Source organism: Rhodococcus sp. WS3, from assembly GCF_003797085.1.
GTDB classification, from domain to species: Bacteria; Actinomycetota; Actinomycetes; order Mycobacteriales; family Mycobacteriaceae; genus Rhodococcus_F; species Rhodococcus_F globerula.
Genome location: NZ_RKMA01000001.1, coordinates 2575378 through 3036750, shown reverse-complemented (window position 1 = coordinate 3036750; position 461373 = coordinate 2575378). Strand labels below are relative to the sequence as shown.

The window sequence follows — 461373 nt, the reverse complement described above, 5'->3', positions numbered from 1 at the left end:
GGGTCTTCACAGTAGAAGAGTTCGCAGATCAGCTGGTGCCCTATGTCGCTGAACTACCTGCGGGACAAACCTATTCCGCGAGCAGCATCATCGAACTGGATACAACTGGCACCTAACCACTGTGCGCCTTTGTCAACCGCCCGCGGTTAACAAAGGCGCACAGCACGCTAGCTCGGCAACATCGCCAATCGGCCGTGTGCGCGAAATTCCGCTTCTATGGCGTCTCGGCCACCGTCGTCGAGTAAGACGTACTCACGCGTTCGTCCCACCCTGGTGTACACGGAATCGTCTGTGGCCCAAGCTGCGCGCCGTAGCGGCGTTTTGTTGACCTTGTTGCTTCCGGTCAGGGGCAACCGATCGATGACCCGAACGAATCGTGGCCACCACTTTGCGCCCATGTCCGGCTGCTCGTCGAGGAAATCACCGAAGCTCTTGGGGTCGAAGCTCACGCCGTCTTCCATCTCGACCACAACCATGACCTGGTCACCGGTCCGCGGGTCCGGAACGGCGAAGATCGGAGCGGCAGCCACTCCCGGAACCCGTTGCAAGACACGCTCAACCGGCGCGGCAGAGAAGTTCTCGCTGTCCACGCGCAACCAGTCGGAGGACCGTCCGGCAAAATAGAAGTAGCCGTCGCTGTCACGGTAGGCCAGGTCGCCGGACCAGAAATCGGCGCCCTTGACTCGATCCGCCATCGCCCCGGGGTTCTTGTAGTACCCCTCGAACGTGTGAGCCAGGCCGATTGCCACCATCTCACCGATCGCCTCGGCGTTGACCAGACGACCGTCGCTGTCGAATTCCGCAGGCGGGCATTCGATACCTGTCGCTTCGTCGAGAACCCGGATGTCGAGACCGTTCTGCGGAATACCCAGAGAGTCCCGGGGCGTCTGCGGTGTGCGCCCGATCCGGAACACCCCTTCGCTGAGCCCGTAGCCCTCCATCACGGTGCATCCGTACCGCTCGGAGAATCGTCGGACGTCGGTTTCCGACGCCTCGGTGCCGAAGGCCAACTCCAGGGTGCTCTGCGCATCCCGGGGATCCTCGGGGCTGCTCAACGTGTACGACAGTGCCCGGCCGACATAGTTGACGTACGTGACGCCGTAGCGGTGGATATCCGGACCGAACTTGCTGGCCGAGAACTTCCTTGTCATGGCAACCGTCGCGCCGACGCACATCGCCGGCGCCAGGTTCAACATCACCGCGTTGCCGTGGAAGAGCGGCATGCACAGGTAGGTCACGGAATCGCGGCGCAGCGATACCCGATCGACCATGGCAGCTGTCAAGCGTGCCAGCCGTCCCTGTCCGACGATCACGGCCTTCGGTGCACCCGTCGAACCGGAACTGAAGAGCAGCAACGCTTTTTCTTCCGGTGTCGGCACAGTCTCGGGTAGTGCTGCTCCGCGGAACGGCGCCAGGAAGTCGGCGTACTCGGGGCTGTCGATGTTCAGGATGCGCTCGGGTGGCAGACCGTGGCCCGTGCCGTCGACGAGATGCGCCAAGGCGTTCTCGGTGATGACGACGTCCACGTCTCCGTGGCTGATGTCATGTGCCAGCTCCGCGCCACTGCGACTGGCGTTGATACCGACAACGGCCGCGCCGGCCAAAGGTCCGGCGCCCAGCCAGAATACGAAGTCCGGAACATTCTCGAGCAGGATGCCCACGTGGATCTGACGGTCGCCTGGTTGCGGCACCAACGACGTCAATGCCGCTGCACGATCGGCACTTTCCTGCACCACCTCACGCCACGACCACGAAGTGTCCTCGTATCGAAGTCCAACTTTGTCGTCCTCGGCGCGGCTTCGAATGATTTCTGCGTACGTATCCACGTCGCTCCTTACTTCAGTAGTTCAGCCGGCACCGGGGCGGGCGGGTTGAAGGTGAGATAGTCCCCGGGGAAGCCGTCCTCGTCGAGGTCGTCGGGCTGCCAGCCGGCGAGCAGACCACTGCCGTCGAGCGCATGTACGGAACGACCGAACTCTTTGAGCAGGGGCAGACTGTATGCGACGCGGCCGGTTACCTCGGACGGTTCAGCAGTGCAGAGCAGGAGTGCCGCTTCGGCCATCGTGTCCTCGGGTTCGGACGGCCATCCCGGAACCGCTGCGGCAGCGTGCTCGGTTGCGACGCCACGGTTGGGCGCAAGCGAATTCACCGCAATGTTGTCGCTGTACAGCTCCATCGCGGATCCCGTGCTGATCCGGTCCATCATCGCCTTCGTTCCGCCGTACAGCACTGATCCGGCCAGCGGATGCGGCGCAAAAGGCGGCCCGACGCGTGGCCCGGCCTGCCGGGACGAGATGTTGACGATCCACCCCGCGCCGTTCGCGCGCATGCTCGGGATGACCGCCTTCATCAGGTCCCAGGTGTTCCACACGTTCGTTTCGACGGAGTCGTAGAACCACTCTCGCGGCATGTCCGCAAACAGTGTCTCGTAGCGCCGCGACGCAGCCACGTTGTTGACGAGGATGCTCACCGGTCGTCCGAAGCTGTCCTCGATCCGCGCGATCAGTGCGGCGCGATCGAGTTCAGGAGTCCCCAGATCGACGGCAAAGCTTTTCGCGGTTCCTCCTGCCGCATTGATCAATCCGACGGTTTCCTCGAGCGAGCCTTGCAGGCTTCCGTCGCCCGCCCGCAATGTGCGCGATACTGCCGCGACGGGTATTCCCTCTGCTGCAATGCGTCTCGCAATCGCCCGGCCGATTCCCCGGCTGGCTCCCGTGACGACCGCGAGGCCTGTGAATGTGGTGCTGTCATTCGTCATGCGTTACACCTTCCATTTCCCCGACCACCGTGTCGGGCTGGTTTCCTTGACGCGTCCACTACCGCAGAATTTGTGGCAGAGGACCAAGTTGTACAAGCTGACGGCCTCGGTTCCGGCCGGTCAGTACGTTTTCCAACGCCTGCGGGGCATTCTCCAACCCGTCTACGACGTCCTCGCGATAACGCAACCGCCTTGCGTCGAGTTGTTCGATTGCCCACTCGCGGTAGCGCGGATAATGCTCGTAATGGTCGTACACCACAAAGCCTTGAATTTTCAGTCGCTTGCGAAGAACCGGGCGCAGTGGTGGCCCGAAGTCGGCTTCGGCGCCGTTGTACTCACTTGCCATGCCGCACACCACAACCTGACCGAAGTCGTTGAGCTGCTCGAACACCGCGGCCAGCGTCTCACCGCCGACATTGTCGAAATACAGGTCGACGCCATCCGGGCAGGTCCTCGCCAGTCCCGCAGCGATCGTCTCGTCGGTCCGATCGATGCAGTCTGCAAAACCGAGTTCGTTCACGACGTAGGCGACCTTGTCACCACTTGCGATGCCCACGACGCGGGCGCCGGCCAGCGTAGCCAATTGTCCGGCCACCATCCCGACGGCGCCACCCGCAGCCGAGATGACCACCGTCATACCGGCTTCGAGCGTCGACGCGAAGTGCAGTCCGCAGTACGCCACAAATCCCGGCCTACCGAGTACTCCCAGTTCCGCTTCCAGTCGAAATCCCTGACGTGGCTCCAACAAGTCCAGGTGCTCGCCTCGGACCGTGTGAAAGACCTGCCACGTATTTCCGCCACGAACCAGGTCTCCTGGCACAAAATCCGGGTGGCGTGACGTGACAACCTCACCAACCAACGCACCGTCGAGGCCTGCCTGCGGAGGGCTCACCCCTGCCAGCACGATGTCGCCGATCCCGGCCACCGCGCCGAGCGGTCCTGGGCGTCCGTCAGCGGACGGTAGGCGCCGCCTGGCGCTGGGATCGATCGCCAGATAGCAAGCCCGGAACAACACCTCACCGTCTTGCGGCTGCTGAATGGAAGCCATCTCGACCGAAAAGTCTTCCGCCTGTGGAAGACCCTGGGGTGCGCGCAGCACGCGCACCGCCAGGTTCTCCCCCGTGGTCATACAGGTGCGCCGATCGAAGCACCCTTCTCCAGAACATTGCCCAGTTCCATGCCGATCGCGCCTGCGCTCCCGAGCGAGAAGGCGATCTGACGCCCCCACAGGAAGTAGCGATGGATCGGGTAGTCGACATCAGCGCCGATACCGCCGTGCAGATGCTGCGTTGCGTGAACAACTCGGAGTCCACCGCGCGATGCCCACCACTTGGCTACCAGTGCAGCAGCTTCCGCTTCACTCTCCACTCCGGTGTCCATCAGCCAGGCCGCGCGTTGCGCGGTCAGTCGGATGCTCTCGGTATCGAGATACGCGTCGGCGGCCCGGACGGACACAGCCTGGTTGGTGGAGATGGGTCGACCGAACTGGATACGCTCCGAGGTGTACTTTGCTGCCATGGCCAGCGCCTCTTCGCACACCCCAACAGCCAAGGCTGCCAGAGCAACCCGTGCTCGGCGCAGCGTCCATTCGTAAGTGGCAGTGCCGTCGCCAGGCAGAACGTCAGCGGCGCTGACGGTGGCCCCGTCGAACTGCACAGTGCTGTTACTTTCACGGTTTGTCACGTTCAACGTGGTGCGCGAAAGACGATCGGTGCGCACGATCATCACGCTGGTTCCGCCGTCGGGCATCGCCACCGGAACAACCACAGCGTCGGCAACGTCAGCAGCGGACACCGAATCGACGGTTCCGCGCAGCGTCCATCCGTCACCCGTTGCCTCTGCCCGCACCCGCAGGTTGGCACCGTGTCCGATGTCGAACGCGCCGGTGACAATCACGGAACCGTCGAGCAGTCCTGGAAGCCACGATGCTTTCTGCTCTTCGCTGCCGAACTCTGCGATCGGCAGCGCCGCCGTTGCGACGACCGACCACAGCGGTACCTGCGCAACGCGTCGACCCTGCTGCTCGAGAACTGCAGCGAGCCCAAGCATTCCGAGCCCCGCGCCGCCCACCTCTTCGGGCAGGGCGATTCCCAGAACGTCGGAATCGGCCAGCACCTTCCACAGGTCGGCGTCGAAGCCGCCTGCACTCTCCACCGTACGTAGTCGGTCGACTCCGGACTTCGCAGCAAAGATCGATTCACTCAGATCCCGCACCGCGGACAGATTGTCGTCGAATTCGAATTCCATGTCAGCTCTTTTCGTTCGGTGTTGCAGCCGGGCGACGACGCGCAGCAAGCGTCATACCCAGGCACTTGGCCGCGACAATTTCACGCATGACTTCGTTGGTGCCACCGCCGAAGGTGTTGTTCTGAGCGCGTCGGCCGAGGTTCTCGACGCGGCCTTCGAGCACTGCACCCGGAGTTCCCGGACGCAGCAATCCCTTGGCTCCCAGCACTTCCTGCAGCATTCCGTACGTAGTCACGACGGCTTCGGTGCCGAAGATCTTGGCGGCAGCAGAATCACCACCGCCCAAGGTGTTTGCGGCAACGTCGGCAACGAGTCGCAAGTTCATCAGATCGGCTGCACTGAGCAGCGCGTAGACCTCTGCCAGCTTTTCCCGGACCCATGGGATGTCGTAGACGTGGCCGTCACCGGCCGGTTCCGTCTTCGCCCACTCGACCACCTCGGCAAAAAGCTCGTTGGCGATACCACCGCGGGCGGCCAAGGCAACCCGCTCGTGGTTGAGCTGGTTGGTGATGAGCTTCCAACCCTGATTGAGTTCACCGACAACGTTGGTGAGCGGTACCCGCACATCTTCGTAATAGGTTGCCGAGGTGCTGATTCCGCCAACGGTGTGGATTTCCGTAACGGAGAATCCGGGAGCGCTTGTCGGTACCAGTACCACCGAAATGCCCTGATGTGTCGGGGCATCCGGATCGGTGCGCACGGCCAGCCACACCCAGTCGGCAAAGACGCCGGCGCTGGTGAAGATCTTGTTGCCGTTGATGACAAGCTCGTCACCCTCGATGCGAGCTCGCGTTTCGAGAGCAGCGAGGTCGGTACCGGCGTTGGGCTCGGTGTAGCCGATGGCAAAGATCAACTCGCCGGCCAGGATCGGGCGCAGGAAGAAGTCCTTCTGCGCCTGGGTTCCATGCTTGATCAACGCGGGGCCAACCGTGTTCAGCGTGACAAGCGACAGCGGTGCATTGGCGCGAATCACCTCGTCGTAGAACACGTACAGAGCTTCGGGGTTCTCCCCGCGGCCACCGAATTCTTCCGGCCACCCCAAGCCCAACCAGCCGTCCTTGCCCATCTGGCGCAGGATGCGATCGAAGACGGGTCCGCCTTCGGTCTGATCGACCAACGCGCGGCGATCCTCGTCGTTGATGATTTCGGCGAAGTACGCGCGCAATTCCTTGCGCAGAGTCTTCGACTCCTCTGACAAATCCAGGTACATGAGTAAGACTCCTCGAGAATATGGCTAGGAGCGCGGCAGGCCGAGAACGCGCTGCGCGATGACATTGAGTTGAATTTCGACGGTTCCGCCGCCGAAGAGAATCGATGGCAAACCGATGTGATCGATGCCGTAGTTGGCACGGGGATCGACCACTGCCGCACGTGGTCCCAGCAAACGGAGCAGATCTCGCGAACCCTCACGTTGGGCCAGTGCGTTGTATACCTTGGAGACGCTGATCTCGGCGCCGGGTTCTTGACCGGCCAGTCGGGCCGAAACGCCGCGCAGGTTCATGGCGGATAGTGCCAGTTCGCGAGAAATACTGCGCCCCAGACCTTCCACTGCATCCTCGCGCGAGCAGTCGTGACTACCGTCGGCGATAACCTGACGGAACTGCTCACTCGAACCGTGATGCAGACGCGAACCCATGCTCAGACGTTCGTTGGACAGTGTGGTCGCTGCAAGCTTCCAGCCCTGTCCCGGTTCGGCAACCAGGCACTCGTCCGGGACGAACACGTCGTCCAGGAACACCTCGTTGAACTCCGACTTGCCGGTGGACTGCTTGAGCGGCCGGACGTCGATGCCCGCCGACGTCATGTCGACCAAGAAGTACGACAGCCCACGATGTTTCGGAGCATCCGCGTCGGTGCGGGCGAGGCAGACGCCCCAGTCCGCTTCGTGCGCACCCGAGTTCCAGACCTTCTGCCCCGAGATGACCCAGCCGCCGTCCACCTTGCGCGCCTTGGTGCTCAATCCGGCCAGGTCGGAGCCTGCTCCCGGCTCGCTGAAGAGTTGGCACCAGATGATGTCTGCGCGCAGAGTCGGGTCGACGAACCTGTCCTGCTGCTCGGCATTGCCGTGTTCGAGAATCGTCGGCAGCACCCATTCGCCGATCACTGTGGACGGTTGCGCCCATCCACGCGTGGCGAACTCGTGAGCGATCACTGCCTGTTCCTGGGGACCTGCCCCCAAACCGTAGGGTTCGCGGTAATGCGGGGCAACCAGTTTGGCCTCGGCAAAACGAGCACGCCTGGCGCTTCCCTTGGCCGGAGCCCAACTCGCGTCGGTGGTTCCGTCGTCTGGCAGCAGTTCCACGTCGGCAAACACCCGACGTACTTCAGCCCGCAAGTCCGGCAACATGTCGGGATCGACAAACGAGAAGTCACGAACCGCGTCAGCCGAGCGCTCACCCAGTGTGTGTGCCCACCTCTCCTCCGCACCGACAACAGCCGCGATGCTGAGCGCGCGACGCCAGTACAGATGCGCGTCGTGCTCCCAGGTGAAGCCGACGCCGCCGAGCAACGTGACACATTCGAGTGCGTTCTCGATCCCGATCGGCAACGCCGCAAGAGCAGCCTGAGCGGAAACGAGCGTCTGCTGGTCCACGTCGTGTTCTTCCGACCGGGCTGCGTCCCAGGCTGCTGCACAGGCAATTTCGGAACGCACGAGCATCATGGCCGCTTTGTGCTGCACGGCCTGGAAGCTGCCTACCGGGCTGCCGAACTGAACCCGAGTCTTGACGTACTCGACTGCTGTGCGCAGCGCCCAACCCGCAAGCCCGCTGGCCTCGGCGGCGTACACGGTATTGACGATCAACTCGACGCGATGCGGCGATAATCCGTCGACAACCTCCGCGGCCGACACCTGATGCTCGGTCAGAGTCAACGTACCGATGGAGCGTGTCAGGTCGATTCCGTCCTCGACCTCCACTACCGCGGTGGCTGCCGGCGTAAGCCGGAACCACAGCGCACCTTCGCTGCTACGAGCCTGTACCAGAACGACATCCGCGCCGGGCAGGCCAAGGGCGGGGTCGGCAGTACCACTGACAGTCCACCCGGCGGCCGAGCGCTCCGCGACCAGAGAACCGCTGCAGACTGCACCGGTGGCACCATTTCCCAACTCGCCCAGCATGGTTGCCGCCGCGCTACCGGAACCGGCCGCAAGGACTCCACCGGTGATGACAGTCGGAACATACGATCCGGGGTAGAGCGTCATTCCCAACTGCTCGACGACCACTGCAAGTTCTGCAAGACCGGCACCGTCCCCGCCGTATTCCTCCGGCAGATGCACCGCATGCAGACCCTGGCTGACCAACGCCTTCCAGGAATCCGGTTGCTCGCCGGCTGCGTAGCGCGTGAAATTGGCTCGGGTATCGGCAACTGCGCTGTTGCGGGCCGCAAACGCGGCTACCGCTTCGGCGAGATCACGGTGGTCTTCGAGCAGGGACAGTGCCATGGTGGGTTCCTCAATCTTCGGTTTCTACTTCGGCGTCAGATACGTTCGAGAATCAGACAGGTGGTTGCGGCCGACGCGCAGATCGCGATGAGGGCGATGGACTTGTCGCGTCGTTCCAATTCGTCGATCGCATTGGCCAGCAGACGAATACCGGTTGCCCCGGCCGGGTGACCGAGCGCAATGGCGCCACCGTTGACGTTCAGCAGGTCGTGGTCGACGCCGTGTGCTTGCGCAAAGGACATGGGCACCGAGGCAAACGCTTCGTTGACCTCGAAAAGATCAATGTCGGCGATCGTCAGGCCCGTGCGTTCCAACACGATGGACGCGGCGTCCACGGGACCGTCGAGCATGAACTCGGTGTCGCCGCCGATGACGCATTGCGCCAGTATCCGGGCCCGCGGCCGCACGCCCAGTGCCGAAGCGCGAGTTGCCGACATCAGCAGAGCAGCACTCGCACCGTCCGAGACCTGCGAAGACGTTCCAGCGGTGTGCAATCCACCCTCTTGAACGGTGCGCAGCTTGGCGAGCCCTTCCAGGCTCGACTCGCGCAGTCCCTGATCACGGTGAACCGGAGTGTCCGACCCTGGAACCACCACGTCGATGATATGCGAGTCGAATCGGCCGGCGTCCCACGCTGCAGCGGCCCGCTGTTGCGAGCGCAGCCCGAAGGCGTCGAGATCCTCGCGGCTGAAACCACGTTTGACGGCAATACGGTCTGCTGCGGTGTACTGATCGACGGTATCGAGTGACCACGACTCGGGCCGCGGCGTTCCGAGACCGGTGCCCACCTTGTAGGTGAGCGGAGCCCGCGACATCAGTTCCACCCCGCAGGCCACACCCACGTCGACGGCTCCGATGGCAATCTGGCCCGCCAGCAACTGCACCGACTGCTGCGCGGTTCCGCACTGAGCGTCGATCGTGGTGCAGCCGGCCTTCAGCGGAAGCCCGGCATGCATCCAGGATGTCCGCACGATATTGCCGAACTGTTCACCGAGCGGCGTGACGCAGCCACCGATGACCTGGTCGACAGCCTTCGGATCCACTCCCACCCGATCCAGCACACCGGACTGCGCATAACCCAACAGTTCCGCCGCGTGAACACCGGACAGCCATCCCTCACGCTTGCCGAACGGTGTTCGTGCTGCGTCCACGATGACGGGCTTCATGCCAACTCCTCGGTTCGTAATGCTGTCAAGTCCGGTAGTGCTGTTGTGTCCGGTAATGCAGTTCCGTCCAGACCGCGCACGGTCAACGCCCACTCGTCGATCAGGTCCAAGCTGACGCACGAACGCGCGGTGAACTCGGTGTCGCAATCACACAGCGCCGTGACCGCTTCCACCATTTGTTCCATAGATTCGACCTGATCCGGCCGAATAGTCTCACCGACCAGGACTCTTGCGCCCTCACTGAGCACCGCTGCCCGCGGTTCGATCGTGTTGACGCGCACGCCCTCGCCGTAGAGTTCGACACCCATTCCGTTGCTGATGCGGTTCAGCGCGGACTTGGAGGCGCCGTACACAGTCATCGCGGTTCCCGGTTCGATCAAGGAGAACGGCGGACCTTGCCACTGTTTCGTGGTTCCACTGGACACATTGACGATCCAGCCGTATCCGTTTGCCACCATGCCGGGTATCACGGCTTGCATCAGGTCGAGTGGCGCGTGGACGTTTGCCTCGAAGACCACACGCCGCCGACGGAGCGGGTACTCGGACAGCGGCGCGTATATCGCTGCTGCCGCGTTGTTCACCAAGATGTCGATAGTCCCGCCGAGCTTCTCGATTGCCTGAGCCACGACGGTGTCGCGCTGCTGCTCGTCGGTCAGATCCGCGACCACTATCTCGACCTTGGTTCCGTACTTCGCAATTCGAGCGGCAGTCTCCTCGAGACTGCCAGGCAGGGTCGCATGGGCACCGAGCGTCCGAGCCACGAGGGCCACGTCGGCACCCTCCGCTGCCAGTCTTTCTGCGACGCCCGCACCGATTCCACGACTGGAACCGGTGACAAGCGCCCGGCGGCCGTCAAAGCGCCTCGCCATGCTATTTGAACTTCGAGGCGAAGCGATTGATGCTCTCCGCAATCCGGGCAACTTCGTCGTCACGCAGGCCGTGACTCATGCCGAGCGTCATTCCTCGGGCAAAGACCGCGTCGGCTTCCGGCAATCCTTCGGCCGGCTGACGGAACTCGATGTTGTTCATCATCGGGTGACGAGTGACGTTGCCGCTCCACACAGTTCGGGTGTCGATGCCGTCGGCCTCGATGGCTTCCTGCAGGTCGCTACGCGTGAATGGTGCGTTCTCGTTGATCATCACGGGGTAGCACAGCCACGCCGTATCGAGACCGTCGAGTTCTACCGGCGTCGTGAAGAATTCGGGGTGAGCACCGTACGCCGCCGTGAAAGCAGCAAACGTGGCCTTACGCGTCTTGTAGTTCTCTTCCAGCTTGTCGAGCTGCACGACGCCATAGGCTGCGCCGAGCTCGGAGGGCTCGAAGTTCCACGACATGAGCTCGAAGATGAAGTCGTTGTCGTAGTCGACGCCGTCGAGTGTTTCACGGAAGACTCGGCCGGACTTGGTGCTGCCGAACAGGTTCGGCTCGCTACGACGGCCCCAGCGGCGAAGCAGCAGAGCCTTGTCGCGGCTGGCTTCGTCGTCGACACACACCATTCCACCGGTTCCCGCGCACGTGATGATGTGTGCCATGGAGAAGCTGGTGACAACGATGTCTGCCCGGGAGCCGGTCGGAGTGCCGCGGAGCGTGGCTCCGATCGCATCACACGAATCTTCGATCACCTTGAGCCCGTGGCGATCTGCGATATCGCGAATGACGTCCCAGTCCGGGCAGTTGCCGGCCAGGTTCGGCATCAGGATGGCACCGGTCTTCTCGGTGACCATGGCCTCGATCTTGGTGACGTCGACGTTGAACGTGTTGGGTTCAACGTCCACGAACACCGGCACCAGGCCGGCACGCACGATCGGTGCGATGTCGGTGGAGAACGTCAACGGCGATGTGATGACCTCGCTACCGGCGGGGAGTCCGAGCAGCTCGACTGCCAGGTACAGACCCGAGGATCCCGAGTTGCACATGACGCCGAACTTCTTGCCCGCCAAGGCCGCGATGCGTTCTTCCATCTCGAAGACGTTCTTGCCGATGCGCAGGCCCTGGTGCCCGCTGCGCAGTACGTCGACAACCGCCTGTATTTCTTCCTCGCCGTGGGTGGCCCTGGCGTAGGTGATCCGCTCGCTCATCTTTGTTCCTGCTTTCTCGAATATGTGCGGCAGATTCAGCGATCTGCCGAGAGGACGAGCGCACTGTGCGGGACGGGAGAACCGCCGGTCACGAGCACGTTGTCCAGAGTTTTGGTGGGTTGGTTGGTGGAGGTTCCCCGGATCAGCCGAACACCTTCGGCAATTCCGTTGACGCCGTGGATGTATCCCTCACCGAGTTGACCGCCGTGTGTGTTGATCGGCAGACGGCCGTTCAGTTCCAGATTGCCGTCGGCAATGAAGTCCTTGGCCTCGCCGCGTCCACAGAAGCCGTACTCCTCGAGCTGCAGCAGCACCATCGGAGTGAAAGCGTCGTAGAGAATCGCGGCGTCGATGTCGTCCGGGCCGATACCCGCCTGGTTCCACAACTGACGAGCGACCAGTTCGACCTCCGGCATGCTGTCGATGTCGTCACGGTAGTAGCTGCTCATCGAAATCTGTTGTGGACCAACACCTTGTGCTGCTCCGGTGATGATGGCCGGCTTGTGCGGCAGATCCCGTGCGCGCTCGGCACTCACGATGACCAACGCCTGCCCGCCGTCGCTCTCCTGGCAGCAGTCCAGCAGACGGATCGGATCGGCGATCATGCGCGAGTTCTGATGATCCTCGATCGTGATCGGCCGCTCGTAGAACCAGGCTTTGGGGTTGTTGGCAGCGTGCTTGCGTGAGAGGACCGAGATCTGCCCGAAATCCGCACTGGTTGCACCGTACTTGTGCATGTAGAGCTTGGCCAGGAACGCTTCCTGCTGAGCGGGAGTGAGTAATCCGTACGGGTTGATCCAGTTCCGGTATTCCTGGTCGGTGGTCTGGTTGTACGCAAAGGCGGGCGGACCGGCCCCGAAGCGATGCCCGGAACGCTCGTTCATGGCGCGGTAGACGACCACGACGTCGGCAACACCGCTCGAAACGGCCAGTGCGGCCTGCTGAACGGGCGCACACGCGCCGCCACCGCCGTGCGGGATCCGGCTGAAGAAGCTCAGTTCCGGGATACCGAGGGCGCGCGCGACGGCGATCTCGGGGTTGTTCTCCATGGTGAACAGCGAAAATCCGTTCACCTCTTCTGCCTCGATCTGAGCGTCGTCGAGCGCGGCGATCACCGATTCGCACGCCAACTGCCATTCGCTGCGCCCGGAATTCTTGGAGAACTCCGTCGCTCCGATGCCGGCGATTGCCGCTGCTCCGGAAAATCCTCGACTCATGCCGACACTCCTTCTACCGGTGCCACGGTCACCTTGGCACTGACGTGTGTTCCTCGTTCGTTGCGTCCGACCACGGCGATCGTGACGGCCGAGCCGTCCTTCTCCACTACCTCGCCCGTGAAGGTCATCGTGTCACCGGGAAAGTTCGGAACTCCCAGCCGCAGTGAAGTTTTGACGATCCGAGAATTCGGTCCGGACCAATCGGTGATGTACCGGTCGATGAACCCGTTCGTGGAGTTGATGCTCATGAAAATGTCCGGGGTGCCACGTTCCTGGGCCTTGCCAGGATCGTGGTGCACGTCCTCGAAATCCTGCGACGAGATGGCCGCCGCGACAATGAGCGTCCGGTCCAGCGGCAGTTCGAGTGTGGGAAGGTTCGAGCCCACATCACACTGGGGAAAGGTCATCTCTCAGGCCTCCCCGCGGCGCCGAAGCTGCGGCAGGATCTCACCGTGAGCGTGCTCGGAGAAGCCGACTTCGAGTTCCATGCCGAATGCCAAGTCGTCGTGGTCGATTCCGGCGATGTCGGCAACCAGACGGGTCCCTTCTTCCAGGTCGACCAAGCCGACGGCAAGCGGGTACTCGAAGGCGGGATCCTTGGGGTGGTGAATCACCGTGAAACTGTGCAGTGTGCAGCGACGCGTGGATTCGACTGTGTCCCAACTGAACGAACGGCACGACGGGCAGGCGGGCGCAGGTGGGTGGCGAAGCGTCTTGCAGTCGGCACAACGCTGAATCTCGAGACGGCCTTCCTTGGCTGCCTCGAAGAAGAAGTCGTTGTCTCCGGTGACGGTCAGCCCCGGCACCGAGGTCCGGGGAACAGGTACTGCGTTTGTCGATGTTTCGGCCGCGCTCATGCGGGCACCTCCTGCGTGTCGGGGTTGAACCTCAAGATCCGAAATCGCTCTTCCACCAAGGTCTTGCCGTTGCCGTCTACGTAGTTCTTGAACAACGTGATGAAACAGCCGTGCCCGAGGCCGGTCTGCTTGAAAGGCGATATGGACTCGATCGTGAAGTGAGCGGTGACGTGGTCGCCCGGATTCAGTTCCGCGAAGTACTCCTGCTCCACATTGGTGGCGACAACCGAGGTGTAGCCGGCTTCGTCGAGCAGTGCGAGTAGGCGTGAGTAGGAAAAGTCCTCGGTGACGCCGTCGGCGCGGAGCTGCTGAACCTCGCGATAGCGCCGGTACCCGGACATCACCCAGGTCGAGATCATCGCGGGCGGGCAGACGACGTCGCGCCTACCGGTCGCCCTGGCCGCGTCGGCGTCCACGTAGACCGGGTTGTTGTCCTCGTGTGCTTCCACCCAGTTGCGAATCATCGCCTCGTTGACGGCGTAACGCGCAACTCGTGGCGGTTCGGCCTCCGTCCCGATGAATTGCGGGAACTGTGCCTCCAAGCTCTGCACTGAAACCTCCAGTAGGGTTAGAGTTGATCAAGCGCTTGATCCTGAAGTTAGCATAGGAGCCGGAAAGTTGAAATACGGCGCCGGATCACACCTGATCGGGTTCGAACTCAGGCCGTCAGGCAGGATTGCTCGAAAGAGAACACCTGCCCGAAACGGGACAGATCAGCAGCGGAGAGCATGTGGCAGCCACACCCGATCGTCGAGACACAATCCTGGAAAGCTCGGCCGAACTGTTCGCGAAGAAGGGCGTCGCATCCACGACGGTCCGCGACATCGGCGAATCAGCAGGCGTGTTCTCCGGCAGCCTGTACCACTACTTCAAATCCAAGAACGCGATTGTCGCCGAACTGCTCCGGGTCTTCATGGCGGATATTCAGGAACGGTTCAACCAGGTCGAGCGCTCGGCCGACGGGCCGGAGGCGGTGTTGCGAGGCCTCATCCGGGAGACCTTGATCGTGATCGAACTTCACCCGCACCCCACCGCGATCTACCAGAACGAACGGACATACCTTCGCGACAACGATCTGCTGCAGTCCGTCGACGGCCCCTCTCGCGAGGTTCGCGAGCATTGGCTCAAGGCCATTGCGGAAGGCGTCGAACAGGGAATTTTCCGCAAGGACATCGCCCCCGAGATCTTCTATCGGTCGGTGCGCGACACCTTGTGGTCGACAAACCATTGGCCGGACCGCCAGAAGTACACCACCGAAGAGTTTGCCGATCTGATGATCACGCTCTTCCTCTCCGGCTTCCGAATCCCGCCTAAATCCTGAGTTCCGGCAGCTCGATATCGATCGAGGTGCGGCCTTGCGGGAGCAGGAACGACACTCCGAAGACAACCACCGCGCACGCAGCGCACACCAGATAGGCGACGGCAAAACCTGCCCACGACGTCGAATGTTCACTGCCGGCGACGACATACGCCGCCAAGATCGTTGCCACTGTCGCACTGCAGAGAGTGCTGCCGGAGGTACGCAACAACGAGTTGACCCCGTTTGCCGCTGCAAGGCGCTGACGCGGCACCGCGACGAGAATGAGCAGCGACAGCGTGCTGTAGACGATCGCGGTTCCGATAGCCGTAATGAACAACGCGACAACCACTCCCCACAGGGGCTTACCCGCAACAGCGTGAATTCCGTAGCCACCGGCAAGAAATGCAGCGCCGGTCAACATCGCTGTCCGCGAACCGAATCGGTCGGTGATGCGCACGGCGACCGGCGAGAACAGAACCATCGCAATGCTGGCGGGAATCTGGCACAGCGCCGCGGCGATGATGGTCAAACCGTATCCGGCCCCAGGACCCTGTGCGCCTTGCAATAACTGCGTGGTGATCAGCGTGTTGCCGAAGAACGCAAAGCCGACCAGAAGCGCGGCGATATGCGGGATCAGCACCGCACGCTTGACCAGGGCGCGAACGTCCACCAGAGGATTGACATTGCGTCGTTGCTGAAACACCCAGAGCGTGAAGAGAAGCGCCGACGACAACAGCATCGAGATCACCGAACCGCTCGCCCATCCCCAACTGCTGCCCTGTGTCATCGGGACAAGCAGCAAGACGAGCGCGGCGCTCAGGCCCACCGCACCGACCCCGTCGAAGCGGCCGGACGGACTGACTTCCGACTCACGGATGAACAACCCGGCGGCAAGAGTCACGGACAACCCGATTGCAGTGGTGATCCAGAACAGCACATGCCAGTTCGAGTATTGAGCGATCATCGCCGAGAACGGAATACCCAGAGCGGTACCAACTCCGAGCGTCGAACTCATCATGGCGACGGCGCCGTTGACCTTGTTTCGTGGCAGTTCGTCGCGCAGCAGGGAAATTCCGATGGGGATGACAGCGGCGCCTGCACCTTGGAGAGCTCGCGCGAAGATGAGCACGGAGATATTCGAGGACACCGCGCACAGCATTGATCCGAGCGTCATCAAGAAGAACGCGACCATCAACATTTTCTTCTTGCCGAACATGTCGGCCAGACGCCCGAAGATGGGCGTGACGACGGCGCCGACCAGAAGCGTCACCGTCACAAGCCAAGACACCGCGGTGCGACTGGCGCCGGTGAAGTGCGGGAGTTCGGGAAGCAGCGGAACTATGACGGTTTGCAGGACGGCCTGAAAAACAGCGCCTGCGGAAACGATGGGGAACAGGAAACGGGAGCGCGCTACAACCGGTGGGACTGCTGGTGCACGGTCCAGCGTCGTCAACCTACCGCCGCCTGTTCTCTAATAGTAAATATCCGTTCACCTACAGTAGGTGAACGGATATTTACCCCGCAAGTACAGTGACTACGATCACCCGTCGAGAAGTTTCTGCACCAACGGCGCATAAATCGCGACAACCTCGGCCTGAGTGCCCGTCGCGTGACCGGCCAACATCCGTTGACGCATGACGGCCACTCCGGCCACCATCGACATCGCCAATTCGGCGCGTAGTCGCGCGTCCGGCCCCGACAACCGAGCGGCCAGCGCGTCGATCATCTGCGTCGAATAGTTCTCACGCAGTTTGCGGTTGCTTTCCTCACTCACCCCACTCATGAAGAGCAGGCTCACCGACAAGGGCTTGTACGGTTCCTGCGGTTTGGTGAACAGCGACACCATCCGCTCACCGAGAGCGTCGTTCGGCGCATCGAAAACGATATTCGCCGCAGCCCGGAAGTCGACCAACTCGTCGTACAACTGCTCTTTCGAACCGAAGTACTTGATGATGAGCGGGGCGCTGACCCCGACGTCTTCCGCGATGTCCTTGAGCGTGATTTCTCGATAGGGCCGCGTAGCGAAGGCCTTGCCGGCAGATTCCATGATCTGGGCGCGCGTCTCCTCCGAACTACGACGCCCCGACCGCGTACTCGTCATCAGGCGTTCCTGGACAATTCGCGGCGTCCGGACAATGCCCTGCCCAAGGTCAGCTCGTCCGCGAATTCGAGATCGCCACCCATCGGCAGACCGGAAGCCAAGCGCGAGACCGTCAAACCCGGAATGTCGCGCATCATCCGAACCAGATACGTCGCCGTTGCCTCCCCCTCGGTGTTGGGGTCGGTCGCGATGATCACCTCGGATACGTCCACGCCATCCTCTTGGTTTGCGATGCGGGCCAACAACTCCCGAATGCGGAGCTGATCCGGCCCGACGCCGGACAACGGATTGAGTGCTCCACCGAGAACGTGATAGCGCCCCTTGAACTCCCTTGTCCGCTCCACCGCCTGAACGTCTTTCGGTTCTTCTACGACGCAGATCACCGTTCGGTCGCGACGAGAATCCGCGCAGATCCTGCACTTCTCCTGATCGGACACAGTTCCGCACACCGTGCAGAACTGAACGCCGTCGCGGATGCGCTGCAGTGCATTCTTCAACCTGTCGATCTCCGGCGGTTCAACCGACAGAAGATGAAAGGCGATGCGCTGGGCGCTCTTGGGACCGACCCCGGGAAGTTTTCCGAGTTCGTCGATCAGATCCTGAACGGGACCTTCGTACACGCGGGCTCGTCTCTAGAAACCGGGGAGACCGGGAAGGCCTCCGCCGAGTCCGCCGGCCAAGGGGCCGAGCTTCTCTGCTGCAACATCCTGAGCCTTGCGCGATGCGTCTTCGATGGCGCCGATCACAAGATCCTGCAGGGTTTCGACATCGTCAGGGTCGACGACCTTGGGATCGATCTGCAGACCGACCACCTCACCGGTGCCCTTGACCGTGGCAATAACCAATCCGCCACCGGCCTGGCCAGTCACCTCCGCCTGTGCCATTTCCTGCTGCGCAGCCATCAACTGCTGCTGCATCTGCTGAGCCTGAGCCAGCAATGCGGACATATCGGGTGCTCCACCTGGTTGCACGTGCGGTCCTTTCTCCAGAGTTATCCCCACCAGCGTAGTCGGTGCACGCTACCGTGAGCGGGTGCGCCGAAACCCGTCAGAGATCACAAAACTGCCTAATCGTCGTAGCCTCACGCTTGGTGTGGCTCTCGCAGCTACCTTGATCACCGCTGGATGCACTATCCCGACGGGCACAGCCGAGAGCGCCGCTGCGGTCACACCGGCGGCTGCGCCCGCTACCGAACCACTTATCGGCAAAGTCGTCTTCCTCGATCCCGGACACAACGGCGCGAACGACGACACCATCGACACCCAGGTCCCCACCGGCCGCGGCGGCACCAAGAACTGCCAGACCACCGGCACCAACACCGACGCCGGATTTGCCGAACACACCTTCAACTGGGAAGTCACAAGCCTGGTCAAGAGTGAACTCGAAGCCGAAGGCGCCACTGTCCTCCTGAGTCGGCCAGACGACACGAGCGTCGGATCATGCGTCGACGCCCGAGCCGAGGCAGCCAATGCGTCCGGCGCCGACATCGTCGTCAGCATTCACGCCGACGGCGCCGACGCCAGTGCAGAAGGCTTTCACGTCTGCTACTCCGCGCCGCCCCTCAACCCCGTTCAGGCCGGACCTTCCGTGACACTGGCCGAAACCATGCGTGACTCCCTGACCGGCGCCGGACTCACACCGTCGACGTACATCGGCGAGAACGGCCTGTCGCCACGCGCAGACCTCACCGGACTCAATCTGGCGCAGCGGCCGTCGATTCTCGTGGAACTGGGAAACATGCGTAACGCCGACGAAGCCGCCCGGATGAGCAGCCCCGCAGGCCAAGCCGAATACGCCTCGGCGATCTCGGATGGCGTGCAGGCGTTTCTGACAAGCCAGTAGTCATCTTTCTGTGGACAACCTTTCTGGGGACAACCTTCCTGTGGATAACCACGGCTTATCCACAGGCTGATTTCGCAAGCGCCACAGCGGCGCCGCGCCAGCTACCGTTCCGGCATGGGCACGTTCCTTCAAGCAGATCTTGATGCACTACAGCAACTTTCGACGAATCTCCAAGCTCGAGCCGACGAGGTTGCCGGAGTCGACGCCATCGCACCGGTCGCCGACGCCTATCTGTTCATGGCCGGGCGAATCTCGGCATTGGCAGACGCCACCGCCCACACCGCGCGCCTGCTCGGAGCGGCAGACCGTGACTTCGCTGCCGCGCTTCACAGGATCTGAATTTCGATGCGTCCGACTATCTCCGACGTTCGCGCCTTCTCGCCTGAGCCACTGCGGACCGCGAGTTCCCAACTGATCGAGGCAGATCGGCGGGCCGAAGACATACTCGACGCGGCCCGACGCACGGTAGAGCGCGAATTCGACGTCTGGAAAGGCGAAGCGGCAACAGCGGCCGCCGCCGAACTCTCGGCCACACTCCGCGTGTCCGGTCGAATCTCCATTGCTGTGCGAAATGTGGCGGACTGTTATGCCGGAGCGGCAAATACGCTCGGTCATGCGTACCGCGCAGTCAACATGATCATCGACGACGCGACTCTCACGCACGGTCTGACCGTCACCGACAACGGCGAGGTCTTTCCACCGGCGCCTGCAACACCGGGGAGTCTGGCAGATATTCTGCAAGGAGACCAATATGCCGAGGCTGCAGCAACTTTTGGCATCAGGCTCTCCGAGGCCCTCGACGCCGTGAAGCAGGCCGACCACACTGCCGCCGAGGCTTTGGCAACGGCATTGGGCCAACTCGCAGAGCTTCTGGGTCCTCCGGTCGCGGTTGTCAGTGACCCCATAGGCCTTCCCGGCAACCCCGCCGCACTGAGCAACTACTGGAACAGCATCTCCCCCGGCGAAAAAGACGCACTGGCACTGCGCGATCCGGCAATCGGAAGTCGAGACGGACTGCCTGCGCTTGACCGCGACTACTACAACCGGCGCTACTTGGAATCGATGCGCGAAACATCGCCAAGCACCTACGCCGCCGTCGCCGCAGAGCTACGGCCGGACATGTTCCTCCTGGCGGTGAGCCCCGACGGACACACCGCCATCGCACTCGGAAATCCCGATACCGCAGACAATGTCGCAACCCTGGTTCCCGGAACGGGGACCACCGTCGGCGGAATCGGCGGAGACCTTCAGAGAACCAGGGCGATGTACGACGCGGCCCGCGTGGCATCGCCCGGATCCGTCAACTCGGTCATTCTCTGGTCCGGATACGATTCGCCGCCAACCATTCCCGATGCGGGGCTCGACCGCTACGCCGATACTGCCGCGCCCGCGCTGGACGCATTCCAGGACGGCTTACGCGCATCCCACGACGGTCCTGCCTCGCACAACGTGGTCATCAGGCATTCCTACGGCAGCACCGTCATCGGCGCCGCCACCACCGACGGAGGCTCACTGAACGTCGACGATCTGGTCTTTGTCGCGAGCCCAGGTGTCGACGCGGAGCGCGTCGACGAATTACGACTCGATACGACGGCGGGAGCCGATATGGGTGAACACGTCTACGCAACAACAGCATTCTGGGACCCCGTGCAGCTGATACCGAGAGCGCTCGGGATTCACGGTTTCGATCCGGCCGACCCCACGTTCGGCGCCCAGGTATTCACGAGCGCACCAGGCTCACCGGGGTTGGCAGTGCACAGCGACTACTGGAATGCAGAAAATCCGGCCCTGAAAACTCTGGGCCGGATCATCAGCGGGAAGTGAGCAGGAACTATCCGAGTTCACGCTTGAGGTTGTCCAGCACCGTAGCCTGAATGCGCTGCAAGCCCTTGGGCGCAAACGTCCGCTCGAAGAATCCGCCGATACCCGTAGCGCCCTGCCACTGAGTCAGCGTTGTCACCGTAGTGCCCGTACCGTTGGGGGCCACGGTCCACGTGGTCACCATGCTGGAATTGGCATCCTTCTCCGTGATGACGTTGCCCTCGACCGTGACCGTCGCCTTGACGTTGCGCGAACGCTTTTCCGTCGCCTTGAGGGTCCACTCCGCAACTGTTCCGTTGCCCTGGCCACCACTGAGCACCTTGTAGTCGAGGTACTGCTCCGACAGAATGCGCGGGCGCACCGTCTCGTAATCGGAGAGTGCCGCGAGCACCTGCTCCGGTGTATGTGGAACGACCGTCGAACTCATTGCGTTGACCTGACCCATTACCCGTACTACTCCTCAGTTGACTACCTGCATGCTGCACAGACCCTTGTTTCCATACTGCCTGTTCCGGCCCGGTATCTCGACTATCGACCAGATCATGTGAGCTGGTTCACTATCGGTGCCGCGAATCCGCGACCGTTTGCAACAACTCGATCAAATTCCCGCAAATCGACCCCTACCGATGGCCCCCAGCAACCGCTAGGGATAGCGTCGAGGTTGTGACTCTCTCGTTCAATGGGGTAGTTCCGAAGTTTTCCAGGATCCGGGCGGGTAAGCGTCCGGGTTCCGACGGCGCGCGCGAAACCGGTTTTGCGCGGCACCGGGAAGGCGTTGCGCGACTTCTCGCGTCGTATCACGCGATACCCCCCGATGGTTCGGTCCGACTGGCCAAGAAGACCTCCAACCTGTTCCGGGCCCGTGCCAAGTCGTCGACTCCCGGCCTCGACGTCAGCGGGCTCACCGGTGTGATCGCCGTCGACCCGGTGGCGCGGACGGCAGACGTCGCCGGCATGTGCACGTACGAGGACCTTGTCGACGCAACGCTTGCGTACGGGCTGGCGCCACTCGTCGTGCCCCAACTCAAGACCATCACGCTCGGTGGCGCCGTCACCGGGTTGGGAATCGAATCCACGTCCTTCCGAAACGGATTGCCGCACGAATCCGTTCTGGAGATCGACATCCTCACCGGAAACGGCGAGATCATCACCGCCACACCTGACGGTGAACACGCCGAACTGTTCTTCGGTTTCCCCAATTCCTACGGCACCCTCGGCTATTCCACGCGGCTCAAGATCAGCCTCGAACCGGTGAAAAAGTATGTAGCCCTGCGCCATCTGCGTTTCGATTCACTGAAGACGCTCGAGACCACGATGGACCGCATCGTCACCGACCGGGAGTACGACGGCGTCGCGGTCGATTACCTCGACGGTGTCGTCTTTACCGATGCCGAGAGCTACCTCACGCTCGGTGTTCAGACCGACGACGATGGGCCGGTCAGCGACTACACGGGACAGAACATCTTCTACCGTTCGATCCAGCATCCGTCGCTGGTACATCCAAAACCCGACCGCCTCACCATCCGGGACTACCTGTGGCGCTGGGACACCGACTGGTTCTGGTGCTCGCGGGCCTTCGGAGCCCAGAACCCCAAGATCCGGCGCTTGTGGCCCAAGCAGTACCTCCGCAGCAGCTTCTACTGGAAACTGATCGCCCTCGACCACAAGTACGACATCGGCGATCGCCTCGAAAAGCGCAAGGGAAAGCCCCCACGTGAACGCGTCGTCCAGGACGTCGAGGTGCCCATCGAACGAACCGCGGATTTTGTCTCCTGGTTCCTCGAGGAGATCCCGATCGAACCGCTGTGGTTGTGCCCGTTGCGTCTTCGCGAGCCCAGTCCCGCCGGAGCCTCCGCAGCGCGGCCTTGGCCGTTGTACCCCCTCGAACCCAAGCGTACCTACGTCAACATCGGATTCTGGTCTTCGGTACCGATCGTTCCCGGTGAGCGCGAGGGAGCAGCAAACAGATTGATCGAGGACAAGGTCGGCGACTTCGACGGACACAAGTCCCTCTACTCGGACTCCTATTACTCGAAGGAAGACTTCGAGGCGCAGTACTACGGCGGCGACCGCTACCTGCACCTCAAGGATCGCTACGACCCCAATTCGCGTTTATTGGACCTATTTTCTAAGGCGGTGCAACGGAAATGACCACGTTCAAGGATTCCAAGAACCAAGAAAAGCTCTCCATCGCAGAGATTCTCGAGACGCTTTCCGACGGCATGCTGCCGCTTCGATTCACCGCCTACGACGGTAGTGTCGCCGGACCCGAGGATGCCGACTACGGCCTCCACCTCAAGTCGACCCGCGGAACCACCTATCTTGCAACAGCTCCCGGCGATCTCGGCATGGCACGCGCCTACGTCTCCGGCGACCTCGAAGCCGAGGGTGTTCATCCCGGCGACCCGTACGAGATCCTCCGCGTCATGGGCGACGAACTACACCTCAAGCGCCCCTCCGCACTGACGCTTGCCAGCATCACCCGCTCCCTCGGCTGGGATTTGTTGCGTCCCATCGCGCCGCCGCCGCAGGAACACCTTCCCCGCTGGCGCCGCGTCGCAGAAGGACTGCGGCACTCCAAATCTCGTGACGCCGAAGTCATCCATCACCACTACGACGTCTCCAACACTTTCTACGAGTACGTCCTCGGCCCCTCGATGACCTACACCTGCGCGACCTACGAGAACGCCGAACAGACTCTCGAGCAGGCACAGGAGAACAAGTACCGCTTGGTGTTCGAGAAGCTCGGACTCCAAGCAGGCGACCGCCTCCTCGACATCGGCTGTGGTTGGGGTTCGATGGTCCGCTACGCCGCCCGCCGCGGCGTCAAGGTGATCGGTGTGACCCTCTCCCGCGAACAAGCCGACTGGGCACAGAAAGCCATCGAGGACGAGGGGCTCGCCGACCTCGCCCAGGTTCGTTTCTCCGACTATCGCGACGTTGCCGAATCCGGTTTCGATGCAATCTCTTCCATCGGACTGACCGAACACATCGGCGTCGGGAACTACCCGGCGTACTTCGAATTCCTCAAGGGCAAACTTCGCGAAGGTGGGCGTCTGCTCAACCACTGCATCACCCGACCGGACAATCGCAGCAGTGCCAAGGCCGGCGGGTTCATCGACCGGTACGTCTTCCCAGACGGGGAGCTCACCGGTTCCGGCCGCATCATCTCCGAGATCCAGAACGTGGGACTCGAAGTGCGGCACGAGGAGAACATCCGCGAGCACTACGCCCTGACCCTTGCGGCGTGGTGCCAGAATCTGGTCGACAACTGGGATGTCTGCGTCGCGGAGGTCGGTGAAGGTACCGCTCGCGTGTGGGGCCTCTACATGGCCGGCTCACGCCTGGGCTTCGAGCGCAATGTCGTTCAGCTGCACCAGGTTCTGGCCGTCAAACTCGGCGCCAAGGGCGAGGCACATGTGCCGTTGCGCCCGTGGTGGAAGGGGTAGGGGCCTTCGGCTCCTGTGTGCTTTTCTCTCCCCAGAACTGAGCGAACGTACCTTTCAGCGCGTTAGATGCGCCGAAAGGTACGTTCGCTCTTTTCAGGTGGGTCTGAATCAGCCCTTCAGCGACGCCGGCGGCGTGAACCGCTCACCGTACTTGGCTGCCAATTCCTCGGCGCGAGCGACAAATCCAGCCTTGCCGCCCTCGTAGCCGGTGACGAACTGGCTGACGCCACCCGTCCAGGCCGGGTAGCCGATACCCATGATGGAGCCGATGTTGGCGTCGGCCGTCGTCATGAGGACACCTTCGTCGAAGCACTTGACGGTCTCGATGGCTTCGATGAAGAGCATGCGGTCGATGAGATCCTGAAGCGGCGCTTCCGTCGATCCCGACTTGAAGGCATCACGCAGACCCGGCCACAGGCCGGTGCGCTTGCCGTCTGCGTACTCGTAGAATCCGCCGCCGCCGAGACGACCGGTGCGACCACCGTCGACGAGGGTGTTGATGACGTCGCCGGCCGGATCTGCGGGCAATTCCTTGCCTTCGGCCTTGGCGGCATCCGCGCTTTCCTTGCGGATCTTCTGCATCAGAGTGAGGTTGAGCTCATCCGAAAGCTGCAGCGGCGCAGCCGGGTACCCTGCCTGCATACCGGCCTGCTCGATGGTAGCCGGTTCGATACCCTCGGCCAGCATGCCGATGGCTTCGTTGATGAAGGTGCCGATGACGCGCGAGGTGAAGAAGCCGCGCGAGTCGTTGACCACGATCGGTGTCTTGCGGATGGCCTGGACGTAGTCGAATACGCGAGCCAATGCCTCGTCGGACGTCTTCTCACCGCGGATGATCTCCACCAGCGGCATCTTGTCGACAGGCGAGAAGAAGTGGATGCCGATGAAATCTTCCTGGCGCTTCACACCGGTCGCTAGACCCGTGATGGGAAGCGTCGAGGTGTTGGAACCCAGCAGTGCGTTGGGTGCAACGATGTCCTCGATCTCCTGGAACACCTTGTGCTTGAGTTCCTGGCTCTCGAAAACTGCCTCGATGACGAAGTCGACGCCCGCAAAATCGGCCGGGTCAGCCGTCGGGGTGATCTTGGCAAGAAGTGCGTCGGACTTCTCCTGCGTGGTCTTGCCACGCGAAAGTGCCTTGGCTTCAATGCCTTCGGAGTAAGCCTTACCCTTGTTGGCAGCCTCGATGGTGACGTCCTTGAGGACCACCTCGAAGCCCGCCTTCGCGGACACGTAGGCAATGCCTGCGCCCATCATGCCTGCACCGAGAACACCGATCTTGGTGATCGGGGTCTTCCCGATACCGGCGGGACGTGAGCCGCCGCCGTTGATGGCCTGCAGGTCGAAGAAGAACGCCTGGATCATGTTCTTCGCAACAAGGCCCGTCACGAGGGACGTGAAGTAGCGAGCCTCGATGAGCATCGCGTTGTCGATGTCGACCTGCGAGCCCTCGACCGCTGCGGCCATGATGGCACGCGGAGCGGGCATCGGAGCACCCTTGAGCTGCTTACGCAGGTTCGCCGGGAACGCCGGAAGGTTGGCGGCAAAGGCCGGGGTGGACGGAGTTCCACCGGGGATCTTGTAGCCCTTCTTGTCCCAAGGCTGAACGCCGCCTTCGGGATTGGCCTTGATCCATGCCTTCGCGGCCGGAACCAGTTCCTCGACGGAACCGACGACCTCGTCGACGATGCCAACTTCCTTGGCCTCTACCGGTCCGCGCTGCTGACCCTGCAGGAGCAGGTTCAGGAGGGCGTTCTGCAGGCCGAGCAGACGGACGGTGCGCACGATGCCGCCGCCGCCGGGGAGCAGTCCGAGAGTGACCTCGGGCAGACCGATCTTGACGCCCTTGACGTCAGCGGCAATGCGGTAGTGCGTCGCGAGGGCAATTTCGAGGCCGCCGCCGAGCGCTGCACCGTTGATCGCGGAAACCACGGGCTTGCCGAGGGTCTCGAGGCGACGCAACGCGGCCTTGATGGTTCCGACCTCGGCGAAGATGTCGGGAGCCTGCTCGGGCCCGACCTTGATCATGTTCTTGAGGTCACCGCCCGCGAAGAACGTCTTCTTGGCCGAAGTGAGGACAACTCCGGTGATGGAGTCCTTCTCCTCGTACAAGCGGTCGACAGTGGCCTGCATCGACGCCTTGTACAGGTCGTTCATGGTGTTGGCGCCCTGGTTGGGGTCGTCCATGGTGAGCAGGACGATGCCGTCGGAGTCCTGCTCCCAGTTGATCATGTTGTTCTCGGTCACGCTGATTCGTCTCCTGTAGTCCGGTCGCGTCAGACGCGCTCGATGATGGTGGCAACGCCCATACCGCCGCCGATGCACAGCGTGACGAGAGCACGCTTGCCACCGCGACGCTCGAGTTCGTCGACCATCGTGCCGAGAATCATTGCGCCAGTGGCGCCGAGCGGGTGTCCCATGGCGATTGCGCCACCGTTGACGTTGAGCTTCTCGTCCGGAATGTTGAGGTCCTTCTGGAACTTCAGGACGACGGAGGCAAAAGCCTCGTTGATCTCGAACAGGTCGATGTCGTCAACCGTCAGGCCGGCCGCAGCCAGAACCTTCTTGGTTGCCGGCGTCGGGCCGGTGAGCATGATCGTGGAATCGGCACCGCTGGTCGCCGTCGCGACGACGCGGGCACGCGGGGTCAAATTCATTGCCTGACCGGCACTCTCGGAGCCCACGAGCACCAGTGCGGCGCCGTCGACGATTCCCGAGCTGTTACCACCGTGGTGAACGTGGTTGATCTTCTCGACCCAGTGGTACTTCTGGAGCGCTACCGCGTCGAAGCCGCCGACCTCACCGACGACACTGAACGCGGGTGCAAGTCCGGCAAGGTTTGCCGCCGTGGTGCCCGGACGCATGTGCTCGTCGTTGTCGAGAACGGTGATGCCGTTGATGTCCTTGACCGGGACAACGGACTTGGCAAAGTATCCGCCGGTCCAAGCCTTCGCGGCCAGATCCTGCGAGCGGACGGCGTACGCGTCGACGTCGTCACGCGAGAAACCCTCGATGGTGGCGATGAGGTCTGCGCCGACGCCCTGCGGAACGAAGTAGTTGTCGTAGTTGGTGGCCGGGTCCAGTGCCCACGGTCCGCCGTCCGAGCCCATCGGGACCCTCGACATGGACTCGACGCCACCGGCGATCACGAGCTCGTCCCAACCGGAGCGAACCTTCTGGGCTGCCATGTTCACGGCTTCCAAACCGGACGCACAGAAGCGGTTGATCTGCACGCCACCGACGGTGTCAGGAAGCTTCGCGTCGTTGACAGCGATGCGCGCCATGTCGGCACCCTGATCGCCCACCGGCCCGACGATCCCGAGGATGAGATCGGAGATCCGGTCTTCGTCGAGATCGGGGAAGCGCACGCGCAGTTCCTGGATCAGACCCGTGACCAGCGAAATCGGCTTGACCGAGTGCAAAGACCCTGTCTTCTTGCCGCGGCCTCGCGGGGTACGGATGGCTTCATAAATGAATGCCTCTGTGGTCACTGTGAGGTGTTCCTTCCGTCTAATTCGTCGAACCGGCCTGCAGTCAGACCTCCGGTCCACCCACTGTAGAACGTGTTCCAAATTATTGGGAAGGACCAAAGCGATCGTGCTTGATGACCGAGAGGATCAGACGGGCCGCACTTACTCGAGCTTGCGTGCTCCCAGGACGTCCTTGAGCAGTTCCTTTGCCACTTCCTCCGGGTCGCGACGGGTTGTCGGATCGGCAGGTTGCGCAGCCTCCGCGAACATCTGCTTTTCTTCTTCCGGCGTTGCCGCGGCAGGTGTCGCTTCGTAGTCGACCTCGGGGGCCGGTCCAGGGTCGTCCGGGTAATCCGGAGCCTCGGGCGGCGGAATGTCGTCGGAACCGCGATCTGCGCCCTGCGGCCGCGATGTCGATGCAGGAGCCTTGGCCGCCCGCTCCTGACTTGGTCGCGAGAACCGTGGCGCTGCTGCCGGGCGCGCCGGAGCCTCGGCCGCCTTGGCTGCCGGACCCGAACCGGCCGGGACAACCGGTGCACCCTCCTGGTATTCCACTTGCCAAGTGCCACCGAACATTTCGGAAAGCACTTCACAGATGACCGCCGCATTGTGCGGCGAGGTGACACGCGCACCGAGCACCGGAGTGACATGCGCAATCACCAACACATGGCCACGCACATCGTGAACCGTCGCGGCCGACAGCATGGCCGGCAGGACCTTGTTTCGCTCACCCACCTTGTTGCGCAACGTATTCCACGACTCGCGGAGCGTTTCGACGGTCGGGCCTGCCGAAGCTGGGGCCGCGACCGGCACCTCTTCCTCAACCGGAGTGGGCTCGGGTTCCGGTTCGACAACCGGCGCGGGCTCGACAACGGGCTCAGGCGCAGGTTCGGGTGCAGCCTCAACTACCGGAGCAGGTTCGGGCTCAACAATCGACTCAGGCGCAGGTACAACCTCAACCACCGGCGCGGGCGCAGGTTCAGGCGCGGCCTCTACTACCGGCGGAGGTGTCGGCGCGGGCGGCACAACCTCCGGCTCTGCTTTGCGCTGCGACGGACGCTGGAACTTGGACTCCACCAGAGGCTCTGGGGACGGCGTCGGCGCAGCATGCACTGCCGGCGGAGCCGTACTCGAAGCAGCAACAGCGGACCCTACCGGCGCGAAACCTGCTGCCGGGATACCTCTTTCGACCTTTTCCAACCGCTGAAGCAGAGCCGATTCGGAATCCGACGCCGATGGCAGCAGCATCCTCGCGCACATCACTTCGAGCAACAGACGAGGGGCGGTGGCGCCGCGCATCTCACCCAGCCCGGCGTGGACGGTCTCGGCAAAACGCGTCAGGGTGGCCGGTCCGACGTTCTGAATCTGTTCACGCATGGTGACCAGTTCAGCTTCGGGTGCGTCGACCAATCCTGTTTCGGCAGCGTCGGGAACTGCTTGCATCAGGATGAGATCGCGGAGGCGTTCGAGAAGATCGAGTGCAAATCTACGGGGATCGTGGCCGGCGTCCATGACACGTTCGACGGTTCCGAACAGCGCGGCACCGTTACCGGCGGACAGTGCGTCCACGGCCTCGTCGATGAGGGCCACGTCGGTAACGCCGAGAAGTGAGAGAGCCCGCGGGTAGGTGACGCCTTCGTCGCCGGCTCCGGCCAGGAGCTGATCGAGAACGCTGAGAGAGTCACGCGGCGATCCGCCACCGGCCTTGATGACCAATGGGTACACCGCCGGCTCGACAGCGACGTTCTCTTGCGCACACACGTTCTCGAGGAGCCCGCGCATCGTGGACGGCGCGAGAAGCCGGAACGGATAGTGGTGCGTACGCGACCGAATGGTCGGAAGGACCTTTTCAGGTTCCGTGGTAGCGAAGACGAAGATGAGATGCTCGGGCGGCTCTTCCACGATCTTGAGGAGCGCGTTGAATCCCGCCGCCGTGACCATGTGGGCCTCGTCGATGATGAAGATGCGGTAGTTCGACTCGGCCGGCGCGTAGAAGGCTTTGTCGCGAAGCTCACGGGTGTCGTCGACACCACCGTGACTCGCGGCGTCGAGTTCGGTGACATCGACGTTGCCGGAACCGCCAGGACCGAGCGCGATACAGGAGTTGCACACTCCACACGGCGTCGACGTCGGGCCTTCCTTGCAATTCAGTGAGCGCGCCAGAATACGAGCTGACGACGTCTTTCCGCAGCCACGAGGGCCGGAGAACAGATAGGCATGGTTGATACGCCCTGCGTCGAGGGCGGTGCTCAGTGGTGCGGTGACATGTTCCTGCCCCACCACCTCGGCGAAGGACGCCGGTCGATACTTCCGGTACAGGGCCACGCGCAAAGACTACCGGCGAGGTACGACAGCTCGCCCGGTGCGGGTGCAACGCCCAGACGGATACGAAACATGTTCGCAACATGGTCGCAGCGCAGTGGAAACCACACGCACCCATCGTGGATGCCGAGCATGCGGACAGGTCCGCATGTGGGAGGAGAAAACTGTGCCCGCCACCATCGACGCCGGAGCAACCGCCTGGTTGCTCATCAGCACCGCACTCGTTCTACTGATGACTCCAGGCCTTGCCTTGTTCTACGGCGGCATGGTCCGCTCGACCGGCGTACTGAACATGATCATGATGAGCTTCGTCTCCATCGCGCTTGTCACCGTGGCCTGGCTGTTCGTGGGTTACAGCCTCGTATTCGGTGACGATCACGGCGGCATCATCGGCGGACTCGAACACCTCGGGATGGCAGGTATCGACCCGTCGACCGTGCACGGGAACGTTCCGGAAGTGCTGTTCGCGACCTTCCAACTGACGTTCGCCATCCTGACCGCAGCACTGATCAGTGGCGCCATCGCAGACCGGGCAAAGTTTTCCGCCTGGATGATCTTCGTCCCGATCTGGTCCCTCCTCGTCTACGCACCGGTCGCTCACTGGGTGTGGAATCCGGACGGTTGGCTGGCTCGAATGGGAGCCCTCGACTACGCGGGCGGCTTGGTCGTCGAGATCGTCTCCGGCGCGTCGGGCCTCGCTCTGGCTCTGGTCCTCGGTCAGCGCATGGGATTCAAAGCCGAGTCGATGCGTCCGCACAACCTTCCCTTCGTCCTGCTCGGCGTCGGTCTGCTGTGGTTCGGGTGGTTCGGTTTCAACGCCGGTTCCGCTCTTGCCGCCGACGGTATGGCCGCGCAGATCTTCCTCAACACCCTCGTCGCCGGTTGCACCGGCCTGTTGGGCTGGCTGTTCGTCGAGCAGAACCGCGACGGCCATCCCACGACCTTCGGCGCCGCGTCCGGCGTCGTTGCCGGCCTTGTGGCAATCACGCCGTCCTGCGGAACCGTCAATATGTTCGGGGCCGTGATCATCGGACTGATCGCCGGCATCGTCTGCTCCTATGCCGTTGGATGGAAGCACAAGCTCGGCTACGACGACTCCCTCGACGTGGTCGGCGTGCACCTCGTCGGCGGCATCATCGGATCCTTGTTGATCGGACTCCTCGCGACGGCCGTCATGACCGGCGGCCCTGAAGGACTCTTCTACGGTGGCGGTCTTGCGCAGCTCGGCAAGCAGTTTGTCGGTGTTGTCGTCGTCGCGGTCTATGCCTTCGGTGTCACCTACGGCCTCGGCAAGCTGATCGATCGAACCTTCGGCTTCCGCATCTCGCGCGAAGACGAGGCCCGCGGAATCGACGTCGCACTGCACGCCGAGTCCGCCTACGAGCACGGCGTCCTCGGACACGGTCCGATCGGCGGCCAGAACCCCAGTCCGTTCCTTCAGCGTCAGCGAGAGGAACGTGGGGAACGAGAACGCGACCGGGACTGAAGGCAGGGGTCAGCGGGGATCACCGCCTGCACAAGGCTCGTAGACCGAACTCGCGAAATCCGGGACGGTAGGCGCCGGCGAACCAGCGAGGGGCGCCTGCTCTTCCCATGATTCCTTGGTGATGGTCATCGGCAGGTAGGCCTCCTTCAACGCTTCCCAGGCCGCAGTTCCCGCCTCCGGAGCCACGCCGGTCAGCTCTGCCATCCACTTCCCCATCACGGCGGCGTTTTGCGGATCCTGCGAGAAATCGTAGGTGTCCCACATCGCCTTGCAGTAATTCATGACGTCATTCGGACGCTCTGCGATCGTGCTGCAGGACGCGGTGGGATAACCGTGATTGAGACCCGACAGCGCATTGCCGGGCTTACCGATGATGTCCGTGACACGCACGAACTCGGATTCGGAGAGCTGCGACGCCATGGTGGGACCGTAGTAGAGGACGTCGACCTGCTTGGCCTTGAACGCTGCGATTGCGGTGGCAGGCGCTCCGACTCCGACAAAAGTTATGTCCTTGGCCGGATCCATACCCGCCTCTTGTGCCATCTGGCTGATCCACAATTCCATTCCCGCACCACGGGCTGTCACGCCGATCGTTTTGCCTTTGATGCTTGCCATCGTGGTGTCGGGATCGGCTGGGTCACCGGCAATCTCGGTTCCCGGTTGCGCGATCACATCCATCGTGTTGCCCACCAGGGAGCCAAGAGCTTTCACGCATGCGCCCTTCTCGATCGCCGGCCACAGCATCGCCGGCACCATCGAACCGACCGTGAGGTCGTTGGAGATCACCGCGGCGGCAACAGCATTGGTCAAGGCAGGTGGATTCAATTCGACGTTGACTCCACGCTTGTCGAAGAACCCCTCGTTCTCGGCGACGACGGTAAGCAGATCGGTGGGCACCCCCTGGGTGACTCCGATCCTCATGACGGAACCCTCTGCCGAAGCGGCATCACTCCCGCATGCTCCCAAAGTGAATGCGGCAACTGTCGTAGCGGCGATGAACATCGTCTTCGATGTCCGGAAACTTTGCGTGTTCAACTGATGTCCTCGAATACTCAAGTGGGTGACGGAATGTGGAGCCTGGACTAGATGACGACGCCGCCGTTGGCGCTGATCACCTGGCCGACGAGATAGTGATTTTCACCGGCTAGGTAGAGCGCCAGGGACGCATATTCCTCAGGCTTTCCGAGCCGTCCGACCGGGATCATTTGATAGAGATTCTGCTTTTCCTCGTCGGTGGCATGTTCGAGGTAGGCCGCGAACGGCGGAGTGAGCACACCTCCGCACGCGATTGCGTTCACAAAGATGTTGGCGCCCGCTACATCCAGGGCGACAGTCTTGGTCAGGTTCGCTACGGCGGCCTTGCTCGCGGAGTAACCAGGACTGTGCATACTTGCGGTGGATATACCGGCGACAGAGGAAATGTTGACGATCCGGCCGTACTGCTGAGGTTCCATGTACTTCAGTGCCTCGCGGGTGCAGTAGAACAGGCCGTGCACGTTGACATCCCACCACCGGAGCCAGTCGTCATCATCGAGGCTGCTGGTAATTCCGACTGCGCGCCGAGGAACAGGTGTCGTGACGTACTTGTAGTGCTTGTTACGTCGAATCTCGTCGGCCGGCGAGGTCGGCACAATTGCCGCATTGTTCACGAGAATGTGGACGGTACCGAATCTCTCTGCTGCAGCCGTGAACATCTCGGCCACTTCACTTTTCGACGAGACATCACAACGGACCGGAAGACTCTCGCGCCCCAAGCCCTCGATCTCGGCTGATACCTCTGCGAGTTTGTCGCCCTGAACATCACACAGGACAAGGTTCGCGCCTTCCTCAGCCATCGCGAGTGCGATAGCCCGGCCAAGACCTTGTCCGGCGCCCGTGACAACCGCAACCCGGTTGAGAAGTTTCATGCACAATCCCTTTCTCGAAGAAATACGTGTGCCGACAAAACGGTGTGGACAACAGGGTTTTCGGGCACCGAGCATGTCGCGGGGCAACGCTCGGCCCAATCGATGTGACGACCATCACGCTACAGTCGGCCCCGGCGACCACATTGACAGATTGGGTCGATATCCTTGACAACATGGGACAACACGTCGAGAGTTCGGGCCGTCGATGCTGAGGCTACGTAGTGCTGTCTTGAACGGATATGTCGAAGTGGCACAGTCGGTTGGACTGAATCCTCACCCCCTGATGCGGGTTGCCGGGATCGACCCCGCCTCGTTTGCCGCGACGCAGGGATGGATCGCAGCGAAGTCCGTGAGCGAGTTGCTCGAACTCTCCGCATCACAATCGGGCCGTGACGATTTCGGCCTCAGAATGTCCCTTGATCGCGGTGTGTCGAACCTCGGTCCGGTGGGCCTGATCGCACGCGAGGAGCCCGACGTACGGAGCGCACTCGGAATCGTATTGCGCCACATGAAATTACACAACGAAGCAATCCGTCTCGATTTGACAGAATCTCGCGGCCTGGCCACGATTCGAGTGACGCCGATGGACGGGATGATCCTGGGACAGCAATCGGTGGATCTGGTTGTCGCGTCGACCCTACGAGTCCTGTGCGATTTCCTGCCCGACGAATGGCTACCGATATCCACCTGTTTCACACACGCTGCGCCCGCCGACGACGAGATGCACATTCGCATCTTCGGCCCGTCCATCCACTTCGATCACGAGATCGACGGAATCATCATTGCAACAAGCGATTTGGATGCACCAAATCGACTGTCCAACCCCGTACTTCGTCCGTTCGCCCAAGAGTATCTCGGACTACTCGCACCGCCGGAGAACCCGTCCCTGGCCGGACAGGTCCGAGACCTGATCGCCACACTGCTACCGACAGAGCATTGCTCGGTGACGCGTATCGCGCGCAGTCTGGGGATGGACAGGCGGACATTGCATCGGCGATTAGCGCAGTCGGGTGAGACGTACTCGTCGATTCTGGATGCGGTGCGACGCGATCACGCCACCTTGTCGATCGAGCGCGGGGATCGCTCCCTCACCGAAATCTCGGTGGAACTCGGATTTTCCGAGTTGAGCGCGTTCTCGAGGTGGTTCCGCCAACAGTTCGGATGCAGTCCGAAGGCCTGGCCGCAACAGTAAGTCCGGGCCGTTCACCGACTGCTTCGATGATGTCCGAGGTAGGCAATAGTGGACCGACTGGCGGTACAGCCGTCAGCCAACTGGAGTAATCGGTGTCGACCGAACCTTCTCGATGAACTCGCGGGTTTCCTCGGCATCGCGCGGACGGTAGAGGCGCATGCCGTAATAGAACTTCTGCCCCTCCGTCGCGCGGATGACGTTCGGCTTGTTCGCTACGCGGTCGTCGCCGAACCAGATGCTGATGGTGCCGTCGTCGTTGCGAACCAGTTCGCTGTCGGACAGGCCAGGTCGGTCGACGTCGAGCCAGCCCATCCCGTCGTACTTGATCACCGAGAAGTATCCGTTGCGCTCGTAGTCCAGCGGCGGAACAGCAAAGGTCCACACATCCACACCGGTGGATGTGGCCACCGCCTGGAAGTATTGGGCATCCTCGGGCGGCAGACCACCCCAGCCCAGGCGGGCGCCCAACAGGTGCTGGTAAGAATCCGTACTGACGGGGGTACCGAAGCCCTTGGAGAAGTCCGCCTCGGCGGCATGAGTTTCCAGCTCGGCGCCGACCGACTTGCGGGTGTCCTCGTCGAACTCCCGGCCTCGGTACGGATTGGACGTCGCGGCGGTTATCCGGCGTGCGTCCTGCAACTCGTGGGCGCGGGCGAGCCCGCCCCCGGTCGCGGTGCGGCCCGCCACATACACATGAGTGCCGGTGGACAGGTCGGCGTTGCGCACTGTCAAAATCTCACCGGGGTAGATGACACCGACGACGTAATGGTTCTCGTCGATGATCTCGGCCACCTGGTATTCGCTGGACGGCGCGAGCGAGAAGGTGGCTTCCTCGGTCACGTCGACGACGGCGAAGGAGTAGATCAGGTCCACGTTCGACCGGATCACGACCTGGGTTTCGACGTTCACCGGCACCCTGGAGTGAAAGTACCTGTTGACGGGGGCCTTGGTGAGCTGCTCCCGGAAGTAGTGCGCGGTTTCAGCCTCGACGAAGTTGTCTCGGGTTACGATCTCGGCCACGGGGCGTCCCTTCTCGAATCAACAGATCAACGACGACGCTAATCGCCCGTGGAACCGCTGCCTTCGCCCGCCGCGGGTGAATTCACTGGCTGCGATATCTGCCCGCCCTGCATCATCGGCCGAGTAAGGTCGAGCCCGCATCCCTGGAGAACCCTTTCGTGTCAGGGCGTGACCGACGCCTTCGCTGTGGACGGTTCAACGCACTCTGGCGATCCCTCGCCCATCCGATCGCGACGATGTGCATGATCGACCGCCACACCTCTGCCCTGTCACGTGTGTTCGCGACAGGGCCTTCTCACTGGCGGGGTCAACTAACCAATCACGGCTGCCTTACGGGCCAACCGCCGCGCGTGCTCGCTGCGCGAGAATCAGTGCGAGTTCAGCGTTGCGCGCAACTCCCCCAACATGTCACGGAACTCCTTGCTGCTTTCCAGGCCGGCCTCATCTCGAGGTCGATCCATCTCGATTTTCATATCCACCACAACCTCACCGGCGCGCATGGCAACTACCCGATCCGCGATGAGCAATGCCTCGTTCAGATCGTGTGTCACGAAAACCACGGTCTGCCGTTCCTGGCTCCACACATCAAGGAATTCGTCGCGAACCACGTCGCGGGTCTGCGCATCCAGCGCCGAGAACGGCTCATCCATGAGGATCAATGCCGGCTTCATCACCCACGTCCGGGCGAGAGCCGCACGCTGACGCATGCCCTGCGACAGTTGCCACGGGTACCGGTCCGCTGCAGCCTCGAGTCCGACTCTGCGCAGCATCTCCATCGACCGCTCACGCCGCTCGGCCTTTCCGACATGAGCAAGCTCCATACCGAGCTCCACATTCTGCCTGGCCGTTCGCCACGGATACAGCGCGTCACGGGCGAACATGTATCCCATCTCCGAACGCGCCTGCGCCGGACTGGTGCCCAGCACCGAGACGGAGCCGGTGGTCGGATGAATCAATCCCCCCATCAGATTCAGCGCTGTTGTCTTTCCGCAGCCACTGTGTCCTACCAGTACCAACAGCTCACCCCGCTTACCCGTGAGCGAGAGATCTCGAACTCCAGAGAAGGTGCTCGCGCCAGCTGGCGTGTAATCCAATGTTGCAGAACGAATCTCGAACGCGGGGTCTTCGACTGCAACGGCGTTGTCGGTTCCCACAGCTTTCACTCCTGTATACGTCATCATGCGTCCTGCGGGGGTTGCCAACGAAGAATCGACTTCTCGATACGCCCGGCGGCAGCGTTGAACACTGCGGCGATCACTGCAAGAACGATCAGCGCGGCGTACACCGTCCCGAGGTCGAACGCAGCCGAGGATGCCGAGATCTGCTGCCCCAAACCACTTGTCGAGGCGATGAGTTCTGCGCCCACTACGCCGAGGAGCGAGTAGATCAGGCCTAGCCGAAGACCGGCGAAGATGGACGGCACGGCCACCGGCAAGAGAACCTTGTAGAAGCGTTGCCACTTACTCGCTCCCATGACCACGGACAGCCGAAGCAATTCCGAGTCGGCACTCGAAACACCGGCCCTGGTATTGATGGTGATGATGAAGACAACCAGCGTGAATGCCAGGACGATTTTCGAGGTCGAACCGATACCGAAGTAGATGACGAACACCGGGGCAAGAGCAATGCGCGGCATCGCATTGATCGCGTCCAGGAACGGAGAAACCACGGCCTCGACGCTCGGCGCCAGCGCGAGCCCGATGCCCGCGGCAATACCGATCACCGCGCTCAGAATCAATGCGATAAAGGCCGCAGACACCGTCGACCACAGGTCAGGCCAGAAAGTGCCTTTCTCCTGCCAAGCTAGAAAGGCCTCCCACACGAGCTTCGGGTTCGACACCACCAGCTTGTTCTCACCGGCGTAGTTGTAGCTGATCTGCCAGGCAGCCAGTATCGCGATCAGCAGCGCTATCTGCACCGCGAGTAATGATCCGCCGGAAAGTTTGGCCTTGGCGCCGGTAGCGCCGACAACAACTTTCTTACCCTTCGGCTTCTTTTCCTCTGGTGGGACAGGTTGAAGTACCGGGTCGACGCGCGTCGTCGCGACGGCAGCGGGAAGGGTCATCGCGGATCACCACCCGTGCACGGCTCGTAGACCGAGCTGGCGAAATCCGGGGCAACGGGAGCCGGCGAACCAGCCAACTCGGCTTGCGCTTCCCACGATTCCTGCGTGATGGTCATCGGCAGATACGTCGATTTCAGTGCGTCCCAGGCTGCCGGTCCCCCGGCAGGCGAGACACCGATCAGCTCGGACATCCATTTGCCCATCGCCGCAGCGTTTTTGGGATCCTGCGCAAAATCGTAGGTGTCCCACATCGCCTTGCAGTAGTTCAACAAGTCGTTCGGGCGTTGCTCGATCGTGTTGCAGGACGCCGAGGGATATCCCTGAACAAGCGAGGAAAGCGCATTCCCGGGCTTGCCGATAATGTCCGTCACGCGCACTACTTCGGATTCGGGCAACTGCTCGGCCATAGTGGGGCCGTAGTAGAGAACGTCAACCTGCTTGGCCTTGAACGCCTGGATTGCTGTGGCCGGCGCTCCGACTCCCACGAACGTGACGTCCTTGGCCGGGTCCATACCGGCATCGTTGAGCAGCTGCGTAATCCACAGTTCCATGCCGGATCCACGGGAAGTGACACCGATGGTCTTTCCTTTGATGCTCGCCATAGTGGTGTTGGGATCGGTGGGGTCACCGGCGATCTCGGTGCCCGGCTGCGCAATCACATCCATCGTGTTTCCCAGCGTGGAGCCCAAAGCCTTTGCACAAGCACCCTTGTCGATTGCCGGCCACAAGGTCCCGGGCACCATGGTCCCGACAGTGATGTCGTTCGAAATGACGGCGGCGGAGAGGGCGGTGGTCAAGGAGGGAGGCATCAGTTCGACGTTGACCCCACGCTTGTCGAAGAAACCCTCGTTTTCAGCAACGACGGTGAGCAGATCGCCTGGCACTCCCTGAGTGATTCCGATCTTCATGACAGAGCCGTCGGCAGAGGCAGAATCACTGCCGCAGGCACCCAAACTGAATGCGGTCGCTGTAGTGGCGGCGATGACCGCCGCCTTCCGTGCCCAAGAACGTTGTGAACTCATCTGACTTTTCTCATACCCTTTAGTGTCTTGTGAAGGTAGTCGCTACGAACCGGGATGCGAGCCAACACAATTGGTGCGCGCAAAATGCGCCGGCGGCTGTACTGAGCGTGTCCGGGGCACGGCAGTACTGGCGCGCCCCGGACAAAACATGCAGGTTGACGAAAAATCAGGCGTGGTGGGTGAAACCCAACTGACCCGGCCGACGATTCGGCGCATAACCCAACTTCGCCAACGTCTCATCGGTATCGGCATACCTCTGACCGATCCGGTAAATATCGCGAGCTTCCTTACCCGTCGCCACCTCACGGCCCAACTCACCCGCAATACGCACCAACTGCTCGATCTGCTGCACCGACGTCATCTTCTCGCCCTTACGGCCCCAAATCGTGTCCTCGTTACCGCACCGCGCATGCAACCCCATCGCGATCGCCATCGTGTTCACCGGCAACACACTGCGCATCAACGTCTCGAGCGTCAGACACGCACCATCAGGAACCCGCGAAACGAAATTCATCATGTTGTACGGATTCGGACCGTCGAACCCACCACCGATCGCCACCCACGTCAAATTCACCGGACCCGTATAGATCCCCCGACGGATCAACCGCTCCACCGTCTCGAGCTGCGGAATACTCGAGAGCTGGAAATGCGGCTGAATACCCGCCTCCTGCAACCGACGCAAATGCTCCGCCACCCACTCCGGACCCGCCGGAACCGTCATCTCCCGATACGTATTCGCCAACTCCGGACGCTCCATCGACGTCCCCGCAATATCATCCGGGGTCATCAACTCCATGATGTTCATCTGCGACGTATTGATCGCAATCGTCACCTGATCCGGAGCCGGATCCAACGTCGCCAACATATGCCGCACATCATCGGAAAGCCACTTCGCATCCGCACCTTCACCTTCCGGCGCAAACGAAATCGACCCACCCACCTGCAAAATCATCTCCGGCACAGCCTCACGCAAACGACCCAACAACTCGTTGAACTTCGAAAGCCGCTTCGAACCCTTACCGTCAAGCTCACGAACATGAATATGCAACACCGTCGCACCCGCGTTGTAGCAATCCACCGCAGTCTGAACATGCTCGTCCATCGTCAACGGCAGATCCTCCGCAAAATCGTCCGGCTCCCACTCCGGACCATACGGCGCAACCGTAATCACAAGCTTCTCCTGAACCTCCGGGAACAAGGCATCATCGTGAAAATGCATAACAAAACTCCAATCAGATGAGAGCTGAGAAAGAAGGGACGCAGTCCGAGACGACGTCAGTGTCAGCTCGCACCCGAAGGTCGTTGCATCACAACATGTATCGTCCCGTTCCACTCGAATGCCTGTGATTTGCCGCGCACTCGACCTTCCTGGTGATGGAGATCACGATAGCCGTGTCGAAGCAATCAAACTTGACGCATTGAGACAGGATTATTGACCCTTGGGGCAGCCAAGGGTCGCATGACCCACTGAGATTACGAGTCCCGAAACGTCAATAGGCTTGTCTCATTATGTCAAATATCGATGGACCGATCCGGCTATCGTGACCCCGATACAAGAGTGTCAAGCGCCTCGTAGATCGCGCCGTCACAACGTAAATCGGGTTCCGCCCCCGGCGATCAACCACAGTGGCAGACCCGCGCCGGCGCTACGCCCCGAACATCACCAAACAACCCCGGAGACGGCAATGACCAACCCTTCCGCGAACGCCCCCTCAGTACCCACCGTCGTGATCGTGCCCGGCCTACGCGACCACGTCGACGAACACTGGCAGACTTTGCTGGAAAACAAGCTGGACCGGGTACGTAGCGTGCCTCCCCTCTCGGAGAACAAACTCAGCCTGGCTGCCCGGATCGCAGCCCTCGACGCGGTGATCAGCGACATCGACGGACCGATCGTGCTTGTTGCCCACAGCGCCGGTGTCATGATCACAGTCCACTGGGCTCTACAGGCGAATCGCCCGATCGTGGGCGCGCTGCTGGCAACTCCCGCGGACCTGGAACGCCAACTACCCGAGGGTTATCCGATGCTGGAGGATCTCAACAGCAACGGATGGTTGCCCATTCCCCGTCGCCAACTGCCGTTCCCGAGCATCGTCGCAGTGAGTTCGAACGACCCGCTGGCCGATCGGCTCCGAGTGGCCAACATGGCCGAGGTCTGGGGCAGCCGTCTGGTCGACCTCGGCGACGTCGGGCACCTGAATCCTGCCTCCGGGTACGGGGAATGGTCGCAGGCCGAGGAATTCATCGACGAGCTGACCCAGGTTCGCGAAGACGTCGTCTCGCAAACGCTGACCTGAGCCCCCCTACCTACACTTCGAAGGACACGCAGCGATGCTCAATTTATCTGCATTACTGGAAGATTCGGCTCGGCGATACCCGGATCGAGACGCCGTCGTGCTCGGCGACGAGCGCCAGTCCTACGCGGAACTGAACCGCCATGCGAACAAGATCGCAAGCCTGCTCGTGGCCCGAGGCGTGCAACCCGGTGACAAGGTTGCGCTCTCCTGCCCGAACATCCCCGAGTTCCTCGCGGTGTATTACGGGATCCTCAAGGCTGGTGCAGTGGTGGTACCGCTCAACATCTTGCTGAAGGGCCGGGAGATTGCGTACCACCTCAACGACTCAGATGCGAAAGCATACTTCTGTTTCGAAGGTGGCCCCGACCTGCCGATCGGCGAGTACGGCCTCGACGGGTTCCAGGGTGCTCCCGCGTGCAGTCACATGTTCCTGATCACTGCCGATCCGCAGGGGCCGTCGCAACTCGCGGACGTCCACACGGTTGCCCAGGCGATCGCTGCGACGCCAAACGAGTTCGAAACCGTGGTGCGAGAACCGGCGGATACGGCAGTGATTCTCTACACCAGCGGAACCACGGGAGCTCCGAAAGGCGCAGAGCTCACCCACTCCAACATGGTTCTCAACGCGCTCTGCGCCAATCGCCTCTTCGACAGCACCCCAACACAACTCGATACGTGCCTGATCACGCTCCCACTGTTCCACTCCTTCGGCCAAACCGTCGCCATGAACTCCGCACTCTCCGTCGGCTCGACGCTGGTCCTGATGCCCCGGTTCGAGGCCGCCGCTGCGCTCGCGTTGATGGAGCAGGAAAACATCACGGTCTTTGCCGGCGTGCCCACTATGTACTGGGGTCTGCTCGGCGCGCTCGACGGAGGAAATGTGGATGTCGAGAAGATTGCGCGGAACATGCGCAAGGCGATCTCCGGCGGCGCAGCATTGCCCGTGGAGATTCTCACCCAGTTCAAGAGGCAGTTCGGCGTCCAGATCCTCGAAGGCTACGGGCTGTCCGAGTCTTCGCCGTTGGCACTGTTCAGCGACCCGCAGCGTGATCCTCGGCCGGGATCGATCGGAGTCCCGATCTGGGGCATCGAGGCGCGACTGGTGGACAAGCACTGGAACACCGTCACCGGCCAGGATCAAGTCGGTGAGATCGCTCTGCGCGGCCACAACGTCATGAAGGGCTACTACAACCGCCCCGACGCCACTGCCGAAGTCATGCATGACGGCTGGTTCCGCACCGGCGACTTGGCTCGCGTCGACGAAGACGGCTTCTACTACATAGTGGATCGCGCGAAGGACCTGATCGTTCGCGGTGGATTCAACGTCTACCCTCGCGAAATCGAAGAAGTCCTCGTGACCCACGACGCCGTTTCGCTCGCCGCCGTCGTCGGGTTGCCCGACGAGAGACATGGCGAGGAGATCAAGGCGTTTGTCATCCTCCACCCGGCAGCGCAGATCACGGCGGACGATCTGATCGCGTGGTCGAAAGAACAGATGGCTAGTTACAAGTACCCCCGCCACGTCGAGTTCGTCACCGAACTGCCGATGACCGCAACCGGGAAAATTCTCAAGCGCGAACTCACGGACGCCTCAACCGCCCGCTAGACCTGCTCGAATCGAACAACAAACGGAGGAATGATGACCGAGGACACCAACAGCTATCCAGTAGTCGAGGCGATGAAGGCCGGCGGCGGCTGGAATACGCTCTGGGACGGGTTGTACGACATGGACCCGAACTGGACCGAACTGTATATGAAAATGGCGATGGAGCCGTACCAGAGCGGTGTCCTCTCACCGAAAGTTGTTCAGCTGCTGTGTATCGCCGTCGACGCCTCCGCCACCCACATGTATGCACCGGGTACCAGGCGCCATATCCAGGCAGCCTTGGACATGGGGGTGACTCCGCAGGAGATTCTCGAGGTCCTCAAGCTGGCAACCGTGGTGGGTATCCACTCGTGCAACGTCGGCGTTCCGATCCTCGTCGAGGAGATGGAAGCACACAAGCAGCGTCAGTCGGATAACTGAATTTGGCAGTTCTTTTGTGCCACAACATCAGCTGACAGACGAATGGGCACCTACTCGCAAATAGCGGGTGGGTGCCCATTCGAGTTGCAATGCCGGATCAAGCATCCATTGCAGGCGCTTTCTGAAGATTCTCCAGACGACGAATACCGGCCGGGTACGCACGCTTGCCCGCAATAAAGGCAACCACGGCGGCAATGTAGACCAAGGGTGAAAGCTGCAGCGCTCTCAGGAGTCCGAGATGATCGGCAAGAATGCCGATGACAAAGGGACCGAGCGCCAGTCCGAGCAGGTTGTTGGCGACCGTCAGCGTTCCCATGGCCGATGCGCGGATCGAATGATGCGTGAGGTTGGCGACCATCGCCGCTGTCGGACCCGAACAGCCGGCAGAGAAGAATGCGCCGATTCCCAGAAGTACGAGTTGCGCTGTGCCCGTGCCTAACCGGAGACCGATACCCAAGGACACCAGGGAGATCACACAGTAGACGATCGCCGTAGTCCACTTCTTTGCCGAGTTGTCACGGCTGAACCGGTCGGTGATGAATCCGCAGACCACCATGCCGCTGCCGACCAGGAGAACGAACACCGAAGCCATGACTCCGGCCTTGTCCGGCGCAAGATCGTAGTAGCGGTTGAAGAAACTCGGCAACCACGCCAGAAGCACAGCGGCAGTGAACATCTGCAGCCCGCCACCGATGTAGGCAAACAGCACCGCCGGATTGGTGAACAATGTCGATACCGGCGCCCGGTACCCATCCGGTTCCGCTGCGGCGCCGGCGGAACCCTCGACGGCGTAAGCGGCCAACTTCTTCTCGGTAACCAGAGCGCGGAACAGCGCAACGAGGATGAGACCGAAGATCGCCATCGCGGCAAAGGACCAACGCCAACTGAACTGAACGGCGATGAACCCGCCGATCGCAACACCGATCACCGAACCGAACGAACCACCGGCCATGAAGGCACCGGCCAGCATTGCATGCACTCGCGGTGCAAACACGCTGAGCACCACGGCAATACCGACACTGCCGTATGCGGCTTCACCGACACCGACGAGGAATCGCGCACCGAGCATCTGTTCATAGGACTGGGCAATCGCGCACAGCAGAGTAGCGACACTCCACAACACGGCCATCAGGATCAGGCTCTTGACGCGGCCCCAACGATCGGCCAGAAGTGAGAGCGGGAACGTCAGCAACCCGACCATCAGCGCGACAACACTGCTCAACGACGCCAAATGCGAATCGGAGAGATCCCAATCCGCTTTCAGGATCGGGAAAACCGCGCTGAGGACCTGTCTGGACATGTAGTCCGAGAGCAGGAGGCCGAAGGCCAGCGCAAAAACGATCCAGGGGTATATCTTTCGCCGTCCACCGCTGCTGCGTGCGGTGTCCACGCTGAGCGTGGAAGTAGCCTGTAATCCCATGATTCTCCTTGGAGCATTCGAGGAAGGAAGACGACGGCGGAACCCTGGTCGAGGTATAAGTTTCCGGAAATCGCCTGATGGACAAAAGGTTCGGAAATTTTCTAGCAACAAGCTCTGGAGATGACTCGGGGGCATGAACTGTCACAGCTCATGCCCCCGGAACTACCGTCAGGCGTGGTGGGTGAAACCCAACTGACCCGGCCGACGATTCGGCGCATAACCCAACTTCGCCAACGTCTCATCGGTATCGGCATACCTCTGACCGATCCGGTAAATATCGCGAGCTTCCTTACCCGTCGCCACCTCACGGCCCAACTCACCCGCAATACGCACCAACTGCTCGATCTGCTGCACCGACGTCATCTTCTCGCCCTTACGGCCCCAAATCGTGTCCTCGTTACCGCACCGCGCATGCAACCCCATCGCGATCGCCATCGTGTTCACCGGCAACACACTGCGCATCAACGTCTCGAGCGTCAGACACGCACCATCAGGAACCCGCGAAACGAAATTCATCATGTTGTACGGATTCGGACCGTCGAACCCACCACCGATCGCCACCCACGTCAAATTCACCGGACCCGTATAGATCCCCCGACGGATCAACCGCTCCACCGTCTCGAGCTGCGGAATACTCGAGAGCTGGAAATGCGGCTGAATACCCGCCTCCTGCAACCGACGCAAATGCTCCGCCACCCACTCCGGACCCGCCGGAACCGTCATCTCCCGATACGTATTCGCCAACTCCGGACGCTCCATCGACGTCCCCGCAATATCATCCGGGGTCATCAACTCCATGATGTTCATCTGCGACGTATTGATCGCAATCGTCACCTGATCCGGAGCCGGATCCAACGTCGCCAACATATGCCGCACATCATCGGAAAGCCACTTCGCATCCGCACCTTCACCTTCCGGCGCAAACGAAATCGACCCACCCACCTGCAAAATCATCTCCGGCACAGCCTCACGCAAACGACCCAACAACTCGTTGAACTTCGAAAGCCGCTTCGAACCCTTACCGTCAAGCTCACGAACATGAATATGCAACACCGTCGCACCCGCGTTGTAGCAATCCACCGCAGTCTGAACATGCTCGTCCATCGTCAACGGCAGATCCTCCGCAAAATCGTCCGGCTCCCACTCCGGACCATACGGCGCAACCGTAATCACAAGCTTCTCCTGAACCTCCGGGAACAAGGCATCATCGTGAAAATGCATAACAAAACTCCAATCAAACGAGATGAGAAAGAAGGGGGGACGATCAGAACGGTGCGTCGCCGACTATTCCGGCGCGTTCCATCTTTCGAACTGCAGGCCAATAGTCCTGCACTGCATAGTGTTGCGTTGAACGGTTGTCCCAGATTGCGACGCTGTTCTCGGTCCAGCGCCACCGAACCTGATACTCGGGAATCTGGGCCTGGCTTGCGAGGTAGTTGAGCAAGTTACTCGAGCCAGGAGCGAAGTCGATGCCGTATCGAATGTTCTCCGGTGTGTGGTAATTGACGAGGTGCGTCGCAAACGAATTGACAAAAAGAATCTTCTCGCCGGTCTCGGGATGCGTTCGCACAACGGGATGTTCGGCGTCCGGAAAGCGCTCCTTGAGCTGATGGCGCTGTTCGATCGGCATCCTGGCACCGAAGCTCGACTCGATACTGTGCCGGGCTTTGAGGTCCTTGATCTGGTCCTTGATGCCGGCAGGCAGATTGTCGTATGCCAGTGCCATGTTCACCCAGATGGTGTCACCTCCGACGGGTGGTGTCTCCACACAGCGGAGTACGCATCCCATCGGTGGATTCACGCGCCACGTCGCGTCGCAGTGATAGGCATTCTCGAAATGCTCCGGCGGACTGTCGAGGTCTTTGTAGATGCGGACCAGCCCGGGATGTTCGGGATCGCTACCCAGCGCGGGATGATCCTCGAGGTCGCCGAAGCGTTGTGCCAGTTCTACGTGCTGCGCCCGGCTGAAGTCCTGGTCACGGAAGAACAGAACCTTGTGCTCGAGCAGGAGCGATTTGATTTCGGCGAACAAAGCGTCGTCGCGAGCGACAACGCCGAGGTCCACTCCGGACAGTTCGGCACCGATGGAGCAGGTCAGCTTCTCGACGGTGATCGACCTGGTGGCCGTATCAATCAGCGTTGCAGTGTTATTCATGACGATTCCCCTTTCGACGGATGGCGTCAGACGGTAAAGACGGAGGAACCGATACTGCGGCCGGATTCCAGATCGTGGTGCGCACGCACCGCATCTTCGAGTGCATACCGCTGATTGATTCCGATCTTGATCCGCCCCTCTTCGACGTGCGAGAAGAGCTCGGCGGCCAATTCGGCGCGCTCCGCCGGATCGGCGATGTAGTCGGCCAAGGCCGGTCGAGTGACAAAAAGAGATCCCTTGACCGCCAACTGCATTGCGTTGATCGGCGGCGTCGGCCCTGACGCGGTTCCGAAGCACACCATCAGCCCTCGGCGTGCCAAGGAGTCGAGTGAGACCTCGAACGTGGACTGCCCGATGCTGTCGTAGACAACCGGCACACCGACACCACCGGTGATCTCCTTCACCCGCGCAACAACATCCTCGCGGGTGTAGATGATGACCTCGTCGCACCCGTGCGCCAGGGCAACAGCTGCCTTCTCGTCTGTGGAAACAGTCCCGATCACCTTGATGCCCAGCAGCTTTGCCCACTGAGTGAAGATCAAACCAACTCCACCTGCAGCAGCGTGCAGCAGAACGGTATCCCCTGCCTTCAGCGGGTAGATGCGGCGCAGAAGGTAAGCCGCCGTGAGGCCGCGCATGGTCATCGCTGCTGCCGTCTCGAAATCGATACCGTCGGGCAACGGGATCAGGTCGGCAGCCGGCATGATGCGCTCGGTGCTGTACGCCCCGAGCGGACTGCCGGTGTAGGTCACCCGATCCCCCACACTGAAATCGGCAACACCCGCACCGACCGCCTCGATAGTTCCGGCACCCTCGACGCCCATACCGGCAGGCAATTGTGCAGGGTAGAGGCCACTTCTGAAGTATGTGTCGGCGAAGTTGAGTCCGACGGCGCCGTGGCGAATCCGGACCTCACCAGCCCCGGGCTGACCTACCTCGACCTCTTCCCAACGCATGACAGACGGGGTACCGATCTCGTGGAATCGAATGGCGTGTGCCACGATGCTCTCCAATTCTGTGGGCATACTCGACAAACTCGGTCGAGCTATGTTCGTACGCAACAACTTCCAGAAGTTACTTTCGACTCCGGGGTCGCGATCTGATGTGAACAACACTAGGTGAGATCCGGCTCACATGCTTAACTGTACGAGACACGCAGCACAACATTTCGGGACATTAAGTCAAGAACTAAGGAACCTCGTGAAGCCACTCGCCCGCTATGCGTCGCTCAACCGCTACGTCGACCTGTGTCGCTCGGTCCACATCGATGCCGTCGACCTGATGAGGAGCGTCGGCCTCGCTCCGGCAAGCCTGGCCAACCCCGATCAGTGGGTGCCAGCAGCCTCGATTGCCGCGCTCCTCGAACTGTCCGCAACGGAATCCGGGCGCGAAGATTTCGGCCTCCTCCTCGCCGAACTCCGCAGGCTGTCCAATCTCGGGCCGCTCAGCCTGGTCATCAGGGAAGAACCCGACGTCAGGAGCGCACTGGACGTCCTGATCCGGTACGAGCACACCTACAACGAGGCGCTTCGCATCCGCCTGACCGAGGTCAGCGGCTTGGCAACCCTGCGGATCGGCCTGGAGGTCGGCGATCCTGCCACTACGCGGCCTTCCGCAGACTCGGTCGACACCAGGCAGACCGTCGAACTCGCCGTCGGCGCAACCGTGCAGATCCTGCGGAGCTTTCTCCGGCCTGCCTGGCATCCGGTGAGCGTCGGATTCACACACAGTGCTCCGCAAGACACCAGTACACATCGACGAATTCTCGGCAACGCGGTGGACTTCGATCACGAGTTCACCGGAATCGTGTTCTATGCGAGCGATCTAGATGCCCGCAACGAACTGGCCGATGAGTTACTTCGCCCATATGCACGAGCATTCCTCGACTCGCTTCCCGCCGCGGATTCATCCGATACCCTCAGCCGTACAAGGGAATTGATCGAAGTGCTGCTCCCCACCGGACGATGCTCCGTCGAACATGTGGCTCGGAGCCTCGGCTTCGATCGGCGAACCCTGCACCGCCATCTAGCAGAATCGGGTGATACCTTCACGGCTGTTCTCAATTCGGTACGCAGTAGCCTCGCGCAACGCTTGGTGTCGAACCCACGCTATTCGTTGACCGACGTTGCCGTGCACCTCGGATTTTCTACTCAAGGCAGTTTCTCGCGGTGGTTTCGCACGCAGTTTTCGATGAGCCCCAGCGAATGGAAAGCCCAGCGCCAAGGGTGAGAACGATCAGCTGACCAACACAACACCGACCAAGGCGATCAGGGCCACCCAGACCGTCGACAATGCAGCCAAAACGAATGGGCGCACTCCGACGCCGCGGATCACACTCAATCGCACACCGAGCCCGAGCGCAAACATCGCAGCCGCCAACAATGCGGTTTGCACCGTCTTCGCTACGCCGAGAACCTCTTCCGGGAGAATCCCCGTTGAGCGCAGCCCCATGAATGCGATGAAGGCCAACGTGAACAGGGGCACCAGCGGTGGCCGCTTCACCTGGAGATTCGAATTGTCGGACATCGCACGTTGACGGATACTCAGGAACGCCATGACGGGCGCCAGCATCAGCACACGCGCAAGTTTCACAATGGTGGCAACACCCAATGCGGTGGCACCGAGAGCACTGCCGGCGGCAACAACCTGCGCAACCTCGTGAATCGACCCACCGGCCCACATGCCCGCGCTGACGTCATCGAGTCCGAAACTCCTCGCCAACAACGGAATTGTCGGAATCATCAACGTTCCGAAGATCACCACCAGCGCTACCGCAGTAAGTAACTCTTCTTCTTTTGCATTCACCACGCCATCCGCGGCGGCCACAGCCGCGGCGCCGCAGATCGAGAAGCCGCACGCAATCAGAATTCGCTGTGTCCACGACAGACCCAAAAGCTTTCCGGCATACATTGTTCCGGCGATGCCAAGAACAACGATCGCCACGACGACGGCGATCACACCCCAGCCGAGCCCGACGATGTCGCTGAACATCAACTGCAGACCGAGCAATGCGATTCCGATTCGCAGCAGTCGTTTAGACGAAAAAGTCAGTCCCGGCTGGAATTTCGCAGGCAGGGTGACAGTATTCGCCACGATCGTACCGGCGACGATCGCAATCAGCAGCGGACTGACAGCGGAAAAGAGCCGCCCGACCCCCAGCGCGATTGCCGCACCGACGGCGCACAGGGCCACTCCGGGCACGAGCGCAGTGATACTCGCCCACCGCCGCACAGGCGCCGGCGAGGCAACGGCCGGTTTGTCGACCACGGACTTCACATCGCTGTTCACTCGTCCAGAGTCCGTCAGAAATCATTGGTGCGGTAGCTCGATTTCTGCTATCACGACATATCAATACGATATGTCCGGGTAATTGGGTATAGCCTGAACGCATGACCCGACGCTGGCCGGACCTCACCACACTCGAGCTACTGGTCGGCGTCGATGATCACGGAAGCCTCAGCGCTGCAAGCCGTCTCGCGCATATCGCGCAACCCAACGCCAGCCGTGCGATCAAAGCGCTGGAACGCCAACTCGGTATGCCCCTAATCCACCGAAAATCAACCGGGGCGACGCTAACTCCGCAAGGCACCGTCATCGTCCATTGGGCCCGGCGTGTCCTGGCCAATTCGACACAGCTACTCGACGTGGCCGAAGGAATGCGGACCGAGCGATCGGCGGAGTTGACGGTCTGCGCCAGCATGACTGTTGCCGAACATCTGATTCCGGCGTGGCTGGGCACTTTTCGTGGGTTACACCCCGACGTCACAGTGCATCTGCAGGTCTACAACTCGACGCGTGTCATCGAAGCGATCGACGTGGGAATGTGCGATCTCGGATTTGTCGAATCCCCGACTGTGCCGAGGCACCTACACAGCATCACCGTCGCCCGCGATTCACTCGTGGTCGTTGTCGATCCCGATCACGCGTGGGCGCGTCGGCGTAAACCTCTCACCATCGGCGAACTGGCCATGACGCCGTTGCTGGTCCGCGAGCCAGGATCTGGTACTCGGACCACTCTCGATGTTGCGCTTTCGGAGTACGAGCGCGCGACGCCCCTGCTCGAGCTCGGTAGCTCGGCCGCCATCCGCACCAGCGTCCTCGGCGGTGTCGGACCGGCAGTGCTGAGCACTCTTGCAGTCAGTGAGCAGGTGAAATCGGGTGACCTTCGGGTTGTCCAGGTGGACGGCCTCGACCTCGCCCGCACCTTGCGAGCCGTATGGCGGCCGCCGCGGCAACTCGAAGGGCCGGCAGGCGACTTGGTGAAGCTGGTGCGGGCGAGTAGTACGCAGTTCGGCTGACTATTTTGCCTTTGCTGCAGCCTTGGCGGCTTTCTTGAACTCGCGGACCTCGAGGAGCGTCTGCTCGTCGACCACGTCGGCTATGGACCGCCGTGACCCGTCGAGTCCGTAATCCCCGGCTGCTTCGCGCCAACCGTCAGGCTGGACCCCGATTTGTTTGCCCAGCAGTGCCAAGAAGATTCGGGCCTTCTGATCGCCGTAGCCGGGCAGCGCCTTGAGTCGTTTGAGCACTTCCTTGCCGTTCGGATCACCCGACGTCCAGATCGCAGCGGTGTCACCGTCGTACTTTTCGACGATGAACTGGCACACGGATTGGATGCGTTCGCCCATCGACTTCGGGAAACGATGGACTGCCGGCGTCTGCGCGCAAATCTCGATGAACGCGTCCGTGTCCATCTCCGCGATGCGACGGACGTCGAGACCGTCCATGCGATCCGCGAGCTTCTTCGGCCCCAGAAATGCCGTCTCCATCGGAACCTGCTGGTCGAGCAACATTCCGAGCAACAAGGCCAACGGGTCCTCGGAGAGGAGAGCATCCGCTTCGGGGTCACCGACGAGATTCAGATGAAGTGCCATACATCCGATCCTGCCATGTCAGGCCGGTGTGTCTGCAGCTTCCAGATTCGGCACTGTCCATTTCTTCCAACCGAACACGATCAGCGTCATGGCAGCGGCCACGACAAACACCCACAGATAGACGGCCACCATGGCGATTCGCAGGTAGTCGGGCGAGGGCAACATAAACATTCCCATGCCGATAAAGCGGTCGGTGCCCTGCATATCCGCCGCGGGTATCGGCCACGTGTGCGACCAGTTCAGGACGGGTAGGAGGAACACGATCGGCACGACCCAAGCCCAGATCTTCTTCGACGCCATCGCGTAGTGAGAAGCCAGGATCACCAGCGGAACAAACCACACCCAGTGGTGACCCCACGAGAAGGGGGACACGGTTGTGGCGGTGAGCCCGGTCATGGTCAGCCCGAGCAACTTCTGCCCCCTGCGGTGAGCCATCCACGCAGCTCCCAGTCCGAGACACACAGCCACCACGCTGCACCCGAGAACGAGCACCTTCGACGGCGTCGGCGTATGCGTCAACTGAGCGATCAAACCCGACACCGACTGATTACTCGGTGAGTCGGTACGTCCCACCCGATCGCTGTCGAAGAGCGTGCCGGTCCAGTAGGTCAACGCGTCGTTGTACATCACGATGAAACCCAATGCCACCGTCGCGGCGAACGTGATCACCGCAGTCACCAAGGCGCGCCACTGCTTCGTGATGAACAAGTACGCCCAGAAGAACGCCGGAGTCAGTTTGACCCCCGCCGCGATCCCGGCGCCGATACCCCGAAGGCGACTTTTTTCGTCCCGGCCCAAATCCCACACGATCAACAGCAGCAGGAAAATGTTGATCTGCCCGAGCCACAGCGTCGTGCGTACCGGTTCCATGAACAGGAAAATGACCGTGGCCAACGCGCTCACCGCATACGTCTTGACGCCGAGGCGGTAGCCGAGATATTTCCAGCACAGCACGACCACCGCAAAAAGCGCGAGAACGTTGAGAACCGTCCACACGACGATCGCCTGTTGAAACGTGAGCACCGCCCACACCGTGAACAGGATCCCCGCAAACGGGGTGTACGTGAACATCATTCCCTGCAGAACCGGACCGTCGTACAACGGCAGTCCCTGCACCACAAAACTGCCGCCGTGGCGGTAGACGTCAAGATCGAGGAAATTGTGGAAAATGCCCCAATAGATCACATCCATCGGAACACCGAACAGAACCATCAGGACTGAAGCAACAGCAAGCACCACGAGAACGACAAAGCCGATCACACCGACCCGCATTATTCGCTGCGGAGTCGCCTGTCGTAATTCAGATGCCCCTGAACTCATCTCCACCACAGCACTTTCCGAAGCATTGACTGCACCCGCCACGTACAACCTCCGGATATGCGCCAATGTCAGGAACTGGTGCACCGAACGCTACAAGAGATGACCGACGCTCACGACTTGGGCGCGCCGTCACAGGCGACTCAGCTTTCGGTGAGACGCGATTCTGTTGCCGCCAACAGGACACACGTCGCGACACCGTCCATGGCTACCTCGAGATCCCCGAGTGAAGGGAAACTCGGGGCCAGACGAATGTTCCGATCATCCGGATCCGTGCTGTACGGGAAGGCAGAACCGGCTGCAGTGAGCGCAATACCGGCATTCTTCGCGAGTTCGATGACGCGCTTTGCCGTGCCGTCGACAACGTCGAGGCTGATGAAGTAGCCGCCCTTCGGCTCGGTCCACGACGCGACCTTCGACGCACCCAACCGATCCTCGAGGATCTTCAGAACCAACTCGAACTTGGGCGCGAGCAATTCGCGATGCTTCTCCATATGTGCGCGAACGCCATCCGCATCACCGAAGAATCGCAAGTGGCGGAGCTGGTTGATCTTGTCCGGGCCGATACTCTTCTTACCGAGGTACTTCTGGTACCACGCAAGGTTCTCGGCAGAGGCACCGAAGAAACTGACGCCGGCACCGGCAAAGGTGATCTTGGACGTCGACGCGAACACCAGCGGACGGTTGGGATGTCCGGCTTCTGCAGCCATCGTCAGAACGTCGTACGACGGTGCGATCTCACCGAACAGTGGGTGAACCGCGTACGCGTTGTCCCAGTACAAACGGAAATCAGGCGCCGCGGCCGGCATCGACGCCAGCTCGGAGACGATTTCTTTCGAATACACCGCACCGGTCGGGTTGGCGTACACCGGAACAACCCACATCCCCTTGATCTGCGGATCCGTGGCAACCAGTTCCGCGATCTTCGCGACGTCAGGACCGTCGTGGTTCATCGGGATCGCGATCATCTCGATGCCCAACGACTCGGTGATCGCAAAGTGGCGGTCGTAACCCGGAGCCGGGCAGAGGAACTTGATCTTCTCTTCGCGCGCCCACGGCTGCGCCGAGTCAGGAGTGCCGTGAAGAAGTGAGAACACCACGTTGTCGTGCATGATCTCGAGGCTCGCGTTGTTGCCGGCAAGAAGGTTGGCAACAGGAATGCCCAGCAGTTCACCGAAGATCGCACGCAGTTCCGGCAGCCCCGTCAGGCCACCGTAGTTGCGGCAGTCGGTGCCACTGCCGTCACGGAAATCACCGTCGCCCGGCAGCGCAAGCAACGCTGCGGAAAGGTCGAGTTGCTCAGGCGAAGGCTTACCGCGAGTCAGATCGAGGACGAGCTTCTGGGCCTGTAGCTGCGAGTACTTCGCGCTCTGACTCTCATGCTCGGAGGTGAGTTCTTCATGGCTCATCAACCCGATCTGGGTTTGGATAGGCATCCGGAGCGGCCTTTCACCGACGAGGCGGGGTCGGGATATGTGAAAAAAATAGAGGACCCCGCGCACCCGGCAGAGCCCGTTGACCCTTGCTGCCTTCCGGCCCTGGGGGAGTTCACAGGATGCGCGCCGCGCGGGATCCAATGAACAGTGTAGACGGCCTTCCGGAACCTTGGGACACCACCCGCCGCGTTTCGGTCGGCAGCCGAATTGCCGCCACATAGCCGCAGGTCAGATACCCGTTTAACGCTTCAGTCGTTCTCTTGGGTATGCTTCTCCACGGAGGATTCGCCTAGTGGCCTATGGCGCTCGCCTGGAACGCGGGTTGGGTTAACGCCCTCAGGGGTTCAAATCCCCTATCCTCCGCCAAAGGAACCCCCTGTGAACTGCTGAGAAGCGGTTCACAGGGGGTTCTTTTTTGCCAGCGTTTTTGCCGGGTTTCAGGCACGTCGCATGAACGAACCGCCGCCGAAGGGCGAGTCGTCGTCGACCGGTGCCCGGCCAGCTCGTCGCAGCAGATGAGTCTCGGGTACGGCCGGCACCTGATTGAACGCCTCCATTGCCCTGGCGACGCGAGAGTCGCGAAGGAGAGGCGCGCGTAGTTCCTGCGCGGCCGCCGCTGCTGCCGCGCAGGCGGTTCGGTGGGACGCTGTGATCGCGGCGGAGAGTGCAGCGGCGCCGGCCCGGAGGCCACTTTCGGTCAGTTGCAGGTCGGTAATCGCACCGAACGCGTCGACCTCGACGCTGACGGCACCACCTCCGGCATCTGCGCGGGCGCGAACTTTCCCGACCTCGATGTCGACTTGGCGGGCAAGGACAGTCAAACTCCGGAAACGAGGATGCGGGCCCGGTCATGGCTGATCGATCTGCACGGGCGCGTTCGGATGATCCGACGCTTCGGGTCGAGGGAAACACGGCGACGACCCGCTCAGTCCCGCTCCGCGTGGATGCTCGTCGAAGACCATCCGATATCCATCCGGCAAAATGGTTTCGGTGCTCGTCGTGTCCCCGGCGGAGTCGTACGTTCGAAACTTCCAGCCCCGCTCAGTCCACAGATTGCGGATCGTATCGCCGAAACCTGGAATGCTCGCAGCGTCAGAAGACTCGAGGAAATACGTCACGCCGTAGTCCACGGATGTGTCCTTCGACAGATTGCTGTCGTTGCACGGGACGGTGCCACCCGGGCTGAGGGTGACTTTTTTGTTCAGCTCGGAATACCGCGTCAGGTAGGCACCCGGCGGCAGTGCCGCGATCGTTTCGGTCAGATACTCGATCACCTTGGCCTGGGCCTGCGGGCGGGTCAGATTCATGTCGGCTTCCATCACTTTTCCGTTCTCCGTCGTCGTACACGCCGACAGCAGCACTACCACCGCGATACTGCTCGAGCCGAATGCTTTACGGCGTCGAGTTGCGTTGGTCATGGCGCTCCTAGTCCGGCGATCACGTGGCCCATACCGGCAAGAGCCGGATTGTTGTTTTTCCAGTACTCACTGTGCGCGGCCGGGCTGGGGAGCTCACCCAGCAGACCGGCGTCGATCCCGGTCCCGGGTGCGGATTCGACAACGGTGGCACCGAATCCGATCAATGGAAGATCGTTCGCGGGATTCGCGCCATGCGAGAGACTGCCGAACACGTCCCCAATCATCGGAACCGGATCATTGGCCGCGGCGGTGGCGTATACGTGGCCGCCGACATGTCCGGGATCGATGCCCTCGAGGGAGAGTCCCTCGACCCGGTCCATCCCCACTCCGGGGCTACCCACGAAAAACAGATCGTTCGCGTCGATCGATCGTCCGCCCGAGGCCGCAGCGCCGATCACGGTCGATCCGTAACTGTGTCCGATAACCGTGTTGTGCGAAGGCGTGCCGTCGTGGGATGCACGGAGACCGTCTTGGAACCGGTCCAGCGATCCGGCCCCACCATCGGCATACCCGTCGAGCCCTGCTTGCGGAATCGTTTGCGGCGCATCGTATCCGTACCAGGTCACCACGGAGGTCGATCCCTCGAGCCCCGCGAACCGTCGCTGGTATTCCGTCGAGTCCAACATCATTTGGGAGCGGTCGATGTCGCCGCCGATGGTTCCCAGGTGGCTGCCGGTGCCAGGTACGAACGTTGCGACGTTCGTCGCGGTGTCGGGATTATTCAGTGCCACGATGGCCCGACCTTTGTCGTCGACACCGAGCAGATACTTCTCCGAATCACCCTCCTCGGCGAGAGTGGGGTCGATCTGGTCGGCGAGGACGCCGTAACCGTCGAGACGCTGCTGCAGGTCCGCGCGTTGCTGCTGCCACCGCTCGTAGTCGCGGCGCGCCTGCTGGTCCGCCTCGTCCACGCTGCCCGCATCCGACGGAATGTTGCGACCCTTGGCCCAATCGGGGTGCCTGCCGTCGAGGTCGGCGAGTTCGGTCGACGTCGACGACTGCAGGTTGCCGAGGTTGATCCGGTTGAAATGATCGCGATCTGCGGCTGGCATCCCGTCCCTGTTCCCGATTCCCGGATCGAAAGCCGCGAGAGCATCTTTGTCGTTGGGGGACAGCGATTCCCAGAATTCGTTGAACTCCCTCGCACCGACCGGGGGGAACGCGTTGCCGTCGAGGATCGCGGCCACCCCCGCGCTCATCGTCTGCTGGGCGCTTGGGGACTGTGCGAGATCAGCGAGGTCTCCTGCTGCCTTCGACAAGGCCGCGGCAGCACCCTCGTCGAGGCTTCCCGCCGTGTGCAAGGCCGGAACCAGTCTCGCCTCGAAGCTGTGCGCCTTCTCGTCGAACGCAGCCTGCCCCAAGATGTCGAGTGCAGTGTTACCACTTCCGTACCGAGGTGCGCTCACCCGGCCGTCATCGGCGACAGCCATGCCCTCGGCGATCGCACTGTCCGCAATGTCGATCACCGCCGCCCGCGCCGGCCCCAACGCGGCAGCAGCTTCACTCAACGCGTCGGCTTCGGCGAATACTCCTGTGGTCAGATGTGTCGCGGCAATACTGTCAGCCAAGGCTCGCGCCGACGCTGCAGCCGAGGCTTCGCCTTTCCACTGATCGAGCGCGAAGTCGACCGCGCGATGCGCTGATTCCACAGCGTGCATGAAGTCCCGGTTCTTCTGCTCCAATGCCGTTGCAGCGGCGGCCAAACCAGTCGGATCCCAGGCGCGAACCTGCGAGATCGTCGCCATCTACACGGCCGCTTGGTAGGTGGCCAGCCGGTTCCGGAATGCGACCTCGACAGCGTCGTAGCTGCTCGCACTGGATTGGGCAGCGTCAGCCATGGACGTCAACATCTCCGAGGTAGCGCGGTATCCGGTGGTAATCGGGTCACCGGCCCTCGCGGCGGCCGGGCCGCTCGCCGAATCGGGCATCGCCGCTGCCGCGTCAGCGAGAATTCCCGACACGTCGATGCCGGCAATCACGGCTCCTTGGTTTCTCACCGCGTCGGCCAACGCCCGTAGCGACTCGGCGTCTGCTTGCAGTACTTCGTTCCCCATCTGAGCCCCCCGGCTACGTATCGACGTGCGAAAAGCAGCGTAGCAGCGCATTGCCTGAACCCTGGTCGTTCTTGTTTGTCAGCTCCCGCTCCTCGTGCCCGAAGTGGCCGGGCCGATAGTGATCTGCGACACTGACTGAAGTCGGTATTGACGGGTTGTCGGTATTGACGGGTTACCGAGACGAGCAGCAACAGGGCGGCACTACATGAGCGTGATTCTCGCGGCGACGGATCAGCCTGCGCTAGCGGAGACCTTCGGCGTCGAACTCAAGCGCGTCGGCCACACCGTTCATCTGTTCGCGTCCGGACGAAACAGCCTCGACGCACTCGGCACCGACAGCTTCGACGTTGCCGTTCTCGATCTTTCACTCCCGGACATCGACGGCTTCGAGGTCGCCCGCCAAATCCGTCTCCGCAGCGAGATTCCGATCATCATGATCGTCGAGTCCCCCGAAGACATCGACGATGCACCACCACAAGTCGCGTCGGATTTCGCAATCAACCCACTCGACGCTCGCAGCCTCGATTCTCGGATAACGAGCCTCCTCCGCAGTACGCCCACCCCACAGACGGACAAGCGAGAGCGCCACGGCGAGTTGACGATCGACCGCCGATCCATGACCGCCACTATCCGCCGTCGACGCCTCGACCTCACGCGAACCGAATTGCGCCTGCTCCTCGAAATGTCGATGCACCCCGGCCACGTCTACTCCCGAACCCAGCTCCTCGCAAAGGTGTGGGGTGAAACGAATTCAACCAAGACTCGCGCCGTCGACGCCAATATTCAGAGCTTGCGGTCGAAAATCGAATCCGACCCGGCCAATCCCAAGTACATCAAGACCGTGCGCGGATTCGGATACAGGTTCGGTCCGATCGACTGACAAGAATCATCGGAAAACCACGGTGTCGGTAGCTCTGGCTAGGTTCGTGAAATGAGCTGGTACCTGCGAGAACTACTGCGTAGTGAAGCTCCCGACTGGCACGGCCCCGGGGACAGTGGTCACGTTCTCGGAAGATGTCCGAATAATCAATCGCCGCCCCGACCCCATCCTGAAGAATCAGTGGCATGACTACAGCCGATATCTCCCCCGCAGATCGCTACCGTGACCTCGCCGCCGGCTTCACCCAGCGGATCGACGCAGTACCTGAGGACCGGTGGGACAACAACTCTCCGTGCGAAGGGTGGACGGCTCGCGATGTGGTCCGGCACGTGATCGACAGCGAACGCGACATGGTCAAGGTCGTCGGCCTCGAATTGGCGCCGGGACCGTCCGTCGACGACAACCCGTCCGCCGCCTGGGCAGCAGTGCGCGATTCGATGCAGGCGATTCTCGACGATCCGGAAAAGTCGACCCTCGAATACGACGGACATTTCGGCCGCACCAACCTGGGAGCCACCGTCGACGGTTTTCTGTGCTTCGATCTGGTCATTCACGGCTGGGACCTTGCAGCCGCTACGGGCACCGACACCTCGATTCCGGAAAAGGACGTCGATTGGGTGTCACAGATTGCTGCCGGCCTCGGTGATTCCATTCGTATGGCAGGGGTGTGCGGCCCCGAGATCCCGGTTGCCGATGATGCCGACAAGGCAACCAAACTCCTCGCATATCTCGGCAGGGCCGTCTGAAAAACCACCCCTGACGTGCGGATTGCTTCGATACGCGGGTAATGTCCGTCGCATGCCTGAACGTCGGAAATCAGCCACCAACCCGGACTTGCTGGCCACGGCGCTTTTCGATGTTGCCGCCGAATCAGGACTCGAGAATGCGAGTGTGCGCGAGGTGGCAAAGCGCGCCGACGTCTCGATCGGCGCCGTGCAGCACCACTTCTCGACCAAGGACGAGATGCTCACATTTGCTCTGCGCACTCTGGCAGAGCGAATGCTGAGCCGTCTCACCCAATCCCCAGCCGGAACCGACCCGCACGTTGTGCTGTTCCAGGCTTTGTCACAACTGCTTCCCCTCGACGAGCAGCGCACGCGCGAAGCACACGTCCTTGCCGCATTTGCCATCCGGGCTGTCACCAGCGAATCGTTGGCGGAAATTCGCCGGACGATGCTGTTCACTATTCGCACCGGCATCTGCGCAGTTCTGATCGGAATCAGATTGCCTGAAGCTGAAACCCGCGCAGCGCTGCTCCTCGCAACCGTCGACGGACTCGCACTCGACGCGATAGGCAATCCCGGCATGTATCCGCCGCACTATCTCGAATACGCCCTGGAGAGTCAGATAAAGCTCACCCTCCACGACATGGAAATTCCCGACGCTCTTGTATCCAGGGGCTGACGTGCCGGGATCAGGACGATTTGCACCGAGCCCATCCGGCGATCTACATCTGGGAAACCTTCGCACTGCCCTCCTTGCCTGGCTGTTTGCCCGGACCTCCGGTCGCGACTTTCTCATTCGCGTCGAAGATCTGGATCGTGTGCGGCCAGGCGCCATGGAACGTCAACTGAGTGACCTGCGAGCGCTGGGCCTCGACTGGGACGGCGACGTCGTCAAACAGTCCGACCGACTGCCGCGGTACGCGGACGCGATCACGTCGCTGACCGATCGCGGGCTGACGTACCCGTGCTTCTGCACCCGCAAGGAAATTCAGCAGGCACCCTCCGCGCCACACGCCCCGGACGGCGCCTACCCCGGAACGTGCCGGAATCTCACTCCTTCCGAGCAAGCCGACAAGCTGGCCTCCGGCCGTAAACCCGCACTGCGCCTGCGTGCCGAGACGACGTCATTCTCCGTGCGAGATATGTTGCACGGCAACACATCCGGAATGGTCGACGATGTGGTGCTACTCCGCGGAGACGGGGTTCCCGCATACAATTTGGCAGTTGTGGTCGACGACGGCGCCCAGAACGTCGATCAGGTTGTCCGCGGCGACGACCTCCTGACATCAGCACCGCGCCAGGCCTACCTGGCAACACTCCTGGCCATCACACCGCCGATCTACGCCCATGTCCCCCTCGCACTCAATTCCGAAGGCAAGCGTCTGGCCAAACGGGACGGGGCGGTCACGCTCTCCGATCAACGCGACCTCGGCCGCACCCCAGCCGAAGTTCTGACTCTGATTGCGTCGAGCATCGGATTGGCCGAACCTGGTGAAGTAGTTTCGCCGACGGAATTGGCTGATCGCTTCGATCCACAGAAGGTTCCGGGCGACCCCTGGATCTTCACATCTGTCGATCCCCTGGATCCCGTCAAGGGATCTTAGACAATAGTTAATCATTGGCAATTGCCGCGGAGTGAAGTACCGTTTCGGCATAGGTGAAGGGAACCAGGACGAGGAGCCCTGGGCAGGTTACAAGCGGGGCTTGCCCTCGACATGACCAAAGCACCCGCTGGAGGGCAACCGCACGGCAGTGCGTTAGGGCGGGAACAGAACGAAAAGGAATCCGCATGGTTCGCGAGCTTCGCGAGGCACTCGACGACCATCAATTCGAAGTGCTGTACCAACCCCAGGTACACCTGGAAACCTCGACTGTTACCGGCTACGAAGCACTCCTACGCTGGCGCCATCCCCTTCGTGGAGTCATCGAACCACAAGATTTCATGCGATCTGCTGAATTGTCCGGCTTGATCATTCCCATCGGATTGCAAACCCTCGACTTGATCTGCGCACACATCTCCCACTGGGATGATCAGTTGAATATCGCGGTGAATTTCTCGCCACGCCAGCTGTCGACCGACAATGCTGCCCGAGAAATAATCGACACCCTGGACCGCTCCGGCACCCCGCACAACAAAGTCATCGTAGAAGTCACCGAACTGGGCGTCGTCGGCCAGAATGCCGCCGCCACGCTGGCGACGCTGCACAAAGAAGGCATCCGGATAGCGCTCGACGATTTCGGAGCCGGCTTTGCGTCCTTTGCGGCTCTGTCGGAACTGCCACTCGATATCCTGAAGATCGACCAGAGCCTCACCTGGGCTCTCAGCGACGCGCAGCACTCGTCCGAGCGGGCATTCATCGTGATGGAGTCCATCGCAGCGATCGCCGACAAACTGGGAATGGAGTCCATCGCCGAAGGCGTCGAGACTGCCGAACAAGCAGCAGCCGTCACTCGCGCAGGATGCACCACAGGCCAGGGTTACTATTTCGGCAAACCCCTCCCCGCCGATGCTCACACCACGGCAATTCAGGAACCGCCGCTCGCAGTCGCATCACCTGCGCAGCATCGACGCTGGCGTTAGACGGAACCCACCGCCGCTATAAAAAATCACGAATATCACCCACATGGCGATAACCGAGGCACCGACGGCAATACCCGCAATCGCGAGCCCACGCCCCTGCTGGCCTGTTTGTTTAATCTGATTGAGCGCGACGACGCCCAGAATTATCGCGACAATCGCGCCGAGTCCGTAAAAGCAACCGCCGACTATCGCCGTCACCAATGACGCGATCGCAAGGCCGTTCGTTCCCACCGGTTGCACGTACCCACCGAACTGGCTGGGAGGTCCGTACTGCGGTGGCTGCTGGTACTGCTGGTACTGCGGCGGCTGTTGGTACTGCTGGTACTGCGGTGGTTGTTGGTATTGCGGTTGTTGATACTGCGCTTGTGGCTCTGGGGTCGGGGTGTACGACGGCGGTGGATAACCCGGGTACTGCTCGATTGGCGATGGTGTCGCCGGAATCTCCCAATACGACTCCTGCTGTCCCGCAGATTCTCCGTAACCTTCCTGCGGGAGGCTGGGAACCTCGCCATATCCGGGTTCAGGCACGTATTTATCGGGAGATATCTCGCCGTTCTCCCCGGAACTCGTCATGAAACGCAGCCTAAACCACAGGTGACATCAACACACGAGGGCGTAAGTGACACCAACATCTATCGCTTATGGCGGTTAAGGTCGTAATCACTGTCACACTCGAATGCTGTGTCCGGCTTGAACGCTTCGACGCGCATTCACGACTGAGGGGAAACAATGACAACCGGCGGTTACGACCCCAACAAGAATCCGAACGACGGAAACCAATCACCACAAGATCCGTACAGCCAGCCGCAATCACCGCCGCCCGGTAGCTACCCACCTCCCGTCACACCTCCCGGTGGCGGCTACCAGCCGACGGGAGGCTCTCCTGCCGGGCCGCCCCCGGGGAATTACCCGCCTCCCGGTGGATACCCGCCCCCGCAGGGCAACTACCCCCCACCGCAGGGGAACTACCCACCGCCCGGTGGATACCCGCCGCCGCCTCAGGGCGGGAACTTTCCCCCGCCGCCGCAGTTCAATGATCAGGGCGCTTACGGCGGATCGACACGACTGCCTTCCGGCGCTCAGCCGGGTGACCTGTGGTTGCGCCTCGCTGCGCGAATCATCGACGGCATCATCGTCGGCATCGTCGCGGCAATTCTCGCAGTCCTGGTCAGTGACGCGGACAGCTTGATTCTGATCTCCGGACTGTTCTCGGGAATCCTGACCTTCGCGTACTTCGTGGGGATGGAAGTAACCCAGGGTTGGACGCTGGGCAAGAAGATGCTCGGCCTTTCGGTGCATGGACCTGCCGGCGCTCCCAAGCCCACACCGCAGCAGTCCGCGATCCGAAATGCGTTCACATTGCTGTCGATCATTCCGATCATCGGCGGTCTCCTCGCGTTTATCGCGTATATCGTCATCGCAGTGACCATCAACAACAGCCCCACCAAACAGGGCAAGCACGACCAACTGGCCGGTGGCACCCAGGTAGTCAAGGGATAACTCAGAGCCCTCGCGAAAGCCCGGCAGTTCCTCGAGGAATTGCCGGGTTTTCTGCTGTGTTCTGGGCAACTGGACGGTCGCCAACTCGCTTGGAGACACCCTGAGGTGCTTGGATTGCGGACGTGACAGCTCAGGATCAGCAAGACTCATCGACTCAAGAGACCAAATTTGCGCACGTCAGCCTCGGTTATTATCCGACGATCGTCGCGCTGTTCACCGCAACGCTGCTGATCTCGAATGTGGCGGCGACCAAGGGGGTCGCCTTCTTCGCGGATTCCGAGTTATCCCTCGGGCCCTTGCAGATCCTGCCCGTCATCACCGACGGTGGCTTCTTCCTCTTCCCACTCGCGTACGTCCTCGGTGACGTTCTCAGTGAGGTCTACGGCTTCAAAGCCACCCGGCGCGCGATCTACCTCGGATTCGGCGCACTGATTCTTGCTGCCGCATGTTTCTGGATCGCTGTGCAACTGCCGTCGGCGGCCTTCTACGAGAACCAGGCCGCCCTCGAAACCGTTGTCGGTGTCATTCCCCGACTCCTGGTCGCCGGCCTGGCCGCCTACCTCGTCGGACAGCTCCTGAACTCCCTGGTCCTGGTCATGATGAAGAAGCGCATGCAGGAGAAGCACCTGTGGGCACGTCTCATCGGCTCGACCGTCGTCGGTGAATTCGCCGACACCCTCATCTTCTGCTCCATCGCGGCCGGCGTCATCGGCATCAGCACATGGGAAGACTTCATCAACTACGTGTTGGTCGGATTCCTGTGGAAAACCCTTGTCGAGATTCTGGTCATGCCGATCACCTACCGCGTCATCGCCTACGTGAAGAAGCGCGAACCGACTTACGCCTGAGTCTGCGGGGCCTTCGGGCCGTAGAACTTTCCGAGCATGTCCGCCTTGAAGTCGTGGAAGTACCCGCCTTCGATGCTGGCTCGGATGTCGTCGACCAGCTTCACGGTGAATCGCTCGTTGTGGATGGTGCAGAGCGTCGACGCGAGCATTTCTTTCGCTTTGAAGAGGTGATGGATGTACGCGCGGGTGTAGTTGGCGCAGGTGTAGCAGTCACACTCGTCGTCGATAGGGGTGAAATCACGGCGGAATCGGCTGGTGTTGATGTTGAACCGGCCGGAGCGCACGTAGATCGCGGCATTGCGCGCAACACGGGACGGATTGACGCAGTCGAAGGTGTCTGCGCCGTTCTCGATTGCGACGAAAAAATCGTCCGGTTCGCTGATTCCGAGCATGTGACGCGGCTTGTGCTCAGGCAGTTCCTCGTTGCACCAACGCACAATTGTGCCGAGGTTCTGCTTCTCAAGGGCGCCGCCGATGCCGTAGCCGTCGAACCCGTACCCGTTCTCGCCTTCGATCGACTCGAGGCCGCGGCACGCTTGACGACGCAGATCCTCGTACTGCGCGCCTTGGATCACGCCGAAGAGAGCCTGATAGGGCTTGTCGGCGCGTTCGGCGGTGAGCTTCTCGTGCTCGTTGATGCAGCGAATCGCCCACGCTTGCGTTCGCTCGACCGATCGCTCCTGGTAACCGCGGGTATTGAGCAGCGTGGTGAGTTCGTCGAACGCGAACATGATGTCGGCGCCGAGCTGATGCTGGATCTGCATCGACACCTCGGGGGTGAACCGATGTTTGCTGCCGTCGAGGTGCGATTTGAACGTGACGCCCTCGTCGTCGACCGTCGCAAGACGCTCTTTGCCCTTCGCGATCACGTCGTCGGACTGCACGCCGACGGCTTCCATCGCGAGTACTTTCTTGAACCCCACGCCAAGCGACATCACCTGGAAGCCGCCGCTGTCCGTGAAGGTGGGTCCGTCCCAATTCATGAATTTGCCCAGGCCACCAGCCTCGTCGATGATGTCGGCACCCGGCTGCAAATACAGGTGGTACGCATTTGCGAGAACCGATTGCGTGCCCAATTCCTTGATCGACTCGGGGAGCACAGCCTTGACCGTCGCCTTGGTCCCGACCACCACGAACGACGGCGTCGCGATATCGCCGTGCGGTGTGTGGATGGTGCCGGTTCGTCCGAGCCGGTCCTCGAGTCTGGTTCCCATCGTGAAAATCGACTCGGGGCGCTTGTCGACAGCGGGCTCGGGCTGGGTCGGCACTACAGAAGTCACGGACTCAATCCTGTCACAGGACTAAAAATCGCCGTGATCACGGCAGAACGCGCAGCAACAGCATCGATCTTCGATCCGGCCCTGGTCTACTGACCGAACCCGAGATGTATCGCCGCGCAAGAGTCCCACTCCATACTTCCCCCAGGCATCCTCCGGCTCGACCGGTGTACACCTCCAACCCGCTGACAGGAGCTCAATTGACGAGACAGACCTACAACTTCGTCACCGTCGACGTCACAGACTCGATCGCCACCGTGACCATCGACAAACCTCCCGCCAACGCGTTCAATCCCAGCCTGATCGCCGAACTTCTGGAACTACTGCCGGTACTCGCGTCGGACCAGAGCATCCGCGCCATCGTCATGACGGGCACTGGCCGGTTCTTCGTCGCCGGCGCCGACATCACCGTGATGCGCGAGCTGACCGAAGAGACTCAGCGGGCGATGCGCCCGTGGGTCGAGGTACAGCGGATCCTGGAGACGGCTCCCAAACCCGTTATCGCGAAGATCAACGGGCACGCACTCGGTGGCGGCGCCGAACTGACGTTGGCCTGCGACTTCCGCGTTATGGCACAGTCGGCGACCATCGGCTTTCCCGAGATAGGCCTCGGACTGTTTCCGGGTGCGGGTGGCAGCCAACGGCTTCCGCGCCTCATCGGCGCACACCGAGCCAAAGTGCTCATGATCGAAGGCAATCGACTGAGCGCCGAGCGCGCACACGACATCGGCCTGGTCGATGCTGTCGTTGCAGACGACGACCTAGATGCACACTGCGCTGACCTTGCGCGTGAGCTCGCATCGAAACCCACTGCCACCATCGGGATGATCAAACGCATTGTCGACGAGGGAATGTCGTTGCCGCTCGATCAAGCGCTGGACCTCGAATTCGACGCAGTGCTCGAACTGATCAAGACGAACGACGCTGCCGAGGGACTTCAGTCATTCCTCGACAAGCGCTCCCCCATCTTCACCGGACGCTGAAAGCTCCCCCATTACCGAGAGGCCATCATGCTCAACAGATTTCAAAAGAAATGGGTGGGCGCGGTCGCTACTCTCGCCGCCCTGTCGATCGCCGTCAGCGGATGCACCCGTCCCGCTACCGACAACTCCGCGGAAAGTGGGGGCCTGGTACGCATCGCTGTTGGTGTGGACCCGTCGTACGCTCCGATCTTCTTAGCTGACCACGAGGGCATGTTCGAGGCCGCTGGTCTCGACGTCCAGGTCATCCAGACGGAAGGCGGAGCAGCGGGTGCTCAGAACGTTGTAGCCGGAACTTCGGAGCTATCCGGCAATGCCGACTCGACAGCGCTGTCCGTCATGGCTGCTAACCCGAGCCTGCGGGCTCTTGGTGTCTTCCAGGAATCCGACCGGTACTTCCAGGTTGTGCTGCGCAATGGCCTCGAACCGAAGTCGATCAAGACCATGGGGGTCTTCCCCGGTATCGGTCTCTACTTCACGAACCAGTACCTCGCCAGCCTCGGCATCGACCCCGCGACCGTCACACTCGTGAGCACCAGTCCGCCCGAGCAGCCCGCGTTACTGGCGCGTGGCGATATCGACGGCTTCCTGTCCTTCGACCCGTGGGTGACACAGAGTGTGAATACCGGTGGACGCGTAGTTGCCACGACCGGTGATTTCGGCGCCAAGTACGCGCAGTGGATCATCGCGTCGGATAACTGGTTGTCCGCGAACGAAGAAACCGCAGGCAAGGTGTTCAAGGTGATCTCGGAAGCGTCGGCAATCGTGAACTCGGATCCGGATCGGGCGGCAACCGCAATTGCCTCGGCTATCCAGATGGACCCGGCCGAGGCTGCCGACCGCGTGACCCAAATCGATTTCGGCGGACGCGGATTCACCGATGACGACGTGGAGCGGGCAAACGAACTGGTTGCGTTCTTCCGCGAGCAGGGCAAGATCTCCGCAGACATCGATCCGTCGGCTGTACTTCTCTCGGGATGGGTCGAGCAGAACGCAGCCTGAGCGGCGTGTGAGAACGGGTCCGGTGGGCAGACCGGAATCATGTCGCCCACCGGACCCGAGAACTACGTTCGACACCAGTCGGTTCGGCGATATCTTTCGATTGAAACGGAGTAGTTGTGGTGCATCCCCCGGTACGGGTCGTAGAGATTTCCAGTCCGTTTGCGCGATTCGCCGGGCGCATCCTGGTCGGGCTGGGTTTCGAGGTCATTCTGGTAGAACCACCCACCGGTGACCCGAGTCGCGCCGAGTCCCAGGGTGATTCGTACCTGCATTGGCATGCGGGAAAGAAGTCGGTAGTTCTCGATCTGGGCGACAGCAACGACCGCGCCGAATTCGACACACTACTTCGCAGCGCGGATGTCCTGCTCGACGGCAGCGCGACCGGCGTTCCGCTAGAGCGCCGAGGCTCCCTCGTGCATGTCCGGGTGACGCCATTCGGCACATCGGGTCCCCGAAGTGATTGGCAGGCAACCAACCTGACCGTAGCAGCACTCGGCGGAATGATGGCTCAGGTCGGTGATCCCGAACACCCTCCACTCCTGCTCCCCGAACTCCAGGCTGAGCAGCTCGCCGGAATCAACGCCGCAATCGGCGTGCTGCTCGGACTGCGTTCGCGGTCCACGGGCCAGAACCCGTTGCTGGAGATCAGTGCTCAGGAATGTGTTGCCGCCGCACTGGAAGCGGGCACTCTTGCCTACATTCACGAGGACCGTGTCCCGCCGCGTCCTGGCCGCGTACATCCACTCGTTCCGCACGGACTGTTCCAGGCCGCCGACGGTTATGTCGGTGGCGGCCTCGGCGGTAGCCCCCGCATGTGGGACGGCATGCTGGCCTGGCTGATCGACAACGACGCCCAGGACGATCTCGACCAACCCGAGTGGTCCGACGCGGTCTACCGAAAGACACACCAGGAACACATCTTCGACGTTCTGTCAGCCTTCATTTCGAAGTGGCCGAAGGAAGAATTTGCAGTCAGCGCCCAGTCTCGCAAGTTGCCGTGGGCAGCGGTCGACCGGCCCGAAGAACTCCTGCGCAACCCACAACTCAACGACCGTGACTTCTTCACTGACGTGACCGGGGATCACGGCACCTACCGCGATCTCGGGTTCGGCTTCGCTTTCCCCGAAGGCCACCGCATCGGAACGCTCGAGGCCGCCCGGTTGGGTCAGCATCAGGAACTCTTGTCCACCAACACGACTGTGGCAGTGCATGAAACTCAGGAGTTCAGCGACACGGGCGCGCTCAGCCTCGACGGTGTCCGCGTGCTGGATCTCACCTGGGTGCTGGCCGGCCCGTACGGCACCCGAATCCTCGCCGACCATGGAGCCGAAGTCATCAAGGTCGAATCGATCGGACGCCCGGACCCAACTCGCTTTGCACCGTTCATGCATCTGTCGCGTGGGCCTCATGACAATCCGAACACCAGCGGGTACTTCAACGACGTCAACCGAAACAAGCGCAGCATCACGCTCGATACCCGATCCGCCGAGGGTCTTTCGGTCCTACGCGACCTGATCAGGAAATCCGACGTAGTGGTCGAGAATTTCAGCTCCTCGGTCATGGACAAGATGGGGCTCGGCTACGAACAACTGCGGGAACTCAACCCGGACATCATCTACGTGTCTATGTCCGGGATGGGTCACACCGGCCCTCGCAAGGACTGGGTATCGTACGCCGACATCGTATCTGCAAGTACCGGATTGACCTCGCTGACCGGTTGGAACGCCGACGATGTTGTCGGAGTCATCTACGGCCACGGTGACATAATTGCCGGACTGCAAGCAGCAGTCGCGGCGCTGGCGGCTCTCGACTACCGCGACCGGACAGGGCGAGGCCAGCACGTAGACCTGTCACAACTCGAAGCCATGGCAGCGCACATGGGCACCAGTGTTCTCCGAGCGGCTCGCTCACAGTCCCCCGATCCGATCGGCAACAGCCATTGCGAACTGGCGCCGCACGGCGTGTACCCGTGCCACGGCGCAGACCGGTGGTGCTCGATTGCCATCCGCGGCATGACGGAATGGAATACGTTGTGCCGCATCATCGGAGCGGAGCACTGGATCGACCATCCCGATTTCAGGAGCGTGGAGGGTCGCCGAGCCAACCTCGAACGAATCGACGACGCGATCGCCGACTGGACCCGGACTCTGCAACCCGAAACCGTCATGGAGCGCCTGCAATCGGCGGGAATCGCGGCAGGCGCCATCCAGGACGGACGTGACCTGGTCGACGGTGATCCGCATCTGCGGGCACGCAATTTCTATTCCGTACAGGAGCACCCCCTCGCGGGAACATTCCTCCACGAGGGAATCCCTGTTCGCCGCAACTCCGAACCCGGTTCGATTCGGCGCGCTGCACCGGTGCTGGGCGCGGACACCGACGACGTCCTGAAGTCGGTCCTCGGCTACAGCGACAAACGGATCACCGGACTTCGCGACCAGTCGATCCTGTCCTGACCGCACTCATATTCGTACAACCATTTACAGATCCATACAAGGAGACACAATGCGCGCGGCCCGACTCCATCAGTTCGGCACCTCACCGGTAATCGACGACATCGACATTCCCATGCGTGAATCCGGCCAGACCCTGGTGCGGATCGACGCTGCTGCGCTCGGCCATCTCGACATCACCGTCGCGAGCGGAAACTTCGGAGTCAAGCCGAATCTCCCTCACATCGGTGGAACCGACGGAGCGGCGACGGTAGTCGAATCCGACACGTACGAGCCGGGCACTCGCCTTCTGGTCCGAGGCGGTGGCGTCGGCCTGTTCAAGAACGGTTGCTGGGCCGAGTATCTGGTGGCAGCAGACAAGGCATTCACACCGTTTGATCCCGCACTGTCGCCGGCCGTTGCGGCAACGTTCTTCCTGCCAAGCACAACTGGCTACGTGGCCGTGAATGATGTTGCAGCCGTTGCAGCCGGCGAACGTGTGGTCGTCGCCGGAGCGTCGGGTGCTGTCGGATCGATGGCAGCGCAGTTCGCTTTGCTCGCAGGAGCGTCCGAGGTGATCGGTGTTGTACCGCGCGAAGATCAAGCTGCCTTGATCCCGGAAGGTGTGCGTCCCGTCGTCGGGCAAGGTGACGAACTGGCCGGTGTGCTGGGATCCGAGCCTACCGTCGACGCATTGATCGACACGCTGGGCGGCGACGGCTTGCCCCACCTGCTGGCAAGTGTTGTCCCCGGCGGCCGGGCGGCCCTGATCGGATACACGTTGGGTAAGAGTCTCACGCTGGACATGCCGAACTGGTTGCTCAGCGACGTCCGGATCCTGCCCGTCAACATGATTCGCAAGACTGCCCGCCAAGCTGAACTGGCACCCGAGATGATCCGACTGCTCATCGAAGGCAAGATTTCCGTTGCAGTGCAGGAATTTCCGTTGGATGACATCGCAAGTGCACTGCAGTTGATGGGTGAGGGCAAGGTTGCCGGTCGGGCGGTCGTCGTCCCCTGAGAGGGATACAATTACGCACCCTACGAGTCATCGGCAAGGAGTCGTTCATGCCCTGCGACACACATGCCATTCCGCGCTCGCTTCCGGATTTGCTCCGGAGGCGAGCTTTGGAGCGTCCGGAGCACCCGGCCCTTGTCGTCGGCGGGATCACGGTCACCTACCGCAAACTGCTCGAACGCGCTGCGTCGATGGGGTCTGCTCTCCGCAGCGAGGGTGTCGGCCACGGGGAACGTGTGGCGGCACTGTCCGGCAACAGGATCGAACTGGCAGACCTTGTTCTCGGATGCGCGTGGATCGGCGCGGTGGCCGTTCCGCTCAATACTGCTCTTCGCGCCGACAGTATTGTCAGCGCACTCGAACAAGCTGAAGTGCAACGCATCCTGGTTTCACCCGAATGCGCAAACGTTGTATCCGGATTCGATGGCACCGTGTGGGTCATGGGCGAACCACACGTCCCCACGGCCGGTTTGAATCCGGGTTGTGAACCCGAAGCAGTGGATCCCCTCGACATGGCCGCGATACTCTTCACTTCCGGCACCACCGGTATACCCCGGGGTGTGCGATGCCCGCATGCGCAGTTCCTGCAGTGGGGCAAAAGCGTTGGCGCCTCGTTGGGACTCACTCGCGATGATGTGCTGTACAACTGTCTGCCCCTGTTTCACACCAATGCTCTCAATGCCTTTGTTCAGTCCGTCTGGGCCGGGTCTACTTTTGTCTTGGGACAACGGTTTTCGGTCCGTAATCATTGGAGTGAGGTTCGTGAGATCGGGGCGACTGTCGACTATCTGCTAGGTGCGATGGTTGCGATGCTGATCAACGCGGACCCCGCACTACAGGACCGGCAGCACAACATCCGGATTGCCTTGGCGCCCGCAACCCCTGCGCATCTGATCGAACCGTTTGCCAAGAGATTCGGTGTGGAACTCGTGGACGGATTCGGAAGTACCGAAACCAATCTTGTGATCGGCACGCTTCCCGGAAATCGACGGGCCGGATACATGGGCACGGTGATGAGCGGCTACGACGCTGCGGTGATCAACGACGGTAGCGCCGTACCCGACGGAGTGCCTGGCGAACTGGTTGTCCGCACCACGGTTGCCGGCTCGTGCTCACAGGGCTATCTGGGCGACCCGATTCCGGAGCCAGACAGTTGGATCCACACCGGCGACAGGGTGATTCGTGACGCAGACGGCTGGTTCCGATTTGTCGATCGCATCAAAGACGTGATTCGAAGGCGAGGTGAGAATATTTCCGGAGCCGAGGTGGAAACAGTTCTCGCGCTGCATCCGTCGATCAGTCAGGTTGCCGTCTTCCCGGTGCCGTCGGAGCTGGCCGAGGACGACGTCATGGCGACTGTAATACTCCGTCCCGGTGCCGATTTCGATCCCATCTCGATTCTGGATTTTGCCCAGCAACAGTTGCCGTACTTTGCCCTCCCGCGGTACATCGACATCGTGGATTCGTTGCCACTCACCGAAACCGGGAAGGTGCAGAAAGCACCGCTGCGCGAGCGGGGCGTTGGCCAACACACCTGGGACAGCGAGAAGAGCATGTTCCGCGCACGGCGGTAGAGCCTACTTGCCACAGCCGTTGAACGAACACATCACCGGACTGCAAATCGTGCGCAGTGCGAGCGGGTCACTCGGTGAATGCGTGCACTTCATGGCATGAAGTTTGCGGGTGATCCCGACGCCTGCTGTGCGCAGGGCCCCGGTGATGCGACTGACGTTGAGCCGAGCCGTCGGCGCTGTCACGGACAACGCACCGGCAAGAGTGCGCGGGCCGCTGAACACCGGTACCGCGACGCTCATGTAACCGAGCCGCGTCTCCTCGACCTCCACCGCGAGCTGTTCCTTACGCATCCGCTCGAGTTGCTGGCGCAGCACACCGACTGACATCGTCGTCCGACTGGTCAAGGCGGTGAAACCCTGCTCGACCACCTCGTCGAAGACCGATTGCGGCGAGAAGGCAAGGATGATCTTGCCGGTGGCGGTGCAGTACAGCGGGAGCCGGCCGGCCACCCGCGACTGCTGATTGAGGCCGCGGTGTCCGATGATCTTCTCGATGTACAGGACGTCGATGCCGTCCCGCACCGCAAAGTGAACCGTCTCCTGTGTCGCCAGCAGCAGGTCCTCCATGTAGGGCAAAGCGGCGTCCCGCAGAATCCGCTGACGGGGCACCAACTGGCCAAGCTCGAACAATCGCAGGCCGAGCCGATACTTTGTGCCCGCGCGCTCGAGCAGTCCCCACTCGACCAGCTCGCCGGCCAACCTGTGAACCGTGGCTTTCGCGACCCCACTGCGCCGAGTGAGTTCCGTCAGAGACAAGTCACTGTGGTCGGTGTCGAAAGCGTCCAAGATCATTCGAGCCTTGCCCAGGACCGAGGACAGTTCACCTGCGGGCTGCAACGGCGCAGCAGCACTTGGCGCGATGGGCAGTACTGATCCGAACCCGACGGATTGTTGTGGAGCGGCCATGAGTGTCCTCCTGAACGATCTGTGACAGCCTGCCGAGCCCGATTGCCACGGGACCGAATCAGTCGGGGTGCTCGTTGGGTGCAGGTGCTTTCGGAACCGACACTATGGTGACCATGCGATGAGACGCACGCCACACGGTCCGCTCAGTGAACCCGTCCCGCAGAGTTTACACGGGGCGCCTACCTGCGTAATTCTCCAGAAACATGCGGACGGCGGATGAAATCTGCGGGGCGTGCTCTTCGATGAGCGCTACGGTCCCGGATTCGACGATCTCTGTTTCCACCACTGCCGCACTCGTCAGATGTGCACGCAGCGGGGCGACATTAGGCATCGAAAAGGGATCTCTCTGCGCGCCGATCAGCAAAACCGGCGCGGTCACCGAACCGATTCTTTCCTCCATGACGTAGCGAGCACAGGCTTTGTGGCCCTCCGCCGGATCAACCCGGTAGGCAAGCGCGTCCCGGATGAACCTGTCGAGCAGCGCGGTGCCGGGTTCCGGGTAGTACGGCCGTCGCATCTCCCACAGACTGGTGAGATGGCTGCCGTCTGCGGCTCGGTCGACGCAGTCGATCCCACCGGGTCCCGAGTGCCCCTCGCGGTAGTTGCGGTCGGCCCACGGGCACGACGAGAGCACGGCGGCGGCTACCCGCTCGGGGCTCGATGCCGCCATCTCGAGCGCCACTGCCGCTCCGGTGTGGTGGCCGAGAACCGTGACTCGGTCGACGCCAAGCCCGTCGAGCAATTCCCACGCACCTCGCGCATAGGTCTCGATGGTCTGCGGCCCGGGCACCGGAGCACTGTTGCCGTACCCCGGCATGTCCATCGCGACCACGTGGAAGTCGGCGGCAAGAAGTGGGATGAGCTCGCGGAACTCGTCCGACGAACGGGGTGCCTGATGAAGCAGGAGAATCGTCTCACCCGAACCTTGCTGCGCGTAATGCAATTGCCCGAAGGACGAATCCACGTATCCGAATCGCGTGCCGCTTCCCATCAGAACGCCGCAACCATCGGAGTGTCGACGCCGACAATATCGATCTTTGCCGAACCACCCGGATTTCCGACGGGTTCACCGCGGTTGGGCAAGATGTCGAGGAAGAAGCGCTTGTTGTCTTCCTTGAAGTCCGGGTCTGCCTTGCGGTCGACGGTGATCGCTTCTACCGGGCACGCCAATTCACAAGCGCCACAGTCGATGCATTCATTCGGGTTGATGTAGAGCTTGCGGTCACCTTCGTAGATGCAATCCACGGGGCATTCTTCCATGCATGATCGGTCCGTGTAGTCGATGCATGCTTCACCGATGACAAATGCCATTGCCTAACCCTCCTGTTCCGTAGAGTGTCCGGGAAAGATCTCCGCTTCCGGATCCAGCACGGCCGCAGCGTTGTTCACGGCAGTCGCGGCTTCGCCGAAGCCGACGGCAATCAATCGGACCTTCCCGGGATAATCCGTGATGTCCCCGGCTGCGTACACGCGCGGAACATTGGTTTCCATCCGCGTGTTGACGGCGATATGGCGATTGTCGATCTCCATCCCCCAGTCCATCATCGGGCCCAGGTCAGCGGTGAATCCCAGTGCTGCGATGACGGATTGAGCCGGCAACGTGGACGTGCTCTTGTCCAGTTTGTGGGTGATGTCGACCTCGCCGATCCACCCGTTTCCACGTACCTCCGAGACATCCGCGTTCACAAGAACCTGGACACTGCTGTCCTGAACTTTGGCAACTGTGGATTTGTGCGCGCGGAATCGATCTCGTCGGTGAACCAGAGTGACGGACTTGGCAATCGGTTCGAGGTGGACAGCCCAGTCGAATGCGCTGTCGCCGCCGCCGACGATGACAACGTCTTTCCCCGTGTGCGCCGACAGATCCGGGACGAAGTAGCTCAATCCCCGATTCATGAACTCCGAACCCTTTGTCAACGGACGGGGCGTGAAGGTTCCGATGCCGCCGGTGATGACAACCGCGCCGGCGACCACCACCTGGCCTGTACTGGTGGTGATTCGCACCCGGCCGGCGTCGTCATGCGACAACTCACGAGCCTGCATACCCAGCAAGTACACCGGATCGAATGGGGCAGCCTGGGCAATCAAGCCCTCGATGAGATTGCGTCCCTTGACCGAAGGGAATCCCGCAATGTCGAGGATTGCCTTCTCCGGGTACATCGCACTGACCTGTCCCCCCGGTTCCGCAAGGGCATCGATCACGGCAACGGAGAGGCCGCGGAAGCCTGCGTAGTACGCGCCGTACAGCCCGGCGGGGCCGGCACCAATGATCAGAATATCGACGCCGATCTCGTTGTCGGCCGCCGTGGAAGACGTTGTGTTCACACCCGATACGGTATTGCGCCGACGGACCCTCGCAAATGAAACCGGTCCGCTCAACAGACCTCGGTAACGTTTGCGGGACAACATGAAAAGAGCCCGCCGACCTTTCGGTCGACGGGCCCGTACTCACGAAATTCAGCGCGCGAACACCTCGGGTTCGTCTGCCGCAATCTTCTGGATGATGGTCGAGTAGGCAAACCACCCCACCTTCTCGGTGCCGACAGCCTCGTAGGTCTGCGCAGCGATCTTCTCGTGCAGGACGACCGGATCACCGGCGGCTCGCGCCGCCAATTCTGCCTGCATCGAACGCTCCATCGACACGTACCACCACACTGCGCTCTCGACAGAGGTTCCGACAGTCAAATGGCCGTGATTGGTCAGGATCACCGCTTTGTTCGATCCAAGGGCCGTCGCAATGCGAATACCCTCCTCTTCGTCGAGTGCCACCCCGTGATATTCCTCGTAGATCGAGTGGTCCTCGTGAAAGGCACACGCGTCCTGAGTGATCGGAGCGAGGCGGCAGTGCAGCGAAGAGAAGGCCTTGCCGTTCAGACCATGTGCATGAACAGCTCCGATCACATCGGGACGAGCCTCGTGGACCTTGCTGTGGATGACAAACGCTGCCCGGTTCAGCGGTCCGTCGCCGGAAATCACCGTGCCGTCCGATGCCACATGCAGTAGTTCTTCGGGCTGGACCTGGGAGAAGTGCCGACCGAACGGCGCCGTCCAGAACGTTTCAGGTTCTTCGGGATCTCGGGCCGTGATGTGTCCCGAGATTCCTTCGTCCAAACCGAATTTCGACAGTATTCGATATCCGCCGATGACGGCGGTCTTACGTCGACGTCGTTCGCTCTCGACGTCGACGACCTCGGGCGGGCCGGGAATTCCGGCCTGCTCTGCAATGCTCAGCGGTTTACTCATGCTGCGCTCCTGACTATTTGACGCCGTAGCGGGCGAGGTACCGCGAGGACAGAATTCGGAGAATCCGGTCGAAGATGAAGCCCATGATGCCGAGGACGATGATGCCGACAAACGTCCAGTCGATTCGACCGTAGTTTCGGGCCTGCCAGATCATCGAGCCGATACCCTGGTCGGCGGCGACGATCTCCGCCGACACGATGGTGAGAAAGCTGTTACCCATGGCCAGGCGAGCACCGGTGACGATACCCGGGATCGAAGACGGCAGGACCACCGTTTTCATGATCTGCAGCTTGCCCGCACCAAGATTGGCTGCGGCCTGCAATTTGTTCTCGCTGATCGCAACAGTCGCGGCGATCGTGCTGACCGTGACGATGAACACCGAGGTGTAGAAGATCAGAACAACCTTCGACGTCTCACCGATGCCGAACCAGACGACGGCAAGAGTGACAAATGCGATCGGCGGAATGAACCGGAAGAACTCGATGTACGGATCGAGGAGCTGTCGTACGATGGCGATGCGGCCCATCAGAATTCCGACGGGAGCGCCGATCACGACGCCCAGAAACCAACCGATCAGAATTCGCTGACCTGACGCAGTGATCGACGACCACAGAACGCCGCTTTCCCACAGTTCCTGTGCCGCAGACCAGACCTCGGCCGGTGATGCAATCGTGGTCGGTCCGTACCACCATGCCAGGAACGACCAGATACCCAGACCGATTGCCGCTGAAGCGGCATACATCAGTGTCGCCTTGACAATCTTGGATCGCCGCGCCGACGAACGCTTTTGCGTCTGTGTCACCTTTACTGTTCTCACACCGGCTGAACCACCGGTCACTACAGCCGTCACAGCTCGTCCTCCTCAATGCCTTGGTTCCGCAGCGACGCAACGACTTCTGCCCGAATATCGTCGCGCAGCTTCTCGTAGAGCTCGATCACCTCGGGATCGTTACGGTCCCTGGGACGAGCCGCATTGACCTCGTAGACGCTCTTGATCCGAGCCCGCGGGCCGGCCGACATCACAACCACACGGTCAGCCAATGTCAGCGCCTCGTCGATATCGTGAGTCACGAACACCACGGTGCATCGAGTGTGCCGCCAGATACGGTCGAGTTCGGTCTGCAGAACCTGACGAGTCTGAGCGTCCAACGCACCGAACGGCTCGTCCATGAGAACCAGCGACGGTTGGTTGGCCAGAACTCGTGCGATCTGAACACGTTGCCGCATACCGCCGGAGAGCTGCGAGGGGAACTTTGCCCCGGCGTGGGGCAAGCCGACCATCGCAAGGTACTCGGCGGCGATACTGGCCTGCTCGCTGCGGTTCGCTCCGCGCATCCGGGGTCCGTACGCCACGTTCTGGCTTACGGTCATCCATTCGAATAGCGCTTCGGAACTCTGAAACACCATGCCTGCGTGGCGGTTACTGCCGTCGACGACGTCTCCGTCGCACACAATCTCCCCGGCACTGGGTTCCACGAAACCGGCCATGGACGACAGCAGCGTCGACTTGCCGCAGCCACTCGGCCCGAGCAGACATACGAATTCACCGGGCTGCACGTGCATATCGATTCCGGCGACGATCTCCGCCGCGCCGAAACTGATCCCGAGGTCGACCACGTCAATGGCCACACCCGTGTTCTTTTTACCGGGGCCGGTCGTGCCCGTACTACTTGTTGCGATACTCACTGTGCACCATCCTTGTACCAATCCAGAAGCATTGCCGATTCGAGATCCGGCTGTTCACTGAGAACACCGATCGACTTGTAGAAGTCGACGATCGACTGTGCCGACTCGATATCCGCAGCTTCGAGATTCACGACGGAGAAGTCGATCTCGTCGACCGCGGCAATAGTCTGATCCTCACTGACGTTCACAGCGGTCTTGGTCGCGGACGCTGCAGCTGCAGGATCCGACTCGACCTTGTGCGTTGCTTCGTCGAGCACCTTCGCAACGGTCCGCGCGGTCTCTTCGTTGGCCGACAGCCAGGGAGCCGTCGTGATCGCCCAGTGATGGTAGAACCAGCCGTAGTCTCCGGTGACTGCCACTACGTGGCCGGTGCCCTGATCCAGGGCTGTTGCCGGCCACGGCTCCCACAGAACAAACCCGTCGATGTCGCCGCGGCTGAGCAGCGCGGGCATGTCCGTCGGGGTTGCCGAGATCATCTCCACCGAGCCGGGGGCAATCGAATTGGCCGCGAGATACTTGTCCGTCGAAATCTGGCTCAGACCCGGGACGATGCCCATCTTCTTGATCGCAGCCGGTGAGTCGACGCCGTTCCGCAGCACAACCTTGATGTAGTCGCCCGACGCCTCGTACGAATACATCGCGCGCAACGACGGATTCTGACGCAACTGGGCGATGGTTGTCGTATCGGAGCTACCGGCGATCTGGACCTGCCCGGTCGAGAGTGCGTCGACGGCCTCGCCACCACGACCGAATTGGACAAGTTCGACGTCCAGACCTGCGGCGTCGAACATACCTTCCTGATCCGCCACGAAGAACGGAGCATAGGAAGCGTCGATTCCGACTGCGATACGCAGTGGTCCACTTCCGGCGGAATCAGCTGTGCTTTGCGTCGCCGGGCGGCTGCATGCGCCGGTTGCAACGGTCAGCAGCAGCGCAGCCGAAACAAGAGCAGTCCTTCCAAACTTTGACAGCGAGGCCATCTACTCACACCTTTGTTTGTGATCTGTGCCGCAGTTGCGGGTTGTGGAGAGCAAACCTAGCCGTGCCTACCTATGACCGAGAACCAACCGGGTCCACCGTGCGGACCGGGGACAGGAACTTACCTGGGCGAAACACCGCACCTGGAGGAACGTGCGAACCGAAATACTGCGGTAACACGGCCTTCGGTCACAATGTCCACCGAATTGTCTGCTTGCGCAGCGCGCCTGCGACATTCTGCGCCGTCATCGAGTAGATCGACGCACGCGCTCCGGCGCTGCCCCCTGCGACGTGAGGACTCAAGAGCGTCGAATCGAATCCGCGAAGGGGGCTCGAAATCGGCAGTGGTTCAACGTCGAACACATCGAGGGCCGCGCCGCCGATATGCTTCGAACGCAGAGCTCGTGCCAATGCAACGTCGTCGACAACAGCGCCGCGCGCCACATTGACGACGATCGCGCCGTTGGGCAACTGCGAAATTCGATCGGAATTGATCAGTCCCCGAGTTGATTCCGTGAGCGGGACGGCGAGCACCAGGACGTCGGAGAGAGGCAGCAGTTCCTCGAGCGATACAAAGGTCGCATTCATAGGCTCGCGCGGTCTCGAACGCGCGGTGACGTAGACATCACAACCAAAGGCCCCGAACAACTCTGCACACCGACGGCCGATCGAACCGACCCCTACTACGCCGACCCGGCGCTGCGCCAAGTCGCGACAATCTCGCGTCAAGATGGATTCCTGTGGCCAGGACCCGCCGGTGACCTCGTTGTGCGCCCAGAACATGGAGCGGCACAACGCACCTGCCGCCAGCACTGCCCATTCCGCAACCGATTCCGCGTTGGCGCCGGGTGTATTCGCGACCGGAACCCCGAAGGCGCGCCACGCATCCACGTCGATGAAATTGGTTCCGGCACCTGGCTGTTGGACAAGGAGTAGTTGCCGTCCGAGTTCGGCTTCCTGCTTGCCGAGCGGCAGATCACCACTCCAGTCACCCACCACGACATCACACATCGGCAACAGTGCATGTAGTGCTTCCGTAGTGCGCTCGGGCAAGCGAACTACCTCGGCCTCACTTCCCACGGCGTCACGGATCGCGCTGCCAAGTCCGTTGTCGGCGTCTGCCGTCAGTAGAAGTACTTTCTTCACGAGAACTCCTCAGGGTGAGACGATGACTGTACCTTCGGAAAACGCCAGAGCCGGCCTCCTGATCGAGAGGCCGGCTCTGTTACGCAGCAGTCTGTTTGGTTCTCAGATGGCTGCCTTCGCGCTTGCTGACGCCTTGGCCAGGAACTCGAGGCTCAGCGGGTTGTACTTCGCTGCCTGCTCGTGCTGCGGCCAGTGACCGCACTCCGCGTAGAGCTCGAGCTGAGCACCCGGGATATCCTCGGCCATCTTCTTCGCCTCAGGAACGTCGCCGAACGGATTTTCCTGTCCCCAGACCACCAGGGTAGGCGCCTTGATGAGTGCCATCCGATCCGGGCGCAACAGATTCCGCTGGCGAACCTCCATCTCCTGCAAGGAAAGAAGGTTGTGGATGTTGGCCACGAAGTCGGGCTGGTGGTAGATCCTGTGACGCGCCTGAACCAATTCCTCCGTTGCATTGGCCGGATCGTGCATGAGCAACTGCATGCGGGCGCGGGTCAATTCGATGTCGTCGCTCTGAACGGCCTTGGCTGTCGAGGTCTTGATACGCTCCATCACCGTCGGATTCGCGACGGTACCGCCAGCCGCGAGCAGCTGCAACGAGAGGACACGTTCGGGCTGCTCGCTGGCCAGGTAGGCGGCGACCCAACCACCGAGGCTCTCGCCCACCAGGTGCACACGATCCAGCCCGACCGCGTCGAGGTAATTCACCAAATGCTCTACGTAACGCGGAATCTCGTACGGGTAATCAGGCTTACCGGTGTAGCCGTGACCGAGCATGTCGATCGCATGAACCCGGTAGGACTCGGCGTGCGGCGCGATATTGCGTGCAAATGCCTCGAGGTGTCCACTGGTGCCGTGCAGGAAGATCACGGCCTCGTCGCCGGATCCGGCCTGCAGAGAGCGCGTGGGGACACCGCCCGCGTCGACGGTCGTCAACTCGAAATCGAGTCCGGCAAGTTCGTTCCAGATTGTCATGAGAGAAACTTCCTTTGCTGAAGGTGGCAGATTATGTTGTTACGCTGACTGTTCCAGCTGGATCGAGAACCGTGACGCCCATACCGGTGAGCCACTCGGGAATCGCTTCGTAGGCAAGGCGTTCTCCCGGAATGTACTCGAGCATGGCCGCCATCATGAGCCATGTCCGTAGCTCCTGCGCACCATTGCCCGCCTCGTCCTCGATCCGCTGCGTCGTGAACTCGGCAAGCTCACTTGCCTTACCACTGGCAAACAGATCAAGAATTCGGTCATCGAACTCCGGTGTGATCGCGGCATCGGCGGCACGGATGATCTGACGCCGTCGGACGTCGTAGTCGGACCAATTCTCCCGACCGTCCAGCCAGGCTTGAACCATGAAATCCTCGTCCTCACCGTGCGGGTCACGCCAGTCAGGCCAGGGCAGCCGATGGGATAAACCGCCGGAGGCGATCACCACCACGCGGGTATCCGCCGGGTACGACGCAATGGCGTCGCGCAGAGCCTTCGCCACTTCCTCGCATCGCTTGAAAGTCGGCAGCGGCGGCGCGAATACGTTGACCACCAACGGAACTATGGGAACATCGATTCCGTCGAGAAGGTACTGAATCGCGTGGGACTGACCGTGATCGATCTGCAATCGAGCCGAGTAGGCAAGATCGAACCGGCCACCTTCGATCAGCTCGTTTGCAAGGTGCCTCGCGAAGTCCACGTCCACCTGCTGCGGGCCCTTGGGTGTACCGGACTCGCCACTGGAAATACACTCGCCGACGCCGAGCGTGAAAGCCGGAATAAGATCCAGCCAGAAACCACGAAAGTGGTTGGAGCCGAGTATCAATACAACATCGGGATTCGCTTCCGCGATTTTCTCCCGGGTCAGATGCAGCGCGTCCCGGAAGCGTTCGGCCTCCGCCTTGTGCGTCGTCTCTTCCCAATGGGTGTTCATCAATGTGCTGTGGGAAGCACCGACACCCAGAACTATCTTCGCCATCAGTCGATTCCTACTTCCTCGAGCGAGCGGGTGACGGTGTCGAGGGCCACTCGGATCAGATACTTCGTAAATCTTTCTGCTGCAGCTAGATCGACTGTGTTCATCCCCATCGCGAAGTCCACCTCGAACGGAGCGTCGACCACCTTCGGCATACCCACCCGGATCGTCGGGATGCCGCGGCTGCGCAAGATGTTTGCGTCGGTTGCACCACTGGCGTCGAAGAAGTCCTGATGAGGCTTCCCCTCAGCGGCTTTCCACGCGTCGACGGCCGAGTGCCGCAACCACATCCGTGGATCCGAACCCTCCCCCGGTATTGCCAGTACCTGTTCGACCTCGATCTGTAGATCCAGCGATTGTGCGATGTCCGCAACCACGGTAGTGAGTTCACGTTTGGCGGCGGTGGGCGTCGTCCGTGGACTCAGCCGTAGATCAACGGTCAGGCGCACCTGCTCAGGGGTGAACGACGCTGTTCTCTCCCACCCGCCACGAATATTGGCCACAATTCCTTGCGGCGCAACCAATCCGTCCTGATGCGCCGCTGAGTACTTCGGGAACCATTCCTCCAGTTTCGCGACAACCTCACCGGCCGCGGTAATCGCGTTGCGATACGGCAGCCGGTGGCGAGAACCGACGTAGGTGTGCAGCCCGTGCACCGTGATCTCGAACCAAGCCAGCCCCACTTCTTCCCAGGAGACCGTCCAGCCGGGCTTGGCGATCAGCGCACAGTCCGCCCACACTCCCTGTTCCAGGAGGAACGAGCAGCCGACGCCCTGACCGGTATTGCGCCGGGGGTTTCCGACACCGGGGCGGGCATTGGTCGGCATACCACCGGCACCGAATCCGAGCACCAGGTCACCGCGGAGTGGAATACCGGCTGCGGCAATTGCTTCGGCCGCTGCGATGATGCAGGCGGCATGGCCTTTCGGATTCGACGCACCTAACCCGATGACGTAGTTCTCGTCGACCTGGGCGTGCGGCGTCAGGTCGGCTCGCAACTCGTTTCCCACCCACGGTAGATCTTCTGCCGGATCACCTGTCGTGACGGTGTCGATCGGCGCATACAGCAACAGATCCGGCCCGGACCCGTCACCGCGCAATCGTCCCCACGAGTTCGCCTGCCGGTCATCGAGATCCATCGTATGGGCCTCGATGCCCGACGCCGTCAAGACCGCCGTGATATGGCGGGCCAGCGGTGCTTCGTCGCCGGTGGGGCTGGGGATGTCCACAACCCCGGTGGTGAGATCTCGCAATCTCGCGCGATCGACGTTGGCCCAGGCCTGCTCGACCCATTCCCGGCGCGTGTCGTCAAGGCCTGCGAGAGCGTCGGCCCTCGCAGTGGTCATGGATTGACCTGATGTACCTGGGTATTGCTGCGTTCGCCCGCCAACTGCCATAGTTTGGGAACTGCCACGGCAACAGCGGCACCGATAGCGACTGCCGTCAGAATCTTGAACATGCGTTTCTCCTATTCGCGGGTGCCGGTGGGGATCTGGGCGTCGGTGACCGGAGCCGGGCGCGGGGCAGCCGTCCGACGCTCGCGGGTGGGCCGAACCGGCGCCTTGGGGGTGTGTTCGGCCGCGGCGGCGATCTTCTCGGCGTACTCTTCCTCTGCCAGATTTCGCCACGTTGTCAGCGATACGTCGGGTCGGTACAGCTTCTCCGGCGGCGCGTCGGTGACCTCGACCATCCATGCATCCTGCCCGGAAAACTGGCCGTGAAACAGCCAGCGGATCGCGCCGAGGTACTTGGCGTAGAACCCCAATTTTGCTGCACCGGAGACGAAGTTGACCATGAGGCCGACATATTTGTGGTTGTCCTCGTCCACCGGCACGTAGAACTCGTAGTGAATGAACTTGGGGTACGCGATGCGCAGGACGCCGGGCATCGACAGCGAAGCAAAACCGGGAAAGTTCTGTGCTGCGATCACAGGATTGACATCCAGACCGGCACCGACGTTTCCGATCTGCGAAATCTGGGTCTCGTCGGGCTTCTTCTTCCACCACCGCTTATTGGTCCAGGTTCCCACGCCCGGGAAGTCGGCCTCCCAGTACACCTCTTCCTGTACCCGGTAAATCCAGCGACCCTCCGGGATGATGCTCGTGATGTTCCACGTAGGCATCGGCTTGAACAAGCGCCACAATGCGGTGCGGTGCAGGTACTTCGCATGTCCCTCGTCGAAACCGTTCTCACATGCGAAGCGCCAGTTACCTTCTCGCGGCTGAATGCGACCGCCGACGATGCCCTTGTTCTGCACGAGCTCACGCGGCAACTGGTCGTCGATGGACGGTGCCGGCTCGTTGGCGATCGGTATGTACACCCACACCAGACCGAGTCGCTCCTCGACCGCATAGGTCTGGACGTTCAGCTTGCCGCAGATCTTGGAATCCGGACCGTCGGTGATGACCGCAGCCAGTTTTCCGTCGGTGAGACGGTACGTCCAGCCGTGGTACGGGCAACTGACGGTGCCCGGGAACTGCTGATCACCCTCGGACAGTGGAACACCGCGGTGCGGGCACCGATCATGCAGGGCGTACGCCTTACCGGCGTCGCGGATGATCGCCAGCTTTTCACCACAAATGGTGTAGCTCTTGGGATTTTTGGTGATGTGGTTCGACCACGTGACCGGGTACCAGTAACCGCGGTATCCGCTGCCGGCTGCGTTGTAACCCGGCCATGCCGTCCAATCCTGCCGACCGGCCGCTCGCGGCCGCTCGGGCAGCGCGAACGTGGCTTCCGACGCCTCGACACCAGTCATGTGAAGTCCTCTCGACACTGAACGTTTGAATGAAACAGATCTTGGGCGACATCGCGGTCTACGCCAACGGATTCGGTTCGCTCAGCAGACCCGGACCACCACAGCGGTTCCGACAGCACACAGGACGCCGTCATCGGAGTGCTCTTGTAGAGTCAAAGTTGTTTTCTCACCATGTATCTCAGTGACTTCACCCGAGACTTCCAGTGTGGTTCCGACAGGAGCAGGCGCACGGTTCTGCCACGACACGGAGACAACGCCTTCATATCCACCGGCAAACTGTGCGGCAGCACGGTAGAAGAGCGTGCCCTGCAACTGAGCCATGACAACCGGCGCGGACAGCTTTTCCGTCGCAGCATAGGAGGCGTCGTAGTGAATACGGTGCGAATTGTGCGTCGACGCCCCGAATCGAAGGACTCGGACCGGATCGCATACCAAAGCGACCGACTCGATCGGTGTGCCGACGACTACGGTTTCGGTCATCGGACGATGAACTTCTCGACGACCTCGGCAAATGCGCCGGACTGCGCACCCCGATAGGTCTTGGTGACCGAAAGCAGCAGAAACTCGTCAGGAGCCCGACCTTTGATCGCCACGGTATCGAGTACCCGCGCTACGGTGACCGGCTCGCCGAACGGGGCTGGTTGCAGGAACGTCACACTCTGCCCGCCTGCCATCAAGCGAACATCGATGCCGTCTGTGCCCGGGACTTCGTCACGAAACATGCCGTCTGATCGGTACTCCCGATCGGATCCGCCCTGCGGACCACGCAAAAGCGAAGGCAGATACATCGGGTGGAGCGCAAATGCCGGGTGCTCCGGGTCCAGAAACCGGGGGTCGGTCTCGGCGGCGGCAACCGCAAAGGCAATCGACTCCGCCGGGCGCACCGTTCCCAGCTCTCGTGTTTCCCGCGTTCCGATCATCGCCTCTGCGCGATCACGCGCGTGCTCGAGTTCTGTTCTCATGCCAGCACGCTAGGCATTCGGAAGTGTCGCAGCCACGAACCGGGTTCGCCTGCCGGACCGCAATACTTCCCATTGCTGTCACCTCGAGGTCAGGTATAGCCATGGCTGATCAACCGAAGAGCTTGTACGCCAAAGCTGATGGCGTCACATTCCACTACTACGACCTCGGCGAGGGCGACCCCACGATTTTCCTGCACGGAGGTGGACCCGGCTGCACCGCGTGGTCCGACTTCGGGCCGGTGGCCCCTCTCTTCGCCTCGGATCGACGGGCGATTCTCGTTGATCTCCTGCAATACGGTCGGTCCGACAAGTGCACCATCACCGGCCCCATGTGGGACTTCCACGCCGCCAAGATGGTTGTTCTGCTCGACGAACTCGGCATCGAACGCGCCGACTTCGTCTGCAACTCGTGGGGCGGCACCATAGCGCTCAATCTCGCGGCAAAGTACCCGGAACGCGTTCGCTCCCTGGTGATCACGGGCAGTATGCCCGTCTTCTACGGCCCGCTCGCGCCCCTCCCCGAAGATGGCCGTCGCGGCCGCAACGCCCGCGACGTCTACTACGGCGGCACTGGCCCCACCCTCGAAAAACTCCGCACCTTGATCACCAGCCTAGAATGGTTCGACGGATCGAAGTTGCCCGCCGAAACCCTCCAGATGCGATACGAGCAAAGCCTCGACCCCGAGGAAATGGCCTTGGCTGCCTCGGCAGACTCCCCTCGTGGCGATTGGCAGGACCTCACAGCCGAACTCGGCCAGATCCAGGCACCGACGCTCTTCGCCTGGGGAATGCACGACGCGTTCCTCACCCCGGACTACCCGCTCATGCTGGCGCGGATGATCCCGCATGGCCACCTCTACATCATGGACCAGGCGTCGCATCATCTTCAGGAAGAGCGGCCATACGACTACTACAGTGTTGTTTCGGGTTTCCTTGACCAACAGCACAACTGAACGAACGGTAATCGCCCCGACGGGCGGTGCACGGATCCGATTGGTACTGCTTCTCGGAATCCTCACCGCCCTCGGGCCGTTCACCGTCGACATGTATCTTCCTGCGCTGCCGCAGATCACGCAGGAATTCGGCACGTCGGAGACAATGGTTCAGCTGACCCTGACCGGGACGCTTCTCGGTCTTGCGTTCGGTCAGTTGATCATCGGCCCACTTTCCGACATCTACGGGCGTCGACGCCCCTTGCTCGTGGGCACAGTGATTCACGTCGGCGCATCGTTGGCGTGCTTCTTTGCGCCGTCCATCGAAGTCCTCACGACGCTGCGAACCCTTCAAGGTTTTGGCGCCGCGGCCACCGGTGTGATCGCGATGGCGATCGTTCGTGATCTCTTCACCGGACACGATGCGGCGGTGGTACTTTCGCGACTGATGTTGGTCATGGGCGTAGCGCCCATCCTGGCTCCGTCCATCGGCGGGGCACTGATGTCCGTAACACAATGGCGCGGAGTCTTTCTCGCTCTCTTCCTCCTGGGTATCGCCATGATTGCACTCGCCGCAGCGTCACTCCCGGAAACACTTCCACCCGAGAATCGGTCAGGCAAGGGCATCGGCGCGATAGCGCGAAGCTACATTGCACTCGGTCGTGATGCTCACTTCATGGTGTTGGTTCTCGTGTGCGGTCTCGGCCGTGGTGTGCTGTGGTCGTACATCGCGGCGTCGTCCTACGTAATGCAGGAACAGTTCGGTCTGAGCGCCACAGCGTACGGGTTTGCCTTCGCCGGCGGGGCCGTAGTGCTGATCGGCTCGTCTCAACTCAACGTCGTGCTGCTCGGACGGTGGTCGCCGAATTCCATCACGATCTGGGCAATGTGGGGCAGTAGCGTCGTCGGCGCTGCATTTGTTGCCGTTGCTGCCACCGACTCGTTGGGCTTCGTCGGGTTTGCCGTCCCCATCCTGCTGATGCTGTGCGCAACGGGTTTTGTCATGCCCAACGCACCGGCGGTTGCCCTGTCGCGTCACGGAGAAGCCGCGGGCTCAGCGGCCGCGCTGATCGGATTTGCGCAGTTCGGCGCTGCCGCAGTGGTTGCACCGATCGTCGGCCTGCTGGGTAATACCAGTCTTGCAGTGGCCATCTCCATGACCGGGGCTTCGGTTCTCGGAGTGATAGCACTGCTGTGGGTGCGTCGATAGGAACGCTTACGCAGAGCGTTCGAGAACCGACACCTTCCGGCTGATTCCGGCAGCTGCCGCGCGCAACGGCTCGGCAAAGCGCTCGGTATCCATTCGATACCGCGGACTCGAGACGCCGATCGCGGCAACCGCTTCCCCGTGTCCTCCGAAGATCGGTGCGGCGATACTCGACGTCCCCAGCCGAACCTCTTCGCTCTCCACCGCCAATTGCTCCGAGCGAACGGCATCGAGTTGCCTACGTAACCCGTCCTCCGAGTTCACCGTCCGGTCGGTGAACTCGACAAATCCGTTGGTTACCACCGCTCGAAACACGGAATCCGGCGAGTACGCGAGTATCGCCTTGCCGGTGGCCGTCGCATACATCGGCAGCCGGCCGGCCACCCGCGACGGCAGGTCCACACCGTGATGACCGGAGATCTTGTCGATGTACAGAACCTCGAGACCGTCACGAATCACGAGGTGAACCGTCTCCCTGGTTGCCGCATGAAGATCCTGCACATACGTAAGCGACGCCTCACGCAGAATCCGTTGACGAGGCACCAACTGGCCAAGTTCGAAAAGCCGTAACCCCAATCCGTACTTGGTCCCGACTCGTTCCAGCAGGCCCAGTGACACCAGTTCACCGGCTATTCGATGCACCGTCGCCTTCGCAACGCCGCTTCGGTTCGCAAGCTCGGTCAGCGAAAGCGCGCCCGAATCCGCGTCGAAGGAATCGAGTATCAGGCGCGCCTTCCCCAGCAACGAATGCACCGCCGAGCGCCTCCAGTACACAGATTGTGGTCCACCCAGCGGACCAAGTCTGCTTCAGTGTACTTAGGCCTTAGATCTCCGCGCCCACGAACTGACTGTTGTAGAGCCGGTAGTACGCACCCCGCGAGAGCAGCAGCTCCTCGTGGCTTCCCTGTTCCACGATGCGCCCGGCCTCCATCACCACAATCAAGTTCGCATCACGAATCGTCGAAAGCCGGTGAGCGATGACAAAGCTTGTACGGTCGCTGCGCAGAACCGCGGTGGCACTCTGAACCAGCAGCTCGGTGCGCGTGTCGACAGAACTGGTGGCCTCGTCGAGAATCAGAATGGACGGCTGCGCGATGAACGCTCGAGCAATGGTGATCAGCTGCTTCTCACCGGCACTGATGTTGTTGCCCTCTTCGTCGATGACGGTGTCGTATCCCTCGGGCAGAGAATGCACGAACTTGTCGACGTAGCTCATCTTGGCGGCCCGCTGAATCTCCTCTTCGGTGGCGCCCGGCTTGCCGTACGCGATGTTCTCCCGAATCGTCCCGCCGAACAGCCAGGCATCCTGCAGAACCATGCCGATGCGCGACCGCAGATCGTCACGCGTCATCTTCGCGATATCGATACCGTCGAGAGTGATGCGACCCGAATTGAGCTCGTAGAACCGCAGAATCAGGTTGACCAGGGTGGTCTTGCCGGCACCGGTGGGGCCGACGATGGCAACCATCTGACCGGGCTCGGCCACCAACGACAGATCCTCGATGAGGGGCTGCTCCGGCTTGTAACTGAACGTGACGTCCTCGAATGCCACCCGTCCCTTGGACACGGCCGGGGACTGCGCGTCGGCGGGATCGACGGACTGCTCTTCCTGGTCGAGGAGCGCAAACACCCGCTCAGCGGATGCAACACCGGACTGCAGCAGATTGGTCATCGACGCGATCTGCGTGAGCGGCTGCGTGAACTGGCGTGAGTACTGGATGAACGCCTGCACATCACCGAGCGTCATCGTGCCGGAGGCCACCCGCATACCGCCGACAACTGCGATGGCGACGTAATTCAGATTGCCGAGGAACATGACAGCAGGCATAACCAGACCGGAAATGAACTGCGCTTTGAAGCTCGACTGGTAGAGCTTCTCGTTCTGCGTGCGGAAACGCTCCTCGACCTCGTTCTGCCGGCCGAACACCTTGACCAACTCGTGTCCGGTGAATGCTTCTTCAACCTGCGCGTTGATGCCGCCGGTGCTCTTCCACTGTGCGACAAAGTGTTTCTGCGAGCGCTTGGCGATGACAGCCGTGACGATGATCGACAGCGGAACCGTCGCGATGGCGATCAAAGCCAGAATCGGCGAGATGACCAGCATCATCACGAGGATCGCGATCACCGTCATCACCGACGTCACCAGCTGACTCAGCGTCTGCTGCAGGCTCTGCGCAACATTGTCGATGTCATTGGTCACGCGCGAGAGAACATCGCCTCGCGCATGAGTGTCGAAGTACCGCAGCGGAAGTCGATGAATCTTCTGCTCGACGTCCTCGCGTAGGCGTCGAACCGTGCGCTGCACGACAATATTGAGCAGGTACGCCTGCAACCAACTGAACAGCGACGCGCAGACGAACAGCAGCAGCACGATCATCAGCACTCGGCCGACCTCGGCAAAATCGATCCCGGTACCGGGGACCACGTTCATGCCGGACACCATGTCCGCGAACTGATTCTGGCCCTGCTCGCGCAGACCCGCCACTGCTTGGTCTTTGGTAATTCCGGCGGGAAGCTGTTTACCGACAATGCCGTCGAAGATGAGGTTGGTTGCATTACCCAGGATCTTCGGGGCGATCGAAGACAGCACCACACTGACCGTGACCAGAACAAAAATCAGGATGACAGCGGGCTTGTCGGGGCTGAGCCGAGAAAGAAGACGCTTCAGCGAAGGGCCGAAATTCATGGCCTTCTTGGTGGGATCACCACCGCCGGGAGGTCCGATCGGAGGTGAGGAACTCGGCCGATTGCTCATGATGCGTCCTGTACGGCTAGCTGTGAGGCGACAATTTCGCCGTAAGTGGGACAACTGACTTGCAGTTCGTCGTGGGTACCGACACCGACAATCGCACCGTCATCGAGCACGATGATCTGATCGGCTTCGACGATGGTGGAAATACGTTGCGCGACAACGATGATGCAGGCGTCCCGGGTAACGGGCTGCAGCGCCGCTCTCAGTCTCGCGTCTGTCGTGAGGTCCAGGGCCGAGAACGAATCGTCGAACAAATAGATCTGTGGCTTGCGCACCAGTGCCCGCGCAATGGCCAGACGCTGACGCTGACCACCGGAAACCGTCGTACCGCCTTGCGACACCGGGGTGTCCAGGCCTTCCGGCATCGCGCGGACGAAGTCTGCAGCCTGAGCGACCTCGAGGCATTCCCACAGCCACTCGTCTGTTGCGTCCGGGTTGCCGTAGCGAAGGTTGGTTGCGACGGTTCCCGAGAACAGGTACGGCTTCTGCGGAACAAGTCCGATAACGGAACACAGCAGGTCGGTGTCGATGTCGCGGACGTCGACACCACCGACGGATACCGACCCGGATGTGGCGTCGATGAGTCGCGGAATCAGGTTGAGCAGCGTTGTCTTACCGGATCCGGTGCCGCCGATGATCGCGGTGGTCTTGCCTGGTTCGGCCCGGAAAGTGATGTCGCGCAACACCGGTTCCTCGGCGCCGGGGAACTGGAACTGAGCGCCGCGAAGTTCGACGACGCCCGGGTTCTTCAGTTCTCGAATCGGGTTCTCGGGCGGAATGACCGACGACGCTGTATCGAGCACCTCGGAGATACGTTCTGCGCAGACCGATGCACGCGGCAGCATGACGGCCATGAAAGTAGCCATCATGACGGCCATCAGGATCTGCATGATGTAGCTGAGCATCGCGGTGAGCGAGCCGATCTCCATGGCTCCACTGTCGATCTGATGCCCACCGAACCAGATGACCGCGACACTGGTGACGTTGCTGATCAGCATCACCAGCGGGAACATCACCGCCATCAGTTTTCCGACACCGAGCGCCGTTTCGGTCAATTCGTCATTGGCTACACCAAAGCGCTTCACCTCGGAAGGCTCGCGAACAAACGCGCGGACAACCCGGATACCGGTGATCTGTTCGCGTAGAACACGGTTGACCGCGTCGAGACGACCCTGCATGAGCCGGAAGCCGGGAACCATCCGCGCGATCAAAAAACCCATCGAAATCGCCAGCAACGGCACGCTGATACCCAGAATCCAGGACAGATTCAGATCCTGACGCAGCGCCATGATGATGCCGCCGACGCACATGATCGGAGCCATCACGAGGATGGTGCAACTCATCACGACCATCATCTGCACTTGCTGGACGTCGTTGGTATTTCTGGTGATCAGGGACGGCGCACCGAAATAGCCGACCTCGCGGGCCGAGAAAGTACCGACCTGATGCAACACCGACGCCCGTAGATCGCGTCCGATGCCCATGGCAACACGAGCACCGAAGTACACCGCACCCACGGAGCACAGGATCTGCGTCAACGTCACAAGGAGCATCACCCCACCCGTTGACAGGATGTAGCCCGTATCCCCCTTTGTCACACCGTTGTCGATGATGTCGGCATTGAGACTGGGAAGGTAAAGGGCAGCCATAGTCGAAATAAACTGCAGGACGACAACGCCCGTCAGTTCGCCACGATAGGGCTCTAGGTAAGTGCGCAGCAGCCTGATCAGCATAGTGAGCGAAGGTTACCAATCTCTGCCGACAAGTGCCGCAAGGTTTTTTCGGCCACCGGGAACTCCGACAAAAACACACGTGCCGCAACCGACTTGGAGTCGATTGCGGTACGTGTGTGGGACCCTGCTGTGCAGTTAGGCAGATGTTGCAGCCAATTCCGCTTCCCTGTCGGCGCGGAGTTGCTGGCTCAGCTTCTCACCCTCGATGTCGACGTTGGGCAGAATCTTGTCGAGCCACTTGGGCAGCCACCACGCCTTGTCGCCGAGCAACGCCATGACCGACGGAATGATCACCATACGAACGATGAAGGCGTCGAAGAAGACTGCGGCAGCGAGCGCAAACCCGATCGACTTGATGAACGAGTTCGGCTCCGCGATGAAGGCACCGAACACGGAGATCATGATGATCGCGGCAGCGCTGACAACCCGGGCACCGTGATTGAAGCCGATGGTGACAGCCTGCTTGGCGTTAGCTCCGTGGACGTACTCCTCACGCATGCGCGTCACGAGGAACACCTGGTAGTCCATCGCGAGTCCGAACACCACACCGATCAGGAAGATCGGCATGAAACTCACCAAAGGTTGCGGGTTCGAGATAATTCCCAACCAGCCGTGCTGGAAGATCGCAACCGTGGCGCCGAATGTCGCGAGCACACTGAGCAGGAAGCCCAACGTCGCGGTCAGCGGAACCAGGATCGAGCGGAACACCAAGAGCAACAGGATGAATGCCAGGCCGACCACTACCGCAAGGTAGGGAACCAACGCGTCCTGCAAGGTATCCGAGATATCACCCTCGAGTGCAGTCTGACCTGTGATTCCGTAGCTCACACCGATCGAATCAGCCAGTCCTGCTTCGGCACTGCGGAGACTGCTCACCAACTCCATGGTTGCCGGATCGGTGGGACCGGTTGTCGGAGTGATCAACATCTGCGCGGTATCGCCAGCCTGGTTGACTTTGACGATCTGTGCATTCTGGACGCCGTTCAGCCCCGAGATCGTCGAGACGACCTTCTCGAATGCCTCGCCGGCCGGAACGTCTGCACCCTGTGCGTCGATGACACCGAGCAGCGGACCGTTCTTACCGCCACCGAAGCCCTCGTCGATCAAGTCGTACGCCTGACGCGAACTTGTTGCCGGATCACCCGTTGCCTCCGACGGCAATGACAGGCTCAATCCCGTTGCCGGCAAAGCCAAAGCGCCCAGAAGTACAACGCCGCCGATCAAAGGAACGAGCGGGCGTCGCACGATGGCGCTGATGTAGCGCAGAGCCAGCGTTGGCTTACCCGAATCCTCGGACTCCTGAGCCTTCTTGCCGAGGAACGGAATCTTGCCGGCAAAAGCCTTCCGGCCGAAGATACCCAGGATCGCGGGCAACAACGTCAAGGCGATGAGCACTGCGATGAGCACTGTAAATGCCGCTGCCGCACCCATATCCGAGAGGAACGGGATGCCGACGACACGCAATGCCACGAGGGCGATGATGACCGTCAGACCAGCGAATACGACTGCGGAACCGGCAGTTCCGACTGCGCGTCCGGCGGCTTCCGATCGGTCGTCGGTCAAGGTCAGCTCATGCCGGAACCTGGACATGATGAAGAGCGAGTAGTCGATCGCCACTGCCAGACCGATCATGATCGCCAACGTCGGCGTCATCGATCCGAGGTCCATGAAGCCCGTCGCGACGGTAATACCGAGGCTGCCGATTGCGATACCGATGATCGCGGTGATCAGCGGAAGTCCGGCGGCCACAAGCGAACCGAACGTGATTGCCAGAACGACGGCAGCGACGGCAATACCGATCAACTCGGTGAGCCCACCGGGCATCTCGGCTTCCTGTGCCGCAGTACCACTGACCTGGACGTTGAGTCCTTCGGCCCGTGCCACATCGGCAGCAGCATTGATCGACTCACGCATCGCCTCATCGGCATCGGTGACAGCGCCGACAAAGGGAACCTCGATGTATCCGACCGTGCCGTCCGCGCTGAGCGGCGACAATGCCGCAGCGTCTGAGCTTGCTTTTGCCTCGGAAGTTCCGGCAGCAGCGGCCTGCTCCTGGAACATCGCCGTCATCGAATCATTGGCGGCAACCGGGTTGACCAACGCTTTCGCGGCCTGTTCCGGCGTCGCCGTCGCCGGATCGACCTTGGCAGCGTCCTCGACCGTGTCGATCGCGCGGATCTGCGCGAGCATGTCGTCCATGGCCTTGACGTTTGCCGGATCAGCCAACGTCGTACCTGCAGGCGCTTGGAGAACATATCGGGCACTCAACGAATCCATAGCGTTGGGAGCGTCCGGGAAACGCTCCGCCATCAGGTCTTGGGCCTGCTGCGCGGGAGTACCCGGAATGTTGAAGGAGTCCTTGGTGGGACCGGACAGGGTCGCAGCCCCGACGCCCATCAGAACCAGGATTATCAACCAAACGCTGAGGACCGCGCCTTTTCGCCGGTAGGCGAACTTGCCGATCCGATAGAGATAGGTGGCCACGACGGGCTCCTTGCTGTTTCGGTGCGTGTACGTGGACAGGTATTAGGTGTGCGTGCTGAAGACGCGGTGTCTCAGAGACGCGGTGTCTCAGAGACGCGGTGGCGGCGCAGGCAACCCTGCACGAATTTGCCGAAAAGCGTCATGGACCAGTTCTTCCGGTCCGGAAGCATCCGACTTTCCGCCGGACCAGATGTCGATCACCGATTTAGCGGCTCCGGCCACCGCTCCGAGGAGAAGTGTCGGGTACAGGTCACGCTCGACATCCGTGCCGGTACGTTCGGCCAATGCCTGAATGACTGCACGGTTGATCCGCTGATGCATGTCCGCAGCATCCCGATAGAGAGCGGGACTCGCGTCCGACAGCATCCAGATACTTGTTGTCTTACTCGCTGTCGGACCGGAGCCAGTCACGATTTCGACCACAAGATCCTCGAGGACGTCGAGAATCGGTTCGTCCGCGGGCCGAGATGCAAGCGCCTCGATCCAGAGAGTTACCGATTCCTCGAAGCTGGCGAGTACCGCCTCCTCCTTGCTGGAGAAGTAGTTGTGGAATGTCCTCGTCGACACTCCAGCCTCGGACGCAATCGCGTCGGCGGTGACGCACTCGATTCCGAGAGCCCGAGCGAGCCGTTCTGCCGCACTGCTGAGTGCAGCGCGGGTTGCCGCCTTCTTGCGGTCTCGGAGACCTGGCTCGGTTATCACTCTCTCCACGTTACGGAACTTGCAGACATCTGCAAGTTTGCAGAGTCATGCAAAATTGTGGATTCCGGCACAGCTTCGCGGAAATTGTCGGGTAGGTCACACTCGCCAGGCTCGCGGATCGGCACCGCCTCGACAAAAGCCACGCCTACACCAGACAATGGTCAAAACGGTTGCCATCGATTAACCAACCGCATGGATTAACCGCTGCGGATCAACCACCCGATCTTGAACAACTGAGGAATTTCATGGACCCACTCCTACAAAGCTGGCCGGTGCCGCCTTCGGTCATGCTGTGGGGATCGAAGAACGGCCCCGGCTCAATGCTGCGGCTCGTCAACTTCACCATCGGGTTCTGCTCGCTCAACTTTTCCCTGGTTGCCTATCTGTTCCTGATCAGCGGCGAAGGCCCCGACCGACAGTTCGCGCGCACCTGGCTCATCGCATTCGCGACCGTAAACCTCATCCCCACTGCCCTTTGGTTCCTCGGAAAAGTTCGCGGGTCGCGCGCTCTGAAACTGTTCGGGATCTGGGCAGATCTGGGAACAGCCTCCGTCATCATCACGTTCACCAGCCACGATGCAGCACTCTTCGGCGCGGTGCTCTTCGTAGCCTCCGGCGCCTACTTCACGTACTTTCTCAACTTTCGATGGCTCGCCTTCCACCTTGCCTTCTCCTGTACGTTCATCATTTCCCTGGCGATCCTCGCCATCACCCGCGGGACGCTGCCCACTGCCGGCGTCATCGCGCGCACCGACGTAATCCTGTGCGCCGTCATCTTCATCCCGGCCACCATCCAACTCGCCTGGCGGCAACTACTCGCACGCGCCAACGGATCGAAAGTCGACGCACTGACCGGCCTCCTCAACAGGCGCGGACTCTGGGACATGGCCGAACGGGTCTGGTCGACCTCACACGCCAACCGCGTCGACGTTGCGGTCGCCGTCGTCGACATCGACAAATTCAAAGCCGTCAACGACGCCTACGGGCACGAAGTCGGCGACACCGTCATCATCAGAACCGGCAACCGACTTCAACAACACGTCAACGGATTCGGATACGCAGCGCGCACCGGCGGCGAAGAATTCACGCTCGTCATGATCGGAACGCCATACGGACTACGCAAACGCATAGCGACTCTGCCCCGCGCAGTTGTCGAAGCCACGGACGCCCCCCTGGCGACAGTCAGTATCGGCGCCTCCACGATGCCGTTCACCCCAGACGTGGAGCAATTCGACTACACCGCGTTCTCCCGCGCGATAGTCCATGCCGATCATCTGATGTACGAAGCGAAATCATCCGGCGGGAACTCCGCGAATACCGCGCCACTCGACATGACGCGCTTCGACCGATCCGGGAACTGACGTCAGCGCCGCTACAGCCCCCAACGTCAGCGCCGCTACAGCCCCCAACGTCAGCGCCGCTTCCAGGCCCCCGGATCCGCCGTCAACTGATTCACAAAGTCAGGTAGGTGGCCGTCGGCCACATCCGCCATCGTGACGTTCTCGAGCACCGCGCGAAGATTGACGCGGACCGCTATCCACACATCCTTGAGCTGCGTCGCCGGACCCGTGTAATCGACATCCTCGGGGCGCTCCCCACGGATCGACGCCAACGGACCTTCCACTGCACGGATGACGTCGGCAATCGTGATTTCCGACGCGGGACGGGCAAGCCAGTAACCACCCTCGGGTCCGCGCTTACTCGTCACAAGGCCGCCGCGTCGTAGATCCGACAGAACTGCCTCGAGAAACTTATGGGGGATCACCTGCGACGTTGCGAGAAACTCGGCTTTGGCCGGGCCTGGACCAGCTGCTGCGAGTTCCGCCAACGTTCGCACGGCGTAGTCCACCTTTGCGGTGATGTGCACCGGAAATTCCTACCATTCCCCTATGGAAAGGCGCAAGGGAATGCATCTTCCATGTCGTTACACATTAATGCATAATGTAACGATAAACCCGTGAACGGACAGGACAACTAGCGTGTGGGACACCCTCCTCGAATCTTGGAAGTCTCTCCTGGAACCACTCCATGACCCGGTAGCGCTGGCCATCCCCGCGTTTGCCCTCTTCCTGGCGATCGAATGGGCAGCAGCACGCAAACTCGAGGATCATCCCGACCGCGCCGACGGCCGAGCACACCCCGCGACGGGCGGTTACCGTGGCGTCGACGCCCGCACGAGCGTCCTACTCGGAGTGGTCTCCATCGCGACCAGCGCCTTCTGGAAAGTCCTTGCCCTGATCGGATATTCCGCCATCTGGGTATATCTCGCACCGTGGCATCTCTCACCGAGCGCCTGGTACACCTGGGTGATCCTGCTACTCGGAATCGATGCCCTCTACTACGCGTATCACCGCATCGCACACCGCGTTCGAGTTATCTGGGCAACACATCAAGCGCACCATTCGAGCGAATACTTCAACTTCAGCACCGCCCTGCGTCAGAAGTGGAACAACAGCGGCGAAATAATCATGTGGCTACCGTTGCCGTTCCTCGGAATTCCGCCGTGGATGATCTTCGTCGGCTTCTCCGTCAGCCTGGTCTACCAGTTCTTCGTACACACCGAGCGGGTCGGAAAGCTCTGGCGTCCCATCGAATTCATCTTCAATACGCCATCACACCACCGCGTTCACCACGGGTCGGACGCCGAATATCTGGACCGCAACTACGGCGGAATCCTCATCGTCTGGGATCGGATCTTCGGCAGCTTTGCCGCTGAAACACACCGGCCGACATACGGACTCACGACGCCGGTCGGAACGTACAACATCTGGACACTGCAAACGCGCGAATACGCTGCCATTGCCCGCGATTGGAAAGCGTCGACGTCATGGCGCAATCGCGGCGGCTATGTGTTCGGGCCTCCCGGATGGTCACCGAAAGCCGAACTCACGTCACCAGAATCCACAACCCACTAGCCGCGAGAACCAGCAGGCTCACCGCCAGTACAGCACCCATACCCAAAGCGGGCGTTGCCTTTTCCCCGGCAAAGAGCTCGAGCCGCGCAGATCTCGACCGACGCTCGTAGATCGTGACGGCAACAATCAGGACAGCCGCGATTGCCGGACCGATCATCGCCACCGAACCGAACGGCGGCAACCAGCGCAGGCACGCCACGGCCAAACCGAGGATGGACAGACTTGTACGCACGAATGAGAGCGACGTGCGTTCGGACTGTAATCCCTTGTCAGGAGGGCTGATCGCGCTCCTGCCCGAAGGACTGATTGCGTCGGACGGCTCTACGGTAGTCAAGCTAGTTCACAACCTCGACCACGAGGACGGTCGCACAGATCACCAGAACGATCCCTACTACCGGCGCCATGAGAGGCACCGGCAGTGAGCGTTCAGCTCGCAATGCCCGCTCCGCACTGATCCAGTGGACAAAAGATGTGATGGCAATCAGCGCTCCGCCAACAAGGAGGAGCGCCGCCAGACCGGAGCGAACGCTCTCGTTCAGGATGTCGCCGCCAAAAGCCTCCAGGCCGACGCCCGACGCGATGAACGCAGTCGCGGTGCGCACCCAGGCCAAATATGTCCGCTCGTTTGCGAGAGTGAACCGCGGATCCGGGTCTTCGCCTGAGCGGAACGGCTTCCACAATCGCATTAGTGGGACCGTCCGCCGAGACAACACTCGTACCTGAGGACGCGCCGCGAATTCAAGTTCATGTCCTTAATCTTCCCTGGCGGCGGAAACGCACCGCCATCCGGGCTTGATCAGGACTGGTCGAGCGATACCAGAAAGTCCACGCTGCCACTGCCGTCGACAGTTACGAACCCGAGGGACGGAGGCTGCACACCGAAGTCGGTCCACGTCACCGGAATGGAGCCGGACGCGATCAGCGTGTCACCGGAGTGCAGAACCGTCATGTCCACGGACACCGGCTTGGACTGGCCCTTGAGCGTCAACGTGCCAGGCACCGTCACCGTCGCAGTTGTCCCATCCGTCGGCACCGACGACAGATCCACCGGCGAGTCCATCGTGAACGTCGCCGTCGGATAGGTGCTGGTGTCCATCACGTTGCCCGTGAACTGGCTGTCACGCCGGTCGGAGTCGGTCTTGATACTCGCCACCTGCACGGTCACTTCGCCGGCCGTGAGCTTTTCACCGTCGACCGTCGCATTGCCACTCACCTCTCCTGTGGTGCCTACGACAGTCACACTCGATCCGTTGAGAATCTCGTGCACGGTGTACCCGGCTGCCGTCTGGTTGTCCCCTTGTCCCGCGACGACGGTCCACGCACCGTCAATCGACCCGGACGCCGCCTCGGCACCTTCCGTAGACACCACGGCTGCGGGAGCGTCATCTTCTGCGATGAACTTCCCGTACGCCCACGGCCCCACGAGTAGGGCGAGCACGACCACGACTACTGCTCCGCCGATCCACCACATCTTTTTCATGCGTTCGACGATAGTTGCAGCTTCAACGGATGTCAGGGGTTGCCAACTGTGGGAACTCTGTGAATGTGCTCCGTGACGACTGGGCACGAGAGGTCATCTGCGGCACTTGGTAATGATTTGGTAAAGTAGCACCACGCTTCGAAGGAGGTGTTCACAATGTCGGACCTGGCCCTCCTGAGCGACGACGAGTTGGACGAGCGTCGAATCGCCCTCAGTCAATCACTCACTGCCGCAGCCTATTTGATACCTACCCCGGCGCCGTCGTTCTTCGAGAAATTGAAGCAGGATATCGACGACGCCGCGGCAGAGTGGAATGCGCGACGCTCCTGAGGACGGTCAGCCGCGGGCGCGGACAAACTCCGCGTCCGGATTGCCGGTGCCCGAACCGGAGACCTCGAGGTGGTTGCCACCACCGCGACCGGGCTTGCGCCGAACGATCGCGACGACGAGAAGGAGCACCCCCACCAGCGCAGACACGAGCGGAACCCAGAATTCCGCTATCTTCAGCTGCCGTTCTCCCCGTGCAACCTTGTCGGCAACCTTCTGGATCGACGCGTCGGAGGTCTGGGCCCGGACCTGGGAGAGATCGAGAAGTGGCACCAACGCGCCTCCCGACGCGATATTGAGCACTGCGGTTTGGTTCTGGGCGATGCGGATGGGCGTACCGAAATGAGTGTCGACAGCGGCGTCGAGCATGTTCACCGAGGTGTACGTGAGGGGCACCGGGTCGGGCGCAGCCGCTAGTGCTTGTTCCACTGCAGCCGCCCGGTCAGGCGACAATGCGGAAATCAAGGTCCGCACTATCTCACGCGGCAGTGTGGAGCCATCCCCGCCCGGGACGAGAGCTGCGATTCCAGCCATGACCGGACCCAGAACCGCGGGGTCCACGATGGGAGCGGTTGCCGTGCCGGTGAATTCGTACACCTCGCGCCCCGCAAGCGTCGTTGTTCCGGTGTAGGTGACAGGTTGAGCAGTGCGTGTCACCTGGTCGTAGACGAGCGCGTCGTCGGTGGTGGGGTTCATCGGGAAGGACAGCGTGATTCCGCCGCGTTGGTCCTCGACCGACACTCCGTCCGGCGGGGCGGCTTGGGTGAAATCCTCGCGATTAACCGCAAAAGAGCGGACATCGGTGACGTCACCGCTCGGAAGATGGGTGACCACTGTGCACGTGACGAGCGCGGTATCTCCTACTACCCGATCAACTTTCAACGAGCGGTCAATGGTGATCGGCGTGCCCGCGTCAAGCCCGAAGGTCGTGGGGTCGATCTGGCGGAGTGTGCCCTCGAACAGTGCGCCCTCTTTGGTATCTGCGGGCAGCTTGGACATATTCGGCACAACAACGTACCTGATCACCGCCGCAGCAGTGATCAGCATCAAGCCGACGATAAAGAGCGCAATAGACGAACGGCGCAGGGCCATATGGTTTCTCCTCGGAAAGCGAGCGAATTGCTCAGCCGTGAGCGGTCGGTTGTCCGGTCACTCGACGACGGTTGGTGAACAGCTCATCGCAGGCACTGAATCCACCCGCGGATCGGACGCTGTCAATTGAAAACCGACTCAGCATCGAAATATGTTCTTGTGGAGGGTATTCCACACACGAGCGTGACACAAGACACATTTGAAGAATTGTTTCCGGGTTTGAAGTTCACTCGCAGAGACGATCCAGGCCTCGCGGAAGGCACAGGCATGGCAAGATTGCGGCCCCGACTTCGGAAAGTCGGGGCCGCAATCGCGCCTTATTCAGTTGTACAGACTGGTTTGTTCCGGTCAGCCGTTGTCTGCTGAATTATCTTTCGGGTCAGCGGAATCCGCGGCAAGCAAGCGCTTCGCCGCCAAGCGCAGGCGCCGTTTCACCTCGTGGGCTGACGTTTCCCCGTTCAGCCAACTGCCGACACTGGCGACCCACAGGGTTTCCACCATGCACAGCGCGCGTAACTGCATTGGGCTGCAGCGATGGTCGGGGCCCCACGCTTGAACTGCGGCAATAGAGGTGAAGGGGGTGGACCAGGGTGTTATGTCGGTGACTTCTGCAGAATGTCGGACTCGATCGGGGTCGAACTCGAGCACTGTATTGCCCGCGGCCAGCACGGAGTGTGCGAACCCCGGATCCTTGACCATCGCCACGAAGGCCCGGACAAACACTTCTCCGGCACGACCCTCCGCCGTCCGCTGTCTGGGCGGACGGCGGAGCACGTCCTCGGCCAGAGAGTCCAGTTCTGAACTGACGGCGGCCGTGATCAGCTCGTCTTTGGACGCATAGTACTTGTACAGCGTCGAAAGGGCGGTTTGGGCACGACGAGCGACCTCCCGCATCTGCACGGCTTCGTAGCCACCGGCGGATGCCAACTCACGGGCCGCTTTCACGACTCGCTCGACACGGAATGCCTTCGCCTCAGGTGTGCGGCCATTAACCTTCACTGCGGCCATCCGTGCTGTCCCCAATCGTGTACCGAAATCTGACACTGTCGCATCAGCCACCACGATATCGTCCCGGCCCCAACCCCAGTTCACACGCTCAGCGTCCGGTACTCGTTCTCGCCGAGTATGCGTTGGTCAGCTAGGAACCTGGCTCATGAACAAGGACGGGTGCAGGCCGTCTGCCAACGGTCGGAACTCCCCTTCGACCTTGGCGGCCAAGTCGTCGAGGTCCCATGGCCCGTCTGACGACACCGAGGCAATGACGTCGGGGTTGTTCCACAACTTCACCTCGAGGCCGGAGGCGCCGAGGGTGCGGCCCGACAGCCAATCGGAACCCGTACCGGCGAGGTACGTGACGATGGGCGCAATATTGTCCGGCGAGTCGTTGCCGGGGACTGCATCGAATCCCAGTTGCTTCTCGTCGGGGATGGTTTGTGTCAGTCGGGTGGCGGCACCCGGAGCGATAGCGTTGGCCGTCACGCCGTATCGCGCAAGGGCATTCGCAGTGGAGGCAGTCAAGCCGACAATGCCCATCTTGGCTGCCGCATAGTTCGGCTGACCCGGCGAACCCTGCAGTGCGGAATCGGAAGTGAAGTTGATGATGCGGAAGTGGCCGTCGGGATTCCGCAGCGAACGCCAGTAAGCTGCCGCCGGCTTGATGGTGCTGAAGTGGCCACGCAGATGCACGCGGATGACCGCATCCCAGTCTTCTTCCGGGAGGTTGAAGATCATCTTGTCACGCAGGATTCCCGCAACGTTGACAAGAATGTCCAGCTTGCCGTAGTTCTCCAGTGCGAGATCGACCAGCCGCTGACCGGTCGCGACGTCGGCGATGTCTCCGCCGTCTGCGACAGCGGCACCGCCACCGGCAACAATTTCAGCAGCGACGTCACGCGCCGGTCCCTGGTCCCCGCCCTGGCCGTCCGGTGACGAGCCGAGGTCGTTGATGACAAGCTTTGCGCCCTGTGCGGCGAACAACTTGCTGATCGACGCGCCGATGCCTCGTCCGCCGCCGGTAATGATCGCTACGCGACCTTCGAGTGAACCCATGAATCTTTCCTTTGTTAGTGCCTCGACGAACATCGCGGCGAATCGTTATGGAGTGGAGAGTCAGCGGATTGTGGCGGTGCCCATGTCGATGACGACGTCACCGAGATCGTCGACCGTCCGGAACCGAACGCCTTTGCCGTCGTTCCAGATCGAGGTGGTAATCGACTGTCCGGGCAACACGGATTTGGTGAACCGCCCGGACATCCCAGTGAAGCGTTTCGGGTCCGAATCGGCCACAACATGCAGGAGGGCCCGGCCGGCGTAGCCATAGGTGCACATTCCGTGCAAGATGGGAATATTGAACCCACCGCGGGCACTGAATGCCGGGTCCGAATGCAAGGGATTCCGGTCGCCACTGAGTCGGTAGAGCAGCGCCTGGTCCGGTCGAGTCGTGTATGTGACAACGTGATCCGGTTTGCCCGTTGGCAATTCCCATGCGGTCGACGGCCCTCGCTCACCGCCGAACCCCCCGTAGCCTCGCAAGAACAACCCGGACTCGAGAGTTCCCACGATCTGGCCGACAGAGTCGCGGGCAACGGTCTCCGTCATGATCAAGGCACCGGAACCCTTGTCGTAGACGCCGGTGATCGTGCCAGTGGTTTCAACGCGGCCGTCGGTCGGAAGCGGGCCCGTCAGGCTGAGCGCTTGCGATGCATGCAACACCTTGGTGAAGTCCACATCGTCGGGTAGCAAGGAGTCGTCGCCCGACAAAGCCACATTGGCAAAGGTCGGGAGCACCATCTGCTTGATGCCCTCACTGTTCTCTGTGGTGAACTCCAGCTCGTCCAGCGGGTCAGGCTGACCGGCGCCGACACCCAGGGCATACAGCAGTGCGTCTTTCGACGTCCAACTCTTCCAGACAGGTTTGCCGGTGCGTCCGACGAGTGAGCTGTCGATCGGCATGTAGAACCTCGATTTCATCCAAGTGATATTCCGCAGGAGCGGACCGGGGTTACCGGACGGTAAGTGTGATTCGGATCGACGAGAACGCCGAAAACGTTGCCTTACAACGCTCTCCAACTAAAGAGAACACGTTACGTATGTGATTGGCAAGTCTCTCATCCAAGGAGGACAGTTCGATTTTTCGGATTTTCGACCAGGCCTTGACATAAAGGATGAACTGGATCACTCTGGTCGTGACAGAACGCGTTCCGTTTAGGCAAAACTAGCGGAACGTGTTCCTTTAAATGAAACGTAACGGTACGTATTTCTTTACGCGAACAGTAACGGCACATGTTCTTTTTGCAACGCTAACGGACTGAATTCCGTTGAATACCTTCATGAGTTGATCCCAGACCCATACGACGAAAGGACTGTCGATGACAGGGCCTGTACCGGTTCCGACCCCGGCCACCGCTCCCTATTGGGAGGGTGCGCAGCGGGAGGAACTCACGATTCAACGCTGCCAGTCGTGCACACAGCACTACTTTTATCCACGACCTTTCTGCCCGCATTGCAACTCCGACGACGTGGTGTGGACCCCTGTCAGCGGCCGAGGCCGACTGGTGTCCTACGTAATCAACTACCGACCGATTCCCCCGTTCGATTCCGAGACCCCCATCGTCGTCGCACTGGTCGAACTCGACGAGGGACCACAATTGATGAGCAACGTGATCGGGGTGGATGCCGACCCCGGGAACCTCCCGCTCGACCTCGCGCTCGAAGTCACGTTCGTCGAACGTGGAGACACGAAGCTCCCCATGTTCACGCCGCTGCAGGAGTCGGCCAGATGACAAGAACCCATGTGACATCTATGCACAACGGAAACATCGTGATCGTCGGTGCGTCGGAGACGACGGAAATCGGTGTATTGCCAGGCATGTCCATCCTCGATCTCCACGCCAATGCCGCCCGCAACGCAATGGCCGACGCAGGCCTCACGCCAGCGGACATCGACGGCGTCGCTACCACCGGCCTGCTTCCGATGGAAGTCAGTCACCACCTGGGTATCACGCCTCATTGGCTGGACGGAACAGGCGTTGGTGGATGCAGTTTTATGCTTCATGTCCGTCACGCCGCGGCCGCCATTGCTTCCGGTGCCGCTGACGTCGTGCTCGTGACGCATGGCGAGTCCGGACGGTCCCGCGTTGGCGCTCCACCATACTTGACGCCTTTGGATTCCATGACCGGTCAGTTCGAGGCCGTCTACGGCGCAAATATGCCGTACTCGACCTTTACAGTCCCGGCGCTGCGCTTTCTGCATGACCGCGGAATGACGCTTGAGCACCTGGCTGAGGTTGTTGTTGCACAGCGCAACTGGGCCCTCGACAATCCGCGAGCTTTCCGTCGCAAGCCGACGTCTGTGGATGAAGTGCTGTCCGGTCCACCGGTGGCCTACCCGTTTACCCGTGACATGTGCTGTGTGCTCACCGACGGTGGCGGCGCCGTGATCCTGACCAGTGCCGAACGGGCGGCAGACATGCCGGGATCCGATCGGCATGTGTACCTGCTCGGTTCCGGCGAATCTGCCGAAGGCCCACTGGTTTCGCAGATGCACGAGCCCGGATCGTTCCGTGCATTCCGTGATGCCGGCGCCGATGCCTTCGCCACCGCGGGAATCACCCGCGACGATGTCGACCACCTGATGGCATACGACGCCTTCGCCCACGTTCCGCTCTACATGCTCGAGGATCTCGGGTTTGTCGGTCACGGTGAATCGGGAGACTTTGTCGCCGAAGGACATACGTCCAAGGGAGGCCGACTTCCGATGAACACCAACGGCGGTGGAATGTCGTACACACACAGCGGGATGTACGGAATGTTCGCCATCCAGGAGGCGGTCCGTCAGCTACGCGGGGAGGCCTGCGAGCAGGTTCCCGAAGTCGAAATCAGCTTCGTCCAGGGAGTTGGATACTTCTTCGGCGCCGCCGGCAGTTTGGTTCTCTCGAATCGGCGTCCGTGAGGGAAATCTTCTGTCCCAGAACGCAACACCTGCGACGATCAGGAACCTCGTCGACCGAACAAATCACCGCCAGGAGCCACGGAAAGGTACCTGCATGACCACCTCACTTCCATTCACCGATCACCCGGTGACTGCCCCGAACATCGATGTCACAAGTGTCGAGTTCTGGGGTCGGACATTTGCCGAGCGGGACAAGACATTCGCCTGGCTGCGCGAGAATGCTCCGGTGAGCTGGCACAAGCCGATGGAACGCCCGCATTTCAAACCCGACGACAGCGAGAAAGGGTTCTGGGCACTCGTCAAAAGTGCCGATATCGCCTTCGTGAGCCAGAATCACGAAATCTTCAGCTCCGATCAGGACTCGGCGCGGGGTGTAATGTTCCCGCCAATTGACCGCGAAACAGTCGGTGCCCCAACCTTCCTCGTGATGGATCCGCCCTACCACACCCGATACCGCCAGGTAATCAGCTCGGCGTTCACTCCGAAGGCCGTCAAGCGTCTACGCGAGAAGATCGAAGAACGCGCCGAGCAGATCGTCGGCCGAGTCGTCGGTGCGGGCGAGTTCGACTTTGTCGAAGAAGTCGCGTCGAAGTTGCCGATGCTCACTGTCGCCGATCTTGTCGGCGTCCCCGAGAGTCTGGTCGAAGAGTTCGCCAAAGCGGGCGACAACTTCGTCAACGCAGGTGACCCGGACGAATGCCCAGCGGATCTGACACCGGCCGAGTACGCCATGCAGCAGATGGAAAGACTGTCGGAGATCGGCAATGACTTGGTCAATTTCCGTCGTGAGAATCCGGCCGACGACATCGCAACTGCGCTGGCAAACGCCGAGTTCGACGGCAAACCTCTCTCCGAGCTCGAAATCGCCTCAACGATGGTCCTGCTCAGCGTCGCCGGCAATGACACCACCAAACAGACCACCAGCCACACCGCCTTGTCACTGCACAAGAATCCGGACCAGAAGCGATGGCTGACGGAAGACTTCGACGGCCGCATCGCGCAGTCGATCGAGGAGTTCATTCGCCACGCTTCACCCGTCCAGAACTTCGCGCGCACGGCCACTCAGGACTTCGAACTGGGTGGAACTCAGCTCAAAAGGGGCGACAAGGTCGTCATGTTCTACGGCTCGGGAAACCGGGATGAGGACGTCTTCGAGGATCCCCATCGATTCGATTTGCAGCGCAGTTTCACTAACAACCATGTTTCCTTCGGCGGCGGCGGGGTCCACTACTGCCTCGGCCACATGGTCGCCAAAGCCCAACTGCGGGCACTGTACTCACAAATCCTCACCAAACTTCCTGCTATGGAGGTCGGCGAGCCGGTGTACCTCTTCAGCGACTTCATCAACGGGATCAAGCACCTCCCGGTACGCGTATAACAAACTCCAGCAAAGAACAGGAACGACGCTATGAAAATCATTGTCGATCGCGGGCGGTGCACAGGAATCGGAATCTGCGAATCGGTAGCCGAGGACTACTTCGAGGTGGCGGACGACGGTTCACTGATTCTCCACAAGGAGTTGGTCGATGCCGGTGACGAGAACCTCGCCCGGGAGGCTGTTCGTGCATGTCCGGCCAAAGCTCTGACACTCGACGAGACATGATCGTGAACGCAACAGATATCGATCATGGAGCCGGACTGGTTGTCGTCGGGGCGTCACTGGCCGGTCTGCGGGCTGCGGAGTCCGCCCGTCAAGCGGGGTTCGCGGGACCGATCACGCTGGTCGGCGACGAGTTCCATCTTCCCTACGACCGGCCTCCCCTGAGCAAGCAGTTCCTGAAAGACGGCGCCGCGCCCGACTATCACACTTCGGCCGAGGAGCTCGCCGCCCTCGATGTGAAGCTTCGCCTCGGGGCGCCGGCGACGGGACTGGACCCCGCATCGCACCGCGTGCGTGTTGGTGACAACGACTGGCTTCCGTACCAGAAGTTGATCATTGCGACAGGTGCGTCACCACGCTCTCTTCCTGACATGCCGGATCTGGAGGGCGTTGTCGGGCTTCGCACTCTCGATGACGCACTCGCCCTTCGTGAAAGACTCCGCCCTGGAATCAAACTCGTGATAGTTGGCGCCGGATTCATCGGATCCGAGCTCGCCTCGTCCGCCCGAGATCGCGGCGCAGACGTGACGATCGTCGAGGCCGCCCCCATTCCACTCGTCCGTGCAGTCGGCGAGACCGTTGGCCAGGCGCTCGCAAAGCTTCACGAACGCAACGGAATTCCACTCCTGTGCAATGTTCAGGTCGAGGGGCTGATCGGCACCACTCACGTCGAGGCGGTCCGGCTGAGTACCGGCACTTCGTTGCCGGCTGAGCTTGTTGTCGTCGGTGTGGGAGCGTCTCCCGCGACGGGGTGGCTGGCAGATTCGGGTATCGAACTGCACCCGGTGGATGGTGGAGTGATGGCAAACGAGTTCCTTCAGACCTCGCTTGAAGACGTCTATGCGGCGGGCGATGTCGTCCACTGGCCCAACCCTGCATTCGACGGACTGTCGGTGCGGCTCGAGAACTGGACCAATGCTGCCGATCAGGCGCACCAGGCTGCCATCAATGCCGTTGCGCCGGAAGATGCCAAGCCGTACGAGACCGTCCCCTATTTCTGGAGCGACTGGTATCAGAGCCGCATCCAGTTCGTCGGCACGGCAGTCGCCGATGAAGTGGTCTTTGCCTCCGGTGATCCTGACACTGACAAATTTGTGGCGCTGTACCGCTCGGGCGATCGACTGGTCGGCGCTGCCACCTTGAACGAACAACGCAAGATCATGAAGCTGCGTCGCATTATCGCAGGTAAAGGCGTCTGGGCAGATGCGCTCGAGCTCGTTAATCCCACGGAGAAGAAATCATGACCACTACCGCAATAGCCGCCGTTCTGCGTGACAGCGACGGCAAGTTCGAACTCGAGGAAGTGGAGCTCGGGCCGCTGGAGTCGGACGAACTTCTCGTCAAGGTGGTCGGCGCCGGGTTGTGCCACACCGACCTTCTGCTACGGGATCCCAATTTCCTGGCGCAGACCGGGCCGATCATTCTCGGCCACGAAGGTTCCGGCATCGTCGAAGCGGTCGGCAGCGCGGTCAGAGGCGTCGAAGTCGGCGACCACGTGCTGATGAGTTTCGAATCCTGCGGTCGCTGCCGCAACTGCCTTGCCGGAAGCCCTTCCTACTGCGACGAATTCATGTCTCGAAACCTCACGGGGCGCCGCGCGGATCTCAGTACGGGTGCGCTCGATCGGAATGGTAACCCGGTGGCGAACCGGTGGTTCGGGCAGTCGTCCTTTGCCACGCACGCCATTGCAACCGAACGCAATGTGGTCGTGGTCGACAAAGCGCTGCCGCTCGAGCTTCTCGGTCCTCTCGGCTGCGGCTTGCAGACGGGCGCTGGTTCGGTTCTCAACGAAATGAAACTGGCTGCTGGACAAAGTATTGCAGTGTTCGGAGCCGGTGGTGTCGGACTTGCGGCAGTGATGGCAGCCAAGGCTGCAGGTGCCCGTGACATCGTCGTGGTCGACCTGGTCGACTCTCGGCTCGAAACGGCTGTAGAAGTTGGTGCTACCCGAACGGTGCGCGGCGATGCACCGGATCTCGTCGAGGCAATCAAGAACGGCGGGCGTGGACTTGACTTCTCCTTCGAAACGACCGCAGTGACCTCTGTTATCACAACGGCTGTCAGCATCCTCGATAACCCGGGTAAGGCGGTGTTGGTGGGCGGCGGTTCCGGAAAGCTCGACATCGACCCAGTTCTGTTGGCAGGCAAGTCAGTGACGTATGTGCTGGAAGGGAGTTCGGTCCCGCAGGTCTTTCTCCCGCAGCTGGTGGATCTGTGGCAACGCGGTTGGTTCCCCTTCGACAAGCTCGTCCAGACCTACACGCTCGATCAGATCAACCAGGCCGTGGAGGATTCGCTCTCCGGCAAGGCAATCAAGCCGGTGCTGACGCCGGCGCACCACTGACCACGAAATGGATCGAGAATGACCTCAACGGATTCGCTATTCTTTTCTGCCGCAGCAACATCGAACGGACGCGATCTCCCTACCACGGGTAGCTTCGGGGTGATCAATCCCGCGACGGGTGAGGTATTCGCACAGGCACCGTCCGTCACGCCGGATCAGCTCGACGGTGTGTTCGCCGCGGCTCTGACCGCGTACGAATCTTGGCGGTTCGACGACGAATTTCGGCGTGACTCATTGCGCCGAGCCGCAGACGTCATCGAGAGCCGGATCGGCGAACTGGCCCCGATCCTGACGATGGAGCAGGGCAAGCCCCTCACCGATGCCGCAATGGAATTCGGCGTCGCGGCGATGTGGCTGCGCTACTACGCCGATCTCGACATCCCTCGGGAAATCATCCGAGACGATGCCGAGGGCTTCGAGGAGGTCACCCGTCGACCGATGGGGGTCGTCAGTGCCATAACCCCGTGGAACTTTCCGATCGCGCTTGCGATGTGGAAGATCGCGCCGGCACTGCGCGCGGGCAACACTATCGTCGTCAAGCCCTCTCCGTACACACCGCTGGCAACGCTTGCGCTCGCCAACGTCCTTCGTGGCACCTTCCCTGACGGTGTACTCAACGTGGTCACCGGGCCGGATCCGCTTGGCGCAACTATGGTTTCGCACCCAGTTCCGCGCAAAGTCAGCTTCACCGGTTCGACCTCGGTCGGGCGAAAGGTCGCTCTCGGGGCTGCAGACGGCCTCAAGCGCATCACTCTGGAACTCGGCGGAAACGATCCCGCCGTCATTCTCGGAGACGTGGACGTCGAGAAGATCGCACCCAGCCTGTTCCAAAGTGCATTCAACAACAACGGGCAGATCTGTCTGGCCGTCAAGCGCGTGTACGCACACGAAAGTATTCAGCCTCAACTGGTCGAGGCCCTCAGTGAAATTGCCAAATCCGTCAAGGTCGACGAGGGCACTGTCGACGGAACGGTGCTCGGGCCCATCAACAACAAGCCGCAATTCGATCTGGTCAAGAGCTTGGTTGCGGATGCGTTGAACAACGGTGCGAGGGCCGCCGCCGGCGGTGGACCAATCGACCGCAAGGGTTACTTTCACCAGCCGACCATCCTCGACCAGGTCGACGACGGTATGCGCATCGTCGACGAAGAGCAGTTCGGTCCGGCGCTTCCCATCGTCTCGTTCCGAGACGAGGCCGACGTCATCGTCCGCGCCAACCGCGGAGAGTACGGACTTACCGCGTCCGTGTGGTCGGGCGACGCCGAACATGCCGCAAGGCTCGCTCCGCAGATCGACGCCGGTCAGGTCTCGATCAACGGGCATGGCAGCGGTGTTCTACCGCATCTCCCGTTCGGCGGTCACAAGTCCAGTGGCATCGGAGTCGAAAATGGCCCTTGGGGTCTACACAGTTTCACCGAACTGCAGGTGATCACGGGGCCGTCGCGCCACTAGCCGCTATGCGGTCGACCTTTGGCAACCAATGTCCACAGAGTGCTGGACATTGGTTGCCATCGGATTTCCAGTGGTACTTGGAATGCGTGGGCGAACGCACACGTCCGAAAAAATTACGAACACTTCGCAATAGTCACCGATATCCCTCCAGGAAAGAGGACATTCATGTCTACCGTGGTCAACAGCGAGCGCGAGGATCGCCAACAGCCGACGGGCATAGCAATGCCCGGCGCCTGGCTTCTGGGCCAACGTGATCCCAGTCGGCCCGCGATCGTTATGGAAGGCAAGACAACAACTTTCGGTGAGCTTGTCAGTAAGGCCAACCAGCTCAGCAACAAGTTCGCCGATCTGGGGTTGACCAGAGGCGATGTCGTCGCGGGTCTACTGTTGAACGGTACCGAGTTCTACGAAATTACTCTGGCATGCACGCAAAGTGGTTTGTATTTCGTTCCGATCAATACTCATCTGGCGGGACCTGAAGTCGAGTACATCGTGCGCGATTGCGACGCGTCCGTCCTTATTGTTCACGCAGAGCTCGCCGACAAGGTTGTCGGCCGGATAGAGGACGCAGTTCCGCACCGCGTGGTTATCGGTGGCGCGCCGGCCGACTGGTCCAGCTACGAAGCCTTTACCCTCTTCGCCGACGAAACTCCCGCCACCCGCTCGCTGGGCTCGGCGATGATGTACACCTCCGGCACAACTGGCCGACCGAAGGGCGTCCGCCGCCCGATGATCGATGCAACGCCCGAGAGCCCGCTCCAGGCGACCGGTCCGTTCTTCGGGAACGTGGGAATACCCCATGGACCTGGACGGCATTTGGTGTGCTCGCCCGTGTATCACGCTGCGCCGGGCGGTGTTTCACTTTCTCTGTTGCATGCTGGGCACACGCTGTACGTCTTGCCTGGCTTCGATGCCGAAACGGTGCTTCGAACGATCAGCGACAAAGCCATTACTTCCTCCCATATGGTTCCCACGCATTTTCAGCGGCTTCTCGATTTACCGGCAGGCGTTCGTAACAGCTGTGATATCTCGAGTGTCGATGTTCTTTTTCATGCCGGGGCTCCGTGTCCTCCGGCAACCAAGCGCGCCATGATCGATTGGTTCGGTCCGGTTCTGGTTGAATATCTCGGCTCCACCGAGGGGCTCGTGTGCGTGTGCTCCACCGCCGAGTGGCTCGAACATCCGGGCACCGTCGGGCGACCGGACCCGAGCGCCGTAGTGCTCCGAGGGCTGGACGGAGAGCAGGCTCCCCCCGGTGAAGAGGGCACTATCTATTTCAAGACCAGCCCATTCGAATACTTGGGAGATCCGGAGAAGACCGCTGCTGCGCAGTGGGGCGAATTCACTACGTCGGGAGATGTCGGACGCTTCGACGACGACGGCTACCTGTACATATTGGATCGGCGCGCAGACCTGATTCTCTCCGGCGGCGTGAACGTGTATCCAGCGGAAGTCGAGGGCGCACTGCTCGAACATCCAGACGTTGCCGACGTCGGAGTCATCGGCGTCTCCGACCCGGAGTGGGGCCAACGAGTGGTGGCGATCGTCCAATTGGCGTCCGGATTCAACGACGACGAAGACCTCCGCGCAAAGCTGGACCAACACGTACGTGAGCAGATCGCCGGCTTCAAGCGACCGCGCGAGTACATCTTTGTCGTGGACTTTCCGCGATCGGCCGCGGGCAAGGTGTCGCGCCAAAAACTGCGGGAACTTGCCAACGGTCAGTAGTGACACCCCATGCGTCGGGGCGACCCATCCGCCCGACATAGCTAATAGTCCCCTCACGTTGGCACGTCGACGCAATCTGCGCCGCCTCGTGGACCTTGCAGAATCCACGGAAGATCCTGCTTCCTGCCACGGCTCCCAGGATCGCCTGTGGTGATCGCATTCGCGGGCTCCTGGTTGGTCAGTGACCTCGGTAATCACTGACCAACCAGGAGCCCATGAGTCGTTCTACGCCGCAGCACCGTAATCCGCCTCTCCCGAAGCGAGAATCACGGGCGCTGGCTGCTCAGGCGCCTCAGGGGAGCTTTTGGCGGTGGCGGAGGGATTTGAACCCGAGTTGACCACCAGGGGCAGCCGTTAGCATCACGCCATGGAACTTGGGGTACATTTCGCGCTTTCAGACCACGTGGCAGCGGAACTTCTCGACGCACGTGGCGACGACGACAGACTCGATGCGTTGGTCGAGGACATCGAGGAGACAGGGCGCTCCGAGTTCTCATGCGACACGGACAAGGCGTGGGACCCGATCCTGTGCTCCCTCTCCAACGGCGGGTACCAGCGCGCGCCCGAGAACTGGCCGGCATGTGGCGTGATCTTGGGGGACGAGGACCTCAACACGAACACCGACGACCAACTGATTACCTATATGACGCCCAATCGGGTCGCCGAAGTCGCCTCGTACCTGGCGGAAATCACCGAATTCGAGTTCGGCGCAGGCTATGACGCGATGCCGCTCGACGACCGCAACCCGGAGTACGGCGTGGACGAGCGCACGTACGCCTGGGGTTGGCTGCAGGAAGTGGTGGACTTTTTCCAGCGCGCGGCCCGCGACGATCGGCACGTGGTGTTCACCGTGCGGTTCTGACTGCCCACCACTGTCAGCAGGCGGGTCTCGATCGTCCTACTCGTTGTGTCCTACTCGTTGTGTCGAGCGACTCTCAACGCAGCTGCAGCACCGGCAAGAAACACAAAAAAAGCTCCCCACCTGCGTGAACAGGTGGGGAGCTTTGGCGGTGGCGGAGGGATTTGAACCCTCGGACGGGGGTTACCCGTCACACGCTTTCGAGGCGTGCTCCTTAGGCCGCTCGGACACGCCACCGTTGGTGACTTTACCGGATGGTGTGCCCGAGACCGAAATCGCCTGGTGGCGGATCGTTAGGTCAGCTTGTCCTTGACGCTGGAAGCAGCATCCTTGACCTTCTCACCAGCGTCTTTGACCGCCGATTTCACCTGGTCGCCTTTGCCTTCGTTTTCGAGGTCTTTGTTGCCGGTGACACTGCCAGTAGCTTCCTTGGCCTTGCCGCCGAGATCTTCTGCCTTGTTCTGAGCTTTGTCTGCGATTCCCACGAGTACTCCCTTGAGTGAACGCGAAACAAATCACCTTCCGGCAATTCGCAGATACCGTGACGGCATCTGTCCTCCACCATGCCTGCGTCTGCCGGTTACTGCCACCCCGATGTGGAATCCGTCTCGCTCGGGAATAGCGGAATCAGCCCCGCTGATCGCGGAAGAAATCCTCCAAAAGCCCAGCACATTCGTCTTCGAGCACCCCACCGCGCACCTGCGGACGGTAGGTCAATCTTCTGTCCCGAACGACATCCCACAGCGATCCGACGGCACCGGTCTTGGGCTCCCAGGCCCCGAAAACGACCCTGGAGACACGGGCGAGAACCAACGCGCCGGCACACATCGTGCACGGCTCGAGAGTGACGGCGAGCGTCGCACCTTCCAGACGCCAACCGTCGCCGTAGATTTTCGCCGCTGCACGCAACGCGAGAATCTCGGCGTGAGCCGTGGGATCGGACGACGCTTCCCGCGCATTGGCCGCACGGGCAACCTCGACGCCGTCCGCGTCGAAGACAACCGCGCCAACGGGAACGTCGGAGACCGATGCACTGCGCGCGGCACTGATGGCCGCACGGATCATGCGCTGATCGTCAGCGAGTGACATCTACCGCGGGAGCTTGTCGAGCACGGCAGAGAATTCGGATTCGAATCCGAGTCGCTGCGCGATCATCGCCAATTGCTCGTCGGGATACAGATCAGTATCGGCGGTGATCACCGAGAGAACGGGTTCCGGTAGCCCCAGATCAGCCAGGACCGACAGATCCCCCTCTTCCCAGGGCTCGACATTGTCGAGGTCATCTGGATCGATGTCGGGGATTTCAACGTTCAGCGCGTCGAGGACGTCCGCTGCGATGTCGTAGTCGATCGCGGCGGTCGCGTCGGAAATCAGCAGATGCGTTCCCGTCGGCGCAGGACGCAAGATGATGAAGAACTCTTCGTCGACGTCGATTAGGCCGAAAACGGCACCCGAGCTACGAAGCTCGCGGAGTTCGGTTTCGGCGCTCGACAACGACGTCAAAGCCGCAGAGGTCAAAGCCTTGACCGTCCACTTGCCTTCGTCACGTACCACTGCCACGCCGAAGCCTTCGAACTCCTCCGACTGGTTCGAGGAGGCGCTCTTGTTACTCGCGCGCTGTGCACCCATGGCGCAACGGTAGCCCGGCTAGTGCCCGTGAGTGAAGTCCGCGCCCGGATATGCCAACCTGAACGGGTGTCTGCGACCGATTCTGCCCCTCCCGTCTGCGTCCTCGGCCTCGGTTTGATCGGCGGTTCGCTGTTGCGCGCCGCTGCCCGCGCCGGTCGCGAGGTGTGGGGTTACAACCGTTCGAGCGAGTCGGCCGACGCAGCGCGCGCCGACGGTTTCGAAGCCAACACCGATCTTGCTGCCACTCTTCGGAAAGCTCAGGAGACCGGCGCAATCATCGTGATCGCCGTGCCCATGCCGGCCGTCGACGCCACCCTCGAAGCCATTGCCGCACATGCCCCGAACAATCCGATCACCGACGTCGTAAGTGTGAAGGGCGAGGTGAAGGCAGCCGTCGAGCGTCGTGGCCTGAGTGCCCGCTTTGTCGGCGGCCATCCCATGACCGGAACCTCCGCGTCTGGCTGGGCTGTTGGCGACGCAGACCTGTTCATCGACGCCGTGTGGGTCGTGGCCACCGACGACGGCGTCGACGCAGATGTGTGGACGCAGGTCGCGGACCTCGCTCTGGACTGCGGTTCCGTCGTCGTTCCGGCCGAATCTCTCGAACATGACCGGGCTGTGGCCCGGATTTCTCATCTGCCGCACCTGCTCGCCGAATCGTTGGCGATCACCGGCGCCGCCGGTGGTGAACTCGCGCTCGGGTTGGCCGCCGGATCGTTCCGCGACGGCACCCGCGTGGCCGGCAGTGCGCCGGGACTGGTGCGGGCAATGTGCGAGGGCAACCGCGACGCTCTGCTGGTCGCACTGGACGAGGCTCTCGCTCTACTGCAGAGGGCGCGAAGCGAACTGCACGCGCACGGTTCGACAGCGGAACTCGTCGATGCCGGGTTTGCCGCGCGAGGAGCCTACGAAGGGCATGAGCGTTGGGACATCACCGAGGTGAGCGTCGGAGAATCCGGCTGGATCGACCGGATGCGCGACGCCGGCCGCCGCGGCGGCGTGATCCGGCAACGCAGGTAGATCCCCGCTGTCAGATCCCGACTGTCAGATCCGGCCGGCCAGTCCTGGGTAATCGAGGATGAATCCTTCGTGGTCGACGGTCACCGTTGCACTCGATACGGGTGACATCACGCTGATGCCGTCGGTACCGCTGCTGTACGTGATGGTTGCGGCTTCGACCCGCAGATCCAGCAGGTTGACGTACACAACCGGAACCTCGACATCTTGGGTGTCGTTCTGCAGCCCGAAACGCCTGATGGGAAGGGTGTTGAAGAACGGGCTGAGGATCACGTCGACGTCGAGCGCGCCGGAGAAGGACGAGCGCTGGTGGTTGGCGCCGTTCTCCACCATCCAGGTTCCCTCTTCGTCTCGGCTGATCGACATCTGACGCTCACCCGCAGCGAGGGCGGTACGCACCGACAACCTGCGCGTGATACCGGCCTCGTCTGTGACCAGGTCATATGAGGCGCTGAATGCGGGATGTTCGCTACACGCGCCACCGATGATCCGGCCTGACGCCTTGATGCGATTTCCGCTCAACTGCACGCGTACCGACTCCATGCGAGGAGCGTTGTGCGCCTGCCAGGTCAATACCGCAGGCCAGGATGCGCTATCGGAAGGTTGGATGCTCACCCGACCACGGTAATGGACGATGCCCTCGAGAGCACTGCTGGCTGGTGATTATTACTGCGATCAGGGACCTTTTCCGCGGCGTCGGTGACCTGGGACTGTGTGTGTAAGGCGATTCACAGCCCGATACGGCCGCCGATACGTGCGGAATGCCGGTGCGCGAAAAGTTGTGGCAAAAGCTGTCGGACTTCTCGAGTAACGTGCTTACAAGTCGGTTCGTGAGGAAGGGTGCTGTGACGTCGTCGCAAAGCATGGTGGGGTTGTTTGCCGGTATCGGTGGGCTCGAGTTGGGTCTGTCGGAGCACGGGTGGAACACCGAACTGCTGTGTGAAATCGACCCGGGCGCCCAGGCAGTTCTCCGTTCCCGGTTCTCGGACGTCCCCTTGCATGGCGATGTCACGAAACTGCGTGCGCTCCCGGCCGATATCGACTTGGTTGCTGCCGGTTTCCCGTGCCAGGACCTCTCGCAGGCCGGTAAGACTGCGGGCATTACCGGCGCCCGCTCGGGCCTCGTCGACGAAGTATTTCGACTGGTCAAGCGCAAAAAGGGTCCACGGTGGCTGGTCATCGAAAACGTGCCATTCATGCTGCAGCTAGGCAAGGGCGCAGCCATGCGGCACATCACCGACGCTCTCGAAGACCTCGGTTACACGTGGGCGTACCGCGTTGTCGACGCCCGGGCATTCGGCCTCCCTCAGCGCCGCCAGCGCGTCATCATGCTGGCATCGCGCACCGAAGATCCCCGCGAAATCCTCTTCGGACAAGATGCCGGTGAGCGACTCGGCGGCGACCCTGCCGATTTCCCGTGCGGCTTCTACTGGACCGAGGGCACCCGCGGACTCGGTTGGGCCGTCAACGCCGTACCGACGCTCAAGGGCGGTTCTTCCGTCGGAATCCCCAGCCAGCCGGCCGTCCGCTTACCTTCGGGTGAGATCGTCACGCCAGGCCTGGTCGACGCCGAACGTCTACAGGGTTTTGATCCCGACTGGACACTGCCGGCCGTCGACGTTCCCGGCCTACGCCACAGCCATCGCTGGAAGCTCGTCGGAAATGCCGTGAGCGTGCGAATGGCGTCGTGGGTGGGTAGCCGTCTGGTCGATCCCATCGAATACGACGCGGAGTACGAGACACCCCTCGAACCTGGCGACGCCTGGCCGAGTGCCGCGTGGGGCCGTAACCGCCAAGCGTTCCGCGTCCACACCTCGACGTGGCCCGTTCAACACGACTACGAGGATCTGAGCGGATTCCTCGAAGACACTCGGTTGCTGTCCGCTCGGGCTACTGCGGGCTTCCTCAAACGCGCACGGATGGGCAACCTTCGCTTCATTCCCGGATTCATCGAGGACGTAGAAAGCCATCTCGAGCGGATGGGCGGATATCCCGAGGCAGTGGCATGAACGGGGCAGTGGCATGAGCGAGGGTTCACTGTTTCCCGAGCCGGAGACCCTGTTTCCGGAAACGCTGTTTCCGGAACCCCAGCACGAACCACTGTGGGACGCATTGCGACTCGCGGGCGACAAACCTGCGGCAGACGCCGACCGCGGCGAGAAGAAGAACTACGCGCAGCGGCTTTCCAATCAACTCGCCCAGACGGTTGCCGACGCCTTGCGCCCGCTGTACCCCAACATCACCCCCACTGCGACGGGCGAAGGCCAGGAAGCGACGGTAGATGTCGCGAAGGGCCGAAAGCGCTTGGATGTCAAGGCACTCGACCCCACACTCGGCTTGATCCTGTGCGTGTCGATCAAGACGTACAACTTCCAGGACTACAGCCCCCGCAGCGGGAAGCTCGGCCGCTGGACCAAGAACATCGTCCGCAATGATCACGAATTGCGTGGCGAGGCAATGGTTCTGCATCAGCGACAGCCCTACAGCGTTCTGGTGGCCGTCATGTTCGAGCCGTACGCCACGTGCGACGACGGCGACCCCACCAAGACCAGCGACACCGGCAAATCCTCGTTCGCCCACCACGTCACGACGCTGTCGAAGCGTTCCGGCCGCGGCAAACGTGCGGTTGTCGGCGTTCCGGGTAAGGCGTGGGTTGATCTGGGCGCCGAGGACACGCGCTACGACCTCTTCGAAAAAGTGTTCATCGGATTGTACGAAACCGATGGCGGCGTACGCTTTTTCGACGTCGACGAGCCACCTCCCCGCAACGGCCGTCCCACCGAGAGTCAAACACTCTCGTTTGACGATTTTGTCACCATCGTGCACGGTGAAGTGGAGCGTCGCAACAGGTTTGCCCCCACCTGGTCAGACCCGGACGACGGCGACGACTCCGACAGCTGAACCCCACGAAAGTGAAGACAGTGCCCGCGACGGATCCGACAACCAGCGCTCGAATGAGCGCACAGCGTCGACGCGACACCAAACCCGAGATCGCGATCCGGCGCGAACTCCATCGGAGCGGACTGCGGTACTTCGTCGATCGGGCTCCCGTCAAAGGTGTTCGTAGACGGGCCGATTTGGTGTTTCCGCGGCGGAAGGTGGCCGTGTTCGTCGACGGCTGTTTCTGGCATTGCTGCCCGCTCCACGCGACATACCCCAAGAACAATGCGCAGTGGTGGGCGGACAAGTTGGCCGCCAACGTGCTGCGAGACCGGGACACCGACGCACGCCTCGCCGAACAGGGCTGGACCGTCATCCGCATCTGGGAGCACGAAGATCCGTCGACGGCAGCCGAACGCGTCCGGAACACTCTTCTGTCTCCGTAAGCTTCGTGAGGTGAGCGGACTTGGTGGAGCGCGAGTAGTTCTGGCGGGTGCGTTGATTCTCGGTGGAATCGTGTACTCGTCGTGGGTTCTGGAGTTCTTCCTCGACACCGGACTTGATCCGGTGACGTCGTTCCTCAGTGAACTCGACGCGGCAAATCAGAAGTACCGCGACGTGTTCGGTAACGCCGACGTTATCTCCGCCGTTTTGATGTTGGTGTCAGCGACGCTCGGGCTACTGGTTACGGAGCGACGCAAATTCTATGTGGCGGGCTGGATTGCACTGGCTGTGTTCGGCGTGGCCACGATTGCGGACGCGTCGTTTCCGCTGGACTGCTCCGGCCCGGATTGCGCGGCGAGCGAGCCCGGCGGACTACTGCCGCAACTACATCACGTTCATGCTTTGACCAGCAGCGTAGCGGTCTTTGCGATCTTCACCGCGATGATCACGTTCACCGTCGGGGCCTTCCGTTATCGCGAGCATCCGCTGTTGCGCACCGTCGGATTGGGCCTTTTGATCGTGACTTCCCTTGCGACGGTGTGGATGTTGACAACTAACGGCATAGAACTGGCCGGCGGCGGTAATCTGGGCTTGGGAATCGCCCAACGTGCACAGGTTTTGGGAATGTCTTTGTGGCTGTGCACCCTGGGTTGTGCGGTATTGCGGCGACAGGAAAGGTTTTTGAACAGCGATTTCGGGCGATCCTGACATACACGGACCTACCGAAGGGTGTGCCCATGTCACTCGCGTCGACGTTCTTCTCCCACCCACATCAGGCGTTCACCACGGGGTTTTATCGCAACGAGTCGTTCGACTACGAACTGCGAGTCCTCCTCGGACAGGCAACGTACGGCGCCTCCGATACCGGCGAAGTTCTTGCTGCCGTCGCCGAAGTCGGCGACAAAGACCACGAGGGTTGGTACGTCGCGTGGTTCGACCTCGGATCGCGGATCTTCGAAGAAGCCGAGGAATCCGCGCGCGCCGGACATCCGCGCAGCGCGTCGAGTGCGTACCTGCGGGCAGCGTCGTACTTCGCTGTGGCCGTCAATGCCGTCGACGGACTGACCGACGACTCTGTTCTAGTTCCCACGTTCCGGCATCACCGCAGCGCGTGGGACGGTTTTGTCGACACCACCTCGCACTCCGTGGAGCGCGTGCGGATTCCGTACGAGGACACCACGATGCCGGGGTACTTCTTCCGTCCACCCGGAGATGTACGACGCCCGACGCTCATCATGGTGAACGGCAGCGACGGCCCCATCAGTTCGATGTGGGTCAACGGCGGCGCCGGAGCGCTCGAACGCGGCTACAACGTGCTGATGTTCGACGGACCGGGTCAGCAGTCCATGTTGTTCGAGAACAATATTCCGTTCCGCCATGACTGGGAAACTGTCATCACCCCTGTCGTCGACTTCCTGATCGACCGACCCGACGTCGACGCGTCGAAGTTGGCGATGTGCGGCATCAGTCAGGGCGGCTATTGGGTGCCACAGTCACTGGCGTTCGAGCATCGGATCGCCGCGGCAATCGCCGATCCCGGCGTGGTCGACGTATCCGCGTCGTGGCTCGTTCACATACCGCGCGGCATGCAGAACTTGCTGGAAGAAGGCAAGTCGGAGGCCTTCGACCGGGACATGGCGATGGGGTTGCGAGCGTCGAAGGAAACGGCCCGCACCTGGCGGTTCCGAGCCCGGCCCTACCTGACCGACGGCTACTACAACACTCTGGCCGAGGTACGGAAATACCGCCTCGAACATGTTGCGGGCTCGATCACCACTCCCCTGCTGATCACCGATCCAGAACACGAACAGTTCTGGCCGGGGCAATCGCAACGCCTCGCCTCATTGTCCGGCGGGCCCACCACGGTGGTTCCGTTCACGGCAGCAGAAGGCGCGAGTTTCCACTGCCAACCGATGGCGAGGCGCCTCACCGACCAACGCATGTTCGACTGGCTCGACGAGCAGTTGGGTCTCTAGACGACCGAAGCGACCTTCGCCGGACGGTTCAGCAACGTTGCACACATCGGGAGCAGCAGAACGGTAATTGCGCCCGCCGCCACCAGAATCGACGCATTGTCCGACGACATCTGACCGGCACTGACAGCAGCACCGGTGACGGCCACGATCATCGGCAACCCAGTAGCCCCGTACAGCGCGACCTGTGCACTCTCCCTGGTACTGAAAGGCGGTTCGACCTTCTCGAACTTGGTCGTGAAAAACACCGGCACACCGCGAACCACGATGATGAGAACAAGGAACGCCAGCAGGACGGTGGGATTCTCCGCGACCGCCGACACGTCGATTGCCATTCCGGAAGTGATGAAGAAGATCGGAATGAGGAATCCGAAAGCAATACCGTCGAGCTTGATCTCCAACCGCTCGTTGCCGTCGGGCATCAGGCGTCGCAGGATGAAACCGGCCGCAAAGGCGCCGAGAACAACGTCCAGCGAGAATACGGCCGAGAGTGCACCCAGCCCGACCAGCAACAAGATCGTCAGGCGAACCGTGGTCTGTGCTGTGGTGTCCGCGCCGGAACGGACAAGTGTGTGCGTCCACGATCCGTGCGAAATCAGCTTGGTCGGCAGCACCGCAAGAATGACCGCGATCAGCGCGAATGCCGCGAGAACCACCAGCGACAGGACAGCGCCACGCGCACCGAGCAATACGGCCATCGCAACGACAGGGCCGAGTTCGCCGACAGCGCCGTGATTGAGGACCGTCCGGCCAAGCCGGGTGTCGAGGATTTTGTTGTCCTTGAGAATCGGCAGCAGGGTGCCCAACGCCGTTGACGTCATCGCAATCGCAACGGCCGCTTCTGCGGAGATCACACCCTGCGCCCCCAAGAGCGCGACAATCGCAAACGCCAAGGCGAGGCAGAACAGCCACGTGTACAGCGCTCGCCGGCCACCAGCGCCGCTCAGTTCCTTGCGGTCGATCTCGTAGCCGGCGAGCAGAAACAGCATGCCGAGGCCCAGTTCCCGAAGGATCCCGATGGCCTCACTCTCTGCCGCCAAGTTGAGCGCAAATGGCCCGACAACCGCGCCGGCGACCAACAGCAGCACAACTTCCGGTACCAGGCGCCGCGGGAACAGGCCCGCGACAAAGGGCGCGAGCGCAGCGATCAGCGCAATCCAGAACAGCGACGAGGCAATTGAGGGCACGGATCATTATCGGGCATTTACGACAGATGTGCCTGCGATTACATCAGCGGCGCGTTACCGCTCTGAGTTATTTTCGCCAGAACAGGTGGTGGGTCATCCCACTCGGGCTTGGCACGATCTCGAGATTGAAACGGTCACGCAGCTCGTCCGGCGACTCCCAGAGACGGAGCCCGGAACCGAGCTCGACCGGAGAAACCGCGACGTGCATGGTGTCGACGAGATCCGCGTCGAGAAACTCCCGGATTGTGGTCACCCCACCGCCGAGCCGGACGTCCTTACCCTGTGCGGCCTCGCGGGCCTGCTCGAGCGCGGTCGTCGGGTCTGCGTCGACAAAATGAAAAGTCGTGTCGGAAAGGGTGAACGACGGTCTTGGGTGGTGGGTCATGACAAACACGGGCGTGTGGAATGGCGGCTCGTCGCCCCACCATCCCTGCCACTCGAGGTCTTTCCAGGGTCCACGCTGGAATCCGAATTTGTTGCGGCCCATGATTTCGGCGCCGATATTCTGGGCGAAGTCGCGAGAGAAGTAATCGTCGAGCCCTCGACTTCCACCGGGGTCGGTTCGATTCGGCCAGCTGGCCGTGGCTCCGGCCCACGCAAACATATCGCGATGGTCGAACCCGAACGGGCTCTCGAAACTCTGGTTCTCACCCGCGGCGACTCCGTCACTGGAGATGGTGAAGTTCTGGACCCGTAGTAGCTGATTCACTGTGCGCTCCCACACTCTCGATGATGGCAATACGGGAATTAAGACTCGGCGGAGAGGTGAAACTCATCGGCGGCGGGACTATGCATCAAGCCTGATCGTCCATGAGACCGAGCGTGTCCCAAGCCTGCTCGATGCGTCCGGCCGAAAAACGAGCATCGGAGCTTTCGAGCTCGGCGAGGATGGCCTGGACGACAGCGACCATGGCTGTCAGCGACGGAGTCACGTAGATACCCTCGATCGGGGTGATCACGACGTGATCGGCGTATGTGTTCAGGGGTGACGAGTGCAGGTCGGTGAGAACGGCGATAGTCGCGCCCCTTTCGCGTGCAAGACGGGTTAATCCACGCAATGTACTGGTGAGGCGCCAAACATTGATGACGATGACACAGTCGCGTTCGTCCAGGTGTGACACGTGTATCGCCTGCGACGTTGCGGAGCCGGCCGAGAGGCGGATGTCGTATCCGTAGACGGACGCCAGGTAACTGAGTACCTGTGCGGGTCCTGCCCCGGATCCACTGGTGATCAACACGATTCGACGGGCCGCTTTCATCGCGTCGGCAACGCTCTTGATAGCAGTGACGTTGGCCGCGGACGAGACGGCGGCGAGATTTGCCACGTCCTGCCTCAGCATTTGCGCCGCCGCCTCCGTTGATTCGGGGCGCTCGGGATTTGTTGTCACGAGAGAGTCGAGATATTCGGCTCGGAGCGCTAGACGAAGATCGCTCCACCCCTCGAACTGGAGCTGCTGGGCGGTCCGCACAACAGTGGAGACATTCACCCCAGCTCGCTCGGCGACTTCGCGGCCAGATGCATACGAGGCGAACTGCGGCATCTGTGCAAGAACTTGTAGGACCCGATCGGCCTGAGCTCCGAGGTTCGCGCGCTCTGCTCGTTGCGCGAGCATCGTCCCAACCGTCACCTCGGAGCGCCTCTTTTCACTGGATCTAATACATGGCATCAAGCGTCGCTGACGACCTGAAACACGTCACTGGTCGCAGTCACGCTATCACCGCAATCTCAGGCCTCTCTGGGGAAACTTCACATGAACAAAGTGTTGCATGAATCGCAACTATGCATCTAATGTTGCGCGCATCCCGGCCTCGGCGCGAACATTCCCGCAGCCCACGGACAACAATCAATCGTTTTCAAGGAGAGACCATGCACACTCGGGTAATAAACGCCCACACGCTCGAACCCTCGACTGGCGAGCGGCAGAAGAATGCCTGGGTCGATATCGCCGACGGGCGGATCGTCGACAGCGGGGTAGGGCGGCCCCCCGCTTCGCCCGGTGACATTCGAATCATCGATGCAGGTGGGGGAACCGTCATGCCCGGCTTGGTCGACGCACACGTCCATATCCTGGTGACGACGACAAATACCGCCGAAATTGCTGGATGGACGCCCGGCTACGCGACTGTCAGAGCGCTGCGCTCGGCGGGCGACATGCTCCGACGTGGTTTCACCACCGTGCGTGATGTCGGTGGCGCCGACCATGGAATGGCCCGTGCTTTGCAAGAGGGCTTGGTCCCAGGGCCGCGACTGATCTTCGGCGGTAAAGCACTATCGCAGACCGGTGGCCACGGAGACTTCCGCTCTCTCAATGACACCTCTGCGCCCTGCTGTCAGCTGAAACCCGACTTCGGACGGATCGCGGACGGCGTTGATGCCGTTCGCCACGCGGCCCGCGACGAGTTCCGCAAGGGCGCGCATCACCTGAAGCTTGTCGTCTCCGGTGGGGTCGCATCCCCGACTGACGAGATCTCAGCGGTCCAGTACACACAGGAAGAGATACGTGCGGCTGTCATCGAGGCTGAGAACCACAATCGGTACGTCACGGTGCATGCCTACCACCCGCGCTCGGTGAATCAGGCGCTGAGGGCTGGCGTGCGATGCGTCGAGCACGGCAACCTCATCGACGACGAGTCGATCCGCCTGCTCGTCGAGAACGACGCCTTCTTGGTCCCGACAATCATCACGTACGAGGCGATGTACGAGGCCGGTGCTGCATCCGGCCTGTCCGCAGGATCACTGAAGAAGCTCGACGAGGTTCGGACAGCGGCCGTCGGCGCGCTTGAACAGGCCCACCGGGCAGGAGTGAATCTGGTCTACGGCACCGACTTGCTCGGGCATCTGCAAACGCGTCAACTCGAAGAGTTCACGATCCGTGCGCGCGTTCAGCCGATCCTCGACGTGATACGCAGCGCCACCAGCACTGCTGCGCGCTTGCTCGGCATGGAAGGAGAGATCGGCACCCTCGCGCCGGGCGCTCACGCGGACCTCCTCGTATTGGACGGGGACCCGGAGCAGGATCTCACTGTCCTCACCACGCCGGAGCGGTACTTGCGTCACGTGATCCACGGCAGCGGCGTCACCGACATCGCTAGGTGATGGACATAACAGCGGGATGCGGAGGCCTACGTCGCCAATAGACATCAGGCCAATCGGATGCATCCGTGTGCATGTGCAGAAATACAAGAAAGCCCCTCACCGGCATCTCTGCTGGTGAGGGGCTTTCTGTTGTGCGCCCGAAGGGATTCGAACCCCTAACCTCTTGATCCGTAGTCAAGTGCTCTATCCGTTGAGCTACGGGCGCATGTTCTGTTGTGTTGCTGGTCTTGCGTGTCTTGCCGTCGTACTTTCTATCATTTCTTACCCGCCGGTCAAAATCACCGGCGTGGCGGAGGCGAGAGGATTTGAACCTCCGGTCCCTCGTAAAAGGGACAACTCATTAGCAGTGAGTCCCATTCGGCCGCTCTGGCACGCCTCCCTGGGGGTTCCGATCCTTTCGGACCGCCGGGACGAAAGATTACACACTTCTCACCACCAAAGGCAAAACGAGTGGTCAGAGCCCTGATTCATGGCGTTATCGCAGGTTGCCGTCGAACCAGTCGAAGATCCGGGTGCGGGCGTCGATGATCGCGGCTGCACAGGGATCGTCGTCGTCCCGGCCTTCGGGGACTTGTGGTGGTTCGTCGGCTCGATGCTGCAATCCTGCGTAGCTCACCACCAGGGTCGCCACGTCGGCTTTTGCCGTCGCCTCCCTCAGTCTGTTGACGTGCTCGGGTGGAGTGTCGGGATCGTCCTCCCCGTAAAGGGCGAGCCACGGGGCTTGCAGGGACACCGCTGCGTCGAGCAATGCCTGCGCGTCGACGGACAGCGCTTCGACGATCCCACGAGCGGCGACACTCACAGCCGCACCGACGGGACGACTGGTTGCGACGAGCATCGCCGCGGTGCCTGCCGCGTCGAAACCGAGGACGCCGATGGTGTCGGCCGGGACGTCGCGGCCCGTGAGCCAATCGAGGGTCGCGTCGACGTCGGCAAAGAGGTTGTCACCAAAAACATCGCCCTGGATTACCTCGGGTTCACGGTGAAAAAGATGCGGGGCGACGGTCAGCCAGCCGTCGACGGCAAGGGCAGCCATCAACTCGAGGAGCGCTTTGCTGAATTGCCTCGCCTCGTGCAATACGACGATCGCGCCACGGGTCGGGCCGTCGGGTTCCACCACGGTCAGTGGCACAGTGGCGACGCCGCCGTCGGCCACCCGCAGATTCGCGGCATCTCGGAACATTCCCGACATGCTTCCTACTCTGACACGTGGACGGCTCGAGCGCACCGAATCAGAGCGCGCATAATCGGACTGTGACCCCACACATTCGCCCCGACCTCGCTTCGATCCCCGCCTACGTTCCCGGACGCAATTTTCCGGGTGCGATCAAACTCGCGAGCAACGAAACGACACTTGGCCCGCTGCCCAGCGTCCGTGATGCCGTGGCCGAAGCTGTCGGACACGCGAATCGTTACCCCGACAACGGCGCGGTGGCATTGATCGAGACGCTTGCGTCATTCTTGAATGTCGAACCGGCAAACGTCGCTGCTGGTTGCGGCTCTGTGACGCTGTGCCAAGAGTTGGTACAGGTCACATGCGATCCGGGCGACGAGGTCATCTACGCGTGGCGCTCCTTCGAGGCCTACCCGGTGGTGACTCAGGTTGGCCACGCAGTGTCGGTGAAGGTCCCGCTGGCCGAGGATTTCGGGCACGATCTCGACGCGATGCTCGCCGCGATCACGGACCGCACGCGCCTGATCTTCATTTGCAACCCCAACAACCCGACCGGCAATGCACTGTCGAAAGCGGAACTCGAAAGCTTCCTGAACGCCGTCCCGCCCCGCGTCGTCGTCGCTCTCGACGAGGCGTACTACGAGTACTCCCGATCCGATGCGGACGGCATCGAACTGTTTCGCAATCGCCCGAATGTGGTTGTACTGCGCACGTTCTCGAAGGCGTACGGCTTGGCCGGCATCCGGGTGGGTTACGCGGTGGCCCATCCCGAGATCATCGTCGCGCTCGGCAAGGTCCACACACCGTTCTCGGTGAGCGCGCTCGCGCAGACCGCCGCCATCGCGTCGCTGGCCGCAGCCGACGAACTCCTCGCCCGCACCGACGCCGTCATCGCGGAGCGGACTCGCGTTCGCACCGCACTGATCGAGGCCGGCTACACCGTCCCCGAATCGTCGGCGAATTTTGTCTACCTGCCGCTTCGCGAACTCTCTCCCGGCTACGCCGATGCAAGTACCAAATCCGGCATCCTGATCCGCCAGTACGGCACCGAGGGCGTCCGCATGACCATCGGCGATCCGGACGAGAACGATGCCTTCCTCGCATTTGCCTTGACCGACGAAGCCAAGCGCTTGGCGGGAATCGGCGTCAGCGCGTGACACTTGATACATAACTGTTACGCCCAGCCCTAGAATTCGTTCTCGCGGCCAGGCACACTCAGGAAGGTTCGAAACCGGTCCGGAGGAAGGAGCACGAAGTATGACGCGAGGCATCACACGCGCTTGTGCTGTGCTCGCGACTTCTCTCCTCGCAACCTCCCTGAGTGTGACTGGCGTGGCTAGCGCCCAGAGCCCCGATACCGTCTCGGTCCGGTTGCTCGCGTTCAACGATCTCCACGGCAGTCTGCTGCCACCAGAAGGCGAACGCAGCCAAATCATGCAGGCCGACGGTTCGTACACCCCCGCGGGCGGCGCCGCATACCTCGCCGCGTACGTGTCCCAGCTGCGAAACCAAGCGTCGAATTCGTTGCTCTACTCCGTGGGTGACAACTGGGGATCGTCCGCACTGGAATCGTCGATGTTCAACGACGAACCAACAGTCGAACTCCTCAACCGGATGCAGATCAATGCGTCGGCGATCGGCAATCACGAACTCGACGACGGCCTCGCGGAATTCCGTCGGATGGAATCGGGTGGATGCTCCGCGGAAAATGCGTGCACCTTCAGCCCCACGTTCGGCGGAGCCAATTTCCCGCTGATGGCGGCCAACATGACATACACGGATGGCACACCGGCGACGCTGCCCTTCACGGTCGACATCGTGGACGGCGTTCCCCTCGGCGTGATTGCGATTGCGGCAAGTAACACAGCTCAGATCGTGGCACCGGACGGCGTTTCGACCCTGAAATTCGGCGACGAGGTCGAAGCAATCGATCGCACCGCGGACGTTCTCGACTTCTTCGGCGTCAAAGCCATCACCGTGCTGTTGCACCGCGGCGACGAACCGGACATTGCGGGTGGGCCAAACGACTGCAACGTCACATCCGGTCCCGCTCGCGACATCGCGTTGCGAGCATCGCCGAAAGTCGACGTCATCTTTACCGCGGACAGTCATCAGCAGTACAACTGCGAATACCCCGATCCCGCCGGAAATCCCCGCGTGGTGATGCAGGGCGCGTCGCACGGTCGCATCGTCTCCGTCGCGGATGTCGTGATCGACCGCACCACTCGGGACGTCCTGCGCGATCAGACATCGTCGTTCAATCAGATAGTGACACACGATATTTCGCCGGACCCCGACACGGCAGCGCTTGCCGATCAAGCATGGAATGCGGCTGCCGAAGTGGCACAACGTCCCGTCGGGACAATCACCGCCGATCTGACTCGCGACCAGACCCCCAGCGGAGAATCCGCCATTGGCAACCTGATCGCCGACGCTCAATTGGCGGCTGGCACCGCGCGGGGAGCTCAAATCGCTCTGACCAATCCGGGCGGAATCCGCGAAGACCTCGACAACGGAACAGTGACATACCGCCAGGCCCATGCGGTGCAACCGTTCGGCAACAGCCTCGAGGTGCTGTCCATCACAGGGGCGGCGCTGAAAGACGCGCTGGAACAGCAGTTCCAATTTTCGCCGGAATACTTGCCGTTCGAACGAATCCTCGCCCCGTCTGCTGGTTTCACCTACACACTCGACCGCAAGGCCCCCGCCGGGTCACGCGTCTCGGAAATGCGCCTGAACGGCGAAAACATCAACCCGGACACGGTTTATCGTGTTGCGGTCAACAAGTTCCTCGCCGAAGGCGGCGACGGGTTCACAGCCCTGCGCAGCGCCATCGAAACAACCGGGGCGGGCAACGACCTCGACGCCCTGGTTGCCCTGTTCACCTCCGGCTCACCAGTTGCTCCGCCGGCCACCGATCGCATCCGCACGGTCGGCTGAATAGGCATCAGCGAGCCGATTGCCTAGTCTCGACTGGTGATCATCGCGACCCATAACGGCAAGTTCCACGCAGACGACGTCTTCGGCGTATCGCTCCTGAAGCAGCTGTACCCCGACGCCACCGTCGTCCGCACCCGTGACGAGGACGTCCTGAACAGCGCAGACATCGTGCTCGACGTCGGCGGACGCTACGAGCCGGCAGCCGGCCGTTTCGACCACCACCAGCGCGGTGCGGGCGAACGCAACAACGGCATCCTGTACTCGGCCTTCGGGTTGTTGTGGCAGGAATACGGCCTGAAGTTCTGCAACGGCGACGAGTCCGTGTGCCGTCGCATCGACGGCCGCCTGGTCGAGGGCATCGACGCCGTCGACAACGGTCAGGAGATCTACACCCTCAACGAGTTCGGCACCAAGCCATTCGACCTGTCCGCGGTTCTGGATCTGTTCAATCCCATCTCGTCCACCGACGAGGAGTTCGACACACAATTCGAACTCGCAGTTGCGCTCGCAACCCAGATCCTGATTCGCTTGCGCGCCAAGTACGCCGGCGACGCGGCGGCTGAGAAGGAGTTCGCGGACACGTACGCCAAAGCGTCGGATCCGCGATTTGTCGTCCTGGAACGCTTCATTCCGCACGGCCGGGCGGCGTCGGCTCAGCCCGAGCTGTTGTTCACGATCTTCCCGAACACCAACGGCGGCTGGTCGATTCAGACCGTCAAGCCGGCTGATTCGAAGTTCGGTTCACGAAAGCTGTTGCCGGAGCAGTGGCGCGGCCTCAACGGTTCGGATCTGGCGGCCGAAACCGGTGTCGACTCGTCTGTGTTCTGCCACAAGGCCGGATTCATCGCTGCCGCGCACACTCGCGACGATGCGATGAAGCTGCTGGAATTGGCTCTCGCAGAGTAGATCCTCAGCGTGGTTCTTCAGCGACGGAGTGCGGATTCCAGTATCGGCCAGGAATCGTGCAGTGCATCCTCGTAATAGGGCCACGAATGGGTTCCGCTGTCCCGGTAGGCAAACACTCCCGCGATACCCAGGTCTTCGAGCCTGCTCTCGAAGGCCTGGGTGCACGAATAGACGAGCGCTTCGAGCGGCCCACCCCGGATTATCGCCGTCACTCCTTCCAGAGTGAGGGCTGTGTTGTGCACTCCAGGCAATCCGCTGCTCGCAGAGCTGTAGATCGTTTTGCCACGCAACGCCTCCGCATTGCCCGACGGATTGTGATTGCGCCAATCCGGATCCCCGGCCGGCCCCCACATATTCGTGGCGTCGCCGTTCTTGCTGGCAACCGTGGCGCGCACGAAGTCCTGTGAGTACGGCGCCGTGGTGTCGAGACACCCACTGTACGAAGCCAATCCCGTGTACAAGTCCGGATTCCGAGTGATCAGGTTGCCCGCAGCCAGCGCGCCCATGGATACGCCGCCGACAACATTGGTGCCGTTCCCGGCGAATACCTCATCGATGAGGGGCGGTAACTCTCGCGTCAGAAACGACTCCCACTTGTTCACACCGAGGTTCGGGTCGTCGCTGCGCCAGTCGGTGTAGAAACTACCGGTACCTCCCACCGGCAGAACCACATTGACGTCCCTGTCGGCAAAGAACGCCTCGATGTCGGTGTTCTGCGTCCACGTGCTTTCGGTGTATCCCGACTCGGAACCAGCGCTGACCCCGTCGAGGAGATAAAACGTCGGCCGAGGGCCCGGCGCGCTCGCGGGATGCAGAACCTGAACCTGAACTTCGCGGCGCATCGACAGGGAGTCGACAAACACTGCACTGCGAGTGGGCGTCAACTGCTCGATCCGTGCGATACGAGCGATCTCTGTCTCGGGGTGAGCGACAGCTGTATCGGAGTGCGCAACACCGACGAGGCCGAATGCACTTACCGAGAGAATCACTCCGAGTACCACTGACGTCCGCATAAGTGGCCACCTTCTCACATAACGCCCTGTCAGACTGTTCGGTCGTGGCTGCCGATTCGACCGGAGGATTGAGTCGATCAAAAGCCGGGTATGCGTCACTCTTGGCAAGTTCTCCACCGATGCACACACAGGTGTGGATAACTTCATTCACATCCAGCCCACGACTGTGCATAACCTGTGCACAACTACGTGAATTACATCAAGGTTATTCCACCTACCTCGACTAACAGGGTTCTACACAGTGTGGATAACTTTGTCCTCAGATTCGCCGAACCGTTGCCGTTTCGGGCGTGTCCATGCAGTTCCGACCCAACGCGACATGATTTGTTCACAAGGAGGCAACTCCCCATACTGAGTCCATGATCTCCGCCCTGTTGGCCGCTGCCGCCGTACTGGCACTCCTCACACTCGTGCCCGGACCGGACATGGCCGTCGTGACGCAGGCAGCGCTCACCGGCGGTCGATCGTCCGGATTCCGGGTAGCGGTAGGCATCATCAGCGGACTGCTCGTATGGGGCTTGCTCACCGTGCTCGGCTTGTCGGCGTTGCTGGCCGCTTCCGCGGAGGCATACACCGCCGTGAAACTCGCCGGCGCTGCCTATCTGATCTATTTGGGGGCGCGAGCGCTGTGGGGCAGCCGTTCATCCCAACTGCGCAGCATCGACGCACCGCGTTCGCAGAAGGCCGGTACCTGGAAAACCGGTTTCACCACCAACCTCCTCAACCCCAAAATCGCGGTCTTCTACACCAGCCTGCTGCCGCAACTGGTTCCAGCGGGATGGCCGACGGGTCCGTCACTCGCACTCCTGGTGATCATCCACGCAGCGATCTCCATCGCGTGGCTCAGCGCCTACGTCGTGCTTCTCTCCCGCGCCCGTAGCACCTTCGAGAAGCCGAAAGCGCGGCAGGCACTTGAACGTGTGACCGGCACGGTTCTTCTAGGATTCGGAGCGAAGATCGCGCTGGAAGCGCGCTGAGTCGACACATCAGAGAAGAGCACAACAGTGGGCGCGTGGGGATCGGGACCGTTCGAGAACGACGGTGCGGGGGATTTGATTGCATCCATCGGGCACGGTGATTTCACCTTCGAGTCCGTGGAATGGGCGTTCGAGGACGACTACCTCGAGGTGGACGGCGGCCAGATCGCCGTTGCCTTACTCGAATTGGTGCTCATCGTGCGCGCCGATCGCAAACGGGATCCTGCCGTCGAGGAACTTGCTCTCGACGCCTTTGCCGACGCCTTGACCAGCGAGCGGCTCACGTGGCTGATCGAGATGGTGGAGCGCACCATCGCGTCGACCGACTCGGAACTGTTCGAGCTCTGGGACGAGCAGGGACCGGAAGAACTTGCGGCCTGGCGGATCCCGGTTGTCGACGGTCTCGAGGATCTGCGTGTGCTGTCGGTCTGATCTAGGTCAGTAGCCCGCCGACGGATCGATCACGGCAGCGAGGTCCTCACCCGCAGCAAATCGAGCAACGTTGGCGGCCACGTGATCTGCCAGGACGCGCGTGAGCGTCGTAGCCGGGTTGGCGACGTGCGGAGTGATGATCGCGTTGGGCAGCTTCCACAACCGGTGTCCGTCCGGCAGCGGCTCGGGATCTGTGACGTCCAGTGCCGCACCGCCGATCGATCCGGCTTCGAGGGCGTCGACCAGCGCATCCGTGTCGACGAGATTTCCGCGGGCGATGTTCACGATCCAGCTCGACTCCGACATCTGGTCCAGTTCCGCCTTGCCGATCAGATGCCGGGTCGCCGACGTCGACGGTGCAGCGATTACGAAGTGGTCTGCCTTGGACCAGATTTCACCGGTGCGATCGGCCGAGAGCGTTTCGACGGCTCCTTCGACGGGGGTCCCCGAGCGGGTGATCGCGATAACCTCGACCTTGGATGCGGCGAGGTACGGGATCAACGCGCGACCGATTCCACCGCAGCCGACGATCGCCACCGTCGAGCCCTGCAGGGTGCCCACTCGCGGATCGAATTCTTCTTTACGCCACGACTGTGCCGCCAATTGTTCGGGGAGAGAGCGTACTCCAGCAAGGAGGAGCATCATCGTGTGCTCGGCCACGTTGCCCGCATACGCGCCGGCAGCGGACGTCCAGACCCGCTTGTCGTCGATGACGCCGGCGTCGAACCAGGGCTCGATCCCGGCAAACGGCAACTGCACCCAGCGAACCGAGTCGGGCAGCGACGACGGGAACGTGTCCGGCCCATGCGCCCAGACGACGCCCTCGGCCTCGGCGAGTGGAACGAGCACTCCACCGGCTCGGCGAATCCCGTCGGCAAGGTGCGGATCCTCGACGGGACCGAGATGGATGCGAGGGGCGCTGGTGCCTGTCATGAGAGACGCTTTCTATTCAAGGGAAGTGGCGGTGGGGCGATCCGACGACGGCAGTCATGTCCCCATCACCGTAGAGTATCTCCCGTTCTCTAGCCGTTTGCTTTCGCGATCGAGTCCTTGCCCTCTGCGGCGCCGCCCTTGATGGTGTCGTGCTGGACGGGAACGAACTTCTTCTTCGGCAGCAGGAACAGCCACGTCGCAAACACGAACGGACCGGTACCCGCCGGCAGACTGATCGGCGCGAAGGCCGAGACCAGGGTGCCGTGAATGACTACCGTCACCAGCACCCCGAAGACCGTATAGACAAACACACGCCACGACGGGTTGTAGAACACCGACCCCAAGGCGATAGCCGTCAACACCGAGCTGAGCCCGTAGAGGCCGTTACCGACGTCGACAGTGTTTGCGCCGAGCGCAAGTACCGAACCGATCGCTACGGCGGAACCGATGAGGGCGAACACCGCCGCCCACCGGGACGCAACGAGCAAGGCGACCACGAAGATTATTCCGGTGACGGTGTTGTTGATCAGAAATATCTGGGAGACGTTGCGAAACAGTGTGTCCCAGAGGAAGCCGAACGTGATGTCGGCGTGAACCGATGAATCCCCGATGTGCTGCGGGAACTGTGCGGCACTGAGGTCCGACGTTTCGATCCGCAGGAACTGGAAGGCGGCCAGAAGGAAGAACCAATTGACGAGGTTGAACGGAAAGGTCAGCGCCGGCACACCCCAGGTCTTGAAGACGTTGGCAACTGCAAGAAAGGCGATAGTGGACGCCGCAGCACCGACAACCAGGTAAATCCACAGCATCACGCCGCCGGCAAGGAACGTGGGAAATGCTGCGCCGACCAGGATTCCGTTGTATCCGTACAAACCGATGCGCATCGAATCGTCATCCGAATGCAGCAGCATCCCGGTAACCGTGGACACCACCAAACCCACTACCGCGCCGATCGCCACGGTGATCGTGTCGGCGGCTATCGCACCCCAGAAAATACCGATGAGGAACAATAGGCCGGTCAGTGCATTGCCCTGAAACATCACCTGCCCGGAGCCCTTGAGGTTGGTGTCGATGAATCGCAGCACGACGTTCCTGTCCGCGATATCGTCCCAGGGTTTGGTGATGGTGGTCATCGCACATCCCTCACACTTCTTCTCCCGGCGAACCGCGTCATCCCCAGAGCGGGACGGGCGGAATAGTGGTATCCAGAACCGACTTTCGAACGAGCGACCAGAAATCACGAACCTTGGCTTTGACCGGTTCACTCTCGGGCCCCAGGACCTTGAAGATCAACCCGGCATCGTTCGGTAGTCGGCTCGCACCCGAGAAGACCTTCCCATCGGGCCCCGGAACAACCTGTTCCAGTATCTCGTCGGCATTCTCTTTCGGAGTGAGCAGAATGACGTTGCCAAAGACGTCGTACTCGCCCATGATTCCCTTGTATCGCACCGGGAAACGCTGCGGTTCGATCACCAGTTTCTCGGTGAAGAGATCCGCTCCGTCCGGGCGCCGCGCCTTGATCAGGGTGGAGTACAGGTCGTAGACAAACAGCTCCGTATCGGACTGGGCGCTCCTGTGGTACTTACGGCCAGGCATCACAATTTCCGAAAATAGCAGCGTTGCAGACGGATCCACCGTGACATCGGTGCGTGCGAAGTACCTCGCATTGCGGTGCGGGATAGTCACACCCGGCATCAGTTCGAGATACGAATTCTCAGCCAAGGTCACCTTCTGCAACTGCGACGCATGATTCGCATCCATTTGATGCACCTTGGTTGCCGACTGTGTCGTGACGTGCGCCAAGGATCCGGGTTCCATGTCGATGGTCAGGAACAGCCGATCACCCTGCAGCACACTGCCGGACGTCGAGATCATGTAAACGCACGGCATTGCCGGCAACGCTTCGTCCCAGTACAGCGCTTGTTGAACAAGTAAAGGCGTCTTCCGATACATGTCCCGGAGAATCGTCTTGTCGCCGCGATCGACAAAACGCATCTCGAGCACCCCGGTCTTGCCCACCTTGCCGGCCGGGGCTTGCTTCGGCTGATCCTGGTACTGGTCGAGTTCCGGAACGGTCGGGATCGGCCCCGGGAGCGACCGCGCGGCCCCCGAGGCAGCTGGAGCGCTCACTTGGCGCTCGCTCCCACTTCCTCTTCGTCGAAGAGGACACCGTGCACGATGAGGTCCACCACTTCCTTGATTCCCTCGCCGGTCATGCAATTGGTGAAGACAAACGGCTTGTCACCGCGCATTCCCTTCGAGTCTCGATCCATGACACCCAGATCGGCCTTCACGTACGGTGCCAGATCCGTCTTGTTGATGACCAGGATGTCCGACTGCGAGATCCCGGGTCCGTTCTTACGCGGAATCTTATCTCCCGCAGCTACATCGATGACGTAGATGAAATAGTCGACGAGAGCGGGACTGAACGTCAGAGTGAGATTGTCACCACCACTTTCGATGAACACGATATCCGTGTCCGGGAACGTGCGTTCCATGTCCTCGACCGCCGCGAGGTTCATACTGGGGTCCTCGCGAACGGCGGTATGGGGACACGCACCAGTCTCGACTCCCACGATACGTTCTTCCACGAGAACACCTTTGAGTGCCTTGCGCACATGCTTGGCGTCCTCCGTGGTAACCACGTCGTTGGTGATGATCAGTACACTGGTTCCCCGCTTCACGAATTCAGGCGTAATCGCCTCGATGAGGGCAGTCTTGCCCGAACCCACAGGACCGCCGATTCCGATGCGAGTTGTCTTCTTCATGATTCTCCTTCTAGTTCATGAACATTCGGACATGCGCCTTGACGTGAACCGCTGCCAGAATGTCGATCATCGGGGAAAAGTTGGACATGTCATCAAGCCCGTACTCGCGAACGGCCGTATACTCGCCGTCTGCGGTTTGATTCACCTCGAACAAAATCTCCTGCGTGGCAAGGTGATCTACCCGAACGATACGGAGCGCCGCACCGAGCAACGTCATCGCCACACCGTACTGATGAACGGTAAAGGCATCATGCTCCGGAGAACCCATCTCCGCGAAGGCAATTCCGAGACCCGCCGGATACGTGCCGGGGGTTTCTCCAGCCTCGATCGCCGATAGCCACTTGCCGAACAACGTCTCACCGGCGAGTCGGCCGCCGAGCTCCGCCAGCTTCTTACCCATCCGGGTAGTCATCGTTCGGGACTCTTCGTTGAGTTTGCGTTCGATCACGGCATGATCCGCCGCCAGAATCGCCGAGAAATTACCGTCCGACGCACCCCGGTGGGCGGCCAGCACGGCGATACCATCGCATGTCGCACCCTGATGCGCGGCCGAGAGAACAAATTCCCGCAACGACGGAGCATCGGTGACAATTCCTTGCGCCACGGCCGATTCCAACCCGTTCGAGAACGAGAAGGAACCGACCGGGAACATCGAATCGGAAAACTGCATCATCCGCATCGCACGGTTGATGCTCAGCTGCGACCCTTCACACGAGGGGGTCATGGGTATGCCCCTCACCCTCGCGCGCTGCCGCACCGAACAGTCGGCGTGCCTCGTGCGGAGCAATGTAGGGAATGACCTCGGAGCCAGGAATGAAGGTGTACTCGATGCCCTCGAACGCATGGGTGCGCATCACCGAACCCATGACCGCCTTGTCTACCGTCAGCGGAACATAGACCTTCATTCCCTTCACCACTGCCGGCCAATGCTGGTTACCCACAGCGTGACCCAACTCGAGACACGTCTGGATCATCTTCTCCGGCGTCACGTCGAGCAATGCACTGAGGTCGATCTCGAGCACGTCCTTGAGGTTGATCCGCGCGACAACGACGGTGTTCTCCGGCTCGTCCCACAGCAGAATGTCGCCGTCCTGCAACTGAACACCGCGGTCGAGTGACACCGCCAACTCACGTCCGCCGACCGTCGTGCGTCGCAACCGGCTCTTCTGCGCTTCCCACTGATCGAGTGAAAGTACGTCGATTACTGCCTTCTCGAGTCGACCGGCCCACTCTTCGTCAGTCTCCTTCCCGAGCAGCGCGTCGACTCGAGCAGGCTTGCCTGTCGGCGCCGTCATCTCGCCGTGAGTGTGTGCGATTGTTTCAGACACAGGAGTCCCCTAACTGAAGAAGTAAAGTTGGTTCAGGCGAATGGATTCGGCCGGTTCTACGTACGCGTGAACGCCGTCCGCCGTCACCGCGAAGGTCTCCGGATCGACCTTGATCTCCGGAGTGGCAGAGTTTCGCACGAGGTCGCGTTTGGTCACGGTGCGAGTGCCCTCGACGGCAAGAACTTGACGCTCGAGTCCTAGTCGATCCTTGATGCCGTCATCCAACGCGGCCTGGGACACAAACGACACCGAACTCTCGGGCAGGGCCTTACCGAACCCACCGAACATCGGCCGGTAGATCACCGGCTGCGGGGTCGGTAACGATGCGTTCGGATCTCCCATGGCGTGCCAACTGATCATTCCGTTCTTGATGATCATTTTAGGCTTCGCACCGAAGAAAGCGGGTTCCCAGAGAACAAGATCCGCCATTTTTCCCGGCGCGATGGAACCAATGACATGGGACAACCCGAATGTCAGGGCCGGGTTGATCGTCGTCTTCGCGACGTACCGTAGGACCCGGAAGTTGTCGTGCGTCTTGGAGTCCTCCGGCAGCTTTCCCCGGGCACGTTTCATGCAGTCGGCTGTCTGGATCGCCCGGAGCCAGTTCTCCCCGACACGGCCCATTGCCTGCGAGTCGCTCGAGAACATCGAGATGACCCCCATGTCCTGCAGCACGTTCTCCGCACCGATCGTCTCCGCGCGAACGCGTGACTCGGCAAACGAAACATCGGACGGCACTTTGGGATTGAGGTTGTGACAAACCATAATCATGTCGAACAACTCGGCTTGCGTGTTGATGCCGTACGGCAACGTCGGGTTGGTCGACGCTGGAAGAACGTTGTCCTCACCGGTCACCCTCAGGATATCCGGTGCATGGCCGCCGCCGGCGCCCTCACTGTGATAGGTGTGAATGGTGCGGCCCTCGAATGCTGCAATGGTGTCTTCGACATAGCCGGCCTCGTTCAACGTATCCGTGTGGATGGCAACCTGAACGTCCATCTCGTCGGCCGCACGCAGCGACGCCCGGATCGCGGCTGGTGTTGCGCCCCAGTCCTCGTGGACCTTCAGTCCCGCGGCACCTGCCTTGATCTGCTCGATCAATGACGGATATCCGGACGAGTTGCCCTTACCCAACATGGCGATGTTGACGGGAAGACCCTCATTGGCCTTGAGCATCATCTCCATGTTCCAGATACCCGAGGTGATGGTGGTGCCGTTGGTACCGTCCGACGGCCCGATACCGCCGCCGATCAGCGTCGTCACACCACCACTGAGCGCGTGGTACGCCTGCTGAGGAGAAACGAGGTGGACGTGCGGATCAATACCAGCGGCAGTCAGAATCAGCTGCTCACCGGAGATGGCATCCGTTGCCGGTCCCGTCGTGAGTCCCGGCGTCACCCCGTCCATCGTGCTCGAGTTGCCGGCCTTGCCCCACCCGACGATTTTGCCGTCCTTGATACCGACATCGGCTTTGACGACGCCGATCGTGGCGTCGAGGATCACGACGTTGGTGATCACCAGATCGAGTGCGCCATCGCGACTACACGACGCCGGATCCTGGCCCATACCGTCGCGCAGAGTCTTGCCGCCGCCGTAGATCGACTCATCACCGATGGTTCGAAGATCTTCCTCGACCTCGATGTACAGGTCCGTGTTGCCGAGCCTGATCTGGTCACCTTTCGTGACACCGAACAGGCCCGAATACTCTTGCCGTGAAATGCTTGTCATGAGTATTGCTCTCCTTCGGCCACCGTGAACGAGGCTCAGTCGGATTGTGGTTCGGACAAGAAGCCGAGCTCATCTGCAAGAGCGACGGCACGGGGCAAGCGCGGGCGATACGCGGCGTGCGTGGGAGCCCAACCGTCCACCAAACTGTTGAATCCGTGGGCGCGCTGCTTGCCGCCGAACGGCACCAACGTCACTTCCTTCTCGTCTCCCGGTTCAAAGCGCACGGCAGTACCGGCCGGGATGTCCAGACGCCAGCCGAACGCCTTCTCACGATCGAAGGACAATGCTCGATTGACCTCCATGAAGTGATAGTGCGATCCCACCTGAATGGGCCGGTCACCCGTATTTCGCACACGCAGCTTCAGACGCGGCCGACCTTCGTTGATCTCGATCGGTTCATCCCGCAGGACGTATCCCCCGACCGGAACCTTCTTCTCGTCGCCGGAATTCTTCTTCGATGATTTTGTTGCCATCTTCGGGTGCTCCTGAGTTGGTCTTTCAGCCTGAGTTCGTTACGGCTACTGGATGGGCGAATGCACGGTGACGAGGCGGCTACCGTCGAGGAACACCGCCTCGACCTGCACGCGCGGAATCATGTCCGCGACACCGTCCATGACGTCGTCGACGGTCAATGCGTGCGACGCGTCCGCCATGACTTCCTCGAGAGTTTTCCCCTCGCGAGCACCCTCCAATGCAGCCGCCGTGATGACAGCTACCGACTCCGGGTGATTAAGCTTGAGCCCCTTTGCTTTTCGTCGCAGAGCCACGTCAGCCAACATGAGGATGGTCAGCTTGTCGAGTTCTCTCGGTGTCAGATGCATTCCGACAACTCCTTCTCGCTCATACTCTTCACTTCCGTGTGGTCAGCTGGAAAGCTGGTCAGGTCCCGGTACCGGGTGCGCTCGACCCCGACAACGGTTCCGCGGCTTGCTGCACAAATCCGCTCCTCCTTCCGAGGGAGTGCCGGTTGATTGCGTCGAGCACGGCTTGGGCGCGGTCGGACGGTACAAGAACTTCGACCCGCAATCGGTCGGTGAAGACGACGTCGTTGCGTTGGCCGCGGAACTTGAGAGAATCCGAATCACTCGCGGACACATGGGCTTCCGAAACCACGATCGACTCCGCTCCCGCAGCCAGCAATGCCTCACGCAACTTCTCCGACTCGATGGTCTGGAGGACCGCAGTGATCAGTTCATGCTTCGGCGCATCGGGATGTGGAGCAAGCTTTTCTCCGTCGGCTACGACTCCCCCGTCGAACCCGGTCGATTGCGGTGCTCCACCTGCTTCGACAAACGCCGGGTTGTAGCGGTATGCGTCCATGCCTTGCTGACGACGGTCGATATTCACCTGGTCTTTCGGAGCCAGCTTGAGCCCGATCGTCTTCTCGATTCCCATGGCGATCAACCAGGTCACGACAAACGAGAAGGCGATGACGGTGATCAGAGCCAAAGCCTGCTCACCGAGTAGACCGAGTCCGCCACCGAACAGAAGTCCGTCGCGGCCGATCGGGTTGATCGCCTTCTCTGCAAACAAACCGAGAAGCAGCGATCCGAGGATGCCGCCGACAAAGTGCACGGCGATGACGTCGAGTGCGTCGTCGAACTTGAAGATGGACTTGAGCGCCAATCCGAAGTGGCAGATCAATCCGGCAAGCACACCAATTGCCAAGGCGGAGAACGTACTGACGAAGCCGGCGCAGGGTGTGATGGTCGCCAAACCTCCGACCGCGCCGGTGATTCCACCGATCGCCGTGGCTTTACCCTCGGTGTACCGCTCGATGACCAGCCAGACGACCATGCCGCCGGCAGCGGCAATGTGAGTGTTGATCAAGGCTTGCGCCGCAACACCATCCGCAGCCAGACCGTCGCCGGCGTTGAAACCGAACCAGCCGAACCACAAGATGCCAGCGCCGACCAGAGCCAACGGAACGGAGTGAGGAACGGCTTCCGCGTTCGGCCAGCCCGGGCGTTTGCCGACAACCAACAAGATCGCGAGTGCTGCGGCGCCCGCCGACGCGTGGACGACGATTCCGCCGGCCCAGTCCTGCGCCCCACGGAGCGCCAACCAGCCTTCAGGATTGAAGAGCCAGTGCGCGATCGGGGGATAGACGATGATCGACCACAGAACAAGGAGAACAGCCCACCCCAACGGCTTGAGACGGTTTGCCGTGGCACCGGTGATCAAAGCAGGCGTGATGATCGCGAACATCATCTGATAGGCGACAAACGCCAAGGTCGGGACTGCAACAGCCCCCTCGATCAAGTGGAATCCCGGCGCGGCTGCGGTGTGAATGTCCTGCAAGCCGAAGAGTTTCAAGTCGCCGAGGAAGCCGGATCCCCAGTCGCCGCTGAACGCAAAGCTGTAGCCGAAGACAACCCAGGTGATGGACACCAAGCCGAGCGGAACCAGGTTCTGCTGCAACATCACCAGCGCGTTACTGCCGCGCACCAATCCAGCGTAGAAGAACGCGAGACCTGGAACCATAAAGAGGACAAGCCCTGCGGAAATGAGCACCCAGGCCGTGTCACCACTATTTATAACGGGTTCGGCGAGCATCGGTAAAACCACCTCCGAGTAATAAGACCGTAATAGGTCTCGATTTTTCTCGTTACGCGTACGAACGACGGTGCGCGGTTAACACCGACAGCGAATGTCCAACCGAAGGCGCCGGTGCCATGGTTGCACATTTCGTACCGAATGGTGGGGTTGCTCTCCTCTGCCAACTTAGGGAGAGTTCCTGAATTCGGAGTCGAAACAGTAACGGACAGAACTTATTTCATTCTTTCGGTCACCGAACAATAACAATAGTCAGTCAGCACAGTTACGGCGCGACACCGCATCGCGGCGCTTCTCTAATATGCTTTCGATTGCAAAACATCGAAGTGGAAATAAAAGTTGCCCAAGACCACGTCAATACCTATCCGAATGGTCAGGTAATTACGCGAATTAGTGGCCTAACTGTTCAGTTGAGCATCCACAAAATCCGCGATTCATTCTTGAATACCCCCGCAAGGTTGCGTACTGCAACAAATAGATTGAACCGTGTCTCTGCAGCTGGCGACAAAAAAGTCCCCCACCTGCGCAAGCAGGTGAGGGACTGTTGGCGGAAGCGGAGGGATTTGAACCCCCGGTGGGTTTAACGCCACGCTCGCTTTCAAGGCGAGTGCATTCGGCCGCTCTGCCACGCTTCCGTGGGCGATACTATCCGGTGCACTCGCGAACTGTGAAAACGGCTCCCCGTTACTCAGCGATCGCCGATGGCCGCGTCAACCTTCGAGAAGACGTCTGCCAGCACTTCCAGTTCATTGGGCGTCAACAAATCCACGAGATTTTTGCGCACGCCGGCGACGTGGGTGGGTGCGGCAGCAGCGAGGCGTCGTCGGCCCTCGTCGGTGATCTGCGCGAGCACGCCACGCCCGTCCTCGGCGCAGGTAGTGCGCTCGACTATGCCCTGAGACTCCATGCGACGGATCTGGTGCGTGAGGCGGCTACGAGAGGACAGGACACCGTCTGCCAAGTCACTCATCCGAGTTGAACCGTCCGGGGCTTCCGACAACATCACGAGGATGCGGTAATCCGCCAACGAGAGATCATGCGAATCCTGCAGCTCCCGGTTCAAGACCTCCATGAGCCGCTGATTGCCGTCCATGTATCCGCGCCAGGCACGCATCTCGGCAGGCGTCAGCCACGGAGTTTCTTGCTGCGCGGGCAGCATTTCCTGCTGCGAAGGCGACGTTTCCGCCGGTACGCTGGACGGCTCCCGGAGTACGGGTGCCTCGTCGGTTGTCGTGTCAGTTGTCACGGCTCCCCAGTTTAGACCTGCATACGCCACATTCAGTCTTCTTCAGAGGCCTGAAGTCCTGAAGCGGCCAAAGGCGCTAATGTCCGGAAGTGGCCACCAATAGGGACCTGTCGATTTCCCCCACCGAAGACACCCCAGCCAGTCCCATCGTGAGATCGAAATCGGCGAGCAGGCTCCGCAAAGCATGGCGGACGCCGTCCGCTCCGGCCAATCCCAAGCCGTATACCCACGGTCGCCCGTACAAAACCGCCTTTGCTCCGAGCGCCAGTGCGATGATCACGTCGGCACCACACCGAATACCCGAATCCATCAGGATGTCAGCTTCATGTCCTACGGCCGACGCTATGGGCCCCAACGCGTCCAACGCGGATATCGCCCCGTCCACCTGACGACCACCGTGGTTGCTCACGATGATTCCGTCGGCACCGGCCGCAACCGCGGCGCGCGCGTCGTCGGGATGGACAATTCCCTTGACCGCGATCGGAAGTGACGTCCACTGGCGAAGTTTCGCGATATCCGCCATCCGAACGGCGTGATTGCCGAACAGCGACACCCACGTCAGAACCGCAATCTGCAGTGCTTCCGCACTTTCCTCGGGCGGTGTCGCCAACTTTGCGCGGAAGACCGGATCGGACAGATAGTTCGCGATACCTTTCGCCCGCAGGAACGGCAAGTGCCCCAGTTCCAGATCCCTTGGACGCCAACCCATGCCGGGCGTATCGGCCGTCACCACGATGGCCTTCGCTCCCGCGATGTCAGCACGGCGGACAAGCGATTCGGCAAGCTCGTCGTCCGCCGGCCAGTACAACTGGTACCACCAGTTATCTCCCGACACCGCGCCGACATCTTCGATAGTCGACGAGGCCGCAGTCGACAAAATCGAGCCGATACCCAATTCCGACGTGACCGAACCGACCGCAACCTCTGCGTCGTCGTGTACCAAGCCGAGCACTCCGACCGGCGCGGTCAAAATCGGCGCAGCCAAACGCGTACCGAGCACCTCGACGCTCAGATCACGGGCATCGGGGGCGGCGGCACCTCGAAACATGCGTGGCACTATCGCGTGCTTCTCGAACGCCCGGAGGTTCGATGCTGCGGTGCGTTCGGTCGAAGCGCTGCCCGCGATATATCCGAAGGCTTCGGGTGAGAGTTGCTCACGCGCGGCAGCTTCCAGCCCAGCCGCTGTCATGGGCAGCGACGGGACGGTGCCGCCCAGGCCGCTCAGGTAGATCTCGTTCTGCATGTTCCCGAAGTAAGTCACGACAGCGACGGTAGCGCCAAACCCTCCTATTGCGGGGCGATTCGCTAGCGTCGTATCCATGTACGCCATCACTATCGACCAGCCAGGCGGCCCCGAGGTCATGACCTGGGCGCAGCAGCCCGATCCGGAAGTGCCTCGCGGGCATGTTCTGGTCGACGTCGCCGCGACCGCCGTCAACCGAGCCGACCTCCTGCAACGCCAAGGTTTCTACCCGCCGCCACCCGGCACGAGTGACGTCCTCGGACTCGAATGCTCCGGCGTCGTCAGCCAGCTCGGCGAAGGTGTCACCGGATGGGCCGTCGGCGACGAAGTGTGCGCACTGCTTGCCGGTGGCGGATATGCCGAGAAGGTCGCAGTACCTGCGACACAACTCCTTCCAGTACCCGAGGGAGTGGATCTGCGAGTCGCTGCTTCCTTGCCGGAAGTCGCCTGCACGGTCTGGTCCAACGTGGTCATGCGCGCCGGACTGCGCCGCGGACACACTCTGCTGATCCACGGGGGCGGCGGCGGAATCGGAACTCACGCCATCCAGGTCGGCAAAGCTCTCGGTGCGCGAGTTGCCGTGACCGCCGGCTCGGAGGAAAAACTGGCGCGCTGCCGTGAGCTGGGTGCGGACATCACGATCAACTACCGCGAACAGGACTTTGTCGCCGCTCTCGCCGAAGCCACCGACGGACACGGCGCGGACATCATTCTCGACAACATGGGAGCGTCGTACCTGGGCCGGAACGTGGACGCCCTCGCGGCGGACGGGCACATCGTCGTCATCGGGATGCAGGGCGGACGCAAGGGCGAAGTCGACATCGGCAAGTTGTTGGGGAAACGCGGAAGCATCACCGCGACGGGCCTACGTGGGCGTCCGATAACGGGGCCAGGCGGAAAAGCCGAAATCGTGGCCGACGTTCGAGCCAAACTGTGGCCGTTGATCGCCGACGGTTCCGTCCAACCGGTCGTTTCCATTGAGCTTCCGATCGCCGAAGCGCCGTTAGCTCACCAATTGCTGGATTCGCCCGAAACGGTAGGCAAGGTCATCCTCACCGTGAAGTGACGTAACAGGTACGAGATCAGCCGAGCGTGCCGAGTTCGGCAACAAGTTGGTTGATCTCGTATCGCGTCGTATACGGCGCCAACCCGATCGTGACCGCGCCACCCTCGTCGTTGACACCCAACGCGTCGAGGAGGCGTGAATTGCCGTGAGTGCCGCTCATGACCGCAATCCGCTTGTCTGCGAGATGCGCTGCCACCTTGTCGGCAGCCGTACCGTCGAGCGTGAAGCTGACCGTCGGAACCCGCGTCGGTGCATGCCCGATGACCATGACATGAGGCAGCGCGGACAGGGACCGCAGCAGGTGCTCGAAAAGGCCGTCTTGATAGTTCTGCAGTGAACTGATCGACGTTTCGAGGCGCTCGCGGCGACTGCCAGTGGCCGATTCATCGAGGCCTGCGAGGAAATCGATCGACGCGGTGAGCCCGGACAGCAGCGCGAACTGATGCCCACCCACTTCGAGACGTTCGGCACCACGCGCGTACGGGTTGAGCGAGACGGCGGGGATACGGTCGAGCAGGCCGGGATCGCGGAACACCAGCGCACCAACCTGCGGACCACCCCAGGACGGCGCACTGACCGCGATGATGTCGGCGCCGAGTTCGGCCATATCCAAATGCGCGTAGGGAGCAGCACCAACAGCGTCGACGACCATGAGGCCGCCGAATTCGTGCAGCCGATCCGCCGCGGCACGCACATTGGGCGCCGAACCCACGATCGGCGAAGCCGCAGTCAAAGCTACAAGTCGCGTCGTGGAGGTAATAAGCTCGTTGAACTGCCAACTAGGTAGTTCGCACGTCTCGATTTCAACTTCCGCCCAACGCACCTGTGCGCCGTACCGACCGGCGACGCGCAGCCAGGGCGCCACATTTGCTTCTTCGTCGAGCCGGGAGAGCACCAGGCCGGTACCGAGGCCCAGTCGCGAACTCAGAGACTCCGCCAGCCAGGCCAGCAGGACCGCCCGGTCCGAGCCCAGGACAACACCCGCCGGATCACCGCCGACGAGATCTGCAACGGCGGAACGAGCACTGTCCAGGATTGCCGCGCTACGACGGTTCGAGACGTGCCGACCGGACGACGACGACGCGGCTGCCCGGAATGCGGTGGACACTGTCCGAGAGACTGCGTCGGGAATCTGCATACCCGCCTGCGGGTCGAGGTGGATCCAGCCGTCACCGAGTGAGGGAATCAATCCCCGAACGCGGGCAACGTCGTAAGCCATGCTCGACACTCTAGGGGCATGCGGCTCTGTAGTCGAAGGCAGACACCGAAATACCCGTCAGTACAGTTACTTTTCGGTTACCTTTTCGGGGTTAAGTGCAGTTTGTCGCCCTGACACGACAAGATGGAGCTATGAACAAGCCAGAGGAAGAACGGATACTGGTCATCGGCCCCGACGGCGCGGAGACAAACGGCGCGGAGACAAACGCCGATCGGCAAGACGCCAGGGAGCCCGAAGGCGAATCGATCGCCGACATGGTCGAGCAGCCGGCCAAGGTCATGCGAATCGGCACGATGATCAAACAGCTCCTCGAGGAAGTGCGCGCCGCACCGCTCGACGACGCCAGCCGAGTACGGCTCAAGGAAATCCACCGATCCTCGATCCGCGAACTCGAGCAGGGCCTCGCACCGGAACTCCGCGAAGAACTCGAACGGTTGACACTGCCCTTCACCGACGACTCCGTTCCGACCGACGCAGAACTGCGGATCGCACAGGCACAGCTGGTCGGATGGCTGGAAGGCCTCTTCCACGGCATCCAGACAGCGCTGTTCGCCCAGCAGATGGCGGCACGTGCCCAGCTCGAACAAATGCGTCAAGGTGCACTACCTCCTGGCATGAGCATCGGCGTCCCGCACACACCGGGGAACCCCGGGCACCCCGACCAACAGTCCCCCGGCACCGGCCAATATCTGTAACTCCGGCCACCACAACACCCGAGGAAAAGTTCGCACTGCACCGGGGCCGGTAGGCTCGACCTCCGTGTCAGCATCCGCAACCGAATCCGAGACGTCGGAGCAACCTGTGCCCGTGTCCGACTCCCAGACCTTCCATCGCGCTTTCAAAGACCTGCGCGATGGACTACGGCAGCGCGAGTTGTGGCTGAGCCTCGGTTGGCAGGACATCAAGCAGCGGTACCGCCGGTCAGTGATCGGCCCCTTCTGGATCACCATCGCCACCGGTGTCCAGGCCGCGGCGATGGGCCTCCTGTACTCCGCTCTGCTGAACATCCCGCTCAAGGAGTTCCTGCCGTACGTCACGGTCGGGTTGATCGTCTGGAACCTGATCAGCGCCAGCATCCTCGAGGGCTCCGAAGTCTTCATTTCCAACGAGGGCCTGATCAAGCAGCTGCCGTCGGCGCTGAGCGTGCACGTGTATCGCCTGGTGTGGCGTCAAGTGCTGTTCTTTGCGCACAACTTCGCGATCTACATAGTCCTCCTGTTCGCGTTCAGCATCTGGCAGAACATGAGCTGGACGGCGCTCGCGGCAATACCCGCATTCGTGCTGATCGTGGCGAACACACTGTGGGTATCGATCGTGTTCGGCATCTTCTCCACGCGGTACCGCGACATCGCACCCATCCTCGGCAGCCTCACCCTGCTGCTGTTCGTGCTGACCCCCATCATGTGGACGACGCAGGCTCTCAAGGATCAGGGCGGGCAAGCCGCAGAGCGAGTGAAGCTTGCCGAACTCAACCCGCTGTACCACTACCTCGAGATCATCCGAGCACCACTTATCGGAACCGATCAGCAGGCATACCACTGGTACATCGTCATCGCCCTCACCGTCGTCGGCTGGGCAGTCGCACTCCTGGCACTCCGCAAGTACCGGGCACGCGTGCCCTACTGGGTCTAGAGGAAAAACACATGAGTCAGCCAGTCAGCATCCACACGCAGAACGCGTGCGTCGACTTCCCGATCTTCGACGCCAAATCCCGCTCGCTCAAGAAGGCTTTCCTCGGTAAGGCCGGCGGATCCATCGGCCGTAACGACTCCGATGTTGTTGTCGTCGAAGCTCTCCGCGACATCACGATGACCCTCAAAGAAGGCGACCGCATCGGACTGGTCGGCCATAACGGCGCCGGCAAGTCCACCTTGTTGCGACTCCTCTCCGGGATCTACGAACCGACCCGAGGAACGGCAACCATCCGTGGCCGCGTCGCCCCGGTCTTCGATCTCGGTGTCGGTATGGACCCCGAGATTTCCGGCTACGAGAACATCATCATCCGGGGCCTGTTCCTCGGTCAGACTCGCAAGCAGATGCTCGCGAAAATGGATGAGATCGCCGAATTCACCGAACTCGGCGAGTACCTCTCGATGCCACTGCGCACCTACTCCACCGGCATGCGCGTGCGCGTCGCCATGGGTGTTGTCACCAGCATCGACCCGGAAATTCTGCTCCTCGACGAAGGCATCGGCGCCGTCGACGCGGAATTCATGAAAAAGGCCCGCGTACGCCTGCAGAAACTGGTCGAACGCTCCGGAATCCTGGTTTTTGCAAGCCACTCCAACGAGTTCCTCGCCCAATTGTGCAACAGCGCGATGTGGATCGACCACGGTCAGATCCGCATGCACGGTGACATCGAAGACGTCGTCCGTGCCTACGAGGGCGACGACGCCGCCGAACACGTCCGCCACGTGATCAGAGACATGGAACGGGAGACGCCCGCGTGAGCACACCCGAGAAGATCATCGGGGTCGTCGTCACACACAAGCGTCGTGAACTGCTGGCCGAATCGCTGAAGGTGCTCAGCACGCAGACCCGGCCGCTCGATCACCTCGTTGTCGTCGACAACGCCGACGAAGACGCGGTGCGCGAACTGGTCGAAGGCGCTTCCCTGCCCACCAGCTACATCGGTTCGAAGCACAACCTCGGCGGTGCCGGAGGATTTGCCCTTGGCATTCTGTATGCATTGTCACTCGGCGCAGACCGGGTTTGGCTCGCCGACGACGACGGTCGCCCCGAGGGACCCGAAGTGCTCGAAACACTGCTCGCGTGCGCGCTCCGACACGACCTTGCCGAGGTCTCTCCCGTCGTCTGCGACATCGACGATCCCGACCGCCTGGCGTTCCCCCTGCGCCGCGGCACCTCGTGGCGTCGGTTGCGTAGCGAACTCGACACCTCCGAACTCGGCGACGAGGACCTCCTGCCGGGGATCGCATCCCTCTTCAACGGCGCACTGTTCACCGCCGACGCCATAGACGCCGTCGGTGTTCCGGATCTTCGGTTGTTCGTCCGCGGCGACGAAGTGGAAGTACACCGTCGACTCGTACGATCCGGCCTGAAATTCGGCACGTGCCTGAAGACCGCCTACGTACATCCCAACGGCGCCGAGGAATTCAAGCCGATTCTCGGCGGGCGGATGCACACGCAATACCCGGACAACGATACGAAGCGCTTCTTCACCTACCGCAACCGTGGGTACATCCTTGCACAGCCCGGAATGCGCAAACTGCTTCCGCAGGAATGGATTCGGTTCGGCTGGTACTTCCTGATCACGCGGCGCGATCCCGGAGGTCTGCGCGAGTGGATGCGACTGCGCAAACTCGGCCGGGAAGAGAAGTTCGAGCGCCCGAGTTAATTTAATTCGGTTGCACCGCTCTGCCACCGTCTGAGACGATTCTGCACCGACGCATGGTGCGTCCTGAGATTTTCGAGGAGTGAGTATTGATGACTGTCGTGTTCTGCACCTATCGCACCGTCAATACTCACGATTCTTCGTACTCGAGGACACCTTCACCATGCCAGAAAACAGCACATTACTGACCGAATACGGTTGGAACGCAACACTTTCGGAAACATTCGACGCACTGCTTGTCAATTCACCTGACACGGAACCTGGGCGCGTCATACGCGTGGACCGCGGCCAGTGTGACATTGCCGTCGCGACCGGTACCGTCCGCGCACTCAGTGGCAGCAATTCGCTGTGTACCGGCGACTGGGTTGCAGTCTCCAAAGTCACGCGCGCCAACACTGCGCTCGCCAACACCACGGGCGAGACCGAAACACCCACGGTCGCTTCGATATTTCCGCGATCGAGCAGCATCGTTCGATCCGCGGCATCCGGAAAATCCGAAGGTCAGATACTGGCCGCAAACGTCGACACCGTCGTCATCACCACGGCGTCGGACGGCGACGTCGACCTCGGGCGCATCGAGAGACTACTCGCACTCACGTGGGAAAGCGGCGCAACACCTGTCGTCGCGCTCACCAAATCCGATGCAGCTCCTGATATTTCCGCCGTACTTGCCGAAGTCTCCGCCATCGCACCCGGCGCAACAGTGCTCGCCGTCAGCGCAGAAACCAACGAGGGGATGGACGTACTCGACGCAGTTCTGGACGGCACCGTGGCGATACTCGGTCCTTCCGGCGCCGGCAAATCAACTCTTGCCAATGCGCTCCTCGGTGATACCGCCGCGAGCTGCGTACTCGAAACGGGCCGGGTGCTCGAGACAGGCCGGGTGCGGGCCGGCGACGGCAAAGGACGCCACACCACCGTGACAAGAGAACTGATTCCGTTTTCCGGCGGCCGGACGCTCATCGACACTCCGGGGCTGCGGGGCGTCGGCATGTGGAACGCCGGCGAGGGTATCGACAAGACGTTCCCCGAGATCGAGGAACTGATCTCGGCCTGCCGGTTCTCCGATTGCGCACACAACTCCGAGCCTGGGTGCGCAGTCGTGGGCGCACTCGAACGCGGTGATATCGACGAGCGGAGACTCAGAAGTTATCGGAAACTACAGCGGGAGAACGCGTGGAACGCCGCACGCAGCGACGCCCGACTGCAGGCGGAACGCACGCGAGAGATCAAGGTGCTCTCCCGCCGCATCAAGGATCATTACCGGGGCCGAAGGCAGTAACGGCCGAACCCTGGCAGCATGGGAGTGATCCCGACGAGAGGTTGCCATGTTCGAGCAGTTCCGTTCCAGCGCCAGGACCAAGCTTCAGCGTGCGGTATCCGAGGTGATCGAGAACGCCGACCGCCATAATGCCGAGCGCACACGGCAGATTCTCGACGAACTAACGCGCTCGCACGACGAACTGGCCGGGGCCCGCGAAGATATCGCGGGCCTTCGGAGCAGAATCGACGAACTGGAATTCCGCCAACGCCGCGACCTTGCCTACGCAGTCGATCTGAAAGCAACCGCGTCGAGCGCGTCGTTCATCCTGGAACACATGCGGGTGGCGCAGACGTTCGGTCATCCTCACGACACACTGCGACACGCTCTGAATTTGGTCGAGATTCCAGGAATGGCACTCGAATTCGGCGTCGCATCCGGAATGACCTTGAAGATCATCGCCGACGAATTTCACGAACGTGATGGCATCGTTGCCGGCTTCGACGTGTTCTCCGGGCTACCGGAAACATGGCGAACCGGATTTCCGGCCGGTGAGTTCGCTCAGGAATCTCTCCCCGAAGTACCTGGGGCACAACTTGTTCCAGGGCTTTTCGAGGAAACGTTACCGACATTCCTCGACCAGGAACGTGAAACTGTGGCGTTCCTGCACGTCGACGCCGACCTCTACTCGTCGACCAAAACGGTGCTCGATCTCCTCGGAGACCGCCTTGTCCCAGGATCGATCATCGTGTTCGACGAATTCTTCAACTACCCCGGGTGGCAGAACCACGAATACCGGGCGTGGACGGAATACGTCACACGCACCGGCATCTCCTTCGAGTACGTCGGTTACACCTTCGACAACGAACAGGTGATAGCCAAGATAATCAGGTGAGAGTCACTTCTCGTACAGGCGAGCCCAGTTCTCGCGGCTGGTGAGCTGCGGGAACTCCCGGGCGAATGCCTCAGCAACACTTGGCGATTCGGCCAGGAATCGCTTGATCACGCCGGCAAGGCGACCACTCATCTCGGCAGCCGTCTCACTGTCGAAGCGGCGTTCACGCACGCCACCCTGCGAAGCGTCGGTCACGAAGACATGATCGAAGCGTCCGACGTGCCACCACTGCGCGTCCTCGTAGGAGATCGCCACCGGACCCCGCTCGAGCTGGTTGCGAGCCTGCATCACAGCGCGTTTCGCAAGAACAAGATCGGTCCACAGGCCGGTCTTGGGACTGGGCGCAACGCGGCGAATCGGCAGCCTTCCCGGCAACTCAGACGCCGGACGAGTCACCGTCTCCGGGAACCGCTTTCGCTCCTGGTTGATCGTCGCCAACGCCGTCTGCCCACCGTCGGCCAGGCCCGCCGGGCCTTCGAGGAATCCCTCGATCGCCCGGATTTGTGTGTGCGCAAGGCCGTACTGCAAACCGACTATCGAATGCGAAATGTCTCGCGCCAGTTGCTTGGCCAGTGTCTTCGGCGCAAACCCTGGATCGAGTGCCGCGGTGATCAGACCGTTGCGAGTACTGAAGTAGTGGGCAAAACCGTCGACGTCCTTCCAGTAGAAGTCCGCATGCCAGACCGCGGCCGACGGCAACGTGATGGTGGGGATTCCGGCCCGTCCGGCGCGCAGGCTGTACTCGACGTCGTCCCACTGGAAGAACACCGGGAGGGGCAGCCCGATGCGTTCGATGGCTTCAGCGGGGATCAGGCACGTCCACCAACCGTTGTATTCGGCGTCCACTCGGCGTTCCGGCAGCTTCTCGAGCACGCTCCGGTTACGGACCCCGTGCTCGTCGGTCGGCACACCGCGCTGAAGGGTGCCCAGATCGACGCGTTCACCCGAAGCCAACAAGTAGTCGGGATTGAACAGGAAAAGCATCTGAGCGCCGATCAAGGCCGGTTCCGTTGTCATGTTCGCAAACGCACTCAGTCGAAGGACCGATTCCGGTTCACACAGAATGTCGTCGTCCATCAAGATCACGTCGGAGTGCGGTCCGGCCTCCGAAGCCTCGTACAGTCCTCGCGTGAAACCGCCGGCACCGCCCAGGTTCGCCTGCCGCAGGTACTGCAGGCGCGATCCGAACTTCTTCGACACTTCCTGGAAAAGCTCACGACTCTCCACCGGATCGGTGCCCTGATCGACGACGTACAACGCGTCGAGCAACCCCAACACGCGTTCGTCGGACGCAAGAGCCTCGACGGTGCGCGCACAGTCGTCGGCGCGGTTGAACGTGCAGATCGCTACCGCTACCGGCCGGATCAGCTTCGGTGAAACGACGGACCATTCGACGTCGTCGACAACTGCGCCGCCGCCCTGCGCTTCGAACTGCAACCACAGCGCGCCGCCGTCGACAAAAGTGTCGAGCGGCGCAGTCATGGAAATCTGCTCGGTTCCGGTAACAACGACATTGGTCACGATACGACGGTGACCACCGATGTCGGACGCCTGAATTTGAACGCGGCAGGCCGTCTCGGCTACGACGCGCGCGGTGACGGTGACCTCGGTGACAGCCGTCCACCGCTGCCAGTAGCTGGCCGGAAATCGACCGAAGAAAGTATTGGTGTGCGCAACAGCTCCGGGCTGAAGTCGCAGTTCGAACCGAGATCGTGTCGACATGCCGACCTTGGTTACGGCGTACAACTCGTCACTGGCGACGGGAGAGGTTCCGGTGAACAACGTGCGCTGCGCTACCAGGCGATCCGAGCTCGCACGATGTTCGATCAACTCGACCCCGCTGTCGGACTGCCCGGTGTCGGACTGGCCATCGGTCACTTTCACGGTATCCACACCTCGCAGGGTATCGCGAACCCGCTCACCCCCGCGGCAAGCACCAGGCCACGCTGGTTCTACCCGCGGTACCCCGGGCCGGCCACCGCGGCCAGCTCCTTCTTCCGCCGGCGAAGCGACAACAATCCGTTTGCCATTTGAATGACGTCCTTGGGCGAAATCCGGCTTGCATGCGCGAGGTGATCGTCACTGAGACGAATCGGAACCTCCACAGGGCGCACGCCCGCCAATTCCAGCGCGTAGTCCAGTTCCGTCGTAAACAGAAAACCTCGCTCGGCCAAAGCCGGCGCGATCTGGCGCACCAAGGTGCCGTCGACGATGAACGTTCCCTGCGGATCACCCGTCCGGGTACCCAGTATGGCTCGCCGAAGGGTGGCAAATCCACCGGTCATGATCGCTCTCAACAGGCCACGCTGCACCTCGGATTCCGCGTGGGCCTTCGAACCGATGACGACAGGAGGAACAGACCCCAAATCAGCCATCACACGGTTCGCGCCTTCGATGTCGCCGAAACCGAACGGCAGATCGTCCGCGGTGAGCAACACCCGCTCTCCCCGTGACGCGATGATTCCCGCGCGCAGTGCCGCACCCATGCCTTTGTCACTGGTCATGGGACGGAAAGTCACGGCCGGCCAGGACCAGGCAGCCGACAACGCGGCACACACGTCCGCAGTGTTATCCGTGGAACCGTTCTCCACGACGATGATCTCGACTGGGCTGGTGCTCTTGGCAGGGTTGGCGCTGAAGTACTCGGCGAACTGTCGCACCGTCGACTCCAGTACCTCTCCTGAGTTGTATGCGGGGATGACCACCGAAAGCTCCGGCGTAGCTGATTCCCCACGAACGGGTTCCGTCCGCGATGTCGCCACGTGCCGATCTCCTTCTTCCCCGACTGCAGTTCGAACTCGTCGGAATACTACGCTCCAAGGAAATGGGCTCCGAGAAACAGGGCACTGAGAAACAGGGCTCTGAGGGATAGGGCACGCCCCGGGCTCCGAAGTACAGCCATCGACTCGACGACGAAAGCACATCGTGAAATCTGACTTGCCGCTTGCTCAACGCGTAGTGCCGCCGATTCTGCTCGCCGCTCTGGTTTCGATCGTCGCGGCAATCCCACTGATTTCCAATCGCTGGTTCTACTACTGGGACGACAGTGCAGCAGCTTTCACGCCGGGATGGCACACGATCGGCGAACGAATTCTGTCCGGTTCGTGGCCGACCCTCATTCCCGAATTGTGGGCCGGTGGAAACGTCACCGCCGAAGCCCTTTACGGGACATACAATCCCGTGATCCTTCTGGATTCGGTTGCCATCGCGCTCATTCCGAACCTCGGCATCGGGATCACGCTCGTCAAAATGCAATTCATGGCCATACTTGCCGTCGGTGTCTACCTCGTGGCTCGGCAGTACGGCGCAAACCGGTCGATGGCATTCATCGCCGGATTTGCCATGCCATTCGCCGGTTACACGCTCTACTTCGACGCTTCCAGTTGGGCATCCGGACTGATCGCCTTCGCGTGGATCCCGCACGTGTGGTGGTCGACGCGTGCCAGTGCACTCGGGCGCGTGAATCCGCTGGTACCGATCGCATTCGGCTATCTCGCCATGACCACCGGCAACCCGTACGGAGCGGTTGGCGTCGCTGTCGTCTATATCGCCGTCATCGCGGAATGCATCGCGATCAAACGGGCAGGCAGTATCCGGTCACTTCTCATCAGTGCCACGGCGATCATCATGCTGTCGCTGATCGTGTACCTGCCACTTCTGTTCACCACCGGCGTATCCGTGCGCACGCAGTCCGGCATCGCGAACGACGGCTCGCTACGCCCCGATCTCGGTGATCTGATCAACGTTTCAGGACCTTCCAACCAGCCGTACGTCACGGCATTTGCATCACCTGCCATGACGATTCCCCTGGTCTACCTGGCTTGGTTCCTGATCCCGCTTGCTCCCTGGATTCGATGGAGTTCGCTCAAGGCGCTGGGGCGTCACAGTGTTTCGCTCTTCGTCTTCGGCGGAATCTACGTGGTGCTGCTTCTCGGCCCGTCGAATCTGTGGCTGTTCCGTTGGCCGGCAAGACTTCTCGAATACGGCCAACTGCCCGCCATCGTTGTCACGGCGGTTGCTCTGTCCGCAGGCTTGCAGCGTGATCGAATCCGCGCGCGATCGATCATCACCGCAGGATTGTTGGCGCTCCAGTTCTATCTCGCCTGGTCGAATGTCCCCGAAGACATCGGCATTCACTTCGCATCGCTGCTCATCACCGTGGTTCTGACGGCCGTCGCTCTGATCGTGGCCTACCGGAAGCCCCGCTACCTGGCAGGTGCACTCGCGGCCGGAATCGTCGTAGTGCTCAGTGCCCAGACAAACTTCTGGTTCACCGGAAACTACAACGTCACACCGTGGAAGTTCCCGCGGCAGATCGCGTTCCTGGAATCGAAATTCGAAGACCGATACCAAGGAACAACTTTCGCCATCGCCGATCCCGTCAACATTCCGCTCGACAACCAAACCGGACAGTGGGGCGATTTGCTGTTCGGAAATGCCTGGCAGCCTGCGGGCGTCGACGCCGTAAACAGCTACGCGGGAATCAGCTACAACGACTTCGTTCAAGCCCTGTGCCTGAACTACTACGGCGGCGTCCAGTGCCCCGACGCAGTCGATCGACTACTCGCCGAGTCACCGGGCACCGGCGTGTCCTGGCTCGACGCGATGCGCATCGATACCGTCGTCGTTCAGAATTCCGGACCGTACGGTGGAAAAAACGCACTCGACGCCCTTCCCGAGAGCGACTGGACCGTCTCGCCCGATCGCGTCGTCACGGTCGGCCGCCGCACCACCGATCACCAGTGGCCGGACGGTCGTGTCTCCGCAACCACACCGGGACTCGATGTTCAGGGCGACGCCGCCGCAACGGACACCCGGGAAACCGTCGAGTACACCGGATCAGGCACGGTCACCTTCGCCCTGCTCGCCTGGCCCGGCTGGACCGCAACCGTAGACGGCCAGTCAGTGGAAACGAAGGCCAGCCCCGGCGGCTTGTTGCAAGTCGATCTACCGCCGAGCGCCGACGCCGGATCGACACTCACCATCGAATTCGCCCCGCCTGGAAGCACATTCGGATGGGGCATCGCCGGCGTCGGACTACTGGTCGCCTTGTCTCAAGGCGCCTGGGCGTTCCGAACGCGGCGCAATCAGGAAGAAAGCGTCGCAGCGAGCGCAGATTCCGTGACTTCGTGAACCGCACGGTGAGCGGGCAGAATTGACGCCCGCTCACCGTCCGCATCACCCGTTCCCTGCACCAACCCTAGGAAATGCGTCAACTGCGCGGCCAGCGGCTCCTCGCTGTAACGGATCGTCGGAATCTCGATGACCGTCTGCTGCTGGTAGCCGTCCCGATCGGTGGGCATGTTGTCGTCGATGTGACGGTAGATCGTGATGTCGCGACGAAGCAGATCGATCTCGATGAGTCGATCAGCCTCGAGCAATGACAGTTGACGGATCTTGCGCTGGCTGATTCGGCTGGCCGAAATAGTCGCCACCGCACCCGAATCGAAACGCAGCACAGCGTCGGCGCAATCTTCCGACCGGTTCTGCACGGAAGTCGGATGGAAGTATCCGAACTCGCCTTTAGCCAAACTCGGCTCCGAACCGGCAAATCCGATAGCCAAGTCGATGTCGTGAATCAACAAGTCTGTCGCGACGCCCGTCGGAATGCGAGAAACGAACGGAGAGTGACGAATACCGTTAACCTGCCACACATCGCCGGAGAACTCGCGTGCAGTGCGAACAGCTGGATTGAAGCGTTCGAGGAGACCGCACATCAGCGGAACACCGGACGCGCGTGAACGATCGACCAAGTCGACGCTCTGCTCGTATGTCGCGGCCAACGGCTTCTCCACCAGAACAGGCTTACCCAGATCGAGAACCCGTCCGGCCAACTCGTAGTGGGCCGGTGTGGCTGCGGCGATCACCACAGCGTCGATACCGTCGAGTGTGTCGAAATCCGCAGCCCAGCGCGTATCGAACCGCTCCGCAACAGCTTTGCCCTGTTCCTCGCGCGGCTCGATCAACAACTCCAACTCGCACAAAGCCGACTGCGCGATGACACGCGCATGCAGCGAACCCATCTGACCGGAGCCGACAAGGGCAATACGGGGCTTGCTCGTGGTCATTTTCAGGCCTCCATAGCGCCGCGCACTGCGGCAACGATCTGATCGACATCTCCGGCGGACAATGCCGCGTGGACCGGAATACTCAAGCACCGCGACGCCACCGACGTCGCAACCGGCGTGTCCTCGATCACCACACGGGGATGTTCGCGGTAGCACTCGTAGTCGTACACAGCCTTGGGGTAGTAGATCCCGCTGCCGATGTCCTTCGCTGCGAGACGCTCGCTCAATTCGTCGCGAGAAATCGGTGCGTCCTCGGCCAACAACAAGGTGAACTGGTGCCAGACATGTCCGCGGCCGGACAGCTCAGCCGGCAGGATCAGCCCGTCGACATCTTTCAAACCGACTCGTAACGCTTCCGCATTGCGTCGACGCGCCTCGACCTGCTGCATGTACGTCGCCATCTGCGGCAGCGCCAAGCTTGCCTGTAGATCGGTCATCCGGTAGTTCTGGCCGACCATCTCGTACTGGTAGCGAGCCCGCATACCCTGGTTACGCAGGACACGAAGTCGGTCGGCTGTCGCGTCGTCGTCAGTGGTGATCATTCCGCCTTCGGCGGTCGTGAGGTTCTTCGTCGCGTAAAACGAGAAGCAGCCCAACCCGAAACTGCCGGCGCCGCGTCCCTCGAAGGTCGCACCGTGAGCTTGAGCGGCATCCTCGACGACGGTCAGGCCATGCGTCGTGGCCAACGGCATCAACGCCCCCATGTCAGCCGACTGGCCGTACAGGTGGACTGGCATCAGCACCTTCGTACGATCGCCGATTCGGGCTGCAGCGGCAGCGGGGTCCAGATTGAAATCGGACTCGGAAATGTCGGCGAACCTGGCCGTCGCACCGGCCTCGAGAATCGCATTCAACGTGGCAACAAATGTGAACGGTGTGGTCAGAACCTCGTCACCGGGCTGCAGATCCTGAACCTGAAGTGCCGCGATCAGCGCCGTGGTGCCATTGTTCACCGCCACCGCATGACGAGTACCGACCAAAGCCGCGAACTCGTCCTCGAGCCGCTTGACCTTGGGGCCCTGCGCGACGATCCCCGATCGCAGAGTGTCCAGCACCTCGCGCTCGACTTCTTCCCCGAACGAGATACTGGATATCGCGATCACTGAGTTACCTCCGATAGATTCATCCGACTGTCGTCGGAACGAAATACTCCGACAACCAACGAAGCGTATCGAAACGCAATTCGATACTTCGAGAGGATTCCGGAACACGCATGTCTTCACGACCTGACTGCCATATCCATCCCACCGCCCTGGTCGGCGCCGAAGTACTGATCGGGACCGGTGTAACGATCGGACCGAACGCAGTCCTGACCGGTCCACTCGACATCGGCGACGACTGCTGGATCGGGGCGGGAGCCGTGCTGGGAGCACCACCGGAGATCCTCGGCGCACACCATCCCACCTCGTGGTCCGACAGCGCGGGCCTCGGAATCCGCATCGGCGCCCGAACCACAATCCGTGAACTGACCACCGTCCACCAGGGCAGCGAACGACGCACCGAAATCGGTGACGATTGCTTCGTGATGAACCGTGTCGGCATCGAACACGACGTTCAGGTCGGTGACCGGTGTGTCGTGTCGTCCGGGACTACGCTCGCCGGGCATGTCAGCGTCGGAGACGGCGTCAATCTGGGGATGCATACCGTCGCTCACCAGCGACGCGTCATCGGATCCGGATCCATGATCGGCATGGGAACCGTGGTGGTCAAAGACGTTCCTCCGTTTGCCAAGGCCTTCGGCAATCCGGTGTCACTGCACGGCGTCAACCGGATCGGTATGAGCCGTTCGGGCATCTCCGAAGAAGCTATCGAGGCAGTTGCGGCGATCTACGCCGCCGGAAGCTTCGACGGTTTAGCCGCCTTCCCGGATTCTCTGCGCGACGCCTTCACCTGGTGGCGCGAACGGGCCGACAAACCACTCGTTGTGTAGCTGGGAGAACCCTGGTTGGTATCGTCAGGCAAATGACGAACGGGTGGGAAGTTTCAGGCGCGTGAGTACACCCCCCGAATCCGAACATCCCAAACCCGAAATGCCGGTCGACGATGTCGAGCCAGCCGCGAAGCCGAACACTCTGCGCGGACTGCTCGTCAACGGATTCAAAGTTCTGGTCACCGTCGCGATCGTCATTGCAATCATTTTTGCGGTGAAGTCCCAATGGGCCGCCGTCAAAAGCACGATCACCGAACTGAACTGGTGGACGCTCGCTGCGTCGTCGCTGTTCATCTTCCTCGGCATGGGCGCCGCAGTGCGATCCTGGCAACACGCACTCGGTGCCCTGGAACAACCGATCCCGGCGTTCGACGCTGCCCGCGCTTATCTGGTCGGCCAACTCGGCAAGTACCTTCCCGGCAGTGTGTGGGCATTTGTGCTGCAAACGGAACTCGTGAGGCGCGCCGGCGTGTCCCGGGCCGCAGGCTTTGTCGCAGTGCTGGTCACGGTCGGGTTGAGTACAACTTCGGCGTTGGTCGTGGGACTCTTCGGTCTACCTGCTCTGTTCGAGGTCAGCACGGTAGCAGCGGTCGGCGTGATCATCCTGGTACCGATCGCATTGGTCTGCGCGTACCCACCCGTCCTCACCCGTTTGGTGAACCTCGCGCTGAAATTGCTCCGCCGCGCACCCCTGCACAAACCGCTCACAATGCACAAAATAGCCCTCGCGCTGGGCTGGTGCGCAGCTAGTTGGGTGCTCTACGGCATCCAACTGTGGCTGCTCGCGTCCAGCTCGGCGGGATTCGAAATTCGTGGGCTCGTCCAATGCATCGGGGCTCTCGCCCTCGGTATGTGCGCGGGTGTCCTGGTATTTGTCGTCCCGTCCGGAATCGGTGTCCGCGAAGCCGTCATCGTCGCGGCGCTTTCGCCGTTCATGGATGCGGGCGTCGCGCTCGGCCTCGCGCTGGCGTCGAGGCTGCTCTTCACCCTCTGCGAAGTCTTTGCCGGCGTCGTGGCTGCGCTCTCGGGATCGCGGGTCCTGCGCAACGCTCTCGTGCACGAGCGTTCCCGGGTACCCGCTCCCAGCAAAGCCTGAGCTGACAAGTCCAGTAAGCCGCTCAGTCCACGACAGCTTCCGAAGCTGAATAGCCTGCCTCGGTGACAGCCTTCTGTGGACGCCACCACTGTTCGTTGTCGCGATACCACTCCACGGTGGCTTCCAATCCACTGCGGAAATTGCGATATAACGGCTGCCATCCCAGTTCCCGTTGAATTCGCGTCGGATCGATCGCGTACCGCATGTCGTGCCCTGGACGGTCAGTGACAAAGTCGAATTCGTCTGGTTTGCGCCCGAAAATCTCGAGCAGGGCTGCAATCACCGTCCGGTTATCCGTTTCACCATCCGCGCCAATCAGGTACGTTTCGCCCGACTTGCCTCGTTCCAGGATGTCCCAGACCGCACGATTGTGATCGTCGACGTGAATCCAATCGCGAACGTTGCGACCTTCCCCGTACAACCGGGGACGCACACCGTCGATCAGATTTGTGATCTGGCGCGGGATGAACTTCTCGACATGCTGAAACGGGCCGTAATTGTTGGAGCAATTGGAGATCGTTGCCTCGATCCCGAACGAACGCACCCATGCCCGCACAATCAGATCGCTCGACGCCTTTGACGCCGAATACGGACTCGAAGGGTTGTACGGCGTCGACTCGGTGAATCGCGTCGGGTCATCCAGTTCAAGATCGCCGTACACCTCGTCCGTCGAGATGTGGTGATACCGAACCTCATGCGCCCGAACAGCCTGCAGCAGCGAGAACGTGCCCATCACGTTGGTTCGGATAAACGGTTCCGGATCACTCAACGAATTGTCGTTGTGGCTCTCCGCCGCAAAATGCACCACCGCATCGGATCGCGATACCAACTCGTCCACCAAGCCCTGATCGGCGACGTCACCGTGAATGAAGTGGATACGATCCTCCACCTCGGCAAGTGAGCTCCGATTACCGGCATAGGTGAGAGCATCGAGAACCGTAACCTCGACGCCTGGACGCGAAGTCACCGTCTGGTGAACAAAATTGGCGCCGATAAACCCGGCACCCCCGGTGACCAGCAGTCGCACGTTCATCTCCTCAAGCTTGCCGAACCCTTCGAACCTTACCGCCCGTCGGCGCCTGACCGGTTTGCTCGTCGGATCTGACCGCTTTGCCCATCAGTGCCCGATCCGTTTGCCCATCGGTGCCCGATCCGTTTGCCCATCGGTTCCCGATGCGTTTGCTTCGATATGCGCACGTGCAGGACACTGCACGTATGCGTGGAATCATTCTGGCCGGCGGCACAGGCTCTCGCCTGCACCCGATCACTCTCGGAGTGAGCAAGCAGATGCTGCCGATCTACGACAAGCCGATGATCTACTACCCGCTTTCCACCCTGATGTTGGCGAACATTCGCGACATTCTCATCATCACCACGCCGCACGACTCCGAACAATTCAGGCGCCTACTCGGTGACGGTTCCCAATTCGGGGTCAATCTGACCTACGCGATCCAGCACGAACCGAACGGACTCGCAACAGCATTCGTCCTTGGCGCCGAACACATCGGGAGCGAATCTGTTGCACTTGTCTTGGGCGACAACATCTTCTACGGTCCGGGTCTGGGCACCCAGTTGAAGCGATTCTCCGACATCGACGGAGGGGCGATCTTCGCCTACTGGGTCTCCGATCCCACTGCCTACGGGGTCATCGAGTTCGACGACGCCGGACGCGCGATCTCCATCGAGGAAAAGCCGGAATCCCCGAAATCGAACTACGCCATACCCGGACTGTATTTCTACGACAGCGACGTTGTGGACATCGCGCGAGACCTGAAGCCCTCCGACCGAGGCGAATTCGAGATATCCGACGTCAATCGCCACTACCTCGACGCGGGTCGTCTACAAGTCGATATCCTCCCCCGTGGAACCGCCTGGCTCGACACCGGCACCTCGAACTCCCTTCTCGAAGCCGCCAACTACGTGCGGACAATCGAGCATCGTCAGGGCCTCAAAATCGGTTCACCCGAAGAAGTTGCCTGGAGGCAGGGATTCATCACCTCCGACCAAATGCGCTCCCAAGCAGAAACATTGGGTAAATCTGGCTACGGCGATTACCTCCTCGCCCTACTCGAACACGGCAAGGAATGGTGACATGGACATCCGCGAACTGAAAATTTCCGGAGCTTGGGAAATCACTCCCCGACAGTTCGGAGACAACCGCGGCGTTTTCCTCGAATGGTTCAAGAGCTCAGCATTCACGGCCGCAACAGGCCGCAACCTCGAACTGGCGCAAGCTAATTGCTCGGTTTCTGCAGCGGGCAGTCTGCGCGGAATCCACTTCACCGACACACCTCCCGGGCAAGCCAAGTACGTCACTTGCGTCAAAGGGGCGTTCCTCGACGTGATCGTCGACCTGCGCGTCGGATCCCCGACATTCGGCGAATGGGATTCCGTCCTGATCGACGACATCGACCGCAAAGCGGTCTACCTGTCCGAAGGCCTGGGGCACGCCATTCTGTCCCTCGAGGACGGATCGACTGTCATGTATCTCTGCAGCATCGAATACTCCCCGCAATTCGACCGCGACCTCGACCCTTTCGATCCGGAACTGAACATCGCCTGGCCAACAACCGACCGGGCAGGTCACCCCCTGGCCTACGAACTGTCTGCAAAAGATAGTGCCGCACCATCACTCGAGGCACTTCGCACACAAGGACTCTTGCCCAGGTTCTAGGGGCCCAGGTTCTAGGCGCCCAGGTTCTAGTGCCCCGTTTTGTGACCGCACCACCGCCGAATCGGTAATCTGCACCAAAATAGATACACCGGTACTGGTAACCGACGGGCATGGGTACACAGGCGACATGGGTACACCGACGACATGGGTCCACGGATGAGCGAAGACAGTGGTAGCCGCGGCACCAAACGGGGCCTGTGGATCGCCGTACTGCTCGTCCTGGGACTCGGTGGTCTCACGCTGGCCGCGCCGCCGCTGACACCGAGCTCACTAATACCGAACTCACTGCAACCGAACGCCCAGTCACCCGTCACGGTCATCACCACCACCCCGCCGCCGCCTGCGATTTCGCTGACGCCACAGGAACTGGTCGCGCGGGTCGTCTCCAGCATTGTCACCATCACTTCGTCCGCCAGGTTCACCACCACGGCAGGAACAGGTATTGTCCTGTCTCCGGACGGGGTGGTCTTGACCAACCATCACGTGATCAGCGGTGGCACCGAAATCACGGCCGTGAACATGTCCAATGGACTGATCTACGACGTAGAAGTACTCGGTTACGACAGCGGCCAAGACCTCGCAGTACTCCGGCTCGTCGGAGCGTCCGACCTTCCAGTTGCCACCGTGGGAAGCTCACAGACAGCCGCGCGAGGCGATCCCGTTACCGCCATCGGAAATGCCGATGGAGAAGGAGTTCCACTTCCTGCGCTCGGCACTATCACCGGTTTCGGGGTCACAGTCAACACTCGCAATTCGACGGATGGCTCACGAAATCAGCTGAAGGGCCTCATCGAGGTAAATGCCGACATCCGGCCCGGCGATTCCGGCGGACCACTTGTGAACGCTGCTGCCGAATTGATCGGAGTCAGTAGCGCCGGCAATGCCATCGCCATCGAAGATCGAACGGAAGTCTCACCCGCCCCGCAGTCTTACGCGATCCCGATCGACACGGCGCTTCCGATTGTCGACCAAATACTCAGTGGTCGCTCCTCGGAGACGGTACGTGTAGGCCCCACGCCGGTGCTCGGCGTAGCAGTCAAAGATCACGTGGGCTCCCCGCCTGGTGCGGAAGTGGTTGCAGTGAGCTTCGATTCGCCAGCAGAGCTTGCCGGGTTGACCGAAGGTGACGTGATCACGAATTTCGGGGGAGCTCCCATCGCCTCGACGTCCGACCTGAATATCGCGATGAGCATGCGTCACCCTGGCGATACGGTCGACCTGATCTGGTTCGACGCGCAAGGCCAACAGCGGTCAGATTCCCTCGTCCTCGACGAGGGACCGCCGCGTTGAACTGCCACGTTGACCTGTATCAAGCTCTTCAATTCGGCTCAGGATCTTGATCCTCTCTCGAAGACCGTCTCTGCCGATTCGGGTCTCCTCGATGTAGTTTCTTGCGCCACGCAATGATCGAATGCGCTCGTTCCAGCAATTCTCGTGGATGGTGCCGGGAGTTCACTCGAGGCCGCCGTTCCGGATCGATATGCGCCGGCGGTGTCCACTCCGTTCTTCCGGTGTACCCGTCGTTCTCGTTCCGCGCGTTGGTGATCCAGCCCTGCGAGCCCTTTTTGACGAGACCGTGGCAGCTGTCGCAGACGAGTGTGAGGTTTTCGATATCGGTGAGCCCGTCATCATTCCATTCGGTCATGTGGTGGACAGCGCACCGCGAGGGTGGTGCGTCGCAATCGGGCCGCGTACATCCCCGGTCAGCTGCAATAAGTGCCAGGCGCTGATCAACAGTCGCGAGGCGCTTCCCACGACCGAAATGCAGCGGGCGGCCGTCATGATCGAAGAGAACCAACACCGGATGGGATTTCTCGGACATCGCGAGCGCGTCCCGAATCGGCAGAATACCGCCGGTTGCCGTGGTTGCCACGCCACCGATCGATTCCTCCAACTGCTCCAATGTCATGGTGACGATGACTGTCGCGGGAAGGCCGCGATGGTTGCCCATCACACCTCCGTCGAGGACACATTTCAACAGCGCTGAAAATGCGTCGTGGTTTCGCTGACCGGCGGTACGTGTGTCACGTGACGCTGCTGCCGCAATTGCCGACTCGCCCACCTCAGAGCAGTCCCCGCCAGGTGATTCCGGATCATCCGGGTTGTTCATCCCTGGTCTCGCCCATTTGGCCAGCACAACATCAAGTTGTGCCTTTGCAACCGGATCGAGCTCACCGGAGATCCGTGCCATCAGATCTGCGTCCTGTCTGCGCACACTGAGGTACCGCCGACGTCGCCGATCCCTGTCATCGGTTAGTTCACCGTCTGGGTTGAGCCAAGCCAATGCCTCGATGCCGGCAGCCGTCACTCCTTCCGGAGTGCCCGTGCGCGCGTATTCGGCGAGCACCATTTCGAGGCTTTGTCGGTCTTCGAAATCAAGTGCCGCAGGCGCTTTGTGCATGACATCCGCGATCGCCGATATGTGATCACGGCCGATATCCCCGTCACGTGCTGCATCAGCGGTTTCGGGGAGCACCGCGGGAGTCTGCTCCCCGAAGGCCGAAACTTGTTGCACCACAGACCGTGCCGCCCGCACACGCCGTGACGCGTCCGACGCAGAAATACGGAGAACCTGCACGAGCAGTTGATTCGGCGACCGAAGCCCCTGTCCCACGTGCAGGCTACGTTCCATTCCTTCGGCCACGAGTTGATAACCAACAGCATCGATCAGCCGAACTGTTCGCTCGAGATCTCGCAATGCAGAGATGATTCCGTCGTCGGTCAACGCCGCAGACGAGCACTGCACCAATTCTTCGGCAGCGCACGACAACACATCGACCAACTGGCGATGACCCCCGTCATCTGGTGCAATATCGCTCACTGAACCCCCCGGTTCGAACTTGCACCACACCCTATTCCGAGGGTCCGACAAGAAACTCCAGCAAGACGAGCGTCAGATGAACACCGTCAAGACTCAGGCGATGCGCGCCCGAATAAACGTTGCGACGTCACGGAGAGCTGCACGGCTTTCGGGCAGACTCGGCCACACCGCTGGGAAAGCGTGAATCTGCCCGTCCCAGATTTGCAGTGAACATTCGACACCGGCTATCGAAAGTCGTTGCGCCATCAGTTCCGCGTCCACTCTGAGCACTTCGGATTCCGCTGCTATCAGCAGCGACGGCGGAAGCCCTGCAAGGTCTCCGTCGACCGGCGACGGCATTACGCCGCCCAACGAACCGATTGCTGTCAAAGCAGAAACCGGGGCGATGACATCGCGTCGAGCATTGGCGTGTGCAGATTTTGCGGTGCAGTCCAGGTCGAGGAATGGCGACAACCCAACCAACCCTGCAGGCGCAAGATCAGTGGCAGCCGCCGCCAACGCTGTGGCAAACACCAGAAATCCGCCCGCCGAATCACCGGCGAAGACAGTCTTTTCCGGTAATCCGCCCTGCGCGAGAAGCCAGTGATACGCACTCAGGCAATCATCAACCGATCCACTGATGCTCGTGTACGGCAACTGCCGGTACGCAAGATGCAATACAGGCAGCCCCGTCCGCTTGGCAATGCTCGCAACCACTGGACGATGTGTGTTGAGGCCGCAACACATGAAACCGCCCCCGTGCAGGTACAAAACCGCTCCGTCGCGAATATCGGCCGTAGAACCGGCTGTGCGCACCAGTTCTCCGTCGAAGCCCGATCCCCCGCCGGAATCAGGAAAACGAATCATCTCTCGATCGATTCCCGACGGAATTCGCATCCGTGCTGCGGAGTCCAATACCGCTGCGCGCCGAATTGCGCCGTATGTCAACGGCGCCACTCCGACAACCGGACGCACCATCGCGCGACACACGTTGTACAGAATCCGCGACGAGGTACTCGGGCTGCCGAACCGCGTGCCGGTTCGGCGAGTGATTATCGGAGACAGGGACATCCGCCTAGATTAAGGGCGGTCAGTTTCCGGCGAGGTCGACTTCGTCAAGATCTTCGACGATAGTGACTTTTCGCTTCCGCCCACCGATCACTTTCCCGAGGTTGCGTAGTCCACCGGACGTCGGCTTGGGTGCGGGCGGAATGCGCTGGGGTGCAACGCGGGTGCGGGCTGCACGTTGTACCGGTTTAGGAGCGGGTGCCACCGGCGCAGCAGGAACAGGAGCAGCCGGCGCGGCATATCCAACCGACTCAGCGACTTCCACAACCTCGCGCACCACAACCTCAGCCACCTCGACAGGCTCGGGCACTTCAACAGGCTCGGGCACTTCGACAAGCTCCGGCAAGACAACCCGCTCCTCAACAAACGTCGCCTCAACCTGCGCCGGCCCGTCGAAGACGGGGAATTCCAGCGCCCATCGGACGCGGCTGTCCAACCAACGTGAGTCGAGTTCGCGCAGTAGATCCGGATGCCACGACGCTTCCTGCGTGTCACCGAACGCCCGTGTGTCATCGCTGACCCACAGTATTTCGGTGCCGGGATTCCGATCGGCCAGATCGAGCAGGGTCAACCAGTTCAGTGTCGCGGGGTAGCCGTCACGCTTTTTCTTGTCGACGTACGGCCGTTGCATCGCTATCGCGCGTTCGGCCATAAGTAGGTGCGGCACGTCGACAGGGTCGATGACCTCTATGCCGATTCCCTGCAGATCGTCGACCAGATCTTGCACATAGCTGTCCGCTTTGTCGTGGGCGGCGTCGATGAATCGGGTGAGGTCCCGGCGTAGACCGAGTCGGTCGTACATCCGCGCTTGCACGCTGAGAGCGGCGATCATGTCCGCGGATTCCTTGCGGTAGCGATTTGCGACGTCGAGGGCAACGAGGCGCGGGACCACAACGCGGAGTCCGCGAGCTTTGGCGTCGGCGACGGAATTGTCGAACCGTGCGCCGCGGACCAAGGCGGAGGAGTCGAGGACGATGATCATGACCTGCATTCTCCCTCAAGAACGGGACGAATGCGCCAATTCACGCGGCCCTTAATTCACACAGCCCTTAATTGCTGCAACTCTTACTTGATATTGAAGATCACAGCTCGCTGGACGATGAAGTTGATGACCGTTGCGGTGCCCTGCGCGATGACAAACGCCAGAGGCATGCGCCACCATTCGTCGGCGAGCACATGCAACATCACTGCGTTGAGCCCGACCTGAACGGCAAAGGTCACCGCGTACAGCACGACAAAAGCGATAAACCGGGCGCGCGACGGCTCGGCCTTGAACGTCCACCGGCGATTGATCAGATACGCCGTGGTGGTACCGGCAACGAAGCTCAGAGCTTTTGCTGCGGTGTACGACAGCCCCAACGCGTGGAGCAGCGCATACAGCCCGTAGTCCACGATCGCCGACAACCCGCCCGTCGCAACAAACCGGACGATCTGCGTTTTCAGGTCGAGAGCGTCATCGGCGAGGTCCGTCGTGACGGGAATCTCCACCGGCAGAGGGACGTGGGGTTCGTGCTGGTGGTTCGCAGGCGTTTCGGGCACGACGACGAGCGTAACGACTCCAGCCCAAGTCGTCCGGCTCTACTCCCAGGTAACCTCTACGTTGATGTCCACGACAGCAGAAGAGACGCCCAAGCAGGCTCTCCACACCCAAGCCCGCACCCTCACCGGTTGGGGACGCACCGCCGCCACCACCGCACAGGTGTTGTCCACCCCCGACGTGGAAGTGATCGCAAGTGCGGTTGCCCAGGTTGCGGAGAAGAACGAGTCCAAGCCGTCGCATTTGCGACGCGGTGTCATCGCGCGCGGTCTCGGCCGTTCGTACGGTGATCCGGCGCAGAACGCAGGCGGCTTGGTCATCGACATGAATGCGCTCAACCGTATTCATCGCATCGATCGTGACACCGCTTTGGTGGACGTCGACGCCGGGGTGAACCTGGATCAGCTGATGAAGGCTGCTCTGCCGTTCGGCCTGTGGGTTCCCGTGCTGCCAGGTACGCGCCAGGTCACGATCGGCGGCGCCATCGGTTCCGATATTCACGGCAAGAACCACCACAGCGCGGGTAGCTTCGGCAACCACGTCGTGTCGTTGGATCTGCTGACGGCTGACGGCAAGGTTCGCACCCTCACCCCCAAGGGCGGGCGCAACGATCCCAAGGCTGCGCTGTTCTGGGCCACGATCGGCGGTATGGGCCTGACGGGCATCATCCTGCGGGCCACCATCAAGATGACGCCGACCGAGACGGCATATTTCATCGCCGACGGCGATGTCACCAACAGCCTCGACGAGACAATCGCACTGCACAGCGACGGCAGTGAGGCCAACTACGAGTACTCGAGCGCCTGGTTCGACGCAATCGCTGCGCCGCCGAAGCTCGGTCGTGCGGCAATCTCGCGGGGCTCCTTGGCCAAGCTCGACCAGCTTCCGGCCAAGCTGCAGAAGAACCCGCTTGCATTCGACGCGCCGCAGTTGCTGACGTTCCCCGACATCTTCCCCAACGGGCTCGCCAACAAGTTCAACTTCTCGGCGATCGGTGAGGTGTGGTTCCGCAAGTCGGGAACGTACCGCGGCAAGGTCCAGAATCTGACGCAGTTCTATCACCCGCTCGACATGTTCGGTGAGTGGAACCGCGCCTACGGATCCAACGGATTCCTGCAGTACCAGTTCGTGGTTCCGCCGGAGGCTGTCGAGGAGTTCAAGAAGATCATCGTCGATATTCAGCGCAGCGGTCATCACTCGTTCCTGAATGTGTTCAAGCTGTTCGGCGAGGGCAATCAGGCTCCTCTGAGCTTCCCGATCCCGGGTTGGAACATCTGCGTCGATTTCCGCATCAAGCCGGGCCTCAACGAATTTGTCACCGAACTCGACAAGCGAGTCCTCGAATTCGGCGGACGCCTGTACACGGCCAAGGATTCGCGGACGTCCGCAGAGACCTTCCATTCCATGTACCCGCGCATCGACGAGTGGATGGCGACGCGCCGAAAGTACGACCCCACAGGCGTTTTCGCCTCCGATATGTCCAGAAGGCTGGAACTGTGATCAACGCTGTAGGTAACCCGCAAACTGTTTTGCTTCTCGGTGGAACGTCCGAGATCGGCCTCGCGATGTGCGAGGAGTACTTGAAGAAGTCGCCGCTGCGCATCATTCTGGCGACGCTGCCCGGCGATCCCGGCACCGATGCCGCGGTCAAGGGACTCGAAGCCAAGGGCGCCACCAAGGTTGAGGTCGTCGACTTCGACGCTGTGAAGTTCGACAGCCACCCCGACGTCATCGACAAGGCATGGGCCGGCGGCGACGTAGATGTCGCGATCGTTGCGTTCGGTTTGGACGGTGACGCCGAGGAGCTGTGGCAGAACCAGCGCAAGGCTGTCCTGGTCGCAAACGTCAACTACACCGCGGCAGTCTCCGTCGGTGTGCTGATCGGCGAGAAGATGAAGGCTCAGGGCTTCGGCAAGATCATTGCGATGTCGTCGGTTGCCGGTGAGCGCGTGAAGCGCGCCAACTTCGTCTACGGCTCCACCAAGGCCGGTCTCGATGGCTTCTATCTGGGCCTCGGCGAGGCTTTGGCGGAGTTCGGCCCGAGCGTAACGGTGGTTCGACCGGGCATGGTGCGCACCAAGTTCAGCGCCCACGTCAAGGAAGCACCCCTGACCGTCAACAAGGAAGACGTCGCGCGGCTTGCTGTTGCAGCGTCGGACAAGGGCAAGGAAATTGTCTGGGCCCCGGGCCCGTTCCGCTTCGTGATGATGGCTCTGCGCCACGTGCCGCGACCTATCTTCCGGAAGCTGCCCGTCTAAGCTCTTTTTCGTGTCACAGACAACAGCTGAACCAGCTCTGACAACTGCCTCCCCGTCGCCGTGGCGTAATGCCGCGGCGACGGTGGTGGAAATGGTGCTCGCGGCACTGGTAGCGGTCGTCGTCGCCGCTGTCGGACTGTTCGCGTTCAGCCAAGTCGACTGGCCGGCGTTCACGTCGTCGAATGTCACTCAAGCCGTCACGACGGTCTTGCAGGTTGTCTGTATCGCCGTGATCGGCGTCGCCGTGCTGATGTTCCGCGCCCGCAAAGCGCAGCGAACTGCAAAGCTCCTCTCGTGGGCGGGGCTTTCGGGCTTCGTCACCACGACGCTCGGACTCCCTCTCGCCGCAACCACGCTGTATCTGCACGGGGTTTCGGTCGATCAACAATTCCGCACCGAATACCTGACTCGGCTCACGGATTCCGCTGCGCTGCAAGACATGACGTATGTGGATCTCCCGCCGTTCTACCCGGCCGGCTGGTTCTGGGTCGGTGGACGCGTCGCAAATCTGCTGGGCATGGACGGCTGGGAAGCCTTCAAGCCCTATGCGATCGGCTCGATCGCCGTTGTCGCCGTGATTGCACTCGTGTTGTGGACCAAGCTCATTCGACGCGACTGGGCGGTAGTCGCGGCGTTGGCCGTTACCGCGGTTGTGTTGGCGTACAACTCCCCTGAGGCGTACGGCGCCGTCGTCAACCTCCTGATCCCGCCGGTGCTCATCCTCGCTTGGGGCGCCCTCGATCGCCCGGGTTCGTCCCGGTTTGCCGGAGCGGGAGCAGTTCTCGGCACCGGCTTGTTCCTCGGATACGCAGCGACCGTCTACACGCTGTACCTCGGATTTGCCGCGTTTGCGGTAACACTGATGGGTATCGTCGCGGCGGTTCTCGCAGCCCGCGCCCAGAACACCTGGAAAGCCGCACTCGGACCACTGATCCGACTGATCGTCATCGCCGTCATCGCCGGCGTGGTCGCTCTGACTGTCTGGGCTCCCTACCTGCTCGAAGCGCTCTCGGGCGCTCCCGCCGAGTCGGGCACCGCTATGCATTACCTCCCGGATTCCGGCGCGGTACTCCCCTTCCCGATGCTGCACTTCTCACTCGTCGGCGCGCTGTGCATGTTGGGCACGATCTGGCTGATTTCCCGGTTCCTGTTCTCACGCAGGGCACGGGCGCTGGGTATCGGCGTGATCGCCGTGTACCTGTGGGCCCTGTTGTCGATGATGTTCACGGTTGCCGGCAGCACTCTTCTCGGATTCCGGCTCGAGCCGGTTCTGATCGGGCTCCTCGCCGCGGCAGGTGTGTTCGGCTTCTTCGAGTTCGCCGGCTGGATCGTGTTGGCCACCAGCGAGAATCCGCGGGTCAAAGCAGTACTCGTTGCTCTCGGCGTCATCGGCGCGATTTCCTTTGCGCAGAACATCCCGCAGGTGCTGGCACCGGATATCGCTGTGGCATACAGCGATACCGACGGAAACGGCGAGCGCGGAGACAAGCGCCCGCCGGGAGCCGAAGCGAATTACGCGGACATCGACCGCATCATCCGCGAACAATTGGGCCGCGAGCCCCACGATCTGGTGGTCCTGACAGCCGATATCGGCTTCCTGAGCTTCTACCCGTACTTCGGTTTCCAAGGATTGACGTCGCACTACGCAAATCCGTTGGCAGACTTCCGGGCCCGCGCGGAGCTGATCGAGCAGTGGTCGGAACTCGAGACACCCGACGAGTTGATTGCCGCATTGGATGCCGCACCGTGGCGCAGTCCCGACGCATTTGTCTTCCGCCAGGGCGCCGACGGATACACCCTGCGCCTGGCCGAGGACGTCTACCCCAACGATCCCAATGTCCGCCGGTACACGGTCACCTTCCCCAAGGAGCTGTTCGACGATCCTCGCTTCACGATCACCGAGCAGGGACCGTTCGTGGTTGTCACCCGCAACTGACGCGGTACCCCCGATAACAGTAAACAAACGGGATATTCTTCACAGTCGGCTTGCCGGTGACGGTCGTTGACGCGCCCCCTCCGCACCCCTAACTTCATAACGTGACAAAAACCGATGCCCGCACGGCCATGATCGATGCGGCCGAGCGATTGGTGGCGGAGCGCGGTTTAGCAGCACTGACCTTGCGCGACGTCCAGATCGAGGCTGGGCAGGCAAACAAGTCGGCAGCGCAGTACCACTTCGGTTCACGCGAAGGCTTGCTGTCCGCGGTGATCGAGTCACGCATGAAGCCGGCTGCGGAGCGCCGACACGATCTCCTCAACGCGATCGACGTCGCACAGCAACCGCCGACCATGCGCCAACTCGTGGAGGCGTCGGTGCTGCCGTTGGCCGAGCAGACGATCGAACGTGAGCACAGTTTGTACGCGCGCTTTCTGGTGCAGTCCATCTTCGATCCGGGAATGTCGACGGTCATCCGGGACCACCTGCAGGCAGCGACCTTTCGCGACGTTCAGCAGCGCATTGCGTCGGCGTCGGAGTTGCCGGCCGATATCGCGGATCTTCGCGCGGGCACACTCAGCATTTTGGCCATCGTGACATTTGCTACCTGGGAAGGACGAGTTCACAGCCCTGCACAAGCCAAGCTCATCGTGGCCGATCTGATCGAGAGTTGCCTCGGTGCGTTGAACGCGCCGGCACCCCAACCCTGATCACACCCGGCCCCAGTTAGACCCCTAGTCAGACAGGGGTCGAGTTTGTCCTCGCCACCACCGGGGTATTCGACTGCTTCACGACGCGGTTGACATGACAACTGCGCACCCATCGTGGCGGGGCAGGTGATGACATTGAGCGAACTCGTTGCGCAGAGTCACGAATTGGTTCCACATCGCGCGATCCTGGACGCAGCAGAGCACACTCTTGTCATTGCGCGAGGTAAGCCGTACGGCCCCGAGCAGGCATTTCACGAGCTGCTCCGTGTTGCGACAGAGCATCGGATCGCGGTGCTCACTTTGGCGCGGGCTCTTATCGACGTGTCGCAGACACGTGAACCTGAGAGCCTTCCGAAGGATCTGCCGCATACCGTCGCTGCGGCGCAGTGGGGTGCACTTCTGGATCTCCCCACCCGGGAAACACTGCACGCGCACGACACCGACGACGCCGAGGTAGAAAGTCACCCAGCCGACGAACCTGCTGTCGATTACCTGCTCTCGACAGATCTTGCCGGTCGCATCGTCTTTGTGTCGCTGGCGTTCACCATCGCTGCGATTGTGGGATTCTTTGCCCACGACTGGGCGCTGTTACTTCTTGTGACGGCGGCATGCACGGCGTGGGCGGCGGTGGCACTCGCAATGAAGGCCGTCCGCGCCTCCCGCACTCACCGCCGGTCGATCCCTACCGAATACCGGTCGAATACGCAGGCTCCCAACAACTCTCACCGTCACACTGTTGCAGCGTGACGGTGAGAGTCGTAACGATCAAAGCCTCTGCCCTTTAAAGTCAAAGTCTCTGCGGCGCTCCGTATGTGACGACCGTGTCCCCATTGGATGTCACGGCCTTTGCGTACGGCCGGATGGTGACCGGACCGATGGCACCCTGCACGTATCCGTGGATTCCTTGCATCCGCACCGTCGCTTCGCGGCCGTCGAATGTCTGATCTTCGAGCAACTCCACGTCGGTAATTCCACCCGGCGCCAAATCCACGTCAAGTTCCTGTGACGGGATGATGTCTCCACCGAGTACAAATGCATTCGAGATGTCGAGTCCCAGAGCCGGTTCGGGAATGAACCCGATTCCGAGGTTGGTTCCGCTCTCCACGCCCCAGTCGAGTCCGGGGCTGTTGAGGACAACCGTGGCACCGGTCAACGCGATCGGGTAGCCGATTTGGTAGCCGATCGTCAGTTGGGTTCCGGTGAAACTGTCCGCGTCTGGGCCGTCGATGCGCACCGACGCAACGCCGTCGTGGAAGAACTCGACGCTCAGTGGCGAACTGTCGAGCGGCGGGACTGTGTGGATGGCTGTGTCCATCTGCAGGACTTCTATGCGGTTTCCCTTGACGTCCGTGATCGAACTCGCGTTGTCGACTCCTGCCGACGCGTTGGTGCTGCCGAACGCGACGGCAAGGGCGGCCACTGCCCCGACAGCCCCGATGCGAGCCCCGTTACGAGCCTTGTTCCTACTCGCTGCGCGTTTACCCCCTGCGCCGCCGCAAACCCGTGTGTTCGTCATGCACAAGCACCATCCCATCAGGTTGTGACCCCGATGGGTTCCCGCTTTGTCGAGAACGCGATCCGTCGGGGCTGTGTGAACGAATTCGGGGTACACGAATTCGAGCAGGACACCTCCGAGGTACCCATGTCACAAAGCCGCCAAACTCGACCGACCGGTTATCTCGAATGAGGCACGAGCGGGCCTGAACTGCCCCGAATACGGCCTGCTCGCGCAGCTGCAGGCTGGTCTCCAGGCCATCGTTCGTTACGCTGGCGGGATAAGTTATCGAATCGATACCTTCAGCGGGTACCTCGTAACCACCGAGGAACCGCCGAGACAACCACCGAGGCAACCACCGAGATTGGTTTCATCCGAAAGGCGCCGACTGCATGACCGAGACTCTGCCCGAACCTCAACAACAGCTGGTCGAGGCGACACCAGGGCGGGTCCGTTCAGTTATCAGCCGAGGCCGGATGGTCGATCTCGCGATCATGGTGCTCTTTGTCCTGGCCGCGTTCTGGGTGATGTCGAATCTCTGGCGCAACCTGGAGTCCGGTTATCTGGTCAACGCGGGCCGCGACCAGTCGATGTGGGAATGGTTCTTCGCCGACACCGCGCATGCGCTCTCTCAGTTCCGCACACCGTTGTACAGCGACCTGCTGAATTATCCGCTCGGTGTGAACCTGATGGCCAATACCGCGATGTTCGGCATCAGCATGCCGCTGGCGCCGCTCACCTTGCTTTTCGGGCCGACGCCGACTTATGCGATCGGGCTGACCTTAGGCCTGGCCGGTACCGCGATCGCCTGGTACTGGACATTTTCTCGGCATGTGCTGACGGGCGTTTCCGTTCGGGTGAAGTGTGCGGCCGCAATTGGTGGCGGGTTCTGCGGATTTGCCCCTGCCATGATCTCGCACGCAAACGGTCACCCGAATTTTGTGGCCTTCTTTGTCATTCCGTTCATCTTCATGCAGGTTATCCGCGTTTCACGTGGAACCAATGTGGTCAGGGACGGCGTCGTCCTTGGCCTGCTCATGGCGTGGCAGATCTTCCTCGGCGAAGAACCACTCCTCATCTTCACCATGTCCGCGATGGTGTTCGGCGCGGTGTACGCACTCTCGGATCTTCCGAGAGCGCGGGCTGCTATCAAGCGCAGCCTGCCCGGCTTGGCCGTCGGCGCAATCGTGTCCATCCTCATCACTGCGATACCGCTCTACTCACAGTTCTTCGGCCCCGCAAGCTACGACGGCGTCGGCCACGGCCAGGCGGGAGCCGACTTCGGCGCGTTCACCACCCTCCCCACCGAATCGGTGGGCGGCGACAAGACCGGCGCCGAGTACCGCATGAACCCCACCGAGGAGAACTCGTACTTCGGTTGGCCGATCGTCATTCTGATCTTCTTCGCGACGGTATGGCTGTGGAAGATGAAGCTCACTCGCGCCGCTGCGGCCGTCATCGTCGTGATGGGCGTGCTGTCACTGGGGTCCGAGCTTGTCTACAAGGGCGATCACACCGGCATCACGTTGCCCTGGAAGTTCCTGGCCCACTTGCCGCTGTTCGAGTCGGTCCTGGAGTCACGCTTTGCCATGGGTGCAATTCCCGCCATCGGGTTGCTGCTGACATTGGGTACGTATCGCGCACTGGTGGAGCTTCGTAATCCCCGCGGCGGCAATTCTCGCGGCCCTGGCCTGATATTGCCCGGCGCGTGGTTGGCGGTGCTGGCGCTCGCAGTGGTTGTCCTGATTCCGACGCGCATCGATACCGTCGAACGCCCGGACACCCCGAAGTTCATCACCAGCGGATCGTGGGAGAACTACGTCAGCGACGGCAGCCTCGTGTCGGTTCCCGTGTCCAGCGGTGAAGAAGCGCGGGCCATGCGCTGGCAGATCGATGCCGATTTCGGCTTCCCGATCGCCGGCGGCTACTTCGTCGGCCCTCATTCGATTACCCGTGGCGGCATCTACGGGGCTGAGTTCCGCCCCACGTCGTCGCTTCTGGTCAAGACCAACGAGACCGGTCAGATTCCCGTTGTCGACGCCACCACCCGCGCCGACGCCCTCACCGACCTGCGGTTCTGGCGTGCCGACGTCCTGGTACTCCCGAAAGCAAGCAACGACAACGCGTTGCGTCAGACGGTCAACGCTCTGGTGGGCTTCGACGCCACCTCGGTCGACGACGTCTGGGTGTGGGACGTCCGTGACCTCGTGAGCGGTAAGACGACCAACAAGTAGCGCTTCCTTAAGTCGTCTCTCAGGATGTAACGGGCGACACTCGCCTAACATCGTTCCTTGTGCCGTCTGACGTAGTAGTGCCCCCGCAGTCTCCCCCCACTGGCCCCGACGCTCGCCCCGAGTCGGATGCCCAACGGGTGCAGAAGGCACGAATCATCGCGATCGTCACCGGTCTGCTCGGCATGCTGCTGGCGCTCGCCACCCCGTTCCTCCCGGTCGATCAGAAGGCAGCAAGTGTCAGCTGGCCGCAGGACGGGTCGTTGAACAGCGTCTCGGCGCCGCTGATCTCCTACTCCCCGACCTCCCTCGACATCACCATCCCGTGCCCCGCACTTGGCCAGCTCGGCGAAGACGGCGGCACGCTGGTCTCGACCATGCCGAACGGTGCGCCCGACCGCGATGCGCGCGGCCTGACCGTTCGGACCACCGCGGATCGCCTCGAGGCCATCGCCCGCGAATCGGTCCTGATCTCGGCGCCATTGGGCGAACTCACCGGATGCACCGCGCTGACCATCACCAGCTACTACCAGCAGACCGTCGCCACCGTCACCGGAATCGACGGCCTTACTACAACCCTGACCGGCGACTACCGTCCGCAGGTTGTCGGCATCTTCACCGATCTGCAAGGCGCTCCACCTGCGGGCCTGTCCGTCAACATGGACATCGACTCCCGATTCTCTTCCAGCCCAACACTTCTCAAACTCTTTGCGATGATCGTCGCGGCACTCTCCACGATCGTCTCGCTGTACGCGCTGCACCGGATCGACGGCGTCGACGGCCGACGCGCACGACGGTTCCTCCCGGCGCGGTGGTGGAAATTCACGGGCGTCGACGGCCTGGTCATCGGCACGCTCCTGCTGTGGCATGTGGTGGGCGCCAACACGTCCGACGACGGATACCTCCTCGGCATGGCCCGGGTTTCGGAACATTCGGGATACATGGCCAACTACTTCCGTTGGTTCGGTGTTCCCGAGGCACCGTTCGGTTGGTACTACGACGTCCTCGCGGCGTTCACCAAGGTGAGTACTGCCAGCATGTGGATGCGGTTGCCCGCGTTGATCGCCGGCATCCTGTGCTGGATGGTGATCAGCCGCGAGGTGATCCCGCGGCTCGGTGTTGCGGTGCGCCGCAACAAGGTTGCCATCTGGACCGGCGGCCTCGTGTTCCTGGCGTTCTGGTTGCCGTACAACAACGGTTTGCGTCCCGAACCGATCATCGCGCTCGGCGCTCTGCTGACGTGGTGCTCCATCGAACGTGCCGTTGCCACAGGCCGTTTGCTGCCTGCGGCGGTTGCGGTGCTGATTGCCGCGTTCTCCCTCGCTGCCGGCCCGTCGGGACTCATCGCGATCGGTGCACTGCTTGCCGGGGCGCGCCCCATCGTGCAGATCTTGATCGCCCGAGGCAAACGAGTGGGTTTCTTCTCGCAGATCATGCCGGTCCTCGCGGCCGGAACTGTCGTACTTGTTGCGGTGTTTGCCGATCAGACGTTGGCAACGGTGCTCGAATCGACCAGGGTGCGAACAGCTATCGGCCCCAACGTCCCGTGGTTCGAGGAGCGAGTTCGCTGGGACGCTCTGATGACCATCTCCCCCGACGGCTCGTTGGCACGCCGCTTCGGCATGTTCGTGATGATCGTCGGACTGATCTTCTGCGTCATGCTGATCCTGCGGAAGGGCCGGATTCCCGGCACCGCGATCGGGCCGTCGCGCCGGATCCTGGGCATCGTGTTCGCGTCGCTGCTCCTCATGCAGTTCACGCCGACCAAGTGGACTCACCACTTCGGCGTGTATGCGGGGCTGGCAGCAACGGTGGCCGTGCTCGCCGCGGTGGGAGTCAGCGCGTCGAGCATGCGTTCCAAACGGAACCGCGCGCTCTTTGCCGCAGGCATCCTGTTCATCCTGGCCGTGGCGTTCACCAGCTCCAACGGCTGGTGGTACGTCTCGAGTTACGGCGTCCCGTGGTGGGACAAGCCGCCGTCCATCGCCGGCAAGGGCTTCTCCACCGCGTTCCTCGGCCTGACGATTCTCGCGTTGCTGCTGGCTGCGTGGTTCCACGTTCGTGAACCCCTCGAGAAGTCGACTCCGAAGAAGAACAACGGCCGGACAGCTCGCCTGCTCGCAGCGTCCCCGTTGACGATCGCGGCAGGCGCGGTTGTGCTGTTCGAGGTGTTGTCCCTGGTCAAGGGCGCGGTCGCGCAGTATCCGGCGTACTCGATCGGCAAATCCAACGTCGAATCCGTCTTCGGCGGAACTTGTGGCCTCGCCGGTGAGGTCCTGGTCGAATCCGATCCCGATACCGGTGTTCTGCAGCTGATCGACCGCCCCGCCGACCTGGCAGGCGCAGGCGCTTTCGGGGCAACCGAATCAACAGGATTCACCCCGGACGGAGTGGCGAGCGACCTGACCGCAGATGCCGAGGACAAGGCTGCCGGCAGCGCCAACAGCCTCGACACCACCACGTCGGCAAACGGCACCACCACCCCGGGAACGGGCGCCGGTACCGGAGGCGGATCGGCGTCGACGGCCGGAATCAACGGAAGCAACGTTGCGCTCCCGTTCGGCCTCGATCCCGCGACCACTCCGGTTCTCGGCAGCTTCGGCTCGTCGGAAGCCGCTTCCCTGACCACCGGTTGGTACGCCTTGCCGCAGCGCAGTGACGCGGCGCCGCTGCTGACCATCGCTGCCGCCGGGCGTATCCGCTACGTCGACACCGACGGCATCGTCACACCAGGTGCAGTTGTCCACGTCGAATACGGCAAGACGCAGGCCGACGGCAGCGTGACAGCGCTCGGCCAGATCGATCCGATCGATATCGGCCCGTCTCCGTCGTGGCGCAACCTGCGTGTCCCGATGGATCAGCTCCCCGCCGATGCCGACACCGTGCGTGTGATCGCCAGTGACTCCGACATCGGCGGCGAGAAGTGGGTTGCACTCACCCCGCCGCGGGTTTCCGACATGCGCACTCTGCAGAGCGTCGTCGGATCCACCGATCCGGTACTGATGGACTGGGCTGTGGGTCTTGCGTTCCCGTGCCAGCGTCCGGTCGATCATCTCTACGGCGTGGCCGAAGTTCCGGACTGGCGCATCCTTCCCGATCGCATCGGTGCGGAGTCCACCAATGCCTGGCAGGACCACTACGGCGGCGGTCCGCTCGGCTGGACCAGTGAGTTGCTCGCAGCCCGCACCTTGCCGACGTATCTCGACAACGACTGGGATCGCGACTGGGGTTCGCTCGAGCAGTACACACCGCTCGATCCGGCGGCGGAACCCGCTCAGATCGACGTGACAACCGAGACCCGTTCGGGCACCTGGACACCAGGTCCGATTCGTTACCAGTCATAACTGTTACCGGTGGACCTACCAAACCTCCCGGGCACGGTAGGTCCACGGGTAACACTCGCATAACATCGGTAGCCGTGCCAGACGTCGCCACAGTGCCACCCTTAACTCCGAGTTCGCCGCCATCCCGTCCGGATGCACGGATGCGCTTCCGACAAACGCGATTGATCGCGATAATCGCGGGCCTCATCGGATTCGTTCTGGCACTCGCCACCCCGCTTCTTCCTGTGGTGCAGACGACGGCAGCGGTCAACTGGCCGCAGAACGGCGTCATCGGCGACGTCGAGGCACCCTTGATGGCTCAGGTCCCCATCGACATCAACGCGTCGATACCCTGCACCGCTGTCGGCTCCCTTCCCGCGGGCGGCGGCATCCTCATGTCCACGGCCCCCGCTCAGGGCGACGGTGCGGCCCTCAGTTCCATGTTCGTGCGTGTGTCCGAAAGCAACGTCGACGTCCTTGACCGCAATGTCGTCGTGGCGTCGGCTTCGCGTGAGGACGTCGAGTCCAGCCGCTGCACCGCCATCACGTTCAACTCCGACGTCGACCGGACCGCCGCAGCATTCGAGGGACTCACCTACCCCGACGGCAACCCCGTTCGTGGACAACTCGACGGCGACTTCCGCCCCCAGGTGGTCGGTGTCTTCAGCGACCTCCCCGACGGCGCGGCCCCCGAGGGTCTCGGATTCTCGATGACCGTCGATTCCCGGTTCTCGTCCAGTCCGACGACGCTCAAGCTGGTTGCGATGATCGTGGCCGTCTTGTCCACCATCGTGTCGCTGATCGCCCTCGCCAAGCTCGACGGAATCGACGGCCGCACTCACCGCCGCTTCCTCCCCGCACGCTGGTGGAAGTTCTCCGGACTCGACGGCGTTGTTGTCGGCACATTGACGTTGTGGCACTTCATCGGCGCAAACACGTCCGACGACGGTTATCTCCTCACCATGGCCCGCGTTGCTCCCGACGCCGGATACATGGCCAACTACTTCCGCTGGTTCGGCGTCCCCGAAGCCCCGTTCGGTTGGTATTACGACGTGCTGGCGGTGATGGCCAAGATCTCGACGGCCAGCCCGTTCATGCGCCTGCCCGCGTTGATTGCCGGAATCCTGTGCTGGATGGTCATCAGCCGTGAAGTTGTTCCACGCCTCGGACGTGCGGTCCGCCGGAGCAACGTCGCGCTGTGGACCGGCGGGATGGTCTTCCTCGCATTCTGGCTCGCCTACAACAACGGTCTGCGACCCGAGCCCATCGTCGCGCTCGGCGCCCTGCTGACGTGGTGTTCCATCGAGCGCGCCATCGCGACCGGCCGACTGTTCCCGGCTGCCGTTGCAGTGCTGATCGGCGCCTTCACGCTCGCTGCTGCCCCCACCGGATTGATGTGTATCGCAGCACTTCTCGCGGGTATCCGGCCCCTCATCCGAATCGTCGTGAAGCGTCACCGTGAGGTCGGCACACTGCCACTGCTTGCACCGATCGCGGCGGCCGGAACCTTGGTGCTTGTCGTCATCTTTGCTGATCAGACGCTGGCCGGCGTTCTCGAGGCCACCCGCGTCCGGACCATCATCGGACCGAATCTCGAGTGGTACAAAGACTTCCTGCGGTACTACTACCTCTTTGTCGACACGGTCGACGGCTCGGTAGCCCGCCGATTCGCCTTCCTGACGATGATCCTGTGCCTCTTCACGACGCTCTTCGTGTTGCTCCGACGCGGCCGGGTTCCCGGCGCCGCTACGGGTCCGTCGTGGCGTCTGGTCGGAGTTGTCTTCGGCACCATCTTCTTCATGATGTTCAACCCCACCAAGTGGACTCACCACTTCGGTGCGTACGCCGGCATCGCCGGTTCGCTCGCGGCACTGACAGCTGTTGCTGTATCCGCGTCGGCACTGCGATCGCGCCGCAACCGCTCGGTGTTCGTGGCCGGCCTGCTCCTGATGCTGGCGTTGACCTTTGCCGGCATCAACGGCTACTGGTATGTCTCGAGTTACGGTGTGCCGTGGTTCGACAAGACTGTTTCCTTGAGCGGACACGAATCAAACACCCTGTTCCTCGCACTCTTCGGGCTCGCTCTGGCCGTCGCGGCCTGGCAGTACCTGCGTGAGGGATTTGCGGCGGCACCGGAAAAGCCGAACACCGTCAAGGGCAAGCGGATTCGAAAATTTGCCGCAGCACCTCTGACCGTGATCGCCGGCCTCATGGTGCTCTTCGAAGTCCTCTCTCTCCTCAAGGGCGCCGTCTCCCAGTACCCGGCATACTCACTGGGCCGTAGCAACATCGAAGCCCTCGCCGGAAAAACCTGCGGCATGGCCGAAGACGTGTTGGCCGAGACCGACGTCAACTCCGGCAACCTGGCGCCCATCCCCGGCCCTGGATTCAATGCCGAAGACCCCTTGGCCGGCGAAGAGGCGAAGGGCTTCTCCGCCAATGGTGTTCCCACCGATCTGACCGCGGACTACATCGAAGTCAAGCAGGGCATGGGAAACACCGACACCCAAAGCGTCGGCCCCACATTCGAAACCGGTTCGGACTCCGGAACCAGCGGCGGCACCGGCAATATCGGCGTCAACGGGTCCACCGCCAAACTCCCCTACGGCCTCGACCCGGCCACCACGCCCATCATGGGCAGCTACCAGGCCGGCGTGCAGGAACCGGCGTCACTGATCTCGAGCTGGTACCAATTACCTGCTCGCAGTGAACAATCTCCACTCGTTGTCATGTCGGTAGCCGGACGCGTCTGGTCCGTCGACAACACCGGAGCGGTGACCTACGGCCAGTCACTGCTGGTCGAGTACGGCAAGACGCAGCCGGACGGGACAGTGGCACTGCAGGGTTCGTACATGCCCCGCGACATCGGGCCGGCGCCGTCGTGGCGCAACGTTCGTATCCCGATCGACGAACTCGCCACCGACGCCGACGCCGTCCGCGTGGTTGCCTTCGATCCCAACCTCACCGGCGATCAGTGGATGGCGTTCACGCCGCCGCGCGTGCCGAAGCTCGAGTCGCTCAACTCGTACCTCGGCAGCGAGCAGCCGATTCTCCTGGACTGGGCTGTCGGCCTTCAGTTCCCGTGCCAGCGTCCGTTCTCGCATGTGAACGGCGTCGCGGAGATGCCGAACTTCCGCATCCTCCCGGACCGGCCACTGGCTGTCAGTTCCACCGACACGTGGCAGTCCGCGGACAACGGCGGGCCGCTCGGGTTCACCGAGGTCCTGGCCGAGGCCACGGCAGTCCCGACGTACCTGAAGAACGACTGGGCCCGCGACTGGGGATCTCTCGAACGTTACGACCGGTACTTCCCGAATGCCGTTCCCGCAGACGTGGAGACGGGCACCGCAACCCGCTCGGGCATGTGGATGCCCGGCGAGATGCGGGTGCACTAGCCTGCACTACCTACTCGGGTTGCGACGTACGGAGACGGCCGAGACCGCTCCGACAACTACGACGCACCCGAGTAGCTGCGCAGCACTTGGCCGTTCACCCAGGAGAACGACCGCCAGCAGCACGGCGAGTACCGGCTGCATGAGCAGTAGCGTCGCACCCACCTCCGCAGGCAGCCGAGGTAGCGAATAGCCCATCAGCATCCAGCCGAACACCTGGCCGACCAGAGCAAGAGCGGCCAGCCAGATGAACGCTTCCCAGCCGGGGGTGAAATCGATCTGTCCCCACAGTGATCCGATCAGGGAACCGGCAATACCTGCCGAGGCTGTCGACACCAGTACCTGACTCGCCGCACGGTCGGCCGCGCCGATCCGGCCGACAACGAAGATGTAGCCGCCGTAGGCGATTCCGGAGATCAGGGACAGCACTGTTCCCCACAGCAGATCCGTCCCGGCCGCTGCGCCGCCGAACACACCGCCCGCCAAGGCAATTCCGGTGAACATGAAGGGCAACGCAAACAGAAAGCGCAGCGGAACGCGATTGCCGAACACCAGCCAGGACAGTGCGGGCACCACGATCACCTGCACATTCACGACGACGCTTGCTATCCCGGCGCCGATCATGAGAATCGACTGCGACCACAGAGCAAAGTCCAGCCCGAGCAGGATGCCGCCCAATGCTTGCAGCACCAGCGCCCTTCGGGTTGGCATTCCCACCCGTCGATACTCGCGCCACGCCAGCAGGGCCAGCGGCGGCAAGGCCAGGAAACACCGGAAGAAGACCGCCGTCGACGGCGACACATCTGCCAGTTTGATCAGAATCGAACTGACGGAGATAGCAGCGGCGCCGCCGATGACCAGTAATCGAGGATCGAAGCGAGCCTGAGTAATTCGGGTGGGCGTGCGCGTGGGCGAGGTCAAGGTGGTCACTCCCACAATGTTCCTGCCGCTAACTATTCAGCACAAGCAAATATTCGGATCGCATATTGCGTAGCATTACTACCGTGTTGAACCTCGAAAGGCTGCGTGCCCTGCACGCCGTCGCAGAAAACGGATCAGTTGCCGCTGCCGCGCGCACTCTGCACGTCACGCCGTCGGGCATCTCACAACAGCTGAACAAACTCGAGCGCGAAGTTGGTGTGGCGCTCCTCGTTCCCCAAGGCCGCGGGGTACGGCTCACCGAAGCGGGCCGCGTCCTCGCCCGGCGAACCGCCGAGGTTCTCTCGGTCCTCGCGCAGGCCGAAGCCGAAATCGCGTCGCTGCACAGCGAGGTGACGGGACGACTGCGCCTGGGTGCACTCGTCTCTCCCAGTCGGACGGTGCTGCCGAAAGCTGTCGCCGAGATCAAACGGGCGCATCCCCAGCTCGAAATCACCTTCACCGAAGGGGAATCCGAGGAACTTCTCCCCGCCCTCATCCGCCGCGACCTGGATGTTGTTGTGGTCGACAGCTGGAGCACTCTGCCCATCGAACTCCCTGACGGGCTCTCGTTCACCCCGGTGTACGACGACGTCGCGGTGGTCGCCATCCCCGCGTCACATCCGCTGGCGGAGAACAAGGTTGTTGCGCTGCGCGAGTTGTCGGACCACGCGTGGGCGAGTTGGACGCGCGGCACGGATTTCCACACCTTCACCGTCAGAGTCTTGCGCGCACAAGGATTCGACCCACGAATCGATTACGAGGTAGCCGAGTTCCCCGCGCAAGTGGAATTTGTGGCGCAAGGGCTTGCCGTAGCGCTGATTCCGCGTCTCGCGAGAGTGATACCACCGGTAGGTGTTCGGATGCGCGACACTCTTCCGCCGCTGCGACGCGACATCTACGTGGCCTGGCGAACCGACAGCGAGCGGCCCGCTGTGCGGGCAGCGATCGAGGCGCTGCGTGAACAGTTCGATGCCCTGGATACAGCGCTGGATACGGCACAGGACACGGTTGACTAGGACAATTCAACGACAACGGCCCGGCACTTCGAAAAGAAGTACCGGGCCGCGACAACTGAACGGTTACAGCGGCATCAAGTTGTGCTTGCGCGGGTTCTTGAAAATCGTCTTGTCCTTGAGCAACTTCAGAGCCTTACGGATTTCGAGACGCGTCTGTGAGGGCTCGATCACCGCGTCGATGTATCCGCGCTCAGCCGCGATGTACGGCGTCGCGACAAACTCGTTGTAGTAGTTGATCAGCTGCGCACGCACGGCAGGTGCGTTGTCGCCCGCTTCGGCAAGCTGACGGCGGCCCATGATGTTGACGGCACCCTCGGCGCCCATCACAGCGATACGCGCCGTCGGCCACGCGAGGTTGATGTCGGCGCCGAGCTGCTTGCAACCCATGACGGCGTACCCGCCGCCGTACGCCTTACGAACTACCACGGTCACCTTCGGCACAGTGGCTTCGATGTACGAGAACAGGAAACGCCCGCCGCGCTTGATGACGCCGACTTTTTCCTGATCGACGCCGGGAAGGAAACCCGGTGTATCGACGACAAAGACGAGCGGGATGTTGAACGCGTCGCACAGGCGGACGAAGTGCGCGGCCTTGTCGGAACTCGCCGCATCGAGGGCACCACTGAGGTACGTGGGCTGATTCGCGACAACCCCCACAGGCAAGCCGTCGACGCGGGAGAACCCGGTGATCACGTTGTGCGCGACCTGGGCTCCGATTTCGTGGAAGGTGCCGTCGTCGAAGATCCGCAGAATGATGTCGTGCATGTCGTAGCCGGCGTTGTCCGCGTCCGGCATGAAGGCATCGAGTTCGAGGTCCGTCTCGGTGATCTCGGGTTCGAGGCCCGGATTGATGAGCGGCGCCTTCTCCTGCCATGAGGAGGGCATGAAGCTCAGGTACTCACGCACCCACTCGAACGCAGCCTTCTCGTCCGGGGCGACGTGATGGATGTTTCCGTTCTCTGCCTGCTTGCGCGCTCCACCGAGGTCGTCGAGGCTGACCTCTTCGCCGGTCACCGACTTGATGACGTCGGGGCCGGTGACAAACATGTAGGACTCTTCGGTGGCAACCACGACGTCGGTGTTGATCGGCGCGTATACCGCTCCACCGGCACACTTTCCGAGAATCACCGAAATCTGCGGGCACACGCCGGACAAAGGCTCCTGACGTGAACCCATGTTGGCGTACCACGCAAGTGAGGAGACCGCGTCCTGAATTCGGGCTCCACCGGAATCGTTGATGCCGACGACCGGGCAGCCCACTTTGAGGGCAAAGTCGTTGACAGCGGCGACCTTCCGGCCGAACATCTCGCCGGCAGCGCCGCCGAACACCGTCTGATCGTGCGCAAATACAGCGACGGGGCGCCCGTCGACGGTTCCGTGTCCGGTCATGACGCCGTCGCTGTACGGATTGCCTTCGCCCGCCATTTTGACCAACGCGCCGATCTCGATGAAACTGCCTGGATCGAGAAGCATGTCGATGCGCTGACGGGGCGTGCTGTGCCCTGCCTCGTCGCGCTTGGCAATGGCCCGGGCGGAGCCGGGTTCCTTTGCCTTCTCCAACTTTTCGCGGAGTTCAGCAAGCTTCTCCGCGGTGGTTGTCGTCACTTCTGAACTCCGGTTTCCGCTGCTTTGATCTGGGCTGTTTCGATCTGGGCCAGCTTGGTGGTGAGGTCTGCCGCGACCTTCGAGATATACGGCTCGTCCACGATCTGCAGGTGATCCCCGCCGATGTAGACGACCTCGAGGTTCTTCACGTAGCTGCCCCAACCACCGTCTGCCTTACGGGTTTTGAACGCAGGCTCGAGCGTCATCAGTTCGTCGTGGTACTTGTCTGCCATGTAGATCACGACGTCGCCGTCGTAACTCTGGAACTTGGCGGTCTGGATGGCGCGATTGTCCAGGAACGACGTCCGCTGGTGCTCGATGATGCCGCCGGGGATCTTGACGCCACTCATCTTGATCATGTCCATCAGGAACTGCATCTGATCTTCATCGGATTCGATTTCTGCCAGAACATCCACGGGCAGTGGGACATCCAGGTTGTAGGTGCGCTTCGCGAAGGCTCCGTACCGCTCCCACCGCTTCCGTCGCTCCTCAGCAGTGTCGGGAACGTCCTCGCCGGCCATGACGGTGTCGAGCATGCCGACAACCCGCACATCGGCCCCCTGCTTGCGCAGGATGGCTGCGACGGCATACGCCAGCACGCCGCCGAGCGACCAACCGCACAAGACGTACGGTCCGTCACCCTGAATTTCACGGAGCAACGGCACGTATTCTTCGGCGCGCTTCTCGATCGGGCCTTCTGTGCGCTCGAACCCGTACATCGGCGTGCCGGCAGGCAGACGCTTGAGCAGTGGTTCGTACGCAACGGTGGATCCACCGGCCGGGTGGAACACGAATACCGGTACGGCAGTGGAACCTTCGGGGCGGCCGCGCAGAATACGCACCACTCCGTCGATCTTGCCCTCGTCTTCGAGGTACTGACGCACAACGTCCGCAAGGTCTTCGATCGTGCCGGAACCACGTACGTCGTCGACGGTGACTTCGCCGCCGGCCCGCTCGGACAGCCGGACAGCCAACTTCTGTGCCAGATCGTCGTCGACGGTGGGCAGAGCATTGAAAATGCCCTTGGCCGACTTGCCGGTGACCACTGCCCACGTCGCAAACGTCAAGCGTTCAGCGGCATCTCGCGGCGGGACGTCGGAACCTGCGTCGTCCGCAGTGCCCGCACGGGAAGGATCGGCAGCAGGCATCTCCACCGGGAGCTCAACCGAAGCCGACGCCGAAACCACCTCGACGTCGCCGGCATCCGCCGCCAACTTTTCGGCAGCCTGCTGATCGGCCATCGCCTGAACCTCTTCGCGGTTCTCGATGGCGTAGCGCAGGTACTTGTTGACCTCGAGCAGGCTTGCATCCTTGACTGCCTGGAGCTGCAACTGCGGAATGTCGAACTCGTACTCGACGCGGTTCTTGATGCGCATCGCCATGAGCGAATCGAGACCGAGTTCGATGAGCGGAACCTCGGCCGGCAGATCTTCCGGCGAGTAACCCATGGATTCCGCGACAACGATCCTCAGACGGTCGTCGAGGCTCTGCGAACCGTGGGGATCCCACTTGTCGCCGGCATCTTCGACTACCTCGGCAAGAGCTTCCATAGCGCCCGTCGGACGGGCCGGTGCGGCGACGACAAGCTCGGGCAAAGCCTCACCCGACGTGACAACCGCGTCGAACAGCAACCGGAAGGAGCCGTTCTCGCGGGCATGCACCTGCACCGACGCTCCGCCCGGGTGCGGGTTGAGCGTAGTGGTGACCGTCGCGGCGCCTGAAAGCTCGCCGTGCGGGACGGCCGCGGTGAGCGTCACATCCGAAAGAACCTGAGCTGCAGCGGCAGTCACCAGAGCGGCCAGGTCGGAGACGACGGATGCGTCGGCTTCCCACACGTGGCGGCCGTCGGGCAGGGCAACGTGCGAACCGGGAACGCGTCCCGAGCCGCCCGCATTGACCCGAATGTCGAGCCAGTACGGCTTGCGCACAAAAGCAGTGCGCGGCAGAACTGCGAATTCACCTGCGGGAAGCAGAGATTCGAGATTCACAGCGTGACCGTGAACGTACAGCTGAGCCAAAGCCGACAGCACGCCGACGGACTCGTCTTCCTTACGCTTGAGCGTCTGGATGAGCTGCATGTCGTGCAGGCCGGCATCGAATGCCGTTGCGGCGACGGACATCAAGGTCACCGGATTGGGAGCAAGTTCCACAAACGTGGTGTGGCCGTTGGCAACTGCCAGACGCACAGCGTTGGTGAAGTACACACTGTGGCGCAGTCCCTTGACCCAGTACGCTTCCTGGTGGATCGGCTCGTGGCCGGCCTTGTAGAACGTGTCCTGATCGACGGACGAGTAGACGCCCACCTTCAACGTCGACGCTTCGATACCGGCCAACTCGGCAGCCAGTTCGCCGAGCAGCGGATCCACCTGCGACGTATGGCTTGCACCCTTGGTCTGCAGAACGCGAGCCATCTTGCCGTCGGCCTCAGCGGCGGCGACGATTGCCTCGATATCGGGCTGCGGTCCACCGATCACCGTGTGCGTCGGCGCCGCGTACACGCAGACCTCGAGCTTGGGATACGTAGGCAGCAGCGCTTCGATCTCGGTCGCGCTGTATTCGAGCAGAGCCATCAGGCGGATGTCGTCACCGACCAGAGCGCCCTCGGCTTCGCCCATCAGACGCGAACGCGAACAGATAACACGGACAGCATCTTCCAAGTTCAGGCCACCGGACACGTAGGCCGCCGCAGCCTCACCCATCGAGTGCGGAACAACAGCGTCGGCGTCGGCGCCGTGATGACGCAGCAGCGCGGCCAGGCCGACCTGAATGGTGAAGATCGCGACCTGAGCGGTTTCGACGTTGTACTCGAACGAATCGTCGAGGAACATCTCCGCCACCGAGTACCCGGCCTCGTCCTGGATCAGCACGTCGACCTCGTCGACGGCTGCCTTGAACGCCGAGTTCTCCAGATACAGCTGCTTGGCCATCTTGCGGTGCTGCGAACCGAAGCCCGAGAACACCCACACCGCGCCCTTGGGCGACGGTGCGTCGGCGGAGAACACACCGGCAGCGGGCTTTCCCGCAGCAACGGCGCGCAGGGCGCTGATGGCTTCGGAACGAGTCTTGACCACAACGGCGGCGCGTGAGCGGCCGTGATTACGACGCGAGAGTGTGCGCGCGACATCCACCAGCGGCGTTGTGCTGCCCTCTTCGGTTTCGAGCCAGTCCGCCAGATCAGCGGCCGCGCGGCGACGACGCGACGGCAATGCGCCGGAAACCGCGAGCACAACCGTCTGGTCTTCGACGAGCCCCATCGACTGCGCTGCGTCGGCAAGAACACCGGCGGCTTCGGTCTCGACATCCAGAGTCTCGACATCCAGATCAGCATCGGAGTCCGAAACAACAGCGGCTGCCGGGACGTACTCCGTCACCACGACGTGCGCGTTGGTTCCACCGAAACCGAAGCCGGACACACCGGCGATGGCCTTGCCGGTGTAGCGGGGCCACTCGGTGGCCTCGGGCGTCACCTGCAGGTGCGCCTTCTCGAAATCGATGTGCGGGTTCGGGCCCAGGTAGTTGAGCGTCGCGGGGATCTTGTTTTCCTGCATCGCCAGGACAACCTTGATCAGTCCGGCAGCACCGGCTGCGGCCTCGAGGTGCCCGAAGTTGGTCTTTGCGCTGCCGAGCAGTGCCGGCTTGTTGTCGTCACGTCCACGCCCGACAACGCGACTGAGCGCGTCGGCCTCGATGGGATCACCGAGATCGGTGCCGGTGCCGTGAGCTTCGATGTAATCGACGGTGCTCGGCAGAATGCCGGCGTCGCGGTACGCAAAACGCAGCACGTCGGCCTGAGCGTCCGGGTTGGGTGCGAGCAGTCCGTTGGAGCGGCCGTCCTGATTGACGGCGGAACCGGCGATGACGGCAAGGATGGAATCGCCGTCACGCTCGGCATCTTCGAGACGCTTGAGCACAACAAGTCCGCCGCCCTCGCTGCGAACGATTCCCTGTGCCTGAGCCGAGAAGGCGCGCAGTTTGCCGTCGGGAGCGAGCATGCCGATCTGATCGAACCCGAGAGTTCCGGGAGGGGCCAGCAGCATGTTGATGCCGCCGGCAAGAGCGATGTTGGAGTCGCCGCTGCGCAGCGAGCGCACAGCCTCGTGCACTGCGACCAGCGAAGACGAGCACGCGGTGTCCAGTGCGATGGACGGCCCGCGGAAGTCGAAGAAGTACGAGACACGGTTCGCGACGACGGCCGTCGACGTTCCCGTCAGTGCGTACGGGTGTGCGTTCGTGGGGTCGCTGACCGCGAGCAGCTGGTAGTCGTTGGCGGAACTGCCGATGAAGACACCGACCTGCTTGCCTTTGAGATCGCTCGCGGGAATGTGCGCATGCTCGAGCGCTTCCCAGGTCAGTTCGAGAGCGAGGCGCTGCTGCGGATCGACGTTGACGACCTCGAGCGGGGACATCGCGAAGAACTCCGCGTCGAATCCCTTGACGTCGTCGAGGTAGCCGCCCTTGGTGTTGGCGTTCTCGATCGCGGCCTTGAGAGCGGGATCGGACTTGAACTCGACCCAACGATCCTCGGGCAGGTCGCTGATGCCGTCGCGGCCCGCGGACAGCATCTCCCACATCTCCGACGGCGTATGTCCGGCGCCGGGGAAACGAGTCGACAAGCCGACGATGGCAATGTCGTGGGCATCCGTGCTGGCGCCTGGCGCGTAGTACGACGCGTCGACGCTCTCTTCCGGCACCTCGGGCTCGCCCTCGATGATCCGAGTGGCCAGCGACGCGATGGTCGGGTGCTGATACGCAACGGTGGCAGTCAGTGTGATTCCGAGCAGATCCTCGATGTCGCCGCTCAGGGCAACCGCATCACGTGATGCGAGCCCGAACTCCTCCATCGGACGATCGTCCGTGATCGTCGTGGCCGGCTGACCGGTCGCGTCGGCGATCCAGTTGCGTAACCACTCACGGAGCTGCGCGACACTCATGTCGACACCGCTCGCGTCAGCAGTAGCGCTCACGTCTACGGAACTGTCCTGCGCACCATCTTGTTCAACCATCAACTCACCAAGCTACCGATCATGAAGGGGATGTTCCTCAAACGCTATCGGGGAATGCCGTCTGCTGATAGCCACCACGCAGCGTCCCCTCGATGTAGCTTGCCTTGCACGCGCGGCGAGCGATCTTGCCGCTGGACGTACGCGGAATGGAACCGGCCGGAACAAGCAGGATGTCGCGTGCGGTCACACCGTGACGAGTCGAGATCGCGGCGCGGACCGTATCCGCGATCGGCTGCGGGTCGGCTTTACCGGCACCGGGTGCACGCTCGGCAACGATGACCAACTGCTCCGAGGAATCGTCGTCGTCGAACGTCAGACCCGAGTGGGAATTCGAGAAGACGACGGCAGGCAACTGGTTTGCCGGAACGGCAAACGCCGCGATGAAGCCCGGACGCAATGCGGGGCTCGCGTCCTGAGCGGAAGACTCGAGATCCTGCGGGTAGTGATTGCGGCCGTCGACGATCACCAGGTCCTTGACGCGACCGGTGATGTACAGCTCGCCGTCGACGTAGACGCCGTAGTCGCCGGTACGCATCCAGTGCGCGTCCAGCGGCAGATCGTCGGTGTGGCTGTCTTCCGGCAGGCGGTTGGTCAGCGTGTTGTGGAACGTCTCGGCGGTCTCTTCGGGGCGGCCCCAGTAACCGACGCCGATGTTCTCGCCGTGCAGCCAGATCTCGCCGACGTGGTTGTCGGGGACCTCGGTCTGCGTTTCGGGGTCGACGATGGCGGCCCACTGGCTGCGTGAGACGTATCCACAGGACACCTGCGCGATGGCGTTGTCGGCGTGCTGATCGACGATGACCATGCGGCCGTTGTTGAGCTCGTTGCGGTCGACGTAGATGACCTTGGCCTCGTCGGAATGCTTGGTCGACGACACGAAAAGCGTCGCCTCCGCCATGCCGTACGACGGCTTGATCGCCGTCTTGGGGAGACCGTAAGGCGCAAACGCCTCGTTGAATTTGCGCATCGACGCCGTCGTGACCGGCTCACTGCCGTTGATCAGGCCGATGACGTTGCTCAGGTCGAGGTGCTCGCCGTCCTTGGGCAGGCCACGGGCAGCAGCATGCTCGAAAGCGAAGTTGGGGGCGGCCGCGAAGGTGCCTGCACCGTCGGAGGCCGCCGCGAGTTCCTTGATCCAGCGGTTGGGCCGCTGAACGAAGGCGCGCGGACTCATGATGGTGATGTACTTTCCACCGAACGCAGGCAGGATGACCGTCAGCAGACCCATGTCGTGAAACAGGGGCAGCCAGGTGACGCCGCGTGAATCTTCGGTGAGCTCGATGGAGTCGACCATCTGCAGTGCATTGGTGCCGACAGCACGGTGGGTGATCTCCACACCGGCCGGAACTCGCGTCGAACCCGACGTGTACTGCAGGTAGGCGATGTCGTCGAAGCCGATATCGGGGCGAACCCAGGTTTCGCCGACGGTATCGGGAATGGCGTCGACGGCGATGATGCGCGGGCGTTCGGCGGCGGGCAGCGAACGGAACAACGCACGCACACCTGCGGCCGATGATCCGGCAGTCAGGATTGCCGACGGCTTACAGTCCCCGAGAACGGCGTGCAGGCGATCGGAGTGGCCGGGCTCGTCCGGATCGAAAAGCGGAACGGCGATGGAACCGGCCTGGATGGCCGCGAAGAACGAAATGACATAGTCGAGACCCTGAGGTGCCAGGATCGCCACGCGGTCGCCAGGCTTGGTGACCTGCTGGAGGCGGGCGGCAACAGCACGCAGACGTACACCGAACTGGTGCCACGTCAGCTCCTGTGCTTCACCGTCACGCTCACGCGAGTAATCGATGTAGCGGTACGCGAGCTCGTCCGCGTTCACACGCGAGTGTTGCTCGACGTAGTCGACCAGAGTGAAGCCCTCTTTCAGGCGAATCCGGCCCTTCTCGTCGAGAAAACCATCGAACAGCGCGTTCATTCCATCTCCTCCGAAGCGATCACACAAGCATTTTTGGTCATGCTTGCGCCCCAGACTTCCTTCGCTCTCTCGGGTATATCGTCAATCAATCGAAACGCACTACGTGCGCAACTCACCTGAATCACTTCATCGATCCCAAACCATCGATATGTTACAGATCGGCATCATCCGCATCGCCGCGCGTGCTCGGCCTCAGGGATCGTGGCGAGCGAAGAACCGATCGTGGCGATCGTGTCCAGCGGCGTCGACACAGCCGATTCGCACTCCTCGAAAGTGCCGACTGCCAGGCACGCAGAGCCTGGCGGCTCCGGGGCGCCGCGCGTGCGCTCCACCGCTGCACCCCGCGGGATGCCGTGACCTGGAGTTGTGATCATCCCCACCCTGCAGCGAACTGCGAGCCGGGGCGCGCGACGCGCACCAAGGCTGTGGGTGGAACCCATGGATCACTCCTTCGTAGTCAAGGCTGGAACATCCGAACTTACTCGCCAGTCACGTTCGTGACAGCACTTTAGAGGACCAGGCGAGCAGTGGTCGCACTTTGCCACGACCAATCCAGCAGACTACTCGCCGACGCACCCCAGCCAGACAAAAAGGATCAACTGTGCGGCGGCGTCGGCGCACCGTTGATCATGTCCGCTGCCCACTGTGCCACCCATTGGGTCGCCGTCGTGCCCTCCGAATCAACTTGGAAGGAGTTGTACATGGCATGCACAGGATTGTTGTAGTACTCCGCCAAACGCGGCAGCGACGTCATGAGGTTGCCCGGATTCATCGCTCCTGCCGGGGCGTCACAGATTCCGTCACTCGGCGCACAGATCTGATAGGTGCGGTCGTTCAGCTTGCCGAACCCACCCTCACGGGGACCCGTCATCGTCAGACCCGGCAACTTCAAACCGTTCAGCGACAGCTCGGCACCCACACCGGCAACGCTTGGGCCAACGGTAATTCCGTACGCGGGATCACGACGCCCGTCCGCGATCAAGCCGACACCGAGCACCAGATCTGCCGGCACTGCGCCCGTCCCGTTGCCGATACTTGCGGCTACGTCACCGGCGATGACCGCGCCCTGCGAGAAGCCGGTGAGTACGTAACTCGTCAGTGGGCACTCGGCATGGCGCTGCACCAGAAAGTCGTTGGTGGCAGCAGTTCCCGCACCCCGACTGTTGTTGTACGACTGCTGCCCGTCCGGCGGAAACGCCACCGGATTCGAGAACTGCGCAACGTAAGGAACCGTGTAGACATCCGCACGTGAAGCGTCGAACTGATTCTGCAAAGGACCCGTGACGTTGAGCATCAACGAAGCCGGATTTGCCGCCGGAGCATACGGATCGTCGGCAGCGCTGGACTCCCAGGTTCCAGGGATGGCAACTACCTGGACATCGGGACAACTAGCCGGCTGCGACGCCGGTTTCTCCGGTCCGGGTGGCAACGGCTCGGGTGTCGGCACCCGCCCGGCAAGGATGTACCAACCGCCGATCACCACGGCAGCGACCACCAGAATGATCAGCAGCGGGACCAGGCAACCCCGACGCTTTCCGCCTCGCGCCATCATCTATTTGCAGAATGTGGCGTTGGCGACATCGATGTAGATCTGAGCGTTGGCGGTGGCCTGCTCTGACGTGATCGCAGTGCCATCCGTCGCCGCGGAACCCACGACGGCCGTCACCAACGCAAGAATCTCCTCGTCCGAGGTGCCCTGAACATTCGCGGCGCAGATGTAGTTGGCCGTGTTGATCGCGATGCTGCCGTCACCCTCGGGAGTAACTCCCTTGGCTTTCAAACCGTCGAGGAATGCCTGTGCTTGCGGGTTGACCTCTACTTCTGTCGGACCGGGGAAACCCTCGATGCTCTGGGGCTGCTCCGGCGGAGCCGTAGCGGCCGCTCCGGGACTGGTGGGCGCTGCGGACGCCGTTGTGGTCGCGCTCGCGGAAGCCGAACTGCTCGCAGCCGACGACGATGCCGCGACGGACGTCGTGGTCGGGGTGGAGGTGACCGTCGAGTCGTCACTTCCACAAGCGACGAGCATCCCACCGGCGATCAGTGTCAGAGAGCCCACTGCGATCGCGCGCGCAAAAGTATTTCGGTTACCCGAGAAAAGCGACATCAATGTCCGTCCTTGCCTTCAGTCGAAAGTCCATCATCAGGTTACGCAACGCACAGCGGGCAGGCACCGATCCGTGATCGGGCCCGCCCGCCGTGCGTTGTGTGTCGTACGTTGCGTCCTACGGGTGAATCTCGGTCTTGCCGTCGATCACCGTGATCCAGCCGAACTGGAAGTTCTGCTGAGTTCCACCGGGGATGTCGAACTTGTCACTGAGCGGGTATCCGAGCTTGCCGCCTTCGTAGCCGACACTCTTCCATCCGTCGAAGATCGGGCCGTTGGCGACGGACCAGGCGCCCGTTGCAGGGCTCCAGTAGATGTTGCCGCCGTCGAACTCCGTGAAGCGACCGTTGTCCTTGATCGCCACTTCGTTGGACTTCGGGAACCCGAGCCATCCGTTTTCCCAACCGAGTTCGCCGTACTTGCCCATGATCATGCCGAGCACGGCGTACGTGCCGTTTGCACTGTTGTACATGGCGCCGATTTCGAAGCCCTGCACGGCGCCGGCCTTGCCGGGGGTCGCGATCTCCGCTGCGGTGGGGTACTTGAGCGGGCCACCCTCGTAGCCCTGTGCTGCCCATTCGCTGAGGATCGCTCCGCGGACGGCGTGTGCGCCGGTCCACCAGGTCCAGTAGATGGAGCCGTTCTGGAAGTGGTTGAACCGTCCCTGACCGTCGGGGGTTCCGAGTTCAGGCGTGGTCGGGAAGCCGAGCGGGCCGGCAGCTGCGCCGGTGTTCATGTACTCACCGGCGATACGGCCCGCGATGGGGTTAGCGCCGGTGCCGGAGGTCCAGTAGATGCGGCCGTTGCGGAAGTCCTGAGCCAGGCCACCCGCGACGCTGTACTCGGCTGTGACGCAGTCACCGATCCAGCTGTTTGCCGCTGCGGTTGCCGCGATGGCACCCGAAGCGCCACATGCCGGCTTCTCCACGTCGGTGCCGAGCGCGTTGGCGAGCTGCGGCCACAGCTGATGAAGCTCGAACTGCCAGTACGGCCACGAGTGCGTGCCGGACGGGCGGTAATTGATCTGCGCGGGAATGCCGAGCGAGTTGAGCTTGGTCGCAAATGTCTGCGAGGTCAGGCGCGCAAGAATCTCGAGGCCCATACCGGCGTAGTTGGTGCTGACACCGGGGATTCCCGACGGCTGATCGTACGGTCCGGTGGTGCCGCTACCGCTCGAGACGTACAGGCTGACGCCCTTGAGCTTGTCGGCCTGGGTGTACGGATCGTGGGCTGCCCACTGCGGGTTCGACGGCGGGCCCCACATCGCTGCGGAGTTGAACTTGCCCGCGTCGTTCATCGCGAACTGGATTGCCTGCGGCATTCCGAGCGACGTCGTAGTGAGGATGCCCGAGAGCGACGCGGCGAACTTGAAGAATCCGGGGTTGCGCGCGGCAAGAGACATCGCGGCCGTGCCACCCATGGAGAGACCGACCACGCCGCGGGTCTGCGTTGTGCGCCAATCGTTCTCGAGGATGGACGGAAGTTCCTTGGTGAGGAACGTCTCCCACTGGTAGAACACACCGTTGTCGGCCTCGAGCCAGTCGGAGTAGAAGCTGGACTGTCCACCGACGGGGAGAATCACGTTGACGTTCTTGTCTGCGTAGAACGACTCGGCATCGGTCTCGGCGGTCCAGCCGTTCTCGATATCGGTGGCGCGAAGGCCGTCGAGCATCCAGACGGACGGGAAGGTTGCCGACGGGTTCACGTTCCAGTCGCGGGCCAGAAGGATCTGAACCTGAATGGGGATTCCCATCGACGGGGAGTTGATCCACAGTGCGACACGGCGCTCGCTGAGCCATTCGACCTTGCCGACGGTGGCGCCGCCCTGGTTCTGGGTTGCGGCGGGCGCGGTGAGAGCCGGGCTCGGCGCAGCGGCAGCGGTACCTGCCGTGGTCAGACCTGCTGCGATCGGCAGAACCAGCAGTGCTGCCAGCGCTCCGACGACCTTGGTTCTATAGGTCCCGAAGGACCGACTGCGGTCCCGCTTGGCAAGGCCTACTCGCATGAGTTCACTCTCTTTCCCTTACTTCCGGTCCGCGTGTCTTACTACCCGGTGTTTCACGTACTCGGTATCTCACGTACTCGGTGTCTCACGTCTTCGGTATCTCACGTGTTCAGTGCCTACGCGGCGAGGCATCTCTGCCTCGCACACCACCTCGGCGACCAGAGCCCTGTCGAAACTCTTTCTACACGGAAACGACTCCGACTAGGGGTTGCCGCGCTGTTACTGGTGGTGCAATTGTTACCGAAGTTCCTGTTTACGGCATCTCCAAAACAGAAGTGCCGTTCCGGTCTTCCTCTCGGAAGTCCGGAACGGCACTTGTCTGTCTAGGTCTTGCGGTGGTGCAGCGTCATGCAGTGATGCACGGTAAAGCGGTGAAGCATGGTCACCAGGCGTTCATGGTGTCGAGGATCTGGCCGCGGGCCTTGAACAGTTCCTCGGACCAGTACGCCCACGAGTGGGTGCCGTTGGACGGGAAGCTGTAGGTGGCCGGAATGCCGAGCGTGTTCATCCGGATCTGGAATGCACGGGTGTTGGCCAGCGCAAGTGCTTCGAGGCCCATGGCGTTTGCCGTGTTGTAGTAGCCGACCAAGCCCTTGGGGTTGTCGTACTTACCGGTCAGACCGCTTGCTGCGGAGATGTACATCGACAGGCCCTTGAGGCGAGGCGCGAAGACGAACGGGTCGTTGCGCAGCCATGCCGGGCTCCACGGGGGTCCCCACATGGAGTCGACGTTGAAGCGGCCGGCATCGAGCATCGCGACGCGGATTGCTTCACGCATACCGGGAGCCGAGATGTTCAGGTAACCCGACAGCGAGCCGGCGAACTTGAACTGGTCGCGGTGGTACGCAGCGAGTGTCAGTGCGGCACTGCCACCCATCGACAGGCCGAGGACAGCGTTGTTGTTAGGCGAGACGCCGTAGTTCGCGAGGAAGTTGGGCAGCTCTTCCGTGAGGAAGGTTTCCCACTTGTAGGTCATCTGCTGACCGTTGAAGTTCGAGGGTGCGTACCAGTCGGTGTAGAAGCTGGACTGTCCGCCGACCGGCATCACGAGGGTGATGTTGTCGTTGCGGTACTGCTCGAGAGCGTTGGTCTCGAAGCTCCACGCATTGGCGTCGTCACGAGCGCGGAGGCCGTCGAGCAAGTAGAGGGCAGCGTTTCCGCCGCGAGCGGCCCACTGGACCTGAACCTTGATGTTGCCCATCGTGGAGGGCACCCACAGCTCTTCGAATCCGCCCCACGGCGCGGTCTGGACCGGCGCAGCGTGCGCGGGAGCAGCGGTAGCAACTGCGCTACCGGCGACGCCTGCGGCAAGGGGAAGCACGAGTGCTGCCGCACCGATGGCAAGTGCTCGGTGCTTGAGGCGCTGTGTCAGCCTCGTCGGGGCAAATCGCATGGATACTGCTCTCTCTCTTCGTCTGCGGTAGCTACCCCCGACTAGGGGAAGTACCGACGGATTCCGTCGGGGAACAGGTATGTGCGCCAGCCTGGACAAACCAGACTGGCAGCGGACCTCGTTCCAAGTCACACTGCGCTCGGTGGACCCTATGTCACAGGTTTGGTTGTGACAAATGGATCTCAACCACCGGGCGCTTCTCCCCTGGTGCTCACGGGAGCATTTCGGGTAGGTGAATCGTCTTCGGATACATCGGCGCCGATCACGGGAGCGTTACGGGATCGCAACATGTTTTCTCCTACGGCATAGTGATCTGCATCACTTTTGGGTTTCAAGTGGCACAAGACCACATCGCTGTAGTTCGTACGCGGGCACTCGATCGAATCGATATTTTGCCAAGTCGAATGCCTGACGGAAGTTCTGTTTGAATCGCGCCCACGTCAATTCACTGCGGTAGGAGGTCAGCAACTCCTGCGTTTCCGGACAGGTCAGCGCCAGCTTCGCGTCAGCTACCCATTCCTCGTCGAGGAAGAAGGGCAGCCACGGGTGGACGTCGACCATCCCGGTGTCCGCAACCACCCAATCCGGATACAGGTTCTTGTCGTGACCGATCCGGCCGTCTTCCAGCCTCTCCGTGTGCGCGGCGAGCGGGTACGCCAGTCCCATCTGATCGAGCACACGAACGTCGAGCCCGACGTTCATGCTCGTCATACCGAGGTTCAGGAAGAAAACGACATGCTCGCCCGATTCGTCTATCGGCCCTGGCGGCGGAACGACGAACCACGCGTTGTAACTGGGAGACGGAATGAGTAGTCCACCGTCCGGGGTGTCCGCGATGGTCTCGACCATTGCTCGCATCCAGGGGTAGTCGAGGTAGTCCTCGGCTCGGATCGGATGCTCGTGACCGGTATTGAGAGCGTAGAACGCACGCTCGTCGACGATGCCCGAGCGTCCGACGATCGAGCCTTCCGGCATGCCGGTCGTATTTGCGGCGACGGCTGCCCACACGATGGTCCCCACCCACAGCACTGCGGAGACACCGAAGATCGCGGTGTCCCGGTTGCGGCCGAATGCCGTGCGCGCCGGAACCCGAAGCGGAATGACCGCCACCGGGATCAGAAGGCAGAACAACACCGGAAGCAGGACGCGGCCGTGCATGAAGTCGCCACCGACTCGAACCGAGTACACACCCAGAATCAGGCCGCTACCGAGAATGAACGTGACAACAGCGCGTGGGGTGCGCAACCACGCCTGCAACCGCACCCAGCGTGACCCTGAAACGGTCTGGGGCGCGGACGTGCGCTCGTTCCTGCCGATCGCAAGAAGTAGCAGCGCACCGACCAGTAGGAACAGCAAAGGCAACCACAGCAAGTACGGTCCGACGAGATTCCACAGATAGGCAAATCCTTGCGACCACTTTGCACCGCCTGCATCCTTCGAGACCGCGGTATTGGGGTACGGAAGCCCGTAATAACCCATGCGCCAGATCTGGTACGCCACCGGAACGAGTCCGGCGACAACCACGATCATCGCGCGGACCTTCCACGTCAAGCCTGCGGACACGACGATCATCATCAGTGCAAGAGCACCAGGGATCGCCATCTCCGGGCGCACGAGGGGCCCGAGCCCGGCAACAAAAGAGAGAATCAGAATCGACGCCGTCGACGGTACTGACGCCTGTGCCCACCGAACCATCAGCAACCACAGCAGCGCGATCCAGAAGATCACCAGGCACGTCTCGAGGCCGGACGTCGCAAAATCTCGGGCGGGCGGAACAGCAATGTAGACGAGAACGCCGGCCGGAACGAGGAAAACCGTCCCGCCGACGCCTAGTCGCAGATCGCGGTATAGGCGGGCCGTTCCGAGCATCGCCAAGACCACAGCTGCGGTCGAGAGCACCAAAGCGATTGCCAGGACGACATATTCGAGTCGGATCTGCGTCAGCCAGCCGAAGGCGTAGACGATGTACGTCCACGCGGTGCTCGTATTCGCCTCGACGCGTTCACCGGCGTTGAAGACGGGGCCGTTGCCGGCCAGCAGATTTCGCACGGTGCGCAGGACGATCAGTCCGTCGTCGGCGATCCATCGACGCTCCCACGCTCCCCAGAACGTGAGGACGGCAGCAAGCACCACCCCGCCGAGGAAAACTGCTCGGTTAGGGGTGGTGCTCGGTGCCGCGGTGTCGGCGACCTGGTCGGCTTCAGTGGCCGGCTCAGACGATGTAGACAGCGACACCCACTACTCCGATCCACGCCACTGCGAGGAATTGCAGAACCCGGTCACCGAGCGCGATTTCCTCGGGCTCACCGGCTTCGCCGCCGTCGACGTCCACGGCGTACCGCAGCACTGCGACGGTGAAGGGGACCATCGAAATGGCGTACCAGTTGGTGCCCTTGATGTCGTCCTGCTGGAAGGCCCACAGTCCGTAGCAGAGCACGAGTGCCGTCGCGGCCATCGTCCACACGAACCGCAGGTAGGTCATCGTGTAGCTCTCGAGCGACTTGCGGATCTTGGCGCCGGTACGTTCGGCCAGCTTCAGTTCTGCGTACCGCTTTCCGGCAGCCATGAAGAGCGAACCGAATGCCATCATCAGCAGGAACCACTGCGACAGTTCGATCTCGGCTGCCACGCCACCGGCTATGGCGCGCAACAGGAATCCGGACGACACGATGCAGATGTCGATGACGGCCTGGTGCTTCAAACCGAAGCAGTAGGCAAGCTGGATGACGATGTACACGGCCATCACCACGGCAAGTTGCCAGTTGGCTATGAACGAGAGAGCGATCGAACCGGACAGCAGCACCACGGCCATGCCGTACGCGATGTTGACGGGCAGAACTCCGGCCGCGATGGGGCGGAAGCGCTTGGTGGGATGCGCTCGGTCTGCCTCGACGTCCATCGCGTCGTTGACGAGGTAGATGCCGGACGCCGCCATGCAAAACACGACAAATGCCAGCGCGACGGGCAAGAGCACGTCGGCTTCGGTGGCTGTGCCTGCCGCGATGGGCGCGGCGAGCACGAGAACGTTCTTGACCCACTGGCGTGGGCGGAGCGCCTTGACGATGCCGGCGGGCAGGGACTTAGGGGGTCCGCTGACCGTGGCCGCTTCCTCGCTCATTTCTCTCCATATTTCTGTTCGGCCTTATGCACCAGCGCCGCGGATGCGGCGCCCAGTGCCGCACCGGCAAGCACGTCGGTCGGGTAATGAACTCCCAGAACCAGGCGCGAAAGCATCATCGGGGGCACCAGCAACGCCGGTAAGGGTAGCCCGGTGAGTCGACCGATCAGGAATGCCGCCGCCGTCGTCGACGTGGCGTGCGAGGACGGGAAGCTCAGCTTGCTCGGCGTCGAGACGTTGACCTGCAACGACGGGTCGGACGGGCGTTTGCGCCGCACGACACGCTTAATCACGACCGACGCGGCGTGTGCCCCGAAGGCACCGACTGCAGCGCCAGCCCATTCGCGGCGACGCGGCTTGTCGACGGCAGCGCCGACGGCAGCGATCGCGATCCAGCCGAGTGAGTGCTCACCGAAGTGCGACATTCCGCGAGCAACGGCGACGGCTCCAGGCACCTGCCCGACGGTCGACTGGATTCCGGCGAGGATCCTGACCTCAGGAGATACAGCCTCAGGAGATACCGAAGACACGTTCCCACCTTTCCGTGCTGGTCAGTGAAGGAACGGCATCCTGGTACTGCTTCTTCAGTTCGGGGAACCTGGCAGCAAGTTCGCGGCGCAACCGGGTGGCTTCCTTGAGCAGTTCGAGTGCCTGCTTGGGGTTGCGCTTGCGGTAGACGACTCCGCGGCCGTCGGCGGTGGTGACGGTGACGCCGTCCACCTGCGAGAGCAGGAACCAGCGGGCGTCGATGGTCGGCACGTTGAGCTGGGGTCGCTCGAGGTGTTCGGCCTTGGCCGGCTTCACGTTGTGAACGGCGGCCCGAAGGACTCGGGTCACCTTCGCGACGGTGGTGAGCGGCAAGCTCACGTCTCCGACGTCGGCACCTGACGGCAGTGGCAGTTCCGTCGACGACGGCAGTACGACGGCGTCGGAGAATTCCTTGCGCTGGGCGTGTACCTCGCCGAGTGCGGTCGGCAGCATGTTCGCGACGTGCTCGGGGCCGGCGAGGAAGTCGGCGATGGCCTTGTTCTGGATTGCGACGGTGGAGTACTCGAGGCACAGCAGGTGCTTGAGCGTTGCCTTCACCGTGTTGACCACGAGGCCGCGTCCGTTGCCCGGCATGTGCAGTGCGGCAACCACGAGACGGTTGCGGAGGTGGAAGTACGCCTGCCAGTCGATGGCGTCGTCCTTGTCGCTCCACGCCATGTGCCAGATCGCGGCACCCGGAAGTGTGACGGTCGGGTAGCCGGCTTTCTTTGCGCGCAAACCGTATTCGCAGTCGTCCCACTTGATGAAGAGCGGGAGTGGCTGCTTGATTTCTTCGGCGACCTGGCGCGGGATCATGCACATCCACCAGCCGTTGAAGTCGACGTCGATGCGGCGGTGCAGGAGCTTCGATTCGCGCAGCGGCTTCTTCGAGAAGTCGTGGTCGTATTCGACGTTCGGCGCTGCGGTCCACATGAAGATGCCGCGGTTGACCACTTCACCCATCACATGGAGGTGGCTGCGTTCCTGCAGGTTGAGCATCTGGCCGCCCACCAGCATCGGCGATTTCGCGAACCGCGAGAAGGACAGGGCGCGCAGGATCGAGTCGGGTTCGATCTCGATGTCGTCGTCCATGAACAGGATGTGCTGGCACGACGTGTTCTTGAGTGCCTCGTACATGATTCGGCTGTATCCGCCGGAGCCGCCGAGGTTGCCCTGATCGTGAATGGTGAGCCGATCACCAAGCGCTGCAGCAGCTTCGGCGAATCCTGGCTCGTCGCGCACCTTGCGGGTGCCCTGATCCGGCATGATGACTGCCTTGATCACGTCGGACACCAGCGGATCGGATGCCAGCGCGGCAAGTGCCTTCACGGCGTCCGTCGGGCGGTTGAACGTCGGAATACCCACGGCGACAGTCGCTTCGCCGGGAGCCTCGACGGGGGCGTACCAGCCGCCACTCTCGACAACCACGGCCGAATCGGTGGTGATGTCGAACCAGATCCAGCCACCGTCTTCGAACGGAGCAAGCTCGACGTCGAATTCCAGAGCTGCATCACCGTCGGCAAATTCTTTGCCTTCCACGTGAATTCGCGAGGAATCTGCCTTGGAACGGTAGATGTCGACGCGGCCGTGGCCGGACAGTTCCAGACGCAGGACCACCGATTTCAGGATGGACCAGCGTCGCCAGTAGCTGGCGGGGAAAGCGTTGAAGTACGTGGCAAACGAGACCTCGGTCTCGGCGCCGAGCGCTACCGACGTGCGCGAAGTCGAGTGCGCCCGCCGGCTGTTGGACCAGGACTCTTCCAAGTAGAGCGTGCGCACGTCGAGCGGTTCACCGGCGCGCGGCAGGATGATCCGCTGGAGCAGCGACTTACCGAGGTAACTCACCTCGTCCCCCGCGTCGGCGTTCTCACCCTCGAGCAGATGACGTGCGTTCATTCGCTCTCCCCTGCCAATTCCGCACCCGATTCCAGATGCGGCCGCAAGGTGTTCTCGAACATCGTCAGCGCACTGGCGATAGCCATGTGCATGTCGAGGTACTGGTAGGTACCCAGGCGGCCACCGAACAGCACCTTGTTGTCAGCGGTTTCCGCCTTGGCGCGTGAGCGGTACGCGGCGAGCTTGGCGCGATCCTCCGGCGTGTTGATCGGGTAGTACGGCTCGTCGGTCGACTCGGCGAAGCGTGAGAACTCGCGCATGATGACGGTCTTGTCGGCCGGGTACTCGCGTTCCGGGTGGAAGTGGCGGAACTCGTGGATGCGGGTGAACGGGACGTCCGCGTCGTTGTAGTTCATGACCGGGGTGCCCTGGAAGTCGCCGACTGGCAGAACTTCGGTCTCGAAGTCGAGGGTGCGCCAGCCCAGCTCACCTTCGGAGTAGTCGAAGTAGCGGTCGAGCGGGCCGGTGTAGATGACGGGTGCGTCGGGGTTGGCGCTGCGCAGCTCGTCCCGGACGTCGAAGTAGTCGGTGTCGAGACGGACCTCGATCTTCGGGTCCGTGACCATGTTCTCGAGCCACGCGGTGTAGCCGCCGACGGGCAGGCCCTCGTACGTGTCGTTGAAGTAGCGGTTGTCGAAGTTGTAGCGGACCGGCAGGCGGCTGATGTTGGCCGCGGGCAGCTCCGTGGGATCGGTCTGCCATTGCTTGGCGGTGTAGTCACGCACAAAGGCTTCGTACAGAGGGCGGCCGATCAGCGAGATCGCCTTCTCCTCGAGGTTGGAGGCGTCCTTCGCATCGATCTCGCTGGACTGTTCCGCGATGAGCGCGCGTGCCTCTTCGGGCGTGAAGTACCGCCCGAAGAACTGCGAGACGAGGCCCAATCCCATGGGGAACTGGTAGGCCTGGCCCTTGTGCAGCGCAAAGACGCGGTGCTGGTAGTTCGTGAATTCCGTGAACTGGGTGACGTAGTCCCAGACCTTCTTGTTGGAAGTGTGGAACAGATGCGCTCCGTACTTGTGGATCTCGATGCCTGTCTCCGGCTCGGGCTCGGAGTAGGCATTGCCACCCAGGTGGTGACGGCGATCCAGAACCAGCACTCGCTTACCCAACTGGGTGGCGGCGCGCTCGGCGATGGTCAGCCCGAAGAATCCCGAACCGACGACGATGAGGTCGTACTGAGCAAGGGCGGTCTCTGAATTTGCAGCGGTCACGATGAACCAGGGTATCGGACCTGATCTACCGGGGGCGTATTAGCAGTCGTGATCACACCCGCTGTGGAACCGATACCCCGGTCCGATGCGTCCAAGCACGTGGGCTGCCCGGGTGGGCAGCGGGAGGTGGGGCCCGAAGATGACACGCATAGCCGGAGCGCTGATGCTGGCGACCGTTCTGATCTCGGTGATGACCGGATGCGGTCGCAGCGTCGAAGGGACTGCGAGGGCGCAGGCGGCAACGGCCACGCTCGAACAGTCCCCGACCGCCACCACGTCGTCGCCCGAACCAGCAGCCGACGACGGTTTGTGCAACATTCCCGACGACGTCGCGACGGAGTTGAACGTCGACAAGTCCACCGGTGAGCGGTCGATGGAATCGGCTACCACGCTGCTGGACGACTGCGCGTGGCGTGGCCCGGATTTCGAGTTGCGAATCGCGAGCTACGAAGTTGTTGCGGCCCCATTTGCAGCGCGTCTTGCGCAGGAAGTCTCAGCCGACAGCAAAGAAATCACCATCGGCACACATCAGGCATTTGTTCTCACCCAATCCGAGGAGGAGTTCGAACCCGGCTGCGTGATCGTCCTGGACATGATGGACAACAGCATGGTGGTCATCAGGGAAGACGACACCTACATCAGTCGCGCCAGCATGTGTTCTCGCGTCCGTTCTGCCGCGACCACCATCGAAGACGCCCTGGAGTGAGACGGCCAGGGCGTCCTCGAAAGCTGGCGTCTACAGGCTCTTCGCGATGATTCCCTTCATCACTTCGTTGGCGCCGGCGTAGATCTTCTGTACGCGGGAGTCTTCGTACATGCGCGCGATCGGGTATTCGCGCATGTAGCCGTAGCCGCCGTAGAGCTGAACACAACGGTCGACGACGGCACACTGCTGCTCGGTGAGCCAGTACTTGACCATCGCGGCGTCGGCGCCGTCCAACTCACCGTTGAGATGATCCTCGATGCAATTGTCGAGGAACACCCGGCAGGTGCGTGCGATCGTCTGGCACTCGGCCAGTTCGAATGCTGTGTTCTGGAACTCGAAGAGGCTGTGCCCGAACGCTTGACGCGCCTTGGTGTACGCGACGGTCTCCTCGACTGCCCGCTCGATGGTGCCGATGGCCTGAGCGCCGATGATGAGGCGTTCCTGCACCAGCTGCGCCATCAGCTGACCGAAGCCGAGGCCCTCGGACTCGCCCAGGAGATTCGAGACGGGAACGCGGACGTCGGTGAAGGACAGCTCCGACGTGTCGGCTCCATGCTGGCCGACCTTGTCGAGCACGCGGCCCACCGCAAAGCCTTCGCAGTCGCGCAGATCGACGATCAAGAGCGAGACACCCTTGGCGCCGGCCTTGGGGTCCGTCTTGACGGCGAGCACGATCATGTCGGCGCTGCCACCGTTGGTGATGAAGGTCTTCGACCCGTTCACCACGTAGTGGTCACCGTCGCGGATAGCCGACGTCGTGATGGCCTTGAGGTCGGAACCTGTTCCCGGCTCGGTCATTCCGATGGCACCGAGGATTTCGCCCGTCGCCATGCCCGGCAGCCACGCCTGCTTCTGCTCTTCGTTGCCGTACTCGAGCACGTAGTGCGCGACGATGCCGCTGTGCACGGAGTTACCAAGCGCGTAGTCGCCGCAATACCCCTGCGCCTCGAAGACCGCGAGGTCGTGCGCGAAGGTTCCGCCGCCCCCGCCGTACTCCTCGGGAATGGAGCAGCACAGCAGGCCGAGCTTGCCGGCTTCGAGCCACACGGAACGGTCGACGCGATGCTGAGCGTCCCACTGCTCACGCTTGGCGATCAACTCACGATCGAAGAAACCGCGAGCCAGCTCGGCGACTGCAGTGATCTCGTCGTCGTACCACGACGGCTTGCGCTTGGTTCCCATGATCAGACTCGCTTGAGCAGGGCTGCGAGGGCCTGGCCGCCGCCGATGCACATGGTGACGATGCCGAATTCGAGGTCGCGACGGACCATGTCGCGGGCTGCGCGCAGAGTCAGGATCGCTCCGGTTGCGCCGACGGGGTGTCCGAGGGCGATGGCGCCGCCGTACGGGTTGGTCTTCTCCGGGTCGAGGCCGGCGTCACGGATAACGGCGATGGCCTGTGAGGCAAACGCCTCGTTGACCTCGGCGGTGCCGATGTCGGACGGCTTCAAACCTGTTTGTGCGAAGAGCTTTTCGAGGGCGAGCACGGGAGCGTAGCCCATCAGGCCGGGCTCCATGGCTGCCGTCGTGACGGCTTCGAGGGTGACCAGACCGGTCAGGCCGCGCTTGGCTGCCTCGGTGCCCGTCGCGAGAACGAGGGCTGCTGCGCCGTCGTTGATGCCCGACGCGTTACCGGCGGTGACGGAGCCACCCTCTTCGAATGCGGGGCGCAGCTTCGCGAGGGTTTCCATCGTGGTGCCGGGCTTGGGGTGCTCGTCCTCGGTGACGGTGACGGAGCGACGGCCACCGGTTTCGACGGCGGTGATCTCCTCGGCGAAAGCGGACTTTGCGGCGTCGGTGGCTGCGCGTCGCTGCGATTCGACGGCAAACTCGTCCTGCTGCTTGCGGCTGACGCCGTACTTACGGGCGACGGCTTCGGCGGTGCGGCCCATGTGGGCGTTGCTGAAGGGGTCGGTGAGCATCGCGACGGTGCCGTCGACGAGACCGTGATCGCCCAACTTGAAGCCGGCGCGGGCGGAGAAATCGTAGAACGGCATGCGGGACATGCTCTCGTCGCCGCCGGCGAGCGTGATGGCGGCGGCGCCCCAGCGCATCTGCATTGCTGCGGACCAGATTGCCTGCAGACCGCTGCCACAGAGGCGGTTGACGGTGTAGGCGGGAACGTTCTCGGGCAGTCCGGCTGCGATGCCGACGCGGCGCGCGTTGTAGGCGTCTGGGCCGACCTGGCCGATGCAGCCCATGACAACCTCGTCGATGTCCTCAGGTGCAACGCCGGCGCGGGTCAGCGCGGCCTTGGCAGCCGTGGCGCCGAGCTCGTGTGCGGGGACGTCCTTGAAGACGCCACCGAAGCTACCGACCGGGGTGCGAGCCCCGTCGACGATGACGATCGGTTCGGGTGTGGTCATGATTGTCCCCATCTGCTGTGCGCACGGCGCTCGAAATTCTCGGTCCGTGGCCGATACTAGGACATCTAAGTATCGCGCAGATGGGGACGTAGGCGTCAGGCCTTTGTAGTGACTGCCGCTGTTGTCGTTTCCACCGTTGGGGTTACCTCTGCCGGGGCGGCCCCGGTCTTGTTGTCGTCCGTCTTGTCGTCGTTGCGGTAGCGGTAGAGCCCGATGCCCACGAGGATCGCCGCAAGACCCAGGGACACGAACATCTGGCTACGGGTCGAGTCGAGGACGACCATGCCGATGCAGAGCGCGATGATCGCGGCAATGGTGGCGTAGGTGAGGTACGGGAAGAGCCACATCTTCAGTTCCAGTTCCTGGCCCGACGCTTCGAGCTTGCGACGAGTTCGCAACTGGGACACGGAGATAACGAGCCACACGAAGAGCGCGATCGCGCCGGAGGAGTTCACGAGGAACAGGAACACCTTGTCCGGGGACAGGTAGTTCATGCCAACCGTCAGGAATCCGACGATGGTCGAGACCAGCACGGCGCGCATCGGGACGCCGGTCTTCTCGATGCGGGAGAGCGACTTCGGAGCGTCGCCACGTCCGGCGAGGGAGAAGATCATGCGGCTTGCGGTGTACAGGCCGGAGTTCAGGCAGGACAGGACGGAGGTGAGAACAACGACGTCCATGATGTTGCCCGCGGCCGGGATGCCGTACGAGTCCATGACGGCGACGTACGGGCTGAGCGCGACAGATGCACTGTCCCACGGCAGCAGGGTGACGACAACGGCGATCGAGCCGATGTAGAAGATGAGGATTCGCCACACGACGGATTTGACGGCTGCACGAACAGCTTCCAGCGGGTTGGCCGATTCACCGGCGGCAATGGTGGCGATTTCGGCTCCGAAGAACGAGAACACCACCACAAGGACTGCGGCGAGCATGGCTCCCGTGCCGTTGGGCAGGAATCCGCCGTGGCCGGTCAGGTTGGTCATGCCTGGTGCTTCGACGCCTGGCATCCATCCACAGATCGCGACGACACCCATGCCGAGGAACGCGATGATGGCAACAACTTTGATGGACGCGAACCAGAACTCGAACTCACCGAACGACTTGACCGAGATGATGTTGGTCAAGGTCAGCACGATCATCAGAATCAGTGCCCAGGTCCATTGCGGAACACCCGGTACCCATCGGTTCATGATGAGAGCGCCTGCGGTGGCCTCGATTCCGAGGACGATGATCCAGAACCACGCGTACAGCCAGCCGATGGAGAAGCCGGCCCAGCGGCCGATGGCCTTGTCTGCGTACGAGGAGAACGACCCGGTTTCCGGGGACGCTGCCGACATCTCACCGAGCATGCGCATCACGAGGATGACGACGACGCCGGCAAGTGCGTAGGAAATCAGGACGCCGGGGCCCGTTTCCTGGATCGCCACGCCGGAGCCGACAAACAGTCCGGCCCCGATGACGCCTGCGATCGCGATCATCGACAGGTGCCGCTTCTTCAGCGTGTGCTGAAGCGCGGGTTGGTCCGTACTGGACATCGAAACTCCTTGTGGGATTCTCCGGTGGGATTTTGGTGGCGCTTTTTGGCTAGCGCCAGTGTCGGACCTCGAACCCCCTCGCGACAGGCTCCACTTTGTACAAACGTGACCGCAGGCACTACATAGTGGCGCGAACAAGGTGCCAGACTGAACCCATGCCCATCACCCTGCGCCAGCTCTGCGCGACCGAACAGTTCGGCCTGCGAGTACTGGCCGGGCAAGATCAGCTCGACCGCACCCTGACCTGGGCACATGTCTCCGAACTCCCCGACCCGACGCCCTTCCTCGACGGCGGCGAATTACTCCTCATCACCGGGGTGTCACTACCCATGACGGCCGCGGGAACAACCCGATTCGTGCGGACCCTGGTGGGGGTCGGAATTGCCGGAATCGGTTTCGGAACTGGCCTCGGATACGAGGAAGTACCGCAGGCTCTCGTGGATGCGGCCACGCGTTTCAACGTGCCTCTTCTCGACGTCCCACTGCGAACGCCGTTCATCGCACTGACAAAAGCAGTGTCCCGGGCGCAGTCCGAGGACGACATGAAAGCCCTGCGCAACAACTATCAGAGCGTGCGGCGACTCCTCCAAGCCGCTGTGACGGTCAACGGGACGCGAGCCGTTGTGCGCCGGGTCGCGGAGTTGATCGGCGGATGGGCGGCACTGCTGGACTCGGCCGGCCACACTGTCGAGATATCGCACACCGCCGCAGCCGCGGGAATCGAGCGCACCGCCCCCGAGCGTGAGGCCCGTCCGATGGAGGTCAGCTTTGTCACGAGCGAGAACGAGGACGTCATCTCCCATCCCCTGACAACGTCGCGGGGAAAGCTGATGGGATACCTCGTCGCCGGCTGCCCCGGCGCCGTCGGGTCACTGAATCAGGGCATCGTGATCACCGCCGCTTCCCTTCTCACGTTGATGACGGCCCGCACGCGAGATGCACAACTGACGATGAATCACTTACGCACGGTGGCGATGCATCAGCTCTTCGAGGGCCAGAATACGCTCGCGCGCAACATCTCCGGAGAGCTGTGGGGCGGATTTCCGATTGAACCCTTTCAGGTCTTCCACGTCGCGGGCTCCGTCGGCCTACTCGAGAGCGTGTCCGTCTCATTGCTCGACGGCCTGAGTCGCGATCTGGCATTCGGCATCACCGACGGCGCGCTCATCGCCGTCGTCTCGGCCACGGACAGCGAACGAATCCTCGGTCGTATCAAAGGTATCGACGTAACAGTCGGCGTGTCGGACATGTTGTGGTGGGACGATCTCTCACGCGCCAGAAGGCAGGCCGCGCAGGCGGCAGCCGAGGCAAGTGCCCGCAACCTGCCGTCGATGCGTTTTGCGGAACTCTCCGAAAGTGGATTGTCGGCGTTTCTCGATCCCGATCGGTCGACGGCTTTTGCGGCGGCCCATCTTCGACCGCTACTCGAAGCAAAGGGTGGCAGCGACCTCTACCGGACCTTGGCCATGTGGCTGGCTCACAACGGCGTGGGAGACGCTGCTGCCACTGCACTGAATATTCATCGACATACGTTGCGCAGCAGGCTCGCTCGCATCGAGAGCCTGCTCCAACTCGATCTCAGTTCCCCTACCGAACGGGCCGAACTGTGGCTCGAATATCGACTACTCGGCGACGCGCCCACCATCTGATCTCCGGGCCGTAAACGACCTGTCGGGCCTGCACCGGATTGCGGCGAGGCCCGACAGAATCGTTTTTGTGCGAGGTAAATATCGACCGATCTTCCCCTAGCTCATATCCGTCGGTATCCACTCGCGGAGCACGTTGGCATCAACTACCTGCGCACCCAAAATCTCGGTCCAGATGATGGTTCCATTTTCGAAGACGCGGAAGGTGCCTGCCTCGGAGGGCAATTGCATCTCCGGGCCGACCGGAGCGCCGAGAGTGCCGGTGGCGCCACCGAACTCTCGATACTTTGCCTCGATCTGCGTCTCGACAACCGTACCGGACGAATCACCAATTTGCGAATTTAGTTCTGGCGCTACAGTTTCCGATACCGGACTCTCTACCACACCAGCGCCGTCACCGATAGTGAACCAGTCGGATTTCAGCCCCAATTTCATCCTCGCCTGCATTCCGGTGACACCGACGGTTGCCTTTGTTCCGACAACTTCGAGAGCCGTGACGCGGCCGCCGTCGACGCCGAGGCCGTTTCGGGAGAGAACTTTCAGTGACGTCAATTCACCGACCCCGAAGGCCTCCGCGATCTCGCCGGCGGAAAACATCTGCGTCCAGTCGTGATTGGGCGAGATGGTGTCACCTTCGTCTGCCACAGCCGGGAATGCTCCACCTGAGCTGTAACCGCCTGTGGACGAAGAGAATTCGGTTGCCACGATGTCGCCGTCGCGTGAGAGAACTGCGCCGGTTGTACTGCGCACGGCCTCGGTGGTTCGTGGATCTTCCTTGCCTGCGCCGCCGTAGACCTGGCAGTCCTGCGTGTCGCAGGTGTCGGCGTAAGAGCTGCGATGCTCGACTGCGGCATACGACCGCGCGGCGACGGCCTGGGCCCGCAGTGCTTCTGCCCCACCGGAATCGGCCCAATCGGCCTTCGCCTCTACCGGCACAACTCCGAGTAGGTAGTCCTCCATGTCGAGCAGGTTGACTGTGCGCGCCGCTCCGTTGTCGAGCACAACACCAAGCGCGCCGCGATACGGGGCGTTGTCGTCGCACATCGTCAAGAATTGGTCGGCAGGCCGGTCCGGGGACAGATCTACCGGATCCACCCACGGATGGTTTGTAACCGCTTCCCAGACGACCCCGCCGCCGCAGCCGCTGGTGACGACGACGCTGGCGCCGCCGCCCGGAAGCGCGGTCAGGTGGGCGGCTTCACCGGGTGCGGTGCGCTGCCCGTTCACGACCATGCCTGCGGCGGAGTACACGTCGAGCGTTTCGTCGTCGCGGGCCGTCAGCCGAACGCTCATCTGAGCGGGCGGCATGGAGTCGAGAACAGTGCCGCCGTAGTAGTGGCTGAGAATTCGCTCGCCGGACCAACCCTGGTTTTTGGCGTAGCCGTAAGCGCCCCATTGCCCCATTCCGCGGCCGTGGCCGTTGCCATGGCCGGAGAGAGTGAATTGGGCATCGGCGGACACGACGGGCATAACCGACGGCTCGTCCTGGTAAAGAGTTCCGATACCTCCGACGGCAATTCCGAGTGCCAGAGCGGGAATCAATCCCAGCACGGAGATACGCATCACGGAACGGCGTCGACCGGGTCCACTCACCAGGAAACGGCGTCTTACAGGCTTTTTACCTGCGGTTCCGCTTCGCTCGTTCTTCGCCATCCACGCTCTCCTCATCGCCACCGGACTCACGGGGTTGCGAAGTCGGTTCTCCGCACGTGGTCCAGTCCACAACGATTTGGCTAAAGTCTCACCCTAAGGTTGAGCGTTATGGACTCTTGTGACTAGTGTGGCAAGAGTGCCTGGACTTAGCAACACCAGTCACACGAGTCACATCCGCATCACGAGTTGCAGACATATGCGACCGAAAGATGGAGTTGATCCGCGCAACATGGCCTCCGACCTGCTCGGATCCGGTTCCGGCCGATTCTGTTCGAGGCCGTTACCGGCCCTGAAATTCGCTCGTAAGTAACTACAACCGAGGAGTCATCCCTTGCCACACCGTCGACCGAAGCCCTCATTCGTACTTGGGGCCGTAGCCGCACTGGCTGTCGCAAGTCCTTTTGCGGTATACGGCCTCACCAACGACACGCCTGACGTCCGCTCGGCAAACGAGACGTCGTCCGTGGCGGTGCCCACCCAGATCTCGCAGGTTCTGCTCGCGTCGGTTCCCGACATCGTCATTCCGCTCAAGGAACTGACGGGGCTCGATCTGCCCGACATCAACCTCGGCGATCTCAAGGCACTGATCCCCACCGACATCGCGCTGCCTCCCGGAATCACGATTCCGACGGAGCTTCTGCCGGCACCGGCCGATCCAGCTGCGCCGACGGAAACGCCTGTTCAGGACGAGGAATTCCCCGGCGCTGTGGTTAAGCAACTCACTCGCGACGCCCCGTTCAGCATGGTCGCGTTGACCTCGGACACCGTCGACTCGGCGCAGTCCAAGATCCGCGCGCTGTCCGAGGACGGCATCTGGGGCCCGTGGTTCTCCCCCGATGCCATCGACGCCGAACAGGCGACGAACACTCTCTCCGCCACCGAACCCCTCTACGTCGGGCTCACCAAGGCCATCCAGATTCTGACGCCGCGCGACGCACCGGCAACCGATGCAGCACCCGCGCCCGCTTCATCGGCGCCGGCAGAGGTAGCGCCCACCACCGAGGCCGCTCCGGCTCCCGAGGGCGAACTCGGTTACACCCCGGCATCGGTGTCGAAGCCGCTTCGCCAGGTCGAGACCACCGCTGACGAGGTCACGGCCGTCCTTATCGATCCGGGCACCAGCCCGTCGGACGACAATCTGCAGGCAGTAGCCGCACCGTTCTCCACCGGCGGTCCCGCAGTGATCACTCGCTCGCAGTGGGGTGCGGACGAAGGCCTGCGTTGCGACGGCCCGACGTACGACGACGGCCTCGGCGGTGCCACCGTGCACCACACCGCGGGTGTCAACAACTACACGAAGGCCGAGTCGGCTGGGATCGTCCGCTCGATCTACGCCTACCACGCACAGACCCTGGGCTGGTGCGACGTCGGATACAACGTGCTCGTCGACAAGTACGGTCAGATCTTCGAAGGCCGCGCAGGCGGTCTGGACAAGCCCGTCCAGGGTGCACATGCCGGTGGTTTCAACGAGAACACCGTCGGTATCGCGATGATGGGTGACTACTCCACCGTTCAGCCGTCGTCGGCGATGCTGAATTCGGTTGGTCAGTTCCTCGGATGGCGGCTCAAGTTGGCCGGTCTCAATCCGATGGGCCGCACCACGATGTACTCCGAAGGCACGCCGTACACGCCGTACCCGCAGGGTGCTGCAGTCGATTTGCCGATCATCTTCGCTCACCGTGACGTCGGAAGCACCGCCTGCCCGGGCGATGCCGCGTACGCCCGCATGGGTGAAATCCGCCAGATCGCAGCCAATGCGGCTAGCGGAGTAACGGCGCCGGCCAACCCCGTCACGCCTCCCGTGCAGAAGCCCAACACTCCGGCTGACACCGTTGCCGGCGGCACCGGGTCTTCCGTGACGGACCTCGTCAACCAGGTTCTGAAGTTGACCGACGATTCACCGCTCGCACAGAAGTGGATCGCCGAAGGTGGCGACCTCGGCCGTCTCGGTGAGGCGATCACCGGGGAACTGCAGGCCAAGTTCGGCAATCTGGGAGCGTTGTTCCAGAACGGCGCTATCTACACCTCCCCCAACGGAGGCGTGTACACCGTGGTCGGCGAGATCTTCAAGGCATGGCAGAGCTACGGATCGGATCTGGGTTCCCTCGGACTCCCCATCTCGGACGAGTACTCGATTCCGGACGGATTCCGTAGCGACTTCGAGAACGGCGCCCTGATCTTCAACCAGATCACCGGTGTAGTCACACAGATTCTCAATGCCGTGGGATAACTCCCGTGGGAAGTCCTCGAGCGCTGGTGGGTTTTACGACCACCAGCGCTCGAGGACTTTTGCGACCCCGTGCTGTGAATTGGTCTCGGTAACCTCGTCTGCTGCGGCTTTTGCCTCAGGGTGAGCGTTACCCATCGCGACGCCCAGATTCGCCATCGCGAGCATCGGAATGTCGTTGGGCATATCGCCGAACGCCACCAGTCCGGACAGGTCGAACCCGAACTGATTCGCCGCAGCCACAAGGCCCGACGCCTTCGTGATGCCGGGAGCCGAGAGTTCGATCAGCCCGTTCTCAGTCGAGTACGTCATGTCCGCCAGCGACCCGACGTGCGGGGCCAGAGCGTCGTACATTGCGGTGCTTGTCATTCCCGGCCGACGGATCAGCAGTTTCACGGCCGGCACCGCCAGAACATCGTCCTCGGACATCTCCGTGTTGTCGGGGTTGAGCCACGCATGTTCGTAGTCCGGAGAGCTGACAAATTGTGGGGTAGCCGCGTCGTGGGCGCTCTCCCCCACTCGTTCCGCTGCCAGGCCGGCAGCGGGAAGCACGCTGAGCGCCAGTCCGGAAAGTTCGATCAGTGCCTCCACCGACAAGGTTGCGGCGCTGAGCACGCGGTCTGCGTAACTGTCGTAGACAACAGCGCCGTTGGCGCAGACCGCCAGAGGTGCATATCCCAGGCTTTCGACGACCGGCGAAATCCAGCGCGGCGGACGACCAGTTGCCAGCAGGAACGGTGTTCCCGATTCCACGACGGCATGAATCACCTCGCGGGTGCGAGCGCTGACCAACTCGTCCTCGTTGATCAAAGTGCCGTCGACATCTGTCGCGACAAGTGTTGGACGGGCTGGGTTGGTCGGACGCTCTGGGCTCACCCCGCCATTGTGCCTGTGAGGTACGACGGTCTCGCTCGCTGTCCGAGATTATTGATACATCGAGAGGTGGGGCATATGAGCCGATAGGAACCCTCCGCGTAAGCGATCAGCGGTGGAAGCTGCTGCCTATCAGGCGACCAAGCATGCGCGGGTGATCACGGATGCGAATCTGTTGCGGGGTTGACTGTCGAATCGGAACCCTCGACGGGAGTCGATTTTGCGTTCCCCGACCCTGATCTCATAAAGGACCTGTTCGACTGACCGACCCTGGATACGGCTCCGATTCTCTCGATTGGAGTCACATTCGCCGCGGCCGTGCGGTTGCCTGCCGGTATCGGTCGATCGGTGCGGCGCTTACGACGTCGGTGCGGGCGACGAAAGCGACTGTTGGGGGATTCGCCGTCGCGTTCGGTCAATGCGACCATGACGACCGAATCGGTGGGCACGAATCCGAGCAATGTCGGGATCGCTGCCAGTACGTCGGTCGCGGTGGTCAAACGGATGTGCTGCATGGGGTTCCCCTTGCTGTGAAAGTGGCTGGGCCTCGTGCCCCGCCAATTTTTTTTTCGCCTTCTGGCAAAGGAGAATCGCGTCGGCATGAGGGGCCGGAGTGCAACTTCTGGGCCGGGAAAATTTCTCTGGGAGCGCAGCGAGTGTCTTTGAGAAAATTTGTCGGAGCCATCGGCCGGCGCAGCCACCAGGGGTTGCGCGCAGGTCACCGCCGACGAGAATCGGAAGGTCAGAAGGAGAAACAAATCAATGCTTTTTCAGAGCGGAGCGCAGCGGAGTTCATTTCGGGGGACACCGCAGGTGGCCGGATTGCGGAAGAGAGCGGCAGGACCCGGCTGATTGAAGGTGACTTTAGAACGCCGAACGTGGTCGACTTAGAGTGTTGACACTCGCCCACAACAGCCGGCGATAGGTTGTCGGTGGCTTGTGGCAGATTGAGACATGTAACTCAGAGTCACTCGGCGGTTCATGTCTCTGAACTGGGCATTTACGTTCTGGCGATCTAGTGATGGCTGTGATGGATCTGCGCTTGGGGGTTCCCAAACGAGCCAGATTCCCGGATAGTGGTCTTTGTTGTTAGAGTCTGCGGACAGGTTAGGCACAAGACAGCGGACAGGGTAACCAGTTCGTTCGTAGGCCATCCTGCTCGTTGAAAAATGAAAAACAGGCGATCCCCAGGTGTTAGCGCACCCAGGAACCGCCTGCGACTTCGACCTTTAGGTGATCCGACGCTGCGAAACGAAAGCGATCATCCGTAAGGCAACAGCCGCCATCTTGGTGCAAAGCATCAAGGTGGCATTGCTGTTTGTAGCGGCACAAAATGCGTGCACCGCGCTGAGCACGCATGACGCCTGGATCAACATTACGATCGCAGGACTGTCACGCTGAGACTCTGGTGAGTCTCGTTCCGAGTTGGCTTTGATAGCTCGGTCCTCCTTCTCTTCGCCGTCCCCCAAGTGTTGGGTTTCGACTCAGTTCAGGGTGGACTGCGGCTCCACGATCGAGAAGGGGCCCGGAAGCTCCTCAAGCCTTCACTCGTCACCGATCGACCGACTGCCGGAGTTCGCTAAAGATGCTCCGCGTTACGGTCTCTCAGTGCTCAAGACACTACAGCTAGTGGCCGACAGAATCACATAACCGAAGATGTTGTGAGTCACATAGATGAAATTCCCAGGTCGACCCAGCTCAGCACCCATAACTTCGGGCGAGCCTTACGTCGCGTCGGCGTGCGGTACGTCACAGGTTTCAAGCTAGGTCAGTGAGTGCGCGACTCACGGAGGATCGGCCTACTCCGAGAGTTAATGCGATCGCGTCCAAGCTCTTGCCTCGACCTCGTAGTGTCCGGGCAACCTCGATCTTGTCCGGCGTCATGACGGTGGGGCGTCCTCCGAAACGGCCTTGTCTACGCGCGGCCTCGAGCCCGGCTTGGGTTCGCTCGATGATCATGCTGCGTTCCATCTGGGCTAGTGCAGACATGATGTGGAAGAGGAATTCGCCGCCGGGGGTGGTGGTGTCGAAGCCTTCGGTGAGGGATCGGAATGCAATGCCTCGTTCTCCGAGCGCGTGGACGGTGTTGATGACGTTCCGGTGGCTGCGGCCTAGTCGGTCGATCTTCTAGACAACGAGGATGTCGTCTTCATGGTCGCGGAGGTATCTCAAGCATTCGGTGAGTTGTGGTCGTTCGGCTTTGGCGCCGGATTCATAGTCGGTGAAGATCTTCTTTGTCCCGGCCTCACGAAGTGCGTGCTCTTGAAGTTCAGGGTTTTGATCGGTCGTCGAGACTCGGGCATATCCGGCGATGCTCATGGTGGGGGCCCTTGTGGGATCTCGTTGTCGGGGTCAGTCAGCGTTGCATCGTTGCGCGTCTGAGCGCCCCTGTGGAACGTCGATCGTGCCGAGGGCCTACCGAAGGTCGGCGGCAGCCTGTTCGTTCGCCTGTGGCGGTGCCGATGCTAATTGATGGGCCGAAAACGGCTACTTTCGGGGTTTCGGACCATTTGGTTTCGGTCATGAGTTTCGGTCGACGATTCCCCATGGTCGGGTATTCGTTGCAAAATCGGCCGATTCGTCGACCTGATACGAACGATTGCGGTCGAAGCATCTAAGCAATCGCTGGATAGTGGATTCATCGACACTGACCATTCCGCGGCGTGACACGCCGTATGTTGCGAGACTGTCTGCCCTATAGGGTGATGCCCCCGACCTGAACCAGATTGGGGGCATCCTTCACTCGGGAGAGAATCGCTCATCTCACGAGGAAGCGTCATACTGCCATACGTGACCGGTTGAATGCCATGGCATCTGGTGGACAGTGCTCCCAGCCAGTACTTCTGATGGTGCAGCAGCTCGTTGCGAGCACTCCATTACGTGCGCGCCTGGTCAATCACCGAGCTACAAGTCCTGACGAATCCGATGTTGTTGTCTACGCTGGGTAAATGCAAGTGGACGGTATCGACGACCACCTCATCGAGGATGCAGGAGAATTGGTGCTCGATTCTCTCGACGTCCTCCTCGAACGTGTAGCCAGCCGACCGGAATTCGCACCCAAAGCGGGCTCACCAAAATGGCTCAGCGAATGGAATGACCGCGATTCCGATGCGGGACGTGCCCGCGCCCGTCAACACTTGCTCCTCAGAATTGCTCTTGCTGCTGCCGCTCACATCACCCCACGCACGGACATCGAGCTAGCCCGACAGATGGGCATCCCCCAGGACGTGATCGAACGTGCACAAGGAGTGCGCCCTCGGTCACGGAAACGTAAGAGCCGAAACATATCCGATGGATCCCCCGTGCAACCTGCACTGTGGTGAGGCTCGATCAAAAGCACCACGACCACCCGAAACTCCGATGGAGGATGCCCGCTCGAGGCAATCTTGTCTGCCCATAGCTGCCGCGCCACCGCTGCGCGCCGGCTTGCCAACGGATATGCAATCGACAGTCCCAGCGACCGAGTTCCCATCGCCCTCAATACCGTCGAGAACTCCTGGCACTCGCAACAATTCGACATTGATTCTCGACACGGGTTCTCGACAAACTCGACCTGCACAATCGCCGCGGCCGACTAGATGCCGAATATCGATCCATTCTCGACAGAAGGTGCTTTTCTCTCGACCCCACACGCTTCAGTCAATGACGGCCGACCTGCAACGAATCGATATCGGGCCTGTCTCCACTCCGGGCTGCTGGCCCAAAGGTGCCGCTCTCAGCTGGATGCCCAAATCACTCGCGCCATTTGCGGCGGGACCGTGATGTCGTAGCGGCATGCGGCATGCGATGTTGTACGGGATCTAAACAGATTGAGTGCCGACCTATACGACCAACTGGCTGGACTTCGTCACTTGTTGACCACCAGTTTTGGTCGAGCTGTTGGTATCGCTGGAATGATTCGGTCTTGCGCGATCGCTTCAGCCTGGGACCTGATCGCGATGAGTACATGCCACAGACGGACGCCCAGATGAAGGAGCATCGCGATCACGCAAGCACTCGCCAGTCGACCGATGAGGGGGTTGGTGGTGAACAGGATCATCGCAATTAGAAGGCCACTGCACGTCAACGATGTCGCAGCCGATGACAGCACGATTCGGAACGAACGGTAGGCCCGCTCTACGGGGTCCGGGCCAACCGCCGGGCGATCCGAGGCTGTCGCGTCCTTGACTCGGTTGAAGGTCAGCGTCACAAGAGCGAACGTCGTTGCAGTGATCATGGTGGCACCTGGCAGAAGCGCCGACGCCGAGATAATCGCGCCGAAACCGAAGGCGAAGACCGCAGCAGCAAGAGGGAGGGCGTACAGAACAAGCAGCGCTACGGCACGTAGGTCTCCCTGACTGTCACGCACCAGCCCGTACGTTGCCGATGCCAACAACCTTCGCATCCGGTTGATCAGACGCACCAGCATCTTTCACCTCCCTCAGGGTCTCAAGATGGGCTGGACCCCAGTCGCCAGTATCCCATTTAGACTTTAGGGTGATGCCGCCTTCGCGAGCGAGATCAATTACGTGGAGCTTGCACTCCGTGGCAAACGTGATCTCGTTGACGCGGACACCTTGTAGTCCTTCGATCACATAGCTCTCGAAGGGCTCGTGCGCCCCGCTGAACCGGACCGTCTTCTGCCGGCCGTCCTCGAGTAGTACTCGTGCAGTGATTTCGATGATCTCCTTCCGAAGCTTCACCTCGAAGCCGTCGCCGAGATCGTCGGTGTCATCGGCAAGATCCATCTCAACGATTCCCGTGGAAGACTTCGTAACCGTGCAGGCTCGACGCAGCAGCCTCAGCCACATCCCTGTTGCTGCTCCAGTTGGAGGCTCATAGAGATCAGTGATCGACGAGAGCGCATCGCGTGGAATGCCACGCTCCGATTCCTTGCCCGGGTCCTTGGAGGGGGCCCGATGTGAAACTTGGACGGCGAGAACCCGGTTCTCTTCAAGTGCATTCTCGATCTCGCGCCATAGAGAAGTGCTTCGAAGCTGCGAGAGGACGAGCTTGAACTGAGGGTGCTTCTTTCTGAAGAACCGACATAGTTCGGTGCGCCACTCGGATGGCAGGGAGTCTCCACTTTCGCGCTCGACGAGGATCCATCCGAACTCGGCGTTCTCCGGTATCGCTGCGTAGACATGAAACGAAGACCACTCGACACCGTCTGCTGTGCGCTTGCGCGCCGCATCACCCTTGGTGAGCTTGATGTCCCGCTCTTTGCCTGACTCTCCGGCCTGCATCACCCAGCGAAGTATTCGACCCTCCGTTTTCACACTCGAAGGCTGGCCGAAGTGCATGAAGTCACGTTCAACCAATTCGTTAGTCGGAAGCTGGTTCAGGAAGGCAAACAGGGTGTGGAGCAGGTCCGCGCTTCGTCCGTCGAAGTTCGACAGCAGCGGCACTTCCGTAGACGAGTGCTTGTATTGAAGATTCCGCTCAATTCGTACAGAGAACGGAACGATGATCGTCCGCGACTCGCTGCGCCGAGGCATCGCCAACCAACTTCCTTAATAGTCGAGGCCATGCCAGGACTGACAAGAAGAGGACTGCGTGCTTCATGGTTAGCGAGGGCGATCAGGCCCTCCGTCAGAATGGGTCCGTCCAGACTGATCTGAGGCACTGCAGGAGTCCGCTCTGGTAGTGCCTCGGCGTGTCCAGACCGATCGTTTCGGTCTGTGCTGCAGCCTATATGCCCCTACTGACCGTATTTGCCAAAAGCCAATTTCTGGCGGCAGTCAGTGCATGGGCGACACATCAGACCAATCAGACCGTACAAGGAGGTGTCCGGTGTGGGTCACTCACTGTGCTCATGCCCGATCCGTCTCACAAGTCGGCACATTCAACAGCGGCGAGACGTCGCTTTTGGTACGTACTTCTGAGACGCGTCTAACTGGGGCAGCGCCCGATCCCGCGAACGAAGGTGCGGGTGTCTCAATTCCAAGGAAATGAGACGGCCACGAACCGGTGGTGTTCCAGCTACACAGCCACCAGTTGCATCAGTTCGGTGTAGTCAGTGACGACGCCGTACCTCACATTCTGATCGTTCTTCGCACTGAGGGCTGCGAAGAACTTTCGGGCGCATTCGATCTTGGCGTCCTCGGCACCCTTGAGTTGCAGGGTCGAGAGGGAGCCCTTCGTCTCGGCGACGAAGTACACATGTTTGACGTTGCCATCAGTGAAGGCGATGGCCCAGTCGGGGTTGTAGTCGCCCACCGGGGTGGGGATGAAAAAGCCCCGCGGCAACTTCGCATAGACCACCACCTCATTGCTGGTGTCGAGTTCGGTGACGAAGTCCCGCTCGACCTTGGAGTCGGTGACGACGTAGTCGTAGATGTGCTTCGTCAGCTTTCCGCCGGCACGGGAAAAGTCCTGTTTAGTCTGGTTGTCCGTGAAGATCGCCGTATCGAAGCGATCCTCAAGCGGGTCGTAGGTGAGGTGCTCGACGATGACGGTCGCCTTCTGCTCGTTGATCAACCGAGCTGCCTCAGTGATGAACTGCTCAGGGTTGAGCCTGAACTTGGCAAACGTCACGGGCGTGACCCCGCCAAGGATGGCGGATACGGTGCGGCGAGTGAGTTGAGTCTTCTCGGTGATCTCGCCGAGCAGGTCGTACTTCACCTGCGAACCGGCAGTGGCCGTCTCGGTGTGGGTCTGTGTGGTCGAGACAGCGAATCCGGCACCGCTAGTGAGGCCTTCGGCGTCGAGGGACTCGCGCTGTTGGCCGGCCTGGACGACGTACTGCATCGGCGCGACGGTGAGGTTCTTGTCGAGAGCCTGGGTGCACTTGCCGATCAGCTCATCCGAGTCGAACTGCACCTGGTAGACGGCCTTGTGGTTGATCCGGCCCCAGAGCGCCTGGAACTCCTTCTTGGCGAAGTTTGCCTCGTTGAGCGGAATCTTCTTCGGCTTCCGGTCATCGGCTGGGATCGGGAGGTCGAGGTAGAGCGCGTCCACGAGTGGCCAGACGGAGTCGATGACGGGAAGCAGCACCTCGGAGGTCGGCGACGCGAGAGTGCCTGCGGTCTTATCGTCCTTGTACTTGCTGGTGACGAGCCCGTCTTCGTCCACGTAGCCGTTCTGCACAAGGTGAAAGTAGATCGCGGTGGCAAGCTTCTCCTCCACCACGGACTCTCCGGAAGGCGTCTGGATCGTCTTGCCGGTGAAGAAGTTGACGCTCGCCTGACGGGGCCGCGCGGCCAGCGACTCGGCGATCTCTTTCTGCAGCCCGGTCACGAAATCGGTGTAGGACTCGTCGGTGACGACGGTGAGTTCGTTGATCTCGTGCACGGTGGCGGGGTTGTCCATGCGTTCGCCGTGCTGGTCGACCGCGAGACGCAGGCCTCGGCCGATTTCCTGGCGGCGGGAGACGGTGTTGTCGCTCTTTTTGAGCATGCCCATGACGAACACATTGGGGTTGTCCCAGCCCTCGCGGAGAGCGGAGTGGGAGAAGATGAACCGCACCGGCTCGTCGAACGACAGCAGCTGTTCCTTCTTCCTGAGGATCAGGTCGTAGGCACCCGTGTCGGTGGACTGGCCCTTGTCATCGCCTCGGCCACTGACCTTGCCGTCGATCTGGCGCGTGGTCTTCTTGTCGATGGAGAAATAGCCCTCGTGAACGGCACGGACGTCGTCACGACGCAGATACTCCTGGTGGTCGGCAGCCGACTTGTCAAGGGCAAGCTCGCCGAGTACCTCGTCGCGGATCGACTCGTACTCTTCCTCGAAGATGCGGGCGTAATCGCCGAGCGTGTCCTCGCGGTCGTAGTCGCGGTACTTCGCCACCTCGTCGATAAAGAACAGCGAGAGCACCTTGATGCCCTGGCCGAACAGTCCCCGTTCCTTGTCGAGATGGGCGCGGATCACCTCACGAATCTGGATGCGACGCTTCGCCTCCTCAGTCACATCCTGGGTGACTTGCCCTGCGACGACAACGTCGCCATTGCTGAGTTCGACGATGTCACGGTTGGCGTCGATGTCGGTGATGAACAGGCCCTTGTAAGCCTCGATGCCGTTGGAGAGATCGTGCAGGTTAGCCCCGACGTCGAGTCGTTTGACCTGACGTGTGATGGGGCCGGCCTTGGTTTGCACCTCAAGCTCGACCCGGGCGCGGGGTTTGGCACCCTTGGCGATCTCGATGGCGTCGAGGTACAGGTATGCGGTCGAGCCTGCGAGCCCTCTGACGGTGATACCGCGGACGGCGATCTTCTTGACCAGCTTTTGGTTATAGGCGTCGACGGCGTCGAGCCGGTGCACCTTGGTGTGCTCGACCTTATGAGTGGCCGAGTAGCGCAACATCATCAGCGCGTTGAACCGCGAGAGTGCCTCCAACGACTTCGGGGCCCCGATCTTCTGGGGCTCATCAATGATGACGATCGGCCGGTTCGCGCTGATCACGTCAATGGGGCGGCGGGACTGGAAATCGTCGAGCACGTCGTAGATACGGCGGTTGTCTTTGCCGGTGGCGTTGAACGCCTGGATGTTGATGATCATCACCTGCACGCCGGCATCGGAGCTAAACCGCTCGATTTCGTGTAGCTGCGACGAGTTGTAGACGAACGATCGTGGTTTGGTGCCGTAGATCTGCTGAAAGTGCTCGGCTGTCACCCCGAACGACTGCTGCACACCCTCGCGAATCGCGATCGACGGTACGACGATGATGAACTTCGACCAGCCGTACCGCTTGTGCAGCTCCATGATCGTCTTGATGTAGACGTAGGTCTTGCCGGTGCCGGTCTCCATCTCGACGTCGAGATTCGGTGCCCCCGGCGCGGCTTTGCTCTCTACCAGAGTTGTTGACAGCGGAAGGTTCCGTGACCGCTGAACCTTCCGTATGTTCTCCAACCGTTGGGTACCGGTGAGGGCGATCTCGGCATTCTTGAGTCCGGAATCCGGACCCGAGTTCGCCTCGAACAACGCGGGATTCGAGACCGGATTCACCATACCGGGGTCGATCCGGTACGAGATGCCATCATGCTTGGGCTGACCGGAGAACACCTCGACCACAGAGTCGACAGCGTCGGTCTGGTACTGCTGGACCTTGAACTGAAGTTTCATCAGATCGCCTTCACGTCAGTTGCCGGCGACACCTCGCGAAAGACCTGTTCCGCATTGATCCGGTCATCATCCGAAGCAAAACTAGAATCTCGGAAGACTGCGCGCAGAGGCTCGCGCTTGGCGATTATGCGCACCAGCTCGGGGCTGATCCCCGCGTCGAAGCAGGCAATCAGCGCCCCATCCTCAACCACGAAGACCTCACGCTCATCGATCTTCTCGACGGCGATCGGCATCGTCAGCTCGAGACCCCAATCCAACATCACCTGGAACAGCAGGTCCTCTCCCGACCGATCTGGCTTCACACTGCTCTCCAGGTCGCCGAGCGTAAGCTGCTCGGTTTCATCGGGAGTGCGGAGCACATCAGCCATATTCGTGGAATCGATTTTGAGCGCCCTGAATCCGATGTCGAGATTATCGCCCTCCAGCCCAGCTTCGTCTCTTAACTTTAGGCCAGCTTGGCGAATGCGTTCACGGGTAATCTGAGCGATGTTTTCAAATCCCGCCGCGCGTGCCGGTGATTTTATTGGTGTTTCTTCATTAATTTGAGCTGCAATGAATTTTCGCGTGCCGCCATCGAGGGAGTTTAAGTGCAGAACGGCATGAGCGGACGATCCGGAGCCAGCGAAGAAATCCAAAATAATAGCGTTCGGATCTGACTTAGTAACTAAATCAAACCACCTAGCAAGTACATATTCGTCTTTAGGGTAATCAAACACTCCGGGGCCGATGAGTTGCGTTAACCGCTGCGAGGCAGTGGTACGAATTTGGGTAAATATCGACTCTGCAACCTGCTCATCTAGCTCATCCAGGAACGTCTTACCGCGTGGAATTTTTCTTTCATCGGCTCCAAATTCTACCAGTCCTGCCTCGATCTGTTCTTTCATGCTTGTTTCTGTGAATCTCCAACCTGTACTTGGGATCGAAACGGGTTTGCCGGTTACGGGGTGAAGAACTTCGAAACGTGGCCCCCCTCCACCAGGCCATCCGAGATCTTTGTCGGAGTTATAAACCCGTCCGCTGTTGTCTATGTTCTTGAATCGGCTGACGGCTGGAGTGATTCCGGTCTTATTTGAAAGCCAGCCACGATAGGTCTGAGTGGCAATTTCTGCATCGTAGCGGCTAGTTTCCCAGGCGCTCCGCGCTGCTTCTAGGGCATCATCTACGCCGACTTTTCGTTCTCTCCATCGAGTTCCTTGTTCTTGAAGTCGATTTTCATTTCGCGCATAGATCAGGAGGTAGTCGTGACCTACTGAAACATACCGTGAGTCATTCTTGCGGCCGCCTTGCCAAACTACTGTCGCAATGTAGTTCTGCTTACCGAAGGTGAAATCCATTACTTCTCGAAGACTGGATACCTCCGTGTCGTCGATCGAAGCAATTATAACTCCATCGTCGGTCAGCAGGTTTCGGGCAAGTTTTAATCGTGGATAAATCATGGATAGCCAGTCAGAGTGAAATCTACCGCTTGATTCCATGTTTGCCGAAAGTTGGGTGCCAGAATTATCGGTTTGGCCGGATCGGATGAGATATTCGGCCGTTGACTCAGCAAATTCATCTTTGTAAACGAAGTCATTTCCCGTGTTGTACGGCGGGTCGATGTAGATCAGCTTGACCTTGCCGAGGTACGACTCTTGGAGCAGCTTCAGCGCTTCCAGGTTGTCGCCCTCGATGAAAAGGTTCTTGGTGGTATCGAAGTCGACGGACTCCACCCGAACTGGCCGCAGGGTCTTCGCGATCGGCGCATTGGCGACAAAGGCAGCAGCACGTTTTCCGGGCCAGTCCAGCTGGTAACGCTCCTGCGGGCCCTCGACGACATGACCGCTCAGTTCCTGGCGGAGGAGGTCGAAGTCGATGGCCTTCTTGGGATTGCCATCGGCGTCGACTGACTCGGTGACGACGTAGGGGAACAACTCGGCGAGCTTGTCGATGTTCGCGGCGGTCACGTCAGGGGAGGTCATGCGCAGTTTCTCCACTGGCCAGTTCTGTGTCGTCATCTCAGTGAGTCCAATTCTGCTTGTTTCGTCTTTAGGGTTCGTCGCAGCTCGATCTTGCGGTTGAGCTGTGGTTCGGTGCGGAGTTTGCGTTCCAATGCGGTGATTTCCCGTTCGAGCACGTGTGCTTTCTGCAGTCTGTCAGCGATCACGGACATGTCCTCGCCCGGTAGCACGGCCACCTGCGTCAACGGTCGTAGCAGTGCCGTATACAGGGCAGCCATGCTGATCGCGGTCGGCAACGGCCGACGATCGGTGTCGTGGGGCAGCCAGCCGGTCGAGCAGTTTGCGCTCAACTTCGGCGTGCCGGTTCCAGGTTGCTTGTACGCGGCCACCATCCGGATTTGCTCGGCTTCTCCGTGCCTGCGGGTGATCTCGAAGACGATCGGAAAGGAGATGGCCTTGTCGATTGCGGTCAGCACCGGGTCGGACACATCAGCGCCTTTCGCCTCAATCTGGAACACCTGGATCTCTGGGACCGCGTCGCTGCCGGGCAGGTTGACGGTGGACTCGGCGAGCTTGTATGCCCAGGTGATGCGCCGTATCTCGGTGACAAACTTTTCGCGCACGGAGGCGGGGACGGTGCCGCGTTCGTAGAACTTCTCCTTCGGCACCCGGGCTCCGAACTCGGCGGCGGCCGGCCACCGATACAGCAGACCACTCAATTTCCGCCGTCGCTCTCCGCTGCGTCGATCACGGCGATGAACGCGATCAGTTCGAAGTCTTCGAGACCGCCGATGGTCTGGGTGAGGGCGGTGGTGCGACCACCGGTGAACAGGCTGTCGATATCGTGTTCCTCGGTGACATCGGTCATCGAGTGAATCGCTCCGGTGAGGAGTTCGGAGTACTTGCCCATGTTCGCGCCCTCGCCGGTGACGGCATTGAAGGCGCGGACGACGTCGGCGACGGGCTGGTCATAGGGGCGGCACCCCGCACGAACGAGGTCCAGCAAGTGCTTGGCTTCGGTGTGGTCCGCAATTACGTTGCCGTCTTCGTCGAGGTACACGAGATAGTTCGGGTGAAGACGGTTCCCGCGGTTGGCGTTCTCGTCTGCGTTTAGGTTGCGCAGCGCAAAGATGACACCCGGCTTCAGCCCCTTGGCGGGGTCCGCCGGAACCACGGCGTGGAGGCCCTTCGGAGCGGTGGCGAGATCGCCGTACTCCTTGACGTAGCCGAGCAGGTCCATCCGGAAATCATTCAGGCCGAGGTCGGTGATCGAGACGCCGGTGCGGACGTCTTCGAGTTCGATGACGTCATCCTGAAGTTTTCGGAGCTGTTCCTTTCGGAACGCAACATCGTTGTCCTCGAGGGTGAGGACATTGTCGTCGGCGGTGCCGGCGAGGTCAGCAATGACCATGCGGTTCTCGACACGCTCCTTGAGGTTGATGTACTCGTCGAGGGAGATGTCGGGCCAGAAGTTCACCAGTTGTATCTGAGCGTTGGTCGAGCCGATGCGATCAATGCGACCGAAGCGCTGGACGATCCTGACAGGATTCCAGTGGATGTCGTAGTTGATCAGGTAATCGCAGTCCTGGAGGTTCTGGCCTTCGCTGATCACGTCGGTGCCGATGAGCACGTCGAGTTCGCGTGTCTCTTTCGGCATGATCAGGTGGCGTTGCTTCGACCGAGGCGAGAACAGTGACATGACCTGTTGGAAGTCGTAGCCGGTCCCGAGGGTCGTCTTGGCGCCGTGACCTCCACCAGTGATGAGGCCTGTCTCCAACCCTGCGGCGCTGAGAACCGGTGCCAGCTCGCGGTAGAGGTAGTTGGCGGTGTCAGCGAAGGCAGAGAACACCAGGACCTTGCGGTTACCCGGGTTGATCGGATGCGCAGCCTTGTCCTCGATGAGGCGCTTGAGCGCTTGGAGCTTGCGGTCGTGGCTAGGGGTGACGTTGTGCATCTCGTCGAGGAGACTGAGGAGGGTTGTGCGGTCGTTCCACAGGTCACGTCGCCAGGACACGATGTCGATGTCGTCTAGGTCGATCTTGATTTTCTCTCCGAAAGAGAGTGCCTCGATGTTCGCGTCATCCTCGTCGTCGATGTCCAAATCGAGGTCGGAAAGGTCGGTCCCGACACTCGCAGCTGAGGCAGCGTGGGAGTCGAGGCGGCTCAGGGTCTTCTCTGCGGTGTGCTCGATCTTGGCCAGGGTGAGGCGGAACGAGTCGACCGAGCTCTCCAACCGCTTGAGAAGGTTGACGGTCATAAGCTTCTTGAGTCCCTGCTCACGGCCACGTTGCCCAAGGTTGGATCGTGCAACGCCGGTTGTGACGTTGTAGAGGGCTTCGTACTTGGCCATGCGGCTCGGGAAGACGTATGCCAAGGGCGTGTACATGGCAAGGGTGAGGGCTTGGAGCCGCTCGAAAATGTCGTTGAAGCTCGGCACATCAGACAGGTCGGTGAGCGGCTCGCGGATCGACTTCGGTGAGAGACGCTCGGGAAACGCGCCGACTTCGGTGGTGTCGTAGAACGCCTGGATGTGTTTGCGCGACCGGGCGATCGTCACGGCGTCGAGGAGTTCGAAGAAGTCGAAGTCGAGCATCTGGAGGATGCGGCCGGTCGAGCGATCCTCGGGATCGAGTTTGGACCACTGGTTGAAAACGCGTTGCGCGTCACTGAATACTTTGTCGACGGTGGTGGAGATGTTCAGGTGCTGGGTGAGATTCTCCGACTCGCCTTCGTAGGCCAGCTGGAGCTGGTTCTTCAGGTCGTTGAACCGGTTGTTCACCGGCGTCGCGGACAGCATCAGGACCTTTGTCTTCACACCTTCACGGATGACCCTCCGCATCAACCTCTGATAGCGGGATTCTTTCTCCTCGGCATAGTCGGCGTTGCGAAAATTGTGCGACTCGTCGATCACGACGAGGTCGTAGTTTCCCCAGTTGATTCGATCCAGCCTCAGACCAAGTGACTCACCGCGGGTTCGGGATAGATCCGTGTGGGCCAGTACGTCGTAGCTGAAGCGGTCGCCGGCAAAGATGTTGGTAGTGAGGTTTGCGTTGTAGTTCGTCCAGTTCTCGGCAAGCTTTTTCGGGCACAGCACCAACACCGACTTGTTGCGCAGCTCGTAGTACTTGATGACTGCTAACGCCGTGAATGTCTTACCCAGACCGACGCTGTCGGCGAGGATGCAGCCGTTATAGGTCTCCAACTTGTTGATGATGCCCGTCGCGGCGTCGCGTTGGAAGTTGTACAAGCTCTGCCAGACTTTCGTGTCCTGGTAGCCGGTGCGGTCGTTGGGCAGCACGTCCTCGTTGATGTCGTCGAGGAACTCGGCGAACAGGTTGTAGAGGATCAGAAAGTAGATTCGTGCCGGCGAGTTCTCGGCGTACACGCTGGCGATGTGGTCGTAGACCGCCTGCGTGACGTCGTCGAGTTGATCCGGGTTGTTCCAAATCTGGTCGAACAGTTGGACATACTGCGCAGTCATCGGCGCCTCGTCTATGCGATGCACCATATTCGAGACCGCGTTGCCCCGCTCGTAGCCCAGATCGGCGGTGGTGAACCCCTGGAGGGGCATGTATGCGGCTTTGTCGGCAACGACTGCGAATTGCTGCATCGGGTTACCGGTGGCGTTCGACTGGAAGCGCACCTTGCGGCGGACCCAGTCCGCACACTCCTTCGCGATCGCACGTTGGGTGAGCTTGTTGCGAAGCCTCACTTCAAACTCCGAGCCGTACAGGCTCGACTCCGCGTAACCCGTTGCAGGGATGAAGAACTGGCGGCGCTCCTTGCGGACTCTGTCCGTCACCTCGTCTGTGGCGAACGAGGGTGAGGTGAAGATGAATTCCAGCTCGGAGACGTGTTCCAGTTCCTTGCGCAGTGCCTCGAACGCGAAGATCGAAAATGTCGATGCCGCGATGCGCACTTTGGAGCCGGGCGCGATCTCGATCTTGAGGTCATCGCCGAGCAGTTCGTTCACGTTGTCGATGATGCGCATAACTCAGCCCCGTTCCGTGTCTGGGGCTGATTCACTGCCGCCGCCTCGCACCCAGTCATCGACCTCACTGATCTGGAACTTCCACAGACGGCCAATCTTGTGGGCGGGCATAGCCTTTTCGGCGATCCAGGTGTACACGGTGTCTTTGGTGATGCCGAGGTGGGCGGCGATGTCGTCAGCGGACAGCCAAGGTTCAGGCACAGGTACCCTCTCTGGTTTCGTCGAGCGGGTGCGCGCCGATCTTGATGATGCTATGTCACGGTGACCGGGTTTAACCTGTTTTGTGAGGTTTAAGCCGGATTTCCGCTTCAGGACCGACTTGAGACGGCTGAGCCCCATGTTTATGACAGCTCGAGTCGAGACCACCGTGGGCCACTTGACATAAGGGGCGGTTATCGGACGCCGGCCGTCGACAAGCCGGCTGGTATTTTTTCGGGCTGGTCGTCGACCAAGGTGGAAAAGACCCCACAACCCAAGCAGGCTCCGGCGATGTCGTCGTCTGATCGCGTCGCAACCTTCAAATTTCAGGAAGCCCAGGCGTTGCCGTCTCAGACACACCAAAGGTCCCGGTCAGCAGTGCCTACTCAAGATTGGAGAACCTGATGCAACGGATGCTACTACCCGGTCAGTAACACCGACGCTTGCGCTGGCAGTCGACCGCCCCCTTTCCTGCGGAACATCTCAGCAGGGCGACCGTTACCCGGGTTCGACATCTCCCCCGTACTTTCCAGCGCGCCCGTGACATGGCGCCGGAACGCGTCCTTCTGTAACTCGCGATCGAAGATCACCTCGTAGAGTTGACGCAGTTCCAGCACCGTGAACGATTCCCCCAGCAGACCAGCGGGGTCGACCTGCGCCGCATACCGCGTTCGCAAGTCCTTCACCGCCAGCCGCACCATGTCGGCATGGTCGAACGCCAACTCCTGCTCCACTGTCCCGCCCACCACGTTCACCAGGATCGCATTGGCAGGAAGTTCCGCAGCAGGTACGACGGCGGTGTGGGCCATCGATAGGACCCAGCCCCGGTCGTCGCGGGCGAGATCATCGAACATCGCCAGCTGGTGAAACTGTGTACCGACCAGGCCCGCTTTGGTGCGCAGCGCCCGTTCCGCTGCGTCGGTGAGTAGTTCGCCCTCGTGCAAGAAAGTTCCGGGCAACGCCAAACCCCGACGGCGATGCTCGACCACCAACACCTGTAGTGCGCCGCCGGAGTACGTCAACACTGCAACATCCACCGCCACCGAGGGACGCTCGTAGTCTCCGAGAGTCTTGCCTTTCGTGTCTGTCCATTCATTCACTCTTGCATATTATCTCAAATCTGATCTATGCTTAGCGCAAAATTGATCAAAGGAGACGTAGTGGAGCTGAACACACAGCAGTCCGATCGCGCAGCAGGAGTTCTGCTTGCTACCGCCGCCGGTGACGCACTCGGTGCCGGCTACGAATTCGCCCACCTGAGCGCGGACACTGCCATCGGGATGACCGGCGGCGGGTCGTTGAATTGGGCACCGGGTGAATGGACCGATGACACGGCCATGGCAATAGCCATCGCCGAAGTCGCCGCCACCGGCACGGATATCGGTCACGGCGCCGGTCTGGATGGCGTTGCAGCACAGTTCGTTCGGTGGTTCGAATCGAACCCGGCGGGCATCGGCAAGCAGACCCGCGCAGTGCTCTCACAGCGTCCCGGCAGCGCCGACGCCATGACTGCCCGCGCCCAGGCAATTACCGGACGCAAAGGCGGAAACGGCTCACTGATGCGCACCGCACCCGTAGCGCTCGCCTACCTCGACAATCCAGAACAATGCATCGACGCTGCCGCTCGAATCGCATCGCTCACCCACGACGACGAACGCGCCGTCCAGGCCTGCCAGCTGTGGACGTACGCGATCCGCCACGCTGTTCTGCACGGCACCTTCGACGGGGTCCGCGGCTACCTGTCCATCGCCCCGGCCGACGTCGCCGAGTTCTGGGGACCGCTGCTCGATCAGGCCGAACACGGCTCCCCCGAAGATTTCGCGAACAACGGCTGGGTGGTACACGCCCTGCAGACTGCCTGGTGGGCGATCACCACCACCGACGCCGGCGACGCCCGCCACCTCCAACTCGCACTCGAAGCCGCGGTCCGCGCCGGCGGCGACACCGACACCACCGCCGCGATCGCCGGTGGCCTGCTCGGCGCCCGGTGGGGCGCCTCCGCCGTGCCGGCGCGCTGGCGCCGGATCCTGCACGGCTGGCCCGGATACACAGCGAGCGACTTGGTACGCCTGGCCGTCAAAACCGCCAACGGCGGCGCCGATGACGACGGCATTGACAGGCGACCTGCTGGAAAGGGGCAGAACAGCTCTGATGCTCTGGAGGTCGCACCATCCATAACCCTTGTCGAGGTGACACCCGGTGTCGCAGTGGTGTTCGGTGAAGTCCCCGAAGGCCTTGAACTGATCAGCCTTGATCTGCTGCCGTCATTCGACCGAACGCAGCTCTCGATTGCTCTGGGCTCGCTCGGCAACGTAGGCACGATAGTCGGAAACGTTGCGGAGGCTGCAGCAAGCGTGCAAGGCCTCTTTCGGGTCAACGATGCGACGTGGTCTCTGCTGAAGAGCGGCGGGCAGATGGCCGCGAAGGACGGCGCCAAACTCGGAACGATCTACCAGAATGGCAAGCTGGTACAGGCACGCTTCATCCCCGTTTCGATGACGGCCGCAGCAGCCATCGCAGCGATCGGCCCGGCCGTGGCCATGATCGCGCTCCAAATCCAGCTCGGCGAGATTTCGGGTCTCGTCCGTACCAACATCGCGCTCACCACCCAGATCCTCAAGACCATCCGAAACGAGCAGTGGGCCGAACTCGAGGGACTCGCGGAGGCCGTCGATGAGGCACTCCAGGAGGCTCGCGAACTCGGCACCGTCACGGACTCTGTCTGGGAGCCCATCGCTTCCAGCGACCCACTGATCCGCAAACACCTCAAGCAGTACCGAAAGAACGTGGCCGGACACAATCAGGAAATCGGGAAACTGGACGGGCGCGGGCTCCGCCACTACCTCGAGTCCCACGCCGAGGCGATCGTCTTCGACACTTATGCGCTGCTCAGTTCCCTGAAGACATACGCGGACTACCAGGCGATCCGCGCTGCGCTCGCCCGAACCCGAGGCGCCAACGACGAGAGCGAGGCGCAGCTCTTCGACCTGATCGCGCGGGACTTACCCGCCGAGATCGACGAGTATCTCCGCGAGATCAGGCAACTCACGCAATCACTCGTGCGTGAGTTGCGGATCATCGCCGAACTTCCCGGCCGAGCTACGGCTCCGCTCACGCGAAAGCGCAAGGATACGAAGGCATCCCGACTGACCTGCAAGCAACTCCTCGACGCCATCGAACCCCTGGCCAACATGCTCCATCCGGCAGTCGAGATGCCTGCCGTACCAGAGACCGTATGCGCGCCCGAGGGCCTTGATCTTAAGCCGTACCTTCACGTCCTACGGTGGTTCCTCGAGGACGGCGAGACGCTTCGCAGCGTCGCGTTCCCCTACGAGGCAGGACCCCACCACCTCACTGGAGTCGTACCAGCGATCCTCGCCAAACGAGTGGACGCCACCTGGGACGCACTCGCTCCAGGCAAAGCTGGCGCGGTGGTCGAGAAGCTCACTTCGAGCACCTTCGTCGCAGTAACTGACCGCCGGATCGTCACCGCCACCCCGAGAATCCTTCTGCGGCGCGGCGAACTCGGCTCGGAATATCCGCTGCACGAGGTTAGGTACGTGCGCCCACCCTCGAATCACGGTGCGGGCGTGCGCCCAACCATCGGCATAGCCACGGACCGTCGCGACATCCAGTGGATGTTCCCGGCCGACGCCGACCACGAGCACATAGACAACCTGGCTGCGGTGATCTCAGACGGAGCATCAGTCACAACCCAGACTCCAGCGGCCATCGACCACTCCGCCGCACAAGGCACGGCCGTCGGTTCCTGAACTCGGCGACACAGCGGCGACCTTCTAGCCGACGAGGAGTCGGGTCGCACAGGAGGTTCGGACCGCTGCTTGGTTTCTGATCATTGCTCGACATTCACTAATTGCTCGACATTTACTAAAGGGACACCACATGCACCGCATCAGCAAGCTCTCTCTCACCATCGCGACCGTCGGCATCGCGGTGAGCGCTCTCGTCGGCTGCAGCTCGGCAGGATCGACTGCCGCACCGACGCCGGGTTCGACAGTCGCCATCGACGTGTCGGCCGCGGCTCCTGCCGAGGCGTCGTTCGAGGACAACGTCCTCACGACGAAGGACGTCATGATCAAGATCACCGATGTGAAGACGATTCAAGTAGGTGAGAAGGGCAACGAGTATGGCAAGGAGCCCGTCATCGCATTCTGGTACGACACGACGAACGTCTCCGGCAAGGAGACGAATCCGATGACGGCGTGGCTGTTCGTTTTCGAGGCGTACCAGGACAATGACCCCAACGCGGAGAACAAGCTTGGTGTCGGTTCACTGCCGGACGCTGCTTTCCTCGATTCGCAGACGAGCAAGATCAAGAAGGGAGGCACTGTCGCTAACGCGGTCGCGTACGAGCTGTCCGACACGACAACTCCCGTGAAGTTGGTTGCCTCCACGATCCTTCAGGACGAGATCGGATCGATGACCTTCGAGCTCAAGTAGACGCCAAAAGACCCGCACGAGGAAGAGCTGCCAGGGCCTGGGCAGCTCTTCACTATTGATGAGCCCGGAAGCTCTACGACGCGAACACGCTGTACCTGAACGTGCTTCGCAATGTACTGATTCGCCTTGTTCAAGCGGACTGGTGCCTGCCCGGTGGACCGACCGGATTCTCTACGAGATGTTCCGCAATCTCGCAGGGCTGCCTGCAAAATGCAGTCTTTGACCCGACATAAGGGACGGTTATCGGATGCGTCAGAAAAACCGCTCCAGGGATTCTGGCCACTTTCTGCAATCACCTCACCAGTAGTGATGCGTTCACCTGTTGAGACCAAGACCGTTTATTCAACATCGTGCGGGGACGACGAAGATCAGGATGAAGTCAATAGCTAGGGCAACGATGTTTCATTAGTTCGCTTGAATGACAAAGGATTTCGCGTCACGCGGTTTCGGGGTATGCTCGCTTCGCTCATGTCACCTTGCCCTGGGGGAACACTGATGAAGCGGTTATCCGTCTCTGCTGTCTTATTTGCGATATTGGTCGTTGCGACGGGATGTGGGGAATCGGATACTGCATCGTCGAATACGGGATCTCACGCGGTAGGGGACGTTGCAAGCGTGGCTGCCGAAGGTGGCTGTGCGGACGCGAAATTGAAAGAGAACCTCACAGTGGAAGAGTTCGCGACGGCAATGTCTATGGTGAGGCAGACACCGGAAGACCAGGCAACTACCAAGGCAGAGTTCATGTCTGGCGACTACGCAAGATTGATCAAAGAAACTCCTCCTGGCGGACAGGGGCAGTATGCCAGAGTAGCGTGCGACTGGTACGTCTCGCACATTTCACCTAATCCGTCGCTTGGCTTCCTCGTCTACGCCGGATACTCAGGTTGTGGCGTGAACATGTATGCAATCGACGCTGGCCGACAGCCACCATCGCTTGATGCTGGACACCCGACGGACGAAGTCGCAACCAAGGCGGGCGAAGCAGCAGTGACCTACCTCTGCCCACAGTATGCGGGCATAGTTACATCGGTAGTCGATGATCCAGTTGAATCACTTGACGACTGCTCACTCACGCTGGGGACTGACGAGGGCACGATCGAAGTCACTGAGGGCACTCAAGACTGCAAGGAAGCGTCGAAGATCATCACGAGCGGCTACGAGAAGATACTAGATGACGGTGGCAAGACGACCGTCCTAGAGACAAACGACGTGACGGAATGGCTCTGTTCGTACGCGAATACGACAAGTTCGGTACTGCCTGACTATGACCTAAAATGCGAGACGCCCATGGGGGACAAGCAAATCGAATGGACTGCCAACTGACGCACTGCTTAATCGGATGTTCTACTTGACGTGGCCTTGACTGATAAGCAGATCCTTTACCTGTTCGGGCATGGCTGAGCATGAAGCGGTCGACCCACGTTGATCTGCGTTGTCACTTGCATCCCCCGCACACCGATCTTCTCCATGATGACCTTGTATCCGCCCATATAGTCTAGATCTCCGGTAGCCCGGCCTCCGATACGGCCTCGATCACGCGCTGCTACCAGCCCCGACCTCGTCCGTTCGTGGACTAGATTACGCTCGAATTCACTTAGGGCGCCGAATATTTGGAAAATCAACTTCCCGCTCGACGTCGTTGCATCGATGGGGCCATTGAGTGATTTGAATGCTAGTTAACTTGCATTTTTTCTGGGCAGACAATCCATTCAGTCTTGTTCGTGCACTCTGGGTGCAGAAGATCCAGTTTCAGGAAAAGTAAACCAAGCTCATTTCGTAAAGAGGTATGTTTTGGCCAACTCTGAACAGTTGGGACACCAGAACGGGGCGAGAGCATCAGAATAGGATTTTTCGGATCTGTCATATTCAAGGCCCTTCGCGGTCTGGAGCGAACCTGCAAACATTAACCCTTGAGCTCCTTCGTGCATGTCCTTGTTTCCCTTTCTGATAAGGCGTGCCCCGAGCGCTTGTTGTTGAGCCAGCGCATTTGCGGCAGATGCAGGGACCGTCCATTGATGTAGACAGGCTTTACAAAGGCACTTCACCGGGGAGCGGGTGAGTCGTTTATTTCCTTTCCACTCAATGAAGAGAATCTCCTGAGGTCCGGCGAACATATTCATGGAACTATCCAATGGTGGGTCAATCCGTCGCGAAGGAAGTAAGGAAGGCTCTGGCCGAGCTAAAGCGCCTGCCATCCTACTCTTTATCGTGTCGGATATATAGGTTACAGAATTATTCTCATCGGCTTGAAAAATTACACAGTCGATATCTGATTCCGGCTTTAATTTGTAGTTCGCTTTTCCTGAGATTACAATTTTGAGATACGACGAATATTTTTTGTGGCTATATTCTTCTACCTCAACTATTGCGGAGTACGGAATTTTTCGCGGGCTCGCCGCTCTTTTTTTGAACGGAGCGCGCCAGCCTTTGAAGATGAGCGTAACCGCGTCATCGTCGAGCTGGATACGTCCCTCCACCATTTTGAATGCTTCCATCGCATGCTCCTTTGCGCGGCGCCGGTGCCTGGATCTTGATCCATTGGCGCATCTGAATCCCGAAGCTTTCGGAATCTTCTGAAATATTTTTCGGATCAAGACACACTTTCGTTACTGCCACCTTGCGAAAAGAGTTACCGCTCTGCGCCCGAGTTACCGCTCTGCGCCCGAGTTACCGCTCTGCGCCCGAGTTGCCCCCCCCCCGAAGCTCAATGCCCTGATTCCATCGCGGTCGGTTCCCGGGCCAGGGTGATTCCAGCCTCCGGATCACCATCCGGCGATACCGAGCCGCAGGTCGGTCTCGTGCTCAAGGACTACGCCGATACCGTCATCGACAACTCTGAACTGGCGCGGGATTGGGCACCGGTGCTGCGGTGGGCGATAGCCCTCGACGACCGTCGTCTGGTTATATTATCCGCAGTACCTGATAATTCAGGACACTCCTACCGGCGCCGCGCCGACCACCCACCCGCCGGCGGCCTCGGACGAGCCCCTGGCGGTCTCGGCAGTCGATCGGTCCCGATTTTCGGCGTCGCCGCACGATGTTTCATAAACGGCCGTTTTTGAAACGCCGGAGGCGATTTTCGGTGAGCTGGCGGAAGATATGTTCCGAAACTCGTGTCCAAAACTAATGGTTCATTATTTGGCTTGTCGGTGAGTTCTGGAACACTGCTGCCTCATGGGTGAACTTTTGGGCTATGCGAGGGTCTCGACTACCGATCAGACCAATGATCGGGGCTGCCCCCGGTTTGGTTGACATCTGACCTGTGAAGATCAGTCTTCACGGTGAAAGGATGTACATCATGCCGAAGCCGTTCCCCGAGGAATTCCGCCGCGACGTAGTCGCGGTCGCCCGCAAACACGAGGCCCCACTTTTCCAGATCGCGAAAGACTTCGGGGTCAGCGAGGCCACGCTGCACAACTGGCTCAAGAAAGCCGACATCGAAGACGGCAACCGACCAGGATCGACCAAGGAAGAATCCGCTGAATTGCGCGAACTCAAGAAGCGCAATCGACTGCTCGAGCAGGAGAACGAGGTACTGCGCCGGGCCGCGGCATATCTCAGTCAGGGCATTCTCCCAAAATGATGTTCCCGCTGGTCCGCGACCTCGCCGTAGATGGAGTTCCCGTCACGGTGACCTGCCGGGTGCTCGGTTTCTCGACACAAGCGTTCTACAAATGGCGCCAAGATCCTGTGACACAAAGGGATTGGGACGATGCACATCTGATCAACGCCGCCTACGACATTCACGCCGACGATCCGGCTTTCGGGTACCGATTCATCGCCGACGAATTACCTGGGCGAGGCATCAGCGCCGGCGAAAATCGGGTCGCCCGGCTGTGTTCGCAGCAACGGATCTGGTCGGTGTTCGCGAAGAAACGAGGACTGAACAGGAAATCGGGCCCACCGGTCCATGACGATCTCGTCGCCCGCAGGTTCACGGCACAGAAGCCGAACCAGTTGTGGCTCACGGACATCACCGAACACCGGACCGATACCGGAAAACTGTACTTGTGCGCGATCAAGGACGTGTATTCGAACAAGATCGTCGGCTATTCGATCGATTCGCGAATGAAAGCGTCACTGGCTGTCCGTGCACTGACCAATGCCGTCGCTCTCCGGGAGCCCGCCGGGACGATCGTACATTCCGACAGGGGCAGCCAATTTCGGTCGAGAAAGTTCGTGCATGCATTGTCCGACAACGGCTTACAAGGCTCCATGGGTCGGGTCGGGGCATGTGGTGACAATGCGGCCATGGAATCTTTCTTCTCACTGCTGCAGAAGAACGTCCTCGACCGACAACGGTGGTCGACTCGGGAACAGCTACGGCTGGCGATCGTGACCTGGATCGAGAAAACCTACCATCGCAAACGCCGGCAACGACGCCTCGGAAAGCTCACCCCGATCGAGTTTGAGACAATCACCCAGGCCGCATCCGCGGCCTGAAACGAGCAACCCCACAAGTCAACCGAAGTGGGGGCAGTCCCATCCGCAGAGCGACGCTCTGAGCGCTGCCAGCTGTTTAAAGTCTGGACTGAAACCGCGTCCGGTGCAACCACCACCCGGCCGCAACTGAGCGACCTACTTTCGCATCTTCGCGATGGCGACACCCTCGTGGTCTGGCGTCTCGACCGACTCGGTCGCTCACTCCCCCACCTCCTACAGACGGTGGAAGATCTCGCCACCCGCGGTGTCGGCTTCAAATCGCTGACTGAATCCATCGACACCACGACCTCCGGCGGCAAACTGATGTTTTCCATCTTCGGGGCCCTCGCGGAATTCGAACGCAACCTGATCCGTGAAAGAACTCAGGTCGGTCTCGCCGCTGCCCGAGCCCGCGGCCGGGCCGGGGGCCGGCCCCCGAAAATGACATCAACGAAACTCGCACAGGCACAACGGATGCGGGAAAACGGAATGCAGCTGACCGATATCGCCGAAATCATCGGCGTCGGCCGCACCACCCTCTACCGGTACCTGAAATAGGTCACCAACCCGACCATTCCCGATTGCAGGCAGGACGGCATTCACGTACAGGGTTTACACGGAGGGGCTGTCTCAGAAACGTCCGACACATTCAGGTAGGTGCCGGAGACGATGAGACGGGTTTCTGAGACACATTGCGATTCCGCAACGGTTGCAGCCGATTTCGCTCCGGAATAATTTTTGACAGCCGAAAGCCTCAGCTGATGTTTCTGCACTCGCTGCTGGGTCGAACAGCATCGGCGGCTCACAGCTCGGCGTCAGGTGGGGTCGATGATGGGGGCTCGGAACGAGGAGAGAAGTTTGGCCACTGCTCCGTAGCACCGATTGCAGTAGCTATATGTACGGGTGCCATCCATGCATATTCCATTTTCCGTTCGAGCGCCCCTTTTTCAGTTCGGCGAGACTGGTTCCGACGTAACGGGATTCAAGGTCACGATCAACATGTCCCGTGAATCGCCACTTCCCCTCTTCCCCCTGTTCCCAGCTCGATGCCCGATGCACAGCCCTGACGATATCGGCGGCAATGATGAAGATCGGAATATCGACGGTGTTGCGTGCCCGCGGGCCGGCCTTCCACCATCCGCGACTTTCTTCGTAGATTTCCTCCGCTGACACGTTCGGTTTCCGTGCAAAATTGACGACGAGGACAACGAACGGTAGATCGATCTCCGGTGCAGGCGCGGCTGCATAGCGAAGAATCAGTTCGGTGAGCGGAATGACACCCCATTGTGTTGCCGTGTGTCCGCCGGCGATGTTCGTCAACACGGCATCCATTCCGGGCGCGTCGAGGAGACGAAGGGCATCGATCAAGGTCTGTTCGATGGCGTACGCAGATTGGTCCGATGTTGCTTCGGGCTCGATCTGGTGTCTCAGGATGAAGTGTTCGACCTGCGCGCCTGAGTGATAGATATCGTATATTCGCTGGTTCTTTGCCGATTTCACTGCTGCGGATTCGATTTCGGGACTGCCTTCGATGGGTTGCGCTTTGCCCATTGCGGACCAAATGTGGCTGTAGACCCTGTCGCTGACGCCTTTGCCTACGTAGAAAATTGAGCGGTCTCGTGGGTCGAGTAGCGCATAAACGTAGACACCGAGTTTTTCGGCCACCCCCGGTGGCAATCTCTCGGGCAACACGTAATCACCGGTCTTATCGGGGGCCTCCTGCGATTGGAGTTGCTCCAGTACCCCGGCTGCGAGCATCCACGAGATACCGAAGCCGCCGCCTGCGTCGAACAGCGCTTTTTTTACCGAGTCTTCATTGTCGTAAACCTGACCCACGTTGTCGTCGAGATGTTGGAGTACTGAACGGAGTTCCGTCCATCGCATCAAGAGGTTCGGATTGATTCCATCGATGTCCAGGGTCATGAAATCGGTTGCAAGACGCGAATCGCGGAGTTCGCGGGCCGAGTCGCTCGTGATTCTCCAAATTATCGCCATCAGGAAACGATACTCGAGTGACCTAGACATGGGCTGTCCCGCGCGGTCAACGATCCAATCCTTGGCCAGATTTGTCGGAAGTTGCCGTGCAGGACTGTCTCACTGGTCATTGTCTCGGCAACGGCCGATTCCGAGACAGGACACTGCCGCGACCAGTCGCCACCGAAGTTCGTACATCAAGGCGGTTGTCCGTTATGTTTCACTTTCGTGGTTGCTTTCCGTATCCGCACCGCACCCATGCGGATCCTGCCGGAAAGGCACACCAACCGTGACAACACCTGATCCTCTGCGCCGCACCCGACATGGCCGTATCGCCGCCGCACTCGGCGGCAGCCTGCTCGCCGCGGCCGCGATCCTGACCGCCGGCACCGGTGTCGCGGCCGCCGCCACCGCCGCCGACATCCTCACCGCTGCCTGCACCCGCTACGAACCAATCCCAGACCCGGTCAGGATGAAACTGTCCGACTGCCACGGAGCAAACCTCGCCGGCGCGAACCTGACACGCGTGAATCTGATCGGCGTGAATCTGAACGGCGCGGACCTGACCAACACGAACCTAACCAGCGCGAACCTCTCCAGTGCAGAATTAGCCGGCGCAAACCTGACGGGCGCAAACCTAACCAGCACGAACCTGTATGGCGCGAACTGGACCAACACGAACCTGACCGGCGCGAAACTGACCAGCACGAACGTGGCAGGCGCGAAACTGACAGACGCGAAACTGACCAATGCAAACCTAACCAGTGCGAACCTGAGCGGCGCGAACCTGACCCGCGCGAACCTGACCCGAGCGAACCTATACAACGCGAACCTAACCGGCGCGAAACTGACCCGCGCAGACCTGACCGGCGCGAACCTGACCGGCACCGACACGACCGCCGAAGCTCCAGCGTTCCTCGACATCACTACCTACTACCGCGCGCGGTTCTGCTCAGAAGCGAAGGACGGAAACACCATCGCTGTCCATGTGAATGAGGGTCAGCCGGGTGACTACGGTGATTACGAGCCCGAGGACAGCTGGCACGGCCAGTGGATGTCGAACGTCACGTTCGACACGTGGGTCGGTGACGTCTCCTTCCCCACCGGCATGGGCATGTGGTGTCACACCGTCGTGCGCACCGACCTCAGGGAGGGCGATTGGGTCCGCCTCGCGGGATGGAACCCCTCCGCCAGCATGACGGAGCGACTCGCCGAGGTGGTGGAGGTTAATGGTGAGGTAACCGAGCGCACTGTTAGCGGTGGTTGGGCGGCGGCTTCTGATGGCTGCTGCTTCAAGAGCTTTACGACCCTCCGGGCGCCTAACATCCCCAATCCTGTCGCATTGACCGGCGCCGTCGGAACCAGTCTCACCCGCACCTTCACCGCCACCGGGACACCGGCCCCCACCGTGACCGTCGTCGACCCGGCGACGCTTCCGCCCGGAACAACGTTCGCGAACGATCCCGTCACCGGTCTTCCGACCCTGTCCGGAACACCCACCACCGCAGGAAAATACGACTTCATGGTCACCGCAACAAACGGCACCGCCCCCGACGCCACCTTGCAGGTGACGGTCAACGTCACCGCCCCACCGGTAGTTGACCCGCCCGCGACCGGATCCCTCGGCTCACTGAACTAGATCTTCGGGAGCTGATTCTTTCCGACCCGTGCCCACATCCTGACGACCTTGTCCTCCACCCCATTTTGCGGGGCGGAGGACAACATCGTTTCGGGGAATTGTCTCACCGATCAATGGCTCAGAACCGAACGATGAAGGGACACCGAGTTTCGATAGGTGGACACGGCGGTCATGGAACACCTGTCGCGAACTCACATACGGCTAGTCAGTAGCCGAACGTAGTCTCTATCCGGTCAACGACGAATTGAACATTCCGCATCGTGGCCTGCTTCCACCATCTCGGGTGACCCTTCGATCCAAGAACTCTCAATGGAGATCACTCGAAAGCTGGACGGAACTGCGCTTTTCACCGGCATGATCGGGCACCCAGGACATCACCCCGAAAAGTGCGACCACTTCCAATTCGTCCTTGGCCCAGACCAAGTCGCCGAGTTGACCGCGCATAGAATCTGAGAAAATACCGGACGGCACGATAGATGGGGCAAGAGTATGAGACTCAACGAAGTCGAAGTCAAGAAACAGCTCGGTATCGAGTCCTGGAAGAACCTCTCCAAGGACAAGATGCTGCGGTTCGCCGCAATGATGCCCGACATGGACACCGAGGTAACCCTCAAGATCATCGAACAGTTCCCAGCCTTCAAAGAGTTTGCGCTGGACACGGTGAAGGAGATGGAAAAAGCCCACGAGTCCACGCTCAAGTCAAATGACAAGAGCCAAGATCAGGTCTACAAGGCTCTCCAAGAGATCCGCGAGATCCTCAAAGGTGAACTCGACAAGGACGACCTCAGCTGGGACCAACGTAAGTTCATCATCGAGCTGATCCAGGAAAATGGGAAGCTCGCCTTCCAGAAGGACAGCGAAGGTAAGCAGTTCTTGAACACCGTCCTCGGAAAGATCACGTTCGTTGGGGGTAGCGTGGTCGCTTTGGGAGTGCTCTTCGTGGGTGGGAAGATCATGCTCGAACAGGGCGACGACATCGACCGCATCGACGCCTGAGTTCTGATCGGGTTGTCGTCGAAGTGGTCACTGCGCACCGACCGTGCACAAGACTGCGTTTTCACAGGGCTCGAAGCTGGTGAACCATCGCCGCGGGCATATGCCGCACTACGCGGTCCTCACCATGGAACCGCGACCTTCGATGTTGAAGCTCATCGCATACGGCTCGGGCGCCGTGGACTGCATCTACCACCTCGCCCTTCCTGAGCTGCAGGAAGCAGCAATGCAGATCGAATCCACCAAGAAAGTAAGGGCCGAAGCGCCCGGCTGGCCCCAAAGGCTCATGCTCGAACGCATGATTGCGCAGGGCCGTATCCGCTCCTACCAGCAGCTCGTCGACGAGGTGCTGCGCCTTCGCTGGGCATAGCCAGCCACACGGTAAGTGCATCTCTTCCGGTGGGAGGCCAGGTCGAGGGTCTGGAAGACGCTCTAATGGGAAGTCACCCTCCATGGTTCAAGTAAATCGGAAGCCGAGTTCTTACACAGATGTTCGGCCCGACCCACAACAGTTACACAGTGGCCTGCTTGACTCATCGCTGTGATGGAAACGGGAGAGCCTGAGGATCCAACAGAGCTCGAGGCTGCAATGAAGGTCGTCAGACAGGCTGCACCCGAACCGATCCGAGAACACTGGGCCGACATCGGCGGCGTGCGTTATCCCCCAAAGCAGGCCTACCAGCTGATCAGCAACCTCCCCAGGTCGAGCTTCACCTCTCATACCGCCCTGGCGCGTCTCCGCGGAATCGGCTTCACCACCAGCATCTACCGGGCCAGGGTCGGTGAGCAGCACGCCGAAACAGACACTGACCCCAGCGCTCCGTCGGCGAACTACACCCATTTGTCGGCGTCGTTCTCCACTCTGCTGGAGTTCCTCACCACGAATGAGCTCACCAAGCACCTGTCCTCCGCTGAGTCGGCATTCGCCGGCTCGGACATGACCGGGTGCGCTGACACCGTCGAACGTTTTCACTTCAACGAGGATCTTCTCGACGCCGCCCTGGCCGTTCGTCAGCACGTCGGACGGCTCAACGACGTCATTCATGCCACCGTCATTGCGCGATGCCTGCCACTGATCCTCGAACCTGGCGAGACCGTCACGGTCAGGCCATCACTCGGCGCCGGCAACGACCCCAGCAGACCCTTTGACGTCGAGACCGATCGGCGCATCGCTGAGTTCAAGGTTTCGCAGTGGAAGGGCGCCGACACCATGCGCAAGCGTGGCGTGTTTGCTGATCTGGTTCACCTGGCGTTGGACCCTACGGAACGGCATGCACAGATGTTCGTCGTCGGGGCGCTTCCGAGAAAGTTCTTAGTGGCCTCACGATCAACCGCCGAGTGGGCCTTGGGCCGCTCCTCTCCCCACACTCGGCTCCGCTTCGAAGAGAAGTTCGGACCCGCCGGAGGGTTCACCGTCGCCGAGTTCACCGCCGGACCGGCGGCACATATCGAGATCATCGACATCGCGACCTTGGTGCCGTCTCTAGGCCTGGCAGACGAGCTGATCTAGGCCAGATCGGTCCATACTTCCCGGTTGCTTGCGGCCAGGACCACAGCGTTCCGCTGCCACCATCGCCGAAGAGGTCTGTTCTTACGGTGCATCAGGAGACTGCTGCACCGGTAACGGCCTGAATCCGAGAACTGATCAGGCCGCCACACGTATGACCGATCTGCAAGAAATCTTGCAGGTCAGGGCCTTGGCTTTCGCTGTGGTCGGGTCAGTGTGGCGACCCGCTGCTCGTTGCAGTTTTGATGGTAGTTCGAGGGTCTGACAGGTTTGGTGAGGTCGGGATTCGTGGTCAGCGTGTGTGAATCTGGGTGAATCCAGCTTTTTCCGCTAGTGCGACGATGTCTCCGCGACGTCCATTGCGGCAGCCTCTTCCGGAGTGGGCGCCCCTCCCCCGAGTCGGCGCGGCACCCAATATCCACCAGGCTCATGAGCAAACCCGTCCTGAACGTGACGCAAGATGGCGTCCATCTCAATCCGCAGGATTTCGGTAAGTGCGTCCGCCGGTTCTACCGGATCAATGGGCGCCCCAACTTCCACGGAGATCGGAAAGTGGTTGCGGCCCAAATTCTTCGGTCCGCCTTTTGTTACCAACCGCTGCGCGCCCCAGACGATCACGGGAATGATCGGCACATTCGCTTCGATCGCCATCCGCGCTGCACCGGACTTGAATTCCTTGATCTCGAAGCTCCGGCTGATGGTCGCTTCCGGATACACCCCAACCAATTCGCCACGACGCAACGCGTCGACGCCGACCTGGAAGGCCGCGGCACCCGCCGAGCGATCCACTTCGATGACGCCGCACCCGCGCATGAGGAACGCGAGAACCTTGTTGTTCGCCAATTCCGTTTTGGCCATCACCCGAAGCTTCCGCTTCGACTCGCGCACGGCAAGGGCCGCATGGATGAAGTCCAGGTAGCTCGTGTGGTTGATCGCAATAACAGCTCCGCCGGTACGCGGAACGTTCTCGGTGCCGGTTCTGGTGACCGCCAAACCCTGTAGACGGCAGAGAACACGCGCGGTGGTCTCGACTGCCGTGTACACGGGTTCGGCGGTCACGGGCTCAGCCTTCCGACTTGCGGGCCTCGCGTGCTTTTGCCTTGGCCTCGGCCTCTTCGGCATCCATTTTGTCTGCCTGTTCGAGGGTGGGCGCGCTACCACCCAATCGTGCGGGTACCCAGTACTCGCCTGCGGGATGCTGGTAACCCTTCTGAGCTTCGAGCAGCAGTTCCTGCATCGTCGTGCGCAGTTTGGCCGTCAGCTCACTGGCCGGTTCGAAAGGCTGGATGGGCTCGCCGACGGCAATGGAGATCGGAGTATTGGTGCGGCCCAACCGCTTCGGGTAGCCCTTGGTCCACACTCGCTGTGCACCCCAGATCGCGACGGGGATGATGGGAACACCGGCCTCGATGGCCATGCGGGCAGCACCGGACTTGAATTCCTTGATCTCGAAGCTCCGACTGATCGTGGCCTCCGGATATACGCCGACCAGTTCACCGCGCTTGAGGAAATCGACGGCCGCCTTGTAGGAATCGGCGCCGGCACCACGATCGACGGGGATGTGCTTGAGGGCTCGCATGATGGGCCCGGAAATCTTGTTGTCGAAAACTTCCTTCTTGGCCATGAACCGGATGTACCGCTTCGGGGTGCGCGCCGGCAGACCCGCGTAGGTGAAGTCCATGTATCCCGTGTGGTTGATCGCGATCACCGCGCCACCGGTAGCAGGGATATTCCGATCACCCTGAACCGAGAACTTCAGGCCTTCGAACGCGAAGACGGTACGGGCGATGCCGATGACTGTTCTGTATACGGGGTCCACAGGTTCCCAGCCTAGCGGTGAACCCGTGATCTGACCCACCGCGTGGGCGCGTGTTTCCCATGGTGACGTCGGGTTATCCGCGATGCCCAGGGGTTGCCTGATCGAACCCGCCGCGCGGAGGGCCTACCCTGGTACCGTCGCTCAGCACATTTTCAGGAGGCATACCAGTGCAGGTCACCAGCGTCGGTCACGCCGGATTCCACATTCAGACGACCGCAGGCTCGATCCTGTGCGATCCGTGGGTCAACCCCGCGTATTTTGCGTCGTGGTTCCCGTTCCCGGATAACTCGGAGTTGGATTGGGACGCCATCGGTAATTGCGATTACCTGTACGTCTCGCACCTTCACAAGGATCATTTCGATCCCGAGAACCTGAGCAAGCACGTCAACAAGGACGCCACAGTCCTACTGCCGGACTACCCGGTCCCGGACCTCAAGCGTGAGCTCGAGAAGCTCGGTTTCCACAAGTTCTTCGAAACCGAGGACTCCGTCAAGCACACGGTCTCGGGCCCCAAGGGTGACCTGGAGATCATGATCATTGCCCTGCGCGCTCCGGCTGACGGCCCGATCGGCGACTCCGGCATCGTGATTTCCGACGGCGAGACCACCTGCTTCAACATGAACGACGCGCGTCCCGTCGACATGGACGTACTGGGCGAGCAGTTCGGCAAGATCGACATCCACCTTCTGCAGTACTCGGGCGCCATCTGGTACCCGATGGTGTACGACATCCCCAAGGGCACCAAGCGCAACTTCGGCAAGCAGAAGCGTCAGCGCGGCATGGACCGCTGCCGTAGCTACATCGAGCAGGTCGACGCCACCTGGGTCGTCCCGTCGGCCGGCCCACCGGTTTTCCTCGACGACGCTCTGCGCGACCTCAACGACGATCACGGCGACGAGGGAAACATCTTCCCCGATCAGATCGTGTTCCTCGAGCAGATGCGCATCCATGGCAATAACGGTGGCCTGCTGATGATCCCCGGCTCCGTCGTGGATATTCATGGCAGCGAAGCTGTTCTGTCCCATCCGATTCCGGATGCAGAGGTCGACAAGATCTTCTCGAACAAGGCCGAGTACATCGAGAACATGGCCCAGAAGATGGCTCCCGTTCTCGCTGCCGAAAAGGCATCGTGGGCACCGGCCGAGGGTGAACCGCTCCTCGAAGCGATCAAGGCGAAGTTCGAGCCCATCATGGCGCAGTCGGACGTCATCTGCGACGGCATCGGCTACCCGGTCGGACTTGTCATGGGCGACGAGACGGTAGTCCTCGACTTCCCGAAGCGCCTCGTCCGCGAGCCCATCGACGGTGAAGGCAAGTACCGCTACGGATTCCGCATCGCACCCGAGTTGGTTCGCACCGTCCTGCGCGACGACGAACCCGACTGGGTCAACACCATCTTCCTCTCCACCCGCTTCCAGGCGTGGCGAGTGGGCGGATACAACGAGTTCCTGTACACGTTCTTCAAGTGCCTCACCGACGAGCGCATCGCCTACGCCGACGGCTGGTTCTCCGAAGCCCACGACGACACCGCGTCAATCGAGCTGGGCGGTTACGAGATTCAGCGTCGTTGCCCGCATTTGAAGGCCGACCTCACCAAATTCGGTGTGGTGGAAGGCAACAAGCTCACGTGCAACCTGCACGGCTGGCAGTGGGATCTCGAAACAGGCGCCTGCAAGACGTCCAAGGGACACGAGTTGCGCACCCGCAAGCTCTAGCCTCGACCTAGCCGAAAGTGGGGCTGCAGGTCGTCAGACCTGCAGCCCCACTTCATGTTACGGATGAGGAAAGTTCCACTTCTGCCCTACGAGCCGAAGATGTTACCCAGCGAACCCGATCCACCGGGTTCCGTACCCGCCTCAGTGACGTTGATCGTCGACCCGGTAGATTCCGACTCCTTCATCCCGGGACCACCACTGAACACCGCAGTGATCGAATGATTACCCGCAGTGGCGAAGGTGTGATCAAGAACAGCAACACCGTTGACCACGTCCACCGCTGCGCCCAACGGCACATTGCCCTCGAAGAACTGCACTGTGCCAACGCTGCCCAGCGGAGACACATTGGCCTTCAACTGAACACTCTTACCCACAACACCTGATGCCGGAACATTCAACGTTGTCGTCGTATCCACATCAGTCGGCGCTTCAACGGTCACATTGACCGTCTCCGCATTCGACGTCGAGCCGGCCAACGTACCGGAACCGCTGTACACAGCAGTCACCGTAACCGTAGCGGCAGTGTTGAACGTATGCGGCAACGTCGCTGCACCGTTGACTACCGGAACCGAACCAACACCGACACCGTCAACCTTGAAGGTGACCGTGCCGCCTGACGGAGCCGGATCACCTGAAGGCTGACCAGCAACCGCAGCGGAAAGGTCCAGTTCCACACCGACCTTCGCTTCGCCGGCAACACTGAGCACGGTTGTCGAAGTCGTGTCGACCACCACTGCATCAGACACCGTCACCGTCGACGGGCCCGCACTCGACGCCACAAAACCAGCACCCGAGAAGTCCGCCGTCACCGACTGCACACCAGCAGAAGCAAACGTGTGCGACACAGTCGCAACACCATTCGACACAACAGCAGAACCAACCTCGACACCGCCAACCTTGAACGACACCGAACCCACAGCGCTTGCCGGAGCAACCGTCGCCGTCAAATCAACAGCAACACCCGTCGTCGCAACAGACGGAACCGACAAACCCAACGTCGTATCAACATCAACCGGAACCGGATCAGAGACCGTCACCGTCGACGGACCCGCACTCGACGCCACAAAACCCACGCCCGAGAAATCCGCCGTCACCGACTGCACACCAGCAGAAGCAAACGTGTGCGACAGAGTCGCAACACCATTCGACACCGAAGCAGTACCAACCTCGACACCGCCAACCTTGAACGACACCGAACCCACAGCGCTTGCCGGAGCAACCGTCGCCGTCAAATCAACAGCAACACCCGGCGTCGCCGAAGCCGGAACCGACAAACCCAACGTCGTATCAACATCAACCGGGACCGGATCAGACACTGTCACGGTCTTCGCAGCAGCAACCGAATCATTGAAACCCGCACCTGCAGTGAAGTTCGCCGTAATCGAATGCGCACCAGCAGAAGCGAATGCGTTATTCATCGTCGCAACACCACCGACAACAGTCACCGCCGAACCGATATCGACACCGTTGTCCTGAAACTGCACCGAACCCACTGCATTTGCCGGAGCAACCGTCGCCGTCAAATCAACAGCAACACCCGTCGTCGCCGAAGCCGGAACCGTCAAACCCAGCGTCGTATCAACATCAACCGGAACCGGATCAGAGACCGTCACCGACGACGGACCCGCACTCGACGCCACAAAACCAGCACCCGAGAAATCCGCCGTCACCGACTGCACACCCGCAGCAGCAAACGTGTGCGACACAGTCGCAACACCATTCGACACCACAGCAGAACCAACCTCGACACCGCCAACCTTGAACGACACCGAACCCACAGCAGAAGCCGGAGCAACCGTCGCCGTCAAATCAACAGCAACACCCGCCGTCGCAACAGCCGGAACACCCAGCACCAGAGACGTTTCCACATCAACCGGAACCGGATCAGAGACAGTCACCGACGACGGACCCGCACTCGACGCCACAAAACCCGCACCCGAGAAATCCGCCGTCACCGACTGCACACCCGCAGCAGCAAACGTGTGCGACAGCGTCGCAACACCATTCGACACCGAAGCAGTACCAACCTCGACACCGCCAACCTTGAACGACACCGAACCCACAGCGGAAGCCGGAGCAACCGTCGCCGTCAAATCAACAGCAACACCCGCCGTCGCAACAGACGGAACCGACAAACCCAGCGTCGTATCAACATCAGGCGGAGCCAAGACGGTCACAGTGACCGGAGCTGAGATCGGACCGACACCAACAGCATTCGCCGCAACGGCAGTCACGGTCAGGGTGCCGACCTCGCTGGTGACGATGTCACAGCTGAAAGCACCGGCAGCACCAGCAGTGACCTTGCACGTCTTCTCACCAGCTATGACAGTGACCTCCGAATTGGCCTCAGCAGTCCCGGAAACCGTCACAGTGCCGCCGACAACAACAGATGTCGGGTTCACGGTGACTGCGGTCGGCGCCGCAGGGGCGGTCGGCGCAGCTGCCACAGTCCCGGTCTGCGCGGCCGAGGTCGATACTGCGTTGGTGGCGTCGCTGAGGTACTTCGCGGTGATCGAGTACGGCTGGCCCGCGTCCGCGCCGGACGGAGTCCACGCGTAGGTAGCGGTGCCGTTGGCGATCGTGCCGGTACCGAGGAGGTTGCCGTTGTTCAAGAAGTCGACGTTGCCGGTGGCACCTGTTGTGACGGTGGCCGTCAGAGTCGAGGCTCGATCAGCCTGCGGTGCAGGCGCTACGGTGAGGCTGGTCTGCGTTGCAGCCTTTGCAACGGTGATAGACGGACCCGTATTGGCGGTTTCAGAGCCCGTACCCTGGTTCGCGCTGATGCCGGCGCCCGTTATCAAGGCGACGTCGCGGGCACAGTTCTGGCCGACGGTGTACTTGACCGTGTAGTCGATGTTCCGATCGACGGCGCTGCGGATCCACGATCCTGTCATGCTCACAGATGTGGAGGTCGAACTCGTGCCGACGCCATTTCCGGCGACTTTTGACGAATCCACGACGTAGGTGAGGCAGTCCGGGTGAATGTCCTTGAAGGCACTGATGGTCGGAGCGAGACCACCGTTCCAACGGATGTTGTTCGTGACGGTAATTGTCTCGCCGGGGACGGGCGTACCGTTGCTGATCGTTCGGTTGAATGTCCAACTGCCTGACGCCGTCGATGTGCTCACGGGCGCAGCGGACGCCGTCATGACGCCGAACGTCGTGGCGAAGCCCAACGCCATCGCTGCGGTGCTGACGCCGGCTAACAACCGACGTAACTTCCTGTCTTTCATGTACTTCGAGCCCTCTCTTGCGATGCGCTGACTGAACGGAACAACCGCCGCAGCCAGTGCCACAGCAGCAGTTGAGCTAAATCCGAATCTGCTTTGCGCAGCAGAAGGGAAGCCCACCCAGCGAGCCGACATTTTGGTTAGGAACTGTTGATCAAAAGTTGAATCACAGAGTAGCTAGAAAACTGCTACCTGTATCAGTTTTGGTAAGACGGACGTCCAATAAGGAACAAAATGTTGCTGACCACCGTCTTGGATGAGCTAAGAAGGCCGAAATAGACAAGAGCGGAGCTGTAGCACCGCTCTGCGAGAAACGACTACCCCCAAGCCGAATACACCAGGTCAGGTACAAAAAGCAGCCGAGGCCGCGACAAAATCGTCGCGGCCTCGGCTTTTCAGCTAGGAAGAAGTCAGCGCAACACATCCGTGCCGACAAACGGAACCAGTGCTGCCGGCACGCGAACGGTGCCGTCGGCCTGCTGGTGGTTTTCGAGGATCGACACAATCCAGCGCGTCGTGGCGAGGGTTCCGTTGAGGGTGGCAGCCGTCTGCGGCTTGCCGTTCTCGTCGCGGTACCGAACGCTCAACCGTCGCGCCTGGAACGTGGTGCAGTTGGAGGTCGAGGTCAGTTCGCGGTACGCCTGCTGCGTCGGAACCCATGCCTCGCAGTCGAACTTACGGGCAGCCGAGGAACCGAGGTCTCCGCCGGCAACATCGATGACGCGGTACGGAATCTCCATGGCGTCCAACATGTCCCGCTCCCAACGCAGGAGACGCTGATGCTCGGCGTCGGCGTCCTCCGGTCGGCAGTATGTAAACATTTCGACCTTGTCGAACTGGTGGACGCGGATGATGCCGCGGGTGTCCTTGCCGTAGCTTCCCGCTTCACGGCGGAAGCACGAGGACCAACCGGCGTAACGCTTCGGGCCTTCGTTCAGCTCGAGAATTTCACCCGAGTGGTAACCGGCCATCGGGACCTCGGAGGTGCCGACAAGGTAGAGGTCGTCTTCCTCGAGGTGGTAGATCTCGTCGGAGTGAGCGCCGAGGAAGCCGGTACCGGCCATGATCTCGGGGCGCACGAGCACCGGCGGAATCATCATCGTGAAGCCGTTGGAGATAGCCTTCTGCGCCGCGAGCTGGAGCAGTCCGAGCTGGAGCATCGCGCCGTACCCGGTCATGAAGTAGAAACGCGAACCCGAGACCTTCGCGCCGCGCTCCATGTCGATGAGGTTCAGCGATTCACCAAGCTCGAGGTGATCCTTCGGCTCGAAGTCGAACGAAGGAATGTCGCCGACAGTCTCGAGGACGATGTAGTCGTCTTCGCCGCCGGCGGGAGCGCCCTCCTGCACGACGTTGGAGATCGCGCGATGGGCAGCGTCGAGCGCGGCCTGAGCCTCGTGCTGCGCGGCTTCGGCTTCCTTGACCTTGGCCGCAAGTTCCTTGGACCCCGCGAGCAGTGCGGGACGCTCCTCCGGAGATGCCTGACCGACCTTCTTGCCGAACGCCTTCTGCTCGGCGCGGAGGTTGTCTCCGGTCAGCACAGCAGCGCGTCGGGACGCGTCGGCTTCGAGCAGAGCGTCGACCAGTCCGGGATCTTCTCCACGGGTGCGCTGCGACTCGCGGACGATTTCGGGATTCTCGCGGAGGAACTTGAGGTCAATCACGACTAGGAACTTTACCCACTCACCCCAGGTCGCCAACGGTCACGTCCGCGGCCGCTCCGGGCGACGCTCAGGATTCGAGGAGGGAAAGATAGTCCTCGCGTCCGAACATCCGGGCGGCGTCGATAGCGCTCGGATGCCCGCCGCGCGGGTCGGCTCCCCCGCTCACCAGTGCTTTTACGACGGCGTCCTCACCCTTGAAGACGGCACCGGCAAGGGGTGTCTGGTTCTTGTCGTTGGCCCGATTGACGTCTGCGCCGCGCTCGATCAGAGCAACGACGGCATCAACGTGGCCGTGATATGCGGCCAACATCACCAGCGTGTCGCCGCTGCTGTTGGTCAGATCCACCGGAATCCCGGCATCGATGTACGACGCCAGAGACGCCGCGTCGCCGGTCCGCGCCATGTCGAAGAGGCGCCCGGCAAGTTCGACGGCTTCGGGTTCGAGCCCGGATTCTTCGGTCATAGTCCATAAAATACCTGCTTCGGACGTAAACGTTTTGCCGTGAAGGTTCGGTACGGCATGGAAAACAGGCATGATGGGATCGATGCCTGAAGACAAGATCGAGAAGCCGTCCGATCCGGCGGGCCCGACGGGCGCGTCGGGGAAGAAAACCGTCTCAGCGCACCGCACCAGACGCGTTCTGGCTGCTGTTGCGGTGGGCGCGGTTGTTGCCGCCATTGCGACAATCGCGATTTCCGGCGGCCTGAACAGTGGCGACAAGCCAGCTGCCACTGTCGGCGGAATCGGCTCTCAGGCCACCAACAAGTCCGCCGAAGAAAACGCCTTCACGTCTGCCGGCGCAGGCGATTGCCTGAACTGGACGCCTGCGACGGCATCCGGTGGTGATCGCACCGACATGTCCATCGTCTCGTGCGACACCGAGCACCGCTTCGAAGTTGCCGGCCCGCTCGACTTGTCGGTGTTCCCGGGCGCGGAGTTCGGCCCCGGATCGCGATACCCGGGCGCGCTGCGGTTCGCAGAACTGCGCGACGAGCACTGCACTCCGATCGTGAACTCGTACCTCGGCTCGCGGTTCGACCCGAAGGGCAAGTTCAGCGTCGGACTGATGTTCCCGAGTGAATCGTCCTGGACGTCTGGCGACCGTTCGCTGCGCTGTGGTCTGCAGTTCTCGACCACAACCGGTGAACTTCTGCCATTCATCGGCAGGGTTGCCGATCAGGATCAGTCGAATGTCTGGGACGTCGGAACCTGCATCGGCATCAACCAGAATCTCCCGACCGACCCCGTGGATTGCGCGAACCCCCACGCGTACGAGGTCATCTCGGTGATCGACCTGGGCACTCAGTTTCCCGCAGGCATGCCGTCGGTCGAGGATCAGGACGCCTATCTCGAAGGGGTCTGCACGCAGGCTGCCAACGAATACCTCGGTTCTGCCGACGCCTTGCGCGACAAGACACTGACCTTGTTCTGGGACAACATCGCCCTCGAGAGCTGGCTGGCCGGCAGCCGACGCGTCAACTGCTCCGTCGGCACGGAAGTCGCCACCGGCGGGTTCGCGGCCATCACCGGCAGCGCCAAAGGTGAAATCCTGATCAACGGCGCGGCTCCGGTCCCGCCGCCCTCAGCACCGGAAGGTCGGTCTGTGCCGACGCCGTTGCCCGGCGCGTCCCCGCCGTCGTAAGCCATGACGGTAACCATGAACGACGACCGGTTCGAAGACCTGGTCGGCGAGGCACTCGATCTCATTCCGCCGGAATTGGCAAAGGCCATCGACAACGTTGTTGTCCTGGTCGAACCTCGTGACCCCGAGGAACCGGGACTTCTCGGGCTGTACCAGGGCATTGCCCTCACCGAGCGCGATTCTCAGTACGGCGGATACCTGCCGGACACGGTGACCATCTACCGCGACGCGATCCTCGACATCTGCGAGTCCGAAGAAGAGGTCGTCCACGAGGTTGCGGTCACGGTCATCCACGAGATCGCCCACTACTTCGGAATCGAAGAGGACCGTCTGCACGAACTCGGGTGGGGTTGAGAAACCAGTCCGATTTCGAGGGAACCGATAGCTCCGAGCGCGCATCAAAGTAGGTGCGGGGAGTTTGACGTTCGGCGTCTGTAGGGCGACGGATGGTGATCCTCGCCCATCATTCGCACTGGTCACCTAGGAGTTCGGCACATGCACGTCGATCCTCACGCACTGATTACCGCTGCCCTCGAGCTCGAAGCCGGGGCCGCACGGCTGCGCGGAGTCGTCGCGTCCACAAGACCCGCCCGGCAAGTCCTGCCGTCCGGCTCCGACGAAGTGTCCACCAGCGCCGCGAACAGTTTCAATGCGACGTCCGAGAGCTTGGCATCGTCAGCCGACCGCGCTGTTGCCGAACTCGAAGATGCAGCCGCCGCACTGCGCCGCTACGCCGCCGCCTATGAATTCGAGGACAACCGGACGCAGGCAGATCTGGCTTCGGCTCCACTCTGATTCTCGTCCGCAGACACGTCACTACTTCGCACATTTCCACTTCTGGGGGGAAGAACAATGGTCGGCATCACCGGCGTCATCTGGTATCCACGCGGCGCAGCGCCCAATTCGGCTGCGTTGATCGCCGGCGCGGGCCCGGTGCCACTCAGCGTCGCGGGCGGGGCCTGGACGGCAGTATCCGCCGGACTCGGAGACACTGCGTCGACGGTCAGCCGAGTGATGGCAAATCTACGAATCGGCTGGACGGGCGACGCTGCCGATGCCGCTCTCGCCAAGTTCAAACCGTTCGAGGAGTGGGCGGCGCGGTCTTCCATGCTCGCCCAGAAGACCGGCGGCAAAGCACAGGTTCAGTCGGCGACGTACACCGTCGCGGCTATCGCCATGCCGTCGCTACCGGAAATCGCTGCCGTCGAAACAGCCAAGCTGGCCGCGTACACGCTCGGCGGCGCCCTCACCGGATCGGCTGCGGTGGCCGAACTGGCTGCAGAGCAGCTCAAGCTCCGGGCAGCGGCGGCCATGGAAACCTACGATTCCGCTACGGCTCCCCTCGCCGTGCGGGACGAGTTCGAGCCGCCGCCGTCCATCACCATGTCCGATGTTGCCGGCCAGGGCTCTCCGCAGAATGTCAGCGTCGCCGAACAGACCGTCAACGCATTTGTCGAGCCGGTCCGCACTGCTGCGGCGGCAATCACGTCGGTGCTCTCCAACCCTGCAGTCACTGCGGCCGCTTCCCAGCTCGGTGCCGTACTCGCCGGATCCAACGCCGCCACTACCGCAGCAACAGCAGCCGCAACCACGGCCACCGCTGCGGCCGGTGCCGTGTCGGCGGCGGTCGGTGCGGGCGGCGGACTGGGAGCGGGCGCAACATCACTCCTGAGTTCACCGTTAACCGCCCTGACCGGCGGCAACAGCACTGGGCGGCATGCCGCAGCCACCACCGCAGCGTCTGCCACAACACCCGTCGGCGCACATTCGACCAGCGCAGGGCTTTCGGTCAGTTCTGCCGACCAGATCACGCCCCGCGCGGCGTCCGGGACAGTAGTCAATGCTGTCGGCACCGAAAGTGTGCGCTCCGACGCCGTCCGCACCGACGCCGTCCGCGCTACGCCGAGTTCCGGAACGGGCCCCGTCGCCAGTGGTCGGCATGCCGCGGCGGATGACGACGACACCGAATTCCATGACACCCCCGACTACCTCAAGCACTTCGAGCATTTTGCCGATGGGCGTACCGTCATCACCTCGGTGATCGGTGCCGCCGATGTGGAATCGCGCCTGTGAGCACCCTTGATCTCGGAATAGCTACCGACACCGACGCTTTCCCCTCTGTCGATCTGACGTCGGAGGAGATCGAGTATGCCCGCGAGCGCCTCGGCCTCGACGTGCTCCCGGTCGTACTCGGCGGCACAGCACTTTGGGATTCGGTAGCCGAATACGATGCGGCAATGCGCAGTGCAGCAACATCTTTGGCTGCGCGAGATCTTCTACTGGGCGGCGAGATCCATCACGGCATAGCTAGCACACTGCGCACCCTGACGCGCCCCGCATGGGAACTTGCACTGCGCAGCCACAACCAGGGAACACTGACCCGGGTGTGCGTTGCCGCCGACGAATCACTGTGCGTGGAAGCATCTTTCAACGAAGCAACCAAAATCTACACACTTCACAAAGTCGCGAATCCGGCAGATGCGGTGGTGCGAGTACTCGGCCCGTCGAATCCCATGCAGGTTGCCGTGATCAACGCACCCACTGACATGCTGAGCGCCGCACTGAACGCCGGACCCGACGCAGACACCGTCGCCGCCGCTCTGACCCAAGCCGGGGTACCACCCGTCGAGGCCGGCCAACTCGGCAGTGCGATGGTCACCTGCACGTCCTTCACGGAAATTGTCGGCATCCCGCGGGGCGTCGGCATCGAGAAGCTCCCCGCAGGAGTGGTGTCGGTCTTCAACACCGCGCATGGCCGCATTGTCGCGTCGTCAAGCACGTCGGCCGACGGTACACAGTGGAGCTCGATCAGTTCCGGAACACCCCAACGGCTCCGACAGGCGGTGAATTCGCTGGTAGAACTGCTGTCCGAATCGCCTGGTGCCGTCTCCCGGTAACCTAGGGCGATCCCCTAGACGCCCGGAGCCTTCACCCAGCATGCCTTTGCCCACCCCCGCCACCACCGTCGAGTCACCGCACAAACCGAGAACACGCCAGTACCGTGAAGACCTGAACGGGCTTCGGGGACTCGCGATCGCCTTGGTGGTGGTCTTCCATGTGTGGTTCGGCAAGGTGTCCGGCGGGGTCGACGTCTTCCTGGTTCTGTCCGGCTACTTCTTTGTCGGTTCGCTGGTTCGCCGCGCCGAGGCCGGTGGCTCGCTCAATCCCCTGCCCGCACTCAAACGGGTACTCGTCAGATTGTTCCCCCCGATCGCGGCGGTGACGTTCCTGACCGCGGCGGCGGCCTTGGTGCTGTTGCCTCGCACTCGATGGGCCGGCCTCGCCGACGAGCTGACAGCTGTTCTCGGCTTCTTCCAGAATTGGCAGCTTGCGCTTACGTCGAGCGACTATCTGGCGGCCGACGGTTCGGTGTCTCCGCTCCAACACTTGTGGTCGATGGCCGTGCAGGGTCAGTTCTATCTAGTAGCCATCGCAGTGGTGCTGGTGGTTGCGTCATGCGTATCACGCACTCGCCCAGAGCTTCTGCGGCCAACCCTGACGCTGGTGTTCGGCGCGTTTGCGATCATGTCGTTTACCTACGCCGCAGTGATGTCCGGCCACGATCAAGCCTGGAACTACTACGATTCCGCGGCCCGCCTGTGGGAGCCGTCGGTGGGCGCACTCGCGGCGTTGATGCTGACACGCTGGAATATCACGCGGGTCGGGGCCTGGCCGCTTGCGCTGAAAACAGTTCTCGGCATCGCCGGACTGGCGTCGATTCTGCTGTGTGGGTTCTTCCTCGACGGCGCCGAGCAATTCCCGGGACCGTGGACCCTGGTTCCCACGCTCGCGGCCATCGCACTGATAGTCAGCGGCGAGGGCAACAAGACTTGGACCGCACAGGTTCTCGCGCACCCCGTCCTCTCGCAGCTGGGTTCATTCGCCTTTGCGCTGTACCTGGTCCACTGGCCGATCCTGGTGTTCGCTCTCGTTGTCACCGGGCGCCCGGAAGCCGGATTTGTGGGCGGGACGTTGATCATCGCCGCATCGCTCGCGGTGGCCTACGGCTTGCGGATGGCGGTCGAGGTACCGATCGAGCGCGATGCTCCGGCACGGAGGCCGATCCTGCTGGCCTCCATCGTCGGTGCGGCGGTCATCGTCACCGGAATGTTCGGTTGGCAGGCCTACGTCGGAAGTCAGAGCACTGGTCAGCGCGCAGCCGATACTCTCGACATCCCCGCCCACCCCGGCGCATTGACGTTGACCGACGGCGTTTCGGTCCCGGACGCGTCGATGGTTCCGTCCATTTTCGACGCACCACTGGATCTTCCGATAACCACGCTCGACGGCTGTATCTCGGATTTCCAGCAGATCGACATCGTGACCTGCACGTACGGTGACGTGAACGCAGACCGCACGATCGCCCTGGCCGGGGGATCCCATTCCGAGCACTGGATCACCGCACTCGACGAACTCGGCCGCAGCCATGGTTTTCGGGTCGATACGTATCTGAAGATGGGTTGTCCGCTGGTCGCGGGAGAGAGCCCCGCCGTCAGCGACGTACCGGATTGCGCGCCGTGGTCGAGCGCGGTCATCGACCGACTTGCCGCCACCACACCCGATTTTGTGTTCACGACCGCCAGCCGGCCCAGTCCGGACGGTCCCGGCGACGTGACGCCCGAAGCCTACGTCGAGGTGTGGCACGAGTTGGAGCAGAGCGGCGTTCAGGTTCTCGCGATCCGCGATACTCCATGGCTGCACCACGACGGCGTTCCGTATCGCGCCATCGACTGCCTGGCAACCGCTACCTCAGCGGATCATTGCGCCTTGCCGCGGGCAGACATGCTCAGCGACATCAACCCGGCGTGGGAGGCAATTGCGGAACTCTCCAACGTAGCGCTACTGGATCTGAGCGATGGTGTCTGCGGCCCCGACCTGTGCCGCGTGACGGAGGGAAATGTGTTGGTGTACCACGATTCCCACCACCTCACAGCAAGCTACGTCCGAACCTTGACGCCGGAACTCGGCCGTCAGTTGGGATCAGCGACAACCTGGTGGTGAGCTGGAGCGTCAGCCCATCACGTCGTCGGCGCCCGGAATGAGCCGGTGCTCGAACGGTGGGTTCACCGTTCCCCAGCGCAGGCACTCCCAACCGCCGTCGGCGCGCGGCAGTAGTTCGACGCTTTCGGTGTTCGCAAGGTGATTGTTCGCCGCGAACAGTCCCGGGATGCCCGCGAGCTGAGCTGCGACCAGCCTGATGGCGGCGCCGTGGCTCACGACAACGATATCGCCGGTGCCCGACGACCCTTCGAGGAACTCGTCACGCAGCGAGTTGACCACGGGGATATACCGTTCCAAGACGTCGTAGCCGGTTTCGCCACCGGGTATACGCATACCGAGGTTGCCGGTATGCCAGTGATGGAAGGTTTCGACAAACAGACGGTGCGCGTCTTCGTCTGTCCGATCTTCCAGGTCACCTGCCTGCACTTCATGCAAACCGTCTCGCACGTCCAGCGAGACACCGGCGGCCTGTTCGACGAATCCCGCTGTCTGCCTTGCACGCAACGCCAAGGACGACACCAAGGCGAGTGGCGGCGCGGCGGCCAGACCCTTAGCCAGAACTTCGGCCTGCGCCAGCCCTTCCGGGGTGAGTTTGGCTCCGGGCAACGCTGTGTCGAGCCGCTTGGCTACGTTGGCTTCGGTCTGGCCGTGCCGAACGAGAATGAGCCTGCCGGTCATCGTTCTCCCTCTCCGCGCTTGAGGTCTTCGATCCACGCGATCGCTGTTTCATCCGAAGGAGGCTGTGGCCCTGTTGAATTCGCGGTCGCCCACGACCCCAGGAAGCGCACTCCGGATTTGCGATACAACGCGCGCATCGCTTCTGCCACCAGGGAGTCCTCAACATGCCCGACGCAGTCGACGAAGAATCGGTAGGTTCCCAGCTCCGTGCGCATCGGACGAGACTCGATTCGCGTCAAATCGATTCCACGAGCTGCAAATTCGGAGAGAGCCTGAACCAGCGATCCGGGAGCGTTGTCCAGATGGAGCACCAAGGCGGTGCGGTCTGCGCCGGTTCTGGCCGGTACCGGCGCAGGCTTGGTGACCAGCACAAATCGCGTCACGGCGCCGCCGACGTCGGCGACATTGTCTGCGAGGCTTGCCAATCCGAGCATCTGACCGGCCAAGGCCGTGGACACACCGGCGTCGACGGTTCCCGCCTGCACGTCCAGCGCGGCACCGGCATTGGATGAGGAGATCACAACTTCCGCGTTCGGGAGATTGGCCGCGATCCACTCTCGTACCTGGGCGCTCGCGTGCGGGTAGGCACCGATGGTGCGCACCTGATCCGCACTGATGCCGTCGCGAACGAGGATGGAAAAGCTCACCTCGATCTCGGTCTCGGCCACGATCTGCAGCGGCGAACCCAAGGCGAGTGAGTCCAGCGTCGGCGCGACACCGCCTTCCACCGAGTTCTCGAACGGCACCACGGCGCCGTCGACAACGCCGTCACGAACCAGGTCGAGCGTCGAGGGTGGGCTACCGGCAGGCACCCGTTCGACCAGCTCGTCGAATGCGCCCTCTGCCTCGAACTGGGCGAGCGCTATCTCCGTGAAGGTTCCCGACGGACCGAAATACGCGATTTTTGGCACGCCTCAAAGGTTACGCAACGATCAGCTCAAACCTGCCGAACGTAGTGCCGTTTCCACCGAAGTCGGGTCGGATACTTCGATCGTGAGGAGAACCTCGCGCAACGCGGACTGAGCCTCGGGGATGAGCGCAGCCAGTTTTGCCGGCTGCGGGTCGAGAATGGCAGCGCGGGCGTCGTCGCCGCGCAGGGCCGCCATGGTTCCGCACAGCAATCCGATCACCTCGTCCGCGTCGGCCGCTCGGGCAACAAATCCCACCGATTCGTGGGCCAGCACGGCCAGAAAATCGGCGATTTCGGCAGGTGAGTGCCCTGAATCGAGGCCCGGAATGCGTCCTCCTTCACAGAGCAACGCAGCCGATTCGGCCGGAGACAGAACCTCGTCGCCGCCGTCGACGTACACCGCGAGCGGGGCGGGCACGCGAAGTGCGATGGCGTCGTCGATCTGTTCGGTTGTGCACTCCAGATCAAAGCGCACCGCTTCGTACGACGCACCGGCATCCGCTCGCAACCGCGCGGGGTCGATATCGAGGAGAACTACGACGCGTCCAGCGGATTCGGCTCCGAGCAGCGCCGATGCGGGAACAACTCGGGGTTCGCCAGGGGCGCCGAGGAGGAGTCCGTCGAGCAGTCCGCGGGAACTTTTCGGGGGCAACCCGAGAGAAAGAGGTATGGCCACCGCTCCACCGTAGTGGCGGGTGTGGTCGGGGATTTCAGGCGAGTTGCGCAAAAGTCTTGCGATTCACACCACAGCAGCTTAGGTTAGGGTTACCTCATCAGCCGGTGAGGTAACCGGAAACACCCACCGAGGGGGCAGCATGGCTACGAAAACGAGCACCGGTCCATCCACCGCCGAACGAGTACGTAGCGCCTGCGCCCGAGCCCAGGATGCGGTTCTCGCGATCGAAGGCAGCGAACCGACCGTCACATCGGTGCACCACCTGCGATCCAACGGCGACATCGTTGTGGCCGTCCCCTCCGGCTCGGCTGCAACAGCACTTGCCTGGAGCGCCGGAAACGGTGGCCTACCTGCAGTGTTGGAGCTCACCGACCACGCTCCGCTGGCCCTGCGTGAACCTGTCCGCTCACTCGTCTGGCTGCGAGGCACACTGCACGCGGTGCCGGACTACGAATCGCGGGTACTTGCCGACGACGTCGCTGCCGAACACCCGCACCCCGCACTCCTCGACCTCGGTCACACCTCCGTACTACTCCGGTTGAGCCTCGCGTCGGCCGTTGTCGCAGACTCGTCCGGAGCCGAACCCGTCGCTGTGGAGGACCTGCTCGCCGCTCACCCCGATCCGTTCTGCGAAATGGAAACGGCGTGGTTGCAGCACCTCGACGAAGATCACAGCGACCTTGTGGACATGCTCACACGCAAACTGCCCTCATACCTGCGCACCGGACGGGTACGCCCCCTCGGAATCGACCGGTACGGACTGCGTCTGCGCATCGAGGACCACACAGGCGACCGGGACGTCTGGATGCCGTTTGCCAACCCCGTCGACGACGCCATCTCGCTGTCCCGCGCGATCCGCATCCTTGTCGGCTGCCCGTTCCTCAACGGCCTGCGCCCCGGCGGTTCACATGTCACAGGCGGCGCCGCCAACGGATAGCGTTGCGCGGGTGAATGCCCGCCAAACCGTCCGCTCGTGGTTGAACCCACCCGCTCCCGCCGGACCTGCTCTCGATGCGTCCGAACGTCGCGGTGTGCGGATCGAGATCACGATCGTCCTGCTGGTCACCTTCGGCCTCAGTGGCCTTTCCGGCGTCTTGTCGCTCCTCGAATCCCTCGCGACGCCGGTCGCCCTGTCCGATCAGACGGTGGCGCTCAATCCGTCGCAGGCAGCGATCGACTGGATCGACCTCGCTCGTCAATTGCTGAGTGTGACAAGACTGTTCGCGTGGGCTGCACTCGGCCTGTACTTGCTCTGGCGGGCGGGTATCGGCCCGACCGTGGCCGGCCTTCCTCCCAAACCGAAGCTACGACGCGACATCGCGCCCGGCTTCGGCCTTGCCGCCTTGATCGGCCTTCCCGGACTACTGTTCTATCTCACGGCGCAGGCGTTGAACATCAATCTCACCGTCCAGGCGAGTGCCCTCGACGATCACTGGTGGCGCGTCCCGATTCTGATTCTCTCGGCGATCGCGAACTCGAGCGCCGAGGAAGTTCTTGTGGTCGCGTATCTGATCAGCAGGCTGCGCCTGCTCGGGTGGGGCGAGAACTCGTCATTGCTCGCGTCGTCGCTTCTGCGGGGCAGCTATCACCTGTACCAAGGTTTCGGTGGTGGTGTCGGCAACGTCGTCATGGGTCTGATCTTCGGTCGGTACTGGCAGCGAACGGGACGCCTGTGGCCGTTGATCATCGCCCACGCGCTCATCGACATGGTGGCGTTCATCGGTTACGCCCTGCTTCGCGATCATGTGGGTTGGTTGCCGTGACCGGTACCGTGAACTGGTGACCGGCGACTCTCCCTATCCTCAGCGCCCGCCGCGACCGGGTCCTCCGCCTCAGGGTCCGCCGCCGCGGCGTCAGCCGTCGCGTCCGCCCGAGGGTCAGCGCCCGCCCGAGGGAACTCAGGTCATTCGCCGTGACGGCCGGCCACCCCAGAACCAGCCACCCCAGAACCGGGCGTGGTCGCAGACCCCGCCACCCCAAAACCGCAACAACTGGGCCCCGCCGCAGCAACCACAGCCGTACCGGGACCCCCAGCAGAACCGGCAAGCACAGCAGGATCGGCAAGCGCAGCAATACCGTCAAGCTCCCCCGCCACCCCCGCGGAGGACGCCGCCGAATCAGCCACCCCGCCAGCCACCGCCGCGTCAGCAGCCGCCGTCGGCGCCTCGTCGACGCAAGAATTGGGGCAAGCGCATCGGCATCACGTTGCTGGTGCTGCTTCTCGCGTTTGTCGGCGCGATTTTCTACGTCGACAATTCACTGAATCGGATCGACGCACTTCCCGACTACGCCGGCCGCGTCGCGGATACACCTGGCACGAACTGGTTGATCGTGGGTTCGGACAGCCGCGACGGTCTGACTCCGGAGCAGGAGCAGGCGCTCGCGACCGGTGGCGATACCGGACCCAAGCGCACGGACACGATCATGCTGGTCCATGTGCCCAAGAGTGGGAAGACCACGATGGTCAGCATTCCGCGTGACTCGTATGTTCCGATTCCGGGTGAGGGTTCCGACAAGATCAATGCCGCATTCGCGTGGGGCGGAGCGCCGTTGCTGGTGCAGACCGTCGAGGAAGCAACGGGTTTGCGGATCGACCACTACGCGGAAATCGGATTCAGCGGTTTTGCGGGAATCGTGGATGCTGTCGGCGGGGTCAACGTGTGCCTGGATTCTCCGATCGACGATCCGCTTGCCGGTATCAACTTGCCTGCCGGGTGTCAGGACCTGACGGGCTCGGAGGCGCTCGGATTTGTGCGTACCCGCGCAACGGCGATGGCCGATCTCGATCGCATGAACAATCAGCGCAAGTTCATGTCGGCTCTGCTGTCGAAGGCCACCAGTCCTACGACGTTCCTCAATCCGTTCCGGTTGTGGTCCCTCGCCACCGACACGGCAAAGTCGCTTCAGGTCGACAACGGTGATCACATCTGGAATCTGGCGTCACTCGCGTGGGCTTTGCGCGGCGGCATGACAACTACAACGGTTCCCGTCGGCGGATTCGATTACGTCGACGGCTCGGGTGACGTTCTGCTGTGGGACAAGACCAAGGCATCACAATTCTTCGACGCGCTCGCCAATGATCAGCAGATTCCTGCGGAATTGGTCACACCCGGCTGAGCAACGTAGATCCCGGACGGCGGCCTGCACGCAGTAACCTGGAGACATGACACAGGCGAAGAACTCGAGCGAATTCACCCTTCTTCTGCGTGAGCAGATCCGGAACGAGTTCACGGCGTCTCAGCAGTACGTCGCGGTGGCCGTGTACTTCGATTCGCATGATCTTCCGCAAATGGCGACGCGTTTCTACAACCAGGCGAGCGAAGAACGCTCCCACGCCATGATGATGATCCAGTACTTGCTGGACAACGATCTCGACGTCGAGATTCCCGGAGTCGGCGAGGTTGTCACGAAGTTCGAAAATGTGCGCGGACCTGTGGAATTGGCGCTCGAGCAGGAGCACACCGTCACGGCTCAGATCACGCGTCTGGCTCGCACTGCTCGTGACACCGGAGACTATCTGGGTGAGCAGTTCATGCAGTGGTTCCTCAAGGAACAGGTTGAGGAAGTCGCGAGTATGACCACGTTGTTGTCGATCGTGGATCGGGCAGGAAACAATCTTTTCCACTTGGAAAACTTTGTGGCGCGCGAGATGAACAATCCGCCCGCAGCCGACGCCACTGCTCCGAAAATTGCGGGTGCCGGGGCTTGAATAATTAGGTTTCCATTAGTTTGGAAACGCTTACCACAATAAGGCTGCACTGGGATGACAGTGCCCCTGACCTGCACTATCTTGGGGTTCATGACTTCTGGTGACACACACATGACTAAATTCCATGCGCTCCTCCGAGACCAGATTCGCAACGAATTCAACGCCTCGCACCAGTACACGGCAACTGCTGTTTATTTCGACTACGCCGATCTTCCGCAGCTTGCCAAGCACTTCTACAAGCAGGCCGTTGAAGAGCGCAATCACGCGATGATGATCGTCCAGTACTTCCTCGATCGCAGCATCAACGTCGAACTCACGGGTGTCGACGGCGCCAAGTCCGACTTCAAGGATGTCCGGGAAGCCATTGCGCTTGCACTCACCCAGGAGAAGTCCGTCACCGAGCAGATCGTTCAGCTCGCGAGCACCGCTCGTGAGGAAGGCGACTACTTGGGTGAGCAGTTCATGCAGTGGTTCCTCAAGGAGCAGGTCGAGGAAGTTGCGAGCATGACAACACTTCTCACCATTGCGGATCGTGCGGGCGCCAACCTGTTCGACATCGAGGATTTTGTGTCTCGTGAAATGAGCGTCGTTGGCGATTCTTCGGGAGCACCCGCAGTTGCCGGCGGAGCCGTCTAACGCCGCAACTCACTGCCGGCCAGCAGAATCGAGCTGATCAGCTCGGGTGAGTCGGTCATCGGAACATGCCCTACCCCAGGCAAAACTATTAGTTTTGCTTGCGGGAAGGGCTTTTTCACGCGCTGGGCCTGATAGACCGGCAGGATCAGGTCGCGTCGGCCCCACGCAACTGTCACGGGCACAGCCGGATTCACGATCGGCGGCAGCACAAAATCGAGTTCCATCCCTAGATCGACAAGCTCATTCGAGATAAGCGAACGGCAGTCGGCCAGGGCAGCGGAGTAGTCGACGTGACTCGGATGCGCAAAGAACGCGGCAAGCGCCGGATAGCGAATCAGCTTGTACTGCAACGCGCGGGGCAATCCGTCGCCGAAGAGTTTGGCCGTGCTTCGGAGTGCCTGAAACGTGCCTATCGCGCGCACCTGATCCAGATGATTGACAAAAAATCCGGCCGGCGAGAGCGCCGTTGCCGAAGCAACGTCGCCGCGTGCCGCAAGGCAGAGTGAGATCCACCCGCCGAGAGAATTGCCGGCGACGTGGGCGCGCTCGCCAGTCGGTGTCACCTCTGTGATGAATTCACTGACGTCTTCGATCAACTGGCCCATGACATCAGTGCCGAGTTCGGGCAGCGCAGAATCCCCGTGGCCGGGGAGATCAACCGTGACGACGCGCCGATACGGCGTCAACTGATCCAAAAGCGAATCCCACGCCTGGCGCCGATGGACAATGCCATGGACGAGCACAAGCGTGGGACCGCTACCGGAGATGTCGTGCGCCAAGGTCATCCGTAGAACTTTATACGTGACCCCGCGTAACGTCTATAGAAGCGCTATCAGCGCAGCGTGACCTGACGTCCACGCAGTCCGTCGCGCGAACGCAGTTCCGCCGACGTCAAAGGTGCGTCGACGGCCAGGGCCTGCGCCAGCCGATCGCCGAACTCGACCGTTGCCGCAACCCACTCGTTTGCGTGCTTCTCGGGGTCCAGGTCGAAGACCGGAACCAGCAGTCCGTGGGTGCGGAAGGATCCCGCGTAACGCGAACCCTCACCCAGGTTCAGTCCGCCGGCAGCGTGAACGCGAGCCAGTGCAAGCATCAGATCGTCTTCGCTTTCGGGGCGAACCCAACGCAGGTGCGCCTTCTCTCCGGCGTCTACCCACCAGGCTGCGACGAGGCCGTCACCTTCGAGGCGAGCCGACGGCATGATTGCCGCGTTGGCCTGCTCAACGGTGGCCTTGACCTGGGCATCCGTTTCGGTTCCTTCGGGGATCCACCAGTTGAAGTCCTGGTAGACGGTGATGTCGAGCAGTGCGGCGGGAGCGACGACAGCGGTGACTGCCGGGGTGTCCTCGGCGGGATCGGCAGCGGGGAGCGCGTCGCCGGGGGCTGCGTCGGCAACCCACGTCACGGATGCGGCGAGGTCTGCGCCCAGATCTGCGGAGTGAGCCTGAACCTGAACACCGACAAATCCGGTTGCCGTCTCACCCTCGTTGCGGACGAGAGCGGCAACAGCGCCGGGAAGAACCGTCGCGACGGTGACGGGACGATCCGAGCCGATGACGGGCAGCGGAGCCGTGGCCGAAGGAACGAATTCGCGCATGGCAACCAGGTCGCACTCTGCCGCGAGGCCTTCGAACGGGCGGTTGACCGCGCCTGATGCGGCGTCACGCTCTGCTTGGCGGGCTGCGAGCTTCGCTGCGCGCCCACTGTCTACCTTCGGTCCACTGTTTCTCTTGCTCTTCTTAGCCACGAGGGCAAAACTACACGGGATCACCCGCGATCAAGCACTGCCCAGCCATTGCTTCGTGCGTCCGGGATGGTTTGTGGCCACCCAACTGACCCCGAGCTCACGGCACAGGTCCACATCCGCCTTGTCGTCGACGGTCCAGCAGTAGGTAGCGCGTCCTGCCGCAGCGGCGCGGTCCACAAGATCGGGATGCTCTCGCAGCGCCTTGACGGACGGGCCGATCGCCGTCGCACCAACAGCCGTCGATGCGCCGCCGCCGAGATACCGCGACGCGTCGCCGAGAAGGACCGTCGGCAGAAGGGGGGCTGCTCGGCGCACACGCCACACCGCGCTGGCCGAGAAGGACATCACGACGGCCCGGGAATGATCCGCGGACGGCGGCGACGCTATGCCGAAGCGGTGCAGTTCGGCGAGGAGCTTTGCTTCGACCAGTCCGCCGTACCGCACGGGGTGCTTGGTTTCGATGAACAGTTTCACCGGACGCGAGAAATCCAGCGCCAAGGTGATGAGTTCGGTCAGGGTCAGCAGATCTGCGGGCTCGCCGGTTGATCCGAAGTCGAGTGCGGTCAGGGAATCGAGAGTCATCTCGCTGACGATGCCGGTGCCGCTGGACGTGCGGTCGACCTTGCGGTCGTGGACACAGACCAGGTGGCCGTCGCGGGTTAGCCGGACATCGCACTCGAGCCCGTCTGCCCCTTCTTCGAGGGCAAGCTCGTAAGCGGCAAGCGTGTGTTCCGGCCGCGCAGCCGACGCGCCTCGATGGGCTACGACAAGCGGGCCTCGACGATCCGGGCTCACTGAGCGGCTGCTTTTTCCGGCACGGCGTTTTCAGGCACCGAGCTCGCCGGCACCACGTTTTCAGGCACCGAGCTCGCCGGCGCCGCGTTTTCCAGCACCGATCGTGGAACCGGCACCCATCTGGTCGCGGTGTCCGGTTCGCCTCGCCAGTCCTTGTGCTCGATACGCCGGATCACCACCAGCAGGAGCGCAGCGGTGGCAGCGGCGATCAACGCAATGAAGGCCGAGAGGAGCACTCCGTCGGCCATTGCCTGGAGGCCGGGTCGCGAGCGCCAATACGCGTTCACGACAAGGAGGAAGCCACTGAACGCCCAGAACCCCCACCAGATCTTGACGAGCCGGCTCCCACGCGGGTCGCGGCGCACGAGTTCGAGTAGATATAGGGGCGGCATCACGAGATTGAGGACCGGCACGGCGCAGCCGACCAGGATTTCACCGCGTGAGCGCGGATCAGTGCGCTTTTCCCGCGCGTACAGGTCGCGGCGCGCACGTAGCAGCCAACACACCGCGGCCACGGCGGCGAGAACAGCCGTAAGCAGCCCACCGAGCTGCGTGAAGTAGACGGCGGCGTCCGACAGCCGCAACAACAGTTGTGGGACCAGACGGGTCTGGTTGTACACCAGGATCGTGTAGCGGCCGAGTTCCGCGAAGACGGCCAGTCCGTACAGGACTGCCGCAATGGTGAGCAACGAGCCGACGCGATCGGCCATCCGGTCGGCGCGAGACTCCTCGGCTGGGCTGGTGTCGACGACGTCGGTGAGTCCCCACGTCGGGACGGCGTCGTAGCGGGGCGTCGACGGGTCGGCGCGCGGCGGGTTGGGATCTCCGACGCCACGTGGTTCCCCGGGGTTGCGGGCGATCCACCGGAAGCCGCGACGGGAAGGGGGCAGATACACGTCGGTGCGGACCGGCATGAGGAGGACACCGCCGCAGCGGGGACACCATCTACCCGCGGGACCGACGACGGGCCATCGTGCGGCGCACCGTGCGCAGACCTGTAGCTGGTTCACATGCTCGATTCTGTCACGCCGTATCGGTAACGGCAGCAAATGGTTTCGGAGCTGTTCCGTAACCTGAACTTCATCTCCAGGTACAACTTTGTGCCGATAATGTGACCTGCGACACCGAAAAACTCGAGTTATCCACACTATCCACAGGTTCATCCCCAGCTTGGGATGAATCCACAGACCTTTATCCACAGGTCAGGGCTCATGGGTTGTGGGTTTACTGACAGGTGTTAGCGAACGATGCACAGGCTCGAGGATGAATTTGACAAGCGGGCGAATTCCCTGTGAATTCGCGGCCGGAGTCCACCGGACAATCCGTTCACGCGGCACCTGGCAGCACTGTGGGACGGCACCTGGCAGCATTGCCAGGCGATGACTCTCCCGATGACCAAGCCCAGTGCCAGGTGCGTTTTGCCGACTGCACTCGCGTCGATCGCGATCGCACTCGGTATTCGAACGTGGGTGGCGTCGCAGAACTACTTCTACTGGGACGATCTCATCCTGATCGGACGCGGAGCTCGCTTCCCCCTCTTCTCGAGCGAACTGCTGCTCTACGACCACGACGGTCACTTCATGCCGGCAGCCTTCTTCCTGACGGGCCTCGTGACGCGAATTGCCCCGTACCAGTGGGCTCTTCCGGTGATGCTGCTCGTCCTCGGTCAGGCGTTGGCATCACTCGCGCTGCTCCGCACGCTCAGACTGGTGCTCGGATGGCGTCCGGCGCTGCTGATTCCGTTGCTCGGCTATCTGTTCATCCCGCTCACTCTGCCGGCATTTGCCTGGTGGTCGGCGGCGCTCAATGCGCTTCCCCTGCAGATTGCTCTCGCCTGGGTGTGCGGCGACGCGATACAACTCGTGCGGACCGGCCGACGGCACTATGCCGTCTCGGGGACCGCTGTTTTTGTGGTCTCGTTGCTGTTCTTCGAGAAGTCGGTACTCGTGCCGTTTGTGGCGCTCGTGTTCGTCGTCTTGTATCTGCGCACGCAGTCCGACGCGTCGCCGATTCTCACCGCTGCGAAAAAAGCCAAGGCGCTGTGGATTCCGTGCGCCGTTGTGCTCGCGATCTGGATTCCGGTGTACCTGTTCACCGTCGAATCGCCGGTGACGGGCAACGGTCGCAGCATGTCCACGGCCCTGCTGCACCACGGAACTTCCTTGGGAATGCTCCCGACTTTGTTGGGTGGGCCGTGGCAGTGGGAGCGATGGATTCCGGGTCCCGCGTGGGCGAATCCCCCGATGTTCCTGGTCATTGCTGCCTGGATCATGCTTCTCACCGCACTCGTGGTCACCGTGCGCTCCCGACAAGGCGCTGCCTGGATCTGGATCTGCGCCGCTTTGTATTTTCTGGCGTCGGTTGCTGCGATGACCGTCACCCGCACCGCCGAGGGCACGACGTACGAATTGGCACAGACTCTGCGGTATTTCACGGATTCGGCCACGGTGTTCGCTCTCGCAATTGCGCTCTACTTCGCGGCGCCACCCCGGGTCGAACCCCGCGTCGACTCCCGCACCGACTCCCACACCACGGTGCCGATCCGCGCTATTGCCGTGGGTCTTTCGGTTCTGTTTGTCGTCAGTTCCCTGGTCTCGACATTCTCGTTCGTGAATGTCTGGCGGGAAAGCCCAACCCGTGACTATCTTCAGAATGCCCGGGTGTCGTTGGCGCAGAACACGGATACGCCGCTGCTCGATCAGCCGGTTTCGATCTGGGTTCTCCTTCCTTTCACCAACCCGAACAACATGGCTTCCCAGGTACTCGGCCCACTGCCCGATCGACCCGAATTTGCTTCCAGTACACCGATTCTGCGACTGATCAACGACAACGGCACTGTCGTCGACGGCGAAGTCACGTTCACGCGACGGATTCCCGAGGGCACGGATCCGCAGTGCGGAACACGTGTCGACGGCCCGACAGAACTGACGTTGGACGGACCGTTGGCCGTCTGGGATTGGACAGTTCAGCTCAACTATCTCGCGAGCGCAGACGGAACGATCGACGTGTCCTTGACCACCGGTGACGCGGTCTCCGTACCCGTGAAGCAGGGCTTGCACTCGGCATTCGTGCAGGTTGTCGGCGACGGCACAACCGTCAAGGTAGCGCCGCGGACCCCCGGACTGTCACTGTGCCTTGCCGCCGGACAGGTGGGTGTTGTCGTTCCCGCGCTGCCCTGACGCACCCGCAGTGGCAGAGTTGAGCGCATGGATCTACGTATCTTCACCGAACCCCAACAGGGCGCTACTTACGAACAACTACTCGCGGTGGCCCAGACGGCCGAAAAGCTCGGGTACGGAGCGTTCTTCCGCTCCGATCACTATCTGGCCATGAATTCCGACGGCCTTCCCGGACCGACCGACGCGTGGATCACGCTGGCCGGCATTGCCCGCGAGACATCGACGATCCGCCTCGGCACGCTCGTGACGTCGGCAACGTTCCGTTATGCCGGCCCGCTTGCCATCTCCGTCGCGCAGGTGGACCAGATGAGTGGCGGCCGCGTCGACTTCGGTATCGGCGCCGGCTGGTACGAAAAGGAGCATGAGGCGTACGGGATTCCGTTCCCGGCGCTGAAGGACCGGTTCGAACTGCTCGAGGAAACCCTCGACGTGGTGACGGGCTTGTGGCGCACTCCCGTCGGCGAGCAGTTCGACTACGACGGTAAGCACGTGCAGATCAAGAATTCTCCGGCATTGCCGAAGCCGCACCAGGCCGGCGGACCGCCCATTCTGATGGGCGGCGTCGGTAAGAAGAAGACACCGGCCTTGGCCGCGCGGTACGCCAGTGAGTTCAATATCCCGTTCCAGTCCGCGGGCGACACCAAGGAGATCTTCGGGCGCGTTCGTCAGGCCTGTGTCGATATCAACCGGGACCCGAACGAGCTGACGTATTCCAACGCACTGGTCTTGTGCTGCGGACGTGACGAGGCGGAAATCGCCAAGCGGGCCGCTGCCATCGGCCGCGAAGTAGCCGAACTGCGCGAAAACGGCTTGGCGGGAACGCCGTCGGAGCTGGTGGACAAACTCGGAGCATTTGCCGAGGCCGGTTCAGAGCGTATGTACCTGCAGACGCTTGATCTCAGCGATCTGGATCATCTCGAACTGGTGGCGAGCGAGGTCATGCCGCAGTTGGCGTAGGCCTTCGGCCTGTGCGCCTTTTTGGTAGCGCCCACTACCAAAAAGGCGCACAGGGGGCGAAGCCCCCTAACTGTTCGCGTCGAGGAACGCGCGCAGGTCCCGGTCCCACTGTGCGTCGCGGCTACGGTCGAGCCATACCCGAATCAGCATGAAACCGATGGTCAGCAGCGACATGACGCTGAACCACGTGAAGATTCCGGTCACAACCGCGGCTACGTCAGCTGCGCTCTGCGTGATCGGGGCAATGGTTTTGTCACCGTTGTCGTTGACGTAGATGTCGACGGAAGTGCCGGCAGGCGTGGTCTCGTCGACGGTGATGTCTTCGCGATGAACCTGCCCGTTCCAGTTCCACTGAGCCGGTGCTGTTTCGGTGTTCGCAGGAATGTAATCGGCGGTCGCGACACTGGACGTGACCGAGTCGCCCGTCGTGACGGCGGCGATGGAATGGGTGCTCCTGGCCTGGTCGGCGATCAGGGCATTCTGGCTTGCCGCCGTTGCGCCGCCTGCCCAGATGGCAAACGGCACCAGCAGGATCGCAAGAACGATCAAGCCGAAGGACATGAATCCTTCGATGCGATCACTTCGCCTGACCATCGGGTCGTGGCCGACGTGAATGGTGCGTCGGAGCAACGACGCTGTTGCTCGCGTACTAGCGGACATGATGCGCTCAGTTCTCTCGACAAGACACTCTTACTATCGAGATTCCCTTTATTTCGATCTAGTTGCAAGTATTAACGATCGGAATCACATGTGTCCTCCAACACCAGCTATTCGTGAGGCGGAAGAATATCGGTCTGTGCCGGCACCTGATCTTGGCGCAATAGTCCTACCGGGCAGCTGACTCCCGTGGCATGCACCGGGCAATATCCGCCGGGGTTTTTTGCAAGATATTGCTGGTGATAGTCCTCGGCATAGAAGAAATCACGCAGCGGACCTATTTCCGTCGTAATTGCGCCATAACCGGCGTCAGTCAATCGTTTGCCGAATGCAAGTGCAGATGCGTGCGCGATCTGTTCCTGATCTTCGGAAGTCGTGAAAATCGCGGATCGATACTGCGAACCCTGGTCGTTTCCTTGACGCATCCCCTGCGTCGGATCGTGATTTTCCCAGAAATGAGCCAGGATCTGCTCGTACGAAATGACGGCCGGATCAAAGACGACGAGCACTACCTCGGTGTGCCCGGTGCGTCCCGAGCAGGTTTCCTCGTACGTGGGATTGGGGGTGTATCCGCCCGCATATCCGGCAGCGGTGCTGTAGACGCCCGGAAGCTGCCAGAACTCCTTCTCCGCACCCCAGAAACAACCCATACCGACCACGACGGTCTGCATCCCCTCGGGGAACGGCGGCGTCAGCGGATGCCCGTTCACGTAATGCGCGGCAGGCACTGGCATCGCGGTCTCACGTCCTGGCAGTGCGTCCTGCGGACTGATCAGGGTGGATTGCGCGGACGCTCGCCCCAGAATGTCGTCGTACCAGCTCATTCTTTGATTCTACGCGTGAGCGCTTGTTCCGCCATGCCGTGACAGCTCGGGCACCGGGCAGTTCGACCCAGCGATAGCCGAATTCCGCGACGACCGCCGTGACAACAAGAAAGAGGCCGAAGGCGAGTGTCGGACCGACGTGGGGGGTCGTGTTCTCGACGACGCGATACAGGATCAGCGTGTGGACGAGGTAGATGATGTAGCTCCGCGTCGACAACCACTTCACGAACGCCCAGCGCGTCGGGCCGCCGTCGTAGCGGCCGATGAGGACCACCGCGGCGGCTACGACGGTGATGGTCCACAAATAGTTCTCACCGGCCCAGTAGACGCGGAACTCGGTGGCCACGAGGATCACGTGAATCTGCGCCAGAACGGCGACGATCAGCCACCGCCCCGCGGCCAGCCGCGCCCACGCGAGGTACATGATCTGTCCGAGGAAGACCGCCGGGAGTGTCGCCGCGATCTTCGAGAGCATCGGAACGGTGTACGGCATCGGTGCGTAAATGTTGTAGAGCAATACCAGCGAACACAGCGCTGCCCCGCCGAGCGGCATGATGACCGGCCGCATGCGCAGAATCGGCCGCATCGCCACGCAGGCAAGGTAGAACAGGAATTGGACCGTCAACGTCCAGGTCACACCGAGAACAGCCACTTCAGGTGTGAGAAAGAACCCACCGAGGAAGAAACTCATCAGCGCCTGGGTATTCGAAATACCGTCCTGGCCACTGAACATGCCGTTGATACCGAGACGAACCAACAAGATGGCTATCGCAATTGCCACCCAGAATGCCGGTACCAGTCGACTCAATCTGTTGGTCAGGAATTTGCCGGGCCGATCACGTATCGCGGACCGAGTCACCAGGGCGCCGGTCAACATCATGAACGTCGCGACCCCGACAAAAGACAGGTGCTGATTTAGCTGGGCCGGTTCGATCAAGGCGCCGTACACGACGTCGATCAGCCACCAACCGGAGCCGAGATCGTCGATGACGTAGAACGAGATGTGGGAGTAGATCACCGCCGCAACAGCGAGTGCGCGCAGCAGGTCAGCGCCCGGAAGGTACACCCGAGGCGGTGCCGCCTCTGATGACTCCGGGAGAAAAACTGGTGCGGGCATCGAGCAAGTTTAAGGTTCCGTTCACCTTTACGACGAATTTCCGGATGCCCCAATGTCCGAGATCACGCAGTTTTCGGTTACCCGAACTTTATTGTCAGGGAATGACTACCTGAGCTGAACTGTTGCAGACCGTGTACGAATGTTATTGGGTGGATACCCAAGATTGATCCGCAATCCAAGCACCATACTCTCGAAGAAGCAGGGCTCACGGAGCCCGCAAAGAAGGGACCCTCGTGTCTGTTTACACGCTGCCGGAACTCCCCTACGACTACGCAGCCCTCGAGCCGCACATCTCGGGCAAGATCATGGAGCTGCACCACGACAAGCACCACGCGGCATACGTCGCCGGCGCCAACGCTGCACTCGAGAAGCTGGCCGAGGCTCGCGAGAACGACACCATCGCCGCGCAGGCCAACCTGCTCGAGAAGAACCTGGCTTTCCACCTCGGTGGCCACACCAACCACACCGTTTTCTGGAACAACCTCAGCGCTGACGGTGGCGACAAGCCCGAAGGCGAACTCGCCGCAGCGATCGACGACAACTTCGGTTCGTTCGATCTCTTCCGCGCACACTTCTCCGCGAACGCCAACGCCATCCAGGGCTCCGGCTGGTCCATCCTCGCGTGGGATTCCATCGGCGCACGCCTCGTCATCGTCCAGCTCTACGATCAGCAGGGCAACATCTCCATCGGCCTCACGCCGCTGCTGATGCTGGACATGTGGGAGCACGCTTTCTACCTCGATTACCAGAACGTCAAGGGCGACTACGTCAAGGCATTCTGGAACATCGTGAACTGGAACGACGTCACGGCACGCTTCGAGCGCGCTCGTACGCAGACCGCAGGCCTGATCGTCTAGTCACGTTCTTCTTGCTCTACGCGGCGGCGCTCCTTCACCAGGGGCGCCGCCGTTTGCATCAGCAAGGCACCAGCAAGAAGGGCTGTCGCCACGCCGAACACCAAAGCGATTGTGCGCGAATCCGATCCACTTCCCGGCGCAGGCGTTTGATTCACCGCCACAGGATCGGACAGCACCGACATCAGTTGAACCTGCTGCGGAGTGGTCAACGCCGGCAGCCCGGATTTTGCGGTGTCCAACCCGGTCACCAACGACGTCGCAACCGACTTGAGAGTCCCGAACCCCTGGGTGATCTGAGTGGTCACATCTTCGAGCATCTGCGGAGCCTGGTCTGCGATCGGAATCAAACCGTCACTCAATTGACCGGCAGCGTTGTTCAATTGCGCACTGGCACCCTGCAATTGGCCGACGGCAGTACGCACCAAATCGCCGAGCGCCGTATCGGGGCCCACCGACCCACCCAACATCGACGGTACCGCGTTCAATTGCGCAGTCACGGCACCCAAGTCGGTACTCACGCTCGCCAATTGCGCCGTAATATCCTGCGGCACCGGCAATCCGCTCAACGCACCGGTCAGCGAGTCGATGCGCGACTTGAGATCTGCGGTGGACGACGACGCCTCACCCAACGTCAAGCCGAGCGAGTCTGCGCGCGTAGCCAATTCCTCCGCCGACCCGGCAGCCTGATCCACGACGCCGGAAACCTGCTCCGCGACACTCGTCAACTGCAACGAACCCGCGCGCGCTGTTTCCAGGTACGGCAGGATCGTGTCTGCCCCGGCCTTCACCTGGTCGATCGACTTCTCGGCGCCGGCTGTTCCCGCTACCAGCATCTGCGCGGTCACCAGATTCTGATCGAATGCCCGACGAGCAGCGGACGTCTGTGACATCAAACCCTTGATACCGTCGGCACTGACCTGCGCCGACACCGCGCTGGTCAGCGCCACCGCCTGCGCTCCGTCAGCGCCCTGAACCTCGAGGTCGATGCTTGCCTGCTGCGGATCCGGGCCCAGCATCGAGGCAACCGACTCACTGAAATTCTCCGGCACGGTGAGGGTCGCAAAATAGTTACCGCCGGGGCTGTCCACGACGTGGAATTCGAAGTCTTCACTCGCGCTCAGTGTCTCGACCAGCGTGTCACCGGCGCGTAGTTCCTCGCCGTCCAGCATGGTTCCGGCATCGGTGTTGACTATCGCAACTGCCCGCGAGTTGTTCTCGCTGCCCGAGAACCACACCCAGCCCGTACCGGCCACCGCACCCACCACAACAGCTGCCAAACCACCCACCGCCAGCCGTCGACCAAGTAGCGACGGCTGGCGGTGGGTGTTCTCGGTGTTGTTCGCGGTGCTCATGGCCGAGACGATAGATGGCGATCTTGTAGAAATACTGAGAGTTACCTCAGCCGGCGATCACCGGATCGTCCGCCAGCGCATCCGTCCTGGCCTGCAACCGCGTCCTCATCGTCTCTACCTCGGCGGCAAGAGCCTCCTCCGTCAAACCGTCACTGAGCGAAATCGACGACGCGACATCGTCCAGAATTCCCAGCGCGCGGCCACTCGAGAAGAGCTGCTCGTACAGTTCGCGGTACGCCGTGTCATAGGTCTCGGTGAAGGCCGTCGACGCGAGGAACCGTTCCTTCAGTTGGTTGCCTCCCATTCCGCCGCCCATGCCCCCGCCCATGGCCCCGCCGGGCGCCTGCTCGGCGCCTTCCTGTCCGGCAGCCGTCTCTCCCGTGCCCATCTGTCCCGCGCCCATCTGTCCTGCACCGCGCGCTGCACGACCGGGGGGCATTGCGCCTTCTGTCATTGCGCCCTGCGGTGCGGCGCCGTCCGTCGCGGCTCCCTGCTGAGCGCCGCCGCGCATACCGCCACCTCCCATGCTGATCGAATCATGCGGTCCCGCTTCGGAATTACCGCTCAGAGCCATGTTGAGATCCCACGCAACGACGGAGATTTTCTTCGACTCGAGGTCGTACCACAGATAGTAGTTCTTGCCCGGCCCCGCCATGTCATCACCGTTCACCAGAAGATTCTGCGTCGCAACGTATCTGGCGAAGGAATCGACGTCGACCCAGTTTGCGAGGTCTGAGTCGAACTGCTCGTCGGTCGCCGAATCCAGCCACTTCAGGAAGCTGATGATCGGCTGAAGGTCCTGCGAACCTTCAGCATTGATCTGCTTGAACTGGTCGACGTAGGTCGTCTGGTCGTCACCTTGATAGGTGAAGCTCGAGTTGGCATCGGCTTTGTAGAGCACTCCGTCACTGTCGAACAGTGAGTTCGCATAGCCCTCGTCTGGATGCTCGAGTATCAACCGCGTCTGGGTTTCGGAGCCGTTCACCGAGTACACCGCATAGCTGTATCGCTGTGTTGGCTGGCCGGATTCAGCGGTGAGCGACAGCGCCATCGCCTCGTTCAGCACTGGGCTTCCCGGCCGGATCGACAGCTGCGTCATACCTTGGTAGGCCCGCCCGGACACATTCTTGTCAAAGCTGATCAGGAAAGGCAGAGACGCCGGATCATCGGCTGACAGGCTGACCATGCCGCCGCCCCCGCCACCCCACTCGGGTGCGGCTGCGCCATCAGGTATCACCGCACCGTCAGGAACTACTGCTCCATCAGGAACCACTACACCGTCCGGGATTTGCATCCCGCGTCCGCCGGATTCAGTACTACTCAGGCCACGAAGCGTGGAGTTACCTTTCAGTCGCAAGCCGACATCGGTGACCAGGGTGCCGTCGATCGTGATGTCGGCCTCGATCCACTCCTTCTCACCGTCGGTTGCGTAAGCATCGATCATCTTGTCGTAGTCGGATTCGCTGAACTCCACACTGAAGGTGTGTTCAACCGATGTGTCGAAGAAATCAACTGAGCCCGTGATGTTCTCGGTAACCTGCGACGCGATGACCGTGGCGTCGCCGGTTATGTACGGACGCACCCGAGTCTGACCGAATACGCCGGCAAGCACAGCCACAAACGCGACGAACGCAGCAGCCAACTTCCAATGCTGACGCAGAGGCGTTGGCACCCTGTGGATCAGCCGCCTACGGGGTGCAACCGGCGCTGCATTCTCGCCCATCAGATATCAGTCTGGTCGTAACCGGTCAGGACTGTGACTCGCTGGCCGGAGTTGACGCCACTGAGTGCCGAGATCAGTTCTGCCGGTTTCTTACCCGGCTTCAGTTGGGCGGTGTAATACAGCTCGGTGAGAGCGCCCGAACGTACCGATTCGGTGGAAACCAGTTCGAATTCCTTGGTGTAATCGATCAGAATGTCTTCGACCAGTGCGGTGTATCCGGGCTCCGGGGGAACCTGGACCTTCACTACCTGACGTTGCACGTCGAGCTTGAACATGTTGAATTTGCTCATCAGGACCAAGACCAGGCAGATGGCGATGGTTGCGGCAATTGCCAGGAGGTAAAACCTTGTACCCGTGGTCATTCCGATTGCCATGACGAGGAAGATGAAGCCTACGTCGCGAGTTTCCTTGATCGCGTTGCGAAATCGCACCACGGAGAGCGCGCCGACGAGCGCAAACGCCCGTGCGACGTTCGATCCGACAACCAGCATGATGAGGCTGATGACCATGCCCACCATCACCAATGTCTGCACGTACGACTGACTGTACGAAACGTTCTTGTGCGTCAATCGGTACACGTAGCCGATGGTCGCGGACAGCACGAAGGAAAGTGCAAGCGAGACAATGATGTCGAAGGTCGAAAAGGTGCCGCTGAGATCTTGTAGATCGAAATTCATTTACAGTCCTGATGTGACGAGGGAGCTCTCGAATGGAATCGAGGGCGTGAGCAGTTCTTCACGGGCATGCAGGCGCGAGCGCGGCGCCATCCCGAAGGCTTCGACGCTCTGGCAGTATTTGGAGATTCGCACGACTGACATGTCCATCCGTGCTGCCATATCCGTAACCCAATAAGGCACACGCTCATTGGCTTTGATCTCCACGATGCACAGGTGCGGTGGAATGATGAAGCGATTCTGCGCTTCGGCCGCGAAGTGGAAGTCGCGATCTCGGCCGTGAATTTTGTGATCGATGGTCACCCGCAAGCCGAGGTCGGCGTCGATACCGACAAACGCTTCACGCAGATATCCGGTCGTGACCGACGGCCGGAGGTCGAGATTGCCGATCAGCGTGGACACTTCGTTGACAAAGGGCTGCGCCGTTCTGTCCACGTCGATGTCGCGTCGGCCGTCACACAATTGCCGCGCAACATCGTAGGAAACCTGAACGCGCCGCTTCTGAGTCACACGATTGACCCGTTGCTTGATCTCGACGTACACAGGCGTCTCGTCAACTGCGTCGGACGGGCGACCGTACAGGCGAATTCGGAGTTTCCGGCGAAACTTGAGTCCTTCGATCTTTTCCCAGTAGAAGCGAAGGCTCTGTGTGTCGTAGTACAGGCTGGTCACCGGGTATCCACCGATCGGCGAATTCACATCGGAGTCCATGTGTGCATTCAGTTCCTCGCGCAATGCGGGAACGTCTCGTTCGTGGGCTAGATACTTGATCTCGTACCGGTTGAACGCATGGAGCGAACTAGCCGTGTGCAGAGATCGTTCGGGCGTTCCCAATGACGTGGCCTTTCTTCGTCGACTGGGAAACAGTCCACTCCACCAGGCTTTGGTAATCCTGGAGTAAAGCTGCCAAGTTCCTGTCAATCTCGAAGAAAGGTTGCGTCAACCTGAAGTTGGCTCGGTGTTCACCCGTGACTGCTCTTCAGGCGGCTCCTCGTCCATTTCCGGTTCCTCGACAGCATCTGGTGGCTTTGCAACCTCTTTCGGACCACTGATCAAGATGTCGGCCCACCGGGTAGACGGATCGATGTCGAGCAGGACGGCTTTCACCAGAAGTGAGAGCGGAATAGCCAGCAGCGCACCGAGCGCGCCCAACACCCACGACCAGAAGATGAGCGAGAGGAAGGTCATCGTCACCGACAGACCAACGGCGTCACCGACAAACTTGGGTTGGATAATGGACTGGATGACGAAGTTGATCACGGAGTACACGACGATCACCCACACCATCAACCATGGTCCGCCCTCGAGGAGTCCGAGCAGTGCCGGCGGGATCACACCGATCACAAATCCGATGTTCGGGATGTAGTTGGTGATGAACGACAACAACGCCCACAGAATCGGCAAGGGGATCCCCATCAACCACAGCGCGCCGCCGTCCAGCACCGCGACGATCAGACCGAAGACGGTGGACACCACCAGGTACTTGCGGGTTCCCTTGGCAAAAGTGGAAAGAGCGTAAGAGATTTCCGGGCGCTCCTCGGCCAGGATATGCAGCCTCGACCGGATACTCATGCCGTCGAAGGCCATGAACAGCAGTAGCGCCAAAATGAACACGAGGTCCGAGAACACTCCGAGGAGGCCCTCGAGAGCTGTCTCGACCACTCCCAAAACCTTGGTGAGATCGATACTGCTGACCGTGTTTTGGATCTGCTCGGTATCAACTCCGAAGCTAGCCAGACTACTTCGAGCCTCGTCCAGGAGCGCACCCATCTTGTCTGAGTACTCCGGCAGGATCGTGGCCAATTGAGCAGTCGAGACAACCAACGACGCGGCCAAGCCGATCAGGATCAAATACACCGTGACCAGGGCGCCAAGCATGCCGAGCCACTTCGGCCAGCCGTGCTTCTGCGCCCAATCCTGAATCGGCTGAACGGCAACGGTCAGCATCAAGGCCAGAAATACAGGACCGAGAATTCCACTGAAGCCCTTCATCCCGGCAACCGCGACCACTGTTGCGGCAGCGCCGAGCAGCACGATCAGCCCGCGCGGAATCGACCAATGTTCGCTGCCTGTGACAGTCGGTGCCGGGGCGGGGACGGGAACAGGAGCGGGAGCCCGCTTAGAGAACACCAGCTTCCTTTGCCCGACTCCTGATCTGGAACGCACCGACGATCATCAGAATGCCGAAGAATATTGCGTACCAACCAAGCAACCAGGTCAACCCGATGATGCCTTCACCAGGGAAGATGAGCAGGATTATTCCGAAGATCACGGCCAGCACCGACGCGGCGAGTAGCCATCCCCACCCGGAGCCCGACAGGCCCTTGAGCTTGAAAGATCCGACCACGCCGAGGATTCCGAACAGGATGGCGTAGAACGCGATGATGTACAGCAGTACCACCGCAGTGATTCCGGGCCATACCAATGCGACAACACCGGCTGCCACCGAGACCACGCCCGTGAAGACGAACCATCCCCATGAACTGAGATGCGCTCGGTCGCGGATTGCCCGCACCAGCGTGACCACGCCGTCCACGATGGAGTAGATACCGAAAACGAAGACCAAGGCCACCACGGTTATTCCCGGCCACACGAGGGCGATGATTCCGAAAATCACGCCGAAGATTCCGCGGACCAGGATCATCCACCAGATCTCTTTGCCGTACAACACAAACGGGTTCGTTGCGACCATCAGTAGCCTCCGAGCATTTCAGTTCGTCGGACGAATACCCGGTGCCGTCCACGATCCCGAGAGCACCGAAGCCTTGGGCCAATACAGTCGCAAGAATACGTTGAATCCGTCTGCCGGGCTGGGTAACCAGTTCTTTTCCTTCGAGCCGCCCGGAGACTCGTGCTGAATGTAGATATTCAGCGAGCCGTCGTCCTCGAATCCCAAGTCACTTCGGTCACCGATGGCGTATCGATCAATCGGATTGTCCACGAAGAACTGTCGCTCGTTCATCATTGTCAGCGACCAGAACCCTTCGACCGGCGGAAGCTCGTCCTCGTCGAAGTGCAGGACGTAGTTCTTCTCCCCGGTCAGGGCATTGCCGTCGATGTCAGTGGTGGCATGCGGGTACACGGCGTCCGCGTCGAGGTTGGCGCCGAATCCCAGCCATACGATCAAAGCCCGCTGCGCATAGTGCGTTCCGTAATGCCCCAACCCGCGGTGCATGGTCCAGCCGTTCTTCGGGGAACTTTCGGCGTCGGCCGCGATCGTGTGCAGCAGGTCCATGCCGCTGCGTGCGGCGCGGTCCAATGCGTCGCGCACTTCGGGTGGCCGCGACGCCCACGCGAGTCCCGACCCGATTCCTATGTCGCCGAGCTGCTTCATGATCTCGGAATCCTCGGGACGCGGTGGATTGTCGTCGAGTAGCGCGTCGAGTGCGGTGAAGAACGCCTGTCCGTCCATCGCGGCAACCTGGTCGACCGGGGGTGTGAACGTATCGACTGTCGGGTCGAGCGAGCCTTCGGGCGCCGTGTATCCCGCCTTGTTGTCCGTCCACTGCGACAGTGGTGTCAGCCGGGTTCCGTCCTGCAACGTGTGTACTGCGGCGAGGTCGGTGCCGCCCGATGTGGCGTAGCGCGCCACTATCCAATTCATCGCCGTCGGCGAGCGGAGAAGCGTCGTACCCCGCGGCACTTCGCCTTTCCATGTCGGACCCGCCACGACGTACGGTCCACCGGTGCGGCCTACTGTGCGGGAACCGGGCACGGTGAAGACATCGCTCCACGCGTCGAGAATCGGGACCAGCCAGTACCTCGTCCCGAAGTCCGGCAACGTCAAGACCTGCGGTTCGGTCCGCAAGTCCAACCACGCCGACGAGTAGAGAGTGTCCGCGTTGGGTGAGACCACATCCGTGAACGACGCATCCGGGGTTTCCCGCGCGTACGCAAACTGGTTGAGCGGCGCTTTCATGCCCTGCGGCGTCGCCGTTGCCGTCATCACGTCCCGTGAGACCGCCGCGATCAACAGTGGATATCCGAATATCCAGGCCTGCGTTGCCAAATCATCCAACGACGAGCGCTTCGAGGCAGTCATGCCCGGTGAATACCACCGCCCTCACCTGCGCAAACCACCGCCGGCACCTGCGCTCATCACCGCTGGCACTCTCCTACTCTTGTGTGCCAGCAGTGTTTAGGCGCATATTTTAGCTACCCAACGACGTGTGCCGGATTTACCTGTCATCACCTCGGGGAGGAACAGAGATGAATAGAAATGAAGCGATAGGCATCTCACCGTTCCAGTCGGCCGGAGCGTTGCAGGGTTTTGTCATTTCGGGGCGTTGGCCCGACACCACCAAAGAATGGGCGCAACTGCTCGCATTGGCTGTGCGGGTCGCGTCACTCCCCGGTCTGTTGCCCACCTCGACGGTTTTCGGCGTGCGCGAGGACGTCCCGGACGATCCACAACCGGGCACTGTGGGATTGGTGATGGCCGAAGGTCCGGTTCTCGGAGATTTTGCTCTGCCACCTGGGCGTTTTTCCGAGCATCAACCGCCGGCGCTGATCATGCTGCACCCACCCTCCGAAACGACTCCCAGCCTGCCGGAATGTGAGGGCAGCGCCTCTGGGTGTGTCCTGCTTCCAGGACTGCCGTACCTCGGCTTGGACCATCGCGCGGCCTGGGTGGAAGCCGAGGCCGACGGGACGGTCGTCTCGATGATCAGCCGGGTAGGCATCGATCCGATCAGCGATCCCGACACCGCGGTTTTGGCAATGCTCCTCGCCTGCTGACGGTAACGGTAAGCGATAAGTTCGGGCTCCCAAACTTGCTGTGCGCTTTGCCAATTCGCGAAACGCAGGCTAACCTCGGTAACGACGAAGGGGAGTAGCCCCCAATCGCCTGTGTCGACATACTGGTTCGACGCGTTCCGCCTGGTGCGGATCGCGAAGCGCCCGGCCTGGCGAACCGAAGGTTTCTGACCTCGGTGGGCGAGACCTTCGGCCGGACAAACGCACCCGTTGCGTCTGTCCAGGCCGGAGGCCCCATATTTCCTCCGACCGATACGGACCGGAGGAGTTAATCTTGCTAGCCGCAATACTTTTGAGCTTCGGCGTCATCTTCGTCGCCGAACTCGGCGACAAATCCCAGCTGATGGCAATGACATTTGCCCTGCGCTATCGCTGGTGGGTTGTTCTCGGCGGAATCACCGTCGCCACCACCCTTGTTCACCTGGTGTCAGTGGCTGTCGGCCACTACCTGGGCGTCGCACTGCCCACGGCGGCAATTTCCATCGTCGGCGGTATCGCCTTCCTGGTCTTCGGCCTCTGGACCCTGCGCGGTGACGATCTCACCGAGGACGAGCAGAACAAGGCCGGACGCGTCACCCGCTCAGCCTTCATCGCTGTCGCGTCGGCCTTCTTCCTCGCAGAACTCGGCGACAAGACCATGCTCGCCACCATCACCCTTGCGACCGACAACGACTGGATCGGCATCTGGATCGGATCGACCGTCGGCATGGTGGCGGCCGACGCTCTCGCCATCATCATCGGCTCGGTGCTGGGCAAGCACCTCCCGGAGGGATTCATCAAGATCGGTGCCGCGGTGCTGTTCTTCGTCTTCGGTGTCTGGCTGCTGCTCGACGGTATTTTCCCGGACTCGTCCGCCGGCATCATCGGCGGCGGAGTTGTCCTGGCAATGTCCGTGGTGGGTGCGCTGGCCCGGATGGTCTGGAAGCGCACCCATCCGAAGCCTCCTTCAGAGCTTGGTTCTGATCTCCTCAGCAATCGGCTGGAACTGCTCGAGGAAGGTAAGCGCCCAACCGAATGAGGCGACGCCCTCGTAATCGAACGAGTACACCTGATCGTTCTTGACGGCGCGCAGACGCTGGAAGATGGTGTCGTTCGCCAACTTCTCGTTGATCGGACCCTTACCACTGTTGGTGATGATGACGTCGGCCTCGTCGAGTAACTCCAACTGCTCCTTCGGGAACCACTCGTTGCTGCCGGCGGGAATTGCGAGTGAGCGGTCGTTGAACTGGAACCCGGCCTCGCTGATGACCGTCGTCTGATACTTGGTCGGCGAGTACAGCGAGAAGCCGCTCTCCTCGAAGTACGTGGTGTAGACGACCTTCACCTTGCTCAGCACGTCCGCGTTGTCGCTGCGGAACTTCGCGATCCGCGCCTCGTACCGGTCTGCCAACTCCTGAACTTTCGCACTCTGGTTGAGTGCGTCCGCGACCCCGAGGGCACGCTCCTTCCACGCGTACTGGCCGTCTTCGGCAAAAACCGCGGTCGGTGCGATCGACCGGATCTGCTCGTAAAGATCCGGGTTGTTCTCCGAAAGGAGGTTGGTCATCACGATCAAGTCGGGAGACAAAGCCGCTATCGCCTCGGCGTTGGGCTCGTACCAGCGTCCCACCTTCGGGAGAGACCGCAGCGCGGACGCATAGGGTTCCGGGACACCGTCCGCGTTCTCGTAGTCGACCGGTAATCCGACAGGCGTGAATCCGGCGTCGAACATCGCGGGGCCCGTGTAGTAATCGGCGCTGACCACCCGCTGCGGATTAACGGGTACCTCCACCTGGCCGTTGACGGTGGTGATCGTGCGCATCTCGCCCTCGGCCGTTTCGCCCGAACTGGTTCCGCAGGCGGTAAGCAATCCGATCCCGGCTAAAGCACCGGCCCCGAGGAAACCTCGCCGGGTGAGTGCGGCGGTGATGCGAGCGAATTCGGCATCGGTATCGAGTGTCGGCAGCAGAAGTGATGTCATTAAGTGTCCTGACAGTAACTGAAATTAGGGTGACCTAAAAAATATCCTCACCTGCGGGGTTACGGTGAAGAGTATCGGTCAAGGGTTGTCTCTTTCACGCCACAGACAACTGGTCTGACCACTTGACCTCTTGCCAGAAGGTGGCCTATCGTCAGTACATGTTCCAACCAGTTGCACGTACCTCGGCTTCCGGCGCAGTGTTCGACCAGATTTCGGTGAAAGTGCTGGCCGGAGAGCTTGCGGCGGGCGAAAATCTCCCCAGCGAGCGCAAGCTCGCCGAGGCGTTCGGCGTCTCGAGGCCCGCGGTCCGAGAGGCAATTCAGAAGCTCGCCCAAGCGGGACTAGTCGAGGTCCGCCAGGGCGAATCGACGTCAGTGCGTGATTTTCGACGCCAGGCCGGACCCGAGCTTCTCCCCCAGTTGTTGGTTCGAGACGGCGCCCCCGACCTGACCGTGGTGCGCAGCGTCCTGGAAACTCGCGAGTTGATGGGACCGCAGATCGCGGTGCTGGCCGCCCGTCGCATCTCCGCGGAATCTGCCCGAGAACTCGACACGGCCGTGGATCAACTAGGCGCCACCGAAGATCCGGTAGAGCTGCAAGACCGCGCTCTGACGTTCTGGGACGTCGTCGTCGACAGCGCGGATTCCATTGCCTTCCGTTTGATCTTCAACAGCCTGCGCGCCGCCTACGAGCCGGCCATGACTGCACTTGCCTCCGTCATGGTCGCCGAAGTCGGCCAGACCGACCTGTATCGAAAACTGGCCTCCGCCATCACTTCACACGACGAGTCAACTGCCGAGGCATCAGCCGCACAGCTCCTTCACACCGGTACGACGGCAATCGGCGACGCTCTCACCTTCCTGGAAGGACTGAAACCATGAGCAAGCCTCTCACTCTGGCCGACGCAGCACGGACGTTCCGCAAGTCACCGACGCCCTGGATGATCGGCACGATGTTGGTGGTCGCCGCGGCAGCGCGCTTCACGCTGGGCAATTGGCAGATCACCGACGCTCTTGTTCCGCTCGTGATGCTTGCCGCATTTCCCTTCGTGGAGTGGATCATTCACGTCTTCGTTCTCCATTGGAAGCCGCGGACCATTGCCGGCGTCACCCTCGATTCACGCCTGGCGCGCAGCCATCGGGAGCACCATTTCGCCCCGCGAACCGTCTCACTCATCTTCATTCCGTGGCAGACGCTCCTGATCGTGATTCCCGTCCTGACTGCCATCGCACTCCTGGGGTTTCCCCGTGTCGAACTCGGTCTGACCTTCCTGACCTGTATTTCCGTACTCGGCCTCGGCTACGAGTGGACTCATTTCCTCATCCACAGTGACTACAAGCCGAAAACTGCTCTCTACCGGTCGGTTTGGCGCAACCATCGCAACCATCACTTCAAGAACGAGCACTACTGGTTCACCGTCACCACCGCGGGAACGGCCGATCGCGTACTGGGCACGTACCCCGATCCAAAATCAGTCGAGACGTCCCCGACAGCCAAGAATCTGCACGGCACCGCGTCGAAGCTGTGAAGAAGCGCCGATTCCTGGCCCCCAGCTGGCAATGAACTTGAACTTGACTGTGTATCAGTGATTTTCGTTGAAACCCACTCGAACCGTGCTTAGTGTCGATGGAGTCAGAAGTTCGAAAAACGCTGTAACCGAAGGACACAACACATGTTCAACGATGTATTCAACAACGTCATCCACCCGATGGTCACGAACTTCCAGCAGTTGGGTCCCCAGCAGTTCATTCCTCAGCAGTTCATCCCTCAGGGCCTGTTCCAGCAGGCACCGCAGGCAGCAGAGCAGGCAGTGACGATCTTCGGTAGCTGATACCGCAATCCACAGATAGCGCCACTCAGGGGTCGTCCGTCCAATATGCTGGACGGACGACCTGAGTGCCTCCGCCTGACAAGGATCCCCATGAGCCCCAACACCCCCGTCCACGCATTCACCGATGACGCCCTGGGCGATCTCGACGCTACCGGCGTCGCCGCCCGGATCGAATCAGGCGAGGTGACCGCACGGGAAGTTATGGAGGCGTCGATCGCGCGCGCCGAGGCAGTGCAGGGGCAATTGAACGGTCTGGCCTGCACAGACTTCGATCGCGCACTCGCCAGAAGCAGCCGGCCGACCACGGGCATCTTCGCCGGCGTCCCCACCGCGATCAAGGACAACACCGACAGCGCCGGCCTCCCCACCCAGCAGGGCAGCACCGCCTTCACCGCAGTCCCCGCCAAGGCTGACAGCGATTTCGCGAAGCAGTTCCTCTCCACCGGGGCCATTTCGATCGGCAAGACCCGACTGCCCGAGTTCGGATTCAGTGCGTCCACCGAGTACATGACGGAAGAACCCGTGCACAACCCGTGGAACCCGGCCTACTCGTCGGGCGCTTCCTCGGGTGGCGCTGCCGCACTGGTTGCTGCCGGAGTCCTCCCGATCGCGCACGCCAACGACGGTGGTGGATCGATTCGCATTCCCGCCGCCGCCTGTGGACTGGTCGGACTCAAGCCAACTCGCGGCCGTACCATCGCCGATCCGGCCGACAAGTCGATGCCGATCCGGCTGATCGCTCAGGGCGCCGTCACCCGCACGGTTCGTGACACTGCACGATGGATGTCAGCGGCCGAAAGTTATTACCGCAATCCACGACTCGCACCGGTTCGCCTGATCGAAGGACCGAGTTCCACACGATTGCGCGTCGGTGTGATCACCGATTCCGTGACGGTCACCAAGACCGACGACGAGACACGCAAGTCCGTCGGAGCTACGGCTGAACTCCTTGCCGGCCTTGGCCATCACGTCGAAGACGCGGCATTGCCCGTCGGACCGGAATTCATCGACGACTTCAGCATCTACTGGGGCTTTTTGTCGTTTGCCATCTCCACCGGTGGCAAACAGATGCTCGGGCCCGACTTCGACAAGTCGGCGACCGACAACCTCACGAAGGGCCTCTACACGCTGTACCGGAAGAACCTGGTGAAGACGCCGCGCGTGCTCTACCGCCTGCGACGGCTCCAGCAGCAGTACAGCGCCATGTTCTTGAAGTACGACGTCGTGCTCTCGCCGGCCCTGGGGCACACCACCCCTGAACTCGGATACCTCTCTCCCGCTCAGCCTTTCGAGGAACTCTTCGACAAGTTGATCGCGTACACGTCGTTCACGCCGCTGAACAACATCTCCGGTGGTCCCGCGATTTCGCTACCGATGCACCAGACCAGCAACGGTTTGCCGTTGGCTTCGCATTTCTCCGCCGACCTCGGCGACGAGCGCACGCTCCTCGAATTGGCCTTCGAACTGGAAGAGGCTCAGCCCTGGAGAAGAATCCAGGACTGAGCCTCACCGGTAAATACCCTCAGTCTCGCGGCAATCCGAGCATGCGCTCACCGATCACGTTGAGTTGCACCTCGGTTGTGCCGCCGTAGATGGTGGTGGCACGGCCCGAAATGAGCTGCTCCATCGCCTTGTCGCTTGGCTGACCTGGGATGCTGACCGCTCCGGCAGCACCCAGTTCGGCGACGACGAACTCGGCGATCGACTGGCTGATCTTCATCGCCAACAGCTTGCCGACGCTCGACGTAGTACTCACGTCGATTCCCGAAAGTTGCTTGAGCACAACGCGGGAGCCGATGAGGTCGATAGCCTGACTCTCGGCCACCAGCTCGCCGACGCGGTAGCGTCCGATCGGGCTCAGGTCTGCTGACTTCGCGAACTTCAGTAGATCGGAGTCCGAGGCGTACGCCTCCATCTTCTGGCTCAGTGCGACGCGCTCGCCTGCCAGCGTCGTACGCGCGACGTTCCAGCCGTCGTTGACCTCGCCGACCACGTTCTCGTCGGGGATGAAAACGTCGTCGAGGAACACCTCGTTGAACAACGCCGAACCCGTCATCTCACGCAGCGGGCGGACGGTGATGCCCGGTGTCGACATGTCCAGGACGAAGTACGTGATGCCCTGATGCTTCGGCTTGGTGGCGTCCGTACGGGCGATCAGCATTGCCCAGTCGGAGAACTGCGCAACCGTGGTCCAGATCTTCTGACCGGTGATCTTCCAACCGCCGTCGACCTTTTCGGCCTTCGTCGACAGTGACGCGAGGTCGGAACCAGCACCGGGCTCACTGAAGAGCTGGCACCACACCAACTCACCCTGCAGGGTCGGTACTGCCAGTTCCTGCTTCTGCTTGTCCGAACCATGCGCTACGACGGCCTGCACGGCCCAGGTGCCCATCAGAAGCTGCGGCATCGAGATACCGGCAGCCTTGATCTCCTGGGAGATGACGATCTGCTCCAGCGGAGCGGCGCTGCGCCCGTACGGCTTCGGCAGGTGAGGCTGAACCCAGCCGCCGTCGCCGAGCGCGATCAACTGGTCGTCCTCGTCGAGATCGACCAACTGGGCAAGCTCAGCCGCAATGTCTCCGCGGATCTCCTCCGCCTCTGGCGGCAGTTCGAGAACCGAAGCCCGGCTGACACCGTCAAGTGCCTGCTGCGCAACACGATTGGCGCGATCCTCGCGGGTACCGAGAATGCCGCGGATCGAGAGCGCGCGCCGGTAGTACAGGTGGGCGTCGTGCTCCCACGTGAATCCGATGCCGCCATGGACCTGCACACAATCCTGCGCTACCTGCACTGCGGCGTCCGGCACGATGACTGCGGCGATATCGGCGGCAAAATCTGCCGTGTCGTCGCCCTTGTCCAATGCGCTTGCCGCATCCCACACAACGGCGCGTGCCTGCTCGAGCGCAATGCCCATCTGCGCACACTTGTGCTTGACGCCCTGGAACTGGCCGATGGGTCGCCCGAACTGCACGCGTGTCTTGGCGTACTCCGACGCAGTGGAAACACACCAGGACATGACGCCGACGTCTTCGGCGCCGAGAACGACTGCGGCAATGGACCGTACCCGCGCCTCGGTAAGACCGTCGAGTATCCGTTCGGCGCTGATCTGAACATTGTCAGCTTCGATCCGCGCACTGCCGCGCAGCACGTCGATGCTGTCCTGCACGGTGATCGCGACTGCGCTGCTCTCGAGCACCGCGTAGCGGACACCCTCGGGCAACTGGATCGGGACCAGCAGCACGTCGGCGTGTTCACCACCGAGCACACCGTCGAGTGCGCCCGTGATCTTGTATCCGCCGTCCGACGACTCGGCCGTCAACGGTGCACCCAAGGCGACTGCTGCCGTACGACTTCCGTCGATCAGACCCGGCAGGAACTCGGGTCCCGCCTTGGAATCAGCGGCGCCGAGAACGGCGCTTGCCAGTACCGTCGGAACAAACAGGCCGGGAGAGACAGTGCGGCCCAATGCTTCCAGTGCCACCGCCAAGGTCAGCAGACCGGCGCCGTGACCACCCTGTTCTTCCGGAACCGCGAGCCCGAGAAGGTCCTGCCCGACCAGTGCCGTCCAGAACTCGGGAAACTTGTCCTCGGTCCTCGACTCCACCGCCGCGCGCACCTGCTCGGCAGTGATGGTGCGCTCGGCGAAGGAGCGCACCGAATCTGCGAGTGCGGTGTGCTCCTCACTCAGCCCGAGGCCGAGTTCGTATGCGTTGCGTGCCATGCGCTTACAGACGTTCTGCGAGGTCGGCGGTGGTCCAGGGACCCTCGCTCTCGATGGTGTTCACGCCATGCCAGCCGGCGAGTTCCGTGATAGCACCACCCTGAACGGCGTACACCTTGCCGGTCAGCTTGCAGTCCGCTGCTGCAAGATAGGCCACCAACGGGGAGATGTTGGACGGCGCAAACGCGTCGAACTCACCCTCGGGGACCTCAGCGGCGAACAACGCGCCCATACCGGGTGTCGCCAGCGTCAGCCGAGTACGCGCGATCGGCGCAATAGCGTTGACACGCACGCCGTATCGATCGAGCTCGTCAGCGGCCACCAGAGTCAGGGCTGCGATGCCCGCCTTGGCGGCGCCGTAGTTGCCCTGGCCCGCGTTGGGCATGAAGGTGCCCGAAGCCGAAGCAGTGTTGATGACCGACGCGTTGACGGTCTCGCCTGCCTTGCTCTGGTCCTTCCAGTACGCGGCAGCGTGGTGCAGCGTCGCTGCGTGCCCCTTGAGGTGCACGGCAATGACTGCGTCCCACTGGCTCTCGTCCATACCCGCGATGAAGGCGTCGCGAAGAATGCCGGCGTTGTTGACCAGAACGTCGAGTCGGCCGAACTCGCTGACGGCCTGCTTGACGAGGCCCTCGGCGCCGTCCCAGGTGGCGATGTTGTCGGTGTTGGCGACGGCTTTGCCGCCTGCAGCGACGATCTCGTCGACTACCTGCTGCGCGGGGCCGGCATCTGCGCCGGATCCGTCGTTTGCGCCGCCGAGATCGTTGACCACGACGCTCGCACCCTCACGAGCGAAGAGCAGCGCATGCTCACGGCCGATACCGCGTCCTGCTCCGGTGATGATCGCTACGCGACCGTCGAGACTTCCCATCAGTTCAGATTCCCATCAGTTCAGTTGTCGGACATGAAGACTCATTTGTCGGCGATGACCGCGAGGCCGTCCTTGATGACGAGGTCACCGACCGCGCTGGTTTCGTACGAGTACGACGTGGCTCCGTCTGCCGAACCCGACTTGTAGAACACCGTCTCGATGTCCTGGGTCGGGAGTACGGGTTTCGCGAATCGCACTGCGAGACGGCGCAACCGCTCGGTCTCTCCGCCCGCCAGTTCGGTCAGGGCTCCCCACGACGTGAACGCCATCGTGCACAGTCCGTGGTTGATGATTCCGGGGAGCCCGGACATCCGAGCGATCTCCTCGTCGAGGTGGATCGGCATCGGATCGCCGGAAGCCGGTGAGTACCGGAACGTCTGGTCCTCGTCGATATGCTGGTTCATCACCGCTGCGGGACTACCCGCGCGAAGAGCGTCGTCGAATCGGTGTTCGGGAGCCTTCTCGCCCAGTCCGGGGCCCGCGTCGACCTTGCGGAAGAACGCTGTCATCCATTGCTCGTTGACCAATTCACCCTTGTCGGTTTTGGTTTCGACGTAGATGACGACGGTGGAGCCGTTGTCCCGGCCCTCGAATCCGATGGGCTTGGCGCGAGCGACCAGATGGTCACCGGGGTAGATCGGACGGTGGAACAGGAAGTCCTGCTCACCGTGAACGAGCTTCATCAGCAGTTCGACCGGCGCCACCGACAGCGCAGCGGGTGCCATCGACATGAAGACGGGTACCACCGCGAAGACCGGCGGAGCGATCTCGCCCTTCAGGTGTCGCTCGATGGGATCGTTGGTGGCAGCGGCATATTCGGCGATGCGCTCAGCTGTCACCTCGAAGTGCTCCGGATCGGTCCATACGTCCAGCCCGGACGTATCGAATTCGACCGCGTTGGTCTTCGGTGTCGTCATTGAGCCGTTACCCGACCAGCTCGGCGAACTTAGCCAGCGAGGCCTCGAGATCAGCCTTGGCGTTCTTGGCAACTGCCTTGCCGATCGGCCCGACGATCATGGTGCCCTTGAAGCTGGCGTCGACGGTTGCCTTCGAACCCGCACCGTCGGCCTCGACCGAGAGAACGAATTCGACGGTGACGCCGGCCATTCCGGTACCGGCAATCTTGACCATCTTCGGAACCTCGACCTCTTCGACGGTCCACTCGATCTTGTTTGCCATACCCATCACGGAGACGACCTCGGTGAACTTGGCGCCCAACGCAACCTGGGTGGGGAGTTCACTCTTCCAGCCCTGGTGAATGGTGAGCCACTCTTCCCAGCGAGACAGGTCGGAGAGCGCATCCCAGGTCTTCTCGGGGGATGCGGGCAGTACAGCGGAGACGGAAACGGAAGCCATGATGAAACTCCTAGTGGGTAGCTAGCGGGTTGTGGGTGTGATTCAGCGTGCGTAGGGCTTGTATGCGGTCACGACAACTGCGCCGCCGAGTCCGATGTTGTGCTGGAGCGCGACCTTCGCGCCGTCGACCTGACGCTTATCGGCGGTTCCGCGGAGCTGCCAGGTGAGTTCGGCGCACTGTGCGAGGCCGGTTGCACCGAGGGGGTGACCCTTGGAGATGAGGCCCCCGGACGGGTTGACCACCCAGCGTCCGCCGTAGGTGGTGTCGTCGGCGTCGACGAGCTTGCCGCCGTCACCTTCTGCGCACAGTCCGAGCGCCTCGTAGGTCAGCAACTCGTTTGTGGAGAAGCAGTCGTGGAGTTCGATGACGTCGACGTCGTCGGCGGTGATCCCGGCCTGCGCGTACACCTTCTCAGCGGCCTTACGGGTCATGTCCGCGCCGACGAGACTGATCGCGCTCTTGTCCTCGAAGGTGCTGTTCATGTCGGTGACCATGGCCTGCCCGACGATCTCGATCGCCTGAGCAGCGAGCCCGTGCTTCTCGACGAATGCTTCGCTGGCGATGATTGCCGCGCCGGATCCGTCGGACGTGGGCGAGCACTGGAGCTTGGTGAGCGGCCCGTGGATCTGACGTGCTTCGAGGATCTGTTCGAGGGTGTACTCGTCCTGAAACTGGGCGTACGGGTTGTTCAATGAGTGCTTGTGGTTCTTGACGGCGATCTTCGCGAACTGCTCGGCAGTGGTTCCGAAGCGTTCCATGTGCTCGACGCCGGCAGCACCGAACATGTACGGAGCGGGCGGCATCGCGAACTCCTGCAGCTCGGCGAGAGCGAGGAGGTGCCGCATGAGTGGCTGTTCACGGTCGTCGTAGGTGGATCCGAGGGACCCGGACTGCATCTTCTCGAAGCCCAGCGCCAGTGCGCAGTCGGCCTGACCGCTCTTGACTGCCTGCGTGGCGAGATAGAGCGCGGTCGATCCCGTCGAACAGTTGTTGTTGACGTTGACGATGGGGATGCCTGTCAGACCGAGCTCGTAGACAGCGCGCTGACCTGCGGTGGACTCGCCGTAGACGTAGCCGACGTATGCCTGCTCGACCTCGGTGTAGTCGATACCCGCGTCTTCGAGCGCCTTGGTACCCGACTCGCGTGCCATGTCGGGGTAGTCCCACTCGCGGGCTCCCGGCTTCTCGAACTTCGTCATGCCGACGCCGACGACAAAAACCCTGTTACTCATTGCCACTCCTGAAGAGAACGGTATCTGTGTGTGACACGCTGTCCCACCAAAGTATGTGAGACATCTTGTCCAGTCAATGGCCGGGTGAGTATCGTTCGATTTATGACAAAAACAGCCGAGTCGGCGCAGCCCGACGGGCGCAGCACTCGCTGGAACGATCACAAGGAGCAGCGCAAAGCGCGGATCCTCGACGCAGCACTCGATGCAGTCAACGAAGGTGGCGCCGATGTCGGCGTCCAGCAGATCGCCGAGCGCGCCGACGTCCCCCGTTCCGTTGTCTACCGGATCTTCAAGGATCGAGCCGACCTCGACGAGCAGCTGCGAGTCCGCATCCTCGAGATGATGATGACCGACCTGACACCGACCCTCACACCGCAAGGTACGGTCGGCGAGGCCATCTCACGGGCAGTCGAGACCTACCTTCAATGGATTGTGAAATACCCACGACTGCACCACTTTTTAGGCAAGGGCTCGCCGAGCACCCGAGCTACCGGTTCGAAAGTGGTGACCGGAACCAAGACAGCCATCGCCGTCCAGTTGGGAAACCTGTTGGGTGCGATCCTCGCCAGCCGCGGCAAACCGTCGAAGATGGCAGAGCCCTTGGCTTTCGGCGTCATCGGCTTGGTCGACGTCAGCGTCAATCGTTGGCTCAGCCAACCCGGTTCCGACGTGTCCGGCACTGAATTGGCCGAGTTCCTCGAGCTTTCTATCTGGCAGGTTCTCGACGGAAATCTGCGACGGATGGGTGTGGACATCACTTTGGAGACGCCGATATCGGAGTTGTAGGCAGCAAAGTGCACCGGGGCATGTCTGATCCCCGGTGCACATGGTGGTTTTTCAGGCTGCTGTTGGCGGTGTGTTCCCGGGAACGGGAACTTGATACGGATCCACGGACATCGGTGGATAGAACCGGGTTTTTCGGTCGTCTCCGATGTCGACTCGCCACTGCATGTGATGCATCATCCGATGGTGGTGCCCGCAGAACAAGATCAAATTATCGAGATCCGTTGGGCCGTCATCGAGCCAGTGGATCAGATGATGGGCGTCGCACCAGCCCGGTGGGGTGCCGCAACCGGGGAAGGCACATCCGCCGTCCCGAACCGTCAGGGCCCGCCGCTGCGGGACGCTGGCAAGTCGCGCTTTCATGCCGTGATTGAGGGGAACACCGTTGCTATCGAGAAGGATTCGGGTGACCTCGCAGTCGCAGGCCAGCATGCGGGCGGTGTCGAGGCTGATGGGGCCGGCCCAGTTGGTGATCGCGTACCCGAGTTCCTCGGTGGAAGGCAACATGTCTTTGAGGGCATGAAGATCGGTCATGTCTTTTGCGGTGGCGGTGATCGTCAGGTGCGGTTTCACGCCGCCTTCGACGGGACCGAGACCCGCGGCTTCGTAGCGGCGCAGCATTTCGCAGAACCCGTCGGCGCGTCGAAGTGCCAGGGTGCGTCCGTCTTTCACACCGTCCTTCTCCGGCGTGGGCGCCGAGAGGGCGGACAGTAGTGCGATGAGACGGGCACCGTTGACGGCGTCGAGGTCACCTTTCACGCTGACTCGCCCGTACAAACCGCGGGAGGCGTAGAACTCGTTGAGCTCGGAATCCTCACCGGCCGGCACTCCGTCGGCGCGGTTGCCGTACTGCTTCTGAATCCGCCGGATCGCGGCGCGGACGGAATCGCAGTCGGTGACCTTTTTCGAGGCGAGGGTCAGGAGGATGTCGCGGGCTTTCTCGACGTCGGCGAGGCTCATGTTCTTGGGCGGGTGCTGACAGAAGTGGGCGACCTGACGCGCTTTCAACGCATCGATATCACCGTCGTGAAAAGATTGTCCGACAACAGGTTCGAGCATGAACAACCGCGCCAGGCCCACCAACTGGCTGCATTCACCGATCTCGAGATTGGTGGACAGGTGCAGCCACTGTGCGATAGCGCGGAATCCTTTGCCGCCGAGGGTGTCGCGGGTGAACATTTCCGTGATCATCACAACCATGCGGGACTGCATCTCGTGCCGGGCGCGAGCGAGGTCGAGTACCTCGGTCTTGAGGCCCTCGCCGTCGTATTGCCACGCTTCCCGACTGTCCATGAACTAATCTTAGTCGAACATAATTTCGATTCCTAGGGACATATCGGACACGTTTAAGCGAATCTGTGCTCGAGACTTGTTGACGTACAAGAATATTCAATGAACCGTGACCCACAGTTGCGCACTGCCATCGTGCCCAATCATGCAACGATTCGAAAGAACCCGTCTACTCCGAAGCGGGCTTGTAACCCTTGCCCTGCATCCACGCCAGAACGTCGAGGATCCGCACTGCGGGCACTACTTCGTCCAGACCTGCCAGATCGCGTAGGCCCTGCAATCGCGATTGGAGTTCCCCGTCGCGCAAGGCGCCGCGCACCGGCTCCAGATGGGCGGCCTTCGTTCCGAGTTCTCGACCGACGACGTCGTCGTAGATCGGGAAGAGCCGCGGGCGTTTGCGAGCAATCAGCTTGGATGCCATCGTGCGGCCGACGCCGTGGATCTCGCGCAGCGCTGTCTCCAGCCGCCACACCGGAGATTCCGGCGTCAAAGGATCAACTTCGTCCACCAGATCGCGATCTGGACCTACATCAGCCAGGAGCGCATTCAGTGAAGCGTTGCTCTCCCCCAGCAGGAACAATGCACCCTGGGCCGGAACCTGAACCGAGAGAAGTGTCACTGCGACAAGATCTTCCGCAGTGAAGACGTCCGCATCGCGACCACGATTACCACTGGGATCCCAGGAATCCCACAACGCACCGGTACGGAGATACCCTGTCTTTCGGAGCGGCCTCGTGAAGTACTCCTGCAACACGTCGACGGCGCCGGCATCGTCACCGTCTCGCAGCACACGCGGCAAGCGGATGGACATTTGCTCAACCATGATCGACCGACCTTTCGAGTACGTACTTGGCAAATCCGGGGTTGTGGTACTGCCGGAAAGGCCCTTTGCCCTTGGCTACGAGATGCTCCGCCAGCGGCCGAACGGTCGACGCGTCGACGGGCAGTTCGGCGAACTGCTCCAACGCTTCCGAGTCCTCGAGGCTGCAGTCGATCATGGTCCCGTCGCCGTCGGCTGAAGCTAACGCAGTACGCCGGATACCGAGCAAATCGTGTTTCGCAGCAAGTTCCTCGATACTGCAACCCGTTCGGGATTCCAACGCCGAACTCGACACGAAGACCGACATGACGTGTTCGATCGGTTGCCCGCCGACAAGATGACACTCGACGCTCAGCACTTCCATCGGACCGATGTTGAGGGTGAACAATCGATGGCGATCCGCGGATCGGTTTGTCGACGGCAGGCAGCTGATCGTCCACTGCTCGATCTCGACTGCCGCCGGAGCATCGAATGCGTAGGAAAGAACCTCTGCAATCAGCTCGGCGAGATCCTCGAAGAGTGGGTCGCCCTGCAATCGCTCGAAGTTCTCGACCGAGGCGGCGGGGCGCACAGGCGCTTTGCTCACCGCGGCCCCCTCTCATCCGATGAGGTCGAAACCTTACGTCTCACCTCGCATCAAAGGTACCCAGCGCTATGGAGCCCTCGCGCGTTCGCCCTCACATAGAGCGCCGCGTTATGGTTCTCAACACGTACCACTGCCTTACCGATCGCTAACTCGAGGAGCATACGAAGTGGAAATCAAGGGAACCGCAGCACTGGTCACCGGAGCAGCTTCCGGACTGGGTGCAGCTACGGCCAAGCGCCTCGCCGATGCCGGCGCTACCGTCTTCGGCCTGGATCTGCCCGCATCGATCGAACGCGCCGGCGACAATGTCCCCGCCGGTGTCACCCTCATCCCCACCGATGTGACCAGCGGCGAAGAGGTCGAAGCTGCCATCAACCAGATCGTCGAATCCGGCTCTCCGCTGCGAATCGTCGTCAACTGCGCCGGCGTCGGCTGGGCCGGACGCATCCTGTCCAAGAACGGCCCGCATGACCTCGAGCTGTTCCGCACGGTCATCACTGTGAACCTGCTCGGCACGTTCAACGTCATGCGCCTGGCGGCCGACGCCATTGCCAAGACAGATACCGTCGACGACTCGGGCCAGCGCGGGGTTGTCATCAACACCGCATCTGTTGCCGCATTCGAAGGCCAGATCGGACAGATCGCCTACTCCGCATCCAAGGGCGGCGTGCACGGCATGACGGTTCCGGCTGCCCGCGACCTGGCTCAGTTCGGCATCCGCGTCAACACGATCGCTCCCGGCATCATCGACACCCCGATGCTCGCGGGCGTCACCGACGAGTACCGCAAGGGCCTCGAAGCCGGCGTTCCGTTCCCGTCGCGTCTGGGCCAGCCGTCCGAGTACGCGCAGCTCGCTCAGATGATCGTCGAGCACGACTACCTCAACGGCGAGACCATCCGCATGGACGGCGCTCTCCGTATGACACCGCGGTAGGTTTCTGTTGCCTTGTGCGCCTTTGTCAACCGCCCGCGGTTAACAAAGGCGCACAAGGGCTATGACCGTTTGAGGTATTCGGCGACGTCCGCCGCCGGTATCGGCTCGCTGATGTAATAGCCCTGAACCAACTCACAACCGGCGAATCACCTTCACTGAGCTCAGTGATGAATGATCTGTCGATTTTGAGAATGCCCACGGGCAGTTTCTTCAAACTCTCGAAAGACGAGTAGCCGGTTCCGAAGTCGTCCAACGCAATTGCGATCCCCGTCGCACGAAGACGGTCCAATTAGGCGACGCCGAGCGACGGACCGATCCACTCCGGAAACTGCACAGCCATCGGCATAGTCGGCATGACATACCCGGGAGGCGAAATCAGCGCTCTACCCCCTTGGGTGTCTACGGTGAACGTCGGGAACTCTTGTTTCCACCAATCGACGCACCCTTGCGAGATCGCATTGCCCGGAATCGATTTTTCCTCCACGATTTTCCAGTTCCCGAAAACATTCCACGAGGGTGGGCGTTGGGCACGTGGATCATGACCTCCCACATCGGTGTCTACGATTCCCGAACTGCCCGCAAGTTCAGCAGTATTCTCCAAAACTATACGCACTGAACCATCGAGAACAACCGAACTGTCAAATTTCGACGGCTTCTCGTGAACCAAATAGTCACACACAATTGCCGACACCGAATCTGAACTCTCCGAAAAATCGACAATATTCCGGAACCAAGTAAACCTATTGTCGTAGTCGGGAGTCTGATTCACGATCCACGAACTAATTGAAGAACGATCCCTGGAAATGTCACGAATCGCATCGATGTAGCCCGGATAAGTAAACTCTGGTCCGCCGGTATGGGTGTACGCAGTGGCTTCGGCAGTCGCTCGAATCAATTCAGCACCGCGACCGAATAAGTCGACACTAGGATCAGCCGACCACACCGTTGTGTGCGGAAACTCCGACGCCGGTGCGACATCGGCAGAATTCGTCGGCGATCTGTCGCTGCCACACGCTGAAATAGAGGCCACACATATCAGCGCTACCGCCACCGAAATTGCCCTGTTAGGGAGCATTCCACGCCACCGCATTATATTTTTCCAGCATCCGCGTCGCATGGAAATCAGTTGAGGAACCAAACGTCGAAAACATTGTGTCAATATCACCCAGCCTATAAGGTTTTTCGTTGGTCGCCTCCTTAATTTGATCCCAAGATTTCAATTCTCCATCATCGAATGCCCACCGGTAAACTTCCTTGAATTCAGGTGGTAATTCCGGTGCCGCATTCAGAATATTGTAAGCCTGTCTAGCTGAATCGAAACCTGCGAGTTTAGCGGTTTCAGGCCCTGAAGGCTGGGCACCGATTACCGACTCCTTCAACGGATCACCCCCGGCACCGATCATGGCGTTGATGTAATCCCCGCCAGGGAGGTTTCCGATTCCCAAGGTTCCGAGACTCATCAAGGCGCCATATGCATTGTTCTTGCGTGCATATATTTCGGCTGCCTGCGCCGCCTTGTCGTCGTAACCATCCTGAGTGCCACGCATCAATCCGTAGTCTGTCAGCCCCGCCAGCCTTCCCGCAGTATCCAAATTGTTGGCTGCACTTTCCCCCATAGGGTTCAGCGCATATGCACCCTGCTTCGCGAGCATCTCCTGGTATGCCGCTCGGGTAAAGTTCGTGCCAGCCGTTTCGTCGGTATTCATCAGAGCGAACACGTTTGCCGAGCCAGTGTAGTGACGAAACCCGTCGGGATCAGTCCACCCTCCGATGCTGAAACCTGGATGATTCTCAGGATCTTCACCAGCCAGATCAGAAACGTAGGGACTCATACTATTCGAAACTGTCTGCAACAGAGCGGGATTGAGCTGACCAGTCGACTGGTCGTCGGCTTCAGGGATATTGGACAGCAACTTCCACGCGTCGTCAGTACTAACCGCTTCCCCAACAGCTGACATGATGCTGCCGGTACGAGTTGCCGTGGCCACATCGATGGGATCATTCGGATTCTCCACAGTGGCATCACCATCCGGGAAGTCGAAGAGCGTCGACGCGGCTTTACCGTCGTCAGTCCAGTTGTGGGACAGCACATCCTTCACGAAGTCGCTGCCGATCTCTGGATTGTTGACAACGGCATCGACGGCAATTTTGTCATGTCCCACAGCGGTGAAGATCTGCTCGGTGACGGCCATGTCCTGGGTACCACGCCCATCGACCATGAAGTACTCGAACTTGTGTTCCGGGTTCTGTTCATGAGCGACCTGCGCATCCAGGTATTTCTGCCCCACGTCGAGAAGCGCACTGTCCAGGGTGCTTCCGCTCTTGTACTGATCGTCGCCCATCGAAACGATGTCGGCGATCGCCTGATTGTCGGCAACCCCGTTGAGTGCGATGCTGGGAAGGCCGGATCCGCCAGCTACTTCAAAGCTGTTTACCACCAAGTCATCCCGAGTCAGAGACTCTCGCATCATGTCGGGTAGAAGGTTCAGACCGCCCTTGGTCGGAACGTCCGGATCACCCTCGACCGTCGCGCTGACGTTCTCGTTGGACAGTATCTGCAGCGAGTTTGCGACCGCAGCCTGCGCATCGGGCGGCAACTTCGAGAGCAGGTCTTCGATCTCCTGGGGCGATTTCCCATCCAGTGATCTTCCCAGCTGATTGAGGTATTCCATCTGCGACGCCGGGATTATCGCAGTTTCACCACGCTCCAACGCCGTGACCTGTTCCGGTGTCAGGTGGCCGGTTTCCGTGATCCGCTGCAATTGTTCCGGCGTCATCGACGCCGGATGTGTGGCTAGAGCGTCAGAATCACTCTTACCCTGCTCCCCACCCGAGGTAGCTGCGGATACAAATGTCACACGTAGCCCGTCACGAGCGCCTGCCAGGGAGCTTCGCACAGTGTTGTCCGCATTCTCGGTGGCATTTGCGGCGTCGGTCAGTTCACGTTGCCGTTCGACCATCAGGGCAACACGGGCTGTGTCCGGTTCGGCCGCGGTGTCGGTGAGAAGAAGCGCGGCCGAGACCACAAATCTATCCGCTTCTGCTGCAAGAACAGCCATTCGGGCCCGCTGCAAGGGAGCGTCGATCTCGTGAAAGCCTTGCTGTGCGGTTTTTGCCAGAGCTTCGAGAGCATCGACAACCTCGCCGGCAGTCTTCCTGTCTGCGGCGGCCCTGTCCTGAGCCGCTTCCGCGGTCTTTCCTTCCCAGTAAGCACCGTGGACGGTGGTAACACTGCTGAGGTACCGGGAAAACAGATCTTCCGCCTTGCTGCCCAAGGTAATCCACGCGTCGGCAACGGCAGTGAGCGACGCTGGATCCCACGATTCGATCTGTGCACGCGTCGGGGTCATGCGGTGGGTTCCTGGGCGACCCAGGCGCCTGTGGCGTCGGTGTACGCGGTGGCAAGTTCGGCCGCAGACTGCTCGTCGCAACTGCGGAACTTTTCGGCGACGTTGATCATGATGTCGCCGGTCTCGCCCAACCGTTCCTGCAATGAGGGAACCAGCACACCCTCGACAAGCTCGTGCGAGATCGCTGATGCTTCGAGAAAAGAGGTCAGCACCGTATTCGCAGGCACAAAAGGGAGATTCCCGAGCAAGGGCCCAGGCGCCAGGGGGACAAACGTGCCACCAGTGGCGGGAGGAGCACCGGCCGACGGTCCCACGCTCAGCCGACCAGCTTCATCCGCGAGCCCGTGTAGCACCCCGCCCAAGCTTTTCAATTCAGCAATATCGGCCGCAAACGTACCCACGATCCCCCCTCGGACGTACGAGTCAGACCCCCCGACTCATGCAACGCGGGCCAAGTATACGTCGAGTAAGCCGGATTACAGATCCGAGGCGAGTGGAATTTCCTTCTCCGCGCGGTCCGTCATCCACTCACGTAAGACCTTGGTGGCGATGACATCATCCTCGTTGTACTGCAGGATCCGCGTCCGTTGCGTCTCGTCCGGCTCACCGTCGTAGCCGACCGCCTCGCGGTACCACGCCATCGACGCTTCACCACCGGCTTCGGCGTCGCGCCAATGGAATCCGGCAACGGGCGCAATCTTTTTGAGCCCCTTGCCATCCGGGCAGATGAACTGATCGCTGACGGCTTGGTAGATGTCCACCCACTGCGGACTGTCGATAAACTCCCGGATCTCTTCCTTGGTCGGAATGCCCGGTTCACCGGCAAATCGACGCGCAGAATCCAGAAGCCATTTGTCCTCCGCCGAACGTGAATAGCAGTAGGCGGCAAAGGTTTTACCGGACACCGATGCGGCCGCACGCTCTGCCATCAGCCAACCCCAGAACTCCGCAAACGATCGCGCCTCGTCACGTGTCGGCAACGGATCCCACGTCGCAAATCCCCGATACATCGAGAAGCCACCGACATTGAGCAAAGTTCCCCACAAATAGGCACCGTGCTCCTGGTAACTCTCCATGTCGACATCGATCTCGATATCGGCGCGCGTCACCGAGATCTTGTCGAACCGTCGTACCAACGGAGCGCCCGCCAGCCACGCCTTCGCGATGACGACGGCGTCGTCGAAGTTTCCGTGTGGCCAATCCTCGAGCGGCTCGCCCTCCCAGGCCGCGAGCTGATCGATGGTGTTGCATCCGGCGTCACGCAGAAGCTCGGCCCGGGAACCGACCGCAACCAGACTGACATCACGGTTGCGGACCAACTCTTCCTTGCACTCCGTCCACCACGGGCACGATTTGCACTCACTGACCTGAGAGGGAGACGTCAGCACCTCACCGCGCGCCACGGCAATCCTGTCGTCGTAGCGCTCGTCGTAGTCCTCGAGAATCGCACTCAGGTCGTGAACGAGGATGCAGTCGCCGTTGTAACCGATCGCACCCGCCTGCAACGACGGACTCGCCAGTCCCCGGCGCTCGAGCATCCGGTAGACCTGCGCGACGCGCATCTGATCACGAACCTGGCCTCGCACCTTGCGCTTCGGATCGACTGCAGGCTCCCACTCGAACAGGCCAGATGTGATCGCACCCTGCCCCGGGTCGGTGACCTTGTGGTTGACAACGATCACCGGGATATAGCCGCCGCCGTCGGTATCGCGGATCAGCATTTCGCATCGACCCTTGCGGCCGGTGTCACGTTCGACAGGCAACACGGCGCCCCAGATGCGGTCGGCGCCGGCTTCACATGCGGCCAGCGTGTCGCGAGCTTGCGCCGCCGTCGACTGATCGGCGTTGATCCGCACCCAACGATCGGGAGCGGCACCGATCACCAGCTCCGCGATCTCCGCGCGCTTGGCGGTTGCCGATTCCTGACGCTGTTTGATGCCCGTATCGAGAGGCTCCGACGCCCACTTGCCCGGAAACAATCCGTCGAGGCGCACCCGATGACGGCAACGCGTGAGCGCCCCTGAATCGATCAGAGGGAGCGAGGGCGCGGGGCTTTTATCGGAACACACGATGACGAAGATTATGTGCTCCCCTAGGCTGAAGCCGAAGCGCAGGTACCTGGCAGCGCACAAACACCTGGAAACGGGGTCCTTTTCGATGGGGTTGTTCAAGAAGCGAAAGTCTCGTGCCACCCGCAAGGCGGAGGCGAAGGCTCTCAAGCACAAGGCCGAGGTCGAGGCGAAACTCAACGCCAAGAGCCAACGCAAGCGCGACAAGGTTGAGACCAAGTCGATCAAGAAGCTGGAAAAGGCTGAGATCGAGTCGACGCACAAGATCGAAAAGGCGCAGATCGCCACGCTGAAGGCCCAAGAAAAGGCCGCTGTGAATCAGGGCCTGACCGTTGCCAAGGTGCGCAAGTACCTGGGTGTCGCTCGGCTACTGGCTCCGGTTCTGCTGCCGATCATCTATCGAGCGGCAACCGCGGTTCGTGGTCAGTTGGATACCGCGCGCGCTCAGAAGATGGGCATCGCCGTCGACCAACTGGGCGACTACACCGGCCACGGAGCCAAGCTGAGCGCCCGCATTGCGGGAGCGGAAAGCTCGGTCACCGAAATCCTCAGCCACAAGCCGAACGACGCCGAGACGCAGCGTTTTGCCGCAGCCATCCGTGAGCGTCTGAGCGACCTGAGCACCGCGGTGCGGGCGGCCGAGCAGATGCCGCAGGCTCGCCGCAAGGCCGCCCACCACGCTATTTCCTCCGAACTCGACGGCGTAGAGGCTGATCTGCTCGCACGCCTCGGCGTCCGCTAGACCTGCTCGAGTGTCCACCGACGCGCCCACGACAGCACTCCTTCGGGGTAGTGCTGTCGGGGCTGTGTCGACCGCTCTTGCCATCGCAGCGCACGGCCTGGCCGGCGGCGATGTACCGCCGGCGTCGGCGCTGACCCTGCTGATAGCCGTGTGTTCAGCCGTGGGCGCGATCACCGGAACGCTTCCCGTTCCGACCCGCGGACCACTACCACTCATTGCGGCTCTCGGCGCCGGCCAACTGGCAGCGCACACCACCATGACACTCTCCGTGCATTCTCATTCCCCTTCTCCGGGGCTGGCGATGCTCGGAGCACACATAGTCGCCGTGCTCGTCTGCGCGACCCTCGTGTTGGCTGCCGAGCGACTGTTCGGAGTCCTCACCCGCGTCGTGCAGGTTGTGCTGTCCGCGCCGGCGATGCCCGTCGCAGCGCTGATCCGCCGATTCCCGACGACGCACCACCTCGGCCCCAATGGCGCACTCCTTCGCGCCGGCATTTCCCCGCGCGGACCTCCCGCTCTGGTCTGAAGAACTCGCACTGAAACCCTTCACCAGACCAAGAGGACACATTCCGCATGAAGAACACCCTGATTTCGCGTGCGCTCATCACGGCAGCAGCAACCGGCGGGGCAATCCTGCTCGCCGGCGGAATCGCGTCGGCGCACGTCAGCGTCGTAGCTCCGGGAGCGACCCAGGGCGGGTACAGCGTTTTGACCTTCCGCGTACCCACTGAATCCGACACCGCGTCCACCACCAAGGTGACGGTGGCACTGCCCGACCTCAAGTCCGCGCGCACCGAACCGATGCCAGGTTGGACTGCCGTCGTCGAGAAGGACCCGACGTCGTTGGTCGCCAAGTCCGTCACCTGGACGGCAGATCCCGGTGTCGGCGTGGGCCCCGGCCAGTTCCAACAGTTCGTTCTCTCCGCCGGCCCGCTACCCACGCAGGACGAGGTCTCGTTCAATGCGGTGCAGACGTACAGCGACGGCAACGTCGTCAACTGGGATCAGGCCGCCCTCGCCGACGGCAGTGAGCCCGACAAGCCGGCGCCGTCCTTGACCTTGGCACCTTCGACGGGCGACGCGCACGGAAGCAGCGCCGATACTCACGCCACGAACGAGACAACTGCGACAGAATCATCGAACGACAACACCGCCCGCTGGCTCGGAGGAGCCGGACTGGTTCTCGGCGCGCTCGGCGCTGCACTGGGCCTGGGTGCACTTGTGAGGAGCAAGCGTTCATGAGCACACGACTGAAGGTCGTCACTATCGGCCTACTTGCCATGCTCGCGTCCATGCTCGGGGTGAGCACAGCCAGCGCGCACTCCGCGGTGGTCGGGTCGAACCCCGAGAACGGCGCATCCATCCAGGTTCCCCCGGACAACGTTTCCGTCAGTTTCAACGAAGCACTGCAAGCGCAGTTCGCGGCGTTGACCGTCACGGGCCCCGGTGACAGCCGCGATCAATGGTCCAAGGGCGAGCCCTCAGTCGAGGGGGCAACTGTGAGTGTGGACCTGGGAGATCTGGGACCCGCCGGTGTGTACACGATCGCGTATCGCGTCACGTCCGCCGACGGCCACCCGGTTCAGGGAACGTTGAACTTCACACTCACCGAGGCCGGTCCCGGCACCCCGGTCACCCCGGCCGCGTCGGACGGTGACAGTTCGTCGTCCGAGTCGTCGTCGAGCAGCATCCCGGTGTGGGGATTCATCCTCGCCGGTGTTGTCGTCTTCGGCGGCGCACTGTTCTTCGTGCTCCGCAAGCCGAAGTCGAGCTGATCCGTGAGCGGTACGGCAAACAGGTGGTGGTTGCTGTTTGCCGTACCCACAGCACTGCTGGGAGTGCTGATCGCGTGGGGATTAGCGAGTCCCGCCGGCCCTGAAGCGTCCAGCACGGTACGCGTCCTCGCCATCGGATGTGGTTCCGTGACACTGGGAATCGCCACACTCGCCTGGATGGGCCGGGGCGAGCGTCGGCCGGCTTCACCCAACAGCGCGATGTGGACACAACTCACTGCCATCGCCGCCGTGTGGCTGGTTGCCGAAATCGCCTTGCTCGCACTGAGTGCCGCTGCCGCCGACGGACAGCCGATCACCGCGTTGACCGTCGGCCACTTCGCAACTTTTGTCGGCGAAGTCAATGTCGGCCGGGTCGGAGCAGCCATCATCGTGTGCGCTTTTGCCGTCGTCTGCTACGGCGTCTACGGATTCAAGAACCCTGAAACAGCGCCCGTCGCACCGGCATTGGTTGTCACCGCACTCGCTCTCGCCACCCGACCCATCACCGGTCACATGGCGCAGCAGAGCTTCGGTTCCATCCTCGATGCCATCCATGTACTCGCTGCCGGCTTATGGTTCGGCGTCCTCGCCGCACTCGCGCTCGCCATGCCCGCTCGCGGTGCCTGGGCACTCTGGCTGCCCAAATACTCTGCTCTCGCGTGGCGATGCGTTCTTGCGCTGGTCATCACGGGAGTTGTCAACGCAGCCGTACGACTCGGATCTGTGACCGCGTTTGTCGACACTGCCTACGGCCGCGTCGTCCTCGCCAAGCTCGTTGCCGTTGCCCTGCTCCTCGGGTTGGGATGGTGGTGGCGTCGTACCTGGGTCGTCGCGAGTGCCGCCCACCGCATGAGCGCCGACGGATCGCTTCGCCGCGCAATCGGCGAAGTTGTCCTCATGGCAGTTGCTTTCGGGCTTGCAGCGGCCCTTGCCACTACCGCTTAGGGCCTTCGGCCCCGTGCGCCTTTTTGGTAGCGCCCACTACCAAAAAGGCTCACGGGCAGCGAAGCTGCCTGATCCACTTCCTCGTATCTGCCGGATCGATGACGTCGTCCAACTCGAATGTTGTTGCCGCCATCAGCGCCTTGCCTTGTGCGTAGGCCAATTCCACGAACTGACCGAACAGGGTTTCCCGCGCAGCCGGATCTTCGACTGATTCGAGTTCCTTCCGGAAGCCCAGTCGGACAGCGCCTTCAAGCCCCATCGGCCCGATCTCGCCGGTCGGCCAGGCCACAGTGAACTCGGGCGCGTGGAATGACCCGCCGGCCATCGCCATGGCACCGAGACCGTAACCCTTACGCAGGATCACCGTCCCGAAAGGCACCGTGAGCCTCGCTCCGGCCACGAAAAAGCGACCGAATCGCCGTACCGTCGCTTGTTCCTCGGAATCCGGCCCCACCATGAATCCCGGAGTGTCGCAGAGCGTAACCAGCGGAATCCGATGTGCCTCGCACAGTTCCAGGAAGTCCGACGCCTTGTCCGCTGCTTCCGCATCGATTGCCCCGCCCAGATGCTCACTACTGTTCGCGAGCACGGCAACCGGTACGCCTTCCACCCGGATCAACGCCGTCACGACGCCGCGACCGTAATCGCGCCGCAACTCCAGCACCGAATCGACGTCGGCAATCGCCTCGACGGCGCGTCGCACATCGTACGAACGCAGCCTGTTTTCCGGCACTACATGCCGAGCCAGCCGAGGATCAGGCGCGGTCCACTGCTGCGCCGCACCCTGGAAGTAGCCGAGATACTTCTTTGCCAATTCGACTGCCTGAGCATCGTTCTCGGCAACCACGTGCACAACGCCGTTTCGCCGTTGAATGTCGATCGGCCCGATGTCCTCCGGGCGGTAGGTACCCAGTCCACCGCCCTCGACCATCGCCGGTCCACCCATTCCGATGTTGGCGTCCGGCGTGGCGATCAGGACATCGCACGCACCCGCCAACGCGGCATTGCCGGCAAAGCAACGACCCGATACGACGGCCACCAACGGCACTCGGCCGCGCAATGCCGCCATCGCCCGGAAGGTACCCAGTTCAAGCCCCGACCCTGCTCCGGCATCCGTATCACCGGGGCGACCACCACCGCCCTCCGCGAACAGCACCACGGGTACACGTTTACGGGCGGCGAGCTCGAGCAGTCGGTCCGTCTTGGCATGATTGCGCATACCCTGCGTACCGGCAAGAACCGAGTAATCGTACGAAATGACAACGCTCTCACCGCCGTTGATTGCTGCCACGCCACCGATCAATCCGTCGGCGGGAGTATTTGCGATCAGGTCTTCTTCACTGCGACGGCTACGCTGAGCCGCCAAAGTCAAGGCGCCGTATTCGACAAAGCTGCCGTCGTCGATCAGGTCCTCGACATTTTCGCGTGCCGTCCGACGACCCAGCTTGTGCCGTTTGGCTACCGCTTCGGGCCTCGCCGCATCCAAGGTCACCTCATGTCGAGCAAGGATTTCCGCGAGGTCAGGACGCACCAGATCCAGGTCGAGGTCCTCGGAACGCTCCACTCGCTCGGCCGCTGTGGCATCGCGCACCACCATGAGCGGCTCACCCGCAACCACTGCCTTGCCGACCCTGCCGAGTACGCGAATCACCTCGACGTCGGATTCGGCAGCCAGGACATGCTGCATTTTCATCGCTTCGAGCACAGCGGCCTGACTGCCCCGGTGAACGGCATCGCCGACAGCGGCAATCTCGACGACAATTCCGGCCATCTGCGCGCGCAGGACGGTCTCACCCAGCACTGCAACGGGAGGCTCCGAAACCTTGGCTTCCGGGACGAGATCGGCAATACGTCCCTCGAGCCAGTCGATATCGACGACGCCGTCACGGAAATCCTTCTCCGACAGGATCGCCCGCAGGAAAAGAAGGTTGGTCGCAATCCCTTCGATCGCAAACTCGTCGAGTGCGGCAATCGACTTGCGCACCGCCGCAGCAAAATCTGCCCGACGGGTGTGTGTGATCACCTTCGCCAGCAAGGAGTCGTAGCGGGCACTCGGCGACAAACCCGCCGCACCGAAGGTGTCGACTCGAACTCCCGGTCCGCTCGGCGGCGCAAACACGTCAAGCGTTCCGGTTTCCGCGCGCGCACCGCCGTCGCGCGTCATGGTTTCCATGTTGACCCGCATCTGGATTGCGATACCCGACGCCGCCGCAACGGTTCCCTGATGCCCAGGAACTCCTGCTGCACAGGTAATCCCCTCAGGAAGATGCAATGATTCGAAACTCACGCCGTCGGCGATCATCAACTGCACGGCAACCAGGTCGACACCGCTCACCTCTTCCGTGACGGTGTGTTCCACTTGGATACGCGGATTGACCTCGAGGAAAACGAATCCTCGCTCCTCCACGAGAAACTCCACTGTTGCGATCCCACGGTAACCGACCTCCGCACACAACCTCGCCGCGGCGGCATGCAAACGCTCGCGCAGTGGTTCGGAAAGACCTTGCGCGGGAGCAATTTCGACAAGTTTTTGATGCCTGCGCTGAACGCTGCAATCGCGATCTCCCAGTGCCGTCGCACAGATACCCGCCGCGCCGGGCGCCGACACAACCTGGACCTCGATATGGCGAGCACGTTCACTGAGCACCTCGGCAAACAGTTCGGCACTGCCGAAGCCGGCCCGAGCCTCCGCCGCACACACGCGGTAAGCGTCGTCGAGCGAGGGCAGATCGCGCACGACACGCATGCCCCGACCGCCGCCACCCGCAAGTGCCTTGATCATGATTCCCCGCGAATGCCGCGCGAAGAACTCCCGCACCTCGTCGAGGCTTGCATCGCCCGCCGTGGCCGGCAACACCGGAACGCCGGATTCCACAGCAGCGCCGCGCGCGCGTGACTTGTCCCCGAAGATACGGAGCACCTCAGCGCTCGGACCCACGAATACAAGGCCCGCACTGGCACACGCCCGTGCGAAATCCGGATTCTCACTGAGGAATCCGTATCCGGGATGGATATGCGTGACCGATGAATCGAGGGCGATCGACAACAGCGAGTCTTGATCCAGATACGCAGACGCGCCGCTGCCTGGCAGTGGAAACGACTCTGTCGCAGCTTCGACGTGTGGGCTTGTTGCGTCATCTTCGGCGTAGACCGACACGGTCTCGATCCCGAGTTCGCGGGCTGTTCGAATGATGCGCAGAGCAATCTCGCCTCGATTGGCGATCAGCAGTCTCATTCCGAGGTTTCGCAGTCAGTCACCGCCACAGTGTGTTTTGACGTTGACGTCAATGTCAAGCATGGGGGATCGCCCGCGCCACTAGATCACGTCGGCGTAGAGATACACGTTGTCCTGGTAGTTGCCGACCCCGTCCGAGAACTCCAGCTCCCCACCACACGTCACCACGGCAAGCTTGCGCGGACCGTCCGGCCCGGCCAGAACACTCTCCTCGATTCCGTCCGCCTTGGCTCGCGACACCACCGCCGTCACCCGCCACCGTGTGCTGTTCCCAGCGGCATCCGACGTACGGATCTCCTGCCCAGGCTCGACTGTCCCGAGATCGAACAACGCACCGTTACCCTGACCGGCAAGATTCACATGCCCGGCGATCAGTGTTGTGCCCGTCTGCGAATCCAATGGCGCACCGTCCAACCAGATGCCGACCTCGCTGACGTCGCCGGGAGGGGTCAAGGCTCCATCGATGACACTCGCGTCGACGATCGGTGCCTGCACCCCGAGCGGATCGAGGGACAAAGTAGCAGGCGACATCTGCGCATCAGCAGTAGCGAGCACCGCCGGCGCCGATTGGCCGGCCGTGGGCGCCGGCGGTATCGCCGTACTCTCACCCGACCGAGAGCCGAGGTATGTCATGAGTAAGCCCACAGTTACCGCGATAATTATTGCCGCAGTAGCAAATACGCGAGACTTGCGCCTGCGCACAGGTTCCGCGGAACTGGTGCCTGGCTCGTCCGGTACGGGATTCGGATTCATCGACGTCATCAGAGATGTTCCTTTGTCGTGAACGAGCATCGTCCGGTGCTGACGGGGAGAGTCGGCACCGGACGCTGCTCGATCGAAACTGGTTCAGATTTCCGCTGCTACGAGCGGCGGCGGCGGACGGCGATTGCTCCGCAGGCAGCCAGCCCGATCAGGCCGAGTCCCGCAATCGCAATTCCGACGTGCGGACCTGCAGTCTCGTCAGCTGCGCCACCGTCGATAGAGGTCGGACGCTCACCCGTCGGAGCCTTCGGGGTCGTTTGCGTGACCACACGCGGGGTGGGTACCGCAACCGTGGTCGGAGCGGGAGCAACCGGCACTCCGGGGATCACCGGAATGATCGGGATAATCGGAATGATCGGAACGATCACGTTGGGCTTGGTGGTTGTCGTCGGAACAGTCGTCGACGGCGTCGTGGTCGGAGCTCCCGGCGTCGTGGTCGGAACAGTCGTGGACGGCGTTGTCGTCGGAGCCGCATCGAAGGTCACCGTCGCATCACCCTGGAGCTTGGCCGGGGTGACGGTGTTGAACGTTGCAAAAACCTGGCACTCGGCGCCGGCGTTGTTCCAGTGGATGCTTTCGAACGAGCTGGGTGCGCCGGCGACGGATACCTTGACCGCGCCTGCACCCGGGGACGTGACGCACAGCGCCACGTCAGTCGGATCATTGCCCTCACCGGTGACAACCAGGGTGTTTCCGGTCAGCTTCACATTTGCGTTCGGCTCACACAGTTCCAGAGTTGCGCCTGCGGGAGCGCTCACGGTGAGTGGCTTGCCGTACATGTTGGTGGACACCGTGAACGTTGCCTTGCCGCCGCTGGCGAGAGTGCCACTGGCCGGGTCTGCGAGCGAAATACTCAGGGCGGGTGTCACATTCATGACCCCGAGAATCCGAGCCTGCTCAGCCGGACCGAGATCGGCGTCGCAATCGACTACGGCGTTCGTTTCCTCGAGATAATCCTTGTCCGATACACACCAGATAAGAAGCTGACGATTTACCCTGTTCGCAGCCGTCGAATCATCAGCGACGCCACCCGGCGTGAACGGGTGGGGATTCTGAATCAGGTAGCTGATGAGCAGTTCCTGTTCCTGAGTCAGACGATCGTTGCCGCCGACCGGAAGCGTCGGTCCTACTACGTTGAACTGCCCGCCATCGCTGTAGCCAGGCTCGCCATCAGGCGAGATCTCATCACACGTCTCTTCCTTCATGTCGGTGCAGTACATCCACTCCGACTGTGGACCACTGGCCTCGGGGACGTCGCGCACACCACAGATAGGCGCAGGTGACCGCTGGTCGTTGTTGTAGTACAGCGGCACCACATTTCCGGCGTTGTAGTAATCCAGGCGCACACCATCGATAACCATGTCGTCCGCGTAGGGATAGTCAGCGGACGTCTGCGTGCCTTCGCACATCGGCGCAGTGAAGGCGGCCGCCGACGCCGGCGCAGCTGTTGCCGGCCCTGCCGAACCGGCGACAATTCCACCGACCAATGCAAGCGTCGACACAGCGGACACGGATGCCAGCCCGACCTTTTTCCGCCGCACCACGGCTGATGACGATGACGATGTGTTCATGGACGATCTCCTCGAGAAGTAACAGTTGGGGCACCCAGCAGGCCAACATGGCATTAGCCATGTGATTGCCAACACAGTTCGACGATTGAAACTTGCTGCGCGCTTGCTGTCAAACGTCACTATTCGGCGGAAAGCGCTCATAGCGTCGCAAAACAGCCAAAAGGTTTGTTATGTGACACTCTGTCACAGATACACGGAGAAACCGGCGATACGCTGCGCATTTATCCACAAGGTCGAACAGTTCCCGAAACGATTTGCCGACCCGGAAGAAAATCGTCACAAATTCAACAATCGGCACAGTTACAAGACGATAGCTGTGCGTACTGATAGCTGAATGGTGACAAATCAACCAAACGACTATCTGTTGATCGACACCCGGCACGTCGCGATCCCATAGCGCACGCGGCCCGAGAATGAATGGAATCACGCAATTCGACCCGCACCATTCGCGTGCTGCCGCCCGGTACCGACGTGCGCAATGTCTACGCCGACCGCACGAAATCAACCAGACAACCGTAATCTTTCCGACTAAGGACTGACCGGTCTGAAGGGTGCTCGGCTCGACTTGTCGCAGAGCTAGGTACCCACTGTCCACTTTGCTCCAGAAGGAGATCAAGCGATGCCCGAAAACGCTGGGCCAATGACGCCTCTTCAGATCAAGAACGCTGCGGCAGATTTGATGCCTGCGCTTCGATCGGAATTGATCGAACTGGTACGAATACCGTCGATCGCGACCGATGGCTATCCCGCAGCACCACTCTTCGAAGCCCACGATTTCATCGTGTCGCTCTTGGAGAAATCCGGGGTCACCCAGATCGATCGTCTCGAAATTCCGGGTAAGACGGCACCTGTCATCATTGCGACCATTCCGGGTCCGGTCGGGACGCCCACGGTCCTCATGTACTCGCATTACGACGTCGTTCCCGCCGAAGACCTCGAACTGTGGGACACACCGCCCTTCGAGCCCACCGAACGCGACGGCGCGCTCTACGGCCGCGGGACGGCGGATTCCAAGGCAAACGTGATCGGCATGATCGGGGCGCTTCGCGTCTTCGACGGAAAACCGCCTGTGACAGTCAAACTCGTCATCGAAGGCCAGGAAGAATTCGGCAGCCCCTTCGACAATTATCCGCCCGAAGCCCCGGAACTCTTCCAGTCCGACGCCATGGTGATCGCCGATGTGGGAAGTGTTCGCCCCGGATCACCCACCCTGACCGTCGCATTGCGCGGATCCGCCCAGGTGATCGTGGAACTGACCACTCTCGGAGCCGACAAACACAACGGCCTCTACGGCGGCGCCGCTCCCGACGCGCGCCTCGCGCTCATCCGCGCACTGGCATCGCTGCATGACGACAACGGTGATGTCGCCGTCGACGGTCTGCTGCGCGAGGAATGGACGGGAAGCAGCTACACCGACGAAGAATTCCGCACCCTCGCCGAAGTACGTGACGGACTCCCCCTCCTCGGCACCGGCGGAATCGGTGAACGAATCTGGTCCGGTCCGGCGATCACCGTCACCGGAATCGACGCACCGCCCGTCGACGGCGCAGTCAACGCCGTCGCGAGCACCGCACGCGCAGTGATCAACCTGCGCGTGCATCCGCGTCAGCCTGCATCCGAAGCGCAGGCAGCACTGGTCCGGCACTTACAGGCACTACGCCCGTTCGGCCTCGAACTCGACGTCAAAGCCGGAGAAACCGGGGACGGCTTTGCTGCAGAACAGGGCGGCCCCGCATTCGACGCGGCCATGTTCGCGCTCTCGGAATCCTGGGACGGCGAAGCCGGACAGATGGCCGGCGGCGGTTCCATCCCGATCGTGATGGCTCTCGACACTGCCGTGCCCACCGCCGAGAAACTGCTCTTCGGCGCAACCGACGGGTACGCAAACATTCACGGCCCCAACGAGCGTGTGCTTCTCGACGAATTCGAAAAGGCCGTTGTCGCGAAAGCTCTGTTCTTCCAGGAGTACGCCCGCACATTCGAAGGAAAGAAATGAGCACCAAGACCGAAGAAGGCGCCGCGCACACCCCGGCGAAGAAGAAGTTCGAGTTTCCCGGCGCCGTCACGATGCTGGCCATCGTCACGGTACTGGTATGGATTGCCGCGCTGTTCATTCCGGCCGGACGCTTCGGTGTCGACGTCGACGGATCACCCGTCCCCGGTAGCTTCGAAACCGTCACGTCCCCGCTGACTTTCTTCGAACGCATCCAGCAGCTGATTCTCTCCCCCGTCAACGGCCTCTACGGTGTTCAGGATCCACTCACGGGATTTGTCGACACCGATAACATCGGTCGGCTTTTCGGATCTGTCGGTGTCGTTCTGTTCATCATGGCCCTCGGTGCATTCATCTCCGTCAGTTTCGCCACTCGCAGCCTCGAAACCGCTGTCTCGCAACTAGCTACCAAGCTCAGCGACAAGGGTTGGCTGCTCATCACCGTCATCATGGTGCTGTTCTCGCTGCTCGGATCGACCATGGGGTTCTCCGTCGAGACGTTCGGCTTCTACGCGCTCCTCATCCCCCTGATGACGGCTCTCGGCTACGACCGCATGGTCGCGGCGACGATGATCATCCTCGGCGCACTCGTCGGCAACATGGCGTCGACCGTCAACCCGTTCTCGATCGGCGTCGCGTCCGGTGAAGCCGGCGTCTCCATCGGCGACGGTATCGTCCTGCGCGTCATCCTGTGGATCGTATTGACCGCAGTGGCAGTGGTATTCGTACTTCGCTACGCCGCCAAGGTGAAGAAGGATCCGGCCACCTCGCTCGTCGGATTCGACATCGACGACGACGAGGAAGAAGAGGCAGCACCACCTGTCGACATCGACAGCAAGCTGACCGGAATTCAGAAACTGGTCCTCGTCATCACCGGACTCACCTTCGGTTTGATGATCTTCTCCGTCATCCCGTGGTCGAGCATCTTCGGCGGTACCACCGGGCCGGCCGAGTACGACGCGTACCACGTCACCGCCACCGAGCCATACTGGTTCGAATTGAACTGGTGGTTCCCGCAACTGGCGATGCTGTTCATCCTCGCAGCCGTCCTCGTCGGCATCGTCGCCAAGATGGGCGAGAAGAAGACCGTCTCACTGATCACCCGTGGCGCCGGCGACATGGTGGGGCCCGCCATCGTCATCCTGCTCGCGCGCGGCGTCTCCGTGATCATGACCAACACCGAAACCCTCGACACCATCCTCAATGCGATGGAACAGTTGGTGTCCGGCGCGTCCGCGGGTGTGTTCGCGATCCTCGTGATGCTCGTGAACATTCCACTGGCCTTCCTGATTCCGTCCAGCTCCGGACACGCCACCCTCGCAATGCCACTGCTGGCACCGCTGGGTGATTTTGCCGGAGTCAGTAGGTCTTTGGTGATCACGGCCTTCCAGATGGGCCACGGCCTGATGCTGATGGTTGCACCCACCAACGTCGTCGTTGTCGGTGGACTCGCAATGGCCAAGGTCGGTTACGACAAGTTCCTGCGCTTCGTCTGGCCGCTACTGTTGATCAACTTCGTGATCGTGGTCGTCGTGATCGGCGCCGCCGCGGTTCTCGAGTAGAAATGGGTCAGGCGTGGTCGGCGCTGCGCGCTGCCTGTTCGAGGCGGTCTCGATATTCGGCCCACCACGCCTGATCACCCGGCGCCACGTTGGCGTTGTCGGATCGCAGACCTGCAGCGCCGTCGATCATTTCGCGCACGATGTCGGCGTGGCCGACATGACGATGAATTTCCGTGACGACGTGCACGAGTACCTGGTGCAGGGTGACGTCACGGAGTTTCAGCGGCCACGTCTTCACCTCCCCCGCTGCATCCAGATCCAGATCATTGATCGTGGCATCCGAAAAGACCCAGGTGCGACGGTACGTGTCGAGTATGAAATCCCTGGATTCGTCTGCGCGGGCCCACATATCGACATTGGGCTCGTCCGAGCGCAACCACTGCGGCAGGTCCGGCACCCGGCGTCCGAACACCGGGCCGAAGTACCCGAGTTCCACGCCGATCATGTGCTTGACCAACCCCAGCAGGTTGGTGCCTGTATGCGTCATCGGTCGCCGGATCTCGTACTCCGACAACCCTTCGAGCTTCCAGAGCAAGGCGTCCCGTGCCGACTGAAGGTATCGCTGCAGATCGTCCTTGTCTTGCGCGCTTGTCATGCCTGTCAGTGTTGCACCGATGCCTGCCCTTGCGTGAGATAGTGCGCAGGAGAGCTGATTTCCCCATAACAACTACCGAGTGGAGTGAGCAGTTGACCGCGGTCGAAGATCTGGCCGAAGTGGCGTCGCGGGCCCTCGCGGCCGAAGCCGAAGTACGTTCGGTCCGATGGCAGAGCCGAACTGCAGTGGAAAAGGCTGCGATCGGTGCCCGGGATGTGTTGGACAAGGATCGAGCGGCACTGAACCAACCGACGTACAGCGGCCTCTCGCCGTCACCGCACATGGCCCGCCAACTCGAACTGATCACCCGCCTTCAGCCACCCCTGCCGGCCGACGCCAGCATCGGCGCTGCAGCTCAAGCAGAAGCTGACGCGGTAGCAGCGGTCACCACCGCCCGGATTGCGCTCGAAGCAGCACATCTCGCAGTTCTCGAAGCTCGTGTCGCCGCCCTCGATGCCGGCGACAGTGACGACGTTGCCGCTGCGATCCGCGGCTATGTCCCGCTCGCGGCCGGTAACCCCGCGGTTCGGCACATGCAGGACCTCGGCAGCCGTATTCGCGAGGAATTCCGACACGTATTCAACGGGAAACCTCGATCCATTGCGTTCCGTCTGGGCCTGAGCCTCGGGCTAGGGTTCGCGTATCTGGCGTTCATCCGACTTTTCCAGTGGGACAGCAAGGAAGACCGACTGCCCTATCTGGCTCTGTACGCATTGTCAGGGGTCATCGGCAGTGTGGTCTGCACCAATGCACTGAGCTTCGACGCCGGTCGGGTGCGCGCCGCGCTCTCCGGTGGTACCCGCCTGTGGCATGTGCTGGTCGCCAAGAACATCGTGATGCTGATCCTCGTCGGCGCCGCCGGCTTTGTTCTCAGCGTCGTTCTGTCATGGCGCGCCGGAAACAGCACCGAATTGTTGAAAGCCTGCGGGCAGGTCCTGACCATGATCCTGCTGTGGCTCGGAGTCGCCAACGTCATGTCGGTGAGCTTGCCGTTGCGCGCCGAACCGATTCTCGAACGTCGCTACGACGGCACGTGGAAACCCTTCATGCTCTCCTTCGCCATCTCGTACGGTGTCGGGTTGGTCGTCAATCTCATGCTGTACTGGCGTGTTTGGGCCAAGACGACGCTGCTCGAGCAGATGGGTGGGCCGTGGATTCCGGTGCTCATGCTGGTTGCGAGCGCCGCCGCGACGTGGTTACTCCTGACGGTGCTGGCAGTGCTGCTGGCCGAGCAGCCGCGGTTCCGTCGTGCGTTGCAGCGCGAGATGATCGTCTATCGCGACGCTGCCGAAACCGTGAAAGCGTAGAAACCAGACAGTCGGACTAAAGTTGCAGATGATCATTTCACCAGGCCGGAACACCGACCTCGAAGAAGGAACAAGAGAACTGATGGCCAGTCAAGACCAGTTCGGTCCTATCGAATATGTTGCCGTCGAGTTTCCCGATGGCGCAGTAACTGCCGACGGTTTCGAGCAGTTGCTCGAGATCGTCGACAACGGAACCATCCGCATTCTCGATCTCGAGTTTGTTGTCAAAGCTGCGGACAACTCGCTGCGCGTGGTTCCGGCATCCACGTTCGACCTCGCAGACTTTGATCTGTCCCAGTTCGACGGTGCCGCGTCCGGATTGCTCGACGCCGGCGACATCGCCGCCGTGGGCGAGGACATCGCCGCCGGAAGTGTTGCAGCGGTTCTCGTCTACGAGGAGTTGACTGTGCTCCCCGTTCTGGATGCGTGGGTTCGCAGCGGTGCCCGAGTGATCACCGAAGGTCACATTTCAGTCGACGAACTGGCCGATGCCTTGAATGAAACGGAGAACAACGAATGAGCTTCCTCAGGCGGGCCAGCCGAGTAGCTGTCGCGAGCTCCATCCACGGAAATGTTCAGCGCCGCCAGCGAACTCGCTGGGCAGCAGAAGATCAGGCCAAGGCAGCAGCACAGGCTGTTCCACCGATCCCGGATCTGCCGCCGCTGCCGCCTCAGGTTGCGCCGGCAGCATCGATGGACGCGAAGATCGAACAACTCACCAAGCTCGGTGAGCTCAAAGCCGCCGGCATCCTCACCGACGCCGAGTTCGACGCCCAGAAGGCCCGGATTCTCGGGAACTGAGCGTCACCGTGCTCATCCCCGCCGATTGCGGGGATGAGCACAGCCCTTACTTCGAGACCTCATGCGCGAGCGAACTAGGTGCCAGGGAGAAGTACCGGTTTGACGATTTCCCCCGCGAGAGCGCGCTTTTCGGCGGCATTGATCTCGGAGAGAGGGAAGGTAGTGACGAGGCGGTCGAAGGGGAATTGTCCGGCCTGCCACAGTGCGATCAGGGTGGGGATGAAGGTGTGCGGGTTGGCGTCACCTTCGAGAATGCCGGTGATAGTGCGACCGGCAGTCAGAGCAAGTGGTGCGATCATCAAATCGCCCTGTTGCACGCCGACCAGTCCCAGAGTGCCGCGCAGAGCAAGGGCATCAAGGGTAGCCGCGATGACGGTGGGTAGCCCGGTGGTGTCGAGGCCGTATCGGACTCCGGCCGGAGCAATCGCCCGGATCTGTTCTGTCAGATCACCTGCACCGGGGACGATCGTGTCCGTGGCACCGAGTTCGCGGGCCAGTGCGAGCCTGTCGCTGTTCAAGTCGACAGCGATGATCGGTCCGGCGCCGGCGACCTTGGCGGCCATGACCGCGGACAGGCCGACTGCACCCGCGCCGACGATGACGATGCCTTCACCGGGACGCACCTGGAGCACTTCGAGGACTGCACCGGCGCCGGTTTGAATTCCGCATCCGAGGGGGCCGAGCAATTCCAGCGGCAGTTCTTTGTCGACGACCACGGCGTTACGTGCGTCGACGACCGCGTGGGTGGCGAAGGACGACTGGCCGAACCATCTTCCGGCGACTGGTTTTCCGGCGGTGTCGGTCAGCGGGGTGGAGCCGTCGAGGGCGTTGCCGACGAGGTTGCGGGCCAGGAAGGTGTCGCAGTACGCCGGGTGAGCGTCAAGACAGTTGGCGCAGGTGCCGCAGGAGTCGAAGCTCAGGACAACGTGGTCACCGACTGCGACGGTCTGCACCGCGGATCCGACGGCTTCCACGATTCCGGCGCCCTCGTGTCCGAGAACGATCGGTGGGGTTCCGAACCCTGCTGCGGCCCTGGGTAATACATCGGTGTGGCAGTGGCCGGCCCCGACGATCCGGACAAGGACCTCATGCGGGGTCGGGTCGGCCAACTCGAGGTCCTCGATACTGAAGGGGGTTTCTTCGCCACGGAGGACGGCTGCTTCGATTTTCATTGCTTTCCTGCGTCTTTCGAGTCAGTGGCAGTGGTGAGACGGATCGATTTGGTCTGTCGGCGTTGTGAGCGCCCGTCAGTACAAGTAATCCTCGCCGCTGGCACGGACAGTGATGTCACTGATGCTGATGCCCCACGGTTGATCGATGACGTGAACAACAGCGTCGGCTAGATCGTCGGGCTTGATGAGCCAGTATTCGATCGAGTCGACGTCCTTCTGCTCGGGACGCATGGTTCCCTCGGTCAGGTGACCGATGTTCTCCATGTAGGTTCCGGCACGCTGACCGGTGAGCCCGAGGATCGCTTTCTCGTTGACGATCCAGCTCGCCAGGTTGGTGCCTGTCACGCCAGTTGGCTTGACCGTCGTGACCTTGATCTTGCCCTTGGCCTCGATTCGCAGCGAATCCGAGATCGTGGTGACTGCAGCCTTTGTCGCGCTGTAGACGCCGGAACCGTCGATGCCTGCGTTGCCGAAGATCGACGAGATGTTGACGACCTGGCCACGACCCTGTTCGATCATCTGGTCGTAGACGGCGGAGATTCCGTTGACGACGCCCTTGATGTTGATGTCAATTGCCTTGTGCCACTTCTGCCATGCACGCTCGTGGTCGGCAAAGTAGGCGAGAGGCATAACCCCGGCGTTGTTGACGAGTACGTCGAGCGCTCCGAATTCCGAAATTCCGTGCTGTGCTGCAGCGACGACCTGGTCCATATCGGTGACGTCGGCAACTTTGTAGGTGCCAGTGAACCCTGCTGCCGCGATACCGTCGAACACAGCCTTCAAGCCGGCTTCGTTGATGTCGACGCCGACGACCTTGGCACCCTGCGCTGCCACCTTCTCGGCGATGAGCTGACCGAACCCACCGCCCGCGCCGGTGATGAGAATGACCTTGTCCTGCAAGTATTGAGACATAATTTTCCCTTTTCTTCGAAAGCGTGAGTTCTGTGTGGATCACACCGAAAGTTCTGTGTGGATCACACAATGTCTTCTGTGTGGATCACACAATGTTGATGGCATCGAGGACCACCGCGACGGTCTTCCGATCGCCGGAAACATCGACCGCGGACCGCCATGCAGATCGGGTGGTCCCCCATCGCAGGAAATCGGTGGCCTGGGTCGTCGCGATGTTCTCGGGCACGTCACCGGTTTCGGTGACGGTGACTCCTTCGCCACCACGGGCCAGGACGAAAGTGCGCTCGGTGGCACCGGTGAGTCGAAGTGCCACAGGCGATGTCAATGCGGCGGCGACGGCTTCGCCGCACATCTGTGGGAGTCCTGAGACCATCCAGTCGATCGCCGGATCGATAGCTGCCGCCACGTCGATATCGCCGTGAGAGATCGGTCCGAACGGCGCCAGCAGATCCGACGTCAGATGAACGAGATGGTCGAACGACACCGCGTCGCTGAGCTGATGCAGACGATAGGTCCCGAGGTCGAGCATCTCGAGTGCGTTGTCGCGAAGCTCTTCGCCCTGCAGCGCGGTTAGCGTCGCGAGACCTGCTGCGGACTGTTCCCGGTAGTAGTCCAGAATCTGCTCGTGCGGTAGATCTGCGCGCTCGCGAACAGCAGCGTCGTTGAGCCGCTCGGACATGCCACTGGGGTTCGGCGGGAACACGAGGTCCGGATCGGCGATGAAGTTGAAGAAGAACGCCATGTGGCCAACGAGGTCGTGAATGCGCCAGCCGTGGCACGCACTGTCGGCTTCCCATTCGGCGGTCCCGAACTGCTCGGCGATTTTGACTGTGTTTTCTGCCAGCGCGCGGGCGCCGGCGAGTCCTGCGTCGGACATGATGACTCGATTCTCAAGAGGATGCGAGGAAGATGGATTTGAGCTGCTGGTACGACGCGAGTCCTTCTGGACCGAGTTCGCGGCCCACACCGCTGGCTTTGACTCCACCGAACGGTGAACCCCAGTCGAGGTTGAAGGTGTTGACGCCGAACGAGCCTGTCTCGACGCGTCGGGCAATTTCGATTCCGCGTTCCTCGTCGGAGGTCCACACCGTCCCACCGAGGCCGTACTCGGAATCGTTGGCAAGTGCGAGCGCATCATCGACGTCGTCATAGGAAATGACGGACAGCACCGGCCCGAAGACCTCCTGCCGTGCGATTGTGCTGGCGTTGTTCACGTCGGCGAACACGGTGGGCTCCACAAAGAATCCCGTGTCGAGATCGGTAGGACGTCCACCACCGGTTGTGATGGTTCCGCCCTCGGAACGACCCTGCTCGATCAAGGACAGCACGCGATCACGTTGCCTTGCGCTCACCATGGGGCCGACGAACGTCGACGGGTCCATCGGATCGCCGACCTGCAGGCCCGCCGCCATGGCAGTGATGGCATCGATGTAGGTCCGACTGTGGCTGCGCGGGACCAAGATTCGAGTCGACATGTAGCAGGTCTGCCCGCTGTTGAGCAAAGATGCCGTCGCGAGACCGGTAACCGTCTGCTCGACATCCGCGTCGTCCAGCACCAGGGCTGCCGACTTACCGCCCAACTCCAGGGTGACGGGGCGAAGCATTCCGCCACACACCTCGCCGATGTGTCGACCGGCTGCGGTGGATCCGGTGAACGCGACCTTGTCGATCCCAGGATGCGCCACGAGATACCGGCCGATCTCCGGTCCACCCGTCACGACGTTGATGACGCCCGCAGGAAGGTCGGCCGCAATGGCAGCTTCAGCCAATACGTAAGAGTCCAAAGTAGTTTCGGGCGACGGTTTCAATACGACGGTGCAACCCGCCGCTAGAGCCGGAGCGATCTTGAACATCGACAGCACCGCAGGGAAGTTCCAGGGCGCGATGGCAGCGACGACGCCGATGGGCTCGCGCCGCACGATCGTCTTGCCCGGCATCGGTTGGCTGACGCGTCGTTCCTCGGGGGGCGTCGACTCGGCGAGGTTTGCGTAATAGCGCAAGAGTTGGACGGGTGCGGCGCCCTCGGCGAATCGGGCGAGCCCGATGGGCATGCCGTTCTGGTGAGTGACCGTCGTCGCGCGGTCCTCGGCTCGTTTCTCGAGTTCGTCGGCAAATCTGCGAATGGCGTCTGCACGTTCGGTGGGGGAAAGTTCCGCCCAGTCGCTCCGCCGCAACGCGTTTCGAGCCGATGTCACCGCCGCGTCGACGTCCGCCGTCGTTGATGCGGGGAACGAACCTATCTCCTGCTCGGTGAGAGGTGAGACAACCGGGATGGTTTCCGAACTGTCCGGTGTCCTCCACACTCCGTCGATGAACAGAGCGGTGTGGTCGGTGCGCGATGTCATTTTCTGGCTCCTCCGAGGATGGCGTTCGACGTTGAACAAGTCATCTGTGTCGATCATCACTGTCCACGCGAGGATTAAATTGACTTCACGCGCCAATTTATTTACATTTCGACACATGGCGGATCTCATCAGTGCTTCGTCGTTGACACGATTGCCCGAGCTGATCTCCGAACTCGGGGGTGATCCCCACGAGTTCTGTGACCGTGTGGGCATCGATCCGGCCATGATCGGCACCTACGACAGCTTCGTTCCGTTCAGTGCGTTGTCCACCTTGCTCGGACAATGCGCACAGGAGCTTGGGGTTCCGGATTTCGCCCTCAGGCTTGCGAGCAGACAAGACCCGGACATCCTCGGTCCGGTGGCCATCGCGGCCCGCAGTGCCGAGACGATCGGCGACGCGTTGCACGACGTCGCCCGCTATGCCCACGTGTACAGCCCGGCGTTGGCCGTCGATCTGACGATCGGCGACACCGACGTGTCCTATGGACTCGACACCGTGCTGCATCGACTGCCGTACCGTTCGCACGTCGTGGAACTGGCGATGGGAGTGACGCTCCAGACGTTCAGGATGATGGCGGGCCCGGATTTTCATCCGACGCACATCTCATTCCAGCATCCGCGCATCTCCGAACTACACAGGTACATCGAATATTTCGGGTGCTCGGTCGAGTTCGGCTCAGACCGGAATCTGTTGACCTTTCCGCGCGGAGTCATGCATCGTCAGCTGCCCCGGGTGGATCCGTTGGCGTACGGCGTTGCTGTGCGGTTCATGGCGGGTCGAGATCCGAATGTGGCGTTTTACGACGCGGTGTCGGCGTTGATCGTGCGGTCCCTGCCCGCAGGCGTGGCCACACTGAAGCAAGTCGCGACATTGATGATGCTGCACCCGCGAACACTGCAGAGACGGCTGGCCTCTGAAGGCAGAACTTTCGAATCACTCGTCGATGATTCGCGGCGCGAACTCGCTCTCAGCCTTCTCGCCAACCCGAACGTCCCGGTCTCCGCAGTGTCACGGCAACTTGGCTATTCCGAACCGAGCACCCTGACCCGGAGCTGTAAGCGGTGGTTCTCCACAACGCCACTCGCGAAGCGGAGGGAATTGACCGGGCGCAGCAGTTGATTGCGTAGTTTGCACAGCGACACAGGAATGGAAATCGTTTCCATTACTATGTCTGCCTGACCACCAATGCTGGAATACCCGCCTGTAGCGACTCAGTCGACTCCACCGAATGAAGCCACGTCGGTCGCGCAATCGGAGACTGACGAATGACGTCCACGGTGCGCGCAGCGATCATGGCTGTCGCAGCCGATTGACTCCGGCCGGACGCCCACAGCGTCGGGCCGGTTTCGGTGCGGGCCATGACAATCCAGCGATCCGAACCCCACATCTTCTTGGGAACTACTTTCTGCAAGGGCGGTGCCCACGTCATCGCGGCCAAACCGAGCGTCGCCGCCGAGGTATCCAGACGCAAGTAGGTTCTCACCGGCACGCCGAGATCACGCGTCAAAGCATGTTGATCGGAGAAGTCCGCGCGCACCGCTGGACCCTTGCGGTAGCCAGGCGCCTCGGCCGGGACGTCGAATACCTTCATTCCCGTGTAGTTGCGGACGAGTTCACCGCTCGGATCACGAAACCTGGTGCCCAACATTCCGTACGTCCACGCCGTGGCTGCGGGGCCGTGAAGTTCGCCGCCGCCAAGACCTACCATGATGTCCACCGGGCCGCTGCCGAGTCGATGTGCCTCCGCCGCAAGAACACTGGTCAATCCCGGCGCTAATCCGACACCCAGCAGCACGGGACCGTCGACGTTTTCCAATGCATCGCAGTACGCCGACGTCGCAGTGATGTCCACAAACGTAGCTCCACCGCGAACTGCTTGCTGCGCCAACCGGACGTCTTCGAATCCCGACGCGTTGACCACCACGTCGTAGCCCGATACGGCCCGAAAGTAGGCGTCCTGATCGGTCAGATCGACAGCCACGTCGGCGCGAGCGGCGTTGCGCCCGGCAGAAAACGCTGACACGGCGGGGTCCGTACGGAACTCCTCCATCAGCGGGACACCCACTGCGCCATAGCCGCCCAGAACCAGGACCTTCATTTTCTTGTTCCCTCCGAGTAGCTGGAGCTTCACTCTAGAGCTAAACTCCAGCGCATGGTGGGGGTAGAAACAGTGGCACAGGCGACCGCACGATCGAAGATCATCGCGGCGGCGCGGCATGTCTTCGTCAATCCGGGATACGCGGCAGCGACTATCAAACAACTGGCCGACGCGGCCGACGTTTCGGTCCAAAGCGTCTACTTCGTGTTCGGCAACAAGCCGAGCGTATTGTCGGCGCTGCTGGAAGTCGAGGTCGCCGGCGACGAGGCTCGGATAAGCACTCTGGATCGGCCGTGGGTGGCGGCAGCACTCGGTGCGCCACATCCCCTCGGACAACTACGCATTCAGGTTCATCACGGGCGACTCATCCTCGAACGAACCGCAGACATCCTGCTGGCCTTGCGCGCCGCCGCATCGGCTGACGAGGACGCGGCACTGCTGTGGCAAACCAATCTCGCTCAGCGGAGAACCGTACAACAGCACCTCATGATCGGGCTCGTGGAGAAAGACCCGTCCGTCGATCTCGAGACCGCGATCAACGTCGCCCTCACTTTGACGAGTGCCGAAACCTATACCGATCTCGTGGTCGAGTCGGGGTGGACCGGAGAGCAATACGAAGAATGGGTGGTCGGCACACTTGCCTCCACCCTCGGCCTGGACCAAGCGAAGAAGTCCAGGCCGCGCCGCGTGTGATCAGGCGTTTGGTTTGTCCAAGGTATGACGCGGGTTGTTCCACAATCGCTCTGTCAGGTCGTGGAAAACTGCCAGAGTGATTGTGTCGTCGTCACGCCGAAGCAACGATTGACTGACCGTCGCGCGAACCAAAGTGCTGTCGGCGTGGACAAACTCCTTGATCGAACCCGGCTCGGAACTCAACTCGCGGTGAGCCTGCTCCGCACTGACGTCGTCGGCATCCTTGTCGTACATGATGTCCTGCAGACGCAAGGCGGCGACGGCTTTCTTCGGGTAGCCGAGCATGTCGGCAAAGGACGGATTAGCAAAAACAATGCTGCCGTCGCGGTGGACAGCCACCACCGGGACCGGCAATCTGTCCAGCAGGATCAACGGCGGCATCTGCTCGAGATCTGCGATCGGTGATTGCGTCGGCGGCGCAACATTGCGGCGGCGTTCCATAACACGTCCTCTCATGTTGCCCAGTCGCAACAGTCTAGCGTCCCAGCTATCTGTCGGTTGACTTCCGGTTGGGGAATTTCGACGGTCACTGGAGACCACGCCCCCGCAGTCAGGCCGCGAATACCTCCCGATCGACTGTCAGGGATCCATCAACCACACGATAAACATTATCCATCCGATGCAGGTGTCCGCGGTCGTGTGTCACGAGAAGAGTTGCAGCATTGTGTTCTCGCACGACTCCGATGATCAAATCCATGACCGCCGCGCCACGTTCCTGATCGAGCGCGCTCGTGGGCTCATCCACCACCAACAGTTGCGGATCGTTCATCAAGGCGCGCGCGAGATTCACACGCTGACGCTGACCACCGGACAGTTGCCCTGGACGCTTCCCGCTGTGATCTGCCAATCCAACCGCATCGAGCAAATCCATCGCTTTCGCTTTCGCAGCTTTGCGACGCGCCCGCGACGTGAACACGGACTGCCCCAGATGCGCCATCACCTCGAGCTGTTCGAGCGCCGTCAACGACGACACCAGATTGGATTGCTGGAACACGATGCCGATGGACGTGCGTCGTAGTTCGGACGCGTCGCGGCGGCCGAGTGTCGCAAGATCCGTGGCTTCGCCGCCGGTGCGCAGGTAGACGTGGCCTGAGTCCGGGCGAATAAGCGTCGACGCCACCGCGAGCAGGCTGGATTTTCCCGAACCCGACGGGCCGGTGATCGCGGCAATCTCCCCGCGATCGAGCCGCAGGGACACGTCGTCGAGAGCGGTGACGCGGGATTGTCCGTCGGGAAATGTCAGGTTGACGTTTTGGATGTCGAGAACGGTGCTTCCGGCTGCAGAGGTCATCGCGAACTCCCTAGTGCTGTGAGCGGATCAGTGGTGAAGAGGAATCGAAGAGCAAACGCGGCGCCGAGCAGGCCGAGCCCGATGAGCGCCACTGCGGGCACCAGAGTTGTGGACGCGTCCAATACGAAAGGCATCGAATCGCCGATCACCGAACCGGCGATCGCAGTCAAGCCGATTCCGAGCGAAACGCCGACAACAAGCACGATGAACGCCTGGCCAAGCGCGTCGCGGACCAAGGAACCCGACGTCGCGCCGAGCGCTTTCAACGTTGCGATATCCGGCATGCGCTGGATCGTCCACACCGTGAAGAATGCGCCGATCACGAGAGCCGAGATCGCGAGCAACATCACCGTCATCAAGGTCAACGACCCGTTCTCGGACTTGTACGACCCGATGGCATCGAGCGAGCCGGTCACCGTCGTCGACGTTGTTGATGCCGCATCGTCGATTGCCGAAGGATCCGACGCGCCGGATACAGCCAGAATTGTTGCTACCCCGCCGCGCGGATTCAGGTCCTGCCAATCCGCGAGTGTCGTCCAGACGACGGGAGTGTGGCTGTACCAGTCATCGCCGCGAACTGCGCTGACGGTGAACTCCCCGGAGCCGATGCTGACTCGGTCACCGTCGGCTGCGCCCAAGTCCCGGGCGGCGCCCTCGCTGAGGACCACCGTTCCCGGAGCGTCGGGCGTCCGGTTGCCGAAACCGCCGTCAGCGCCGAACAGCGCCACCGACTTCTGGTTCGAGCCCACCACACCGGCCTTACCGCGGCCGATGCCGACGGGATCCACAGTCTGTGCGCCTGCCGTCCAGGCTGCGAGTTGATCAGCGGTGAGTGCCGATTCGTCGAACGACGCACCCGCCCCGGTATCGGCGAACACGACGGTATCCGCCGTCATCGACTCGATGGCAGAAACATTCTGATGGCGTAGCCCGGCGGTCAAACCGCTGAGAAAGCTGACCAGCAGTGCAACCAACAGAACCACCGCCGAGATCAGCGCGAAACGACCTCGCGCTGCCCGTAAGTCCTTCATTGCGACAAACACTGTGAATTCCTTTCCTGTGCTTGCCTCTACACTCCCGCTGATCCACACTCTTTCCATCGCACCTCGGACGGACATCGCGGCCAACCGAAGTAGGACCCGCGATTACAACTTTTGATGGATGGCGCGGCGCCGAACCTGGTTAAGCTGGGCGAGATGCACCGATCACCGCTCACACCTGTCTTTGCCGGCCTCCAACTCGGCCTGCACATACTGGTTGTTGCGCTGGCCGGCGTTGTTCTTCTGAGGGCGATCGTCGACGAAACCGCGGCGACGCCGTACATCATCGCCTTGACGGTGATCTTCACCGCGATCTACCTGTTCGGGGTGGTCAAGCGCCTGCGCGGGAATGCCGCGCGCTGGTGGCTGGCCCTGCTGACCCTCGTGTGGATAGTTCTGATGGCGCTGTCCGCCGAGGCTGCCTACCTCGTTTTCGGTCTGTTCTTCCTCTACGTTCATCTGCTACGACGCCCGTGGAGCCTGGTTGCGGTCGTGAGCGCGACGTCGGTCGCGGTGATCGGAACAGGTCTGCACCGGGGATGGTCCATCGCGGGGGCAATCGGTCCGATGATCGGCGCCGCTGTCGCGGTTGCCATCGGACTCGGCTATCAAGCGCTGTACCGGGAGGCCGCCGAGCGCGGTCGCCTGATCGACGAGTTGATGAACACGCGTGAGGAATTGGCGTCGACGTCACGAGATGCCGGCAAACTTGCAGAACGCGAGCGACTGGCCGCCGAAATTCACGACACTGTTGCACAAGGTCTTTCGAGCATCCAGATGCTGCTGCATGCCGCAGAACGCGCCGATCCGAACAGTCCCGCCGTGCGTCAGATCAGCCTCGCCCGCGAAGCTGCAGCAGACAGCCTTGCCGAAACCCGGCAACTGATAGCGGAATTGACACCCGCAGCGCTGGATGGTCAGTCGCTGTCCGACGCACTTGGCCGAATCTGCGAGCGCGCATCCAGCGCTCACATCGAGGCCCGTGCCGTAGTCGAAGGCGAGCCGATCGCGCTACCGATGCCGCTAGAGGCAACCCTCGTCCGGATCGCTCAGGGCGCGGTGGCGAACGTTCTGCGCCACGCCCACGCCACTCGAATGGCCGTGACACTCACGTATTCCACGGACACCGTCAGCCTCGACATCGTCGACAACGGTGTCGGCTTCGACATCTCGGTTCTCGACCACGGGCCAGCCGAATCCTTTGGACTCAACGCGATTCGGCGACGCGTCCAACTCCAGGGCGGCACCTTCGACATCGAGTCGGAGCCAGGGCACACTGCAGTCACCGTGACCTTCCCCCTCGAGATCGGCGACGAATGATCCGTTTACTGCTGGCCGACGATCACGCCATCGTGCGAGCCGGTTTGCGCGCTCTCCTCGAGAGTGAACCCGACATCGAAGTGATCGGTGAAGCGGGAACCGCCGAAGAGGCCATCGCATTCTGCGCCACCACACCAGTCGACTTGGTACTCATGGATTTACGGTTCGGCCCTGGAAAATCAGGCGTCGACGCCACCCGAAGTGTCTGCGCACTGCCTGACCCACCTCACGTACTTGTGGTGACGAATTACGACACCGATGCGGATATCCTCAGCGCCGTCGAAGCCGGAGCCAGCGGATACCTACTCAAGGACACTCCGCCGCCAGAACTCCTCGCGGCGGTCCGCTCTGCCGCTGCGGGCGACAGCGTTCTTTCTCCCGCAATCGCATCCAAGTTGATGACCCGGGTCAGAAAACCCGAAACCAGCCTCAGTCCACGAGAAATCGAGGTTCTGAAGCTGGTAGCGGCCGGAAAGTCGAACCGCGAAATCGGCAAGGAACTGTTCCTCAGCGAGACTACGGTCAAATCTCACCTGGTCCACATTTTTGGCAAGCTGGGCGTGAAGTCACGAACCTCCGCGGTCGCCCGGGCTCGGGAGTTGGGCTCGATCTAACCTGTCCGAAATGCCTCTTGATTCGAATAGGTGTTCGAGTATAATTGAGGTCACGGGTGGGGAGGCCTTGATGACGACGGTTTTCGATTCAACTGTGGTGGGGGATGTTGTAGCCGGTCCGGCGGCGGGTGTGCGTGGTAGGTTGTGGCGGTTGCGTCCGTCCGAGGTTCGGGATGTCGCTGTCTGTGTGTCTGCGGAAATCCTTCGGTTGGAAGCGATTCGGGTTGCCGCGGTCGACGAGTTGGCGCTCAATCCGGATGAGCAGGTGCTCTGCTACCGCGGTGTGGGTCGGTGGTTGGCGGCGAATACGATGCTGCAGAACGCGGCCGGCAACAAGATCGCCGCCCTCGGCGCCGCACTGCGGGCGTTCCCCGACATTGCTGCCCAATTCGAGGCCGGCGACCTCTCGCTCGATCATGCGGCAATGATCGCCGCGTTCTGTGAATCCCCACCAAAAGGTATGCCGGAGAACGCTCTACCGTCCTGCATGGCAACACTGCTCGCTGCGGCATCCGGTGTGGAGGCGACCACTATCAAGCTGCGGTATGCGATTGCGGTTCTGGAGCGGATTTTCGAATCCGACGATGTCCCGCCGGGTGAGGATGATGACCTCAACGTCTTGCGGATTTCGCCGACGTTGAACGGTCGGGTCGCGATCAAGGGCGATTTCGACGCGTTGACCGGTGAAATGTTGTTGTCGGCTCTCTCGGGTTTGTCGATGCCGAAACCGGCCGCGGACGGAACCCCGGATCAGCGGTCGGCAGGCAAGCGCACCGCCGACGCGTTCACGGAACTGATTCGCCGGTATCTCGACAATGCCGTCACTGGCGTTGATGGTGGGCAGCGTCCGCACGTGAATGTGCATATCACCGCGAAAGACCTTGCCGAGCATCGGGAATGCGCCACTATGCGCAGCGATATCGCACCGGATGACGATGAGCCTGATTTCGAGGACCTTGACGTCGGGTACATGCCGTGGTTGGGGCCGCTCAGTGTGAGCCTGACCCGCATGCTCGCGTGCGATTGCATGCTCTCCAGCGTGTTGATGGACGGCAACGGCGCACCGCTCGATGCGACTCCACATAAACGCCTCGTCACGCCAGAACAGCGAACGGCACTGATCGCCCGCGACAAAGGTTGCGCCTTCCCGAACTGCGATGCAGTACCCGCTTGGTGCGACGCACACCACATCAAACCGTGGTCGGTCGGAGGCCTGACGGTGATGGACAACCTCACCCTCCTCTGCCGCAACCACCACCGATTGATACACAGCACCAGCGGGTTCCGCGGTATCTGGGAAGTCAAGATGGGCGATGATCACAAACCGTGGTTCATCCCACCGTCCGCGATCGACCCGAAACAACGACGCCGCCGCTCCACCACCCGCCAGGGCCCCGTCCACCGAGACTGAACCCGATAATCGCGGGATTGTGTCCTCCTTGCGACAGCATCTGTCCCCACATCGACAGGCCGAAACCCTATGGTCGAAGCATGTCTTTCTGCGAGCCCGCCCGCGTCGTATCCGTCGTGTCCCTGACACCGCACATGCGGCGGATCAGCATCGAGGCAGAAGGCGACTGGCATTGGCCGACCGGCGGGCAGGGTGACGAGCGAATCGACCTCGCCTTCCCCAAACCCGGCGAAACAGAGGCGAATTACGAGTTCTTCAACAATCCCGACTACGGCAAAGCCGAACTGGGGACCGAGCCGCCGTGGCGGCACTACACAGTGCGCAAGGTGCACGACGGTGGTCGACGTCTCGACATCGACTTCGTCGTGCACCCTGGCGGTATTGCTGCGGATTGGGCTTTGCGGGCCGAACCCGGACACCTACTCGGCGTTTTCTGGTCCGATAGTTCGCGCTCTCATTACCAAGCCCCGGCCGGCCCACGCTGGCAACTGCTTGTCGCAGACGCAACGGGACTCCCGGGTTTGGGCAGGATTGTCGAAGAACTCCGCGAAGGCGATGTCGCACACGCGATCATCGAGGTCGAAACGGAAGAAGATCGACAGGCATTAGTCACTCGCGGCGAAGTCACGTACACGTGGCTTACGGGGAGTGGTCTCGGAAAGGCGCCGAGCGCACTTTTCGATGCTGTCGAGAAGGTGGAGTTCCCTGACTCCGATTCAGAGAATACCTACGCCTGGGTGGCGTGCGAAAGCGCAACAAGCCGACGAATTCGTAAGCATCTGAGGGAAGTTCGTGGAATCGCCCGCGACAAGCACAATGTTGTCGGTTATTGGCGAGAGGGCGCCGACGGTCATGTCTCCGGCATGAACAGCGAGGACGTTACCGTCGGCGCCTGAGCGCGGTGATCACTCTGCCGAAGTCTCGGCAGGATCTTCAGTGGACTCACCGGCAGATTCTTCAGCGGGCGCTTCAGCCGGCTTCTGGGCCAGCAGTTCGAACAGCGCGCGCCGCGCTTCGGCAAGAATCGCCTGCGCCTGAGCTACCTGCTCGGGTGTTCCGCCAGTGGCTACCGCAACGACGGCGCCTCGGAGAAGACCCGTCTCGGTGCGAAGTGCGGCACTTGCCTCGGTGAACTCCGGGCGTCCGCCACGGCCACCAAATTCTCCGCGTCCGCCGCGCCCTTCAGGGCCGCCGTGACCTCGACGATCAGGGCCGCCACGGCCGCGTCGGCCTTCGAGATTTCCGCCGCGTCGGCCCTCGGGGCGGCCTTCGCCGAATCCGCGACCTTCACCGAATCCGCGGCGTTGACCGCGATCCCGGCGCTGGTGTCCACGTCCGCAGTCTTCGCGGCGTTCTTGCATTTCTAGTTTGTTGTGTGGGGCGTACATGTTGTCCTCCTGGACTGTTTGTGTTTGTTTGACGTATCGACGATATATCGACAATAGATCGAACGCAAGGGTTTGAAGAAAAATTCCTGCCCCGCCCGGGAACGTAGGCTGACATCGTGAATCCCGACCCCGCAGCCCAGGCCGCCGACGTACTCCGACGGATGGCCCTCGACGAAACACTCAAAGAGCGCACGATGGCCGATCCGGCATCCGCAGCAATTGCGCGCAGAGTCGCCGATCGCTACATCGGTGGCGAAACGATGGACGAAGCCTTCGGGCGCCTGCCGGCGATCTTTGCCCGCGGGCATAAGGGCAGCATCGAATACACCGGGGAGAGTGTTCGTGACGCTGATGTCGCGAACGCCGAAACCGACGTGTTTGTCGAACTGGCGGAGCGCATCGGCAAGACGGGCGTCGACAGCACGGTGTCATTCGACCTATCGCACATCGGTCTCGTCGTCGATCCGGAGTTGTGTTACCGCAACGTCGTTCGGCTCGCCGAAGCAACCGAGCGTGCCGGAGCCGAACTGATGATCTCGGCCGAAGGCTCCGACCGTACCGATCTTGTACTCGACATTCACGGCCGACTAGCGGAACGGTTCACTCACGTCGGTGTCACCGTTCAGGCGAGACTGCACCGGACGGCGCAGGACATCGCAACACTCCTCGATCGGCCCGGGCGCATCAGACTGGTGAAAGGCGCGTTCCTGGAACCGGATTCAATTGCATACCCACGCGGAAGTGCCGAGTTGCAGGACGCATACCTGACGTACGCGTCGAAGATCGTCAAGGCCGGACATCTCGTGGCGATCGCAACACACGACCGCGACATCCTCGAAACACTTCGAGCAGAACATGGTTCGGCATTGGCTGCGGAACACGTCGAGTTCGAGATGCTGCTCGGCTTGGGAACCGAGCAACTGGACGCTTTGCATGCCGACGGTTTCACCACTCGCGAATACGTGATCTTCGGGACCGAGTGGTGGCTCTACGTCCTCAATCGCATTGCCGAGGAACCAGCGCGCGTCTACACAGCAATTGCCGACGCCGCAGTCTGATCAAAACATGCAGTGGGGCCGCACTGGCCCCACTGCATGTTCTCCCTACTGCTCGAGATGCATCTTGATACGCGCGAGGGTGGTGTCGATCCCGGCCGCGATGATCTGATCTCGGCCGCGGCCGAGAACTCCACTGCCGGACAGAATCCGCACATATCGGGGCGCAGCCGCAAAGATTTCACGAGTCTCGGTGAGCAGAGTCCCCGTTCCCGACGGCTCGACCAGAAAGCTCCATCGCGCCTTCGACTCAGCTACTTCGAAGGCGAACTTCTGCCCACCAACAACTTCGGTAATGGTGCAGCGGGTACTCCACCGCACCAGACCATGCTTGTTGGTGCCCTTGAATGTTGCGCCCACCGTACCCGGCTTTCCGGAAGTCCAGGCACCACCGGTATTTTCGGGACTGAAGCGACCCATTCCTTCGAGGTCGCTGACCAAGGTCCAGACGGAGTCGGGCGTGGCTTCGATGTAGGCGCTCGAGCGATCCACCTGCACGCCTACCGACCCGGAACCCAGGACATGATCTTGATGGCATGGGGCATGATCTTGGCCCACAGCTTGGCCGGAACTCCGCGTGGCCCACCAAGATTCATGACCCGAGTGGTCGCAACCGTCTGCGGCTCGGTGTATTTGATCAGACCTTCGGCACCGTGACGGCGTCCGACGCCCGAAACTCCCATGCCGCCCATCGGCGCAGCGGTGCTACCCCAGGTAGGTGCGTAGCCCTCGTCGACGTTGACGGTTCCGGCGCGGACTCGTGCGGCAATCGCTTCACCGACGGCCTTGCTTCCCGCCCACACGCTGGCATTGAGACCGTACTCGGTGTCGTTTGCAGCGGCGATTGCCTCTTCGGCGTCCTTGACGGGGTAGATCGAAACGAGGGGGCCGAAAGTCTCGTCGCGGTAGCACTCCGCATCCTCGGGCACGCCGGTGAGGAGTGTGGGCTCGTAGAACAGCGGTCCGATATCCGGGCGCGCCTTTCCACCGGCAATGACGGTGGCGCCCTTCACCACAGCGTCGTCTACATGCGAGGAAATAGCCTTGACCTGGGCTTCGGAGACGAGGCTGCCCATCTCGATTCCGAATTCGTACCCGGCGCCGATGTTCATCTTCTTGACGCGGTCACCGAACATCCGGATGAACTCGGGTGCGATGGACTCTTCGACGTAGATGCGCTCGATGGAGATACACAACTGGCCGGAGTTGGAGAAACACGCGCGCACCGCTGCGTCGGTGACCTCACGCAGATCTGCGCCGGCCAGAACGATCATCGGGTTCTTGCCACCGAGTTCCGCGGAGAATCCGATGAGACGGCGACCGGCCTGCTCGCCGAGCAACTGCCCGGTGGCGGTGGAACCGGTGAACATGAGGTAGTCGGTGTTCTCGACCAGCGTTGTTCCGACAACGCCGCCCGGACCGGGAACAACAGCAAAGAGATCGCGGGGAAGCCCTGCCTTGTAGAGCAATTCGACGCAGGCAAGAGCGCAGTACGGAGTCTGGCTGTCGGGCTTGAGAACAACACCGTTACCGGCGAGAAGCGCGGCAATGGCGTCGGACACCGCCAGCGTCATCGGGTAGTTCCACGGCGAGATGACGCCGACAACACCCTTGGGCTGGTAACGCACAACCGTCTTGGTCAAGCCGGGAAGCATTCCGGATACTCGGCGCGGCCGCAGCAGTTTCGGGGCGACGCGCGCGTAGTGCCGCGCCGTCATCGAAATGTCGAGAACTTCTTCTTGCGCAGCCGCGCGCGACTTGCCGGTCTCCGCCTGTGCCATGTCCATGAGTGCGTCGCGGTTCTGGAGGATGAGGTCGCGGTAGCGATGGAAAATCGCGGCACGCTCGAGGACGGGGCGCTTTGCCCACTCCTTCTGCGCGACGCGGGCGCGAGCGATAGCTGCAAGTGCGTCGTCGGCGGTGCCAACGGGGATGGTCGCCAGCTCCTTGCCGGTGAACACCTCGGTGATGGACTTCGTCGGGCGATCGGCAGCGTTGTCGATGGCGATCAGTTCGGCGAGCCGCGAGAAGGTCGCAGCGGACGGAGCTGGCATTTCGGTACCCCTACTGGTGAGTAGTTCTTGGAGTTACGTATAACTTACCCCGTCGGTGGTGCCGATCACAGTACGGTGTTTTGCAATCATCAGCGACATCACAGCGGCGATCGCGCACAGAGCGCCTGCCACGTAGAAGGCCGCGTCGTACGAGCCGATCTGATCACGCACCAGGCCCGCCAGGAAGGCCACCAGTCCCGCTCCGATCTGGTGCGACGCCAGCACCCAACCGAACACGATGGGAGCGTCGGCGCCGAAGTGCTGGCGGCACAGCGCGACGGTCGGCGGAACCGTCGCCACCCAGTCGAGTCCGTAGAAGATGACAAAGGCGATCATCGGCGGGTTCACCGTGTTCGCGAGGAGCAGCGGCAGGAAGAGCAGCGAGATTCCGCGAAACAGGTAGTAGATGCCGAGCAGTTTCCGCGAGTCCACCCGGTCGGTGAACCACCCCGACGCGATGGTTCCGACCATGTCGAGGATTCCGATCAACGCCAGCAGAGACGCGGCCGTGGTGATCGGCATGCCGTGATCGTGCGACGCTGGGACGAAGTGCGTGCCGATCAGGCCGTTGGTGCTCGCGCCGCAGATCGCGAAAGTGCCCGCAAGAAGCCAGAACACCTTGGTCTTCGAGGCCATGATCAGCACGGAGATTGCACGGCCCCCGGCGCCGCCACGCTGATGAACCGGCGCAGCGGGCGCGACGTAATCGGCGGGTGCACCGTACGGCGTCGTCCCGACGTCCGACGGGTAGTTGCGCAGGAACAACAGCACAAACGGCACGACGGCCAACGCGGCGAACGAGACCGTGAAGGCGACGCTCTTCCAGTCGTAGGTTTCGGCGATCTTTGCCAGGACGGGCAGGAACACCAATTGGCCGGCCGCACCACCGGCTGTCAGGATGCCGGTGACGAGCCCACGCTTCTCGACAAACCAGCGGTCGACGACGGTGGCGACAAAGGCCAGTGCCATCGATCCGGTCCCCAAGCCGACAAAGACGCCCCACAGCAGGATCAACTGCCAACTCGACGTCATGAAGATCGTCAAACCACTGCCGAGCGAGATCAACGCCAGCGCGGAGGTGACAACAGCGCGGATACCGAAGCGCTCCATCAGGGCCGCCGCGAACGGCGAGGTGAGTCCGTACAGGACCAGGTTCACCGATACGGCAGCCGAGATACTGGCGCGTGACCAGCCGAAATCCTCATGTAGGGGGTCGATCAGAATGGACGGTGCCGCTCGGAAACTGGCAGCACCGACCAGCGCCAGGAAGGCCACGATCGCCACCGACCAGGCACGGTGAAAGCGCGGCGGGCGCACCCGCTGTCGGCCCGATTCAGGGAGAGCGATCTCAGAAGTCACAAGAGGATTCTGCTGTACATCGCCAACCCGCGACAGTGGCCAGATCGCCAATATATGAAAGAATCAGGCCATGAGCGGACCGCATCGCGTTGTTGTCCTTGCCCTCGACGGTGTCATTCCCTTCGAGCTCGGCATCCCGGCGCGCATCTTCGGACGCGCGGTCGACGCCGAGGACAAGCCTCTGTACGAGATCCTCACCTGCACTGTCGATGGCCGGCCCGTGCGAACGGATGCCGATTTCAGCATTACGGTCGACCACGGCAGTGAACTACTCGCCACAGCGGACACCGTCGTCATTCCGGCGTCGTACGAACTTGGTCCCGCCTACGAGGACGGTTACCTCTCCCCCGAGTTGGCGGCGGCATTCGAACACATCCGCCCCGGGACACGGCTCGTGTCGATCTGCACCGGCTCGTACGTTCTGGCTGCGGCCGGCCTGCTCGACGGCTTGAGGGCCACTACTCACTGGCGCAACACGGATCACTTCCAGCGCATCTACCCCAAGGTGAAGGTGGACCCCGACGTCCTGTTCGTCGACGAGGGCCACATTCTGACCTCCGCCGGAGTGGCCTCAGGAGTGGACCTGTGCCTACACATCGTGCGGCGCGATCACGGCATGGAAGTGGCGAACACCGTCGCCCGGCGATGCGTCGTACCGCCGTGGCGCGACGGTGGGCAAGCCCAGTACATTCGACGCCCGCTGGCCGACAAACCTTCCGAATCGACTGCCGCCGCTCGGCATTGGGCTCTCGAGCATCTCCGGGAACCGATCACTCTGACGGACCTGGCGAATCGCGCCAACATGAGCGTCCGCACCTTCAGTCGCAGATTCCGCGACGAGGTCGGGACAACACCGAACCGCTGGCTCACCGCTCGGCGTATCGATCACGCCCGCGAACTACTCGAAGAAACCGATCTCTCCATCGACACGATTGCTGCCCGCACCGGATTCGGGACCGCCACATCGATGCGTCAGCACCTCAGTGACACGCTCGGCGTCTCGCCGAGTGCCTATCGCCGCACTTTCCAGGCACCGGGGTAAATCTGCCATTCCCGGCAACTACCCTGGAGGTATGGCTGAATCGACCCGCCCGAATTTCCTCCAGTACTGCGGCTACCTTCTGGGCAAGACACTCCCTGACAAGTACCAGGATTGGGTTCGGAACGATCTGGTCGGACCGGGCGCCCAGGTTCGCTACATCGTTCGTTTCACGGTGCCGGCGACGCTCATCCTCCTGCTGTTTCTCCTGATTCCGGGACCCATTTGGATCCCTCTCGCCATGATGGCGCTACTGCTCATCCCGCTGGCCTATTTTGTCGTGGCGCTCGGCAACATCTACCGCCGTCACCGCCTTCAGAGTCACGGCCTCGATCCCGAACTGATGAACGAGAAAGCCCAGCGCCGCGCCGATCGCACTCGTGAGGACTACGAAAAGCGGCACGGTCGCTGACAGCCCTCACGAGTGCGATCGGCCTAGCGAGGTCAACAAGCCCCGGGGTTCACCTCTCCGCCCGCGAGCATCCTTGTCGTGAAGTCCATCGCGTCGTTGTAGGACGCCGCGATTGCTCCGCGGTGATCGGCACCCTCGTAGGTCTTGAACTCGATGTCCGAGCCCTTGGCGCAGTAATCCTTGACTGCGCCGGACGTACTTGCCACCGAGACAAGAACATCCGTGGTTCCCTGCGCGAACAAGGTGGGCACCTTCGGGGTTACGGTCGACAGTTCCTGCTCGTTCAGGTTTGCTGTCAACGCCGTCAGATCTGCACCCTCACGGAAGATCTGATCAACGGGGACAGTCGGTACCGCACGCACTGCCGCCAGGCACCCCGTCCGGGCAGCCTCGAGGAGCGGCTGGGCCTGATCCGACAGCAAGTCTTCAGGAACTACAGACGGATCAACTGCCTGTACGCCCAGCAGGATGACCGGAACAAACGGCACTCCCCCTGCCATAGCCTGATTTCCCGTAGCAACCATTGCCGGAATCTGGGCCGTGCCGTTTCCGGGAGCTATCGATACCGCACCCTTCAGATTCAGTTCCGGTGCCCGGTCCTTGCCGATCTGAGACGTGAAAGCGGCGGCCTGCCCACCTTGGCTGTGGCCCATCGCAAACCAGTCCTTGCCAACCTGATCGTCCACCTGCCGAGCGGCTCGAACGATATCGGTCACGGTATTGGCAGCGCTGGTCCCGTTCATGTACGAGTGACCGCCGGGGGTACCGAGACCCTCGTAGTCGGTTTGGACCACAACGTACCCACTGCTGACCCACTGGTCGAGCGTCTGGTCGACCACCGACAGGTAGTCGTGAACCGGACCGGCGGGAGTATCCGCCGACGGCGCACAGGCGTCGGCAACTCCCGTTGTGCCGTGTGCCCAACTGATCACCGGCCAACCACCTGCCGGGGCAGGCGTCTTGGGGATAGCAACAACTCCAGAGACGAGAGTCGGTTCACCTGAGGCACTTTGGGACATGTAGGTGATGCGTTCGTTCTTCGCCGCGCTGGGCAGTGCGGCAGATTCGGTGAGATTGTGCGCGGTGATCAGAGTTCCCGGCGACAGTTGTGGTGCCTGCGGATCTCCGAAGGACAATGACCCTTCGGCCGACGCCGGGGCAGCAAAAGCTGCTACTGATGCAGCCGCACACAGTGCCAGAGCTCCACTGGACACTCGGATCAGACGCTTCTTGCGGTCGATCTTCACGAAAACTCCTCCAGATGAGTGAAAGTCAGTGCAGTGAAAGTCAGTGCAACGCAACCGTTGCGCCGATCAAACCTTGTGCCTCGTAGATCTTGGCTGCGACTTCGTCTCGCATAGCCACGAACTCGGGGGTCGAACGGACAGCGGTGTCGACGGGTTCGCGATTGTCACCCTTGAACCACACCTTGCGGTCGTAGATGACGCGACCCGGCCTGGCGCCCATCACAATCACTCGGGTTCCGAGGAAGATCGCCTCTTCCACACTGTGAGTGACGAAGAAGACCGTCTTACGACGCTCGCGCCACAAGTCGAGCAGTTCGAGCTGCAACTTCTCGCGGGTCATGGCGTCGAGTGCACCAAAAGGCTCGTCCATCAGGATAATTCGCGGGTCTGTGATAAGTACACGCGCAATCTGGCAGCGTTGCTGCTGGCCACCGGACAGCTCGTAGGGCTTACGGTCACCATACAACTCCAAGCCGACCATTTCCAGCATCCGATCGGCCTCGGCGGCACGCTCGGCGCGAGGAACTCCCCGCATCTTCAGCCCGAACTCGACGTTCTTCCGCACCGACAACCACGGGTACAGATTTGCTTGCTGGAACACCACACCACGATCCGGGTCCGGCCCCTTGATGTGCGTGTTCCCGACCATGATGGTTCCCTCGGTCGGCGCTTGGAAACCGGCAAGCATTTGGAGGAGCGTCGTCTTGCCACAACCGGACGGTCCGACTACGCAGACAAATTCTTCCGGTTCGAACGTCAAGCTGGTTGGGGCCAGCGCGAGTACCGATTCACCTGAGGTGACGTACTCCTTCCGAACTTCGGTGAGTACGACGCGAGTGCTGAGGTCTGTAGCCGTGCTTGTCATGACTGGCCCACTTTCGTCACGGCGTCCGTGTAGATTCCCTCGGCGTAGGTGCTGCTGGGGCTTACTGCGTCGATGTTTCCCTGCTGCAGCAGGAATTCCGCAGTGCCGAAAAGACTTTGAGTGAATTCGCCGCCGAGGAAGGCGGGGCCGGCTTGCTCCGCCGCCGAGAGGTACGTGTAGCCCGCCAACTGCGGCTTGATGACGTCGGGGGCAATACCGAGTTGAGCAGACATCGATACTGAGGCACCAGCGGGATCGGCGTTGATCCGGCCGGCTGCGTAGTCCTGCAGCTTGGTCCACATGAGCATGAATTCCGGATTGGCGGAGACGAATTCAGTGGTAGCACCCGAGAGATCGAACGTGGGCGCGCCCTGTGTCGCAACATCAGCGCTACTCATGACGATGTGACCGTCGGCCGTCAGCTTCGACAGCGTCGGATCCCACACCCAGGCCGCGTCGATCTGTCCACCCTGCCACGCTCCGAGCATTGCGTCCGGTTTCAGACTCATGAGGGTGACATCGGCAGTCATGTTTGCCGCTCCGAGGGCTGCAAGCAGACTGTAGTGCGACGTACTGCCGAACGGTGTCGCGATTTTCTTGCCCTTCAACCCTTCCAATGTGGTTATCGATGGGTCTTTGACAACGAGCGACTCGGCTTCGCCGATCACGTCCTGGATCCAGACGACCTGCATCGGGATGTTCAGCGGTGCCGACAACGCCATTGTTGCCGGACTCGAACCCAAAGTTCCCAGATCCAGGCTTCCGGAACCGAAGGCCTGCACTACATCCTGCCCCGAACTGAACTTGCTCCACGTGATATCCGCATTGGGCATGCACGCCTCGAGCAGGCCTTGATCCTTGACGATCAGATCACCGTTCGGAATGTCCTGATACCCGATCCGTGCCGACGTAATCACCGATTCATCCACTGTGACAGGACAACTCACTGAGCTGTCCATCGAGCGGCTCATCTCACCTCGACCCGTTTCCACACACGCGGTCAAAGTTGTCCCCAGAGTTGCAGCGGAAACCACCGCGATTGCAATTCGCCTCGACTGACCGGTCATGCCTTACCCTTCCATGGTGCTACGAGTGTTCCGATTGCCTTGATTGCGGAGTCGAGAACAAGTGCGGCGCAACCTATGACGATGATGCATGCGTTTGTGAGTGGTGTATTGAGCTGCGTGCCGGCAAGATAGGCCAACCCGCCGATACCGGGTATGCCGTTGTTGAGTTCCGCGGCCACCACGGTGGTCCAGGCAAAGCCGACTGCGATTCGAATACCGTTGATCACTTCCGGCAGCGTCGACGGAAAGACCACATTCGTCAGTACCTGAGTTCGGCTCGCACCCAGAGCTCGAGCGGCGTTGATCTGATCGACCTTCACCGAGGTGACGCCGTTGAGTGTGGCTATCGCGATCGGTGGGAAGGCAGCGAGGAACAGCAGCCAGATCTTGGAGGTGTCACCGATACCGAACCAGACGATCAGCAGGCCGATATAGCCGAGTGGCGGCAACGCACGCAGAAAGTTCAGGTACGGCTCCACGAAGGTTCTGATCGGGACGGACATCCCCATCGCAAAACCGATCAGCGGACCCACGATCACGGCCGCGCCGACGCCTGCCGCTATGCGCTGACCGCTGGCGATCAAGTGTTCCCAGAGAAAGTAGTTCTGTTCGCCGAGCACTTCGCGGTCGACACCGGGCGCCACCTGATGCCAGGTGTTGGCCCGAATGAACGCATCCCACACCGAACCTGGTGAAGGAAGGAATAATTCGTCGATCACACCGGCTGCGGTAACACCCCACCACGCCACGAGGAACGCAACCAGAGCCGCAATCCGGACTCCGATTGAACGCACCCGTTCCGGTGTGAAAATCGGTGTGCGCTTCTTCGCGGACACTGCGGGCGGAGGAGTAGGTACACGCGTAGCTTCTGTTGAACTCGGTGAAGCAGTTGAACTCGGTGAAGCAGTGGTGGTCATGCCGTCCTCCTGTGCACTCGCTGAGCTGAGGTCTGGTCGCGAGCCAGTACAAGCATCGAGTCGACGTTGACTCGGCTCGGGCGGGTCACAACCCAGGCAACGCATTCCGCGATGTCGTCCGCGGTCAACGGATCGGCGCCGGCGTACACCGCGTCGGCACGCTCCTTGTCGCCACCGAAGCGCACCATGCTGAACTCCGTCTCCACCATGCCGGGATCGATCTGGCAGACACGGATGGGTTCGCCGAGCAGTTCGAGGCGAAGAACCCGAGTGAGCGCTGTCACAGCATGTTTCGCGGCGTTGTACCCAGCGCCGCCGAGGTAGGGCTCGCGTCCGGCAATCGACCCGATGGTGACGACAGTAGCGTTTCCGCTCTCACGAAGGCGCGGGAGAAGCCGCTGTGTGACGCGCAGTACACCGAGTACGTTGACGTCGAACATCGCGGTCCAGTCGGCTTCGTCGGTGTCGGCGATACTGTCGGCTCCCAATGCGCCGCCGGCATTGTTGACCAGCACGTCACACCGCCCGATCGACGCGCAGAAGGCGTCGACCGATTCGACGTCCGTCACATCGAGAGACAGAGCGCGAGCACCTGTTTCACGTGCCAACTCCTCGAGTCGATCCATTCTGCGTGCACCCATCACCACGTCGAAACCCTCTTTGACGAGGTGGCGCACCGTAGCGGCACCGATGCCGCTGCTGGCCCCGGTGACCACGGCAACTGGAGCTTTCATGACGGACATAGTTGTGAACTCCTCGATGAATGATGTTTCGGCCCTGAGAGATCCGCAGACACGAGATCCCGACGGCGGTGAATGAACTGCTCACCAGTGTGCTCGTGATCTGGCCCCCACTCCAGTGCCACCTGCGTGGTGAATTTCTCGGGCCAGTCGTAACGTAGCCGTCTCGTGTTAACGCGAAGGTTCCATCGTGTAACTGGCCCCAGGAGATGCCCTCGAATCTGGATCTGGCGCAGGACCACAGCCATTCCCCATCCTTGAGTGGACTGAAGAAGTTCCAACCCTCGATCAGGAGGTTTCTGCCATGGCAGCTCCCGCAATCAGCACGTCACAACGCACGTACGAGTTGGATCGCGCACACGTCTTTCACTCATGGTCGGCACAGAAATCCTTGCAGCCCATGGTGGTCGAGCGCACAGACGGCTGCTACCTGTGGGACGGCGACGGCAAGGAATACCTCGATTTCTCGTCGCAACTCGTGTACACGAACGTCGGTCACCAGCATCCCAAGGTTGTCGCGGCGGTACAGGAGCAGGCTGCGAAGCTCTGCACCATCGCGCCGGCGCACGCAAACGAGGCTCGGTCCGAGGCAGCGCGTCTGATCGCCGAGATTTCACCCGAAGGAATGGACCGGGTGTTCTTCACCAGCGGCGGCGCAGACTCCAACGAGCACGCAATTCGCATGGCGCGCTTGCATACCGGTCGCTACAAGATCCTTTCGGCGTACCGCTCGTACCACGGCGCTACTGCCGAGACGATCAACCTGTCGGGCGATCACCGCCGGTGGCCGAACGATTACGGAAACTCGGGCGCCGTTCATTTCCACGGACCTTTCCTGTACCGATCCGAATTCCGTTCCGAGACAGAGGAACAGGAATGTGAGCGAGCTCTCGAACATCTCGAAACTCTGATCCGCTTCGAAGGTCCGGCCGCGTTTGCCGCGATCATCGTCGAATCCGTTCCCGGCACCTCCGGCATCATGCCGCCGCCGCCCGGATATCTGAAGGGTGTTCGTGACATCTGCGACCGATACGGCATCGTCATGATCTGCGACGAGGTCATGTCCGGCTTCGGCCGCACGGGCGCCTGGCTGGCAATCGACCATTACGACGTTGTCCCCGATCTCATCACGTTTGCCAAGGGTGTGAACTCCGGTTACGTGCCCCTGGGCGGAGTCATCGTCGGCGAGAAGATCTACAACTCGTTTGCCGAGCGTCCGTACCCCGGCGGCATGACGTACTCCGGCCACCCGCTCGCCTGCGCCGCAGCGGTGGCCACCATCACCACGATGCACGAGGAGCGCATAGTCGAGAACGCAGAGTTCATCGGTCGCACGTCACTCGGACCGGGCCTACGCGCTCTCGCGGACAAGCACCCGAGCATCGGGGACGTCCGCGGTCTCGGAGTCTTCTGGGCACTCGATCTCGTGACGAACCGCGAGACGCGCGAGCCCCTGTCACCGTATGGCGGCACCAACGCCGCGATCGGCCAGACGATGGCCGCCGCCCGCGACGCCGGACTGCTCGTCTTCAACAACTACCACCGCATCCACGTCGTCCCGCCGTGCACCGTGACGCCGACGCAGGTCGACGCCGCACTCGCCATGCTCGACACTGCCCTCGACGTGGCCGATTCCTATTACGACGGTCCCCGGTGACAGCCTCGGCCGTCCACGCCAGTGCGCTCGACGACGCGCGCACGCAACTCGCGGAGGCAGTGGCGGCCCTGGGCTACCCGGACGGCCTGCACCGCATCCTCGGGTCCGCCAGACGTGAGACGACGGTCAGCGTTCCGCTGGTCCGCGACAACGGCGACGTTGAAGTGTTCACCGGATACCGCGTGCAGCACAGCATCGCGCGCGGACCGGCGAAGGGCGGGATCCGGTACAGCGCCGGAGTGAATCTTGACGAAGTGCGGGCTCTCGCAATGTGGATGACGTGGAAATGCGCGCTCCTCGATATTCCGTACGGCGGGGCAAAAGGTGGGGTGGACGTCGATCCCCTGACTCTCTCCCCGGCCGAACTCGAACGACTGACCCGGACGTACACCCAGGGAATCTCACCCGTCATCGGACCGGACAACGATATTCCCGCTCCGGACGTCGGCACCGACGAGCAGACGATGGCCTGGATGATGGACGCCTACTCCGCAACTCGGGGCCGTGGTGTCCCGGGCGTGGTGACGGGCAAACCGCTTGATCTCGGCGGTTCGCTCGGCCGCCGGACGTCAACCTCACGCGGTGTTGCGCACATCGCGTTGTTGGCTCTGAAAAAGGCAGGCATAGAACCGAACTCGGCCACCTCCGTTGTCCAGGGATACGGCAAGGTGGGAGCCGACGCTGCCGACTACCTCGGCGACGCGGGAGTCCGGATCATCTCTGTCAGCGACAGATTCGGCGCGGTGCACAACGCCGACGGATTGAACCTGCCCCTTCTGCGAGCCCACGTCACCGAGCACGGTTCCGTCGCAGGCTTCCCCGGAGGTGAGCAGATCGACCCCGCTGCCGTTCTCGAACTGGATGTCGACCTCCTGGTTCCCGCTGCGGTTGAAGGAGTTATCCACGGCGGCAACGCACATCGCATCCAGGCACGTATTGTCGTGGAGGGTGCAAACGGGCCAACCACCGCCGAGGCCGACGCCGCACTCGAGCGGGCGGGAGTGTTGGTGGTCCCGGACATCCTGGCCAACGCCGGCGGAGTGGTCGTGTCCTACTTCGAATGGGTTCAGGCACAACAGGGTTACTGGTGGACTCTCCCCGAAGTAGAACGGGGACTCGATGATCGGATGACTGCAGCCTGGGCTGCGGTACTGGATCAGGCTGGTGCTACCGGCACCACGCTCCGACGCGCCGCGATGACCCTGGCAGTCGGTCGCGTCGCTCGGGCCCACCGCGCGCGGGGCCTCACTCACTGATCCGGCGAGACTCATCCAGTAGTCGGTGAGCAATTCCTCCAAGCAGTGCGATGCCCGGTTCGATCGAATTCTGGTCTATCGAACCGAAACCCAGTCGCAGGCAGTTTCGGGAGCCTGTCCCCGGAAAGAAGTAGCGGGAGCCGTCGGCCACCAGGATCCCCTGCAGGGCTGCACGTTCCGTGAGTTCGGCAGCGTCAAGATCCTCCGGGCCGGTGTACCAGACACTGACACCGCCCGGAGGAAACGACGGCGTCTCAACTCGTGGCATGTACTTGTTGATCGACTCGGTAATGATTTCCCAGTTCTGCTTGAGCCGGCGACGATGCGAGCGCAACACCTTGTGGTAATCACCGGACATGATGAACAACGCCAGCGACCGCTGAATATGTCCCGGAAGATGTTTGGTTCGATGGTGCCGTTCTGCTCGAAGTGCCGCAATGACAGGCGGATCCGCCACGATGTACCCGATGCGCAGGCCGGCCGAGAGAAACTTCGAGAAGGAACCGAGGTAGATCACCCGGCGGTTGTCCCCCAAGGATTTGAGGGACGGAGTCGGCCTCCCACGAAAGCGGAATTCGCTGTCATAGTCGTCTTCGATCACAAAGCCGTTTCTCTCCTCCAACAATTCCAGGAGCAACTTGCGGCGAGGCAGGCTCAATGTGACGTTGGTGGGGTGGTGATGACTCGGCGTGAGATACATGGCGTCGAAGACAGTCGATCGGTCGAACACCGCCCCACGCCCGTCAACGGGAATGGGAGACAGTTCCACACCGGAGCGCTTGAAAATGTGCATAGCGTCGAGGTATCCGGGGTTCTCGAAGCCCATGATCTTGTCGGGTCGCAACAGTACGTCGGCAATCAGCGACAGCCCCTGCTGAGTTCCACTGGTCACCAATATCTCGTCAGCCGCTGCTTCGATGCCTCGCGACGGGAGAATTTCCTTGCGCAGCGCCTCCACCAGCAGCGGATCGTCCTGATCGACGGCGTCACGCACGCTGTATCGCAGATGCGGGCCCGTCATCGCCTCACTCGCCGCGCGCAACCAACCGCGGACCGGGAAGGAGCGCAGTTCGGGCTGAGAACTGATGAACGGGTACGGATAGTCGAAGGCGTCGGGATGGCCCAGAGTTCGGGTGAACTCGACGCTCTCGCGGGGCTGAAGCAATGTAGACCAGTCAACTGGCGGAGCGGGCGGCGACGACTCTGCAGAAGGTGTTCGAGTGAGCGGGGCTGCCGCGTAAAGACCACTGCGAGGACGACTCTCGATTACTCCGAGCGCGATCAGCTCGTCATAGGCCGCTGCCACCGTATTTCGGGAAACACCAAGTTCCTGCGCCAGGTAGCGCGTCGACGGCATGGGTCGACCACCGTCGAACACTCCACGTGCAAGCAGGTCTTCGAGCATGGCCCGCACGCGCCGGTACATCGGCGTGTTGGTGGCCGAGTCGAGATACGCCGACCTGCCCTCGAGGAACTCTCCGAGATTTTCGTGTGATCGCAACCTGCTCCTCCTGATTCTGGCCCCATTAATGCTCCCACGATCTGGATCTTCCGTCAGTGCCAGATCGCCCAGAGAATGGGATTGTGATTCTTCTCCTGGTTGCCTGCGTACTTGTTGCCTCCTCGGCGATTCAATCGGCAACCGGCTCGGGTTTCGGCTTGATCGCCGGACCCGCCCTTATTCTGATTGCCCCGTGGCTTGTTCCAGCCCCGCTACTGATTCTCACCATCCCGATAATGCTGATGGTGGCGGCGCGAGAACGCGGGCATTGCGACACACGCACGGTCGGAATCGCGACCGCCACAATGGTTCCCGGTATCGCCGCAGGCCTGTGGGTCATACAGCGCGTTGAAACGGCGTCCGTTCAACTCCTGGTGGCCGTTCTCGCGCTGGCAGCAGGGGCGGCGATGCTCGCGGGTAAGTCCGTGACCGGATCGCGGCGAACCCTGGCCGGCGCCGGGGCCGCGGCCGGGTTCATGGGCGCATTGGCCGCAATGCCCGGGCCACCGCTGTCGCTGACCTATCGGCCGAACGATGCTGCCGCCCTGCGATCTACGTTGTCGACGATCTTTCTTGTCATGGCTGCGGCGACGCTTATGGCACTCCAGTTCCAGATCGGTGTTACCGGAAGCGAATTGCTTGCCGCACTCGCATTGTCTCCACTGCTGGTGTGTGGACACCTGCTCGGCTCGTACCTGGTGCGGCGGATCTCCCTGGCGGTCTTGAGTCGCACAACCACCTACATCATCCTCGCCGCGGCCACCGTGCTGTTAGCCAAAAGCGTAGCCGGACTGGCCATGTGAATCCGAGTTTTAACCCTACGGCCACCTGGACGTCTGTCCTATGGCCACCTACGGACGCTTAGCCGATCTAACTTCCTGTTCGTCGTGCCATATCGGCGCGAGCAGAAAGGACTCATCACCATGCGAAGCCCCCGCTTCGGATTGCTGGCGGCCGCAGGCGCTGTCGGACTCATGCTTGTCACGACCGGCACTTCTGCCATTGCCGACGCGTCACCATTCAGTTCATTCGACACCGGTTCTCTCGACACCGGTTCTCTCGGGGCCCCGGGCACACCTGCCGTCGGGGGCTTCACGTCCAAGACTCCGTATTCACCCGGCCAGGCCATTGGCGGACTCCAGGCCGTGCCCGCTGGTTTCACGCCCGTGTACACGGAAAGCGTTGCACGTCATGGTTCCCGCGCGCTCTCGAGCCTGAAGTACGACGACCTGAGCCTGCAACTCTGGGAGATCGCCGAAGCCGAGAACGCTCTGACTCCCGTCGGCAAGGAGTTCGGCCCCGTACTTCGTGAACTCATGGCGGCCAACCAGACGTTGGGCTACGGCAATCTGAGCGGCCTCGGCATTACCGAGCATCGCGAGATGGGTGCCCGTGTGACGGAACGCCTTCCGCAGCTGTTTGACGCAATTGCCAAGCAGGACGGCTCGATCACCCTGACGTCCTCGGGTGTGGACCGCGCAGTGGACAGTGCCGCCAACTTCGCCCAGGGCGTGAGCACCGCATTTCCGGCGATCGCCGGACATATCGGAGCTGTCACGTCTGATCCTGACGTCCTCTACTTCCACGATTCCGATCTGAACGCGGACTACAAGGAATACGAGGATTCCGATCCTCGCCTCGAAGCCGTGGACGAGCAGATCGAGAACCTGCCTCGCACTCGCGACGTGTCACGTCACATGATGGAGAAGCTGTACTCGAAGAGCTTTGTGGATCGTCTTGTCGCCGGCGAGTTCTCACTCGTCGACCGGGGCAAGGGCTCGGAAGAGATCAACAACGAGGTCGATGCCGCGTACATGCTTTACAACACGTACATCATCACCCCCGGCATGTCCGAGGAAGGTGACTGGAATTTCGGTCGCTTCATCGACCAGGACGACGCTCAGTGGCTGGCATACACCAACGACGCAGAGGACTTCTACGCCAAGGGACCGGGATTTGCCGGTGAGGACGTTACCTACCGGATGGCGACGGTGCTCCGCGACGAATTCCTGGCGGGGCTGAAAGAACATTCAGGTGCAGATTCTTTGCCCGGGGCCGACTTTCGGTTTGCGCACGCCGAGACGATCATCCCCTTTGCTGCACTGCTGAAGCTGCCCGGCAGCACGGTCGCACAGCCTGAGGGCACCTTGTACACGTACGACAACAACCCGTGGCGCGGCGAGCAGGTCAGCCCGATGGGCGCCAACATCCAGTGGGACGTCTTTGCCGGACCGGACAACGCACAGCTGGTTCGCATGCTCTACAACGAGCGTGAAACCGCGTTTGCAGCGCCCTGCACGCCGGTTGCAAGCGGAAGCTTCTTCTACACGCCGGCGGAACTCGAGCGCTGCCTGCCGGAAATCTCCCCTATAGCTTGAGGCCGGGCCCCCGGACGACGCGGACGCGCCCATGCTTGGTGCAACGCCAGCATGCGCGCTTTCTCGTCGTCTTCCATCAACAATGCATCGCAGATACGAACCATGACCCGAGACGAAACACCCACGGACGTACCCTGTTCCAGCCTTTGATAGTGGTTGAAACTGATGTCGGCGATCTGCGCAACCTCACGTCTGCTGAGGCCGTGCATGCGACGAGCACCCTCGCATCGAATACCGACCTTCTCGGGCGCAAGGCTACTACGCTTCTCGACGAGCAGCCGGCTCATCAACTGACGTGCACTCGACCCGTTCACGCCGCCGCCTTCTCCCTCACCTGAAATATACTTTTACCGAACATGTTTCAGAATATGGGACAGCAAGGTCGTGGCGGTATCTCCGAGATGACAGATAATCACGCGATACCGCCACTGCTGCGGCGTCAGGCTAGAACATCAGGCCACAAAGTCAGGCTATGAACCGTCCAATTGTCGGATTACTTTGGCAGATAGGGCTACTACCCCAGTTGATGGAACCGAAAGCGGTCGCAACAACGTTGCCGACGCCGGTATTCACCGTCGCCGACAGATAGGGGTACGTCCCCATCAGATCGACGATTCCGGCCTTACCGGTGTCGGTGTTGACCCACGCGACCGTGACCTGCCCGGCGGCCGGTATCGGTGCTGCCGCCGGGAAAGACTCGAATCGTATGTCGCCCTTGGCGATCGGCGGATTGGCTTCAGGCCCGGACTGCCCGGTGAGACCGGTCATCGACGCCAGTGACCCCTGATTGGGACAACCGATGGTCACTGCAGCACCACCGAACGGATGGGGTGGATCCGCCGAAGCGGTGCCCACGTATGCGAGTGACGCAACGATCGGCAAACCTACGGCTGCCAGGATTCGGGCAGTACGGGAGATACTCATTGAAACTCCTCGGGTCGACAACTCCCTGATCGGATACCCCTGGTACAACACCCGAAACGACCGAACAGTGGCAATTCGACACCTCTAGACAACATGCGTTGTCAGAACTACTCTCGGTGGCACAGCTCACACCGAAGCCATGGGAGTGTTCACATGAAGCGCTACGACCTTCGCGCGCGCACAGATCAGCTCGATCCCGAGACCGACTACGAAGAGATGTCTCGCATTCTTGCTGCTCAAGAGTTTCCCTGGGACATCAACCAGGCCCTCAGTTTTGCGCTGTTCCGCACCTACGCGGTGCCGTCGATCGGCAAACTGCTCTTCTCCACGGGTGAATTCACCGACCGGGTCCAGAAACGGTACGACGACACCAGCCTCATTCTCGACGCCGTCCTCGAACACGGCCTGGGCAGCGACCAAGGTCGATCGAGTGTTCGCCGGATGAACCAGATGCACGGCTCGTACGACATCTCCAACGACGACATGCGATACGTGTTGGCTACTTTTGTCGTCACTCCGGTGCGCTGGCTCGAATCGTACGGTTGGCGCCCGTTGACGCCCAACGAAATAGCCGGATCCACCTTCTATTACCGCGAACTCGGCCGTCACATGAACATCAAGGACATGCCAACGACCTACGACGGATTCGCGAAGCTCTTGGACGAGTATGAGCGCGAACACTTTTCGTTCGATCCGGGTGCCAGGGCGGTTGCCGACTCCACACTGGAACTCATGTGCACGTTCCCGCCCAACAACCTAGCGCCGAAGCCCCTGATCAAGGCATTCGCCTACTCACTCATGGACGATCACCTTCTCGAGGCGTTCGGGTACAAGCGCCCACCTGCGGTGGTTCGTGCGCTCTCCAGGGGCGCACTCAAAGCACGCGGCCGCCTGCTGCGATTCTTCCCACCGCGCACCGCCCGGAAATTCGCCCGCGATCTTCCGAATATCCGCAGCTACCCAGCCGGCTACAAGGTCGACCAACTGGGAACCTTTCCCACGGGGTGCCCCGTCAAGCACGTGAAGCCGAGTGAACAAGCCCAAGCGTGACGTGGCGGTAAGACAAGAATGGGGCGCTTCCTTCGGCACAGTTCGCGAAGGAAACGCCCCCGAAAAAATCAGATCGCGGATTCCAGTTCGTACTTACCCAGACCGGGCGCACCGGCAAGAAGTGGTCCCAAATCCTTGATAGCTCCCGGACCCGCGCGCCATTCGCGGTAAGCGGCATCAGCCTCGGCAGACGCCCACTTCTCGACGCACAACCAGTGCGTTTCGTCCTCGGCATCGATCACCACGTCGACGCCTTCGCAACCCTCGAAAGCACGGGTTTCAGCCAAAACTCGCCCGAACACCTCGCGCGCGGTATCAAGGCTCTCCTTCTTCAACCGCACATCCAAAATCGCGAAAATCGTCACAGAACACTCCTAGTCGTCAACTGCAGTGAATCGAATAATTCAAGGCCACGTTATCGGAAGCACATTCCGCTGACGGTGTGATCGCGTGAAGTTGAAGGAAGCTTTTGTCGCTCTGCCGACTATTCTGTCGTGCATGACCGAGCCTGTAGCCACTGCTGACCTTGCCGACGAAATTGGACCAGACATCCGTAGCTGCGACACGCAGTTCACTGCGTTCGGTGGCCGTGAGGTTTTTGCCGGCCCCATCACCACGATCAAGTGCTTCCAGGACAACCTGCTGGTGAAGCAGACCCTCAGCGAACCGGGCAACGGCGGTGTCCTCGTCGTCGACGGTGATGCGAGCATCCACACCGCACTGGTCGGCGACATCATCGCCGGACGCGGAGTCGACAACGGCTGGGCCGGAGTGATCGTCAACGGCGCCGTCCGTGACTCCGCAATCCTGCGCACCCTCGACATCGGCGTCAAAGCGCTCGGCACCAACCCACGCAAGAGCACACAGACCGGTTCCGGCGAGAAGAACGTGCCCGTCGAAATCGGCGGCGTCACCTTCAATCCCGGTGAGATCGTCTACAGCGACCAGGACGGGGTAGTCGTCCGCGAAAGCTAGAAGTAGAGCTCGAGATCAGGCGGGAGCTTCCACCTTGGCGGCCATCCCGCCGATCTCGACTACATCACCGTCGCGCAGCTGACGACCACGACGGTCCTCCACCTCCCCGTTGACCGACACCATGCCGTCGGCGATGACTTCCTTGGCTTCTGCGCCGGATTCGATGAGGTTGGCGAGCTTGAGGAACTGGCCGAGACGGATCATTTCGTCGCGGATCGGTACTGCGGGGATGTTGGCGCTCATGGCAATCATTCTGCTCCTCGCACAAAACCGGACACGAACGGCCACACTGAACAGTGAGACTGATCGACCGGTATGGGAGGACGCTCGATGGCACCTATCAGCGAGATAACGGATACAACCGCGGAGTTGGTTGAAACTCCGCCGGAGAATCCGCGAAAGGCACGCCGCTTCCAGTCGGGACGGCTGAGCCAGGTCCCGCATATCTCGGGCTTGATCCTCGGAGTCTTCTCCGTCCTCGTCTTCTTGTGGAGCCTGTCGCCGACGCTGCGTCATATCGTCCGGGTCCCACGCGAATACATCGACAACTACTACTTCGACGCACCGGATACGAGCTTGTCGTGGGCGCTCGTCGTCGGTCTTCTTGCTGCCGCACTAGCCAGCCGCAAGCGCATCGCGTGGTGGCTGTTGACGGTCTACCTGTCCGTGATCGCTCTGAGCAACATCTTGTTCACGTTCACCGACAAAAATCCGAATAATGCCGTAGCTGCTGTCGTACTGCTGGTCGTCATCGGAATTCTGATCGCGGCCCGTCCCGAGTTCTACACCCGCGTACGACGCGGAGCCGGCTGGAAAGCTCTCGGCGTACTGATCGGCGGGTTGGCGATCGCCACCCTGTTGGGCTGGGGACTGGTCGAACTTTTCCCAGGCACACTTCCGGAAGATCAGCGTTTTGCGTGGGCGCTCAACCGTGTCACCGCTGCAGCGGCGGTCGACAACGAAGTCTTCGACGGTCATCCGCATGCCTTCGTGAACACGATCCTCGGTCTCCTCGGTGCTATCGCACTCCTCGCTGCCGTCATCACGCTCTTCCGCGCCCAACGTTCCAACAACGCACTCACCGGCAACGACGAGTCGGCGATCCGCGGGCTCATCCAAGGTTTTGGCGCCGACGATTCCCTCGCCTACTTCGCCACCCGACGCGACAAAGCCGCGATCTTCGCTCCGAGCGGCAAAGCCGCGGTCACCTATCGCGTCGAGATCGGCGTCTGCCTGGCCAGCGGCGATCCGATCGGCGACCCCGAAGCCTGGCCGCACGCCATCGAAGCGTGGCAGGACCTGGCCTCGAAGTACGGCTGGGCAACAGCCGTCATGGGTGCCAGCGAAACCGGTGCAACCGCCTACAAGCGGGCCGGACTCAACGTCCTGCAGCTCGGCGACGAGGCCATCCTGCGTACCCGCGAATTCAATCTCAACGGACGCGACATGCGCCCCGTTCGACAGGCAGTCACTCGCGTACGACGCGGCGGCGTGACCGTCCGGATGCGACGCCACCGCGACGTGCCCCAGGTCGACATGTCCGCCGCCATCGTTCGCGCCGACGACTGGCGCGACACCGAAACCGAACGCGGCTTCTCCATGGCACTCGGCCGACTGGGCGATCCACTCGACGGCGACTGCCTCCTCGTCGAAGCCGTGATGGACGAAGGTACCGACGACGAGTCCGTCGTCGGCATGCTGTCGCTCGTCCCGTGGGGGGCAAACGGAGTCTCCCTCGACCTGATGCGTCGTAAGCCGACGGCACCCAACGGTGTTGTCGAGTTGATGGTCTCCGAGCTTGCCACGCGCTCCGACGAATTCGGCATCGTTCGGGTCTCACTGAATTTTGCAGTGTTCCGCTCCGTATTCGAGGAGGGCTCGCGCATCGGCGCCGGACCGATCCTGCGTATCTGGCGATCGGTGTTGGTCTTCTTCTCCCGTTGGTGGCAACTCGAGGCTCTGTACCGCTCCAACGTGAAGTATCAGCCGGACTGGGAACCACGCTTTTTGTGCTTCGAGGACAATCGCGAACTCCCGCGCGTCGGATTCGCGTCGGCGATCGCCGAGGGTTTTGTTGTTCTCCCCACCTTCAGTCGCAGATCGAGCAAAGCCACCAAGCACACCGGAATTCACGAAACACTGCCTGCGGCACTGGTCACCGCCGAAGGCATTCACGCCGACGGCAGCCTGCCGGACTCCGCACCGGCGATGGCAGCACCGGGACCGCGGCGACCCGAGCAGGTTCGCGTCCGGATGAACAAACTGGCGACGCTCGAGGGCGAAGGCATCAGCGCATATCCCGTCGCCTACCCTCCGACTCACACGATCTCCGCGGCAGCACAGTCACCGGAAGGCACCCGCGTACGCATTGCCGGACGAATCCTGCGGGTCCGCGACTACGGCGGTGTTGCATTCGCCGACGTGCGCGACTGGTCCGGCGACATTCAGGTATTGGTGGACCAGGATCACGTCGGGCGCGAGAAGTTGACGGAGTTCGCTGCCGAATTCGATCTCGGCGACCTGATCGAGGTCAGTGGGACCATCGGTCGCAGCCGTAAGGGTGAACTGTCGCTGATCGCGCTCGAATGGCGCATGAACGGCAAGTGCCTGCATCCGTTGCCGGACAAGTGGAAGGGCCTGTCGGATCCCGAAACTCGCGTTCGTCAGCGGTACCTCGACATCGCCCTCAACCCGAAGGCCCGCGACCTACTCGAAGCCAGAAGTGCCGTCGTCAAGTCGCTGCGTGATTCACTCGGCAACCGTGGTTTCCTCGAAGTGGAGACGCCGATCCTGCAGCAGGTTCACGGCGGCGCCAACGCCGCACCGTTCCTGACGCACATCAACGCGTACAACCTCGATCTGTACCTGCGCATCGCGCCCGAGCTGTACCTGAAGCGGTTGTGCGTCGCCGGCATGGAAAAGGTGTTCGAGATCGGTCGCGTGTTCCGCAACGAAGGTGTCGACTTCAAACACAACCCCGAATTCACGATCCTCGAGGCGTACGAAGCGCACAGCGACTACGAGGGCATGATGCGGATGTGCCGCGAGCTCATTCAAGCTGCGGCTGTGGCGGCTTTCGGGCGCGAGATCATCATGCGGCCAGGAGCCGACGGCGAACTGGTCGAGGTCGACATCTCCGGCGAGTGGCCCGTCAAGACGATGCACGGGGCAGTTGCCGAAAAACTCGGCGTCGATGTTTCTCCCGAGACAAGCCTCGAAAAGCTGCAAAAACTGTGCGACGACAACGAAATCCCGTATCAGTCCAACTGGGACGCGGGCGCCGTGGCACAGGAAATGTATGAGCACCTGGTCGAGGATTTCACCGAGTTCCCGACGTTCTACACCAATTTCCCCACCTCGATGTCGCCACTCACCCGTCCGCACCGCAGCATTCCCGGTGTCGCCGAGAAGTGGGACCTGGTGGCGTGGGGAGTGGAACTCGGCACGGCATACAGCGAGCTGACGGACCCGGTTGATCAGCGCAATCGCCTCACCGAGCAGTCGATGCTCGCGGCCGGCGGAGACCCGGAGGCCATGGAGTTGGATGAGGAATTCCTCCAAGCGCTCGAGCACGCAATGCCGCCGACGGGTGGACTCGGAATGGGCGTCGACCGTGTTGTCATGCTGATCACCGGCGGCAGCATCCGCGAAACCTTGGCGTTCCCCCTCGCGAAACCACGCCAGTAATCGAGGCACTGATGCCGGGACTGTTCCACGTGAAACCACCGGGCGAGTTGATGACGGTCGGCGGGGACAGCCTGCATGTGCTCGTAGAGGGCGACGGACCTGCCGTCGTCCTCTGCGGCGGACTGGCCGGCAACTGGTTCGACTGGGACGACTGCGCGCGCAACCTCAGTCTCGACCGCACCGTAGTCCGGTTCGATCGGCCCGGCTTCGGACTCAGCGAGCCTTCGGCCCAAATCCCAAGCGTTCGCGGCGAAGCGCAGCGTATCGCCGACGTTCTCGATGCCGTGGGAATCACTGAACCAGCTGTGGCAGTGGGTCATTCGATAGCCGGTTTCTATGCCGAGGGTTTTGCGAGGCTGTTTCCCGAGCGAGCAGCGGGCATCCTGCTCCTCGATTCGAGCGCCGAGAAAAACCCGAAGCGGCTCGTCCCGCGCAACCTCCTGCTCACGGCCTCACACCTGGCCGCTGCAACCGCCAGTACCGCTGGGCTGCAACGACTTCTAGGCACCACCACCCGAAAGATTCTCAACCAATCCGTGCCCCCGACAGGCCCGTCCCACACAATGGCCGAATGGGTTGGGCACATCTACCGCGAACCGCACTACCTCGAAGCCGCCATGATCGAATACGTCGCCTACACCGATATGGCGATGGAGCTCAACAAGTTACGCGAGTCCGAGGACCACCGACTGCCGGACATCGGCATCAGCGTCGTAGCTGCTCACACCGGCCACTCGACCCCGTGGTCGGTGTCCTGGATGGCCAAACAACAGCGACTCGCAACATACCTGGGCGGGCGCTTCCACGTCCTGCGTCCCGCCCACCATCACGCGATGATCGATCAGCCCGAAAAACTCGCCGAGCTGATCCGGTCCGTCACATGAGAATGATATTCTCATTTTCATGGTCCTCGCGAACGGCTCGTCGCCACAGGTGCTTGCAAGCATGAAAACCTTCACCTCCGACTTCGGGCTGGCCTCGTTCCAGCCGACGCCGGAGCGCTCGCTGATGCGCGCCGATCTCACCGACAAACTGCGGTCACACGGGGGCCAGGCTTCCCTGGGAGTCCTGGTCACCGTGGCGGATTATGTGACCTCCGACCCGGCATTGGTGGCCTGTCGGCCCGATTGGACTGCAACCCAAGATCTCTCACTTCATTCAGCCGGCCCGCTCACCGAGGGACCGATCGTCGTCGACAGTAACCTCGTGCGCATCGGCAAGAAGACGATCATCGTCTCCGCCGATGTCTACGACGGCCATGGCCTCACCGACCTCCGTGAGCTGGCCGACGCGATCGACTCGGGCAGCGGTCCCACCCTCGCAGCTCGCGGACTCGTCACCTTTGCCCGCATTCCTCGTTCGGCTGCGGGGGACGCGGATTCGTACACCCCGGACCAGTGGATCGGCACAGTCAGGGAGCATCCGACCGAAGAGGTCGAAGGAACGATTTACTCCCGGCTGGCAATGCGTGTCATCGATGCTTCGGCGGGCGTTCTCGAACTCGATCTCACTCCGTTCGTGGTCAATCAGATCGGCACGATCATGGGCGGCGCGCAGGCCCTGCTCGTAGAGTCGGCGGCCCAGGCCATGCGGCCCGAGCTGGTTGCAACAGATATGCAGATGCACTACCTGTCGCAAGTCCGAACTGGACCAGCGCGGTCCTACGGCACGGTGATCCGCGACGCCGCGGATCACGCAGTACTGAGCATCCAGCTCGTCGACGCCAGTGCTGACGATCGACTGCTCGCATTGGCAACGGTGACTCTCCACAAGCCGCTGCATACGCAGCCCAACCGTCTTACGCAGCCCAACCGTCCAGAATGACGCTGACTGCGTGATTCAGGCGGAGAGCGTCGCCGCCCCAGTCGGGCACTATCGCATCGTCAGCGATCTCACCGCTGAGCAACCGATCCGCGAAACCCACTGACGGCGGCGCCGGTTCCATCACCGAACCGCCACGAAGCCGGAACTCGAATTGTTGCTCTCCAATCGCAGTAATCATGAACTCATCGCGGTGCAACGCTCGATGGCACGTGCCGCACAACATGATCAGGTTGTCGAGATCCGTCTTCCCACCAGCACGCCAGAATCGAACGTGATGAGCGTGTAGGAAGCGCGTGCGTCCGCATCCTGGTGTGCGGCAACACCCGTCGCGGTACATGAGCGCAGTCATCTGCTTTGCACTGGTAATGCGGGTACGCCGACCCAGGCTGAGCATGCACCCCTGCTTGGTGGTTGCGGCCCGCACTCTGGCGTCACACAGCACTTCGTCGGCATCAGCGTCCTCGAGCGCGGGCCCACCGGACACGCGTACAACCTTCTCCTCACGTAGAAACACCACTTCGGCTGGGCGGGAACGTTTGCCGGCATCCGTTGCTACTGCAACGATGTCAGCCATTGCGACCAGCGCCGGACCGATGTTGCGCAGTGGGCGCCGCACCATATTGGCAGCTTGTGGTTCTTGTGGTTCTTCTGGTTCCCCAGCTGCTTCCGTCGTGCGCGTGCGATCTCGTTCCGCATTTGTCAACGCCGCCAATACCTTTGCACCGTCTTGCGCTGCGAGGCGTCCCCGGAAAACGAAGTCGCCAGTATCCGGATCCCAGTGCCACCGGGTTTCGAACCGGTCCAGTTTCGGCTTGCCCTGATCATCGCTCGTTGCCTTACGTAAGCCGGCAACAAGACGGTCGATCTGGCCGGACGGAGCACTCGTGCCGAGGCGCACCATCTGTTTGTCGTTGAGCGGCGTGGCGACACGAGTCAAAGATCGGACTTTGGAATAGGACAAGCGACCTTCTTCAAACGCAGCACGCATGTTCGGCAGCGTGGTGAGAGCTTTTGCAACCCGGACATATTCGCGCCCGGTATGCTGGCTGAGCCCACACTTCCAGGACAGCCAATGGGCGCACGAATGCAGGCCAGGCCCCGTCCAGCCGCGAGTCTCGTCGAATCGCGCCACCAAAGTCAGAAATCTGGCGGTAGCTGCCGCAATGTGCCCGGCAAGTGCGCAGATTTCGGTACCGAGCCGGTCGGCTGTATCCCTATCTGTTGCCGCAACACTATCCCTGGTCACGCCACTATCCCTGGTCACGCCTCTGTCTGTTTTCGTCATGATGTCCCCCCACCGTTACGAATGTGCGTCGACAGTAGACGCGGGTACCGACAGGTTTGCCGAAAACGTCCCCGCGGGGACGTCTCGACCTCGAAACCTCGAGCTTCTCACTCAACAAGACTGCCGAAATTTGGCCGCACTCAGCCTGTTAGAACGGAAGGGTGCCCCACGAATCCCTGAATCTCACCCTGCCCGACAACACCTTCCGCGACAACGAATGGTGGCGCAGCGCCGCGATCTACCAGGTGTACATCCGCAGCTTTGCCGATGGCAATGGTGACGGCGTCGGCGACATCGCCGGAATCCGAAATCGCTTGAGCTATCTGGCAGAGTTGGGCGTCGATGCCATCTGGGTCAACCCGTGGTACCCGTCGCCGATGGAGGATGCGGGCTACGACATCTCCGACTACCGCAGCATCGAACCGTCATTCGGCACAATGGAACAGGCCGAGGCCATGATCGCCGAAGCCCATGATCTCGGGATGCGCGTCATCCTCGACCTGGTGCCCAACCACGTCTCCGAGGCGCATCCGTGGTTCCAGGAAGCCCTGCTCGCGCAGCCCGGTTCGGCCGAGCGCGACCGGTTCCACTTCCGCCCGGGCAAAGGTGCGGCAGGCGACGAGGCACCTAATGACTGGGTCAGCTCCTTCGGCGGTCCCGCGTGGACGCGCGTCAAGGATTCGGACGGCAATCCAGGTGAGTGGTACCTGCACCTCTTCACACCCGGACAGCCGGATGTGAACTGGCGCAACGCGGATATCCGCGGCGACTTCGAGACGACGTTGCGGTTCTGGTTCGACCGTGGTGTCGACGGATTCCGCATCGACGTCGCCCAGTCACTGTGCAAAGACGCGGATCTGCCCGACCTGAACGGGCTGACCTACCCCACGCCGGTCCCCGCCGACGGTTCCGAACCGGTGGAGCATCCGCACTTCGACCGCGACGAAGTCCACGACATCTACCGTTCCTGGCGAGCGGTGGCCGACAGTTACGATCCACCGCGCGTATTTGTCGCCGAAGCCTGGGTGGGCAACCCCGCACGCCTCACCCGTTACCTGCGCCCGGACGAACTCCACAGCGCCTTCAACTTCAACTTCCTGCTCGCGCCGTGGAACGGAGCGACGCTGCGCAGCGTCATCGACACCACGATCACGTCGCATGCTGCGGTGAATGCATCTCCCACCTGGGTACTGTCCAACCATGACGGCGTCCGTCATCTTTCCAAATATGCGAGGCCGCAGACAGATTCGCGCACCTGGTTCCTCAGCCAGATCCGCGACATCCCCGGCGACTTCGAACTCGGCGAGCGGCGGGCACGCGCCGCGGCGATGCTGATGCTTGCACTCCCCGGCGGGGTTTACATCTATCAGGGCGAAGAACTCGGCCTGGCCGAGGTGGAAGACATCCCGGACGATCAGTTGCAGGATCCGATCTGGAAGCGGACCGGACACCGCGAGCGTGGCCGCGACGGCTGCCGTGTTCCGCTGCCGTGGTCGGGCGACACCGCCCCGTACGGCTTCAGCCCCCCGAACGCCAACCAGGCGCCGTGGCTGCCGCAGCCGCAGGGTTGGGCTGAGCGAACCGTCGAGTTCCAGACGGGCAAGGCCGACTCCACTCTCGAGCTCTACCGCAGCGCGCTGTCCCTACGCCGCAGCCTGTCGGCGCTGGCCACCGAGCCGCTGACTACCGCGACGCTGACCTGGATGAACGACGACAACGATCTGGTGCTGGACTTCCGGCGCGGCAGTGCGCTGCGCTGCGTCGTCAACACGTCTTCCGAGCCAATCGCGCTTCCCGACGGTGACGTTCTGCTTGCCAGTGGTCCACTACCCGGCAACGGCACGATCCCCGCCGACACGGCCGTCTGGCAAGGTGTCCCGTGTGCAACTACTCCTGATCCGACACGCGCTCCCTGAACTGGCAGAGGTCACCGAGGGTCGTGCTGATCCCGCGCTGACAGACGAGGGCCACGCCCAGGCACACCGGCTGCCTGCGGCGTTGGCCCCGTACCGGATCACGGGACTCTTCAGCAGCCCACAAAAGCGTGCTCTGGAAACCGCGGGTCCGGTATCGGACGTTCTCGGACTCCCGGTCACCGAGCATCCGGGCCTGGCCGAGTACGACGCCGAGCAATCCCACTACATTCCGATGCACCAGGTCTTGGAGCGAGCACCACAGACCTACGAGCGCATCAAAGCCGGTTGGCTACCCGAATCGATCGACGCCGACGCATTCCGCACTCGTGTCCTCGGAGCGATCGACGACATCGTGGCGTCAACGGACAACGACGCCACCGTGGCGGTGTTCTGCCACGGCGGCGTCGTCAATATCGTTCTGCAGGAGCTACTCGGCCTGGAGCGTCCGCTGACGTTCCCGATCGAGTACGTTTCCGTCACTCGTATTCTCGTGTCCCGCAACGGTAATCGACGGGTTGCGTCGGTCAACGAAACAGGTCACGTCCGAAACATGTTGCGCGTCTAGCTCAACTCACACGTTGTGGCACGCCACCTGGTGTCCGCCGTCGACGAGTCGTAGCTCCGGAACTTCCTCGGCGCAGCGATCCGTGGCGAGAGGGCACCGGGTGCGGAACCGGCAGCCGCTCGGCGGGTTCAGCGGCGACGGAAGTTCGACGACCTTCTGGTCGACGTTCTGCGCCGCAGTCACCGTTGCGTCGGGATCGGGGATCGAGGACAGCAGCAACTGCGTGTACGGATGCAGCGCACGGTTCTGCATGTCTTCTGCGGGAACGATTTCGCAGACGCGGCCCAAGTACATGATCATCACGCGGTCGCTGATGTTCTTCACAACGGCCATGTTGTGCGCGATGAAGAGCAGTGACAGCCCGTGCCGCCGCTTGGCATCCTCGAGCAGGTTGAGGATCTGTGCCTGCACCGAGACGTCGAGACTGGAGACGGGTTCGTCGCAGATCAGCACCTTGGGATCGAGCATCAAAGCTCTTGCGATGCAGACACGTTGGCACTGACCGCCCGACAATTCGCGAGGGGTGCGATCCCAGACCACGTCGGGGTCGAGGCCGACCTCGGCGAGGACGGCGCGGGCGCGGGCCTCGATTGCGGCCTTGTCCTCACCACCCCAGATCGACGGTCCTTCGGTCACGAGCGCCTTGACCTTGCGGCGCGGGTTGAGCGAGGAAATCGGATCCTGGAAGATCATCTGCAGCTGAGTACGGCTGCGACGCAACTCTTCCGAGCCCAGCTCCGTCATCTCCACGTCACCGAGCCGGATGGACCCCGATGTCGGCGAGGGCAACTGCATGATGGCTCGCCCGGCGGTCGATTTACCGCAACCGGATTCGCCCACCACGCCGAGGGTTTCACCCGCAGCGACGGTGAAGCTGATTCCCGAGACGGCGTGAACTGTCTGTCCCTTGCCGACATTGAACTCGACAACCAGATCTTCGACCGTCAATGCGTCGTCGAGCTTTACCGGCTTCTTGGTATCGGTTGCTGCAGTCATCAGACCATCTCCTTCACTGCGAGCGAGAGGCCCGCTGCGGTCTTGCCGGCCTTCTCGTTGGCTACCAATGCCGCTGTGCCCTCAGGGGTGTCGACGGGGAAATGGCACGCAAACGAGTGGCCGTCGGACGTGTTGTCGCCCGGTCCGCCGAGCGCGAGTGCCGGGTCGCCGGTCAGGCAGTCGTCCTGCGCGTACTTGCAGCGTGCTGCAAAGCGGCAACCGGGCATCGGCTTTGTCATGTCCGGCAGTCCACCCGGAATGGTTTGCAGCACCGTGTGCGTCGGCGATTCGAGTCGCGGAATCGCGGCCATCAGCGCTTCGGTGTACGGATGCCGTGGACGCGAGAAAAGCTCTTCCGTCGCCGATGTTTCCACGACGGAACCGGCGTACATGACGGCGACACGATCGGAACGTCCCGACACCACGCCCAGGTCGTGACTGATGAGAATCACGGCCATGTTGAGCTTGTCGTTGAGCGAGGCGAGCAGATCCAGGATCTGCTTCTGCACCGTCACGTCGAGAGCCGTCGTCGGCTCGTCCGCGATCAGCAGCTTCGGCTCGCAGGCCAAAGCCATTGCGATGACAACTCGCTGGCGCATACCACCGGACAGCTCGTGGGGGTACTGGTCGAGGCGACGCTTGGGCTCCGGAATTCCCACCATCGACAGGAGTTCAGCGGCGCGGTCACGGGCCGCGTCCTTCTTGAGTCCGAGATGGAACTTCAAGGATTCGGTGATGTGCGTGCCGATTCGCTTGAACGGGTTGAGCGACGTCATCGGATCCTGGAAGACCATGGCGATCTCCGGGCCCCAGAAGTGCTTCATCTCCGACTTTTTCATCGTCGACATGTCGCGGCCGGCAAACGTGACCGTTCCAGTGATGTCGAGTGCCGGACCCTTCTCCAGCAGACCCATGATGGTGCGGCCGAGAACCGACTTGCCGGAACCCGACTCACCGACGATGCCAAGAGTCTCACCCTCGGAAACGTGGATCGACACACCGTCGACGGCCCGCAGTTTGCCTCGGGGAGTCGCAAATACGGTTCGGATGTTGTCCGCTTGCAGCAGCGGTACGCCATTTGTCACTGAAGTGGTCACAGCTTGCTCCGATACTTCTCACCGATGAGGTTGAACGAGAACACCGTCAGGAAGAGGAATACGCCGGGCACCAGGACGATGAACGGGTGCTTCTCCACGATGCCGCCCTGGCCTTCCGCGATCATGTTGCCCCACGTCGGATCCGGCTGAGCGATACCGAGCCCGAGGAAGCTGAGCGATGCTTCGGCGACGATCAGGCCGGACACGGCGACGAGGCCGAGTGCTGCAACGGGAACCAGAACGTTGGGTACCAGTTCTCGCCAGATGACTCTCCATTTGGTGGCGCCCATTGCCCGGGCAGCGAGCACGAACTCACGTTGGGCGACCACTATCGTATTCGCTCTTGCTATTCGAACCATGCTGGGAATGCAGAGAATCGACAGTGCGAGCGTGATGTTGCGCAGGTTCGACGTGAGGACAGCAGCCAGCGCGATCAGCAGAACCAGGGACGGAATTGCGAGCAGCGAGTTGGTGAGGATCCCGACTACCGCGTCGATCTTGCCGCGGAAGTACCCGGCCATGACGCCGATCGTGCCGCCGATGACGATGCCGATGAGCACCGCGCAGATTGCGACGGTGAGCGAGGCACGCGCTCCGTACAGCGCGCGGGCCAGGAGATCGAGACCGAAGTTGTTGGTACCGAGCGGATGCTCCGAGAGCAGGCTCGGAGGTGCAAAGCCGGGCTCGGCCAAAGTCTTGACCGTGTCCTTGTATTCACCGAGCGGCAGGAGCGGCGCGACGATGGCCGCAACAACCAGCGCTACGAGCCAGATGCAGGCCAGCCAGTACGACAGGTCGAATTGGCTTCCCCACCTGGCGATACCGATCTTCCCCAGTCCCTTGAACAGGAACACGAGCGAGGCCAGGCCGATGACGATACGAACGATCATCATGATGCCGGACCCGAAGAGGGCGGTGCCGAGCAGAGCGATACCGACGACGGTCAGGATCGTGCCGATCAGGACCAGATTCTTCGGCTTCTCCAGCGTTTCTATCGGACCGGGCGCAAGCAGGACGGTCTGCTGCCGATATGTCATCACCTCGGACGGGGCCGGCGCGGGGGCCGCTCCGTCGGGCGTCACTTCAGACATGGACACGACGACTCCTCGGGTCAAGATAGGTGTACAGAACGTCGATCGCACTGTTGACGACCACGTAGATGACGGCAATCACGACCACCGCACCCAACAGCATCGGCGAATCGCCTTGTTGTGCAGCCCGAACGATGAGTGTGCCCATGCCGGGCAGCGAGAACAGTGTCTCGACGATGACGGTGCTGCCGATCATGCCGCCGAGTGCCAGACCCATCATGGTGATGAGCGAGAACGACGACGGCCGCAGCGCGTCACTGAACAGGACGCGCAGCGTGGGCATGCCCTTGGCCTTCGAAGCGAGGATGTAATCCTCACGCAAGGTGGTCACGAGGTCGCTGCGCAGAACGCGGGTGAACATCGCCATCTCGAGAAGACTGATGGTGATTGCGGGAAGTATTGCGTGCGAAAGGTTTCCGGAGATGCTGTCACCGATTCGCACCCACTGCGAGCGCGGGAACCAACCCAACCAGTTCACCGTCACCATGATGAGGAGCAAACCGGCCAGGAAGCTCGGAATCGAGAGAACACCGAACGTTGCGGCGCTGATGACGCGGTCGATGACGCCACCCTCGTGATGTGCCGACCACAGTGCGAGCGGAACGGCGACAACAAGAGCGATGACAAGGCCCATCACTGCAAGCTGAACGCTGACCGGGAGAGCCGAGCCGATTGCGGAGAGAACTTCCTGCTGCGGCGGGACCAGCGAGGTACCGAGATCACCGGTAAGGGCGCTCGTCAACCAGTCCCAATAACGAACCAGGAGTGGATCGTTGAGTCCGAGCTGCTGGCGCATTTCCTCGTATTCGGCGGGGGTACGACCCTCACCCAATACCGCGACCGCCGGGTCACCGGGGATCAACGACGCCAGCACGAAGGTTCCGAAACTGACGATGAGGAGCACAATGACGAGCTGGCCCAACTTCTTACCGATTGCGCCGATGTTCATAGATTTCGTCTCCTTCGGGCAGCCAACTCGCAATTCACAGCAATTCCTCGTATCTCATTCGTCTCGGTTAACGTGTCCGGCCCCGCGAGGGCCGGACACGTGTAGGTCGAGTCAGGACTTCCAAACGCTGTCGAACAGCATGATTCCGTCGATGCTCTGCTTCAGGCCGTGAACGTTCGTGTTCCACACGTCCAGCGTCGGGACGTTGCCCCAGACGATCCACGGCACCGTCTCGGTGGCGCGTTCCTGAATCTTTGCGAGAACAGCCTTCTTGTCCTCGTCGTTGGTGGCAACACCGAGCTGATCGAGAAGGACGTCCATCTCGGCGTCGGCGTAGTTGGTGACGTTGTTACGGCCACCGGACTTGATGCCCGTGTACAGACGCTCGAACGGGTCTGCCTCGGACAGTGAACCGGCTGCGGTGCTCATGTCGTAGTCACGGTCGACGTACATCCGCTTGACCAGATCGCCTGCGCCGGTGACGTACTCGATCTGCGTGTCGAAACCGACTGCGTTGAGCATTGCCTGCACGCCGAGAGCGGTCGACTGTGCGGACGGCTCCTGGATGGAGAGGAAGGTGACCTTGCCGTCGAAGCCGTCTGCCTTGGCCTGATCGAGCAATTCCTTGGCCTTGGCCGGATCCACACCGGTCGGAGCGACGTCGTTGTGCCAGCGGGAGGTGTCCTGGAAGATCACCTGTCCGGGAAGGCCCTTGCCGTTGTTGACGCGGGTGTTGAGGGTTTCGGGGTCGATCGCCATTGCCATTGCCTGGCGCACACGGAGATCCGAACCGGGGCGACCTTCGGCCATGTTGACGTTCGCGATGTAGCCGAGCGACGGGATGTCGATGAAGCCCGGGTTGCCGTTCTCGATCAGATCGAGGATCGGGGTGAGCGTACGCATGTACGCCGCGTCGATGCCACCGGTCTTGAGAGCCTCGGCGGTGGGCTGAGCTCCGACGATGCTGATGAGCTTGAGCTTGTCGACCTTCGGTGCGCCGCCGAAGTAATCGGGACGGGCAGCGAGCAACAGCTCTTCGTTGGGAGCAAAACGCTCGAGGGTGAATGCGCCGGCGCCGATCGGGGTGAACTGATCACCCTGCTGCGCAGCCGGAGCGACGATCATGCCGGGACCGGTAGAGAGCATCGACTCGATACCCGTCCACGGATCGACCAGGTTGAAGACAACCGTCGACGCGTCCGGAGCGTCCATCGAGGCAACCTTGGCTGCCCACAGGCTCGACTGCGCTGCCTTGTTGTTGACGTAGCGGTTGATGCTGTCGACAACTGCCTTGGAATCGAGAGACGTTCCGTCACTGAACTTGACGCCGTCACGAAGCTTCAGCGTCCACGTCTTGCTGTCCGAGCTCGGCTCGAGCGACTGCGCCAACTGCGGAACGAACGTCTTCTCGATGGGGTCGTAGCGCATCAGCACGTCGTAGATCGCGCTGAGCTCACTGCCACCTGTTGCGCCGGCAACCTGGATCTTCGCCGGATCGAGCGATGTCACTGCGGAATAACCGCTGAACGTCAGCGTCCCACCCGTGGTCGGGGTGCCGGGATCAGCCTGTTCGTTGACCAATCCGATCTTGAGCGCGGAACCCGACTCGACAGATTCACCGCCGCCGCTCGACCCGTTGTCGGCGCACGACGCCAGGAACATACTTGCGGTGATCGCCAGCGTGACCGCAGCTAATCTGCGATGCCCGCGGCGGGAACTACGACTCATTCTGATGCCTCCAAGGCAGGAAAAACTGTGACTTCTTGTTGAACAAGAAACAGTGTGTGATGCGACGCACAGAATGGTTCGAACGAGTCCCGCTCAGTGGAATTGGTTAAGTTGCGGTCCTCAACGGTTATCTAAATCGTCCTGGCCTGCGCATTCCGCCAAACCAAAGAGACCTATCGGTCTAGTCCCGATCTAGTCCCGATCCAAGGTCGCTTCCTCCAGATCCAGCTCACGTAGTACCTTCCGTAGGACCTCGTCATCGATGCGGCCGCCATCGCGTTCGGCAATGAACACAGTCCGCTCGGCGTCGATCATCTCGAGACGCAGAGCCCGGAATGCGGCCGACGGACTCTCCCCCAGATCGTCGTCGCTACGCCCCAGCCGCTCCCACGCCGAATTGGCTCGGTGCGTGTTCCAGGTCCGCAAGATGTCCGCCGCTCGATCCCGCACCGCGGGCACACCTCCGTCCTGCTCGGCAACCAACTCGTCCAGCCGCGCTGCTGCTGCCCGTGCCGCCTTGTCCTGCGCCGCCGCCTCCGCTCTCGCGTCGGACTGCGCTTCCTCCCCCTGAACACCGAGCGTGCGGATAACCCACGGCAACGAAAGACCGTGCAGGAGCAATGTTCCGACCACGACGACAAATGTCAGGAACAAGATCAGCGAACGCCCGGGGAACTCCTCACCACTGTTCACTGTCAAGGGAATGGCAAATGCCGCTGCCAGCGACACGACTCCGCGCATTCCTGCCCACGACACGACAAATACCGACCGCACCGACACGTCCGGTTCCCGCGCGCGGATCCGCGGCGACAACCACCGCGGCAGGTACGTGGCCGGAAAAACCCACGCAATCCGCACAACCACAACGGTCGCGAGCACCGCAATGGACGCCCACACCACAATCGAGGTGCTGTACCCCTGCAATCCACTCACGACACTGGGTAATTGAAGTCCGATCAACAGGAACACAAACGACTCGAGGATGAGGTCGACGGCCTTCCACACGGCCGTATCCTGCAGGCGTGTCGCATAACTGGCCCGAGTGGAACGCTGACCCAGGAAAAGGCCGGCCACCACTACGGCAATGACGCCCGACGCGTGAATCTCCTCCGCAGCCAGGTAGGTGAAGAACGGAACGACCAAGCCGATTGCGCTCTCCATCACCGGATCGCGAAGTTTGCCACGCACTTTGGAGATCACGAACCCCACCGCAAGCCCGATCGCCGTTCCGCCGACAGCGGCGATCACAAACGTCTCGAACCCGCTCGCCAATGTGGCACCCGTGCCAACGGCCGCCGCCAAGGCAACCTTGTACGCCGTCAGGGCGGTGGCGTCGTTGAGCAGGCTCTCACCGCCCAGGAGTGTCATGATCCGACGCGGCAGGCCAAGCCTGCGTCCGATTGCGCTCGCCGACACCGCATCCGGCGGCGCCACAATCGCACCGAGAACCAACGCCGCGGCAATCGAGAACTCCGGCACGATCAGATACGCGACCAAGCCGACCGCTGCGGTCGTCGCGAGGGGCAGACCCACCGCGAGCAACCCGATGGGACGCAGATTCGATCGCAATGCCAGATATGAACTGTCCAACGCCGCCGAGTACAGCAACGGTGGTAACACCACGAACAGAACAAGATCCGGATCGAGCTCGAGATCCGGTACGCCGGGTACCTGACACGCGATCAACCCGAAGACCACCAGTATCAACGGCGACGACAAACCGAATCGACGCGCAACCGCTGCGACCAGCAAAGCCGCTACTACAACCCCCAGTAATATGCCGTTCACTCTGGCAGCATGCAGGATCGGCGGCCACCGTGCACTATGGATGGTGATGAAAAAAATCCTGAAGCGCGTCGCCGCCCGCACACCGGCACCCGAACCGGTGGCAAGCGGTTGCGAAGAATTGGCTGAAACGCCCGAAACCGACCCGGCCGCTTTAACTCCCGGCGTCTGTCAAGAATGCGCCAAGCTTGGCGAGGACAACTGGTCACACTTGCGAATCTGCCTCACCTGCGGCCACGTCGGATGTTGCGACTCCAGCCCGCACCAACACGCCACCAATCACTATCGCGAGACCGGACACCCCGTGATGCGGTCCCACGAACCTGGCGAGTCCTGGCGCTGGTGCTATGTCCACGATCTGATGGACTAGATACCGCGAAATACCTGGACACCCCGAAATACACCGAAGCCGGAGATGCAGTGCGCATCCCCGGCTTCAGCTTTGCCGTACTCAGTTATTCACGTTCCGTCAGTTGGTCTTCCACGCCTCGTCGAAGAACATGATTCCGTCGATGCTCTGCTGGACACCGTGAACGTTCTTGGCCCACACGCCAAGCCACGGCGTGTTGCCGAGGATCTGCCACGGCACAACCTCAGTGGCGCGCGCCTGGATCTTGGCCAGGACCTCTTTCTTCGCGTCATCGGACGTCGCGACACCCAACTCGTCGAGCAGCGTGTCCATCTGAGCGTCGGAGAAGCTTGTTGCGTTGTTACGTCCACCGGTCTTGAGGTTCGAGTACAGACGCTCGAACGGATCGGCTTCCGGAAGGTTGGCGGAGCCGGTCGACATGTCGAAGTCGCGGTCGACGTACAAACGCTTGACGACGTCGGCAACCGAGTTGACGTACTCGATCTGGAAGTCGAAACCAACGGCATTTGCCATCGACTGCAGCGCGAGAGCCATCGCCTGAGCCGAATTCTCCTGCATTGTCAGGTACGTGATCTTGCCGTCGTAACCGTCAGCCTTGGCCTCGTCGAGAAGCTGCTTGGCCTTGGCCGGGTCGACACCGATCGGAGCCTCGTCGTTGTGCCAGCGCGAGCTGTCCTGGAAGATGACCTGCCCCGGTAGGCCCTTACCTTCGTTGAGTCGGTTGTCGAGTGCAACGGGGTCCGTTGCCAGAGCCAGTGCCTGACGCACGCGCACGTCGGCGCCCGGGCGACCCGGAGCCGTGTTGAGCAGTGACAGGTACGACAGCGACGGGATGTCGACGTAGCCCGGGTAGCCGGAGTCGATGAGGTCGAGCACGTTCGGCAGTGATCGCATGTACGCGGCATCTGCGCCGCCACTCTTGAGCGACTCGCTCGTGGCCTGCGAACCGACGATGCTGATCATGCGCAACTTGTCCACGTTCGGGGCACCCGCGAAGTAATCCTCACGAGCGTCGAGAATCAGCTCCTCGTTGGGAGCGAACTTCTCGAGTGTGAACGCACCCGCGCCGATCGGCGTGAACTGATCACCCTGCTGCGCGCTGGGCGCAACGATCATTCCGGGGCCGGTGGCGAGCAGCGACTCGATCCCCGTCCACGGGTCGACGAGATTGAAGACAACCGTCGACGCGTCCGGCGTGTCGACCGACGCGACCTTCGACGCGTACAGGCTGGACTGCGGTCCCTTGTTGGTGACGTATCGAGCCAGGCTCGACGACACTGCCGCAGAGTCGACCTGCGTGCCGTCACTGAACTTCACACCATCGCGCAGCTTGAGCGTCCAGGTCTTGAAATCCGAACTCGGCGACATCGAGTTGGCGAGCTTCGGAACGAACTTCTGCGACGTGGGATCGTAACGAAGCAGGGTGTCGTAGATCGCCCCGAGCTCCGAGCCGGCCACCGAGCCGGCAATCTGTGTCTTCGAGGGATCGAGACTTGTCACCGCGGAGTATCCACTGAATGTCAGCGTTCCCCCCTTGACCGGATCGCCCTCGTTCGTCGATGCGTTGACGGGACCGATCGTCAGAGCTGAGCCGGACTCGGGTGCGTCGCCGCTGCCGCCGTCCGCTCCACTGTCGGCACACGAAGCCAAGAACAAACCGGCGGAAACAGCCAGTGCGACTGCTGCGACCTTTCGACTGCCGCGCCTAGAACTGCGACTCATTTACGAACCTCCAGATCGGACCTTCAACTGTGATGTGATGCGAAGCTGTCACAGTTTGTGACCTAAGGCACAAGTATTAATTCTCAGTCCCACTCAGTGGAAAGTACGAGGCCAATGGCCTGTGCGCCTTTCTGGCAGTGGGGGCTACCAGAAAGGCGCACGGGGGCGTAGCCCCTACTTCTTCCACACCTCGTCGAAGAGCAGAATCCCGTCGATACTCGGCTGAAGTCCGTGCACATTCTGGTTCCACACGTCCAAAGCCGGTCCGGTGCCCCACACCTGCCACGGCAGGGTTTCGTTGGCGCGTTCCTGAATCTTCACGAGGACGGCCTTCTTGTCGTCGTCGCTGATTGCAACACCCAACTCGTCGAGCAACTGATCCATTTCGGCGTCCGAGTAACCCGTGGTGTTGTTACGCCCACCGGTCTTGAGACCCGTGTAGAGACGTTCGGAGGGGTCCGCCTCGGTGAGGTTGAGAGCAGCGGTCGCCATGTCGTAGTCGCGATCAGCGTACATCCGCTTGACCAGGTCACCGACGTTGTTGACGTTCTCGATCTGGACGTCGAACCCGACGGCGTTGAGCATGGCCTGCACAGCGAGTGCCGTGGCCTGCGCCGACGGCTCCTGCATGGTGAGGTAGCTGATCTTGCCGTCGTAACCGTCCGCCTTCGCCTGATCGAGCAGTTCCTTGGCCTTGGCCGGATCCACACCGATCGGAGCGACATCGTTGTGCCAGCGAGACGTGTCCTGGAAGATCACCTGACCCGGAAGGCCCTTGCCGTCATTGGCCCGGACATCAAGGGTGGCCGGATCGACGGCGTATGCCATCGCTTGGCGCACACGCAGATCCGCTCCGGGTCGACCAGCGGCCATGTTGACGTTTGCGATGTAGCCGAGCGAGGGAATGTCGATGAATCCCGGGTAGTCGGACTCCACCAGATCGAGGATCGGCCCCAACGTTCGTATGTACGCGGCGTCGATCCCACCGGACTTCAACGCCTCGGAGGTGGGCTGTGCACCGAGAATGCTGACCATCTTGAGCTTGTCGACATTCGGCGCGCCGCCGTAGTAATCGGGACGAGCAGCGAGCAGCATTTCCTCGTTGGGAGCAAACTTCTCGAGCGTGAACGCACCGGCGCCGATCGGCGTGAACTGATCACCCTGCTGCGCAGCCGGAGCGACGATCATTCCGGGGCCGGTGGAGAGCATCGGCTCGATTCCCGTCCAGGGATCAACCAGGTTGAAGACGACCGTCGTTGCATCCGGCGTGTCCATCGAGGCGACCTTGGCAATCCACAACCCCGACTGCGGTCCCTTGTTGGTCATGTACCGGTTGATACTCGCCGTGACGGCCTGCGCATCGAAAGGTGTTCCGTCGCTGAACGTCACACCGTCGCGCAGCTTCAACGTCCACGTTGTGCTTTCTGCATTGGGCTCGAGCGACTCCGCCAGCTGCGGTTCAAACGTCTGCTCGATGGGGTCGTATCGCATCAGCACGTCGTAGATTGCACTGAGCTCGCTGCCACCGGTGGAGCCGCTCACTTGAGCCTTGGCCGGATCGAGCGTCGTCACCGGCGAGTAGCCGCTGAACGTGAGAGTACCGCCCTTGGTGGGCGATCCGGGATCGGCCTGCTCGTTGACCATTCCGATCTTCAACGACGACCCGGAATCAGCCGACTCGCCTCCGCCCCCGCCCTCGTTGTCGTCATTTCCAGCACATGATGCAAGGAACAAACTTGCGGTGATCGCCAGTGCGGCAGCTGCCGCGCGGCGACTACCTGATCGGGAATTGCGGCTCATCGAAACCTCCAGGTCGGTCGTACAACTGCGGTGTGAAGCGAAGTTCTCACAGTTTGTGACCTGAGACACAGTGTTTCGCAAAATAGCCTAAGCTGCGCAAAACGACGGGGGAAACACATGAGACTGAACCGCATGGGACTACTGAAGGACATCGGGAGCTGGCGACGCGGAGCAAAGCTGCAGCGACGCCTACGCGACCTCACCGGAACACTCGTGGTTGTCACCGGAGCCGGCAGTGGCATCGGCCGCGAGACCGCGCTCGCTTTTGCCGCCGAGGGCGCAATCGTCGTTGTGTGCGACGTCAACCTCGAAAGTGCCCAGGACACAGCCGCACTCGTCAACTCACCCGCAAGTGCTGGCGGAGCCGAAGCCGTCTTCGGTGGAGGCGCACACGCGTATCACGTGGACGTTTCCGACGAGCACGCCATGACTCGATTCGCGGAAACCGTAGCCGCACACCACGGAGTTCCCGACATCGTCGTCAACAATGCCGGTATCGGTTTTTCGGGAACCTTCGCAGACACCACTGTGGCCCAGTTCGAGCGAGTCATGAACATCAACTTCTGGGGAGTTGTGTACGGCTGCCGCGCCTTCTCACCGATGATGATCAAACGCGGCTCCGGCGGACACATCGTCAACCTCTCGTCCGCCGCCGCCTACACACCCCAAAAAGCGTTGACCGCTTACTCGACCAGCAAAGCCGCAGTGTTCATGCTTTCCGATTGCCTGCGCGCAGAACTACTTCCGCACGGAATCGGCGTCAGCACCATCTGCCCGGGGATTGTCGACACCAACATCGTCAGGACCACCGAATTTGCCGGAACCACTGCAGCGGAACAACTTCGTAATCAAACCAAAGCGGACAACTTTTACCGTCGTCGAAACTTCACACCCGACCGGGTCGCAAGCGCCATCGTCAAGGCAGTGCGAACCAACAAGGCAATTGTGCCCGTTACCCCCGAAGCGAAACTCGGGTACCGGCTCAGCCGGTTCTACCCGAGTTCCATGCGCGTCGGAGCCCGCATCAATGCTTTATGAGGCGGCTGTTAGCTTCCAAAAGAAAGACTTCCCGTAAATCCTTGTCGGACGTCGTCTTTCGATCGGGGAAGCACTTCATACGTGTCCGCGTACTGCCCACTGAAGCCGGTCACGGTGATCGGTCGGCCAACCAGAATGGACGCCGGGTCGAGACCCGCCTGCGTGTTCACGAAGATGACAGTGTTTCCTCCCGCTCCCGACACCAAGATCTTGTGTCCGTACGGCAGATCGTCGATGACCGGCGCGCTGACGATGCCGGACACCGTGACAAGCCGTCCCTCACTGCTCTCGCCGATTGCACTGAGCGGCAACCGCTCCGGCCGTACCGCCGGGGCGGAACCAAGACGCGTGACCGCGCTCGGACGAATGACAAGCAGGCCCTCCTGATCTGCGAGAACACCACTGACCTCGACCTGGTCGCCAACAGTTACAACCGAGTTGTCAGGATCACTGACATAAATGCCCGAATTGCCGCTCTGGAGACCAAATCCCTTGTCATAGAAGCTGGATTCGAAATCCCCGGACGACGTAGTCGCAATTCCCGACACCGTAACCTCGGCGCCGATTGGCAGCGAGCGAGCGAGCTCGATCGAATTGACCGCTACCACCGATGGCACGGGAGGCAAAGGTTTGGCAACTGCAGGTGCGCCAGTGAATATTGCTACTCCCACAGCACCTGCAGCCGCCCAAGTCAGAACTCGAACATGATTCATCGATGAATCTCCCCCGTATGTAGTGAACAGCAGACAATGACTTCCGCTGACAATACTGAGCTACGGGCAAATATGAGGCAACCGAAGCCGAAGCGCGGCAAGAACGGTCAGGAACCCGAGCTACCGCTCGACCCGAGTGAGCCTGTTCCACCACCGAGGTCGTCGAGCGGATCGGATCCGTCGATACCGCCCGGGAACAGGTATGCCGTGGACACCGTATTGAGCGACGTACCCGAAGTTGCCGGCGTCTTGGCGCGCCAATTGACGATCGGATTCAACACTCCGAACGGGCCACAACCACTGGCAGACGGAATAGCGAAATCGGTTGTCGCACTCTTGACGGGGCTAACCTTCAACGCCCCCGACGGCGCTACTTCGAAAGCCGGACTGGATTCAGCCGTAGGCGTGAGGTGGAAGTTCACCGGCGCCGTTTCAGATCCCAGGTAGCAGTTGTTGCCGAGGAAAGCGTTGTTGATCTTCATCCGAACCGGGAGGCTGATATCCATGTTGGTGATCAGATCGTTGAAGACGGGCACGCCCACCGCCTGCACCTCAGCCGTGACTCCCGCCAAACCGAATAGATTGTTGAACGGAAGATCGATACCGAGTACTCCACCCGGCACGGTCATCGGACGAAATTGTTGCCGGAGCCGGTGAACGAGGTCAGCGTTACCTCGCGGCACTGCGATTGGCGGGAATCCCCCCGAGCGGCATGGATTCCGCCGAGATCCTCTATGCCGACGGAACCTGCAACGCAATCGCCCAGGGCATGCCGCGATCCGAGGTGCTCGCAGAGTTCAAGGCAGTTGGCGACGTGTATGCCCAGATCACTCCGATGCCGTCACAGCGAATCGCCGAAATCTATGTGGAGACAGCAGAAAACACGTATTGCTGATCAGGCTTTACCGGCCAGCCAATTGTGCAGCCACGATGTAGCGGTGGTGCCCGAACCGTCGACTACGTAACGGGTGTAGTCGGTATGAACCTGTGACCCGTAGAAATCGACCAACTGATCGACACGCCGATCGTTGGCGCCGGGATCAAGTTGCGCCATGAGAGCGGGAAGCCCACCCGCAGTGATCAAGTCACGAACGATCACAGCCGCCTCGTCGCGCAACGAGAGAGCCGTTGCCGGAGTGGGATCGGAGACTTGCGCCATGAATCCGGCCAGACGCATCACAAAATCGTCTTCGGGCGTCGAGCAGTACAGATCGCCCGCAGCACACAGAGTGACGGTATCGGCTGACAGCCAACCGAATCCGCCGATCCGAGCACCACTGGCGCCGTTACCGCCAACCCACGGACCGATCAACACATCGGACTCGGCGCGACGCGGATCGGACAGCAGACCGACTCCCGCAACACGATTGGGCGGAACGACGCCGATGCCTGTCCCGATTTCGGCTGCGAGGTCGCCGGCCGCGTCGGCGCCCTGGCTGTACCCGACTATCGCGAATCGAGTGTCGCCGCACGACGCCGCCATCGCCCCGATCATGCCGCGCGCATTATCGACCGCCTGCCTTTTCGACCTGGCGTAGACATTCGATTCCCACGGGAAGGCGGTAGCCGAGTACGTGACGTAGTCGGTTCGCACCGACGACGGGAGGCCACTGGTGACCGGCGCGAGCATGCCTGCACCGGGCGAAACGCCTGAGGGCTCCCACGTTCCCGGAATCGCCACGACATACAGTTCGGGGCAGGGCGCTGCGGACGCCGTCGGTGCGCCGACGGCCTGCACTACACCAGCGGCCGCAACAACCGACAACATCGCAACAAAGCGCTTTGCACCCATCAAACACCCCGCATCCGATCGGGCAGACCCCTGTAGTCACCGCAGATATTTGAGCAGCATACTTGGTCAGAGCCCTCCTGTGGCGACCTCAACCAGTACTTTCATCCGGCGACCAGCGGACGCCGCCTCAACTCCTTCGACGACGATGTCCGCAAGGGGGACACATTCCACCCAGTGGTCGAGTGGATAAGCGCCCGACGCCATCCGGTCGATGACGCTCTCGAATTCCTTACGCGAACACGAGAGAGACGACATCACTCGTGCCTCGGTCAACATCAGCGCATACGGGTTGAACTGGAGCGGTTCCTTGTACGTCGCTACCAGGACGACTGCGCCGCGCGCTCGCACCGATGCCAGTGCACTCTCGACTGTCGCTGCGACACCGGCACATTCGAACACCGCGTCGGCGCCGTTCCCGTCCGTTCGCTGGGCGACGGCCGCAGCCAGATCATCGATGCCGGGATCGATCACGTCGAACCCCATCTTCGTGGCCACGGCTTGGCGTACCGGCGACGGCTCACTCAGCAGAATCCGGTCCACTCCACCGGCCCGGAGGTTGAGGGCAGTCGCGATACCGATGGGCCCCGCTCCCAGGACGAGCGCAAACTGACCTGCCGCCGCGCCGGAGAGCTCTACCGCATGCAGTGCGACGGATAGCGGTTCGATCACCGCGCCCTGCCTGAGAGTCACGGAGTCCGGAAGAACATGCACGGCACTTGCCGGAACTGCGGTGCGCTCCGACAATCCTCCGCCATGCGCGTTGATCCCATGGAAGGCCGTCATTACACACAGATGCTCGAGACCGCTACGGCATCGCGCGCATTGACCACAGCAATAGTTGGGCGCCACCACTACTCGGTCTCCGACAGCCACGTCCACGACACCGGCACCGATCTCACAGATGATTCCGGAGAATTCGTGGCCGAGGACCTGCGGTCCACACGCGCCAGTCAAGGGATGCGGCTGATCGGAAATCCCGTAAGCGTGAATCAAGCCGAGGTCGCTGCCGCAGATGCCGTTGAACGCCACCTCGACCATCACGTAGCCCTCGCGAAGTTCCGGTTCCGGAACATCCTCGACGCGAAGGTCGTCGACGCCATACAGGACAGCCGCCCTCATGCCTTTGCCGCCAATTCGTCTTCGTACTTCTTTGTCATGTGCGCAATCGCGGCATGTTGTGCCTCGTTGTGACTTTCGCGTACCTTGCCCGCCCTGGTCGCCGCGTCGAATGTGGGCTGCGATTGTCCCTGGAAGTGCGGCGCCACTTGCTGCGCGATCAACTCGAACGAGCGCCGAGTTGCGGCGGGGTTCGCCCAGTCGGTACCCATGATCAGCATCGATCCGAACCCACCTGACTGCTCGACGAGTTTGCCGACCAGTTCCCGCGCCTGAGCCGGAGTTCCGATAACGCCCATGCCGGAGTGGTTCATGTACGCGATCATCTGTTCCATGTCGGCGCCGCCGGAGCCGAAGTGCGGGAACGCCGCGACCTTACCGAAGTAGTCGATCCACTCCCCGAGCCCGAACCGCACATCTTCCTGCGCTTGCTCTTCCGTCTCCGCAATGTGCATGGGGCACACCAGTCGCCACTGGTCACGATCGACGACGGTACCGAACTCGGTGGCACGTTCCTCCATGATCCCGAAGTGATGACCGAGCGCGTCGAAGCCTTCCGGCGTGAGGGTCGCACCGATCGAGAGCAACCCCAGACCGTGCTTACCGGCCAACCGGGGTCCGGTCGGCGAGGCCACGCCGGCGACCACGATGTCGAACATCGGGTGCGAGTACGGACGAAGCTGCAGTTGCGCGTCGACCAGATTGTGCGTCTTGGTCTTAGCGGTGACGCGCTCACCGTTCAACAGTCGTACCACGATGTCGAGGTTGTCCTCGAGCAGTTCGCGGCACTCCGTGGGATCGAGTCCGATCATCGACGAGTCGGTCGGCAGTGAACCTGGACCGACACCGAGCATTACGCGGCCACGAGTGAGGTGATCGAGAAGCACCAACCGGTCCGCGACCCAAAGTGGGTTGTGGTAACTGAGCGACGTCACACCGGTGCCGAGCTTGATCCGTTTGGTGCGTTCTGCCGCTGCGGCGATGAAGATCTCGGGGCTGCCGATGATCTCACTGCCCGCGCTGTGGTGCTCACCGATCCACACCTCGTCGAAATCGAGACGATCGAGGTGTTCCACCAGCTCCAGGTCACGTTGCAACGCGAGCGTCGGGTTCTGTCCAACCGCATGATGCGGTGCAACGAAAGCACCGAAACGTAGCCTGCCCATGGAAATACTCCTCAATATCGATTGAACCAGTCGATACGACGCTAGAATTAGTTCTAGCTCAGCACCAGTGCACTTTGGGGGACATCAGTGAGTGACATCGCGTTGACCACTGCCGAATACGAGCGAGTTTTCGCAGTCCTCGATCGCTGCGATTCGGTGCGAACGGTGACGGAGTTCCGGGACGTCATAGTCGAGGCAATACCCGCAGCATTCCCCATCCGGCACACATCCTGTTTCGTAGGCGACACCTTCGAGAGCCAGTTCGCCGACCGGAACGCCACGGTCACAGCTGCCGGCTCCGGCTCAGACAGCTGGGAGACGATCAAGGCGAATTACCAAGAACATTGGGCACGCCACGACGTGTTCAATCTCCCGCAAGCACGGCAGCAGCTCCAATCGACAAGAGTCGCGTCACTTTCCGAGTTGGGCGGTCTACCCAAGCCTGCGGCGGTTTACGTTCACGAATATCTTCATCCGCACCAGATGCATTCGATCACTGCGATGCACCTCGACCTCGCGGCGGGCGGGCATGCACTGATCGGGCTGTTCGATCCCGACAAAGATGCGATAAGGCCGAAAGATCTTCTGGCTCTTCGACTCTTGGCCCGGCAGCTCTCGATACTCACTCGCGGCCTCCAGACCCTGCCAGGACTCGACCTGTTTGCAAAGCTCACGGCACGCCAACGAGAGGTAGCAACATTGGTCGCCGACGGCCGCAGTAATGCCTCGATCGCCGGGCAACTGAATCTCACCCAGGACACCGTCAAGAAGTACGTCAGCCGAATCCTTGCTGCGACCGGATGCGCGTCCCGCACCGAGCTGGCGATCGATGTTCGACGCCAATCTTTCTGATCAGTCGCCACTCGGATAAACCGGCTTCACGAAAAACCGCACCCCACCGTCGTGGTGGGGTGCGGTTTTGTCTTATCTCGTGCGACTAGCGCTGCGGAGCCGCCGTCGGGAGGATCGGAGCCGGAAGCGCCGTCTCACCTTCGAGGTAGGTGTCCACAGCGGCTGCTGCGGAACGCCCTTCGGCGATGGCCCAGACGATCAGGGACTGACCGCGGCCCATGTCGCCGGCCACGAAGACACCGTCGACGTTGGTGTTCCACTTGGACGTACGGGCGACGTTGCCGCGCTCGTTCAGGTCGACACCGAGATCGGTGAGCAGACCCGGCTTTTCGGGTCCGACGAAGCCCATCGCCAGGAACACGAGGTCGGCTTCGAGCTCGAAGTCCGAGCCCTCGACCTTCTCGAAGCGACCCGACTTCATCTCGACCTCGTGAGCCTTGAGGCCGGTGACCTTGCCGTCTTCACCGACAAACTTCTCGGTGTTGACGGAGAACAGACGCTCGCCGCCCTCCTCGTGAGCCGAGGCCACGCGATACATCAACGGGTATGTCGGCCACGGAGTCTGCTCGGCGCGAGTCTCCGGCGGACGCGGCATGATCTCGAACTGATGGACGCTGGCGGCGCCCTGACGGTGCGAGGTACCGAGGCAGTCAGCTCCGGTGTCGCCGCCACCGATGATGACAACCTTCTTGCCCTTGGCATCGATGGTCGGAGCATCGAGATCACCGAGCTGAACACGGTTGGCGATCGGGAGGTACTCCATAGCCTGGTGGATGCCGTCGAGTTCGCGGCCGGGGATCGGCAGGTCTCGAGCTGCGGTAGCGCCGCCGGCCAGAACCACGGCGTCGAACTGCTCGCGCAGCTCGTCAGCCGTGATGTCCACGCCCACATTGACGTTGGTCTTGAACACGGTGCCTTCGGCTTCCATCTGCTCGAGACGGCGGTCGATGTGGCGCTTCTCCATCTTGAACTCGGGGATGCCGTAGCGCAGCAGGCCACCGATGCGGTCAGCCCGCTCGAAGACCGTCACTGCGTGACCGGCGCGGGTCAGCTGCTGCGCTGCAGCCAGACCGGCCGGACCACTGCCGACAACTGCGACGCGCTTGTTGGTGGAACGAGCGGCGCGAACCGGCTTGACCCATCCCTCGTCGAAGGCCTTGTCGATGATCTCGACCTCGACCTGCTTGATGGTGACCGGATCCTGGTTGATGCCCAGGACACAGGACGCCTCACACGGCGCGGGGCACAGGCGACCGGTGAACTCCGGGAAGTTGTTGGTCGCATGCAGACGCTCGATAGCGTCGTGCCAGTGGTCCTTGTACACCAGGTCGTTCCACTCGGGAATCAAGTTTCCGAGAGGGCAACCATTGTGGCAGAACGGAATTCCACAGTCCATGCAACGGCTGGCCTGGGTCTTGAGGTTTTCCTTCGGGAACTCCTCGTACACCTCTTTCCAGTCGAGCAAGCGCAGTGGAACGGGACGACGGACCGGCAATTCGCGCGAACCGTGCTTCAGGAAACCGCTTGGATCACCCACGAGCTGCCTCCATGATTGCCTCGTCGACGTTTGCGCCGCGGATTTCGGCGTCCTTGATTGCCATCAGTACCTTCTTGTAGTCACGCGGCATCACCTTGGCGAAGTGGGTCACCTGCTGGGACCAGTCCGCGAGGATCCGCGCAGCAACCTCGGAACCTGTTTCGTCGCGGTGCCTTTCGATGACACTCTTGAGCCAGACGTACTCGTCGCCCTCGAGGTCCTCGATATCCACCAGTTCGCTGTTGACGTTGGCTTCGAAATCACGGTCCGGATTGAAGACGAAGGCGACGCCACCGGACATGCCGGCACCGAAGTTACGTCCGGTCTTACCGAGAATGACCACCTTGCCGCCGGTCATGTACTCGCAACCATGATCGCCCACACCCTCGACGACGGCAGTGGCGCCGGAGTTACGGACTGCGAAGCGTTCGCCGACGATCCCACGCAGCAGAGCCTCGCCGCTGGTCGCGCCGAACAGGATCACGTTGCCACCGATGATGTTGTCCTCGGCGACAAAGCCTTCCGCTGCGTTGAGCGGCGGGCGTACGACGATGCGTCCACCCGAGAGGCCCTTGCCGACGAAGTCGTTGGCGTCGCCGTTCAGGCGCAGGGTCATACCGCGGGGCACGAAAGCACCGAAGCTGTTACCGGCGGAACCGGTGAACGTGATGTCGATGGTGTTGTCGGGCAAGCCCTCTCCACCGAACGCCTTGGTGACCTCGTGGCCGAGCATGGTGCCGACCGTGCGGTTGACGTTGGTGATCGCGGACTCGAATACGACCGACTCACCCTTGTCGAGTGCATTGCGTGCGGAGACGATCAGCTGCTGATCGAGCGCCTTGTCGAGGCCGTGATCCTGCGTGCCCGTGCAGTGGACATCCTGATCCATGAACGCGGACTCGACCTGGGTGAGGATCGGCGACAGATCGAGATTGCCTGCCTTGCTTCCCTTCCAGTGATCGAGAGCGCGTGTGGTGTCCAGCATGTCGACCTGGCCGACTGCTTCGAGCAGCGTGCGGAAACCGAGTTCCGCGAGAAGCTCGCGAACCTCTTCGGCGATGAACATGAAGAAGTTCTCGACGAATTCCGGCTTGCCACTGAAACGCTTGCGCAGCACCGGGTTCTGCGTCGCAACACCAACGGGGCAGGTGTCGAGATGGCAGACGCGCATCATGATGCAGCCCGAGACCACCAGCGGTGCGGTGGCGAAACCGAACTCCTCGCCGCCGAGCAGAGCAGCAACAACAACGTCGCGACCCGTCTTGAGCTGGCCGTCGACCTGCACGACGATGCGGTCACGAAGACCGTTGAGCAGCAACGTCTGCTGGGTCTCGGCGAGGCCGAGCTCCCACGGTGCGCCGGCGTGCTTGACGGAGGTCAGCGGGGTGGCACCGGTGCCACCGTCGTGACCGGAGATCAGAACGACGTCGGCATGTGCCTTGGAGACACCGGCCGCGACGGTTCCGACGCCGACCTCGGAGACCAGCTTCACGTGGATGCGGGCCTGCGGGTTGGCGTTCTTCAGGTCGTGGATCAGCTGAGCGAGATCCTCGATCGAGTAGATGTCGTGGTGCGGCGGCGGCGAGATGAGTCCGACGCCAGGCGTGGAGTGCCGAACCTCGGCCACCCACGGGTACACCTTGTGAGCCGGAAGCTGGCCGCCCTCACCGGGCTTGGCTCCCTGCGCCATCTTGATCTGGATGTCGGTGCAGTTGGTCAGGTAGTGCGACGTGACACCGAAGCGTCCCGACGCGACCTGCTTGATCGCACTGCGACGCGAATCACCGTTCTCGTCCGGCGTGAAGCGTGACGGATGTTCGCCGCCCTCACCGGAATTGGAGCGAGCGCCCAGACGGTTCATCGCGATGGCGAGGGTCTCGTGAGCCTCGGCGGAGATGGAACCGTAGCTCATCGCACCCGTCGAGAAACGCTTGACGATCTCGCTGGCCGGCTCGACCTCGTCGATCGAGATCGACGGCCGCTTGCCGATGTTGAAGTCGAACAGACCACGCAGAGCCGCAAGGCGCTCCGACTGGTCGTTGACCATGGTCGTGTACTCCTTGAACACCTCGTACTGACCGGTGCGAGTTGCATGCTGGAGCTTGAAGACCGTGTCCGGGTTGAACAGGTGGTACTCGCCCTCACGACGCCACTGGTACTCGCCGCCGACCTCGAGCTCGCGGTGAGCGCGCTCTTCCGGACGATCGAGGTACGCGACGCGGTGACGTGCAGCTACATCGGCTGCGATCTGATCGAGGCCGATACCGCCGAGCTGCGACTGCAGTCCGGTGAAGTACTCGTCCGTCAGCTCCTGCGACAGGCCGATGACCTGGAACAGCTGAGCACCGGTGTACGACGCGAGCGTCGAGATGCCCATCTTGGACATCACCTTCAGGACACCCTTGCCGGCTGCCTTGATGTAGTTGGCGATGCCCTTCTCGAGGGTCAGATCCTCGAGTTCCTTGTTCTGCAGGAACTCGTCGATGGTCTCGAAAGCCATGTACGGGTTGACCGCGGCAGCACCGAAGCCGATCAGGAGCGCCATGTGGTGCACCTCGCGGGCGTCGCCGGCCTCGACGATGAGACCGACCTTGGTGCGCGACTTCTCACGAACCAGGTGGTGGTGCACAGCCGAGGTCAGGAGCAGCGACGGGATCGGTGCGTAATCCTCGGTGGACTCGCGATCCGAGAGCACGACGAGGCGTGCGCCACCCGCGATTGCCTGCGAAACCTGGTACTTGATGCCGTCGAGCGCACGACGGATACCGTCGCCGCCTTCCTTGACGGGGTACAGGCCACGGATGACAACACTGCGGAAGCCGGGGAATTCGCCGTCGTCGTTGACGTGAACAAGCTTCGACAGATCGTCGTTGTGCAGGATCGGCTGCGGGAGCGCGATCTGCTTGCAGGAATCAGCGCTCGGGTGCAGCAGGTCGCCCTCGGGGCCGAGTGTGGCACCGAGGCTGGTGACAACCTCTTCACGAATAGCGTCGAGCGGCGGGTTGGTGACCTGAGCGAACAGCTGCGAGAAGTAGTCGAACAGCATCCGCGGACGTGCGGAGAGCACGGCGATCGGAGTGTCGGTACCCATCGAGCCCAGAGCCTCGGCACCCGAGAGGGCCATCGGCTTGACGAGGAGGTTGACCTCTTCGCTCGTGAAACCGAAGAGCTGCTGACGCAGAACGACACGCTCGTGCGACATGTACGTGTACGGGCGATCCGGCAGATCGTCCATGTGGATCAGACCTTCGTCGATCCACTCCTGGTACGGATGCTCGGCAGCGAGTTCCGACTTCAGTTCGTCGTCGCTGATGATCCGGCCCTGAGCCGTGTCGACAAGGAACATGCGGCCAGGCTGCAGGCGGACCTTCTTGACGACGGTGGACGGATCGATCGGCAGAACGCCGACCTCCGACGCCATGACAACAAGACCGTCCTCGGTGATCCACAGACGCGACGGACGCAGACCGTTGCGGTCCAGCACGGCGCCGATGACGGTGCCGTCGGTGAAGCACACCGACGCCGGTCCGTCCCAAGGCTCCATGAGAGCCGAGTGGTACTCGTAGAACGCCCGACGAGCGGGGTCCATGCTCTCGTGCTTCTCCCAGGCTTCCGGGATCATCATGAGAACTGCGTGCGGCAGGCTGCGGCCGGCGAGGTGCAGCATCTCGAGCACCTCGTCGAAACGAGCGGTGTCGGATGCGCCCTGGGTGCAGATCGGGAAGATCTTCTCGAGGTTCTCGCGGCCACCGAAGACGTCGCTGTCGATGAGGGACTCGCGAGCGCGCATCCAGTTCTCGTTGCCGGTAACCGTGTTGATCTCACCGTTGTGAGCGACCCGACGGAACGGGTGCGCCAGCGGCCACGACGGGAACGTGTTGGTGGAGAAGCGCGAGTGGACGAGGCCCAGCGCGCTCTCGACACGATCGTCCTGCAGATCCAGGTAGAAACCCTTGAGCTGCGGGGTGGTGAGCATGCCCTTGTATACGAAGGTCTGGCCGGAGAGGCTGGGGAAGTACACCGTCTCGCTACCCGGGCCGCCCTTGCCTGCGCCCGCGCTGCCGAGCTCGTGCTCGGTGCGCTTACGCACGACATAAGCACGACGCTCCAGGTCCATGCCGGTGAACTTGTCACCCTCGGAACCGATAAAGATCTGACGGAACGTCGGCATCGCGTCGCGCGCCAATGCGCCGAGCGACGAGTCGTCGGTTCCGACCTCACGCCAACCGAGAACCGTCAGGCCCTCTTCGACGACGATCTTCTCGACCGCGGCAGCAGCCTCGTGAGCTTCGGCGTCGCCCTGGGGCAGGAATGCGATACCCGTTGCGTACGCGCCTTCGGCGGGCAGCGAGAAGTCCACGACAGCTCGGAAGAACTTGTCAGGAACCTGCAGCAGGATGCCTGCGCCGTCACCCGTGTTGGGTTCGGATCCGGCAGCGCCGCGGTGCTCGAGGTTCACCAGAGCGGTAATCGCCTTTTCGACGATGTCGCGACTGCGGCGACCCTTCATGTCGACAACAAATGCGACTCCACAGGAGTCGTGCTCATTGGACGGGTGATAGAGGCCCTGGGGGCCTGGAAGTTGCTTCATACCCAGCCTTCGTATGCCATAAATATGCACCGACGACCAGCAACGCTGATGGTCATCAACTTGCAATGCAAGTTCGTAAGCACCGGCACGACGATGTGTCCGGCACAGTCGGTTGAAACTTCTGCGAGTCAACCGTGTAACGAAAACGATAATTCAGAACCCCAGCATGCGCGCAACTAAGGTAGCCCTATATTTGCTCTGAACTGCGGCGATGCAGGACGCCCGAGAGCGCCTCGGAAAGATTCAGGGCTGCGTTCGTGCAGAAAAGTTCCGCTTCACAGGATACCGAATCCCCAGGCAACCGGCCTAAAAGTGCGACAAATGCAACAACTGGCCGCAGCGATAAAGATCAGCTGCGGCCAGTGTGTCTGAAACTGTAGCAAAAGTTGATCGATCAACCAAGGGCTGCTGCGGCATCAATTGTTAACGGAATCTCATTCGTGTGATTTCCCTACGCTCCCTGCGATTTCCGTACGCTCAGCCGCATGACAACAGCGGTGGTCGTGGGCAGCGGCCCCAACGGACTGGCAGCGGCAATCGAACTCGCCCGACACGGTATCGCGGTCCACGTCATCGAAGGCGCCGACAAGATCGGCGGCGGCACCCGCAGCAGTGAATACATTGTCGACGGACTCATCCACGACGACTGCGCGGGCTTCCATCCCACCGCGCTGGCATCACCGTTCTTCCGCGGACTCGACCGGGAATTCGGTTTCGCCGATCACGGATTGGAATGGCTCTGGCCCGAAATCGATCTGGTCCATCCACTCGACGACGGGACCGCCGGGGTTCTGTGGCGCGATATCGACCGAACTGCCGACGAGATGGGCGTCGACGGTAAGCGGTGGCGCTCGGTATTCGGGTATCTGTCGGAGCACTTCGACGCGTTGGTCGAGGACGTCTTTCAACCGATCGTCCATATCCCGAAACACCCGCTGATACTGGCCAGGTTCGGCGCCGGCGCGATTCTCCCCGCAGCTGGTTTCGCACGTATGTGGAAGACCCCACAGGCCCGGGCGCTGTTCGGTGGCAGCGCCGCGCACATGTTCGGTGCGCTGACTACCCCACTGTCCAGTGCGGGCGGACTCATGCTCACCGCAGGCGCCCACGCACACGGCTGGCCAGTCGCCCGCGGCGGCTCCGGCTCTATTGCCGCTGCTCTGACCTCCATTCTGCGCAGCCTCGGCGGCACCGTCGAAACCGGAAACCGGGTCACCGACTTCTCCTCGTTGGCCGGCTACGACATCGTGATGCTCGACCTCGCACCCGACGCCGCCGCTCGACTCCTCGACGGCCATCAGCCCGATCGAATTGCGCGGGCCTACCGCAAGTACCGCTACGGACCCGCCGCCTACAAAGTCGACTACGCCGTGCGCGGCGACTCCGACGGAAGCGTCGTACCGTGGACGAATCCACACGCCCGAAAAGCCGGCGCCTTGCATCTCGCCGGATCGATGCCGGAAATCGCCGCCGTCGAACGTCAGACCGCCCGGGGTGAAATACCCTCAGCACCATTCATTCTCGTGGGTCAGCAATTCCTGGCCGACCCATCACGATCAGTGGGAGACATCCACCCACTCTGGTCGTATGCACATGTCCCGCATGGATATTCGGGTGATGTCACCGAGTCCGTCACTCGGCAGATCGAACGCTTCGCACCCGGTTTCCGGGACCGGATCGTCGGCGTGCATGTTCGCAACGTCCCGCAGATGGAGGCCTACAACCCCAATTACGTCGGCGGGGACATTTCTGCCGGAGCAAACACACCGAGGCAGCTCATCGCCCGCCCCAGGTTCGGGTTGGATCCTTATGCCACCGGAGTTCCTGGTGTCTTCCTCTGCTCGTCCGCAACTCCCCCGAGCGGCGGCGTCCACGGGATGTGCGGCTACAACGCGGCGCAGTCGGCGCTGAAGACCAGGAGCTGAAACGTCCTCGCGGGGACGCTTTTTCGGACAAATGCCTCGCCACAAGACGGTGATTACCTAGTCGTCCGGACACCACTTCAATGTCACAGGCGTCAGCTCACCCGATTCGGGATCGAAAGGGATTATGCGGAAATATCCTGAGTTCTGATCAACCTCGTCGTCATCGTTGAATTTGATTCCCGACCAAATACCCATCATCGTCGAACCTGCGTGAGCGAGCGCATGTTCGACTTCGCGCTGGGTCACCAGAACGGCAGCGCCAAGAGTCTGTGTGCCTTTGGCTTCCAAGTACAGCAGCTTTCCGCCCTTTTCGGCCGTCGCATCGAAAGGACTACCAAGCCTGGTATCCGTTATCTTCCAGCCCCGCGAACGATAATGCTCCATCAGGCGGTCTTGTGCAGCATCTTCGATCTTCTTCCGGAGCACCGGGTCCTGCAGTCGCCCCTGAGCTGCCCCTCTACCCAAGCGGCCTTCCGCCTCGACATCAAGGCTGTCCCGGTGTGCAACCCACAACATTTCGAGATCCAACGCTGCGTTCGCCGCCAGCATGATGCCGCCGCCCTGAGGCCGCCAATGCTGCTCAGGCATAGCCTCTTCCAAGGCCTCAGTCGGCAACAGATCTTCGACTGCGAGGACTACATCCCACCGCAGGTCGACATAGTTTGCCGGACGCGCCGAACCATCCCAATGCTTGCTCTCGTAAATTTCGCTGGTCACTTTTCCGCTGGCAACTATTCCTCGTCCCTTAGTTCCCTGACGAAGCAGGAAGACCCGGTCACCTGGGCTCACCCCACTCTTTCGCACACCGGTAGACCAGCTGTCCTTGACCTTTACGCGTTTGACTGTTTGGTCGATGGCATCGAGATAGGCGGCACCCCAATCCCATTGATCCGGATTCCATGTAACGATCAATGCACCGTGCATGGCCGATACCTCCTGCGCAGACTGGTCCGTACCAAGATCGTAGGGTTCGGTCGCACTTCGGGTTCGACTACAAGCAGTATCCGTCTGAATTGCGTAGATTCTGATCGAAACGTCCCCGCGGGGACGTCTTTTCGGACAAAGCGGAGGGATACAACGTTGGACGATCCACCCGAAGAGGCATACGGGCGCGTCACGAACCCGGAACGGTTTGCTCCGTTGATACCGGCTGCCGAAGAGTTGATCAGCGATCTGGTATCCAGGTTCGACGTGACGATTTCCCGCGGTCCGGCGGCACCGTCGAAGTCCAAGACCGTCGCGACGTTGGAGTCTGTACAGATAACTCCAGTTCACGTGGACCAGGCACCGCTCGCGATCACCTTCACCTCGTTTCCCGGGTTGTATCTCGACGTCGGTGCGTGGCAGCACATCGCGCTCCCCGCATGCGGATGCGACGCGTGCGATGAGGATGCCGAAGACGTTGCGCGGGAACTGGCAAACTACGCCGAAGCTCTTACCACCGGGCAGCTGTCCGAACGCATCACGGGCAGCATCCCACCGGTCCTCGAACATTCCTGGGAAGGCAATGACTGGGGGCGTAGCGGCAAAACACCTCTGTCCAAGGAGCGAGCCGCTGAACTTCGGGCCGCACCGGTGCAACCGCCGCAGGATGGCCACTGGAAACCATGGTCGACGACACTGCCCTCCTGACGACACTGCCCTCCTGACGACACTGCCCTCCTAGACTGAAAACTCAGACGCGAAAGACAGGAGGCTGAGGTGGCCGATAAAGCTGAGGTGGCCGATACGACAGTGGCCGAGGTAATCGCCGAACTGGCCGCACTCGAGGATCCGAAAGCCCGCGCGGTGAACGAGAAGCACGGCGACGATCACGGCGTGAACCTCAGCAAATTGCGCGCCATCGCGAAGCGACTGAAGACGCAGCAGAAACTCGCACAACAGCTTTGGAAGACGGAGGACACCGCAGCGCGCCTGCTGGCGATCCTGATCTGCCGTCCGAAGGCGTTCGACCGCGACGAGTTGGACGCCATGTTGCGGGAGGCCCGCACTCCCAAGGTTCACGACTGGCTCGTGAACTATGTAGTGAAGAAGAACCCGCACTCCGAGGAACTGCGCCTCGCCTGGTCAGGCGATTCGGATCCAGTGGTCGCGAGCGCCGGTTGGGCACTGACCACCGAGCGCGTGGCGAAGAAACCCGAGGGCCTCGACCTAGCGCGTCTGCTCGACGTCATCGAGGCGGAGATGAAGGACGCCCCCGATCGCTTGCAGTGGGCGATGAACCACACCCTGGCTCAGATCGGGATCGAGCACGCCGAGTACCGGGCGCGGGCAATCGACATCGGTGAACGACTGCGGGTACTCGAGGATTACCCGACTCCCCCGAACTGCACATCTCCGTTTGCACCCATCTGGATCAACGAGATGGTCCGACGACAGAACAACGCGTAATTTCCGGACTACCTCAACCAACAAAAAACGAGGCCACAAACTCGAAAGAGTTTGTGGCCTCGTCTGTGGTGGGCGAAGGGGGACTTGAACCCCCACGTCCCTAAGGACACTGGCACCTGAAGCCAGCGCGTCTGCCATTCCGCCACTCGCCCGAGCAACGTCGAAACATTATCACGACAACATTTGAAACTTCTATTCGTACTGGTCACGGCATGAAACGAAGAACACAGGGTACTTCAGTGGGAGGAACCGATATCATGCAGGAACCAGAGGCAGATACTGCCGAACAGCCGTTTGACAGTACCGTGGAACCTGACAGTAGTTCGAACGACACGCGAGTGGGCGATGCCGGCGCTAGTTGCCGAGCATTTTTCCACCGGGAAATGCGAAGCGAGAGGAGACCCCGATGGGCATCGTTCAGCGTTTTGAGCGAAAGCTTCAAGGAGCTGTCGGCGACGCATTCGCACGTGTCTTCGGCGGCGGCGTCGTACCGCAAGAAGTAGAGGCTGCGCTCCAACAGGAAGCGCGCGACCGCGTCGAGCACCTCGGCGGCGGAATTCTCCTTGCCCCCAACCACTATGTGATCACGATCAACAATTCGGATCACGAGGAGTTGGCGGCCGACCGCGACCTCACTATCAAGGCTTTCAGCCGGCATCTGCAGGATTTCATCCGAGATCAGGGCTGGCAGACGTATGGCGATATTTCGGTGACTTTCGAGCCCTCGCCTACATTGCATACCGGTCAGTTCCGCACCCGCGGCACTGTCGACCCGGACGACGATGCCGACCAAGCATCGCCCCGGTCCAATGTTCCGCAGGTATCGTCTCGACCGCCACAATCACCTGCACCTATTGTTCCCCCTGTTTCGAATCCAGTCCCGTCACAACCAGGAGCCGGCACCATGACGCAGAACTCAGGCTACGAGTCCAGCCGCGAACCGGCTGGTCGCCAGCCCGATCAGCAGCCGGCGCGCAACGGATACTCACACGACGACGGCAACTACCCCGCACCACGGGGCCAGGAAGCGCCGCCTCAGAACGGGTACGACCGCGGCGACGGTTACCGCACCGGTGACGATCAGCCGCAGCAGGCGCCCTACGACCAGGGTGGATACAACCAGCAGGGCTACCAGCAGCAGCCGTACAACAACAACCAGCAGGCGTACCAAGGCAGCTACGACCAGCAGGGTTACCAGCAGCAGCCGTACGACGCTCAGCAGGGCGGCTACCAGCAGCCTGCCTACGATCAGCAGTCCTACGACCAGGGCGGTTACAACCAGCAGGCGTACCAGGGTGGTTACGACCAGCAGGGTTACCAGCAGCAGCCGTACGACGCCCAGTCTTACGATCAGGGCAGCTACGACCAGCAGGGTTACCAGCAGCAGCCGTACGACGCTCAGTCTTACGATCAGGGCAGCTACGACCAGCAGGCATACAACAATCAGGGCGGCAACTACGACCAGACACAGTCGTACGCCCAGCAGGGTTACAACCAGGGTGGTTACGCGCCCGCAGCCCCGCAGGCTGCTGTGACGGCAACCCTCCAGCTCGAGGACGGCAGTGGACGCCACTTCCAGCTCCGCGATGGCAGCAACATCATCGGCCGCGGCCAGGAAGCACAGTTCCGTCTTCCCGACACCGGTGTTTCACGTCGTCACATCGACATCCGCTGGGACGGCCGGACGGCAATGCTGTCCGATCTCGGTTCCACGAACGGCACCACAGTTAACGGGGCGCCGGTTCAGGACTGGCAACTCGCCGACGGCGACATCATTCGCGCTGGTCACTCCGAGATCTTGGTCCGTATCCTCTGAGTGTGACGAAGGTTGCTGGCGAATATTCCGATAACAATCGAACATAGGGCGGTCCGTCGGCGCGCCTCCGGCACTCCATGTCAGTATCGTGATCTTTCGGGGCCCCGTGCCCCATATGATGCTGCCAGTCGACAACGCTCGAACCCTTGCTGCGGCGGGGATCGAGCCATAGAAGGAGGTGGACAGCCGTGCAGGGCCTGATTCTGCAACTCACACGGGCAGGCTTTCTGCTCCTCTTGTGGCTGTTCGTCTGGGCAGTCCTGCGCACGCTGCGGTCGGATATCTACGCCGGCTCCGGAGTGCGTGTTCCTCAGCGGTACACACGCGCCGGGAAAGTCCTCCCCTCCCTCGGTAAAACGAAGGTGCCTCGCTATCTGGTTGTCACACAGGGCGCTCTCGCCGGCACTCGCATCACGTTGGGTTCGCAACCCGTCATGATCGGTCGCGCCGACGATTCCACGCTGGTCCTGACCGATGACTACGCGTCGACGCGCCATGCGCGGCTCTCCCAACGCGGGGCCGACTGGTACGTCGAAGATCTTGGTTCCACCAACGGCACGTACCTGGACCGCGCCAAGGTCACCACGGCTGTGCGGGTCCCGTTGGGTACCCCGGTCCGTGTCGGCAAGACGGTAATCGAGCTACGCCCGTGACCCTTGTTCTCCGCTACGCGGCGCGCAGCGACCGTGGTCTGGTGCGCTCCAACAACGAAGATTCCGTGTACGCGGGTGCTCGCCTCCTGGCTCTGGCCGACGGTATGGGCGGCCACGCGGCCGGTGAAGTTGCGTCGCAGCTGATGATCGCGGCGCTTGCGCATCTCGACGACGACGAGCCCGGCGAGGATCTGCTCGGCAAGCTAGAGGTGGCAACGCGTGAGGGCAACGACTCCATTGCCGATCATGTCGAGGAAGAACCTGAACTCGACGGCATGGGGACAACGCTCACCGCGATTCTCTTCTCGGGCAGCAAGCTCGGCCTGGTGCATATCGGTGACTCGCGCGCGTATCTGCTGCGCGACAACCATCTGACGCAGATCACCCGCGACGACACTTTTGTTCAGTCCTTGGTCGACGAGGGCCGGATCACAGCAGAACAGGCACACACTCACCCGCAGCGGTCGCTGATCATGCGCGCGCTGACGGGCAACGAGATCGAGCCGACGCTCACCATGCGCGAAGCCCGCGCCGGCGATCGTTATCTCCTGTGCTCCGACGGATTGTCCGACGTGGTCAGCGACGAAACCATCGAGAACACGATGCGCGAGGGCTCGCAGGAAGAGTGCGCGGACCGACTCATCGAGTTGGCCCTGCGCAGCGGCGGTCCGGACAACGTCACCGTCGTCGTGGCCGACGTCATCGACCTCGATTACGGACAGTCACGTCCCATCGTCGCGGGCGCCGCGTCCACCGAGGAAGAAGAGTTCACTCCTCCTCCCAATACCGCTGCCGGACGCGCTGCCGCTATGCGTCCACCGCGCGCGACACCCAAACGTGTTGTTTCCCAACCTGAACCCGAGCCGAAGAAGAAGCGGAACCGGTTGTGGTGGGTGGTTATCGCCGTTGTGCTGCTCGCGGTGATCGGAGTTGGCGCCGTCATCGGACGCACCGTTATCCGCAACAACTACTACGTCGGAGCCGACGAGGGCCGCGTCACGGTGCTGCGCGGAATTCCCGGTTCAGTCCTCGGTTACTCTCTGCAGGAAGCTGACCTGATCGGGTGCGTCGGCGACGACGACGTCCTGACGCTTGTCTCCCCGAACGAGATCCCGAGCGATTGCAACGTCCTCGAGGTGACCGATCTGCAACCGTCGGCGCAGGAACAGGTCAGGGCCGGGCTGCCGTCTGGCAATCGTACGGACGCGCAGAGCCAGATGATCCGGCTCATCGGCGGCGACCTTCTGCCTCGTTGTGAATCGATTCCGTCCACCACGACTTCGGCGACTCCGACGCCGCCGCCGGTGGGAACAGCGGTGGTTCCGACTACCGAAGCGCCGCCGCCACCGGTAGAGCCTGTGCCTCCCGTGGCAACAACCACCACTCCGACACCGGCACCGACCCCGACCGGAATCCCCGGTCAGACTTGCAGGACGGTCAACTGATGTCGTCCAACGCCACTGCTGGGACGGCTTTTCCGAGCCCGCCCGGAGGTTTTGCTCCGGCGCCGGTCCAGTCCACTCGGCGCAACATGGAACTGATGCTGCTCGGGTTTGCCGTCATCATCACCACGGTGTCACTGCTCCTGGTGGAGGCAAGCCAGGAGCAGAAGATCACTCTGGATCTGGCGAAGTACGCGCTCGCGTACACGGGTCTGTTCCTGATTGCACACTTGGCGATCAGGCGATATGCGCCGTACGCGGATCCGTTGCTGTTGCCGATCGTGGCATTGCTCAACGGCCTCGGCCTGGTCCTGATTCACCGTCTGGACCTGGCCGACCAACAGACTGCGCTGTACAACGGCGTCGAAGCGCCATCGCCGGACGCTAACCAGCAGGTCATGTGGACGGCCTTGGCGATTGCGGGTTTTGTTCTGCTGCTGGTGTTCTTGAGGGACTACCGGTTGATGGCCCGGTTCAGCTACACGCTGGGTCTGGCCGGACTGGTGTTTTTGGCGATCCCGGCAATCCTGCCGGCGAAGTTCTCGAGTGTGAACGGCGCGAAGATCTGGATTCGCCTGCCCGGATTCAGTATTCAGCCTGGTGAGTTCGCCAAGATCCTGCTGATCATCTTCTTTGCGTCGGTCCTGGTTGCCAAGCGCGATCTGTTCACCACGGCCGGCAAGCACTTCCTCGGCATGGACTTTCCGCGTGCCCGCGATCTCGGTCCGATCCTGCTCGCCTGGATCGTGTCCGTCGGGGTGCTCGTGTTCGAGACCGACCTCGGTACGTCGTTGCTGCTGTTCAGCACGGTGCTGGTGATGCTGTACATTGCCACCGAGCGCGTGGGGTGGCTCGTGATCGGTGGCGGACTGCTCGCCATCGGATTCTTCTTCGCCTACAAGATGTTCGGCCACGTCCGCGTGCGCGTCGACACGTGGCTCGATCCGCTCGGCGACTACGCCAACACCGGTTATCAGATTTCGCAGTCGCTGTTCGGCCTGGCCACGGGCGGTATCGCCGGTACAGGCTTGGGCAGTGGCCGGCCCAATCAGGTGCCGTTCGCCAAGACCGACTTCATCATCGCGACCATCGGCGAAGAGTTGGGGCTCATCGGCCTCGCTGCTGTCTTGATGTTGTTCCTGATCCTGATCGTTCGTGGACTGCGCACGGCACTGGCCGTGCGTGACAGCTTCGGCAAGCTGCTTGCCGCCGGCTTGTCGTTCACCATCGCGATCCAGATCTTTGTCGTCGTCGGCGGCGTCACCAAGCTGATTCCGCTCACAGGTTTGACGACGCCATTCATGTCGTACGGCGGTTCGTCGCTTCTCGCGAACTACCTCCTGATGGCCATCCTCATCCGAATCTCCGACGCGGCCCGCGCGCCGGTAGTTGCCAAGAAGAAGGGTCCGCCCCCTATCGCCGACGCCAATACCGAGATGATGCCGCGCGTATGAACATTCCCCTACGCCGCGTCGCGATGGCCGTCATGTTGATGGTTGTCGCACTCCTCGCCAACGCGACTTACGTTCAGGTCATCAAAGCCGATGACCTGCGGGCCGACCCCCGCAACTCGCGGGTGCTGCTCGACGAGTACTCACGCCAGCGCGGTCAGATCTCGGCTGCCGGTCAGGTACTGGCCTCGTCCAGCATCACCGAGGATCGGTACAAGTACCTGCGCGAATACCCCAATCCGTACCCGTACGCGCCGGTGACCGGCTTCTACTCGATGCAGTACGGCAGCACCGGCCTCGAGCGCACCGAAGATCCGATCCTCAACGGTTCGGACAACCGGTTGTTCAGCCAGCGATTCTTCGATCTGGTGTCCGGTCGCGATCCGCGCGGCGGAAACGTCGTGACAACTCTCAATCCGGCAATGCAGCAGGTTGCCTACGACCAGTTGACCAGCAAGGGCTACACCGGTTCCGTCGTTGCGATCGAGCCGAGCACCGGCCGAATCCTGAGCATGGTCAGCACACCGAGCTACGACCCGAACCTGCTTGCGGGCCACGACGGCGCCGAGACGACAAAAGCGTGGGACGAACTGAACGCTGACCCAGCCGATCCGTTGGTGAACCGGGCGATTTCCCAGACCTACCCGCCCGGCTCGACGTTCAAGGTGATCACCACCTCGGCTGCGCTCACGAACGGTGCTACCCCGGAGGATCAGTTGACTGCGGCGCCGCAGATCACGCTGCCCGGAACCAGCACCACGCTCGAGAACTACAACGGAAGCACCTGCGGATCCAATCCGACGGCGTCGCTGCGTGACGCGTTTGCGCGTTCCTGCAACACCGCATTCGTCGAGCTGGGTATCAAGGACGGCGCCGACGCCATCAAGGACGAGGCCAAGGCATTCGGCATCGGCCCCAACACTCCCGCCATCCCGTTGTCGGTCGCAGACAGCACCGTCGGCGACATCCCCGATGACGCGGCCCTCGGACAGACCAGTATCGGTCAACGCGACGTCGCTGTGACGCCGCTCGAGAATGCCGTGATCGCCGCTACCGTCGCCAACGGTGGTGTGCGGATGGCTCCCAATCTGATTTCCCAACTGCAGGCACCGGACCTGACCGAGCTCAGTGCACCGGCCCCGGTATCGATGGGCCAGGCGATTTCACCGACGGTGGCGGCAACTCTGACCGATCTGATGATCGGCTCGGAGAACTTCACCGGCGGCGAGGGCAAGATCCCCGGCGTCCAGATCGCATCCAAGACAGGCACCGCCGAGCATGGCGTGAATCCGCGCGAAACACCGCCGCATGCCTGGTACATCGCGTTTGCACCGGCTCAGAATCCGACGGTTGCAGTCGCCGTCATCGTCGAGAACGGTGGCGACCGCGGACTTGCCGCTACCGGTGGCTCGGTGGCTGCACCGATCGGTCGAGCAGTTATCGCAGCCGGAATACAAGGGGGCTGAACCATGGCGTTGAACAATGGCGCTTTGATCGCCGATCGTTACCGACTGAACCGTCTCATCGCCACCGGCGGTATGGGACAGGTCTGGGAAGCCACGGATTCTCGGCTCAATCGACGCGTTGCCGTCAAGGTACTCAAGTCCGAGTTCTCGTCCGATCCGGAGTTCTTGGAACGTTTCCGGTTCGAGGCGCGCACCACAGCGCAGCTGAATCATCCTGGCATTGCCGGTATTTACGATTACGGCGAGACTCGGGACAGCTCAGGCGATTCCACTGCCTACCTGGTGATGGAACTGGTCAACGGCGAACCGCTCAATGCCGTGTTGGCGCGCGTCGGCCGTCTTGCGGTTCCCCATGCGCTGGACATGCTCGAGCAGACCGGTCGGGCCCTGCAGGTTGCGCACGATGCAGGTGTGGTGCACCGGGACGTCAAGCCGGGCAACATCCTCATCACACCCGCAGGTCAGGTCAAGATCACCGATTTCGGTATCGCGAAGGCCGTCGAGAGCGCGCCTGTCACGCGCACCGGAATGGTGATGGGCACCGCCCAGTACATCGCTCCCGAGCAGGCCCTCGGGCAGGACGCCACGTCGGCCAGTGACGTGTACTCGCTGGGAATCGTTGGTTACGAAGCACTTTCAGGCCGTCGCCCGTTCACCGGCGACGGCGCTTTGACCGTCGCAATGAAGCATGTCCAGGAGATTCCGGCTCCGATGCCGGCCGACCTGGCGCCCAACATCCGCGAACTCATCGACATCACGTTGACCAAGGACCCGGCCGGTCGCTACGCAAACGGTGGCGAATTCGCCGACGCCGTCGCAGCCGTCCGCGCTGGAAGGCGTCCGCCGCCACCAGGATTGGGCCAGGGCGGCACGCTGCCCCCGACGGGCGCCACTCAGATAATGCCCCCGACCGCCGGCTACGCGGGTCCGGCCGCGATGGCCGCTGACGATGCGGCCGCAGCAGGTGGACTGACCAGTGGCCAGAAGGCGATGGCGTGGGCCGGCGGTGGTTTGATCGCTCTGGCGTTGATCATCGGCGGCGTGTGGATCGCGACGGACGGCCCTGACAATTCCTCGCCGGCCGTCGTGACGTCGTCGACAACCACGCGTCCCACGACGACAACAACGCGGCCGACGACAACAACGACGCGTCCCACCACCACCACAACCGTCGAGCCGACCACCACGACAACGCGGCCGACGACAACAACGACCGAGCCGACCACCACGACAACAACGGTGCCGACTACGACGACCACCACCGAGCCGACCACCACAACGACCACAACCACCACGACAACTACAACCACCACGACAAACGCTGCAGAAGAACCGCTAGGACAAGACGAATGACGACACCTCGTAATCTCTCCTCCCGATACGAGCTGGGTGAGATTCTCGGCTTCGGTGGAATGTCCGAGGTTCATCTGGCACGCGACCTCCGCCTCAGCCGAGATGTAGCCATCAAGGTCCTGCGGGCCGACCTCGCGCGCGACCCTACGTTCTACCTGCGATTCCGTCGTGAGGCACACAATGCTGCCGCACTGAATCACCCAGCGATCGTGGCCGTCTACGACACCGGTGAGGCCGAGACCGACGCCGGACCGCTGCCGTACATCGTGATGGAGTACGTCGATGGCGACACCCTGCGTGACATCGTGCGCAGCAACGGCCCGATGGCGCCGCGTCATGCGATGGAAGTGATCGCGGACGTCTGCGCCGCACTCGACTTCAGTCACCGCAACGGCATCGTCCACCGTGACGTGAAGCCGGCCAACATCATGATCAACCGCGCCGGCGCCGTGAAGGTGATGGACTTCGGTATCGCCCGAGCGATCTCCGACGCGTCCAGCCCGATGACGCAGACGGCTGCCGTGATCGGCACCGCCCAGTACCTCTCACCCGAGCAAGCTCGCGGCGAGCAGGTCGACGCACGTTCGGACGTCTACTCGCTCGGCTGTGTGCTGTACGAGGTCCTGACCGGTCAGCCGCCGTTCTCCGGCGACTCTCCCGTTGCCGTGGCGTACCAGCATGTCCGTGAGGATCCGCCGACGCCGTCGGAGATCAACCCCGACATTCCGCGCGAGCTGGATTCGATCATCCTCAAGGCGATGAGCAAGAACCCCGCCAACCGTTACCAGAGCGCGGGCGACATGCGAAGCGATCTGGTTCGGGTGCTTGGCGGCCAGCGTCCGAGCGCGCCGATGGTGATGAACGACGAGGATCGCACCACGATTCTCGGTGCCGTCGGCAGCGAGACCGGAAATCTCCGCACCGCAGCTGATCCCGTTGCTCCCGTCACCACCGCCGCCGCGAGTAGGCGGGCACCGGAGCCGCCGGCCAAGAAGAAAGGTCTGCGCTACGCGTTGATGGGCTTCGCCGCCGTCATCGTCATCGCGTTGATCGGAGCCTTCCTGTGGCAGGTGAACTCGCCGAAGACGGAAACCGTCGCCGTGCCGACGGGCCTGACCAATCAGCCCGCCGATTCCGCGGAGGCGACTCTCCGCAACGCCGGCTTCAACGTCGAGCGGCAGAACAAGACCGACAAGGTTGTTGCGCCGGGCAATGTGATCACCACGCGCCCGGTCGGCGGAGTCAACCTCGAAAAGGGCAGCACAGTCACGCTCGACGTCTCCACCGGACCGGAGCAGGTCGCCATCCCGCGCTTGACCGGATTGAGTCAGGACGACGCCGAACGCAAACTCACCGCCATCGGCCTGCGACTCGATCCCACGATCGGTCAGGCCGCGTCGACGATCGCCGAGGTGGACAAGGTTGTCGGTCAAGATCCGGCGGTCGGGGTTTCGGTTGTTCTCGATTCGGCTGTCTCGATCACCGTCGGTTCCGGTCCCGAACAGGTCCGCGTTCCCGATGTCACTGGCCAGCGTGAAGAGGTGGCGCGACCCAACATCGAAGGTGCCGGATTTGTCGTTCAGATAACCGAGATCGACTCAGGCCTGCCTGCAGGCCAGGTCGTCTCCACTGATCCCGTCGGTGGAACGTCTGCCACCAAGGGCTCGACGGTGACGCTTCGGGTGTCAAACGGCAACAAGATCGCGATTCCCGATCTCACCAACAAGACCGTCTCCGAAGCGTTGACCACGCTGCGTGCAGCCGGTTGGGCGGGAACGGCCGGCCAGTTGGTGCAGACGCAGACCACCACACTGATACCGGAAATGGTCGGCAAGATTCTCTCGCAGACTCAGCCCGCCGGGTCCGAGATCTCCAAGGACGCGGTCGTCACGGTCAGTGTGGGAGCGTTGGGAATTCCCAACCGATAGTTCAGAGTCGGTAAATCAGAGTATTGCCGGCAGGGCTCCACCGAGCGCCGACGCGACCTCAGCTTCGAGGGCAGCGACAAGCGCTTCCGGTGGAGCCTCGCCGCATACCGTCAACCAGTTGGCCAGCATCCGATGCCCACCCTGCGTGAGGACGGATTCGGGGTGGAACTGCACGCAGTGAATGGGAAGTTCGCGGTGGCGCATCGCCATCACGACGCCACTCTCGGTGTGCGCGGTGATTTCCAGTTCGTCGGGAATGGTGTCCTCGAGGACCGTCAGCGAGTGGTAGCGCGTCGCAGTGAACGGATTGGGCAAACCGGCCAGTACGCCGACGTTCATGTGAAGAACCTTGCTCGTTTTTCCGTGCAACAACTCCGGTGCACGGTCCACGGTGGCACCGAAAGCCGCGCCGATCGCCTGATGGCCGAGGCAGACACCGAGTACCGGCGTCTTGGTTTCGGCACATACCTTCACCAGGTCCATGGTCACTCCCGCACGCTGCGGAGTGCCGGGGCCGGGGCTCAGGAGAATGCCGTCGAACTGCTCTGCAGCCGCATGAAGCCCGCCCGGAGCGGTCAGTCGCGGATCGTCGTTACGCCACACCACGGCTTCGGTTCCGAGCTGACCCAGGTACTGAACCAGGTTGAACACAAAGCTGTCGTAGTTGTCGACGACGAGAATCCTCATAGGAGCAGGGTAAACGCCCGAGCTAACCGCCGGTGTACGCGGGCACTGTGATCTCGCCCGAACTCGCCTGGGTATAGCCGAGACCGAACCTGGTGGCGTACTGCTTGAACACGCGAATTCCCGGTTCGCCGGCCAACGCCGCCTCGAGCTGTTCGGTGTTGCCGATCGCTCGCATCACGTACGGCGGGCTGTACGTCCGACCATGCAGGAGCAGCGTGTTGCCGATACACCGCGGCGCCGACGTGTTCACGATTCGCTGGTCCTGCATCCCGACCGCTTCGGCTCCGCCCGCCCACAGAGCGTTCAGGACACTCTGGACGTCCTGCTGATGGACCACGAGGTCGTCCGGGGTGGCGTCGACGGGATACTTGCCATCCGCATTGCGCGGAGCGTCGGTCATGGTGACGACTACACCGGGACCGGTCATGGCCGTCAGACCCGCGTCGACGGCCATCGCGTCGAGTTGCGCAAGCGCCTCGGCAACGCCGTCGTCGGACCGCGCGGCCTCCACTTGCAGTTCATTCAGTTGCGCCGAGAGTTCGTCGCGCGTCGAGGAGATACCGTCGGCGTTTGCCTGTGCGCTGCGCACAAGATCGGAGAGCCTGGTGCTGTCGGTGACCTGAAGCTGATTTTCTTCGGCCGAACGCGAAGCGGTGGCGACCATCAGTCCCGCCACGAGGCAGACAACAAGGACACCGACGCGCCAGAAGGTGCGTGACCCGGTGTTGCGTGACCCGGTGGACCTGACGGTTTGTCCCACGTCACTCTCCTAGTTCCTGTCCTGGTTCTTCCTCTGTCATGCCCAGTCGGCCCGTGACCGGCCGGACCCAGCTACGTTAGCGTGTAGGTACACATATGCAGGTCACACCGTAAGAGCGAGGACGTTATGCCCAAGTCGAAGGTACGCAAGAAGAACGACTACACGATCAACCCGGCGAACCGCACTCCGGTCAAGGTGAAGATGGGTCCGTCGAGCACGTTGTACGTGTCGGTGATGCTCGGTTTCATGCTTGTCGGATTGGCATGGTTGATTGTGTATTACTTGGCCGCAGATTCGATCACATGGATGAACGACTTGGGAGCGTACAACTTCCTGATCGGCTTCGGTTTCATGGTTGTCGGACTCATCATGACCATGAAATGGCGTTGACCTGCGCGTTCTCGATTTAGTCCTGATCGTGACCGGCTTTCAATTACATGGGTGTCATTCATCCCCAGTGTGGATAACTCCTGTGGACAACCTAGGAAGTTATCCACATGCTCGAGGATGAATTTCATCCACAGCCTCGTGACAACGGCTCGGACGTAGTCTCGTGGGCCACTCCGATGGGTGCTGTCTACGCGATGTTTGCGGGTGGAATCGCGCTTGCGATCGCCGCGATCGTGGTGCCGACGGAGACTGCCGGACGGTTCCTTCTCGCCCTTGCCGTGATCGGATTGTTCGTGATGGCCGGGCTCGCCCTGAAGCAGCGTCCGCGACTCGCCGTGATCGACGACAACGGCACCCCAGCTATCGCCGTGCAGCGTCTACTAGCGCGCCACGTGTTTCCCCGGCCACAGATCGACCGGGTGCGCCTGGTGCGCTACCCGCGTCTGGGTCGACGCGTCCCCATGCTCGAGATCGACATCGTGGACCGTGCGACCGACACCGAGAAACTGTTGATCTTCGGACGCTGGGATCTGGGCACCAACCCCGAGGATGTCCTCGAGGTGCTCACAGTCCACGGCTTGGTGCCGCCCGAGAAGTAGAGTCGAGCGGTGAGTAGTCCGGAGAGCGCAGAGCGCGATCGCCTTCTCGACCTAGCTGCCGACTACGTGCTCGAGTTCGGCGTCTCCTCTGCAACGCTCCGCGGGTTGAGCCGCGCCCTCGGCTCCAACAATCGCATGCTGCTGTACTACTTCGGGAGCAAGGCCGGTTTGCTCCTCGAGGCACTACGCCGCGCCGGGCTTCGCTTTTCCGGAATAGCCCACCTCCTCGATCTGATCCGCGATTCCGAGATCCCCATCGCGGACCGTCTCCACGGCGCGTGGGACATCCTCGCCGACCCCGAACTTGTTGCCTACCATCGGCTCTTCTTCGAACTCTTCGGAGTGGCCGCATTCGACTCGGAGCAGTACCGACCACTCCTCGAGGGCGTCGCAAACGAGTGGGCCGACGAAACCGCCCGTGCCATAGCCGAAACCGGCGTCGACGCCGAACTTGCCGAAACTTTGGGACACGAAATCGTGGCCGCGTGGCGCGGGTTCCAGATGACGCTGATCGGCGGTGGGGACAGCACACTGGTCAATCGCGCCGCTCGGCATCTGACGGAGTCGATCATCGCTGCTGCGGAACCGATTACATAGCCAGCGCCGCAAGGTCCGGTTGGACGATGTCGAGGGCCTGCTGCGGAACCGCGACGGCTTCGGTCGACCATCCCCAGATCGAGTACAACTCACGGTTCGGATCGGTGTATCCGTCACGGCCGTGCAGCACGCGGTAGTTGTCGATGCAGATCATCTCGCCGGCCTCGGCGCGAAACATCGGTCCGCTGTCACGCACGTGAGTCACCGTCTCGCTCCATCTACGGACCATCGGCCACTGCGCATCTTCGGATTCACCCTCGATCGGCGCGAGGAAGGGGTGGTATCGCGCCTGCTCACGACCACTGGCAACCGTCCTGGCGATGGGCGAGAACGTGGACTGCTGAAAGTTCGGTTCGGAATGGTCGATGTCCACGCTCCAGCAGAAGTCCGCGAGCTCCGCCGTGGACGGATCCAGTGCCAGCAGTCTGGTGAGTTTGACCGCATCGATCAGGAACGAATCTCCACCACTGGGAAGCGCCGGCTGCTTGCACCACAGGAACAGATAATCGGGCGCGTAGTCGCCAAAGGCAAAGCCGTCGTTGTGTGCCGTCATACGGTCCGGCGACATGTCGAAATACCGCTTGCGGCCACGCTTGTCCACCGGCTGCTCGTCGACAACAGCAGCTTCCGCGTCCTGGCTGCGGGCTGTTGCCTCGAACTGGCGTCCGACGCGAATGTACTTGTCACCGAGCAACTTCGACGCAAACGCAATGGCGTCGGTTTCCGTATGCAATCCGCCGAACACCGCGGCGCCGTCAAGCGCGATGGCTGCCCGAACTGCCGCCACGGTGTCCACGCGCCGGGGAACGATACTGGCCGTGGTCAGTTGAGAAGAGAACATTCGTGACTCCCTACGTCGAGTTGAACCAAGTGGTTCAACTCGAGAGTAGGGAGGTGGGATTTCGCCGATGTAACTCCGGAAATCGATTCGGTTACGACTGGCGGCGCTCAGATCACCTTGCCGGGGTTCATAATTCCGTGCGGATCCAGAGCATTCTTGATCGCGTGGTGCATCGCGACCACGGCCGGCGAGAGTTCCTGGGCCAGACCACCCATCTTGAGGAGGCCGACGCCGTGCTCACCGGTGACGGTTCCACCCAACTCGAGGGCGTTGTCGATGATCTCGGCAAAAGCGGCCTGGGCACGCGCACGGGCCGCCTCGTCGTCGTGCGGCGTGATCAACAAGGGGTGCAGGTTGCCGTCACCGGCGTGAGCGATATTCGCGATGTGGGTGTCGTGCCGAGCCGAGATCTGTTCGATGCGGGCCAACATTTCCGGAACCGCGGCCTTCGGGACGCAGATGTCCTCGGTCAGCACTGGGCCCAGTCGCTCGAGCGCCGGATACGCGAGACGACGAGCCGAGAACAGCGCGTCGGCTTCTTCCTGGTCAGTGGAGCGGGCACTCCACGTAGCGCCGGAACGGTTGAAACACGCCAACATTCGCTCGGCTTCGGCGTCGCCGATCTCACCGGGAGTGTCGATCCGTCCGAGGAGCACCACCTCGGCATCGGCGGAGAGGCCCATGTTCTTCCACGCGTCGACGGCCAGCAGGCATTGCCGATCGATCAGTTCGAGGGCTGACGGTGTGAGACCTTCTGCGGCAACGGCTTCGACAGCTTTGCCGGCGGCAACAATGGAGTCGAAGTAGCCGACGATGGTGCGTTCGGGATCGCGCTGAGGGCGAAGTTTCACGGTTACCTCGGTGATCACGCCGAGAGTGCCCTCCGATCCCACCATAAGTGCCGAAAGATCGAATCCTGCAACACCTTTGGCTGTACGACGCCCAAGGCGAACGAGTTCGCCGGTGCCGGTGACCACCTGCATCCCCAACACGTAGTCCTTGGTGACGCCGTATTTGACGCAGCACAGACCGCCCGCGTTGGTCGCGACGTTACCGCCGATAGTCGACCACGGGGCGCTGGCCGGGTCCGGCGGGTACCAGAGGCCTTGCTCGGCGCAGGCCTCACGCAGGTGATCGTTGACCACGCCGGGTTCAACGACAGCCAACCGCTCGAGAGTGTTGATCTCCTTGATGGCGTTCATCGCGTCGAAGGCAATCACCACACCACCGGAGACGGCATTGGCTCCACCGGACAGCCCCGTTCCGGCGCCACGCGTCACCACCGGCGCACCGTGCGCGATGCAGGCGCGGACAACGGCCTGGACCTGCTCCGCGGTGCGGGGACGCACAACGGCAACAGGCATGGCGTACGGAGCCCATTCGGCATCATCGTGCGCGTAGCTCGCCATGATGTCCGGATCGACGATCAGGCGATCCGCATCGATCTGCGAGCCGATCGCCTCGAGGAGCGCGGCGGAATCGACGGTGGCCTGATCAAGCGGAGTCATAATTCCACGATAGTGACACCCGAAATGCCAGCCCATGTAGATTTACTCCAGGAAATCGGCGAATGCATGGGCTATTTCTCCATGCGCGGGAGTGACAATGCACGAACAATGGCTACAGATGCTCCTGACCGAGGCATCAACGGATGAACTGATTGCTCATCGTGATCAACTCGCCGAGGCCGCACCTCTCGGCGCGGTTCACGACATCGAACAGGCAGCACGATCCGCTCTCCAACTGCGCAGCCTCCTCGCCCAGCGCCGCCAGCGCGCCACCGAACTGTCCGCTCTCAACGACATCGCAACACTGTTGACCACGATGCACGACCATCACGCGCTACTGCAGGAAATCGTAGACCAGGCAAAACGACTACTCGGAGTAGATCTCTCGTACCTCGCGCTCATTCACGGCGACATCCTGATCATCGAAGTGACCAGCGGCGCGTATACGTCACAGCTACTCGGACTCACCGTCCCGTTCCGCGAAGGCCTCATCGGACGCGTTGTCGAAAACTCCTCTCCCGCATGGACACCGGACTACCGCAATGATCCGTCGTTTGCGCACATCGGCCCCGCCGACGACGCCGCTCGAGCCGAGAACATGCGCGGACTGCTGGCCGTTCCATTGCAGGTCGACGGCAAGATCCTGGGCGCGTTGTGTGCCTGCAAGCGCCAGGAGCGACGCTTCGGCAACGAGGAAGTTGCACTACTGTCCGCACTTGCCGCTCATGCGTCAGTGGCTATCGAGAATGCCCGCCTCCTCGAGCAGTACCGCGCGACGGTCGCGGAAGTCAACGCCGCCAATACCGAACTTGCCAAGCGCACAGCACTTCTCGAACAGACTCTGACGTGGGACCGCTCGCTTACCCAAGTTGTGTTGCGCGGCGGAGGAGTTCGCGAACTGGTGCAGGAGGCATCGTCGTCGACGCGATGCCCGGTGTTCTTCGTGACCGGCACGGCCGAAATCCCGTCAGGACTGCAGCACCTGCGTGGCGCTGTGGTGCGCGCCTTCGAAATTCTGGCCGCAGATCGACGTGAACAAGCGCTGACTCTGATCGACGGTGATCAGTTCCTGTTTGCCGTCGAGGTCCGCAGCGCCGGCGATCGCCTCGGCGTGCTGTTCCTGACTTCACGCCAAGATCCTACTGCGGCAATGCGATTGGTTCTCGAACGCTCGGCCCCGGCCGTAGCGCTGGCGCTGGTCGGCGAACGTGCAGCCCGGGAAGCCACCCGCCGCGCCCGCGACGCGTTCCTGGTCGACCTCATCACCCGGCCGGCACCGACGCCGGCCGAGGTGACGGGGCAGTTCCGGCTGGCCGGTCTCAATCCGGACCGCTCGTACACCGTGGTGGTGGCCCGCCCTGCCGACGCCGTCGAACGAACGCGTCGGAGCATCGAGGAGATCATCTTTCCTCCGGGAACTGTTGTTGCCGAACATGGTTCCCGCGTCATTGCCATGATTCCGGGGATGACACCCGCCGAGGTCGCTGCCGCCTGGGTACAACCACCTGAGAATCCCACCGTCGGTATCGCCGATCCAGCCGTCGGCGGAGAAGGTCTGGCGCGGGCATACGTGGAGGCACAGCGCACCGTCGACGTTCTCGAGACTCTGGGCCGAGAATCACAGGTCGAGGCCGCGAATTCGCTCGGCATCTATCGAATCCTGCTAAGCCGCACCGGCCGAGACGAACTGGAAATGCTGACGCAGCGGTCCCTGGGGCCGCTCCTCGAGGAGGAAACCCGGCGTGGTGTTCCGTTGCTGGACACCCTTGCGTCGTACCTGGCTCACAACTGCCGGCACTCCGCGACGGCAACTGCCCTCGCGATCCACGCGAACACCCTGTATCAACGACTCGAATCCATCGACCGATTGATCGGCGCCGAATGGCGTCAGCCGGACCAGGCGCTCGATCTTGCGCTCCTGATCCGACTGCGTGCCAGTGCGGGGAAGCTCGGTCAAATCTGAGCAGGATTGTCCGATCGCTTTGCCAACATCACAACAAGGGTTGCAGCACAGAGCATCACGCCGCCCACCACCCACAGGCCCGCCTTGGCGTTTCCGGTCACATCGGTGAGCCATCCCGTGATGTACGGAGCGCCGAAGCCCGACGCGTTGCCGATGGAGTTGATCATCGCGATACCGGCGGCCGCACTCGCTCCCGTGAGGAACGTGGTGGGCAGATACCAGAAGACCGGCAGCGCGCACAGTACGCCCACAGCGGTGAGCGATACGGCGATCATGACGGTGAACGGCGAATCCAGGTACAGCGCAATCGGAATAGAGACGGCACCGAGGAGCGTCGGCGCAGCCACGTGCCACATCCGCTCACCGGTCTTGTCGGAGTGACGGCTCCACAGCACCATCGCCACGGCACCGATTGCGTAGGGAACTGCCACGATCAGGCCGGTCTCCATGAGCGAGAAGTCGGTATCGAATGTCTGCTTGAATCCGGCGACGATGCTGGGCAGGAAGAAACTCAGGGCGTACAGGCCGTACGTGATGCCGAAGTACACCAAACCGAATCCGATAACCCGCGGATCACGCAGTGTCTTGGCGGCCGACTGGTGACCGGCGTCGCCGAGTTCTCGTTCCTCGTCTTCCATCGATCGCATGAGCCACGTGCGCTCTTCCAGGGTCAACCACTTGGCGTCGGCGGGTCGATCGGTGAGATAGAACCACACGACAAACGCCAGGATCACCGCGGGTAAGCCCTCGATCAGATACATCACGCGCCACCCGGCCAGGCCGAACAAGCCGTCGCCGTACTGGATGATCGCAGCGGACAGCGGTGCGCCGAGGGCCGACGACAGGGGAAGTGTCAGCAGGAACAGGCCCATCAAACGAACGCGGTACTTCTTGGGGAACCAGAATGTCAGGTAGAGCAGCACGCCGGGGAAGAAGCCGGCCTCGGCGATACCCAAGAGAATTCGCAGGAAGTAGAGACTTCCCACATTCGGTACAAAGGCCAGAGCCGCGGCCAGAATGCCCCAGGTGAGCATGATGCGCGCGATCCACAAGCGTGCGCCGAAACGGTGGAGGGCCAAGTTACTCGGCACCTCGAACAGGAGATAGCCGACAAAGAAGAGGCCGGACGCGAGCCCGAACATCGTCTCGGTCATGCCGAGGTCGGCGCTCATGGTGAGCTTGGCAAACGCGATGTTCGTACGATCCAGATAGTTCACGAAATAGAGCAGGATCAAGAACGGAATGAGCCGCCTGGCTACCTTCTTCACCACACGAGATTCGATCTCGCTTGGCGCAACTCCACCGTCAGGGGTGGCGCGATCGGTGGAGGTCATTGCGGGTGGTACTCCTAAGAATGGCCGGAAGCATCGCTTCTACTTACGTGACTCGAGCCACAGTAGAATTCATTGCTTCGTCGCACTATGTGGATTATCTCCACAGAAGAAGTACCGCTATGTGCACTATCTCTAGCCGCTGGTGAGGAACAGCCCCTGCTCGCGCAGTTGCACGACGCGCATCACGATGATTCCGATCGTGACCACGGTGACGGCGCCAAAAGCGATCCAGCCGATCCGGACTGCTTTCAGCCGATCTTGACCCGCACCCAACCACTGCGGCACGTACAGGAATGCGGCAGCGGCAGCAGCGCCTGCCAGCAGACCACCCGCGTGTCCCCAGAACGAGATGCCTGGCAGCGAAATGCTGATGATCACATTGATCGCGATCACCGAGATGATCGGGACCGGGCTACGACGCAGACGCAACAACAGAACGGCCTGCGCGCCCATGATGCCGAAGATCGCACCCGAAGCACCCGCGGTCCACGACAGCGACGTCACCGACGCAAAGACCGGTTGAAACGCCATCACCGACGCGCTGCCGCCGACCAGCGACACGAGATAGATGCTGATGTACCGGGAGCGGCCCATCACGATCTCCGTGTCGCGGCCCAGGATGTAGAGCGCATACATGTTGACGGCCAGATGCAGGATTCCGAAGTGCAGGAATCCCGACCCGATCAGACGGAACCACTCGCCGCCCGCAACCAGTGCGGGGTTGAGGGCCCAGTTGGCGAAGATCGACGAATCGACCTGATTGTTCATGATGCTGCGCGACTGCACGAGCGTCGCCAGGAACGCCAGGACGTTGAGGCCCATGAGCGTGTACGTCACGACCGGCACCGGCCGCGCCTGCGTCACGGTATTACCCGCGACGCCACGCACGGGTCGAACATCGCGTTGACCGGCAGCTACACAGTCAACACATTGGTAGCCCACCGCAGCCTCACGGAGGCAATCGGGGCACGCCGGGCGGCCGCAACGATTGCAGGAGAGAGCAGTGGGTCGATCTGGATGGCGGACGCACCGCGGTTGGGGCGGGAGGCCCTCACTCGCACCGCCGCCCCAACCGGGGTTAGTCATCTTCGTTGTTTACCTGTTCAGGAGATGGTGATGCTGTTGATGACGACCGGCTCGACCGGGCGATCGGAGCGATCGACCGCGGTGGAGGAGATAGCGTCGACAACCTTGCGCGACTCGTCGTCGAGAACCTCACCGAAGATGGTGTGGCGACGGTTCAGGTGCGGCGTCGGGCCGGTGGTGATGAAGAACTGCGATCCGTTGGTGCCCGGGCCGGCATTAGCCATGGCGAGCAGGTAGGAGCGGTCGAACTGCAGTTCCGGGTGGAACTCGTCGCCGAACTGGTAACCCGGGCCGCCACGGCCGGTTCCGGTGGGGTCGCCACCCTGGATCATGAAACCGTCGATGACGCGGTGGAAGACTGCGCCGTCGTAGAACGGTCCGGTCTTGGCGCCGGATGCGTTCTCGGTGGAGTATTCCTTCGAGCCGTCGGCCAGGCCGACGAAGTTCTCGACGGTCTTCGGCGCATGGTTGCCGAACAGAGCGATCTTGATGTCGCCGCGGTTCGTGTGCAGCGTTGCGGTTGCGGTCTGATGAGTTGAAGTCACCACCCCATCGTGCCATTGTCTGGCTTCCGATGGATGTGAGGCTGCCAAACCGGGGCAAAAGCCAGCGTTCAGGCTTTCCCAGGCGATCGCCAGTTTCACGGAACCTCGTTACCAGGGAGCGCTGGAATCATTCGAGATGCGCACATCAGCGCAATCACCAACGAAAGGCACACACCATGGACCTGAGCTACCTGACTGATCTTTTCGGCGCCTTCACCGATCTCTTCAGCGCCCTCGATTTCTTCAGCGGATCGCTCGGCTGACACCACACCTGCACTGACCACGCGCTGTTGAACTGTGGGGCTGCGCTCCCGCCCGACTGTGGCTCCACAGCTCAACTACCGCAACAAGATCTAACACATCGACGTGAAATCCAGCGGCGCGGCGGGTAGATGGCGTCCCCGTGGAGTGTCGTCCACCAGAATCCCGTCATGGACGACGACGTGACCACCGACAACAACGGTCACCGGCTTTCCGCGCAGCCGCCGACCTTCGTAGGGCGTGTAGTCGGTGGCCATGTGCAGGTCGGCGTCCGAGACGGTCCATTCCAGATCCGGGTCCCAGATAGCTACATCGGCATCGGAACCCGGCATGATCGAACCCTTGCGCGGATAGAGCCCATTGGTGCGAGCCGGATTGGCAGCCGTCAACTGCACAAAACGAGTCGGCGACAGACCGTTGGCCGCAACAAACTTCGAGAATACGACGGGCAGGCGAGTCTCGACGCCAGGCAAGCCGTTCGGCATATGACGAACATCGTGGCGGTGTTGACGCTTCTGAACGGTGTCGTAGCAGCAGTGATCGGAACCGATGGTCGTGATGTGACCGGTGAAGAGGTGCTTACCCAATCCGTCGACGGTACCGCGTGAACGCAGCGGTGGGCAGCACACAAATCGTTCCGGTTCTGAGCCTTGGTACTCCGAATCATCCAGTGTCACATGATGTGCCACGACCTCGGTGAAGGCTACCAACCCACGCTTGCGAGCATCGGCAACCAGTTCGACAGCCGCCGCCGACGATTGATGCACAAAGTACACCGGCGCCCGTTGCGATTCAGCAATAGCCAATACTGCTGCTACCGAGGCTGTTTCAGCTAATTCCGGACGCGTGGTCGCCATCCCGGCCGCATCGATGTGCCCACAACTGGCGGCGGCATTCTGCGCGTCACCGACAATGGCGTCCGATTCGCAGTGAATGATCACCATGCCACCAAGATCACGCGTGGTTTGCATGGTGCGCAGAATGGTGTGTTCGTCGGCCATCGACTCGCCGGCATAGGTCGTGAACATCTTGACCGTGCGGATTCCGGCGGCAGCCATCGTAGCCAGTTGATCGGCCGTCGTATCGTCCCATTCGACAACACATCCGTGTAGAGCCGAATCACACAGACCCTCAGTAGATTTGGTTCGGAGCTTGTCCGCCGCATCCAGCGGATCCTGACCCGGCCTAGGTATCGCAAAATCGATGATCGTAGTGGTGCCGCCGAACACTGCGGCGGTGGTGCATTCGGCGTAGGAATCGAGCGACGTGAATTCACCCGACGTGAACCCGACGTGGCAGTGCGGATCCACCCCACCCGGCATAACCAGCTTCCCCGTAGCGTCGAGCACCGTCGCACCGTCCGGAATCAGCCCGCCCGGCTCTACTATTGCGATGATTTTGCCGTCGCGCATCACCAGATCGGCAAGCCCGCTCCACGACGACTCCACCAGCGTTCCGCCCCGCACAACAGTGAGTGGGGAGGTGGTCACGACTTACTCGCAAGGTACGCACGCCAGCCGCCGCGGTCGCTGATGTCCACCACCTCGGGACGATCCAGCCACTCGGCCCGCATGCGCATGGACAACGACCCTCGTCCGTCGGCAAGAAGAATCACGCCCAGTTCCAACTCCTCCGGCTCACGGGGCAGCAGTTCGAGTCGAAGGAGGTCGTAGTCGACCTCGTACAGCTCACCGGGCACGGTGAATCCACCTTCGGCCACCGGGTGCAATCCGGGGAATTCGTCTCGCACGGAGAAGAACTGGTAGTTCGGCGCGGTATCGGCCGCACCCAGGAACGTTGCCCCTGCCAGCGCGTCGTTCAGTGTTCCGCCGGACAGTGCTTGCCCGTTCACGAACATCGTCACGGTTGCCATTCTTGTCTCCTCTAGTTCGAATAACGTTGGTATCAGTGAGAGGCGGTCAGTCGCGCCGGCCCGAAGGAACTGACATCGACAGCCGGTTCCTTGCCCTGGACCAGAGCTGTGAGGACGTCGGCCCACAGCGACGCAAAGGTGAACGAATAGGTTCCACCCGCAACAAAAACGCCTGGTGCACTCTCGAGTTCACCGATGATCGGCAATTCGTCCGGTGTGGTCACAACCGGGCCGGTCCAGACGTCGGACAGCTCGATCTCACCGAGGCCCGGCATCAACCGCCCAGTCTGGGCGAGATTGCCCGCGATGCTCTCCTCGCGGATCGGTGCCGCACCTGCAGTCCGGAACTGTCCTGCGGGCCATCCACCGCCGAGCACTATGCGATTGCGCCTGTCCTGCTTGATCGAAATACCCTCACCGACGTGCTGTACCAACACATTCAAGGTTTCGGGCGGGGCGGCAAGGGTGTGCATTTGCAGCGACAGAGCCCGCAGTTCCAGTTGCACGTCGACCATCGCGGCGACCTCTGCCATCCACGGACCCGCAGCATTGACCACGTGGGGTGCCTGCCACGTCCCCTTCGCGGTACTGACGTTCCAGGATTCACCGATCCGCTCGATTGCCGTGACCTTGGTATCGGTAGCCAGCTGCGCACCACGAGCGACCGCTTCCGCCAGGAGAGCCGGGCCCGCGATATCGGGTTCCGCGTAACCGTCCAAGCCGCACCAGCTGGCACCGGCAATGGTCGATCCGAGTAACGGAAGCTCTTGGCGTACTTCGTCACCGGTGAGAAGACGGGTCGGAATTCCAACTTCCCGTTCCCATTCGTGCTTCTGTACCAGAGCGGCACACTGCTCCTCGGTCTCGGCAACCATGTAACCGCCGCAGCGGACCAGGCCGACACCGCCGGGAACATCGTGCTCGAGCTGATCCCACAACTGACTCGCCGCTAGCTGCAGTGGAAGCAGACGACGCACATCCAGTGCCACACCCTGACCGGGTCGGCGCGTGTGAATCGTCTGAATGTGCAAATTTCCGGCCGTCGTTCCCGATCCGGCGCAATTGGGTACCGACCGATCAAGCACCACGACACGGAAGCCTGCATCGGTCAGTCGAAATGCCGCTGCAGCTCCCACAATTCCGGCACCGATGATCACGACATCGACCTCGCTGGTCATGAACTCAGTGGACATGTGTGAACTCCTTCGACGTATGTGCGCTGGCTTCGGCTATGCCGGATCGATCGATGATCGACTGCAGGGCTTCGATGATGCTCGGGTCGGTGACCGGCAGCAGCGGTTCCCGCACGTGACCGCCTGGCTGCCCCAGCAGGTTCATGACCGCTTTGAGCTGGGGAATCGGTGACGCGTGAATACCGCTGTAGTCACCGTTGATCAGCGCACCGGAAAGTGCGCGGTAACGGTCGGCCCATTCCTGCGCTGCCGCAGCATCTTTTGCGGCAACAGCGCGATAGAAGGGGACACCGAAGGGAGCGCCGACGCCACCGCCGTCGATGTTGCCGTCACCACCGAGTTCGAGAAGCGCGGCCAGTCCGCGGCGATGCAGGAAACTACCGAAAACCCTTACCTGCGAAGAGAACTGCTCGACGGTGTCGAGCATGCTCAGCCAATCGCCGGTGCTGTCCTTGATCGCCACCACATTCTCTAGATCCGCGATGCGGGCGAATAATCCGGGAATCTTACCCATGTCCACCGAGACCCCGCGCGGCCAGTTGTACGCCATGAACGGTAGATCTGTTGCTGTGGAAACACTTTCGTAGTACGCAACCGTCTCGTCGGCCGACGTGTGAACGTACGGCGGCGGGGTCGCAAGAATTCCGTCCGCACCGGTGCCGGCCGCGTGCTTCGCGAGTCGCCGTGATTCGTCAGCCGTGTATGCGCTCACTCCGATCAGCACGGGGAAGCGACCACTCACGGCGCTCACTGCCACCTCGGCGACAAGTTTGCGCTCGGCATGGGTCTGGGAAAACCACTCACCGGTGCTGCCGTTGATCAGAACTCCGTCGACGCCCATACGTGCGTAGAGATCCATGAGCTCGGCAAATGCATCGACATCCACCGCTCCAGCAGCGTCGAACGGGGTGGGAGACGCGGGCCAATAGCCCGACCAAGCGACATCGTCGCGATTCATAGAAGTAGACCTCTCGATGGAGATGCACAGACTGTGCGAATGGGATCGATTCCATACATTGCTCCGAACCGGTAAAATCGTCAAGCCAGGAAACAGACTCGTAACACGGGCATAGTCGAATGAAGCAACCACGCAGTCAATGAAGCCAAGAGGACACGATGACAGTCACCCTGATCGATGTCGCAAACGCCGCCGGTGTTTCGCGAAGCACTGCATCACGCGCATTGAGTGGATCGGCGTTGATCTCTCCGCAGACCAGGGCGGCCGTGCAGGAAGCCGCGCGCAAGCTGCAGTACCGCCCCAATCGCGCCGCGAGCGCGCTGCGCTCCCGGCGGTCACACCTCATCGGTCTCGTGATGAACAACCTGCTCAACGCGTCGTTCCACACGGTCGCCGAAGTAGTGCAAAAAAGAGCGTCGGACAAGGGTTTTCAAGTCATCCTCTGCATCACAGACGCTGATGTGTCGCGTGAACGTGACGTGCTCGAGATGCTGGCCGAGCACGGCGTGGACGGGACGATCGTGATCGGTAGCGGCCGTAACGCCACCGCGACCAACGACCTGCTCTCGGGAAGCGCCGTCGTCAACCTCATTCGGACTGTGGAAGGCAGCAAAGCACCCAACGTTCTTGCCGACGACATCGACGGTGCCATGTTCGCTACCCGTCATCTACTCGCACTCGGCCACCGCAACATCGGCTATATCGGCGGCACCGACGACGCGACGTCCGGCCGTGAACGGTTCGAGGGATACCGCCGCGCGCTGGCAGAGTACGGCGTCGAGGTGGATGAATCACTGGTCAGAAAAGGCTCTTTCACAACGTATTTCGGAGCCGAGGCAATAGGTTCCCTGCTCGATCACGCGCCGAAGATGACTGCGTTGTACGCCGCCAACCACGAAGCGGTTTTCGGCATCCTTCCCACCCTCGTCGGCCGTGGCGTGAGCATTCCGAACGAGTTGTCCCTGGTGTGCCACGAGGACATGCCGTGGCTAGAGATGTGGCAACCCGCGATCACCACGATTGACAACGGTGCAGTACAACTGGCCAATGTCGCAATGGATCTTCTTTTCCAGCAAATAGATTCGGGGAAACTCGGCAAAGAAGACCATGGCCGTACCTACCGGATCGGCTCGACGCTGATCGACCGAAATTCCTGCGCGCCACATGACGGAGGTCACTGAAAACAGCAACGATCGTGGCGCACGACACGCTGTTTCGTTAACAGTTCGTTTCGTCGGTATCTCTCGCGTTAACGGCGTTGACCCTTCATCAATCGCGTGCCAAGCTCAGTGCAATCGATCCCATGAAACTGATTCGGACGATTCAGAGCCTCCCCAAAATGTGCTTTGGAGCCCGAAAAAAAATGTAGGCGGAAGCCACTCCCGAAAGGCAACTCGAAAAATGCGCAGAATCCTCGCAGTCGCAGCCGCCACCGCTTTGGCAGCCACCCTCACAGCCTGTGGATCGGGAAGCGACGACACTGCCGCTCCCACCGACTGCACCCCCACGCTGGGATCATCGGACCTCGCAGAAGAAGGCACCCTCACCATCGCCACCAACGCCACGCTCCCACCGATGCAGTACGTGGACGAGTCAGGCAAGGTCGTCGGAATGCGCGTTGACCTGGGCAAGGAGATCGCGAACCGCCTGTGCCTGCGCGCCGACTTCGTCAACATCGAGTTCGACGCCCAGATCCCCGGCGTGCAGAGCGGCCGTTGGGACATGATCGACACCGGGATGTTCTACACACCGGCTCGCGCCGAGACCATCTCGCTCGTTCCCTACGAGGTACAGGCGGTATCCGTCTCGGTGCCGGCAGGAAACCCCGAGTCCATCTCGTCCGTCGACGATCTGGCCGGTAAGACCATCGCCGTCGAGGCACCGGGATACGAGTTCGACACGCTCAACGCATTGAACGAGACATTCAGCGCCGCCGGCAAGCCGACCATGAACGTGCAAACATTCAAGACGAATGCTGATGCTTACCAAGCACTTTCGGCAGGACAAGCGGACGGGGCGGCGATCGTGAGCTCGGTAACCTCCTTCTATCAGAAGGACGGCCGCTTCGAGACGGGCGTCGACGGTATCAACAACTCACCCTTGGCCCTCGGATTCTCCCAAGGCAGCAAAACTGCCGTCGAGGTGGCGCGCGTCCTCACCGACATGCGTGCCGACGGCTACCTCCCCGCTCTGTTCGAGGAATACGGCGTCGACGGTTACGACGGCGATATCTCCGTCAGTACCGGCCCGCTGCAGCCCTGAGCTCCGCTCATCTTCAGCCCTGAGCTCCGCTCATCTTCAACGCTGAGCTCCGCTCATCTAGCCGAAAGGTAACCCCATGTGGTCCTGGGATGCATTCTTCTCGATCTTGACCAGTAAGCAGCTGCTCGAGGGCGCATGGGTCACCATCTGGCTCACTGTCGTCAGCATGGTTCTCGGCCTGATGCTGGCCGTCGTCGTTGCTGCGGCACGCTCCTCCCGCTGGTGGATTCTGCGGGCAATCGTCGGCTTCTACGTGTGGTTGATGCGCGGCACTCCCCTACTGGTGCAATTGGTCATCATCTATACCGGCTTGCCTCAGGTGGGAATCAAGCTCGGAGTCATCGAGTCCGCCCTACTCGGGCTTGTTCTCAACGAAGCCGCCTACCTGTCCGAGATCGTCCGGTCCGGACTGATGTCGGTGCCGGCCGGTCAGACCGAGGCGGCCCGGGCGCTGGGCATGTCACCGTTCAAGGTATTCCGAGTTGTAGTGCTACCCCAGGCATTTCGCGTCATGATTCCTCCGCTGGGCAACAGCTTCAACGGATTGCTCAAGACCACAACCTTGGTATCGGTCATCTCGGTCCAAGAGTTGTTGCGGCGCACACAGTTTCTGGTACAGGTCAACTTCCGAGTACTCGAAGGCCTGTGCGCGGCGGCTCTGTACTTCCTCGTCCTGACCACTGCCTGGGGAATGATTCAGCGTGTACTCGAAGCCCGCGCCGGCCGGGGATACGACCGTAACTACAAGCGCAAGAACACTTCCGGCGATGCAAATGTCGCCGAGTCGGCTCAGCTAGCGGAAGCAGTGAACAGATGACCACCACCGACATTGCCGCCGCCACAACGGTTGTTCGCGTCGAGAACATGATCAAGTCCTTCAACGACGTCCGGGTACTCGACGGCATCGATTTCAGCGTCGCCGAGGGCGAAGTTGTACTGCTGCTCGGACCGTCCGGTAGCGGCAAGAGCACCCTCCTGCGCACCCTCAACTGCCTCGAGATCATCGACTCAGGGATCGTCGAAGTATGTGGCGAATCGATGGGCTACGTCGACAGCAACGGCAAACGGCGCTTGCGCAGCGAAGCACAGATCGCGAAACAACGGCAGGGCACCGGGATGGTGTTCCAGAATTTCAACCTCTTCCCGATGATGACCGCTGTGGAGAACGTCGCAGCCGGCCCACGTCACGTACAGGGAGTACCCAAGGACGAAGCCCAGGCGCAGGCGCGCGAACTCCTCGCCCTGGTCGGGTTATCCGACAAAGCCGAGAACTACCCCTCCCAGCTCTCCGGCGGACAACAACAACGCGTGGCCATCGCCCGAGCACTGGCCATGAAGCCGAGCGTCATGCTTTTCGACGAGCCGACCTCGGCGCTCGACCCGGAAATGGTCAAGGAGGTGCTTGACGTGATGGTCCGGCTTCGCGACGAAGGTATGACCATGGTGGTGGTCACCCATGAAATGGCATTTGCCCGCGCTGCCGCGGATCGCATCGTTTTCATGAGTGACGGCAAGATCGTCGAAGACGCTGCTCCGGATCAATTCTTCGACAACCCTCGGAATCCTCGCACCCGGGCGTTCCTGGGGCAGATCCTGTGACAAAGTGGAGTCATGACACGAGTGACCGAGTCCCTCAGCAGCCAGCTTCCCGACACGTTCGACCAGGCCGTGGCCCGCGTCGAAGACTCTTTCGAGGAAACAGCAACCCGCATCAAGGAATCTGACGCAGCCGACAACGCCCGTCGCATCGCCGCTGTGGTCGCCACGGCAACTGCCCGTGGCGCCGGACAGCTCGGCCTGTTCCTGGGCCGTCAGAGCGCTGTTCTCGCCAAGAAGGGCGTGGAGTGTGCAAAGTCCCTCCCCGCCAAGTCAGCGGCGCGCGCAGAGCGTGAACCGAAGCCGCGTGGACGTAAGCGCATCGGCCTGTTCGTCATTGCCGGTGTGGCTGTGATCGGTGGAGCTGTTTTCTACAAGAGCCGCCACCGCGAGCACCCGCCGGTGGCGTCGGCTCCGCCGCGAGTGGACGAACAGACTGCGTAGATCTTGAAGCTAAGAGGCCCGGAACACAGTGTGTTCCGGGCCTCTCTTCGTTGGTGAGCGCCAGTCAGCAGTTCGACGGCGCCGGAACGTTGTTGAACCGATCGATCATGTAGCCGATGGATTCCGGGGTTCCCGTGATGTACGGGGCTAGGTGGCCCAGTGCAACACCCGGAGCGACAGAGGGCAGCTCGTTGACGGAGAACTGCACCGTCGCGCCGTTGCTGCACCATTCCCGCGCGAGTTCCTGTCCCTGGCCGAACGGCACGATGTCGTCAGCTCGCCCGTGCTGGATCAGGACCGGCGACGTCGGCGTCAGGTTGCCGATCTTCTGTTCTGCCAGGATCCCCTGTGCAACGGGCAAGCGATCGAGCACAACCGACAACGATTCGCCCGATTTCGTGAACTCCGACGTCTTCTGGAAGGCAAATTGCAGGCCCGTCTCGCCGACGCACTGATTTTTGGTCGCCGCGAGCATCGCGCGTCCACGATCGTTGATTTCCGCGTCGAGTAGCGGCTCCACGTCGGGGTACTGAGCCACGATTCCGTTGAGCGCGTATCCGATCAAGCCGGTGAGAAATGTGCCGTCGATCTGCTCGAGGGTGGCTTCCAGATCAGCCGGAGGAGCGCCCGCGTACGTGCCCTTCAGATCGAGCTCCGGGGCGTACGACGGCTTCAGCTCCGTTGCTGCAGCGGCAGCGCCGCCACCCTGCGAATAACCCCACAGGCCGACGGGCCCGTTGTCGGGAATGCTGGTGTTCGGAAGTTGCTGCGCAGCCCGCACCGAATCGAGGACGGCGTGCGCTTCGGCGGCGCGGTTCACGTACGTGTGGTCGCCCGGCGTTCCCAGCCCGTCGTAGTCGGTGACCACAACGGCAATGCCGTTGAGCAACAACATATTCACCCAGATGGACTCGTAGCCGACCATCACGTCCGTCGGAAACCTGTATTCCAGTCCGGTGTTGAACAGCTTGGACGGGGCACACTGGTCACCTTGTCCGTGAGTACCTACTGCGCTGGCAACCAGTGGACGCGCCCCCTGCCCGGTCCACGGGTTTGTCGGCTCGAGATACGTGCCGGTGACTGCAACGGGAGCACCAGTGGCGTCTTCGCTGCGGTACATGATCTTGGTGGCGGTAGCCGGCCACGGACCATTCGATCCCGGCACGCTGAGAAGCAAGGGCGTCGGCTCACTGCGAATGAGGTCGCCGTTGTCCCCGGCGGGCAGTTCAGTCGGCGGAGTGTAGAAATCCGCCGGCTCAGCTGCCGCGAACGGCGCCGTTGCAGCACTGACCACCAGTGCTGCAACGGACAGGCCTGCTGCCCACCACATTCGGTTCTTCACGTTCACGTTCTCCCCACGTCGTTTGCACTGTGCTCTGACACACAGTGAACGCAGGGTAACATATACCGCAAAACAAACTTACCGGTAAGGAAAGAACCTTAGAGTCGTTGCTGTACAGCTACTTTCACCTATTTCGTCGGCTCCACATTGTTGGTCAGGAGCGCACGCAACTGCTCGGTGTTCTCCGGCGTCCACGTCGTCGGATGCAAGATGTTGGCCCACATGTCCGCGGCATCTTCGCCGTAGTTGTGCCCATGACCCGACGGAACATCCGCCGAGAACACCATGTCGAGCGTGACCTGCCAGAACGTCACAAGAGGAATCCACGTCATACCCGGATCCACGTCGCGACCCTCCGGCTTTTCGCTCAACCAGTCCGGCTTGTTGAGGAGGAGGTCGAACGACCACCACGTGATGGGGTCACTGGCGTGCTGCCAGTAGACGATTCGATCGTCAGCCCAGTCGGCCTCGAGCTCCAGGTCGATCGGATCAGCGGCAAAACGGATCGACTCGCCGCCGTCGATCACGGGAAGGATCTCCCGCGAACCAGAGTCACGATTGTTCGTGATCTCCTGCCACTGCTCCGTGAAGTTGGGTGTGCCCACCCACAAAGCTCCGTCGACGCGCGTCATCATGTCCTGGTCCCCGGCAAAAGCTGCCTGGCCGCCGTACGAACCAAGGCTCTCACCGAACACAACCAACTCGGGACGCGTCTCCACGGGCAGGTTGATCCACTCCGCAAAAACAGCGTTGAACAACGCGCGGCCGGCAACCATCGGAGTTTCGCGGTCCGCGATGAAGGCCAACGGACTCGGCAGGAACGAGTACTGCATCGACGCAATGGCGGTGTCACCGTCCTCGACATATTCGAACGCCGACGCCACATCCTCGTTGACCCAACCACGACCCGTGGTTGTCACGACGGCCAGAGTTCCGCGGTCGAACCCACCGGTGCGCTTGAGTTCGTCCACAACCCGGTTTGCCACGCCGCGAATCGAATCCGAGGACTCACGCCCGGCATACACGCGGATCGGCTGCTTCGCCTCACGCCCCGTCAGCGCCGTGATCTCCGCCGCGGTGGGGCCACTACCCATGAAGGTGCGCCCTTCCTGCCCCAGCGAGTCCCAGGCTTCCGCAGACATCGGTGAACCACTGCGTTCGGCAATGAGCGGCTGTTCGATACCGTCCGGAGTTTCGGTATCCGCACCAGAGAAGCTCCAGTTCGCGAACGCGATCAACCCGTTGTACAGCGCACCGTTCACGACAAAGACAGCAAGAGCGAGAACCACAACAAGGCTGGCGACCTTCGCCGCTTCCTTCGGGACGAACCGCAATGCGAACTGCGAAAGGCGGTTCGTGGAATGGCGAATGCCCCGCGATGCCTCGAGCAGAATGAACCAGATGAACAGCGAAATGAGCGCAACCAGAAGGTAGTTTGCCGCACTGTCACGCGGCATACCGACAAGTTCACGGACGATCCGCTGCCACCGCGCCCCCAGAATCAAGAAGAGCGGAACCGCGATCACGGCCACCACCGCCATCGTCCGCCACGCGATCTTCTTCGTGCGCTCCGACCACTGCGGTTCGACGCCACACTTACGAACCGTCCACGCGACCAGAGTTCCGATCGCATAACCCATTGCCAGCGAAATGCCCGTCGCAACGCCCTGCAAGTACCACACTCGGGGCAGGAGCGACGGGGTCATCGACCAGGTGAAAAACACCAGTGCAAAGGCAAGGCCGACAGGATGAAGCGTCCCGCAATAGCGGCGTATGCGGTCCCACACAGATCTCATGCGGGAATCGTAAGCGCAGAGCGTCCGATTTCAGGCACCGTACCGCCCAGTCGGCATGCTAATTCTCACGATCTGGGTGCGCACATACAAAAACACCCTCCCAGTTTCCCGGGAGGGTGTTTTCTTACTGTGGAGCCTAGGAGATTCGAACTCCTGACATCTGCCTTGCAAAGGCAGCGCTCTACCAACTGAGCTAAGGCCCCGTTCGGTTTTCCGACCGGAGTCAGAGTACCTATGTTCTAGCTTGTTTCCAAATCGTGCCAAACCTTGTCTCCGCGCTGACTTTTGATCAACTTGGTGACTACGAGAGACACCAGAATGCTAGCCCCGACAAGCAGGAAAACCTTCATTCCAGCAACCCTTCTTCGGCACAAGGAGTGGGCCTAGGAGGACTTGAACCTCCGACCTCTTCATTATCAGTAAAGCGCTCTAACCACCTGAGCTATAGGCCCCTGAACCGGTTTCAAAGATTACCCCACCGGCCCGCTAACACCAAAACGGGTCCGGTGGGGCAACGTTTATGCAGGTCAGTCGCGGTCTGCGAGAGTTACCTCGACGCCGCCAACCAAGTCACTGCAGAGGTTGTAGATGAACGATCCGATCGTGACGAGCGCGGTGAACAACACCATGTTCGCCAAACCGATCACTGCGGAATAGCCGAAGACTTGCCCCGCTGTCACCAGTCCGTCGGATCCGCCATCGGACACGATGTCCGTAAAAGCGTTGTTCAGGCGGTCCCAGACGCCCATACCGTCCAAAACGACGTACAGAAGACCGACAGCCACCATCCACACGAAGAAAAGTGAAACCGAGATCACAGAAGTGATCTTGAGCGTGGACCACGGATCGATACGACGAATCTGCACCGTCGCCCGTAAAGGCCCCCCGCCGGACGCAGCCGCAACGGCAGCGACGTGATTTTTGTCACCAACGGCCGCCTGCGGCAGGGGATGCTTCGCCTCGGAGAGGTCCGGCATGTCCTTCGGCAGATCCTTGCGGCTGATATGCCGAGTCGGACCGTCGATCGCCGCAGCCTTGGCCCGGGGACCGGCCGGAGCATTTCCGGCCGGTGCGTTGGGCCCCTTCGGCGGGGCAACCGTCTTATTCGCCACAGTCTTGTCGGCGACGGTCTTGTTCGCGACGGTCTTGTTGTCGACCGCGTTGTTCATGGCCGCGTTGTTCGTGACCTTCGGAGCAGCCGTTCCCGTGACCACCGGCCGAGCCGGCGGCTGCGACGGAGATCCAGGACCTGTTGGCCGCTGGTTCGGCGGACCGACCGGCGGTTTCCCGGCAGCAGGCGCAGGCCCCTTCCGAACCTCGGGTCGCGGCGCAGCCGGACGGGTGATGTTGGTCTGGGGTTCGCGCTGCTGCACCCCAGGCTGCTGAGAAACAGGCTGCTGAGAAACAGGCTGCTGTGCCCCTGCCTGCTGTGTAACAGGCTGCTGCGGACCTGACTGCTGCTGACCACGCTGCCACGGCGGCGCCTGATTACCCCGTGCCTGATTAGCCGGTGCAGGCGCGTCAGGTGCCTTCGGGGCAGCGGGAGCAGCCGGTGAACTCTTCCCAGCCGCAGGCTGTGCCGACTTGTCGGCCACAGCCTTGGAATCGGCGGCAGAGCCGCTTGGCTTACCAGCGGCCGGAGGTTTCGAAGCCTCAACGGGAGACTGCGAGCCCCCTGCACCCGCCGGAGCAGCTGGCTGCTCCGGCTTTGGGGGCGTCGAACCGGAAGTGCTCGTGCTCTTCTGGTCACTGCCCGGCTGGTTGGGAGTGCTCACTAGGACTCCTTAGCTCCATCGGCATTGTCTGCACTGTCGGTGTTTGCGGCAGCGATCTCTTCGGGTTCGTCGGCGTTGCGCGCAATTGCGAGCAAGGTGTCGCCTTCGCCGAGGTTCATCAGACGCACGCCCTTGGTCTGGCGTCCGGCCTTACGAACCTGCTTGGCAGCTGTCCTGATGACGCCGCCGCCCGAGGTGATCGCGTACAGCTCGTCGTCGTCGTCGACGATGAGCGCTCCGACCAGAGTGCCACGTTTCTTGTCGTACTGAATGGTGAGTACGCCCTTGCCGCCGCGACCCTGGACCGGGTAGTCCTCCATGCCGGTTCGCTTGGAGTAACCACCGGAAGTGGCGACCAGCAGGAACTTGCCTTCACGGACGACGTTGAGCGAGAGCAGCTCGTCCTCGCCGTTGAAGCGCATGCCCTGGACACCGGACGTTGCGCGACCCATGGGCCGTAGTGCTTCGTCAGTGGCCGAGAAACGGATCGACTGGCCCTGTGCCGAGACGAGAAGCAGATCGTCGTCGGCGGAGCACAGAACAGCTCCGACCAATTCGTCGTCGCCCCGCAGGTTGATGGCAACGATGCCGCCGCTGCGGTTGGAGTCGAAGTCCGTGAGCTTGGACTTCTTGACCAGACCGTTGCGGGTGGCAAGTACCAGGTAAGGCGCGTCGTCGTACGTCTTGATCTGGATGACGGACTGGATGCGCTCGTCCGGCTGGAAGGCCAGCAGGTTGGCGACATGCTGACCTCGAGCGGTGCGGCTGGCCTCGGGCAGTTCGTATGCCTTGGCGCGGTAGACGCGGCCCTTCGTGGTGAAGAACAGCAGCCAGTCGTGCGTCGAACTGACGAAGAAGTGCGAGACGATGTCGTCCTGCTTGAGGCCGGCACCCTGAACGCCCTTGCCGCCGCGCTTCTGCGAGCGGTACAGGTCGGTCTTGGTGCGCTTGGCGTAGCCGGTCTCGGTGATCGTGACAACAACGTCCTCACGGGCGATGAGGTCTTCGTCGTTGACGTCGCCGTCGGCGGCGATGATGCGAGTACGACGGTCGTCGCCGTACTTGTCGACAATTTCCTTGAGCTCGTCACGAACGATCGCGCGCTGACGCTCAGGCTTGGCCAGAATGTCCTTGTAATCGGCGATTTCGATTTCGATTTCGGCCAATTCGTCGACGATCTTCTGACGCTCGAGGGCGGCCAGACGTCGCAGCTGCATCGCGAGGATCGCGTCGGCCTGAATCTCGTCGACGTCGAGGAGGTTCATCAATCCGGCCCGGGCGACGTCGACGGTCTGCGACGCACGGATCAAGGCGATGACCTCGTCCAAAGCGTCGAGAGCCTTGACCAGACCACGCAAGATGTGAGCGCGCTCTTCGGCCTTACGGAGCAGGTACTGGGTACGACGGACGATGACCTCGAGCTGATGCGTCGTGTACAGACGAATCATCTGGTCGAGGCGCAGCGTGCGCGGCACACCGTCGACGATGGACAGCATGTTGCAGCCGAAGCTGGTCTGCAGCTGCGTGTGCTTGTACAGGTTGTTCAACACAACCTTGGCAACGGCGTCACGCTTGACCGTGACAACGATGCGCATGCCGACGCGGTCGGAAGACTCGTCGTGAATATCGGAGATGCCGGCGATCTTGGCGTCACGAACCTGATCCGCGATGGAGGTGATCAGGTTGTCAGGGTTGACCTGGTAGGGCAGCTCGGTGATGACAATTGTGGTGCGGCCCTTGGCATCTTCTTCGACCTCGACCACACCGCGCATACGGACGGAGCCGCGACCGGTGGTGTAGGCGTCCTGAATACCCTGGCCGCCCACGATGAGGCCGTGCGTCGGGAAGTCCGGTCCCTTGACCCGCTCCATGACGGCAGCGAGAGTGGATTCCTCGTCGGCTTCGTAGTTCTCGAGTGCCCAGTAGATGGCTTCGGCAACTTCACGCAGGTTGTGCGGCGGAATGTTGGTGGCCATACCGACGGCAATGCCGTTGGAGCCGTTGATCAGCAGGTTCGGAACACGGCTGGGGAGAACCGTCGGTTCCTGCGTCTTACCGTCGTAGTTCGGTGTGAAATCGACTGTGTCGTGGTCGATTTCACGCAACATCTCCATGGCGAGCGGAGTGAGCCGGCACTCCGTGTAACGCATGGCGGCGGCGCCGTCGTTGCCACGGGAACCGAAGTTGCCCTGACCGTCGACGAGGGGGTACCGCAGCGACCACGGCTGGGCCATACGGACCAGGGTGTCGTAGATCGAGGAGTCGCCGTGGGGGTGGTAGTTACCCATGGTCTCGGCGACCGGACGGGCAGACTTCACATATCCGCGATCGGGGCGATTGCCGGTGTCGTACATCGCGTACAGCACGCGGCGGTGCACGGGCTTGAGGCCGTCGCGCACATCCGGCAGAGCGCGACCGACGATGACGCTCATGGCGTAGTCGATGTAGCTGCTCTGCATTTCCTGCTGGATGTCGACCGGTTCGATGCGGTCGTGCTGCGGTCCGTCCGGTGGCAACGTGGTGTCGGTCATGAGTTCACTTTCTTAAGAAGAAGATGGGGGCGAGCCCCTTGTGCGCCTTTGTGGTTGTCGGAGCTACCGGAAAGGCGCACAGGGCCGTAGGCCCTACACGTCGAGGAAACGGACATCCCTGGCATTGCGGATGATGAAGCTGCGCCGGGCCTCGACGTCCTCACCCATCAACACGCTGAACAGTTCGTCGGCGGCAGCGGCGTCGTCCAACGTCACCAAGCGCAGAACGCGCACCGTCGGGTCCATCGTGGTTTCCCACAGTTCCTTGGCGTTCATCTCGCCAAGGCCTTTGTAACGCTGGATGCCGTCGTCCTTGTTGATCTTCTTGCCGGATTCGAGACCAGCCTTCACCAAGACGTCGCGCTCACGATCGGAGTACGCGAATTCCGGCTCGCTGCGCTGCCACTTCAGCTTGTACAGCGGCGGCTGGGCCAGGTAGACGTGACCGTGCTCGACCAGCGGGCGCATGAAGCGGAACAGCAGCGTGAGCAGCAGCGTCGCGATGTGCTGACCGTCGACGTCGGCGTCGGCCATGAGCACGATCTTGTGATAGCGCAGCTTCGCGATATCGAACTCGTCGTGGATGCCGGTGCCGAAGGCGGTGATCATCGACTGGATTTCGGTGTTCTTCAATGCGCGGTCAAGACGGGCCTTCTCGACGTTGAGGATCTTGCCACGCAGCGGCAGAATTGCCTGGTACATCGAGTCGCGGCCGGACTTGGCCGAGCCACCTGCCGAGTCGCCCTCCACGATGTAGATCTCGGACTTTTCCGGATCGTTGGAGCGGCAGTCCGCAAGCTTGCCTGGCAGGCCACCGAGATCGGTCGCGCTCTTACGGCGAACCAATTCGCGGGCCTTACGGGCAGCGATACGGGCCTGCGCCGACGAGACCGCCTTGTTCACGATGGTCTTGGCGTCAGCGGGGTTGGCCTCCAGCCAGTGCTGAAGGTGCTCGTTGCACGCCTTCTGCACAAAGGACTTGACCTCGGTGTTGCCGAGCTTGGTCTTGGTCTGGCCCTCGAACTGCGGCTCACCGACCTTGACCGACACGATGGCCGCGAGACCCTCACGGATGTCGTCACCGTTGAGGTTCTGCTCTTTTTCCTTGAGCAGCTTCTTGTCACGGGCGTACTTGTTGACGACCGTGGTGAGCGCCGCGCGGAAGCCCTCTTCGTGCGTTCCACCCTCATGCGTGTTGATGGTGTTGGCGAAGGTGTGCACGGACTCCGAGTAACCGGAGTTCCACTGCATTGCTACCTCGAGCTCGTGGCCCGTGCCCTTGGCCGTGAATCCGACCACCGAGTTGTGGATGGGGCTCTTGGACTTGTTGATGTGACGGACGTAGTCCTCGAGTCCACCCGGGTAGTGGTAGACGCGGGTCTTGGCCTTGCGCGGAGCGGCAGCAGCCGCTTCCTGCGTCTCGGCTGCCGACTTGGGTGCCTCCGCGACGTCGATCGATTCCTCGTCGACATCGATGACCTCGGCGCGCTCGTCGGTGAGCGTGATCGTCAGACCCTTGTTGAGGAAAGCCATTTCCTGCAGGCGACGCGCAACGGTCTCGAAGTTGTAGCGCGTGGTCTCGAAGATCTCGGGATCCGCCCAGAAGCTGACCGTGGTTCCGGTCTCCTTGGTGGCGGGACCTTGAATCAGCTCGCCGGGCTTGGAGTCCGTGTACGTCTGATGCCACTCGTAGCCGTCGACCTTGATGTCGACGTCGAGCCTGGTGGAGAGCGCGTTGACCACCGAGATGCCCACACCGTGCAGACCACCGGAGACGGCATAGGAATCGGAGTCGAACTTGCCACCGGCGTGCAGCTGAGTCAGCACGACCTCGACGGTGGGAACTCCGGACGCGTGCATTCCGACCGGGATGCCACGACCGTCGTCGACGACGCGAATTCCGCCGTCTTCGAGGAGGGTGACCTCGACCTTGGTGGCGTGTCCGGCCATCGCCTCGTCGACAGAGTTGTCGACGACCTCCCAAATCAGGTGGTGCAGGCCGCGCTCACCGGTGGAACCGATGTACATGCCTGGGCGCTTACGTACCGCTTCCAGTCCTTCGAGGACTGTGATGGACGACGCGTTGTAGTCCTTGCTGGAAGTGCTTGTATCTGACTTCTGGGCAGCCACGGGTTGGTAGCTCTCCTTCTCCGTCAATACTCGAGCGCAGCCGTCAGCAAGCCCTTGCGGGTGTCGTCGGAGCGGGTTCGAGAATGTTGCCGCTAGTTACCGGAGACCATCTTACTGGTAAGCACCGACAGGAACCGCCCAATGACACCCCTGGCTGCGCCACAGGCGAATTATTTTGGTCCTGGGAGGGTGAATCGCTAGGACGTTTGCTTCTCCCGGCGACGCTCTCTCAGGCTCGCAATAAAGGCCTGCGCATGTTCGGCAACCTCGCCGGCGTGTGAAATCGGCGACCAGTGACCGGCCGCAATTTCGGTTCGCCGCAGGTCGGAGACCCATTTTTCCGTATCTTCGAAGCCCACCGGGCGAACTGCCTTGTCGTACTTGTTCAGGATCAACTGAACGGGAACGTCCGTGTACCGTTCACGCGGTTTGCCCAGAGCAGGCCGAATATTGGCTCGGTACAACTTGAGACCGTTAACCATGTCGTCGGCAATTGTCGGCGCGGTCACCACCGATTTCGGGTCGAGACCGTCGAAAAATCCCAGAAATGCCGGCCAGTGCTTGGAAAACCACAGCCGCAACGGCACCGTGCACAGACCTGGAATCTGAAACAGCACCGTGTACGCCGACGCCACAGCTTGCGCGGCCGGCCCGCGGAACCGCCGCTTGGACGCACTGGAACGGATCCATTTACCGAGATGGTCGAGATTCGGTCCCGATATGGAACTGAAGGATGCGATCTTTTCCTCGGCGCCCGGCTCGCAGACGGCCTCCCAGGTTTCGACGGATCCCCAGTCATGAGCAACGACGTGAACCGGCTCGTTCGGACTGACGGCGTCGATCACGGCAAACAGATCACCGGCCATCGCACTGAGTTGGTAGTCCTGCACTCGCGACGGGATCGTGCTCTCGCCGGCCCCACGGCTGTCGTAGGTGACAACACGGAAATTGTCGGCCAGCAGCGCCGCGACGCGGTTCCACAGTTCGTGAGTGTCCGGCCACCCGTGAACGAGGACGATCGTCTCACCGTCCACCGGGCCCTGCTCGAATACGGCAAGGCTGACGGCACCGTTGGTGACGCTGCGTGCAGTTACGGCATGGAGAGGCGCGTGCTTGGTCATCTGCAGACCCTTCGTAGGTGAGTAGAACTAGAGATCGAGTACCAGTCGTCCGCCGTCGGAACGCGACACACAAATCAGCATCTCGTTTTCGCGTTCGGCATCGGTCAGTCGGTTTTCGCGGTGATCCGGAGTGCCGGCGAGGACCTTCACCCGGCAGGTCCCGCAGAAGCCTTGCTGGCACGAGTAGCCGACACCGGGCAGGGTTTTCCGGACAACGTCGAGTGCCGACTGGTCGGCATTCACGGTCAACACTTCACCGGAGCTGACCAATTGAACTTCGAACGGGACCCCGCCAATTACCGGCGGAGCTCCAAATCTTTCGAAATGCAAAGCCGTGGAGTAGGTTTCACGAAAACTCGTGCGCACTGCGTCGAGCATGGGCGTCGGGCCACAGCAATACACGGCTCCACCTTCCGGAGCCTTTTCCAGAAGATCTGTGGCAGTGGGTAATCCGAATTCATCGTCAGGCCGCACGAATACTCGTTCCGGTTCCCAGGTAGCGATCTCCTCGAGGAACGGCATGGACTCGCGGGAGCGGCCCGAGTACACGAAGTGCCAGTCCATTCCCAATTCCCTTGCAGCCCGCACCATTGCAATGATCGGAGTAATTCCGATACCACCGGCAATGAAGAGTGCACCACCCTCGCCGACAAAGGGAAACCCGTTGCGCGGACCACGAACTGTCACGTGCTCGCCTGGTTGCAGTGCGTGCATTTCGACGGAACCACCACCACCGTCGGGAATTCGGCGCACGGCGACGGTATATCCCCAGCGATCAGCGGGGTCACCGCAGAGCGAATACTGTCGACGCAAACCGGAAGGCAAATGGAAATCCAGATGAGAGCCGGGCTGCCACGGGGGAAGCGGCGAGCCGTCTGCAGACTCGAAGCGCAGGCGGACAACATTCTCGTCTGTCGCCACCACTTCACGGGCACTGACCACCATGTTCAGCGCGGTATCCGGGTTGTGACCGGCGATCTTCGGGTTGTAGTCGTATGCCGTCAGAACGCGAAGGTACTTGTCCGCCAACGACTCTGTGATCCGCATAGCCCGATCGGGGCGAGCGCGACCTGCGAGATCTGGCGGAGCCTGGTGCCGCGGAAGACCGTCGTGCCCGATCAGGACGTCCTTGATCCTGGCAATCGACGGAATCACCGTGCCGCCGCCTGCGCAGCCGGCGAGGACGCCAGGTACTTCACGGCCTGAGCCGTCGAACCTTCTTTTCCGGGGTGATACGACTTGGAGAAGTACGTCGACATCCGCTTGACCAGTTCGAAACTGGTGGGGACGGTGCCGCGCTTGCCTGCTGCCACAAAATCCGACAAGTGCGGGCGACGCCGACTCGGCGCCTGGTTGGCAAGTTCGGGATCGTTGCGCATCAGGAATCGGGTACCGCGGATCCACAACCACACGATGACGGGCGTGACCAGGATCTGAGTGCGGATACGGCGGGTTTCACGCTTGTCGAAGTAGCGCATCACGTCGTACGCGACGGAGCGGTGTTCGACTTCCTCGGCTCCGTGCCAACGAAGCAGGTCGAGCATCGTCGGGTGCATACCGGCCCGATCCAGACCGTCGGCGTTGAGAACCCAGTCACCGAGAAACGCTGTGATGTGTTCGATGGCCGCGATGATCGCCAGACGCTCGACCAGGTGATTTTCGGCTCGCAAGCCTGTCAGGGGACGGGGTCCGAGCAGCTTCGAGAAGGCCCATTCCATCTGCTGCGTGTACGCCGTCGGATCAAGTCCATTTTCTTTCAGATGGACCAGCACACCGGTGTGAGCACCGGCGTGCATGGCTTCCTGGCCGATGAAGCCGACAACGTCGTCACGAAGTTTCTCGTCCTCGATGAGAGGGAGTGCTTCCTTGAACGTTTCGACAAACCACTCTTCACCGGCCGGGAGCAGCAGATGCAGCACGTTGAGTACGTGAGTACTGAACGGGTCACCCGGAATCCAGTGCATTGGCAGGTCGGACCAGTCGAATTCGACATTGCGTGCCTGCAACAAGATGTGATCAGGCTCGGCGTGTACCTTGCTCGGCATCTGACTACCCCTTCATGCTCTGTGACACAGTTCACCCAGAACTAGGGTAACTGTAACATGAAGTAATAGGTACAACCAGGCCTTGCTCAGCCGTACGTATCGCGAGGTCCGCGGCCTTTGACGTGCCTTTCGCCCTTACGCCAACTGGGCGCGCTCGGCCCGGTAATCCGTAGTGTCTTCACGACGCCGTCACCCACAGCCACTGCGATTTTCGCGAGAATCTGGGACTGCATCATCCGCAACTGAGTCGCCCAGGCCGTCGACTCCGCCGAGATGCTCAGAACCCCTTCACGAAGGGAAATGGGCTCGGCGTGCGCCGAGATGTCTTCACCGACAACCTGCGGCCACCGGCCGAGAACCGTCCCTTCGGACACTCTCGGGGACCAGCCGCGTGATTTGGATACCGCGCTGGTCAGTGCACCGAACGGTTGTGGGTCGCGGGCATCGGGGCCGGGGCCGGACCACCCTCCGCGTCGACGCGGCCTACCGCTACCGAACTTGGGCGACGACCGGCCCTGGCCGACAGCTTTGCCGTTGGCCTTAGCCGCAGCACGGGCCTCCTCGAGGGCTCGGCGAGCCAAATCGATACCCCGAAGTTCGGGCTCTTTTTCGTCAGTCACGATTCTCGACCCCCTCGGACAAGTCCGTCGTCGCAGACCAGTCTTTCGAGACTATCCGTGAAATACGACCTTCGGGTGTTTCCGATGCTTCGACGCCGAACTTGGCTGCCTCGAGTTCGTCCGGAACGTCCTCCGGAACTGCGGCGGTGACAATGACCTGTTCAGCGGTGGCGGCGACCGCAGCCAACGCACGGCGACGGCGCCGATCCAATTCCGCAAAAACGTCGTCGAGCAGTAGTACTGGGTCACTGCCTTCTGTTCGCAGCAACGCAAACCCCGCGAGCCGCAGCGACAACGCAAACGACCACGATTCCCCATGGCTGGCAAAGCCCTTTGCGGGGCTGTCCCCGAGAATCAACTCCAGGTCGTCACGGTGCGGACCGACCAGACATACCCCCCGATCGATTTCCTTGGTTCGCATCACCGACAATTCGTGATGGAAACGCTCCTCGAGGTACGCGACGTCGTCGATTCCGGGAATCCTTGTGGGATCGGTGAATTCAGGATCCAACGACGTTCCGAGGCTGCTGCGGTATCGCATCGACGCTGGCCTCGATTCCGGCGCTATCGAGCGATACGACTCGGCAAGGTGCGGAGCGAGATCGTGAACCAATTCGAGACGTCCGGCCAACAATTGTGCGCCGTGCGCCGCCAAATGCCCGTCCCACACCTCGAGGGTGGAGAGAACATTCTCGCCGCTACCGGAACCGCGTCGTAGTGCCCCGCCCGCCGTTTTCAGCAGCGCTGAGCGTTGACGTAACACCTTGTCGTAATCCGCACGTACAGCGGCCATTCGAGGGATGCGGAACGTCAACAGTTCGTCGAGATATCGCCGGCGGTCACCAGGATCACCGCGAACCAACGACAGATCCTCCGGCGCAAACATCACGGATTGAAGGATGCCGAGTACTTCGCGGGGACGCCGCGCCGGCGACTGATTTATCCTGGCGCGGTTGGACTTTCCCTCGATCAGCTCGACGTCGATGGTGAGTTCACGACCGGAATTGACCACCGTTGCACCGGCAAAAGCGCTAGCGGAACCGTTGCGAATCATCGGGGCATCAGAAGAAACCCGATGAGAGGACAGCGTCGACAAGTAGCCGAGCGACTCGAGGATGTTGGTTTTACCGTGCCCGTTGGAACCGAGGAACACAGTTGTTCCCGGTACCAGATCGAGTGTCAGGGAATCCCACGAACGGAAGTCCCGCAACGAGAATCTACGAACGAACACTCATGCCGCCCAACAGCAATTATCAGCCTGGAAGTCGAACCGGCATCAGCAGGTAGGTGTATTCGCTCGAGGGCGCAGCGAAGTTACCCGACTCATCCGGTGTCGGATCTTCGTCGGTAGCCGGACGCAGAACTGCGGGACGGCTGGGCGTCGTGAAGCCGAACAGGACGTTCTCGCTGTGCAGCGAGTTCAGTCCATCCGTGAGGTATCCGGGGTTGAACGCAATGGTCAACGGCTCACCCTGGAACGTTGCGTTGAGAGTTTCCTCAGCGCGGCCGGCGTCGTCGCCACCAGCGGAGAGCAGCAGTCCCTCGGAAGAGAACTGCAAACGCACCTGAGCGCCACGCTCTGCCACGAGAGCTACACGCTTGATGGCTTCGATCAGCGGAACAACCTCGACGGTTGCCATGGCCGTGTGCTGCGCCGGCAGAAGCTGGCGGAACTTCGGGAACTCGGCATCGAGGAGGCGAGTCGTTGTGCGACGGCCGTCGTTGACGATACCGAGGAGACCGTCGTTACCGATGCTCGAGCCGGAACCGAGAGCCAGCTCGACCGGCGAACTTGCGTTTCCGGCAAGCGTTTTCGCGGATTCGGACAGGGTCTTTGCCGGGATGAGAACCGCAGCCTCGACATCGGGGTTTGCCGGCATCCATTCGAGCTCACGGACAGCAAGACGGAAACGGTCGGTCGCAGCCAGAACAATGGAATTCTGGGCGATCTCGACGCGAATACCGGTCAACATCGGCAGGGTGTCATCTTTACCAGCTGCGATGGCAACCTGACTGATCGCTTCGGAGAACAGATCTACCGGGATGGAACCCGACTGCTGCGGAAGCGTCGGAAGCTGCGGGTAGTCCTCGACCGGCATCGTCGGCAGGGAGAACTTTGCACTTCCGCACGAGATCAGAACGCGAGTGCCCTCGAGGGTGACATCGACAGGCTTGTTGGGCAAGGACTTGGTGATGTCGGCAAGGAGGCGACCGGAAACCAGGACCTGACCGACAGTGGTGACATCTGCGGAAACGCGAACCTGAGCGGACACCTCGTAGTCGAAGCCGGAGACCGTGAGTCCCTGTTCGGTTGCATCGAGAAGAACGCCACCGAGAACGGGAACCGGCGGCCTCGAGGGGAGGCTACGGGCAACCCATGCAACTGAATCTGCGAACTCTTCCCGGGATACGCGAAACTTCAGGCTTCCAAGCTCCATCGCCGGGTAATTCCTCTCGGTAGGCATGTTCTGGTGACAGCAAGTCTGGCACAGACGTCAGATGACAAGTTTGGCACAACGGGGTGCGACGCCAACCGTATGCCCTCGAGGGGCGATCAGGAAAGCCGAGACGGGGACGAGCGAGGCCCGTTCCGAGGTTCCTCACAGGAGTTGTCCACAAATCTACTTTTAAAGAGCTTTTCCTAGAAATTTCTCAGTAGTAGTAATAAGTCCTGTGCAATCTGTGGAGTAACGGTTGTCGATGCAGGTCTGCCCCCTCGAGGGCTTGTGGACTTCTCGAGGACAGACTCGAGGAGCGATCAGGCCCCTCTGTGCACAGACAAGAAGTTTTCGGATTACTCCTCGAGATCTCCACAGACTTTCGAAGTTATCCACACAGTTATCCCCAGATGTGAATACTTTCCAGAAGAAACGAAAGGTTTAACTTAATCGGCGTGTCGAACCCTGGCGTGTCGTGGGTTTGGAGGAATGACACGCCCTCGAGGGACGCAGTCGACACAGCGGTGCCCCCTCGAGGGAAGGACTTTCCCCCTCGAGGGGGCACCGGTAAAAAATGCAGGTCAGCGCTTGGAACGCTGCTTGATCCGAGCCGTCAGCTCTTGTACCTGGTCGTACACCTTGCGACGTTCGGTCATTTCCTTACGGATCTTCTTGTCCGCGTACATGACCGTGGTGTGGTCACGCCCGAACGTCTGACCGATCTTCGGCAATGACAAATCCGTCAGCTCACGGCACAGATACATAGAGATCTGGCGTGCCTGAGCGAGCGGACGGGCCTTACCCGGCCCGCAGAGGTCGTCGATCGACATATTGAAGTATTCGGCCGTCACGGCCATGATCGTCGCCGCATTGATCTCGAGGCTCGACGAATCGGGCATCAGGTCCCGAAGGACAACTTCCGCCAACGTGAGATCCAACGGCTGCCGATTGAGCGAGGCAAACGCGGTGACACGAATCAACGCGCCCTCGAGCTCGCGGATGTTGCGCTCGATCCGGCTGGCGATCAGCTCGAGGACGTCGTGCGGCACCTCGAGGCGATCCATCCGCGCCTTCTTACTCAAGATCGCGATACGCGTCTCGAGTTCCGGCGGCTGAACGTCGGTGATCAGGCCCCATTCGAATCGCGTCCGCAGACGCTCCTCGAGGGTTGCCAACTGCTTGGGCGGCCGGTCGGAGGAGACGACGATCTGTTTGTTCGCGTTGTGCAAGGTGTTGAAGGTGTGGAAGAACTCTTCCTGGATACCTTCCTTGCCTTCGATGAACTGGATGTCGTCGACGAGGAGGACGTCCGTCTCGCGGTAGCGGCGCTTGAATGCCACCTTGCGGTCGTCGCGAAGACTGTTGATGAAGTCGTTCGTGAATTCTTCCGTGGAGACGTACTTCACGCGCATACCGGGAAAGAGCCGTTGCGCATAGTGGCCGGCCGCGTGCAGCAGATGCGTCTTGCCGAGCCCGGACGCGCCCCAGATGAAGAGAGGGTTGTAGGCCCGGGCGGGCGCCTCCGCGATCGCGACCGCGGCAGCGTGAGCAAATCGGTTGGACGAACCGATGACAAACGTGTCGAACGTGTACTTCGCGTTGAGGCTGTTTGCACCGGAATTCGACGAGGACGGCGTCGACGGCGGTTTCGTGAAGTACGACGGCCACGATTCGTGAACGCTCGCCAATGCTTCCCGGTCGTCGTCGACCTCTTCGCTCTCGGCGGTCTCGGAGTCGGATGGTTCTCCGTCGCCTTCGGTGAATCGGCGTCGACGGTAGGCGCCGGAACTGCTGACCGATTCGAACTGCCGGCTTCCCGTGCGCTCTTCCGGTTCTGCCGAATCTTCGTCGGGAGGAGCGATACGGACGCCGAGGCCCTCGACCTGTCCACCGAGATGTCGTCCGAGTGCTTGCAGAATCGGTTCGCGCAGATCGCGCTCGATGGTCTCCTGAGCGAAGGACGACGGAACCGAGAGGAGTGCAAATCCTTGCGCGAGTGTGAGTGGTCTCACCAGGCGGACGAATGCCTTCTGCTTACTACTCAGTATCGGAAGATCGTTCCCGGGGTCATCACTCGTGAGTTCTGCAACCACGTCGACCCAGGCACGTTCGAGCGCGTTGGGATCGTCGTTCACGTGGTTCCTTCCGTGTTTCACCGACAGCGAGTGCGCTGGCGCTACCGAGCACGTTGCTGCGGCATGGATGTTCGGTGGTGGGGATGTGCGCTGGTGTGACACTTTTGTTATGTCTGTTGGTGTGTCTGCCACCTGAGGTGAGAAACCTCGTAACAGCCTACGAATATGCCACCTGAACTGTGTTTCCACACAATTATCCACAGATGTGGACAAACGTGCACCGAGTCGGTTTATTTGTGGGATTTTTCCTGAGAATCCAACCCGAAGTCGATCTACCTGGCCTTTTGTTGTAACTCGAGGCGTTGGACACTCGGCGGTAGCGGTGCGTTGATACTCACAGCCCTGTGGATGAATGCCAAAACTTGGGTTTCCGTGTCGCAACCTGACCCCCGGACCGAACGTGCAGATGAGGCCTTGTCGAGTGCTCTTCCGCCGGAATTGCGTACACCGGGTTTTGTATGCTCTGAGCACCGTTGCGAAAATGTTGCCAAGGTCACACTCGGTGCCTCGCTCGAGGTCAACGACCTATGCACATCCGGGTTCGAAAATCGGGGATTCGAGGACATTCGGCGTGTCGCTTCTGCTTCGGAGGAGTGTCCGCCGAATGCGCTGGTTTGACCTTGGCAACGGTGGTAAGTAACCTCGAACAGTCACCCGCTGGTGGTGATCGTTTCGTGCTGACTACATATGTCGGGTCGGAAGGATTATCCAAGCCGCTTGCCGGGTGGAGAAGACCGTTAGATCCAAGGCGCTCAGGTGGCGCCGATCAATTAGAGGGCGCCGGGAGGCGCCAATGAACTTCGAGGAGTGTTGACCGTGGCCAAGGGCAAGCGGACGTTCCAGCCGAATAATCGCCGCCGCGCGCGTGTTCACGGCTTCCGTCTTCGTATGCGTACCCGTGCGGGTCGTGCAATCGTTTCGGCGCGTCGCCGTAAGGGCCGCGATTCCCTGACAGCCTGATCTGATTCTGAGATCAGGAGCTCGGGGTGTTGCCTGAGCCGTACCGGTTGCGCCGCCACTCGGATTTTTCCGTGGCGGTGCGACGTGGTCGTCGTATGGGAAGACGCGACCTTGTCGTGCACGCGTTTAATCGCGAGCAGGTAGAGGCGTTGGTAGTAACAAATCACGGTCCCCGATTCGGGCTGATCGTGAGCAAGGCTGTCGGGCCGGCGGTGATTCGACATCGAGTCGCGCGCCGGCTTCGTCATATATGTGCAGACCTCGCACAACAGGTTTCACCGGAAACCGATGTGGTTATTCGTGCACTTCCGGGTAGCGCGAGCGCCAGTTCCGATGAGTTGGCCAAGCAGTTGCGCGCAGGTCTGGGCAAAATGAATCTATTGGTGTCGGTAAGTGAAGAGCCATGAGTACTCCGCTCGATGAGCAGATCGAAACTCCCTCAGCCTCCCGTTTTCTGACGGTTTTGAAGGCTGTGCGTCGCGCTCCCGCCACTGTTCTCATCTTCTGTATCGAGTTGTACCGGACGTATGTGTCGCCCCTGCGGATGCCGACCTGCCGGTTCACCCCCACGTGTAGCGAGTATGCGGTGGATGCCCTCCGTACACACGGGGCGATCAAAGGCCTTTTCTTGACTGTGGTGCGGTTGGCGAAGTGTGCCCCCTGGCATTCTGGAGGGTGGGACCCCGTTCCGCCCCGTCGTGGCCGTGATGCGGGTTGCCGCCACCGCGGTCCTATGGACGAACAGAGGAGTACTTAGAGCCGTGCTCAATTTCATTTACTATCCGGTCTCCGCGATTCTGTGGGTCTGGCACAAGGTCTTCGGCTTTGTGTTCGGCGCAGACAGCGGTTTCGCCTGGGCACTCGCAGTGGTGTTCCTGGTGTTTACGCTGCGTGCGGTTCTGTACAAGCCGTTCGTGAAGCAGGTCCGCACCACCAGACAGATGCAGGAACTGCAGCCGCAGATCAAGGCTCTGCAGAAGAAGTACTCAGGTGACCGTCAGCGTCAAGCTGTCGAGATGCAGAAGCTCCAGAAAGAGCACGGATTCAACCCGATCATGGGTTGCCTCCCGGTCTTGGCTCAGGCACCCGTCTTCATCGGTCTGTTCCACGTTCTACGTTCGTTCAACCGAACCGGAACCGGTATGGGTCAGCTGGGTATGGATCCCGCTACGAACGCCAGCACGCCTAACTACGTGTTCAGCGCTGCGGATGTGCAATCCTTCCTGGACGCACGTCTGTTCGGTGCACCGATCTCGGCTGCGATCACAACCCCCGTCGCACAGCTTCAGGCTTACGTCACCGAGAACGTTCCCGAGTTGCCGTCACGACTGAACATCATCCTGGTTGCAGCTCCGCTGATGATCATCGCGAGCATTGCTACGCACTTCAACTCCCGCGCATCCGTCGCCCGCCAGTCCGAAGCTGCCGCAGCGAATCCACAGTCCGCGATCATGAACAAGCTCGCGCTCTACGTTTTCCCGCTCGGTGTTCTGGTCGGTGGACCGTTCCTGCCTATCGCAATTCTTCTGTACTGGGTTGCCAACAACATCTGGACCTACGGTCAGCAGCACCTCGTCTTCCGCAAGATCGATGCCGAAGAAGAAGAGAAGAAGCAAGAAGCGATCTCACGTCGAAACGACAATGCTCCCAAGCCCGGTGCTCGCCCGAATCCCGCCAAGAAAAAGGGATCTCCGGCAGCACTGAGTGCGACGGAATCATCAGACGAATCCGAGTTGCCCGAGGTATCTCTCAACAAGGCCGACAAGCCAGCGACCAAGCCCACCGGCTCGGGGGGTGGCGGCGCTTCGGCGAAACCGAAACAGAACCGGCCACAGAGCAATCGCGGTAACTCCCCCAAGCGCAATAAGCGGCGCTGATCGAGGAAAGAGAACGACCAATGTCCAGTGATGCTGACACCGCTTTGGATGGAGAAAACGCAGACGTGAGCACTGAAATCGCTGCGCCCGTTACCGACGTCGACGTCGAAGATTCAGACATCGACGATTCTGACGACGACCTGATCGAAGAAGGCGAAATCGCCGGCGATTACCTAGAGCAGTTGCTCGATGTACTCGACTTCGACGGTGATATCGACCTGGACGTCGAGGGCGATCGCGCGATCGTCAGCATCGACGGCGGGGACGATCTGACCAAGCTGGTTGGCCGTAAGGGCGAGGTTCTAGACGCTCTCCAGGAATTGACCCGCCTTGCCGTCCAGCAGTCCACAGGTGAACGTAGCCGCTTGATGCTCGACATCGCCGGGTGGCGTGCCGGCCGTCGTGAAGCACTCAGTGCCCTCGGTGCCGAGGCTGCTGCACGTGTTCTTGAAACCGGTGAGCGTGAAGAACTGGCGCCGATGACGCCGTTCGAACGCAAGATCGTGCACGACGCCGTCGCCAAGGTGAAGGGCGTATCGAGCGAAAGTGAAGGCGCTGAGCCGTCACGTCGAGTGGTTGTCCTGAAGGACTGACACTCCCCCAGCAGTACGAGAATGCGAGCCCCGGATTCGATCCGGGGCTCGCATTCTTTTTGCATTTTCCGGTCGCATTTTCCGGCAATCGGTTTCACGTGAAACGGTCGCGGAAACGGCACCCTCTTCTGGTATCTCGTGAACGATCACCTCGTTGCCGATATCCGTCACCACGGCAACGAATGTGACAGTCCGTGTGTCGAGCCCGAGGAGCCAACTGACCGAGACACCTCGTTGGCGGGGGCACTTGGGGCGGTAGATCGCGTACAACCGTCGATGATTGCTTGCCTGACGAAGTCGAGATCGATCAGGTCATCTTCGGGACCGATCTGTGACGGCAGAAAGCTCGTTAGGGCGAACGGTATTCGAATCACAGTCGGTTTCGGCGGAGGTACCGGCGGAGGTACCGGCGGAGGGCTGTCGCTGTAGTCGACGTCCCATATGAGCGCGCCTTCCTCGAAGGTCGGAAGCAGGCCGGAATATTCGGTGCCCGATTCGATACTGATCCGAACCGAATCGACATAGTCCGTCAACGACGCCGATACAGGATTGCAGTCATCAGCGACCTCCCAGCCGAACTCGCGAACGAAACCTTGTTGCTGACCCCCGCGGGTGTCGACGTATAACAGGTCGCCGGATCCGTCCTCTGCGAACGGAAGATAAGTATCGAGGAACATGTGCGCGACTTCCCGGCTTGTTGCTGCCGAGCGACCTGAATCCAGTCGTCGCCGAGTCCTTCAGTGTCATGGAGTGTTTCCGGATCTCGGCAGTATTTATGGTTGGCGACTAATTCGTCGAGACCGAGCAAACCGAAGTTCGGGAACAGGCTGCCGATTAAGTCCCCTCCCCCAGTCGGCTGTTGCTGGCCGTCATGAAGTGAGTAGAACCGCACCCATGTACGTGAGCCATGAGTCGGTAATTGTCATTTTCAGAATGTCTGGGGCGGGATGAATGCGCCGGATGGTTTCACGTGAAACGCCTCACCTCAAGTTCAATGAATTGGACAATTTCCGGGACGAAATTTTCCCATATAGGAACCCTGCTTAGTTTCGTCACTGTGATGATACTGCTCGAAGGGATCTCTCTTTGAATGAGCATGTTTCACGTGAAACCTGGCGCGACCGCGAATGAGTTGGCAGACTCACAGCGAGTCGACGCGTAGAAGTGAACACTTGTCGGCGATAACACGGATAATAACTTTGGTCTTGATTGTTGATTTCGCGGTATACGCGGGAGGATGTTTCACGTGGAACAAAATGGTGCGGCGTCGGTTGACTGGGATGAACAAGCGACTGCGCGCGCTGTGTTCGGCGATCGATACGACATTGCAGAACGCTACTACCAATCTCTGGCGACGGACGGTGTTGAGCGCGGGCTCATCGGACCTCGTGAAGTGCCGCGACTCTGGGAACGTCACTTGCTCAACTGCGCTGTCATTGGTGAGTTGATCGCCGAAGGTGAGTCTGTTGTCGACGTAGGAAGTGGAGCCGGGTTGCCGGGTATCCCTCTCGCAATCGCGCGGCCGGACCTCAAAGTCACTCTGGTCGAACCGCTTCTGCGGCGGTCTGTGTACCTCGCCGAGTTCATCGAATCCAACGGATTGGATGTTCTGGTGGTCCGGGGGCGCGCCGAAGAATCTGGCGTAGTGAAGGAAGCCGGCGGTGCCGACGTAGTGACGTCGCGTGCTGTTGCGCCGCTGGAAAAGCTGGCCCGTTGGTCACTCCCCCTCATTCACGAGCACGGTCGGATGCTTGCGCTGAAGGGTTCGAGCGCTGCGGAAGAGATCGAGCGCGACCGAACCGCGTTGACCAAACTCGGCGCGGGCAAGTTCGAAATACTCGAGTGTGGATCCAAATTTCTCCGGACGCCCACTGTCGTGGTCAAGGCCGAGCGTCTCCCCAAACGGCGTCAGCGATGACGAAGGAAGTACACATGATGAGAGCACGCAGTGGTCGATTCGCAATCGAAGGAGCAGTCAATGTCGGGTCGATCTGAAGCCGTGGTTTCACCGGAAATTGTTACTACGTCCGAAACCGCTCCGTCGCCGGAGACCGCTGTTTCACGTGAAACAGCAACACCGCAGCCGAGCGTGAACGCGGACCCGGTGATCAATGACGACGAGAATTTCACGGCTCCCTATTCCGAGATCTCCTCGGAAGAGACTCCGATCGGCGCTGCCGCGCATCGCGCAAGCCAGGTGCTGCACCCGCACTCGGTGACCCTGCCCAAGCCCGCTTTCCGTCGGGTCATCACGATTGCCAACCAGAAGGGTGGCGTCGGCAAGACAACAACAACCGTCAACCTCGCTTCTGCGCTCGCCCTTCAAGGGCTTACCGTCCTCGTGGTCGATTTGGACCCTCAGGGCAACGCCAGCACCGCTCTGGGCGTCGTTCACACCTCGGGTACCCCTTCGAGCTATGAGCTCCTCATCGGCGAAGTGAAGGCCGTTGACGCGGTTCAGACAAGCCCGCACAGTGAACGGCTTCTCTGCATCCCCGCGACAATCGACTTGGCCGGCGCCGAGATCGAACTGGTGTCGATGGTGGCTCGCGAGAATCGTCTCAAGGGCGCGCTCAACGACAAGGTGCTCGCGGAGCTGGACGTGGACTTCGTCCTCATCGACTGCCCGCCGTCTCTCGGCCTTCTGACCGTCAACGCGATGGTCGCGGCCAAGGAAGTTCTGATCCCGATTCAGTGCGAGTACTACGCCCTCGAGGGTGTCGGCCAGTTGCTGCGAAACATCGAATTGGTGCAGGCACACCTGAATCCCGATCTGCATGTCTCGACCGTTCTCCTGACGATGTACGACGGCCGCACCAAGCTCGCCGACCAGGTGGCAGAAGAGGTGCGTAAGCACTTCGGCGACACCGTTCTCCGGGCTGTGATTCCCCGAAGCGTCAAGGTTTCCGAAGCTCCGGGCTACGGCATGACCGTTCTCGATTACGACCCGGGTTCACGCGGGGCGATGAGTTACCTCGATGCCGGCCGCGAATTGGCCGGACGCTCTGTCACCACTACGACGCAGGAGCAGTGAGATGAGCCAGGCACGTAAAGGCGGATTGGGCCGCGGCCTTGCCGCACTGATTCCTACCGGTCCGGCCACTGCACCCGGACTGGGGGCGGCAGCAGCGGATCTCATCATCGGCGGTGAGGTGGGAAGCGGTGACATCGGAAGCCGTGAAAACGGCGGCGAGAAGGCCAACCCCTCCCCTCCCCCACCGAAGACAGCGGCCCCCAAAACCGCAAAATCCAAAGCTGGCGCCGCAAAGACTGCAGTGCCGACCGCGGATGAACTCGAGTCTGAACTGACATCCGCTGGCGCTGTCTACCTCGAGATCGAACCGAGTCTGATCGAGACCAACCCGAAGCAGCCGCGTCACGTTTTCGACGAAGAAGCACTTGCGGAGTTGGTGCATTCCATCCGTGAGTTCGGTTTGATGCAGCCGATCGTGGTTCGCCGCAACGGTGACAAGTACCAACTTGTCATGGGTGAGCGCCGCTGGCGGGCGAGCCAGGAAGCCGGCCTCGAGAAGATTCCGGCGATCATTCGTGAGACCGACGACAACTCGATGTTGCGTGATGCGCTCCTCGAGAACATTCACCGTGTTCAGTTGAATCCCCTCGAGGAGGCTGCCGCGTATCAGCAGTTGCTCGAAGAATTCGAAGTGACGCACGAGGAATTGGCGAACCGTATCGGTCGCTCGCGCCCCGTCGTGACCAACATGATCCGTCTGCTGAAGCTGCCGGTGGCTGTCCAACGACGCGTCGCTGCTGGCGTCCTGTCGGCCGGGCATGCTCGTGCATTGCTCTCCCTCGAGGCGGGTGCCGACGCTCAGGAAGTGATGGCGGCGCGCATCGTGGCGGAAGGAATGTCGGTCCGAGCGACAGAAGAAGCTGTCACTTTGGCCAACCGCGCAGACAGTGAGATCGCTCCCCCACAGAAGCGGAAGCCGATCATGATGCCGGGTCTGCAGGATGTGGCGGAGCGGTTGTCCGACTCGTTCGACACCCGCGTGACGGTCAGTTTGGGTAAGCGGAAGGGCAAAATTGTGGTCGAGTTCGGCTCGGTGGATGACCTTCAGCGCATCGTGGGCATGATGGAAGCGCAGAAATCGAACAAGTGACGAAACATCGACATCCATCCATACCAGCTAGTTTCGTCACTGTGACAAAATGTTGATGCTGAGCGGTTCCTGGAAGTGAAATACTTTGAACCGCAACAGTTTTGATGTGGCGGGTGCAGCGGCAGCGCAGACGGAGTTGTGGTGGCTTATTCTGGAGAAGGAAAACGCGTCGGGTAGGGCAAAAATGTGCGGCGGAGACCTAAATGTTCGGCAGATACCAAAATTGAGATCGCGACCTACGGAAGTGAGTTAGCCAGTGTCGACTCACGTCATCACATCGCTGCGGCTTGACGGTCTCGATCAACTTTCGGCACACGCTCGCCGCTGTGTGTTCTGGGAGATGGATCCGGCGGCCCTTCACGATGCGCGGGGATTCTGCGATCAGGAATTCGAAAAAGAAGCGTGGCTGTCGATGGTTATGCTCGAGTGGGGATCCTGCGGCCAGGTCGCGGTCAAGGACGGCAAACCACTCGGCAGCGCTCTCTACGCCCCTCCCCGCACCATTCCGCGCGCCCAGATGTTCCCCACCAGTCCCGTCAGCTCTGACGCCGTTCTGCTGACCAGTCTTCGGCTGGAGCCGTCGGGCGTCGAGGAAAGCCTCGGGCCGGCCCTCATTTCCGCTGTGGTGACCGATCTCGTTCGACGCGGTGTCCGTGCCCTCGAAGCTTTTGGTATCCGCGCACATGAGCAGGAGTCGGCGTCGGATATCGCGTCGGCAACTGCAGCATTGGAATGTTCACCGGAGGAATGCATGATCAGCGCAGATTTCCTCGAGGATTACGGCTTCGAGGTTGTTGCGCCCCATCATCGGTACCCACGCTTGCGGCTCGAACTCGATCGGGACCACGAGTGGAAAGTCGACGTCGAGGAAGCCCTCGATCGACTCCTGCAGGCCGCGGCCCTCGAGATGATTCAGGTCGGTGAACTGACACGCGTGTGAGTAACGCGCGTGTCAGTTGCGGTCGGATACCGAAAGTTCTTCTGCGAGAAGCTCGGCAAACGTGAACGTGCCGGTGGGCTGATCGTCCTGCCCAAGCAGGTACAGGCGTTTGACCGAAATCAGGATGGCCTCGGCGATGGTGTCACGCATGCGCGGATTGGTAAGCACCGCAGCATCATTCGCGTTCGAGAGGTATCCGAGGTCGATCTGTACCGTCGGCATGTTGGTCAGTCGCAGCAATTCCCACGTGCGACCATGAGTCCTGTTGTCCTGCAACGGGGTTCGGGCAACGATCTCGCGCTGGACGAACCCGGTGAGAATCTGACCGATCTTCGAGACCGAACCGTGTGAATTTCCGAAATGGAAACTCGCCACACCGTTTGCGGACGGGCTGGGATTGCTGTCGCACCGCAGCGAGATCATCAGGTCTGCGTCGAACGCGTTGGAAGTTGATGCCCGATCAGCCTCTGACGGATCGACATTGTGCGGCCGCGAGAGGAACGTCTCCATTCCGGTTGCAGCCATACGCCCCTCGAGGCGCATCGCAAGATCCCACAGCACATCGGACTCGGAGATACCGTTCACAATCGCTCCGGTGGACGGGCCGCCCAGACCGGGATCGATGACGATCCGCTTTCCGCCCAGCTGCGGGCCCTTGCGCCGCACCAGTTCTTCCTCGCTGATCGCGTGGGGTGAACCGCCAGTGACACGAGTTCCGAGAAGGTCGAGCGAGCGCAAAGTCTGGGGGCCGCAGATGCCGTCGGCGGCGATGCCGATCTCACGCTGGAAGGACGACAACGACTCGTGCGTCATCGGCCCGAAGAAGCCGTCGACGCGCCCCGAGTAGAAGCCGAGATCCTGGAGTTTGGTCTGTAGTGCAGCCACGTCGTCGCCGTACAGCGGAGCGGACAGCTGGTAGATCAGAGTGCGGGCGCCTAGGCGGTACGACGCCTCACGAATGGACCGATACGTTGCCGGGCCCACGATGCCGTCGACAAGTAGCCCACGTTGCTGCTGGAAGGCACGAACGGCGCTGTCGAGGTGATGATCGAAGATGACGTCCGGCGCAACCCAATGGGCACCGTCGCCGCTTTCACGTCGAATGCTGGACGGGATGTGGTGCAGATATCCCAGCTTCGTCAATGTGCCCCGAATCTCGGCGACGGCCGGGCCGTGATCACCGTGTCGGAGTCGATGCATGCGTGAAAACCTCTCGGATCGGCAAAAGAATTCGATCGATGTGCCTGGAAGTGGATCTGATCAGGCACATCGATCGATTATCTCAGAAAACCTGGGGATTGCGAGAATCCCCTACGTTCACAGGGTACTCAGAGTACGTCCGAGAGTTCCTTGAGCAGCGCGGCCTTGCCCTTTGCGCCGACGATGGTCTTGATGGGCTGTCCGTCCTTGAACAGGATCAGCGTCGGGATCGACATGACCTGGAAGTCGCGGGCTGCGGCCGGGTTGGCGTCGATGTCGAGCTTGGCGATGGTCAGCTTGTCGCTGTTCTCACCGGCGATTTCCTCGAGAACCGGGGCGACCATCTTGCACGGGCCGCACCAGGTTGCCCAGAAGTCGACGAGAACGGGCTTGTCGCTGCCCAGGACGTCCTGCTTGAAGGAATCGTCGGTGATGGTGACGGTATTCGACACTGTTACTCCTCGAGGGTTGGGTACGACAGCTGGGTGAATCAGGGGGCGCCGACGACGTCGACCGTGTGACCGGCGGCGTCGAGGGTGTTTGCGGTGATGTCGCCGCGGTCGGCGAGCCAGCGTTCGGCGTCGATCGCAGCGGAGCATCCGGTGCCGGCAGCGGTGATGGCCTGACGGTACGTGTGATCGACCAGGTCGCCGGCCGCGAAGACGCCGTCGACCGAGGTTGCGGTGGAACCGGGTGCAACGCGGACGTAGCCGGCGTCGTCGAGGTCTACCTGGCCCTTGACGAGTTCACTGCGGGGATCGTGGCCGATGGCGACGAACATGCCAGTGATCTCGAGGGTGGAGGTCTCGCCGGTCACGGTGTCGCGGACCACGAGGCCGGTGACACTGTTCTCGCCAAGGACCTCGAGGGGTTCGGCGTTGGTGAGGAAGCGGATCTTCTCGTTGGCCTTGGCGCGCTCGAGCATGATGCGTGAGGCGCGGAACTCCTCGCGGCGGTGCACCAGGGTGACCGAGCGGGCGAAGCGGGTGAGGAAGGTTGCTTCTTCCATGGCGGAGTCGCCGCCGCCGACCACGACGATGTCCTGGTCACGGAAGAAGAAGCCGTCGCAGGTGGCGCAGGCGCTGACGCCGCGGCCGAGGAGACGCTCTTCACCGGGAATCCCCAGGTAACGCGCTGCGGCACCCATCGCGAGGATGATTGCGTGCGCGGCGTAGGTTTCGCCGTTCGCGACGACAGTTTTGATCGGGCCGCTCAGGTCGATCTCGTCGACGTCCTCGGTGCGGATGTCGGTGTCGAAGCGCAGAGCCTGCTCACGCATCTGTTCCATCAGGTCCGGTCCCATGATTCCTTCGCGGAATCCGGGGAAGTTCTCGACCTCGGTGGTGGTCATGAGGGCGCCACCGAACTGGGTTCCCTCGAAGAGCAGGGGCTGGAGCTCAGCGCGCGCGGTGTAGACACCAGCGGTGTAGCCGGCCGGTCCGGAACCGACAATGATGACGTCATGGACCGCGGGCGTGGTTTCCAGCTGGGTGGTCATGCGAGCCTTCCAATAGTGAGTGCAGACCCTCCGCTTCTTGGAGAGCCGTACCGATCAACACCAGGATAAGGGGTGTTGTTCCCGGGCCCGGCGCAAAAGTGGTCAGGCGCTCAGCTGGGATCGTGTGCATACGGTGCGACCAGGGCGCCAGCACTGCGGCGCACCTGATCCGGATCGGTGCCGCGTTCGATTTGCCGGACACCGGTGTGAACTATCGCGTTGATCAGTTCGGCAGTGACGGCGGGGTCGCGTGCGCCGAGTTCCTGCAGCGTGTGCAGCAGCGGAGTGACAAGATCGCCGTGCAGTGCCCGGCTCTTCTCATCGAACTTCGGGCCGGGTGCGATCTGGCTCAGCGACGCCGCGATCGCGTGCTCACCGTCTGCGGCCAGGATCAGATTGGCGTCGACGTACGCGAGGATGCGACCGGCGGGGCCGTCGGCCTCCGCCATGGCCTCAGCCAACTTCTGCGACCACCGCGGGAATGAATCCTCGACCAGTGCGTCGAGTAGGTCCTGCCGGGAGTTGAAGTACTGATAGACGCTCGATCGGGCCAGTCCGGCGCGCCTGGCTATCTCACCGAACGACGGGATGTCCGCGGTTCCTTCGGCAAGAACCTCGCGGGCAGCGTTCAGGAGCGCACGACGCTGCGCTGCGCGATGCTCGCCGACGGTAGCGGCGTTGATGCGTGGCACGTGAACTCCTTTCGTACGCTGCTCGGTCGTCGAACAGCCTAGTGGGGAGTTGCGCGCTATGTGGTCGCTGGGCGCAGAGCCTCTCGGACGACGCAGCGCGTGCCGGTGTAGATGGTGGGCATGCACTTGTTGCAGTGGACGCACAGCCCTTCGGAAACCGATTCGGACTGAAACTTGTTGACCAACTGCGGATCTCGAAGCAGTGCCCGAGCCATGGCTACAAACTCGAAACCTTCACCGAGTGCGCCCTCGATGGTGTCGACGCGATTGATGCCGCCGAGCAGGATCAGTGGCAGACTCAGCGCCTCGCGGAACTGGCGGGCGAATGGAAGGAAGAACCCTTCCTCGAAGGGGTACTTGGGAAAGAGCGTCGGGCCGTACAACTTGAGACCGTAACCCACGAGTTTGGGCTGGGACGCAACAAATTCCGCCATCGGAACGTCGCCGCGGAAGAAGTACATTCCGTTGAGAAGTGAACTGCCGCCGGTCAATTGCATGGCGTCGAGATGGCCGTCGGCCTCGAGGATCTTGGCGATGGGCAGGCTCTGATCGAGCCACAGTCCTTTGGGGACTCCGTCGGACATGTTGAACTTCGCCGTGACGGCAACCGATGGTCCGGCTGCCCTGCGGACCGCTTCGATCACCCGACGCGGATATTCGGCACGCCTGGCGACGGTTCCGCCGTATTGATCGTGGCGTTTGTTCAGATTGGGGCTCATGAACGAACTGAGCAGATAGTTGTGGCCGAGGTGCACCTCGATGGCGTCGAATCCGGCGTCGACGGCAATGCGCGCGGTGCGCTCGTAGTCGGCGACAACGCCGTCGAGTTCCGCGAGTGTCGCTCCCTTGACGAGACCCATCGCGGGCGGACTCAATCGCGTCGACGGGGCCAGGGTTTTCGTTTTGTTGGAGAGGGTGTTGGCCACTAGTCCGGCGTGTCCGATCTGTGCTGCGGCGAGCGCTCCTTCGGCGTGGACCGTCTCGGTCAGACGGCGCAGTCCGGGCAGCGCCTGTTCGTTCATGACGAGGGTGTCGCGGTGGACGCGCCCACCGGGTGAGACGGCGCAGTACGCGACGGTGGTCATGGCGGCACCCCCGCGAGCGACCTGGGCGTGGAAGTTGATCAGGTCGTCGGAGATCGCTCCCCGCGGCATCACGCCTTCGAAGGTGGCAGCTTTGATGATGCGGTTCTTCAAGGTCAGCGGCCCGAGACGGGCCGGTTCGAAGATCGTGGGGGTCATGTTCTTCTTCCTGCTTCGGCGGATCCATTACGATGCCAGTGGACTCGTATCTACGACGATATAGCGCCGACGCCAAATCTGTTCGACAATTCGAGACGATGAACACCACAGGATCTGGTCGCCCCCGAGACCCACGCATCGACGACGCAGTCCTCGAAGTCACCCGCACCATGCTGCTCGAGGTCGGCTGGGAGCAATTGAGCGTGCGCGCCATCGCCGCCCGAGCCGGAGTCAGTAGGGCGTCGATGTCGCGTCGCTGGTCGTCCAAAGCGCACTTGGTTCTCGGATCGATCCTCGGCGCCACCCCGGACTTGACGCCCTTCGAGGGAACGGATCGCGACGGGTGGATCCGCTGGGTGGTGGCCGGTAGCGCGCAGTTGTTCGCCCGCCCCGAGGTTCGTGCCGCGGCGCCCGGACTATTGGCAGCATTGCGCGATCACGACGATCTACGTAACGAGCTGTGGCGCGGGTTCAGTGGGCCGAGTACCCAGTTGTTCCTGGAAGATTCGGAAGACCGCGACGCCGCGCTGTTGGACGCAAAAGCTGTGCTGGTGATGGCGGCCGGAGCTGCGATGTTCTCGAGTCTTATTGCGGTGGAGGATGATACGGAGGAACTCCGCGGGCGCATCCTGGCACTGCTGTTGCCGGTCGCAGAAAAGTGAACTAGCCGATAGTGTTGACGGACAGCGTGTTCGGTTTGTCAGCGCTACATTCCGGGCCGACGGCAAGGATGGTGATCTGACGTGGCTGCGTGCCGCGCAGTAGGAGCACCACGGCTGGGTTGCCGTCGACGGTGACCTCGCCCGATCCGAGAAGTGGCTCATCTTGCGAGAATCCGTTTGCCTGCAGGCAACCTGCCAGTTTGAGTGGATCCTCCAATGGGCCAAGATCTTTGGACCCGATCAAGGTGAGGAATCTTTCGGGAGTCGGGTTTTCGCTTACGGTAGGAGTGGGTTGCGCAGTGATGACGGCGTTCGGTTCGGTGGGGCGTACCGCAATCAACACAGCCACAACCGCTACGGCTGCTGCAGCAGCGGCACCACCCATCAGTAGCCGGCGTCGCGAGCGGGCGATGGAGATTACATTCGAACCGGAATCATGTTGCGTCTGTTGCTGTTTCCGCTCGCTGTCCAATGCGCTGTGGATGCGCGCTGCCAACTCGGGCGGCATGGGCTCGTGCGGGGCGATGCGCTCGTCCCACGTCCGCAGTGAATGACTGACGTTGTCGAGTTTGCTGACGAACGCCAGTGCGTCCGGATCGTCGTCGACGAGGACCCACAAGGCAGCACTGGTTTCGGGGTCGAGAACACCGCCGTGAAGATCGGCCAGCAAGTCTTCGGAGAAAGGTGGGGCAGGAACGTACGAATCGTTCACGAGCCTCCCCTTTCTGCGCGCGGCTACCTGTTCTGGTGCTCACAAAGATTAGACGCGTCGACATCACGATCGGTTCCCCCGGCCACCCAACTCGGCCAATTCGGCGGCTAGACGCTTGCGCGCGCGAGCGCAGCGACTCTTCACCGTTCCCACAGGGATGCCGAGCCGAATTGCGGCCTCGGCTACGGGATAACCCTCCATGTCCACCGCAATGACGGCAGCGCGCTGCTCAGGCGGCAGCAGGGCCAAGGCTTGATCGACGGTCATCCTCATGTCCACGGCTTCGACATGATCGTGAGAATCGCGAGGTTCCTCCACATTGTCGGCGGAGAGCGAAAAGGCTTGGCGTGAC

The 461373-nt window shown here is 61.6% G+C and carries 417 protein-coding genes, 8 tRNA genes, 1 other RNA gene and 3 pseudogenes (2 of these 429 cut by a window edge); 175 read left to right on the top strand and 254 right to left on the bottom strand.

Features of this window, described 5'->3' with window-relative positions:
* On the top strand, nucleotides 1-116 hold the end of the coding sequence (locus tag EEB13_RS13805; protein ID WP_141485467.1) for a 3-oxoacyl-ACP reductase. 802 nt of this gene lie to the left of the window's left edge; 116 of the gene's 918 nt are visible here — the last part of the coding sequence; its start codon lies beyond the left edge, outside the window; the stop codon is at nucleotides 114-116.
* 51 nt (nucleotides 117-167) lie between these two features.
* On the opposite strand, the gene EEB13_RS13800 is transcribed toward EEB13_RS13805, so the two are convergent.
* Genes EEB13_RS13800 through EEB13_RS13740 form a run of 13 tightly spaced genes read right to left on the bottom strand, consistent with a single transcriptional unit; the run spans nucleotide 168 to nucleotide 14317 of the window.
* The gene (locus EEB13_RS13800) at nucleotides 168-1826 is read right to left on the bottom strand and encodes an AMP-binding protein (RefSeq protein ID WP_045066513.1); all 1659 of its coding nucleotides are present in this window, start codon (nucleotides 1824-1826) and stop codon (nucleotides 168-170) included.
* A gap of 8 nt (nucleotides 1827-1834) precedes the next feature.
* Nucleotides 1835-2758: an SDR family NAD(P)-dependent oxidoreductase gene (locus tag EEB13_RS13795; protein ID WP_095887717.1), complete on the bottom strand. Its 924-nt coding sequence runs from the start codon at nucleotides 2756-2758 to the stop codon at nucleotides 1835-1837.
* Nucleotides 2759-2816: 58 nt separating this feature from the next.
* Nucleotides 2817-3887, bottom strand: coding sequence for an MDR family NADP-dependent oxidoreductase (locus EEB13_RS13790; RefSeq protein ID WP_141485466.1), 1071 nt, complete (start codon nucleotides 3885-3887; stop codon nucleotides 2817-2819).
* Nucleotides 3884-5005 (bottom strand): acyl-CoA dehydrogenase family protein, encoded by a 1122-nt coding sequence (locus tag EEB13_RS13785; protein ID WP_092805798.1) that lies wholly within the window; start codon nucleotides 5003-5005, stop codon nucleotides 3884-3886. The genes EEB13_RS13790 and EEB13_RS13785 overlap by 4 nt, the downstream gene beginning before the upstream one ends.
* Before the next feature lies 1 nt (nucleotide 5006).
* Nucleotides 5007-6215, bottom strand: a complete 1209-nt coding sequence (locus EEB13_RS13780) for an acyl-CoA dehydrogenase family protein (RefSeq protein ID WP_033235880.1) — start codon at nucleotides 6213-6215, stop codon at nucleotides 5007-5009.
* A gap of 24 nt (nucleotides 6216-6239) precedes the next feature.
* Nucleotides 6240-8447, bottom strand: coding sequence for an acyl-CoA dehydrogenase (locus EEB13_RS13775; protein ID WP_141485465.1), 2208 nt, complete (start codon nucleotides 8445-8447; stop codon nucleotides 6240-6242).
* Between the two features lie 35 nt (nucleotides 8448-8482).
* Nucleotides 8483-9613 carry a steroid 3-ketoacyl-CoA thiolase gene (locus EEB13_RS13770; protein WP_033235878.1) on the bottom strand — a complete coding sequence of 377 codons (1131 nt, stop codon included), beginning with the start codon at nucleotides 9611-9613 and terminating at the stop codon, nucleotides 8483-8485.
* The gene (locus EEB13_RS13765) at nucleotides 9610-10482 is read right to left on the bottom strand and encodes an SDR family NAD(P)-dependent oxidoreductase (protein ID WP_141485464.1); all 873 of its coding nucleotides are present in this window, start codon (nucleotides 10480-10482) and stop codon (nucleotides 9610-9612) included. Before EEB13_RS13765 ends, EEB13_RS13770 begins: the two co-directional genes overlap by 4 nt.
* Nucleotide 10483: 1 nt before the next feature.
* A complete protein-coding gene (locus EEB13_RS13760; RefSeq protein ID WP_033235876.1) occupies nucleotides 10484-11692 on the bottom strand; it encodes a DegT/DnrJ/EryC1/StrS family aminotransferase in 1209 nt (402 codons plus the stop codon).
* Between the two features lie 35 nt (nucleotides 11693-11727).
* The gene (locus EEB13_RS13755; RefSeq protein ID WP_033235875.1) at nucleotides 11728-12909 is read right to left on the bottom strand and encodes a lipid-transfer protein; all 1182 of its coding nucleotides are present in this window, start codon (nucleotides 12907-12909) and stop codon (nucleotides 11728-11730) included.
* Nucleotides 12906-13316, bottom strand: a complete 411-nt coding sequence (locus tag EEB13_RS13750) for a MaoC/PaaZ C-terminal domain-containing protein (protein WP_092805790.1) — start codon at nucleotides 13314-13316, stop codon at nucleotides 12906-12908. The genes EEB13_RS13755 and EEB13_RS13750 overlap by 4 nt, the downstream gene beginning before the upstream one ends.
* 3 nt (nucleotides 13317-13319) lie before the next feature.
* On the bottom strand, nucleotides 13320-13766 hold the full coding sequence (locus EEB13_RS13745) for a Zn-ribbon domain-containing OB-fold protein (RefSeq protein ID WP_045066505.1): 447 nt from the start codon (nucleotides 13764-13766) through the stop codon (nucleotides 13320-13322).
* Complete coding sequence (locus EEB13_RS13740; RefSeq protein WP_033235873.1) at nucleotides 13763-14317, bottom strand: MaoC family dehydratase N-terminal domain-containing protein; 555 nt, start codon at nucleotides 14315-14317, stop codon at nucleotides 13763-13765. Before EEB13_RS13740 ends, EEB13_RS13745 begins: the two co-directional genes overlap by 4 nt.
* A 179-nt stretch (nucleotides 14318-14496) precedes the next feature.
* Here EEB13_RS13740 and EEB13_RS13735 point away from each other — a divergent pair, with 179 nt between their 5' ends.
* A complete protein-coding gene (locus EEB13_RS13735) occupies nucleotides 14497-15087 on the top strand; it encodes a TetR/AcrR family transcriptional regulator (RefSeq protein ID WP_033235872.1) in 591 nt (196 codons plus the stop codon).
* Here EEB13_RS13735 and EEB13_RS13730 read toward each other — a convergent pair.
* The 4 genes from EEB13_RS13730 to EEB13_RS13715 form a co-directional block, all read right to left on the bottom strand.
* Complete coding sequence (locus EEB13_RS13730) at nucleotides 15077-16519, bottom strand: MFS transporter (protein WP_141485463.1); 1443 nt, start codon at nucleotides 16517-16519, stop codon at nucleotides 15077-15079. The two genes, EEB13_RS13735 and EEB13_RS13730, sit on opposite strands and share 11 nt — an antisense overlap.
* Before the next feature lie 87 nt (nucleotides 16520-16606).
* Nucleotides 16607-17167 (bottom strand): TetR/AcrR family transcriptional regulator, encoded by a 561-nt coding sequence (locus EEB13_RS13725; protein WP_141485462.1) that lies wholly within the window; start codon nucleotides 17165-17167, stop codon nucleotides 16607-16609.
* Nucleotides 17167-17787 (bottom strand): recombination mediator RecR, encoded by a 621-nt coding sequence (gene recR, locus EEB13_RS13720; protein ID WP_033235870.1) that lies wholly within the window; start codon nucleotides 17785-17787, stop codon nucleotides 17167-17169. Before recR ends, EEB13_RS13725 begins: the two co-directional genes overlap by 1 nt.
* A 12-nt stretch (nucleotides 17788-17799) precedes the next feature.
* The gene (locus EEB13_RS13715) at nucleotides 17800-18138 is read right to left on the bottom strand and encodes a YbaB/EbfC family nucleoid-associated protein (protein WP_033235869.1); all 339 of its coding nucleotides are present in this window, start codon (nucleotides 18136-18138) and stop codon (nucleotides 17800-17802) included.
* 121 nt (nucleotides 18139-18259) lie between these two features.
* Here EEB13_RS13715 and EEB13_RS13710 point away from each other — a divergent pair, with 121 nt between their 5' ends.
* The 3 genes from EEB13_RS13710 (at nucleotide 18260) to EEB13_RS13700 (ending at nucleotide 20833) form a co-directional block, all read left to right on the top strand.
* Nucleotides 18260-19009, top strand: coding sequence for an Rv3717 family N-acetylmuramoyl-L-alanine amidase (locus tag EEB13_RS13710; protein ID WP_261984521.1), 750 nt, complete (start codon nucleotides 18260-18262; stop codon nucleotides 19007-19009).
* A gap of 114 nt (nucleotides 19010-19123) precedes the next feature.
* On the top strand, nucleotides 19124-19348 hold the full coding sequence (locus tag EEB13_RS13705; RefSeq protein ID WP_033235868.1) for a hypothetical protein: 225 nt from the start codon (nucleotides 19124-19126) through the stop codon (nucleotides 19346-19348).
* 6 nt (nucleotides 19349-19354) lie between these two features.
* Entirely contained in the window at nucleotides 19355-20833 is a 1479-nt protein-coding gene (locus EEB13_RS13700) for an alpha/beta hydrolase (protein WP_141485461.1), read from the top strand.
* A gap of 7 nt (nucleotides 20834-20840) precedes the next feature.
* On the opposite strand, the gene EEB13_RS13695 is transcribed toward EEB13_RS13700, so the two are convergent.
* On the bottom strand, nucleotides 20841-21275 hold the full coding sequence (locus EEB13_RS13695) for an SRPBCC family protein (protein WP_033235866.1): 435 nt from the start codon (nucleotides 21273-21275) through the stop codon (nucleotides 20841-20843).
* Between the two features lie 260 nt (nucleotides 21276-21535).
* Here EEB13_RS13695 and EEB13_RS13690 point away from each other — a divergent pair, with 260 nt between their 5' ends.
* Together EEB13_RS13690 and EEB13_RS13685 are read left to right on the top strand one after the other, a co-directional pair.
* Nucleotides 21536-22981 carry an FAD-binding oxidoreductase gene (locus EEB13_RS13690; protein ID WP_033235962.1) on the top strand — a complete coding sequence of 482 codons (1446 nt, stop codon included), beginning with the start codon at nucleotides 21536-21538 and terminating at the stop codon, nucleotides 22979-22981.
* Nucleotides 22978-24279: a class I SAM-dependent methyltransferase gene (locus EEB13_RS13685; RefSeq protein WP_033235865.1), complete on the top strand. Its 1302-nt coding sequence runs from the start codon at nucleotides 22978-22980 to the stop codon at nucleotides 24277-24279. Before EEB13_RS13690 ends, EEB13_RS13685 begins: the two co-directional genes overlap by 4 nt.
* 108 nt (nucleotides 24280-24387) lie before the next feature.
* Here the strand turns inward: EEB13_RS13685 and EEB13_RS13680 are convergent, their stop codons facing one another.
* From EEB13_RS13680 to EEB13_RS13670, 3 genes are all read right to left on the bottom strand, one after another.
* A complete protein-coding gene (locus EEB13_RS13680; protein ID WP_141485613.1) occupies nucleotides 24388-26511 on the bottom strand; it encodes a 3-hydroxyacyl-CoA dehydrogenase NAD-binding domain-containing protein in 2124 nt (707 codons plus the stop codon).
* A 44-nt stretch (nucleotides 26512-26555) separates the two neighbouring features.
* A complete protein-coding gene (locus EEB13_RS13675; RefSeq protein WP_033235863.1) occupies nucleotides 26556-27770 on the bottom strand; it encodes an acetyl-CoA C-acetyltransferase in 1215 nt (404 codons plus the stop codon).
* 141 nt (nucleotides 27771-27911) lie between these two features.
* Nucleotides 27912-30074 (bottom strand): DNA polymerase III subunit gamma and tau, encoded by a 2163-nt coding sequence (locus tag EEB13_RS13670; protein ID WP_141485460.1) that lies wholly within the window; start codon nucleotides 30072-30074, stop codon nucleotides 27912-27914.
* A gap of 163 nt (nucleotides 30075-30237) precedes the next feature.
* Between EEB13_RS13670 and EEB13_RS13665 the strand changes: the two genes are divergently transcribed.
* A complete protein-coding gene (locus EEB13_RS13665; protein ID WP_187328543.1) occupies nucleotides 30238-31557 on the top strand; it encodes an ammonium transporter in 1320 nt (439 codons plus the stop codon).
* A gap of 9 nt (nucleotides 31558-31566) precedes the next feature.
* On the opposite strand, the gene EEB13_RS13660 is transcribed toward EEB13_RS13665, so the two are convergent.
* Nucleotides 31567-32592 (bottom strand): ABC transporter substrate-binding protein, encoded by a 1026-nt coding sequence (locus EEB13_RS13660; protein ID WP_141485458.1) that lies wholly within the window; start codon nucleotides 32590-32592, stop codon nucleotides 31567-31569.
* Between the two features lie 47 nt (nucleotides 32593-32639).
* A complete protein-coding gene (locus tag EEB13_RS13655; RefSeq protein WP_045066492.1) occupies nucleotides 32640-33464 on the bottom strand; it encodes an SDR family NAD(P)-dependent oxidoreductase in 825 nt (274 codons plus the stop codon).
* A 247-nt stretch (nucleotides 33465-33711) separates the two neighbouring features.
* Between EEB13_RS13655 and EEB13_RS13650 the strand changes: the two genes are divergently transcribed.
* Nucleotides 33712-34656: an AraC family transcriptional regulator gene (locus tag EEB13_RS13650; RefSeq protein WP_204368972.1), complete on the top strand. Its 945-nt coding sequence runs from the start codon at nucleotides 33712-33714 to the stop codon at nucleotides 34654-34656.
* A 72-nt stretch (nucleotides 34657-34728) separates the two neighbouring features.
* Here EEB13_RS13650 and EEB13_RS13645 read toward each other — a convergent pair whose 3' ends face one another.
* From EEB13_RS13645 to EEB13_RS13625, 5 genes are all read right to left on the bottom strand, one after another.
* A complete protein-coding gene (locus EEB13_RS13645) occupies nucleotides 34729-35676 on the bottom strand; it encodes a DUF1214 domain-containing protein (protein WP_052683462.1) in 948 nt (315 codons plus the stop codon).
* 368 nt (nucleotides 35677-36044) lie between these two features.
* On the bottom strand, nucleotides 36045-36854 hold the full coding sequence (locus tag EEB13_RS13640; protein WP_045066868.1) for an ABC transporter ATP-binding protein: 810 nt from the start codon (nucleotides 36852-36854) through the stop codon (nucleotides 36045-36047).
* Nucleotides 36854-37741 (bottom strand): ABC transporter permease, encoded by an 888-nt coding sequence (locus EEB13_RS13635; RefSeq protein WP_141485457.1) that lies wholly within the window; start codon nucleotides 37739-37741, stop codon nucleotides 36854-36856. The genes EEB13_RS13640 and EEB13_RS13635 overlap by 1 nt, the downstream gene beginning before the upstream one ends.
* Nucleotides 37738-38763, bottom strand: coding sequence for an ABC transporter substrate-binding protein (locus tag EEB13_RS13630; RefSeq protein ID WP_141485456.1), 1026 nt, complete (start codon nucleotides 38761-38763; stop codon nucleotides 37738-37740). The genes EEB13_RS13635 and EEB13_RS13630 overlap by 4 nt, the downstream gene beginning before the upstream one ends.
* 166 nt (nucleotides 38764-38929) lie before the next feature.
* A complete protein-coding gene (locus tag EEB13_RS13625; protein WP_033237424.1) occupies nucleotides 38930-39982 on the bottom strand; it encodes a 3-keto-5-aminohexanoate cleavage protein in 1053 nt (350 codons plus the stop codon).
* Nucleotides 39983-40448: 466 nt separating this feature from the next.
* Here EEB13_RS13625 and EEB13_RS13620 point away from each other — a divergent pair, with 466 nt between their 5' ends.
* From EEB13_RS13620 to EEB13_RS13610, 3 genes are read left to right on the top strand one after another with little or no spacing between them, the layout of a single operon-like run.
* A complete protein-coding gene (locus EEB13_RS13620) occupies nucleotides 40449-41060 on the top strand; it encodes an RBBP9/YdeN family alpha/beta hydrolase (RefSeq protein ID WP_141485455.1) in 612 nt (203 codons plus the stop codon).
* A gap of 34 nt (nucleotides 41061-41094) precedes the next feature.
* A complete protein-coding gene (locus EEB13_RS13615) occupies nucleotides 41095-42666 on the top strand; it encodes a long-chain-fatty-acid--CoA ligase (RefSeq protein ID WP_141485454.1) in 1572 nt (523 codons plus the stop codon).
* 33 nt (nucleotides 42667-42699) lie between these two features.
* The gene (locus tag EEB13_RS13610) at nucleotides 42700-43086 is read left to right on the top strand and encodes a carboxymuconolactone decarboxylase family protein (protein ID WP_218833740.1); all 387 of its coding nucleotides are present in this window, start codon (nucleotides 42700-42702) and stop codon (nucleotides 43084-43086) included.
* 97 nt (nucleotides 43087-43183) lie between these two features.
* Here EEB13_RS13610 and EEB13_RS13605 read toward each other — a convergent pair whose 3' ends face one another.
* The 4 genes from EEB13_RS13605 to EEB13_RS13590 all read right to left on the bottom strand — a co-directional run bounded on the left by EEB13_RS13605 (nucleotide 43184) and on the right by EEB13_RS13590 (nucleotide 47662).
* A complete protein-coding gene (locus EEB13_RS13605) occupies nucleotides 43184-44506 on the bottom strand; it encodes an MFS transporter (protein ID WP_141485453.1) in 1323 nt (440 codons plus the stop codon).
* Nucleotides 44507-44674: 168 nt separating this feature from the next.
* The gene (locus EEB13_RS13600) at nucleotides 44675-45727 is read right to left on the bottom strand and encodes a 3-keto-5-aminohexanoate cleavage protein (protein WP_033237424.1); all 1053 of its coding nucleotides are present in this window, start codon (nucleotides 45725-45727) and stop codon (nucleotides 44675-44677) included.
* A 43-nt stretch (nucleotides 45728-45770) separates the two neighbouring features.
* On the bottom strand, nucleotides 45771-46661 hold the full coding sequence (locus EEB13_RS13595) for a TauD/TfdA dioxygenase family protein (protein WP_141485452.1): 891 nt from the start codon (nucleotides 46659-46661) through the stop codon (nucleotides 45771-45773).
* Between the two features lie 26 nt (nucleotides 46662-46687).
* A complete protein-coding gene (locus EEB13_RS13590) occupies nucleotides 46688-47662 on the bottom strand; it encodes a quinone oxidoreductase family protein (RefSeq protein ID WP_141485612.1) in 975 nt (324 codons plus the stop codon).
* A 199-nt stretch (nucleotides 47663-47861) separates the two neighbouring features.
* On the opposite strand from EEB13_RS13590, the gene EEB13_RS13585 reads away from it, so the two are divergent.
* Nucleotides 47862-48890: an AraC family transcriptional regulator gene (locus EEB13_RS13585; protein WP_141485451.1), complete on the top strand. Its 1029-nt coding sequence runs from the start codon at nucleotides 47862-47864 to the stop codon at nucleotides 48888-48890.
* A 6-nt stretch (nucleotides 48891-48896) separates the two neighbouring features.
* Here EEB13_RS13585 and EEB13_RS13580 read toward each other — a convergent pair whose 3' ends face one another.
* Nucleotides 48897-49949 carry a YeiH family protein gene (locus EEB13_RS13580; RefSeq protein WP_141485450.1) on the bottom strand — a complete coding sequence of 351 codons (1053 nt, stop codon included), beginning with the start codon at nucleotides 49947-49949 and terminating at the stop codon, nucleotides 48897-48899.
* Nucleotides 49950-50050: 101 nt separating this feature from the next.
* Between EEB13_RS13580 and EEB13_RS13575 the strand changes: the two genes are divergently transcribed.
* Entirely contained in the window at nucleotides 50051-50959 is a 909-nt protein-coding gene (locus EEB13_RS13575; protein WP_095887695.1) for a LysR family transcriptional regulator, read from the top strand.
* Here the strand turns inward: EEB13_RS13575 and EEB13_RS13570 are convergent, their stop codons facing one another.
* The 4 genes from EEB13_RS13570 to ffs form a co-directional block, all read right to left on the bottom strand.
* The gene (locus EEB13_RS13570) at nucleotides 50960-51535 is read right to left on the bottom strand and encodes an HhH-GPD-type base excision DNA repair protein (protein ID WP_033235040.1); all 576 of its coding nucleotides are present in this window, start codon (nucleotides 51533-51535) and stop codon (nucleotides 50960-50962) included.
* Nucleotides 51536-51553: 18 nt separating this feature from the next.
* Nucleotides 51554-52897 carry a glycosyltransferase 87 family protein gene (locus tag EEB13_RS13565; protein ID WP_261984520.1) on the bottom strand — a complete coding sequence of 448 codons (1344 nt, stop codon included), beginning with the start codon at nucleotides 52895-52897 and terminating at the stop codon, nucleotides 51554-51556.
* Between the two features lie 98 nt (nucleotides 52898-52995).
* The gene (locus EEB13_RS13560) at nucleotides 52996-54288 is read right to left on the bottom strand and encodes an aminotransferase class I/II-fold pyridoxal phosphate-dependent enzyme (protein ID WP_141485449.1); all 1293 of its coding nucleotides are present in this window, start codon (nucleotides 54286-54288) and stop codon (nucleotides 52996-52998) included.
* Between the two features lie 43 nt (nucleotides 54289-54331).
* Nucleotides 54332-54431, bottom strand: an RNA gene (gene ffs, locus EEB13_RS13555) — signal recognition particle sRNA small type.
* A 135-nt stretch (nucleotides 54432-54566) separates the two neighbouring features.
* Here ffs and EEB13_RS13550 point away from each other — a divergent pair.
* Nucleotides 54567-54654: transfer RNA gene (locus EEB13_RS13550), tRNA-Ser, on the top strand.
* A 71-nt stretch (nucleotides 54655-54725) separates the two neighbouring features.
* Here the strand turns inward: EEB13_RS13550 and EEB13_RS13545 are convergent.
* Genes EEB13_RS13545 through EEB13_RS13530 form a run of 4 tightly spaced genes read right to left on the bottom strand, consistent with a single transcriptional unit; the run spans nucleotide 54726 to nucleotide 57760 of the window.
* Nucleotides 54726-55109, bottom strand: a complete 384-nt coding sequence (locus EEB13_RS13545; RefSeq protein ID WP_141485448.1) for a YbaB/EbfC family nucleoid-associated protein — start codon at nucleotides 55107-55109, stop codon at nucleotides 54726-54728.
* Nucleotides 55110-55136: 27 nt separating this feature from the next.
* Nucleotides 55137-55706 (bottom strand): hypothetical protein, encoded by a 570-nt coding sequence (locus EEB13_RS13540; RefSeq protein ID WP_141485447.1) that lies wholly within the window; start codon nucleotides 55704-55706, stop codon nucleotides 55137-55139.
* On the bottom strand, nucleotides 55703-57451 hold the full coding sequence (locus tag EEB13_RS13535; RefSeq protein WP_141485446.1) for an alpha/beta hydrolase: 1749 nt from the start codon (nucleotides 57449-57451) through the stop codon (nucleotides 55703-55705). Before EEB13_RS13535 ends, EEB13_RS13540 begins: the two co-directional genes overlap by 4 nt.
* Nucleotides 57452-57760, bottom strand: coding sequence for a hypothetical protein (locus tag EEB13_RS13530; protein ID WP_033235054.1), 309 nt, complete (start codon nucleotides 57758-57760; stop codon nucleotides 57452-57454).
* A 205-nt stretch (nucleotides 57761-57965) separates the two neighbouring features.
* Between EEB13_RS13530 and EEB13_RS13525 the strand changes: the two genes are divergently transcribed.
* The 5 genes from EEB13_RS13525 to EEB13_RS13505 all read left to right on the top strand — a co-directional run bounded on the left by EEB13_RS13525 (nucleotide 57966) and on the right by EEB13_RS13505 (nucleotide 61946).
* The gene (locus EEB13_RS13525; RefSeq protein ID WP_141485445.1) at nucleotides 57966-58640 is read left to right on the top strand and encodes a response regulator transcription factor; all 675 of its coding nucleotides are present in this window, start codon (nucleotides 57966-57968) and stop codon (nucleotides 58638-58640) included.
* Nucleotides 58641-58825: 185 nt separating this feature from the next.
* Nucleotides 58826-59386, top strand: coding sequence for a TIGR03086 family metal-binding protein (locus EEB13_RS13520; RefSeq protein WP_045066469.1), 561 nt, complete (start codon nucleotides 58826-58828; stop codon nucleotides 59384-59386).
* Between the two features lie 52 nt (nucleotides 59387-59438).
* Nucleotides 59439-60044, top strand: coding sequence for a TetR/AcrR family transcriptional regulator (locus EEB13_RS13515; RefSeq protein ID WP_045066468.1), 606 nt, complete (start codon nucleotides 59439-59441; stop codon nucleotides 60042-60044).
* Nucleotide 60045: 1 nt separating this feature from the next.
* A complete protein-coding gene (gene gluQRS / locus EEB13_RS13510) occupies nucleotides 60046-60969 on the top strand; it encodes a tRNA glutamyl-Q(34) synthetase GluQRS (protein ID WP_045066465.1) in 924 nt (307 codons plus the stop codon).
* A 185-nt stretch (nucleotides 60970-61154) separates the two neighbouring features.
* Entirely contained in the window at nucleotides 61155-61946 is a 792-nt protein-coding gene (locus EEB13_RS13505) for an EAL domain-containing protein (protein WP_045066463.1), read from the top strand.
* Here the strand turns inward: EEB13_RS13505 and EEB13_RS13500 are convergent.
* Nucleotides 61917-62519, bottom strand: a complete 603-nt coding sequence (locus EEB13_RS13500) for a DUF4190 domain-containing protein (protein ID WP_141485444.1) — start codon at nucleotides 62517-62519, stop codon at nucleotides 61917-61919. The two genes, EEB13_RS13505 and EEB13_RS13500, sit on opposite strands and share 30 nt — an antisense overlap.
* A 156-nt stretch (nucleotides 62520-62675) precedes the next feature.
* Between EEB13_RS13500 and EEB13_RS32325 the strand changes: the two genes are divergently transcribed.
* Together EEB13_RS32325 and EEB13_RS13490 are read left to right on the top strand one after the other, a co-directional pair.
* The gene (locus EEB13_RS32325) at nucleotides 62676-63446 is read left to right on the top strand and encodes an RDD family protein (RefSeq protein ID WP_095887689.1); all 771 of its coding nucleotides are present in this window, start codon (nucleotides 62676-62678) and stop codon (nucleotides 63444-63446) included.
* Between the two features lie 122 nt (nucleotides 63447-63568).
* Nucleotides 63569-64294 carry a queuosine precursor transporter gene (locus EEB13_RS13490; protein WP_033235061.1) on the top strand — a complete coding sequence of 242 codons (726 nt, stop codon included), beginning with the start codon at nucleotides 63569-63571 and terminating at the stop codon, nucleotides 64292-64294.
* On the opposite strand, the gene tgt is transcribed toward EEB13_RS13490, so the two are convergent.
* Nucleotides 64285-65574, bottom strand: a complete 1290-nt coding sequence (tgt, locus tag EEB13_RS13485) for a tRNA guanosine(34) transglycosylase Tgt (protein WP_033235062.1) — start codon at nucleotides 65572-65574, stop codon at nucleotides 64285-64287. The genes EEB13_RS13490 and tgt overlap by 10 nt on opposite strands.
* Before the next feature lie 197 nt (nucleotides 65575-65771).
* Here tgt and EEB13_RS13480 point away from each other — a divergent pair, with 197 nt between their 5' ends.
* The 5 genes from EEB13_RS13480 to EEB13_RS13460 all read left to right on the top strand — a co-directional run bounded on the left by EEB13_RS13480 (nucleotide 65772) and on the right by EEB13_RS13460 (nucleotide 72577).
* The gene (locus EEB13_RS13480; protein ID WP_141485443.1) at nucleotides 65772-66554 is read left to right on the top strand and encodes an enoyl-CoA hydratase/isomerase family protein; all 783 of its coding nucleotides are present in this window, start codon (nucleotides 65772-65774) and stop codon (nucleotides 66552-66554) included.
* Between the two features lie 27 nt (nucleotides 66555-66581).
* Nucleotides 66582-67553, top strand: coding sequence for an ABC transporter substrate-binding protein (locus tag EEB13_RS13475; protein WP_092805739.1), 972 nt, complete (start codon nucleotides 66582-66584; stop codon nucleotides 67551-67553).
* A 119-nt stretch (nucleotides 67554-67672) separates the two neighbouring features.
* On the top strand, nucleotides 67673-70009 hold the full coding sequence (locus EEB13_RS13470; protein ID WP_261984519.1) for a CaiB/BaiF CoA-transferase family protein: 2337 nt from the start codon (nucleotides 67673-67675) through the stop codon (nucleotides 70007-70009).
* 49 nt (nucleotides 70010-70058) lie between these two features.
* Entirely contained in the window at nucleotides 70059-71006 is a 948-nt protein-coding gene (locus tag EEB13_RS13465; RefSeq protein ID WP_141485441.1) for a zinc-binding alcohol dehydrogenase family protein, read from the top strand.
* Between the two features lie 47 nt (nucleotides 71007-71053).
* Entirely contained in the window at nucleotides 71054-72577 is a 1524-nt protein-coding gene (locus EEB13_RS13460; RefSeq protein WP_141485440.1) for an AMP-binding protein, read from the top strand.
* A gap of 3 nt (nucleotides 72578-72580) precedes the next feature.
* On the opposite strand, the gene EEB13_RS13455 is transcribed toward EEB13_RS13460, so the two are convergent.
* The 15 genes from EEB13_RS13455 to EEB13_RS13385 form a co-directional block, all read right to left on the bottom strand.
* The gene (locus EEB13_RS13455; protein ID WP_033235068.1) at nucleotides 72581-73483 is read right to left on the bottom strand and encodes an IclR family transcriptional regulator; all 903 of its coding nucleotides are present in this window, start codon (nucleotides 73481-73483) and stop codon (nucleotides 72581-72583) included.
* A gap of 166 nt (nucleotides 73484-73649) precedes the next feature.
* Nucleotides 73650-74474 (bottom strand): alpha/beta fold hydrolase, encoded by an 825-nt coding sequence (locus EEB13_RS13450; protein WP_141485439.1) that lies wholly within the window; start codon nucleotides 74472-74474, stop codon nucleotides 73650-73652.
* Nucleotides 74474-74794 (bottom strand): DUF362 domain-containing protein, encoded by a 321-nt coding sequence (locus EEB13_RS13445; protein WP_092805730.1) that lies wholly within the window; start codon nucleotides 74792-74794, stop codon nucleotides 74474-74476. Before EEB13_RS13445 ends, EEB13_RS13450 begins: the two co-directional genes overlap by 1 nt.
* Before the next feature lie 3 nt (nucleotides 74795-74797).
* Nucleotides 74798-75808: an NAD(P)/FAD-dependent oxidoreductase gene (locus EEB13_RS13440; protein WP_033235071.1), complete on the bottom strand. Its 1011-nt coding sequence runs from the start codon at nucleotides 75806-75808 to the stop codon at nucleotides 74798-74800.
* A gap of 132 nt (nucleotides 75809-75940) precedes the next feature.
* A complete protein-coding gene (locus tag EEB13_RS13435; protein ID WP_261984518.1) occupies nucleotides 75941-76837 on the bottom strand; it encodes a class II aldolase/adducin family protein in 897 nt (298 codons plus the stop codon).
* Entirely contained in the window at nucleotides 76740-77528 is a 789-nt protein-coding gene (locus EEB13_RS13430) for an ABC transporter permease (protein ID WP_230590189.1), read from the bottom strand. Before EEB13_RS13430 ends, EEB13_RS13435 begins: the two co-directional genes overlap by 98 nt.
* A 44-nt stretch (nucleotides 77529-77572) precedes the next feature.
* A complete protein-coding gene (locus EEB13_RS13425; RefSeq protein ID WP_051730580.1) occupies nucleotides 77573-78412 on the bottom strand; it encodes an ABC transporter ATP-binding protein in 840 nt (279 codons plus the stop codon).
* Nucleotides 78409-79392, bottom strand: coding sequence for an ABC transporter substrate-binding protein (locus EEB13_RS13420; RefSeq protein WP_141485437.1), 984 nt, complete (start codon nucleotides 79390-79392; stop codon nucleotides 78409-78411). Before EEB13_RS13420 ends, EEB13_RS13425 begins: the two co-directional genes overlap by 4 nt.
* A gap of 187 nt (nucleotides 79393-79579) precedes the next feature.
* Complete coding sequence (locus tag EEB13_RS13415) at nucleotides 79580-80536, bottom strand: NAD(P)-dependent oxidoreductase (protein WP_141485436.1); 957 nt, start codon at nucleotides 80534-80536, stop codon at nucleotides 79580-79582.
* Between the two features lie 102 nt (nucleotides 80537-80638).
* A complete protein-coding gene (locus tag EEB13_RS13410) occupies nucleotides 80639-81511 on the bottom strand; it encodes an alpha/beta fold hydrolase (RefSeq protein ID WP_033235076.1) in 873 nt (290 codons plus the stop codon).
* 31 nt (nucleotides 81512-81542) lie between these two features.
* A complete protein-coding gene (locus tag EEB13_RS13405) occupies nucleotides 81543-82499 on the bottom strand; it encodes a catechol 1,2-dioxygenase (RefSeq protein ID WP_141485435.1) in 957 nt (318 codons plus the stop codon).
* Nucleotides 82499-83842, bottom strand: a complete 1344-nt coding sequence (locus EEB13_RS13400; protein WP_141485434.1) for a M20 family metallopeptidase — start codon at nucleotides 83840-83842, stop codon at nucleotides 82499-82501. The genes EEB13_RS13405 and EEB13_RS13400 overlap by 1 nt, the downstream gene beginning before the upstream one ends.
* Nucleotides 83843-83964: 122 nt before the next feature.
* Nucleotides 83965-85254, bottom strand: a complete 1290-nt coding sequence (locus tag EEB13_RS13395) for an aromatic ring-hydroxylating oxygenase subunit alpha (protein ID WP_141485433.1) — start codon at nucleotides 85252-85254, stop codon at nucleotides 83965-83967.
* A gap of 81 nt (nucleotides 85255-85335) precedes the next feature.
* Nucleotides 85336-85734 (bottom strand): acyl dehydratase, encoded by a 399-nt coding sequence (locus EEB13_RS13390; protein ID WP_116103807.1) that lies wholly within the window; start codon nucleotides 85732-85734, stop codon nucleotides 85336-85338.
* Nucleotides 85731-86216, bottom strand: a complete 486-nt coding sequence (locus EEB13_RS13385) for a MaoC family dehydratase N-terminal domain-containing protein (protein ID WP_033235081.1) — start codon at nucleotides 86214-86216, stop codon at nucleotides 85731-85733. The genes EEB13_RS13390 and EEB13_RS13385 overlap by 4 nt, the downstream gene beginning before the upstream one ends.
* A 101-nt stretch (nucleotides 86217-86317) precedes the next feature.
* On the opposite strand from EEB13_RS13385, the gene EEB13_RS13380 reads away from it, so the two are divergent.
* Together EEB13_RS13380 and EEB13_RS13375 are read left to right on the top strand one after the other, a co-directional pair.
* On the top strand, nucleotides 86318-87169 hold the full coding sequence (locus EEB13_RS13380) for an alpha/beta fold hydrolase (RefSeq protein ID WP_116103810.1): 852 nt from the start codon (nucleotides 86318-86320) through the stop codon (nucleotides 87167-87169).
* The gene (locus EEB13_RS13375) at nucleotides 87150-88358 is read left to right on the top strand and encodes a multidrug effflux MFS transporter (protein WP_051730592.1); all 1209 of its coding nucleotides are present in this window, start codon (nucleotides 87150-87152) and stop codon (nucleotides 88356-88358) included. Before EEB13_RS13380 ends, EEB13_RS13375 begins: the two co-directional genes overlap by 20 nt.
* Before the next feature lie 6 nt (nucleotides 88359-88364).
* Here EEB13_RS13375 and EEB13_RS13370 read toward each other — a convergent pair whose 3' ends face one another.
* The 5 genes from EEB13_RS13370 to EEB13_RS13350 form a co-directional block, all read right to left on the bottom strand.
* Complete coding sequence (locus EEB13_RS13370) at nucleotides 88365-89108, bottom strand: IclR family transcriptional regulator (RefSeq protein ID WP_092805710.1); 744 nt, start codon at nucleotides 89106-89108, stop codon at nucleotides 88365-88367.
* A gap of 70 nt (nucleotides 89109-89178) precedes the next feature.
* The gene (locus EEB13_RS13365; protein ID WP_084702606.1) at nucleotides 89179-91110 is read right to left on the bottom strand and encodes an ABC transporter ATP-binding protein; all 1932 of its coding nucleotides are present in this window, start codon (nucleotides 91108-91110) and stop codon (nucleotides 89179-89181) included.
* Entirely contained in the window at nucleotides 91107-92840 is a 1734-nt protein-coding gene (locus EEB13_RS13360; protein WP_033235085.1) for an ABC transporter ATP-binding protein, read from the bottom strand. The genes EEB13_RS13365 and EEB13_RS13360 overlap by 4 nt, the downstream gene beginning before the upstream one ends.
* A 135-nt stretch (nucleotides 92841-92975) precedes the next feature.
* On the bottom strand, nucleotides 92976-95324 hold the full coding sequence (locus EEB13_RS13355; protein ID WP_033235086.1) for an MMPL family transporter: 2349 nt from the start codon (nucleotides 95322-95324) through the stop codon (nucleotides 92976-92978).
* An 87-nt stretch (nucleotides 95325-95411) separates the two neighbouring features.
* Nucleotides 95412-96026 (bottom strand): TetR/AcrR family transcriptional regulator, encoded by a 615-nt coding sequence (locus EEB13_RS13350; protein WP_033235087.1) that lies wholly within the window; start codon nucleotides 96024-96026, stop codon nucleotides 95412-95414.
* Nucleotides 96027-96271: 245 nt separating this feature from the next.
* Here EEB13_RS13350 and EEB13_RS13345 point away from each other — a divergent pair, with 245 nt between their 5' ends.
* Entirely contained in the window at nucleotides 96272-97387 is a 1116-nt protein-coding gene (locus tag EEB13_RS13345) for a GGDEF domain-containing protein (RefSeq protein WP_033235088.1), read from the top strand.
* 50 nt (nucleotides 97388-97437) lie between these two features.
* Here the strand turns inward: EEB13_RS13345 and EEB13_RS13340 are convergent, their stop codons facing one another.
* On the bottom strand, nucleotides 97438-97893 hold the full coding sequence (locus EEB13_RS13340) for an RrF2 family transcriptional regulator (RefSeq protein WP_033235089.1): 456 nt from the start codon (nucleotides 97891-97893) through the stop codon (nucleotides 97438-97440).
* A 112-nt stretch (nucleotides 97894-98005) separates the two neighbouring features.
* On the opposite strand from EEB13_RS13340, the gene EEB13_RS13335 reads away from it, so the two are divergent.
* Nucleotides 98006-98941, top strand: a complete 936-nt coding sequence (locus EEB13_RS13335; protein ID WP_141485432.1) for a sterol desaturase family protein — start codon at nucleotides 98006-98008, stop codon at nucleotides 98939-98941.
* On the opposite strand, the gene EEB13_RS13330 is transcribed toward EEB13_RS13335, so the two are convergent.
* The 3 genes from EEB13_RS13330 to EEB13_RS13320 all read right to left on the bottom strand — a co-directional run bounded on the left by EEB13_RS13330 (nucleotide 98913) and on the right by EEB13_RS13320 (nucleotide 100421).
* Nucleotides 98913-99275, bottom strand: coding sequence for a DUF202 domain-containing protein (locus EEB13_RS13330; protein ID WP_202026362.1), 363 nt, complete (start codon nucleotides 99273-99275; stop codon nucleotides 98913-98915). The two genes, EEB13_RS13335 and EEB13_RS13330, sit on opposite strands and share 29 nt — an antisense overlap.
* A 1-nt stretch (nucleotide 99276) precedes the next feature.
* Nucleotides 99277-99627: a YidH family protein gene (locus tag EEB13_RS13325; RefSeq protein WP_045066442.1), complete on the bottom strand. Its 351-nt coding sequence runs from the start codon at nucleotides 99625-99627 to the stop codon at nucleotides 99277-99279.
* A 110-nt stretch (nucleotides 99628-99737) separates the two neighbouring features.
* The gene (locus EEB13_RS13320) at nucleotides 99738-100421 is read right to left on the bottom strand and encodes a YceI family protein (RefSeq protein ID WP_045066440.1); all 684 of its coding nucleotides are present in this window, start codon (nucleotides 100419-100421) and stop codon (nucleotides 99738-99740) included.
* Nucleotides 100422-100577: 156 nt separating this feature from the next.
* Here EEB13_RS13320 and EEB13_RS31505 point away from each other — a divergent pair, with 156 nt between their 5' ends.
* Nucleotides 100578-100751, top strand: coding sequence for a hypothetical protein (locus tag EEB13_RS31505; RefSeq protein ID WP_165826333.1), 174 nt, complete (start codon nucleotides 100578-100580; stop codon nucleotides 100749-100751).
* 6 nt (nucleotides 100752-100757) lie between these two features.
* Here EEB13_RS31505 and EEB13_RS13315 read toward each other — a convergent pair whose 3' ends face one another.
* The 4 genes from EEB13_RS13315 to EEB13_RS13300 all read right to left on the bottom strand — a co-directional run bounded on the left by EEB13_RS13315 (nucleotide 100758) and on the right by EEB13_RS13300 (nucleotide 104810).
* The gene (locus tag EEB13_RS13315; RefSeq protein WP_141485431.1) at nucleotides 100758-101840 is read right to left on the bottom strand and encodes a porin PorA family protein; all 1083 of its coding nucleotides are present in this window, start codon (nucleotides 101838-101840) and stop codon (nucleotides 100758-100760) included.
* 348 nt (nucleotides 101841-102188) lie between these two features.
* Nucleotides 102189-102899, bottom strand: a complete 711-nt coding sequence (locus tag EEB13_RS13310; protein ID WP_141485430.1) for a TetR/AcrR family transcriptional regulator — start codon at nucleotides 102897-102899, stop codon at nucleotides 102189-102191.
* A 75-nt stretch (nucleotides 102900-102974) separates the two neighbouring features.
* Nucleotides 102975-103889, bottom strand: coding sequence for an SDR family NAD(P)-dependent oxidoreductase (locus EEB13_RS13305; RefSeq protein ID WP_045066436.1), 915 nt, complete (start codon nucleotides 103887-103889; stop codon nucleotides 102975-102977).
* Between the two features lie 60 nt (nucleotides 103890-103949).
* Nucleotides 103950-104810: a MaoC family dehydratase gene (locus tag EEB13_RS13300; RefSeq protein ID WP_233364875.1), complete on the bottom strand. Its 861-nt coding sequence runs from the start codon at nucleotides 104808-104810 to the stop codon at nucleotides 103950-103952.
* A gap of 398 nt (nucleotides 104811-105208) precedes the next feature.
* Here EEB13_RS13300 and EEB13_RS13295 point away from each other — a divergent pair, with 398 nt between their 5' ends.
* The 9 genes from EEB13_RS13295 to EEB13_RS13255 all read left to right on the top strand — a co-directional run bounded on the left by EEB13_RS13295 (nucleotide 105209) and on the right by EEB13_RS13255 (nucleotide 114777).
* On the top strand, nucleotides 105209-105622 hold the full coding sequence (locus EEB13_RS13295) for a Zn-ribbon domain-containing OB-fold protein (protein WP_033235097.1): 414 nt from the start codon (nucleotides 105209-105211) through the stop codon (nucleotides 105620-105622).
* Nucleotides 105619-106791 carry a thiolase C-terminal domain-containing protein gene (locus EEB13_RS13290; RefSeq protein WP_141485429.1) on the top strand — a complete coding sequence of 391 codons (1173 nt, stop codon included), beginning with the start codon at nucleotides 105619-105621 and terminating at the stop codon, nucleotides 106789-106791. The genes EEB13_RS13295 and EEB13_RS13290 overlap by 4 nt, the downstream gene beginning before the upstream one ends.
* 94 nt (nucleotides 106792-106885) lie before the next feature.
* Entirely contained in the window at nucleotides 106886-108169 is a 1284-nt protein-coding gene (locus EEB13_RS13285; RefSeq protein WP_045066434.1) for a cytochrome P450, read from the top strand.
* Between the two features lie 30 nt (nucleotides 108170-108199).
* Complete coding sequence (locus tag EEB13_RS13280; protein ID WP_033235099.1) at nucleotides 108200-108394, top strand: ferredoxin; 195 nt, start codon at nucleotides 108200-108202, stop codon at nucleotides 108392-108394.
* Complete coding sequence (locus EEB13_RS13275) at nucleotides 108391-109635, top strand: NAD(P)/FAD-dependent oxidoreductase (RefSeq protein ID WP_045066429.1); 1245 nt, start codon at nucleotides 108391-108393, stop codon at nucleotides 109633-109635. Before EEB13_RS13280 ends, EEB13_RS13275 begins: the two co-directional genes overlap by 4 nt.
* Nucleotides 109632-110735 carry an NAD(P)-dependent alcohol dehydrogenase gene (locus tag EEB13_RS13270; protein ID WP_141485428.1) on the top strand — a complete coding sequence of 368 codons (1104 nt, stop codon included), beginning with the start codon at nucleotides 109632-109634 and terminating at the stop codon, nucleotides 110733-110735. Before EEB13_RS13275 ends, EEB13_RS13270 begins: the two co-directional genes overlap by 4 nt.
* An 18-nt stretch (nucleotides 110736-110753) precedes the next feature.
* Nucleotides 110754-112187 (top strand): aldehyde dehydrogenase family protein, encoded by a 1434-nt coding sequence (locus EEB13_RS13265; protein WP_045066426.1) that lies wholly within the window; start codon nucleotides 110754-110756, stop codon nucleotides 112185-112187.
* Nucleotides 112188-112352: 165 nt separating this feature from the next.
* Nucleotides 112353-113915 carry an AMP-binding protein gene (locus tag EEB13_RS13260; protein ID WP_051730583.1) on the top strand — a complete coding sequence of 521 codons (1563 nt, stop codon included), beginning with the start codon at nucleotides 112353-112355 and terminating at the stop codon, nucleotides 113913-113915.
* 367 nt (nucleotides 113916-114282) lie between these two features.
* Nucleotides 114283-114777: a DUF1877 family protein gene (locus EEB13_RS13255; protein ID WP_095887676.1), complete on the top strand. Its 495-nt coding sequence runs from the start codon at nucleotides 114283-114285 to the stop codon at nucleotides 114775-114777.
* A gap of 143 nt (nucleotides 114778-114920) precedes the next feature.
* On the opposite strand, the gene EEB13_RS13250 is transcribed toward EEB13_RS13255, so the two are convergent.
* The 4 genes from EEB13_RS13250 to EEB13_RS13235 form a co-directional block, all read right to left on the bottom strand.
* Nucleotides 114921-115011: transfer RNA gene (locus tag EEB13_RS13250), tRNA-Ser, on the bottom strand.
* Nucleotides 115012-115067: 56 nt separating this feature from the next.
* Nucleotides 115068-115259, bottom strand: a complete 192-nt coding sequence (locus EEB13_RS13245) for a CsbD family protein (RefSeq protein ID WP_033235102.1) — start codon at nucleotides 115257-115259, stop codon at nucleotides 115068-115070.
* 142 nt (nucleotides 115260-115401) lie between these two features.
* Nucleotides 115402-115863, bottom strand: coding sequence for a nucleoside deaminase (locus tag EEB13_RS13240; protein WP_045066420.1), 462 nt, complete (start codon nucleotides 115861-115863; stop codon nucleotides 115402-115404).
* Complete coding sequence (locus tag EEB13_RS13235) at nucleotides 115864-116403, bottom strand: tRNA adenosine deaminase-associated protein (protein ID WP_033235104.1); 540 nt, start codon at nucleotides 116401-116403, stop codon at nucleotides 115864-115866.
* Nucleotides 116404-116451: 48 nt separating this feature from the next.
* Between EEB13_RS13235 and EEB13_RS13230 the strand changes: the two genes are divergently transcribed.
* On the top strand, nucleotides 116452-117423 hold the full coding sequence (locus tag EEB13_RS13230; RefSeq protein ID WP_141485610.1) for a prephenate dehydrogenase: 972 nt from the start codon (nucleotides 116452-116454) through the stop codon (nucleotides 117421-117423).
* Nucleotides 117424-117447: 24 nt separating this feature from the next.
* On the opposite strand, the gene EEB13_RS13225 is transcribed toward EEB13_RS13230, so the two are convergent.
* Nucleotides 117448-118035 (bottom strand): putative glycolipid-binding domain-containing protein, encoded by a 588-nt coding sequence (locus EEB13_RS13225; protein WP_072782699.1) that lies wholly within the window; start codon nucleotides 118033-118035, stop codon nucleotides 117448-117450.
* 248 nt (nucleotides 118036-118283) lie between these two features.
* Here EEB13_RS13225 and EEB13_RS13220 point away from each other — a divergent pair, with 248 nt between their 5' ends.
* From EEB13_RS13220 to EEB13_RS13200, 5 genes are read left to right on the top strand one after another with little or no spacing between them, the layout of a single operon-like run.
* A complete protein-coding gene (locus EEB13_RS13220) occupies nucleotides 118284-119429 on the top strand; it encodes a DNA cytosine methyltransferase (protein ID WP_172936952.1) in 1146 nt (381 codons plus the stop codon).
* Nucleotides 119430-119442: 13 nt separating this feature from the next.
* Entirely contained in the window at nucleotides 119443-120321 is an 879-nt protein-coding gene (locus EEB13_RS13215) for a hypothetical protein (RefSeq protein WP_045066418.1), read from the top strand.
* 20 nt (nucleotides 120322-120341) lie between these two features.
* Nucleotides 120342-120746 carry a very short patch repair endonuclease gene (locus EEB13_RS13210; RefSeq protein ID WP_092805926.1) on the top strand — a complete coding sequence of 135 codons (405 nt, stop codon included), beginning with the start codon at nucleotides 120342-120344 and terminating at the stop codon, nucleotides 120744-120746.
* Between the two features lie 10 nt (nucleotides 120747-120756).
* Nucleotides 120757-121452, top strand: coding sequence for a DUF998 domain-containing protein (locus tag EEB13_RS13205; protein WP_045066414.1), 696 nt, complete (start codon nucleotides 120757-120759; stop codon nucleotides 121450-121452).
* 29 nt (nucleotides 121453-121481) lie between these two features.
* On the top strand, nucleotides 121482-122720 hold the full coding sequence (locus tag EEB13_RS13200; RefSeq protein WP_141485427.1) for an alpha/beta hydrolase family protein: 1239 nt from the start codon (nucleotides 121482-121484) through the stop codon (nucleotides 122718-122720).
* Here EEB13_RS13200 and EEB13_RS13195 read toward each other — a convergent pair.
* From EEB13_RS13195 to EEB13_RS13185, 3 genes are all read right to left on the bottom strand, one after another.
* On the bottom strand, nucleotides 122717-123904 hold the full coding sequence (locus EEB13_RS13195; RefSeq protein WP_033235110.1) for a cation:proton antiporter: 1188 nt from the start codon (nucleotides 123902-123904) through the stop codon (nucleotides 122717-122719). The genes EEB13_RS13200 and EEB13_RS13195 overlap by 4 nt on opposite strands.
* Nucleotides 123905-123971: 67 nt before the next feature.
* The gene (locus tag EEB13_RS13190; RefSeq protein WP_033235111.1) at nucleotides 123972-124613 is read right to left on the bottom strand and encodes a dihydrofolate reductase family protein; all 642 of its coding nucleotides are present in this window, start codon (nucleotides 124611-124613) and stop codon (nucleotides 123972-123974) included.
* Nucleotides 124614-124698: 85 nt separating this feature from the next.
* Complete coding sequence (locus EEB13_RS13185) at nucleotides 124699-125532, bottom strand: MurR/RpiR family transcriptional regulator (protein ID WP_141485426.1); 834 nt, start codon at nucleotides 125530-125532, stop codon at nucleotides 124699-124701.
* 239 nt (nucleotides 125533-125771) lie between these two features.
* On the opposite strand from EEB13_RS13185, the gene EEB13_RS13180 reads away from it, so the two are divergent.
* Complete coding sequence (locus EEB13_RS13180; RefSeq protein WP_141485425.1) at nucleotides 125772-127001, top strand: metal-dependent hydrolase family protein; 1230 nt, start codon at nucleotides 125772-125774, stop codon at nucleotides 126999-127001.
* A 132-nt stretch (nucleotides 127002-127133) separates the two neighbouring features.
* Here the strand turns inward: EEB13_RS13180 and EEB13_RS13175 are convergent.
* The 3 genes from EEB13_RS13175 to EEB13_RS13165 all read right to left on the bottom strand — a co-directional run bounded on the left by EEB13_RS13175 (nucleotide 127134) and on the right by EEB13_RS13165 (nucleotide 128193).
* Nucleotides 127134-127206 (bottom strand) — tRNA-Arg (locus tag EEB13_RS13175).
* 82 nt (nucleotides 127207-127288) lie between these two features.
* Nucleotides 127289-127380, bottom strand: a tRNA-Ser gene (locus EEB13_RS13170).
* 96 nt (nucleotides 127381-127476) lie between these two features.
* Complete coding sequence (locus EEB13_RS13165; RefSeq protein ID WP_033235114.1) at nucleotides 127477-128193, bottom strand: dienelactone hydrolase family protein; 717 nt, start codon at nucleotides 128191-128193, stop codon at nucleotides 127477-127479.
* A gap of 62 nt (nucleotides 128194-128255) precedes the next feature.
* Here EEB13_RS13165 and hisC point away from each other — a divergent pair, with 62 nt between their 5' ends.
* The 3 genes from hisC to EEB13_RS13150 all read left to right on the top strand — a co-directional run bounded on the left by hisC (nucleotide 128256) and on the right by EEB13_RS13150 (nucleotide 132021).
* Nucleotides 128256-129332, top strand: coding sequence for a histidinol-phosphate transaminase (hisC, locus tag EEB13_RS13160; protein WP_141485424.1), 1077 nt, complete (start codon nucleotides 128256-128258; stop codon nucleotides 129330-129332).
* A 100-nt stretch (nucleotides 129333-129432) separates the two neighbouring features.
* Nucleotides 129433-131115 carry a bifunctional metallophosphatase/5'-nucleotidase gene (locus tag EEB13_RS13155; RefSeq protein ID WP_141485423.1) on the top strand — a complete coding sequence of 561 codons (1683 nt, stop codon included), beginning with the start codon at nucleotides 129433-129435 and terminating at the stop codon, nucleotides 131113-131115.
* A gap of 36 nt (nucleotides 131116-131151) precedes the next feature.
* The gene (locus EEB13_RS13150) at nucleotides 131152-132021 is read left to right on the top strand and encodes an MYG1 family protein (protein WP_092805655.1); all 870 of its coding nucleotides are present in this window, start codon (nucleotides 131152-131154) and stop codon (nucleotides 132019-132021) included.
* A gap of 17 nt (nucleotides 132022-132038) precedes the next feature.
* Here EEB13_RS13150 and EEB13_RS13145 read toward each other — a convergent pair whose 3' ends face one another.
* Nucleotides 132039-133034 (bottom strand): alpha/beta hydrolase, encoded by a 996-nt coding sequence (locus tag EEB13_RS13145; RefSeq protein ID WP_141485422.1) that lies wholly within the window; start codon nucleotides 133032-133034, stop codon nucleotides 132039-132041.
* A gap of 359 nt (nucleotides 133035-133393) precedes the next feature.
* On the opposite strand from EEB13_RS13145, the gene EEB13_RS13140 reads away from it, so the two are divergent.
* Entirely contained in the window at nucleotides 133394-134011 is a 618-nt protein-coding gene (locus EEB13_RS13140; RefSeq protein ID WP_141485421.1) for a LysE family translocator, read from the top strand.
* Nucleotides 134012-134038: 27 nt separating this feature from the next.
* Nucleotides 134039-134443: a DUF4259 domain-containing protein gene (locus EEB13_RS13135; RefSeq protein WP_095887670.1), complete on the top strand. Its 405-nt coding sequence runs from the start codon at nucleotides 134039-134041 to the stop codon at nucleotides 134441-134443.
* Nucleotides 134444-134449: 6 nt separating this feature from the next.
* On the opposite strand, the gene EEB13_RS13130 is transcribed toward EEB13_RS13135, so the two are convergent.
* The 13 genes from EEB13_RS13130 to EEB13_RS13070 all read right to left on the bottom strand — a co-directional run bounded on the left by EEB13_RS13130 (nucleotide 134450) and on the right by EEB13_RS13070 (nucleotide 146323).
* Nucleotides 134450-135376 carry a D-isomer specific 2-hydroxyacid dehydrogenase family protein gene (locus tag EEB13_RS13130; protein WP_095887669.1) on the bottom strand — a complete coding sequence of 309 codons (927 nt, stop codon included), beginning with the start codon at nucleotides 135374-135376 and terminating at the stop codon, nucleotides 134450-134452.
* A gap of 89 nt (nucleotides 135377-135465) precedes the next feature.
* A complete protein-coding gene (gene yut / locus EEB13_RS13125) occupies nucleotides 135466-136509 on the bottom strand; it encodes an urea transporter (RefSeq protein WP_141485420.1) in 1044 nt (347 codons plus the stop codon).
* A 37-nt stretch (nucleotides 136510-136546) separates the two neighbouring features.
* A complete protein-coding gene (locus tag EEB13_RS13120; protein ID WP_141485419.1) occupies nucleotides 136547-137506 on the bottom strand; it encodes an urease accessory protein UreD in 960 nt (319 codons plus the stop codon).
* On the bottom strand, nucleotides 137503-138144 hold the full coding sequence (ureG, locus tag EEB13_RS13115; protein ID WP_033235122.1) for an urease accessory protein UreG: 642 nt from the start codon (nucleotides 138142-138144) through the stop codon (nucleotides 137503-137505). Before ureG ends, EEB13_RS13120 begins: the two co-directional genes overlap by 4 nt.
* Nucleotides 138145-138154: 10 nt before the next feature.
* Nucleotides 138155-138868, bottom strand: coding sequence for an urease accessory protein UreF (locus EEB13_RS13110; protein ID WP_141485418.1), 714 nt, complete (start codon nucleotides 138866-138868; stop codon nucleotides 138155-138157).
* A complete protein-coding gene (gene ureE, locus EEB13_RS13105; RefSeq protein WP_230590192.1) occupies nucleotides 138852-139472 on the bottom strand; it encodes an urease accessory protein UreE in 621 nt (206 codons plus the stop codon). The genes EEB13_RS13110 and ureE overlap by 17 nt, the downstream gene beginning before the upstream one ends.
* A 9-nt stretch (nucleotides 139473-139481) precedes the next feature.
* The gene (locus EEB13_RS13100; RefSeq protein ID WP_033235125.1) at nucleotides 139482-141200 is read right to left on the bottom strand and encodes an urease subunit alpha; all 1719 of its coding nucleotides are present in this window, start codon (nucleotides 141198-141200) and stop codon (nucleotides 139482-139484) included.
* A 35-nt stretch (nucleotides 141201-141235) separates the two neighbouring features.
* Entirely contained in the window at nucleotides 141236-141673 is a 438-nt protein-coding gene (locus tag EEB13_RS13095) for an urease subunit beta (RefSeq protein ID WP_033235126.1), read from the bottom strand.
* A 45-nt stretch (nucleotides 141674-141718) separates the two neighbouring features.
* Nucleotides 141719-142021 (bottom strand): urease subunit gamma, encoded by a 303-nt coding sequence (locus EEB13_RS13090; RefSeq protein ID WP_033235127.1) that lies wholly within the window; start codon nucleotides 142019-142021, stop codon nucleotides 141719-141721.
* A gap of 58 nt (nucleotides 142022-142079) precedes the next feature.
* A complete protein-coding gene (gene amt / locus EEB13_RS13085) occupies nucleotides 142080-143756 on the bottom strand; it encodes an ammonium transporter (protein ID WP_261984517.1) in 1677 nt (558 codons plus the stop codon).
* Nucleotides 143757-144301: 545 nt separating this feature from the next.
* A tRNA-Ser gene (locus EEB13_RS13080) sits at nucleotides 144302-144391 on the bottom strand.
* Between the two features lie 53 nt (nucleotides 144392-144444).
* Complete coding sequence (locus tag EEB13_RS13075; protein ID WP_033235227.1) at nucleotides 144445-144915, bottom strand: MarR family winged helix-turn-helix transcriptional regulator; 471 nt, start codon at nucleotides 144913-144915, stop codon at nucleotides 144445-144447.
* A gap of 163 nt (nucleotides 144916-145078) precedes the next feature.
* Entirely contained in the window at nucleotides 145079-146323 is a 1245-nt protein-coding gene (locus tag EEB13_RS13070; protein ID WP_141485416.1) for an alpha-hydroxy-acid oxidizing protein, read from the bottom strand.
* On the opposite strand from EEB13_RS13070, the gene EEB13_RS13065 reads away from it, so the two are divergent.
* The gene (locus tag EEB13_RS13065; RefSeq protein ID WP_092805641.1) at nucleotides 146322-147311 is read left to right on the top strand and encodes an NAD(P)H-quinone oxidoreductase; all 990 of its coding nucleotides are present in this window, start codon (nucleotides 146322-146324) and stop codon (nucleotides 147309-147311) included. The genes EEB13_RS13070 and EEB13_RS13065 overlap by 2 nt on opposite strands.
* Nucleotides 147312-147327: 16 nt before the next feature.
* On the opposite strand, the gene EEB13_RS13060 is transcribed toward EEB13_RS13065, so the two are convergent.
* On the bottom strand, nucleotides 147328-148530 hold the full coding sequence (locus EEB13_RS13060; protein WP_045066388.1) for a cysteine desulfurase-like protein: 1203 nt from the start codon (nucleotides 148528-148530) through the stop codon (nucleotides 147328-147330).
* A gap of 131 nt (nucleotides 148531-148661) precedes the next feature.
* Here EEB13_RS13060 and EEB13_RS13055 point away from each other — a divergent pair, with 131 nt between their 5' ends.
* The 6 genes from EEB13_RS13055 (at nucleotide 148662) to EEB13_RS13030 (ending at nucleotide 154041) form a co-directional block, all read left to right on the top strand.
* The gene (locus tag EEB13_RS13055; protein WP_141485415.1) at nucleotides 148662-149225 is read left to right on the top strand and encodes a bacterial proteasome activator family protein; all 564 of its coding nucleotides are present in this window, start codon (nucleotides 148662-148664) and stop codon (nucleotides 149223-149225) included.
* A gap of 64 nt (nucleotides 149226-149289) precedes the next feature.
* The gene (locus tag EEB13_RS13050) at nucleotides 149290-150162 is read left to right on the top strand and encodes an ABC transporter permease (RefSeq protein WP_033235132.1); all 873 of its coding nucleotides are present in this window, start codon (nucleotides 149290-149292) and stop codon (nucleotides 150160-150162) included.
* Between the two features lie 11 nt (nucleotides 150163-150173).
* Entirely contained in the window at nucleotides 150174-150980 is an 807-nt protein-coding gene (locus tag EEB13_RS13045; RefSeq protein WP_033235133.1) for an ABC transporter ATP-binding protein, read from the top strand.
* Nucleotides 150977-151888: a glycosyltransferase gene (locus tag EEB13_RS13040; RefSeq protein ID WP_141485414.1), complete on the top strand. Its 912-nt coding sequence runs from the start codon at nucleotides 150977-150979 to the stop codon at nucleotides 151886-151888. The genes EEB13_RS13045 and EEB13_RS13040 overlap by 4 nt, the downstream gene beginning before the upstream one ends.
* Nucleotides 151889-152048: 160 nt before the next feature.
* Nucleotides 152049-153167: a ribosome small subunit-dependent GTPase A gene (gene rsgA, locus EEB13_RS13035; RefSeq protein ID WP_141485413.1), complete on the top strand. Its 1119-nt coding sequence runs from the start codon at nucleotides 152049-152051 to the stop codon at nucleotides 153165-153167.
* A gap of 46 nt (nucleotides 153168-153213) precedes the next feature.
* Entirely contained in the window at nucleotides 153214-154041 is an 828-nt protein-coding gene (locus EEB13_RS13030) for a TylF/MycF/NovP-related O-methyltransferase (RefSeq protein WP_141485412.1), read from the top strand.
* Nucleotides 154042-154044: 3 nt separating this feature from the next.
* On the opposite strand, the gene EEB13_RS13025 is transcribed toward EEB13_RS13030, so the two are convergent.
* A complete protein-coding gene (locus EEB13_RS13025; RefSeq protein WP_187328558.1) occupies nucleotides 154045-155925 on the bottom strand; it encodes a glycosyltransferase in 1881 nt (626 codons plus the stop codon).
* A 68-nt stretch (nucleotides 155926-155993) separates the two neighbouring features.
* Entirely contained in the window at nucleotides 155994-156803 is an 810-nt protein-coding gene (locus tag EEB13_RS13020; RefSeq protein WP_045066375.1) for a glycosyltransferase, read from the bottom strand.
* Nucleotides 156804-156966: 163 nt separating this feature from the next.
* Between EEB13_RS13020 and EEB13_RS13015 the strand changes: the two genes are divergently transcribed.
* Nucleotides 156967-159174 carry a hypothetical protein gene (locus EEB13_RS13015; RefSeq protein WP_141485411.1) on the top strand — a complete coding sequence of 736 codons (2208 nt, stop codon included), beginning with the start codon at nucleotides 156967-156969 and terminating at the stop codon, nucleotides 159172-159174.
* Here the strand turns inward: EEB13_RS13015 and EEB13_RS13010 are convergent.
* Together EEB13_RS13010 and EEB13_RS13005 are read right to left on the bottom strand one after the other, a co-directional pair.
* Nucleotides 159129-160109 (bottom strand): Gfo/Idh/MocA family protein, encoded by a 981-nt coding sequence (locus tag EEB13_RS13010; RefSeq protein ID WP_033235138.1) that lies wholly within the window; start codon nucleotides 160107-160109, stop codon nucleotides 159129-159131. The genes EEB13_RS13015 and EEB13_RS13010 overlap by 46 nt on opposite strands.
* Before the next feature lie 2 nt (nucleotides 160110-160111).
* On the bottom strand, nucleotides 160112-161212 hold the full coding sequence (locus EEB13_RS13005; RefSeq protein ID WP_045066372.1) for a DegT/DnrJ/EryC1/StrS family aminotransferase: 1101 nt from the start codon (nucleotides 161210-161212) through the stop codon (nucleotides 160112-160114).
* 110 nt (nucleotides 161213-161322) lie between these two features.
* On the opposite strand from EEB13_RS13005, the gene EEB13_RS13000 reads away from it, so the two are divergent.
* Entirely contained in the window at nucleotides 161323-162039 is a 717-nt protein-coding gene (locus EEB13_RS13000; RefSeq protein WP_033235140.1) for a DapH/DapD/GlmU-related protein, read from the top strand.
* 100 nt (nucleotides 162040-162139) lie between these two features.
* A complete protein-coding gene (locus EEB13_RS12995; protein ID WP_033235141.1) occupies nucleotides 162140-163135 on the top strand; it encodes a YbhN family protein in 996 nt (331 codons plus the stop codon).
* A gap of 22 nt (nucleotides 163136-163157) precedes the next feature.
* Here the strand turns inward: EEB13_RS12995 and rfbB are convergent, their stop codons facing one another.
* Nucleotides 163158-164162: a dTDP-glucose 4,6-dehydratase gene (gene rfbB / locus EEB13_RS12990; protein ID WP_033235231.1), complete on the bottom strand. Its 1005-nt coding sequence runs from the start codon at nucleotides 164160-164162 to the stop codon at nucleotides 163158-163160.
* A gap of 188 nt (nucleotides 164163-164350) precedes the next feature.
* On the opposite strand from rfbB, the gene rfbA reads away from it, so the two are divergent.
* From rfbA to EEB13_RS12975, 3 genes are all read left to right on the top strand, one after another.
* Nucleotides 164351-165226, top strand: a complete 876-nt coding sequence (rfbA, locus tag EEB13_RS12985) for a glucose-1-phosphate thymidylyltransferase RfbA (protein WP_033235232.1) — start codon at nucleotides 164351-164353, stop codon at nucleotides 165224-165226.
* Between the two features lies 1 nt (nucleotide 165227).
* Nucleotides 165228-165809: a dTDP-4-dehydrorhamnose 3,5-epimerase family protein gene (locus tag EEB13_RS12980; protein WP_033235142.1), complete on the top strand. Its 582-nt coding sequence runs from the start codon at nucleotides 165228-165230 to the stop codon at nucleotides 165807-165809.
* A gap of 156 nt (nucleotides 165810-165965) precedes the next feature.
* Nucleotides 165966-167099, top strand: a complete 1134-nt coding sequence (locus EEB13_RS12975; RefSeq protein WP_141485410.1) for a S1C family serine protease — start codon at nucleotides 165966-165968, stop codon at nucleotides 167097-167099.
* A gap of 28 nt (nucleotides 167100-167127) precedes the next feature.
* Here the strand turns inward: EEB13_RS12975 and EEB13_RS12970 are convergent, their stop codons facing one another.
* From EEB13_RS12970 to EEB13_RS12955, 4 genes are all read right to left on the bottom strand, one after another.
* Nucleotides 167128-168630, bottom strand: a complete 1503-nt coding sequence (locus EEB13_RS12970; protein WP_239654674.1) for an HNH endonuclease signature motif containing protein — start codon at nucleotides 168628-168630, stop codon at nucleotides 167128-167130.
* A gap of 93 nt (nucleotides 168631-168723) precedes the next feature.
* Nucleotides 168724-169680 (bottom strand): alpha/beta hydrolase, encoded by a 957-nt coding sequence (locus EEB13_RS12965; RefSeq protein WP_045066366.1) that lies wholly within the window; start codon nucleotides 169678-169680, stop codon nucleotides 168724-168726.
* A 19-nt stretch (nucleotides 169681-169699) separates the two neighbouring features.
* Nucleotides 169700-170659 carry a PIN domain-containing protein gene (locus EEB13_RS12960; RefSeq protein WP_141485409.1) on the bottom strand — a complete coding sequence of 320 codons (960 nt, stop codon included), beginning with the start codon at nucleotides 170657-170659 and terminating at the stop codon, nucleotides 169700-169702.
* A gap of 83 nt (nucleotides 170660-170742) precedes the next feature.
* Nucleotides 170743-171216: a GtrA family protein gene (locus EEB13_RS12955; protein WP_187328542.1), complete on the bottom strand. Its 474-nt coding sequence runs from the start codon at nucleotides 171214-171216 to the stop codon at nucleotides 170743-170745.
* 64 nt (nucleotides 171217-171280) lie between these two features.
* Between EEB13_RS12955 and EEB13_RS12950 the strand changes: the two genes are divergently transcribed.
* The 5 genes from EEB13_RS12950 to EEB13_RS12930 all read left to right on the top strand — a co-directional run bounded on the left by EEB13_RS12950 (nucleotide 171281) and on the right by EEB13_RS12930 (nucleotide 176865).
* Nucleotides 171281-172714 carry an FAD-binding oxidoreductase gene (locus EEB13_RS12950; protein WP_033235146.1) on the top strand — a complete coding sequence of 478 codons (1434 nt, stop codon included), beginning with the start codon at nucleotides 171281-171283 and terminating at the stop codon, nucleotides 172712-172714.
* The gene (locus EEB13_RS12945; RefSeq protein ID WP_033235147.1) at nucleotides 172711-173472 is read left to right on the top strand and encodes a decaprenylphospho-beta-D-erythro-pentofuranosid-2-ulose 2-reductase; all 762 of its coding nucleotides are present in this window, start codon (nucleotides 172711-172713) and stop codon (nucleotides 173470-173472) included. The genes EEB13_RS12950 and EEB13_RS12945 overlap by 4 nt, the downstream gene beginning before the upstream one ends.
* 91 nt (nucleotides 173473-173563) lie before the next feature.
* Entirely contained in the window at nucleotides 173564-175408 is a 1845-nt protein-coding gene (locus EEB13_RS12940; protein ID WP_141485607.1) for a galactan 5-O-arabinofuranosyltransferase, read from the top strand.
* Between the two features lie 101 nt (nucleotides 175409-175509).
* A complete protein-coding gene (locus EEB13_RS12935; RefSeq protein ID WP_072782704.1) occupies nucleotides 175510-176118 on the top strand; it encodes a TetR/AcrR family transcriptional regulator in 609 nt (202 codons plus the stop codon).
* A gap of 129 nt (nucleotides 176119-176247) precedes the next feature.
* Nucleotides 176248-176865 (top strand): ANTAR domain-containing protein, encoded by a 618-nt coding sequence (locus EEB13_RS12930; RefSeq protein ID WP_095887651.1) that lies wholly within the window; start codon nucleotides 176248-176250, stop codon nucleotides 176863-176865.
* A gap of 40 nt (nucleotides 176866-176905) precedes the next feature.
* Here EEB13_RS12930 and EEB13_RS12925 read toward each other — a convergent pair whose 3' ends face one another.
* Entirely contained in the window at nucleotides 176906-177652 is a 747-nt protein-coding gene (locus EEB13_RS12925; RefSeq protein ID WP_072782726.1) for an MspA family porin, read from the bottom strand.
* 353 nt (nucleotides 177653-178005) lie between these two features.
* Here EEB13_RS12925 and EEB13_RS12920 point away from each other — a divergent pair, with 353 nt between their 5' ends.
* The 3 genes from EEB13_RS12920 (at nucleotide 178006) to EEB13_RS12910 (ending at nucleotide 186562) form a co-directional block, all read left to right on the top strand.
* A complete protein-coding gene (locus EEB13_RS12920; RefSeq protein ID WP_141485408.1) occupies nucleotides 178006-179847 on the top strand; it encodes a glycosyl transferase in 1842 nt (613 codons plus the stop codon).
* A gap of 59 nt (nucleotides 179848-179906) precedes the next feature.
* The gene (locus EEB13_RS12915) at nucleotides 179907-183188 is read left to right on the top strand and encodes an arabinosyltransferase domain-containing protein (RefSeq protein WP_410055752.1); all 3282 of its coding nucleotides are present in this window, start codon (nucleotides 179907-179909) and stop codon (nucleotides 183186-183188) included.
* 140 nt (nucleotides 183189-183328) lie between these two features.
* Complete coding sequence (locus EEB13_RS12910) at nucleotides 183329-186562, top strand: arabinosyltransferase domain-containing protein (RefSeq protein WP_410055751.1); 3234 nt, start codon at nucleotides 183329-183331, stop codon at nucleotides 186560-186562.
* A 6-nt stretch (nucleotides 186563-186568) separates the two neighbouring features.
* Here the strand turns inward: EEB13_RS12910 and EEB13_RS12905 are convergent, their stop codons facing one another.
* Nucleotides 186569-187489 carry a DMT family transporter gene (locus EEB13_RS12905; protein ID WP_141485406.1) on the bottom strand — a complete coding sequence of 307 codons (921 nt, stop codon included), beginning with the start codon at nucleotides 187487-187489 and terminating at the stop codon, nucleotides 186569-186571.
* Nucleotides 187490-187563: 74 nt separating this feature from the next.
* On the opposite strand from EEB13_RS12905, the gene EEB13_RS12900 reads away from it, so the two are divergent.
* On the top strand, nucleotides 187564-188496 hold the full coding sequence (locus tag EEB13_RS12900) for a LysR family transcriptional regulator (RefSeq protein WP_045066351.1): 933 nt from the start codon (nucleotides 187564-187566) through the stop codon (nucleotides 188494-188496).
* 63 nt (nucleotides 188497-188559) lie between these two features.
* Here EEB13_RS12900 and EEB13_RS12895 read toward each other — a convergent pair whose 3' ends face one another.
* The 13 genes from EEB13_RS12895 to glf form a co-directional block, all read right to left on the bottom strand.
* Nucleotides 188560-190101 (bottom strand): acyl-CoA carboxylase subunit beta, encoded by a 1542-nt coding sequence (locus EEB13_RS12895; RefSeq protein ID WP_045066350.1) that lies wholly within the window; start codon nucleotides 190099-190101, stop codon nucleotides 188560-188562.
* Nucleotides 190098-195104 (bottom strand): polyketide synthase Pks13, encoded by a 5007-nt coding sequence (pks13, locus tag EEB13_RS12890; RefSeq protein WP_141485405.1) that lies wholly within the window; start codon nucleotides 195102-195104, stop codon nucleotides 190098-190100. Before pks13 ends, EEB13_RS12895 begins: the two co-directional genes overlap by 4 nt.
* A gap of 37 nt (nucleotides 195105-195141) precedes the next feature.
* The gene (gene fadD32 / locus EEB13_RS12885; protein WP_033235157.1) at nucleotides 195142-197031 is read right to left on the bottom strand and encodes a long-chain-fatty-acid--AMP ligase FadD32; all 1890 of its coding nucleotides are present in this window, start codon (nucleotides 197029-197031) and stop codon (nucleotides 195142-195144) included.
* A 164-nt stretch (nucleotides 197032-197195) separates the two neighbouring features.
* Nucleotides 197196-197471 (bottom strand): hypothetical protein, encoded by a 276-nt coding sequence (locus EEB13_RS12880; RefSeq protein ID WP_033235158.1) that lies wholly within the window; start codon nucleotides 197469-197471, stop codon nucleotides 197196-197198.
* Between the two features lie 155 nt (nucleotides 197472-197626).
* Nucleotides 197627-198580: a cutinase family protein gene (locus EEB13_RS12875; protein WP_095888091.1), complete on the bottom strand. Its 954-nt coding sequence runs from the start codon at nucleotides 198578-198580 to the stop codon at nucleotides 197627-197629.
* Between the two features lie 3 nt (nucleotides 198581-198583).
* Nucleotides 198584-199135: a DUF732 domain-containing protein gene (locus tag EEB13_RS12870; RefSeq protein ID WP_045066344.1), complete on the bottom strand. Its 552-nt coding sequence runs from the start codon at nucleotides 199133-199135 to the stop codon at nucleotides 198584-198586.
* A 118-nt stretch (nucleotides 199136-199253) separates the two neighbouring features.
* Nucleotides 199254-201140 (bottom strand): alpha/beta hydrolase-fold protein, encoded by a 1887-nt coding sequence (locus EEB13_RS12865; RefSeq protein ID WP_033235160.1) that lies wholly within the window; start codon nucleotides 201138-201140, stop codon nucleotides 199254-199256.
* 382 nt (nucleotides 201141-201522) lie between these two features.
* On the bottom strand, nucleotides 201523-202533 hold the full coding sequence (locus EEB13_RS12860; protein ID WP_045066340.1) for an alpha/beta hydrolase: 1011 nt from the start codon (nucleotides 202531-202533) through the stop codon (nucleotides 201523-201525).
* Between the two features lie 318 nt (nucleotides 202534-202851).
* Entirely contained in the window at nucleotides 202852-204768 is a 1917-nt protein-coding gene (zomB, locus tag EEB13_RS12855) for a flagellar motor control protein ZomB (protein ID WP_141485404.1), read from the bottom strand.
* A complete protein-coding gene (locus EEB13_RS12850) occupies nucleotides 204746-205651 on the bottom strand; it encodes a decaprenyl-phosphate phosphoribosyltransferase (RefSeq protein WP_092805591.1) in 906 nt (301 codons plus the stop codon). Before EEB13_RS12850 ends, zomB begins: the two co-directional genes overlap by 23 nt.
* Entirely contained in the window at nucleotides 205648-206181 is a 534-nt protein-coding gene (locus EEB13_RS12845; RefSeq protein WP_141485403.1) for a phosphatase PAP2 family protein, read from the bottom strand. The genes EEB13_RS12850 and EEB13_RS12845 overlap by 4 nt, the downstream gene beginning before the upstream one ends.
* Nucleotides 206162-208075, bottom strand: a complete 1914-nt coding sequence (locus tag EEB13_RS12840) for a glycosyltransferase (RefSeq protein WP_033235163.1) — start codon at nucleotides 208073-208075, stop codon at nucleotides 206162-206164. The genes EEB13_RS12845 and EEB13_RS12840 overlap by 20 nt, the downstream gene beginning before the upstream one ends.
* A complete protein-coding gene (gene glf / locus EEB13_RS12835; protein WP_045066334.1) occupies nucleotides 208072-209286 on the bottom strand; it encodes a UDP-galactopyranose mutase in 1215 nt (404 codons plus the stop codon). Before glf ends, EEB13_RS12840 begins: the two co-directional genes overlap by 4 nt.
* Before the next feature lie 139 nt (nucleotides 209287-209425).
* Here glf and EEB13_RS12830 point away from each other — a divergent pair, with 139 nt between their 5' ends.
* The gene (locus EEB13_RS12830; RefSeq protein WP_187328541.1) at nucleotides 209426-209992 is read left to right on the top strand and encodes a DUF3558 family protein; all 567 of its coding nucleotides are present in this window, start codon (nucleotides 209426-209428) and stop codon (nucleotides 209990-209992) included.
* 30 nt (nucleotides 209993-210022) lie between these two features.
* On the opposite strand, the gene EEB13_RS12825 is transcribed toward EEB13_RS12830, so the two are convergent.
* From EEB13_RS12825 to EEB13_RS12815, 3 genes are all read right to left on the bottom strand, one after another.
* Complete coding sequence (locus tag EEB13_RS12825) at nucleotides 210023-211174, bottom strand: acyl-CoA dehydrogenase family protein (protein ID WP_033235166.1); 1152 nt, start codon at nucleotides 211172-211174, stop codon at nucleotides 210023-210025.
* Between the two features lie 2 nt (nucleotides 211175-211176).
* The gene (locus EEB13_RS12820) at nucleotides 211177-212358 is read right to left on the bottom strand and encodes a thiolase family protein (RefSeq protein ID WP_141485401.1); all 1182 of its coding nucleotides are present in this window, start codon (nucleotides 212356-212358) and stop codon (nucleotides 211177-211179) included.
* 95 nt (nucleotides 212359-212453) lie between these two features.
* Entirely contained in the window at nucleotides 212454-213896 is a 1443-nt protein-coding gene (locus EEB13_RS12815) for an amino acid permease (RefSeq protein WP_092805585.1), read from the bottom strand.
* 155 nt (nucleotides 213897-214051) lie between these two features.
* Between EEB13_RS12815 and EEB13_RS12810 the strand changes: the two genes are divergently transcribed.
* Nucleotides 214052-215545, top strand: coding sequence for a PucR family transcriptional regulator (locus tag EEB13_RS12810; protein ID WP_141485400.1), 1494 nt, complete (start codon nucleotides 214052-214054; stop codon nucleotides 215543-215545).
* A 96-nt stretch (nucleotides 215546-215641) separates the two neighbouring features.
* Here the strand turns inward: EEB13_RS12810 and EEB13_RS12805 are convergent, their stop codons facing one another.
* Nucleotides 215642-217195, bottom strand: a complete 1554-nt coding sequence (locus EEB13_RS12805; protein ID WP_141485399.1) for a SpoIID/LytB domain-containing protein — start codon at nucleotides 217193-217195, stop codon at nucleotides 215642-215644.
* A gap of 331 nt (nucleotides 217196-217526) precedes the next feature.
* On the opposite strand from EEB13_RS12805, the gene EEB13_RS12800 reads away from it, so the two are divergent.
* Entirely contained in the window at nucleotides 217527-219425 is a 1899-nt protein-coding gene (locus tag EEB13_RS12800; protein WP_141485398.1) for an N-acetylmuramoyl-L-alanine amidase, read from the top strand.
* Between the two features lie 33 nt (nucleotides 219426-219458).
* Here the strand turns inward: EEB13_RS12800 and EEB13_RS12795 are convergent, their stop codons facing one another.
* From EEB13_RS12795 to EEB13_RS12785, 3 genes and pseudogenes are all read right to left on the bottom strand, one after another.
* The gene (locus EEB13_RS12795) at nucleotides 219459-220298 is read right to left on the bottom strand and encodes an HAD family hydrolase (RefSeq protein ID WP_095887641.1); all 840 of its coding nucleotides are present in this window, start codon (nucleotides 220296-220298) and stop codon (nucleotides 219459-219461) included.
* 155 nt (nucleotides 220299-220453) lie between these two features.
* Nucleotides 220454-220810: a DUF4192 family protein gene (locus EEB13_RS12790; RefSeq protein ID WP_141485397.1), complete on the bottom strand. Its 357-nt coding sequence runs from the start codon at nucleotides 220808-220810 to the stop codon at nucleotides 220454-220456.
* 1243 nt (nucleotides 220811-222053) lie between these two features.
* Nucleotides 222054-222614: pseudogene (locus EEB13_RS12785) on the bottom strand (recombinase family protein).
* Between the two features lie 629 nt (nucleotides 222615-223243).
* Between EEB13_RS12785 and EEB13_RS12780 the strand changes: the two are divergent.
* Complete coding sequence (locus tag EEB13_RS12780; protein WP_141485396.1) at nucleotides 223244-223618, top strand: hypothetical protein; 375 nt, start codon at nucleotides 223244-223246, stop codon at nucleotides 223616-223618.
* 524 nt (nucleotides 223619-224142) lie between these two features.
* Here EEB13_RS12780 and EEB13_RS12775 read toward each other — a convergent pair.
* The 8 genes from EEB13_RS12775 to EEB13_RS12740 all read right to left on the bottom strand — a co-directional run bounded on the left by EEB13_RS12775 (nucleotide 224143) and on the right by EEB13_RS12740 (nucleotide 236560).
* On the bottom strand, nucleotides 224143-224643 hold the full coding sequence (locus EEB13_RS12775; protein WP_141485395.1) for a hypothetical protein: 501 nt from the start codon (nucleotides 224641-224643) through the stop codon (nucleotides 224143-224145).
* The gene (locus EEB13_RS12770) at nucleotides 224636-225772 is read right to left on the bottom strand and encodes a hypothetical protein (protein WP_141485394.1); all 1137 of its coding nucleotides are present in this window, start codon (nucleotides 225770-225772) and stop codon (nucleotides 224636-224638) included. The genes EEB13_RS12775 and EEB13_RS12770 overlap by 8 nt, the downstream gene beginning before the upstream one ends.
* A 484-nt stretch (nucleotides 225773-226256) precedes the next feature.
* Nucleotides 226257-229334 (bottom strand): type III restriction-modification system endonuclease, encoded by a 3078-nt coding sequence (locus EEB13_RS12765; protein ID WP_141485393.1) that lies wholly within the window; start codon nucleotides 229332-229334, stop codon nucleotides 226257-226259.
* On the bottom strand, nucleotides 229334-231328 hold the full coding sequence (locus EEB13_RS12760; RefSeq protein WP_261984516.1) for a site-specific DNA-methyltransferase: 1995 nt from the start codon (nucleotides 231326-231328) through the stop codon (nucleotides 229334-229336). The genes EEB13_RS12765 and EEB13_RS12760 overlap by 1 nt, the downstream gene beginning before the upstream one ends.
* On the bottom strand, nucleotides 231325-231990 hold the full coding sequence (locus tag EEB13_RS12755; protein WP_141485392.1) for a DUF4391 domain-containing protein: 666 nt from the start codon (nucleotides 231988-231990) through the stop codon (nucleotides 231325-231327). Before EEB13_RS12755 ends, EEB13_RS12760 begins: the two co-directional genes overlap by 4 nt.
* Complete coding sequence (locus tag EEB13_RS12750; protein WP_141485391.1) at nucleotides 231987-235262, bottom strand: helicase-related protein; 3276 nt, start codon at nucleotides 235260-235262, stop codon at nucleotides 231987-231989. The genes EEB13_RS12755 and EEB13_RS12750 overlap by 4 nt, the downstream gene beginning before the upstream one ends.
* Nucleotides 235263-235265: 3 nt before the next feature.
* Entirely contained in the window at nucleotides 235266-235463 is a 198-nt protein-coding gene (locus tag EEB13_RS12745) for a helix-turn-helix domain-containing protein (RefSeq protein ID WP_141485390.1), read from the bottom strand.
* A gap of 416 nt (nucleotides 235464-235879) precedes the next feature.
* The gene (locus EEB13_RS12740; protein ID WP_141485389.1) at nucleotides 235880-236560 is read right to left on the bottom strand and encodes an NUDIX hydrolase; all 681 of its coding nucleotides are present in this window, start codon (nucleotides 236558-236560) and stop codon (nucleotides 235880-235882) included.
* A gap of 60 nt (nucleotides 236561-236620) precedes the next feature.
* Here EEB13_RS12740 and EEB13_RS32040 point away from each other — a divergent pair.
* The 3 genes and pseudogenes from EEB13_RS32040 to EEB13_RS12720 all read left to right on the top strand — a co-directional run.
* Nucleotides 236621-237562 (top strand): annotated as a pseudogene (locus EEB13_RS32040) (ADP-ribosylglycohydrolase family protein); the annotation flags it as partial.
* A gap of 1801 nt (nucleotides 237563-239363) precedes the next feature.
* Nucleotides 239364-239921 (top strand): DUF5067 domain-containing protein, encoded by a 558-nt coding sequence (locus EEB13_RS12730; protein WP_141485387.1) that lies wholly within the window; start codon nucleotides 239364-239366, stop codon nucleotides 239919-239921.
* Between the two features lie 615 nt (nucleotides 239922-240536).
* Nucleotides 240537-241244, top strand: a complete 708-nt coding sequence (locus EEB13_RS12720) for a hypothetical protein (RefSeq protein WP_141485386.1) — start codon at nucleotides 240537-240539, stop codon at nucleotides 241242-241244.
* Between the two features lie 56 nt (nucleotides 241245-241300).
* Here the strand turns inward: EEB13_RS12720 and EEB13_RS32465 are convergent, their stop codons facing one another.
* Together EEB13_RS32465 and EEB13_RS12710 are read right to left on the bottom strand one after the other, a co-directional pair.
* Nucleotides 241301-241543 carry a recombinase family protein gene (locus EEB13_RS32465; RefSeq protein ID WP_410055750.1) on the bottom strand — a complete coding sequence of 81 codons (243 nt, stop codon included), beginning with the start codon at nucleotides 241541-241543 and terminating at the stop codon, nucleotides 241301-241303.
* A 147-nt stretch (nucleotides 241544-241690) separates the two neighbouring features.
* Nucleotides 241691-242416 (bottom strand): DUF4429 domain-containing protein, encoded by a 726-nt coding sequence (locus EEB13_RS12710; protein ID WP_141485385.1) that lies wholly within the window; start codon nucleotides 242414-242416, stop codon nucleotides 241691-241693.
* A gap of 803 nt (nucleotides 242417-243219) precedes the next feature.
* On the opposite strand from EEB13_RS12710, the gene EEB13_RS12695 reads away from it, so the two are divergent.
* Both EEB13_RS12695 and EEB13_RS12690 read left to right on the top strand, forming a co-directional pair.
* Nucleotides 243220-244364 (top strand): IS3 family transposase gene (locus EEB13_RS12695; RefSeq protein ID WP_141484629.1). Its coding sequence is split into 2 segments (ribosomal slippage): nucleotides 243220-243490 and nucleotides 243490-244364, totalling 1146 coding nucleotides; the frame shifts between segments, so codons are not numbered across the junction.
* A 46-nt stretch (nucleotides 244365-244410) separates the two neighbouring features.
* Nucleotides 244411-244901: pseudogene (locus EEB13_RS12690) on the top strand (recombinase family protein); the annotation flags it as partial.
* Between the two features lie 333 nt (nucleotides 244902-245234).
* On the opposite strand, the gene EEB13_RS12685 reads toward EEB13_RS12690, so the two are convergent.
* Nucleotides 245235-246338 carry a GIY-YIG nuclease family protein gene (locus tag EEB13_RS12685; RefSeq protein ID WP_187328539.1) on the bottom strand — a complete coding sequence of 368 codons (1104 nt, stop codon included), beginning with the start codon at nucleotides 246336-246338 and terminating at the stop codon, nucleotides 245235-245237.
* 199 nt (nucleotides 246339-246537) lie between these two features.
* Nucleotides 246538-246810 carry a hypothetical protein gene (locus EEB13_RS31800; protein WP_222839797.1) on the bottom strand — a complete coding sequence of 91 codons (273 nt, stop codon included), beginning with the start codon at nucleotides 246808-246810 and terminating at the stop codon, nucleotides 246538-246540.
* Here EEB13_RS31800 and EEB13_RS12680 point away from each other — a divergent pair.
* Nucleotides 246790-247956: a pentapeptide repeat-containing protein gene (locus EEB13_RS12680; protein ID WP_222839796.1), complete on the top strand. Its 1167-nt coding sequence runs from the start codon at nucleotides 246790-246792 to the stop codon at nucleotides 247954-247956. The two genes, EEB13_RS31800 and EEB13_RS12680, sit on opposite strands and share 21 nt — an antisense overlap.
* 306 nt (nucleotides 247957-248262) lie before the next feature.
* Here the strand turns inward: EEB13_RS12680 and EEB13_RS31500 are convergent, their stop codons facing one another.
* The gene (locus EEB13_RS31500) at nucleotides 248263-248400 is read right to left on the bottom strand and encodes a hypothetical protein (RefSeq protein WP_187328537.1); all 138 of its coding nucleotides are present in this window, start codon (nucleotides 248398-248400) and stop codon (nucleotides 248263-248265) included.
* Nucleotides 248401-248445: 45 nt separating this feature from the next.
* Between EEB13_RS31500 and EEB13_RS12675 the strand changes: the two genes are divergently transcribed.
* From EEB13_RS12675 to EEB13_RS12665, 3 genes are all read left to right on the top strand, one after another.
* Nucleotides 248446-248952, top strand: coding sequence for a hypothetical protein (locus tag EEB13_RS12675; RefSeq protein ID WP_141485381.1), 507 nt, complete (start codon nucleotides 248446-248448; stop codon nucleotides 248950-248952).
* Nucleotides 248953-249052: 100 nt separating this feature from the next.
* Nucleotides 249053-249319 (top strand): NgoMIV family type II restriction endonuclease, encoded by a 267-nt coding sequence (locus EEB13_RS12670; protein WP_261984545.1) that lies wholly within the window; start codon nucleotides 249053-249055, stop codon nucleotides 249317-249319.
* Between the two features lie 219 nt (nucleotides 249320-249538).
* The gene (locus tag EEB13_RS12665; RefSeq protein ID WP_141485380.1) at nucleotides 249539-250459 is read left to right on the top strand and encodes a PE-PGRS family protein; all 921 of its coding nucleotides are present in this window, start codon (nucleotides 249539-249541) and stop codon (nucleotides 250457-250459) included.
* Between the two features lie 327 nt (nucleotides 250460-250786).
* Here the strand turns inward: EEB13_RS12665 and EEB13_RS12660 are convergent, their stop codons facing one another.
* Together EEB13_RS12660 and EEB13_RS12655 are read right to left on the bottom strand one after the other, a co-directional pair.
* Nucleotides 250787-251515, bottom strand: coding sequence for a lysophospholipid acyltransferase family protein (locus EEB13_RS12660; RefSeq protein WP_141485379.1), 729 nt, complete (start codon nucleotides 251513-251515; stop codon nucleotides 250787-250789).
* Between the two features lie 4 nt (nucleotides 251516-251519).
* Complete coding sequence (locus EEB13_RS12655; RefSeq protein ID WP_045066842.1) at nucleotides 251520-252275, bottom strand: lysophospholipid acyltransferase family protein; 756 nt, start codon at nucleotides 252273-252275, stop codon at nucleotides 251520-251522.
* 167 nt (nucleotides 252276-252442) lie between these two features.
* On the opposite strand from EEB13_RS12655, the gene EEB13_RS12650 reads away from it, so the two are divergent.
* Entirely contained in the window at nucleotides 252443-253990 is a 1548-nt protein-coding gene (locus EEB13_RS12650) for an MBL fold metallo-hydrolase (RefSeq protein WP_092805556.1), read from the top strand.
* Between the two features lie 86 nt (nucleotides 253991-254076).
* Here EEB13_RS12650 and EEB13_RS12645 read toward each other — a convergent pair whose 3' ends face one another.
* The 3 genes from EEB13_RS12645 to EEB13_RS12635 form a co-directional block, all read right to left on the bottom strand.
* A complete protein-coding gene (locus tag EEB13_RS12645; protein WP_187328535.1) occupies nucleotides 254077-257286 on the bottom strand; it encodes a beta strand repeat-containing protein in 3210 nt (1069 codons plus the stop codon).
* A 344-nt stretch (nucleotides 257287-257630) separates the two neighbouring features.
* Entirely contained in the window at nucleotides 257631-258884 is a 1254-nt protein-coding gene (gene serS / locus EEB13_RS12640) for a serine--tRNA ligase (RefSeq protein WP_033235171.1), read from the bottom strand.
* Between the two features lie 67 nt (nucleotides 258885-258951).
* Nucleotides 258952-259347 carry an ankyrin repeat domain-containing protein gene (locus tag EEB13_RS12635; RefSeq protein ID WP_092805552.1) on the bottom strand — a complete coding sequence of 132 codons (396 nt, stop codon included), beginning with the start codon at nucleotides 259345-259347 and terminating at the stop codon, nucleotides 258952-258954.
* 82 nt (nucleotides 259348-259429) lie between these two features.
* Between EEB13_RS12635 and EEB13_RS12630 the strand changes: the two genes are divergently transcribed.
* From EEB13_RS12630 to EEB13_RS12605, 6 genes are all read left to right on the top strand, one after another.
* Complete coding sequence (locus tag EEB13_RS12630) at nucleotides 259430-260527, top strand: septum formation family protein (protein ID WP_230590200.1); 1098 nt, start codon at nucleotides 259430-259432, stop codon at nucleotides 260525-260527.
* A 3-nt stretch (nucleotides 260528-260530) separates the two neighbouring features.
* Nucleotides 260531-260881, top strand: a complete 351-nt coding sequence (locus EEB13_RS12625; RefSeq protein ID WP_033235174.1) for a metallopeptidase family protein — start codon at nucleotides 260531-260533, stop codon at nucleotides 260879-260881.
* A gap of 141 nt (nucleotides 260882-261022) precedes the next feature.
* Nucleotides 261023-261322 carry a PE domain-containing protein gene (locus EEB13_RS12620; protein ID WP_092805548.1) on the top strand — a complete coding sequence of 100 codons (300 nt, stop codon included), beginning with the start codon at nucleotides 261023-261025 and terminating at the stop codon, nucleotides 261320-261322.
* A 57-nt stretch (nucleotides 261323-261379) separates the two neighbouring features.
* Complete coding sequence (locus EEB13_RS12615) at nucleotides 261380-262600, top strand: PPE family protein (protein WP_141485377.1); 1221 nt, start codon at nucleotides 261380-261382, stop codon at nucleotides 262598-262600.
* Nucleotides 262597-263424 carry an ESX secretion-associated protein EspG gene (locus tag EEB13_RS12610; protein WP_141485376.1) on the top strand — a complete coding sequence of 276 codons (828 nt, stop codon included), beginning with the start codon at nucleotides 262597-262599 and terminating at the stop codon, nucleotides 263422-263424. The genes EEB13_RS12615 and EEB13_RS12610 overlap by 4 nt, the downstream gene beginning before the upstream one ends.
* A gap of 40 nt (nucleotides 263425-263464) precedes the next feature.
* The gene (locus EEB13_RS12605; RefSeq protein ID WP_141485375.1) at nucleotides 263465-265528 is read left to right on the top strand and encodes an acyltransferase family protein; all 2064 of its coding nucleotides are present in this window, start codon (nucleotides 263465-263467) and stop codon (nucleotides 265526-265528) included.
* A gap of 9 nt (nucleotides 265529-265537) precedes the next feature.
* Here the strand turns inward: EEB13_RS12605 and EEB13_RS12600 are convergent, their stop codons facing one another.
* From EEB13_RS12600 to EEB13_RS12590, 3 genes are read right to left on the bottom strand one after another with little or no spacing between them, the layout of a single operon-like run.
* Nucleotides 265538-266206, bottom strand: coding sequence for a histidine phosphatase family protein (locus EEB13_RS12600; RefSeq protein ID WP_141485374.1), 669 nt, complete (start codon nucleotides 266204-266206; stop codon nucleotides 265538-265540).
* Nucleotides 266203-267117 carry a prephenate dehydratase gene (gene pheA, locus EEB13_RS12595; protein ID WP_141485373.1) on the bottom strand — a complete coding sequence of 305 codons (915 nt, stop codon included), beginning with the start codon at nucleotides 267115-267117 and terminating at the stop codon, nucleotides 266203-266205. The genes EEB13_RS12600 and pheA overlap by 4 nt, the downstream gene beginning before the upstream one ends.
* Before the next feature lie 21 nt (nucleotides 267118-267138).
* Entirely contained in the window at nucleotides 267139-267792 is a 654-nt protein-coding gene (locus tag EEB13_RS12590; protein WP_141485372.1) for a hypothetical protein, read from the bottom strand.
* Between the two features lie 139 nt (nucleotides 267793-267931).
* On the opposite strand from EEB13_RS12590, the gene EEB13_RS12585 reads away from it, so the two are divergent.
* The 5 genes from EEB13_RS12585 to EEB13_RS12565 all read left to right on the top strand — a co-directional run bounded on the left by EEB13_RS12585 (nucleotide 267932) and on the right by EEB13_RS12565 (nucleotide 272137).
* Nucleotides 267932-268729 carry a DUF2470 domain-containing protein gene (locus EEB13_RS12585; RefSeq protein ID WP_116103859.1) on the top strand — a complete coding sequence of 266 codons (798 nt, stop codon included), beginning with the start codon at nucleotides 267932-267934 and terminating at the stop codon, nucleotides 268727-268729.
* A 10-nt stretch (nucleotides 268730-268739) separates the two neighbouring features.
* Complete coding sequence (locus tag EEB13_RS12580) at nucleotides 268740-269555, top strand: CPBP family intramembrane glutamic endopeptidase (RefSeq protein ID WP_141485371.1); 816 nt, start codon at nucleotides 268740-268742, stop codon at nucleotides 269553-269555.
* Nucleotides 269556-269571: 16 nt separating this feature from the next.
* On the top strand, nucleotides 269572-270909 hold the full coding sequence (locus tag EEB13_RS12575; protein ID WP_261984515.1) for an LCP family protein: 1338 nt from the start codon (nucleotides 269572-269574) through the stop codon (nucleotides 270907-270909).
* A gap of 46 nt (nucleotides 270910-270955) precedes the next feature.
* Complete coding sequence (locus EEB13_RS12570) at nucleotides 270956-271501, top strand: ferritin (RefSeq protein ID WP_092805526.1); 546 nt, start codon at nucleotides 270956-270958, stop codon at nucleotides 271499-271501.
* Between the two features lie 90 nt (nucleotides 271502-271591).
* Nucleotides 271592-272137: a ferritin gene (locus EEB13_RS12565; protein WP_033235246.1), complete on the top strand. Its 546-nt coding sequence runs from the start codon at nucleotides 271592-271594 to the stop codon at nucleotides 272135-272137.
* On the opposite strand, the gene EEB13_RS12560 is transcribed toward EEB13_RS12565, so the two are convergent.
* The 4 genes from EEB13_RS12560 to EEB13_RS12545 are packed head-to-tail and all read right to left on the bottom strand — an operon-like array spanning nucleotide 272134 to nucleotide 275593.
* Nucleotides 272134-272922, bottom strand: a complete 789-nt coding sequence (locus tag EEB13_RS12560) for an alpha/beta fold hydrolase (protein ID WP_141485370.1) — start codon at nucleotides 272920-272922, stop codon at nucleotides 272134-272136. The genes EEB13_RS12565 and EEB13_RS12560 overlap by 4 nt on opposite strands.
* Nucleotides 272923-272969: 47 nt before the next feature.
* Complete coding sequence (locus EEB13_RS12555) at nucleotides 272970-273884, bottom strand: DUF5926 family protein (protein ID WP_045066838.1); 915 nt, start codon at nucleotides 273882-273884, stop codon at nucleotides 272970-272972.
* A 30-nt stretch (nucleotides 273885-273914) separates the two neighbouring features.
* Entirely contained in the window at nucleotides 273915-274679 is a 765-nt protein-coding gene (locus EEB13_RS12550) for a glycerophosphodiester phosphodiesterase (RefSeq protein WP_045066271.1), read from the bottom strand.
* Nucleotides 274676-275593: a DUF4328 domain-containing protein gene (locus EEB13_RS12545; RefSeq protein WP_261984514.1), complete on the bottom strand. Its 918-nt coding sequence runs from the start codon at nucleotides 275591-275593 to the stop codon at nucleotides 274676-274678. The genes EEB13_RS12550 and EEB13_RS12545 overlap by 4 nt, the downstream gene beginning before the upstream one ends.
* A gap of 477 nt (nucleotides 275594-276070) precedes the next feature.
* Between EEB13_RS12545 and EEB13_RS12540 the strand changes: the two genes are divergently transcribed.
* Together EEB13_RS12540 and EEB13_RS12535 are read left to right on the top strand one after the other, a co-directional pair.
* A complete protein-coding gene (locus tag EEB13_RS12540; RefSeq protein WP_261984513.1) occupies nucleotides 276071-277858 on the top strand; it encodes a hypothetical protein in 1788 nt (595 codons plus the stop codon).
* Between the two features lie 27 nt (nucleotides 277859-277885).
* The gene (locus EEB13_RS12535) at nucleotides 277886-278815 is read left to right on the top strand and encodes an LLM class F420-dependent oxidoreductase (RefSeq protein ID WP_095887621.1); all 930 of its coding nucleotides are present in this window, start codon (nucleotides 277886-277888) and stop codon (nucleotides 278813-278815) included.
* A 66-nt stretch (nucleotides 278816-278881) separates the two neighbouring features.
* Here the strand turns inward: EEB13_RS12535 and EEB13_RS12530 are convergent, their stop codons facing one another.
* From EEB13_RS12530 to EEB13_RS12520, 3 genes are all read right to left on the bottom strand, one after another.
* Nucleotides 278882-279475, bottom strand: coding sequence for a hypothetical protein (locus EEB13_RS12530; RefSeq protein ID WP_261984512.1), 594 nt, complete (start codon nucleotides 279473-279475; stop codon nucleotides 278882-278884).
* Between the two features lie 107 nt (nucleotides 279476-279582).
* The gene (gene msrA / locus EEB13_RS12525) at nucleotides 279583-280296 is read right to left on the bottom strand and encodes a peptide-methionine (S)-S-oxide reductase MsrA (protein WP_045066262.1); all 714 of its coding nucleotides are present in this window, start codon (nucleotides 280294-280296) and stop codon (nucleotides 279583-279585) included.
* Nucleotides 280214-281413 carry an acyltransferase family protein gene (locus EEB13_RS12520; RefSeq protein ID WP_187328534.1) on the bottom strand — a complete coding sequence of 400 codons (1200 nt, stop codon included), beginning with the start codon at nucleotides 281411-281413 and terminating at the stop codon, nucleotides 280214-280216. Before EEB13_RS12520 ends, msrA begins: the two co-directional genes overlap by 83 nt.
* Nucleotides 281414-281646: 233 nt before the next feature.
* Here EEB13_RS12520 and EEB13_RS12515 point away from each other — a divergent pair, with 233 nt between their 5' ends.
* A complete protein-coding gene (locus EEB13_RS12515) occupies nucleotides 281647-282270 on the top strand; it encodes a superoxide dismutase (protein ID WP_033235191.1) in 624 nt (207 codons plus the stop codon).
* Here EEB13_RS12515 and EEB13_RS12510 read toward each other — a convergent pair.
* From EEB13_RS12510 to EEB13_RS12480, 7 genes are all read right to left on the bottom strand, one after another.
* Nucleotides 282267-283622 carry a hypothetical protein gene (locus EEB13_RS12510; protein ID WP_141485367.1) on the bottom strand — a complete coding sequence of 452 codons (1356 nt, stop codon included), beginning with the start codon at nucleotides 283620-283622 and terminating at the stop codon, nucleotides 282267-282269. The genes EEB13_RS12515 and EEB13_RS12510 overlap by 4 nt on opposite strands.
* Before the next feature lie 46 nt (nucleotides 283623-283668).
* Nucleotides 283669-285345 (bottom strand): CotH kinase family protein, encoded by a 1677-nt coding sequence (locus EEB13_RS12505; RefSeq protein WP_141485366.1) that lies wholly within the window; start codon nucleotides 285343-285345, stop codon nucleotides 283669-283671.
* Nucleotides 285345-286022 carry a DUF4956 domain-containing protein gene (locus EEB13_RS12500; RefSeq protein WP_033235194.1) on the bottom strand — a complete coding sequence of 226 codons (678 nt, stop codon included), beginning with the start codon at nucleotides 286020-286022 and terminating at the stop codon, nucleotides 285345-285347. Before EEB13_RS12500 ends, EEB13_RS12505 begins: the two co-directional genes overlap by 1 nt.
* Nucleotides 286023-286886, bottom strand: coding sequence for a polyphosphate polymerase domain-containing protein (locus tag EEB13_RS12495; RefSeq protein ID WP_372472286.1), 864 nt, complete (start codon nucleotides 286884-286886; stop codon nucleotides 286023-286025).
* 72 nt (nucleotides 286887-286958) lie between these two features.
* Entirely contained in the window at nucleotides 286959-288149 is a 1191-nt protein-coding gene (locus EEB13_RS12490; protein WP_141485364.1) for an AI-2E family transporter, read from the bottom strand.
* Nucleotides 288139-288711, bottom strand: a complete 573-nt coding sequence (locus EEB13_RS12485) for an HdeD family acid-resistance protein (protein WP_033235197.1) — start codon at nucleotides 288709-288711, stop codon at nucleotides 288139-288141. Before EEB13_RS12485 ends, EEB13_RS12490 begins: the two co-directional genes overlap by 11 nt.
* Before the next feature lie 18 nt (nucleotides 288712-288729).
* Complete coding sequence (locus EEB13_RS12480) at nucleotides 288730-290061, bottom strand: DUF1254 domain-containing protein (protein ID WP_033235198.1); 1332 nt, start codon at nucleotides 290059-290061, stop codon at nucleotides 288730-288732.
* Nucleotides 290062-290228: 167 nt separating this feature from the next.
* On the opposite strand from EEB13_RS12480, the gene EEB13_RS12475 reads away from it, so the two are divergent.
* Both EEB13_RS12475 and EEB13_RS12470 read left to right on the top strand, forming a co-directional pair.
* Nucleotides 290229-290756 carry a hypothetical protein gene (locus tag EEB13_RS12475; protein ID WP_033235199.1) on the top strand — a complete coding sequence of 176 codons (528 nt, stop codon included), beginning with the start codon at nucleotides 290229-290231 and terminating at the stop codon, nucleotides 290754-290756.
* 292 nt (nucleotides 290757-291048) lie between these two features.
* Nucleotides 291049-291792, top strand: a complete 744-nt coding sequence (locus EEB13_RS12470; protein WP_261984511.1) for a TMEM165/GDT1 family protein — start codon at nucleotides 291049-291051, stop codon at nucleotides 291790-291792.
* Here the strand turns inward: EEB13_RS12470 and EEB13_RS12465 are convergent.
* Nucleotides 291721-292734, bottom strand: coding sequence for an ABC transporter substrate-binding protein (locus tag EEB13_RS12465; protein ID WP_141485363.1), 1014 nt, complete (start codon nucleotides 292732-292734; stop codon nucleotides 291721-291723). The genes EEB13_RS12470 and EEB13_RS12465 overlap by 72 nt on opposite strands.
* A gap of 158 nt (nucleotides 292735-292892) precedes the next feature.
* On the opposite strand from EEB13_RS12465, the gene EEB13_RS12460 reads away from it, so the two are divergent.
* The 4 genes from EEB13_RS12460 to EEB13_RS12450 all read left to right on the top strand — a co-directional run bounded on the left by EEB13_RS12460 (nucleotide 292893) and on the right by EEB13_RS12450 (nucleotide 296068).
* Nucleotides 292893-293615: a FadR/GntR family transcriptional regulator gene (locus EEB13_RS12460; protein ID WP_141485362.1), complete on the top strand. Its 723-nt coding sequence runs from the start codon at nucleotides 292893-292895 to the stop codon at nucleotides 293613-293615.
* Nucleotides 293612-294262, top strand: coding sequence for a sterol desaturase family protein (locus tag EEB13_RS12455; RefSeq protein ID WP_141485361.1), 651 nt, complete (start codon nucleotides 293612-293614; stop codon nucleotides 294260-294262). Before EEB13_RS12460 ends, EEB13_RS12455 begins: the two co-directional genes overlap by 4 nt.
* 144 nt (nucleotides 294263-294406) lie before the next feature.
* Nucleotides 294407-294565: a hypothetical protein gene (locus EEB13_RS31495; protein WP_020905720.1), complete on the top strand. Its 159-nt coding sequence runs from the start codon at nucleotides 294407-294409 to the stop codon at nucleotides 294563-294565.
* Between the two features lie 90 nt (nucleotides 294566-294655).
* Nucleotides 294656-296068, top strand: coding sequence for an amidase (locus EEB13_RS12450; protein ID WP_141485360.1), 1413 nt, complete (start codon nucleotides 294656-294658; stop codon nucleotides 296066-296068).
* A gap of 19 nt (nucleotides 296069-296087) precedes the next feature.
* Here the strand turns inward: EEB13_RS12450 and EEB13_RS12445 are convergent, their stop codons facing one another.
* Genes EEB13_RS12445 through EEB13_RS12425 form a run of 5 tightly spaced genes read right to left on the bottom strand, consistent with a single transcriptional unit; the run spans nucleotide 296088 to nucleotide 301746 of the window.
* Complete coding sequence (locus tag EEB13_RS12445) at nucleotides 296088-298286, bottom strand: acyl-CoA dehydrogenase (RefSeq protein WP_141485359.1); 2199 nt, start codon at nucleotides 298284-298286, stop codon at nucleotides 296088-296090.
* A gap of 4 nt (nucleotides 298287-298290) precedes the next feature.
* Nucleotides 298291-299157: an SDR family oxidoreductase gene (locus EEB13_RS12440; RefSeq protein ID WP_007735961.1), complete on the bottom strand. Its 867-nt coding sequence runs from the start codon at nucleotides 299155-299157 to the stop codon at nucleotides 298291-298293.
* Between the two features lie 41 nt (nucleotides 299158-299198).
* Nucleotides 299199-300074: a MaoC/PaaZ C-terminal domain-containing protein gene (locus tag EEB13_RS12435; RefSeq protein ID WP_033235205.1), complete on the bottom strand. Its 876-nt coding sequence runs from the start codon at nucleotides 300072-300074 to the stop codon at nucleotides 299199-299201.
* A 7-nt stretch (nucleotides 300075-300081) separates the two neighbouring features.
* Nucleotides 300082-300513 (bottom strand): SRPBCC family protein, encoded by a 432-nt coding sequence (locus EEB13_RS12430; RefSeq protein WP_019746343.1) that lies wholly within the window; start codon nucleotides 300511-300513, stop codon nucleotides 300082-300084.
* A gap of 42 nt (nucleotides 300514-300555) precedes the next feature.
* Complete coding sequence (locus EEB13_RS12425; protein ID WP_007735955.1) at nucleotides 300556-301746, bottom strand: lipid-transfer protein; 1191 nt, start codon at nucleotides 301744-301746, stop codon at nucleotides 300556-300558.
* A 102-nt stretch (nucleotides 301747-301848) separates the two neighbouring features.
* On the opposite strand from EEB13_RS12425, the gene EEB13_RS12420 reads away from it, so the two are divergent.
* Nucleotides 301849-302532: a TetR/AcrR family transcriptional regulator gene (locus tag EEB13_RS12420; protein ID WP_033235207.1), complete on the top strand. Its 684-nt coding sequence runs from the start codon at nucleotides 301849-301851 to the stop codon at nucleotides 302530-302532.
* A gap of 51 nt (nucleotides 302533-302583) precedes the next feature.
* Here EEB13_RS12420 and EEB13_RS12415 read toward each other — a convergent pair whose 3' ends face one another.
* The 3 genes from EEB13_RS12415 to EEB13_RS12405 form a co-directional block, all read right to left on the bottom strand.
* Entirely contained in the window at nucleotides 302584-303822 is a 1239-nt protein-coding gene (locus EEB13_RS12415; protein ID WP_141485358.1) for an HNH endonuclease signature motif containing protein, read from the bottom strand.
* Nucleotides 303823-303988: 166 nt separating this feature from the next.
* Nucleotides 303989-304642, bottom strand: coding sequence for a DUF6308 family protein (locus EEB13_RS12410; protein WP_141485357.1), 654 nt, complete (start codon nucleotides 304640-304642; stop codon nucleotides 303989-303991).
* Complete coding sequence (locus EEB13_RS12405) at nucleotides 304635-305225, bottom strand: hypothetical protein (RefSeq protein ID WP_116103878.1); 591 nt, start codon at nucleotides 305223-305225, stop codon at nucleotides 304635-304637. Before EEB13_RS12405 ends, EEB13_RS12410 begins: the two co-directional genes overlap by 8 nt.
* A gap of 166 nt (nucleotides 305226-305391) precedes the next feature.
* On the opposite strand from EEB13_RS12405, the gene EEB13_RS12400 reads away from it, so the two are divergent.
* Entirely contained in the window at nucleotides 305392-306159 is a 768-nt protein-coding gene (locus tag EEB13_RS12400) for an SDR family NAD(P)-dependent oxidoreductase (RefSeq protein ID WP_033235406.1), read from the top strand.
* 25 nt (nucleotides 306160-306184) lie between these two features.
* On the opposite strand, the gene EEB13_RS32320 is transcribed toward EEB13_RS12400, so the two are convergent.
* The 5 genes from EEB13_RS32320 to EEB13_RS12375 form a co-directional block, all read right to left on the bottom strand.
* Nucleotides 306185-306412, bottom strand: coding sequence for an EAL domain-containing protein (locus EEB13_RS32320; protein WP_315985025.1), 228 nt, complete (start codon nucleotides 306410-306412; stop codon nucleotides 306185-306187).
* A gap of 36 nt (nucleotides 306413-306448) precedes the next feature.
* The gene (locus EEB13_RS12390; RefSeq protein WP_141485355.1) at nucleotides 306449-307210 is read right to left on the bottom strand and encodes a hypothetical protein; all 762 of its coding nucleotides are present in this window, start codon (nucleotides 307208-307210) and stop codon (nucleotides 306449-306451) included.
* Between the two features lie 13 nt (nucleotides 307211-307223).
* A complete protein-coding gene (locus tag EEB13_RS12385; RefSeq protein ID WP_261984510.1) occupies nucleotides 307224-309434 on the bottom strand; it encodes a hypothetical protein in 2211 nt (736 codons plus the stop codon).
* 71 nt (nucleotides 309435-309505) lie between these two features.
* Nucleotides 309506-309910 carry a hypothetical protein gene (locus EEB13_RS12380; protein ID WP_261984509.1) on the bottom strand — a complete coding sequence of 135 codons (405 nt, stop codon included), beginning with the start codon at nucleotides 309908-309910 and terminating at the stop codon, nucleotides 309506-309508.
* 75 nt (nucleotides 309911-309985) lie between these two features.
* Complete coding sequence (locus EEB13_RS12375) at nucleotides 309986-311542, bottom strand: TM0106 family RecB-like putative nuclease (protein WP_092805486.1); 1557 nt, start codon at nucleotides 311540-311542, stop codon at nucleotides 309986-309988.
* 124 nt (nucleotides 311543-311666) lie between these two features.
* Here EEB13_RS12375 and EEB13_RS12370 point away from each other — a divergent pair, with 124 nt between their 5' ends.
* Genes EEB13_RS12370 through EEB13_RS12350 form a run of 5 tightly spaced genes read left to right on the top strand, consistent with a single transcriptional unit; the run spans nucleotide 311667 to nucleotide 315040 of the window.
* Nucleotides 311667-312320, top strand: a complete 654-nt coding sequence (locus EEB13_RS12370) for a DUF6474 family protein (RefSeq protein ID WP_045066229.1) — start codon at nucleotides 311667-311669, stop codon at nucleotides 312318-312320.
* A gap of 10 nt (nucleotides 312321-312330) precedes the next feature.
* Nucleotides 312331-312846 (top strand): hypothetical protein, encoded by a 516-nt coding sequence (locus EEB13_RS12365; RefSeq protein WP_141485352.1) that lies wholly within the window; start codon nucleotides 312331-312333, stop codon nucleotides 312844-312846.
* Nucleotides 312847-312893: 47 nt separating this feature from the next.
* Entirely contained in the window at nucleotides 312894-313562 is a 669-nt protein-coding gene (locus tag EEB13_RS12360) for a YcnI family protein (RefSeq protein WP_033235400.1), read from the top strand.
* Nucleotides 313559-314095, top strand: a complete 537-nt coding sequence (locus EEB13_RS12355; protein ID WP_141485351.1) for a copper resistance protein CopC — start codon at nucleotides 313559-313561, stop codon at nucleotides 314093-314095. The genes EEB13_RS12360 and EEB13_RS12355 overlap by 4 nt, the downstream gene beginning before the upstream one ends.
* 3 nt (nucleotides 314096-314098) lie before the next feature.
* On the top strand, nucleotides 314099-315040 hold the full coding sequence (locus tag EEB13_RS12350) for a CopD family protein (protein ID WP_045066226.1): 942 nt from the start codon (nucleotides 314099-314101) through the stop codon (nucleotides 315038-315040).
* Nucleotides 315041-315089: 49 nt separating this feature from the next.
* On the opposite strand, the gene EEB13_RS12345 is transcribed toward EEB13_RS12350, so the two are convergent.
* The 3 genes from EEB13_RS12345 to EEB13_RS12335 form a co-directional block, all read right to left on the bottom strand.
* The gene (locus EEB13_RS12345) at nucleotides 315090-318275 is read right to left on the bottom strand and encodes an acetyl-CoA carboxylase family protein (protein ID WP_033235397.1); all 3186 of its coding nucleotides are present in this window, start codon (nucleotides 318273-318275) and stop codon (nucleotides 315090-315092) included.
* Between the two features lie 81 nt (nucleotides 318276-318356).
* Nucleotides 318357-319037 (bottom strand): class F sortase, encoded by a 681-nt coding sequence (locus EEB13_RS12340; RefSeq protein ID WP_080711780.1) that lies wholly within the window; start codon nucleotides 319035-319037, stop codon nucleotides 318357-318359.
* Between the two features lie 98 nt (nucleotides 319038-319135).
* Nucleotides 319136-320608: a hypothetical protein gene (locus EEB13_RS12335; protein WP_141485350.1), complete on the bottom strand. Its 1473-nt coding sequence runs from the start codon at nucleotides 320606-320608 to the stop codon at nucleotides 319136-319138.
* Between the two features lie 640 nt (nucleotides 320609-321248).
* Here EEB13_RS12335 and EEB13_RS12330 point away from each other — a divergent pair.
* Nucleotides 321249-322604 carry a M20/M25/M40 family metallo-hydrolase gene (locus tag EEB13_RS12330; RefSeq protein WP_051730603.1) on the top strand — a complete coding sequence of 452 codons (1356 nt, stop codon included), beginning with the start codon at nucleotides 321249-321251 and terminating at the stop codon, nucleotides 322602-322604.
* Entirely contained in the window at nucleotides 322601-324163 is a 1563-nt protein-coding gene (locus EEB13_RS12325) for a YfcC family protein (RefSeq protein ID WP_033235396.1), read from the top strand. The genes EEB13_RS12330 and EEB13_RS12325 overlap by 4 nt, the downstream gene beginning before the upstream one ends.
* A gap of 7 nt (nucleotides 324164-324170) precedes the next feature.
* On the opposite strand, the gene EEB13_RS12320 is transcribed toward EEB13_RS12325, so the two are convergent.
* Nucleotides 324171-324758 (bottom strand): DinB family protein, encoded by a 588-nt coding sequence (locus EEB13_RS12320; protein ID WP_033235395.1) that lies wholly within the window; start codon nucleotides 324756-324758, stop codon nucleotides 324171-324173.
* A gap of 92 nt (nucleotides 324759-324850) precedes the next feature.
* Between EEB13_RS12320 and EEB13_RS12315 the strand changes: the two genes are divergently transcribed.
* The 3 genes from EEB13_RS12315 to EEB13_RS12305 all read left to right on the top strand — a co-directional run bounded on the left by EEB13_RS12315 (nucleotide 324851) and on the right by EEB13_RS12305 (nucleotide 326866).
* On the top strand, nucleotides 324851-326065 hold the full coding sequence (locus EEB13_RS12315) for an ABC transporter permease (RefSeq protein WP_033235394.1): 1215 nt from the start codon (nucleotides 324851-324853) through the stop codon (nucleotides 326063-326065).
* An 82-nt stretch (nucleotides 326066-326147) separates the two neighbouring features.
* Nucleotides 326148-326585: a DUF6325 family protein gene (locus EEB13_RS12310; RefSeq protein ID WP_033235441.1), complete on the top strand. Its 438-nt coding sequence runs from the start codon at nucleotides 326148-326150 to the stop codon at nucleotides 326583-326585.
* Nucleotides 326582-326866, top strand: coding sequence for an SHOCT domain-containing protein (locus EEB13_RS12305; RefSeq protein ID WP_141485349.1), 285 nt, complete (start codon nucleotides 326582-326584; stop codon nucleotides 326864-326866). Before EEB13_RS12310 ends, EEB13_RS12305 begins: the two co-directional genes overlap by 4 nt.
* A gap of 74 nt (nucleotides 326867-326940) precedes the next feature.
* On the opposite strand, the gene EEB13_RS12300 is transcribed toward EEB13_RS12305, so the two are convergent.
* The 4 genes from EEB13_RS12300 to EEB13_RS12285 all read right to left on the bottom strand — a co-directional run bounded on the left by EEB13_RS12300 (nucleotide 326941) and on the right by EEB13_RS12285 (nucleotide 331295).
* Nucleotides 326941-328038, bottom strand: a complete 1098-nt coding sequence (locus EEB13_RS12300) for an NAD(P)-dependent alcohol dehydrogenase (RefSeq protein WP_141485348.1) — start codon at nucleotides 328036-328038, stop codon at nucleotides 326941-326943.
* A gap of 75 nt (nucleotides 328039-328113) precedes the next feature.
* Complete coding sequence (locus EEB13_RS12295; protein ID WP_141485347.1) at nucleotides 328114-328950, bottom strand: SDR family oxidoreductase; 837 nt, start codon at nucleotides 328948-328950, stop codon at nucleotides 328114-328116.
* An 85-nt stretch (nucleotides 328951-329035) separates the two neighbouring features.
* Nucleotides 329036-329827, bottom strand: a complete 792-nt coding sequence (locus tag EEB13_RS12290) for a maleylpyruvate isomerase N-terminal domain-containing protein (protein ID WP_141485346.1) — start codon at nucleotides 329825-329827, stop codon at nucleotides 329036-329038.
* Nucleotides 329828-329840: 13 nt separating this feature from the next.
* Entirely contained in the window at nucleotides 329841-331295 is a 1455-nt protein-coding gene (locus tag EEB13_RS12285) for an aldehyde dehydrogenase (RefSeq protein ID WP_141485345.1), read from the bottom strand.
* A 115-nt stretch (nucleotides 331296-331410) separates the two neighbouring features.
* Between EEB13_RS12285 and EEB13_RS12280 the strand changes: the two genes are divergently transcribed.
* Nucleotides 331411-332415, top strand: coding sequence for an AraC family transcriptional regulator (locus EEB13_RS12280; protein ID WP_033235388.1), 1005 nt, complete (start codon nucleotides 331411-331413; stop codon nucleotides 332413-332415).
* A gap of 46 nt (nucleotides 332416-332461) precedes the next feature.
* Here EEB13_RS12280 and EEB13_RS12275 read toward each other — a convergent pair whose 3' ends face one another.
* On the bottom strand, nucleotides 332462-333394 hold the full coding sequence (locus EEB13_RS12275) for a hypothetical protein (RefSeq protein WP_261984508.1): 933 nt from the start codon (nucleotides 333392-333394) through the stop codon (nucleotides 332462-332464).
* A gap of 54 nt (nucleotides 333395-333448) precedes the next feature.
* Here EEB13_RS12275 and EEB13_RS12270 point away from each other — a divergent pair, with 54 nt between their 5' ends.
* Nucleotides 333449-334087, top strand: a complete 639-nt coding sequence (locus EEB13_RS12270; RefSeq protein WP_033235382.1) for a TetR/AcrR family transcriptional regulator — start codon at nucleotides 333449-333451, stop codon at nucleotides 334085-334087.
* Here the strand turns inward: EEB13_RS12270 and EEB13_RS12265 are convergent, their stop codons facing one another.
* The 3 genes from EEB13_RS12265 to EEB13_RS12255 form a co-directional block, all read right to left on the bottom strand.
* Entirely contained in the window at nucleotides 334088-334528 is a 441-nt protein-coding gene (locus tag EEB13_RS12265) for a PAS domain S-box protein (protein WP_033235381.1), read from the bottom strand.
* Nucleotides 334529-334637: 109 nt separating this feature from the next.
* A complete protein-coding gene (locus tag EEB13_RS12260) occupies nucleotides 334638-335378 on the bottom strand; it encodes an ABC transporter ATP-binding protein (protein ID WP_033235380.1) in 741 nt (246 codons plus the stop codon).
* Complete coding sequence (locus EEB13_RS12255) at nucleotides 335375-336421, bottom strand: ABC transporter permease (RefSeq protein WP_033235440.1); 1047 nt, start codon at nucleotides 336419-336421, stop codon at nucleotides 335375-335377. Before EEB13_RS12255 ends, EEB13_RS12260 begins: the two co-directional genes overlap by 4 nt.
* Nucleotides 336422-336535: 114 nt before the next feature.
* Here EEB13_RS12255 and EEB13_RS12250 point away from each other — a divergent pair, with 114 nt between their 5' ends.
* From EEB13_RS12250 to EEB13_RS12235, 4 genes are all read left to right on the top strand, one after another.
* Complete coding sequence (locus tag EEB13_RS12250) at nucleotides 336536-337738, top strand: sensor histidine kinase (RefSeq protein WP_141485344.1); 1203 nt, start codon at nucleotides 336536-336538, stop codon at nucleotides 337736-337738.
* Nucleotides 337735-338352: a LuxR C-terminal-related transcriptional regulator gene (locus EEB13_RS12245; protein WP_033235378.1), complete on the top strand. Its 618-nt coding sequence runs from the start codon at nucleotides 337735-337737 to the stop codon at nucleotides 338350-338352. Before EEB13_RS12250 ends, EEB13_RS12245 begins: the two co-directional genes overlap by 4 nt.
* Nucleotides 338353-338422: 70 nt before the next feature.
* Nucleotides 338423-339763 carry an HNH endonuclease signature motif containing protein gene (locus EEB13_RS12240; RefSeq protein ID WP_141485343.1) on the top strand — a complete coding sequence of 447 codons (1341 nt, stop codon included), beginning with the start codon at nucleotides 338423-338425 and terminating at the stop codon, nucleotides 339761-339763.
* An 80-nt stretch (nucleotides 339764-339843) separates the two neighbouring features.
* Nucleotides 339844-340659: a siderophore-interacting protein gene (locus EEB13_RS12235; protein WP_141485342.1), complete on the top strand. Its 816-nt coding sequence runs from the start codon at nucleotides 339844-339846 to the stop codon at nucleotides 340657-340659.
* Between the two features lie 9 nt (nucleotides 340660-340668).
* Here the strand turns inward: EEB13_RS12235 and EEB13_RS32025 are convergent, their stop codons facing one another.
* Entirely contained in the window at nucleotides 340669-341151 is a 483-nt protein-coding gene (locus EEB13_RS32025; protein ID WP_261984507.1) for a hypothetical protein, read from the bottom strand.
* 116 nt (nucleotides 341152-341267) lie between these two features.
* Between EEB13_RS32025 and EEB13_RS12225 the strand changes: the two genes are divergently transcribed.
* Nucleotides 341268-342209 carry a proline dehydrogenase family protein gene (locus EEB13_RS12225; protein ID WP_141485341.1) on the top strand — a complete coding sequence of 314 codons (942 nt, stop codon included), beginning with the start codon at nucleotides 341268-341270 and terminating at the stop codon, nucleotides 342207-342209.
* A gap of 45 nt (nucleotides 342210-342254) precedes the next feature.
* Here the strand turns inward: EEB13_RS12225 and EEB13_RS12220 are convergent, their stop codons facing one another.
* From EEB13_RS12220 to EEB13_RS12210, 3 genes are read right to left on the bottom strand one after another with little or no spacing between them, the layout of a single operon-like run.
* A complete protein-coding gene (locus EEB13_RS12220) occupies nucleotides 342255-342698 on the bottom strand; it encodes an SRPBCC family protein (RefSeq protein ID WP_045066205.1) in 444 nt (147 codons plus the stop codon).
* 8 nt (nucleotides 342699-342706) lie between these two features.
* Nucleotides 342707-344260 carry a succinic semialdehyde dehydrogenase gene (locus EEB13_RS12215; RefSeq protein WP_141485340.1) on the bottom strand — a complete coding sequence of 518 codons (1554 nt, stop codon included), beginning with the start codon at nucleotides 344258-344260 and terminating at the stop codon, nucleotides 342707-342709.
* Between the two features lie 33 nt (nucleotides 344261-344293).
* Nucleotides 344294-345619 (bottom strand): MFS transporter, encoded by a 1326-nt coding sequence (locus tag EEB13_RS12210; protein WP_141485339.1) that lies wholly within the window; start codon nucleotides 345617-345619, stop codon nucleotides 344294-344296.
* 70 nt (nucleotides 345620-345689) lie between these two features.
* Here EEB13_RS12210 and EEB13_RS12205 point away from each other — a divergent pair, with 70 nt between their 5' ends.
* Nucleotides 345690-346661, top strand: coding sequence for a GlxA family transcriptional regulator (locus EEB13_RS12205; RefSeq protein WP_033235371.1), 972 nt, complete (start codon nucleotides 345690-345692; stop codon nucleotides 346659-346661).
* Nucleotides 346662-346692: 31 nt separating this feature from the next.
* Nucleotides 346693-347070, top strand: coding sequence for a DUF5313 family protein (locus EEB13_RS12200; protein ID WP_033235370.1), 378 nt, complete (start codon nucleotides 346693-346695; stop codon nucleotides 347068-347070).
* A gap of 32 nt (nucleotides 347071-347102) precedes the next feature.
* Here the strand turns inward: EEB13_RS12200 and EEB13_RS12195 are convergent, their stop codons facing one another.
* The 5 genes from EEB13_RS12195 to EEB13_RS12175 all read right to left on the bottom strand — a co-directional run bounded on the left by EEB13_RS12195 (nucleotide 347103) and on the right by EEB13_RS12175 (nucleotide 351909).
* A complete protein-coding gene (locus EEB13_RS12195) occupies nucleotides 347103-348311 on the bottom strand; it encodes a lipase family protein (RefSeq protein WP_410055764.1) in 1209 nt (402 codons plus the stop codon).
* Between the two features lie 46 nt (nucleotides 348312-348357).
* Nucleotides 348358-349182, bottom strand: coding sequence for an ABC transporter ATP-binding protein (locus tag EEB13_RS12190; protein ID WP_141485338.1), 825 nt, complete (start codon nucleotides 349180-349182; stop codon nucleotides 348358-348360).
* The gene (locus EEB13_RS12185; protein WP_261984505.1) at nucleotides 349179-350111 is read right to left on the bottom strand and encodes an ABC transporter substrate-binding protein; all 933 of its coding nucleotides are present in this window, start codon (nucleotides 350109-350111) and stop codon (nucleotides 349179-349181) included. The genes EEB13_RS12190 and EEB13_RS12185 overlap by 4 nt, the downstream gene beginning before the upstream one ends.
* Before the next feature lie 134 nt (nucleotides 350112-350245).
* Nucleotides 350246-351166, bottom strand: coding sequence for an ABC transporter permease (locus EEB13_RS12180; protein WP_141485336.1), 921 nt, complete (start codon nucleotides 351164-351166; stop codon nucleotides 350246-350248).
* Nucleotides 351163-351909 carry an SDR family NAD(P)-dependent oxidoreductase gene (locus tag EEB13_RS12175; RefSeq protein WP_116104257.1) on the bottom strand — a complete coding sequence of 249 codons (747 nt, stop codon included), beginning with the start codon at nucleotides 351907-351909 and terminating at the stop codon, nucleotides 351163-351165. Before EEB13_RS12175 ends, EEB13_RS12180 begins: the two co-directional genes overlap by 4 nt.
* 301 nt (nucleotides 351910-352210) lie before the next feature.
* On the opposite strand from EEB13_RS12175, the gene EEB13_RS12170 reads away from it, so the two are divergent.
* Complete coding sequence (locus EEB13_RS12170) at nucleotides 352211-353563, top strand: aspartate aminotransferase family protein (RefSeq protein WP_033235366.1); 1353 nt, start codon at nucleotides 352211-352213, stop codon at nucleotides 353561-353563.
* Entirely contained in the window at nucleotides 353560-354819 is a 1260-nt protein-coding gene (locus EEB13_RS12165) for a Glu/Leu/Phe/Val family dehydrogenase (protein WP_033235365.1), read from the top strand. Before EEB13_RS12170 ends, EEB13_RS12165 begins: the two co-directional genes overlap by 4 nt.
* On the opposite strand, the gene EEB13_RS12160 is transcribed toward EEB13_RS12165, so the two are convergent.
* Complete coding sequence (locus EEB13_RS12160) at nucleotides 354809-356320, bottom strand: PLP-dependent aminotransferase family protein (RefSeq protein WP_141485335.1); 1512 nt, start codon at nucleotides 356318-356320, stop codon at nucleotides 354809-354811. The two genes, EEB13_RS12165 and EEB13_RS12160, sit on opposite strands and share 11 nt — an antisense overlap.
* Before the next feature lie 83 nt (nucleotides 356321-356403).
* Here EEB13_RS12160 and EEB13_RS12155 point away from each other — a divergent pair, with 83 nt between their 5' ends.
* Together EEB13_RS12155 and EEB13_RS12150 are read left to right on the top strand one after the other, a co-directional pair.
* Nucleotides 356404-357123 (top strand): TSUP family transporter, encoded by a 720-nt coding sequence (locus EEB13_RS12155; protein WP_187328533.1) that lies wholly within the window; start codon nucleotides 356404-356406, stop codon nucleotides 357121-357123.
* A 120-nt stretch (nucleotides 357124-357243) separates the two neighbouring features.
* Nucleotides 357244-358698 carry a histidine-type phosphatase gene (locus tag EEB13_RS12150; RefSeq protein ID WP_141485333.1) on the top strand — a complete coding sequence of 485 codons (1455 nt, stop codon included), beginning with the start codon at nucleotides 357244-357246 and terminating at the stop codon, nucleotides 358696-358698.
* On the opposite strand, the gene EEB13_RS32460 is transcribed toward EEB13_RS12150, so the two are convergent.
* Nucleotides 358644-358907 carry a helix-turn-helix domain-containing protein gene (locus tag EEB13_RS32460; RefSeq protein ID WP_353805919.1) on the bottom strand — a complete coding sequence of 88 codons (264 nt, stop codon included), beginning with the start codon at nucleotides 358905-358907 and terminating at the stop codon, nucleotides 358644-358646. The genes EEB13_RS12150 and EEB13_RS32460 overlap by 55 nt on opposite strands.
* On the opposite strand from EEB13_RS32460, the gene EEB13_RS32020 reads away from it, so the two are divergent.
* A complete protein-coding gene (locus EEB13_RS32020; RefSeq protein ID WP_261984504.1) occupies nucleotides 358851-359036 on the top strand; it encodes a hypothetical protein in 186 nt (61 codons plus the stop codon). The two genes, EEB13_RS32460 and EEB13_RS32020, sit on opposite strands and share 57 nt — an antisense overlap.
* A 127-nt stretch (nucleotides 359037-359163) precedes the next feature.
* Here the strand turns inward: EEB13_RS32020 and EEB13_RS12140 are convergent, their stop codons facing one another.
* Nucleotides 359164-359622, bottom strand: coding sequence for a hypothetical protein (locus tag EEB13_RS12140; RefSeq protein ID WP_033235361.1), 459 nt, complete (start codon nucleotides 359620-359622; stop codon nucleotides 359164-359166).
* Nucleotides 359623-359775: 153 nt separating this feature from the next.
* On the opposite strand from EEB13_RS12140, the gene EEB13_RS12135 reads away from it, so the two are divergent.
* A complete protein-coding gene (locus EEB13_RS12135; RefSeq protein WP_033235360.1) occupies nucleotides 359776-360672 on the top strand; it encodes an oxygenase MpaB family protein in 897 nt (298 codons plus the stop codon).
* Between the two features lie 68 nt (nucleotides 360673-360740).
* Here the strand turns inward: EEB13_RS12135 and EEB13_RS12130 are convergent, their stop codons facing one another.
* Complete coding sequence (locus EEB13_RS12130; protein ID WP_033235359.1) at nucleotides 360741-361037, bottom strand: putative quinol monooxygenase; 297 nt, start codon at nucleotides 361035-361037, stop codon at nucleotides 360741-360743.
* Nucleotides 361038-361170: 133 nt separating this feature from the next.
* Here EEB13_RS12130 and rraA point away from each other — a divergent pair, with 133 nt between their 5' ends.
* Nucleotides 361171-361647 (top strand): ribonuclease E activity regulator RraA, encoded by a 477-nt coding sequence (rraA, locus tag EEB13_RS12125; RefSeq protein WP_033235436.1) that lies wholly within the window; start codon nucleotides 361171-361173, stop codon nucleotides 361645-361647.
* Nucleotides 361648-361662: 15 nt separating this feature from the next.
* On the opposite strand, the gene EEB13_RS12120 is transcribed toward rraA, so the two are convergent.
* Complete coding sequence (locus EEB13_RS12120; RefSeq protein WP_033235435.1) at nucleotides 361663-361890, bottom strand: RNA-binding S4 domain-containing protein; 228 nt, start codon at nucleotides 361888-361890, stop codon at nucleotides 361663-361665.
* An 87-nt stretch (nucleotides 361891-361977) separates the two neighbouring features.
* Here EEB13_RS12120 and lysX point away from each other — a divergent pair, with 87 nt between their 5' ends.
* The 3 genes from lysX to EEB13_RS12105 all read left to right on the top strand — a co-directional run bounded on the left by lysX (nucleotide 361978) and on the right by EEB13_RS12105 (nucleotide 367158).
* Nucleotides 361978-365334, top strand: coding sequence for a bifunctional lysylphosphatidylglycerol synthetase/lysine--tRNA ligase LysX (lysX, locus tag EEB13_RS12115; protein ID WP_141485331.1), 3357 nt, complete (start codon nucleotides 361978-361980; stop codon nucleotides 365332-365334).
* A gap of 11 nt (nucleotides 365335-365345) precedes the next feature.
* Nucleotides 365346-366218, top strand: coding sequence for an alpha/beta fold hydrolase (locus EEB13_RS12110; protein ID WP_141485330.1), 873 nt, complete (start codon nucleotides 365346-365348; stop codon nucleotides 366216-366218).
* Between the two features lie 61 nt (nucleotides 366219-366279).
* Complete coding sequence (locus EEB13_RS12105) at nucleotides 366280-367158, top strand: hypothetical protein (RefSeq protein ID WP_141485329.1); 879 nt, start codon at nucleotides 366280-366282, stop codon at nucleotides 367156-367158.
* On the opposite strand, the gene EEB13_RS12100 is transcribed toward EEB13_RS12105, so the two are convergent.
* Nucleotides 367133-368404 carry an HNH endonuclease signature motif containing protein gene (locus EEB13_RS12100; RefSeq protein WP_261984503.1) on the bottom strand — a complete coding sequence of 424 codons (1272 nt, stop codon included), beginning with the start codon at nucleotides 368402-368404 and terminating at the stop codon, nucleotides 367133-367135. The two genes, EEB13_RS12105 and EEB13_RS12100, sit on opposite strands and share 26 nt — an antisense overlap.
* Before the next feature lie 200 nt (nucleotides 368405-368604).
* On the opposite strand from EEB13_RS12100, the gene EEB13_RS12095 reads away from it, so the two are divergent.
* Together EEB13_RS12095 and EEB13_RS12090 are read left to right on the top strand one after the other, a co-directional pair.
* On the top strand, nucleotides 368605-370359 hold the full coding sequence (locus EEB13_RS12095; protein WP_222839795.1) for a glycoside hydrolase family 13 protein: 1755 nt from the start codon (nucleotides 368605-368607) through the stop codon (nucleotides 370357-370359).
* Nucleotides 370325-370924: a histidine phosphatase family protein gene (locus tag EEB13_RS12090; RefSeq protein ID WP_141485327.1), complete on the top strand. Its 600-nt coding sequence runs from the start codon at nucleotides 370325-370327 to the stop codon at nucleotides 370922-370924. The genes EEB13_RS12095 and EEB13_RS12090 overlap by 35 nt, the downstream gene beginning before the upstream one ends.
* A 6-nt stretch (nucleotides 370925-370930) precedes the next feature.
* Here the strand turns inward: EEB13_RS12090 and EEB13_RS12085 are convergent, their stop codons facing one another.
* The 6 genes from EEB13_RS12085 to EEB13_RS12060 form a co-directional block, all read right to left on the bottom strand.
* Complete coding sequence (locus EEB13_RS12085) at nucleotides 370931-371920, bottom strand: ABC transporter ATP-binding protein (RefSeq protein ID WP_033235355.1); 990 nt, start codon at nucleotides 371918-371920, stop codon at nucleotides 370931-370933.
* Nucleotides 371920-373017, bottom strand: coding sequence for an ABC transporter ATP-binding protein (locus tag EEB13_RS12080; RefSeq protein ID WP_141485326.1), 1098 nt, complete (start codon nucleotides 373015-373017; stop codon nucleotides 371920-371922). The genes EEB13_RS12085 and EEB13_RS12080 overlap by 1 nt, the downstream gene beginning before the upstream one ends.
* Complete coding sequence (locus EEB13_RS12075; RefSeq protein WP_230590249.1) at nucleotides 373014-374108, bottom strand: ABC transporter permease; 1095 nt, start codon at nucleotides 374106-374108, stop codon at nucleotides 373014-373016. The genes EEB13_RS12080 and EEB13_RS12075 overlap by 4 nt, the downstream gene beginning before the upstream one ends.
* A complete protein-coding gene (locus EEB13_RS12070; protein WP_033235352.1) occupies nucleotides 374101-375057 on the bottom strand; it encodes an ABC transporter permease in 957 nt (318 codons plus the stop codon). The genes EEB13_RS12075 and EEB13_RS12070 overlap by 8 nt, the downstream gene beginning before the upstream one ends.
* Nucleotides 375058-375168: 111 nt before the next feature.
* A complete protein-coding gene (locus EEB13_RS12065) occupies nucleotides 375169-376785 on the bottom strand; it encodes an ABC transporter substrate-binding protein (protein WP_095887566.1) in 1617 nt (538 codons plus the stop codon).
* A gap of 192 nt (nucleotides 376786-376977) precedes the next feature.
* Nucleotides 376978-378573, bottom strand: a complete 1596-nt coding sequence (locus EEB13_RS12060; RefSeq protein WP_095887565.1) for a Na+/H+ antiporter — start codon at nucleotides 378571-378573, stop codon at nucleotides 376978-376980.
* Between the two features lie 46 nt (nucleotides 378574-378619).
* Here EEB13_RS12060 and EEB13_RS12055 point away from each other — a divergent pair, with 46 nt between their 5' ends.
* On the top strand, nucleotides 378620-378940 hold the full coding sequence (locus EEB13_RS12055; protein WP_033235431.1) for a UBP-type zinc finger domain-containing protein: 321 nt from the start codon (nucleotides 378620-378622) through the stop codon (nucleotides 378938-378940).
* 99 nt (nucleotides 378941-379039) lie between these two features.
* Here EEB13_RS12055 and EEB13_RS12050 read toward each other — a convergent pair whose 3' ends face one another.
* Nucleotides 379040-380662, bottom strand: coding sequence for an ABC transporter substrate-binding protein (locus tag EEB13_RS12050; protein ID WP_033235349.1), 1623 nt, complete (start codon nucleotides 380660-380662; stop codon nucleotides 379040-379042).
* A gap of 174 nt (nucleotides 380663-380836) precedes the next feature.
* Nucleotides 380837-382462 carry an ABC transporter substrate-binding protein gene (locus EEB13_RS12045; RefSeq protein ID WP_033235348.1) on the bottom strand — a complete coding sequence of 542 codons (1626 nt, stop codon included), beginning with the start codon at nucleotides 382460-382462 and terminating at the stop codon, nucleotides 380837-380839.
* A 132-nt stretch (nucleotides 382463-382594) separates the two neighbouring features.
* Between EEB13_RS12045 and EEB13_RS12040 the strand changes: the two genes are divergently transcribed.
* Nucleotides 382595-383500 (top strand): SDR family NAD(P)-dependent oxidoreductase, encoded by a 906-nt coding sequence (locus EEB13_RS12040; RefSeq protein WP_141485325.1) that lies wholly within the window; start codon nucleotides 382595-382597, stop codon nucleotides 383498-383500.
* Nucleotides 383501-383508: 8 nt separating this feature from the next.
* Here EEB13_RS12040 and EEB13_RS12035 read toward each other — a convergent pair whose 3' ends face one another.
* Together EEB13_RS12035 and EEB13_RS12030 are read right to left on the bottom strand one after the other, a co-directional pair.
* On the bottom strand, nucleotides 383509-384117 hold the full coding sequence (locus tag EEB13_RS12035; RefSeq protein WP_261984502.1) for a hypothetical protein: 609 nt from the start codon (nucleotides 384115-384117) through the stop codon (nucleotides 383509-383511).
* A gap of 203 nt (nucleotides 384118-384320) precedes the next feature.
* Nucleotides 384321-384842 (bottom strand): hypothetical protein, encoded by a 522-nt coding sequence (locus EEB13_RS12030; RefSeq protein ID WP_233364808.1) that lies wholly within the window; start codon nucleotides 384840-384842, stop codon nucleotides 384321-384323.
* An 83-nt stretch (nucleotides 384843-384925) separates the two neighbouring features.
* On the opposite strand from EEB13_RS12030, the gene EEB13_RS12025 reads away from it, so the two are divergent.
* The gene (locus EEB13_RS12025) at nucleotides 384926-385108 is read left to right on the top strand and encodes a hypothetical protein (RefSeq protein ID WP_230590231.1); all 183 of its coding nucleotides are present in this window, start codon (nucleotides 384926-384928) and stop codon (nucleotides 385106-385108) included.
* On the opposite strand, the gene EEB13_RS12020 is transcribed toward EEB13_RS12025, so the two are convergent.
* From EEB13_RS12020 to EEB13_RS12010, 3 genes are all read right to left on the bottom strand, one after another.
* Nucleotides 385109-386005, bottom strand: a complete 897-nt coding sequence (locus tag EEB13_RS12020; RefSeq protein ID WP_141485324.1) for a cutinase family protein — start codon at nucleotides 386003-386005, stop codon at nucleotides 385109-385111.
* A gap of 66 nt (nucleotides 386006-386071) precedes the next feature.
* A complete protein-coding gene (locus EEB13_RS12015; protein ID WP_141485323.1) occupies nucleotides 386072-387124 on the bottom strand; it encodes a 2,3-butanediol dehydrogenase in 1053 nt (350 codons plus the stop codon).
* Nucleotides 387121-388287 (bottom strand): LLM class flavin-dependent oxidoreductase, encoded by a 1167-nt coding sequence (locus EEB13_RS12010; protein WP_033235345.1) that lies wholly within the window; start codon nucleotides 388285-388287, stop codon nucleotides 387121-387123. The genes EEB13_RS12015 and EEB13_RS12010 overlap by 4 nt, the downstream gene beginning before the upstream one ends.
* A gap of 87 nt (nucleotides 388288-388374) precedes the next feature.
* On the opposite strand from EEB13_RS12010, the gene EEB13_RS12005 reads away from it, so the two are divergent.
* Nucleotides 388375-389139, top strand: coding sequence for a helix-turn-helix transcriptional regulator (locus EEB13_RS12005; RefSeq protein ID WP_141485322.1), 765 nt, complete (start codon nucleotides 388375-388377; stop codon nucleotides 389137-389139).
* Nucleotides 389140-389224: 85 nt separating this feature from the next.
* On the opposite strand, the gene EEB13_RS12000 is transcribed toward EEB13_RS12005, so the two are convergent.
* Together EEB13_RS12000 and gltB are read right to left on the bottom strand one after the other, a co-directional pair.
* The gene (locus EEB13_RS12000; protein ID WP_045066156.1) at nucleotides 389225-390676 is read right to left on the bottom strand and encodes a glutamate synthase subunit beta; all 1452 of its coding nucleotides are present in this window, start codon (nucleotides 390674-390676) and stop codon (nucleotides 389225-389227) included.
* Nucleotides 390669-395267, bottom strand: coding sequence for a glutamate synthase large subunit (gene gltB / locus EEB13_RS11995; RefSeq protein ID WP_141485321.1), 4599 nt, complete (start codon nucleotides 395265-395267; stop codon nucleotides 390669-390671). The genes EEB13_RS12000 and gltB overlap by 8 nt, the downstream gene beginning before the upstream one ends.
* A 485-nt stretch (nucleotides 395268-395752) precedes the next feature.
* On the opposite strand from gltB, the gene EEB13_RS11990 reads away from it, so the two are divergent.
* A complete protein-coding gene (locus EEB13_RS11990) occupies nucleotides 395753-397192 on the top strand; it encodes a phytoene desaturase family protein (RefSeq protein WP_141485320.1) in 1440 nt (479 codons plus the stop codon).
* 57 nt (nucleotides 397193-397249) lie between these two features.
* Here the strand turns inward: EEB13_RS11990 and EEB13_RS11985 are convergent, their stop codons facing one another.
* A complete protein-coding gene (locus tag EEB13_RS11985) occupies nucleotides 397250-398116 on the bottom strand; it encodes a protein NO VEIN domain-containing protein (RefSeq protein WP_033235340.1) in 867 nt (288 codons plus the stop codon).
* 156 nt (nucleotides 398117-398272) lie between these two features.
* Between EEB13_RS11985 and EEB13_RS11980 the strand changes: the two genes are divergently transcribed.
* Nucleotides 398273-398824, top strand: coding sequence for a DUF6226 family protein (locus EEB13_RS11980; RefSeq protein WP_141485319.1), 552 nt, complete (start codon nucleotides 398273-398275; stop codon nucleotides 398822-398824).
* Nucleotides 398825-398911: 87 nt separating this feature from the next.
* Nucleotides 398912-399583: a DNA alkylation repair protein gene (locus EEB13_RS11975; RefSeq protein WP_084702695.1), complete on the top strand. Its 672-nt coding sequence runs from the start codon at nucleotides 398912-398914 to the stop codon at nucleotides 399581-399583.
* 66 nt (nucleotides 399584-399649) lie between these two features.
* On the opposite strand, the gene EEB13_RS11970 is transcribed toward EEB13_RS11975, so the two are convergent.
* Nucleotides 399650-399735: transfer RNA gene (locus EEB13_RS11970), tRNA-Leu, on the bottom strand.
* 254 nt (nucleotides 399736-399989) lie between these two features.
* Here EEB13_RS11970 and EEB13_RS11965 point away from each other — a divergent pair.
* The 7 genes from EEB13_RS11965 to pknB all read left to right on the top strand — a co-directional run bounded on the left by EEB13_RS11965 (nucleotide 399990) and on the right by pknB (nucleotide 409692).
* On the top strand, nucleotides 399990-401399 hold the full coding sequence (locus EEB13_RS11965) for a DUF3662 and FHA domain-containing protein (protein ID WP_141485318.1): 1410 nt from the start codon (nucleotides 399990-399992) through the stop codon (nucleotides 401397-401399).
* A 188-nt stretch (nucleotides 401400-401587) separates the two neighbouring features.
* Nucleotides 401588-402052, top strand: coding sequence for an FHA domain-containing protein FhaB (locus EEB13_RS11960; protein WP_033235336.1), 465 nt, complete (start codon nucleotides 401588-401590; stop codon nucleotides 402050-402052).
* Nucleotides 402049-403497 (top strand): PP2C family protein-serine/threonine phosphatase, encoded by a 1449-nt coding sequence (locus EEB13_RS11955; RefSeq protein ID WP_045066110.1) that lies wholly within the window; start codon nucleotides 402049-402051, stop codon nucleotides 403495-403497. Before EEB13_RS11960 ends, EEB13_RS11955 begins: the two co-directional genes overlap by 4 nt.
* A complete protein-coding gene (locus EEB13_RS11950) occupies nucleotides 403497-404948 on the top strand; it encodes an FtsW/RodA/SpoVE family cell cycle protein (RefSeq protein WP_033235334.1) in 1452 nt (483 codons plus the stop codon). Before EEB13_RS11955 ends, EEB13_RS11950 begins: the two co-directional genes overlap by 1 nt.
* Nucleotides 404945-406411 carry a peptidoglycan D,D-transpeptidase FtsI family protein gene (locus tag EEB13_RS11945; protein ID WP_033235333.1) on the top strand — a complete coding sequence of 489 codons (1467 nt, stop codon included), beginning with the start codon at nucleotides 404945-404947 and terminating at the stop codon, nucleotides 406409-406411. Before EEB13_RS11950 ends, EEB13_RS11945 begins: the two co-directional genes overlap by 4 nt.
* 3 nt (nucleotides 406412-406414) lie before the next feature.
* A complete protein-coding gene (locus EEB13_RS11940) occupies nucleotides 406415-407764 on the top strand; it encodes a protein kinase domain-containing protein (protein WP_033235332.1) in 1350 nt (449 codons plus the stop codon).
* Complete coding sequence (pknB, locus tag EEB13_RS11935; protein ID WP_033235331.1) at nucleotides 407761-409692, top strand: Stk1 family PASTA domain-containing Ser/Thr kinase; 1932 nt, start codon at nucleotides 407761-407763, stop codon at nucleotides 409690-409692. The genes EEB13_RS11940 and pknB overlap by 4 nt, the downstream gene beginning before the upstream one ends.
* Nucleotides 409693-409707: 15 nt before the next feature.
* Here the strand turns inward: pknB and EEB13_RS11930 are convergent, their stop codons facing one another.
* Together EEB13_RS11930 and EEB13_RS11925 are read right to left on the bottom strand one after the other, a co-directional pair.
* Entirely contained in the window at nucleotides 409708-410379 is a 672-nt protein-coding gene (locus EEB13_RS11930; RefSeq protein WP_033235330.1) for an aminodeoxychorismate/anthranilate synthase component II, read from the bottom strand.
* A 22-nt stretch (nucleotides 410380-410401) separates the two neighbouring features.
* Complete coding sequence (locus EEB13_RS11925; protein WP_080711785.1) at nucleotides 410402-411043, bottom strand: DUF881 domain-containing protein; 642 nt, start codon at nucleotides 411041-411043, stop codon at nucleotides 410402-410404.
* A 222-nt stretch (nucleotides 411044-411265) separates the two neighbouring features.
* Between EEB13_RS11925 and crgA the strand changes: the two genes are divergently transcribed.
* The 3 genes from crgA (at nucleotide 411266) to EEB13_RS11910 (ending at nucleotide 412725) form a co-directional block, all read left to right on the top strand.
* The gene (gene crgA / locus EEB13_RS11920; RefSeq protein ID WP_033235329.1) at nucleotides 411266-411529 is read left to right on the top strand and encodes a cell division protein CrgA; all 264 of its coding nucleotides are present in this window, start codon (nucleotides 411266-411268) and stop codon (nucleotides 411527-411529) included.
* A 107-nt stretch (nucleotides 411530-411636) separates the two neighbouring features.
* Nucleotides 411637-412128, top strand: coding sequence for a PH domain-containing protein (locus EEB13_RS11915; RefSeq protein WP_033235328.1), 492 nt, complete (start codon nucleotides 411637-411639; stop codon nucleotides 412126-412128).
* Nucleotides 412129-412137: 9 nt separating this feature from the next.
* Nucleotides 412138-412725 carry a TetR/AcrR family transcriptional regulator gene (locus EEB13_RS11910; RefSeq protein WP_051730599.1) on the top strand — a complete coding sequence of 196 codons (588 nt, stop codon included), beginning with the start codon at nucleotides 412138-412140 and terminating at the stop codon, nucleotides 412723-412725.
* On the opposite strand, the gene EEB13_RS11905 is transcribed toward EEB13_RS11910, so the two are convergent.
* Nucleotides 412718-413566: a TauD/TfdA family dioxygenase gene (locus EEB13_RS11905; RefSeq protein ID WP_033235327.1), complete on the bottom strand. Its 849-nt coding sequence runs from the start codon at nucleotides 413564-413566 to the stop codon at nucleotides 412718-412720. The two genes, EEB13_RS11910 and EEB13_RS11905, sit on opposite strands and share 8 nt — an antisense overlap.
* A gap of 107 nt (nucleotides 413567-413673) precedes the next feature.
* Nucleotides 413674-415110: an FAD-binding oxidoreductase gene (locus EEB13_RS11900; protein WP_371851342.1), complete on the bottom strand. Its 1437-nt coding sequence runs from the start codon at nucleotides 415108-415110 to the stop codon at nucleotides 413674-413676.
* A 61-nt stretch (nucleotides 415111-415171) separates the two neighbouring features.
* Between EEB13_RS11900 and EEB13_RS11895 the strand changes: the two genes are divergently transcribed.
* Complete coding sequence (locus tag EEB13_RS11895; RefSeq protein ID WP_116104233.1) at nucleotides 415172-417037, top strand: helix-turn-helix domain-containing protein; 1866 nt, start codon at nucleotides 415172-415174, stop codon at nucleotides 417035-417037.
* Here the strand turns inward: EEB13_RS11895 and EEB13_RS11890 are convergent.
* From EEB13_RS11890 to EEB13_RS11855, 7 genes are all read right to left on the bottom strand, one after another.
* Entirely contained in the window at nucleotides 417028-418371 is a 1344-nt protein-coding gene (locus tag EEB13_RS11890) for an MFS transporter (protein ID WP_045066093.1), read from the bottom strand. The two genes, EEB13_RS11895 and EEB13_RS11890, sit on opposite strands and share 10 nt — an antisense overlap.
* A gap of 132 nt (nucleotides 418372-418503) precedes the next feature.
* Complete coding sequence (locus tag EEB13_RS11885) at nucleotides 418504-419457, bottom strand: rhomboid family intramembrane serine protease (protein WP_045066090.1); 954 nt, start codon at nucleotides 419455-419457, stop codon at nucleotides 418504-418506.
* 17 nt (nucleotides 419458-419474) lie between these two features.
* A complete protein-coding gene (locus EEB13_RS11880) occupies nucleotides 419475-420002 on the bottom strand; it encodes a peptidylprolyl isomerase (protein ID WP_033235424.1) in 528 nt (175 codons plus the stop codon).
* A 353-nt stretch (nucleotides 420003-420355) separates the two neighbouring features.
* The gene (gene hydA / locus EEB13_RS11870) at nucleotides 420356-421753 is read right to left on the bottom strand and encodes a dihydropyrimidinase (RefSeq protein ID WP_045066088.1); all 1398 of its coding nucleotides are present in this window, start codon (nucleotides 421751-421753) and stop codon (nucleotides 420356-420358) included.
* Nucleotides 421750-422136: a gamma-glutamylcyclotransferase gene (locus EEB13_RS11865; RefSeq protein WP_033235322.1), complete on the bottom strand. Its 387-nt coding sequence runs from the start codon at nucleotides 422134-422136 to the stop codon at nucleotides 421750-421752. The genes hydA and EEB13_RS11865 overlap by 4 nt, the downstream gene beginning before the upstream one ends.
* A gap of 32 nt (nucleotides 422137-422168) precedes the next feature.
* Nucleotides 422169-423329, bottom strand: a complete 1161-nt coding sequence (locus EEB13_RS11860; protein ID WP_141485317.1) for an NAD(P)/FAD-dependent oxidoreductase — start codon at nucleotides 423327-423329, stop codon at nucleotides 422169-422171.
* Nucleotides 423319-424287: a dihydrodipicolinate synthase family protein gene (locus EEB13_RS11855; RefSeq protein ID WP_095887553.1), complete on the bottom strand. Its 969-nt coding sequence runs from the start codon at nucleotides 424285-424287 to the stop codon at nucleotides 423319-423321. Before EEB13_RS11855 ends, EEB13_RS11860 begins: the two co-directional genes overlap by 11 nt.
* 158 nt (nucleotides 424288-424445) lie before the next feature.
* On the opposite strand from EEB13_RS11855, the gene EEB13_RS11850 reads away from it, so the two are divergent.
* The 5 genes from EEB13_RS11850 to EEB13_RS11830 all read left to right on the top strand — a co-directional run bounded on the left by EEB13_RS11850 (nucleotide 424446) and on the right by EEB13_RS11830 (nucleotide 428589).
* Nucleotides 424446-425468, top strand: a complete 1023-nt coding sequence (locus EEB13_RS11850) for a LacI family DNA-binding transcriptional regulator (RefSeq protein WP_033235320.1) — start codon at nucleotides 424446-424448, stop codon at nucleotides 425466-425468.
* A 220-nt stretch (nucleotides 425469-425688) separates the two neighbouring features.
* Complete coding sequence (locus tag EEB13_RS11845; RefSeq protein WP_033235319.1) at nucleotides 425689-426549, top strand: ABC transporter substrate-binding protein; 861 nt, start codon at nucleotides 425689-425691, stop codon at nucleotides 426547-426549.
* 76 nt (nucleotides 426550-426625) lie between these two features.
* Entirely contained in the window at nucleotides 426626-427366 is a 741-nt protein-coding gene (locus tag EEB13_RS11840; protein ID WP_141485316.1) for an amino acid ABC transporter permease, read from the top strand.
* Nucleotides 427363-428148, top strand: coding sequence for an amino acid ABC transporter ATP-binding protein (locus EEB13_RS11835; RefSeq protein ID WP_033235317.1), 786 nt, complete (start codon nucleotides 427363-427365; stop codon nucleotides 428146-428148). The genes EEB13_RS11840 and EEB13_RS11835 overlap by 4 nt, the downstream gene beginning before the upstream one ends.
* A gap of 12 nt (nucleotides 428149-428160) precedes the next feature.
* Nucleotides 428161-428589, top strand: coding sequence for a hypothetical protein (locus EEB13_RS11830; RefSeq protein WP_033235316.1), 429 nt, complete (start codon nucleotides 428161-428163; stop codon nucleotides 428587-428589).
* A 64-nt stretch (nucleotides 428590-428653) separates the two neighbouring features.
* On the opposite strand, the gene EEB13_RS11825 is transcribed toward EEB13_RS11830, so the two are convergent.
* The 14 genes from EEB13_RS11825 to dnaA form a co-directional block, all read right to left on the bottom strand.
* Nucleotides 428654-429931 (bottom strand): lipase family protein, encoded by a 1278-nt coding sequence (locus EEB13_RS11825; RefSeq protein ID WP_045066077.1) that lies wholly within the window; start codon nucleotides 429929-429931, stop codon nucleotides 428654-428656.
* 128 nt (nucleotides 429932-430059) lie between these two features.
* Complete coding sequence (locus EEB13_RS11820) at nucleotides 430060-431727, bottom strand: alpha/beta hydrolase (RefSeq protein WP_033235315.1); 1668 nt, start codon at nucleotides 431725-431727, stop codon at nucleotides 430060-430062.
* Between the two features lie 130 nt (nucleotides 431728-431857).
* Nucleotides 431858-431930, bottom strand: a tRNA-Ala gene (locus EEB13_RS11815).
* 175 nt (nucleotides 431931-432105) lie between these two features.
* A tRNA-Ile gene (locus tag EEB13_RS11810) sits at nucleotides 432106-432179 on the bottom strand.
* Nucleotides 432180-432254: 75 nt separating this feature from the next.
* Entirely contained in the window at nucleotides 432255-433502 is a 1248-nt protein-coding gene (locus EEB13_RS11805; RefSeq protein WP_141485315.1) for a DUF3566 domain-containing protein, read from the bottom strand.
* Nucleotides 433502-436033: a DNA gyrase subunit A gene (gene gyrA / locus EEB13_RS11800; protein ID WP_033235313.1), complete on the bottom strand. Its 2532-nt coding sequence runs from the start codon at nucleotides 436031-436033 to the stop codon at nucleotides 433502-433504. The genes EEB13_RS11805 and gyrA overlap by 1 nt, the downstream gene beginning before the upstream one ends.
* 93 nt (nucleotides 436034-436126) lie before the next feature.
* Nucleotides 436127-438163, bottom strand: a complete 2037-nt coding sequence (gyrB, locus tag EEB13_RS11795) for a DNA topoisomerase (ATP-hydrolyzing) subunit B (RefSeq protein ID WP_033235312.1) — start codon at nucleotides 438161-438163, stop codon at nucleotides 436127-436129.
* Nucleotides 438164-438360: 197 nt separating this feature from the next.
* The gene (locus EEB13_RS11790; RefSeq protein ID WP_141485314.1) at nucleotides 438361-439284 is read right to left on the bottom strand and encodes an alpha/beta fold hydrolase; all 924 of its coding nucleotides are present in this window, start codon (nucleotides 439282-439284) and stop codon (nucleotides 438361-438363) included.
* A gap of 27 nt (nucleotides 439285-439311) precedes the next feature.
* Complete coding sequence (locus EEB13_RS11785) at nucleotides 439312-440331, bottom strand: PDR/VanB family oxidoreductase (protein WP_410055763.1); 1020 nt, start codon at nucleotides 440329-440331, stop codon at nucleotides 439312-439314.
* A gap of 104 nt (nucleotides 440332-440435) precedes the next feature.
* Nucleotides 440436-441329: a metal-dependent hydrolase gene (locus EEB13_RS11780; protein WP_033235310.1), complete on the bottom strand. Its 894-nt coding sequence runs from the start codon at nucleotides 441327-441329 to the stop codon at nucleotides 440436-440438.
* A gap of 86 nt (nucleotides 441330-441415) precedes the next feature.
* Nucleotides 441416-441949: a DUF721 family protein gene (locus tag EEB13_RS11775; protein WP_033235309.1), complete on the bottom strand. Its 534-nt coding sequence runs from the start codon at nucleotides 441947-441949 to the stop codon at nucleotides 441416-441418.
* On the bottom strand, nucleotides 441942-443180 hold the full coding sequence (recF, locus tag EEB13_RS11770; RefSeq protein WP_045066067.1) for a DNA replication/repair protein RecF: 1239 nt from the start codon (nucleotides 443178-443180) through the stop codon (nucleotides 441942-441944). The genes EEB13_RS11775 and recF overlap by 8 nt, the downstream gene beginning before the upstream one ends.
* Nucleotides 443181-443202: 22 nt before the next feature.
* Nucleotides 443203-444387 (bottom strand): DNA polymerase III subunit beta, encoded by a 1185-nt coding sequence (gene dnaN, locus EEB13_RS11765; RefSeq protein WP_033235307.1) that lies wholly within the window; start codon nucleotides 444385-444387, stop codon nucleotides 443203-443205.
* Between the two features lie 581 nt (nucleotides 444388-444968).
* Entirely contained in the window at nucleotides 444969-446522 is a 1554-nt protein-coding gene (dnaA, locus tag EEB13_RS11760; protein ID WP_033235306.1) for a chromosomal replication initiator protein DnaA, read from the bottom strand.
* An 816-nt stretch (nucleotides 446523-447338) separates the two neighbouring features.
* Between dnaA and rpmH the strand changes: the two genes are divergently transcribed.
* From rpmH to EEB13_RS11735, 5 genes are read left to right on the top strand one after another with little or no spacing between them, the layout of a single operon-like run.
* Complete coding sequence (gene rpmH, locus EEB13_RS11755) at nucleotides 447339-447482, top strand: 50S ribosomal protein L34 (RefSeq protein ID WP_003942540.1); 144 nt, start codon at nucleotides 447339-447341, stop codon at nucleotides 447480-447482.
* A 26-nt stretch (nucleotides 447483-447508) separates the two neighbouring features.
* Complete coding sequence (gene rnpA / locus EEB13_RS11750) at nucleotides 447509-447889, top strand: ribonuclease P protein component (protein ID WP_092805317.1); 381 nt, start codon at nucleotides 447509-447511, stop codon at nucleotides 447887-447889.
* Nucleotides 447886-448239, top strand: coding sequence for a membrane protein insertion efficiency factor YidD (yidD, locus tag EEB13_RS11745; protein WP_072782717.1), 354 nt, complete (start codon nucleotides 447886-447888; stop codon nucleotides 448237-448239). Before rnpA ends, yidD begins: the two co-directional genes overlap by 4 nt.
* Before the next feature lie 4 nt (nucleotides 448240-448243).
* Nucleotides 448244-449359, top strand: coding sequence for a membrane protein insertase YidC (gene yidC / locus EEB13_RS11740; RefSeq protein ID WP_141485313.1), 1116 nt, complete (start codon nucleotides 448244-448246; stop codon nucleotides 449357-449359).
* Nucleotides 449360-449379: 20 nt separating this feature from the next.
* A complete protein-coding gene (locus EEB13_RS11735) occupies nucleotides 449380-449952 on the top strand; it encodes a protein jag (RefSeq protein ID WP_033235303.1) in 573 nt (190 codons plus the stop codon).
* 167 nt (nucleotides 449953-450119) lie between these two features.
* Here the strand turns inward: EEB13_RS11735 and EEB13_RS11730 are convergent, their stop codons facing one another.
* Nucleotides 450120-450629, bottom strand: a complete 510-nt coding sequence (locus EEB13_RS11730) for an SMI1/KNR4 family protein (RefSeq protein WP_141485312.1) — start codon at nucleotides 450627-450629, stop codon at nucleotides 450120-450122.
* A 560-nt stretch (nucleotides 450630-451189) separates the two neighbouring features.
* Here EEB13_RS11730 and rsmG point away from each other — a divergent pair.
* The 4 genes from rsmG to EEB13_RS11710 all read left to right on the top strand — a co-directional run bounded on the left by rsmG (nucleotide 451190) and on the right by EEB13_RS11710 (nucleotide 455016).
* Entirely contained in the window at nucleotides 451190-451870 is a 681-nt protein-coding gene (gene rsmG / locus EEB13_RS11725) for a 16S rRNA (guanine(527)-N(7))-methyltransferase RsmG (RefSeq protein WP_033235301.1), read from the top strand.
* A gap of 60 nt (nucleotides 451871-451930) precedes the next feature.
* On the top strand, nucleotides 451931-452986 hold the full coding sequence (locus EEB13_RS11720) for a ParA family protein (RefSeq protein ID WP_233363932.1): 1056 nt from the start codon (nucleotides 451931-451933) through the stop codon (nucleotides 452984-452986).
* A 1-nt stretch (nucleotide 452987) separates the two neighbouring features.
* Complete coding sequence (locus tag EEB13_RS11715; RefSeq protein ID WP_141485311.1) at nucleotides 452988-454076, top strand: ParB/RepB/Spo0J family partition protein; 1089 nt, start codon at nucleotides 452988-452990, stop codon at nucleotides 454074-454076.
* 256 nt (nucleotides 454077-454332) lie between these two features.
* Nucleotides 454333-455016: a hypothetical protein gene (locus EEB13_RS11710; RefSeq protein ID WP_033235299.1), complete on the top strand. Its 684-nt coding sequence runs from the start codon at nucleotides 454333-454335 to the stop codon at nucleotides 455014-455016.
* Between the two features lie 12 nt (nucleotides 455017-455028).
* Here EEB13_RS11710 and EEB13_RS11705 read toward each other — a convergent pair whose 3' ends face one another.
* The 5 genes from EEB13_RS11705 to nox form a co-directional block, all read right to left on the bottom strand.
* Nucleotides 455029-456216 (bottom strand): N-acetylmuramoyl-L-alanine amidase, encoded by a 1188-nt coding sequence (locus tag EEB13_RS11705; RefSeq protein WP_033235298.1) that lies wholly within the window; start codon nucleotides 456214-456216, stop codon nucleotides 455029-455031.
* 128 nt (nucleotides 456217-456344) lie between these two features.
* Nucleotides 456345-456668 (bottom strand): thioredoxin, encoded by a 324-nt coding sequence (trxA, locus tag EEB13_RS11700; RefSeq protein WP_033235297.1) that lies wholly within the window; start codon nucleotides 456666-456668, stop codon nucleotides 456345-456347.
* Nucleotides 456669-456706: 38 nt separating this feature from the next.
* Entirely contained in the window at nucleotides 456707-457714 is a 1008-nt protein-coding gene (trxB, locus tag EEB13_RS11695) for a thioredoxin-disulfide reductase (protein WP_045066055.1), read from the bottom strand.
* 110 nt (nucleotides 457715-457824) lie between these two features.
* Nucleotides 457825-458406 carry a TetR/AcrR family transcriptional regulator gene (locus EEB13_RS11690; protein WP_033235295.1) on the bottom strand — a complete coding sequence of 194 codons (582 nt, stop codon included), beginning with the start codon at nucleotides 458404-458406 and terminating at the stop codon, nucleotides 457825-457827.
* Nucleotides 458407-458462: 56 nt separating this feature from the next.
* Nucleotides 458463-459647 (bottom strand): 4,4'-dithiodibutanoate disulfide reductase, encoded by a 1185-nt coding sequence (gene nox, locus EEB13_RS11685; protein WP_141485310.1) that lies wholly within the window; start codon nucleotides 459645-459647, stop codon nucleotides 458463-458465.
* Nucleotides 459648-459745: 98 nt separating this feature from the next.
* Between nox and EEB13_RS11680 the strand changes: the two genes are divergently transcribed.
* Nucleotides 459746-460309 (top strand): helix-turn-helix domain-containing protein, encoded by a 564-nt coding sequence (locus EEB13_RS11680; RefSeq protein WP_141485309.1) that lies wholly within the window; start codon nucleotides 459746-459748, stop codon nucleotides 460307-460309.
* Nucleotide 460310: 1 nt separating this feature from the next.
* Here the strand turns inward: EEB13_RS11680 and EEB13_RS11675 are convergent, their stop codons facing one another.
* Together EEB13_RS11675 and sigM are read right to left on the bottom strand one after the other, a co-directional pair.
* Complete coding sequence (locus EEB13_RS11675; RefSeq protein ID WP_141485308.1) at nucleotides 460311-461021, bottom strand: hypothetical protein; 711 nt, start codon at nucleotides 461019-461021, stop codon at nucleotides 460311-460313.
* 63 nt (nucleotides 461022-461084) lie between these two features.
* A protein-coding gene (gene sigM / locus EEB13_RS11670) for an RNA polymerase sigma factor SigM (protein ID WP_141485307.1) crosses the window boundary here: on the bottom strand, nucleotides 461085-461373 show its final stretch. Its footprint extends 293 nt past the window's final position; only the last 289 of its 582 coding nucleotides appear in the window; the start codon falls outside the window, past its right edge — the gene reads right to left on this strand; it ends in the stop codon at nucleotides 461085-461087.

Excerpts from the sequence above, each read along its gene's own strand:
- EEB13_RS12285 (WP_141485345.1), bottom strand. The coding sequence starts at position 331,295 with ATGACATCGCGCACCGACCACACCGCTCTGTTCATCGACGGAGTGTGG.
- EEB13_RS13065 (WP_092805641.1), top strand. The coding sequence starts at position 146,322 with ATGTACGCCATCACTATCGACCAGCCAGGCGGCCCCGAGGTCATGACC.
- EEB13_RS11730 (WP_141485312.1), bottom strand. The coding sequence starts at position 450,629 with ATGTTCCTCGATACTTATCTTCCGTTCGCAGAGGACGGATCCGGCGAC.
- EEB13_RS11965 (WP_141485318.1), top strand. The coding sequence starts at position 399,990 with ATGGGCATCGTTCAGCGTTTTGAGCGAAAGCTTCAAGGAGCTGTCGGC.
- EEB13_RS13500 (WP_141485444.1), bottom strand. The coding sequence starts at position 62,519 with ATGACGAGTTCCGGGGAGAACGGCGAGATATCTCCCGATAAATACGTG.
- EEB13_RS12025 (WP_230590231.1), top strand. The coding sequence starts at position 384,926 with ATGGATTCCGCCGAGATCCTCTATGCCGACGGAACCTGCAACGCAATC.
- crgA (WP_033235329.1), top strand. The coding sequence starts at position 411,266 with ATGCCCAAGTCGAAGGTACGCAAGAAGAACGACTACACGATCAACCCG.
- EEB13_RS12240 (WP_141485343.1), top strand. The coding sequence starts at position 338,423 with ATGACGACGGTTTTCGATTCAACTGTGGTGGGGGATGTTGTAGCCGGT.
- EEB13_RS13695 (WP_033235866.1), bottom strand. The coding sequence starts at position 21,275 with ATGGGTCAGGTCAACGCAATGAGTTCGACGGTCGTTCCACATACACCG.
- EEB13_RS13090 (WP_033235127.1), bottom strand. The coding sequence starts at position 142,021 with ATGCATCTGACACCGAGAGAACTCGACAAGCTGACCATCCTCATGTTG.
- EEB13_RS11715 (WP_141485311.1), top strand. The coding sequence starts at position 452,988 with ATGAGCCAGGCACGTAAAGGCGGATTGGGCCGCGGCCTTGCCGCACTG.
- EEB13_RS11835 (WP_033235317.1), top strand. The coding sequence starts at position 427,363 with ATGACCACCACCGACATTGCCGCCGCCACAACGGTTGTTCGCGTCGAG.
- rfbA (WP_033235232.1), top strand. The coding sequence starts at position 164,351 with ATGCGTGGAATCATTCTGGCCGGCGGCACAGGCTCTCGCCTGCACCCG.
- EEB13_RS12440 (WP_007735961.1), bottom strand. The coding sequence starts at position 299,157 with ATGGGAAGTCTCGACGGTCGCGTAGCGATCATCACCGGAGCAGGACGC.
- EEB13_RS12510 (WP_141485367.1), bottom strand. The coding sequence starts at position 283,622 with ATGAGCACCGCGAACAACACCGAGAACACCCACCGCCAGCCGTCGCTA.
- EEB13_RS12020 (WP_141485324.1), bottom strand. The coding sequence starts at position 386,005 with ATGGGTGCAAAGCGCTTTGTTGCGATGTTGTCGGTTGTTGCGGCCGCT.
- EEB13_RS12810 (WP_141485400.1), top strand. The coding sequence starts at position 214,052 with ATGCCCATCACCCTGCGCCAGCTCTGCGCGACCGAACAGTTCGGCCTG.
- EEB13_RS13635 (WP_141485457.1), bottom strand. The coding sequence starts at position 37,741 with ATGACCCTTCCCGCTGCCGTCGCGACGACGCGCGTCGACCCGGTACTT.
- EEB13_RS13010 (WP_033235138.1), bottom strand. The coding sequence starts at position 160,109 with ATGACCACGAGCAAGCCCCGTATTGCCCTTGTCGGCTCCGGTCAGATG.
- EEB13_RS12065 (WP_095887566.1), bottom strand. The coding sequence starts at position 376,785 with ATGAGTCGTAGTTCCCGCCGCGGGCATCGCAGATTAGCTGCGGTCACG.
- EEB13_RS11900 (WP_371851342.1), bottom strand. The coding sequence starts at position 415,110 with ATGGGCTGGCATTTCGGGTGTCACTATCGTGGAATTATGACTCCGCTT.
- EEB13_RS12710 (WP_141485385.1), bottom strand. The coding sequence starts at position 242,416 with ATGGAAGCATTCAAAATGGTGGAGGGACGTATCCAGCTCGACGATGAC.
- rraA (WP_033235436.1), top strand. The coding sequence starts at position 361,171 with ATGACCGAGCCTGTAGCCACTGCTGACCTTGCCGACGAAATTGGACCA.
- EEB13_RS11735 (WP_033235303.1), top strand. The coding sequence starts at position 449,380 with ATGTCCAGTGATGCTGACACCGCTTTGGATGGAGAAAACGCAGACGTG.
- nox (WP_141485310.1), bottom strand. The coding sequence starts at position 459,647 with ATGACCCCCACGATCTTCGAACCGGCCCGTCTCGGGCCGCTGACCTTG.
- EEB13_RS12675 (WP_141485381.1), top strand. The coding sequence starts at position 248,446 with ATGAGACTCAACGAAGTCGAAGTCAAGAAACAGCTCGGTATCGAGTCC.
- EEB13_RS11785 (WP_410055763.1), bottom strand. The coding sequence starts at position 440,331 with ATGCGGATCACAGAGTCGTTGGCGGACAAGTACCTTCGCGTTCTGACG.
- EEB13_RS12110 (WP_141485330.1), top strand. The coding sequence starts at position 365,346 with ATGCCGGGACTGTTCCACGTGAAACCACCGGGCGAGTTGATGACGGTC.
- EEB13_RS12960 (WP_141485409.1), bottom strand. The coding sequence starts at position 170,659 with ATGATCATCGTCCTCGACTCCTCCGCCTTGGTCCGCGGCGCACGGTTC.
- EEB13_RS32325 (WP_095887689.1), top strand. The coding sequence starts at position 62,676 with ATGACAACCGGCGGTTACGACCCCAACAAGAATCCGAACGACGGAAAC.
- EEB13_RS12335 (WP_141485350.1), bottom strand. The coding sequence starts at position 320,608 with ATGAACACATCGTCATCGTCATCAGCCGTGGTGCGGCGGAAAAAGGTC.
- EEB13_RS32460 (WP_353805919.1), bottom strand. The coding sequence starts at position 358,907 with ATGCACGGCCTCAGCAGACGTGAGGTTGCGCAGATCGCCGACATCAGT.
- EEB13_RS11990 (WP_141485320.1), top strand. The coding sequence starts at position 395,753 with ATGACAACAGCGGTGGTCGTGGGCAGCGGCCCCAACGGACTGGCAGCG.
- EEB13_RS12860 (WP_045066340.1), bottom strand. The coding sequence starts at position 202,533 with ATGCGATTTGCCCCGACGAGGCTGACACAGCGCCTCAAGCACCGAGCA.
- EEB13_RS12565 (WP_033235246.1), top strand. The coding sequence starts at position 271,592 with ATGACTTCTGGTGACACACACATGACTAAATTCCATGCGCTCCTCCGA.
- EEB13_RS13095 (WP_033235126.1), bottom strand. The coding sequence starts at position 141,673 with ATGGCAACAAAATCATCGAAGAAGAATTCCGGCGACGAGAAGAAGGTT.
- EEB13_RS13220 (WP_172936952.1), top strand. The coding sequence starts at position 118,284 with ATGGTGGGGTTGTTTGCCGGTATCGGTGGGCTCGAGTTGGGTCTGTCG.
- rsgA (WP_141485413.1), top strand. The coding sequence starts at position 152,049 with ATGCCAGAAAACAGCACATTACTGACCGAATACGGTTGGAACGCAACA.
- EEB13_RS12475 (WP_033235199.1), top strand. The coding sequence starts at position 290,229 with ATGAATAGAAATGAAGCGATAGGCATCTCACCGTTCCAGTCGGCCGGA.
- EEB13_RS13725 (WP_141485462.1), bottom strand. The coding sequence starts at position 17,167 with ATGACGAGTACGCGGTCGGGGCGTCGTAGTTCGGAGGAGACGCGCGCC.
- EEB13_RS13790 (WP_141485466.1), bottom strand. The coding sequence starts at position 3,887 with ATGACCACGGGGGAGAACCTGGCGGTGCGCGTGCTGCGCGCACCCCAG.
- EEB13_RS13155 (WP_141485423.1), top strand. The coding sequence starts at position 129,433 with ATGACGCGAGGCATCACACGCGCTTGTGCTGTGCTCGCGACTTCTCTC.
- EEB13_RS12685 (WP_187328539.1), bottom strand. The coding sequence starts at position 246,338 with ATGGCGATAATTTGGAGAATCACGAGCGACTCGGCCCGCGAACTCCGC.
- EEB13_RS12910 (WP_410055751.1), top strand. The coding sequence starts at position 183,329 with ATGCGCTTCCGACAAACGCGATTGATCGCGATAATCGCGGGCCTCATC.
- EEB13_RS12920 (WP_141485408.1), top strand. The coding sequence starts at position 178,006 with ATGACCGAGACTCTGCCCGAACCTCAACAACAGCTGGTCGAGGCGACA.
- EEB13_RS13165 (WP_033235114.1), bottom strand. The coding sequence starts at position 128,193 with ATGTCGGGAATGTTCCGAGATGCCGCGAATCTGCGGGTGGCCGACGGC.
- EEB13_RS12570 (WP_092805526.1), top strand. The coding sequence starts at position 270,956 with ATGACACAGGCGAAGAACTCGAGCGAATTCACCCTTCTTCTGCGTGAG.
- EEB13_RS12015 (WP_141485323.1), bottom strand. The coding sequence starts at position 387,124 with ATGAGGGCGGCTGTCCTGTATGGCGTCGACGACCTTCGCGTCGAGGAT.
- EEB13_RS11705 (WP_033235298.1), bottom strand. The coding sequence starts at position 456,216 with ATGCATCGACTCCGACACGGTGATCACGGCCCGGCCGTCGCCGAGATT.
- EEB13_RS12370 (WP_045066229.1), top strand. The coding sequence starts at position 311,667 with ATGGGGTTGTTCAAGAAGCGAAAGTCTCGTGCCACCCGCAAGGCGGAG.
- EEB13_RS31500 (WP_187328537.1), bottom strand. The coding sequence starts at position 248,400 with ATGCGCGGTCAACTCGGCGACTTGGTCTGGGCCAAGGACGAATTGGAA.
- gltB (WP_141485321.1), bottom strand. The coding sequence starts at position 395,267 with ATGAAGCAACTTCCAGGCCCCCAGGGCCTCTATCACCCGTCCAATGAG.
- EEB13_RS12085 (WP_033235355.1), bottom strand. The coding sequence starts at position 371,920 with ATGACTGCAGCAACCGATACCAAGAAGCCGGTAAAGCTCGACGACGCA.
- EEB13_RS12135 (WP_033235360.1), top strand. The coding sequence starts at position 359,776 with ATGAAGCGCTACGACCTTCGCGCGCGCACAGATCAGCTCGATCCCGAG.
- EEB13_RS11820 (WP_033235315.1), bottom strand. The coding sequence starts at position 431,727 with ATGAGATCTGTGTGGGACCGCATACGCCGCTATTGCGGGACGCTTCAT.
- EEB13_RS11680 (WP_141485309.1), top strand. The coding sequence starts at position 459,746 with ATGAACACCACAGGATCTGGTCGCCCCCGAGACCCACGCATCGACGAC.
- EEB13_RS13345 (WP_033235088.1), top strand. The coding sequence starts at position 96,272 with ATGGACCCACTCCTACAAAGCTGGCCGGTGCCGCCTTCGGTCATGCTG.
- EEB13_RS13285 (WP_045066434.1), top strand. The coding sequence starts at position 106,886 with ATGACCACCTCACTTCCATTCACCGATCACCCGGTGACTGCCCCGAAC.
- EEB13_RS12190 (WP_141485338.1), bottom strand. The coding sequence starts at position 349,182 with ATGACAAGCACGGCTACAGACCTCAGCACTCGCGTCGTACTCACCGAA.
- EEB13_RS12310 (WP_033235441.1), top strand. The coding sequence starts at position 326,148 with ATGGCCAGTCAAGACCAGTTCGGTCCTATCGAATATGTTGCCGTCGAG.
- EEB13_RS11780 (WP_033235310.1), bottom strand. The coding sequence starts at position 441,329 with ATGCCGAGCAAGGTACACGCCGAGCCTGATCACATCTTGTTGCAGGCA.
- EEB13_RS13030 (WP_141485412.1), top strand. The coding sequence starts at position 153,214 with ATGTTCGAGCAGTTCCGTTCCAGCGCCAGGACCAAGCTTCAGCGTGCG.
- EEB13_RS12635 (WP_092805552.1), bottom strand. The coding sequence starts at position 259,347 with ATGACCGAAGAATCCGGGCTCGAACCCGAAGCCGTCGAACTTGCCGGG.
- EEB13_RS12460 (WP_141485362.1), top strand. The coding sequence starts at position 292,893 with ATGTTCCAACCAGTTGCACGTACCTCGGCTTCCGGCGCAGTGTTCGAC.
- EEB13_RS12750 (WP_141485391.1), bottom strand. The coding sequence starts at position 235,262 with ATGCGCATCATCGACAACGTGAACGAACTGCTCGGCGATGACCTCAAG.
- EEB13_RS13450 (WP_141485439.1), bottom strand. The coding sequence starts at position 74,474 with ATGGGAAGCGGCACGCGATTCGGATACGTGGATTCGTCCTTCGGGCAA.
- EEB13_RS31505 (WP_165826333.1), top strand. The coding sequence starts at position 100,578 with ATGTCGGACCTGGCCCTCCTGAGCGACGACGAGTTGGACGAGCGTCGA.
- EEB13_RS13575 (WP_095887695.1), top strand. The coding sequence starts at position 50,051 with ATGACCCGACGCTGGCCGGACCTCACCACACTCGAGCTACTGGTCGGC.
- EEB13_RS13535 (WP_141485446.1), bottom strand. The coding sequence starts at position 57,451 with ATGGCGACGATCTCGCAGGTTCGCGCCTGGGATCCGACTGGTTTGGCC.
- yidD (WP_072782717.1), top strand. The coding sequence starts at position 447,886 with ATGAGTACTCCGCTCGATGAGCAGATCGAAACTCCCTCAGCCTCCCGT.
- EEB13_RS13290 (WP_141485429.1), top strand. The coding sequence starts at position 105,619 with ATGACAAGAACCCATGTGACATCTATGCACAACGGAAACATCGTGATC.
- EEB13_RS13600 (WP_033237424.1), bottom strand. The coding sequence starts at position 45,727 with ATGCATTTTCACGATGATGCCTTGTTCCCGGAGGTTCAGGAGAAGCTT.
- EEB13_RS12870 (WP_045066344.1), bottom strand. The coding sequence starts at position 199,135 with ATGTCGCTTTTCTCGGGTAACCGAAATACTTTTGCGCGCGCGATCGCA.
- EEB13_RS13745 (WP_045066505.1), bottom strand. The coding sequence starts at position 13,766 with ATGAGCGCGGCCGAAACATCGACAAACGCAGTACCTGTTCCCCGGACC.
- EEB13_RS13130 (WP_095887669.1), bottom strand. The coding sequence starts at position 135,376 with ATGACAGGCACCAGCGCCCCTCGCATCCATCTCGGTCCCGTCGAGGAT.
- EEB13_RS12965 (WP_045066366.1), bottom strand. The coding sequence starts at position 169,680 with ATGTCCCTGTCTCCGATAATCACTCGCCGAACCGGCACGCGGTTCGGC.
- EEB13_RS13770 (WP_033235878.1), bottom strand. The coding sequence starts at position 9,613 with ATGAAGCCCGTCATCGTGGACGCAGCACGAACACCGTTCGGCAAGCGT.
- EEB13_RS12420 (WP_033235207.1), top strand. The coding sequence starts at position 301,849 with ATGACAAAAACAGCCGAGTCGGCGCAGCCCGACGGGCGCAGCACTCGC.
- EEB13_RS12040 (WP_141485325.1), top strand. The coding sequence starts at position 382,595 with ATGGGACTACTGAAGGACATCGGGAGCTGGCGACGCGGAGCAAAGCTG.
- EEB13_RS12235 (WP_141485342.1), top strand. The coding sequence starts at position 339,844 with ATGTCTTTCTGCGAGCCCGCCCGCGTCGTATCCGTCGTGTCCCTGACA.
- EEB13_RS13475 (WP_092805739.1), top strand. The coding sequence starts at position 66,582 with ATGCTCAACAGATTTCAAAAGAAATGGGTGGGCGCGGTCGCTACTCTC.
- EEB13_RS11930 (WP_033235330.1), bottom strand. The coding sequence starts at position 410,379 with ATGAGGATTCTCGTCGTCGACAACTACGACAGCTTTGTGTTCAACCTG.
- EEB13_RS13765 (WP_141485464.1), bottom strand. The coding sequence starts at position 10,482 with ATGGCGAGGCGCTTTGACGGCCGCCGGGCGCTTGTCACCGGTTCCAGT.
- EEB13_RS12940 (WP_141485607.1), top strand. The coding sequence starts at position 173,564 with ATGGTGCTCGCGGCACTGGTAGCGGTCGTCGTCGCCGCTGTCGGACTG.
- EEB13_RS13405 (WP_141485435.1), bottom strand. The coding sequence starts at position 82,499 with ATGGCGAAGATAGTTCTGGGTGTCGGTGCTTCCCACAGCACATTGATG.
- EEB13_RS11790 (WP_141485314.1), bottom strand. The coding sequence starts at position 439,284 with ATGACCAAGCACGCGCCTCTCCATGCCGTAACTGCACGCAGCGTCACC.
- EEB13_RS12410 (WP_141485357.1), bottom strand. The coding sequence starts at position 304,642 with ATGGTTGAGCAAATGTCCATCCGCTTGCCGCGTGTGCTGCGAGACGGT.
- EEB13_RS13445 (WP_092805730.1), bottom strand. The coding sequence starts at position 74,794 with ATGGCATTTGTCATCGGTGAAGCATGCATCGACTACACGGACCGATCA.
- EEB13_RS13640 (WP_045066868.1), bottom strand. The coding sequence starts at position 36,854 with ATGACGTATACAGGAGTGAAAGCTGTGGGAACCGACAACGCCGTTGCA.
- EEB13_RS12200 (WP_033235370.1), top strand. The coding sequence starts at position 346,693 with ATGGCTGAATCGACCCGCCCGAATTTCCTCCAGTACTGCGGCTACCTT.
- EEB13_RS13410 (WP_033235076.1), bottom strand. The coding sequence starts at position 81,511 with ATGACAATCTGGAACGAACTTGCCGGACTCGATTTCGAGTTGACGACC.
- EEB13_RS12280 (WP_033235388.1), top strand. The coding sequence starts at position 331,411 with ATGGCGGATCTCATCAGTGCTTCGTCGTTGACACGATTGCCCGAGCTG.
- EEB13_RS11895 (WP_116104233.1), top strand. The coding sequence starts at position 415,172 with ATGCACGAACAATGGCTACAGATGCTCCTGACCGAGGCATCAACGGAT.
- EEB13_RS12070 (WP_033235352.1), bottom strand. The coding sequence starts at position 375,057 with ATGAACATCGGCGCAATCGGTAAGAAGTTGGGCCAGCTCGTCATTGTG.
- EEB13_RS12030 (WP_233364808.1), bottom strand. The coding sequence starts at position 384,842 with ATGACCGTGCCGGGTGGAGTACTCGGTATCGATCTTCCGTTCAACAAT.
- EEB13_RS13070 (WP_141485416.1), bottom strand. The coding sequence starts at position 146,323 with ATGGATACGACGCTAGCGAATCGCCCCGCAATAGGAGGGTTTGGCGCT.
- EEB13_RS13215 (WP_045066418.1), top strand. The coding sequence starts at position 119,443 with ATGAGCGAGGGTTCACTGTTTCCCGAGCCGGAGACCCTGTTTCCGGAA.
- EEB13_RS13325 (WP_045066442.1), bottom strand. The coding sequence starts at position 99,627 with ATGCGATTGTGGAAGCCGTTCCGCTCAGGCGAAGACCCGGATCCGCGG.
- EEB13_RS13365 (WP_084702606.1), bottom strand. The coding sequence starts at position 91,110 with ATGAGCAATCGGCCGAGTTCCTCACCTCCGATCGGACCTCCCGGCGGT.
- EEB13_RS12545 (WP_261984514.1), bottom strand. The coding sequence starts at position 275,593 with ATGCCGGTCCGCACCGACGTGTATCTGCCCCCTTCCCGTCGCGGCTTC.
- EEB13_RS12205 (WP_033235371.1), top strand. The coding sequence starts at position 345,690 with ATGAGCGGACCGCATCGCGTTGTTGTCCTTGCCCTCGACGGTGTCATT.
- EEB13_RS12425 (WP_007735955.1), bottom strand. The coding sequence starts at position 301,746 with ATGAGTAACAGGGTTTTTGTCGTCGGCGTCGGCATGACGAAGTTCGAG.
- EEB13_RS13505 (WP_045066463.1), top strand. The coding sequence starts at position 61,155 with ATGGTTCGCGAGCTTCGCGAGGCACTCGACGACCATCAATTCGAAGTG.
- EEB13_RS13655 (WP_045066492.1), bottom strand. The coding sequence starts at position 33,464 with ATGAAACTTCTCAACCGGGTTGCGGTTGTCACGGGCGCCGGACAAGGT.
- EEB13_RS12340 (WP_080711780.1), bottom strand. The coding sequence starts at position 319,037 with ATGACGTCGATGAATCCGAATCCCGTACCGGACGAGCCAGGCACCAGT.
- EEB13_RS12865 (WP_033235160.1), bottom strand. The coding sequence starts at position 201,140 with ATGCGAGTAGGCCTTGCCAAGCGGGACCGCAGTCGGTCCTTCGGGACC.
- EEB13_RS13100 (WP_033235125.1), bottom strand. The coding sequence starts at position 141,200 with ATGACAAGCATTTCACGGCAAGAGTATTCGGGCCTGTTCGGTGTCACG.
- EEB13_RS11845 (WP_033235319.1), top strand. The coding sequence starts at position 425,689 with ATGCGCAGAATCCTCGCAGTCGCAGCCGCCACCGCTTTGGCAGCCACC.
- EEB13_RS12295 (WP_141485347.1), bottom strand. The coding sequence starts at position 328,950 with ATGTCTCAATACTTGCAGGACAAGGTCATTCTCATCACCGGCGCGGGC.
- EEB13_RS12435 (WP_033235205.1), bottom strand. The coding sequence starts at position 300,074 with ATGACGACACCGAAGACCAACGCGGTCGAATTCGATACGTCCGGGCTG.
- EEB13_RS13000 (WP_033235140.1), top strand. The coding sequence starts at position 161,323 with ATGTCTTCACGACCTGACTGCCATATCCATCCCACCGCCCTGGTCGGC.
- EEB13_RS12850 (WP_092805591.1), bottom strand. The coding sequence starts at position 205,651 with ATGAGCGAGGAAGCGGCCACGGTCAGCGGACCCCCTAAGTCCCTGCCC.
- EEB13_RS13110 (WP_141485418.1), bottom strand. The coding sequence starts at position 138,868 with ATGACCCCCTCGTGTGAAGGGTCGCAGCTGAGCATCAACCGTGCGATG.
- EEB13_RS13380 (WP_116103810.1), top strand. The coding sequence starts at position 86,318 with ATGGCTGATCAACCGAAGAGCTTGTACGCCAAAGCTGATGGCGTCACA.
- ureG (WP_033235122.1), bottom strand. The coding sequence starts at position 138,144 with ATGAAGAAGACAACTCGCATCGGAATCGGCGGTCCTGTGGGTTCGGGC.
- EEB13_RS13275 (WP_045066429.1), top strand. The coding sequence starts at position 108,391 with ATGATCGTGAACGCAACAGATATCGATCATGGAGCCGGACTGGTTGTC.
- EEB13_RS13785 (WP_092805798.1), bottom strand. The coding sequence starts at position 5,005 with ATGGAATTCGAATTCGACGACAATCTGTCCGCGGTGCGGGATCTGAGT.
- EEB13_RS12180 (WP_141485336.1), bottom strand. The coding sequence starts at position 351,166 with ATGACCACCACTGCTTCACCGAGTTCAACTGCTTCACCGAGTTCAACA.
- EEB13_RS12170 (WP_033235366.1), top strand. The coding sequence starts at position 352,211 with ATGGCAGCTCCCGCAATCAGCACGTCACAACGCACGTACGAGTTGGAT.
- EEB13_RS12150 (WP_141485333.1), top strand. The coding sequence starts at position 357,244 with ATGCGAAGCCCCCGCTTCGGATTGCTGGCGGCCGCAGGCGCTGTCGGA.
- EEB13_RS12345 (WP_033235397.1), bottom strand. The coding sequence starts at position 318,275 with ATGAGACTGCTGATCGCCAATCGAGGCGAGATTGCTCTGCGCATCATT.
- EEB13_RS12275 (WP_261984508.1), bottom strand. The coding sequence starts at position 333,394 with ATGAAGGTCCTGGTTCTGGGCGGCTATGGCGCAGTGGGTGTCCCGCTG.
- gyrA (WP_033235313.1), bottom strand. The coding sequence starts at position 436,033 with ATGACCGACACCACGTTGCCACCGGACGGACCGCAGCACGACCGCATC.
- EEB13_RS12520 (WP_187328534.1), bottom strand. The coding sequence starts at position 281,413 with ATGCCCGCACCAGTTTTTCTCCCGGAGTCATCAGAGGCGGCACCGCCT.
- EEB13_RS12770 (WP_141485394.1), bottom strand. The coding sequence starts at position 225,772 with ATGCCTCGGCGCAGCGAGTCGCGGACGATCATCGTTCCGTTCTCTGTA.
- EEB13_RS12360 (WP_033235400.1), top strand. The coding sequence starts at position 312,894 with ATGAAGAACACCCTGATTTCGCGTGCGCTCATCACGGCAGCAGCAACC.
- EEB13_RS12245 (WP_033235378.1), top strand. The coding sequence starts at position 337,735 with ATGATCCGTTTACTGCTGGCCGACGATCACGCCATCGTGCGAGCCGGT.
- EEB13_RS13385 (WP_033235081.1), bottom strand. The coding sequence starts at position 86,216 with ATGAGAACAGAACTCGAGCACGCGCGTGATCGCGCAGAGGCGATGATC.
- EEB13_RS13390 (WP_116103807.1), bottom strand. The coding sequence starts at position 85,734 with ATGACCGAAACCGTAGTCGTCGGCACACCGATCGAGTCGGTCGCTTTG.
- EEB13_RS13455 (WP_033235068.1), bottom strand. The coding sequence starts at position 73,483 with ATGGCCGCTCCACAACAATCCGTCGGGTTCGGATCAGTACTGCCCATC.
- EEB13_RS12010 (WP_033235345.1), bottom strand. The coding sequence starts at position 388,287 with ATGGGCAGGCTACGTTTCGGTGCTTTCGTTGCACCGCATCATGCGGTT.
- EEB13_RS12445 (WP_141485359.1), bottom strand. The coding sequence starts at position 298,286 with ATGGCACGCAACGCATACGAACTCGGCCTCGGGCTGAGTGAGGAGCAC.
- EEB13_RS12045 (WP_033235348.1), bottom strand. The coding sequence starts at position 382,462 with ATGAGCCGCAATTCCCGATCAGGTAGTCGCCGCGCGGCAGCTGCCGCA.
- EEB13_RS12415 (WP_141485358.1), bottom strand. The coding sequence starts at position 303,822 with ATGGACAGTCGGGAAGCGTGGCAATACGACGGCGAGGGCCTCAAGACC.
- EEB13_RS13610 (WP_218833740.1), top strand. The coding sequence starts at position 42,700 with ATGACCGAGGACACCAACAGCTATCCAGTAGTCGAGGCGATGAAGGCC.
- EEB13_RS12270 (WP_033235382.1), top strand. The coding sequence starts at position 333,449 with ATGGTGGGGGTAGAAACAGTGGCACAGGCGACCGCACGATCGAAGATC.
- EEB13_RS12250 (WP_141485344.1), top strand. The coding sequence starts at position 336,536 with ATGGATGGCGCGGCGCCGAACCTGGTTAAGCTGGGCGAGATGCACCGA.
- EEB13_RS12680 (WP_222839796.1), top strand. The coding sequence starts at position 246,790 with ATGAAACTGTCCGACTGCCACGGAGCAAACCTCGCCGGCGCGAACCTG.
- EEB13_RS12140 (WP_033235361.1), bottom strand. The coding sequence starts at position 359,622 with ATGAGTATCTCCCGTACTGCCCGAATCCTGGCAGCCGTAGGTTTGCCG.
- EEB13_RS13775 (WP_141485465.1), bottom strand. The coding sequence starts at position 8,447 with ATGGCACTGTCCCTGCTCGAAGACCACCGTGATCTCGCCGAAGCGGTA.
- EEB13_RS12620 (WP_092805548.1), top strand. The coding sequence starts at position 261,023 with ATGCACGTCGATCCTCACGCACTGATTACCGCTGCCCTCGAGCTCGAA.
- EEB13_RS13630 (WP_141485456.1), bottom strand. The coding sequence starts at position 38,763 with ATGAGTTCACAACGTTCTTGGGCACGGAAGGCGGCGGTCATCGCCGCC.
- EEB13_RS12925 (WP_072782726.1), bottom strand. The coding sequence starts at position 177,652 with ATGGGATGGTGCTTGTGCATGACGAACACACGGGTTTGCGGCGGCGCA.
- EEB13_RS12320 (WP_033235395.1), bottom strand. The coding sequence starts at position 324,758 with ATGACAAGCGCGCAAGACAAGGACGATCTGCAGCGATACCTTCAGTCG.
- EEB13_RS12075 (WP_230590249.1), bottom strand. The coding sequence starts at position 374,108 with ATGTCTGAAGTGACGCCCGACGGAGCGGCCCCCGCGCCGGCCCCGTCC.
- pknB (WP_033235331.1), top strand. The coding sequence starts at position 407,761 with ATGACGACACCTCGTAATCTCTCCTCCCGATACGAGCTGGGTGAGATT.
- EEB13_RS13235 (WP_033235104.1), bottom strand. The coding sequence starts at position 116,403 with ATGGGTGCACAGCGCGCGAGTAACAAGAGCGCCTCCTCGAACCAGTCG.
- EEB13_RS11860 (WP_141485317.1), bottom strand. The coding sequence starts at position 423,329 with ATGTCCACTGAGTTCATGACCAGCGAGGTCGATGTCGTGATCATCGGT.
- EEB13_RS12455 (WP_141485361.1), top strand. The coding sequence starts at position 293,612 with ATGAGCAAGCCTCTCACTCTGGCCGACGCAGCACGGACGTTCCGCAAG.
- EEB13_RS13795 (WP_095887717.1), bottom strand. The coding sequence starts at position 2,758 with ATGACGAATGACAGCACCACATTCACAGGCCTCGCGGTCGTCACGGGA.
- EEB13_RS12530 (WP_261984512.1), bottom strand. The coding sequence starts at position 279,475 with ATGTCCGCTAGTACGCGAGCAACAGCGTCGTTGCTCCGACGCACCATT.
- EEB13_RS12105 (WP_141485329.1), top strand. The coding sequence starts at position 366,280 with ATGAAAACCTTCACCTCCGACTTCGGGCTGGCCTCGTTCCAGCCGACG.
- EEB13_RS12670 (WP_261984545.1), top strand. The coding sequence starts at position 249,053 with ATGCCGCACTACGCGGTCCTCACCATGGAACCGCGACCTTCGATGTTG.
- EEB13_RS11720 (WP_233363932.1), top strand. The coding sequence starts at position 451,931 with ATGTCGGGTCGATCTGAAGCCGTGGTTTCACCGGAAATTGTTACTACG.
- EEB13_RS12175 (WP_116104257.1), bottom strand. The coding sequence starts at position 351,909 with ATGTCCGTCATGAAAGCTCCAGTTGCCGTGGTCACCGGGGCCAGCAGC.
- EEB13_RS12805 (WP_141485399.1), bottom strand. The coding sequence starts at position 217,195 with ATGGCGAAGAACGAGCGAAGCGGAACCGCAGGTAAAAAGCCTGTAAGA.
- EEB13_RS13315 (WP_141485431.1), bottom strand. The coding sequence starts at position 101,840 with ATGGCCCTGCGCCGTTCGTCTATTGCGCTCTTTATCGTCGGCTTGATG.
- EEB13_RS13755 (WP_033235875.1), bottom strand. The coding sequence starts at position 12,909 with ATGAGTCGAGGATTTTCCGGAGCAGCGGCAATCGCCGGCATCGGAGCG.
- EEB13_RS12050 (WP_033235349.1), bottom strand. The coding sequence starts at position 380,662 with ATGAGTCGCAGTTCTAGGCGCGGCAGTCGAAAGGTCGCAGCAGTCGCA.
- EEB13_RS13060 (WP_045066388.1), bottom strand. The coding sequence starts at position 148,530 with ATGGCTTACGACGTTGCCCGCGTTCGGGGATTGATTCCCTCACTCGGT.
- EEB13_RS13530 (WP_033235054.1), bottom strand. The coding sequence starts at position 57,760 with ATGGGGAACGAAGTACTGCAAGCAGACGCCGAGTCGCTACGGGCGTTG.
- EEB13_RS12950 (WP_033235146.1), top strand. The coding sequence starts at position 171,281 with ATGTCCACGACAGCAGAAGAGACGCCCAAGCAGGCTCTCCACACCCAA.
- EEB13_RS13780 (WP_033235880.1), bottom strand. The coding sequence starts at position 6,215 with ATGTACCTGGATTTGTCAGAGGAGTCGAAGACTCTGCGCAAGGAATTG.
- EEB13_RS13615 (WP_141485454.1), top strand. The coding sequence starts at position 41,095 with ATGCTCAATTTATCTGCATTACTGGAAGATTCGGCTCGGCGATACCCG.
- trxB (WP_045066055.1), bottom strand. The coding sequence starts at position 457,714 with ATGACCACCCAGCTGGAAACCACGCCCGCGGTCCATGACGTCATCATT.
- EEB13_RS13700 (WP_141485461.1), top strand. The coding sequence starts at position 19,355 with ATGCGTCCGACTATCTCCGACGTTCGCGCCTTCTCGCCTGAGCCACTG.
- EEB13_RS12615 (WP_141485377.1), top strand. The coding sequence starts at position 261,380 with ATGGTCGGCATCACCGGCGTCATCTGGTATCCACGCGGCGCAGCGCCC.
- EEB13_RS13680 (WP_141485613.1), bottom strand. The coding sequence starts at position 26,511 with ATGATCAACTGGGAGCAGGACTCCGACGGCATCGTCCTGCTCACCATG.
- amt (WP_261984517.1), bottom strand. The coding sequence starts at position 143,756 with ATGCTCGCCGAACCCGTTATAAATAGTGGTGACACGGCCTGGGTGCTC.
- EEB13_RS13180 (WP_141485425.1), top strand. The coding sequence starts at position 125,772 with ATGCACACTCGGGTAATAAACGCCCACACGCTCGAACCCTCGACTGGC.
- EEB13_RS12780 (WP_141485396.1), top strand. The coding sequence starts at position 223,244 with ATGCAAGTGGACGGTATCGACGACCACCTCATCGAGGATGCAGGAGAA.
- EEB13_RS13465 (WP_141485441.1), top strand. The coding sequence starts at position 70,059 with ATGCGCGCGGCCCGACTCCATCAGTTCGGCACCTCACCGGTAATCGAC.
- EEB13_RS11840 (WP_141485316.1), top strand. The coding sequence starts at position 426,626 with ATGTGGTCCTGGGATGCATTCTTCTCGATCTTGACCAGTAAGCAGCTG.
- EEB13_RS11915 (WP_033235328.1), top strand. The coding sequence starts at position 411,637 with ATGCTCGAGGATGAATTTCATCCACAGCCTCGTGACAACGGCTCGGAC.
- EEB13_RS13045 (WP_033235133.1), top strand. The coding sequence starts at position 150,174 with ATGAGTCAGCCAGTCAGCATCCACACGCAGAACGCGTGCGTCGACTTC.
- EEB13_RS13750 (WP_092805790.1), bottom strand. The coding sequence starts at position 13,316 with ATGACCTTTCCCCAGTGTGATGTGGGCTCGAACCTTCCCACACTCGAA.
- EEB13_RS12305 (WP_141485349.1), top strand. The coding sequence starts at position 326,582 with ATGAGCTTCCTCAGGCGGGCCAGCCGAGTAGCTGTCGCGAGCTCCATC.
- dnaN (WP_033235307.1), bottom strand. The coding sequence starts at position 444,387 with ATGGAGCTTGGAAGCCTGAAGTTTCGCGTATCCCGGGAAGAGTTCGCA.
- EEB13_RS13605 (WP_141485453.1), bottom strand. The coding sequence starts at position 44,506 with ATGGGATTACAGGCTACTTCCACGCTCAGCGTGGACACCGCACGCAGC.
- EEB13_RS11850 (WP_033235320.1), top strand. The coding sequence starts at position 424,446 with ATGACAGTCACCCTGATCGATGTCGCAAACGCCGCCGGTGTTTCGCGA.
- EEB13_RS13515 (WP_045066468.1), top strand. The coding sequence starts at position 59,439 with ATGCCTGAACGTCGGAAATCAGCCACCAACCCGGACTTGCTGGCCACG.
- EEB13_RS12830 (WP_187328541.1), top strand. The coding sequence starts at position 209,426 with ATGACACGCATAGCCGGAGCGCTGATGCTGGCGACCGTTCTGATCTCG.
- EEB13_RS11905 (WP_033235327.1), bottom strand. The coding sequence starts at position 413,566 with ATGTTCTCTTCTCAACTGACCACGGCCAGTATCGTTCCCCGGCGCGTG.
- lysX (WP_141485331.1), top strand. The coding sequence starts at position 361,978 with ATGGCACCTATCAGCGAGATAACGGATACAACCGCGGAGTTGGTTGAA.
- EEB13_RS13525 (WP_141485445.1), top strand. The coding sequence starts at position 57,966 with ATGAGCGTGATTCTCGCGGCGACGGATCAGCCTGCGCTAGCGGAGACC.
- EEB13_RS12880 (WP_033235158.1), bottom strand. The coding sequence starts at position 197,471 with ATGGGTTCCACCCACAGCCTTGGTGCGCGTCGCGCGCCCCGGCTCGCA.
- EEB13_RS13560 (WP_141485449.1), bottom strand. The coding sequence starts at position 54,288 with ATGCCTATCCAAACCCAGATCGGGTTGATGAGCCATGAAGAACTCACC.
- EEB13_RS12265 (WP_033235381.1), bottom strand. The coding sequence starts at position 334,528 with ATGGAACGCCGCCGCAATGTTGCGCCGCCGACGCAATCACCGATCGCA.
- EEB13_RS12585 (WP_116103859.1), top strand. The coding sequence starts at position 267,932 with ATGGCTACGAAAACGAGCACCGGTCCATCCACCGCCGAACGAGTACGT.
- EEB13_RS12730 (WP_141485387.1), top strand. The coding sequence starts at position 239,364 with ATGCACCGCATCAGCAAGCTCTCTCTCACCATCGCGACCGTCGGCATC.
- EEB13_RS12840 (WP_033235163.1), bottom strand. The coding sequence starts at position 208,075 with ATGAACGCACGTCATCTGCTCGAGGGTGAGAACGCCGACGCGGGGGAC.
- EEB13_RS13570 (WP_033235040.1), bottom strand. The coding sequence starts at position 51,535 with ATGGCACTTCATCTGAATCTCGTCGGTGACCCCGAAGCGGATGCTCTC.
- EEB13_RS11890 (WP_045066093.1), bottom strand. The coding sequence starts at position 418,371 with ATGACCTCCACCGATCGCGCCACCCCTGACGGTGGAGTTGCGCCAAGC.
- EEB13_RS13200 (WP_141485427.1), top strand. The coding sequence starts at position 121,482 with ATGTCACTCGCGTCGACGTTCTTCTCCCACCCACATCAGGCGTTCACC.
- EEB13_RS13595 (WP_141485452.1), bottom strand. The coding sequence starts at position 46,661 with ATGAATAACACTGCAACGCTGATTGATACGGCCACCAGGTCGATCACC.
- EEB13_RS12535 (WP_095887621.1), top strand. The coding sequence starts at position 277,886 with ATGGATCTACGTATCTTCACCGAACCCCAACAGGGCGCTACTTACGAA.
- EEB13_RS13460 (WP_141485440.1), top strand. The coding sequence starts at position 71,054 with ATGCCCTGCGACACACATGCCATTCCGCGCTCGCTTCCGGATTTGCTC.
- EEB13_RS12215 (WP_141485340.1), bottom strand. The coding sequence starts at position 344,260 with ATGCCAGCTCCGTCCGCTGCGACCTTCTCGCGGCTCGCCGAACTGATC.
- EEB13_RS13240 (WP_045066420.1), bottom strand. The coding sequence starts at position 115,863 with ATGTCACTCGCTGACGATCAGCGCATGATCCGTGCGGCCATCAGTGCC.
- EEB13_RS13260 (WP_051730583.1), top strand. The coding sequence starts at position 112,353 with ATGTCTACCGTGGTCAACAGCGAGCGCGAGGATCGCCAACAGCCGACG.
- EEB13_RS11865 (WP_033235322.1), bottom strand. The coding sequence starts at position 422,136 with ATGGCAACCGTGACGATGTTCGTGAACGGGCAAGCACTGTCCGGCGGA.
- EEB13_RS13305 (WP_045066436.1), bottom strand. The coding sequence starts at position 103,889 with ATGGGTTCACTCGAAGGTCGCGTAGCGATCATTACCGGCGGCGGACGA.
- fadD32 (WP_033235157.1), bottom strand. The coding sequence starts at position 197,031 with ATGAACGCGCTGTTCGATGGTTTTCTCGACGAGAAGGGCCGGATTCGC.
- EEB13_RS12875 (WP_095888091.1), bottom strand. The coding sequence starts at position 198,580 with ATGGCGCGAGGCGGAAAGCGTCGGGGTTGCCTGGTCCCGCTGCTGATC.
- EEB13_RS13400 (WP_141485434.1), bottom strand. The coding sequence starts at position 83,842 with ATGACCACTGCGAGGGCCGACGCTCTCGCAGGCCTTGACGACACGCGC.
- EEB13_RS12330 (WP_051730603.1), top strand. The coding sequence starts at position 321,249 with ATGACGCCTCTTCAGATCAAGAACGCTGCGGCAGATTTGATGCCTGCG.
- EEB13_RS13145 (WP_141485422.1), bottom strand. The coding sequence starts at position 133,034 with ATGCGGACGTCAGTGGTACTCGGAGTGATTCTCTCGGTAAGTGCATTC.
- EEB13_RS12485 (WP_033235197.1), bottom strand. The coding sequence starts at position 288,711 with ATGGTCGCAACGAACCCGTTTGTGTTGTACGGCAAAGAGATCTGGTGG.
- EEB13_RS11940 (WP_033235332.1), top strand. The coding sequence starts at position 406,415 with ATGGCGTTGAACAATGGCGCTTTGATCGCCGATCGTTACCGACTGAAC.
- EEB13_RS12300 (WP_141485348.1), bottom strand. The coding sequence starts at position 328,038 with ATGAAAATCGAAGCAGCCGTCCTCCGTGGCGAAGAAACCCCCTTCAGT.
- EEB13_RS13255 (WP_095887676.1), top strand. The coding sequence starts at position 114,283 with ATGGAACTTGGGGTACATTTCGCGCTTTCAGACCACGTGGCAGCGGAA.
- EEB13_RS12505 (WP_141485366.1), bottom strand. The coding sequence starts at position 285,345 with ATGGGCGAGAATGCAGCGCCGGTTGCACCCCGTAGGCGGCTGATCCAC.
- rsmG (WP_033235301.1), top strand. The coding sequence starts at position 451,190 with ATGTTTCACGTGGAACAAAATGGTGCGGCGTCGGTTGACTGGGATGAA.
- EEB13_RS12055 (WP_033235431.1), top strand. The coding sequence starts at position 378,620 with ATGAAAAAAATCCTGAAGCGCGTCGCCGCCCGCACACCGGCACCCGAA.
- EEB13_RS12260 (WP_033235380.1), bottom strand. The coding sequence starts at position 335,378 with ATGACCTCTGCAGCCGGAAGCACCGTTCTCGACATCCAAAACGTCAAC.
- yut (WP_141485420.1), bottom strand. The coding sequence starts at position 136,509 with ATGACCACCATCACCAAACCCTGGGACGATATCGCGGACAGGAACGTC.
- EEB13_RS12995 (WP_033235141.1), top strand. The coding sequence starts at position 162,140 with ATGCCGGTCGACGATGTCGAGCCAGCCGCGAAGCCGAACACTCTGCGC.
- EEB13_RS12500 (WP_033235194.1), bottom strand. The coding sequence starts at position 286,022 with ATGAATTTCGATCTACAAGATCTCAGCGGCACCTTTTCGACCTTCGAC.
- EEB13_RS12760 (WP_261984516.1), bottom strand. The coding sequence starts at position 231,328 with ATGACGACACAGAACTGGCCAGTGGAGAAACTGCGCATGACCTCCCCT.
- EEB13_RS12820 (WP_141485401.1), bottom strand. The coding sequence starts at position 212,358 with ATGACCACACCCGAACCGATCGTCATCGTCGACGGGGCTCGCACCCCG.
- EEB13_RS12480 (WP_033235198.1), bottom strand. The coding sequence starts at position 290,061 with ATGACTGCCTCGAAGCGCTCGTCGTTGGATGATTTGGCAACGCAGGCC.
- EEB13_RS11985 (WP_033235340.1), bottom strand. The coding sequence starts at position 398,116 with ATGCACGGTGCATTGATCGTTACATGGAATCCGGATCAATGGGATTGG.
- EEB13_RS12560 (WP_141485370.1), bottom strand. The coding sequence starts at position 272,922 with ATGACCTTGGCGCACGACATCTCCGGTAGCGGTCCCACGCTTGTGCTC.
- EEB13_RS12465 (WP_141485363.1), bottom strand. The coding sequence starts at position 292,734 with ATGACATCACTTCTGCTGCCGACACTCGATACCGATGCCGAATTCGCT.
- EEB13_RS13075 (WP_033235227.1), bottom strand. The coding sequence starts at position 144,915 with ATGCTGCCCGCGCAGCAAGAAACTCCGTGGCTGACGCCTGCCGAGATG.
- EEB13_RS13420 (WP_141485437.1), bottom strand. The coding sequence starts at position 79,392 with ATGGCCTCGCTGTCAAAGTTTGGAAGGACTGCTCTTGTTTCGGCTGCG.
- EEB13_RS12665 (WP_141485380.1), top strand. The coding sequence starts at position 249,539 with ATGAAGGTCGTCAGACAGGCTGCACCCGAACCGATCCGAGAACACTGG.
- EEB13_RS32025 (WP_261984507.1), bottom strand. The coding sequence starts at position 341,151 with ATGTACGCCCCACACAACAAACTAGAAATGCAAGAACGCCGCGAAGAC.
- EEB13_RS12325 (WP_033235396.1), top strand. The coding sequence starts at position 322,601 with ATGAGCACCAAGACCGAAGAAGGCGCCGCGCACACCCCGGCGAAGAAG.
- EEB13_RS13685 (WP_033235865.1), top strand. The coding sequence starts at position 22,978 with ATGACCACGTTCAAGGATTCCAAGAACCAAGAAAAGCTCTCCATCGCA.
- EEB13_RS13520 (WP_045066469.1), top strand. The coding sequence starts at position 58,826 with ATGACTACAGCCGATATCTCCCCCGCAGATCGCTACCGTGACCTCGCC.
- EEB13_RS12825 (WP_033235166.1), bottom strand. The coding sequence starts at position 211,174 with ATGGGAACCAAGCGCAAGCCGTCGTGGTACGACGACGAGATCACTGCA.
- EEB13_RS13760 (WP_033235876.1), bottom strand. The coding sequence starts at position 11,692 with ATGAGCGAGCGGATCACCTACGCCAGGGCCACCCACGGCGAGGAAGAA.
- EEB13_RS13055 (WP_141485415.1), top strand. The coding sequence starts at position 148,662 with ATGAACAAGCCAGAGGAAGAACGGATACTGGTCATCGGCCCCGACGGC.
- EEB13_RS13265 (WP_045066426.1), top strand. The coding sequence starts at position 110,754 with ATGACCTCAACGGATTCGCTATTCTTTTCTGCCGCAGCAACATCGAAC.
- EEB13_RS12450 (WP_141485360.1), top strand. The coding sequence starts at position 294,656 with ATGAGCCCCAACACCCCCGTCCACGCATTCACCGATGACGCCCTGGGC.
- EEB13_RS13300 (WP_233364875.1), bottom strand. The coding sequence starts at position 104,810 with ATGAAATCGAGGTTCTACATGCCGATCGACAGCTCACTCGTCGGACGC.
- EEB13_RS13625 (WP_033237424.1), bottom strand. The coding sequence starts at position 39,982 with ATGCATTTTCACGATGATGCCTTGTTCCCGGAGGTTCAGGAGAAGCTT.
- pks13 (WP_141485405.1), bottom strand. The coding sequence starts at position 195,104 with ATGGTTGAACAAGATGGTGCGCAGGACAGTTCCGTAGACGTGAGCGCT.
- EEB13_RS12975 (WP_141485410.1), top strand. The coding sequence starts at position 165,966 with ATGAGCGAAGACAGTGGTAGCCGCGGCACCAAACGGGGCCTGTGGATC.
- EEB13_RS13140 (WP_141485421.1), top strand. The coding sequence starts at position 133,394 with ATGATCTCCGCCCTGTTGGCCGCTGCCGCCGTACTGGCACTCCTCACA.
- EEB13_RS12355 (WP_141485351.1), top strand. The coding sequence starts at position 313,559 with ATGAGCACACGACTGAAGGTCGTCACTATCGGCCTACTTGCCATGCTC.
- EEB13_RS11945 (WP_033235333.1), top strand. The coding sequence starts at position 404,945 with ATGAACATTCCCCTACGCCGCGTCGCGATGGCCGTCATGTTGATGGTT.
- EEB13_RS12600 (WP_141485374.1), bottom strand. The coding sequence starts at position 266,206 with ATGACCGGCAGGCTCATTCTCGTTCGGCACGGCCAGACCGAAGCCAAC.
- EEB13_RS12790 (WP_141485397.1), bottom strand. The coding sequence starts at position 220,810 with ATGCAGCACATCCGTTTGACCACCGCGACCGACGTACTGGCAGCGATC.
- EEB13_RS12980 (WP_033235142.1), top strand. The coding sequence starts at position 165,228 with ATGGACATCCGCGAACTGAAAATTTCCGGAGCTTGGGAAATCACTCCC.
- EEB13_RS13295 (WP_033235097.1), top strand. The coding sequence starts at position 105,209 with ATGACAGGGCCTGTACCGGTTCCGACCCCGGCCACCGCTCCCTATTGG.
- EEB13_RS12625 (WP_033235174.1), top strand. The coding sequence starts at position 260,531 with ATGACGGTAACCATGAACGACGACCGGTTCGAAGACCTGGTCGGCGAG.
- EEB13_RS31495 (WP_020905720.1), top strand. The coding sequence starts at position 294,407 with ATGTTCAACGATGTATTCAACAACGTCATCCACCCGATGGTCACGAAC.
- EEB13_RS13270 (WP_141485428.1), top strand. The coding sequence starts at position 109,632 with ATGACCACTACCGCAATAGCCGCCGTTCTGCGTGACAGCGACGGCAAG.
- EEB13_RS13620 (WP_141485455.1), top strand. The coding sequence starts at position 40,449 with ATGACCAACCCTTCCGCGAACGCCCCCTCAGTACCCACCGTCGTGATC.
- EEB13_RS12120 (WP_033235435.1), bottom strand. The coding sequence starts at position 361,890 with ATGAGCGCCAACATCCCCGCAGTACCGATCCGCGACGAAATGATCCGT.
- EEB13_RS13360 (WP_033235085.1), bottom strand. The coding sequence starts at position 92,840 with ATGCTGATCAGGCTGCTGCGCACTTACCTAGAGCCCTATCGTGGCGAA.
- EEB13_RS11830 (WP_033235316.1), top strand. The coding sequence starts at position 428,161 with ATGACACGAGTGACCGAGTCCCTCAGCAGCCAGCTTCCCGACACGTTC.
- EEB13_RS13705 (WP_033235868.1), top strand. The coding sequence starts at position 19,124 with ATGGGCACGTTCCTTCAAGCAGATCTTGATGCACTACAGCAACTTTCG.
- EEB13_RS12290 (WP_141485346.1), bottom strand. The coding sequence starts at position 329,827 with ATGTCCGACGCAGGACTCGCCGGCGCCCGCGCGCTGGCAGAAAACACA.
- EEB13_RS12630 (WP_230590200.1), top strand. The coding sequence starts at position 259,430 with ATGCCTGAAGACAAGATCGAGAAGCCGTCCGATCCGGCGGGCCCGACG.
- EEB13_RS13540 (WP_141485447.1), bottom strand. The coding sequence starts at position 55,706 with ATGACCAACGCAACTCGACGCCGTAAAGCATTCGGCTCGAGCAGTATC.
- EEB13_RS12930 (WP_095887651.1), top strand. The coding sequence starts at position 176,248 with ATGACATTGAGCGAACTCGTTGCGCAGAGTCACGAATTGGTTCCACAT.
- EEB13_RS12815 (WP_092805585.1), bottom strand. The coding sequence starts at position 213,896 with ATGTCCAGTACGGACCAACCCGCGCTTCAGCACACGCTGAAGAAGCGG.
- EEB13_RS11925 (WP_080711785.1), bottom strand. The coding sequence starts at position 411,043 with ATGGTCGCCACCGCTTCGCGTTCGGCCGAAGAAAATCAGCTTCAGGTC.
- EEB13_RS13280 (WP_033235099.1), top strand. The coding sequence starts at position 108,200 with ATGAAAATCATTGTCGATCGCGGGCGGTGCACAGGAATCGGAATCTGC.
- EEB13_RS11855 (WP_095887553.1), bottom strand. The coding sequence starts at position 424,287 with ATGAATCGCGACGATGTCGCTTGGTCGGGCTATTGGCCCGCGTCTCCC.
- EEB13_RS13395 (WP_141485433.1), bottom strand. The coding sequence starts at position 85,254 with ATGACTGGTGTCGAGGCGTCGGAAGCCACGTTCGCGCTGCCCGAGCGG.
- EEB13_RS12430 (WP_019746343.1), bottom strand. The coding sequence starts at position 300,513 with ATGGCTTCCGTTTCCGTCTCCGCTGTACTGCCCGCATCCCCCGAGAAG.
- EEB13_RS13320 (WP_045066440.1), bottom strand. The coding sequence starts at position 100,421 with ATGAAAAAGATGTGGTGGATCGGCGGAGCAGTAGTCGTGGTCGTGCTC.
- EEB13_RS12765 (WP_141485393.1), bottom strand. The coding sequence starts at position 229,334 with ATGAAACTTCAGTTCAAGGTCCAGCAGTACCAGACCGACGCTGTCGAC.
- msrA (WP_045066262.1), bottom strand. The coding sequence starts at position 280,296 with ATGAGCTGGTACGACGACATTCTGGGGCGAGCGTCCGCGCAATCCACC.
- EEB13_RS12540 (WP_261984513.1), top strand. The coding sequence starts at position 276,071 with ATGACCAAGCCCAGTGCCAGGTGCGTTTTGCCGACTGCACTCGCGTCG.
- EEB13_RS11885 (WP_045066090.1), bottom strand. The coding sequence starts at position 419,457 with ATGACTAACCCCGGTTGGGGCGGCGGTGCGAGTGAGGGCCTCCCGCCC.
- EEB13_RS11950 (WP_033235334.1), top strand. The coding sequence starts at position 403,497 with ATGTCGTCCAACGCCACTGCTGGGACGGCTTTTCCGAGCCCGCCCGGA.
- EEB13_RS12605 (WP_141485375.1), top strand. The coding sequence starts at position 263,465 with ATGCCTTTGCCCACCCCCGCCACCACCGTCGAGTCACCGCACAAACCG.